This is a genomic window from Parabacteroides sp. APC149_11_2_Y6, from assembly GCF_054506995.1.
Window position 1 is genome coordinate 3,054,308 of record NZ_CP173709.1, and the last position, 461,373, is coordinate 3,515,680.

Annotated in this window: 373 protein-coding genes, 7 tRNA genes and 1 pseudogene (2 of these 381 only partly in view); 191 read left to right on the top strand and 190 right to left on the bottom strand. The window is 40.8% G+C overall.

Annotation, left to right across the window (positions count from 1 at the left end; all coding sequences use genetic code 11):
• Positions 1 to 682, top strand: the 3' portion of a protein-coding gene (locus tag ACGE0T_RS12665) for an eCIS core domain-containing protein (protein ID WP_459186998.1). The gene continues 1,379 nt to the left of window position 1, outside the view; the window shows 682 of its 2,061 coding nt (coding positions 1,380–2,061); the start codon falls outside the window, past its left edge; it ends in the stop codon at positions 680 to 682.
• Positions 683 to 748: 66 nt separating this feature from the next.
• On the opposite strand, the gene ACGE0T_RS12670 is transcribed toward ACGE0T_RS12665, so the two are convergent.
• Positions 749 to 1,177: an RNA-guided endonuclease InsQ/TnpB family protein gene (locus ACGE0T_RS12670; protein ID WP_459186999.1), complete on the bottom strand. Its 429-nt coding sequence runs from the start codon at positions 1,175 to 1,177 to the stop codon at positions 749 to 751.
• A 326-nt stretch (positions 1,178 to 1,503) separates the two neighbouring features.
• Between ACGE0T_RS12670 and ACGE0T_RS12675 the strand changes: the two genes are divergently transcribed.
• Both ACGE0T_RS12675 and ACGE0T_RS12680 read left to right on the top strand, forming a co-directional pair.
• Positions 1,504 to 1,818 (top strand): DUF2958 domain-containing protein, encoded by a 315-nt coding sequence (locus ACGE0T_RS12675; protein ID WP_459187000.1) that lies wholly within the window; start codon positions 1,504 to 1,506, stop codon positions 1,816 to 1,818.
• Positions 1,819 to 1,999: 181 nt separating this feature from the next.
• Positions 2,000 to 2,458, top strand: a complete 459-nt coding sequence (locus tag ACGE0T_RS12680; protein ID WP_459187001.1) for a hypothetical protein — start codon at positions 2,000 to 2,002, stop codon at positions 2,456 to 2,458.
• Between the two features lie 151 nt (positions 2,459 to 2,609).
• Here the strand turns inward: ACGE0T_RS12680 and tnpA are convergent, their stop codons facing one another.
• The gene (gene tnpA, locus ACGE0T_RS12685; RefSeq protein ID WP_459187002.1) at positions 2,610 to 3,014 is read right to left on the bottom strand and encodes an IS200/IS605 family transposase; all 405 of its coding nucleotides are present in this window, start codon (positions 3,012 to 3,014) and stop codon (positions 2,610 to 2,612) included.
• Positions 3,015 to 3,089: 75 nt separating this feature from the next.
• On the opposite strand from tnpA, the gene ACGE0T_RS12690 reads away from it, so the two are divergent.
• The 3 genes from ACGE0T_RS12690 to ACGE0T_RS12700 all read left to right on the top strand — a co-directional run bounded on the left by ACGE0T_RS12690 (position 3,090) and on the right by ACGE0T_RS12700 (position 6,411).
• Positions 3,090 to 4,337, top strand: coding sequence for an RNA-guided endonuclease TnpB family protein (locus ACGE0T_RS12690; RefSeq protein ID WP_459187003.1), 1,248 nt, complete (start codon positions 3,090 to 3,092; stop codon positions 4,335 to 4,337).
• A gap of 182 nt (positions 4,338 to 4,519) precedes the next feature.
• Positions 4,520 to 6,250 (top strand): fimbrillin family protein, encoded by a 1,731-nt coding sequence (locus ACGE0T_RS12695; protein ID WP_459187004.1) that lies wholly within the window; start codon positions 4,520 to 4,522, stop codon positions 6,248 to 6,250.
• 26 nt (positions 6,251 to 6,276) lie between these two features.
• Positions 6,277 to 6,411 (top strand): hypothetical protein, encoded by a 135-nt coding sequence (locus ACGE0T_RS12700; protein ID WP_459187005.1) that lies wholly within the window; start codon positions 6,277 to 6,279, stop codon positions 6,409 to 6,411.
• 457 nt (positions 6,412 to 6,868) lie between these two features.
• On the opposite strand, the gene ACGE0T_RS12705 is transcribed toward ACGE0T_RS12700, so the two are convergent.
• The 7 genes from ACGE0T_RS12705 to ACGE0T_RS12735 form a co-directional block, all read right to left on the bottom strand.
• Complete coding sequence (locus ACGE0T_RS12705; RefSeq protein ID WP_459187006.1) at positions 6,869 to 7,141, bottom strand: hypothetical protein; 273 nt, start codon at positions 7,139 to 7,141, stop codon at positions 6,869 to 6,871.
• Positions 7,141 to 7,323 carry a DUF6965 family protein gene (locus ACGE0T_RS12710; RefSeq protein WP_459187007.1) on the bottom strand — a complete coding sequence of 61 codons (183 nt, stop codon included), beginning with the start codon at positions 7,321 to 7,323 and terminating at the stop codon, positions 7,141 to 7,143. Before ACGE0T_RS12710 ends, ACGE0T_RS12705 begins: the two co-directional genes overlap by 1 nt.
• A 210-nt stretch (positions 7,324 to 7,533) precedes the next feature.
• A complete protein-coding gene (locus tag ACGE0T_RS12715) occupies positions 7,534 to 8,712 on the bottom strand; it encodes a M12 family metallo-peptidase (protein WP_459187008.1) in 1,179 nt (392 codons plus the stop codon).
• Between the two features lie 31 nt (positions 8,713 to 8,743).
• The gene (locus ACGE0T_RS12720) at positions 8,744 to 9,028 is read right to left on the bottom strand and encodes an HU family DNA-binding protein (protein WP_459187009.1); all 285 of its coding nucleotides are present in this window, start codon (positions 9,026 to 9,028) and stop codon (positions 8,744 to 8,746) included.
• Positions 9,029 to 9,081: 53 nt separating this feature from the next.
• Positions 9,082 to 11,430 (bottom strand): InlB B-repeat-containing protein, encoded by a 2,349-nt coding sequence (locus tag ACGE0T_RS12725; protein ID WP_459187010.1) that lies wholly within the window; start codon positions 11,428 to 11,430, stop codon positions 9,082 to 9,084.
• A gap of 335 nt (positions 11,431 to 11,765) precedes the next feature.
• Positions 11,766 to 12,056 carry an HU family DNA-binding protein gene (locus tag ACGE0T_RS12730; protein WP_459187011.1) on the bottom strand — a complete coding sequence of 97 codons (291 nt, stop codon included), beginning with the start codon at positions 12,054 to 12,056 and terminating at the stop codon, positions 11,766 to 11,768.
• Between the two features lie 108 nt (positions 12,057 to 12,164).
• Complete coding sequence (locus ACGE0T_RS12735) at positions 12,165 to 14,060, bottom strand: InlB B-repeat-containing protein (RefSeq protein WP_459187012.1); 1,896 nt, start codon at positions 14,058 to 14,060, stop codon at positions 12,165 to 12,167.
• A gap of 842 nt (positions 14,061 to 14,902) precedes the next feature.
• Here ACGE0T_RS12735 and ACGE0T_RS12740 point away from each other — a divergent pair.
• The gene (locus ACGE0T_RS12740) at positions 14,903 to 15,250 is read left to right on the top strand and encodes a DUF805 domain-containing protein (protein WP_459187013.1); all 348 of its coding nucleotides are present in this window, start codon (positions 14,903 to 14,905) and stop codon (positions 15,248 to 15,250) included.
• Positions 15,251 to 15,434: 184 nt separating this feature from the next.
• The gene (locus ACGE0T_RS12745) at positions 15,435 to 16,670 is read left to right on the top strand and encodes a clostripain-related cysteine peptidase (protein ID WP_459187014.1); all 1,236 of its coding nucleotides are present in this window, start codon (positions 15,435 to 15,437) and stop codon (positions 16,668 to 16,670) included.
• A gap of 75 nt (positions 16,671 to 16,745) precedes the next feature.
• Here the strand turns inward: ACGE0T_RS12745 and ACGE0T_RS12750 are convergent, their stop codons facing one another.
• A complete protein-coding gene (locus ACGE0T_RS12750; protein WP_459190463.1) occupies positions 16,746 to 20,681 on the bottom strand; it encodes a hybrid sensor histidine kinase/response regulator transcription factor in 3,936 nt (1,311 codons plus the stop codon).
• 180 nt (positions 20,682 to 20,861) lie between these two features.
• Between ACGE0T_RS12750 and ACGE0T_RS12755 the strand changes: the two genes are divergently transcribed.
• Positions 20,862 to 21,752: a glycoside hydrolase family 20 zincin-like fold domain-containing protein gene (locus tag ACGE0T_RS12755; RefSeq protein WP_459187015.1), complete on the top strand. Its 891-nt coding sequence runs from the start codon at positions 20,862 to 20,864 to the stop codon at positions 21,750 to 21,752.
• Positions 21,753 to 21,809: 57 nt separating this feature from the next.
• Here ACGE0T_RS12755 and mcrC read toward each other — a convergent pair whose 3' ends face one another.
• A complete protein-coding gene (gene mcrC / locus ACGE0T_RS12760) occupies positions 21,810 to 22,850 on the bottom strand; it encodes a 5-methylcytosine-specific restriction endonuclease system specificity protein McrC (RefSeq protein ID WP_459187016.1) in 1,041 nt (346 codons plus the stop codon).
• Positions 22,847 to 24,811 (bottom strand): AAA family ATPase, encoded by a 1,965-nt coding sequence (locus ACGE0T_RS12765; protein WP_459187017.1) that lies wholly within the window; start codon positions 24,809 to 24,811, stop codon positions 22,847 to 22,849. Before ACGE0T_RS12765 ends, mcrC begins: the two co-directional genes overlap by 4 nt.
• 799 nt (positions 24,812 to 25,610) lie before the next feature.
• On the opposite strand from ACGE0T_RS12765, the gene ACGE0T_RS12770 reads away from it, so the two are divergent.
• Positions 25,611 to 26,699, top strand: coding sequence for an acyltransferase (locus ACGE0T_RS12770; RefSeq protein WP_459187018.1), 1,089 nt, complete (start codon positions 25,611 to 25,613; stop codon positions 26,697 to 26,699).
• A 5-nt stretch (positions 26,700 to 26,704) separates the two neighbouring features.
• Here the strand turns inward: ACGE0T_RS12770 and ACGE0T_RS12775 are convergent, their stop codons facing one another.
• From ACGE0T_RS12775 to ACGE0T_RS12835, 13 genes are all read right to left on the bottom strand, one after another.
• Positions 26,705 to 27,193 carry a GNAT family N-acetyltransferase gene (locus ACGE0T_RS12775; protein WP_459187019.1) on the bottom strand — a complete coding sequence of 163 codons (489 nt, stop codon included), beginning with the start codon at positions 27,191 to 27,193 and terminating at the stop codon, positions 26,705 to 26,707.
• Positions 27,194 to 27,373: 180 nt separating this feature from the next.
• The gene (locus ACGE0T_RS12780) at positions 27,374 to 27,742 is read right to left on the bottom strand and encodes a hypothetical protein (protein WP_459187020.1); all 369 of its coding nucleotides are present in this window, start codon (positions 27,740 to 27,742) and stop codon (positions 27,374 to 27,376) included.
• A gap of 159 nt (positions 27,743 to 27,901) precedes the next feature.
• Positions 27,902 to 28,762 (bottom strand): sigma-70 family RNA polymerase sigma factor, encoded by an 861-nt coding sequence (locus tag ACGE0T_RS12785; protein ID WP_005641668.1) that lies wholly within the window; start codon positions 28,760 to 28,762, stop codon positions 27,902 to 27,904.
• A gap of 143 nt (positions 28,763 to 28,905) precedes the next feature.
• A complete protein-coding gene (locus tag ACGE0T_RS12790; RefSeq protein ID WP_459187021.1) occupies positions 28,906 to 30,495 on the bottom strand; it encodes a trypsin-like peptidase domain-containing protein in 1,590 nt (529 codons plus the stop codon).
• Between the two features lie 371 nt (positions 30,496 to 30,866).
• Positions 30,867 to 31,817, bottom strand: coding sequence for a transporter (locus tag ACGE0T_RS12795; protein ID WP_459190464.1), 951 nt, complete (start codon positions 31,815 to 31,817; stop codon positions 30,867 to 30,869).
• A 95-nt stretch (positions 31,818 to 31,912) separates the two neighbouring features.
• Positions 31,913 to 32,431 (bottom strand): GNAT family N-acetyltransferase, encoded by a 519-nt coding sequence (locus tag ACGE0T_RS12800; protein ID WP_459187022.1) that lies wholly within the window; start codon positions 32,429 to 32,431, stop codon positions 31,913 to 31,915.
• A gap of 76 nt (positions 32,432 to 32,507) precedes the next feature.
• Positions 32,508 to 33,593: a glycine cleavage system aminomethyltransferase GcvT gene (gene gcvT / locus ACGE0T_RS12805; RefSeq protein WP_459187023.1), complete on the bottom strand. Its 1,086-nt coding sequence runs from the start codon at positions 33,591 to 33,593 to the stop codon at positions 32,508 to 32,510.
• Between the two features lie 12 nt (positions 33,594 to 33,605).
• Positions 33,606 to 34,826: a peptidase T gene (gene pepT, locus ACGE0T_RS12810; protein ID WP_459187024.1), complete on the bottom strand. Its 1,221-nt coding sequence runs from the start codon at positions 34,824 to 34,826 to the stop codon at positions 33,606 to 33,608.
• Positions 34,827 to 34,870: 44 nt separating this feature from the next.
• A complete protein-coding gene (locus tag ACGE0T_RS12815; protein WP_459187025.1) occupies positions 34,871 to 36,274 on the bottom strand; it encodes an amidophosphoribosyltransferase in 1,404 nt (467 codons plus the stop codon).
• 105 nt (positions 36,275 to 36,379) lie between these two features.
• The gene (locus ACGE0T_RS12820; RefSeq protein WP_459187026.1) at positions 36,380 to 37,054 is read right to left on the bottom strand and encodes an RluA family pseudouridine synthase; all 675 of its coding nucleotides are present in this window, start codon (positions 37,052 to 37,054) and stop codon (positions 36,380 to 36,382) included.
• Positions 37,055 to 37,063: 9 nt separating this feature from the next.
• On the bottom strand, positions 37,064 to 37,810 hold the full coding sequence (gene fabG / locus ACGE0T_RS12825) for a 3-oxoacyl-[acyl-carrier-protein] reductase (RefSeq protein WP_459187027.1): 747 nt from the start codon (positions 37,808 to 37,810) through the stop codon (positions 37,064 to 37,066).
• Positions 37,811 to 37,828: 18 nt separating this feature from the next.
• Positions 37,829 to 38,773, bottom strand: a complete 945-nt coding sequence (locus ACGE0T_RS12830; RefSeq protein WP_459187028.1) for a 3-oxoacyl-ACP synthase III family protein — start codon at positions 38,771 to 38,773, stop codon at positions 37,829 to 37,831.
• 8 nt (positions 38,774 to 38,781) lie between these two features.
• Positions 38,782 to 39,375 carry a TetR/AcrR family transcriptional regulator gene (locus ACGE0T_RS12835; RefSeq protein WP_459190465.1) on the bottom strand — a complete coding sequence of 198 codons (594 nt, stop codon included), beginning with the start codon at positions 39,373 to 39,375 and terminating at the stop codon, positions 38,782 to 38,784.
• Between the two features lie 149 nt (positions 39,376 to 39,524).
• On the opposite strand from ACGE0T_RS12835, the gene ACGE0T_RS12840 reads away from it, so the two are divergent.
• The 4 genes from ACGE0T_RS12840 to ACGE0T_RS12855 all read left to right on the top strand — a co-directional run bounded on the left by ACGE0T_RS12840 (position 39,525) and on the right by ACGE0T_RS12855 (position 41,264).
• Positions 39,525 to 39,596: transfer RNA gene (locus ACGE0T_RS12840), tRNA-Met, on the top strand.
• 235 nt (positions 39,597 to 39,831) lie between these two features.
• Positions 39,832 to 40,731: a DnaJ C-terminal domain-containing protein gene (locus ACGE0T_RS12845; RefSeq protein WP_459187029.1), complete on the top strand. Its 900-nt coding sequence runs from the start codon at positions 39,832 to 39,834 to the stop codon at positions 40,729 to 40,731.
• A gap of 14 nt (positions 40,732 to 40,745) precedes the next feature.
• Positions 40,746 to 41,060 (top strand): chaperone modulator CbpM, encoded by a 315-nt coding sequence (locus ACGE0T_RS12850; protein ID WP_459187030.1) that lies wholly within the window; start codon positions 40,746 to 40,748, stop codon positions 41,058 to 41,060.
• 132 nt (positions 41,061 to 41,192) lie between these two features.
• Positions 41,193 to 41,264 (top strand) — tRNA-Met (locus ACGE0T_RS12855).
• 315 nt (positions 41,265 to 41,579) lie between these two features.
• On the opposite strand, the gene ACGE0T_RS12860 is transcribed toward ACGE0T_RS12855, so the two are convergent.
• Complete coding sequence (locus ACGE0T_RS12860; RefSeq protein WP_459187031.1) at positions 41,580 to 42,887, bottom strand: Gfo/Idh/MocA family protein; 1,308 nt, start codon at positions 42,885 to 42,887, stop codon at positions 41,580 to 41,582.
• A gap of 162 nt (positions 42,888 to 43,049) precedes the next feature.
• Here ACGE0T_RS12860 and ACGE0T_RS12865 point away from each other — a divergent pair, with 162 nt between their 5' ends.
• Entirely contained in the window at positions 43,050 to 43,577 is a 528-nt protein-coding gene (locus ACGE0T_RS12865; RefSeq protein ID WP_459187032.1) for a histidine phosphatase family protein, read from the top strand.
• 12 nt (positions 43,578 to 43,589) lie between these two features.
• On the opposite strand, the gene xpt is transcribed toward ACGE0T_RS12865, so the two are convergent.
• The 5 genes from xpt to ACGE0T_RS12890 all read right to left on the bottom strand — a co-directional run bounded on the left by xpt (position 43,590) and on the right by ACGE0T_RS12890 (position 49,213).
• A complete protein-coding gene (gene xpt / locus ACGE0T_RS12870) occupies positions 43,590 to 44,156 on the bottom strand; it encodes a xanthine phosphoribosyltransferase (protein ID WP_459187033.1) in 567 nt (188 codons plus the stop codon).
• Between the two features lie 5 nt (positions 44,157 to 44,161).
• A complete protein-coding gene (locus ACGE0T_RS12875) occupies positions 44,162 to 45,487 on the bottom strand; it encodes a nucleobase:cation symporter-2 family protein (protein WP_459190466.1) in 1,326 nt (441 codons plus the stop codon).
• 104 nt (positions 45,488 to 45,591) lie between these two features.
• Positions 45,592 to 47,451 carry an endonuclease/exonuclease/phosphatase family protein gene (locus tag ACGE0T_RS12880; protein WP_459187034.1) on the bottom strand — a complete coding sequence of 620 codons (1,860 nt, stop codon included), beginning with the start codon at positions 47,449 to 47,451 and terminating at the stop codon, positions 45,592 to 45,594.
• A 101-nt stretch (positions 47,452 to 47,552) separates the two neighbouring features.
• The gene (locus ACGE0T_RS12885) at positions 47,553 to 48,572 is read right to left on the bottom strand and encodes a threonine aldolase family protein (protein WP_459187035.1); all 1,020 of its coding nucleotides are present in this window, start codon (positions 48,570 to 48,572) and stop codon (positions 47,553 to 47,555) included.
• A 131-nt stretch (positions 48,573 to 48,703) separates the two neighbouring features.
• Positions 48,704 to 49,213 (bottom strand): RNA polymerase sigma factor, encoded by a 510-nt coding sequence (locus ACGE0T_RS12890; protein WP_459187036.1) that lies wholly within the window; start codon positions 49,211 to 49,213, stop codon positions 48,704 to 48,706.
• Positions 49,214 to 49,502: 289 nt separating this feature from the next.
• Between ACGE0T_RS12890 and ACGE0T_RS12895 the strand changes: the two genes are divergently transcribed.
• Complete coding sequence (locus ACGE0T_RS12895) at positions 49,503 to 50,855, top strand: NfeD family protein (protein WP_459190467.1); 1,353 nt, start codon at positions 49,503 to 49,505, stop codon at positions 50,853 to 50,855.
• 9 nt (positions 50,856 to 50,864) lie between these two features.
• Here ACGE0T_RS12895 and ACGE0T_RS12900 read toward each other — a convergent pair whose 3' ends face one another.
• The gene (locus ACGE0T_RS12900; protein WP_459187037.1) at positions 50,865 to 51,515 is read right to left on the bottom strand and encodes an AlbA family DNA-binding domain-containing protein; all 651 of its coding nucleotides are present in this window, start codon (positions 51,513 to 51,515) and stop codon (positions 50,865 to 50,867) included.
• Positions 51,516 to 51,585: 70 nt separating this feature from the next.
• On the opposite strand from ACGE0T_RS12900, the gene ACGE0T_RS12905 reads away from it, so the two are divergent.
• Positions 51,586 to 53,850 carry a cation:proton antiporter domain-containing protein gene (locus ACGE0T_RS12905; RefSeq protein WP_459187038.1) on the top strand — a complete coding sequence of 755 codons (2,265 nt, stop codon included), beginning with the start codon at positions 51,586 to 51,588 and terminating at the stop codon, positions 53,848 to 53,850.
• A gap of 13 nt (positions 53,851 to 53,863) precedes the next feature.
• A complete protein-coding gene (gene kdsB / locus ACGE0T_RS12910) occupies positions 53,864 to 54,619 on the top strand; it encodes a 3-deoxy-manno-octulosonate cytidylyltransferase (protein ID WP_459187039.1) in 756 nt (251 codons plus the stop codon).
• A gap of 82 nt (positions 54,620 to 54,701) precedes the next feature.
• Here kdsB and yidC read toward each other — a convergent pair whose 3' ends face one another.
• Both yidC and ACGE0T_RS12920 read right to left on the bottom strand, forming a co-directional pair.
• Positions 54,702 to 56,609, bottom strand: coding sequence for a membrane protein insertase YidC (yidC, locus tag ACGE0T_RS12915; protein WP_459187040.1), 1,908 nt, complete (start codon positions 56,607 to 56,609; stop codon positions 54,702 to 54,704).
• 9 nt (positions 56,610 to 56,618) lie between these two features.
• A complete protein-coding gene (locus tag ACGE0T_RS12920) occupies positions 56,619 to 58,226 on the bottom strand; it encodes a CTP synthase (RefSeq protein WP_459187041.1) in 1,608 nt (535 codons plus the stop codon).
• A gap of 445 nt (positions 58,227 to 58,671) precedes the next feature.
• On the opposite strand from ACGE0T_RS12920, the gene ACGE0T_RS12925 reads away from it, so the two are divergent.
• From ACGE0T_RS12925 to galE, 9 genes are all read left to right on the top strand, one after another.
• Positions 58,672 to 60,216 carry a DUF3078 domain-containing protein gene (locus tag ACGE0T_RS12925; RefSeq protein ID WP_459187042.1) on the top strand — a complete coding sequence of 515 codons (1,545 nt, stop codon included), beginning with the start codon at positions 58,672 to 58,674 and terminating at the stop codon, positions 60,214 to 60,216.
• 101 nt (positions 60,217 to 60,317) lie between these two features.
• Positions 60,318 to 60,737: a SoxR reducing system RseC family protein gene (locus ACGE0T_RS12930; RefSeq protein WP_459187043.1), complete on the top strand. Its 420-nt coding sequence runs from the start codon at positions 60,318 to 60,320 to the stop codon at positions 60,735 to 60,737.
• Positions 60,738 to 60,743: 6 nt separating this feature from the next.
• Positions 60,744 to 61,610: a Fe-S cluster domain-containing protein gene (locus ACGE0T_RS12935; RefSeq protein WP_459187044.1), complete on the top strand. Its 867-nt coding sequence runs from the start codon at positions 60,744 to 60,746 to the stop codon at positions 61,608 to 61,610.
• Between the two features lie 16 nt (positions 61,611 to 61,626).
• Positions 61,627 to 62,958, top strand: a complete 1,332-nt coding sequence (gene rsxC, locus ACGE0T_RS12940; protein ID WP_459187045.1) for an electron transport complex subunit RsxC — start codon at positions 61,627 to 61,629, stop codon at positions 62,956 to 62,958.
• Positions 62,959 to 62,970: 12 nt separating this feature from the next.
• Positions 62,971 to 63,939, top strand: a complete 969-nt coding sequence (locus ACGE0T_RS12945; RefSeq protein ID WP_459187046.1) for an RnfABCDGE type electron transport complex subunit D — start codon at positions 62,971 to 62,973, stop codon at positions 63,937 to 63,939.
• Positions 63,940 to 63,941: 2 nt separating this feature from the next.
• Positions 63,942 to 64,589, top strand: a complete 648-nt coding sequence (locus ACGE0T_RS12950; protein ID WP_459187047.1) for an RnfABCDGE type electron transport complex subunit G — start codon at positions 63,942 to 63,944, stop codon at positions 64,587 to 64,589.
• Positions 64,582 to 65,166, top strand: a complete 585-nt coding sequence (locus ACGE0T_RS12955) for an RnfABCDGE type electron transport complex subunit E (protein WP_459187048.1) — start codon at positions 64,582 to 64,584, stop codon at positions 65,164 to 65,166. Before ACGE0T_RS12950 ends, ACGE0T_RS12955 begins: the two co-directional genes overlap by 8 nt.
• A gap of 11 nt (positions 65,167 to 65,177) precedes the next feature.
• Positions 65,178 to 65,750: an electron transport complex subunit RsxA gene (gene rsxA / locus ACGE0T_RS12960; RefSeq protein WP_459187049.1), complete on the top strand. Its 573-nt coding sequence runs from the start codon at positions 65,178 to 65,180 to the stop codon at positions 65,748 to 65,750.
• A gap of 26 nt (positions 65,751 to 65,776) precedes the next feature.
• Positions 65,777 to 66,817, top strand: a complete 1,041-nt coding sequence (gene galE / locus ACGE0T_RS12965) for a UDP-glucose 4-epimerase GalE (protein WP_459187050.1) — start codon at positions 65,777 to 65,779, stop codon at positions 66,815 to 66,817.
• An 82-nt stretch (positions 66,818 to 66,899) separates the two neighbouring features.
• On the opposite strand, the gene ACGE0T_RS12970 is transcribed toward galE, so the two are convergent.
• On the bottom strand, positions 66,900 to 68,867 hold the full coding sequence (locus ACGE0T_RS12970; RefSeq protein WP_459187051.1) for a PAS domain-containing sensor histidine kinase: 1,968 nt from the start codon (positions 68,865 to 68,867) through the stop codon (positions 66,900 to 66,902).
• A gap of 557 nt (positions 68,868 to 69,424) precedes the next feature.
• Here ACGE0T_RS12970 and ACGE0T_RS12975 point away from each other — a divergent pair.
• A complete protein-coding gene (locus ACGE0T_RS12975) occupies positions 69,425 to 72,640 on the top strand; it encodes a fibrobacter succinogenes major paralogous domain-containing protein (RefSeq protein WP_459187052.1) in 3,216 nt (1,071 codons plus the stop codon).
• A gap of 451 nt (positions 72,641 to 73,091) precedes the next feature.
• Here ACGE0T_RS12975 and ACGE0T_RS12980 read toward each other — a convergent pair whose 3' ends face one another.
• The 7 genes from ACGE0T_RS12980 to ACGE0T_RS13010 all read right to left on the bottom strand — a co-directional run bounded on the left by ACGE0T_RS12980 (position 73,092) and on the right by ACGE0T_RS13010 (position 84,197).
• On the bottom strand, positions 73,092 to 74,339 hold the full coding sequence (locus ACGE0T_RS12980; protein ID WP_459187053.1) for a DUF1015 domain-containing protein: 1,248 nt from the start codon (positions 74,337 to 74,339) through the stop codon (positions 73,092 to 73,094).
• Positions 74,340 to 74,442: 103 nt separating this feature from the next.
• The gene (locus tag ACGE0T_RS12985; protein WP_459187054.1) at positions 74,443 to 75,366 is read right to left on the bottom strand and encodes an NAD(P)-dependent oxidoreductase; all 924 of its coding nucleotides are present in this window, start codon (positions 75,364 to 75,366) and stop codon (positions 74,443 to 74,445) included.
• A gap of 2 nt (positions 75,367 to 75,368) precedes the next feature.
• The gene (gene serC, locus ACGE0T_RS12990; RefSeq protein ID WP_459187055.1) at positions 75,369 to 76,436 is read right to left on the bottom strand and encodes a 3-phosphoserine/phosphohydroxythreonine transaminase; all 1,068 of its coding nucleotides are present in this window, start codon (positions 76,434 to 76,436) and stop codon (positions 75,369 to 75,371) included.
• 176 nt (positions 76,437 to 76,612) lie between these two features.
• On the bottom strand, positions 76,613 to 77,887 hold the full coding sequence (locus ACGE0T_RS12995) for a replication-associated recombination protein A (RefSeq protein WP_459187056.1): 1,275 nt from the start codon (positions 77,885 to 77,887) through the stop codon (positions 76,613 to 76,615).
• Positions 77,888 to 78,131: 244 nt separating this feature from the next.
• Complete coding sequence (locus ACGE0T_RS13000) at positions 78,132 to 79,301, bottom strand: site-specific integrase (protein WP_459187057.1); 1,170 nt, start codon at positions 79,299 to 79,301, stop codon at positions 78,132 to 78,134.
• 353 nt (positions 79,302 to 79,654) lie between these two features.
• Complete coding sequence (locus tag ACGE0T_RS13005; RefSeq protein ID WP_459187058.1) at positions 79,655 to 81,145, bottom strand: RagB/SusD family nutrient uptake outer membrane protein; 1,491 nt, start codon at positions 81,143 to 81,145, stop codon at positions 79,655 to 79,657.
• A 25-nt stretch (positions 81,146 to 81,170) separates the two neighbouring features.
• Entirely contained in the window at positions 81,171 to 84,197 is a 3,027-nt protein-coding gene (locus tag ACGE0T_RS13010; RefSeq protein WP_459187059.1) for a SusC/RagA family TonB-linked outer membrane protein, read from the bottom strand.
• Positions 84,198 to 84,733: 536 nt separating this feature from the next.
• On the opposite strand from ACGE0T_RS13010, the pseudogene ACGE0T_RS13015 reads away from it, so the two are divergent.
• Positions 84,734 to 87,631, top strand: a pseudogene (locus ACGE0T_RS13015) (SusC/RagA family TonB-linked outer membrane protein); the annotation flags it as partial.
• A gap of 152 nt (positions 87,632 to 87,783) precedes the next feature.
• A complete protein-coding gene (locus tag ACGE0T_RS13020; RefSeq protein WP_459187060.1) occupies positions 87,784 to 89,211 on the top strand; it encodes a RagB/SusD family nutrient uptake outer membrane protein in 1,428 nt (475 codons plus the stop codon).
• 338 nt (positions 89,212 to 89,549) lie between these two features.
• Here the strand turns inward: ACGE0T_RS13020 and ACGE0T_RS13025 are convergent, their stop codons facing one another.
• The 13 genes from ACGE0T_RS13025 to argB form a co-directional block, all read right to left on the bottom strand.
• Entirely contained in the window at positions 89,550 to 90,413 is an 864-nt protein-coding gene (locus ACGE0T_RS13025; protein ID WP_459187061.1) for a F0F1 ATP synthase subunit gamma, read from the bottom strand.
• Positions 90,414 to 90,419: 6 nt separating this feature from the next.
• Positions 90,420 to 92,003 (bottom strand): F0F1 ATP synthase subunit alpha, encoded by a 1,584-nt coding sequence (gene atpA / locus ACGE0T_RS13030; RefSeq protein WP_459187062.1) that lies wholly within the window; start codon positions 92,001 to 92,003, stop codon positions 90,420 to 90,422.
• 12 nt (positions 92,004 to 92,015) lie between these two features.
• Entirely contained in the window at positions 92,016 to 92,558 is a 543-nt protein-coding gene (locus ACGE0T_RS13035; RefSeq protein ID WP_459187063.1) for a F0F1 ATP synthase subunit delta, read from the bottom strand.
• A gap of 3 nt (positions 92,559 to 92,561) precedes the next feature.
• On the bottom strand, positions 92,562 to 93,062 hold the full coding sequence (atpF, locus tag ACGE0T_RS13040; RefSeq protein ID WP_459187064.1) for a F0F1 ATP synthase subunit B: 501 nt from the start codon (positions 93,060 to 93,062) through the stop codon (positions 92,562 to 92,564).
• Positions 93,063 to 93,074: 12 nt separating this feature from the next.
• A complete protein-coding gene (gene atpE / locus ACGE0T_RS13045; RefSeq protein WP_005633044.1) occupies positions 93,075 to 93,329 on the bottom strand; it encodes an ATP synthase F0 subunit C in 255 nt (84 codons plus the stop codon).
• Positions 93,330 to 93,376: 47 nt separating this feature from the next.
• Entirely contained in the window at positions 93,377 to 94,429 is a 1,053-nt protein-coding gene (gene atpB / locus ACGE0T_RS13050) for a F0F1 ATP synthase subunit A (protein ID WP_459187065.1), read from the bottom strand.
• Positions 94,410 to 94,838, bottom strand: coding sequence for a hypothetical protein (locus tag ACGE0T_RS13055; protein WP_459187066.1), 429 nt, complete (start codon positions 94,836 to 94,838; stop codon positions 94,410 to 94,412). Before ACGE0T_RS13055 ends, atpB begins: the two co-directional genes overlap by 20 nt.
• A gap of 14 nt (positions 94,839 to 94,852) precedes the next feature.
• A complete protein-coding gene (locus ACGE0T_RS13060; protein ID WP_459187067.1) occupies positions 94,853 to 95,086 on the bottom strand; it encodes a F0F1 ATP synthase subunit epsilon in 234 nt (77 codons plus the stop codon).
• A gap of 5 nt (positions 95,087 to 95,091) precedes the next feature.
• Positions 95,092 to 96,606 carry a F0F1 ATP synthase subunit beta gene (gene atpD, locus ACGE0T_RS13065; RefSeq protein WP_459187068.1) on the bottom strand — a complete coding sequence of 505 codons (1,515 nt, stop codon included), beginning with the start codon at positions 96,604 to 96,606 and terminating at the stop codon, positions 95,092 to 95,094.
• 299 nt (positions 96,607 to 96,905) lie between these two features.
• Positions 96,906 to 98,363, bottom strand: a complete 1,458-nt coding sequence (locus tag ACGE0T_RS13070) for a TolB family protein (protein ID WP_459187069.1) — start codon at positions 98,361 to 98,363, stop codon at positions 96,906 to 96,908.
• 12 nt (positions 98,364 to 98,375) lie between these two features.
• A complete protein-coding gene (locus ACGE0T_RS13075) occupies positions 98,376 to 100,127 on the bottom strand; it encodes a DUF6057 family protein (protein WP_459187070.1) in 1,752 nt (583 codons plus the stop codon).
• An 18-nt stretch (positions 100,128 to 100,145) separates the two neighbouring features.
• Positions 100,146 to 101,612: an ATP-binding cassette domain-containing protein gene (locus ACGE0T_RS13080; RefSeq protein ID WP_459187071.1), complete on the bottom strand. Its 1,467-nt coding sequence runs from the start codon at positions 101,610 to 101,612 to the stop codon at positions 100,146 to 100,148.
• Between the two features lie 5 nt (positions 101,613 to 101,617).
• Positions 101,618 to 102,385 carry an acetylglutamate kinase gene (gene argB / locus ACGE0T_RS13085; protein ID WP_459187072.1) on the bottom strand — a complete coding sequence of 256 codons (768 nt, stop codon included), beginning with the start codon at positions 102,383 to 102,385 and terminating at the stop codon, positions 101,618 to 101,620.
• Positions 102,386 to 102,462: 77 nt separating this feature from the next.
• Here argB and ACGE0T_RS13090 point away from each other — a divergent pair.
• Positions 102,463 to 102,535 (top strand) — tRNA-Gly (locus tag ACGE0T_RS13090).
• A gap of 422 nt (positions 102,536 to 102,957) precedes the next feature.
• Here the strand turns inward: ACGE0T_RS13090 and ACGE0T_RS13095 are convergent.
• From ACGE0T_RS13095 to ACGE0T_RS13125, 7 genes are all read right to left on the bottom strand, one after another.
• Complete coding sequence (locus ACGE0T_RS13095; protein WP_459187073.1) at positions 102,958 to 104,361, bottom strand: Gfo/Idh/MocA family protein; 1,404 nt, start codon at positions 104,359 to 104,361, stop codon at positions 102,958 to 102,960.
• A 172-nt stretch (positions 104,362 to 104,533) separates the two neighbouring features.
• Positions 104,534 to 106,225 (bottom strand): RagB/SusD family nutrient uptake outer membrane protein, encoded by a 1,692-nt coding sequence (locus ACGE0T_RS13100; RefSeq protein WP_459187074.1) that lies wholly within the window; start codon positions 106,223 to 106,225, stop codon positions 104,534 to 104,536.
• Positions 106,226 to 106,241: 16 nt separating this feature from the next.
• Entirely contained in the window at positions 106,242 to 109,211 is a 2,970-nt protein-coding gene (locus ACGE0T_RS13105) for a SusC/RagA family TonB-linked outer membrane protein (RefSeq protein ID WP_459190468.1), read from the bottom strand.
• A gap of 11 nt (positions 109,212 to 109,222) precedes the next feature.
• Entirely contained in the window at positions 109,223 to 109,576 is a 354-nt protein-coding gene (locus ACGE0T_RS13110) for an STN domain-containing protein (RefSeq protein ID WP_459187075.1), read from the bottom strand.
• A gap of 36 nt (positions 109,577 to 109,612) precedes the next feature.
• Positions 109,613 to 110,635, bottom strand: a complete 1,023-nt coding sequence (locus ACGE0T_RS13115; RefSeq protein ID WP_459187076.1) for a FecR domain-containing protein — start codon at positions 110,633 to 110,635, stop codon at positions 109,613 to 109,615.
• Positions 110,636 to 110,715: 80 nt separating this feature from the next.
• Positions 110,716 to 111,261 (bottom strand): RNA polymerase sigma-70 factor, encoded by a 546-nt coding sequence (locus tag ACGE0T_RS13120; RefSeq protein WP_459187077.1) that lies wholly within the window; start codon positions 111,259 to 111,261, stop codon positions 110,716 to 110,718.
• A gap of 193 nt (positions 111,262 to 111,454) precedes the next feature.
• Positions 111,455 to 112,738 (bottom strand): DEAD/DEAH box helicase, encoded by a 1,284-nt coding sequence (locus ACGE0T_RS13125; RefSeq protein ID WP_459187078.1) that lies wholly within the window; start codon positions 112,736 to 112,738, stop codon positions 111,455 to 111,457.
• 128 nt (positions 112,739 to 112,866) lie between these two features.
• Between ACGE0T_RS13125 and recQ the strand changes: the two genes are divergently transcribed.
• The 4 genes from recQ (at position 112,867) to ACGE0T_RS13145 (ending at position 120,104) form a co-directional block, all read left to right on the top strand.
• Positions 112,867 to 114,696, top strand: a complete 1,830-nt coding sequence (recQ, locus tag ACGE0T_RS13130) for a DNA helicase RecQ (RefSeq protein ID WP_459187079.1) — start codon at positions 112,867 to 112,869, stop codon at positions 114,694 to 114,696.
• 483 nt (positions 114,697 to 115,179) lie between these two features.
• Positions 115,180 to 118,056, top strand: a complete 2,877-nt coding sequence (locus ACGE0T_RS13135; RefSeq protein WP_459187080.1) for a fibrobacter succinogenes major paralogous domain-containing protein — start codon at positions 115,180 to 115,182, stop codon at positions 118,054 to 118,056.
• Positions 118,057 to 118,348: 292 nt separating this feature from the next.
• On the top strand, positions 118,349 to 119,359 hold the full coding sequence (locus ACGE0T_RS13140; RefSeq protein ID WP_459187081.1) for a L,D-transpeptidase: 1,011 nt from the start codon (positions 118,349 to 118,351) through the stop codon (positions 119,357 to 119,359).
• A gap of 40 nt (positions 119,360 to 119,399) precedes the next feature.
• Entirely contained in the window at positions 119,400 to 120,104 is a 705-nt protein-coding gene (locus tag ACGE0T_RS13145) for a murein L,D-transpeptidase catalytic domain family protein (RefSeq protein WP_459187082.1), read from the top strand.
• On the opposite strand, the gene ACGE0T_RS13150 is transcribed toward ACGE0T_RS13145, so the two are convergent.
• From ACGE0T_RS13150 to ACGE0T_RS13175, 6 genes are read right to left on the bottom strand one after another with little or no spacing between them, the layout of a single operon-like run.
• Positions 120,101 to 120,688, bottom strand: a complete 588-nt coding sequence (locus tag ACGE0T_RS13150) for an aminotransferase class IV family protein (protein WP_459187083.1) — start codon at positions 120,686 to 120,688, stop codon at positions 120,101 to 120,103. The genes ACGE0T_RS13145 and ACGE0T_RS13150 overlap by 4 nt on opposite strands.
• Positions 120,672 to 121,655: an aminodeoxychorismate synthase component I gene (locus ACGE0T_RS13155; RefSeq protein ID WP_459187084.1), complete on the bottom strand. Its 984-nt coding sequence runs from the start codon at positions 121,653 to 121,655 to the stop codon at positions 120,672 to 120,674. Before ACGE0T_RS13155 ends, ACGE0T_RS13150 begins: the two co-directional genes overlap by 17 nt.
• Complete coding sequence (locus tag ACGE0T_RS13160) at positions 121,652 to 122,527, bottom strand: carbon-nitrogen hydrolase (protein WP_459190469.1); 876 nt, start codon at positions 122,525 to 122,527, stop codon at positions 121,652 to 121,654. Before ACGE0T_RS13160 ends, ACGE0T_RS13155 begins: the two co-directional genes overlap by 4 nt.
• 56 nt (positions 122,528 to 122,583) lie before the next feature.
• Entirely contained in the window at positions 122,584 to 123,612 is a 1,029-nt protein-coding gene (locus ACGE0T_RS13165; protein WP_459187085.1) for an agmatine deiminase family protein, read from the bottom strand.
• A 4-nt stretch (positions 123,613 to 123,616) separates the two neighbouring features.
• Positions 123,617 to 123,919, bottom strand: coding sequence for a Dabb family protein (locus tag ACGE0T_RS13170; RefSeq protein WP_459187086.1), 303 nt, complete (start codon positions 123,917 to 123,919; stop codon positions 123,617 to 123,619).
• 32 nt (positions 123,920 to 123,951) lie between these two features.
• Positions 123,952 to 124,941, bottom strand: coding sequence for a sugar phosphate isomerase/epimerase family protein (locus ACGE0T_RS13175; RefSeq protein ID WP_459187087.1), 990 nt, complete (start codon positions 124,939 to 124,941; stop codon positions 123,952 to 123,954).
• Between the two features lie 141 nt (positions 124,942 to 125,082).
• Here ACGE0T_RS13175 and ACGE0T_RS13180 point away from each other — a divergent pair, with 141 nt between their 5' ends.
• The 5 genes from ACGE0T_RS13180 (at position 125,083) to nagA (ending at position 136,324) form a co-directional block, all read left to right on the top strand.
• Positions 125,083 to 128,175 carry a SusC/RagA family TonB-linked outer membrane protein gene (locus ACGE0T_RS13180; RefSeq protein WP_459187088.1) on the top strand — a complete coding sequence of 1,031 codons (3,093 nt, stop codon included), beginning with the start codon at positions 125,083 to 125,085 and terminating at the stop codon, positions 128,173 to 128,175.
• An 11-nt stretch (positions 128,176 to 128,186) separates the two neighbouring features.
• Positions 128,187 to 129,950 carry a RagB/SusD family nutrient uptake outer membrane protein gene (locus ACGE0T_RS13185; RefSeq protein WP_459187089.1) on the top strand — a complete coding sequence of 588 codons (1,764 nt, stop codon included), beginning with the start codon at positions 128,187 to 128,189 and terminating at the stop codon, positions 129,948 to 129,950.
• Positions 129,951 to 129,962: 12 nt separating this feature from the next.
• Entirely contained in the window at positions 129,963 to 133,106 is a 3,144-nt protein-coding gene (locus ACGE0T_RS13190) for an FAD-dependent oxidoreductase (protein WP_459187090.1), read from the top strand.
• A 35-nt stretch (positions 133,107 to 133,141) separates the two neighbouring features.
• Positions 133,142 to 135,028: an FAD-dependent oxidoreductase gene (locus ACGE0T_RS13195; RefSeq protein ID WP_459190470.1), complete on the top strand. Its 1,887-nt coding sequence runs from the start codon at positions 133,142 to 133,144 to the stop codon at positions 135,026 to 135,028.
• Between the two features lie 129 nt (positions 135,029 to 135,157).
• Positions 135,158 to 136,324, top strand: coding sequence for an N-acetylglucosamine-6-phosphate deacetylase (nagA, locus tag ACGE0T_RS13200; protein ID WP_459187091.1), 1,167 nt, complete (start codon positions 135,158 to 135,160; stop codon positions 136,322 to 136,324).
• Positions 136,325 to 136,412: 88 nt separating this feature from the next.
• On the opposite strand, the gene ACGE0T_RS13205 is transcribed toward nagA, so the two are convergent.
• A complete protein-coding gene (locus ACGE0T_RS13205; protein WP_459187092.1) occupies positions 136,413 to 136,904 on the bottom strand; it encodes a Dps family protein in 492 nt (163 codons plus the stop codon).
• Positions 136,905 to 137,145: 241 nt separating this feature from the next.
• Between ACGE0T_RS13205 and purT the strand changes: the two genes are divergently transcribed.
• From purT to ACGE0T_RS13245, 8 genes are all read left to right on the top strand, one after another.
• Positions 137,146 to 138,327 (top strand): formate-dependent phosphoribosylglycinamide formyltransferase, encoded by a 1,182-nt coding sequence (gene purT / locus ACGE0T_RS13210; protein WP_459187093.1) that lies wholly within the window; start codon positions 137,146 to 137,148, stop codon positions 138,325 to 138,327.
• 95 nt (positions 138,328 to 138,422) lie between these two features.
• Entirely contained in the window at positions 138,423 to 139,349 is a 927-nt protein-coding gene (locus ACGE0T_RS13215; protein ID WP_459187094.1) for a hydrogen peroxide-inducible genes activator, read from the top strand.
• A 168-nt stretch (positions 139,350 to 139,517) separates the two neighbouring features.
• Positions 139,518 to 140,063 carry an RNA polymerase sigma-70 factor gene (locus tag ACGE0T_RS13220; RefSeq protein WP_459187095.1) on the top strand — a complete coding sequence of 182 codons (546 nt, stop codon included), beginning with the start codon at positions 139,518 to 139,520 and terminating at the stop codon, positions 140,061 to 140,063.
• Positions 140,064 to 140,135: 72 nt separating this feature from the next.
• On the top strand, positions 140,136 to 141,065 hold the full coding sequence (locus ACGE0T_RS13225; protein ID WP_459187096.1) for a FecR family protein: 930 nt from the start codon (positions 140,136 to 140,138) through the stop codon (positions 141,063 to 141,065).
• A 186-nt stretch (positions 141,066 to 141,251) separates the two neighbouring features.
• Positions 141,252 to 144,566, top strand: coding sequence for a TonB-dependent receptor (locus ACGE0T_RS13230; RefSeq protein WP_459187097.1), 3,315 nt, complete (start codon positions 141,252 to 141,254; stop codon positions 144,564 to 144,566).
• A gap of 18 nt (positions 144,567 to 144,584) precedes the next feature.
• Positions 144,585 to 146,357: a RagB/SusD family nutrient uptake outer membrane protein gene (locus ACGE0T_RS13235; RefSeq protein ID WP_459187098.1), complete on the top strand. Its 1,773-nt coding sequence runs from the start codon at positions 144,585 to 144,587 to the stop codon at positions 146,355 to 146,357.
• A 157-nt stretch (positions 146,358 to 146,514) separates the two neighbouring features.
• Entirely contained in the window at positions 146,515 to 149,169 is a 2,655-nt protein-coding gene (locus tag ACGE0T_RS13240; RefSeq protein ID WP_459187099.1) for a family 78 glycoside hydrolase catalytic domain, read from the top strand.
• The gene (locus ACGE0T_RS13245; protein ID WP_459187100.1) at positions 149,166 to 152,654 is read left to right on the top strand and encodes a glycosyl hydrolase; all 3,489 of its coding nucleotides are present in this window, start codon (positions 149,166 to 149,168) and stop codon (positions 152,652 to 152,654) included. Before ACGE0T_RS13240 ends, ACGE0T_RS13245 begins: the two co-directional genes overlap by 4 nt.
• Positions 152,655 to 153,285: 631 nt before the next feature.
• Here the strand turns inward: ACGE0T_RS13245 and ACGE0T_RS13250 are convergent.
• Entirely contained in the window at positions 153,286 to 154,185 is a 900-nt protein-coding gene (locus ACGE0T_RS13250) for a helix-turn-helix domain-containing protein (protein WP_459187101.1), read from the bottom strand.
• Between the two features lie 158 nt (positions 154,186 to 154,343).
• Here ACGE0T_RS13250 and ACGE0T_RS13255 point away from each other — a divergent pair, with 158 nt between their 5' ends.
• The 8 genes from ACGE0T_RS13255 to ACGE0T_RS13290 all read left to right on the top strand — a co-directional run bounded on the left by ACGE0T_RS13255 (position 154,344) and on the right by ACGE0T_RS13290 (position 165,885).
• Positions 154,344 to 155,660, top strand: coding sequence for a TolC family protein (locus tag ACGE0T_RS13255; protein ID WP_459187102.1), 1,317 nt, complete (start codon positions 154,344 to 154,346; stop codon positions 155,658 to 155,660).
• A 25-nt stretch (positions 155,661 to 155,685) separates the two neighbouring features.
• On the top strand, positions 155,686 to 156,720 hold the full coding sequence (locus ACGE0T_RS13260) for an HlyD family secretion protein (protein WP_459187103.1): 1,035 nt from the start codon (positions 155,686 to 155,688) through the stop codon (positions 156,718 to 156,720).
• Between the two features lie 4 nt (positions 156,721 to 156,724).
• Positions 156,725 to 158,299: a hypothetical protein gene (locus ACGE0T_RS13265; RefSeq protein ID WP_459187104.1), complete on the top strand. Its 1,575-nt coding sequence runs from the start codon at positions 156,725 to 156,727 to the stop codon at positions 158,297 to 158,299.
• Between the two features lie 292 nt (positions 158,300 to 158,591).
• A complete protein-coding gene (locus ACGE0T_RS13270) occupies positions 158,592 to 159,437 on the top strand; it encodes a prephenate dehydratase (RefSeq protein ID WP_459187105.1) in 846 nt (281 codons plus the stop codon).
• The gene (locus tag ACGE0T_RS13275) at positions 159,412 to 160,590 is read left to right on the top strand and encodes a pyridoxal phosphate-dependent aminotransferase (RefSeq protein ID WP_459187106.1); all 1,179 of its coding nucleotides are present in this window, start codon (positions 159,412 to 159,414) and stop codon (positions 160,588 to 160,590) included. Before ACGE0T_RS13270 ends, ACGE0T_RS13275 begins: the two co-directional genes overlap by 26 nt.
• Before the next feature lie 36 nt (positions 160,591 to 160,626).
• On the top strand, positions 160,627 to 161,694 hold the full coding sequence (locus ACGE0T_RS13280) for a chorismate mutase (RefSeq protein WP_459187107.1): 1,068 nt from the start codon (positions 160,627 to 160,629) through the stop codon (positions 161,692 to 161,694).
• Positions 161,695 to 161,828: 134 nt separating this feature from the next.
• A complete protein-coding gene (locus ACGE0T_RS13285; RefSeq protein ID WP_459187108.1) occupies positions 161,829 to 162,602 on the top strand; it encodes a prephenate dehydrogenase in 774 nt (257 codons plus the stop codon).
• Between the two features lie 427 nt (positions 162,603 to 163,029).
• Positions 163,030 to 165,885 (top strand): fibrobacter succinogenes major paralogous domain-containing protein, encoded by a 2,856-nt coding sequence (locus ACGE0T_RS13290; RefSeq protein ID WP_459187109.1) that lies wholly within the window; start codon positions 163,030 to 163,032, stop codon positions 165,883 to 165,885.
• Between the two features lie 172 nt (positions 165,886 to 166,057).
• Here the strand turns inward: ACGE0T_RS13290 and trxA are convergent, their stop codons facing one another.
• On the bottom strand, positions 166,058 to 166,357 hold the full coding sequence (trxA, locus tag ACGE0T_RS13295) for a thioredoxin (RefSeq protein ID WP_459187110.1): 300 nt from the start codon (positions 166,355 to 166,357) through the stop codon (positions 166,058 to 166,060).
• A 151-nt stretch (positions 166,358 to 166,508) separates the two neighbouring features.
• Between trxA and ACGE0T_RS13300 the strand changes: the two genes are divergently transcribed.
• Together ACGE0T_RS13300 and ACGE0T_RS13305 are read left to right on the top strand one after the other, a co-directional pair.
• The gene (locus ACGE0T_RS13300) at positions 166,509 to 168,578 is read left to right on the top strand and encodes a DNA topoisomerase 3 (protein WP_459190471.1); all 2,070 of its coding nucleotides are present in this window, start codon (positions 166,509 to 166,511) and stop codon (positions 168,576 to 168,578) included.
• Positions 168,579 to 168,668: 90 nt separating this feature from the next.
• The gene (locus tag ACGE0T_RS13305) at positions 168,669 to 169,160 is read left to right on the top strand and encodes an NUDIX hydrolase (protein ID WP_459187111.1); all 492 of its coding nucleotides are present in this window, start codon (positions 168,669 to 168,671) and stop codon (positions 169,158 to 169,160) included.
• 104 nt (positions 169,161 to 169,264) lie between these two features.
• Here ACGE0T_RS13305 and ACGE0T_RS13310 read toward each other — a convergent pair whose 3' ends face one another.
• The 8 genes from ACGE0T_RS13310 to ACGE0T_RS13345 form a co-directional block, all read right to left on the bottom strand.
• Positions 169,265 to 169,927 (bottom strand): HD domain-containing protein, encoded by a 663-nt coding sequence (locus ACGE0T_RS13310; protein ID WP_459187112.1) that lies wholly within the window; start codon positions 169,925 to 169,927, stop codon positions 169,265 to 169,267.
• Positions 169,928 to 170,146: 219 nt separating this feature from the next.
• Positions 170,147 to 171,535 (bottom strand): phosphoglucosamine mutase, encoded by a 1,389-nt coding sequence (gene glmM / locus ACGE0T_RS13315; RefSeq protein ID WP_459187113.1) that lies wholly within the window; start codon positions 171,533 to 171,535, stop codon positions 170,147 to 170,149.
• Positions 171,536 to 171,543: 8 nt separating this feature from the next.
• A complete protein-coding gene (locus ACGE0T_RS13320) occupies positions 171,544 to 172,107 on the bottom strand; it encodes a DUF4827 domain-containing protein (protein WP_459187114.1) in 564 nt (187 codons plus the stop codon).
• A 54-nt stretch (positions 172,108 to 172,161) separates the two neighbouring features.
• Positions 172,162 to 173,211 (bottom strand): DHH family phosphoesterase, encoded by a 1,050-nt coding sequence (locus tag ACGE0T_RS13325; RefSeq protein WP_459187115.1) that lies wholly within the window; start codon positions 173,209 to 173,211, stop codon positions 172,162 to 172,164.
• Between the two features lie 38 nt (positions 173,212 to 173,249).
• Positions 173,250 to 174,536: a ComEC/Rec2 family competence protein gene (locus ACGE0T_RS13330; RefSeq protein WP_459187116.1), complete on the bottom strand. Its 1,287-nt coding sequence runs from the start codon at positions 174,534 to 174,536 to the stop codon at positions 173,250 to 173,252.
• Positions 174,537 to 174,647: 111 nt separating this feature from the next.
• Positions 174,648 to 175,298, bottom strand: a complete 651-nt coding sequence (rpe, locus tag ACGE0T_RS13335; protein ID WP_459187117.1) for a ribulose-phosphate 3-epimerase — start codon at positions 175,296 to 175,298, stop codon at positions 174,648 to 174,650.
• Between the two features lie 132 nt (positions 175,299 to 175,430).
• Positions 175,431 to 176,264: a sensor histidine kinase gene (locus tag ACGE0T_RS13340; protein WP_459187118.1), complete on the bottom strand. Its 834-nt coding sequence runs from the start codon at positions 176,262 to 176,264 to the stop codon at positions 175,431 to 175,433.
• A complete protein-coding gene (locus ACGE0T_RS13345) occupies positions 176,261 to 176,785 on the bottom strand; it encodes a helix-turn-helix domain-containing protein (protein ID WP_459190472.1) in 525 nt (174 codons plus the stop codon). The genes ACGE0T_RS13340 and ACGE0T_RS13345 overlap by 4 nt, the downstream gene beginning before the upstream one ends.
• A gap of 176 nt (positions 176,786 to 176,961) precedes the next feature.
• On the opposite strand from ACGE0T_RS13345, the gene ACGE0T_RS13350 reads away from it, so the two are divergent.
• A complete protein-coding gene (locus ACGE0T_RS13350) occupies positions 176,962 to 179,304 on the top strand; it encodes an FtsX-like permease family protein (protein WP_459187119.1) in 2,343 nt (780 codons plus the stop codon).
• Positions 179,305 to 179,353: 49 nt separating this feature from the next.
• The gene (locus ACGE0T_RS13355) at positions 179,354 to 180,067 is read left to right on the top strand and encodes an ABC transporter ATP-binding protein (protein ID WP_459187120.1); all 714 of its coding nucleotides are present in this window, start codon (positions 179,354 to 179,356) and stop codon (positions 180,065 to 180,067) included.
• Positions 180,068 to 180,110: 43 nt separating this feature from the next.
• Here the strand turns inward: ACGE0T_RS13355 and ACGE0T_RS13360 are convergent, their stop codons facing one another.
• The 5 genes from ACGE0T_RS13360 to ACGE0T_RS13380 all read right to left on the bottom strand — a co-directional run bounded on the left by ACGE0T_RS13360 (position 180,111) and on the right by ACGE0T_RS13380 (position 186,176).
• Complete coding sequence (locus tag ACGE0T_RS13360; protein ID WP_459187121.1) at positions 180,111 to 180,728, bottom strand: RNA polymerase sigma factor; 618 nt, start codon at positions 180,726 to 180,728, stop codon at positions 180,111 to 180,113.
• Between the two features lie 194 nt (positions 180,729 to 180,922).
• Positions 180,923 to 182,578, bottom strand: a complete 1,656-nt coding sequence (locus ACGE0T_RS13365) for an OmpP1/FadL family transporter (protein ID WP_459187122.1) — start codon at positions 182,576 to 182,578, stop codon at positions 180,923 to 180,925.
• Positions 182,579 to 182,661: 83 nt separating this feature from the next.
• Complete coding sequence (locus ACGE0T_RS13370) at positions 182,662 to 183,972, bottom strand: hypothetical protein (RefSeq protein ID WP_459187123.1); 1,311 nt, start codon at positions 183,970 to 183,972, stop codon at positions 182,662 to 182,664.
• A 205-nt stretch (positions 183,973 to 184,177) separates the two neighbouring features.
• Positions 184,178 to 185,533, bottom strand: coding sequence for an MATE family efflux transporter (locus tag ACGE0T_RS13375; RefSeq protein ID WP_459187124.1), 1,356 nt, complete (start codon positions 185,531 to 185,533; stop codon positions 184,178 to 184,180).
• A gap of 79 nt (positions 185,534 to 185,612) precedes the next feature.
• Positions 185,613 to 186,176: a Crp/Fnr family transcriptional regulator gene (locus tag ACGE0T_RS13380; protein WP_459187125.1), complete on the bottom strand. Its 564-nt coding sequence runs from the start codon at positions 186,174 to 186,176 to the stop codon at positions 185,613 to 185,615.
• Between the two features lie 94 nt (positions 186,177 to 186,270).
• Here ACGE0T_RS13380 and yaaA point away from each other — a divergent pair, with 94 nt between their 5' ends.
• Entirely contained in the window at positions 186,271 to 187,032 is a 762-nt protein-coding gene (gene yaaA / locus ACGE0T_RS13385) for a peroxide stress protein YaaA (RefSeq protein ID WP_459187126.1), read from the top strand.
• 79 nt (positions 187,033 to 187,111) lie between these two features.
• On the opposite strand, the gene ACGE0T_RS13390 is transcribed toward yaaA, so the two are convergent.
• Both ACGE0T_RS13390 and ACGE0T_RS13395 read right to left on the bottom strand, forming a co-directional pair.
• Positions 187,112 to 188,527 (bottom strand): DUF5723 family protein, encoded by a 1,416-nt coding sequence (locus tag ACGE0T_RS13390; protein ID WP_459187127.1) that lies wholly within the window; start codon positions 188,525 to 188,527, stop codon positions 187,112 to 187,114.
• A gap of 27 nt (positions 188,528 to 188,554) precedes the next feature.
• Positions 188,555 to 189,619 carry a DUF4621 domain-containing protein gene (locus ACGE0T_RS13395; protein ID WP_459187128.1) on the bottom strand — a complete coding sequence of 355 codons (1,065 nt, stop codon included), beginning with the start codon at positions 189,617 to 189,619 and terminating at the stop codon, positions 188,555 to 188,557.
• A gap of 156 nt (positions 189,620 to 189,775) precedes the next feature.
• Here ACGE0T_RS13395 and ACGE0T_RS13400 point away from each other — a divergent pair, with 156 nt between their 5' ends.
• The 6 genes from ACGE0T_RS13400 (at position 189,776) to ACGE0T_RS13425 (ending at position 199,661) form a co-directional block, all read left to right on the top strand.
• Positions 189,776 to 190,837, top strand: a complete 1,062-nt coding sequence (locus ACGE0T_RS13400) for a 6-bladed beta-propeller (RefSeq protein WP_459187129.1) — start codon at positions 189,776 to 189,778, stop codon at positions 190,835 to 190,837.
• Between the two features lie 452 nt (positions 190,838 to 191,289).
• The gene (locus ACGE0T_RS13405) at positions 191,290 to 192,054 is read left to right on the top strand and encodes an NUDIX hydrolase (protein WP_459187130.1); all 765 of its coding nucleotides are present in this window, start codon (positions 191,290 to 191,292) and stop codon (positions 192,052 to 192,054) included.
• 33 nt (positions 192,055 to 192,087) lie between these two features.
• Positions 192,088 to 193,404 (top strand): xylose isomerase, encoded by a 1,317-nt coding sequence (xylA, locus tag ACGE0T_RS13410; protein ID WP_459187131.1) that lies wholly within the window; start codon positions 192,088 to 192,090, stop codon positions 193,402 to 193,404.
• 21 nt (positions 193,405 to 193,425) lie between these two features.
• Positions 193,426 to 194,874, top strand: coding sequence for a D-xylose transporter XylE (xylE, locus tag ACGE0T_RS13415; protein ID WP_459187132.1), 1,449 nt, complete (start codon positions 193,426 to 193,428; stop codon positions 194,872 to 194,874).
• Positions 194,875 to 195,423: 549 nt separating this feature from the next.
• Complete coding sequence (locus ACGE0T_RS13420) at positions 195,424 to 198,513, top strand: FISUMP domain-containing protein (protein WP_459187133.1); 3,090 nt, start codon at positions 195,424 to 195,426, stop codon at positions 198,511 to 198,513.
• A gap of 350 nt (positions 198,514 to 198,863) precedes the next feature.
• Positions 198,864 to 199,661: a DUF6261 family protein gene (locus ACGE0T_RS13425; protein WP_459187134.1), complete on the top strand. Its 798-nt coding sequence runs from the start codon at positions 198,864 to 198,866 to the stop codon at positions 199,659 to 199,661.
• 68 nt (positions 199,662 to 199,729) lie between these two features.
• Here ACGE0T_RS13425 and ACGE0T_RS13430 read toward each other — a convergent pair whose 3' ends face one another.
• Positions 199,730 to 200,464, bottom strand: coding sequence for a YebC/PmpR family DNA-binding transcriptional regulator (locus ACGE0T_RS13430; RefSeq protein WP_459187135.1), 735 nt, complete (start codon positions 200,462 to 200,464; stop codon positions 199,730 to 199,732).
• Positions 200,465 to 200,494: 30 nt separating this feature from the next.
• On the bottom strand, positions 200,495 to 202,957 hold the full coding sequence (gene pheT, locus ACGE0T_RS13435) for a phenylalanine--tRNA ligase subunit beta (RefSeq protein ID WP_459187136.1): 2,463 nt from the start codon (positions 202,955 to 202,957) through the stop codon (positions 200,495 to 200,497).
• Positions 202,958 to 203,198: 241 nt separating this feature from the next.
• Here pheT and ACGE0T_RS13440 point away from each other — a divergent pair, with 241 nt between their 5' ends.
• Positions 203,199 to 205,511: a sensor histidine kinase gene (locus tag ACGE0T_RS13440; RefSeq protein ID WP_459187137.1), complete on the top strand. Its 2,313-nt coding sequence runs from the start codon at positions 203,199 to 203,201 to the stop codon at positions 205,509 to 205,511.
• A 6-nt stretch (positions 205,512 to 205,517) separates the two neighbouring features.
• On the opposite strand, the gene nrfA is transcribed toward ACGE0T_RS13440, so the two are convergent.
• Positions 205,518 to 206,993, bottom strand: a complete 1,476-nt coding sequence (nrfA, locus tag ACGE0T_RS13445; protein ID WP_459187138.1) for an ammonia-forming cytochrome c nitrite reductase — start codon at positions 206,991 to 206,993, stop codon at positions 205,518 to 205,520.
• A gap of 160 nt (positions 206,994 to 207,153) precedes the next feature.
• On the opposite strand from nrfA, the gene trmD reads away from it, so the two are divergent.
• Complete coding sequence (gene trmD / locus ACGE0T_RS13450; RefSeq protein WP_459187139.1) at positions 207,154 to 207,828, top strand: tRNA (guanosine(37)-N1)-methyltransferase TrmD; 675 nt, start codon at positions 207,154 to 207,156, stop codon at positions 207,826 to 207,828.
• On the opposite strand, the gene ACGE0T_RS13455 is transcribed toward trmD, so the two are convergent.
• The gene (locus ACGE0T_RS13455) at positions 207,817 to 208,725 is read right to left on the bottom strand and encodes a DUF5032 domain-containing protein (protein ID WP_459187140.1); all 909 of its coding nucleotides are present in this window, start codon (positions 208,723 to 208,725) and stop codon (positions 207,817 to 207,819) included. The two genes, trmD and ACGE0T_RS13455, sit on opposite strands and share 12 nt — an antisense overlap.
• A gap of 235 nt (positions 208,726 to 208,960) precedes the next feature.
• On the opposite strand from ACGE0T_RS13455, the gene xyl3A reads away from it, so the two are divergent.
• Positions 208,961 to 211,549: a xylan 1,4-beta-xylosidase gene (gene xyl3A / locus ACGE0T_RS13460; protein WP_459190473.1), complete on the top strand. Its 2,589-nt coding sequence runs from the start codon at positions 208,961 to 208,963 to the stop codon at positions 211,547 to 211,549.
• Positions 211,550 to 211,697: 148 nt separating this feature from the next.
• Here the strand turns inward: xyl3A and ACGE0T_RS13465 are convergent, their stop codons facing one another.
• Positions 211,698 to 212,672 carry a type I phosphomannose isomerase catalytic subunit gene (locus tag ACGE0T_RS13465; RefSeq protein ID WP_459187141.1) on the bottom strand — a complete coding sequence of 325 codons (975 nt, stop codon included), beginning with the start codon at positions 212,670 to 212,672 and terminating at the stop codon, positions 211,698 to 211,700.
• Between the two features lie 14 nt (positions 212,673 to 212,686).
• Positions 212,687 to 214,699: an alpha amylase C-terminal domain-containing protein gene (locus ACGE0T_RS13470; RefSeq protein ID WP_459187142.1), complete on the bottom strand. Its 2,013-nt coding sequence runs from the start codon at positions 214,697 to 214,699 to the stop codon at positions 212,687 to 212,689.
• A gap of 146 nt (positions 214,700 to 214,845) precedes the next feature.
• Here ACGE0T_RS13470 and ACGE0T_RS13475 point away from each other — a divergent pair, with 146 nt between their 5' ends.
• Positions 214,846 to 217,170 carry a cation:proton antiporter gene (locus tag ACGE0T_RS13475; RefSeq protein ID WP_459187143.1) on the top strand — a complete coding sequence of 775 codons (2,325 nt, stop codon included), beginning with the start codon at positions 214,846 to 214,848 and terminating at the stop codon, positions 217,168 to 217,170.
• Positions 217,171 to 217,226: 56 nt separating this feature from the next.
• Here ACGE0T_RS13475 and ACGE0T_RS13480 read toward each other — a convergent pair whose 3' ends face one another.
• The 3 genes from ACGE0T_RS13480 to ACGE0T_RS13490 are packed head-to-tail and all read right to left on the bottom strand — an operon-like array spanning position 217,227 to position 222,420.
• Complete coding sequence (locus ACGE0T_RS13480; protein WP_459187144.1) at positions 217,227 to 218,180, bottom strand: HEPN domain-containing protein; 954 nt, start codon at positions 218,178 to 218,180, stop codon at positions 217,227 to 217,229.
• 26 nt (positions 218,181 to 218,206) lie between these two features.
• A complete protein-coding gene (locus ACGE0T_RS13485) occupies positions 218,207 to 221,179 on the bottom strand; it encodes an AAA family ATPase (RefSeq protein WP_459187145.1) in 2,973 nt (990 codons plus the stop codon).
• Positions 221,176 to 222,420 carry an exonuclease SbcCD subunit D gene (locus tag ACGE0T_RS13490; RefSeq protein WP_459187146.1) on the bottom strand — a complete coding sequence of 415 codons (1,245 nt, stop codon included), beginning with the start codon at positions 222,418 to 222,420 and terminating at the stop codon, positions 221,176 to 221,178. The genes ACGE0T_RS13485 and ACGE0T_RS13490 overlap by 4 nt, the downstream gene beginning before the upstream one ends.
• 631 nt (positions 222,421 to 223,051) lie before the next feature.
• Here ACGE0T_RS13490 and ACGE0T_RS13495 point away from each other — a divergent pair.
• Positions 223,052 to 224,722 (top strand): putative transporter, encoded by a 1,671-nt coding sequence (locus tag ACGE0T_RS13495; protein WP_459187147.1) that lies wholly within the window; start codon positions 223,052 to 223,054, stop codon positions 224,720 to 224,722.
• A 768-nt stretch (positions 224,723 to 225,490) separates the two neighbouring features.
• Here the strand turns inward: ACGE0T_RS13495 and ACGE0T_RS13500 are convergent.
• The gene (locus ACGE0T_RS13500; protein WP_459187148.1) at positions 225,491 to 226,591 is read right to left on the bottom strand and encodes a GntR family transcriptional regulator; all 1,101 of its coding nucleotides are present in this window, start codon (positions 226,589 to 226,591) and stop codon (positions 225,491 to 225,493) included.
• A gap of 306 nt (positions 226,592 to 226,897) precedes the next feature.
• On the opposite strand from ACGE0T_RS13500, the gene ACGE0T_RS13505 reads away from it, so the two are divergent.
• From ACGE0T_RS13505 to ACGE0T_RS13545, 9 genes are all read left to right on the top strand, one after another.
• Positions 226,898 to 228,376 carry a family 43 glycosylhydrolase gene (locus tag ACGE0T_RS13505; protein WP_459187149.1) on the top strand — a complete coding sequence of 493 codons (1,479 nt, stop codon included), beginning with the start codon at positions 226,898 to 226,900 and terminating at the stop codon, positions 228,374 to 228,376.
• 12 nt (positions 228,377 to 228,388) lie between these two features.
• Positions 228,389 to 229,813 carry a sedoheptulokinase gene (locus ACGE0T_RS13510; protein WP_459187150.1) on the top strand — a complete coding sequence of 475 codons (1,425 nt, stop codon included), beginning with the start codon at positions 228,389 to 228,391 and terminating at the stop codon, positions 229,811 to 229,813.
• Positions 229,814 to 229,849: 36 nt separating this feature from the next.
• Positions 229,850 to 231,928 carry a glycoside hydrolase family protein gene (locus ACGE0T_RS13515; protein WP_459187151.1) on the top strand — a complete coding sequence of 693 codons (2,079 nt, stop codon included), beginning with the start codon at positions 229,850 to 229,852 and terminating at the stop codon, positions 231,926 to 231,928.
• 333 nt (positions 231,929 to 232,261) lie between these two features.
• The gene (locus ACGE0T_RS13520; protein ID WP_459187152.1) at positions 232,262 to 235,456 is read left to right on the top strand and encodes a SusC/RagA family TonB-linked outer membrane protein; all 3,195 of its coding nucleotides are present in this window, start codon (positions 232,262 to 232,264) and stop codon (positions 235,454 to 235,456) included.
• A 25-nt stretch (positions 235,457 to 235,481) separates the two neighbouring features.
• Entirely contained in the window at positions 235,482 to 237,215 is a 1,734-nt protein-coding gene (locus ACGE0T_RS13525; RefSeq protein ID WP_459187153.1) for a RagB/SusD family nutrient uptake outer membrane protein, read from the top strand.
• Positions 237,216 to 237,335: 120 nt separating this feature from the next.
• Complete coding sequence (locus ACGE0T_RS13530) at positions 237,336 to 239,513, top strand: LamG-like jellyroll fold domain-containing protein (RefSeq protein ID WP_459187154.1); 2,178 nt, start codon at positions 237,336 to 237,338, stop codon at positions 239,511 to 239,513.
• A gap of 12 nt (positions 239,514 to 239,525) precedes the next feature.
• The gene (locus ACGE0T_RS13535; protein WP_459187155.1) at positions 239,526 to 241,052 is read left to right on the top strand and encodes a GH32 C-terminal domain-containing protein; all 1,527 of its coding nucleotides are present in this window, start codon (positions 239,526 to 239,528) and stop codon (positions 241,050 to 241,052) included.
• A 37-nt stretch (positions 241,053 to 241,089) separates the two neighbouring features.
• Positions 241,090 to 242,250, top strand: a complete 1,161-nt coding sequence (locus ACGE0T_RS13540) for an MFS transporter (protein ID WP_459187156.1) — start codon at positions 241,090 to 241,092, stop codon at positions 242,248 to 242,250.
• Positions 242,251 to 242,361: 111 nt separating this feature from the next.
• A complete protein-coding gene (locus ACGE0T_RS13545; RefSeq protein WP_459187157.1) occupies positions 242,362 to 243,981 on the top strand; it encodes a glycoside hydrolase family 172 protein in 1,620 nt (539 codons plus the stop codon).
• 28 nt (positions 243,982 to 244,009) lie between these two features.
• Here ACGE0T_RS13545 and ACGE0T_RS13550 read toward each other — a convergent pair whose 3' ends face one another.
• From ACGE0T_RS13550 to truA, 3 genes are read right to left on the bottom strand one after another with little or no spacing between them, the layout of a single operon-like run.
• Entirely contained in the window at positions 244,010 to 244,642 is a 633-nt protein-coding gene (locus tag ACGE0T_RS13550; RefSeq protein ID WP_459187158.1) for a DUF3256 family protein, read from the bottom strand.
• Positions 244,643 to 244,654: 12 nt separating this feature from the next.
• Positions 244,655 to 245,551 carry an EamA family transporter gene (locus tag ACGE0T_RS13555; RefSeq protein WP_459187159.1) on the bottom strand — a complete coding sequence of 299 codons (897 nt, stop codon included), beginning with the start codon at positions 245,549 to 245,551 and terminating at the stop codon, positions 244,655 to 244,657.
• A 46-nt stretch (positions 245,552 to 245,597) separates the two neighbouring features.
• Positions 245,598 to 246,353, bottom strand: a complete 756-nt coding sequence (truA, locus tag ACGE0T_RS13560; RefSeq protein ID WP_459187160.1) for a tRNA pseudouridine(38-40) synthase TruA — start codon at positions 246,351 to 246,353, stop codon at positions 245,598 to 245,600.
• Between the two features lie 127 nt (positions 246,354 to 246,480).
• Here truA and ACGE0T_RS13565 point away from each other — a divergent pair, with 127 nt between their 5' ends.
• Together ACGE0T_RS13565 and ACGE0T_RS13570 are read left to right on the top strand one after the other, a co-directional pair.
• Positions 246,481 to 248,079 carry an aspartate:alanine exchanger family transporter gene (locus ACGE0T_RS13565; RefSeq protein WP_459187161.1) on the top strand — a complete coding sequence of 533 codons (1,599 nt, stop codon included), beginning with the start codon at positions 246,481 to 246,483 and terminating at the stop codon, positions 248,077 to 248,079.
• Between the two features lie 52 nt (positions 248,080 to 248,131).
• Positions 248,132 to 248,308 (top strand): DUF4250 domain-containing protein, encoded by a 177-nt coding sequence (locus ACGE0T_RS13570; protein ID WP_459187162.1) that lies wholly within the window; start codon positions 248,132 to 248,134, stop codon positions 248,306 to 248,308.
• 73 nt (positions 248,309 to 248,381) lie between these two features.
• Here ACGE0T_RS13570 and ACGE0T_RS13575 read toward each other — a convergent pair whose 3' ends face one another.
• The gene (locus ACGE0T_RS13575; RefSeq protein WP_459187163.1) at positions 248,382 to 248,828 is read right to left on the bottom strand and encodes a copper resistance protein NlpE; all 447 of its coding nucleotides are present in this window, start codon (positions 248,826 to 248,828) and stop codon (positions 248,382 to 248,384) included.
• Positions 248,829 to 249,128: 300 nt separating this feature from the next.
• On the opposite strand from ACGE0T_RS13575, the gene ACGE0T_RS13580 reads away from it, so the two are divergent.
• Together ACGE0T_RS13580 and ACGE0T_RS13585 are read left to right on the top strand one after the other, a co-directional pair.
• Complete coding sequence (locus ACGE0T_RS13580) at positions 249,129 to 250,655, top strand: lipopolysaccharide biosynthesis protein (RefSeq protein WP_459187164.1); 1,527 nt, start codon at positions 249,129 to 249,131, stop codon at positions 250,653 to 250,655.
• A gap of 270 nt (positions 250,656 to 250,925) precedes the next feature.
• Positions 250,926 to 251,822, top strand: a complete 897-nt coding sequence (locus ACGE0T_RS13585; RefSeq protein WP_459187165.1) for a hypothetical protein — start codon at positions 250,926 to 250,928, stop codon at positions 251,820 to 251,822.
• A 63-nt stretch (positions 251,823 to 251,885) separates the two neighbouring features.
• On the opposite strand, the gene ACGE0T_RS13590 is transcribed toward ACGE0T_RS13585, so the two are convergent.
• The 3 genes from ACGE0T_RS13590 to ACGE0T_RS13600 are packed head-to-tail and all read right to left on the bottom strand — an operon-like array spanning position 251,886 to position 255,937.
• The gene (locus ACGE0T_RS13590; RefSeq protein WP_459187166.1) at positions 251,886 to 253,475 is read right to left on the bottom strand and encodes an MFS transporter; all 1,590 of its coding nucleotides are present in this window, start codon (positions 253,473 to 253,475) and stop codon (positions 251,886 to 251,888) included.
• Between the two features lie 3 nt (positions 253,476 to 253,478).
• Positions 253,479 to 254,528 (bottom strand): HlyD family secretion protein, encoded by a 1,050-nt coding sequence (locus tag ACGE0T_RS13595; RefSeq protein WP_459187167.1) that lies wholly within the window; start codon positions 254,526 to 254,528, stop codon positions 253,479 to 253,481.
• A gap of 17 nt (positions 254,529 to 254,545) precedes the next feature.
• A complete protein-coding gene (locus tag ACGE0T_RS13600) occupies positions 254,546 to 255,937 on the bottom strand; it encodes a TolC family protein (RefSeq protein WP_459187168.1) in 1,392 nt (463 codons plus the stop codon).
• A 48-nt stretch (positions 255,938 to 255,985) separates the two neighbouring features.
• Here ACGE0T_RS13600 and ACGE0T_RS13605 point away from each other — a divergent pair, with 48 nt between their 5' ends.
• On the top strand, positions 255,986 to 256,798 hold the full coding sequence (locus tag ACGE0T_RS13605; RefSeq protein WP_459187169.1) for a helix-turn-helix domain-containing protein: 813 nt from the start codon (positions 255,986 to 255,988) through the stop codon (positions 256,796 to 256,798).
• 101 nt (positions 256,799 to 256,899) lie between these two features.
• On the opposite strand, the gene ACGE0T_RS13610 is transcribed toward ACGE0T_RS13605, so the two are convergent.
• Positions 256,900 to 258,531 carry an IS1182 family transposase gene (locus tag ACGE0T_RS13610; protein WP_459187170.1) on the bottom strand — a complete coding sequence of 544 codons (1,632 nt, stop codon included), beginning with the start codon at positions 258,529 to 258,531 and terminating at the stop codon, positions 256,900 to 256,902.
• A gap of 234 nt (positions 258,532 to 258,765) precedes the next feature.
• Here ACGE0T_RS13610 and ACGE0T_RS13615 point away from each other — a divergent pair, with 234 nt between their 5' ends.
• Positions 258,766 to 260,205, top strand: a complete 1,440-nt coding sequence (locus ACGE0T_RS13615; protein WP_459187171.1) for a PSP1 domain-containing protein — start codon at positions 258,766 to 258,768, stop codon at positions 260,203 to 260,205.
• Positions 260,205 to 260,696 (top strand): gliding motility lipoprotein GldH, encoded by a 492-nt coding sequence (gene gldH, locus ACGE0T_RS13620; RefSeq protein ID WP_459187172.1) that lies wholly within the window; start codon positions 260,205 to 260,207, stop codon positions 260,694 to 260,696. Before ACGE0T_RS13615 ends, gldH begins: the two co-directional genes overlap by 1 nt.
• Here gldH and rodA read toward each other — a convergent pair.
• The 7 genes from rodA to ACGE0T_RS13655 all read right to left on the bottom strand — a co-directional run bounded on the left by rodA (position 260,656) and on the right by ACGE0T_RS13655 (position 268,381).
• Entirely contained in the window at positions 260,656 to 262,050 is a 1,395-nt protein-coding gene (gene rodA, locus ACGE0T_RS13625) for a rod shape-determining protein RodA (RefSeq protein WP_459190474.1), read from the bottom strand. The two genes, gldH and rodA, sit on opposite strands and share 41 nt — an antisense overlap.
• Before the next feature lie 43 nt (positions 262,051 to 262,093).
• A complete protein-coding gene (gene mrdA / locus ACGE0T_RS13630; protein WP_459187173.1) occupies positions 262,094 to 263,968 on the bottom strand; it encodes a penicillin-binding protein 2 in 1,875 nt (624 codons plus the stop codon).
• Complete coding sequence (mreD, locus tag ACGE0T_RS13635) at positions 263,958 to 264,476, bottom strand: rod shape-determining protein MreD (protein WP_459187174.1); 519 nt, start codon at positions 264,474 to 264,476, stop codon at positions 263,958 to 263,960. Before mreD ends, mrdA begins: the two co-directional genes overlap by 11 nt.
• The gene (mreC, locus tag ACGE0T_RS13640; protein WP_459187175.1) at positions 264,469 to 265,323 is read right to left on the bottom strand and encodes a rod shape-determining protein MreC; all 855 of its coding nucleotides are present in this window, start codon (positions 265,321 to 265,323) and stop codon (positions 264,469 to 264,471) included. Before mreC ends, mreD begins: the two co-directional genes overlap by 8 nt.
• 83 nt (positions 265,324 to 265,406) lie before the next feature.
• Positions 265,407 to 266,426, bottom strand: a complete 1,020-nt coding sequence (locus ACGE0T_RS13645) for a rod shape-determining protein (RefSeq protein ID WP_459187176.1) — start codon at positions 266,424 to 266,426, stop codon at positions 265,407 to 265,409.
• An 85-nt stretch (positions 266,427 to 266,511) separates the two neighbouring features.
• The gene (gene purH / locus ACGE0T_RS13650; protein WP_459187177.1) at positions 266,512 to 268,035 is read right to left on the bottom strand and encodes a bifunctional phosphoribosylaminoimidazolecarboxamide formyltransferase/IMP cyclohydrolase; all 1,524 of its coding nucleotides are present in this window, start codon (positions 268,033 to 268,035) and stop codon (positions 266,512 to 266,514) included.
• A gap of 154 nt (positions 268,036 to 268,189) precedes the next feature.
• The gene (locus ACGE0T_RS13655) at positions 268,190 to 268,381 is read right to left on the bottom strand and encodes a hypothetical protein (protein WP_459187178.1); all 192 of its coding nucleotides are present in this window, start codon (positions 268,379 to 268,381) and stop codon (positions 268,190 to 268,192) included.
• 108 nt (positions 268,382 to 268,489) lie between these two features.
• Here ACGE0T_RS13655 and ACGE0T_RS13660 point away from each other — a divergent pair, with 108 nt between their 5' ends.
• The gene (locus ACGE0T_RS13660; RefSeq protein ID WP_459187179.1) at positions 268,490 to 268,948 is read left to right on the top strand and encodes a PepSY-like domain-containing protein; all 459 of its coding nucleotides are present in this window, start codon (positions 268,490 to 268,492) and stop codon (positions 268,946 to 268,948) included.
• A gap of 10 nt (positions 268,949 to 268,958) precedes the next feature.
• On the opposite strand, the gene ACGE0T_RS13665 is transcribed toward ACGE0T_RS13660, so the two are convergent.
• The 8 genes from ACGE0T_RS13665 to ACGE0T_RS13700 form a co-directional block, all read right to left on the bottom strand.
• A complete protein-coding gene (locus ACGE0T_RS13665; RefSeq protein WP_459187180.1) occupies positions 268,959 to 272,912 on the bottom strand; it encodes a hybrid sensor histidine kinase/response regulator transcription factor in 3,954 nt (1,317 codons plus the stop codon).
• Positions 272,913 to 273,269: 357 nt separating this feature from the next.
• Positions 273,270 to 274,823 carry a RagB/SusD family nutrient uptake outer membrane protein gene (locus ACGE0T_RS13670; RefSeq protein WP_459187181.1) on the bottom strand — a complete coding sequence of 518 codons (1,554 nt, stop codon included), beginning with the start codon at positions 274,821 to 274,823 and terminating at the stop codon, positions 273,270 to 273,272.
• Positions 274,824 to 274,849: 26 nt separating this feature from the next.
• Positions 274,850 to 277,921, bottom strand: a complete 3,072-nt coding sequence (locus ACGE0T_RS13675) for a SusC/RagA family TonB-linked outer membrane protein (protein ID WP_459187182.1) — start codon at positions 277,919 to 277,921, stop codon at positions 274,850 to 274,852.
• A 16-nt stretch (positions 277,922 to 277,937) separates the two neighbouring features.
• The gene (locus ACGE0T_RS13680; RefSeq protein ID WP_459187183.1) at positions 277,938 to 279,671 is read right to left on the bottom strand and encodes a hypothetical protein; all 1,734 of its coding nucleotides are present in this window, start codon (positions 279,669 to 279,671) and stop codon (positions 277,938 to 277,940) included.
• Entirely contained in the window at positions 279,655 to 280,917 is a 1,263-nt protein-coding gene (locus tag ACGE0T_RS13685; RefSeq protein WP_459187184.1) for an MFS transporter, read from the bottom strand. The genes ACGE0T_RS13680 and ACGE0T_RS13685 overlap by 17 nt, the downstream gene beginning before the upstream one ends.
• Positions 280,918 to 280,935: 18 nt before the next feature.
• Complete coding sequence (locus ACGE0T_RS13690; protein WP_459187185.1) at positions 280,936 to 281,979, bottom strand: glycoside hydrolase family 130 protein; 1,044 nt, start codon at positions 281,977 to 281,979, stop codon at positions 280,936 to 280,938.
• Between the two features lie 187 nt (positions 281,980 to 282,166).
• A complete protein-coding gene (locus ACGE0T_RS13695) occupies positions 282,167 to 282,670 on the bottom strand; it encodes a pyridoxamine 5'-phosphate oxidase family protein (RefSeq protein ID WP_459187186.1) in 504 nt (167 codons plus the stop codon).
• 8 nt (positions 282,671 to 282,678) lie between these two features.
• A complete protein-coding gene (locus tag ACGE0T_RS13700) occupies positions 282,679 to 284,214 on the bottom strand; it encodes a PepSY domain-containing protein (protein WP_459187187.1) in 1,536 nt (511 codons plus the stop codon).
• A gap of 175 nt (positions 284,215 to 284,389) precedes the next feature.
• On the opposite strand from ACGE0T_RS13700, the gene ACGE0T_RS13705 reads away from it, so the two are divergent.
• From ACGE0T_RS13705 to ACGE0T_RS13715, 3 genes are read left to right on the top strand one after another with little or no spacing between them, the layout of a single operon-like run.
• Positions 284,390 to 285,184, top strand: a complete 795-nt coding sequence (locus ACGE0T_RS13705) for a polysaccharide deacetylase family protein (protein ID WP_459187188.1) — start codon at positions 284,390 to 284,392, stop codon at positions 285,182 to 285,184.
• A complete protein-coding gene (locus tag ACGE0T_RS13710) occupies positions 285,181 to 286,161 on the top strand; it encodes a glycosyltransferase family 2 protein (protein WP_459187189.1) in 981 nt (326 codons plus the stop codon). The genes ACGE0T_RS13705 and ACGE0T_RS13710 overlap by 4 nt, the downstream gene beginning before the upstream one ends.
• The gene (locus tag ACGE0T_RS13715) at positions 286,139 to 287,329 is read left to right on the top strand and encodes a glycosyltransferase family 87 protein (protein ID WP_459187190.1); all 1,191 of its coding nucleotides are present in this window, start codon (positions 286,139 to 286,141) and stop codon (positions 287,327 to 287,329) included. The genes ACGE0T_RS13710 and ACGE0T_RS13715 overlap by 23 nt, the downstream gene beginning before the upstream one ends.
• 125 nt (positions 287,330 to 287,454) lie before the next feature.
• Here the strand turns inward: ACGE0T_RS13715 and ACGE0T_RS13720 are convergent.
• The 3 genes from ACGE0T_RS13720 to ACGE0T_RS13730 form a co-directional block, all read right to left on the bottom strand.
• Positions 287,455 to 287,528: transfer RNA gene (locus tag ACGE0T_RS13720), tRNA-Asp, on the bottom strand.
• Between the two features lie 11 nt (positions 287,529 to 287,539).
• Positions 287,540 to 287,616 (bottom strand) — tRNA-Asp (locus tag ACGE0T_RS13725).
• 344 nt (positions 287,617 to 287,960) lie between these two features.
• Positions 287,961 to 288,149: a ferredoxin gene (locus tag ACGE0T_RS13730; RefSeq protein WP_459187191.1), complete on the bottom strand. Its 189-nt coding sequence runs from the start codon at positions 288,147 to 288,149 to the stop codon at positions 287,961 to 287,963.
• A 182-nt stretch (positions 288,150 to 288,331) separates the two neighbouring features.
• On the opposite strand from ACGE0T_RS13730, the gene pruA reads away from it, so the two are divergent.
• Together pruA and ACGE0T_RS13740 are read left to right on the top strand one after the other, a co-directional pair.
• On the top strand, positions 288,332 to 289,963 hold the full coding sequence (pruA, locus tag ACGE0T_RS13735; RefSeq protein ID WP_459187192.1) for an L-glutamate gamma-semialdehyde dehydrogenase: 1,632 nt from the start codon (positions 288,332 to 288,334) through the stop codon (positions 289,961 to 289,963).
• Positions 289,964 to 290,043: 80 nt separating this feature from the next.
• On the top strand, positions 290,044 to 291,219 hold the full coding sequence (locus ACGE0T_RS13740; RefSeq protein ID WP_459187193.1) for a proline dehydrogenase family protein: 1,176 nt from the start codon (positions 290,044 to 290,046) through the stop codon (positions 291,217 to 291,219).
• A 62-nt stretch (positions 291,220 to 291,281) separates the two neighbouring features.
• On the opposite strand, the gene ACGE0T_RS13745 is transcribed toward ACGE0T_RS13740, so the two are convergent.
• Positions 291,282 to 292,121, bottom strand: a complete 840-nt coding sequence (locus ACGE0T_RS13745) for a phospholipase A (protein ID WP_459187194.1) — start codon at positions 292,119 to 292,121, stop codon at positions 291,282 to 291,284.
• Between the two features lie 165 nt (positions 292,122 to 292,286).
• On the opposite strand from ACGE0T_RS13745, the gene ACGE0T_RS13750 reads away from it, so the two are divergent.
• Positions 292,287 to 294,086 carry a MutS-related protein gene (locus ACGE0T_RS13750; protein ID WP_459187195.1) on the top strand — a complete coding sequence of 600 codons (1,800 nt, stop codon included), beginning with the start codon at positions 292,287 to 292,289 and terminating at the stop codon, positions 294,084 to 294,086.
• A gap of 125 nt (positions 294,087 to 294,211) precedes the next feature.
• Here ACGE0T_RS13750 and ACGE0T_RS13755 read toward each other — a convergent pair whose 3' ends face one another.
• The 10 genes from ACGE0T_RS13755 to ACGE0T_RS13800 all read right to left on the bottom strand — a co-directional run bounded on the left by ACGE0T_RS13755 (position 294,212) and on the right by ACGE0T_RS13800 (position 307,669).
• Entirely contained in the window at positions 294,212 to 295,111 is a 900-nt protein-coding gene (locus ACGE0T_RS13755; protein WP_459187196.1) for an Rpn family recombination-promoting nuclease/putative transposase, read from the bottom strand.
• An 862-nt stretch (positions 295,112 to 295,973) separates the two neighbouring features.
• Positions 295,974 to 296,309, bottom strand: coding sequence for an HU family DNA-binding protein (locus ACGE0T_RS13760; protein ID WP_459190475.1), 336 nt, complete (start codon positions 296,307 to 296,309; stop codon positions 295,974 to 295,976).
• Between the two features lie 78 nt (positions 296,310 to 296,387).
• Positions 296,388 to 298,622, bottom strand: a complete 2,235-nt coding sequence (locus ACGE0T_RS13765) for a hypothetical protein (RefSeq protein WP_459187197.1) — start codon at positions 298,620 to 298,622, stop codon at positions 296,388 to 296,390.
• Between the two features lie 15 nt (positions 298,623 to 298,637).
• On the bottom strand, positions 298,638 to 298,829 hold the full coding sequence (locus tag ACGE0T_RS13770; protein WP_459187198.1) for a hypothetical protein: 192 nt from the start codon (positions 298,827 to 298,829) through the stop codon (positions 298,638 to 298,640).
• A gap of 53 nt (positions 298,830 to 298,882) precedes the next feature.
• Positions 298,883 to 301,732, bottom strand: a complete 2,850-nt coding sequence (locus ACGE0T_RS13775; protein WP_459187199.1) for a hypothetical protein — start codon at positions 301,730 to 301,732, stop codon at positions 298,883 to 298,885.
• 84 nt (positions 301,733 to 301,816) lie between these two features.
• A complete protein-coding gene (locus tag ACGE0T_RS13780) occupies positions 301,817 to 302,767 on the bottom strand; it encodes a FimB/Mfa2 family fimbrial subunit (RefSeq protein WP_459187200.1) in 951 nt (316 codons plus the stop codon).
• Positions 302,768 to 302,841: 74 nt separating this feature from the next.
• Positions 302,842 to 304,386: a DUF3868 domain-containing protein gene (locus tag ACGE0T_RS13785; protein WP_459187201.1), complete on the bottom strand. Its 1,545-nt coding sequence runs from the start codon at positions 304,384 to 304,386 to the stop codon at positions 302,842 to 302,844.
• Positions 304,387 to 304,403: 17 nt separating this feature from the next.
• Entirely contained in the window at positions 304,404 to 304,943 is a 540-nt protein-coding gene (locus ACGE0T_RS13790; RefSeq protein WP_459187202.1) for a DUF3575 domain-containing protein, read from the bottom strand.
• 577 nt (positions 304,944 to 305,520) lie between these two features.
• Complete coding sequence (locus tag ACGE0T_RS13795) at positions 305,521 to 306,768, bottom strand: phage integrase SAM-like domain-containing protein (RefSeq protein WP_459187203.1); 1,248 nt, start codon at positions 306,766 to 306,768, stop codon at positions 305,521 to 305,523.
• 106 nt (positions 306,769 to 306,874) lie between these two features.
• Entirely contained in the window at positions 306,875 to 307,669 is a 795-nt protein-coding gene (locus ACGE0T_RS13800) for a M48 family metallopeptidase (RefSeq protein WP_459187204.1), read from the bottom strand.
• A 181-nt stretch (positions 307,670 to 307,850) separates the two neighbouring features.
• On the opposite strand from ACGE0T_RS13800, the gene argR reads away from it, so the two are divergent.
• The 5 genes from argR to ACGE0T_RS13825 are packed head-to-tail and all read left to right on the top strand — an operon-like array spanning position 307,851 to position 312,309.
• Positions 307,851 to 308,294, top strand: coding sequence for an arginine repressor (gene argR / locus ACGE0T_RS13805; protein WP_459187205.1), 444 nt, complete (start codon positions 307,851 to 307,853; stop codon positions 308,292 to 308,294).
• Between the two features lie 37 nt (positions 308,295 to 308,331).
• A complete protein-coding gene (locus ACGE0T_RS13810; RefSeq protein ID WP_459187206.1) occupies positions 308,332 to 308,910 on the top strand; it encodes a GNAT family N-acetyltransferase in 579 nt (192 codons plus the stop codon).
• Positions 308,911 to 308,956: 46 nt separating this feature from the next.
• Positions 308,957 to 310,156 (top strand): argininosuccinate synthase, encoded by a 1,200-nt coding sequence (locus ACGE0T_RS13815; protein WP_459187207.1) that lies wholly within the window; start codon positions 308,957 to 308,959, stop codon positions 310,154 to 310,156.
• The gene (gene argC, locus ACGE0T_RS13820) at positions 310,153 to 311,121 is read left to right on the top strand and encodes an N-acetyl-gamma-glutamyl-phosphate reductase (protein ID WP_459187208.1); all 969 of its coding nucleotides are present in this window, start codon (positions 310,153 to 310,155) and stop codon (positions 311,119 to 311,121) included. Before ACGE0T_RS13815 ends, argC begins: the two co-directional genes overlap by 4 nt.
• A gap of 60 nt (positions 311,122 to 311,181) precedes the next feature.
• The gene (locus ACGE0T_RS13825) at positions 311,182 to 312,309 is read left to right on the top strand and encodes an aspartate aminotransferase family protein (RefSeq protein ID WP_459187209.1); all 1,128 of its coding nucleotides are present in this window, start codon (positions 311,182 to 311,184) and stop codon (positions 312,307 to 312,309) included.
• 302 nt (positions 312,310 to 312,611) lie between these two features.
• Here ACGE0T_RS13825 and ACGE0T_RS13830 read toward each other — a convergent pair whose 3' ends face one another.
• The 4 genes from ACGE0T_RS13830 to ACGE0T_RS13845 all read right to left on the bottom strand — a co-directional run bounded on the left by ACGE0T_RS13830 (position 312,612) and on the right by ACGE0T_RS13845 (position 318,583).
• Positions 312,612 to 313,766 carry a glycosyltransferase family protein gene (locus tag ACGE0T_RS13830; protein WP_459187210.1) on the bottom strand — a complete coding sequence of 385 codons (1,155 nt, stop codon included), beginning with the start codon at positions 313,764 to 313,766 and terminating at the stop codon, positions 312,612 to 312,614.
• Positions 313,763 to 314,563, bottom strand: coding sequence for a UDP-2,3-diacylglucosamine diphosphatase (locus ACGE0T_RS13835; RefSeq protein ID WP_459187211.1), 801 nt, complete (start codon positions 314,561 to 314,563; stop codon positions 313,763 to 313,765). The genes ACGE0T_RS13830 and ACGE0T_RS13835 overlap by 4 nt, the downstream gene beginning before the upstream one ends.
• A gap of 189 nt (positions 314,564 to 314,752) precedes the next feature.
• Complete coding sequence (locus ACGE0T_RS13840) at positions 314,753 to 316,909, bottom strand: elongation factor G (RefSeq protein ID WP_459187212.1); 2,157 nt, start codon at positions 316,907 to 316,909, stop codon at positions 314,753 to 314,755.
• 171 nt (positions 316,910 to 317,080) lie between these two features.
• Positions 317,081 to 318,583, bottom strand: a complete 1,503-nt coding sequence (locus tag ACGE0T_RS13845; RefSeq protein ID WP_459187213.1) for a glutamine synthetase family protein — start codon at positions 318,581 to 318,583, stop codon at positions 317,081 to 317,083.
• A 350-nt stretch (positions 318,584 to 318,933) separates the two neighbouring features.
• Here ACGE0T_RS13845 and ACGE0T_RS13850 point away from each other — a divergent pair.
• A tRNA-Trp gene (locus ACGE0T_RS13850) sits at positions 318,934 to 319,006 on the top strand.
• 41 nt (positions 319,007 to 319,047) lie between these two features.
• Here the strand turns inward: ACGE0T_RS13850 and ACGE0T_RS13855 are convergent.
• Positions 319,048 to 319,383: a helix-turn-helix domain-containing protein gene (locus ACGE0T_RS13855; RefSeq protein ID WP_459187214.1), complete on the bottom strand. Its 336-nt coding sequence runs from the start codon at positions 319,381 to 319,383 to the stop codon at positions 319,048 to 319,050.
• A 512-nt stretch (positions 319,384 to 319,895) separates the two neighbouring features.
• On the opposite strand from ACGE0T_RS13855, the gene ACGE0T_RS13860 reads away from it, so the two are divergent.
• The 19 genes from ACGE0T_RS13860 (at position 319,896) to ACGE0T_RS13950 (ending at position 348,934) form a co-directional block, all read left to right on the top strand.
• Positions 319,896 to 323,048, top strand: a complete 3,153-nt coding sequence (locus ACGE0T_RS13860) for a SusC/RagA family TonB-linked outer membrane protein (protein WP_459187215.1) — start codon at positions 319,896 to 319,898, stop codon at positions 323,046 to 323,048.
• An 11-nt stretch (positions 323,049 to 323,059) separates the two neighbouring features.
• Entirely contained in the window at positions 323,060 to 324,976 is a 1,917-nt protein-coding gene (locus tag ACGE0T_RS13865; protein ID WP_459187216.1) for a RagB/SusD family nutrient uptake outer membrane protein, read from the top strand.
• Positions 324,977 to 325,376: 400 nt separating this feature from the next.
• The gene (locus ACGE0T_RS13870; protein ID WP_459187217.1) at positions 325,377 to 326,543 is read left to right on the top strand and encodes a Gfo/Idh/MocA family protein; all 1,167 of its coding nucleotides are present in this window, start codon (positions 325,377 to 325,379) and stop codon (positions 326,541 to 326,543) included.
• Positions 326,544 to 326,566: 23 nt separating this feature from the next.
• Positions 326,567 to 329,665 (top strand): beta-galactosidase, LacZ type, encoded by a 3,099-nt coding sequence (lacZ, locus tag ACGE0T_RS13875; protein WP_459187218.1) that lies wholly within the window; start codon positions 326,567 to 326,569, stop codon positions 329,663 to 329,665.
• A 301-nt stretch (positions 329,666 to 329,966) separates the two neighbouring features.
• Complete coding sequence (locus tag ACGE0T_RS13880) at positions 329,967 to 331,553, top strand: SUMF1/EgtB/PvdO family nonheme iron enzyme (protein ID WP_459187219.1); 1,587 nt, start codon at positions 329,967 to 329,969, stop codon at positions 331,551 to 331,553.
• A gap of 57 nt (positions 331,554 to 331,610) precedes the next feature.
• Complete coding sequence (locus tag ACGE0T_RS13885; RefSeq protein WP_459187220.1) at positions 331,611 to 332,996, top strand: Gfo/Idh/MocA family protein; 1,386 nt, start codon at positions 331,611 to 331,613, stop codon at positions 332,994 to 332,996.
• A 13-nt stretch (positions 332,997 to 333,009) separates the two neighbouring features.
• Positions 333,010 to 333,951, top strand: coding sequence for a sugar phosphate isomerase/epimerase family protein (locus ACGE0T_RS13890; protein ID WP_459187221.1), 942 nt, complete (start codon positions 333,010 to 333,012; stop codon positions 333,949 to 333,951).
• Positions 333,952 to 333,976: 25 nt separating this feature from the next.
• A complete protein-coding gene (locus ACGE0T_RS13895; RefSeq protein WP_459190476.1) occupies positions 333,977 to 334,666 on the top strand; it encodes a helix-turn-helix transcriptional regulator in 690 nt (229 codons plus the stop codon).
• Between the two features lie 11 nt (positions 334,667 to 334,677).
• Positions 334,678 to 335,259: a response regulator transcription factor gene (locus tag ACGE0T_RS13900; RefSeq protein WP_459187222.1), complete on the top strand. Its 582-nt coding sequence runs from the start codon at positions 334,678 to 334,680 to the stop codon at positions 335,257 to 335,259.
• Positions 335,260 to 335,363: 104 nt separating this feature from the next.
• Complete coding sequence (locus ACGE0T_RS13905) at positions 335,364 to 337,709, top strand: TonB-dependent receptor (RefSeq protein WP_459187223.1); 2,346 nt, start codon at positions 335,364 to 335,366, stop codon at positions 337,707 to 337,709.
• Between the two features lie 64 nt (positions 337,710 to 337,773).
• Positions 337,774 to 339,852 carry a TonB-dependent receptor gene (locus tag ACGE0T_RS13910; protein WP_459187224.1) on the top strand — a complete coding sequence of 693 codons (2,079 nt, stop codon included), beginning with the start codon at positions 337,774 to 337,776 and terminating at the stop codon, positions 339,850 to 339,852.
• Between the two features lie 6 nt (positions 339,853 to 339,858).
• On the top strand, positions 339,859 to 341,064 hold the full coding sequence (locus ACGE0T_RS13915) for an MFS transporter (protein WP_459187225.1): 1,206 nt from the start codon (positions 339,859 to 339,861) through the stop codon (positions 341,062 to 341,064).
• The gene (gene hemN, locus ACGE0T_RS13920) at positions 341,061 to 342,434 is read left to right on the top strand and encodes an oxygen-independent coproporphyrinogen III oxidase (protein WP_459187226.1); all 1,374 of its coding nucleotides are present in this window, start codon (positions 341,061 to 341,063) and stop codon (positions 342,432 to 342,434) included. The genes ACGE0T_RS13915 and hemN overlap by 4 nt, the downstream gene beginning before the upstream one ends.
• 4 nt (positions 342,435 to 342,438) lie before the next feature.
• Positions 342,439 to 343,797, top strand: a complete 1,359-nt coding sequence (gene hemG, locus ACGE0T_RS13925; RefSeq protein WP_459187227.1) for a protoporphyrinogen oxidase — start codon at positions 342,439 to 342,441, stop codon at positions 343,795 to 343,797.
• A gap of 696 nt (positions 343,798 to 344,493) precedes the next feature.
• Positions 344,494 to 344,880 carry a putative signal transducing protein gene (locus tag ACGE0T_RS13930; RefSeq protein WP_459187228.1) on the top strand — a complete coding sequence of 129 codons (387 nt, stop codon included), beginning with the start codon at positions 344,494 to 344,496 and terminating at the stop codon, positions 344,878 to 344,880.
• 13 nt (positions 344,881 to 344,893) lie between these two features.
• Complete coding sequence (locus ACGE0T_RS13935; RefSeq protein WP_459187229.1) at positions 344,894 to 345,076, top strand: hypothetical protein; 183 nt, start codon at positions 344,894 to 344,896, stop codon at positions 345,074 to 345,076.
• Positions 345,077 to 345,236: 160 nt separating this feature from the next.
• Entirely contained in the window at positions 345,237 to 346,571 is a 1,335-nt protein-coding gene (locus ACGE0T_RS13940; protein WP_459187230.1) for an NADP-specific glutamate dehydrogenase, read from the top strand.
• Between the two features lie 195 nt (positions 346,572 to 346,766).
• Positions 346,767 to 348,197 carry a RapZ C-terminal domain-containing protein gene (locus ACGE0T_RS13945; protein WP_459187231.1) on the top strand — a complete coding sequence of 477 codons (1,431 nt, stop codon included), beginning with the start codon at positions 346,767 to 346,769 and terminating at the stop codon, positions 348,195 to 348,197.
• Positions 348,194 to 348,934 (top strand): nucleotidyltransferase family protein, encoded by a 741-nt coding sequence (locus ACGE0T_RS13950; RefSeq protein WP_459187232.1) that lies wholly within the window; start codon positions 348,194 to 348,196, stop codon positions 348,932 to 348,934. The genes ACGE0T_RS13945 and ACGE0T_RS13950 overlap by 4 nt, the downstream gene beginning before the upstream one ends.
• An 87-nt stretch (positions 348,935 to 349,021) precedes the next feature.
• Here ACGE0T_RS13950 and ACGE0T_RS13955 read toward each other — a convergent pair whose 3' ends face one another.
• Together ACGE0T_RS13955 and ACGE0T_RS13960 are read right to left on the bottom strand one after the other, a co-directional pair.
• Positions 349,022 to 349,912, bottom strand: a complete 891-nt coding sequence (locus ACGE0T_RS13955) for a metallophosphoesterase family protein (protein ID WP_459187233.1) — start codon at positions 349,910 to 349,912, stop codon at positions 349,022 to 349,024.
• A complete protein-coding gene (locus tag ACGE0T_RS13960; protein ID WP_459187234.1) occupies positions 349,906 to 350,586 on the bottom strand; it encodes a hypothetical protein in 681 nt (226 codons plus the stop codon). The genes ACGE0T_RS13955 and ACGE0T_RS13960 overlap by 7 nt, the downstream gene beginning before the upstream one ends.
• Positions 350,587 to 350,801: 215 nt before the next feature.
• Between ACGE0T_RS13960 and ACGE0T_RS13965 the strand changes: the two genes are divergently transcribed.
• A complete protein-coding gene (locus ACGE0T_RS13965; RefSeq protein WP_459187235.1) occupies positions 350,802 to 351,791 on the top strand; it encodes a metallophosphoesterase family protein in 990 nt (329 codons plus the stop codon).
• Positions 351,792 to 351,886: 95 nt separating this feature from the next.
• On the opposite strand, the gene ACGE0T_RS13970 is transcribed toward ACGE0T_RS13965, so the two are convergent.
• Positions 351,887 to 354,847, bottom strand: a complete 2,961-nt coding sequence (locus ACGE0T_RS13970; protein ID WP_459187236.1) for a PEP/pyruvate-binding domain-containing protein — start codon at positions 354,845 to 354,847, stop codon at positions 351,887 to 351,889.
• A gap of 216 nt (positions 354,848 to 355,063) precedes the next feature.
• On the opposite strand from ACGE0T_RS13970, the gene gdhA reads away from it, so the two are divergent.
• Entirely contained in the window at positions 355,064 to 356,398 is a 1,335-nt protein-coding gene (gene gdhA / locus ACGE0T_RS13975; RefSeq protein WP_459187237.1) for an NADP-specific glutamate dehydrogenase, read from the top strand.
• Positions 356,399 to 356,461: 63 nt separating this feature from the next.
• Here the strand turns inward: gdhA and ruvC are convergent, their stop codons facing one another.
• Both ruvC and ACGE0T_RS13985 read right to left on the bottom strand, forming a co-directional pair.
• The gene (gene ruvC, locus ACGE0T_RS13980) at positions 356,462 to 357,019 is read right to left on the bottom strand and encodes a crossover junction endodeoxyribonuclease RuvC (RefSeq protein ID WP_459187238.1); all 558 of its coding nucleotides are present in this window, start codon (positions 357,017 to 357,019) and stop codon (positions 356,462 to 356,464) included.
• A gap of 19 nt (positions 357,020 to 357,038) precedes the next feature.
• Positions 357,039 to 357,347: a DUF4286 family protein gene (locus ACGE0T_RS13985; RefSeq protein ID WP_459187239.1), complete on the bottom strand. Its 309-nt coding sequence runs from the start codon at positions 357,345 to 357,347 to the stop codon at positions 357,039 to 357,041.
• A 78-nt stretch (positions 357,348 to 357,425) separates the two neighbouring features.
• Here ACGE0T_RS13985 and ACGE0T_RS13990 point away from each other — a divergent pair.
• Positions 357,426 to 357,499: transfer RNA gene (locus ACGE0T_RS13990), tRNA-Ala, on the top strand.
• A gap of 139 nt (positions 357,500 to 357,638) precedes the next feature.
• Complete coding sequence (locus ACGE0T_RS13995) at positions 357,639 to 358,862, top strand: tyrosine-type recombinase/integrase (RefSeq protein WP_459187240.1); 1,224 nt, start codon at positions 357,639 to 357,641, stop codon at positions 358,860 to 358,862.
• Between the two features lie 510 nt (positions 358,863 to 359,372).
• Here the strand turns inward: ACGE0T_RS13995 and ACGE0T_RS14000 are convergent.
• Positions 359,373 to 359,828, bottom strand: coding sequence for a hypothetical protein (locus tag ACGE0T_RS14000; RefSeq protein WP_459187241.1), 456 nt, complete (start codon positions 359,826 to 359,828; stop codon positions 359,373 to 359,375).
• 239 nt (positions 359,829 to 360,067) lie between these two features.
• On the opposite strand from ACGE0T_RS14000, the gene ACGE0T_RS14005 reads away from it, so the two are divergent.
• From ACGE0T_RS14005 to ACGE0T_RS14180, 36 genes are all read left to right on the top strand, one after another.
• Complete coding sequence (locus tag ACGE0T_RS14005) at positions 360,068 to 360,271, top strand: glycosyltransferase family 32 protein (RefSeq protein WP_459187242.1); 204 nt, start codon at positions 360,068 to 360,070, stop codon at positions 360,269 to 360,271.
• 10 nt (positions 360,272 to 360,281) lie between these two features.
• Entirely contained in the window at positions 360,282 to 360,488 is a 207-nt protein-coding gene (locus tag ACGE0T_RS14010) for a helix-turn-helix domain-containing protein (RefSeq protein ID WP_459187243.1), read from the top strand.
• A 517-nt stretch (positions 360,489 to 361,005) separates the two neighbouring features.
• Positions 361,006 to 361,182, top strand: a complete 177-nt coding sequence (locus ACGE0T_RS14015; RefSeq protein ID WP_459187244.1) for a hypothetical protein — start codon at positions 361,006 to 361,008, stop codon at positions 361,180 to 361,182.
• A gap of 78 nt (positions 361,183 to 361,260) precedes the next feature.
• Positions 361,261 to 361,458: a hypothetical protein gene (locus ACGE0T_RS14020; protein WP_459187245.1), complete on the top strand. Its 198-nt coding sequence runs from the start codon at positions 361,261 to 361,263 to the stop codon at positions 361,456 to 361,458.
• A 33-nt stretch (positions 361,459 to 361,491) separates the two neighbouring features.
• The gene (locus tag ACGE0T_RS14025) at positions 361,492 to 362,112 is read left to right on the top strand and encodes an ERF family protein (protein WP_459187246.1); all 621 of its coding nucleotides are present in this window, start codon (positions 361,492 to 361,494) and stop codon (positions 362,110 to 362,112) included.
• Positions 362,109 to 362,729 (top strand): hypothetical protein, encoded by a 621-nt coding sequence (locus ACGE0T_RS14030; RefSeq protein WP_459187247.1) that lies wholly within the window; start codon positions 362,109 to 362,111, stop codon positions 362,727 to 362,729. Before ACGE0T_RS14025 ends, ACGE0T_RS14030 begins: the two co-directional genes overlap by 4 nt.
• A 2-nt stretch (positions 362,730 to 362,731) precedes the next feature.
• On the top strand, positions 362,732 to 363,169 hold the full coding sequence (locus ACGE0T_RS14035; protein ID WP_459187248.1) for a DUF3127 domain-containing protein: 438 nt from the start codon (positions 362,732 to 362,734) through the stop codon (positions 363,167 to 363,169).
• Positions 363,170 to 363,177: 8 nt separating this feature from the next.
• Complete coding sequence (locus tag ACGE0T_RS14040; protein WP_459187249.1) at positions 363,178 to 363,600, top strand: NinB/YbcN family protein; 423 nt, start codon at positions 363,178 to 363,180, stop codon at positions 363,598 to 363,600.
• A complete protein-coding gene (locus ACGE0T_RS14045) occupies positions 363,597 to 363,752 on the top strand; it encodes a hypothetical protein (protein WP_459187250.1) in 156 nt (51 codons plus the stop codon). The genes ACGE0T_RS14040 and ACGE0T_RS14045 overlap by 4 nt, the downstream gene beginning before the upstream one ends.
• Positions 363,753 to 363,764: 12 nt before the next feature.
• Complete coding sequence (locus tag ACGE0T_RS14050; protein WP_459187251.1) at positions 363,765 to 364,712, top strand: hypothetical protein; 948 nt, start codon at positions 363,765 to 363,767, stop codon at positions 364,710 to 364,712.
• A gap of 48 nt (positions 364,713 to 364,760) precedes the next feature.
• Positions 364,761 to 365,294 (top strand): NUMOD4 domain-containing protein, encoded by a 534-nt coding sequence (locus tag ACGE0T_RS14055; RefSeq protein ID WP_459187252.1) that lies wholly within the window; start codon positions 364,761 to 364,763, stop codon positions 365,292 to 365,294.
• A gap of 10 nt (positions 365,295 to 365,304) precedes the next feature.
• The gene (locus tag ACGE0T_RS14060; protein WP_459190477.1) at positions 365,305 to 365,754 is read left to right on the top strand and encodes a DUF4494 domain-containing protein; all 450 of its coding nucleotides are present in this window, start codon (positions 365,305 to 365,307) and stop codon (positions 365,752 to 365,754) included.
• Positions 365,755 to 366,032: 278 nt separating this feature from the next.
• Positions 366,033 to 366,428, top strand: a complete 396-nt coding sequence (locus ACGE0T_RS14065; RefSeq protein ID WP_459187253.1) for a VRR-NUC domain-containing protein — start codon at positions 366,033 to 366,035, stop codon at positions 366,426 to 366,428.
• A 576-nt stretch (positions 366,429 to 367,004) separates the two neighbouring features.
• Entirely contained in the window at positions 367,005 to 367,370 is a 366-nt protein-coding gene (locus ACGE0T_RS14070; protein WP_459187254.1) for a DUF551 domain-containing protein, read from the top strand.
• Between the two features lie 215 nt (positions 367,371 to 367,585).
• A complete protein-coding gene (locus ACGE0T_RS14075) occupies positions 367,586 to 367,831 on the top strand; it encodes a hypothetical protein (protein ID WP_459187255.1) in 246 nt (81 codons plus the stop codon).
• A gap of 25 nt (positions 367,832 to 367,856) precedes the next feature.
• A complete protein-coding gene (locus ACGE0T_RS14080) occupies positions 367,857 to 368,006 on the top strand; it encodes a hypothetical protein (RefSeq protein WP_459187256.1) in 150 nt (49 codons plus the stop codon).
• Between the two features lie 33 nt (positions 368,007 to 368,039).
• Positions 368,040 to 368,723, top strand: a complete 684-nt coding sequence (locus ACGE0T_RS14085; protein ID WP_459187257.1) for a DUF6291 domain-containing protein — start codon at positions 368,040 to 368,042, stop codon at positions 368,721 to 368,723.
• Positions 368,683 to 371,097 (top strand): DnaB-like helicase C-terminal domain-containing protein, encoded by a 2,415-nt coding sequence (locus ACGE0T_RS14090; RefSeq protein ID WP_459187258.1) that lies wholly within the window; start codon positions 368,683 to 368,685, stop codon positions 371,095 to 371,097. The genes ACGE0T_RS14085 and ACGE0T_RS14090 overlap by 41 nt, the downstream gene beginning before the upstream one ends.
• 243 nt (positions 371,098 to 371,340) lie before the next feature.
• A complete protein-coding gene (locus tag ACGE0T_RS14095; protein ID WP_459187259.1) occupies positions 371,341 to 371,775 on the top strand; it encodes a hypothetical protein in 435 nt (144 codons plus the stop codon).
• A gap of 39 nt (positions 371,776 to 371,814) precedes the next feature.
• On the top strand, positions 371,815 to 372,651 hold the full coding sequence (locus tag ACGE0T_RS14100; protein ID WP_459187260.1) for a phosphoadenosine phosphosulfate reductase family protein: 837 nt from the start codon (positions 371,815 to 371,817) through the stop codon (positions 372,649 to 372,651).
• Positions 372,652 to 372,678: 27 nt separating this feature from the next.
• Complete coding sequence (locus ACGE0T_RS14105) at positions 372,679 to 373,101, top strand: hypothetical protein (RefSeq protein ID WP_459187261.1); 423 nt, start codon at positions 372,679 to 372,681, stop codon at positions 373,099 to 373,101.
• 17 nt (positions 373,102 to 373,118) lie between these two features.
• Positions 373,119 to 373,361: a hypothetical protein gene (locus ACGE0T_RS14110; RefSeq protein ID WP_459187262.1), complete on the top strand. Its 243-nt coding sequence runs from the start codon at positions 373,119 to 373,121 to the stop codon at positions 373,359 to 373,361.
• Between the two features lie 12 nt (positions 373,362 to 373,373).
• Positions 373,374 to 374,015 carry a hypothetical protein gene (locus ACGE0T_RS14115; RefSeq protein WP_459187263.1) on the top strand — a complete coding sequence of 214 codons (642 nt, stop codon included), beginning with the start codon at positions 373,374 to 373,376 and terminating at the stop codon, positions 374,013 to 374,015.
• A 205-nt stretch (positions 374,016 to 374,220) separates the two neighbouring features.
• The gene (locus ACGE0T_RS14120; protein ID WP_186928876.1) at positions 374,221 to 374,361 is read left to right on the top strand and encodes a hypothetical protein; all 141 of its coding nucleotides are present in this window, start codon (positions 374,221 to 374,223) and stop codon (positions 374,359 to 374,361) included.
• Positions 374,362 to 374,374: 13 nt separating this feature from the next.
• Entirely contained in the window at positions 374,375 to 374,620 is a 246-nt protein-coding gene (locus tag ACGE0T_RS14125; RefSeq protein WP_459187264.1) for a hypothetical protein, read from the top strand.
• 202 nt (positions 374,621 to 374,822) lie between these two features.
• Entirely contained in the window at positions 374,823 to 375,254 is a 432-nt protein-coding gene (locus ACGE0T_RS14130; RefSeq protein ID WP_459187265.1) for a hypothetical protein, read from the top strand.
• 6 nt (positions 375,255 to 375,260) lie between these two features.
• Complete coding sequence (locus tag ACGE0T_RS14135) at positions 375,261 to 375,698, top strand: YopX family protein (protein ID WP_459187266.1); 438 nt, start codon at positions 375,261 to 375,263, stop codon at positions 375,696 to 375,698.
• A 15-nt stretch (positions 375,699 to 375,713) separates the two neighbouring features.
• Entirely contained in the window at positions 375,714 to 375,884 is a 171-nt protein-coding gene (locus ACGE0T_RS14140) for a hypothetical protein (RefSeq protein WP_459187267.1), read from the top strand.
• 17 nt (positions 375,885 to 375,901) lie between these two features.
• Positions 375,902 to 376,147: a hypothetical protein gene (locus tag ACGE0T_RS14145; protein ID WP_459187268.1), complete on the top strand. Its 246-nt coding sequence runs from the start codon at positions 375,902 to 375,904 to the stop codon at positions 376,145 to 376,147.
• Between the two features lie 6 nt (positions 376,148 to 376,153).
• Complete coding sequence (locus tag ACGE0T_RS14150) at positions 376,154 to 376,363, top strand: hypothetical protein (RefSeq protein WP_005812713.1); 210 nt, start codon at positions 376,154 to 376,156, stop codon at positions 376,361 to 376,363.
• A gap of 11 nt (positions 376,364 to 376,374) precedes the next feature.
• On the top strand, positions 376,375 to 376,605 hold the full coding sequence (locus tag ACGE0T_RS14155; RefSeq protein WP_459187269.1) for a hypothetical protein: 231 nt from the start codon (positions 376,375 to 376,377) through the stop codon (positions 376,603 to 376,605).
• 36 nt (positions 376,606 to 376,641) lie between these two features.
• Positions 376,642 to 377,079 (top strand): hypothetical protein, encoded by a 438-nt coding sequence (locus ACGE0T_RS14160; RefSeq protein WP_459186698.1) that lies wholly within the window; start codon positions 376,642 to 376,644, stop codon positions 377,077 to 377,079.
• Between the two features lie 26 nt (positions 377,080 to 377,105).
• Entirely contained in the window at positions 377,106 to 377,354 is a 249-nt protein-coding gene (locus ACGE0T_RS14165) for a hypothetical protein (protein WP_459187270.1), read from the top strand.
• A 188-nt stretch (positions 377,355 to 377,542) separates the two neighbouring features.
• Positions 377,543 to 378,076, top strand: coding sequence for a hypothetical protein (locus tag ACGE0T_RS14170; RefSeq protein ID WP_459187271.1), 534 nt, complete (start codon positions 377,543 to 377,545; stop codon positions 378,074 to 378,076).
• A gap of 17 nt (positions 378,077 to 378,093) precedes the next feature.
• A complete protein-coding gene (locus ACGE0T_RS14175; protein ID WP_459187272.1) occupies positions 378,094 to 378,411 on the top strand; it encodes a hypothetical protein in 318 nt (105 codons plus the stop codon).
• 17 nt (positions 378,412 to 378,428) lie between these two features.
• Entirely contained in the window at positions 378,429 to 378,575 is a 147-nt protein-coding gene (locus tag ACGE0T_RS14180) for a hypothetical protein (RefSeq protein ID WP_459187273.1), read from the top strand.
• 108 nt (positions 378,576 to 378,683) lie between these two features.
• On the opposite strand, the gene ACGE0T_RS14185 is transcribed toward ACGE0T_RS14180, so the two are convergent.
• The 14 genes from ACGE0T_RS14185 to ACGE0T_RS14250 all read right to left on the bottom strand — a co-directional run bounded on the left by ACGE0T_RS14185 (position 378,684) and on the right by ACGE0T_RS14250 (position 394,573).
• Positions 378,684 to 379,166 carry a hypothetical protein gene (locus ACGE0T_RS14185; RefSeq protein ID WP_459187274.1) on the bottom strand — a complete coding sequence of 161 codons (483 nt, stop codon included), beginning with the start codon at positions 379,164 to 379,166 and terminating at the stop codon, positions 378,684 to 378,686.
• A gap of 178 nt (positions 379,167 to 379,344) precedes the next feature.
• Entirely contained in the window at positions 379,345 to 379,755 is a 411-nt protein-coding gene (locus ACGE0T_RS14190; RefSeq protein WP_459187275.1) for a DUF7841 family protein, read from the bottom strand.
• 44 nt (positions 379,756 to 379,799) lie between these two features.
• A complete protein-coding gene (locus tag ACGE0T_RS14195; RefSeq protein ID WP_459187276.1) occupies positions 379,800 to 380,075 on the bottom strand; it encodes a hypothetical protein in 276 nt (91 codons plus the stop codon).
• Between the two features lies 1 nt (position 380,076).
• Entirely contained in the window at positions 380,077 to 380,628 is a 552-nt protein-coding gene (locus tag ACGE0T_RS14200; RefSeq protein ID WP_459187277.1) for a hypothetical protein, read from the bottom strand.
• A 46-nt stretch (positions 380,629 to 380,674) separates the two neighbouring features.
• Positions 380,675 to 381,193: a hypothetical protein gene (locus ACGE0T_RS14205; protein WP_459187278.1), complete on the bottom strand. Its 519-nt coding sequence runs from the start codon at positions 381,191 to 381,193 to the stop codon at positions 380,675 to 380,677.
• 12 nt (positions 381,194 to 381,205) lie between these two features.
• Positions 381,206 to 382,099 carry a hypothetical protein gene (locus ACGE0T_RS14210; protein ID WP_459187279.1) on the bottom strand — a complete coding sequence of 298 codons (894 nt, stop codon included), beginning with the start codon at positions 382,097 to 382,099 and terminating at the stop codon, positions 381,206 to 381,208.
• 949 nt (positions 382,100 to 383,048) lie between these two features.
• The gene (locus tag ACGE0T_RS14215) at positions 383,049 to 384,491 is read right to left on the bottom strand and encodes a D-Ala-D-Ala carboxypeptidase family metallohydrolase (RefSeq protein WP_459187280.1); all 1,443 of its coding nucleotides are present in this window, start codon (positions 384,489 to 384,491) and stop codon (positions 383,049 to 383,051) included.
• A 17-nt stretch (positions 384,492 to 384,508) separates the two neighbouring features.
• Positions 384,509 to 384,856, bottom strand: coding sequence for a hypothetical protein (locus tag ACGE0T_RS14220; protein ID WP_459187281.1), 348 nt, complete (start codon positions 384,854 to 384,856; stop codon positions 384,509 to 384,511).
• A gap of 326 nt (positions 384,857 to 385,182) precedes the next feature.
• A complete protein-coding gene (locus ACGE0T_RS14225; RefSeq protein WP_459187282.1) occupies positions 385,183 to 385,488 on the bottom strand; it encodes a hypothetical protein in 306 nt (101 codons plus the stop codon).
• Positions 385,489 to 385,508: 20 nt separating this feature from the next.
• Positions 385,509 to 385,997: a hypothetical protein gene (locus ACGE0T_RS14230; RefSeq protein WP_459187283.1), complete on the bottom strand. Its 489-nt coding sequence runs from the start codon at positions 385,995 to 385,997 to the stop codon at positions 385,509 to 385,511.
• Position 385,998: 1 nt separating this feature from the next.
• On the bottom strand, positions 385,999 to 389,313 hold the full coding sequence (locus ACGE0T_RS14235; RefSeq protein WP_459187284.1) for a tail fiber domain-containing protein: 3,315 nt from the start codon (positions 389,311 to 389,313) through the stop codon (positions 385,999 to 386,001).
• 8 nt (positions 389,314 to 389,321) lie between these two features.
• Complete coding sequence (locus tag ACGE0T_RS14240; protein ID WP_459187285.1) at positions 389,322 to 389,591, bottom strand: hypothetical protein; 270 nt, start codon at positions 389,589 to 389,591, stop codon at positions 389,322 to 389,324.
• A 402-nt stretch (positions 389,592 to 389,993) separates the two neighbouring features.
• The gene (locus ACGE0T_RS14245) at positions 389,994 to 394,049 is read right to left on the bottom strand and encodes a hypothetical protein (protein ID WP_459187286.1); all 4,056 of its coding nucleotides are present in this window, start codon (positions 394,047 to 394,049) and stop codon (positions 389,994 to 389,996) included.
• 71 nt (positions 394,050 to 394,120) lie between these two features.
• The gene (locus tag ACGE0T_RS14250; RefSeq protein WP_459187287.1) at positions 394,121 to 394,573 is read right to left on the bottom strand and encodes a hypothetical protein; all 453 of its coding nucleotides are present in this window, start codon (positions 394,571 to 394,573) and stop codon (positions 394,121 to 394,123) included.
• A gap of 369 nt (positions 394,574 to 394,942) precedes the next feature.
• On the opposite strand from ACGE0T_RS14250, the gene ACGE0T_RS14255 reads away from it, so the two are divergent.
• Positions 394,943 to 395,395, top strand: coding sequence for a hypothetical protein (locus ACGE0T_RS14255; RefSeq protein WP_459187288.1), 453 nt, complete (start codon positions 394,943 to 394,945; stop codon positions 395,393 to 395,395).
• Positions 395,396 to 395,398: 3 nt separating this feature from the next.
• Positions 395,399 to 395,794, top strand: coding sequence for a HEPN domain-containing protein (locus ACGE0T_RS14260; RefSeq protein ID WP_459187289.1), 396 nt, complete (start codon positions 395,399 to 395,401; stop codon positions 395,792 to 395,794).
• A 40-nt stretch (positions 395,795 to 395,834) separates the two neighbouring features.
• Here the strand turns inward: ACGE0T_RS14260 and ACGE0T_RS14265 are convergent, their stop codons facing one another.
• From ACGE0T_RS14265 to ACGE0T_RS14280, 4 genes are all read right to left on the bottom strand, one after another.
• Positions 395,835 to 396,089, bottom strand: coding sequence for a hypothetical protein (locus ACGE0T_RS14265; protein WP_459187290.1), 255 nt, complete (start codon positions 396,087 to 396,089; stop codon positions 395,835 to 395,837).
• A 321-nt stretch (positions 396,090 to 396,410) separates the two neighbouring features.
• Entirely contained in the window at positions 396,411 to 397,250 is an 840-nt protein-coding gene (locus ACGE0T_RS14270) for a phage antirepressor KilAC domain-containing protein (protein WP_459187291.1), read from the bottom strand.
• A 328-nt stretch (positions 397,251 to 397,578) separates the two neighbouring features.
• The gene (locus tag ACGE0T_RS14275; RefSeq protein ID WP_459187292.1) at positions 397,579 to 397,890 is read right to left on the bottom strand and encodes a hypothetical protein; all 312 of its coding nucleotides are present in this window, start codon (positions 397,888 to 397,890) and stop codon (positions 397,579 to 397,581) included.
• A gap of 63 nt (positions 397,891 to 397,953) precedes the next feature.
• Complete coding sequence (locus tag ACGE0T_RS14280; protein ID WP_459187293.1) at positions 397,954 to 398,718, bottom strand: Rha family transcriptional regulator; 765 nt, start codon at positions 398,716 to 398,718, stop codon at positions 397,954 to 397,956.
• A 438-nt stretch (positions 398,719 to 399,156) separates the two neighbouring features.
• On the opposite strand from ACGE0T_RS14280, the gene ACGE0T_RS14285 reads away from it, so the two are divergent.
• Together ACGE0T_RS14285 and ACGE0T_RS14290 are read left to right on the top strand one after the other, a co-directional pair.
• Entirely contained in the window at positions 399,157 to 399,537 is a 381-nt protein-coding gene (locus ACGE0T_RS14285; RefSeq protein WP_459187294.1) for a hypothetical protein, read from the top strand.
• A gap of 86 nt (positions 399,538 to 399,623) precedes the next feature.
• The gene (locus ACGE0T_RS14290) at positions 399,624 to 399,755 is read left to right on the top strand and encodes a type II toxin-antitoxin system RelE/ParE family toxin (protein WP_459190478.1); all 132 of its coding nucleotides are present in this window, start codon (positions 399,624 to 399,626) and stop codon (positions 399,753 to 399,755) included.
• Positions 399,756 to 399,886: 131 nt separating this feature from the next.
• Here ACGE0T_RS14290 and ACGE0T_RS14295 read toward each other — a convergent pair whose 3' ends face one another.
• Positions 399,887 to 400,105, bottom strand: coding sequence for a DUF6965 family protein (locus tag ACGE0T_RS14295; protein ID WP_459187295.1), 219 nt, complete (start codon positions 400,103 to 400,105; stop codon positions 399,887 to 399,889).
• Positions 400,106 to 400,289: 184 nt separating this feature from the next.
• On the opposite strand from ACGE0T_RS14295, the gene ACGE0T_RS14300 reads away from it, so the two are divergent.
• From ACGE0T_RS14300 to ACGE0T_RS14310, 3 genes are read left to right on the top strand one after another with little or no spacing between them, the layout of a single operon-like run.
• On the top strand, positions 400,290 to 400,688 hold the full coding sequence (locus tag ACGE0T_RS14300; protein WP_459187296.1) for a HEPN domain-containing protein: 399 nt from the start codon (positions 400,290 to 400,292) through the stop codon (positions 400,686 to 400,688).
• Positions 400,685 to 401,068, top strand: a complete 384-nt coding sequence (locus ACGE0T_RS14305) for a hypothetical protein (RefSeq protein ID WP_459187297.1) — start codon at positions 400,685 to 400,687, stop codon at positions 401,066 to 401,068. Before ACGE0T_RS14300 ends, ACGE0T_RS14305 begins: the two co-directional genes overlap by 4 nt.
• 11 nt (positions 401,069 to 401,079) lie before the next feature.
• Positions 401,080 to 401,502: a protein-export chaperone SecB gene (locus ACGE0T_RS14310; protein WP_459187298.1), complete on the top strand. Its 423-nt coding sequence runs from the start codon at positions 401,080 to 401,082 to the stop codon at positions 401,500 to 401,502.
• Between the two features lie 27 nt (positions 401,503 to 401,529).
• Here the strand turns inward: ACGE0T_RS14310 and ACGE0T_RS14315 are convergent, their stop codons facing one another.
• From ACGE0T_RS14315 to ACGE0T_RS14375, 13 genes are all read right to left on the bottom strand, one after another.
• Positions 401,530 to 402,006, bottom strand: a complete 477-nt coding sequence (locus ACGE0T_RS14315; protein WP_459187299.1) for a hypothetical protein — start codon at positions 402,004 to 402,006, stop codon at positions 401,530 to 401,532.
• Positions 402,007 to 402,016: 10 nt separating this feature from the next.
• A complete protein-coding gene (locus ACGE0T_RS14320; protein ID WP_459187300.1) occupies positions 402,017 to 402,724 on the bottom strand; it encodes a KilA-N domain-containing protein in 708 nt (235 codons plus the stop codon).
• A gap of 227 nt (positions 402,725 to 402,951) precedes the next feature.
• Positions 402,952 to 407,322, bottom strand: coding sequence for a coiled-coil domain-containing protein (locus ACGE0T_RS14325; protein WP_459187301.1), 4,371 nt, complete (start codon positions 407,320 to 407,322; stop codon positions 402,952 to 402,954).
• Position 407,323: 1 nt separating this feature from the next.
• Positions 407,324 to 407,596: a hypothetical protein gene (locus ACGE0T_RS14330; RefSeq protein WP_459187302.1), complete on the bottom strand. Its 273-nt coding sequence runs from the start codon at positions 407,594 to 407,596 to the stop codon at positions 407,324 to 407,326.
• Between the two features lie 38 nt (positions 407,597 to 407,634).
• Complete coding sequence (locus ACGE0T_RS14335; RefSeq protein ID WP_459187303.1) at positions 407,635 to 408,075, bottom strand: hypothetical protein; 441 nt, start codon at positions 408,073 to 408,075, stop codon at positions 407,635 to 407,637.
• A 61-nt stretch (positions 408,076 to 408,136) separates the two neighbouring features.
• Complete coding sequence (locus ACGE0T_RS14340) at positions 408,137 to 408,736, bottom strand: hypothetical protein (RefSeq protein WP_459187304.1); 600 nt, start codon at positions 408,734 to 408,736, stop codon at positions 408,137 to 408,139.
• 7 nt (positions 408,737 to 408,743) lie between these two features.
• On the bottom strand, positions 408,744 to 409,139 hold the full coding sequence (locus ACGE0T_RS14345) for a hypothetical protein (RefSeq protein ID WP_459187305.1): 396 nt from the start codon (positions 409,137 to 409,139) through the stop codon (positions 408,744 to 408,746).
• Positions 409,136 to 409,576 carry a hypothetical protein gene (locus ACGE0T_RS14350; RefSeq protein ID WP_459187306.1) on the bottom strand — a complete coding sequence of 147 codons (441 nt, stop codon included), beginning with the start codon at positions 409,574 to 409,576 and terminating at the stop codon, positions 409,136 to 409,138. The genes ACGE0T_RS14345 and ACGE0T_RS14350 overlap by 4 nt, the downstream gene beginning before the upstream one ends.
• A gap of 3 nt (positions 409,577 to 409,579) precedes the next feature.
• Positions 409,580 to 409,912, bottom strand: a complete 333-nt coding sequence (locus tag ACGE0T_RS14355; protein WP_459187307.1) for a hypothetical protein — start codon at positions 409,910 to 409,912, stop codon at positions 409,580 to 409,582.
• Positions 409,906 to 410,268: a hypothetical protein gene (locus ACGE0T_RS14360; RefSeq protein ID WP_459187308.1), complete on the bottom strand. Its 363-nt coding sequence runs from the start codon at positions 410,266 to 410,268 to the stop codon at positions 409,906 to 409,908. Before ACGE0T_RS14360 ends, ACGE0T_RS14355 begins: the two co-directional genes overlap by 7 nt.
• Positions 410,269 to 410,281: 13 nt before the next feature.
• On the bottom strand, positions 410,282 to 411,490 hold the full coding sequence (locus ACGE0T_RS14365) for a hypothetical protein (RefSeq protein WP_459187309.1): 1,209 nt from the start codon (positions 411,488 to 411,490) through the stop codon (positions 410,282 to 410,284).
• 14 nt (positions 411,491 to 411,504) lie between these two features.
• On the bottom strand, positions 411,505 to 412,146 hold the full coding sequence (locus tag ACGE0T_RS14370; RefSeq protein ID WP_459187310.1) for a hypothetical protein: 642 nt from the start codon (positions 412,144 to 412,146) through the stop codon (positions 411,505 to 411,507).
• Between the two features lie 17 nt (positions 412,147 to 412,163).
• A complete protein-coding gene (locus tag ACGE0T_RS14375; protein ID WP_459187311.1) occupies positions 412,164 to 412,820 on the bottom strand; it encodes a hypothetical protein in 657 nt (218 codons plus the stop codon).
• Between the two features lie 376 nt (positions 412,821 to 413,196).
• Here ACGE0T_RS14375 and ACGE0T_RS14380 point away from each other — a divergent pair, with 376 nt between their 5' ends.
• The 6 genes from ACGE0T_RS14380 to ACGE0T_RS14405 are packed head-to-tail and all read left to right on the top strand — an operon-like array spanning position 413,197 to position 419,136.
• Positions 413,197 to 416,070: an LAGLIDADG family homing endonuclease gene (locus ACGE0T_RS14380; RefSeq protein ID WP_459187312.1), complete on the top strand. Its 2,874-nt coding sequence runs from the start codon at positions 413,197 to 413,199 to the stop codon at positions 416,068 to 416,070.
• Positions 416,067 to 417,536 (top strand): phage portal protein, encoded by a 1,470-nt coding sequence (locus ACGE0T_RS14385; protein ID WP_459187313.1) that lies wholly within the window; start codon positions 416,067 to 416,069, stop codon positions 417,534 to 417,536. Before ACGE0T_RS14380 ends, ACGE0T_RS14385 begins: the two co-directional genes overlap by 4 nt.
• A 2-nt stretch (positions 417,537 to 417,538) precedes the next feature.
• Positions 417,539 to 418,351 carry a hypothetical protein gene (locus tag ACGE0T_RS14390; protein WP_459187314.1) on the top strand — a complete coding sequence of 271 codons (813 nt, stop codon included), beginning with the start codon at positions 417,539 to 417,541 and terminating at the stop codon, positions 418,349 to 418,351.
• 12 nt (positions 418,352 to 418,363) lie between these two features.
• A complete protein-coding gene (locus ACGE0T_RS14395) occupies positions 418,364 to 418,744 on the top strand; it encodes a DUF1064 domain-containing protein (RefSeq protein ID WP_459187315.1) in 381 nt (126 codons plus the stop codon).
• A gap of 1 nt (position 418,745) precedes the next feature.
• The gene (locus tag ACGE0T_RS14400) at positions 418,746 to 418,955 is read left to right on the top strand and encodes a hypothetical protein (protein ID WP_459187316.1); all 210 of its coding nucleotides are present in this window, start codon (positions 418,746 to 418,748) and stop codon (positions 418,953 to 418,955) included.
• Positions 418,936 to 419,136: a hypothetical protein gene (locus ACGE0T_RS14405; RefSeq protein ID WP_459187317.1), complete on the top strand. Its 201-nt coding sequence runs from the start codon at positions 418,936 to 418,938 to the stop codon at positions 419,134 to 419,136. The genes ACGE0T_RS14400 and ACGE0T_RS14405 overlap by 20 nt, the downstream gene beginning before the upstream one ends.
• Here the strand turns inward: ACGE0T_RS14405 and ACGE0T_RS14410 are convergent, their stop codons facing one another.
• Positions 419,137 to 419,478 (bottom strand): hypothetical protein, encoded by a 342-nt coding sequence (locus ACGE0T_RS14410; protein ID WP_459187318.1) that lies wholly within the window; start codon positions 419,476 to 419,478, stop codon positions 419,137 to 419,139.
• An 11-nt stretch (positions 419,479 to 419,489) separates the two neighbouring features.
• Complete coding sequence (locus ACGE0T_RS14415) at positions 419,490 to 419,864, bottom strand: DUF3127 domain-containing protein (protein ID WP_459187319.1); 375 nt, start codon at positions 419,862 to 419,864, stop codon at positions 419,490 to 419,492.
• 150 nt (positions 419,865 to 420,014) lie between these two features.
• Between ACGE0T_RS14415 and ACGE0T_RS14420 the strand changes: the two genes are divergently transcribed.
• Entirely contained in the window at positions 420,015 to 420,959 is a 945-nt protein-coding gene (locus tag ACGE0T_RS14420) for an AAA family ATPase (protein ID WP_459187320.1), read from the top strand.
• 453 nt (positions 420,960 to 421,412) lie between these two features.
• Here the strand turns inward: ACGE0T_RS14420 and ACGE0T_RS14425 are convergent, their stop codons facing one another.
• Entirely contained in the window at positions 421,413 to 421,910 is a 498-nt protein-coding gene (locus tag ACGE0T_RS14425) for a hypothetical protein (protein WP_459187321.1), read from the bottom strand.
• Positions 421,911 to 422,312: 402 nt separating this feature from the next.
• On the opposite strand from ACGE0T_RS14425, the gene ACGE0T_RS14430 reads away from it, so the two are divergent.
• On the top strand, positions 422,313 to 423,137 hold the full coding sequence (locus tag ACGE0T_RS14430; protein ID WP_459187322.1) for a site-specific integrase: 825 nt from the start codon (positions 422,313 to 422,315) through the stop codon (positions 423,135 to 423,137).
• Positions 423,138 to 423,215: 78 nt separating this feature from the next.
• Complete coding sequence (locus ACGE0T_RS14435) at positions 423,216 to 423,446, top strand: hypothetical protein (RefSeq protein WP_459187323.1); 231 nt, start codon at positions 423,216 to 423,218, stop codon at positions 423,444 to 423,446.
• A gap of 865 nt (positions 423,447 to 424,311) precedes the next feature.
• On the opposite strand, the gene ACGE0T_RS14440 is transcribed toward ACGE0T_RS14435, so the two are convergent.
• From ACGE0T_RS14440 to ACGE0T_RS14455, 4 genes are all read right to left on the bottom strand, one after another.
• Positions 424,312 to 425,886, bottom strand: a complete 1,575-nt coding sequence (locus tag ACGE0T_RS14440; RefSeq protein WP_459187324.1) for a sulfatase family protein — start codon at positions 425,884 to 425,886, stop codon at positions 424,312 to 424,314.
• 190 nt (positions 425,887 to 426,076) lie between these two features.
• Positions 426,077 to 427,429, bottom strand: a complete 1,353-nt coding sequence (locus ACGE0T_RS14445; protein WP_459187325.1) for a Gfo/Idh/MocA family protein — start codon at positions 427,427 to 427,429, stop codon at positions 426,077 to 426,079.
• Positions 427,430 to 427,607: 178 nt separating this feature from the next.
• A complete protein-coding gene (locus ACGE0T_RS14450) occupies positions 427,608 to 428,390 on the bottom strand; it encodes a porin family protein (protein WP_459187326.1) in 783 nt (260 codons plus the stop codon).
• 18 nt (positions 428,391 to 428,408) lie between these two features.
• Complete coding sequence (locus ACGE0T_RS14455) at positions 428,409 to 429,521, bottom strand: PCMD domain-containing protein (RefSeq protein ID WP_459187327.1); 1,113 nt, start codon at positions 429,519 to 429,521, stop codon at positions 428,409 to 428,411.
• 240 nt (positions 429,522 to 429,761) lie between these two features.
• Between ACGE0T_RS14455 and ACGE0T_RS14460 the strand changes: the two genes are divergently transcribed.
• A complete protein-coding gene (locus ACGE0T_RS14460; protein ID WP_459187328.1) occupies positions 429,762 to 431,078 on the top strand; it encodes a Gfo/Idh/MocA family protein in 1,317 nt (438 codons plus the stop codon).
• Between the two features lie 194 nt (positions 431,079 to 431,272).
• On the opposite strand, the gene ACGE0T_RS14465 is transcribed toward ACGE0T_RS14460, so the two are convergent.
• Positions 431,273 to 432,793 carry a DUF4301 family protein gene (locus tag ACGE0T_RS14465; RefSeq protein ID WP_459187329.1) on the bottom strand — a complete coding sequence of 507 codons (1,521 nt, stop codon included), beginning with the start codon at positions 432,791 to 432,793 and terminating at the stop codon, positions 431,273 to 431,275.
• 174 nt (positions 432,794 to 432,967) lie between these two features.
• Between ACGE0T_RS14465 and ACGE0T_RS14470 the strand changes: the two genes are divergently transcribed.
• Complete coding sequence (locus ACGE0T_RS14470; protein WP_459187330.1) at positions 432,968 to 435,187, top strand: RelA/SpoT family protein; 2,220 nt, start codon at positions 432,968 to 432,970, stop codon at positions 435,185 to 435,187.
• A gap of 18 nt (positions 435,188 to 435,205) precedes the next feature.
• Here the strand turns inward: ACGE0T_RS14470 and ACGE0T_RS14475 are convergent, their stop codons facing one another.
• The 4 genes from ACGE0T_RS14475 to ACGE0T_RS14490 all read right to left on the bottom strand — a co-directional run bounded on the left by ACGE0T_RS14475 (position 435,206) and on the right by ACGE0T_RS14490 (position 438,577).
• On the bottom strand, positions 435,206 to 436,633 hold the full coding sequence (locus ACGE0T_RS14475) for a CCA tRNA nucleotidyltransferase (RefSeq protein WP_459187331.1): 1,428 nt from the start codon (positions 436,631 to 436,633) through the stop codon (positions 435,206 to 435,208).
• 300 nt (positions 436,634 to 436,933) lie between these two features.
• Positions 436,934 to 437,401 (bottom strand): hypothetical protein, encoded by a 468-nt coding sequence (locus ACGE0T_RS14480; RefSeq protein WP_459187332.1) that lies wholly within the window; start codon positions 437,399 to 437,401, stop codon positions 436,934 to 436,936.
• A 31-nt stretch (positions 437,402 to 437,432) separates the two neighbouring features.
• Positions 437,433 to 437,732, bottom strand: a complete 300-nt coding sequence (locus ACGE0T_RS14485) for a hypothetical protein (protein WP_459187333.1) — start codon at positions 437,730 to 437,732, stop codon at positions 437,433 to 437,435.
• A 149-nt stretch (positions 437,733 to 437,881) separates the two neighbouring features.
• Entirely contained in the window at positions 437,882 to 438,577 is a 696-nt protein-coding gene (locus ACGE0T_RS14490) for a tetratricopeptide repeat protein (protein ID WP_459187334.1), read from the bottom strand.
• A gap of 564 nt (positions 438,578 to 439,141) precedes the next feature.
• Here ACGE0T_RS14490 and ACGE0T_RS14495 point away from each other — a divergent pair.
• The 8 genes from ACGE0T_RS14495 (at position 439,142) to ACGE0T_RS14530 (ending at position 448,197) form a co-directional block, all read left to right on the top strand.
• A complete protein-coding gene (locus ACGE0T_RS14495) occupies positions 439,142 to 440,182 on the top strand; it encodes a hypothetical protein (RefSeq protein WP_459187335.1) in 1,041 nt (346 codons plus the stop codon).
• Between the two features lie 264 nt (positions 440,183 to 440,446).
• Entirely contained in the window at positions 440,447 to 441,325 is an 879-nt protein-coding gene (locus ACGE0T_RS14500) for a DUF3828 domain-containing protein (RefSeq protein ID WP_459187336.1), read from the top strand.
• A 113-nt stretch (positions 441,326 to 441,438) separates the two neighbouring features.
• Complete coding sequence (locus ACGE0T_RS14505; RefSeq protein ID WP_459187337.1) at positions 441,439 to 441,945, top strand: hypothetical protein; 507 nt, start codon at positions 441,439 to 441,441, stop codon at positions 441,943 to 441,945.
• 140 nt (positions 441,946 to 442,085) lie between these two features.
• Entirely contained in the window at positions 442,086 to 442,727 is a 642-nt protein-coding gene (locus tag ACGE0T_RS14510; RefSeq protein WP_459187338.1) for an ankyrin repeat domain-containing protein, read from the top strand.
• 732 nt (positions 442,728 to 443,459) lie between these two features.
• Positions 443,460 to 444,311: a hypothetical protein gene (locus tag ACGE0T_RS14515; protein WP_459187339.1), complete on the top strand. Its 852-nt coding sequence runs from the start codon at positions 443,460 to 443,462 to the stop codon at positions 444,309 to 444,311.
• An 871-nt stretch (positions 444,312 to 445,182) separates the two neighbouring features.
• Complete coding sequence (locus ACGE0T_RS14520; protein ID WP_459187340.1) at positions 445,183 to 446,229, top strand: TolB-like 6-bladed beta-propeller domain-containing protein; 1,047 nt, start codon at positions 445,183 to 445,185, stop codon at positions 446,227 to 446,229.
• Positions 446,230 to 446,278: 49 nt separating this feature from the next.
• Positions 446,279 to 447,328 carry a TolB-like 6-bladed beta-propeller domain-containing protein gene (locus ACGE0T_RS14525; protein WP_459187341.1) on the top strand — a complete coding sequence of 350 codons (1,050 nt, stop codon included), beginning with the start codon at positions 446,279 to 446,281 and terminating at the stop codon, positions 447,326 to 447,328.
• Between the two features lie 404 nt (positions 447,329 to 447,732).
• A complete protein-coding gene (locus tag ACGE0T_RS14530; protein ID WP_459187342.1) occupies positions 447,733 to 448,197 on the top strand; it encodes a hypothetical protein in 465 nt (154 codons plus the stop codon).
• A gap of 137 nt (positions 448,198 to 448,334) precedes the next feature.
• On the opposite strand, the gene ACGE0T_RS14535 is transcribed toward ACGE0T_RS14530, so the two are convergent.
• Positions 448,335 to 449,177, bottom strand: coding sequence for a mechanosensitive ion channel family protein (locus ACGE0T_RS14535; protein WP_459187343.1), 843 nt, complete (start codon positions 449,175 to 449,177; stop codon positions 448,335 to 448,337).
• Between the two features lie 167 nt (positions 449,178 to 449,344).
• Here ACGE0T_RS14535 and ACGE0T_RS14540 point away from each other — a divergent pair, with 167 nt between their 5' ends.
• Positions 449,345 to 450,166 carry a tetratricopeptide repeat protein gene (locus tag ACGE0T_RS14540; RefSeq protein WP_459187344.1) on the top strand — a complete coding sequence of 274 codons (822 nt, stop codon included), beginning with the start codon at positions 449,345 to 449,347 and terminating at the stop codon, positions 450,164 to 450,166.
• A gap of 51 nt (positions 450,167 to 450,217) precedes the next feature.
• Here ACGE0T_RS14540 and ACGE0T_RS14545 read toward each other — a convergent pair whose 3' ends face one another.
• Positions 450,218 to 454,240 carry a hybrid sensor histidine kinase/response regulator transcription factor gene (locus ACGE0T_RS14545; RefSeq protein WP_459187345.1) on the bottom strand — a complete coding sequence of 1,341 codons (4,023 nt, stop codon included), beginning with the start codon at positions 454,238 to 454,240 and terminating at the stop codon, positions 450,218 to 450,220.
• A 293-nt stretch (positions 454,241 to 454,533) separates the two neighbouring features.
• Between ACGE0T_RS14545 and ACGE0T_RS14550 the strand changes: the two genes are divergently transcribed.
• The 4 genes from ACGE0T_RS14550 to ACGE0T_RS14565 all read left to right on the top strand — a co-directional run.
• Entirely contained in the window at positions 454,534 to 457,782 is a 3,249-nt protein-coding gene (locus ACGE0T_RS14550) for a SusC/RagA family TonB-linked outer membrane protein (protein ID WP_459187346.1), read from the top strand.
• A gap of 13 nt (positions 457,783 to 457,795) precedes the next feature.
• The gene (locus ACGE0T_RS14555; protein ID WP_459187347.1) at positions 457,796 to 459,709 is read left to right on the top strand and encodes a RagB/SusD family nutrient uptake outer membrane protein; all 1,914 of its coding nucleotides are present in this window, start codon (positions 457,796 to 457,798) and stop codon (positions 459,707 to 459,709) included.
• A gap of 115 nt (positions 459,710 to 459,824) precedes the next feature.
• Positions 459,825 to 461,279 carry a sulfatase family protein gene (locus ACGE0T_RS14560; protein WP_459187348.1) on the top strand — a complete coding sequence of 485 codons (1,455 nt, stop codon included), beginning with the start codon at positions 459,825 to 459,827 and terminating at the stop codon, positions 461,277 to 461,279.
• A gap of 11 nt (positions 461,280 to 461,290) precedes the next feature.
• Positions 461,291 to 461,373, top strand: partial view of an alpha-L-fucosidase gene (locus ACGE0T_RS14565; RefSeq protein ID WP_459187349.1) — the beginning only. The gene runs 1,312 nt beyond the window's last position; the window shows 83 of its 1,395 coding nt (coding positions 1–83); its start codon is at positions 461,291 to 461,293; its stop codon lies beyond the right edge, outside the window.

Genomic DNA, 461,373 nt, shown 5'->3' on the forward strand with positions numbered 1-461,373 from the left:
AGTAAGTTCCTGCTCTTTTACCGTATTAGGTGATGCCGATAACATGAACATTGTTATTATGCACATAAACGAAAAGCCACACATACCCCTTGAGCAAGTGTTGGCTGGAGGTGTTTCGCCTACTATTTTTACCCGGATGTGTATTAGCAGGGTAACGATGGAACAAGATAAGGAAGATGAAATTGTAGGGCTGATGAGACTGGAAACAATAGTCCGCAATTTGCGGGATGTAAATATAAATACAAGTCATAATGAACTTCTGTACGATTGCCCCCAACAACAACACGAATATATAGGCGTTGATTTGCTGGGAGAACCGAGAATTTACGGACAAGTAGGAGCTACCCAAGCGCTTGTAGGTGGAGTAGCAGGTTTTTTGAGTGAAAAAAAAGAGTGGATAACAGAAAATACTTATAGGTATTTCCATATAAAGAAAAACGAACTAGAATATGTAAAACAAATAGAATATTTATTAGCTATGGCAGATGGAATATCAGTAGTATTGGGAAAAAATCTTAAGGAGCTTATTTTCCTGTTGATCAATAAGGATGTAGATAAACCATATTTTTATATATGGATTACCATAAGGGAATTTGCAACTGATGGAATACCCCAAGAGATGAAAAGCCAGCTAGCCGGAAAAATCAATGAATCCAATGGACATTTCGATCAACCTCTTTAGCAATTCGATTTGACATGCTCTCCCTGCTAAAGCCAAGGAGATCCGGTTGTCGACGGGACTAACCTGCTATAGCTGGTTTACAATCTCTCCCTTCAGAGTGGATGTCCCCACCTGTAAAATATTCTTAGCCGCGTTAACATCCCGGTCATGGTGCGCCCCGCATTCCGGGCACGTCCAACGCCTCATATCGAGCGGCATTTTGTCTTCCTTATGCCCGCAGCGTGAGCAAGTCTTGCTTGATGGCTTCCACCGGTTAACCTTCACCATCTTTTTCCCGTGATTACCAGCAAGGTATTCAACCTTGTTTAGGAACCCGGCGAATGCCAGGTCGCTTATCTTGTGTCCCTTAATTAATGTACAGGTAGGTTTGTATTCCCATGCCGGAAATGGCATGGAGATGGGTATACGAATTTGGCTACAAAATTCGTATGGTTTGTTTTTCTTTCCGCAATGCTCTTTCCCTCTTTTCTGCTTCCCGTTTGGTATTCGAATCAATGCAACAACAGAGATCCTTTGTTTTTAACCGGCAAAGATATGGTGGGTGATGGATATGAAAGAGTTCCGGCTCTCGCCTTTGTACGAAAAAAAATAACGAATGCCCGTCTTGCCGGCCACAACATTTTTTTTCTTCAAAACTTTTCTTAATCCATCCTTCCTTACTGATTATAGCCGTAAAAAAAAGGCTCATAAACTCAGTTGTAGCATGATTTGCTCAAAAAAAGTCAGCAGAAAGAAAGATCATCCCGGAAAGGGTTTTAAAAAAAAGGTCTATAAATCTAGCTGAAGCATAATTAAAGTTTAATCTAATAAAAATGCGACTTATGATTACGTTGACAGAAGAGTTAAAGAGAGTGTTTGAAACTAGTCCTTTATATTCCAAGGATGGACAAGGTTCTAATGCTGAGATTATTGTAAAGTTTTATTTACCTTTTTCTTCAGTGGTATGGCTGATAACAGAAGCGGAAGAACAGGAAGATGGAGATTGGCTTTTTTTTGGGTATTGCCATATCTATGAGTGGGAATGGGGCTATGTACTTCTTTCTGAAATACAAGAGGTGAATGTGCGTAACTTGACAGTTCAGGTAGACGAGCACCTGAAAGCCGGTACTTCTGTTAAGTCCTATCTTAATTCATGAGGGTGAAAAGGGAGCAATCCCTTTTCATTTCTAATATTAAATAATGGTACTGGATTATCTTAAATAAGACTTTATATAGGTGACAAGGAAAGATGGTTACTTTCGGAAAAATAAACAATCAATTTTTTTAATCACTCTATATTCTAAAATGATAGAACAAACATATTAAAATCAAAATAAAATGAAGACATCAGACAAACCGACAAAGCAAATATTAATCAAAGCAAATACGGGCAGTGAATGGGATTGCTGTGAGTTCGCACTTATTCATATTTCTGAACAATGGATGAAACAGCAAGCTGAAAGGTTAGAGGCTATCAAACCTTTAACAAGCGACAGTAGCTTCCAATCAACAAGGTATTATACTAATTCCGTGGAATTTTACCAATCAGGCGATAATGGGAATCTGGACATAGAACAGTTACTGTCTGGTAAAGACTGGGTATTTGTGGAACTGGAAGAAGATGAACAGGATAGGCATACTCCACCTGAAAACAGCTTGGATTTTTACAAGATTGTCATATACCGTGATGGAAATGCAAGATTTGAGGCATTCGGTAAGCATACCAATGAGGAATTTTGGACAAATGAGTTTCCGCTGCAACAGCTAACTGAGCAACTTCTACAATTCCTGAAATAGTTTCTTCATTCTAAAAATAATATATATGGTAGTAAAAAAGAAGTAACAATAGTGAATTATTAATAGCAGGGCGAAAGCCCTGCATAACATATTGTTTAAGATTCAAGCGAGAATTCCCCTGTCTTTAGGCAGGGGATGATAGCGTTTTCGTTCAAACCTTCTTTTGGTTTTTAATGTATTTCCTTACTGTCTCCTCGGAAATATGACCAACGGACTCTACAAAATAGGAGCGAGTCCAGAGGGATGGCAAGCGACTACGCAACCATGGAAACTCATTCCGCAGACAGACGGAGGAATATCCCTTCAGTTGATTGATCACAAAATGAATGGCATAGGTAGGTTTGCTTCGGATAAAAAGGTGGACATGGCTGGGCATGACTTCCATGTTTTCTATGGTTATTCCCAACTCGTTTGCCTTCTCCAGCAATAGAGATTTCAATCGTTCATCAACTCCGTTTATCAGCACTTTTCGTCTATATTTCGGGCAGAATACAATATGATAACCCAAATTGAAAACGCAATGGGTATTTGATGTATATCTTTTTGCTAATGTCATAGATAATATGATATTGAATTATTTACAAACATAAGAATAATATTATATATTTGCATTGTATCTAATTATAATTGTATGTTGAGAGCCTACAAATATAGAATCTATCCGACAGACGAACAGAAGGCTTTGTTCGCAAAGACCTTCGGCTGTTGCCGCTTTGTCTACAACTGGGCACTCAACCTGAAAATCGAAGCCTACGGGCAGGAAAAGAAGTCCGTAGCATACAAGGAAGTGCAGGACCGATTGGTGAACGAACTGAAGAAAGAGAACCAATGGCTGGCGGAGGTAAATTCACAAGCCCTTCTGAATTCTATCCGCAACCTTGACACCGCTTACAAGAACTTCTTCCGTGACAGGAAAGTCGGTTTTCCTGCATTCAAGTCTCGCAAGAACAGACAGAGTTTCCAGTGTCCGCAGCATTGCCGTGTGGACTTCGACAAAGGCACAATCACTATACCAAAAGCCAAGGATATATCTGCCGTACTGCACCGCAAGTTCAAGGGGACGGTGAAGACCGTTACCGTCTGCATGACACCATCGGGCAAATACTTTGCGTCCGTCCTGGTAGATACATCCATGCAGGAAATGAAGCCTTCCGAACCCGTGCACGACACGGCCATCGGCATCGACCTCGGTATCAAATCGCTCGCCATCTGCTCGGATGGACGGACGTTCAACAATCCGAAGAACCTGCAACGGAGTCTGGACCGTCTGGCTCTGCTGCAGAAGCGGCTGAGCCGGAAACAGAAAGGTTCCGCCAACCGCAACAAGGCTCGCATCCGCGTGGCCCGGTTGCAGGAACATATCGCCAACAGCCGTAAGGACCACCTTCACAAGATTACCCATGCACTCACGCACGACAGCCAAGTGCGTACCATCTGCATGGAGGATTTGAACGTGAAGGGTATGCAGCGCAACCACCATTTGGCACAAGCTGTAGTGGATGCATCTTTCGGGATGTTTCTTACGCAGATTGAATACAAGTGCAAGTGGTATGGCGTGAATCTCATAAAGATAGACCGCTTTGCTCCAAGTTCGAAGACCTGTGGTAAATGCGGCTATGTGTACAAAGAATTGAAGCTTAGCGAGCGCAGCTGGACTTGTCCCGAATGTGGCACACATCACGACCGGGACTTCAATGCCGCTTGCAACATCAAAGAATTTGGCTTGAAAGCCCTACCCACGGAGCGTGGGAAAGTCAAGCCTGTGGACTGCCCTCTTGTGGATGACCGACCCCGTGTCCTTAAAAGCAATGGCAGGAAGAAGCAGGAAAAGAGAGGAGATATATGTATCTCCGATGCTCATGCCTTTAGGCGTGGGTAGCTCACAAGGAAATCGACGTTTTCCATTACCGGAAATTGAAAAAGTATTGGAATATTTGGATTTAGAGATAACAGTAAAAAATAATCCAAAGTAAGCAGGTTTGTATATTTTTCCGAAAGTACATCCCTCCTATCCTATTTACAACAGATTTAAGTATATTCAATTAAAAAACAAACCAAATAATGAAAAAGCAAATATTATTAGTAGTACTAGTTACTTTGGCCCTTTTCTCCTGTACACCAGAAAACAATAATGGAACTGATGGTGGTGGAAATGGCGGTTCCGATACAAAAAATCTAATTTTATCGGCGACAATTGATGACGATACATTATCTTTTAAAGCTGGTGATGAGATAGGGCTTTTTGTTACAACAGCTTCAGGTGGCAAATATGGGGATATCGAGTCTAACATAAAGGCCCAGTATAATACAACTTGGAAAACATCAATGTCCAGTCCTTTATCGGAAGAACCTGCAAAGGTGTATGCATATTCCCCGTATGTATCCGGCGCTACAGATGTTAAAGCGGTACCAATCTTTACTGACGGAAAAAAGGCGGTGCTCTATGGGACACAAAATAACGAAGATGTAATAAATAATGGGAATAATAGTGCATCCCTTGTGATGAAGCATGCCCTATCGACGGTCGCTTTTAATTTCTCTAAAACGAACTATTATGGGGCGGGTCGATTGGAGAAAGTTGAAATTCTTAATGGTGAAGGAAGAAAAGTCTTTGCTTCCCATGGGACATTGGACTGTACCACGGGAAAAGTCTCTCTAATACCGGAAGATACAGCAAAGGTGGTAAAGGATTGTAAGTTGACTCAGTATGATGATTTTTCAAATATACGGAAAGGTTTGCGTGAATTTCCTCTTATTCGCTCTATTCCGGAAGGACAGCCGATAGAAGATAATATCCAATACCTTAGAGTGCTGCCGATGGAAACATTGCAGTCAGATGGTGATATAGTATTTCGATTTACCATTGATGGTGTAGCTTATACATATCCGGTTAAAGCCGGTACGACATGGAAACAAGGAGAAACGTCTTTTTATACGTTTACCCTTGAAGGAGAAGAAATAAACTTAGACAAGATGTTTAATATAACTTGGGCTGAACCGGGATATCCTGGCAGCTATGATTATGTTCCTTTTCCGGCGGAAGCTAAACCTGCAATATTACATGCAATGAAAATATGGGCACAATGTCTTGATATTAAAGTCCCTTTAAATGCAGTATTTTCTTTTGCTCCTCTACGAGGCGCGGCTGCAGTATCTGCTGTTGGTAGTTATTATATTGAAAATAATAGAGATTATCGATATCCAGAAACTTTGAAGAACCAAATGGTGGGGTATGATAGCGAACCGTATTCACCTGAAATAGAAATTACATTTAATTCAGATGGATGGTGGTATTATGGGACGGATGGAAAGTATCTTGAAAAACCAATAGATGATACAGCTTCTACTATTGCGATGGATTTGCTTTCTGTTACATTACATGAAATGTGTCATTCGTTTGGCTTTTCATCAACATTACACCCTAATGAAAATGAGCATATAGGGACTAAAGCACAGTCGGAACCTTTGGACATGGATATATTTGGTTCTTTCATGGTTGACAAAAATGGACGCTCATTAAAAGATTATCCAGATCATTCCAGAGAATTGTATGATGTCCTTGTTTCAGGAAAAATTTCTTTTGCCGGACCTAATGCGGTTATGGCTAATAAAGGGGAACCTGTACCTATGGCTGATAACACCCCAAATCCAACATGGAATACCAGTCATCTGGAAGGATTTAATATAATGGCAAATGGGGAGTATCATCATCCCGGTACTATAATATTAGCAATGCTTCAGGATATAGGTTGGGATATAAAACCCTTACCTGTATTGAAGGAACAGAATTGAAAAACAAACGTTAATTTGGACGAAAAATGAAAGCTGGTGGTACTATTATGGTACAAACAGTGGTCATACAATTACGTTACCTGCCGGCACATATCGATTCTCCGCAAGGGCAAGCGGAAAAAGAGATAGGGATGATTATTTTGAGGAGACATTTACAGTAACATATCCCAAAGGAGATATGGTAACTGTGACTAATGGAAACCTATCTTCAATAGAAGTAAGGATTAGTGAATAATATATAGTCACTTCTTTTATGAGGAAAAGGGGTATCCGGAAAACTGGATATCCCATTTCCTTATAAAAAAGGATGCACTAAAAAGTACATCCTTCTATGGATAGTGAAACAAATGGAATCTTGGGATTCGGTTGTCATCGGGAACCACCTGTATAGCCAGTCTTCCGTTCCCTCTTCCCTGAGTCGATGTCCCCTCTTAATATATTTTGAGCTTAACATCCTGGTCGTGGTGTGTTCCACATACAGGACACACCCATTGCCGGATATTCAGCGGCATTTATTCTCCGAAAGAAGTAACCGGTTCATTAATTAGCTACAGGAGGAAAAGTATTTTTGCTATCAGGCAATACCCGAAATCAGACTATATAAGGGCTTAATTGCTATCAGTTATCCCCGTCGATATGCTTTTTTATCCGACCAAGTGCTATCAAAAACAATTTGTTGACCTCTTTGAGTTCTTCATATTTCTTTTTTATCTCCCTCGATTCTGCGAATGTTTCTTTTATTATTTGTTGCCATCGTGGATATTCATGAATCATATATTTGATGGCCGCACTTCCATTTTTCTTGCCAACCATCTTTTTGAAGGCTTCCAGTTCCTGCGCTTCTTCTTCAGTGAGTCGAAGAGTGATAATTGATACCTTTTTTTGTGCCATTAGATTGTTCCTTCCTTTTCCAGTTCTTCTATCTTGTCCCTGATTTCCTGTAATTGTGTGATTTCTGAAGAGAAGGTAGGGTTCCCATCATGAAGGGGAATACACCTGACATACATTTCCAGGTCCTTTTTTAAATCAAAAATGAAAATCGATTTGTTTACTCTAAGTTCATTTATTGTCATCCGTTTTAGCCCATTCCACGAGTTCTTTTGTTTCTTTTGTCATAGTGATATTCTTTTCTCCTTAGTGCAAAGATGCGAAAAAAGAATGCCCGGGCTTCACAGCCGGGGCACTTCCATTTTATTTGATAATGTGATATCGCTAAAGTTTCGGTTAACTTTTATCTACAAACTATATATCTAAATTGAAATAATGGGATTTATATAGATAGATTATTTCAATGTCAATCGTTTTTTTATTTCTGTACGGTTGGTACTGTCTTTATGCTTACCGCTGCTTAACCAATCATAACTGCTAGCGGACATCAAATCTGCACTCCAGAATATCTGATACCATTCGGCTTCAACATGTTCCGCTCCAAATATATGACCTATCTCGTGTGCCATTGTGAATTTATTCCAAGCATTGGTGCAGGATACGCCATAAGCTTTTAAGTTATTATTTACATTATAATCACCAATATAAGCACGGCCTAAAACATTATCATTCCAACCACCCCAGCGGCAGAGAATAAATATTCCATTGGTATTTTTATATTGGCTTTTCATTACCCAATCACGAAACTCAGGTAGAGCATCCTTGGATTTATTCGAACCTTTGAAAACGCAATTCTCAATATGCACGTTGAACTTGACATTACTCTGTACGTCTTTCAAGGCAGCGATAGCATCGTTCACCTGCCAGTTCATTTCATGGGTTATCGGATTGCTACCTTTTTCACGAAGCAGGTATATGTCGATTGTCGGTGTTTTTGGTACAGATACAGGAGCTGGGCTGAATGCCTGTTTCACCTTATTAAATAAGTTCGAAAAAAGACCTTTTGTCATTTCCGACTGTTGGTATTTTAACTCTGTTTCCGGAAGGGAATAAACATTATTTTCCTTCATGACTTCACGGACACCGGTAAGATTCAGTTTAAAGGAGGTATTCCCAGCCGAACGGGTTACAGCTGCTTCACCGCTACGGGTCGTTGGTACCAGATTCTCATACAGGTCAGCAATCTCTTGCTGCTGCATTTCATTGGCATACGCAATATATCCGAACAACTCGCTGTTGTCTGTCACACGTACAGCAACGTATTCAGGCGAGACGGTCAAATCCAATGAGTCCGCAGGATTGGCGGAGGTGAACATCAGTTGTTCCATATTTCCGGAACTGATATTATCCGAAGCGACCAGTTCCACTGTACGCGTAAACTCACCATCAGTGAAAGTCACATCCTTTAATGAGGTTTGTTCGGACAAAAGCGTCATAACACTTTCATAACTCATTACACGAAGGTCGATGGTTACAGGCTCCAAGGAGTTCTCATTACTCTGGGGTAATATCTCGTCTTTGGAACAAGAAGTAAAAGCAAGCAACAAGCTTACCGCAAATAAGACTTTTTTCATAATACATCATTTTTTATTGTAAAACATATTATTAAACCATATCCTGGTTTAACTTATTCAGTAACTCTTTCCCCGGACGGAACTTTATGCTTACGTTGGAAGGGATTACACATTTTTCCCCTGTTTTTGGATTACGCCCAACACGCTCTGCCCGTTTATATAGACAATAGGAACCGAATCCCTGCATGATTAACCGGTCATCTTCCTGAAAGACATTCACCAGTTCTTCGTTAAAAGCATGAAGGAAACAGGATACCTCACAAGACGGAAGAGACAGACGCTTGGACATGCGTTTTATAAATTCTGTTTTGTTCATTTGAGTTTCTTATTTTTCTATTTTATAATTCTGTAAATAAAAGGCGACCTTTCTTATTCTTGGATACAGCGAATCGAGTGCCCGTTGGCACGGGAGTTCGTGGTCGGCTCCATCGCGGCACTAAGGAAGAACACGACGCTCGCGCCAGCATTGCCTAACGGAACTGACGACGACCAGTAGAAGCCGTCGCCACCTTGACCGCCGGAATCGCCGGAATCGCCGTCACGGACGCCCGCAGCAGGCAAAATGAGCTTCTGACCACTTTCGGCACCGGCGATGGACAGTAACTTTTTGGTACCATCCCATTCTTTAGTTACAGCAGTATTTCCGACACCAATTGCCTTCCATTCAGTCATGGTCGGAACACGCCAACCTGCTGGGCAAGGATCGTATTCGGTTTTAACAGGAGCATACTCAGTGCCTTTATTCCATAACTGCTGATACCAAACATTAAGATCAGTCATTTTTTCGTTAGCAGGATTGTCGCTGCCATCTCCATAAAAAAATAACCAGTTTCCCTGAGAATTTGGAGCAGAATAACTAAATGTAATGAACTTGCCATCCCATTCGCTCATTTCAGCAAGGGCACCCTGACCTTTTGGAAAACCTAACGGATCGGTTTTACCATCAAATTTCTCATTACTAGTCTTTGTTGCATCATTCGTTGCAGCAAAACCAAACTTACGACCCCACTGGAACAACTTACCGCAAGATTCGGTTATACTCTTAGGATTATTTCTATCAGCTGCGTCTGCAAGAGATTCAGGTATCTTTGTTGCCTCCGCATTAACAGGAGCCCAGAAGACATACTTATCATCTGTTGTCTTCATCAGGACAGGCTGGATGGTTGTATTTGCGTAATTCGGGCGACTCTTGATGGTGATAATTTCAGACTCGTTATCCTTATCGAAGTTCTTTATTGTTATTGTTACGTCTATAGGAACTTTTATGGATTGAGCTGGAACGTTTATCTTCATTGCGATTTCGCCATCTATCAGAGAACCGACACTCACTATGTTTCTTAAAGACATTCTACCACCAATTGATGCGGCACGGGTATCATATGCGTGGACCACATCATACTCTACAGCCCTGACGCCGGATATATTGAATCTTAATACTGAACCGGCTGTGGCATTCGAAATATCAATTGTACGTGATGCTTCATCCCACTTTATCTTATTGGATACAAAATCGGATCCGGGAACAAAGTCCGACAACTCTAATTTTGCAACAGCCCATTTGGCATAAAGCGTCATGTCTTGTGTTACAGGTTGATCAAAATCATACTTGGTCGTTTTATCAGGAGTTGTATACCAACCAGAAAATTCATAGCCTACCTTTTTAGGTTCAGCGGGCTTTATTAATTTCTCATTTTCAAGAACGGAAGAGGACTCTATTACGCTACCTCCATCAGTGTCATATGATACCGTATATATCATTTGTCCGGGATTGGACCAACGGGCATACAAGGTCATATCTGCTTTGACTTCATTTACTGAGAACAGCCACGGTTCTGTGTATTCAGGGTCGACATACCAACCCAAGAAGCTATAGCCATCCCTTGTCGGATCAGATGGTTTGGTTAACTTTTCCCCTTCAACAACCTTTGCTTCATCGATTTCACTTCCGCCTTTTGAATCAAAGGTTACGGTATACACCTTTTCGGCTGAACTTGCCCATCGTGCATACAATGTAACATTCTCTGTTACCACATAAGTGTAGAACTGCCATGCTTCAGTACATTCAGGGTCAACATACCAGCCCAAGAAATTGTAGCCGTCTTTTGTCGGGTCCGCAGGTTTGATTATTTTCTCTTTTTCTACTACAAAAGACTCTTCAACTTCACTGCCTCCATTGCTTTCAAAAGTAACTGTATATACTGTCTCACCCGATTTTGACCATCTGGCATACAGGGTCAAGTCCTCTTTTACCACGTCTTTGTAAAAGAACCACGCCTCTGTGCATTCCGGGTCGACATACCAGCCTAAAAAACTATAACCCTCTTTGGTCGGATTGGATGGTTTGATTACTTTCTCTTCTTCTACTACAGGTACCGGTTCAATTGTGGTTCCTCCATTACTTTCAAATGTTACTGTGTAAACTTTTTCTCCGGGTTTTGACCATCTGGCATACAAGGTCAAATTTTGATTGACTATATCCCTGTCGAAATCCCAGATTGTTGTATAAGCCTGTTCTTTATACCAACCGAGGAAAGTCTCACCTTCCTTGATAGGATCGCCGGGTTTGGTTACCTTTGACCCTTCAGGGACCTTTACCGGAGACAAGCCGCTTCCGCCTTGCGAATCAAAAGAGACGATGTACTCCATTATTACATCATCCTTCTTACAGCCTACAACGATTACCATCATAAGCAACATCAATGAAATTAATTTTCTCATGATTTTTAATAACTTAGTTTGTTAATTTAAGAATATAAAGTATACATAATACAATAGCATTTTTAATTATTCATTATATAGGTACATGAATAACACTTCTTCGATCAGGATATAACATAGCTTTTACATATAGCATAAGAATTGCATATGTAGTATAGAGTTTGCTATTTAATACCCCTGCAAAAGGTGCTATCCGACTTTTCGGACAGCGCCCTTCCATTTTATTTGATAATGTGATATCGCTAAAGTTTCGGTTAACTTTTATCTACAAACTATATATCTAAATTGAAATACCAGAATTTTATATAAATTCTTCCCAATACAATAGATATTCTTTATTTAGAACTTTTGTCCTGATTCAGTTTCCCGAGAAGATTTTTCCCCGGTCGGAACTTGATACTCATTTTTGAAGGTATCATACATTTCTCCCCCGTCTTGGGATTGTGTCCTTTTCGCTCTGTCCGTTTATATAGATAATAGGAACCGAAGCCTTGCATAATCAAGCGGTCGTCTTCCTGAAATACATTGCCAAGTTCCTCGCTAAAGGCATTAAGGAAACAGGATACCGCATGAGGAGGAAGAGACATGCGTTTGGACATACGTTTTATAAAGTCTGTTTTGTTCATATAGATTTTTTACTTGTTTAAATCTCCACCTTTCAATAATTTTAGAAAGGTGGAGAATATTATCCAATCGATTGATTAGCATTTATTATGTCAATCCGCCGACCTTTTTTATTCTTGGACGCAACGCACCGACAACCCGTAGGCACGGTTGTACACATTCGCGGTCAGCGCGGCACTATTGAAGAGCACGCAGCGCACGAAGACATTGCCTGACGAAACCGACGACGACCAGTAGTAGCCGTAGCTACCCTGATTGTTGGAAGTGCCATTAGTGTCGAAACGGCGGCCCGTAACAGGCAAAATGAGCTTCTGTTTACCTTCCGCATCTGCACCAGGGATAGACATTAATTTATTGGCATCATCCCATTCTTTAGTAATAGAAGAAACATTTGCACCGATGGCATGCCACTCAGAGAATGTCGGAACACGCCAACCTGCTGGGCAAGGATCGTATTCGGTTTTAACAGGAGCATCCTCAGTGCCTTTATTCCATAACTTCTGATACCATTCGCCATCAACCATATCAGCAGCGGCAGGATTGTCGCTGCCATCTGTATTAAAAAGTAACCAGTTTCCCTGAGTATTAGGGGCAGAAGAACTACTCATGATGAACTTGCCATCCCATTTGCTCATTTCAGCAAGGGCACCCTGACCTTTTGGAAAACCTAACGGATCTGTTTTACCATCAAATTTATCAGTATCAGTCTTTGTTGCATCATTCGTTGCAGCAAAACCAAACTTACGACCCCACTGGAACAACTTACCGCAAGACTCGGTTATATCCTTAGGATTACTGTCATCACCTGCGTCTGCAAGAGATGTAGGCATTTGGGTTGCATCTACATTAACAGGAGCCCAGAAGACTAATTTATCATCTGTTGTCTTCATCATGACAGGCTGGATACCTGTTCCGTTATAATCAGGACGGCTCGTGATGATGATTTCCTCAAACACATCCGGATTCCCGGCATCATAGACTCTTACATATACATCCAAGGGAACTTTTATTGTCTGTTCAGGTACATTCATCACCATGCCGATTTTATTGCCAACTGCTTCACCGACTGCCAAGATATCGTTTGTTCCACCAATGGATTTGGCTTGTGTATCAAACTTTGCCTGTACATCCTTTTCTAATGTTACTATACCAACTACATTAAAAGAAAGGGCTGCACTTCCTGTGGCTTCTGTGATATCCAATGTTTTTGTTGTTTCATCCCATACGATACCGGTGCCTGCAAGTTCTGCATCATTGAATTCTATCAAAGCTATTTCGGCCTTTACCCATTTGGCATAAAGGGTCATGTCTCCAGTTACAGGAGTTTCAAAGTCATACACTGTCTGCTTTCCCGGGTCTGAATACCAGCCTTCAAAATCAAATCCTAATTTTACAGGGTCGGCCGGCTTGATTGCTTTCTCATTCCCCTTGACAGAAGCAGCCTCTATTTCATTGCCTCCGTCCGTATCGAATGTTACGGTATATACAGCTTCACCTGGATTAGACCAACGGGCATACAAGGTTATATCTTCATTTACCACATCCGAACTAAATTCCCATACGCTTGTATAAGCAGCATCTTTATACCAGCCTAAGAAGCTACAATCTTCTTTAGTTGGGTCAGTCGGTTTTACCAGCTTTTCGCCCTTATTGACGGTCAAGGGAGCTACCTCGCTTCCTCCCTGTGCGTCAAAGGTTACGACACAAGCCTGAGCCGCTTCAACCCATTTCGCATACAGCGTTACATTACTCATTACGGTTTCTTTCTCAAAGTCCCAAACCGTTAGACATGCAGCTTCCTTGTACCAGCCGGAGAATATGTAATTCTCTTTTGTCGGGTCCTGAGGTTTCGTTACTTTCTGTCCTTCCACAACCTTCAAGGCATCAATATTACTTCCTCCCTGTGTGTTGAATGTTACAATGTACTCTGAGATGACCAGGTCATCCTTTTTACAGCCTACGACGATTACCATCATAAGCAACATCAATGAAATTAATTTTCTCATGATTTTAATAACTTAGTTTGTCAATTAAGAATATAAAGTATACATAATACAATCGCATTTTTAATTATTCATTGTATAGGCACATGAATAACACTTCTTCAATCAGGGTATAACACAGCTTTTACATGTAGCATAAGAACTACATATGCAGTATAGAGTTTGCTATTTAATACCCCTTACTCCCTTTAGTTTGTTACTATAATATTTATAAATCCCCTTTAGTTAATACAAGTTATTAAAACAGCTTAGTCCTATCAGAACTTTTATCAAACAAAACTATTATCATTGATTATCAATATAAATAGACATGCAAATAGAATTAAATATTTGATATTACAGTATAAATAAATATCTTATACATATCATAACACTGGTTAATACAAGACGCCAAATATAGAATTTATAGTAAATAATATCGTTAAATTGTTTGGATTTAGAAAATATCATATATCTTTGCAACATGAATTAATAAACAGGAGATTAGTTCTGATAGAACTATGGAAATAAGCCCTAAATTAAGTATCCAACAACTCTCATTAAAAACACTTGAATATCAAAAACAGCAGGTAAACAACTTCATTTTTTATTCAGAATCGATATTTACTTTCACTATCATTTTAAACCTATATTTATTCGCAGGAAGAATAAAACAATCATACATATGTCGAGGTAAGGTTACATCGTCCTTAGAAGCCACGTGTATTATTGTTGCTTACCAGTATATCCGCTAAAAGTACATGTAAAACAAAGTATGCACGACAAGATAAATATTCGTGAATTTTAACACTAAAAAAGAATAAAGTTGTATACTTTTGTATCAATAAATCAATAAGAATAAAAAAATGGAAGAATTTGTTCAAGTACTTAAGAGCTGGAAAGACTTTTCCGGCCGGGCAAGACGTAGGGAATATTGGATGTTCATATTATTCCTCGTCATTTTTAGTATCGTTGCATCTATCATTGATGCGATATTAGGAACAGTATGTCTGTTTAGTGGTATACTATGCCTTGTGGCTATCGTACCGAGTATTGCTGTTGCTGTGAGAAGAATGCATGATATAGGAAAAAGCGGATATTGGTATTTCATAAATTTTATTCCTGTTATCGGCGGCTTGTGGTTTTTATATTTGACTATTCAAGAAGGACAAGCAGAAGCGAACCAATATGGCATAAACCCTAAAAATGCCTGACCAAAATCAATTATAAACAGATAAAGGGCTGTTTAACTTTCCGGGTGCACTTCAATTTAAGGTTCACATCAAAGTTGGACAGCCTCTTTTATACTTTTTTCTAACAGTATGTGTATACAAAATATTTTTTGATGCTACATACAAAATCACAAAAACAATACTCCATTCACAAAAACCAAACATCATGAACAAAAAAGTATCAACAAACATGCTCTACCTGCTATTTGCAGTGTTTGTCATCCTCCTCCCTTCATGTAAAAATGATGACCCTGTCATGGAAGAAGAATTAGCAGAATACACCGTAATGTATTACCGTTCTTCCGGATTGGGTTTAGACTTTCATCATAAAGAAATTTTAGAAGAACTGCAATCTGTTGGCAGTACAGAGAAAGTGAATGTGGTAGCAGAATTTAAATATTCAAAAGACTTTCAAAATGATCCTGATTTTTGCGAAGGTACACAACGGGGTGTTATAGAAAAAGACAATATTCGTATAATACAAAGTAAAGATGCGGATTATCCTATGCATAAGCCGGAAAATATAGCTGAATTTATTACATGGGCTAAAACAAATTTTCCTGCAAAAAAATATATTTTTGTTTCTTCCGGGCATGGAAGCGGATGGACTGCCGAACATGATACTCCAACCAGCAAGGCCCTTAATCCGGACGATAATATCGAAGGAATACCCTATATCTCTATCGTAGACCTGGCAGAAGGTTTTCGACTTTCAGAAACAAACTTTGAAATGATATTCTTTCATAATTGTCTGATGCTAACAGCCGAAGTCATAGGAGAAATACAGCCTTATACACATTACATGCTTGGCAGTGCACATGAAATGTGGCTTCCCGGTACAAGTTTTGCCTATTTTTTACGCCAGTTAAATAAACCTATGGATCTTACTGAATCCATGAAACCATTTATCTCGCAAACTATTTATAATTGGTCACTCGCCCATCCTCAACAAAACCTGGACATGCAACTACTCGATTTAACAAAATCAGATCCTATGTTCAATACAATTAAAAATATCGTTTCACGATTAAAAGTGTTGGCTGAGGATGAAGATCATAGAGACATGTTAAGTATTGCAACTGAAAAAACTTATCGATTTGATAAAACATGGCCTCTATTCGATTTGGGGGATTATATCAATGCGCTTATATATTCAAAATACCCCTGCGATACAAAACTTCTCATACTTTATTCTGAATTTGACGAGGCACTTAGAGACATGTTAGTTTACAAGGATGAGAAAAACTCCGAAGATAAAAAAGTCAGTATCAGCATTAATATTGTAAACACTACTCGTTACACTCAAGAATATCTTGCCGGCAAACAGCCATACAATACTCTTCGTTTCCATAAAATAACCGGATGGGGAGAATGGTTATCCTTAATTAAGGATTTTTCCTAACGGGCTTTTATCAACAAAGAGAACAGATATGAGCAAAAGGGAATAACATCCATATATTTTATATCCTGTACTAATCTAATTATTCTTACGATACTCAGTCGGGGTAACACCATAAATCTGTTTAAAGGCCGTACTAAAATAACGGGCACTGGAAAAGCCGGTACGGTCTGCTATTTCCTGAATACTTATATCTTTTCGAGTAATAAGTAAACGCGCAGCCTCAACCATACGGTACTTAATAATATAATCGCCGATTGAAATATCCGACAAATGGCTGAATTTACTGTAAAGCGTCGTACGGCTCATCGCCATTGCAGAAGCAATAAAAGTCACACTCAGATTAGGATTACCCAGATTTTCGCAGATCAGTCCATTTAACTTCTGCATGAATTGTTCGTCAGCATTACTAACTGCATCCTCCTTAGGAGAAAACAGACGGCCGGACTCTTGATAACGGGAACGGAGCAAGTCACGATGTTTCAATATATTTCGAAAAATCACCAATAAGGAATCTACATCAAACGGTTTTGCCAAATACACATCTGCTCCGGATTTATACCCTTGCAAGGTACTGCTCCCGTCCGCCCTGGCTGTCAATAAAACCACTGGAATATGACTGACTGTCAAATCATTTTTAATCCGGTTGCAAAGCTCGAACCCATCCATACGGGGCATCATTACATCACTGACAACAATATCCGGCTGGTATTGTCCGAGTAAATGCCAGGCTTTCTCTCCATTTTCCGCCACATATACCTGCTTAAACTCTGCCTGCAAAACACTGGACAGATAGTTACGCAATTCCGGTTCATCCTCCGCCACCAATAAAGTATATTTATTTAGCGGAAAATCGAGTGATGCAGGAGGAAGTTCATCTTCAGTCCCAAAAGAAACATCCTGTTTTCCTCTACCTTTCGCTCTCATATCCGTGGAAACGGAGGCCTGAACCAACGGTAAATCAAAATAGAAGGTAGCGCCATGTTCTTCATTATTATAAGCGCTGATACTTCCCCCATGCAATTCCACAAGTTTCCAGACATATGCCAGCCCTATACCACTTCCCTTTCGGTCATGCTCACCCTGGTAGTAACAGGAGAAAAGACGGTTCATATCCACATTATCCAGGCCGATGCCCTGATCGGAAAGAGAAATGCGCACACTTGTTTCCATACGTTCCGTAGAAATAACCAATTGGGAATCCGAATCACTGAATTTTATCGTATTCATCAATAAATTGGATAAAATGACGCGACACTTGGATGCATCGAAAGGAACAGTTTCCACTGAAGGGTCTAATTGGAAATCCAAAGAAATGCCCCGAGCCTGAAATTCCAGGGTAAAATCATCAGTTACCGACCGTAACCAATCATTGAGATTGTAAAAACGGATATCCATAACATCGCCGTTCGTATCCGATTTCTGAGCATCAAGTACCAGATCGACAATTTCCCGCATCCTGCGGGCCTGCAAAAGTAAGCCATCTAACAACCGGAACAAGCCTTTGTCCACCACTTGCCCGGATTTCAACAAGCGTTTGAGCGGAGCATAAATCAAAGTCAACGGTGTACGTAATTCATGGCTGATATTAACCATAAAGCGTACTTTCTCTTCATAGAACTTACGTTCCTGCTCTTTTATAGCCAAATCCAACTTCCTCTCCTTCCTTTTCAACATCAACCAAACAATCCATCCGCCAATCAGAAGAACCATCAAGATTACTGCCACTATAAACCATGTACGCTGCCATAAAGGCGGAACCACATCGACCGTTAATAATTTTAACGGAATACTCCAGTCTCCATTTTTCTTGCTATATGAAACCCACAATTCATAAGTACCCGGAAGAAGGGCAGGAAATGCAAACGAATGGCTGGAAGTTTCCAATAAATCCTCCAGGTCTCCCCGGATGGAAAAACGAAACAGTTTCTTTCGCATCAAATCGTTTTCCTTCACAATCACATTCAATCCTAAAGAGGTATAATCCCAAGGGATAGCAATGACTGGTTCGCCGGAGAAACCATCCGGACGGATAGGGGAACCATTCAAGGTGAGATTAATCAGGCTGACAGAACAGTCCTTCTCTTTCTGAAAATCCTGATCCGGACGGATCCTGACCACGCCTTCAACTCCCGACATATAAATATCACCCGAAGAAGCCACTAATGCAGATTGTGGTAAAAACTCCTGTGTAAAAACTCCATCAGACTCTCCGAAAACAATAATACGATTTTCATGCGGAACATACACAAACAGTCCTTCATGGGTACTTAGCCAAAGACGATCACGGCTGTCGAAAGAAAGAGACGTAATTCCGGAGAAACGCTCCGTATCTACAGTATCCAATTTGTGCAGGGTATGGTCATAGATATATAATCCGGAAGAAGTACCCAGCCAGAAACGTTTATCCTTGCTTTGCCTCACTGATGTTATTGTACCGGTCTTCTCTCCGGATAAAAACACTGGACGCAATTGCCGTTCCGGCAAATCCAACACATACATTCCCTTGGAAGAACTAATATAACACGAATCCCCCTGTATAAACCGGGGTGCCGGAAAATCATCCGGTATCATTTCTTCCGGGAAAAATTCAAATTGCTGTTTTCGTTGATTATATACGAAGAAACGATCATCAGACAAAAGACAGAAACGTTCCTCGTCCGCACGATATAAACGTACCGAGTTCCCGAGCAGGAACAAGTCATTTTGCGCATCTCCCCAATTCAAATGAAACTCCCGGCATTCTCCGGTTATTCTATTTAAACGATATAGCCCGACACCAAATAAAGATAGTAGTAAATCCGAATTATTATAAGGTATAATAGAAACTATTTTCATTCCCGAAGTATGGGGATATTTCCGGAATGTTTCTTTTTGAGGGTCAAATAAATTCAATCCCTCACCATCTGTTCCCATCCATATTTTCCCATCAGTATCTTCATACATGGATGTAACCGACTGAAAACTTAACCCGTAAGAAGCTCCTGGAGGGGCATCCCGGTAGGTAGTCATAAAAACAGGCTTAATCCCTATCAGACCACCGCGAATACTACCGGCCCATATATTATCTTCATCATCACTGTAAAGGCAAGCAAAAGAGTTTACAGGAAGAGAATGATTGTCACCCGGAAGATGCATAATTGCCTTCACGGACTTTTCCTTATAATTATAAATATTAATACCGCCTCCGTCTGTAGCCAGCCACAGTTCGCCATCCTTTTCACGCATATCCTGCACAACATTGTGGGTTAATGTTTCCGGAGCTTTCAAATGCTCCACCAACCTGCCATCATGTTCATAACAGAAAACGCCCTTGTTGTAAACCGCCACCCAGATTCTCCCGGATGAATCCAAATACAAGGATGGTATACGCTTCTCATGGATAAACGGCACACGCGTCATCTCTCCCGTATCAGGATAATACCACCAAAGACCATTTCCGTAAAAAGAAACTAAAACCTTTCTCTCTTCTTCATCATACAAAAAAGCATAATTGGGAAAAGATACAGACATTTTTTCTTTTAACGGACACCTGACAATCTTCTTTTCCGCATAAGAATAGCAAAAGCTCCCTTGTTTACCCAAAAAACAAATTCCTTCCGGCATAAGGAAACAACAAGTCACTACAAGTGGCTCGTTATCGATTTCCTGACGGACAAATTGCCGGGTGTTACGATCGAAACGAGCTAATCCACCGCTTGTCCCTACCCATATATTCTCTTCTGCATCCTCCTCTAAAAATACAATTTCGTTATAAGGAAGGGAAAAAGGATTATTTTTTTCTTCTTTATAAACAGTTATTTTTTCCCTGTCAAAACGGTTTAGCCCGAACCGGGTTCCAATCCACATAACTCCCCTGTTATCTACCAATACACATTGTACGGAAGATTGCGACAATCCGTTCTGTAAAGATATTTGTTTAAAATAATACTGGGGTAAAGCATAAAGACGCCCCGTAAATAATACAAAAAATAGTAACAGATTCAATCGTAAATATATCCCTAACACCTGCATAACCCTAAACACCCATTGTTCGGCAAAAATACAAAATCGTCCGAAATACAAGCCATAGAAGAGATAAAAAACAATATCTGAATTTTTCCGAACGATATCGAACATGAAATAATATACCTGAAATATAGTTTTGTAACAGAAAAAAATAAACGAGATGTATATTATTAAAAATTATTTTTTATGTTACTCAGAATAAGTATATATTCTATTTTTTTGGTACTGGTACTTATGAGATGTATCTTACCCAACGAAAGACCGGAAATTATCCCTTTTCCCCAACAGAGTATTTCTGATAAAGGTGATTTTAAGTTTAAGAAATCAACACTTATTAGTGTTGAAAATAAAAGACAATGGATAATAGCAAAAGAGCTAACCGATTTATTTAATACTGCCGCCGGATTTACTCCGGAAATAGCCATAAAAGAAAAATATGCGGACATCCTATTCCAAACAAATACAAAACTGCCGGCAGAGCATTATAAACTGAACATAAGCCCGTCTTGTATCTTGATAGAAGCATCCGGAGAAAAAGGATTCTTCTATGCCATACAGACCTTACGTTTTCTACTTCCTCCGGCAATAAACAGTCAAACTCCGGTAAAAGGCATCCAATGGAATGTCCCCGGAATGACAATACAAGACGGTCCCCAACACAGTAAACGAACAATAGTACTACATACACCATTCCATCTTATTCCGGAAAACAACCTCAAAGAACTTATAAACTATATGGCTATGCTGAAAATCAATGAACTTCATTTTATACAGAAACCTCATGAAACAACATCTGAAGATTCACAAAAATTAAAAAAGATGAATCTGTATGCCAAATCCAAAAAAATCACAATTTCAAGCGAAATGATACAGTCTGAGAACATCGCATCAAATCTCCCTTTTCACATGGAACGCCTTATGACACAAACAGATTTTTTCGATACAAAGGAATGCAAGCAACTGTTATTCCGTCATCTTGCTTCCATTGCAGAAAAATGTTGGTCATATCCACAAAGCACGGATAACACAAATGATTTCAACAAAAGATTAAACATCCTGGCATTACATATGGATTGATAAATTATTAAACTGTGTATTTTATGATACTCTCTATGTTGGTTATCAATGCTGTATCTAACTCTCAACAAATCGGTCCAATTGCTTTTTGATATGTTCGAAATCCTGATTTAGATCGAGCGTCCTATAATATATTATGTTGCCATCTTTAAATAGAGTTTGACCATCAGGCGTTATATCCTCTTCGGTCTTAGCATACAATAACATTCCATCCACTTTTCCTGTATGATTTACATCATAGTTCATTACATAAGAGTAAATTTGATATAGGTTTTTGGAATGAATCGACTTCTTTTCATATTGACACTGCATCGACTTGCTGTAATATTTCGTATCGATAATCAATGTCCGTTCTTTTAGTGTCAGCATTATATCTGTTTGCATAACAGGCAGTATATTGCTTGTTGACTCTTCCTTACAGATATTCCAGTCTATTCGAGCGGCTTTTGCTTTCAAGCCGGGATGATGCTTTTTATAATACTCTAATACAAATTTTTCGTAGAGTCTGCACATGTGTTCATCGGAAAATTCTTGCAGTTTATATGTCCCTTTTTCCGTGGTCAGCAACATTTCCTCCAAAATGAAATAACAAATATACAAAAGCATTTGATAAGTTTTGCTATTCCTGTCAAAACGCATAGCTGTCCATTTTATAGTTGATATATCAAGGACATCCACATTACTAAAAAAAAGCATAAGGCGTTTCAATGACGCTTTTTTGCATTGTTTGACTTGCGGATGCTTTAGCAGGATGTGAACGGTTGTCTTTAGAATTTGATTAAATGGATTGTTTTCTGATAATTCGTCATATTCGCAATCCATAATCTGACGTTTCCTCATCAGATTATGGATCGTTCCATTTATATTGAGTTTACCCCTCAACGCCGGTAATGAGTTATGGCAAGAAACATATTCTTTGTGCAGACCTTGTTTGAGTTGATATGAAATGCCCCGGTCAAGAATTTCAGCAAACAAATCGTAAATGTCGTCAAATGCTTCACCTGCGATCTCTTCATAATTGTTTTGCTTAAGCTCTTGGAAAGCATAAGCCAGCATATAGTAGATATTTCGGATAAATATGTTTTTGTCTATCGTCATTTTATCAAGTCCAGCAATTTTTGAATTTCTCCTTTAAATTTCCAGCCATTATCAAACCAGTATTCCCGCAACATGGGGGCTATATCATATTTAATTACATTTTCAAGCCATATATTGTCAGCGGTTTTGGTGTTACAGAAATAACTATGTCCGATGCAAAAACCTTGGCCCAGTGAATCATCTTTAACAATTTCAGTGTTCAATGCCTTGACAGCGTTTATTACATTATTGAAAGTTTCCCAGTCAAGTCCTTCCTGATATTTTTTAAAGCCTGCCGTATCGAAGCCCGGCACCATATCGAAGAAGCTGAACCGACGACGGAGTGCATAGTCGATCATTGCCAAACTGCGGTCTGCCGTATTCATCATACCAATAATGTAAAGATTTTCCGGAACAAAAAAGTGCTCATCATTATAAGCAAGACGGATTTCGTGCTTTTCTCCCCGATAATTATTCTCGATAAGCATCAGTAACTCACCAAAAATTTTGCTCATATTTCCCCTGTTTATTTCGTCGATAATAAAGAAATATGCTTTATCCGGGTCACTTTGGGCTTTCTTGCAGAAATTGTAGAATACCCCTCGTTTAAGTTCAAATCCCCCATCCTCCTTAGGTTTATACCCCATGATAAAATCCTCGTAGGAATAATTTTGATGGAACTGAACAAATTCTATTTTTGAATTATCTTCTTCCCCCATAATAGAGTAAGCCAACCGTTTTGCCGAGTACGTTTTACCAACACCCGGTGCTCCCTGTAATATGATATTCTTTTTCGCCAGCAATAATTTCTTTAACCGGTTATATTCTTCTGATTGCATAAAGACATCATCAAGAAATTTTTTTTCCGGATATTCCGGATTGGGTTTATCAGTCATTTTGGGATTCTCATCACGAATCAAATCCAGCAAAAGGTTATACTCACTTTCGGATAATTTGAAAAATGAGCCATTCATATTTTTAAAAAACTCCATACCGCTCAATTCCGGCATTTCCTTTATCGTGGAATAATCTATCGGATTCAGTAATGCCTCCACCTTCCTGAAATAAATTTGCTGATTGTCGGCCGCTTTCGCAACTTCTGCTATAGCAACAATTTGTTTAACCGGAGTTGCTTCATAGCCAATGATTATATCACCTTCGTTGGCATCAATGAAATTCTGATAGATTCTTCGTTGATTTCCATTATCGTTATAAAGCGTATAACTTTGTACTTCTCCCACAGGCATTTTTGAGATGCTCCATATTTTAGGACTGGACACAAGCCACCAATACTGCTTTTGGGACTTATCTTTAATCTGTTTTTCCAAAGTTGCCACATGGTATGGATATTTCATCATGTTGGGTAGTTTTTTTTGAACGTCCTTGCTTACAAGCTTTTCGATAATATTAAGTAGTTCTTCATAAAACTCAAAAAGGTCCTTACTCCCCTTTTGCTTCATCAAAAACTTTTGCAGGTCTGGTATATTTGCATAATTTGCATCAGGCATGCCTAAATGGTCTGCCAACTTCACCAGCAGCTTTTTCTTGTATATCGGTATTAGCATCTCATTGGAATATAAAAATGCAATTTTCCATTTATAGACATCTCCAAATTCATCTATTTTGTCTATGTCATCCAATTCGCCTTTGCTGGCATGTTCTGCTATTTTAATAATTGCATTTTTAACAATGGCAAATACTTCCCCGGCTGTTGCTTTGCCATATTTCCTATACCATGCGTATTTATCATCGCTGGTAATATGGGAGTCATTTTCATTCGGCTTATTCTTATATTCATAAATACCAAACTTATAGGAAGAACCACCCCAGATAGAACCCAAAGAATATGTTTTAGACTCAACCCAATAGCAAAACGAATTTTTCCTTTCAAGATTAGTATATTGTGAAAGCGTCATTTCTGCAAGATGCTCTTTTGGAAAAGCCGCCTGAAATTCTTGATATTTCTGTCTTCTGTCAACCATATTTATTGATATTTTTATTTCTAATTATTTCAGTTCCATTATATTCTTTCTTTTATCTTAGTCGATACATATTGATAGTTGATACAGAATATTTCCATGGTAATTCCCAAAAATACAAATTACATATCATCCATTGACAATCATAACGTCTCAATTTTAAAATTCGGTAATATTTTATTCTTCAGATGTTCCTTTTAAAGGCTAAAAGTTCCGGTTTAATTTTTTTTCTGGCATTTTACTCCAACAACAACTGCCAGATTTTTTCAAATTTCAATAATACATGCCCAAACACTTGCCGGAAAATTTTTCCTATATGCTTTCTGCCTGTTACCTCTGTAGCTATAACTACTGTTACAAGTGAAAAAATATTGTTTTTATTTAAGCAACGGATTTTGGGGTTCATAGTTATGGTTTTTCAAAATCATAGTTATGAATTGGGAAAATCATAACTATGAAGTTATTCTGCTATATTTGTTCATTTTTGTAATTTGGAACAATAACTTATCAGATTCCTATGAGTTTTACTGTCTAAACTCATTTCCGGCGAACTAAAAAATAGCCATTCAAAGTGCAAAACAGATAGATGAAAACAGTTCAAAGTATAAAAATTACACTTTGAACTACACTTTAGAGAAAACTTCCTGTTTTTATAAACATGACAGCTTGATATTTCAAGTTTTCTTCGTTTCTTTACCGCCGCAAATCAAATAACATCCGGAAAATCAACGAAGCTCTTCCGTTTTGATGCATAAAAAGGACTAATTAAAAAAATATCTTACTAATACCAATTATTTCAAAAATGAAACGTATCGTTTTTTTAGACTATGTACGCGTATTTGCATGCTTCCTCGTTATGGTTGTCCATGCCAGTGAAAATTTTTACGGCGCTGCCGGTTCTACCGATATGGCAGGACCGCAATCCTATCTTGCCAGTGAAGCCGACCGGCTATGGGTGGCTTTGTACGATGGCTTCTCACGCATGGCAGTGCCCCTGTTTATGATTGTCTCCGCTTTCCTGCTTGTTCCAATGAAAAAAGAGCAGACTACCTGGCAGTTCTATCGCCAGCGCTTCACCCGAATCCTGCCACCGTTTTTTATATTTATGGTACTATACAGCACATTACCTATGCTGTGGGGACAGATAGATGGAGAAACATCACTAAAGGATTTATCGCGAATCTTCCTGAATTTCCCTACGCTCGCAGGGCACCTATGGTTCATGTATCCCCTGATAAGCCTTTATCTCTTCATTCCTATGATTTCTCCATGGCTGAGCAAAGCTACGGCAAAAGAAGAACTGTTCTTTATAGGGTTGTTCCTGTTATCGACATGTATGCCGTATCTTAACCGATGGTCCGGTGAAGTATGGGGACAATGTTTTTGGAACGAATATCACATGCTATGGTACTTCTCCGGCTATTTGGGGTACCTCGTACTGGCGCATTACATACGCGTACACCTGACATGGGACCGCTCCAAACGTCTCGCAATAGGGACAGCTTTAATGGTTATCGGGGCAGCATCGACTATCTATTCGTTCTATGTCCAGGCTATTCCCGGAGAAATTCTTACCACACCTGTAATAGAAATAGGATGGGCTTTCTGTACAATCAACTGTGTGATTCTCACCGCAGGTACATTCCTCATGTTTACATGCATAAACCGCCCGAAGGCACCAAGCATTATAACAGATATGTCGAAACTCAGCTATGGCATGTACCTTATGCACATATTCTGGCTCGGACTATGGACAACTGTATTCAAGCACACACTGGGATTACCAACCGTTGCCGCCATACCATGTATTGCAGTGAGCACATTCATTTGCTGCTTCATAACGACAAAGATTATCTCGTACATACCGGGCAGTAAGTGGATAATAGGATAAAAAGATTATGGCACCAGGAGTAATTCATAGTCTGCCACATCCAACCGGTGTCCGAACTTTATCCCTACTTTTTCGAAAAGGGATACTTGTTTAAAGCCGAGCTTTAAATGTAAGGTATTGCTTGCTTCGTTACCACTGGTAATGCAAGCTATCAAGGCGTGATAACCGTTTTTGCGACATTCGTCAATCAATGCGGTCATCAATTGTTTGCCTATTCCCCTTTTTTGATAGTGGGGAGAGAGGTAAATGGTTGTTTCCAACGTATATTTATAAGCAGCTTTTTGCTTCCATGCATGGGCATAACAATAGCCTGCAATAATACCGTCCAGCTCGTAAACTAAATAGGGATAATGGGAAGATATGTCGGCTATACGGGAGCGCATATCATCCTCGGACACGGGTTCTGTATCGAATGTTGCTACACTATTTACAACATACTCGTTATAAATGTCTGTAATAGACTTTGTATCTCCTAATTTTACAGGTCTGATCATGGCTGATTTTTTTGACATACAAAAATACAATATATAAATTATTCGATTTGAAGAATACACATTAAATAAATATATCCTGAAAATCCGTAATCGTTTATCGAATCTGAACAAAGAAACAGGGTCCGGATATATTATCCGAACCCTGCTATTCTTTATTTACACAAAATCGTAGGCTATAGCTTAATTGCTACGTTTGTGCCCTTTACGCTTTTGAGGAACATTTTGTTTTTCCTGATACTGTTTGTACTGTTCGTCCGTTAGTATCTTCTTCAATTGTTCGTCCCGGTCATTGCGAAGGGTTTTCATTTGCTCACGCATTTTCTGACGGTCAGCTTCTACGGCTTTACGCTCCTTCATCATCTTTTCTCTGAATTCTGTATTTATTTTACGGAATTCAGCAGCTTGTTTCTCATCAAGCTTCAACTCTGTTATCATTTTCTCGCAACGCTGTGTGGGATCTCCTCCCCTTTTACCACGTTGGTCTTTCTGTGCAAACACAGAAACCGTACTAATCAAAATAACCAAAAACAATCCTATTACCTTCTTCATAAAACTAATACATAAAATATAATTGTTCAACATTTCTATTTATGAAGCGCTTCATTATAATAGACAATATCGGGAAGAAAAGGTTTAAAGAAAGGCATAAAAAAACTCCATATTCCTTCGGGATATGGAGTTTCAACCTCAGCTTAAACACTTCTGAGACTAACCTAAATACGATTTGAGGAGCTTGCTACGCGTTCCTTGTCTTAATCTTCTGATTGCTTTTTCCTTGATCTGGCGGACACGCTCTCTTGTGAGGCCAAATTTGTCGCCAATCTCTTCCAATGTCATTTCCTGACAGCCTATACCGAAAAACATTTTGATAATCTCACATTCTCTTTCGGTCAATGTAGCAAGTGCTCGATCAATTTCTTTAGCCAATGACTCGTTCATTAACGACCGGTCTGCAATAGGAGCATCATCGTTAACAAGCACATCCAAAAGGCTGTTGTCTTCACCTTCCACAAACGGGGCATCCACAGAGATATGTCTTCCCGATACTTTCAGCGTATCCGAAATCTTATCTACCGGAATATCCAGTTCATCTGCAAGTTCTTCGGGAGAAGGCCTACGTTCGTTTTCCTGTTCGAATTTGGAAAAGGCTTTACTGATTTTATTCAGCGAACCTACCTGGTTCAACGGAAGACGGACAATTCTGGACTGCTCTGCCAAAGCCTGCAAAATGGATTGGCGAATCCACCATACTGCATAAGAAATAAACTTAAATCCTCTGGTTTCATCGAATTTCTCGGCTGCTTTAATCAATCCCAGGTTGCCTTCGTTAATAAGGTCCGGCAAACTTAATCCCTGGTTCTGATATTGCTTAGCCACAGATACAACGAAACGCAGATTGGCTCTGGTTAATTTCTCCAATGCTCTCCGGTCGCCTCTTTTGATAGCCTGTGCCAATTCTACTTCTTCTTCAACTGTGATAAGGTCTTCACGACCAATTTCCTGAAGATATTTATCAAGTGAAGCGCTTTCGCGATTGGTAATGGACTTTGTGATCTTTAACTGTCTCATCCAATAATTTTATATCGAAAAAAATATAGGGTGCAAAGATAACATTTTTTTATAGCTCAAATTGGCCGAGTGCACCCTACACCCGACCAATTATAAACCTTTAACAATCTTCCTGCCTAATCTGGCAAATATAACTTTATTTATTATTCAGCCAGGTCTATTGCGTATACTTTTGTTCGCCCGTTCGGGTAAAATCCTTTTACTACCAGGTATTGATCTTCAGAGCCTCCCTTTAATATTTTCTCAACCAGTTTTTCCAGTTGTTCAGGGGTGGAAATCTTCTGATCATTAGCTATCATGATGATAAATCCTTTCTGGATTCCTGCATCTCTCAGCTTACCTTTCAGTAATCCGGTTACCTCTATACCATAACTAACACCTAAGTCACGTTTTTGTTGTGCAGAAAGAGCTTTAAATGCAGCACCGAGTACATCAGCGCTATCAGCGGAACTTCCTTTTACAACGGAAGTATTACCTTGTGCATTGCGCAATTCTACTGTAAATTTCTTATCGCTACCATTACGGTTGACGGTTACTTCCACCTTGTCGCCAGGACGATATTTATTGATCTGTTCCTGCAATGCGTTGGCAGTTCTGACTTTCACACCGTTTACCGCCGTAATCACGTCACCTTTTTCAAGACCGGCTTCTTTTGCTGTACTACGGTCTGCAAAATCCGCTACACAAGCACCTTCGGATACTTTAATCTTAGATTTCAATGCTGTCAACTCATCCTTCAATGCACTTGACAAATTCGGATAGGCAAGTTGGTCGGCAATATCGGCTACAGACATAATCTGAACGCCTAACATAGCACGCTGTACGGTTCCGTACTGTTTCAAGTCGCTTGCCACTTTTCCGGCAATACTGATAGGTACGGCAAATGAATATCCGGCAAAGTTTCCTGTTTCAGAGTAGATAGCCGTATTGATACCTACCAGTTCACCTTTTGTATTGACCAATGCACCACCACTATTGCCCGGGTTTACCGCTGCATCTGTCTGGATAAAGGATTCGATTTTACTTCTGTCGGAACCCATAGATATGCCACGACCTTTTGCACTTACTATACCGGCAGTTACGGTCGATGTCAGGTTGAACGGATTACCAACAGCCAATACCCACTCGCCTACTTTCAGTTTTTCCGAATCGCCAAACGGAATTGTAGGCAGGTCTTTTGCATCGATCTTAATCAGGGCGATATCCGTTGCCGGGTCCGTTCCGATTAATTTAGCGGCAAATTTACGGTTATCGTTCAATGTTACTTCCAGTTCATCGGCTCCGTCAATCACATGGTTATTTGTAATGATAAACCCATCGGTCGAGATGATAACGCCAGAACCTGCACCAACACGAGGTTGGGGTTGAGGACGCTGGAAACCTCCTCCTCCACGACCACCGAATCCGAAGAAGTATTCGAACGGATCCACATATTGCCTACCTCCGCCATTGTTGCCGCCATTATCTGCATATTGTTTAGCGTTAGTCGTAGCTTTGATGTGAACTACTCCATGTACTGTACTCTCTGCTGCGGTCGTGAAATCTGTATTCTCAGCAGCCACGGCATTCATTCCAGTATAACGAAGCGGTTGGTTAAACACATTACCTGTACCGGCAGCAACAGAGACCGGCTGATTTTTATTGAACAGATAAGCACTTGTTCCAATTGCCGCTCCAGAACTGATAGCAGCTACGAGGACTATTCCAAGTACATTTTTCCACATTTTCTTCATACTCGTTTTATTTAATCAAACATTTAAATTTAACATTTTTCTTTCAACAAAGAAAGTTCAAAAAACGTGCGATTATTCTCTTTTGAGGTATTTTTTTATCTCTTTTAACTGCCTTAAATCAAGGCTTAACGGCGCTTAACAGTACTGTGTATTACAAAGTACCTTTTTAACAATCCTGACGCTGCCAAAAGGTCACACAGTCATTTATATAACAGCAAGAACGGCAGAAAGTTCCGATACCCTAAGAGACTCAATATCTACCCGACTGACATTTTTACAAAGGATATATCAGCGATATGGCAGACATACAAATCCTCGTAAGAAAATCGGAGATATTCTATAAAAAATAGACTGAGATAGAAGAAGATGGTTTAATCAGGCTGCTGTTTTCTTTTTTTCCACAGCTGCCAGCTATTAAAAAGATTTTGCCACAGGACGTATGACCCGGGAGCAACAGAAGAAAGCGGATCCAGATAAGTATATGCCATCCAGATGGCGAGTACGGTGTTTTTCTGCCCTAATGCCTGACCGGCACTGATACGGTCATAATATTTACCGCCAATACGTTTACCCAGATAAAACTGGATGACACAAGTTATAAAACCAGCCAAGGCAAGCGATACCTCTACGCCAATCGATGCATCGCTGGTCATCAATGATTTTACGGTCTGCGCCATTACAATAGCCAAAGCAACACCCCATAAATAAAAGGCGAGGTCAGGGAATCCCAATAAAAAGCGATGTATCCGGGGAAAATACTGGCGTAAAATGCAAGCCAAAATGAAAGGGAAAAGCAATAAAGGGAATACTTTTCCGAGGATTTTCAAGAAAGCAGTAACAAATGTTATATCGGCATGCGGCTCCACTAATGGAAAAATTAAGGGTACAGCTATTGCTGCCAAAATATTCGAAAGCAAAGTATAGGAGGTCAAGCTGGAGGCACTTCCCCCCAATTTACCGGTAATAACAGCCGCAGCAGTAGCTGTAGGACAAATCAGGCAAACCATAGCCCCTTCAAAAACTTCCCGGTAAGCAGCTCCCATTTGAAAAAATATCAGGACGGAAGCCAATACGGACGAAGCAAAGAGCTGGAACAGCAGTAGCCAGCCATGCCATTCGCGCGGCATCAAATCATGAGGCTCTACTTTACAAAAAGTAAGTAATAACTGTGCGAATATCAGGAAAGGAGTAAGATACGCGGCCAGCGTCTTCATAAATGGTTTTGTCGGCTCCAAAAATGTGAAGTTGGCAAAAATAAAATATCCTAATGCACCTGCCAGCATAGCAACCGGCAATGTCCAGTTCTTCAAAAACCTCAACAACATACCACTTGTTTTTATGCTACAAACTTACAAAACATCTTGTAGTTTCAGGCATATAATAACTCAAAATCAGGTGTATTTACCGGCTTTGGCTATTAACCCATAACAATATCCCGTAAATCTTTGGCAAAACGCTCATATGTTTCGCTGGTTATCTGTCCTTTAGTTGTCAAAACCACCAAGCTGTGTCCCTGATAATTATCCCGGTAAGGAGGATGAATATGCTCATAGGGATTGGAATAAAAGCCATTCTGTTCATAGAAATGCAGACGGTTAGCCGAAACAGCATCTGTAACAGGGTCTATTTCCAACAAAAGCCGTTTTTCCGTACTTGCCTTCAGGAGATTCAAGATAGTTCCACCATACCCTTTACCCCTCAACTCCGGAGCTATGGCAAAATGCTCTATGTACAAATATTCATCAAACTCCCAATACGCAATAAATCCGATAAAGGTTTCCTCTTCCACATAAACATCCAAATGATAATTCTGAAAAGAAAAGGCTTTTAGCTGATGTTCATCCGTTCTTTGCTCAAAAATAGGAAAACTATTTTGATATAAATTTTTGAACTCCATGTAAAAGGATGATGATTCGTTTATTCTAATCTGCTTCATAATAATACAAGTCATAAAAAAGGGCTTCAACCAGATTCTATCCGACTGAAGCCCTTTCCATATTTAAATATAAATTTTATTTACGGAACGGAGCTTTTACAACCTGAGCTTTCAGGTTTTTATTACGCACTTTGATAAATATTTCCGTGCCGGCTTTTGCTAATTCAGGTTTTACATACCCCATACCGATGCCTTTTTTCAAAACAGGAGACATAGTTCCGGATGTAACAACACCAATCTGGTTGCCTTCTGCATCCACAATTTCATAACCATGACGGGGGATACCTTTTTCTACCAACTCGAATGCACATAATTTACGTGTAACGCCTTCTTTTTTCTGGCGTTCCAATTCTGCACGGTTTGTAAAGTTTTTACCTTCGGCAAATTTAGTAATCCAACCTAATCCGGCTTCGATAGGAGAAGTCGTATCATCCAAATCGTTACCATACAAGCAGAATCCCATTTCCAGGCGCAAAGTGTCGCGTGCTCCTAAACCGATCGGTTTGATGCCTTCCGGTTTACCTGCTTCGAAAATTGCATTCCAGATTGTCATAGCATCATCCAGATAGAAATATAATTCAAAACCACCGGCACCTGTATAACCAGTATTGGATATAATTACATTCTTACAACCGGCAAATTCGCCTGTTACAAATGAATAATAAGGTATAGAAGATAAATCAACCGGAGTAAGGCGCTGCAATACTTCTGTTGCTTTCGGTCCCTGGATTGCAAGCTGAGCCGTACGGTCGGATGAATTTTCCAATTCTGCCCCTACAGTGTTATGGCTTACGCACCATTCCCAGTCTTTAGCAATATTTCCGGCATTTACAACCAGCAAATATTTTTCCGGTTCATAATGATAAACCAATAAGTCGTCTACAATCCCGCCTTTTTCATTCGGGAAACAGGTATATTGAGCCTTACCTATTGCTAATGTTGAAGCATCGTTTGAAGTAACGCTCTGGATAAAAGCCAGTGCATTCGGACCTTTTACCCAAAATTCACCCATGTGGGACACATCAAATACACCGACACCATTCACTACTGTCATGTGTTCATCTATAATACCGGTATACTCTATAGGCATATTATAACCGGCAAATTCATGCATCTTAGCACCCAGTGCAATGTGCACATCGGTAAACGGAGTTGTTTTCATGTTATTTATTATTTAAGATTTATGAGCCAGCAGCTCTGTTATTTTTATAATTGTTTCCATACTTTTTTCCAGCGAACGGACCGGGAGAAATTCATACCGTCCATGAAAATTCAAACCTCCTGCAAAAATATTCGGACAAGGAAGTCCCATGAACGACAAGCGTGCACCATCTGTTCCACCACGTATCGGTTTCACCAAAGGAGTAACACCTACGGCTTTCATTGCATCAAAAGCCAGATCCACAATATATTTTTTAGGTTCTACGATCTCACGCATATTATAATACTGATCGCGGATTTCCAGAGTGGTACTGCCCGGATGCATCTCATTCATCCGTTTTACAAAAGAACGGAGTAATTCCTTTTTCTCCTCAAACAAAGAACGTTCATGGTCGCGGACGATATATGACAGGGAGGCTTCCTCTACTGTTCCACTCATATTTGTCAGATGGAAGAAACCTTCATATCCGGCTGTGTGCTCCGGCCGTTGTGCCACCGGCAACCAGGAAGCAAATTCCACAGCCAGCAATGAAGCATTCTGCATTTTATTCTTAGCATAACCCGGATGTACATTCAATCCCTTAAATAAGATTTTGGCTCCGGCAGCATTGAAGTTTTCAAATTCGAGTTCACCTATCTGCCCACCGTCAATAGTGTAGGCAAATTCACAACCGAATTTTTCCACATCAAAATGGTCTGCACCCGCACCAATCTCCTCGTCAGGAGTAAAACCTATACGGATTTTCCCATGTTCTATTTCCGGATGGTCCTTCAGATATTTCATTGCAGCAATGATAGCGGCTACACCGGCTTTGTCGTCAGCACCCAGTAAGGTACGTCCGTCCGTAACAATAATATCTTGCTCCTTATAATCGTTCAGTTCAGGGAACATTAGCGGAGAAAGAACTATTTTCTCTTCAGCTGATAATACGATATCCCCCCCCTTATAACTAACAATACGCGGCTTCACATCCTTTCCGGACATATCCGGGCTTGTATCCAAGTGGGCAATAAAACCGATTACCGGAACCTGCTTTTGAGTATTGGCAGGCAATGTAGCCATCAGATAACTATTGTTATCGAGAGTGATATCTTCCAGACCGATTTCTTCCAGTTCTTTTACCAAAGCTTCAGCAAAAACACGCTGCCCCGGAGTGCTGGGGGTTATACCTGTAGTCTCGCTCGATTGAGTTTCGAACGTTACATACTTCAAAAACCTATCTATTACAGTCATAAGCGTTTATCTTTTATTACAAGCCATAAAGATAACATTATTTTTTAAAAACACCCTGAACCGTTATAGCAATGTGTGCAAACACATTCTTTCGGAAGACCGATAGATTCAATTAAATCTTCCACTGTATTAAATCTCAATGTCGTAATATTCAGTTTCTTACGAATATGCTCCACTAATTCCTTATATTGCTCGGAATTTGTTTCCGCATATTTATCCAAGTCTTTGGAGTCATCACCTTCCAATTCTTTTACCACACGACGTGCAATCAGTTCCAAGTCTGATTTAGAAGCTGAAAAGCCTAAGAACGGGCATGAAAATAAAATTGGAGGACATCCGATACGCATGTGGACTTCCTTCGCTCCGTAACCGTAAAGAATATTTACATTATCACGAAGCTGGGTTCCACGTACAATCGAATCATCACAGAAAATAACCCGTTTATTACGTAAAAGGGTACGGTTCGGAATCAGTTTCATTTTGGCAACCAAATCACGGACAGCCTGGTTGGATGGAGTAAAACTACGTGGCCATGTCGGTGTATATTTCACGATAGCACGACGGTAAGGAATCCCTTTGCCCTCAGCATATCCCAAAGCCATACCAATACCGGAATCAGGTATACCTGACACATAGTCAGCTTCCACCTTATCTTTCTTTGCCATAGCCATACCACTGGCATAACGGGCTGCATCCACATTTACCCCTTCATACTCTGATACCGGATAACCGTAATATACCCAAAGGAAAGAACAAATCTGCATTTTCTTATTGGGCTTGCGGAGTTGTGTCATTTTTTCGGCTTCAAGCAGCACTATCTCCCCTGGCCCAACGTTGTATTCCAGTTCAAAACCTAAATTCGGGAAACTGCTTGGTTCGCTGGATGCAGCATAAGCTCCCTCCTTCTTTCCGATCAATACCGGAGTACGACCATACTTATCACGGGCTGCAATAATACCGTTTTCAGTAAGCAACAGCATGGAGCAGGAACCTTTAATCTTTTCATACACATGCTCGATTCCTTCTACAAAAGTATTTTTCTGAGAGATAAGGAGCGCTATCAATTCTGTCTGGTTTATTTGTCCTGAACTAAGTTCTGAAAAATGGCAACCGCTATCAAGCAATTCTTTTTCCAACTCTTTCAGATTGTTCACTTTGGCAACGGAAACCAATGCATATTTGCCCAAATGGGAATTAATAAAAATCGGTTGCGGATCGGTATCGCTAATAATACCTATACCTGAACTACCTTTAAACTTATCCAGTTCGCTTTCAAAGCGGGTACGGAAATAAGAATTTTCAAGATTATGGATTGAACGGTTGAAGATGCCTTCGTGCAGAGTTGCCATACCGCCTCTGCGGGTTCCAAGATGAGAATTGTAGTCTGTGCCGTAAAAAAGATCAGTTGCACAAGCTGACTTAGAAATAGTTCCGAAAAAACCACCCATTGTTATAGTGTTTTTTAAATTTGAATTAGGCCACAAAGGTACAAGATTATTTAAATACTTCCTTTTTCTTTTTCAAGAAAAGTACATATCCGATCATCTGAATTATCAAAGGGAGGCGGTTAATGATTTCCAAAGTGTGTCGTCCGGAACAGAAGCAATAATTTCCACCGGATTTTTAGAAACCGGATGAATGAATGCCGCACTATGGGCATGCAGGCTTATTCCCCCGTCTTTATTGGAACGGTCGAAGCCATATTTTAAATCACCTTTAATAGGACATCCCATTTTAGCAAGCTGACAACGTATTTGATGATGCCTGCCTGTTTTCAAATCTATTTCCAATAAATAATAACGGTCCGAACGGCCTATTACCTTATAATGAAGAATTGCTTTTTTTGAGTTGGGGCATTCCGCATCATATGCATAACTCTTGTTTTGTTTTTCATTGCGAACAAGCCAATTAACCAACTCTCCTTCCGGGGCGGGAGGATTATTTTTAACTATCGCCCAATAAGTTTTCTTTACTTCGCCCAAACGAAACATATCATTCAGACGGGCAAGTGCCTTGCTGGTTTTAGCAAATACCACAACACCGCTTACCGGGCGATCCAAACGGTGCGCAACACCGACAAATACATTGCCGGGTTTTGAATACTTCTCTTTCAGCCATGCTTTAAGCATGTCCGAAAGAGGAGTATCACCGGTTTTATCTCCTTGTACAATCTCGCTGTTGGTTTTATTAACCGCTATGATATGATTGTCTTCGTAGATAACTTCCATATATTAAAATTACATATTCATACCACCGTCAACCTGAATCACCTGACCGGATACATACGCAGACATATCGGAAGCCAGGAATGTTGCAATATTAGCCACATCTTCAGGAGTACCTCCACGACGCAAAGGTATTTTCTTAGCCCACTCAGCTTTTACATCTTCCGGCAGAACGGCAGTCATTTCAGTAAGAATAAATCCCGGAGCAATCGCATTTGCACGAATACCACGCGAACCCAATTCCTGAGCTACAGACTTAGCCAAACCAATCATACCTGCTTTGGATGCAGAATAGTTGCTCTGTCCTGCATTACCGTGTACACCTACCACAGACGACATATTGATAATACTACCTGAACGTTGTTTCATCATTACAGGTGTACAAGCATGGATGAAATTGAATGCAGATTTCAGATTGACAGTAAGAACAGCATCCCACTGACCTTCGCTCATACGCATCATTAAACCGTCTTTTGTGATACCGGCATTGTTTACCAGAATATCTACACGACCGAAATCTTTTACGATTTCAGCAACAACAGTATGTGTTTCTTCGAAATTTGCTGCATTAGAAGCATATCCTTTAGCTTTAACCCCTAAAGCTTCAATTTCTTTCTGGGTAGCCAAACCATTTTCGTCGATAACCAGATCTGTAAATGCAATATTTGCACCTTCAGCCGCAAACTTTAATGCGATAGCCTTACCAATACCACGAGCAGCACCGGTTACAATGGCAACTTTACCTTCCAATAATTTCATGATAAATCTTTATTTATTTCAACATTTAATCAAACAGGCTCCGGCTGAGTAACCACCACCGAACACGGTAATAGCAACCAGATTGCCTTTTTTAAACATATGATCGTTTTGAGCATATACTAAAGCAGAACTAACAGATCCGGTATTTCCTAATTCTTCAATATTATGAAGAAACTTCTCATCCGGCAAATTTAACTGTTTCGCGATATTGGACATAATACGCATATTAGCCTGATGGCCGATAAAATAGGTCAGGTCATCCAGTGTATACTTATTTTTCTCCAATAAATAAACCACATTTTTAGGCATATAGGTACAAGCCTGAATAAAGACATCGCGTCCTTCCGGCATCATAATACCTCCATCACGGGGACGAAGCTGTACAGCCTCTGGTCCTTTGCCCAAATGACCAAGTCCTTGTGTAAAGATTTCCAGAACTTCCTTGTCGTTTTCAGTCACGCGTTCTTTGGAAATAAAAAATGCTGCTGCCGCATCTCCCCACAAGTGACCTGCTTTAGGATCCGTTTCGTTATAATAAGCTGAATTCTTATCCGCAGAAAGAATCAATGCCTTTGAAGCCTTTCCCATAGCAAAATAACCTTCCACGACCTCCAGAGCATTCAGGAAAGAAGAACAGGCGGAAGAAAGGTAAAGAGCCTTCGCATTCGTGATATTGAACTCATGCTGGGCCACATGAGCCGCCGTAGCTACCGTATCGAACGGCGAATAAGATGCAGAAATAATCAAATCGACTTCTGTAATATCGTAAGGCAATTTAGGAAGGGCATTACGAACGGCATCCAAACTCATCGTTGTTACTGATTCTTCCGGTTTTGCCTTCGACCGTGTACGAATCCCGGTACGTTGTTCTATCCACTCGCTTGTCAATCCGTTCAATTCCAAAAAGTGTTGGTTATGCACCCGCTCTTCGGGAACATAAAACCCTGTTGCATTAATAAACATCCTTGGTTTTACTTTATCTTTATACCGTTGAATATCAAATTCATTACATTTTCTCTTCTCTTTATCCGCTGGCTGATATTATCACCCATTATCCCCCGGATATAAGGCACTTCCAGCCCTTTAAGAGCATGATGAAGCACTACTGCAGTAATATCCGCATCGGGCATGGCAAAAACACCTTCTCTCACACCGGCCTCCAAAATACCTTTCAACAATTCCGTTTCCCGGATGTCAAAGTTTTTACGAACCTTCTCCACTCTCCATATGTCGCGGAAAAAATTCGCACGTAAAGTTCCGTTGCGAAATACCAGAGCCTTAATTGCATCCAATCGCGCGTAAATAAATAAGATTAATTTTTCGTCTGCTGGCAAATCCTTTGATGCCACATCTTGCAGCATTTTATATAACTTATCCAGTTCGGATTCCACAACAGCAAGATAAATCTCATTCTTGCTTTTGAAATACGTATATAATGTACGCCTCCCCTTTTTAGATGCCTGTGCAATATCATTCATTGTTGTATTATCCACCCCCATGCGGGCAAACAATTGTCTAGCCACATCAATCAACATCTCACGTGTTTTTGAAACTACCACCGGCATTGTATTGCACATTTTGATTAAAACTGTGCGCAAAGTACCTAAAAAAGATTGTATTTACCAAGTATATTAAAAAAAACTTGCAATAAATTTGTTTCGTAAGGTAATAGTTGTACCTTTGCACACGCAATCGGATAACGATTGAAATACATCGCGGAGTGGAGCAGTGGTAGCTCGTTGGGCTCATAACCCAAAGGTCGTAAGTTCGAGTCTTGCCTCCGCAACTACAAAAAGGTTGTTCAAAATTGAACAGCCTTTTTCTTTTTATCCCCTCAAATCCTCTTTTACTTCTGGCATCTCAACACTTCGATAGTATTTATCAATACCCGTTCCCTCATAGATTTATACTAAACATTGTTTAGCTATAATTAAACAATGAACAAACAAGCCCGGCATATTTGTTGTTATTACATATACGTATAAGAATCAACGGATAGTAGACTTAATAACATAGTTAATATGGCTTACATAGATTATTACAAAATTCTCGGATTGGATAAAAGCGCCTCTCAGGAAGAGGTCAAAAAGGCTTATAAAAAGCTGGCACGCAAATACCATCCGGACTTGAATCCCAATGACCCGGAAGCCCATCACAAATTTCAGGAAATAAATGAAGCAAACGAAGTGTTGAGCGACCCGGACAAACGAAAGAAGTATGACCAATATGGTGAACACTGGAAACATGCCGATGAATTTGAAGCCCAACAACAACACCGGCAATATCAGAACAACCAAGGCGGCGGTACTTTCTGGAGTTCATCCGGAGACGGCAGCGAATTCTCCGACTTCTTCGAACAAATGTTCGGAGGCAGCGCAAGAAGCAGCCAGGGCAGCAGAGGCAGTTATAGCTTCCGCGGACAAGATTACACGACAGAATTGCAGGTATCCTTGACCGATGCGGCAAAAACCCACAAACAAATCATTACCGTAAACGGGAAAAACCTGCGTATCACTATTCCTGCCGGTATAGCAGACGGGCAAACTATCAAACTGAAAGGACAAGGCGGCCCCGGCGTCAACGGGGGACCTGCCGGCGATTTATACATCACTTTCAATATTCCGGAAGACAGCCGCTTTAAACGGGCTGGTGATGATTTGTATGTCACCGTTCCCTTAAACCTTTATACTGCCATACTTGGCGGAGAGCAAATCATAGAAACAATGGACGGCAAGGTAAAACTCAATGTAAAACCGGGAACCCAAAACGGAAGCAAAATCCGGCTGAAAGGTAAAGGTTTCCCCGTTTATAAAAAGGAAGGAACTTTCGGCGATTTAATCGTCACCTACTCGATTGAGATACCGGTCAACCTAACGGAAAAACAGAAGGAATTGTTCCGCGAAATACAGAGTCTTAATTAAAAAAACAGGATGTTATGCAAACAGATTTAATTATAGTCAGTGAATACTGCCGGATATGCCATATCGAGCCATCATTCCTTTATACATTGGAAAAAGGAGGACTGATAAAAATTGACATCATAGAAGGTGAAAGCTATCTTCCTGTATCCCAACTGTACGACGTGGAAAGATACACGCGCCTGTATTATGATTTATCCATCAATGTAGAAGGTATCGATGCCATACACCATCTATTGGAACGTATCAAGTCCATGCAGAAAGAAATCGACCTGCTAAAAAATCAACTCAGATTATACGAGAATGATCAAATAGACATAGACGAGTTATAAAAACAAAGAACTGATTATCAACAACTCCACTCAAGCCACTCTAATTATATTCAAGTTATTCCTTGAATTATTTGGATTATTCAATTATTCTCCATACTTTTGCACTCGCAATTGGGAAACAATTGAATACATCGCGGAGTGGAGCAGTGGTAGCTCGTTGGGCTCATAACCCAAAGGTCGTAAGTTCGAGTCTTGCCTCCGCAACAAATTTAAGATTAAGCCTTCAGTTTACCTGAAGGCTTTTCTTTTTTAAGCTAAATCCTCCCTGCATCCATACCGTTCTCCACACGAACAAGTGTAGCCTTTCCCTATTATGGCACTGTCTTATTTTAAAATATATCTTGCCCAAAGAAACATAAGAGATATAGTAATAACTACCCGTGCAGATTGCAAATACTATCTGCGCAATTCTTTTTTACTACCCGGAACATAGTAAAGACTATGTTCCGGGTAGTAAAAAAGAATTGCGCAGGTGGATGAAGAAGGGCTGCGCCTAAGAAACTATAGATTTCAAATTCACTATTTCGGGAATTTCCAGGGAGTTCGATAACTCGGTTTAATCAGCTTGTTCGCTTCTTTATTATTGAATGATTTATTTATGTCATCATAAGTAAGGACATCCTTTACCCGTGCAGAGATATTTCCCAAATGGGCATACTTGGCACACAGACTACCATTATCAATCGTACATGCCGTATCGAAATTCCGCGACTTCACACAATTGATAAAGTTGGTTACATGGTCTTTGTGGTCACGGTAATCAGGTAAAGAGGCCACAGCCTCAGCCCTGTCTTTCTCGGGTATCACCTCCCAGCTTTCACGATTGGCTACCAGCGTGCCATTCGTTCCTTTGAATGCCAATCCATAATTACGACCGTAAGGCCCCGTTTCCGTACCGGCTATGTTCGACCATTGGATAATAAAATCATCAAACTCGTAAACAACCGTTAAGGTATCGAATGTTTCGGGACTGTTTTTCGGAAAAGCCCACTTACCACCGGAACCCAAAATACGTTTAGGCATCCCCTTTACATTCATACCCCACAAAGCCATATCCAGCAGATGAACACCCCAATCTGTCAACAAGCCTCCTCCATAATCCCAGAACATACGCCAGGAGCCATGAAAACGGGCCTCATTAAAAGAACGCTTCGGAGCCGGTCCCAGCCACATATCAAAATCGACTCCTGCCGGAACAGGACTATCCGGTACCGGCAGAGAAAGCGCACCGTAATTAAAATTAGCCCAGACTTCCACCCTTGAAATCTTGCCCAGCTTGCCCGTATCTATATATTGTTTCATTTCGTGCCAATGGTTTCCACTGCGTTGCTGTTGTCCTACCTGAATCACTTTATTGTATTTTTTAGCGGCGGCAACCATTGCGTCACACTCTGCAATCGAATTTGCCAATGGCTTCTCCACATAAACATCTTTTCCGGCAGCACAAGCATCTACCAGTTGCAGGCAATGCCAATGGTCGGGCGTTCCGATTATCACAGCATCGAGGTCTTTCATATCCAACATTTTCCTGTAATCACCAAATAATTCCGGCTTATTACCACGGAGCTTGGCAACTTCTCCGGCTTTATTCTCCAATATATTTTTATCTATATCGCATAAAGCCACACAATCCACATCTTTATGAATTAAAAAATCGGAGAGATTCGCCCACCCCATATTCCGGCAACCTATCAATCCTACTCTCAGCCGGTCGTTAGCTCCAAGTACCTGAGCATACATTTTACTTTCGCTTAATAAGGAAGGCATCACCAAACCTGCCGTAGCTATTGCAGCAGATTTTCTAAAAAAACCACGTCGTGTCGTCATATCACAATGTATTAGATTTAACTCGTTCAAAATTAACTTTTTCAAATAGAACCCAATGCTAAAAAATCTTATAATATGCTGGTGCAAACAGATTTTAACCGATTATTACCAGCAACCTCCGGTATTCATTTTTTGCTTACATTTGTCTCATAAATAAATCGTATGCAACAGATTGAACTTATATTAAGCCGCCACGGAGAAACAGAGGAAAACAGGCAGCACATCTTACAGGGACAAATGCCCGGTCACCTGTCCGAAACAGGAAAAAAGCAAGCCGGACAATTGGCTGATCTGTTAGAAAACGAACCGATAGATATAATTGTTTGCAGTGATCTGGCTAGAAGTTATGATACAGCTATGGCCATAGCACGACGGAAAGGAATAGAGCCGATAGCCACTCCCCTGCTTCGTGAAATGGATTGGGGTATCTATACGGGTAAAATAGCCCATGAACTGGATTTCAACAGTTTACCCGAAAGTGTAGAAAGCACTGAAGCACAATATAAAAGAGCCGGAGCTTTTATTGACTTCCTGAAAAAAGAATTTCCCGGAAAGCATATCCTGGCAATCGGCCACGGAGGTTTTAACCGTGCTATTATCACCCGTCTGGAAAATAGGCTTCCCGAGAATATTTTAAAATTGCCGATTATGAAAAATACGGCTTGTATACGTTATACTATCCCTTCTTAGGCAAGGCTTTAATCAGCGTATCTGTATCGTACAATTATCAAGGCTGTCGATAATAGCCAGGCTTTCCACACGTGCATTTGCTTCATTTAAAAGCGTACGTCCGTTCTGGAAAGCTTTTTCAATGATAAATCCCATACCTTCCAGCGTAGCTCCAGCTTGCTTTACCAAGTCGAGTACTCCCATTGCGGCATTTCCAAAAGCAAGGAAATCATCGATAAAAAGGATACGGTCGTCCGGAGTAAGGAAATTATTGCTGATACAAACCGTATAGTCACGGTCCTTAGTAAAAGAGTGAACTACGGTAGACAGCATATTTTCCATGGTCTTCGGTTGCTTCTTTTTGATAAAAACAACCGGCAGATGCATAATATATCCAACCATAATAGCAGGAGCAATCCCACTTGCCTCGATAGTCACAATCTTATTGATATTTGCGTCCCTGAACCGGTAGATAAATTCTTCCGCAACCTTATATAATAGCATCGGGTCCATTTGGTGATTGATAAAGCTGTCCACTTTCAAGATACCACCCGGATAGCATTTGCCGTCCTGTAAAATACGCTGTTTTAGTAATTCCATATGATTTATTCTGTTATGTCTTCTTTGACGTGTATTAATAAATTAGAAAGAATCGCAACCAGTCCGCCGGTTGTTATGCCCGAAGAAAAAATACCTTTGACAGCATCCGGTGCCGCGTTCAGTATATCCGGCATCAACTCTACGCCAAGTCCCAAAGAAAGGCTTGCTGCCAACACCAGAGTCGCTTTACGATTGATATGCTGTGAAGCGATAATACGAATACCTGCCGCAGCCACTGTTCCAAACATCAGCAATGTAGCCCCACCCAATACCGGGTCCGGCATCAGGGAAAATACAACCCCTACAATAGGAAACAACCCCAATAAAACCAGCATACCCGCTATATAGTAGCCCACATACCGGCTTGCCACTCCGGTCAATTGGATTATCCCGTTATTTTGTGCGAAGATAGAATTCGGGAAAGAATTGAATATACCGGCAATCATCGAATTCGTACCGTCAGCCAACACCCCTCCCGATACGCGCTTCAGATAACTGTTTCCTTCTATCGACTTACCTGAAATCATCGAATTCGCAGTTACATCTCCTGTTGCTTCAATAGCTGTAATCAGATAGACCAATCCCACAGCAATAAAAGAAGATATATTCCAGTCGAAACCATATTTGAACGGTACCGGGATATTGAAACCCATCAAACTCTGGGAAGATGCAGCCGACATATCGACCATTCCTAAGCTATAGGCAAGAATATATCCGATACAAAGCCCGAGAACAATAGAGCTCATTCGCAAATATTTATTCTTACAACGGTTAAAAAACAGTACGCTTAAAAGTACGGCACCAGCCACACTCAAATTTTCGAAACTGCCAAAAGAACCTTTGTCCATCGCCCCATAACCACCGCCACAGGATACGACCCCTACTTTTATCAGGCTCAATCCGATGAGCAATACCACTATACCGGAAACCAGAGGTGTGATAACGGAACGCAAGTATTTAAAAGTACGGCTAATTATCATCTCTACCGGAGCAGCCGTAATACATGCCCCGAATATCAAAGGCAATCCTCCGATTTGTCCGATTGCAATAATGGGGCCGATAAAAGAAAAACTGGTTCCCTGTATACAAAGTAATTTAGCTCCTATCGGTCCAACACTTCTACATTGGATAAATGTAGAAACACCGGAAACAAAAAGTGCCATCGATACAAGAAAGCCGGTTGTTTCCAAATCCAGTTTCAGCGCACCGGCTATAATCAGAGGCGGCGTGATGATTGCCACAAAAATAGCCAGAAGATGTTGTAAAGCCGCAAACAAAGCGTCTTTGAATGGAGGACGGTCGTCTATTCCATAAATCAAATCTGTTTTTATTGACACTTCTGCTACGTTTTCTTCTTCTGAACCTTGTATCATACCTGTTTTCTATTATTTGTTTATCAATTTAAGATATTGCCGTTTTTGTTTATTATTCAAAATTATAAATTCAGTTCCTGCACTGTTTCGCCTTTTGTATTGAGCACACGCAATTTCAATTCCTTGCCCTTTTTCTGTAATACCATTACTGTTGCGCCATCCATACGGTATCCACCTCCGACTATTACCGGATAATTATTTCCTGCCGAACCTTTCGGTAAATAGGCATAACTGTGAGTATGAGCGCTCAGACACACATTGAACGGGGCCTTTGATAACAAGCCACCCCATAAATCCAGGCAAGGATTATATTCATCCGTATTTCCATAAACCGGTACATGATGAATCAAAACACGTTTATTCGCTTTCTTAAATGCTTTGGAAGCCAATTCTTCCTTCAGGAAACCTACTTGCGCCTGACGTAAATCAGTAAAATCATTCAAACCATAATATACCCAATGGCTATCCGGTTTGTCCTCTCCGCAATCCAACATGACAATACGGGTATCTCCCCAATTAAATGCTCCATAGGTCTTACCTCCCACATAATCAAATAAATCACGCAGCCCGATAGAATAAGCATTGCGGATTTCATGGTTTCCACGCAAATAAAATACCGGGACATCCGCCGCATCCACTGTTTCATTCAATTCACTGAGGAAACGGGTTGCCTGTTCGTGGTCTGCCGGGTCGTCGATACAATCGCCATTAAAAACGACAAAGTCATATTTCAAATCTTTTACTTGCTTATATAGTGCCCGTAAAGTTTCGGAATGCTTGTGTAAATCATTAAAAATGATCGCTGTAAAATCCGTATCTGAAGCGTCGGGAAGTGTGAATGTATGAAATTCGGAAACTGCCGTTTCACCAAATATTTTCTTATAAGCCTGATAAAGCATAATTTCTTCGGAGCAGACACGGTAATAATAGGTTTTACCCGGTTCCAGGTTCTCTATGCGGACTTTATGCTGCAGATTATTACAAATAGCCTGTCCGTTTACCAGCGTCCGGGCTTTTGTCAGATGTTCTTTATCTGTTCCGTATTCCACCCAACTATAGGCCGGTACGGTAGTTTGCCACATAACTGTAATTCCATTTCCTACCGGATTTTGCAAATAAGGCTCTGTATGGAATATTTTAGAAGCAGGCTGCTTGAAAATAATATCGGTTACTATCGGACGATGGTCTGAAGCAGCCGGTTCGTCCAGTACTTTGGAAGAGATACGCGTAAAGGCTGTAGAGTCTTTTGCATAAGCTGCTATATAATCGATCGTTTCATTCGGTTTATCTGCCGGAAAAGTAAACTGTTTGGTATCTGTCAGAATTATAAACTTATCCTGCAAAGCACGAATAAACTCCGAATCCGGATGTGCATTCATATCTCCTGCTATAAACAACGGCTTATTCGCTGCTGCGGCCTCTTTGAAAAGGATGGGAAGAGACAACATACGGTCTTCTTCCGTCAGCGACAAATGGGTACAACAATAGATATACTTTTCAAATTCCACAATCAGTAAAGTGCGGGCTTCCTCCCTGCCGGGCAAAGCAACAGTATGAAAATTTACCGGTTTTTCTTTGCTCAGCATGCCGATGCCATACTTCCCGCCATCATAATGGATTGCCGGAGCATAAACCCGATGCATCAGGGTACGTTCGGCCAGTTCACGCAAAACATCGATTCCACCGCTGCGTCCCGTCACACTGTCTATTTCCTGCAAGGCAACCACATCCGGACAAGCTTTATTAATCGCATCCGCTGTCCGTTCAAAATCAGACAGATCATCCATTCCCCTACCATTACGAATATTGTAACTCATGATACGCAGGGTATTTTTCTCCCTGGCACTCTTGTTCTTGGAATAAATATTCCCTCCCGGCAATAATAATGTAAAAATCATTGCCAGTAAAAACACCTGTTTCATATAGCTATTCTCTATCTGATTAATAGAGGGCAAAAATAGTAAAAAAGAAGGAAATGATTAATTTTGCGCGAACTTTTCAGAACAAAAGCTTATGCATACAATCAGAATATCTCTTTAAGAGTTTGTTCTATCGCAGCGATATCTTCATCCGACGTATCCCAAGAAGTCACCAGACGCGCTTCATCCGCCCCTTCGTTCCACATATAGAAGAAATACTTTTCCTGCAATTTCTTTCTCGGCCCGGCAGGAATCGTAAAGAAGATCTGGTTGGATTCTATCTTTTGTGTGAATTTGATTTGCGGATATTGTTTCAACACATCCACCAACTTAAGAGCCATATGATTTGCTTTCCGGGCATTTTCCTGCCAAAGATTGTTTTCAAGATAAGGAATAAACTGGCAGGAAAGATAACGGAGCTTTGATGCCAACTGGGCTGACTGTTTCCTGTAATATTGAAGGTTTTCAGTAATTTCAGAATGGAAAGAAACAACAACTTCTCCCATCATCATCCCGTTCTTGGTACCGCCGAAGCTCAGGATATCCACTCCGGCATCCACAGTTACTTCTTTCATGGAACAATTCAGGTACACACAGGCATTGGCCAGGCGGGCGCCATCCATATGCAGATACATATTATAAGAATGAAGTAAATCAGCTATTGCTTTCACCTCTTCTATCGTATACACTGTACCTAATTCGGAAACCTGGGAAATATAAACAACTTTCGGCTGCGAATGATGGCAAAAACCGAAATTGTGAAGATGCGGGCGAATCAGCTCAGGCGTAAGTTTTCCATCCCGGGTAGCAATCGGAACCACCGCACACCCTGTCATTCTTGCCGGGGCTCCGCATTCATCCACGTTTATATGAGCTGTTTCAGCACATAATATACTATTGAACGGGCGGGTAACAGCCTGCAATGCCACTGAATTTGCACCGGTTCCGTTAAAAACAAAAAAAGGCGATGCTTCATCACCAAACACTTCTTTTATCTTAGCTGTAGCAGCCTCCGTCCAGGGGTCGTCCCCATAGCCTACCGCATGGTTATCATTGGCCTTTATCACAGCTTCTAAAACCAGAGGATGCACCCCTGAATTGTTGTCACTTGCAAAACTTCTCATTGTTTTTCCGAATTTTGCGCCAAAAGTAACGATTTATTCTTTAAGTATCTTGTATTTATGAAACTAAAAAAAGCGGAAATATCCTTCCGGACATTCCCGCTTTTTCGTATTATATAATTTTTAATAAAGGTTTATCCCTGATGAAAATCTTTCAAAACTTTTTGTAACTCTTGACGGGCAAAGAATATACGGCTCTTTACCGTACCCAGAGGCACACATAGTTTATCAGCTATTTCATTATACTTATAACCACTCAGAAACATTGAAAACGGAACCTTAAGTTCATCATTCAGACTGTTAATCGCTTTCGTTATTTCCTTGATTTGATAAGCTCCGTCAGGAGAATCAAAACCCGAATCATTTACTATATCCAAATTGTATAAATCAACACCTTGATCGACTACAGTTTGTGTGCGCACAATTTTATGATAATTGTTTATAAAGATATTGCGCATTACGGTCAAGACCCAGCCCTTAAAATTAATGTTATCAACAAACTTTTCTTGATTATCTAAAACTTTGAGAGTTGTATCTTGCATCAAATCCTGCGCATCATCCCGATTCGCTGTGAGCATTAAAGCAAAATTCATCATATTTTCTTGCATGCTCAATAATTTTTTCTGAAATTGCAAAGCATTCATACTAAGTTGTTTTTTATGAAGGTTAATACCGGTTAATATCTTTCATTTTTCGCTTGAAGGACATTACAAATGTAGCAAGATTATTTTAATTTCTACCTTGTTTGAGGATTATTAATATTAAAAATCGTAACTTAATATATTTATAACAAATCAAACTGAAAATGAGCGACATTTACAAGTTTTCGAACGGTCATAATTACAGAATTTACAACAACAAGTTATAATTTGAAATCAAGTACATTTATTATAAAGAAAAAGTAACATGACAAAACAACACGCATTCCTCCTTATGATCATGATGCTACTGCTAACCTCTTTTATGTCAGTAGCAAAAGACCAGCCTTTAGTTTACAAGATAAATATACAAAAAGAGATAGATAACACAACACGAATCTATCTGCGTAACGGATTATCGGAAGCCGATTCGCTGAAAGCCGATGCCATATTAATCCATCTGAACACATATGGCGGGCAGGTAGATGCTGCCGACTCCATGCGTACTGCAATTTTATATAATCCTATCCCTGTTTATATATTCATTGACAATAATGCCGCTTCGGCGGGAGCACTTATCTCTATCGCCGGCAAAAAGATATATATGAGAAAAGGAGCGAATATAGGGGCTGCAACAGTCGTAAACCAAACAGGCAGTGCCATGCCCGACAAATATCAGTCCTATATGCGGTCGATGATGCGTTCTACAGCCGAAGCTCATGGAAAAGACACGATTATACAAGGAAGGGATACAATCTACAAGTGGATACGCGATCCGAAAATTGCCGAAGCGATGGTCGACGAACGTATTGTAATACCGAATCTGGTCGATACGGGAAAAGTACTGACCCTCACAGCCGAAGAAGCCCTGAAATGGGGATATTGCGACGGCATAGCCGAAACGCCGGACGAAGTTATCACCCAATATATCGGATACAAAGATTACCAAATGAAAACCTACCAGCCTAGCTGGTACGATGACATGAAAGGCTTTTTAATGAGCCCTGTCCTCCAGTCCCTGCTTATTATCATTATTATAGGAGGCATTTATTTTGAGATGCAGACTCCGGGATTAGGCTTCCCATCGGCTGCCGCTTTAGTTGCCGCCATCCTTTATTTCGCTCCTTTATATCTCGACGGACTTGCGGCGAACTGGGAAATTTTAATTTTCATCATTGGCGTCCTGTTGATTGCGGCAGAAATATTCATCATACCCGGCTTCGGAGTAGCGGGCATAAGCGGCATAGTCCTGGTGGTAGGCGGATTGACCATGAGTTTGCTGGATAACAAGGATTTTGATTTCGAACAGGTCAGCGGGAAAGATTTAGGCGAAGCGGTCTTTATTGTATTAATCGGCCTGGTTCTCGGTTTTGTTCTGGTCATATGGCTTTCCAATAAGATAGGACACCGGGGTATCTTCCGGAAAGTCGCATTGAACAAGGACCTCGAAGATGCGATTTCAAGTCCCGACCTGTCTTCATTAATAGGAAAAGAAGGCATAGCGGCAACCGTATTGCGCCTTTCCGGCAAAGTGATTATAGACGGAGAATTTTACGATGCCGTATCCGAGTCCGGATTTATCGAGAAAGGGGAAAAAATCAAAGTCATCCGTTTTGAAAACGCACAAGTATATGTCGAGGGGGAATAAAGCCCCCTCTCAGGTTTGGGATGTTTCCGGAACCCGCTTATACATGATGCGCTTGTCTACAACCACATATTGCAAGGCACTGATTGCAAGCAGGTCGCTCAATATACTACGCGCCACATAATGATTGATTCTGCCGACACGGCAAAACTGGCTGATATTGATAAACGGATGATTTTCCAGATAAGCGAACAGGCTTTCCACCGGCTTGCTTATTTTCAGGAGCGTCCCGGTTTGTTTATGTTTCTTCTGCCAGGCAAGTACCAATACATCATTCGCTAATATATTTTCGTCCGCTACACGGATATACGCCTTATATTTATCGTCTTTATCAGGAGCGGAATGCGGTTTATCCGGACTGGGGGCTATATAAACCTCCAGGACCGTTTTGCCGTTTATATCCCAACGGGTTGCTTCGAACGGGACTTCCGGACGGGTATACATTTTCGAAGCTGCCTCTATCATATAATATTCTTCTTCACTGCGGATACCGGATATATTTCCATTATCTTTCACACCTATCAGCAAACGGCCGCCGTCCGTATTGGCAAATGCACTTAAAGTACGGGCTATCTTCTTACTGTCGCTCACTTCAAACTTAAAATCCAGTTGTTGGTGTTCTCCCTGCTCTATCAACGCTTCTATCGGATGTTTCTTCTTCATTTTGGCAGATTGTTTGTCGGACAAAATTAAAATAAATACATAACTTTGCCAACAGAAAAACAACGAAAGCATGTCTCAGATACCTACACTCATCTCGGATCTGGCAGTGATTCTGATTTCTGCCGGACTGGTCACTTTGCTTTTCAAGAAACTGAAGCAACCGGTTGTCCTCGGGTATATTGTAGCCGGTATCCTTGCCGGCCCCTCCATCGAACAAATACCGACAGTAACAGACGTCGAAAGTATCCGGATCTGGGCGGATATAGGTGTTATATTCCTCCTGTTTGCCTTAGGACTCGACTTCAGTTTCAAGAAACTAATGAAAGTGGGCGGTACAGCCGTTATCGGAGCCATCACGGTTGTAATCGGGATGATGACGTTCGGGTACAGTATCGGGCTTTTGCTGGGTTGGGGACATATGAACAGCATCTTTCTCGGAGGAATGCTCTCCATGTCTTCCACTACCATCATATTTAAGGCATTCGACGACTTGGGCTTACGAAACCAACGCTTTGCCGGGGTTGTATTCGGCATATTGGTTGTCGAAGACCTTTTCGCCGTTTTACTGATGGTATTGCTTTCCACTCTGGCTGTCAGTAAACATGTAGAAGGCATGGAGTTGCTGAACAGTGTGGTCAAACTCGGAGTATTCCTGCTTTTCTGTTTTGTGATAGGCATTTACCTCATCCCCTCTTTCCTTAAGAAAGCAAAGAAATTGCTGAATGACGAGACATTGCTGATTGTCAGCCTCGGCCTATGCCTGGGGATGGTTATGATTGCGACAAAAGCCGGTTTCTCATCGGCATTGGGAGCTTTCGTCATGGGGTCTATCCTTGCAGAAACAATTGAGGCGGAGCATATAGACCACCTGATTAAACCGGTGAAAGACTTGTTCGGAGCTATTTTCTTCGTCTCCGTCGGCATGCTAATAGACCCGGCATTACTCTGGCAATACAAGATTCCGATTTTAATCCTGACCGTTGTCGTAATGGCAGGGCAAATCATATTTGCAAGTTTCGGGGTGCTCCTATCCGGACAATCCCTTAAAGTCTCCATACAGTCCGGTTTCTCACTGGCTCAAATCGGAGAATTTGCCTTTATCATCGCATCATTAGGACTGACGCTTGGCGTAACCAGCAACTTCCTGTATCCGATTGTTGTCGCCGTATCTGTCATCACCACATTCTTTACTCCTTACATGATACGGGTAGCAGAACCCGCATTCCGGGTTGCCGACCGCATTATTCCGGTATCGTGGAGGAAGTTTATCGAACGGTACTCATCCGGTTCCAATACCATCCGGCAAAAAAGTGCCTGGAACAAGCTGCTGAAAGCCCTTCTCCGCATTGTCGGCACCTATACTGCCGTTACCCTGGTGCTGATATTTATCTGGCTTCAATTCATCTCGCCTGTTATCACAAAGGAAATACATGGCATCCAAGGGAATATTCTATCGCTTCTCATCATATTGCTACTTATTGCACCGATGCTGCGTGCCATTATGATGAAGAAGAACCATTCCGCAGAATTCCAGCAATTATGGCAGGATAACAAATACAACCGGGGTCCTTTGGTTTCTTTGATTATATTACGTATCATACTATGTATCGGGCTTGTGATGTTGCCCGTTGCCAAATTGCTGAATATTGCGGCCGGTATTATGCTGGCTATCGCAGGCTCGGTAATAGCCATTGTCATATTTTCCAAGCGGCTTAAGAAACAGTCCATCCTTATGGAGCGCCATTTCTTCACCAACCTGACGGCACGCGAACTGGAAAAAGAAAAGAATGCCCCCATTAACCAACGTTTTGCCAACCATATGCTGGAACGCGACCTTCACCTTGCCGACTTTGAAGTAAAACAAAATTCACCCAGTATGGGCAAAACATTAAAGGAACTCAATTTCCGGCAGAAATGCAATGTGAATGTAGTCACTATCATCCGGGGAAACCGGCGTATCAATATCCCCGGAGGTTCGGAACGGTTATATCCCTTCGATAAACTGGTTGTAGTAGGTGCTGACAGCGACCTGGAACATTTCCGCAAATATCTTGAAGAACGGTATAGAAGCCAGCAGCTTTCCATTCAGGAATCCAAAGAGGTAAACATCGAGCAGTTCTTTATAGCAGAAGGTTCACATCTGATTGGACGGACCATTCTGGAATCCGGAATCAGAGATAAGGCAGCCTGCCTCGTTATCGGTATAGAAAGAGGCGCTACCTCCATCAAAAATCCCGAGCCGACCACCGTATTCATGGAAGGCGATATCGTCTGGATTGTAGGCGAACATGAAAAAGTACTCCGGCTGAGCGAAGGCAAACCTGTAACTAATTAAATACATATAAAAGATGAAATTCATAGGAATAATACCGGCACGTTATGCGTCCACCCGTTTTCCGGGCAAACCTCTTGCCGATATGGCGGGCAAACCGATGATACAGCGCGTTTACGAGCAAGTAAGCGACGTACTGGATGCCGTATGCGTTGCGACCGATGACGGCCGCATAGAGGCTGCAGTGAAGGCTTTCGGGGGGAATGTCGTAATGACATCCGACCAACACCGCAGTGGGACAGACCGTTGCTACGAAGCATACACCAAAGTAGGAAACGGATATGATGTGGTAGTAAACATACAGGGAGACGAACCGTTTATACAACCTAAGCAAATCGAAACAATAAAAGCTTGCTTTACCGATGGCAGCGTAAAAATTGTCACATTGGTAAAACCATTCAGCCCGGACGGGGATTTTGAAACTACCTTGTTTAACCCAAACTCTCCGAAAGTCGTATTGAATAAAAACAATGAAGCCATGTACTTCAGCCGTTCTGTCATTCCATACATGAGAGGGAAAAATTATACCGAATGGCTGCCGAACCATACCTATTATAAACACATCGGCTTATATGCCTATCACGCCGATACGCTAAAAGAGATAACCCAACTGCCCCAGTCCCCACTGGAATTGGCCGAAAGCCTTGAACAGCTTCGCTGGCTTGAAAACGGATACAGAATCAAAGTGGGCATTACCGACCTCGAAACAATCGGCATCGATACTCCGGAAGATATGGAAAAGGCTCTTGCTTTCCTCCGGTTAAATAAGTAATATTTTTTATTCCATAAAAAAAGAGAAATTACCCGAACGAGTAATTTCTCTTTTTTTGTTTATGCTTATCAAACAGCTGTTGTTATCTGTTCTTTCTCTGTTGTTTCTGTTTTTCCAACTGAGCCTGTTGTGCTTTCTGGGCTTCTTCCAGACGCCTCATAAAACTGGACTTCTTCTGGGGCTTCTTCTTGTTCGCTTCCAGTTTAGCCAGCAACTTGTCTTCGTTGATTGTATAACGGAAGATCAAAGTCTGCACAATGGTAATCAAAGTCGAAATGAAGTAATAGTAAGTCAAACCGGATGCGTACTGGTTAAAGAATACCAACATCATCACCGGCATCAGATACATCATCGCCTTCATACCCGGCATCTGCTGCTGCCCCGTATTGGTCTGGTCCATATTGAACTTCGTATATACAATGTTCGTAATGGTCATCAACAAACAGAACAAACTGATGTGGTTACCAAAATACGGAGTGATAATAGGAATATAGGTGTTCCAGCTTACTATCGCGTCATAGGTAGACAAGTCGTGTGCCCATAAGAAACTTTGGTGGCGCAACTCGATTGCCGAAGGGAAGAACATGAACAACGCAATCAAAATAGGCATTTGCAGCAACATAGGGACACAACCTGACATCGGGCTGGCTCCTGCGCGGCTATACAATTCCATCGTTGCACGCTGACGCTCCACAGCCTTGTCCTGTCCTGGATATTTAGCATTGAGTTCTTCCACCTGAGGACGCAATACACGCATCTTGGCAGACGACATATAAGATTTGTAAGTCAACGGGAACAGAATCAATTTAACAATTACCGTCAGAAGGAAAATCAACAAACCGTAACTATGGATAAACTGTCCCAGGAAATTAAACAAAGGAATTACAAAGAACTGGTTTACCCAACGGAAAATACCCCATCCCAGCGGAACGATCTTTTCCAGATCGAGCTGGTTTTCTTTGGAAATGCCTTCATCAAAAGACTTCAACAAAGAGAACTGGTTAGGACCGAAATAAAAACGCAGGTTTGTAGCCTCGTTCCCTTTCAGGTCGAAAGGCACAGAGGTCGTTGTTTTGTAATCTTTCAGGAAAGGACTATCTTCCGGCATCATTTTCGAATCCAATGTAGTAGACTCAAAACCTTCGTTGCCGGCAATCAGGATTGAAGAAAAATACATATCCTTGTAAGCCACCCACTTCAAACGGTTTGAAACCTGCTTGCTGTCGTTTTTCGTCTCACTCAGATATTCCACATCGTCAGCCATGAACTTATAATAAATTGTGGCATAACGGTCTTCAAACTTACGTCCTTTTTCCTGCTGGGTGATTTTCTGCTGCCAAGACAAATCCAAAGAGGTTGTTCCCGGAGATAATACACCGTTCAATCCGGTACCTTTGATGGTATATTCTACCATGTAATTGTCCGGCTTTACTGTATAGATAAAATCCAGGTGACTGCCTTCTCCTGTATTCAGGCGCATCGTCACGCTATTCGGGTCGGAACCTTTTACCGGAGTAAAATACAACTCACTGGTATTGACTACACGATTATTCGCCGTCACCAACGTAAAATCAAACTTCGAATCGTTTTCATCAAACAGGACCAGCGGTTCTTCCTTATAATTATCATACTCTTTCAGACGGACATAACTAATCCGTCCACCTTTATTGCTTACACGGATTTCAAGCAAATTATTTTCCAGGACGGTTGAACCATCCTCGCCTGCCATTGCTTCGGCAAAAACGCCGAAATTAGTCTGCAAGCGGGCAACCCGCACCGAATCAGGCAGGTTCTCCAAGGAATCATCCATTTTTGTAGCCGCACTCTCTTCTTTCTTCAGTTCAAGCTGCCTTGCCAACTCCACCTGTGCAAGCGAATCCTGCATCCGGCGCTGTGCTTCCACCTGTTCCGGAGTAGGTTTATTCAACCAGGTAAACGCAATTAATACTACTCCAATAAGCAGAAAACCTATTATTGTATTTTTATCCATCTAAAATTATTATTTTTTATTTTCAACTGCAGCTTTTACGAAGCTCACAAAAAGCGGGTTAGGATTTACTACGGTACTGTTGTATTCCGGATGGAACTGAACACCGACAAACCATTTCAATTCAGGTATTTCCACAACCTCTACCAAACCGGTTTCCGGATTCTCACCCGTACATTTCATGCCGGCAGCTTCGAATTGGGATTTATATTCGCTATTAAATTCAAAACGATGGCGATGGCGTTCCTGTATGTGTTCCTTTCCATAGGCCTGATAAGCTTTGGAACCTTTCTGCAACATACAATCATAAGCACCCAAACGCATCGAACCGCCCATATTGGTAATATTCTTCTGTTCTTCCATCAAGTCTATCACTTTATAAGGAGTATTCGGTTCCATCTCCGTAGAGTTTGCATCCGCCATGCCCAATACGTTGCGGGCATATTCGATCACCATACATTGCATACCCAAACAAATACCCAGGCAAGGCACATCATTTTCGCGGGCATATTTCAAAGCGGCAAATTTACCGTCGATACCTCTTTGTCCGAATCCGGGAGCAATCAGGATACCATCCATATCTTTCAACAGTTCCGCGGCATTGCCGTCATTCAGCTTTTCGGAATGGAACAAATGCAAATCCAGTTTCTGGTCGTTATAGATAGCAGCCTGCAGCAACGATTCGTCTATCGATTTATAAGCATCCTGCAACTCTACATATTTACCCACCAAACCTATCTTCACGGTTTCCGTTGCATCCGATTTCTTTTTCAGGAACTCGCGCCACGGTTTCATTTCCGGAGTAGGACCAACTTCCAGTCCCATCTTCTTCAGGATAGTAACGTCCATATTCTGACGTTGCAGAACCAATGGAACTTCATAGATTGTCGGTACGTCGACAGACTGGACAACAGCGTCTTCCGCCACGTTACAGAACAAAGCCACCTTACGAAGCAAATCGTTGCTCAACAGGTGCTCCGTACGCAATACCAGGACATCCGGTTGTATACCCAGTTCCTGCAATTGCTTTACCGAATGCTGTGTCGGTTTTGTTTTGTATTCTTTTGCTGCCGCAATGTAAGGAACGTAAGTAAGATGCACACAAATACAGTTCTTTCCAAGTTCCCATTTCAGCTGGCGGACACTTTCGATAAAAGGCAAAGATTCGATGTCGCCAACGGTCCCGCCAATTTCGGTAATCACAAAATCAAATTTGTATTTGCTTCCCAGCAATTTTACATTCCGTTTGATTTCATCGGTAATATGAGGAACCACCTGTACTGTTTTACCCAGATAGTCGCCCTTACGTTCTTTATTGATTACACTTTGATAAATACGTCCGGTAGTAATATTATTTGCCCGGGTTGTCGGAACGTTCAGAAAACGTTCATAATGTCCTAAGTCCAAATCCGCTTCATGTCCGTCTACGGTTACATAACATTCCCCATGCTCATACGGGTTCAACGTACCCGGATCAATATTAATATAGGGGTCAAACTTCTGAATGGTAACTTTATAACCTCTTGCCTGAAGTAATTTACCTAATGATGCTGCGATAATCCCCTTACCTAAAGAAGAGACTACGCCGCCCGTAACGAAGATGTACTTTGTATCTGCCACGATAGTAATATTTTAATTATCTGTAATTACACTCTTACATTTCAAAACTGCAAAGTTAGTTATTTTCATCCACATGACAAGGGCTACCCGGTATTTTCCTTTCCATACGGATTTACCGGATCATAGTTATGGTTTTTGAAATTCATAGTTATGATTTGGAAAAACCATAACTATGAATATACAGATACGGCATAACCCCGTACCGACAAAAACAACGCCCGAAAGAGTGCATTTCAAAACATAGGTGTTTTGATTTTAAAACATACATGTTTCGAATGCAAAACACCTATGTTTTGAAAACAGGGGTTGCATCCCTGGTGGGTGTTCACCTTTTTTATCATCCAAGAGGGTTCCGAAGCGGTCAGATTCTCACTGAAAGATTGGTTATCTCATACTTTTTAGCTATTTTTGCGACGGATATATTTAATTCATGTAAAAAGATACTATGTTTGCTAAAAGATCATTTTTAGGATTATTTATTATACTGTTATTCTGTAACCGAACAGGTGCACAAGATATTCAAATTATCGATAACGAACAGCTTAATAAGCAAGCTGTAGTGGAACAGGCCGACACACTCATTCGTGTAGAATTAGACCCGGCAGAACTGGAAAAAATTCCGGATCTCCGGACTGAATTCGAAAAACAGAACAGAGCTTATACGACTCCTGCAACTCCAAGTAAAAATTTACTGCGTTTTTTAAAGAAAAATGAAGAAGCGTCCCTATCTCCCGAGGCATTATATTGGGTAAACTGGGTACGTGATCCTTCCAGCAAATTCGATGAAAATATAACGTTCCAGGATACAATGATTGTCAATCCGCTATTTATCCCTATCTATTTCAAAGGAGGGTTGTTTGCCAAGGACCTGCTGCTTTACGACCCGGACTTCCTTGAAAAACAAAATGATAAATATTCCGTATTCAAACCGGATACGACATTGTTCCAGAATTATAAAATAGACCGCCAACTGGAAGACATGGCATATAACTATGTGCGCTTGAATTATCCGCAGTATTTCCGTTATTCCGAACGGGATCTGCCAAGCGACATCGTACAGACACACTTCATCAAGAAAACGACTTACGAACCGGAATTAATCAAAGTAAATAACGATGCCGACTTCAGCGATGTAACCGGACCTGCCAAGTTCATTCCGGAAAGACGCTACTGGATTTCACATTTCGAGAGTGCAATCCAATTGGCACAAAACTATATATCCCCCAACTGGCATAAGGGAGGTGTAAGCACGTGGAACCTGACAAACCGTGAATATTTTGCCTATAATTACAATAAGGACAAAATCCAATTTGTCAACGAACTGGAAATAAAAACGAATGTTTTCACGGCTCCGAAAGATACATTACACGACTATAAGGTGGGTGATGACATGTTGCGTATCCACAGCAACTTCGGGTATAGAGCCTTCAACAAATGGTATTATACTTTCGATGCTACATTCCAGACCCAGTTATTCAAAAACTATAAGGAGAACTCCATGCAGAAACAAGCGGCATTCCTTTCTCCATTCAGTGTCAACTTAGGTCTCGGTATGAAATACGACTTGGATAAGAAATTTGCCAAACGTCATAAAAGCCTGACATTGTCCGTCAACCTTGCTCCTATCTCATATACATATATGTATAGTGTGGACAAAGAAATTGACTTGGGTCGCCACGGTTTCAAAAAAGATCCGGAGACCGGCGAATTTGCCCATAAGCTAAGCCAGTTCGGTTCGACAATCAATGCCACAACGACATTCCAGATTAACAGGAATATAAGCTGGTATTCGCGTTTCTACTATTTTACCAGCTACGACCGTGGATTAGGAGAATTTGAGAATAGAGTGACACTGGCGATCAGCAGGTTCTTCTCTACCAATATATCACTTAACATCCGTTTCGATGATGCAGTAGATAAAAAGCCTGATTTCGACAGCTATTTCCAGATCAACGAATTATTGAGCTTTGGCTTTAATTACAAATGGTAAGATTGACTTGAGGTTTTTTCATAATAAACTTTGTTAATCCTGTCATAATATCCAAATATTACTTACTTTTGCCTCTGTTTTGCAATGTCGAGATTACAAATATGAGCGAAAGTATCAGTCATAACGGAATTATAGAAAAGATCGACAGTGGAACGGTCTACGTCAGAATTATCCAGCAATCTGCTTGCTCCGGATGCCATGCCAAAAGCATGTGTGCGGCCTCCGAAAGCAAAGAAAAGATTATTGAAGTTCCTGACAATTCCGGAAAATTTCATGTGAATGAAGAAGTACAACTTTGCGGCCGGAGCTCGCTTGGCTTAAAGGCTGTATTTCTTGCTTTTGTTCTCCCGCTCATTATTGTGGTCGGGGCAATTGCAGCAGGTACAAGTATGCAATGGGAAGAAACCACAAGCGGATTAACCGGATTACTGCTCTTAATTCCTTATTATTGCATATTATACTTTTTACGCGATAAACTAAAAAAACAATTTATATTCACCTTAAAGAAACTTAATCATTAAAATATCATGATTTTAATAGCGGTTATTTCATTAGGAGCAATCGGAGCAATCGGAGCGGTTTTCTTATATGCTGCATCCAAAAAATTTGAAGTATACGAAGACCCGCGTATCGCACAGGTCCAGGAGGCATTGCCCGGAGCGAACTGCGGAGGTTGCGGTTATCCCGGATGCGGAGGTTTCGCTGCTGCCTGTGTAAAAGCAGATAGCCTCGAAGGCTTGCTTTGCCCGGTAGGAGGTGCCCCTGTCATGAGTACGGTTGCATCTATATTAGGAAAAGAAGCTACAAGTGCAGAACCGATGGTAGCTGTTGTACGTTGCAACGGTACCTGTGAAGTCCGTCCTCGTACCAACCAATATGACGGTGTACAGAGTTGCAGTATCGCATCCACTTTATATGGAGGCGAAACCGGATGTACATTCGGTTGTTTAGGTTACGGCGACTGTGTTACGGTATGTAACTTCGATGCCATTCACATCAACCCGGCTACAGGAATCGCAGAAGTTGAAGAAGATAAATGTACTTCATGCGGCGCTTGTGTAAAAGCTTGTCCGAAAAACATCATCGAGTTGCGCAAGAAAGGTCCTAAATCCCGTCGTATTTTCGTTAGCTGCGTAAATAAAGACAAAGGAGCCATCGCCAAAAAAGCATGTGCCAACGCATGTATCGGTTGTGGAAAATGCGTGAAAGAATGTCCGTTCGAAGCTATCACATTAGAAAACAACCTCGCTTATATAGACTACACAAAATGCCGCTTATGCCGTAAATGTGTAGCCGTATGCCCGACCGGAGCAATCCATGAATTGAATTTCCCTCCCCGGAAAGAAGCCGCTCCGGCAGCAGATACCAATAAAGTGAAAGAAAAAGAAATCTAAAATAAAATCTAATAGTATGTTAAGGACATTTCGTATCGGAGGTATACATCCGCCCGAAAATAAATTGTCTGCCGGTAAGAAAATTACCGTATTGGCTGCTCCCCGGCAGGTAATCGTACCGCTTAGCCAACATATCGGAGCCCCAGCCCAAGCAGTAGTTAAAAAGGGTGATCCGGTGAAGGTTGGAACGCTCCTCGCCAAAGCTGGAGGTTTCGTTTCCGCTAACATTCATTCATCGGTATCCGGTAAAGTAAATAAGATAGATAATGCTCTCGATGCAAGTGGTTACAGACGGCCGGCTATTTATATAGACGTAGAAGGCGACGAATGGGAAGAAACAATCGACCGCAGCGGAACATTAGTAAAAGAATGTACGCTGTCATCCAAAGAAATCGTCGATAAAGTTGCGGCAGCCGGTATTGTCGGCTTAGGCGGAGCTACATTCCCAACACAAATCAAGTTGACTCCTCCTCCGGGAAATAAGGCTGAAATCGTAATCATCAATGCGGTAGAGTGCGAACCCTATCTGACATCCGACCACTCCCTGATGATGGAAAAAGGGGAAGAAATCCTGGTTGGCGTCACCCTTTTGATGAAGGCCGTAAATGTAAACAAAGCCGTCATAGGCATTGAAAACAACAAGCCGGATGCAATTGCGCTTATGCAAAAACTGGCAGCCGGATATAAAGGCATAGAAGTGATGCCGTTGAAGGTACAATATCCACAAGGAGGCGAAAAGCAATTAATCGATGCGGTTATCCGCCGTCAGGTGAAGAGTGGCGCACTTCCTATCTCAGCCGGAGCGGTTGTGCAGAACGTTGGTACCGCATTTGCTGTATATGAAGCCGTTCAAAAGAACAAACCTTTGTTCGAACGTGTCGTTACGGTTACAGGCAAAGCGGTTTCCGCTCCTTCCAACTTCCTTGTACGTATGGGAACACCGATAAGTGCATTGATTGAAGCTGCCGGTGGCATCCCAGAAAATACAGGTAAAATCATTGGCGGAGGTCCGATGATGGGGAAAGCTTTGATTTCCGCAGAGGTACCCGTAACCAAAGGTAGTTCCGGCGTATTGCTCCTGACTAAAGAAGAATCCGTTCGTAAACCGGTGCGCGACTGTATCCGTTGTGCCAAATGTGTAAACGTCTGCCCGATGGGCCTGAACCCTACCCTGCTGATGAATGCCACGGAGTTTAAAGAATGGGATCTTGCCGAGAAGAATTATATTACCGACTGTATCGAATGCGGTTCCTGTAGTTATACATGTCCGGCAAACCGTCCGTTACTGGACTACATCCGGTCGGGTAAAGGTAAAGTAATGGGTATCATACGTGCCCGTAAGTCATAAAACAAGAGCAATATGGAAAATAATTTATATGTATCGCCCTCGCCCCACATCCATGGAGGCGACAGCATAAGCAAAAACATGTATGGTGTACTGATTGCCCTTGTACCGGCTTTTCTGGTATCACTCTACTTCTTCGGACTGGGAGCATTAATCGTTACGGTGGTTTCCGTATTTTTCTGCGTACTGTTCGAATACCTGATTCAAAAGTTCCTGATGAAAAAGGAACCGACAATATGCGACGGTTCGGCTATCCTGACCGGTGTACTGCTGGCGTTTAACCTGCCGTCCAACCTGCCCATCTGGATTATCATGATTGGAGCGTTGGCTGCTATCGGTATCGGCAAAATGTCGTTCGGCGGATTAGGCAACAACATTTTCAACCCGGCATTAACAGGACGTATCTTCCTGCTGATATCTTTCCCGGCACAAATGACAACCTGGCCATTAGTCGATGCGACCAGTGCTTTCCCGATGACTTATACGGATGCACAGACAGGAGCAACAGTCCTTTCCCTGATGAACGAAGGGGTAACCCAATTGCCGAGCTATACGGATATGTTGCTCGGACGCATGGGAGGTAGTTTAGGTGAAGTAAGTGCGATAGCCCTTATCCTGGGTCTGTTCTATATGTTGTGGAAAAAGATTATTACCTGGCATATTCCGGTATCCATCATTGCTACGGTATTCGTATTCACAGGCATCATGCATTTGGTAAATCCTGTTCAATATGCAAACCCGTTCGTACATCTGTTATCCGGAGGTTTAATGCTGGGTGCTATCTTTATGGCAACCGATTATGTAACTTCTCCGATGAGTAAAAACGGCATGCTGGTTTACGGTGTCGGTATCGGTATCCTAACAACAGTTATCCGCCTGTTCGGTTCTTATCCTGAAGGTATGTCATTCGCTATCTTCATCATGAATGGAGTAACTCCGCTAATCAACAGTTATATGAAACCTAAACATTTCGGAGGAAAATAAGCATGGAAAAATTGAAATCGTCATTACTCAATATGTTCCTTTCGCTTACCATCATCTGCTTGGTGGCAGGAGCGATATTAGCCGGAGTAAACATGTATACATCCGGCCCGATTGCAGCCACCAAAGCTGCCGCCCTGGAACAAGCTATAAAGGAGGTTACTCCCGCATTCGATAATAAACCGACCGAAGAAGCTTATATGGCTGTCACCGCAGACGGTGATTCCCTGAAGATTTATCCGGCAACCAAAGGCGGGGAATTTGTCGGTGCCGCTGTAGAAAGCAATACGAAAAAAGGCTTTAGCGGAGAAATCAGAGTTATCGTTGGTTTCGACGTTAACGGCAAACTGCTGAATTATTCGGTTTTGCAACATGCCGAAACACCCGGACTTGGCGCTAAAATGCAGGAATGGTTCCGCATGGATAAAAACCAGCAGAACGTCTTAGGCAAAAACCTGGCTGACGGTCCGCTGAAAGTAACCAAAGACGGAGGCGATGTAGATGCGATTACAGCCGCTACAATTACCAGCCGTGCATTCCTGGATGCCGTAAACCGCGCTTACAGCGCTTATGCCGCATCTGATGCACATACTGGAGCCACTCAATCATCATCCCCTAACACCGAAGAAAAAGGAGGTAACAACAATGAGTAATCTGAAAGTATTAATGAACGGTATTATTACCGAAAACCCTACATTCGTATTACTGCTGGGTATGTGTCCTACTTTAGGTACGACCTCTTCAGCACTGAACGGTATGAGTATGGGACTTGCCACTGCATTCGTATTAATCTGCTCCAACATGGTTATCGCAGCATTGAAGAATTTAATCCCCGACATGGTGCGTATCCCTGCCTACATTGTGATAATCGCTACTTTCGTAACTGTTGTCCAAATGTGTATGGAAGCATTCGTTCCTGCCTTATATGCCAGCCTCGGGTTATTTATTCCGCTGATTGTTGTAAACTGTATCGTATTAGGACGTGCAGAGGCTTTTGCTGCTAAGAACGGCATCATCCCTTCCGCATTCGACGGATTGGGTATGGGACTGGGATTCACCATGGCGCTTACCTTGCTGGGTGCCGTACGCGAACTTTTGGGAACTGGCAAACTATTCAGCTTCACATTGATGCCGGAACAATACGGTTCACTGATTTTCGTACTGGCTCCGGGAGCGTTTATCGCTTTAGGATATCTGATTGCAATTGTAAACAAACTGCGTAAAGCATAAAAAGAAACGATATGGAATATATACTTATATTTATCGCCGCCGTATTTGTAAACAATGTCGTACTGGCACAATTCCTGGGTATCTGCCCGTTCTTGGGCGTATCCAAGAAAGTTGAAACGGCAGCCGGCATGGGTGCAGCCGTTACTTTTGTTTTGACAATTGCAACAATCGTCACTTTCCTGGTTCAGAAATATGTACTGGATGTTTTCGATTTGGGATTTATGCAGACAATCAGTTTCATCCTGATTATTGCCGCATTGGTTCAGATGGTAGAAATCATATTGAAGAAGGTATCCCCTGCCCTGTATCAGGCGCTTGGTGTATTCCTTCCGTTGATTACCACCAACTGCTGTATCCTGGGTGTTGCGATTTTGGTTATCCAGAAAGAATATAATTTATTAGAATCTGTTGTATATGCAATCTCGACAGCTATTGGATTTGCGTTAGCTTTGATTATCTTTGCAGGTGTCAGGGAACAATTAGCACTGACTCATGTCCCCGAAGGCATGAAAGGTACTCCTATTGCTCTTATCACAGCCGGCTTGCTGGCTATGGCATTTATGGGATTTTCCGGAATTGTATAATCTTACTATTCTAAATAAACACGAAAATGAAACAGAAAATTTTAGTAGCCGGAGGTACAGGTTACATCGGCTCACACACCACAGTCGAATTGCAAAATGCAGGTTATGAAGTTGTTATTATCGATGATCTGTCAAATTCTAATATTGAGGTATTAGACGGTATAGAACGTATCACCGGTATCCGTCCCGAATTTATCCAACTGGATTTGAAAGATAAAGAAGGTACCCGTGAAGCATTGAAAGCGCATCCGGGCATCAAAGGGATTATCCTTTTCGCTGCAAGCAAAGCTGTAGGTGAATCTGTTCAGCAACCTCTGAAATATTACCGCAATAATATCGTTACACTGGTCAATTTGCTTGAACTTATGCCGGAATTTGGCATCGAAGGCATCGTATTCTCTTCCTCATGTACGGTATATGGCCAGCCGGCTCCGGAAGACCTGCCTGTAACGGAAAGCGCACCGATTAAACCGGCTACTTCTCCTTACGGAAATACAAAACAGATCAACGAAGAAATTATCCGCGATACAATCCATGCCGGAGTGCCTTTCAAGAGCATCATCCTGCGTTACTTCAACCCGATCGGAGCACATCCTACTGCCGAAATCGGAGAATTGCCAAACGGTGTACCTCAGAACCTGATTCCTTACCTGACACAAACTGCTATGGGTATCCGCAAGGAATTAAGCGTATTCGGAGACGATTATGATACTCCTGACGGTTCTTGTATACGCGATTATATTAATGTGGTAGACCTGGCGAAAGCCCATGTAATCGCGATGGACCGCATGTTGAACGGCAAATCAGCAGCTAATGTTGAAATATTCAATCTGGGTACCGGCAATGGCGTTTCCGTCCTGGAACTGATAAATACATTCGAAAAAGCAACCGGCGTAAAAGTTCCGCATAAGATTGTAGGACGCCGCGAAGGTGATATCGAAAAAGTATGGGCGAATCCGGAACATGCCAATAAAGTATTGGGCTGGAAAGCTACGGAAACATTGGAAGATACACTTGCTTCTGCATGGAAATGGCAGGAAAAACTGCGCGAACGCGGTATTATGTAACCGGCTGTTCCATTTCATCATAAAAAAAGAGATTGCTAAAATAAGCAATCTCTTTTTTTATGATATACCGATAACGTATTCTTTATTTATCGGCAGTAGGCAAGGGTAATGTAAACCAGAAAGTAGCTCCCTTTCCTTCTTCAGACATTACTCCTATCTCCCCTCCCAATTGCCTGATAATTGTTTTGCTGATAGTAAGTCCCAAACCTGTCCCCTGCTGGTAGCTATCTAACTTTACAAAACGGTCGAAGATGGCTTTCTGCCCTTCTTTCGAGATACCCATTCCCGTATCTTCAACAGATACATACACATCGGTACTCCGTACGACATAGGAAATTGTGATGCTTCCTTTCTTCGTAAACTTGATCGCATTTGTCAGAAAGTTGGAAAGCACCTGCTCGATACGTCGCCCGTCAGTATGCAAAATCAATGAGGGGTGTCCCGGAGCGAAAATCATTTTTACTTCCGGTGTCACTTCCAAGGCATGCATCGAATACACATCCATGCATATTTCTTTTAAATCGACATCCGTAAAAATATAATCGAACCTGCCTGCTTCTATTTTGGATATATCCAATATATCATCTATCAATTGAAGCAGAAGCGTATTGTTTTTATTTATAATAGAAATAAATTCCTGTTGCTCTTCCTTATTAGCGGCATCCGGCAGTAAGGAAGAAAAGCCGACTATGGCATTCAGGGGCGTCCTGATTTCATGGCTCATATTCGCTAAAAATGCCGATTTCATTTTATCAGCCTCACGTGCCTTTATCAATTCTATTTCATTCTCCCTGTCACGCGTAATATCCCATATCATGGAGATAAGCAGAGGAGAGTCGCTTTCGGCAAGGCTATCTATCTTTACACGGATAATATTTACAATCTTCAATTTTCCATCCAACGTCTTATAGTCTACGGCATACTGGACACTTTGCCCGTTTTTAATGGCATATAAATCCTGTTCGCGGATACGTTCGGCAGTTTCCTTGTCCGTGAACAATTCAAAATCGTTCTTACCTAATACAGCACCGGTTGTTAATCCCATAAAATGCTCGGCAGCCGAGTTAAAATAGAGAAAACGGAAATCTTTCTCTATCTCTTTCACAACCACAACCACCGGTATATTATCCAAAATGGCACGCATCAGATTATTCAGGAAATCCACACGCTGCCTGCTTTGTACAAAAGTACTCGCATCACGGGCAATAACGACTACCTCGTTCTCCGCATAAGGGATAATACGACAAAAGAAATATTTTATATTCCCGTTTTTTAAGTGAATGGAAAAAGAAATATTTTGTTCTTTTTGAACTTCAATAGTCTTTTTTATAGCTGAATGAAAAGAATTTACAACATCGGGTTTCAGCCAATCACTAATGAACGAACCCTTCAATACTTCCGGAGATTTCAATAGATTTTCCACGGAACCGGCGTACACATCTATAATTCTCCCGTCTTCCGTCATTGTCATAACAGCATCTTGCGTTGCATTGAGTATATTCCGGTATTTATCTTCCAGTTGGTATATTTTATCCTGGAGGTTCTTTTGCTCTGTAACGTCTGATAAATAATATACAATATGGCTGGGGGTTCCGTCTTCATTGTATTTATAAGGCTGGACGTTTGCTTCCACCCAAATAACCTCATCGCCAAACAAGCGCCTGTACTGAATGCTGTAGCTACTGATCTCTCCCTTAATAAGACGGATAAAATGGTCGTAAAATACATTCTGACGATCTTCCGGATAGATGGTTTTCAGAAAATCTTCTTTTTTCCGGAAAGGTTCTATTTTTAAGCGGGAATTTTTACCTCCGTATACATTCAATTCATAATCGAGATGAATAATATCATTTTTCACATCATATTCCCATATCAAAGAATCTCCGACATTAACGGCAGCTTTAAGTATAGCCAGTTTTTCCTGAGACTGATAATCCCGCTGCATCTTCTCCAAATCTTCATATACATGATGGCTCTGTTCTTTTTCAAGTTCCAGAGTTTCCAGACGTTTTATAAGTTCTTCGCGAGATAAATCAATATATTTTTCCATTAAACGCACTTTTTGGGTATCTCTTCTATACTACAAACAAAAGTAATAAAATACAAGAACATTCCGGCTAATAAATCAGATGAAATTCCATACGAATCAACGCTTTTCAAGTGTACACCCTTCATTTTGGAAATCTCTTTGGATAGTTCTCGTATTTTTGGGAAAACTTTCTGAGGTTGGTGGGAAAGAATAAATAATGCACTAAAGATAATATATGGAGTCCAATTAAGACTACGTTAAGATTTCACAAATATATAAAGATATTACTACATATTAATACCATAATCCTTTGATTATTAAAGCTTATTGCTTATTAAAACTTCCCAGAATCTTGAGAATTTATGAATCTCAACAACTTTCACGGCATGAAATTTATTAAGATATCCTAATTTTTAACATAGTCTTAATTGAACTGTCGATATTATTTTTTGTAAACTACCCAATTGGATAGTAATCAGACGCAAATTCATTTTTGACGCGGATTGCGCGAATAAACGCGGATTAAAGACAACAGGAATAGGGTAATAACAAACATAAACAATTAAATATCTATGAAGATGAAAACAGAACTACAAGATCTATGTCCCTCTATCAGACTTGTACAGGCACTCGCGGCAAGTATATATCTACTTGCTGCCGTGCTGCTTGCTTCCTGTACGGCAGAGGCAGACAAGACAGACCGCACATCCACAGGCGGAACAGACTGTGCTAACAAACGCGAAGTACTTCTTTCTTTTAAGAACAAACTCACAGTGAAAACAACCAAAACAGAGACAAAAGCAGATGTTCCTATTGCCACCGAAATGGAGAACGAAATCGCTACGCTCGATATCTATGTATTCGGAGCCAAGGCAGAAGGCGACGCTTATACCTTCCGTGAACGGTTCGCTTACCGGCAGGACGGTTCGGCACTTCCGGCAGGAGCGAAAGAACTTAACCTTACACCAAGTACGGATAATGCTACTACTACAGCATTATTGGAACTCCAAAAAGGCTTATTCGTTCGCCTTTATTGCATTGCCAACCAAACAGACTTGATTAATCCTGTTGATGGAAATATAGTAGCAGATACTTATTTTGCTCCGCTTACTTACGATGTGGAAACGGGACTCCTGACAGACGGTATCCCAACTGAACTACAATTTCAGAAATACCATTCCCCACTACTGGCTAATGCCTCCCCGGCATTAGGCTTACCCCTCCCGATGACAGGCGCACAAACGACTCCTATAGACTTGACAGACTTCGCCTCTTCCGCCCGTGTGCAGGTAGGCTTTAAACTGACCCGCACAATGGCTCGCTTTGATGTAAGCAATATAGAGGAGGGCTCTAAATTCCATTTGGAATCTATCTCGATGGGCAACGGACGGAGAGGAACGACCTTCTTTCCGGTTAAGGTATATGGTGCTGCCACAGCAGCAGACGGGGAGTTAATTACTTACCCGGCAAGTGCTTTTGAAGGAGAGAATGCAAATAAAGGCTTGCAGGTATCCGCTTTCTACAGTTATCCAAGTTTGTTGGAAGATGAAGGTTTCCTGATTCTGAACGGTACTTATCAGGTAAACCTGACGGAGAAGAAAGAGGTAACTTATCAGATTCCTTTCAAGCAACAAACCTCCGATGGAGGCTCTGTTGAGTTGGAAATCAACCCCAACCACCGGTATACCATTGGTATCACTAAAGTGGACAAATATCATCTGGACTTTACGCTGGATGTAGCAGATTGGGATGACGCCGGCAATGTTGACGACTACAACCCGTCCGGAAACGGCAATGCACTCGCGCTGTCGGTTATTATACCGGACGATATGAAAGACAGGGTCGACTATACGGAAGAAACCAGTACCGTTGCCATAGAAGCCCAAGGAGGGTTCTCTTTTGATGTACTGGTTAGTAATAACATGCCACTGGATGTTACAAAGAATTATACAGGAAGCGCCGCCGCACAGGACTGCGACTGGCTGGAAATAAGCGCTCCCACAGAGATAACCAAAGCATCAATAGACGGCTATCGCTATACCATCTCAGTGAAATCAGGGTATGACAAGGATACCTATCCAAAAGCGGTTTTCCGATTTACGGACAGAATAACCGGAGACGAAAGCATCCTTCGGGTAACACAGGCGCCACCCATATCCGTTATTATTCCCGAGGATATGAATGGCAAAGTCGTCTATACGGAAACAAGCCGTACGGTGGGTATCGAAGCTACGGACAATTACCGTTTCAATGTACTGATTAACAGCAAGGCTCCCCTTACCATGAGTAAAGAGTATGCCGGAGGCTCGGAAATGCAGCAGTACGACTGGCTGGATGTAAACGAACTGCCTGAATTGACAAGGGCAACCGTAGAAGGAAAGAGCTATGCTGTTTCAGTGAAACCGGGCTATGACAAAGACCTTTGCCCTGATGCAATTGTTCACTTTACCGATACGGAAGCCGGATTCGACAACGTGCTTTACGTAAAACCGCTCCCGGCAATGCCGGTTCTGAGTTCCGCAGCAACTGTAGCCCTCCATGCTGAAGCGAATTACTCGGTTCCTTCTTTTACCATTACCGGAAAGAGTGTGGGCGGTTCCAAAATCTCCGGTCCAGACTGGCTGACTTATGAAACGACAAACAGCAGTACCAATCTTTTTTCTTACACCGTAAAGTTAGACCCATCGAAAAGCAGTTTCCCGACAGCGGTTCCCGGCGAACAAACTATCCGCATAATAAACAGCGGGGATGAAACCAAGGTCGTAGAGGTAAAGGTCAGCTTTACCGAAGCGAATGCGTGGATAGCATCCGACCTTGCAAATTATGATCAATATACATCGGACGGTTATCGCGTGGGAACAGGAGGTAAAACGATGACGGTATCGTTCTATAGCATGTTTGCCACTCCTGCATTATCAACTTCTTACGATAGCAATTATTGTTCCTCAAAGAACGGGGGAAATACCTGGCTAAACAGTTCCAAACTGGCAAAAACGGAGATCGTTAATAACCGCCGTAAATACACTTACAACATAGTTGTGACCGGTTCAAGCGGAACGGATGCGGCTTACCAGCTTCACAGGGCTGTAATGAATATTAAGCAGAACAGCACAACTATTAAATCGTATACCCTTTGGCGTGGTGCGTCTTATATCCGGTATCCAGCCGGAGGCGGTAGTCCTTATTATACAGCTATCAGGAAAGGTTCTTATTATTGGGCTCCCGTTAATTGCGGTGCAACCCGCGTGGCTCAGGCTGGCGACGGAAAAAGTCCCGGAACAGTAGCCGGAACCGGCAATCTCTACCAGTGGGGACGTTATGATTATACAAATCATGGTGGTTCTACCGCTTCCGGTCCTATAAGTAATTCCAGACCCAATAATAATACCTTTTATAAAGCACCCAACAGCCCTTGCAACTGGTTGAACAGTCAAAATAACACTTTGTGGAATGGTAGTAGTAAAGGGCCAAACGACCCTTGCCCGGCAGGATACCGTGTACCTACTATAAATGAATTGAAATCTATTGGGAATGCAACCTCTTGGGATGGAAGCGGCGGTTTATTCAAAGTGAATGCAGAGAGCGGCTACCCTCAGCTCATTTTGCCTGCTGCGGGCATTCGCTACCATAGTGACGGTTCGTCCTACTATCAGGGTTCCTACGGCTACTACTGGTCGTCGTCGATTCCGTCGGGTAGTACGGGCGCCAGCTACGTGATCTTCGGCAGTGCTACGTTGGACCAGATGTTGGGCAACGGGGCGGACGGCTTCTCTGTTCGCTGTTTACGAGTATAAAAAAAGGTCGGCGAATTAGCTAAGGCAGTTCTGTGATAGCCAACCGCATTCGATTCATTTAATTTACATCTCCGGAGGTATACAATAGCAGGATGCAGTGCTGTAAAACAGCTTTGCTCACAAGCAATATCAGAAAACAGCACCGCATTTTCATTTCGCTGGCGAGCGAAAGCAGGATACATCACTGTTTGATACCCTCGCTCGCCAGCGAAGCCATAAAACAGTGCTGTAAAATCGATTCGCTCATCAGCGGAGGCTTCAAACAGCGATGTAAAGCCTCTTCGTTCACCAGCGAAGACATAAAACAGCACTGTAAAACCCTTTCGCACGTCTGCGGAGGTATAAAATAGTACTATGTCCCACTTTCGCACGCCTACGAAGCAATTTCTATTATAAAATAAAAAAGCTATCTTTCAAAATGAAGATAGCTTTTTTATTTTATCCGAATCGTTTAATCCAACTTATGTATTACAAGTCCGGAACGGAGTTTCGGTTCAAACCAAGTTGTTTTAGGAGGCATAATATTACCGGTATCAGCGATATCCATCAACTGTTTCATGGTAACAGGATAAAGAGCCAAAGCTACTTTCATTTCGCCGCTATCCACCCGCCGTTTCAGTTCACCCAAACCGCGAATACCGCCAACGAAATCGATACGCTTGTCGGAACGAAGGTCTTTAATGCCTAAGACTTCATCTAATATCAAATTAGAAGAAATCGTAACATCCAGTACACCTATTGGGTCATTATCATTGTAAGTACCCTCTTTAGCAGTCAGAGAATACCATTTTCCACCTAAATAAAGAGAGAAATTATGAAGCCCTGCCGGTTGATAAATACCGGTACCCTTTTCTTCCACAACAAAATTCTTCGCCAACTTAGCCAGAAATTCATCTTCGGACAGTCCGTTCAAATCCTTTACCACCCGATTGTAATCGATAATCGTCAACTGGTTTGCCGGGAAACAAACAGCCATGAAATAGTTATATTCTTCGTCACCACGATGGTTCGGATTCTGGCTGGCTTTTTCTGCACCTACTAAAGCAGCAGCAGCCGAACGGTGATGTCCATCGGCAATATAAAGGGCAGGCATTCCTTCAAATAATTCGGTAATACGTGCAATATCCGCATCTTCGTCAATAATCCAGAAAGTATGTCCGAAGCCGTCGTCTTTTGCCACGAAATCATATTCAGGCTTGCGTGCGGTATATTTAGCAACAATTTTATCCAATTCTGCATTGTCTGGATAAGCAAAAAACACCGGTTCTATATTGGCATTATTCACACGCACATGTTTCATACGGTCTTCTTCCTTATCACGGCGGGTCAATTCATGTTTCTTGATTGTGCCGTTTGTGTAATCAGGAACATATGCACCGACAACCAGACCAAACTGCGTCTTGCCGTTCATCGTTTGTGCATAAACATAGTAACATTCTTTTTTATCCTGTACCAGCCAGCTCTTTTCCTGGAACATTTGGAAGTTCTCAGCAGCTTTCAGATAAACAGCAGGATCATGTTCGTCGGTTCCAACCGGGAAATCAATTTCCGGTTTTATGATATGGTATAATGATTTTTCATTTCCTTTGGCTTCTTCGCGGGCTTCTTCTGAGTTCAAAACATCATAAGGACGAGAAACTACTTGTTCTACTAAATCTTTCGGAGGGCGGACACCCTTAAAAGGTTTTATTTTTGCCATAACTATTCTGTGTTTTTTATGTTACTAATTTAAAAGGAAGTCCGTAGAAACACAATGAATTACATGAGGTATTTCTACGGACTTTGATAAAAGGATATACTGTTTATTTATTTACGCGGAACTTTTCGATACCCTCTTTCAAGAAGCCTTCAATCTGTTTAGCGGCAGCAATACCTGCATTAATATTAGCTTCCGCAGTTTGTGCGCCCATCTTTTTCGGTGTAGAGAAATAACGGCCGGCAAATTTGGAAACAAACTCTTCGTTGGCGGCAGGCATAATATCTGTTACATATTTCAGGTCTGCACGTTCTTCCATCAACTTAATCAATTCGGCTTCGTTGATTACCTCTTTACGAGCGGTATTAACTAAAACACCACCTTTAGGCATCTTATTTACCAAAGCATAATTGATAGAATTCTTTGTTTCGGCAGTAGCCGGAATATGCAAAGAGATTACATTACAAGTTGAATATAACTCTTCTGCTGAAGCGACAGCTTTCACTCCATCTTTTTCGATTACTTCTTTCGGGCAGAAAGCATCGAACGCATAAATTTCCATTCCGAAACCTTTTGCAATACGAGCAACATTACGCCCTACGTTTCCGTAAGCATGGATACCCAATTTCTTACCCATCAATTCCGTACCGGAAGTTCCGTTATAGAAATTACGGACAGCCATTACCATCATACCGAAAGCTAATTCCGCAACGGCATTGGAATTTTGTCCCGGAGTATTCATCACGCATACATTATGTGCTGTAGCGGCTGCCAAATCTACATTATCGTAACCGGCACCTGCACGAACAACTATTTTTAATTGCTTTGCAGCATCCAATACTTCTGCATCTATAATATCGCTACGGATAATAATTGCATCCACATTTTTCACTGCATCCAGCAATTCTGTTTTTGATGTATATTTTTCAAGAAGAACAAGTTCATCACCTGCACCTTCCACTACTTCACGGATACCTTTCACAGCTATCGGAGCAAAAGGTTTATCTGTTGCAACTAATACTTTTGCCATAATCAATGATTCTTTTCAAATTCTTTCATACATGCAATCAAAGCTTCTACGCTGCTCTTCGGCATTGCGTTATACAGAGAAGCACGGAAACCACCGACAGAACGGTGACCTTTGATACCTACCATACCTGCAGCTGCTGCAAATTTGCTAAATTCGTCTTCCAGTTCCTTATATTCATCATTCATAATGAAACATACGTTCATAATAGAACGGTCTTCCGGGGCAACAGTACCTTTAAACAGTTTGTTACGGTCGATTTCATCATACAGGATAGCTGCATTTTCTTTGTCTTTCTTTTCCATTGCAGCAATACCACCCTGTTCCTTATACCATTTCAATGTCTGTAAAGCAGAATAGATAGGCAATACAGGAGGAGTATTGAACATAGAATCTTTCTTAATATGCGTATTATAATTCAGCATAGTAGGGATAGGACGGTCTACATGTCCAAGTGCATCCACACGTACGATAGCCAGTGTTACACCTGCAGGAGCCAGGTTTTTCTGTGCACCGGCATAGATAATATCATATTTGGAAATATCAATCGGACGAGAGAATATATCAGAAGACATATCAGCAACCAGACGTTGTTTTACATCCGGGTCATTACGCATTTCAGTTCCATAAATCGTATTGTTGGAAGTAAAATGGAAATAATCAGAATCTTCTGCGATTGAATATCCTTTAGGAATATAAGTATAGTTTGCATCTTTAGAGGAAGCAACAACTTCTACTTCTCCAAATAATTTAGCCTCTTTAATCGCATTGGATGCCCATGTACCTGTATCCAGATAAGATGCTTTTTTATTTAACAGGTTATAAGGAACCATACAGAACTGCATACTTGCACCACCACCCATAAATACGACTTCATAACCAGCCGGTACGTCCAGCAACTCTTTAATCAACGCACGCGCTTCATCATTGACGGCAACAAATTCTTTTCCTCTGTGAGAAACTTCAAGAATTGACAACCCTGTTCCTGCAAAATTTTCTACTGCTGCTGCAGTATTCTTAATTGTGAACTCACTCAGGATAGAGGGACCTGCAGAAAAATTGTGCTTCTTCATACCAATGTCTTTTTTAATGTTATATAATTTAAGTAACGCATTTTTCAAAAAAGTGCGGCTAATGTACGGATTTAATTAATAAAGCAAAGCCTTAAAATGGAAAATTCTTATCAAAAAGCTATCTTTTTGCTTCTTTTTATAACTTTTTATCCACAAGTAGGGCTTTTCTGTGTCAGTTAATACCGATCACCCCATAAACGTTTCATTTGCTCGATCAGCTTCTGTTCTGACGGATTTTCCTGTCCTTTCCATAACCGTTTATTCAAAATCTCTTTCGGAAGAAAATCTTGTTTGACAAAATGATTCTCATAATCGTGGGCATACTTATAGTCTTTTCCGTAGTTCAACTCCGCCATTAGTTTTGTAGGAGCATTACGCAAATGCAGAGGGACAGGCAGGTTTCCTGTACGCTCTACCAGATCCAAGGCCTCATTTATTGCCATATAAGCCGAATTACTTTTAGGACTACAAGCCAGATAAACTGTTGTTTCTGCTAAAATAATCCGCCCTTCCGGCCAACCGATTTTTTTCAAAGCTTCAAAACAAGCATTTGCAAGCAAAAGAGCATTCGGATTCGCTAATCCGATATCTTCAGATGCTGAAATAACCAGGCGACGGGCTATAAACTCGGGGTCTTCTCCTCCTGCCACCATCCGGGCAAGCCAATAAATGGCAGCATCCGGGTCACTACCCCGTATAGATTTGATAAATGCCGATATGATGTCATAATGCATCTCTCCACCCTTATCATACGCCGCAGGATTTTCCTGCAAACGCTCTACAACTTTTTCGTCCGTTATTTCAATCTTATCATATTCTTCTTCAGCAGCCACTACAAGTTCCAATATATTCAGCAACTTTCTCGCATCCCCTCCGGAATAGCGCAGCATGGCGTCTGTTTCTTTCAATATTATATTCTTTTCCTTAAGAAGGATGTCTTCTGTAACTGCCTTGTGCAATAAAGTCAATAAATCAGTTTTATCCAACGACTTCAACACATATACCTGGCAACGTGATAACAAAGGACGGATCACTTCAAATGAAGGATTTTCTGTTGTCGCTCCGATTAATGTAACCACTCCCGTCTCTACGGCATTCAACAATGAATCTTGTTGCGATTTACTAAAACGATGAATTTCATCGATAAACAGGATTGGAGATACCGTATTAAAAAAGCGGTTACTTTTTGCTTTTTCTATCACCTCACGGACATCCTTTACTCCCGAACTAATTGCACTCAATGTATAAAACGAAGCTTCCAGCTTATTTGAAATGATTTGTGCCAAAGTTGTCTTTCCAACTCCCGGAGGTCCCCATAATATAAAAGAAGGAACACGACCGGCATCTATCATCTTTCTAAGAACAGCTCCCTGTCCTACCAGATGCTTCTGCCCGATATAGTCATCCAACGTCTTCGGACGTAATCTCTCTGCTAACGGTTGATTCATCATGCAGACAAAAGTCGTATATTTTATTTACTTTTCAAAATATAATTCGTGTAAAATTTATGGGCATTTTTAATGTTTGACAGCAGTTTTTTATAGCAAAAAGACAGATACAACCTACAGACACACTAGTATGAGGCATATTTAAATTTCATTTTGTCAAAATCACAATCACTTATATCCTTTCAAATAACTATAATCAGCCTCGCCGAAAAGGTCTTCTCCGGCGCTTTCCGGCGAGCCAGAAATTTTACCACTTCACTCTGATATTCTCTAAATCACGTACAACCGTCATATCCATAATATTACTATAGATTTCTGTAGTACGCACACTTTTATGTCCTAACAATTTCTGTACGGTCGTGATATTGGCACCATTATATAATAGTAATGTTGCATTTGTATGACGGGCAACATGAAAAGATACCTTTTTATCTATGCCGGCTACAATGCAAATTCGTTTCAATTGTTTATTGATATTAGAATTTGAGGAAAGCGGGACATTAAACAATGTCTTCTTATTATTCCTTATATATTGCTCATAAATAACCCGCGCTTTACCATCAAAGAGCAAAAACAAAGGAAGCCTCACGCTGACATCTGTTTTAACGGATGAATAAATCAACCAAAGCTTATCATCTATCATATGGAAATTTTCGCGCGTTATACTTACAATATCAGAAAAACGAAGCCCCGTATAACAGCTAAACAAAAACATATCCAAAGCCCTTCTCAATGTCGAGCGAAGTCTTTGGCTTATAGACTCTAACTGGTCCAGTTCTTCCGGTGTAAGATGCCCTCTCTTGCTTTCCATATATTTAATTTTATACTTACGGAAAGGATACCTTTGCAATTCAAACAAATCTTTGTTAATAGCCAGATTTACATAGCGTTTCAAATGTTTCATATGTTTGGCTATCGTATTCCTATGATACTTGTGCATTAAAAGATAATATTCAAAATCGCAGAGGAAATTAAAGGTTAAATCGTCAAAAGTAACTGTCCGCTTATAGGAAGACAACACCTGCAAAGTGGACAAATGATTTTTCAGGGTTGACTCCTTCAAATTGGAATGAGCAATTTCCTTATGCATAAATTCGGTGAAAGAAATCATATCCTCATTTGACGAGTTATCTTTTAATCCTCTCAAAGAAAATAATTTTCCACTTTGAACCATTTCCAACTCCTTACGTTCCAAATTTGAAACGTAGTCTGAAAGATATTGATTCAATGAATCCATATTCGGATGATTCTTCACCATCCGCCTTTTGCTATCCCACTGACAAGGTTTTACATACACCTTTGTTGAGAAATACTTTTTTTGCCTGTTCAGGTAGGCCTCCACCTGAATCAAAGCTTTTCCATCTGCGTTCAATAGCTTCTTCCTATTGAACACTAAGTTGTAAATAACTTTTTCCATGATACATTTAATTTCTGAATGAGAACACGAAGGAACAATAATATGTTCTTTATTTTATACAAGACAAACAAAAAGTTTGTTACAGCCCAAGAGGACCATATTCATTCTTCTTATACACAAGCCTATTCAAATCTTAGATTTATACACATTTCCCGAAGACACAACAATGAATAATAAAAGACTGTGATTTTTCCGATTTTTTCATTGGTGATAACTTTTTAAAGAATCTTTCATCTTCTATATATAACTGAAAAAGAAGCTATAAGACACACACACATTCATTTACAAAAAAAGCCAACTAATCGATTTTGAATTAGTTGGCTTTCATATATGGAAATACTAAATATTGCTATTTAATAGCCTGGATTCTGCTGCTTTGCGATATTGGGATTCGCATCCGTTTCTGTTACAGGTATCGGTAAGATAGCCCGGAAATATGTTCGGTCAAATTTCTGCGACTCAGCATTCAATGAATAATGGAAACCTTTATCTGCATCACTTGTGTAACGGACTACGGTTTCGTTATTTCTCATTGCATCAAAGAAGCGGTGTCCTTCGCCAACCAATTCTTTACGCCGTTCGAGTATAATACGGTCGAGGTTCGCATCGGCATCGGCAATAGTTGCAGCATCGGGGTTTGCACGTTTTACAATCGCATTCAAATATTTAGCAGCCACATCATTCTTATTTTGCTTTGCCGCTGCTTCCGCTGCATTCAGATATACTTCAGACAAACGGATAACCGGTAAATTGTTTAAACGCATATCTCCTGACTTATCAGCCGGGAATTTGTTTACGAACACTTTGGTTTCACCGAATTTCTTAATTAAATCTTTATCCTTAACTGCTTTTAATATAATTTCATTACGAACATCCTTCGGATCTTTTCCAAGCATATCACTGAAAGACTTCGTTACGATAGCATCTGCATATCCGTTTTCATTATATAAGTAAGCAATACCTTCACGGTCTGCCCAGTCGTCAGAGCTTTCGTTGATAATTTCGAATATCATTTCGTTGGCATGAGCACCGTTGTCTTTGTTCCATGCATCCACATACTCTTCATTTTTCCACAGTTCATATCCGGAATGTTCAATTACATCTTCTGCCAGTTCCAACGCTTCTTTATTTTTACCCATATACAGGTAAACACGAGACAACAAAGATTTAGCGGTCCATACATTGAAATAACCTTTACTCTTCTTCGTTTCCATATAGTTGCTGTTGATAGCATCCGTCAAGTCTTTTACTACTTGAGTATAAACTTCAGCAACCGTATTACGGGTTGGCAACTCATCACTATCCAGCCTTTTAGTCATAACCGGAACGCCCAACGAAGCACCATTGTCTGCTGTATAGGGCATAGCATAAATACGGACAAGGTCAAAATGCACCAATGCACGCACAGCTTTTGCTTCTGCATAAATTTTGCCTACCTGTGCCTCGGTAGCATCCGTAACCTGCTTATTATCGATAGATTCAATCAGACCGTTTGCACGACGGATTACATTATAAGGAACATTCCACATATTAGGTGCATCGTCTGCCGTATATCTCATCTCATAACAGGAGGAAGAACGCATTCCCTGATCTCTTGCCTGCATATCATCTCCACGTACATCTCCATAATAGAACATACGTGCTGCATAATAAGAATTGAAGGTCGAGTTACCCTGCAAACCGTCATACATTCCATAATAAGCAGTCAAAGCATCATTATAATTTGTTATAGACTCCGAAGTCTCCACTCCATCCGATGGCTTCAGGTCCAGCCAGCTATTTCCACAAGCCGTAAGTGTAAACATAGCCAGTGCAACAGAGATAGATTTATATATCTTTTTCATATTACTCTAAATTGATTGTTTAAAATTAGAAACCAAGTTCAATACCAAATGTAACCGTTCTCAGTGACGGTGTTTCAAATGTAACAAGACCGTTTACCGGACCTTCCGGATCAACATACAGGTCTTTTGATTTCCATGTCAACAGGTTGTTTCCGGAAATATACGCTCTCAGTTTATCAATACCAGCTCTTCTGGTCCATTCCTGAGGCATTGTAAATCCGACTGTCATATTTTTCAGACGCAAGTGGTTCGTTGACATCATCCATCGTGAAGAAACGATATTTTTGTTTCCTTCAGCGAACTGCGGCAACTTAGCGTCATCTCCCGGTTTCTGCCAGGTATCTTCTATTTTATAGTAAGAAGGAACATTTCCCAAATAATGGTAAGTACCCCCGTTGCTTTGTAACCAGGAAGCCTTATCAAAAGCATGTCCGCCTAAAGAATAAGTCAGAGTAAAGTTGAAGTCGATAAACTTCCATCCGATATAGTTGGTTAAACCACCCTGAAGTTTAGGATCGGCATTTCCGACAATCACCTTATCAGCCTTTGCCGAGTTAGTGGTTGTTTCACGGCTTCCGTCCTTATTGATATAGTACAACTCCTTACCGGTCTGCGGGTCTACACCTGCATATTCATAAGCATAAAATGAGTTATAAGTTTCCCCTACTTTATGAATCAAAATACCGTCGATAACCTGGTCTTGTTCGCCATCCAATTTTGTCAACGTATTTTTATTGTGTCCCAGGTTCAAAGAAGTAGTCCACGTCAAGTTCTTATTTTGGATATTTGTCGATTTGATTTCCAATTCAAAACCACGGTTTCTCATAGAACCTACATTCAACAATTTATTAGCTTTCGCTTTACTGTCTAAAATACCCAGCACTGCAGAAATCGGTTTATACATAATCAAATCCTTGGTATCGCGGTTATACCATTCCGCTGCAATTGAAATACGGTTAAACAGTGTTACATCCAAACCAACATTCAGGGCATGGTTCTTCTCCCACTTCAAATTACCATTGAAGAAAGAAGATTCAGCAGAACCACCGAAGCCGTTGTAATTATAACCATACTGGTATAAGCCCATATAAGCATAATAATCTTCCGGCTGTGTTCCGTTCAAACCATAAGAAGCACGCAGCTTCGCATCACTGATTACATGCAACAAAGATTCCATGAAACCTTCTTGGGAAAAACGCCAAGAACCGGATACAGACCAGAAATTACCCCAACGGCTATCGCGAGCTAAACGTGAACTACCATCACGGCGGTAGCTGGCACTTGCATAATATTTATTTTCAAAGTCATAGTTGATACGTCCAAGATAAGACACCATACGGTATCCTTTAATCAAACTTGAAGCACGGGTCAAACCTGCATTTGCAATCTCTTCCATATAAGAAGGATATTGAGAACCATTTGAATATGTATAATCCATTTGGTAATCTTCCGTTTCATATCCTAATAAAATATCCAGGTTATGCTTTTCGGCGATAGTCTTATTATAAGTTAACTGTGTTTGCGTATTCAGTTTACTACGATTTGCCATATAACGCTGGAAAACACCTTTTGCAGTACGTCCGTCATTTGAACGGGGATCCCACCACACACGGTTATTACTCTGGTTAAAGTCGTAACTGATTATTTCCTTCACATTCAGGTTGTCCCAGATATTCCAGGTTGCAGAAACTGTTCCCAAAAAACGGTTTACTTTATTCTTGCTATAGTTGTAAGTTGCTGTTTGAAGAGGATTCGCACCATTCAACGCAGGGAAGTTTGTAGACCAGGTTCCATCTTCATTATACGGGAATGTAGAAGGAGATGCAGTCATAGCCAAACACATAATCGGGCTGGAGAAACTGGTACCTTCACTATTTACATCCTGAGTAGACAATGAATACAAGGTGTTAGCTTCCAAAGTAACACGACCGGCTTTATGAGTAAGGTTTGCACGTCCTGTTACACGTTCATAACCAGACTGTAAAGTAATACCGTTCTGTTTTGTATAAGAAAGAGAAGAATAAAATCTTGTTTTATCATTACCGCCCTGTGCGTTCACTTCATAATTCTGGTGAGAGCCATTACGGAACAAGACGTCTTTCCAATCTGTGTAACCACTCCAAGGAACAGCTGCATAATTATCAATTTTACTGTCGGCATAAGCAAGCGCATCCGCTTCATTTTTACCTTCATTTAATGCACTGTTTTTCAGACCTAAATACAAAATATCACGTCTATCATTTCCATTTAAAGTCGGACGGTAATTGATTGCCATATTAGAAAAACCCCAGTCAGCTTTAGCAGTGAACTTTGTCTTTCCAGCCGTACCTTTTTTAGTAGTAATAACAATTACACCATTAGCCGCACGCGAACCGTAAAGAGAAGCGGCAGCAGCATCTTTAATAACAGTCATCGACTCAATATCATTGCTGTTCAATGAAGAAAGCATACTGTTACCTGCATCATCATAAGAGAAACTATTATTGTTTCCAGTCATCATCGGAACACCGTCGATTACATACAACGGTTCATTACCTGCATTGATTGAACCCATACCACGAATACGGACAGATTCCACTGCACCCGGCTGTCCGGAAGTAGAAGTAATCTGTACACCAGACACGGCACCAGCCAACTTAGATTGTACACTTAAAGAGGGAACATCCTGCAACTTTTCAGTAGAAACACTTGATGCAGCACCCGTAAATGAAGACTTCTTGAAATTACCATAACCTGTTACGACAACCTCATCAAGCACCTCTACATCAGGCTTTAATGAAACATTCAATGTTGGTTTTACAGCTAATTCCTGGGATATCATTCCAACATAAGAAAAGACCAGGGTCTTCGCAGAACTTGGTACATCCAAAGAAAATGCACCATCAATATCCGTAACTGTACCCACTGTAGTTCCTTTCACCACAATGGATGCTCCAATAACCGGCTCATTATCCTCAGCAGAGATAACAGTCCCTGTTACCTTCATAGTCTGAGCTGTAGCCATGCCAATACTTATTAGTAGGCAAAACAAAAGATAAGTCAACCTTTTCATAGACACACTTTTATATTTAACTTATAAATAACAAATTCTTTTAATTTAAAACTTCCAACACAAGATTTATTACTAAAATAACAATAAGGGTCGACAAATGTAAAATAAATTTATTATAACACCAAAAAATCTAATCTCAATTTACGATTTTAACATAAAAACAACGAGAAAAATCTATTCATTCCTCTGATTTACAATGCTTATGTAAATAAGCATTTTGTATGAGTGAAAGTTTAAAATTATCTATTTTTTTACGATGGATATTTATCGTATATTAGATGCAGCTATGATATTCAACATTGGAGAGTACTTTCTGAGTAGAAAAGGAATAGCTCTTTTAATCAGTATTCAACCGTTAATTATGTAGTTATCACCACATTTATTCCATTTTTAGCAGGTAGCTTATTTATTAATATTCCCTATGTGTTTTTTCTTTATATCCATTGATTTTCAATAATTAAACGACCAGACATCTACAAATCTTTAATTTAATTAATCCGTTGATTTTCAATAGATGATATACAGTACCAAGTTCTGCGAAGACTATGGTAATCTCCTATGTCGGAATGGAAACTCAAGAACTGCCCATTAAACCAGTGTTAAATGTAAAGCTGTCTGCTTCTTCTCAAGCGTTGGAAGAAATTGTGGTTACCGGATATGGTGTAACTAAAAAAGCGGCTTTTACAGGAGCTGCCACAACAATCGCTGCATCTTCTATTACCAAATTGAACGATTCCAATCCTATCAAGGCATTGGAGGGCTCTGTTCCCGGATTGCAAATGAACATCGGTTCAGGACAACCCGGTGCACCTGCCAATATTTTCATTCGTGGCAAGAACTCTTTCAATTCAGGAACACAGCCACTATACATCATCGATGGTGTTGCTTTCAATGCAGACCCGGTCGGCGTACGTGCAACGGAAGGACAAACGATGAGTCCACTCTCTACCCTGAACGCATCGGATATCGAAAGTATGACCGTATTGAAAGATGCAACAGCCACATCCATCTACGGTGCACGTGCTGCAAATGGTGTTATCGTTATTAATACAAAGAAAGGAAAGGGCGGCAAAACGTCTGTCAACTTCCATGCAAAAGTAGGTATGGAAATGATGCCGGATATGGCTTCCAGCTATAAACCTGTAAATGCAGACAAATACAGAACGCTCTCTGTTGAAGCATTGATGAACGACCATAACCGGTACGGGGAAACCGGAAATGTTGCTGCATTACAGACTAAATACGGAGTGAACTTCCCTTACACCAATGAGGGCATGTCTAACCTGTTGGACTGGTATGTCGGTGCAGAAAAAGACTGCGATACAAACTGGCTGAAAGAAGTAACCCGCAACGGTTTAATCCAGGAATACGGCATCGATGTCCAAGGCGGAGCTTCGGCAGAAACTGCTCCCCGCTTCTTTATCTCATTAAACTTCTTCGACAACAAATCTATTGTAAAAGGAAAAGATTTGAGCCGCTATTCCATGCGTTTCAACTTCGAACAGGCACCTTCCAAAATTATCAAATATGGTATAAATACGAACTTGTCTTACACCATCAGCAACATGGGAGCCGGCGGAGGTTACTACTCCGACCCGATTACACAAGCGTATATGCAATCGCCCCTGAATCCGGTTAAGGATAAAAACGGCGACTGGAACTTTGATACCATCAACGAATACAATCCGGTTGCACAACGTAGTGAATTAGGCGATAAAAGCACGGCCAAACAATATCGTGCCATCATCTCTCCTTATCTGCAAATCAATTTCAACAAGAACTTCTTCTTCTTGTCGCGTGCCGGAGCCGATTTGTATTTCGTAGACGAGTTCGGTTACTGGTCATTCCTGCAACCTCAGGGCAAAGACATGAGGGGTATGGGTGAAAACAACTATTCAACACGTATGTTGCTTAGTATAACCAATACATTGAACTATATCAATACGTTCAATGAAAAGCATAACTTAAACGTTATGGTTGGTCAGGAAGGACAGCGAACCAACCTGAAGGAAGCCTACCTGGCAGCATCGAATTATGCTGTAAACTATCTGAATGAAGTGAGTACAGCTGCTGTCCCCGGCAGCGCAAGCACTTATAAGTATAACCTGCTATTGGCTTCATTCTTCCTGAATGCCGAATATGATTACGAAAATACATATTACCTGTCCGGTAGTTTCCGTTACGATGCATCTTCAAGATTCGGAAAGAATCACAGATGGGCCCCTTTCTGGTCTGTCGGCGCCAAATACAGAGTTTCAAATGCTCTATTTATGGAACCGACCAGAGAGTGGTTAAACAACTTAACCCTCCGTGCCAGCTACGGTACGTCCGGTAACCAGGAAGTAGGCGATGTAAAATATTATGCAGCTTCTTCATGGTATACTTCCCGCGATTTGTATGAATTCGGATACAACTATAACAAATTGCCGGGTAGCGGACGTATGCAAGCGGGTAACCCGAACCTGAAATGGGAACAGACTGCAAAGTTTAACGTGGGCGTCGATTTCTCTTTCTTCGACCGTTTCACTATCGAAGCCGATTACTATAACCATATGACTAAAGACATGGTATTTGCCGTGCCCATCTCTATGGTAACCGGTCTGGCAAGTTACTATCAGAACATTGGAAAACTACAGAACCAGGGATTCGAAGTATCGGCCAATGCAATACTGATTAACAATAAGGACTTCAACTGGAATGTCACGCTGACGGGTTCTAAGAACTATAATAAAGTAAAACAGCTCAGCAACAATAACCCGATTGAAACGGCAACAACCATCACCGAGCCGGGACGTCCTCTGTATACTTTCAAAATGAAAGAATGGGCCGGCGTAGACCCTGAAACAGGCGACGGTTTATGGTATAGGTACGAAACCGGCGACGAGACAACCAGCGATTATAATGCTGCTAAGAAAAGATACGTAGGGACAGCCAATCCAAAGTTCCAGGGCTCTTTCACCAACAATATGAAATGGAACGGTTTCGACTTCTCATTCCAGCTAAACTTCTCGGTAGGTGCTAAGATATATGGTAACAACCTGCGTTATGATGAACAGGTAGGCGGCGGTTTCGGTCAGAACTTCACCGAATATGTATATGAAAACCGTTGGCAGAAACCGGGCGATATCGCTAAGGTTCCCCAATTGTTTTTCGATGACGGCCGTGCGGTAAACCAGGCATCCAGCCGCTTCCTGATGGATGGCAGCTATCTGAAACTGCGTACTGTCTCCGTAGGATATACATTCCCTAAATCGATGATTCGCAAAATGTTTATGAACAACCTGCGTGTCTATGCAAGTGCAGACAATTTATTCACGATTAAGGCTAAGGATTACAGAGGATTCGACCCGTCAAGTATCGATGCCGACGGTGTGCAATGGTGGAACTACCCCGTACCCCGTAACTTCGTTATCGGATTAAATGTCGGCTTCTAATTTATAAAGCGATAAGGGCTGTTTTCAAAACATATATGATTCGATTGCAAAACATATATGTTTTAAAGACAAAGCATATATGTTTTGAATACAGCCCATACATACTGATTTTTTAATATATCAATCCAGCATTAAATAAAATGACTTTTAGTATGAAAAAGATATTCAATAGTATTTTGGCAATAGCTGTCACCCTGGGTCTGGCATCCTGCAATTTTGACCAGAAGACCTACCAGGCTATTCCGACAGAAGACGCATACGCCTCTGTGGCAGATGTGCAAAATGCATTAAACGGAACTTACAATGCATTCGGTAGTTACCGCTTTTATGGAAACTATGTAGTGGCAATCGGAGACATGGCTGCCGATATTTCTACAGCCAGCTCTTCTTCCGGACATTTCGTTTCAGTCAACAACTACCAGATTACCGATACGGAAAGCACACTGAAACTTGCCTGGGAATATGGTTTCAAGGTAGTAGACCGCTCCGTCCGTTTAATCAATGGTGCCAACAAGCTTATCGCCTCCAATAATAAATTGACGGAAAGTGAAGTTGCCAACCTGAATCTGTATATTGCACAGGCATATGCACTTCGTGCCGTTACTAATTTTTGCCTGGTCAATATATTCGGCCTGCCTTATCAGGTAGGAGGAGCGAATGCACAATTGGGTTTGCCCCTATTGGAAAAAGAACCGCTCGAACCATTTGTGAAAATCAATAGGGCGACTGTGGCACAGACTTACGAACAGATTACAGCCGATATCACTACGGCAAAATCCTATATGGAAAAAGCATCAACGGTAAAAGGCTCGATAAACCAATTCTATTTGAATGAAGCAGCCATCTATGCCCTGGATGCAAGGGTAAACCTCTTTATGGGAAAATATGATGCAGCCAAAACAGCCGCGCAGAAAGCAATCGAACTGAGAGCCTCGGGGGATGTTTCCAACGATATATATGTTTCCATGTGGGCGAATGTTGCCATCACGGATGAAGACATTTTCACTATTGCCAAATCGAATGACGACAACTTGTCATCAAACTCATTGAATACGTTATATGGTTCTTATGGCGGTAAGCTTACTCTTCACGTTTCTAATTTATTAGATTCGTTGGATATACGTAGAAATTTGATTACAAAAGATTTACGCCCACTAAAATTTAATGGTATCCCATCGGCACAGGCAGTCAGCAATATCCCGGTATTCAGAAAATCGGAAATGTACCTGATTATAGCAGAAGCGGAAGCGCAGGCTAATAATATTACGGCTTCCCAAAATGCACTGTTCTACACGGCAAAAAGAAATGAAGCGATAAAAAATCCGACAGACTTGCCTTCCAGCAAAGACGAGTTATTGACATTTATCTCGAAAGAGAATATCCGCGAGTTCTTTGAAGAAGGACACAGATGGTATAATGCCCGTCGCACCGGCGAGAAAATTACCCCTAACGTAGCTGGAGTTACCGGTTATAATGTTGCAGCATTTGTTTATCCGATACCAGCCGACGAAATTAATGCCGGTTTCTGTACCGAACAGAATCCAAATTGGTCCGACGCATTACCTAAAGCCAAAAAGTAACCGTAAAAGCAAACACTTCCACAGAATAACCAATCCATATAAAAACAGAAAAGCCCTCCACTTGCCCTTGCCGGGCTTTTGGAGGGCTTCCGCTATTCTATAAAAGGATATCCAGTAAGTTTCAACAATCCGCGCAGTTCTTTTTTACTACCCGGAACATACTATGAACTATGTTCCGGGTAGTGGCGACAATCTGCGCGGGTAGGGTCCTAATGTTAGGGAAGAGGCTTCCCTAATACTTGGGAATGCGTTTCCCTAAGGGTGGGGAAGATGTTTCCCTAACGGTGGGGAAGGTGTTTCCCCGGTAGTGGGGAATCCTCTTCCCGGCAAGCGGACAGTTATGAGCCGCTTCCTCCCATTATATCCAGCAGTTCATTAGTAATGGCTTGCTGGCGGGTTTTATTGTATTGTAAAGTAAGCTGCTGAATCAGATTGTTGGCATTATCATTGGCAGTCTGCATTGCCATCATACGGGCTGCATGTTCGGAGGTTGTCGTATCGAGCAATGTCGTATAAACATTCAGGTTAAGCAGTTTAGGAAACAACAATGCCTGCAACTGTTCCGGTGAGGGCTCAAGCAAATACTCTGTCGATACGGCATCCGCTATCCCCTGCCCTGCCAGGGAAAGAGGCAGGAATGTTTTATCTGTCAGCACCTGCGAAGCCATACTTTTGAAATGATGATATAAGAACTCCACACGGTCTGCTTGCCTGGTAGAGAACAATTCCATCAAATGCCTGGACAACAATACAGCATGTTCATAAGACAGTTGCTTTTCTGCCAGATGGATAAAATCGCTTTCAACCGGATACCCCGCCTTTTGTAATTCATCTGCAATCTTTTTGCCTACCGGATAAAGCCGGACTGCAATACCCGACGTTTTATAGGCAAGCAAACGGGCAGAAAGTTCTTTCCATACATTCGCATTGAATGTACCGCATAGTCCGCTACTTGAAGAAAAGGCGACAATAGCAACCTGCTTCACCTCACGCTGTTCCGTATAAGGGGTATCCAAATCGCACCCTGCCGTAAGAAGGCCATTCAATATAACGGACAATGCATTTGCATACATGAGAGTCTGTTCAGTTATAGTTTGCGTATGATGCAGTTTGGCAGAAGATACCATCTTCATGGCTGATGTTATCTTTTGCGTGTTCCTGATAGACGCAATCCGAACTTTTATTTCCTTCAGAGATGCCATACTTCCTTATTTATAGGTTTCAGCTAAGCGAAGAGCTGTTTCTTCCAGTATCTTACAGATTTCATCATTGATAACTCCCGATTTCAGGACATCCAGCACATCCTTCTGATGAGAGGTTTCCAGAGCTTGCAGATAATCCTTTTCAAACTCATGCACTTTATCCAAAGGAACATCTTTCAGCAGTCCCCGGGTTGCACAATACAAGATGGCTATCTGGCGTTCTACAGGCATCGGACTATATTGGGGCTGTATAAGCAAACGCGTATTCTTCTGTCCTTTGTCGATAGTGAAAGCCGTAACAGCATCCATTTCCCCGCCGAATTTGGTAAACGATTCGAGTTCACGGAATTGTGCCTGGTCTATCTTTAATGTACCGGCCACTTTCTTCATCGCTTTCAACTGGGCATTTCCTCCTACACGGGAAACAGAGATACCGACATTAATAGCCGGACGGACTCCCTGGTTAAATAAATCGGTTTCAAGGAAAATCTGCCCATCCGTAATCGAAATCACATTCGTTGGGATATAAGCAGAAACATCGCCTGCCTGTGTCTCGATAATCGGCAGAGCGGTTAATGAACCGCCACCTGTCACTTTATCTTTCATACTGTCCGGCAAGTCATTCATCTGACGGGCTACTTCCGGTTGATTGATAATCTTTGCAGCACGCTCCAACAAACGGGAATGCAGATAAAATATATCTCCCGGATATGCCTCACGTCCGGAAGGACGGCGCAAAATCAGAGATACTTCGCGGTAAGCAACCGCCTGTTTCGACAAGTCGTCGTATACAACCAAAGCATGACGCCCACTATCACGGAAATATTCTCCGATGGCAGCTCCGGCAAAAGGAGCAAAATACTGCATGGCAGCCGGGTCCGAAGCGGTTGCACTTACTACTGTGGTATAGTCCATCGCTCCTTTCTCCTGCAGCGTATTTACCAATGCAGCTACTGTCGAACCTTTCTGACCGATAGCGACATAAATGCAATAGACAGGATTGCCTGCTTCATAATTGCTGCGTTGGTTAATAATGGTATCGATGGCAATAGAGGTTTTGCCTGTTTGGCGGTCGCCGATAAGAAGCTCGCGTTGTCCACGTCCGATAGGAATCATCGCATCGACAGCTTTGATGCCTGTTTGCAATGGTTCATTAACCGGCTGGCGGAAGATAATACCCGGAGCTTTACGCTCAAGCGGCATCTCACAGGTCTCACCCGTAATTTCCCCTTTTCCATCGATTGGATTTCCTAAAGGGTCTATTACCCTGCCTATTATATTTTCATTGACATCGATAGAAGCGATACGGCCGGTTCGTTTCACGGTGTCGCCTTCTTTGACCAGGTCGGTCGGACCTAACAGCACTGCACCGACATTATCTTCTTCAAGATTCATCACGATTGCTTCTATCCCACTGTCAAACTGCAACAATTCATTTGCCTCGGCATTGTCGAGACCATAAATGCGTGCCACACCATCGCTCACCTGAAGCACCGTACCCACTTCTTCCAGCTTGATGCTGGTGTTGATACCTTCCAATTGCTCCCGCAGGATGGCAGAAACCTCACTTACTTTTATCTGTTCTGTCATTTTGTTTCTTTTTTATCTGTTTTCGAGTAGCCGGCTACGGATATGCTGTAGCTGTGCCTTATAACTGGCATCTATCCGGTAATTGCCGATACGCAACCGGAAACCACCTATCAACTCGGGCTTTACAAAACCTGAGAATTCGATGGTACTTCCTGTCTCCTCCTTTAATTTCTTTTCGAGATGCTCCTTTACCTTTTCGTCTACCGGAACCGCCGTGCTGAACTGCACACGGACAATCTTTTTATCCTTCCGGTATAGATGCATATAAGTGTAAGATATAAAAGGCAGATAACTTTCGCGCTTATGTCCCAGTACCAAATGGATGAAGCGTGTATACAAATCGCACACTTCAATACCACCGGCGGAAATAAGCAACCGAAGTTTTTCCTTTGCCGGAATAATGGGATTGCTTAATGCCACCCGCAATTCCGGTTCCAAAGAAAAACTCTCTGCCAACATTTTCATATCATCATATACCCGGTCTTCCTGCCCTTTCTCTTTAGCTATAGAGAAAAGAGCTTTAGCATACCGGGATGAGATTGTTCCTATATCCATACTTTACGATTTACTAAACGACACCTCATCAAGCAGCCGGTCTATCATAATTTGCTGTTCTTTATCACGGCTGATTTTCTCATTCAAGACCTTCTCTGCGATAGCAATGGAAAGGTCTGTTATCTCTGCACGTACTTCGCGAATGGCTCTGTCTTTCTCTTCGTGGATACGCCGTGTTGCTTCTTCCATTTGCAGACGGGCTTCGGCTATGGCTTTTTGCCTTGCTTCACCGATAATCTGTTCTTTCTCAACCAGAGCTTCCCGGAGAATGGCATTTTGTTTTTCTTTGGCTTCCGCCAGCATCTTCTCTCCTTCCGCCCGGATATTGGCAAGCTGTTCGTTTGCTTGGCGTGCCGTTTCCAGCGAACTGTCGATGTAAGCTTTCCGTTGCTCTATGGCCTTAATGATAACAGGAAAGCCATATTTGGAAAGGATGACAAAAACAATCCCGAACGAGAGAATCATCCAGAACAGAAGCCCTGAGTCTGGTGTTAATAACGACATAGACGATTATTTTTATTGGAACAATGCCAAGAAACACACTACAATCGCAAACAGAGCGACACCTTCAACCAATGCACCCATAATCAACATGGAAGTACGGATTTCTCCGGCGGCCGACGGCTGACGTCCGATGGCTTCAACTGCGCCTTTACCTATCAATCCGATTCCTATACCGGCACCGATTGCGGCAAAGCCTGCTCCGATTGTTGCTCCCATTTTTGCAATGCCCATTCCGGCTGCTGCTTGTAATAAAATAGTTGATAACATAGTGTTTAACTTTTAATTAATAACATTTTAAACTTAATATAATATCGTTACTCCCTCACTTTCGACAGCCCGATGTAATTGGCTGAAAGCAAAGTAAAAATATAAGCTTGCAAACAAGCTACCAGTATCTCCAGGCAATTCATAAACGTACAGAACACAACCGAAACAATTGTCATTCCGAAGTTTACAGCCAACCCCATGGAGGTAGTGATGAAAATCAAACACGTAAGCGCTAAAATGATGGTATGTCCCGCCATGATATTGGCAAACAGACGAATCATCAAGGCAAACGGTTTGGTGAACACACCGAAAAACTCTACAAACGGCATGATAGGAATCGGCAGTTTCAAGTAAATAGGTGCATTAGGCCAGAATACTTCCTTCCAATACGTCCGTGTAGCAAATACATTCACAGCAATAAAAGTACCGGCAGCAAGGACCAACGTTACTGCTATATTACCTGTGATATTCGCTCCTCCCGGAAAAATCGGAATCAAGCCCATCAGGTTGTTTATCAGAATAAAGAAAAAAGCTGTCAGCAGAAACGAAGAAAACGGCTTGTATTCCATACCGATTCCTTCTTTAATCACATTCTCTTGTATATAAGATACAGCCATTTCCATCAATCCGACTAATCCACCCGGCGCTTCATCCGGGTGTTTCTTATACCAACGGGCCGTATACAGCACAAGAAACAGTAAAAGAGAACAACTGATAAGTAATCCCCAGACATTTTTGGTAAGGGATAAATCCAAAGGTCTGACTTCTTCTCCTTTGCTGTTCTTCTCCACTACTTTGCCTGCATGTTCTCCCTCCGCAGCTATATAATAGTTATGATGCGTATTGCCATGATGCAGATGTGAAGAAAAGAACATGTCCCATCCCCGCTCCTCGCTCTTCACCAGAACAAGAAGCGGGATTGCAATCTCTTTTCCATTCCATTCCGTGATATGCCAGGTATAGGCATCCTGAATGTGAGAAAAGACGATGTCCTGCACATCTATATTCCTTTCTTCGGTAACCGCATAAGACGTAGCCCAAAAACAAAGCCACATCAACAGGGTAACCCAAAGCAACCGGTTATTCTTGCTCTTGTTCATCTTGTTCTTGTTTCTCTCTTTTCATCCTCTTCTTCTCAAACAAATAGATCGTGTATGTTTCCAGCCCGAGATAAATGAAATAGAATAACATTAACGTAAAACCGAATGTTTTCAAATGTTCTCCAACCAAGGATGCATACAACCACATAAATACGAGCGCAAGTGTAAACTTGCAAAAACGTACCAACATATACATAGTAACAGTCACATCCCCCTTTTTTCTTTTAGCTTTGTCGAGAACAAGGGTCATTGCCATCGCCATCACCCAATAAAAGAGAGGGATAGAAGGAAACCACTCAAAATAATACTCAGGCCAAATGGTGTATAGTAATCCCCCCAGAGAAATACCGATAACCGCATTAATAAATGTGATTAACCCCATCAGCCTTAGACTCAATCTGCTACTCATTCTTTTTATGTATTTTATTCGATACAAACAGTCAGGACATTGTCCTTTACTTCCACAAAACCACTTTGTATCGGGAGTTTCCGATGTTTTCCACTCACTTCGTAACGGACAGTCCCTTCCTGTAAGGCGGCAATCAGAGGAGCATGGTTAGGAAGGACATCAAATGAGCCGCCCATTCCCGGAAAAGATACACTTCCTACCTCTCCCTCAAACCGGATGCCTTCCGGCGATACAATTTTTAGTTTCATATCTCTTAGTTTGCTTGTTCTGCAAGCCGCTTGCCTTTTTCCATTACCTCCTCTATGGTTCCCACATTCAAGAATGCCTGTTCGGGGATATTATCTGTTTCGCCATCCATAATCATCCGGAAACCGCGAATCGTATCTTCGATAGAAACCATCACTCCCGGAATACCGGTGAACTGCTCTGCCACAGCAAATGGTTGGGAAAGAAAACGCTGTACACGGCGTGCACGGTTAACTGTCAAACGATCTTCATCTGATAGTTCTTCCATCCCGAGAATGGAAATAATATCTTGCAATTCTTTGTTCCGCTGCAAGATTTGCTTTACCCGCTGAGCTGTTTCATAATGATCGTTGCCCACAATTAACGGGTCAAGGATACGGGATGTAGACTCCAAGGGGTCTACTGCCGGATAAATACCCAACTCGGTAATCTTACGGCTTAGAACAGTTGTTGCATCCAAATGAGTAAAAGTCGTTGCAGGAGCCGGGTCCGTCAAGTCGTCGGCAGGAACATAAACAGCCTGGACAGAAGTAATGGAGCCTTTCTTTGTTGAAGTAATACGTTCCTGCATAGCACCCATCTCTGTAGCCAATGTCGGTTGATATCCAACAGCAGATGGCATACGCCCCAACAATGCGGAAACTTCCGAACCAGCCTGAGTAAAGCGGAAAATATTATCAATAAAAAATAGGATATCCCTGGTTTCTCCTTCGGCAGACAAGTCTCTGAACGATTCTGCAATTGTCAACCCCGATAAAGCTACTGAAGAACGTGCTCCGGGAGGTTCATTCATCTGACCGAATACCAATGTAGCCTGCGATTTAGTTAATTCGTCATAATCAATCTTCGACAGATCCCAATGACCGGCTTCCATGCTTTTCTTAAATTCTTCACCATAACGAATCACTCCGGATTGAATCATCTCACGCAATAAGTCATTTCCCTCACGCGTACGCTCTCCTACACCGGCAAAGACAGAAAAGCCGTTGTTCTTTTTGGCGATGTTATTGATTAATTCCATAATCAACACCGTCTTGCCAACGCCAGCCCCACCAAGAAGTCCGATTTTTCCTCCCTTAGAATAAGGTTCCAGCAAATCTATCACCTTAATCCCGGTGTACAAAACTTCACGGCTTGTTGTTAATTCATCAAATTTCGGAGGTTCACGATGAATTGGGAGAGCACCTTTTTTATCAAGTTCAGGCATTCCATCGATTGGATTTCCGGTCACATTCATTAAACGCCCCTTTACCTGGTCGCCAACCGGCATGGTTATGGATGAACCATACGAGATAGCTTCCATTCCTCTCTTCAATCCGTCAGTCGTATCCATAGCTACGGTACGGACTGTATTTTCCCCAATGTGTTGTTGAACTTCAACAATCAATATTTTCCCATTAGGGCGGGTTATCTCCATGGCGTCGTGAATACGGGGAAGTACTACATTTTCATCATCATCATTAAAGTGAATGTCCACGACCGGACCGATAACCTGTGAGATATAACCTTTTATTTCTCCCATGTTTGTTAACCTTACAATTATTCTTCGCCCGCAATATTACGAATTATGAATTTCGATTCTTCAAAAATATTACTTTTTGGAACTTTTTGCACTTAGTTAAATATTCAATCATTTTTATACTATTCTGAAACAAACCAATCGATTCAGAAAATTGACCAAAATTCAACAAAAGGCTTTTCCCATAAACCTTGGAAAAAGAGGGAAGTAAGCAAAAAACGCTATTGTTTTTTTAATAACAGGTTAAATATTTTATTTTGTTAAAGAAAAAGAATATTCTCCGTCTTTTTTCTTGTCTAAGCTTAGTTAAACTTAACATCAATACCTTTATTTTCTTTCGCTTTCAGGCTAAGGACGCGTTCTCTCACTTTTACTTTATCTTTAATAAATTCGGGTATATTATAAGACTTCATGGATAAGCTGTAATAATCAGGGTCTTTCTGAGGCAACAAAAATGGTTTTCCAACTTTTCCTTCTTCATTTATATAAGCAAAATAGGGACGGGTATATAAACCATCGATACGACGGCTACTGAACACAAACCAATGGCTATTGCTACTCCAGGAATGATAACTTTCTACATCGTCACTGTTTACTTCATCCAATAAACGGCTTTCCTTTCTCTGCAAATCAAACAGATACAAATCTGCATCTTTATGCCAAATAGAAAAATTCCCATACCCAGAGAGTGTACATAGCAGATAACGGCCATCTGGAGATACACGTGGGAAAGATACGCTCTTTCCTTCCGTACCTACATTATATAATGTATCTACCTCGGCTCCGAAACTACGGGTATCTGGATTAAATGACACTGAACATAAATTATATTTCAATTTATTATATGATTCCGGCATGGACTGTGCATCTGCCGAACAAAAATAAAGCGTTTTTCCATCTGGAGAGAATGTAGGGAATGTTTCAAATGAACGGGAAGAGAATAGCACAGGCGCCGTTACTATTTCGTGTTTTTCTACATCATAAACTACGACATCAGATGCTTCATCATATACTTCTATACGGTTTTTATCATTCATGTGAAATGCTTGCTTGGTATTATTCACAGAAAATGCAACATATCTACCCGACGGATGCCAGGACGGATAAACCAAAGAAGAGATTGTTTGCTCGGTCTTTGTATTCAACTTCTCTATTTTATGACCATCCACTAAAATAGTACCCGGCAACTTTTCACGCATATGAAATAGCATCTTATCCGGATTCTGCATACAGAAGGAATGGCAGTTCACACAGTTATTATGGGTAGATTTATTCTCTATGATAGCACTTTGACTATATCCTTCCAGATTACGCTGATAAATACCCATCTGATTCCATAAAACATACCCTGGGTCAATTAAACGGTATGCCAGATAAGGATCCATGGTTTCTTTGGCCACATATAAAAAGAAAGGAGCATAGCCGACCCATTCTTCTCCTCTTTTTACTGCCACTGTCACTGTCACTTTATTTCCGATAGCTGCCTCCAACATTTTTTTCCATTTGGATACAGGAATAATAAATTTTCCATCTTTTGCCTCTACTTCAAAACGGTTCTCTCCTACAACAAAAAAGGCATAAGCCTCTTTTTCGTCCGTTGCAAGAGCAAAATTCAACGGAGCTATATTTGATGGTATTGTAACTCCCGCATAATCAGGAAATATGGAAGGCTGTTCCTCTACTGTTTTATCAATATGAACTGTTTCTGAACAAGCTACCCAGACAAACAATAAACATATATATAAAATGCATTTCTTCATATCCCCCACTATTTATTTAAACATAAAATAATACCAATATGTATTACCAAATGACCGGTTTAATAATCCGGGCAATGAGGCCGGATTATTCTTGTTAGCCAATACTGCTTGCTTATATTCCGTGAAGCGACGGACAATCCCGTCGGAGACATTAAACCTTTTCCAGTAATCTGTTTCTTTTTCAGACAAAGTGATAACAGCCTCCTGAAATGACACAGGAAGTATAGGAAGGATATCCGTTCCATAGTAAGTTTCTACCAGGTTTTTAAAACCTTGCATATCTTTGGATAACAAATAATAGCCTCCTAAATATTCTATTGCAGCTTTATTCGAAGGATTCGTTTCTGCCAGCAGTCTTAAATCAGCCTCAAAACTACGAACATGTGCCAGTGTACAATTTTTCGGTAAACATTTCCGGTAAACGCCTAAAAGAGGATCCTCTTCTATCATTGCATCATTGTATAAAAATTTCCGCTGCTTCTGTGCCCAATCCTTATAATAAAACGTTCGCTCCAATACTGATATATATTTCTCTGCTACAGGATAAGCTCCATAAATCAGGTTGGTCTGGATAAGGCGCTTCAATAAACGGGGATTACCATAACCCATAGAACTGACATAGCCTTCAAAAGCCATCTCCTGAGCAGGAGCGACATAACCCATTGCAAAATAAACATCATTTAATAAAGAAGAAACCTGTTCCGATTTATTCCATGCAACCATTACTCCCTGAGGACCCTTCTGGTCAAAATCAAACATTTTATCGGCAAGTTCTCCTTTCTCTGCTAATGCCATATTCAAATAGCATAAATATAAAAAATTAGTAAGCTTGCCTTTACACGCTTCCACTATATTATCCCACTGTTCCATACGGGCATAATAATCGAGTTCCTTTAATTTAATTGATTTCCGGTCGGAAAACTCCGGAATACCCCAATATAGCAAACCTCCAAGTACGAGTAATTGCCCTATCCAAAGTACCGCTCTCTTTTTTAAAGGCCAATCAAACTTCTTATTTTTTAATCCAAAAGCGACCAGCAGAATAAGAGGTAAACAAACCCAAGAATAATAAATTACATTTTTAGGCTCCAGGTTCCGATGGTAATAGGCATCAGGTAAAAATGTAAAACGATATTCGCCTATCCAGGAAAAATAAACACCGCAGATACCTAGCAGAAGAACCTCGGTACAGATAAATAGACTTAAATACCCCCTCGGCGTTCGGGATAATAATTCGTAAATCACAACCAATACTGCAAAAAGTAAACTTACCGAACCGGCACCCCAAAACAATAAAAAAGAGAGCATCCCCCCTATGACAAGCCGATATATATACTTATTTACAGAGACATAAAACCATAAAGCAAGTAGCATACAATCATATGCTACTGTACCGAATATCCTATAATTAAAATCAAAATGGATAAACAGCAAACATACGACCGGTAACAACGGCAATAGAAATATTTCCACAGAAGGAATAATGCGGGATACAATTCTTCCTGTAACAAAACCGGCAAGAACAAGCAATCCGGACACTATAGCTGGTCCTGCATATGGTAAGATGAAGAACTGCATCATAAATTCCGAAAGTATGAATGCAAAACCTCCCGGCTGGACAATTTTTTCAGTCCAATAGAACCATGAATATTGAAATAACTGACTTTGTTCTATATAGAAAAAATGATATTGAAAACCCTTTTGTAAAAAGACAAACAATATACAAAATACAACAAGCCAAAATGATGCTATTTTATATTTCATGGTATCCTATCATTGATTTTATGCGTGTTTGACTAACTCGAAACGTTTATCCACAGAAGAAGGAAGCTCATGCGGATAATGCGTCACATAAATCAGCGTTTTACCCGGACGGGAACAGAATTGCTCGATGATACATGCGGCTTTCTTCTTATTGTTTACATCCAGACCATGCAAAGGTTCATCCAATATAATCAAATCCGGATCTTTCACAAAAGCACGTGCCAACAAAGCCAATCGTTGTTCTCCGGAAGAAAGCGTCAGGAAAGAACGTTCTTTCAAATCCCCAATACCAAAAACGTCCATCCAAGCTATAGCTATCCGTTCCTGTTCTTCGGTACATTTCCGGTATAAGCCAATAGAGTCAAAAAAGCCGGAACCTACAATATTCAGTGTCGGTACATTCTCCATATAATACAAATGCATCTCCGGAGATACATATCCGATACGTTTCTTTATATCCCAGATACTTTCGCCTGAACCCCGTTTCTTATCAAACAGATAGAGAATGTTGGCATATGACTGAGGATTATCTGCATATACCAAACTTAACAGTGTAGATTTTCCTGCTCCATTCGGACCAAACAAAGCCCATTTCTCACCATTCCTTACTTCCCAATCCAGGTCTTTCAGGATAGTACGACTTCCATATCTTATGGAAACATGCTCCATCCGAAAAGTGACTTCGTGTGTTGAAGGTTCTTTTCCATTTTCAACAGGAAGTAAGATTGTTTTAAAACTCTTATGTACGGATTTATCTTCTGAAGGAAACAATAGTGTAATCAATGCTGTATTTGAAAAGAACGCCTCTCGCGTACAGGAAGGAAAACATTCTCTATCTTTTACAGGCAATACATGCGTAACCATCTCAGGTATATCATCCGGATTAGATAGCAGCAATACAACTTGTACTCCTCTCAATTTTGCCATCTGTTGTAACATATCGACCAACAGATTCCGTGACGGAGCATCCAAACCGATAAACGGATTATCCAATATTAAGATACGCGGATGTTTTAAAAGCGTCCGAACTATCAGGAATTTACGAAGTTCCCCGCTGGAAAGGAATATCAGTTTTTTAGGTAGTAAATCTTCTATTCCAAAAAGCGATAAAAGACCTTTGCAACTATCTGTTTCCGTATCTCCATTCAGGATTTCTTCAACAGTAGGAACATCGTCCGTTTCTGTTGAGTTCCAACGTTGTTGATAATAGGAATTACGGCAATCCGCTAAGGAATAGATATCTTTAAAAGCAATGCTTTTCACAAGTTCACTGACTTTTCCTTCACAACCGAATAAAACTTGCCCTTCCTTAAAAGCAAATTTACGTTGCATAATATCGGCAATCAATGTTTTACCAGCACCATTCGGTCCGATAACCGCCCATTGCTGCCCTTCTTCTATTTTCCAATTAAGTGGAGTCTGGAAACGCAGTTCCGGCAAACGGGTTACTACGTCCTGTATTTGTACCGTTATCTTATCTTCCATGTTCTTTAAAAGACACGGGTTCCCATCCCTTTGTGTATTTCTGAGGCCTGTGTAATTATTACCTGTTTTACACCTGCATCTATTGCTTGAAATGAATTTTCTAATTTAGGAATCATTCCTCCCTGTATAATTCCATCTTCTACATATTGCTTAAATTCTTCACGATTTATTTCAGGAATTACGCTTTCATCATCATTTTCATCTCTAAGGACACCTTTCTTTTCAAAACAGAACATTAAGGTTACATCAAAATGTTTGGCCAAAGCTTTTGCGGCTTCTCCCGCTATTGTATCAGCGTTCGTATTAAGCATATGTCCCTGTTTATCATGTGTAAGAGGAGCCAGAACCGGGACAATTCCCTGATGGATTAGTGTTGCTAATAAATCGGCATTTACTTCTTTCACATCGCCAACAAAACCGTAATCCACTTCTACCACCGGACGTTTTTCTGACCGCATCAGATTCATATCCGCTCCGGTCAATCCTAATGCATTTACACCAAGAGCCTGCAAACCCGCTACTATATTTTTGTTGACAAGTCCGCCATAAACCATGGTAACAACCTTGAGAGTTTCCGCATCTGTAATCCGGCGTCCGTTTACCATTCGGCTTTCAATGCCTAACTGTGCTGCTAACTTTGTTGCAGAACGCCCACCGCCATGTACCAATACTTTAAAACCTTCAATCTGAGAAAAATCTTGTAACAAACTACGAAGAGTATTTTCCTCTTCTACAATCTTCCCTCCTACTTTGATTAAGGTCAGCTTTTCCATCTTTACTTTTTTCTTTTAATTTTCCGCACCAAAGGTACTAAAAAAGAAAAGATTTATATACTTTTGCAAAACCAAAAGCGGAAGTAGCTCAGTTGGTAGAGCATTAGCTTCCCAAGCTAAGGGTCGCGGGTTCGAGTCCCGTTTTCCGCTCAACTGAAAATACTCTAAGATTATCATTAAATAAACTGATAATCAGGAGCATTTTTTATTTTATCAAAAACGTTTATTTCTTGTTTTTCATTTACTCGCGATTCACTCTACAGGGAGTAAATTGTATATTTGCATAGAAATGTTCAACAAAGACTTATGCTCCAATTGTGAAAAAGTCATGGGGACTGATGGTAGATTTTACATTTTCGTGCCCAATGATTCTATCATCCCATAAGGGTTTAAAAGTGACCTTCAATATTAAAGATTTCAGATATGACAAAGAAAGAGGCTATTAAAATAGATGATACATTGTCTATTTACATAGTATGAAATCTCTTTACAAAAAAATACTACATACCCGGAAGCTATAAAAAGCTTTTATCCGAATATGTAGTATTTATATCTATTATTTCCGTTTATTCTTACAACGCAAATGCAGGTTTACGATGAATCCACTGTCCACGAGTAAAGTCAGGGAAGTCGACTAATGCACCACCGCGAGCAATAGACATTTCAGACAATCCTGAAATAGCACTCCATGCAGCAGCATCATAGCAGTCCATAGGAGCCGGTTTCTTGTTGTGGATAGCATCAATCAAATCATACATCATTACATAGTCCATACCACCATGACCTGCTTCTGCAGCTTCACCGGCATGTTTAGCCCATAAATTATGATCATATTTCTTGAACCATTCGTCAGAACTATCCCAACGGTGAGGTTTGGATTTGCCTTGTACATATACACCATCTCCATCATTCATCCACAAACCTTCAGTACCCTGAATACGGAAACCTAAAGAATAAGGACGGGGAGAATTTGTATCATGAGTTACGATGATAGTTTGTCCGTTTGAACATTTAATCATAGATGTAACGATATCACCCAAATTGAAGTTCACTTTTGCCAACGGATGATTTTCACCGCCATTATCTACAATAAATTTATGTAGACCACGGGATTGTGTTGCCATAGCAGACAAAGAAAGGAAACGGTTACCACGATTGATATCCAAACAGTTTGCAACCGGCCCGATACCATGAGTCGGATAAATATCGCCATTGCGATGTACAGAGTGGTTGGTACGCCATTGAGCTTCTGCAAAAGCAGTCGGTCCCATACGTAAATCACCGCTACCCGGAACATAGTTATAATGTGTGCCATCATTAAATTTAACCTCACGCAAATCGTGTTCATACCCACAAGTAGCATGTATAAGTTCACCAAACAAACCCTGACGAACCATGTTCAATGCAGCCATACAATCACGACGATAACAAACATTTTCCATGATATTCAGATGACTGCCTGTAGCTTCGGATACATTAACCAAATCCCAGCATTCTTCGAGTGTGTTTGCAGCAGAAACTTCCACGCCTACATAAGGCACGCCGGCTTTCATTGCAGCAACCGACATAGGTACGTGCCATTCCCAAGGACTTGCAATAATTACACAATCAAATTCTTCATTATTCAACATCTTCTCAAATTCACGTTCGCTACCGGTATAAACCTTCGGAGCAGGAACATTAAATTTAGCGATATGATCTAATGTACGTTTGATAGGTCCCTGTTGGATATCGCAAATAGCTACGATTTTATTTCCGGGAATTGAAAGTACGTTGTTGATATGTTCATGACAGCGAGAGCCTGTTCCGATAAAACCGAAACGTAATTTACCATCATCCTTACCAGCCGGCTTTTTCTTAGCCTGTGCAGCTTCCGTTGTTACTGTAGCGGCGGCGTTACCGCTTAATGCAAGACCAGCTGTGCCAATTCCGGCAGCGGTCATTTTTTTCAGAAATGAACGACGAGTGTTTTCCATGTTCTTTATTTAGTAATTATTTTAAGAGAGCAAATTTATAATAATAAATTAAAAGTTCAAAAAGATTGAACTAAAAGAAGATATACCATATGAATAATAACAATTTTACAAAACAGGCAGGAGACTATCTCCTGCCCATTTTATAAATACAATTCTATATCCAAACCAGAAATTAAGGATTCTGAGTTAATGTTCCCGGATATGCATTAATTTCAGATTGAGGAATATATTGAATTGCCAACGGGCTTGTTGCAGGATATTCTATCGTTCCATCGTGAATACCCGGGTACTTACGAACCATCGTATCACCTACACGATACACATCAAATCCACGGTCTGCTTCATATGCAAGCTCCAATTGCCTTTCTTTCATAATCAGCTTATGTGCATTAGTTGCATCCAGAGATTTATACCCCTCACCCGGCAAAGAACGTTCACGTACTTCATTCAAGTCAGACAAAGCACCCTCATAATCATTCAATTTAGCACTTGCTTCGGCACGAATCAGGTAGATTTCACCCAAACGGGAAATAATCGGAGAGTATAAATGAGGATAGCCATCCTGTTTAGAGCATTTATAGCTGAAAAATTTAGGGTTACCCTGGCTTTCCAACATTAAATAATCATAATCACCTTCATACTTTTTGCCATCATATATAATTGAATAACGCTTTCTATTACTATCGACAAGTGTCAACTCATATTCTTTGTTATCAATCGTCGCAATTAACTTACCATCTTTCTGTTTTGTTTCACCTTGACGATAAACATAACTGCTTACTTTTCCATCTGTAGATAATTCTGCCACAAAACGGAATGCAGGTATTTTTTCTCCTTTGTCATCTTCCTTATATTGAGGATGGATAAAAGCTTCACGAGCATCCTTATCTCTTCCTGTTTCATGCAATAAATCCATATATTCTGAACTTGCATATACTTCACCCCAGCCTTGTCCGTCAATTTCCGCATACATACTGCCGATAGGATCGCCCCAATCAGAAACATCAGAAGCAATATATTTTACGGCAAAAATAGTTTCTGTCTGTGAAGCGGCATCCGGTGCAAATTCATTATATCTTTTGAACATGTCATGACTAAGCAATTCAAACGGTCCTTTTGTTATCACTTCATTTGCATAATTATAAGATAACTGGGCATAATCTTTATTCGGATTCTCGAATGTACCGCTCATATACATATACACCTTAGCAAGCAAAGCCTGAGCTGCATATTTAGAGACATAGGAAGCAGAAGTGAAGCCTGACATCAAACCCTCAGCCTTTTTCAAGTCTGACAATACCTGTTCGTAAGTATCCTTAACAGAAGAGCGGTCCGGAAGATTCAAATTAGTCAAGTCTTCAGGCATACCATTTACAATAGGCACACCTAAATTCTTTTCCGGTTGCTGATAATACGGGCGTCCAAACACACGGCAAAGGTAGAAATACATCATACCACGCATATAATAAGCTTCACCTAATTTTTGGTCTAACTCCGGAGATTCTCCTTCTTTAATCATATCCATTAAAGAACTGGTCTGTGAAATAATGTTATAAGCACTATTCCATACAGTTGAAAGTCCGGAATTATTTACCGTATGCTGATATGTAAAATAAGTACCGAACGGGTTCGTCGTAGGTTTGTCTTTACAAACATTATCACTGGGGAACTCACCACAATAATGAAGATGTTCCGATGCTGTTTTCAATTTAGCATAGCATCCATTCAACAAAACATCTACGGCTGCTTCTTTGTCTGACATAATCTTGTCATCCGTATAATAACCATACGGAGCACGATCTATATCACAACTTGTTATCATTGTGGCAACTGCCGCTAATGCCACTATCATTGTTTTTTTCATTCCTTTTTTCCTTTAATTAAAATGTAACATTCAAACCGAACATAAATTTACGAGTCTGGGGATATGGAGCAATAGCCACACCATTCTGACCTGCCTTGCTTGTTTCATTAACAGAAAGCTCTGGATCTATACCAGAAAAACCTGAAACAACAAATAAATTCTCACCAGAGAAGAAGACACGTAAATTGTCAATAAACTGAACCTTTAAAGGAACTGTATAACCCAATGTCAGGTTACGTAAGCGCAAATAACTTGCATCTTCCAGATAGCGTGAAGAACCACGGCTTGACTGGCTCTTATTTCCATATTCAGCTTTCGGATGTGTAGCTATATCACCCGGTTTTTCCCAACGGCTCCAACCACTCTTTAAGTTCATCTGGTTATAATTTACATAAGCGCCATCAGAGTCATACATTGAACGGTCGTAGTTAAAAATCTTACCACCAACAGAATAACCGAATACAGCTGATAAATCTATATTTTTCCAAGATAAGTTTGTTGAGAAACCTCCGTAAAAATCAGGAGTTTGTTTTCCTAACACAACCTGATGCTTAGAAGCCTCTCCGTAACTATTCGTTGTTACACGTTCACCATTTTCATTTGTAGTGTACCACAACGGAGATCCTGTTTCCGGATCAACGCCAGCCCACTCTGTTCCATACCATGTATCTACATCTTCACCCGGCATAACAACTTTATCCATATAAATATAAGTGTTTGTACCAGCATTACCCGTGATAATCTGGGTCTTACCACCATACAATTCTGTTACCTTATTACGGTTCAAACCTATATTAGCGGCGATACTCCAGTTCCAGTCTCCACCTTTCAGGATATCTACATTCACTGATGCTTCAAAACCATTGTTCTTTACAGAACCGACATTACGATATACGCCAGTAACACCCGTAACGCCAGGTAACGGAACATAATACAATAAATCAGTTGTTTTCTTATTATAATAATCCAGATTAATAGTCAATCTATCAAATAAGATAGCATCGATACCCACACCTGCCGTATAGGTTTTTTCCCAAGTAAGATTATCATTCTTTACCTGATAAAGATAAGCCCCCGGATTTCCATTATAACCGGAACCTAAACTATATAAAGTGTACTGAGGATATAATTGTGTCGGACGATTACCAACAGAACCATAGCTGGCACGCAATTTCAATTGCTGAACCCAATCTTTAGCTTTGAAAAATTCTTCCTGATGGATATTCCAACCTCCGCTAACAGAGAAGAAATTACCATATTTGGCATCTTTACCAAAGTTCGAAGCACCATCGCGACGGAATGAGAAAGAGAACAAATAACGGTTGTCATAAGCATAATTCGCATTGAACAAATAAGACTGAACAGCCCATTCACTCTGGCTACCTTTTGTTTTTTTAGGTGTAACAGCCACATCTGCAACAGAGAAACCCGGAGCAAAACTTGCAGCTGTCTGATCCTGGATTTCCTGTGTATAGGCATTCCATTCATAAGCTAAAATAGCATTGACAGAGTGCTTATCGAATACTTTATTGAAACGGAGCAACTGGTTACTATAAATACGGTAATAGGAAGTATTCTTATCCTGCAATAAACCCTGGTCGGCTTTACCGGCTTGAGAACGCGGATCTGAATAATTTTTCAAAGCTGTGCTACCATACTTATAACTATTAACAGAAGCAAAAGTCAACCAATCTGTAAATTTAATATCGAAGTCAAAGTTACCCATGAACTCATAAGAAGTCTTTTTCTCATAGTTCCATTGTAAATCGTACATCGAATTGGTTGCATCGCTATTAATCCAGTTGGACGGTTTGTATTGCTGGATCAGTTCGCCATTTTCATCATAAGGAGAATCCCACGGGAAATTCACATACATAATTGAACCTACATCCTGTTGCTGGTCCATGATATCACTACGCGTACCCCAAACTTTCGGTTTGATTGTCAACCAATCCGTAGCTTGATAATCTACGTTGAAACGCAAATTATAACGCGTATAATCATATCCTTTTACAGCACCGTTTTCATCATATATACCGATAGAAGTATAGGTTTTGATTTTATCGGAACCACCGGAAACAGATACATTATAATCCTGTGCTAATCCCAGATGGGTACCTTCTTTCCACCAGTCAAAATTACGATTACGTAATTCCGGTACAAAATAGGAAGGAATAGCTTCTTTATTAGCGAATGAGTTATAATAATCATATAACTCTTCACCATTCATCATATTCAAGTTTCCACGATGTAACTGGTTAACACCTAACTTAACAGAAGCATTGATAGAAGCTTTTCCGGATTTGCCTTTTTTCGTAGTTACAATGATAACACCATTAGCTCCCTGAGAACCATAAATCGCAGTAGATGCAGCATCTTTCAAAATAGACATTGACTCAATATCGGCAGGGTTCAAACTGCCGGCACTGCTACCGACAATAACACCATCAACAATCCATAGAGGATCAGTACTACCATTAACAGTAGATTTACCACGAATCACAACTTTGCCAGAAGCGCCCGGCTGTCCGCCACCACTCATTACATATACACCGGGAGCTTTGCCTGACAGAAGGTTCTCAACAGAAGGTGTCGTAGCATCCAACAATTTATCGCTGGATACAACTTGCATCGCACCTGTCAAACTTTCTTTTTTCTGAACAGTATATCCGACAACAACTACTTCTTCAAGATTTTGAGTGTCTTCTTTAATTTTAATGGTCATATTGCTTGTAGCTTTCATTTCTACAGGCAGATAACCAATATATGATACCGAAATTGTAGCTCCGGCTGGAGCTTCAAGGTCAAACTTACCATCCAAATCCGTACTTGTTCCGTTCATAGAACCTTTCACAAGCACATTTGCTCCAATTACAGGCTCTCCGGTCGTTGCATCAACAACAACCCCTTTTATTTTTATAGTCTGCTGGGATACTTCGCTAACAGAGGGTTCACTTTGTTTAGAATTAATTTTGTAAACGATAATTCGGTTATCGTTTACAATAAAATCAGCATGCTGATTTTATTGTAAACGATAATTCGGTTATCGTTTACAATAAAATCAGCATGCTGATTTTTTAATGCGGTTTTCAAAATATCTTCGACAGAACGGTTTTCCATGTTCAAGGTAACCTGTTCGTCCAGATTAATGTCATTATTCCGAATAAGGAAAGTGTAATTAAACTTGGCCTCAATCTGATCAAAAAGGGCTCTCAATGTTGTGCTTTCCGTTTGGACAGACATCGTTAGTGTCTGGATATCGGACGCATAAGCGTTCACTGGGATTAACGGAGAACCAGCCAACAAGCATGCTGCCACCATCCATTTTCCAGACTTCTTTAAATAATTCATTTCCATGAAATGTTAGATTTGTTAATAATTAAGCATTTATTTATCTCCAATAATAATAGTATCACCTTTGCGCATCCAAACATATTTTTTATCCATATCGATCTCCCTCATTATATCCGAGAAAGAATAATCCAATGAAAAACTGCCTGTAAAAACTTCGTTTGGAAGAAAAGAGCTTTCTATAATAATATGTACATTAAATCTGCGTTCCAGATCTTTTGCTATTCTATCGAATGTTTGATTCTCAAACTGTATTTTTCCTTTTATCCAAGTATATGTATCACAACCTTTCACATCCTGTATTTTCAAAGTCTTTTCAGCCTTATTATAACTCAACTGTTCATTAGGATAAAGATTTATATCATTACTTACAGTTGCATCATCACTATTCACATGTACATGTACTTTACCGGATACCAAAGAAACCTGCGTATTTTCTTCATCTTCATAAGCTTTCACATTGAAGTGCGTTCCAAGAACACGGATATCCAAATGCGATGATTTTACAATAAAAGGTTTTAGAGAATCATGTGCGACTTCAAAATAAGCTTCTCCCTTCAATTCCACTGTACGGGCACTTTTATTAAAATCAGTACTGTATCTGAATGTCGAACCGGCATTTAACCAAACCACAGACTGGTCCGGAAGAACCATTTTGGTACTGCTTCCCATCGGGACAGTTGTTTCACAATAAGAAACAGTCTCTTTATCCTTCTGCATGTATTGCCCGGCACGGAAAAAGCCAAAGTTCACAACGAATAATAAAAGAACTGCTGCTGCAATTTGATACCATTTACTGCGATTTGATAAGAAGAATTTACTTGTTTGCTTTTTAAGTGTGGACGGAGTAGTAAAATAACGGGAAAAATCTTTTTTTGCCTGAGCTGAAAAGTAAGGCACATGAGCTATCGCCCAAAAATCAACAGCATCAGAAAACATTTTCTGATGTGCGTCATCCGCATTAATCCATGCAAGTAGTTCTTTCTGTTTCTCTTCTGATAACTCCCCGGCAAGGTAGTCATATATCAGGCCTTCTATGTCTTTTTCTGATTTCTCCATATATATTAAAAAAACAGATTTGTTAACACTGTTTCTAATATATACACATCAATCAGTCATTCCGTTTAAGAGAAATACGATTATTTTTCAAAAAAATTAAATATAAGAAGAAATAGATAATAATAATTGCCTAAAGTCTCTTTCATCCGGGCTAATCCTATCTTAATCTGTACACGCACGGTACTCTGACTGATATGGTTCATTTGAGCAATTTCTTCATATGACTTATCCATATAAAGATACTGGATAAATATATTACGGCATTTTTCAGGAAGAGAATCTACAGCTTTATATATTTTTTCTTCCAATTCCTTATTTTCCAGATAAGCTAACGGATGGGAAGCGGAAGAAACCTGTTGCTCCTGTATTGTTAATAATTGTTCCTGGACATCAGATAAAGGAACTTCTTCCAACCGCTTTTTGCGTAAATAATTCAGGCTACGGTTTTGTACGGAACGAACCAGATAAGCATTCACCGGATAAGTAAGTAGAGAAGAGTTATTCCATATATTTAAAAACACATCATTTACGATCTCTTTTGCGACCTCCGGATCATAAACATATTTTGTTGCCACAGCACATAAATAGACATAAAAAGTCATATAAAGCTGTTCGAAAGCTTTCATATCACCTTCATTTATGCGGTCTATTATATTTTCTTTTATTTCAAGCACTAAAATATTTATGATATAGCATTGGACACACTTCTGCAAAACTAAGAATTATATTTTAAAACTTTGCAACAAAATGAATATCAAATGCCATATCTTTATTTATCTTTCAGGGAATAGAAAACTAATCCTCACTCTATTTTCAGAGTTATTTCCGCTTCGGTTTAGCCGCAGTATTGCCTGCCGCCCGTTTTTTATTCCTCCAATAAGACCCGTCGCGTTTGCTTCCAAACATATTCCTGCGTTTAGATTCATCTTTAATTGCTTTTTTCTTTTCAGCCACAGCTACTTTTACTTCTGCTGTTTCAAAAGCATTTCCACCTGCTACCTCGATTTCTTTACCAATCAGTTTCTGTATATCTTTCAAGTAAGGAACTTCTTCCACGTCACAGAAAGAAAAAGCCACCCCGTCACGTCCTGCCCGACCGGTACGTCCGATACGGTGTACATATGTCTCGGGAACATTGGGCAATTCATAATTGATAACATGCGAAAGATGGTCTACGTCAATCCCCCGGGCTGCTATGTCCGTGGCGATTAATACACGGGTTGTATGGTCCTTGAAGTTACTCAAAGCTCTTTGACGGGTATTCTGCCCTTTGTCGCCATGAATTGCTTCGGCTCCGATGCCGGACTTATTCAATACGCGTGCTACTTTATCCGCACCATATTTGGTCCGGGTAAAAACTAATACGGACTCCAAGGCTTTGTCTTCCAAAAGTGTCTTCAATAAATTAACTTTCTCCGCTTTTTCCACATAATAGACATATTGTTCTATTTTATCTACGGTAGAAGAAGGAGGCGTAACTTCCACCTTTTCCGGTTCATGCAAGATAGAGCTTGCCAGACGTTCTATCTCCGGAGGCATAGTAGCCGAGAAGAAAAGAGACTGCCGCTTTTTAGGAAGAAGAGGCAATATTCGCTTAATATCATGGATAAAGCCCATATCCAACATTCGGTCTGCTTCATCCAAAACAAAATAGTCTAATGTTTCCAACCGGACAAACCCCTGGTTAATCAAATCCAGTAAGCGTCCGGGAGTTGCAACCAGCACATCCACACCTCTCTCCAGAGCATCCGTCTGAGGTTTCTGTCCTACACCGCCGAAAATAACAGTATGCCGTACATGCGTATGCCGGCCGTATGCCGTAAAACTTTCGCCAATCTGAATAGCCAGTTCGCGGGTAGGCGTTAAAATCAAGGCTTTTATACCCGGCTTGCGTCCTTTACGATACTGAGCTTCTATCCGTTGGATAATAGGTATGGAAAATGCCGCAGTTTTACCGGTTCCAGTTTGTGCACAACCTAATAAATCATAACCATCCAAGATAACAGGTATTGCTTCAGCTTGTATAGGGGTTGGGGTTTTATAACTTTCTTCTTCAAGAGCCTTCAGTATCGGCTCGATTAATCCTAATTGTTCAAATGTCATGTTAAAAAAATGAGCCGTCCCGGCTCCTTAAATAAATAATGCCACAAAGATAGGTAAAATCCCGTCACTACTCTAATTATTTTCTATATTTGCACGCTATGAACAAATAAGTACCCCTTCTATAATATATGAAAGAGTTACTGCAACTTCTTAAACGATTTTTTGGATATACATCATTCCGACCCTTACAAGCAGAAATCATACAATGTATTTTACACAAAAAGGATGTACTTGTATTAATGCCTACAGGGGGTGGTAAATCGATCTGTTTCCAATTGCCGGCTATTTATCTACCGGGGACAGCAGTTGTTGTTTCCCCGCTAATCGCTCTCATGAAAGACCAGGTAGAAGCCTTGATTGCTAACGGTATTCCGGCAGCTGCCCTCAACAGCATGATGCCTGAAGAAGAAAGACATCGCGTCCGTCAACTCTGCATACAAGGCAAAATCAAACTTCTTTATATCTCGCCCGAAGGCATCATGGGGGAATTGCATTGGTTATTACAGCGGATGGACATATCACTGATAGCCATCGACGAAGCACACTGTATCTCCCATTGGGGACATGACTTCCGTCCGGAATATACACAACTGTCCGTACTAAAGAAGAATTTCCCGAAAGTACCGCTGATAGCACTCACCGCCACAGCAGACAAAGTAACCCGCACGGACATTGTGGAACAATTAAAATTAAACGAACCGGAAATATTTATTTCCTCATTCGACCGCCCGAATCTCTCACTCACAATCCGCAGGGGACTAAATAAAAAAGAAAAGATAGCCGCTACCGTCCATTTTATAAACAAACACCATCGCCAAAGCGGTATTATCTATTGCATGAGCCGCAACAGCACGGAAGACCTTGCCGAAAAGTTAGCAGACTACGGCATACGTGCCGTAGCTTATCATGCCGGCCTCCCTCCCATGCAACGTGAAAAAGCACAAGAGGACTTCATCAACGACCGTGTAAATGTGGTCTGTGCCACTGTAGCTTTCGGCATGGGGATAGACAAAAGTAATGTCCGCTGGGTTGTTCATTTCAATATGCCTGCAAGTATAGAAAATTACTATCAGGAAATAGGGCGTGCCGGACGCGACGGGGTGAATAGCGATACCTTATTGTTTTATTCGGTAGGCGACTTGGTAATACTCCGTCGTTTTGCCGAAAATAGCGGGCAGAAGGATGTAAACCTGCAAAAGCTGAACCGGATGCGCCGTTACTGCGAAGCGGATATTTGCCGCCGTCGTATCCTGTTGAGTTATTTCGGGGAAGAAGCGGATAAAGATTGCGGAAACTGCGATGTATGTAAAAACCCTCCCCAACGCTTCGATGGCAGCGTGTTAGTGCAAAAGGCACTAAGCGGCATCTTCCGTACCGGTCAGTTTGTAGGGATGTCCGCTTTAATAGATATCCTCCGTGGCTCCGAAAAAACAGAATTGATAGAAAAGGGATACCATAAACTAAAAACATTTGGAGTAGGAAAAGACCTCAGTTACAAAGAATGGAAAGAATATCTTTACCAGATGCTGCAATTAGGCTATATAGAAATCGATTATATCTCGGCGGGCAGGTTAATTGTAACTCCTTTAGGACGGAAAATCCTTTTTGGAGAACAACCGGCACTTCTTACCGTATTCAAGGAAACCAAAGATTTTGCACTGCCTATGAAGAGAGGGGGATATAAATATCAGCCCATACGTCCTATCCAATCCGATAATATCGATACCACCTTACTGGATTCCCTGCAACAGCTTCGCAAACAAATTTCGGAAAAAGAACATATTCCTGCTTATGTACTTTTCTCTGACGACGCTTTGGAAGACATGGTAAACAAAAAGCCTGTTACACTGGATGCTTTCAGCGAAATACGGGGAGTCGGGCAGTTAAAACTGGATAAATACGGAAAAATATTTGTTGCTTTAATCCGCTTCGTGCTCAAACTGCCGAAAGAATCCTGACAAAAATACAAATACAAAAGTATTAAATACCAAGGGGACTATCCGAACAAAAAGTTGAAGATAGTCCCCTTTGACATATTTCTATTTGGATGCTCATTCGGGAGCATTTCGTACTAATATATCTTTAGAGGGTGACAATACTTATTGAATAACCTTTCTTGAATCTTTATTTAATAAGTTCTGTGTAGACTACGTTAAACTTGACAAATATATAAACTAATTATCAGATATTATTTCACAAATCCTTTGATTTTTAAGACATAACACTTATAGAATCACCCCTAAAACCCTGAAAATATATGATTCGTAACTGCTTTCACGGAATGATTTTTTTGTTTACCCTAATATTTAACGTAGTCTACACAGAACTCACAATTATCTCTTATTAAAAGCAAACATATGGTTAAATAGTTATCAGATATGAATCAGACACCACAAAAAAATAGGGTAATAACAAATACAAACAATTAAATATATATGGATATGAAAACAAAGTTACAAGGTCTATGTCCCCCTATCAGACCGGTGCAGGCACTCGCGGCAAGTGTATATCTGCTTGCCGTGGTGCTATTTGCCTCCTGTACGACGGAAGCGGACAAATATGACCGAACACACACAGACGGAACAAACAGTACAAACAAACGCGAAGTGCTTCTTTCTTTTAAGAACAAGCTCACAGTAAAGACAACCAAAGCGGAAACAAAAGCTACAACTAAAGCAGATGTTCCCATTGCTACCGAGGCTGAGAACGAAATCGCTACGCTCGATGTCTATGTATTCGGAGCGAAAGCAGAAGGCGATGCCTATACCTTCCGCGAACGGTTCTCCTACCGGCAGGATGGCTCGGCACTTCCCGCAGGAGCAAAGGAATTGAACCTTACACCAACTACGGATAATGCTACCACTACCGCACTGCTGGAACTGCAAAAAGGGCTGTTTGTCCGCCTTTACTGCATTGCCAACCAAACGGAACTCATTAATCCGGTCGGTGGTAATCCGGTAACAGATACCGATTTCGACCCGCTTACTTATAATATAGAAACGGGAGTCCTGACAGACGGCAAACCGACCGAACTACAGTTCCGGAAGTTCCATTCACCATTACTGACAGATGCATCTCAGGCATTAGGGTTACCTCTCCCGATGACTGGCGCACAAACAACACCTATAGACTTGACAGACTTCGGTTCCTCGGCGCGTGTGCAGGTGGGTTTTAAGCTGACGCGTACAATGGCCCGTTTTGATGTAAGCAATATAGAAACTGAATCCAAATTCCATCTGGAATCCATCTCGATGGGGAACGGACGGAGAGGAACCACCTTCTTCCCGGTTAAGGTATATGGCGCTGCCACAGCGACTGCCGGGGAGTTAATCACTTATCCGGCATGTGCATTTGAGGGAGATAATGCCAATACAGGTTTGCAGGTGTCTGCTTTCTATAGCTACCCAAGCCCCTTGGAAGATAAAGCCTACCTGATTCTGAACGGTACTTATCAGGTAAACCAAACAGAGACAAAAGAAGTATCTTATCAAATCCCGTTTATCCAGAAAACCGCTGACGGAGGCTCTGTTGAGTTGGAAATCAACCCAAACCACCGGTATACCATCGGTATCACAAAAGCGGACGAATACCATCTCGACTTCACGCTAAAAGTCGACGATTGGAATGACGCCGGCAGTCTGGACGACTACAACCCGAATGAAGGTGGAAATTCCTCAGGCATGACATTCTCTACTCCGGACGCTTATAAAGGCAGAACCATTTATGATGCACATACCCGTACTGTTACCATGGCTGTGGAAACCGGCAGTAACTTTAACCTGGACTTCAATAGCAACACGCCATTGAGCGTAAAGAAAACGTATGAAGGAGGACTTTCCGCCCAACAATATGACTGGCTGGTTGTGAGCGAACCGGTAGAAGCAACGACTAAAGCAACCGTTTCCGGTTACCAATATAACTTAAGTCTGAAACCGGGATACGGCACGAAACAGTACCCCAAAGCTATCCTGCGTTTTATGGATATAGTAAGCGGAGATGAAACCGTTGTCTTTGTCGAATCAAACTTCCAAAGTCCTGTACTGACCTCTCAGGCATCCATCACTCTCGATGCAGAGGCGAACAACGATATCCCCTCTATAACGATTACCGGTAATTGTATCGGAGGTTCCACCCTGGAAGGTCCCGAATGGCTGACCTATGACAAAACAGAGTGCCCAACCGATGATTTCTCTTATACTGTGAAACTCGACCCTTCCAAAAGCGGCTTCCCTACCACCGTACCTGCCGACCAGACGATTAAAGTCATCAATGGGCTGGCAAAAGATAAAGAAACACCTGTTACGGTAAGTTTCAGTGAAGCGACAGCCTGGTTAGCGGAAGACCTTGCAGGACAAGATGAGAAAAACGACTCGTATGGTTACCGGGTGGGAACAAATGGTAAAACGATGACTGTTTCTTTCTATGGTATGTTTGTCACCCCGGAATTATCGACTTCCTATGACGGTACTTATTGCAACTCAAAAAACGGAGGAAACACCTGGCTGAATAGTTCCAGATTGATAAAAACAGAAATTGGCAATAACCGCCGCAAATATACTTACGACATAGTTGTGACCAACTCAAGCGGAACTGATGCCGAGTACCAACTTCATAAAGCAACAATGAATATCAAACATAACGGAAATACAGTCAAATCATACACCATCTGGCGTGGCGCTTCTTACTATGGCTATCCGACAGGAGAAGGCAGCCCGTATTATACGGCTATCAAGAAAGGAGGTAGATGGTGGGCTCCCGTCAATTGCGGGGCTACCCGTGTGGCACAGGCTGGTGACGGATGGAATGCGATAGTTGCCGGTGCAGGCAATATGTATCAATGGGGACGTGCCGACTATACCAACCACGGTAGTTCTACGACTTCTGGCCCTACAAGTAATTCCAAACCCAATAATCATATTTTTTATTATTCCCCCAATCACCCCGGCGACTGGTTAACTTCTCAAAATAACTCGTTATGGAACGGCAGCAGGAAAGGGACAAACGACCCTTGCCCTCCGGGATACCGTGTGCCAACAATAGATGAATTGAAATCTATCGGAAATGCGAATAGTTGGGGAAGCGGTCTATTTAAAGTAAATGCAGATAGTGGTTATCCTCAACTTATCTTACCTGCAGCGGGTGGTCGCAGTAACTTTGATGGTCTGTCCAATAGCCAGGGTACCCAATGTAACTGCTGGTCGTCGTCGGTTCCGTCGGGTAGTACAGACGCCAGTTACATATTTGCCATCGATGCAACGTTGAAACAAGGAGCATGGCCCAGGGCGAGCGGATTGTCTATCCGGTGTATCCGGGAATAAAAATCCGGATGAAGCTCTCCTCCACCGTTGGAGGCAGTGTTTATCCAGTACCGGAGACGGAACTCATCCAACGTTAGGGAAGAGCATTCCCTAATACTGGGGAAGAGCGTTCCCTAATGGCTGGGAAGGGCTTTCCCTAACGGCAGGGAAGCTGTTTCCCCAATGGCTGGGAAATTTCTTCCCGGCCATTGGCTATTTATAGCAGCAAGAGTAAACAAATGTTTCTTTATCTTTGTTCGTTTTAATATAAATCATACTTTTATCCAACAGAAACAATATCAGAACATACAAAATGAAGATAAGCTCCGTATTTTTGCTTCTTGCTTTTTTTGCCTTCTCCTTTTGTTCCACAAAACCGGACGCAGCAAAAAACGAAAATCCCATAACAGACAGCCTGACGGTTGTTGCAGAACCCAAAGCGATAGATACCGTTCCCCCTCCCATTATCATCACAATAGAAAAAGAACTTCTCTATGATAAACATACCTTAGCCGACAGTTATCCGTATAAAGATACCACCCGCCAGTTCCAATGGGATAAAATACGCGAACGTCTGGCCCTGCTCGAATCCATTCAATACAAACCTGCACAATGGGCTATCCTGCAAAACTACAAAAACAGGAACGGGGAAGCCCCGCTTGTCCACAAGTTCCGCAGGGATGCTTACAAACGTGTGTCCGATACGTTGGGTGTCGAACGCTACCAGTCTGTCCCCCTCTACCTGCCAACCGATACGGTAACGGCAGAACGCTATGGACGAGACGGTTCGCTGGTAAAACTTCTTTCGGACGAAGGCAGGCTGCGCCTTATCGAAACAGTTAATCCGGACGAAAAATGGTTCGCTCCCGAAAAATATATCAAGACAATCCCGGATACGGTCGTATTTAAGAAGGCCATCTTCGTAGATGTAACCAACCAGAATATTGCCACACTCGAACATGCCGGTTCCAAATGGCTTGTCAGAAGCATGAATCCGGCAACAACGGGGCAGCATCGTCCCCCTCATGCACAGGAAACGCCTCCGGGCATGTACGTGGTACAAGAAAAGAAGTCGCGGATGATATACCTCGTAGACGGTTCCAAAGAAACCGGCGGGTTTGCTCCCTATGCCAGCCGTTTCACAAACGGAGGATACATACACGGGATTCCGGTCAATGCCCCCGGAAAATCGCTCATCGAATACAGTTCAACGCTTGGAACCATCCCGCGCTCCCATATGTGCGTACGGAATGCTACCTCGCATGCTAAATTTATTTATGATTGGGCACCTGTAAATGAGGCAATTGTTTTTGTTTTTGAATAAAAACACTAACTTTGCGCCAATCTTTTTTCCCTTTGTTTTTATGTTATTACGAATCTGTTTATATCTGTTTCTTTTATTTCTTCCGGTAAATTATTCAATAACCAGAGGCTCTTCCGCGTCGTTGCCTGCCGATCCGTCTGTTGCCATACAGACCGAATGTAGGAAGCTTTACACGGATATGGGGTTGGAAGACATTGTAAATTATACGGCTTTTGAACAGATTATCATAGGCAGCAAAACAATAGAGCGCCCCAACAAAGACATTATCACACTGATTGATTTTACCAAACCGTCCACCGAGGAACGACTTTATGTGATGGATGTACGCCACAAAAAGCTGCTGTTCTCTTCTGTTGTGGCACATGGCAAAAACAGCGGGGGAAATTATGCGACCTCCTTCTCCAATGTAAGCGGTTCTTACAAAAGTTCACTCGGTTTTTATGTAACGGAAAATACCTATCAGGGCAAGAACGGATATTCCCTCATCCTCAACGGACTGGAAAAAGGGATTAACGACAAAGCCAAAGAGCGTGCCATCGTTGTACACGGAGCAGCCTATGCCAATCCCTCCGTTGCCGCATCCAGCGGACGCCTGGGTAGAAGTTTCGGTTGCCCCGCCCTTCCGCAATCCCTGACAAAACCTATTATCAATATGATTAAAAACGGTACGCTACTGTTTATCTATGCGAACGATAAAGGTTATCTGGCAAGCAGCACCATCCTTTATCCCGGACTTACAGCTTAATCTATATTCCCAACAGGAAATTCTATCTCTCCAAACTCTATCATCGCATTAAACAAGCGGATACGGGAATAGAGCTTTAAATCATCGACCTTTATTTCAGACGGAAACAGTACTCCTTCATCCATAAGCGAAGCCCGTTTGGTTCCCTGCAATAGCGGACAGGACGGGGTAAGCCAACGCTCTCCATTCCAAAGCGCTATATTGCAAATGGATGTATCGGTAAGCAAACCGTCCTGCACAATTAACACATCATCGGCAACTCCACGGGAAGCAAACAACCGATTCAAGGCATCACGGTCCGTACTCTTATACCGATAGCAAAGAGCATTATCTTCCACAATATGCAGAGAGGATACCGGACGGATAGCATAAGGAGCATACTCCACTTCCACAATTTCCTGTTCGTACACGACACGGCATTTAGTCCTGTCCTGATAGGCTTCAGGATGGATATAGTCCGACAAATCAAGCTTATCCGATGCTTGGAAGATATTTCGCCGTGTTTCATTCATTCTCCGGTTATGGTACGGTAAATTATAAATCCGTCCGCCTTCTATCCGGATGGTTTCAATATATCGGGACATATATTTTCTGTTTCATTTCGTTATATTCGCTGCCGCAATCACTCCGGGACGTAATGCCTCCCCCACTTTTGAACAGGAACTGTTCGCCCTGCTTTTCCAGAAAACGTATCATCACGGCACTGTCCAGTTGTATTCCGTCGAAATAACCCGCCACACCGGTATAAAAACCCCGCTCATAGGTTTCCGCCTCCGCTATAATCTGCATCGTTTTCTTTTTAGGAGCCCCGGTAATGGAACCGGCAGGCAAAAGACGGAACAGATATTCCCCCAGGCACGACTGCCAGCCTTCCGGCAACCGTCCCCGGATTTCGGAGCTTACCTGCAATAAACGTCCCTTGTTTGTTTGCAGTTCATCGATATAACGGTAACGGGAAACGGTTACTTCCTCCGAAATCATACTCAAGTCGTTCCGGATCAGGTCTACGATAGTTGCATGTTCAGCCGTTTCTTTCGGATCATCCAGTATCCGCTGCCGGGCATCGGGCAAGGTAGCATCTATCGTCCCTTTCATCGGATAGGAATACACAAAGCCATCACGCATTTGCACAAAAATCTCTGGGGAAAATACGGTAAACGCATCTTTTACCCGGAGCTTATAACGGGCTTTAGAACGGTAAAAAACCTCATCCAATGTAAGGTTTGTCCGAACCGGAGTCGAGCAGGTTAAGTTTACCAGATAAGAGTTTCCGGCATGGATAGCATCAGCTACCTTACGAAAAGAGGCGGCATAGGTCTCCTCTGAAACAGGAAATGTATCCCAGTCGATTGTTTTATCCGGGGAAAAAACGGCATCCTCAGCATTCGTATAACCATTCAAATTATATAATACTTCGGAAGGGTTTACTTTATCCGTTTCCTCAACCCAGATACATTCCTGCTTGTAATCAATAATAAAAAGAAATTGCCGTCCAGCTTTTCCCAACCGGTTCATTTGCTCGACGGCTTCCGTACGATTCAAGAAATTCATAGAAGAAAACGCTCTGTCAGTCCTCCAAAGGCATCGATACGGCGGTCACGGAAAAACGGCCACCAGCGGCGGACATTTTCGCTACGTGTTTTATCGATGGTAACCACCTGTACTTCCTCCCGGTCATTTGAAAATTCGGTAATCAGTTCGCCCTGCGGGCCTGCCACAAAACTATTTCCCCAGAATCGGATTCCATTCGTTTGCCCTGAAGGGTCTGTTTCATGTCCCACACGGTTTACCGTTACTACATGCAAACCATTCGCTACGGCATGTCCGCGCTGAACAGTTACCCAGGCACCTAACTGGCGTTGTTTCTCTTCTTCGGTATCGCTGCTTTCCCAACCGATAGCAGTCGGATAAATCAACAGTTCGGCTCCCTTCATAGCCATCAGGCGGGCAGCCTCGGGATACCACTGGTCCCAGCAAACCAAAACACCCAACTTACCGACAGAAGTTTCTATCGGCTCGAAGCCCAAGTCTCCCGGAGTAAAATAAAATTTCTCATAATAGGCGGGGTCGTCCGGTATATGCATTTTACGGTATTTACCGGCAATGGTTCCATCTTTCTCAAGCACTACCGCTGTATTATGATACAAACCGGGAGCACGTTTTTCAAAAAGAGAAAGGACAAGCACGATTCCCAACTCTTTTGCCAATGCCCCGAAAGTCTCTGTGGAAGGGCCGGGGATGGATTCTGCCTGGTCGAAAACCTCCGTATTCTCTGTCTGGCAGAAATAAAGACCATTATGTAATTCCTGTAAAACGACCAGCTCGGCACCTTGTGCGGCACAGGTACGTATATTTTGTTGTAATTTGGCGATATTGGCAGCACGGTCGCTGCTGTTCGATTGCTGGACTAATCCTATTTTCATCACTTTACTATAAACAATTTGACAATTCATTCCGCCGGTTTCTTCCCAAACCGGGACTAATCGATAAAACCTTCCGGATATTGCATCGTTACGCAATGCAACGAACCATGTTGCTTTATCAGAGGCAGGCAATCAATACCTACTATTTCCCTGTCAGGGAAAGCTTCCTGCAAAGCGGCTTTTGCTACGGCATCTTTGGGTGACTGATAAAACGGCAATAAAACGGCTCCGTTCATAATCAGGAAATTGGCATAAGTGGCAGGCAACCGTTCACCTTCCCATTCAACCTTATCCGCCATCGGCAAAGCAATCAGCCGGTAAGGTTCTCCGTTTGCCCGGGTAAAAGCCTGTAGCTCCTGCTCCATCGCCTGCAACTCATCGAAGTGCTCATCATCCGGTTCCGTGCATTGTACATAGGCTATCGTATCTTCACTGCAAAAGCGAGCCAATGTATCTACATGGCTATCCGTATCATCTCCCGCCAGATAACCGTTTTCCAGCCAAAGGATACGCTCGAATCCGAATACCTCTTTCAGGTAATTCTCCAGTTCTTCCTTTTGCAGGTATTCGTTCCGGTTTACGGAAGCGAGGCATTCGACCGTAGTCAGCAAAGTCCCTTTTCCGTCACTTTCGATACTTCCGCCTTCCAACACAAACGGTTGCATATTTACTGGCAATACGGAATCGGAAAAGGTTCCTTGTGCAAACAGGTTGCGGGTAATCAAATTATCGTAATTGGCGGCGAACTTCATCCCCCAGCCATTAAAAACAAAGTCATAGACACAAGGTCCCCCCTCATCAAAAACAGAGATGCCTCCATGGTCGCGTGCCCAGGTATCATTCGTTTCCATTTCCCGGAACAGGATACGGCTATAATCCACCTCTCCCAACTGCTCGCGGACCGCTTGCTCATCGACACAGACAATCAGGAGTTTTTCGCGCTTAATTACTTCCCTGGCTATAGAGACAAAACAAGGGATTACTTCATCCAATATCGGGGCCCAGTCCGTATCCTCATGAGGCCAGGTAAGCTGAATGGCACTTTGCGGATACCATTCAGCCGGCAATATGATTTTATTTTCCATTTGCTTATTCATAAAAATCGACAACTACGCGGCTCTCACGTATCTTCTTGCAATACGAACTGACTTCCACATGGCGGGGATTTACTTTATAGGCGGCAAGTGCCTGTTCGTCGTCAAAGGTAGAAATCAACACGGCATCATAGGCCATATCGCTCTCTTTCACATTGATACCGACCTGCAAAGAACGTATTTCAGGTACGACGCCCACCAGGGCTTCCAGATGTTCTTTCATCCACAAGGCGTTTTCCGCCTTTGTTTTCCCTTCGGCTTCCGCCTTCAGTTTCCACATTACAATATGTTTCAGCATAGTTCCTGTTTTTTTTCGCAAATGTACGTATTTTATCTTTCGAAGCAAGCATCAAAGGCGTGTGCCGAAGGCTGGAAATCCATTCTCTTAACAAAAGCACAGGATTCGCGAGCCCCGTGTTCACGGTCCATACCGCTATCTTCCCATTCCACTGAAAGCGGTCCCTGATAAGCGATGTCATTTAAAGTACGTATAATTTCTTCGAAACAAATCCGCCCACGTCCGAGACTGCGGAAATTCCAGTAGCGCCGTGAGTCGCCAAAAGTCGAATGTCCGCCGAATACACCGATTTGCTTAGGGGTATCGCTCCAATAGACATCCTTCATATGGACATGGAATATACGGTCAGGGAACTGACGGATAAAATCCACATAATCGACAGCTTGATACCCTAAATGGCTGGGGTCGTAATTGAAACCGAAAGCCGGATGATGCCCCACCGCTTCGATCGCCCGTTTAGCAGAAAAAGTATCAAAGGCTATTTCCGAAGGATGTACTTCAAGAGCAAAACGGACGCCTAATTCCTGATACGCATCCAGAATAGGAATAAAACGGCGGGCGAAGTCGGCATACCCTTCTTCTATCATCTCTTCCGTGACAGGAGGAAAAGAATAGAGCCATTGCCAGATTGAACTGCCGGTAAACCCGACCACAGTATCAATGCCTAACATTTTTGCGGCATGTGCCGTACAGACCATATGTTCCGCAGCACGTTGCCGGACGCCTTCCGGCTCGCCGTCTCCCCAAATATATGCAGGCAATATGGCTTTATGCCGCAGGTCGATAGTATCGCATACCGCCTGGCTAATCAGGTGATTGGAAATACAAAACAATTTCAAACCATATGTATCCAGCAGATTTTTTATTCCGGCATAATACGCAGGGTCCGTACTACGGACATCCAGATGTGCGGGTAGCCCCAATTCCAAACCGTCATATCCGAAAGATTTTGCTTTCTCGCAAACGACTTCAAGTGGTAAATCTCCCCATTGAAGGGTACATAATGTTACAGGACGTGCCATGTTTTTCTATTATTAATAAGGTTAATACACAGTGTCTATTCCACAAAAGTAAAATTTTTTACTACAATTCTGTAAGTAGTTCGGGAAGTTATTGTGTCTTATAAAAATATAACCCATGTTTAATCTTAAATTTATTTTACTATGACTAACCCTCTTTACGCGCTTAGGCTGCTATTTTGCCTGAGTTTACTTCTTTTTTTATTTCAGGTGGCACAGGCCCAGACCGCTATACAACCCAAAAACAAAAATCACCCTCCCAAAAGAATCACAGGCTACGTTATCGACCATAATGAAGAGCCTTTGATTGGAGTAAATGTTGTTGTGACCGGAACAACCAATGGCTCCATCACTGACGAAAACGGCTATTACAGTATTGAGAACGTACCGGAACACGCAACACTTACCTTTTCCTATATAGGCTATAATCCACACACCGTCAAAATAGGACAGAAAAATGTATATAACACCACATTACTTGAAGATACCCAGGCATTGGAAGAAGTAGTCGTCGTGGGATACGGTACGCAGAAAAAAGTAAACCTGACAGGGTCCGTTCAAAATGTATCCAATTCCGAATTGGTTAAACGTAGTGTTCCGAACGTTTCAACGGCTTTACAGGGATTAGTGCCCGGAGTCTCTATCATCCAGTCATCCGGACGACCGGGAGCCGACTACGGCAGTATCCGGATGCGTGGGACCGGTTCCCTGAACTCATCCACTACCCCGTTAATACTTATCGATGGCGTGGAAGGAGATATGAATAATGTCGATATGAATGCCATCGAATCCATATCGGTACTGAAAGATGCCGCCTCTGCTTCCATCTATGGTTCGAGAGCTTCCAACGGTGTCATCCTGATAACCACCAAACGAGCCGGGCAAGAAGGAATCAAAGTATCTTACAGCGGATACGCCAATCTCAATACCCCTACCTTCATGCCCGAACCGGTAAATGCCATCGAATATATGGAAGCTGTAAATGTGGCACGCGCCAATGCCAACATGGACCCGCAATATTCAAAGGAAATCATCGACATCTACAAAACCCAGGGTGCCGACAATTTCAACTATTATGATACGAACTGGAAAGACCAAGTCATCAAAAAGCAGACATTCAGCCACAATCACTCCGTCAGCCTGAGCGGAGGTTCTAAGATATTCCATTTATATGCCAATGCCGGATACTTTTACCAGGACGGTTTAGTATCCAACAACGATTATTCCCGAATGACGCTTCGCCTGAATTCCGATGCACAAGTCACCAAATGGATGAAAATCGGTCTGGATGTAAACGTCCGCCAGTCCAAAGCCGTCAATCCCTGTCTGGACAGCCCGGAAAGCATCATCAATAAAGCATTGACTTTCACCCCTGTCCTTTCCGGAGTAAACAACGACGGAACCTGGGGCTTCGGCCAAAACGGAGACAACCCGATAGCTGCCGCCAAAGCAGGAGGTATCAAAACCGGGGTCACACCCGAATTAGGAATCAAGGGTACCATCCAGCTAAAACCTTTTGAAGGCTTCGATGCTATGGCAAGCTACAGTAGCCGAAAAGTTGAATACAAATCCGACTATTTTATCCAGCCTTACGATACCTATGAAAAAGGGGTATTCAAAACAAGTTACCCAGCTGCAGGCAATTATAAAAACGAAAGCTGGAGCCAAAGTATTTACAACCAGTTTAACCTGCAAGCCTCTTACGAAAAAACCTTTGCCAAAAACTATTTCAAAGTGTTGGGAGGTATGCAGACCGAAGAACGCAAAATACATAGTTTCAGTGCCAGCCGTAAAGGCTATGAGTTCGACGGGCACAACGAAATAAACCACGGGGACGTATCTACGGCAACCAACTCCGGCGGACGTTCGGAGTTAGCAATGGTTTCCTATTTTGCCCGCATCAACTATTCATTCGCAGAACGTTACCTGCTGGAGCTAAACGGACGCTGGGATGCTTCATCCCGTTTCCTGAAAGCACACCGCTGGGGTTTCTTCCCGTCTGTCTCGGCTGGTTGGAGAATCTCGGAAGAGGCCTTTTTCAAACCGGCCAAAAAGATTGTAGATAATTTAAAACTCAGAGCCTCATACGGTACATTGGGTAATCAGGATATTATACTGGGTGGTAATGCTATCTTCCATCCCTATGCCGCATCTATCGGTACCGGTTTCGGTTACTGGTTCGATAAGAAACTGGGAACAGGAGTCGGACAGACGCAAGTTGCCAATGAAAAAATATCCTGGGAGAAGTCTACCCAGTTTAATATCGGTTTGGATGCCGGACTGTTAAACTCCCGGCTAACCATGACTTTCGATTATTATATCCGCAACATCAACAATATGCTGCAACAATTCCCTATCCCTATGTATGTAGGGCTTTCTTCCCCCTGGGAAAATGCCGGTTCGATGAGGAACAAGGGATGGGACTTATCCATCAGTTGGCGCGACCGTATCGAAGAGGTCAATTACTCCATCACCGGAACCCTGTCGGATGTGACCTGCAAAGTAACCAACCTGTTTGGCAAGGAATATATAGGTACCCAGATTACCAAAGAGGGACTGCCCCTCTATTCCTGGTATGGCTATGTATCCGACGGATATTTCCAAACACAGGAAGAAATAGACAATTCGCCTGTGTATAGCGGCAACAAAGCCAATGTCAAACCGGGATATATCAAATATAAGGACATCAGCGGTCCTAATGGAGAACCGGATGGAAAAATAGACGATTACGACCGTACCGTTATCGGAGACCCGTACCCGCATTTTGAATTCGGGCTGAATATGTCTGCCGAATGGCAGGACTTCGACTTCTCACTGTTCTTTCAGGGGGTAGGGAAAAAAGACCTGTTGTATACGGGAGCCGGGGCACGCCCGTTCTGGGTAGGACGCACAATCTTTAAAAACCAATTGGATTACTGGACTCCGGAAAACAGGGATGCGGAATTTCCTGTTCTGCTTATCGACGGTTCCGGCAATAATCCGAACAATATTGTTTCCGATTTCTGGATCAGAAGTGGCGCTTACGTACGCCTGAAGAATATAGTTGTCGGTTACAAACTACCGAAACATATCATCAGCAAAGCGAAAATAGAACATCTGCGCTTCTTCGTAAGCGGTCAGAACCTCTTCACCATCACCAATGCATACAAGGGTTACGACCCGGAAAGCAGTGTGAGCAACGGTAGTTGTTATCCTCTTCTGAAAACTTTCACTTTAGGCGTTGACATTCGTTTTTAATATATACAGTTATGAAAAAGTTACTCTCCAATATATCTATTTACTTAGTAAGCGGGCTTATATTCACTTCCTGTTCGGATTTTCTGGACAGAAACCCATCCGACTATTCATCTAAAGACTTTTATAAAACCGAAGCGACGATAAAAGCCGGGGCATCGGGCGTATACAATGCCATCAGTATAGAACTGGCATATGCCACCCCTTTCAGTATCACACTCGACCATCAAACGGCAATCGCCCTGGAACGTAACGAAAATACGACCATCGGAGCCGGAGGTGCCTTAAATCCCGACAACGGAACCGTACAGGCATTTTGGAGCAGTATGTACGGAATAATTGCACGTTCCAATTCCGTTATCGAAGGTTCCAAAAGCTATATCGACGGATTAGGCGACAAAGCACATCAATACCTGGCAGAAATAAAAGTATTGCGTGCCTTCGCCTATTATAATCTGATTGCGACATACGGAGATATTCCTTTTTATACTCAACCGGTATCGATCGAACAATACTCCGATAAAAGAGTATCTAAAATAGAAGTCCTCGATTTCATTCTGAAAGACCTGGAAGAAGCTGCAACCAAACTGCCCTGGACTGCAACCGAACGGGGACGCGTGGACAGAGCTGTTGCCTACGGTCTGAAAGCACGTGCAGCCCTACTGGGAGGAAGTCTCGATTACGGAGGAAAAGGAATCGAATATTTCCGTACGGCAACTACGGCGGCATCACAAGTTATCGGACAGCGGGCACTTGCCACTCATTTTGACGACTTGTTTAATATCACCGGGCAGGAGAAAGCCGATGTTCGCAAAGAAATGTTGTTTGAAATCATGTATTCCAACTTAGGTTCAAAGAAAACTCATATGGTAGCCTTCGGGCAAATATCCAGAAATACGGGACAAACCGGAAGACACCCATCTATGATGCTGGCAGACACTTACGAATGCACTGACGGAAAACGTATCGACGAATCCCCGCTGTATGACCCGAAACACCCACAAAAGAACAGGGACCCGCGATTCCACTCCACCCTATGGATGCATGGAGACACGGTAACTGTCAACAATGGTACCGTTGTATGCCACATTTTGGAAGCCTATAATGCAGAAACAAAATTCTATAATTTTGCCACAAAAGAATGGTATTCAGCAAATAATGCCGATATTAACAGCGCAGCAGCCTGGGCAAGCTTCTGTAATGCAGGTGTAGGATACATATGGGCAAAGTTCAGCAATGAAACGGCAGAAAACGTTAGTGCACAATCCTGTAATATTCCTCTTATGCGTTATGCGGAAGTATTGCTGAGTTATGCCGAGGCAAAGATCGAACTTGGAGAACTCGACCCCTCAGTATACGATGCCATCAACTTGGTACGAAACCGTGCCGGAATGCCTAATGTATCGGAAGACCGGATAGGCAACCAGACAAAAATGCGTCAGTTGGTACGCCGTGAGCGAAAAGTGGAACTTGCCCTCGAAGGATTACATCATGTTGATATGCGGCGTTGGAGTATTGGTGATTTGGAAAACGGACAGCCCAGCTACGGACTTCCATTGCCAAGTATCCGCTACGAAGGTCTCTCTGCTACGGACATTCCGAACTTCAAAACATCGGAACGTTCCGACCTGAACGACATTCCGGACTATACGGCTTATAAAGAGAAACTGAAAATAAGAGATAAGAACAGATTCTGGGATAAGAAATTCGCACTGTGGCCGATTCCCCAACTGGAACGCGACCGCAATCCGAACCTGACCCAGAATGAAGGTTATTAAAAAAAAGAGACCATGTTAACGCGTAGAGATTTTTTAAAAGTAACAGCAGCCGGTGGTGCCCTGGCATCTTTCGGAAACGTGGCGGAAGCCGGAAATAAAATAAAGGAAGTGACTAAAACACCCACTTGGTGTACTGAGCAGGAACGGGATATTCCTGTCATCGGTGAAACAGACATCGTGGTAGTTGGCGGTAGTTCGGGAGCCGTATCCTCCGCCCTTTCCGCCGCTATTGCCGGAAGTAAAGTATTTCTGGTTGCCGGCATGCCTTATCTGGGTGATGATATATGCGGTTCTTTTATGTACCAAATAAATAAGAAAAAAGAACAGCCACAGACAGCCCTTGCCCGCAAGCTATTCTTGCCGGAAAGCGACCCCCGGGAAGTATACCGGGCTGGCTCCGAAGAGGAATTGCTTTACACACAACATAAAGCCCCTACCCCTTTGCAGGTAAAAACATTGTTGGAGAACGAACTGATAAACAATGGCATCCCATTCCTGTACAGCAGTTACGTCACAAACGTGCTGAAAGACCAAAGCGGCAACATTGCCGGTATCGTAATAGCGAACCGTTCCGGCAGGCAAGCCATACGCTGTAAAGGTATAATCGATGCAACTCCCTGCGCCATAGTGGCAGAAATGTGCAACGCACGTTTTACCACCTTCACTCCCGGCACACAAGTGTTTGAATATACGGTTGTAGGAAATACCGTAAAAGCAAATCCGGCGATTGTTTCGGCCAAAACTTTGCCTTTTACATTCAGGTCGGAAGGGAAAGAATATCCGGTAATAAAATACGTATTCAACTATGATCTGAAAGATAAGTCGTATGCCTCCCTGATGGATGCAGAACAATTCATCCGCGATATAACCTGGGATGCCGACCAGGTAGACAGTTCCGACCTGCTTTGGTACACCCCGTCCTGGCACATTATCCCGGAGAAGGAACATCCGGATATACCGACATCACCCGAATCTTTGGAAAGGGCACACTATGTCCACAATATTATCAAATATACTCCGGATGGAATCGAGACGGTCCCGTCTGTCCGTTCCTTACCCAAAGATGCATTTTGCTGCAAAGGCATTCCTAATTTGTGGGTGACAGGTCCCTGTGCCGCTCTGCCCCGTAAAGTGGCCGCTTGGGTAGCACGTCCCGTCCAGAGCATGATGCTGGGTGAAGTTATCGGAGAGCATGCTTCTAACTGTGTTGCAGACATCACATTGTCCCGGGAGACAACCGTATTCTATCCATCAAACACCGGTAGTTACTGTGGCGAAGTAAAAGAAATACTTCAACCTTTGCGCCCCCAACCCGATTATGGTTCTGTTCACTCCCCAGCCGGAACCCTTCCCGTATTAGGAAAATATGATGTAATCGTCATGGGAGGCGGAACCAGTGGTGCTCCTGCGGGTATATCCGCAGCACGCCAACAAGCACGGACGTTGGTATTGGAATACCTGCATGGTTTAGGAGGGCTGACTACCCTCGGATTCATCGGACGTTATTGGGACGGTTACCGGAAGGGTTTCACAGCCGAGATAGACAGGGAAGTACGAGTCATGGCTCCGGCAGACCATCCGCGGCAATTAAAATCGAATGCAGATTTCCGTGCCGACTGGAAAATAGAATGGTATCGCCGGCAACTGCGAAAGAATAAAGCCGACCTTTGGTATGGCATTTTAGGTTGCGGGGCACTGGTACACAACAACAAAGTGACCGGTATCATCGTCTCCACCCCACAAGGAAGAGGCGTTGTGCTCGCTGATCGCATTATTGACAGTACAGGAAGTGCAGACATTGCAATCGCCGCAGGAACCGGATATGAATATACAGGGGAAAAAACACTTGCCGTACAGGGTGCCGGGCTTTCCCGTTTTGAATTAAACGACTACTATAACAATACGGACTGGACACTGATAGATGACACGGATATTCTGGACGTAAGCCGCCTGTATGTACAGGGAAAAGCCAAGTACAAGGGTCATTATGACATCGGAAAACTCCCACAGACCCGCGAGCGACGACGCATCACCGGCGAATATACCATATCTGTCTACGATGTAATTAACCATCGCCGTTACCCGGATACCATCTCCTACCATCAAAGTTCGTTCGACACACATGGCATGACAATCGACAATTATTTCACCCTTAATCCTCCGGGCAAACGGCATGTTATTTATGATGCGGATGTACCTTTGCGCGCCTTATTGCCTAAAGGGCTTGAAGGCATTATCGTAACCGGTCTTGGAGCGAGCGCACACCGCGATGCCATGCCGGTTATCCGTATGCAGCCTTGTCTGCAGAACCAGGGGTATGCCGTCGGCTATCTTGCCGCCCTCTCCGTAAAGGAACAAACTCCCTTACGGAAAATGAATATGAAAAAAATCCAGAAACACCTGGTAGAAAAAGAAATATTGCCCCAACGTGTACTGGCAGACAAAGATACCGGTACATTCAATAACAAAGTATTCAGGCAAGCTGCCGAAACCGTCACCGACCAGTATAAAGGATTGGAAATCCTGCTGACGGAGCCACAAAAATGCGTCCGGCTTGTAAGAGAAAAGATAAGTTCTTCTTCCCTTCCGGAACACGACAGACTGATTTACGCCAGTATCCTCTGTATACTCGGCGACAAAGAATATGCTGATATTCTGGTTGATAAAATCCGTTCCTATCCCCTATGGGATGAAGGATGGCACTATACGGCATCCGCCCAGTTCGGCGAGTGCATGAGTCCGCTCGACAGTCTGATTATTGCTTTGGGTAATACGAAAGACGAGACTGTACTTCCCATCATTCTGGAAAAAGCGGAATTACTGAAACCGGAAGATTATTTCTCCCATTTCAGGGCTATTGCCATGGCATGCGAAACCATAGGCAGCCGGAAAGCGGTACCGATCTTATACCGTTTGCTTACATATGAAGGCATGCGCTACAATGACTTGCCATCATACACGGTCGCACGCGAGAGAATAATCCCCTATATTCACGATATTACTTATCGAAACCGGATTCTAAAAGAACTACATCTGGCTAAAAGCCTGTATCTGTGCGGAGACCAAAACCAGACGGCAGAGAAAGTGCTCCGGCGGTATGCGCAAGGTCTGGAAGGACATTATGCCCGATTTGCTAATGAAATATTAACTACATAAACTAATTAAGTTCAGAAAGAAAAATAGCGATGATGATAAAAAACTACCCCTTTACTTTCGTTTTAATATTAATGTTTTTGTTTACTGCCTGCAAGCAGAAACAAGAAGTAGACGTACTGGTTATCGGCGGAGGAGCGAGTGGAATCGCCGCCGGTATCCAGGCTGCACGAATGGAAGTCCCAACCCTTATTTTAGAAGAGTACGAATGGCTGGGCGGTGCCCTCACCTCCGCCGGAGTAAGCTGCATCGACGGATGTTACAAACTGCCTTCCGGACTATTCGGTGAATTCCGGAACAAATTAATCGACCACTATGGAAATGAAAATGCCATGCACACCTCCTGGGTATCGACAATAGCAGCGGAACCTTCCGCCATGAACAAAGTTTTACAGGAGATGGCAGACGCCGAACCTTTCCTCTATATCCGGTACAAATCGGTGGTCCAGGAAATAAAAAAGACATCCAAAGGATGGGCAGTTACTTATAAAGACAGTAACAATGACCAACAAACCATCCACACCCGGATTTTAATAGACGGGACGGAATTGGGAGATGTTGCCAAAATGTGTGGCGTGAAATATGATATAGGAATGGATGCACACGACACCACCGGCGAAACGATTGCACCGGAAAAAGCAAACGACATCATTCAGGACATTACCTATGTCGCCATATTGAAAGATTACGGAAAAGATGTAACCATCCCCGAACCGGCGGACTACAATCCCTCCCTTTTTTATTGTACCTGCAAAACGCATCTTTGTACAAATCCCCAAAAAGGAAGCCATTTATGGGACTGCGACCGGATGATGAGCTACGGCAAACTACCGAACAACAAATACATGTTGAACTGGCCTATCGAAGGAAACGACTATTATGCCAACCTGATAGAACTTTCCCCCAAAGAGCGGGAAGAAGTTTTAAAAAAAGCGAAAAACTTCACGCTTTGTTATCTCTACTATTTACAAACCGTATTGGGATACAATACCCTCGGGCTGGCAGACGACGAGTTTCCTACAGCCGACAGACTGCCGTTTATCCCTTACAACCGCGAATCACGCCGTATTCATGGCAAAGTCCGCTTCACATTGAATGATATTACTGCTCCATATACACAATCTCAAAAACTATACCGCACAGCGATTGCCGTAGGCGACTATCCGGTAGACCATCATCATGGTCGCTATCAGGGACAGACTGAACTACCAGATTTGCAATTTTATCCGGTACCTTCGTTCGGATTGCCTTTGGGTACCCTTATCCCCGAAAATACCGATGACCTGATTGTAACGGAAAAGTCCATTTCCGTATCCAACCTTGCCAATGGAACTACCCGCTTGCAACCAGTATTAATGGAAATAGGCCAGGCTGCAGGGGCTTTGGCTGCACTGGCAGTAAAAAAAGACCTGAAAGTGGCGGAAGTTCCTGTACGGAGAGTCCAACGTGCCTTGTTAAATGCGAATTGCTATCTATTACCTTACCTCGACCTTCCGGTTCAGGACAAATATTTCAAAGCGGTACAACGGATTGGCGCCACCGGTATTTTGAAAGGGCGCGGAACCCACAGCGGCTGGGCAAATCAAACCTGGTTCGATGCGGACTCCTGCCTGACAGCCAATGCCCTGTTGCCGGAACTGAAAGATTATTACCCGGATATCGACCTCTCTCCTTCCGACAAGCCGGCAAGTATCCAAGAGGCATTCGAACTGATTGAAGAAATCCGTCTGAATGTAGAGGATGCAAGCCATAAAGAAGTAGATATCTCTCCTGAACTTGCCAGCAATTTATGGAAAACGGTAGGACTGACCAATTATAACCCCGACCGTACAATCAGCCGGAAAGAATTTGCCGTCTTATTGGATACGATCATCGACCCCTTCAATAGCGAACCGGTTGATATTACCGGGGAAATAATAGAATAATAGGATTCATTCATAGTTATGGTTTTCCGAAATCATAACTATGAATTGGAAAAACCATAACTATGGATTTATTACATTTGCACATTCCGGTGAGAGAGAATTGAACATCAGATAATAAAATAAAAGACAATGAAGGGCAAAATATATCAGATAATAAACGGCAAAGTGCTTACTCCTTCGGGATGGCTGAAAAAAGGTTGTGTAGTACTAAAAGACGGGAAAATAGCAGAAGTTTCCACAACCACCCCACCCATTGAAGGAGCCATTGTAATTGATGCCGCCGGACTATTTGTCACTCCCGGCTGCATCGATATGCATGTGCATGGCGGTGGCGGACACGATTTTCTGGAAGCTACGCCGGAAGCATTCAATGCTGTTACAAAGGCACATGCCCTACACGGTACGACAGCCCTGTATGCAACTCTGGCTGTTTTTTCTCCCGATGTGCTCCAACAGGCCATACAGACCTGCGAATATGTACAGGCACACCCTACCAACGGAGCCAGTGTTCTCGGACTTCATCTGGAAGGCAATTATCTGAACGAGAAAATGAAAGGCGGACAACCACCGGAATATATCTCCCTTCCCTGCCCGGAAGAATACAAGGCAATACTCGATTCCACATCATGTATCAAACGATGGAGCGCAGCACCGGAACTGCCGGGGGCTCTGGACTTTGCCGGTTATGTTTCCCAACGGGGCGTAGTGGTATCGCTGGCACATACCACCGCCGACTACAAAGAAATAAAAGCCGGTTATGAGGCAGGTTTTACCCATGTCACCCATTTCTATAATGCCATGACAGGATTACATAAAGACAGGGAGTATAAACATGAAGGCACAATTGAAAGTATTTACCTGATGGACGGGATGACAGTAGAAGTGATTGCGGACGGTATCCATGTCCCCCCGGCATTATTAAAGCTGGTTCATAAATTCAAAGGGGTGGAACGTACGGCACTGGTTACGGATTCGATGGCAGCAGGCGCCTGCCGGGAAACATCCCGCATCTTCGACCCGCGTATCATTATAGAAGACGGAGTTTGCAAACTTGCCGACCACTCGGCCCTGGCAGGAAGCATTGCCACCGCCGACAGGTTGATTCGGACAATGGTAAAACAGGCAGAAATCCCACTGGAAGATGCCGTACGGATGGCATCGGAAACTCCCGCACGAATCATGGGGATACTTGACCGGAAAGGAACGATTGAACCGGGAAAAGATGCGGACATTATCATTTTCGACGAAGACATAAACATAAAGGATACCTTCGTGGAAGGGAAGAAAATTTTATAACGCAAGGTATACAAACGACAAAGTCACTTCCTCACGGAGGTGACTTTGATCAAACGCAATGAATAAAATATTAATAATCACTTACACATCATGATTTTTTGCAAGTACCGGTAGAGAATGCAACCAGCATCCAAACCAGTTTTTCCTGTTCTTTCAGGTAATCGCTCATCAAAGCTACAGTAGCTTCGTCGCCGGCTTCGGAAGCCAAAGAGAGCAATTTACGTTCTTCAGCGATAAACTGTCCGTAGGTTTCGAGGATGTTCTTCAAAGCCTCATCGCCACAAGATACACCGGAAACTTCTTTTACACGTGCCACTTTCAGATATTCGCTAAATTTGTTAGCAGGTTCGCCACCCAACATCAGGATACGTTCAGCCAATTCGTCCACCTTTTCTGCGGCATCATTGTACATTTCTTCAAATTTGCTGTGAAGGATAAAGAAACCGTGTCCTTTAATGTTCCAGTGGAAACCGCGAAGATTTGTATAAAATACCTGGTAGTCGGCTAATAATTGCTGTAAAGCAGCTACTACGTTATTTACTGATGATTCGTTCAAATGGAGATAATCTAATGTTTTCATATTACGATTCTTTTAATTGTTATACTTTCGTTTTTCTTATACTGCAAAGATACGGCAGATGTAAACACCTGTCAAACAGATATTTTTTATACAGGCATAGATAGCATCTATTCTATTAATAGTCGTCAACAATCATCTGCCATCCATATGAAGAACGAGATAAAAAACATACCTTTGTAAGCTTTAATAATAGGAAGGTCTGTAAATCCTATTTTGTATAACCCAATAATAAGAATACAGTATGATAACAATTGGTACACCCAAATCGGCAACGGCTACAAAAGTGCTGCTCTGCGGTTCCGGTGAATTAGGAAAAGAATTTGTAATTGAATTACAACGTTACGGTGTTGAAGTAATCGCTTTGGATAAATACCCGGATGCTCCGGCAATGCAGGTAGCCCACCGTTCATATATCGTATCCATGCTTGACGGGCAGGCTCTACGCGAAATCATTGAAAAAGAAAAGCCTGATTATATCGTTCCCGAAGTGGAGGCCATTGCTACCCAAACATTAATGGAACTGGAAAACGAAGGCTTCCATGTGATTCCTACAGCCAAAGCAACCTGGCTGACGATGAACAGGGAGGGTATCCGCCGGCTGGCAGCCGAAGAACTGGGCTTGCCTACTTCTCCTTACCGCTTTGCTTCTACAGAAGAAGAATTTATTGAAGCGGTAAAAGTAATCGGTATGCCGTGCGTGGTAAAACCGATTATGAGTTCGAGCGGACACGGACAAAGTGTAATCCGTAAAGAAGAAGATATAAATCATGCCTGGTTGTATGCACAGGAAGGCGGACGCGCCGGAGCGGGTAAAGTCATAGTGGAAGGTTTCGTAGATTTCGATTACGAAATCACCCAATTGACAGTTCGCCATATAGGAGGTACTTCATTCCTCGAACCGGTAGGACATATCCAGGTGGACGGAGACTATCGCGAATCCTGGCAACCGCAGGTCATGAGTCCTGTAGCAAAAGAAAAAGCCCGCGCGATAGCAGGCAAAATCACCGAAGCTTTAGGCGGACGGGGTATTTTCGGAGTCGAACTGTTTGTAAAAGGAGAAGACGTTATTTTCAGTGAAGTCTCTCCACGTCCTCACGACACAGGGATGGTCACAATGATTACCCAGGATTTATCCCAGTTTGCCCTGCATGCACGTGCAGTATTGGGATTGCCTGTTCCGAATATTACTTTCCACGGTCCCGGGGCATCACGTGCTGTTGTTGTAGAAGGAGAAAGTAATCAGTTATCATTCGGTAACCTGGACAAGGTGCTGGAACAACCGGATACCCAACTGCGATTGTTCGGCAAACCGGAAGTACACGGGCACCGGCGCATGGCTGTCTTGCTGGCACGGGGAACGGATGTTGCCGATGCACGTCGCAAAACAGGTATCATGATGGAATATCTGGAAACAAAACTGTAAAGAAACGCCTACATACTTGCAGATTTTTTTATCTTTGCAATTGGCAAGATTTACCCCCCTGTTCTCAGATACTAATTAATACATCTAAATAAAAAATGAATATACAACAACTTGAATACATCCTGGCAGTAGATACCTACCGTCATTTCGCCAAAGCTGCAGAACATTGCAGGGTTACGCAACCGACACTCAGCATGATGATTCAGAAGCTGGAAGACGAGTTGGGTATCAAACTGTTCGACCGTAACCTGCAACCGGTATGTCCTACCCCGGCAGGACGTAAGGTGATAGACCAGGCACGCGTTGTCCTTTACCAGACCTCTCTGATAAAAGATATCGTAAATGAGGAAGAACAATCTTTAAAAGGTACTTTCCGCCTGGCGGTGTTACCGACTATTGCGCCGTACCTCCTGCCCCGTTTCTTCCAGCAGGTTGCAGAAAAGCACCCTGATTTGGATATACGTATCCTGGAAATGAAAACAGCCCCGACCATGGCGGCTTTGCTGAATGGTGAAGTGGATGCGGCAATTATTGCCAACCAGCCTACGGAAATGCAATTACAGGGAGACGTACTTTTCTACGAACAATTCTACGGGTATGTGGCCAAGAACGAAGCGGTATTCAAAAAAGACCTTCTCCGCACGGCAGACATCAGCGACGAACGTCTGTGGCTGTTGGACGAAGGCCATTGTTTCCGCGACCAGTTGATGCGTTTCTGCCAAATGGAAAAGGTGAAACTTCATCAGGCATCTTATCGTCTGGGTAGCCTCGAGACATTTATGCGTATGGTGGAAAGTGGTAATGGCATTACCTTCATTCCCGAACTGGCTACTTACCAGTTAAGCAATGAGCAAAAAGAACTGGTTCGCCCGTTTGCCATCCCCAAGCCTGCCCGCGAAATCGTATTCGTAACCCGTAAAGATTTCATCCGCCACAGTGTTTCCGGTATCCTGATTGAAAGCATTAAGAAATCGGTGCCTAAAGAAATGCTGACACTACAGGCCGGATTAAAAGTAGTATAAGAGTAAGGTAATAGTGAACACGAATGACGCCGGCAGCGCAGACCCGTTTTTCAGGCTGTGCCATCGGCGTCATCTATTTTTACAAAATCCAAAGAATATATCTTTTTCTTCCCAAAATCATTTTTCTATCCAAAAATTTCTACATTTACCGCCGAATGGGCATTGGAGATGAAAGAGAAAGATTTCAACATTATTTACGAACAAAATTACCGGCGATCATTCCTGTTTACCAAATCATATGTGCATGATGATATGGTAGCGGAAGATATCGTATCCGAATCACTGGTAAAATACTGGAAGGCAATTTCTAAGAATGAAGGAGAGATAACAGAAGCCCTCCTGCTTACGATATTAAAAAACAAGTCACTGGACTATCTGCGCCATAAAGCTGTCCATGATGCCGCAATTGAAAACCTGATAGAACTAAATAACCAGGAATTGAATATTCGCATTTCCACACTTGAAATTTGCAACCCGGAAGAAATATTTTCTGATGAAATCCAAACAATTATCCAAAGAACGCTGCAAACCCTTCCCGAACAGACTCGACGTGTATTCGAAATGAGCCGTTTCGAAAATAAGACGGCAAAAGAAATAGCCGATGAAACAAATCTCACAGTAAAAGGTGTGGAATATCATATCACAAAATCACTAAAAGCCTTGCGTATAGGCTTAAAAGATTACCTTCCGCTGTTTTATTTTATTTTTTCCTGATTTTTTCTGTATTTCCACTAGGGTATGAGACCACTTTATCGTTATTAATAAGAAAACGATAAAAAACATACCATGGAAGAACTGCTACTACGATATATTCGAGGCGAAGTGTCTGACGAAGAAAGAGGACGCATTACACAATGGCTGAATGAAGATCCGGCAAACATGCGTGAGTTTCTTGCGATGCGCAAACTATACGATATTTCACTTTGGCAAACAAAGCCTAAAGAAAAAATTGCACACAAAAAACAAACGCTGCCTATACGCCGGATTGTTATCGAATCATTAAAAATAGCCGCTATCTTTTTAATCGGTTTCTTTGTAACCAAGCAATTCATACAACAGGAACCGGAAGAGATACAAATGCAAACGATACATGTCCCTACCGGTCAACGGGCCGAACTTACATTAACAGATGGGACACATGTCTGGCTAAATTCCCGCTCTACCCTAAAATTCCCGGAACGGTTCAGTACAAATTCCCGGAATGTTGAACTCGATGGTGAAGGGTACTTCTCTGTCTGCCATGACCAAAAACGTCCTTTTACCGTACAAACCGGGAAATATGCAATCCATGTACTGGGTACCGAGTTTAATGTAAAAGCATACCATAACAGCTCTTCATTTGAAACGGCCCTTTTAAAAGGAAGTGTGGAAATTTCATCCCCGGATATGCCTCAACGGCTACGCCTGAAACCCAATGAGATTGCTATTGCAGATCAAGGGACTTTACAAACCTCCCTGATACCGGATTATAACTATTTCAAATGGAAGGAAGGTCTATTCTGTTTCGAAGATGAATCGGTTCAAAGCCTGATAGAAAAGCTGGAACTCTATTATGATATTAAAATCGACGTGCAACGCCCATCCTTACTCCAATACCGTTATTCCGGAAAATTCAGGATAAAGGATGGCATCGACCATGTACTGAAAGTGCTCCAGCTAAAACATAAATTCACGTATACTAAAAACGATGATAAAAACCTGATTATCATAAAATAAACTTATTTGTTCACCATTAAATCGATATGCCTATGAAACAAGACTGTTAATAACTTTATCGGTCTGAAATAAAAACCGGGAAATGGTTGCAGCATCTCCCGGCGGAAGTCAGCACTGATTTCAACTTAAATCATTAGTACTAACATTAAGAATTACAAATGTATGAAAAATAAAACACTCCGAGTCATGAAGTTAACTTTAATAACACTATTTATTTTTACCACAGGGTTATTGGCTTCTGTTCGCTCACAAAACATGCGTGTCAATATTCATGTGAATAATGCCGAAACGCAGAAAGTCCTTGAAGAGATCGAGAGACAGACTGATTATCTTTTTATCTACAATACCCGGGAAGTCGATTTGAACCGTAAAGTCTCGGTGAATGCCAAAGACCAGACAGTAGCGGATGTTCTTCATTCTGTCTTCAACCAGACAGACATATCCTATGCGATAGAAGGCAGCAATATTATGCTGATGAAAAAGGAAAGCTATGCTAATTCACTCCAGCAAGCGCTCCGGAAATTTACGGGAACCGTAAAGGATGTCAATGGAGAACCTATCATAGGAGCAAACATCGTAGTAAAAGGTACAACGAACGGAACCATCACCGACACGGAAGGAGAATTTACATTTGCGGATATACCATCAACAGCCATACTGACGATTTCCTACATCGGTTATAAACCGCTGGACATTAGCATCCAAGGGCAAAACTCCCTGAATATCGTCCTGCAAGAAGATTCGGAAGCATTGGACGAAGTGGTTGTAATAGGTTACGGAACAACCACTAAAAAGGATTTCACAGGTTCTGTCAGTTCTTTGAAACTTGAAAATTCACCAATTGCCCTTTCTCCGAATATGAATGCTCTGGAATCTTTAAAAGGCAATGTTTCCGGTTTGGACATCGGTGCAACAAACTCGGCAGGAGGACAACCCTCTATCCAGATTCGCGGGCAAAATTCTATCTCCGGTTCCAATGATCCCTTGATTGTTGTCGATGGAATTATCTTTATGGGAAATATCAGTGATATCAATCCCAACGATATTGCCTCATTTGATATCTTGAAAGATGCGACATCCGCTGCCGCTTATGGTTCCCGCTCCGCAAATGGTGTCATCGTGATTTCCACCAAAAAAGGAAAAGTGGGTAAGCCCGTTATCAATATGAATGTAACAGGTAGCATGCAAAACTGGCATCGCCGTCCGGAACTGATGCACGGCGAACAATGGCTGAACATGGTCCGCGATAAAAACAAATACGATGATTACAGCTTTTTATTCAGCCAGCAAAAATTAAATTACGATGCAGGACGTGAAATCGACTGGTTGGACGAAGCAACCCGTACAGGCTGGATGCAGGATTATCAGGTGTCGGTATCCGGAGCCGGAGAAAAGATGAACTATTACATATCGACCTCATATGCCGATAACAAAGGTATTGTAAAGGGAGACAACTTCTCAAGAATGACCGTTCTCGGTAAAATAAATACGGACATCACCAGTTGGTTGCAAATCGGCGTCGATGCAGCGTATACATATTCCGATTATTCCGGTGTGGGAGCTAATTTAAGCAATGCGCAAATCCTTACACCTTATGACATGATGTACCGTGGCAACTCTACCTCCTTACTGGAAAAATATCCGAACGGCCAAAGTGAAGCGATGAACCCGTTGTGGGGTGTGGAATCGGATAATCTGGATGATGTAGATTTAAGAAACAATTTCAGGGCGAATGCCTACATGGTTGTAAAACTACCTTGGGTCAAAGGCTTAAGTTATCGTTTAAATTATTCAGGAAACTTAGACTACAGGAGAGTCGAGCAATTCTATCATGAATCCTATTATGCACCAATCGGTCCTTTTGATGACGAAAACCGTTATTCCATCACAACCCAACAAAATTATCTGGCAAACGCAAATGGTTTCAACCAGAACATCAAAACAACAAGCTGGGTACTGGACAATATCCTGAACTACAAAAATACTTTCGGCAAACATACGATCGATTTAACCGCTGTTGCCACCCGGGATAGCAAACGGATTAAAGATGAAAAGATGACAGGCTCCGATTTTTCTGCCAACGGTAATACGATTTTAGGTGCGAACGGTTTGCACTATGCAAAAATACAGAAACTGAATAACAACAATACGCTAAGGAGAAATATCGGTTATTTTGCCAGAGTTTCTTATTCATTTAACGATACCTATTATATAACAGGTTCTTACCGAAGGGACGGAGCTTCCGTATTCGGTTCCCAGAATAAATGGGGTAATTTCGGCGCAGTAGGAGCCGCCTGGCGTATCTCCAATGAGTCTTTCATGAAATCAGCCGAATTTTTGGATGACTTAAAACTCAAACTGTCATGGGGTAAAAACGGTAATCAGGGAATAGATGCTTACGGCACATTATCTACAGTTAATGCCGGCTCTTCCGGTGGAATCTTTTATCCTTTCGGCAACACAGGTATTCCTTCATACGGAATCAAACAGCAGATGATTGGTAATACACTGCTGGGCTGGGAAACAACTGAAGCCTGGAATGTCGGTTTTGAATCTTCCTGGTTAAACAACCGGTTGTTTGCAGATTTGGATATCTACTTCTCCAAAACGTACGACCAGATATTCAACCGTACCATACCATCTATGACCGGTTTCAACGAAATGAAATCATCGATGGGAGAAGTAAAGAACCGGGGTGTGGAAATAACGCTTCGTTCGGTCAACATTCAGACTAAAGACTGGAACTGGAATACCAGCTTGACCTTCTGGTTGAATCGTAACCGCCTGACCCGTTTATATGGAGAAGATTTGGATGGTGACGGAAAAGAAGATGACGACATCGGTAACAACCTGTTCATTGGGGAATCCATTCATTCTATTTACGGATATAAACAAGACGGCATTGTACAACAGAGCGATATCGAATACATCAAAGCCAATGGTGTAGAAGCAGGAACTCCTAAATACGTTGACATAGATGGTAAGGGTACAATAACTGTCGACGACCGTGTCATTGTTGGAAATAAAGACCCACGCTTCAAATTAAGCCTCGGGAACACGGTTTCTTGGAAAAACCTGGAACTGTACGTTTTATTTACCGGTACATTCGGAGGCAACGGTTATTTCCAGGAAAGCAATTTGCCGGCTTATATGGCAGGCAGAGCCGATTTCTTCAGTGCCAACAACATTTATGTTCCTTACTGGACGGAAGCAAATCCGAGCAACAAGTATCCTGCAGCCTGGTTTACCGGAGACAGTAAATTCTTAGGTTTGCAAAGCCGGGCATACGTCAGACTGCAAGACATAACCTTGTCTTATACATTCAATATGCCGGGAATTAAAAATATCGGAATCAACAGGCTGAAAGTCTTCTTCTCCGGTAAGAATTTAGCAACCATAACAGGTTGGAAAGGCGGCGACCCGGAATTGGGAAATGTGCTGACGAGCGGCACTTACCCCGTAGCAACCACCTTGTCATTAGGTGCAAACATTAGTTTTTAATCTTAATACTATACAGTTATGAAAACAAGTATTAATATAGGAATATTAGCATTATCCTCTCTCCTGTTCAGTTGTAACGATAATGCTTTTCTAACGGAAAATCCGGAAACTTTTTATACAATAGATAATATCTTTACTACGTCGAGCCAGGTTAACCAGGTTGTTACGAGTTGTTACGCCCATGTCCGCCTGATCTATTGCCCTCATGAAAACTGGGATTTGGACTGGTATGCCTACCGGTTGGGAAATGGTACGGATATGTATGATGTTGCCACAATCCGCTTAGGGAACCGCTTCAACGACTACAGTATTCTAAATTCGCAAACGAAAGGCTTTTTCTGCACGTATTCAGCGTTTTATCAATTAATCAATATTGCCAATACGGCACTTGCAGCCGCAAATCTGGAAAATATAGTTTGGGCATCAGAAGATGAAAAAGCCCGGATTATAGCGGAAGCACGTTTCTTCAGGGCATTCGCCTACCGTAATTTAGGCGAATTGTTCGGAGGTGTCCCCATTGTAACGGATTTAACTACGGAACCCCGTTACGACTACACCCGTTCCACACGTCTGGAGACCTATCAGTTTGCCATAGATGAATTAGAAGACTGCTTGAATGACCTGCCGGAAACGACCTCCGAAGCCGGAAGACTGGTTCGTGCCGCTGCCCAGCATAATTTATGTCAATTATATATAGACAAAGGGGTTGTGCTATCTGAAGAAGGAGGTGATGCCACTTCAGCTTATACCAAAGCAGTCGAATATGCAGATGCGGTTATCGACGGCGGAATATATAATCTGATGACCGAACGTTTTGGAACACGTGCAACAGAAAACCCTGAGTTTTATTATGCCAGCACAGATGCAGAACAAACAGAGGCCCACCTGTATGAAAAAGCCGGACACAAGATCGAAGGAAATGTATTCTGGGACCTGTACCAGGTTGGAAACCAAGACTTCCAGTCCGGTAACAAAGAAGCCATCTGGGTGGCTCAGTTCGATTACGACGTATACAAACAGGAAGGTGCCCAAGGTACGATATACACAGGATATTATTGTCCGGTATTCAGAGACCAGGGAGGTGAATACGCAACCGGTTCCATGGAAGATGTAGGAGGTTTGGGAACCTGTGCCGTGCAACCTACTTTCTATACCCGGGATGTGATTTATGAAGACAAATGGAATGAAGATATGAGAAATTCCGATGCTGTTTTTCGCCGCACGATATTAGGAAACGTACCGGGAACTCCCTACTACGGCAAACTGATCCCGTGGTCTGTACTGTATCGTGAAGATGCTTCCGGTAAAAAGAATGATGTGGCAACGACCCAGCTATATCCTATATCCTGCAAAGTCGGTCCCGACAAATATGTCGGCATTGAAGACGGAGAAAACCGTTCGCATGGCTTCAGGGACGATTACCTGATTCGTTTGCCGGAAACCATTCTGTTGAGAGCCGAGGCCAAACTAAGATTAGGCGACACAGGAGGAGCTGCTTCGGATATCAATATGTTGCGCGACAGGGCTAAATGTAAATATAGAGTTTCTTCCGCCGACGTGAATCTGGATTTGATTCTGGATGAACGGGCCAGAGAACTGGTTTATGAGGAATGCCGCTGGAATACCTTATTGCGAATGGGCGGAACCGTTGCTGTGGACCGTATTAAAAAGTATGCTTACTGGGATTATCCCCGTACCACTTTAAATAAAACATTTAATTTATGGCCGATTCCCCAGACTGTGATAGACACGAATAAAGATGTGAAACTGGAACAGAATCCGGGTTGGTAAGTTTTGAGGGCTGTACCTTTCATTCACAGGAAGTCAAGGTACAGCCTGTTTTTTTTTAACAAAATGTCTTATCTTTGTTTCAAAGGAAAAAACAAAGAGAAGATAGGCGGCTGTCCCGGCTTGCACTATCTTTGAAACATCTAAAAAAACCGCTAATATGAAGAACCTTTTAATTAGAAATGTGTGCCTGCTATTCGTGGCGCTCGTTGTCATCTCCTGTAATTCAAATTCGTCTGTGGAGATAGAGAAGCTACAGTGTGAAGAACTGGATAATCCGTTGGGAATCGATAATACATCGCCCCATTTTAGTTGGCAGCTTCACTCCGGCAAACAGGGGAGTAAACAAACCGCTTACCAAATCCTCGTCGCATCTTCAGAGAAACTTTTGTCCGAAGGAAAAACGGATTTATGGGATTCCGGAAAGAAAGATTCGGACGAATCCGTCTGGGTTGCCTATCAGGGAACTCCGTTAGCTTCCAAAAGTTTTGCCTATTGGAAAGTCCGCGTATGGGACGAAGACGGAAATGCCACCCCGTGGAGTAAACCGGCTTCTTTTGCCGTAGGGCTCCTGAATGAAAATGATTGGAAAGCCAAATACATCGGCATAAGTTACGAACAGGAGCCACCCTGCTCTCCCCAGTTCCGGAAAACATTCGAATGGAATAATGACGGACAAAAAGCCTTACTGCACGTAAATTCTTTAGGATACCACGAAGTTTATCTGAACGGGCAACCGGTAAGTGACGCCGTATTGGCTCCTGCCGTATCCCAGTTCAACAAACGGTCATTATCCGTAACCTACGATATAGCCAAATTCCTTAAAAAAGGAGAAAACAATCTGGTTATCTGGTTAGGACAAGGCTGGTATCATGGAGACCTGCCCGGTGTGATAGAAGGCGGCCCGTTTGTCCGTGCCCAGTTGGAAACCGAAAAAGAAGGTAACTGGACTACTTCTTTAATAACAGATGACTCTTGGACTGCCCGGGAAAGCGGATACGAATCGACCTGGCGAAAATATCAGTTAGGTGGAGAGATTGTAGACGCCTCCAAATTCCTTCCGGATTTAACAGCCAAATCTTTGAACAAAGCCACTTGGGGAGCAACCAAAGAGGTAATTATTCCTTCCCATCCTACCACCCCACAGATGGTTGAACCGAACCGGATACAAAAAGAGTTCCATCCGGTTTCATTCAAGCCGGCAGGCGATAAAACCTGGACTTTCGATATGGGAACCAATTTCACCGGCTGGACAAAGATTAAATTCCCCCGTTTGGAAAAGGGACAAAAGATACAAATAAGCTATTGCGATTTCCTGGATGAAAAAGGCCAGTTCAGAGACAATTCAAACTGTGATATGTATATCGCCTCCGGCCAGGAAAACGAATCCTTCACCAACAAATTCAATTATCATGCTTACCGTTATCTGAAAATATCCAACCTGAAAGAAGTACCGGCATTATCGGATATTACAGCTTGCCTGATTCACACGGATTATGACGGAAATTCCTCTTTCTCTTCTTCGGATAAAGATCTGAATGCAATCCATCAAATGATACACTACACATTAGGCTGCCTGACTCTGGGTGGTGATATGGTAGACTGCCCGCATGTTGAAAGATTAGGGTACGGTGGAGACGGCAATGCCTCGACTTTAACCATACAGACGATGTTTAATATGGCGCCTCTTTATACCAACTGGATGCAGGCATGGGCGGATTGCATTCGCGAAGACGGCAGTATGCCTCACACGGCACCGAATCCATTCTCAGCTGGCGGCGGCCCGTATTGGTGCGGATTCATTATTACCGGTTCATGGCAGACGTATGTAAATTATGGAGACCGCCGTTTATTGGAACGTTACTATCCGTATATGCAACAGTGGTTGGGATACGCCCAAAAATATTCGCCGGACGGGTTATTAAGACCCTGGCCGAGTACGGAATACCGCAACTGGTATCTGGGCGACTGGGCAACGCCTATAGGAATAGACCAGACCAATCCGATGTCAATCGATGTCGTGAACAACAGCTTTATGGTGGTTTGTTACCAGACAATGGCCAAAATAGCCGAAGTTTTAGGGAAAAGCCAGGATATACAACCCTACAAGGAAAAAGCTGAAAACCTGAAAGCACTCATTCATAAAACGTTTTACGACCCGGAAAAGCAAAGCTACTCGACAGGAACCCAGATTGATTTGATTTATCCGATGTTAGCCGGCGCCACACCACAGGAAGAGTTACCGAAGGTACTGAATACCTTGTTCAGCGTTACGGCAGAACGCTTTAAAGGACATTTGTCAACCGGATTAGTCGGCATTCCCGTGATTACGGAATGGGCGGTAAAGAACCGGCAAGCCGATTTCATGTATAAGATGTTGAAGAAAAGAGATTATCCGGGTTATCTCTATATGCTGGATAACGGGGCGACAACGACCTGGGAACACTGGAATGGAGAACGCAGCCATATCCACAATTGCTATAACGGTATCGGTTCCTGGTTCTATCAGGCATTAGGCGGTATTCTGCCGGACGAAAAGGCTCCGGGATACAAACATGTATTTATCCAACCCCAGTTGGTAAACGGGCTTACTTGGGTAGATGTTTCAAAAGATACGCCTTACGGACCTTTAAAAGTAAAATGGGAAAAAACAGATACTTCCTTCAATATGGATATTTACATACCGGTAGGATGCGAAGCTACATTGACTTTGCCGGTTGAAGCGAAAACAGTATCTATCAACAAGGAACAATCCGATGAACTGAATACGTTCCAAATACAATCCGGACATTATCAGATTACATGCAGTTTATGAATATGAATCGAATCAAATATATACTTTTAGTAAGTTTGAGTTTACTGGCAAGCACTGTTGATGTGCTTGCCAGTGATTCTTTACGGGCAGGCTTTACCAATCCACCGGCTTCGGCTAAGGTACGTACCTGGTGGCACTGGTTGAACGGGAATATTTCCAAAGAAGGGATTACCGCCGATTTGGAAGCAATGCAACGGGTCGGAATCCAAGAAGCCCAAATATTTAACGGAGATATGGGTTATCCGGAAGGACCTGTCACATACCTGAGTCCTGAATGGCTGGAGCTTTTTAAGTTCGCCGTGCAGGAGGCTCAACGTTTAGGACTTGAAATCGGATTCCATAACGGAGCCGGCTGGTCTTCAAGCGGCGGACCGTGGGTCACTCCCGAACATGCCATGCAAACGGTTGTTTACAGTGAAGTACAGCACAAAGGCGGAAACAGGTTCAAAGGGAAATTACCCTTACCCCCTACCAAATTGAATTATTACAAAGACATTGCCGTCCTGGCATTTCCCAAGCCGCAACAGGAAACAAAGATTGATGATCTGGCTTTAAAATCTTTATCCGGCCACTCTTTCCGGAATCATTTGGAACCGGATACAAAAGAAATCCCTCAACCGGCTTTGGTAGATAAAAACCGGATACTGAACCTGACTTCCAAATTGGCAAGTGACGGTACCTTAGAATGGGATGCCCCGAAAGGCGACTGGATTATCTTACGGTTGGGGCATACGCCTAATGGGGAAGAAAACCATCCTGCCGTCATCGGCGGACGCGGACTGGAATGTGATAAAATGAGCCGCGCAGCAGTAGATGTTTACTGGCAAGGCGGCATCAAACCGATTCTGGATAAACTGGGTTCACTGGCAGGCACGACTCTCGTCAATTGCATTATCGACAGTTACGAGGTCGGCTGTAATAACTGGACATCCGGTTTCAGGGATGCCTTTAAACGGCTTCGCGGATATGACTGCCTCTCCTACTTGCCGGCATTGGCTGGGTATTATGTAGATAGCGGAGAAATTACGGAACGTTTTCTCTGGGACTTCCGGCGGACCATCGGCGACCTGATGGCGGAGAACTATTACGGTTATTTCAGGGAACTTTGCCATCAGACCGGATTAAAACTTTCCATAGAACCGTATGGCGGACCCTTCGAATGTTTACAGGTCGGGGCTATGGGAGATATTGTGATGAGTGAATTCTGGTCCGGCGAGAATATCTTTTTCGATTCTCCTAAATTTGTTGCTTCTGCGGCACATATAAACGGCAAACCTTTTGTAGGAGCCGAATCATTTACCAACCTGGGCGGATGGTCGGACCATCCGGCAAGCCTCAAACCGATTGGAGACAGAGCCTGGACGGAAGGAATCAACCGTTTGATATTCCATACCTATGTGCATCAACCCTGGAATGCTGCTCCCGGTATGACATTAGGAACCTACGGTTTCGACTTCAACCGATTGAATACCTGGTGGGAACAAAGCACAGCTTTCCTGAATTATCTATCCCGCTCCCAATTCCTGCTTCAACAAGGACGGTATGCAGCCGATATTTTAGTCTTTGCCGGCGAATCATCTCCGAATGACGCCATTCTAAAACCGGAAATCAGGGAATCAGGTTACGACTACGATTTGATAGGAACACCCAATATGGCTTCTTTAACCGTAAAGGATGGCTGGATTTATACGCCGGTTGGAGGAAAGTACCGGATTATGGTTCTACCGGAAACGAAATGGATAACCCCGGAATTACTACAAAAGATAGGCGAACTTGCCAAGGCCGGTGCTACAATTATCGGACCGAAGCCGCAACATTCCCCCAGCTTATGCGGATATCCCCAATGCGATAAACAAGTTGCCCGCCTGGCGGATGAGCTATGGGAGAACCATTGGATTACCGACTGTTCCATCCGGGAAATACTGGATAAGAAAGGATTGGTTCCCGACTGTTCTGCGAAGGTAACCGGCAAGGCATTCAGTTTTGTCCACCGGATTACGGATGATGCGGACATCTACTTTATTGTAAACTCTCAGAAGGTAGGTTTCCTGGACACCTGCCGTTTCCGGATTTCCGGCAAACAACCGGAAATATGGAACCCGCTAACGGGAGAAATCAAAGATGCCGCCGTATGGCAAAGCCATGCAGACGGAACGACAACAGTTCCCATCCCGTTTGACCCGGAAGGTTCGCTCTTTGTTGTTTTCCGCAAACCGGCAACCGAGCACATTGTCCGAACAAAGATGGAGCTTCTCCCGCAGCAAATAACGCCTTTGCCCGAACTGAAGATTATCAAAGCCGAATACGGTACATTTTTCCCGAACGGACTGGCCGACGTCACCGAGGCATTGAACAAACAAATCCGGCAGGGCCAGATACAAGTTTCCGCCGGCAATCATCTTGCATCGTGCGACCCGGCCCCCGGCTCCATTAAAGAACTAAGGGTGGAATATAAAATAGGGAATCAACATAAACAGGCCAGCATCCTGGAAAACGAACCGTTTGCCGTAAAGGCGAATCCGGCAGAGGAACTAAAAGTGATAAAGGCTGCATATGGTAAGTTCGACCGCCGGCTCAAAAGTATCCCGGTATATACTCCGGCATCCGATGTGACGGCTTATTTGTCTTCTCTGATTGCCAACGGGCAATATATCATTCCGGTCGACGATGCCTTAACCGGAGACAACTCCCGCTCTGTCAAGGAACCGGGAAAGGAACTTCGGTTAACGTACGAAGCCAAAGGTGAAATACGGGAATTGACCGTTCCCCAGGGACAAGAGTTGAAACTGATAGAGAGTACGCCAGCCCCTAAACTGGTATGGGAAGAGGGTAAACCGGTATGGATAACTCCATCTCCCGGAAAACTCATCTATACCACCTCTACGGGCAAAGAGAAACGGATAGAAGTGAACTCGGTACCAGAACCGATTAAACTGGCAGGCAACTGGGATATCCTCTTTACTTCCAAACTGGATACTCCTTTTCATGCAACATTCGAAAGATTAATGTCGTGGACGAAAATCCCCGATGAAAGGATTCGTTATTTTTCGGGTACGGCTGCTTACCGGAAACAATTCTTCGTGCCTGCCACACTTATCCGGCAAGCCCGTTTGTTGGAACTGGATTTAGGAGATGTTGGAGTTATGGCAGAAGTGTTTGTCAACGGGAAAGGTTTAGGCGTGACATGGAAAGCTCCGTATCGCATGGATATCAGCCAAGCAATAAAAGAAGGTATGAATGAAATAGAAATACGGGTTACCAATTTATGGCCTAACCGGTTGATTGGTGACGAGCGATATCCGGACAATCGCAGCTATCCTCCCAAGCATTGGCCGGACTGGTTACTGAATGGTTCGAAAGCACCTTCCCGACATGCCACGTTTGCTACCTGGAAACATTGGGATAAGGATTCACCTTTACAGACTTCAGGGCTATTGGGTCCGGTGTTGATTCGCCCTTACGTATCCGGCAAAGTGTCAAAATGACAAAACATCCCCTGAATACGCGGATTCTATGGATACAGACACAGGAGGCATTATAAATAGGCTGCTCTCGCGGAGTTCAGCTTTATCAGTTTGTTGGTACAGATGGATTTTAGGTAGCTAAAAGATAGGACGCGGAATTTATTTATTAGACGCGGATGACGCAGATAAACGCGGATTAAAAAACATATAATATGTATTAATCCGCGTTTATCTGCGTCATCCGCGTCTAATCATATTATTGTCATTTTTCCGGAATAATAATCTATTTAATATCTGCACAAAGTTTGGTTTTCCGACCATTCCAGAACTGTGTCCATGCTTAATAACATCTAAAAACAAAGCATATATGGTTTGAAATCGAAACATATATGTTTTAAAGTCAAAATATAGGTGCTTTGTCCGCGCAAATAGTTGTATTTTGGTCCGCAGACAGTTGGAATTAGTAGCGGTACTAATTGAAATTACCCTCAGGGTAAATGAAAAAAGGTGCCGGATTGTATGAAATAACTCCTTTTTAGCGCAAAAAAGAGCCATCTTTTCCCTAAAACAGCGGTCATCCGCATATGCTGAGTCAGCGAAAGGGAGATTATCTCATCAAAGTGTCAACCAATAAAGCAAAACACAAACATTTTCATATTCCGTTCTTTCGGAAATCAGCCGGAGAAACACCCGATTTGCGTTTGAAAAACTTGCCGAAGGAAGATTGGTCGGAGAAGTTTAAAAGAACGGTTATCTCTTGTATGGATAATTTGGAATGAATCAATAAAGTACGGGCATCGCTGTATAGCATCTCAAAGATAAAATCGCAGACACTCTGTCCCGTGACACGCTTTACTATCAGTGTCAGGTAATGGGCGGAGACATTCAATTCGGATGCATAAAACTCCACTTTATGCTCTTTGCGATACTTGTTGATTAATAATTCGATAAAAGACTTTATCAGACTTTCATAACGGTTCAGGCATCCTTCTTCGTAAAAATTCAATTGCCGGTCTATAATATCACTCAAATCCAGATAAAAGGTAAACAGGCAGTTCAATACCATCTCTTTATAATACAGATGCTTCGTATTGCCGATAGCTTCGCCTACGGCATGTATCCTCTTTTCCAATAAACGGGTATGGTCCGGATTTAAACGGACAACCGGGGCGTTAAAGAGCCGGACCCCGTATTTAATCCGCTTGTAAATCATATCCGTTGAATCCATCTCTTCCATAAATTCCTTACTGACGAACAAACACAAGCATTTAAAATCGTCGCTGCAATCACTCAATTTAAATAAATGGGAGGCAGATAATAACAGGATAGAATCAGGCTGAATCGTATGCGACTTATAATTGGCAGACAACACGCCGGTTCCAGATAAAACCAATATGGCAATAGCCGCATTCAGGAACATAGCTTCCGACAACTGCGAATTTACCGTCCGGCAATCCAAGGATACACGGGCTATTTTATTCCCTACCCCTTCCTGAAAGTCGGATGGAGGTAGTATTTCCACTATATTTCTGATATGAATAGTATTCTTCATTCTGTTGGTTTTATCCTGAGGCAAAGGTAATTTAAAGCCCGGATATGTCCAAATTAAACCAATTCCGTGTATTTTGAAACTTTCAAACCCTTTCGATTTTTCCGTACTTTGTCCTCGAATTTGAGCAAGATTAATAAACAGTAAATCAAAAGAAACATATGAGAATGTTCAGAGGGGCTATATGGGTATTCATACTCTGTAGCTCAGGTACCTCGTTTGCGCAAAATCTTCAGCACCAGAAGTTAAGTATCGAGCAAATGTTCAATTTAGCCGAATTAAACAGTAAGAGCATCCGCACGGCCGGTTTCGCAGAGGAAGAAGCTCAGGAAGCCGTCAAGGTTGCCAAAAACCAGTTGCTCCCTTCCATCGACGTTTCACTGTCCGCCAGTTATTTAGGAGACGGTTGGATGGCAGACCGTAATTTTTCAAACGGAACCAATGCACCTATGCCTCATTTCAGCAACAACTTTGCGGTAGAGGCCACACAGGTTGTTTATGCAGGGGGAGCTATTACCGGAGGAATTGCTATTGCCAAGCTGCAACAACAAATAGCCCGGCTGGATAAAGAAAACAACAGGCAGGATATCCGTTTCCTGCTGGTCGGAAACTATCTGGAACTATACAAACTGCAAAACCAGGCGGAAGTCTACATGAAAAATATCGAGCAGACCCAACGGCTCTTATCGGATATCAAAGCCAAACAAAGTGAAGGGCTTGCATTGAAAAACGATATCACCCGGTATGAGCTGCAACTAAAATCGCTCGAACTGGCGTTAACCCAGGTACAAAACTCCCGGGTTATTATCAACAACCAACTCATTACCGTCCTGGGGCTTCCGCAGGAAACTGTGATTGATATCGAAACATCCATAGCAGACCAGTTGCCGTTACTGATGGCGGAAGCGCACTGGCAGGAAACCGCCACAGAGGTTTCCCCTTTGCTGAAACAAGCCCAGTTGGGTATCGACATCTCCAAGCAGAATGAGAAAATAACCAAAGCGGAACGTCTGCCGTCTGTTGCCCTGTTTGCCGGCGACCATCTGGACGGACCGATAACCATTGAGGTTCCTCCCATCGACAAGAATTTTAATTATTGGTATGTAGGGGTCGGTATCAAGTACAATATAGCCTCCCTCTACAAAACAAACAAGAAAACCCGCCAGGCCCGGTTATCCACCCGGAAAGCGATAGAAAGCCGGGAGTTGCTTCAAGAAAACATACAAACGCAAATCAAGGCGGCCCATGTCCGTTTTGCCGAATCGTTCACCATCTACGATACTCAGATGAAGAGCCTCGAACTGGCCGAACAAAACTACGAAGTGGTAAACAACCGTTACCTGAATGAACTGGCACTGATTACCGACATGCTGGATGCCAGCAACTCCAAACTAAGTGCGGAACTACAAGTGGCAAATGCACGCATCAACATCCTTTTCAATTATTATAAACTGAAAAAGGCTGCCGGAAACTTATAAGAAACCTATTAAACATCATAAAGCAATGAAGAAGAAAACGAAGAAACTAATTTATAATATTGTTGTCGGATTATTAATAATCGGTGGCATCGCCTGGGTAAGCGCCCGCTTTATCCATCTGGGCAATGTGGAATATACGGACAATGCACAAATCAAGCAATTGATTGTCCCGGTAAACTCACGTGTACAGGGTTTTATCTCCAAAATCTATTTTGACGAATACCAGACCATACAGAAAGGAGATACACTGGCGGTTATCGAAGATACGGAATTTCGTTACCGCCTTGCACAGGCAGAAGCGGACTACCAGAATGCACTGTCCGGCAAATCGGCGATGACCACGACTATCCACACTACACAAAACAATCTTTCTGTTTCGGATGCTGGAATCGAAGAAGCCAAAATACGTCTGGACAATGCGGAAAGAGAATATAACCGGTATAAAAAGCTCCATGAACAGGAAGCGGTCACCCAGCAACAATACGACGCTATCAAAACAAACTATGAAGCATCGAAAGCCAGATACGAACTGCTTCTGCGCCAGAAACAATCCACTTCGCTGGTTAAACAGGAACAAACCCAGCGCCTGGACCAGACAGAAGCCGGTATCAAACTGGCTGCTGCTGCTGTGGACTTAGCCAAACTGAATCTTTCCTATACGGTGATTGTTGCTCCTTGCGACGGTACTACCGGAAGAAAGAATATCCAGGAAGGACAGTTGATACAACCCGGACAAACCCTGGTAGATATTGTAGATGCCAACGACATATGGATTGTTGCCAATTATAAGGAAACCCAAACGGCAAATATAAACGAAGGCCTGCCGGTGGATATTGAAGTGGATGCTGTTCCCGGCATTACATTCAAAGGGGCTGTCAAATCCATATCACGCGCTACCGGCGCGAGCTTCTCTCTCATCCCCCAGGATAATTCCGCCGGAAACTTCATCAAAGTGGAACAGCGCATTCCCATCCGTATCGAGTTCTCCGGAGAAAACAGACTGGAAGATTTAAGCAGGCTTCGTGCAGGCATGAATGTAGAATGTGTGGTAAACTATTAATTCAATGCACGAAACAGGACCTTTTTCTATTCCGGCCATCCGCAATTTCATACCGGAGAAAGTTAAACCGTGGATTATAATCCTCTTTGTCATTGTTTTCCAGCTTTCAGGCGGTGTTTATCTGGCTGCGGTCAGCGAGATGGTGGGCTCGATGGCTTTGATGCAGGAAGATATTATGATGGCTGGGTATGCTTCTATGGTAGGGATGGGACTGACCTTTGCGATTATGTTCCGGTTGAAGTTCCGCTTTACTTCTAAAGTGGCATTCCTTACTTGCGGTACTGTCATCATCTTATGTAACCTGATTTGCATGTACACCCGTAGTGTTCCGGTCTTGGTGGCAGCTTGCTTTATAGCCGGGATCTTCAGGATGTGGGCTACTTTCGAATGTAACTCTACCATCCAGTTATGGCTTACCCCCAAACGGGATTTATCCATCTTCTTCTGCTATATTTACTTGCTGGTACAAAGCTGTATCCAGTTATCCGGGCTGATAACCATTTATACTTCTTTCTGGGCAAAGTGGGAATATATGCATTGGGCTGCCATCGGGCTGCTCGGACTGGTAATGCTTGCCACGCTGATTCTTTTCCGGGGCGAACGGTTCATGCGGAAACTTCCCCTTTTCGGTATCGATTGGATGGGTGCACTACTGTGGGGACTGACGGTAATGTGTATTATCTTTATCTGTGTGTATGGAGAACATTATGAATGGTTCGAGTCTGTCTACATACGGATGGCGGCAGTTATGGGTATAATTACTTTGTTGTTGAACCTTTGGAGGGCGTCATTTATACGGCATCCGTTTATCCAGCTTGCAACCTGGAAGTTCGATGTAGTCTATATGACTTTTCTGCTTTACATCGTAATAGACTTGTTGCTTGCCCCCTCCCATTTGCTGGAACATATTTATATGGAAGGCGTTTTAGGATATGATTCTTTAAATACGGTTTCCATGAACTGGATTGTTTTGCTGGGGATTGTAACCGGGGCATTCCTTACCTACCGTACCTTTGCCCTTCGCAAATGGAGTTATAAGACAATGACCGTTATCGCTTTTTCGGCAATCACCGGTTATCTGATGTTATTCTACTTTAATATAGATTACAACCAGTCCAAAGAATCATTGGTATTTCCTATATTTCTGCGGAGCTTCGGGTACGTCATCATTGCCATTTGTTTCCTTACGGTTTTGTCGCGGGTCCCTTTCGAGAATTTCTTCCAGGCCATCACAATACAATCATTTGTGAGTGCGGGCTTCGGGGGAGTCTTAGGTTCTGCCATTCTCGAACATGCCCTCAAAGCGGCGATGAAGAAAAACGCTTTATTACTGGGCGCCGGTCTGGATAATGTCAATCCGCTTGCCAATCAATTATTTCCCGGCGAACTATACGGTGCACTGCAAAAACAGGCACTGATGGTTTCGATGAAAGAGTTATACGGTTGGCTGGCTTTACTCGCCTTGTTTTGCCTGCTCGCCTTTATGGTGAAAGAAAGCAATATCCGCCCCAAATATGCCATTCATCCTACTTACCGGGCGATTCGCCGATTGATTAAACGGGAGCTGAAAGAACGATAAATGATTTTATTTTGCCTCTCTCAGAAAAAAATTATCACTTTTTGTTTGTAGTTTCCAAAAAAGCGTTACTTTTGCCCCGTATAAAAAACAAACGAGACAAATGAATCGATTTAGCTTTACATATTTCTTTTATTACTTTTACTTTAGCAGAGTGAAGGCAGGAATTTATATGTAAAGCGTTGATGATAGAAAGTATATATCAATAAAACAATATGAAGTCCTGCCGTTCCGGTGGGACTTTTTTTATGCCGTATATACATCCGTCAGATGAAAAAAGAAAAAACGAAAGAAAATGAAAAAGAAAGTAGCAATCCAGGGAATAGCCGGCGCCTATCATGATATAGCCAGCCGCAATTACTTTGAAGGGGATGAAGTCGAGATTATTCCTTGCCTTACATTCAGAGATGTTATCGCAACCATAAAAAAAGACCCGTCCGTATTGGGTATTATGGCTATTGAGAATACGATTGCCGGTAGCCTGCTGCAAAACCATGAGTTGATTCGGGAAAGCGAACTACGCGTGATTGGCGAATACAAGCTGCGTATCTCCCACTCGCTGGTTGCCCTGCCGGGAACTTCCATCCATGATGTTACGGAAGTGAACTCCCACCCGATAGCCCTGATGCAGTGCAGTGATTTCCTCGACACCCTGCCTCATGCCAAAGTAGTGGAGAAAGAGGATACGGCGTTAAGCGCCCGGTGGATTGCCGAAAACAAACTGGAAGGACACGCTGCTATCTGCGGTAAACTTGCCGCCCAAATATACGGGATGGAAGTGCTTGCCGAAGGAATTGAAACAAATAAGCGTAACTTCACCCGTTTCCTGATAATAGCAGACCGTTGGACGGCGGAAGATATGCTACACGGAACCGACATCAACAAATCCTCCCTCGTATTTGCACTTCCCCACACCGCCGGCAGCCTTTCCAAAGTTCTTTCCGTTCTCTCTTTTTACGATATGAATCTTTCCAAAATACAATCGTTGCCCATCATCGGACGGGAATGGGAGTATTTATTTTATATAGACCTCACTTTCACAGATTTCACCCGCTACAAACAAGCGCTGGATGCGATCAGACCATTAACAAAGGATTTAAAAATTTTAGGCGAATATGCAGAAGGAAGACAAAGTATGTAAGGTTACACCTGCAAACCGGGTAGGCAGCGTACAAGAGTACTATTTCTCTAAGAAATTGAAAGAAGTTGCTGAAATGAACGCAGCAGGTAAGAACGTGATTAATCTGGGCGTGGGCAGTCCGGATCTTCCACCTTCGGAAAAGACAATTGAAACACTGTGTGAACATGCCCGCCATTCCAACGAGCACGGTTATCAGCCTTATGTGGGTATCCCTGAACTGCGCAAAGGTTTCGCCGACTGGTATAAGAAGTGGTATAACGTAGATTTAGATCCGAAGACTGAAATCCAACCGCTGATTGGTTCCAAAGAAGGTATCCTGCACATTTCGCTGGCATTCCTGAATCCGGGCGACGGCGTGCTGGTTCCCAACCCGGGATATCCGACGTATAGCTCGGTTAGTAAATTGGTAGAAGCAAATCTGGTTTACTACGATTTGAAAGAAGAACTGGGCTGGCAACCGGATTTCGAAGTACTGGAAAAAATGGATTTGTCGAACGTAAAACTGATGTGGACTAATTATCCGAACATGCCTACCGGAGCCAATGCAAGTATGGAACTTTATGAAAAGCTGGTAGCTTTCGGACGCAAACATGGCATCATCATCTGCAACGACAACCCATACAGTTTCATCCTGAACGAACATCCTATCAGCATACTGAGTGTTCCGGGTGCAAAAGACATCTGTATCGAACTGAACTCTATGAGTAAAGCCCACAATATGCCGGGCTGGCGTATGGCAATGCTTGCCTCCAATGCACAATTCGTACAATGGATATTGAAAGTAAAGAGCAATATCGACTCGGGACAGTTCAAACCGATGCAGTATGCAGCAGTCGAAGCCCTGAGCGCACCGAAAGAATGGTACGACACTATGAACCGTACGTATCGGAGCCGCCGAGACCTTGCCGGCCAGATTATGCACGCTTTAGGTTGCGAATTTGATGAAAAGCAGGTGGGCATGTTCCTCTGGGGTAAAATCCCGGCTGATGCGGAAGGCAGCGAAGCGATTGCCAACAAGGTACTGTATGGTGCGAATGTTTTCCTGACCCCCGGATTTATATTCGGAAGCCGTGGCGAACGATACATCCGTATTTCTCTCTGCTGTAAAAACGAAACGCTGGCAGAGGCATTGAAAAGAATTGAAAGTTTATAATCAGAAGCATAGAAAACAAAATAATAAGTCATCAAGATGGAAATGAATTTAGAATCAATATTATTACCGGGTGTAGACCCCCAACGTCCGATTGTTATAGCCGGCCCTTGTAGTGCCGAAACAGAAGAACAGGTAATGGAAACCGCCAAAGGGCTTGCCGACAGAGGCGTGAAATTATTCCGTGCCGGTATTTGGAAACCCCGTACCAAACCGGGAGGTTTCGAAGGTATCGGTGCAGAAGGGCTGCAATGGCTGAAACGCGTAAAGAAAGAAACAGGCATGTATGTGGCAACCGAAGTTGCTACAAAAGACCATGTGTTCGAAGCATTGAAAGCAGGTATCGACGTATTGTGGATTGGTGCACGTACAACAGTGAACCCGTTTGCCGTACAGGAAATTGCAGATGCTTTGAAGGGCGTTGATATTCCCGTATTGATTAAGAACCCGGTAAACCCGGATTTGGAATTGTGGATTGGTGCTTTCCAACGTTTATACAATGCCGGCATCCGTCGTTTAGGTGCGATCCACCGTGGTTTCAGTTCTTACGATAAAAAGATTTACCGTAATTTGCCTTTGTGGCATATTCCTATCGAACTGCGTCGCCGTATGCCTCAGTTGCCAATATTCTGCGACCCCAGCCATATCGGTGGCAAACGCGAACTGGTTGCTCCCTTATGCCAACAGGCTATGGACCTGAGCTTCGACGGTTTGATTATAGAATCTCACTGTAACCCGGATTGTGCGCTGAGCGATGCCTCACAGCAGATTACCCCGGATGTACTGGATTATGTATTGAACCTGCTGGTTATCCGCAACGAAAACCAGACAACGGAAAACCTTAGCGAACTGCGTCGCCAGATTGACGGTATCGACGAACAATTGTTGGAACTTCTTGCCAAACGTATGCGCATCTCCCGTGAAATCGGTATCTACAAGAAAGAGCATAACATGCCTATCTTACAATCACCGCGTTACAGCGAAATCCTGGAAAAACGTTCCAGCATGGGTGAACAAATGGATCTGAACACCGAATTTGTAAAAGAGATACTGAAAGAGATTCATGAAGAATCTGTACGTCAGCAAATGATTATAATGAACGAGTAGAATCAGGTGACAGTTGACAGTTGACAAGTGACAGTTGGGCTTCGCACTCTGTGTACAAATCGGCTGAAAGCCGAAATAACTGTCAACTGTCAATTGTCAACTGTCAATTAAAAAAAGGCTATAACTAAAACAAAATGAAGATATTAATACTGGGTGCCGGAAAGATGGGTTCTTTCTTCACCGACTTGCTTAGCTTTCAACATGAAGTAGCCGTACTGGAAAGTGATCCGAAACGGATGCGGTTTATATATAATGCCCTGCGCTTGCAAAAGCCGGAAGAAGTGGCGGAGTTTGCTCCCGAACTTGTTATCAACTGTGTGACGCTGAGTTATACGATTGAGGCTTTCAAAAGTATTATGCCGTACTTGCAACCGTACTGCATTATTTCAGATATCGCATCCGTGAAGACTCATTTAAAAGAGTTCTATGAGACATGCGGATTCCCGTATGTTTCCACTCACCCGATGTTCGGTCCTACTTTCGCCAATCTTGGACAATTGGAAAAAGAGAATACAATTATCATTTCCGAAGGAGACCATCTGGGGAAAATCTTCTTTAAAGATATCTATGCCAGCCTGCGTCTGCACATCTGCGAATATACGTTTGATGAACATGACAAGGTGGTAGCCTATTCATTAGGTATCCCGTTTGCTTCCACAATGGTATTCGCTGCAACAATGAAACATCAGGACGCTCCGGGTACCACCTTCAAACGTCATATGAAGATTGCCCGCGGCTTGCTGTCGGAAGATGATTATTTATTGACCGAAATTCTTTTCAACCCGCGTACTCCGAAACAAATTGAACGTATCCAGGAAGAATTATCCATCCTTCAGGATATTATCAAAGATAAAGATTCGGATGCGATGAAAGCGTATTTGACCAAAATCAGGAAGAATATCGAATAATAAAACAGCATCTTAAAAAAAGGAGGGCAAATACCCTCGGATAAGGATACGAATTTTAATATTAAAAAGGAACTGTCTTCGACTTGTAAGGCGGTTCCTTTTGCATTTTTATTAATTAAGTTCTGCGTAGACTACGTTAAATATTAGGGGAAACAAAAAAAAGTGGTGCCGCGAAAGTCGTTGCAACTCATATAATCTCGGGTTTTAGGGGATGCTTCTATACACATTAGGCGTTTAAAATCAAAGCATTGCAGGGTTAATATGTAATAATTTGTTTATACATTTGTTCGATTCTACCGTAGTCTACGCAGAACTTATCAGAGAATAATTATTAGACGCGGATGACGCGAAATCCGCGTCAAAAATAAGTGCTGCATCAACTAATAAATAGGGTAAACAAATACAAACAAGGTAAATATATAGGAATATGAAAACAAAACTACAAGGTCTATGTCCCTCTTGCAGACCGGTACAGGCACTCGCAGCAAGCATTTATCTGCTTGCCGCCGTACTGCTTGCTTCCTGTACAGCAGAATCCGACAAGACAGACCGCTCCACAGAAGAAGCGGACAGTGCAAACAAACGTGAGGTGCTTCTTTCCTTTAAGAACAAGCTCACAGTAAAAACAACCAAAGCGGATACAAAGGCGGATGCTCCCATTGCCACCGAAGCAGAGAACGAAATCGCTACGCTCGATGTCTACGTATTCGGAGCAAAAGCAGAAGGCGACGCTTATTCATTCCGCGAACGCTTCTCTTACCGTCAGGATGGTTCGCCACTTCCGGCAGGAGCAAAAGAACTCAACCTAACACCCAGCACGGACAATACGACTACTACCGCATTATTGGAACTTCAAAAAGGCTTATTCGTACGCCTTTACTGCATTGCCAACCAAACGGAACTCATTAATCCTGCGGATGGTAACCCGATAGCCGATACCTATTTCGCCCCGTTGACGTATGATATGGAAACCGGAGCACTCACCGATGGAACCCCTTCAGAAAATGACTTCTGTAAATTCCACTCTCCGTTACTCACTGATGCCTCCCCAGCATTGGGCTTACCCCTTCCGATGACAGGTGCACAAATAACTCCAATCGACTTGACAGACTTTAGTTCCTCCGCCCGTGTGCAGGTAGGTTTTAAACTAACCCGTACTATGGCCCGATTTGATGTCAGCAATATAGAGAAGGATTCCAAATTCCATCTGGAGTCTATCTCTATGGGGAACGGACGGAAAGGGACTACCTTCTTCCCGGTTAAGGTATATGGCGCTGCTCCGGCAGCTGACGGGGAGTTAATTACTTACCCGGCATGTGCTTTTGAGGGTGAGAAAGCCAATGAAGGTTTGCAGGTATCTGCATTCTACAGTTATCCCAGCCCGTTGGAAGATAAAGGCTACCTGATTCTGAACGGTAGCTATCAGGTAAATAAAACAGAGGTAAAAGATGTTTCTTATCAGATACCGTTTATCCAGCAAACGGCTGATGGTGGGGAGGTTGCGCTGGAAATTAATGCTAACCACCGGTATACTATCGGTATCACCAAAGCAGACGAATACCACTTGGATTTCACGTTGGATGTAGCCGAATGGGACGAAGGCGGCAGCATTGATGACTACGACCCGAATGCTGGAACAGACGGTGACAAGACAACCATTACCATTGCTGATGCTTTGAAAGACAAGATAAGCTATAATGCAGATACCCGTACCGTAACAATGAATACATTGCAGGATGGTGACGGCTTTACGGTAGAGGTCGGTTCGAGCCATGAGCCGGAAGTACAGAAAACTTACCCCGGCAGCGTAGCCGCCCAACAATATGACTGGCTGGAAGTAAGTGCCGCCACTCCCGTTACCAAAGCTGCCGTATCCGGTTATCAATATACGGTATCCGTAAAAGCCGGTTATAATAAAGATGATTATCCGAAAGCCGTCCTTCGTTTTGTAAACAGTATGAGCGGAAAAGAAGAAACGGTGATAGTAGAACCTAACGGAATTCCAAACTTAAGTTCTCCTGCTACTGTCACCCTTCATGCCGGAGCGGATAATACGATTCCCACACTAACAATAACCGGAAAGAGCCTTGGCGGTTCCACCATAGAAGGTCCCGAATGGTTGACTTATAAAACAACAAGTTCCGATAAAACAGCTTTCTCTTATGTAATAGAATTAAATCCTTCTAAAGCAAATTTCCCGGAGACATTGCCTACCGACCAGACCATTACGATTAAGAATAAAGCAAATGACAGTAAAACCACCGAAGTAACGGTTAGCTTTACTGAGGCGAATGCTTGGCTTGTTGAAGACCTTGCCAACTATGACGAATCTACATCGAGCGGTTACCGTGTAAAGTCAGATGCCACAAAAACAATGACTGTCTCTTTCTACAGCATGTTCGCAGCCCCGGAATTAATTACTCCCACTTATGACGGAACTTATTGCACAAACTCTTCCATGAAAACATGGTTGGGCAGTTCCAAACTGGCAAAAACAGAGGTGGAAAACAACCGCCGCAAATATACCTTCAATATCGTGGTGAATGCGGCAACCGGAACGGATGCGGCTTATCAATTACATAAAGGGGGTATCGGTGTGAAACATAATACTACTACAGTTAAATCTTATACTATCTGGCGGGGTGCTTCTTATTATGGTTATCCCACCAATGGAGGAGTAACTCCTTACTATGCAGCTATCAAGAAAGGTAGCTATTGGTGGGCTCCTATTGACTGCGGAGCAACCCGTGTAGCACAGGCTGGTGATGGAAAGAAATCAGTGGTAGCTGGAATCGGAAACATCTATCAATGGGGACGTGCTGATTATACAAATCATGGCGGTTCTACAGCATCCGGTCCTATAAGTAATTCAAAACCAAACAATCATGTTTTTTATACGTCTTCTAGTACTCCTGAAGATTGGTTAACTCCTCAAAATAATAATTTGTGGAAAGAGAACAGCAAAGGAGTAAATGATCCTTGCCCTCAAGGATATCGCGTACCAACAGCAGATGAATTATGGTCTATAGGAAATGCTACAACTTGGAATGAAGGTTTATTTAAAGTAAATGCAGAAAAAGGCTTTCCACAACTTGTTTTGTCAGCCGCAGGCTATCGCCTCTGCAGTAATGGTCTATCCTACCATAATGGTGTGCAAGGTAACTACTGGACATCATCAGTTGAGGGTACTAAAGCCTGTGTCGTGTACTTTACTAGTACTCAATTAAATAGGAGCACTGACAGAAAAGCAATCGCATGGTCTGTTCGGTGCATCAAAGAATAGACAATACAATCAAACCGGTAGCAGGGAAATCACCCTGCTACCTTAAATCAAATTTATATGGCAAATACTTTAAAAGGCTGGTTAACAATCAAAACAAAAAAATTCCAGTTATTCTTGCAATGAAGAATAGCTGGAACCGCATAAAATATATCTACAAAGAGTAAGTTCTTATTTAATCTATAAATTTTTTCAATTGCTGTGTCAAAGCATTTTTATCCATCACTCCGGAAGTACGCCAAAGTATCTCTCCCTTTTTAAAGACGATTAATGTAGGAACAGCCTGAATCCTGTACTGGGCGGACAAGGCTTCATTCTTATCCACATCTATCTTTAATACACGTATCTGTCCGATTAATTCTTTTCCCACAGCTTCCACTGTCGGGCTCAATACTTTACAAGGGCCGCACCAGGTAGCGAAGAAGTCAACCAATACCGGTTTATCGCCATGTATAATGTCATTAAAAGTTTCCATGTTTTTTCTCCTATTTTGTTTTGTACGTATTATATAGATTATGAATCTACTTACCTATACAACATTAATCCGTATGACAATGTTTACAGCGGGCAAAGTTCGTAATTTTTTCCTACTTTTGTATGCTTATTACGAAAGGATTAGTTTACAGATGAAAGTATGTATTGCTGAAAAGCCCAGTGTAGCACGCGAAATAGCCGAAGTACTCGGGGCGACGAAAAAGATGAACGGATATATCGAAGGAAACGGATACCAGGTAACCTGGACATTCGGTCATCTCTGTACACTAAAAGAACCTCAGGAATATACCGAAAGCTGGAAACGATGGAGCCTCAGCGCCCTTCCGATGATTCCCCCCCGCTTTGGCATCAAATTGATTGATAATCCGACCTACGAGCAACAGTTCAAAGTGATTGAAAACCTGATGCAAAATGCAGAAATGGTTATCAATTGCGGTGATGCCGGACAGGAAGGAGAACTTATACAACGTTGGGTGATGCAAAAAGCCGGATGTAAATGCCCGGTTTACCGCCTATGGATTTCTTCTCTTACCGAAGAGGCTATCCGCGAAGGTTTCCAGAAGCTAAAGGACCAGACAGAATTTGCCAAACTATATGAAGCCGGGCTTTCAAGAGCAATAGGCGACTGGTTGTTGGGAATGAATGCCACCCGTTTATATACCATTAAATACGGTCAGAACCGGCAAGTGCTTTCTATCGGAAGAGTCCAGACTCCTACCCTTGCCCTGATAGTGAACCGGCAAGCTGAAATCGATAATTTCAAACCGGAACCTTACTGGGAATTGAAAACGGTCTACCGCAATACGACCTTTTCCGCTACCAAAGGTAAATTTACGAAGAAAGAAGAAGGCGAAGCTTTCCTGGAAATCGTACAACAGGAAGATTTTACCGTCACCAGCATATCCGAAAAGAAAGGGAAAGAATATGCCCCCCGCCTTTTCGACCTTACCTCATTGCAGGTGGAATGCAATAAAAAGTTCGCTTTCACTGCCGATGATACATTAAAGTTAATCCAGTCGCTTTACGAAAAAAAGGTAACGACTTATCCTCGTGTAGATACGACTTTCCTGAGTGAGGATATCTATCCGAAAGTACCGGCTACCTTAAAAGGGCTGGTCGACTATACGGAGCTGACAACACCACTCCTACAAGCTAAAATAAGGAAAGACAAAAGAGTATTTGATAACTCGAAGGTGACAGACCACCACGCTATCATACCTACCGGAGTTCCGGCACGTAACCTGACAGAGAATGAGAAGAAGGTATACGACCTGGTAACACGCCGCTTCATCGCTGCATTTTATCCAGATTGCGAAATATCGACCACTACCGTATTAGGTAAAGTCGGAAAGGTAGAATTTAAGGTAACCGGAAAGCAAATCCTTAAACCGGGATGGCGTGTTGTATTCGGTGCCGAGCAGAAAGATCCGGATGCCGAGCAGAACGAGGAAGAAGGTGTACTTCCTGAGTTCGTGAAAGGCGAAAGCGGTCCGCATAAACCTACTTTGGGAGAGAAATGGACACAGCCTCCCAAACCTTATACGGAAGCAACTCTACTCCGTGCAATGGAAACAGCCGGTAAACTGGTTGATAACGATGAACTGCGGGATGCCTTGAAAGAAAACGGTATCGGCCGTCCTTCCACCCGTGCAGCTATTATAGAAACATTATTCAAACGTAACTACATCCGTAAGGAACGAAAAAATTTGTATCCTACCGCTACCGGTGTGGAACTGATTGGTACGATTCACGAAGAGTTACTGAAAAGTGCGGAACTGACCGGTCTTTGGGAGAAAAAACTTCGCCAGATTGAACGGGGAACCTATGAAGCCCGTACATTCCTTGAAGAGCTGAAAGTTATGGTACAACAAGTGGTCTTCAATGTCTTATCCGACCAGACAGGACGAACCATCACAATTGAAACACCTGCAAAGGAAGCTCCTAAGGAAGAAAAAGAAAAGAAAGAGAAAAAGCCCCGTAAACCTCGTGCAAAAAAAGAAGTACAGCCAGAGAATACAGAGCAACCTCCGGCAAAACCCATATGTCCTGTTTGCAAAAAAGGAAGTATCCTACGTGGCAAAACGGCTTATGGCTGTTCCGAGTATAAGAATGGTTGTGCTTTCCGGATGGATTATGCTACTTACGGCGAAGGACTCAGTGATGAGGATCTGATAAAAATCATCAAGGAACTTGGAAAATAGATTTACGGTCACAAAGATTGCATTCTTAATCCATACTAAGCCAAAATATGTACTTTTGCATGTGCAATAAAAATAATAGTTTATCAATCTATGAAAGAAGAATGGTTTCCTCTCGTTAACGAAGCGGGCGAAACAATAGGGAAAGCAACGCGCAAAGAATGCCATAGCGGTTCCAAGTTATTACATCCGGTCGTTCATCTGCATATCTTCAATGATGCGGGTGACTTATATTTGCAGAAACGGTCTATGACCAAAGATATTCAACCCGGGAAATGGGATACGGCAGTAGGCGGCCATGTCGATTTAGGCGAAACAGTGGAAGAAGCACTACGTCGGGAAGTACGGGAAGAGTTGGGTATCACCGATTTCATTCCTCAACTTATTACCCACTATATCTTTGAATCCGAAATTGAAAAAGAACTGGTCCACTCATTCCGCACTATTTATAATGGAACAATTACCCCTGACCCTTCCGAATTGGATGGAGGACGTTTTTGGACAGCAACAGAGATAAAAGACAATTTAGGAAAAAACATTTTCACTCCTAACTTTGAAAAAGAATACCAACGCCTTTTCTTATAAACCGGGGATACATGCCCCATTTTTAAAACATAGGTGTTTTGAATGCAAAGCATATATGTTTTGAAATCAAAACACCTATGTTTTAAAAACGACTGTAAAGAGTATTAAAGCAACACTTTATTGGAAATGACGTAACACTCGTCATTCAACAATCGAAGCGCTTCTTTTTTCATTTCTTCGGGAACCGGAGTAACCGCCCCTTCGCTGATAGAAATAATAAAATCTTCATGTTCCCTGCGGTACACATCCAGCATACGGTTGGCAAAAAAGAATAATGTAGTATAATGGATATTTGCCAGGCGATCGCACATCTTTACAAACGAAGCGAATTTCGTATTCCGGATTCCTTCATAATAGGCGGCATTGGCTCTTTCTTTCCGGTTACGTCCCTTTTCATTTGTTAAAGCATAAACGATTTCAGGAACATCCCAGCGGATTTGCTGGAGAATATTTTCGGGTAAAATGAACCCTTCTACCTTAAATTCGGAAATAAACCTTACCAGGTCATTAAATGTCAAACGGGCATCTTCGATAGAATCGTGCAGGTAAGCGGCAGCATAGAGGATTAATATATCTTCTTCAGTCTTTGCAACCAGATAACCGTACCGGGAGACATAGGATGCAGTCATCTTCAAGTGAAAACCATACGGCAATATATCTCCATATTTCTGATTCACCCGGTCATGGATTTCGAATGCGGCTGCTTCAAAACCTTTTATCCAGGCATAATTGCGGGCTACTATTTCAACAAAGTCATTCTTTATCATACTCTATGCTACTTTTTCTTTACTATCAAACGGTTATAATAGTATTGTAAATAATTAGAAAACAGCCACGAAAGTATAAAATAAGCATTTAGCTACCAAACGAAAAATGAAATATAAAAATAAAACTTCCACCAGATGCTCCTGAGACTATGCCATATAAAAAAAGGCCATTCCCTGTTTTAGAGAATGACCTTTCGTTTATATGTATATCCGATATGATTACTTACACATTTCGTTGATAATATGAATCAACTCCCCTCCTATCTCTTCAGCTTCTTTCATTGTGTGAGCTTCCGAGTAGATACGGATAATCGGTTCGGTATTACTTTTACGCAGGTGTACCCATTTATCCGGGAAATCAATCTTTACACCGTCTATATCAGTAATGTCATATTGAGAGAAATTCTCCTTTACTTTAGCAAGGATTGCATCCACGTTAATCTCCGGAGTAAGTTGTACCTTCTGTTTTGAGATAAAATACGGAGGATAGCTGGCACGCAATTCGCTCGTTTTCATTTTCTTCTTTGCCAGATGACTCAGGAATAATGCGATACCTACCAAAGCATCACGTCCGTAATGACTTGCCGGATAGATAACACCGCCATTGCCTTCGCCACCGATAATAGCATTTGTTGCTTTCATTTTAGCAACAACATTCACTTCACCTACGGCAGCCGCATTATATTCGCCGCCATGGGCACGGGTTACATCACGCAAAGCACGGCTCGAACTTAAATTACTTACCGTATTACCCGGAGTATGAGCCAATACATAATCGGCAACAGCCACCAAAGTATATTCTTCGCCAAACATTTCACCGTTTTCACAGACAATAGCCAAACGGTCTACATCCGGGTCAACAACAAAACCGACATCAGCCTTTGCCTGTGTCATCAAAGCAGATATTTCTGTCAGGTTTTCCGGCAGTGGTTCCGGATTATGGGAGAAGTTTCCATGAGGCGCACAATGCAGTTTAAAGATTTCCTTTACACCCAATGCATGCAATAAGTCCGGTAATACGATACCGCCTACAGAGTTTACACAATCGATTGCCACACGGAAGTTGGCGGCTTTGATAGCTTCCACATCCACCAAGTCCAGATTGAGTACACTCTCGATATGTTTTTGTTTATATGAATTGTCTATGATAACTTTTCCAAGATGGTCGACATCAGCAAATTCAAAGCTCTCGGCTTCGGCAATAGCCAACACTTCCGCACCTTCGGCTGCATTCAGAAATTCACCGTGTTCGTTCAATAATTTCAGAGCATTCCATTGTTTCGGATTATGGCTTGCAGTAAGAATGATACCTCCGCATGCGCCTTCCATAACAACGGCTAATTCAGTAGTAGGAGTTGTAGCTAAATCAATGTCAACCACATCAAATCCCATACCAGTCAATGTACCTAAGACAACCTGTTTTACCATCGGACCGGAGATACGGGCATCACGACCTACTACGATCTTATTTGTTGTCACCTTTGTGTTTTTCTTTATGAATGTAGCATAAGCTGCCACAAACTTAACTATAGCCAATGGATTCAGCCCGTCTTCCGGATTTCCTCCAATTGTGCCACGGATACCAGAAATAGATTTAATCAGTGTCATACGTTAGATTATTTTAAAAATACGAACTTTATTTCTTTATAAAAAACTGGTAAGCCACTACTCTGGAAATCAGAACTCATTTGTTTAAAAGGCACAATCAGTTTTACACGCGAACTATCGCCTACATATTTCAAAGCAGATGCCATTCCCGGAGAGATAAAGGAATTCAGGTAGTAATTCTCCAAACCTGTATTATAACCATACTTGAATTTTACCGGATAGGTATTGTTAGAATGCGGTCCCAGATTATCCACTTCTGTCGTATCCCCATTTAAAAACAGGCGGGCTGTAAAACGAGCCATTACTTCTGTTGTATACAAAGCTGCCGTATCTTTAGTACCCCGGTCTATAATATTCAGATAGACACCATTCTCCAATTCGACAAATTGTTTCGCTTTAAAGATTGTGTCTTTCGGAAATTCATCCAGAATCTCAAAGCCGTTTTCATCAATCAATTGGTCAATAGCTTTCCGTTCTGCATTCAACATATCAGTATATGACTTTGTCTTGTCACACGATACCACCACCATGGCAGTAAACATAATCAACAGGATATAAAAACCTTTCTTCATCTGCTATATATTAATTGTAAATGAGCGACAAATGTATACATTCTCTGCCATATCTCATGCATCTTTCTTTATTTCTTCTGCTTTATTAGGATTAAATTCTTTTAATCCTTTCTCAAAAACGGTGACCGCATCAGCCAATGAACCGTAAAATTCTCCTCCCGAAGCATTCTTATGTCCACCTCCGTTAAAATAACGGTTAGCAAAAATATTACAAGGAAAATCACCAACGGAACGAAGGGATATCTTTATATAATCTTTATCTTCACGAATAAAAACAGAGAAAGATACATCCTCTATGCTTAACGGTATATTTACAAAACCTTCCGTATCTCCGGTTACATAATTGAAGCGTGCCTGTTCTTCCTCCGAAAGGGCTATCAATGCGGCATTATGCTCCGGATAAATTTTCATTTTTTCATAAAGTACATACCCCATCAAGCGAAGACGGCTTTCAGAATATACCTGGTTTACTTTACGGTAAATCTCATCCTTATCTATTCCCTTCTTAATAAGTTCGCTGATGATTATATATACCTCCGGTTTATTGGAGTTATAGGTAAACGAACCGGTGTCTGTCATCATACCGGTATAAATACATTCGGCACATTGCTTATTAATCAGGTCGAACATGCCCATCCGGCATATAAAACGAAAAACCATCTCACTGGTAGAGGACATTTCCGGATATGACATGGTAACTCTACAAAAATCAGCCGGATTCAGATGATGGTCAATCAAAACCCTGCGTCCTTCCGCAGCAACAACCGCCGGAGCCAACTTCTCTATACGTTTAGGCTCATTAAAATCCAGACAAAATATAACATCTGCATCCTTAATCAGCTGTTCTGCAAAATCAGGATATTTTTCATGAATAATTATTTCCTTGCGTCCCGGCATCCATTTATAAAAACGGGGGAACTCATTGGGAACTATGACAGAAACATTGTCTTTTCCATAATTAAGAAGAAAATGATAAAGTCCTAAAGCAGAACCCAATGCATCACCATCCGGACTTACATGGGTCACTATAACAAAACTTTCTCCTTTTTCGACATACTTTTTTGCCTTCTGAATCTTCTCTTCGTGAATGATTTTCGTAATCATGTTTTATCTAATTTTCAGAGACAAAGGTACGACTTTTTTTATATTCGGCATTGCTTTATTTTCTCTATAAGCAATCCTATAGAGAGAATTAACACCAAACTTAAAGCACCCAACAGATAAACCGGGCGTTTAGTCCGGATATATAATAACGAAAGGAATAAGACTCCATAACTTGCCAGCAATAAGGGAAAACTAAAACTGAAAGCCAAAGAAGAGAAAGAGATACGACTGAATAAATCGACAAGCCTGAGCATACTACCGGTTAGATATTCTACAGCCAATTGCAAGTAACCGTATCCGGGAAATCCAACAGGCAGTAGCATCCATATAATCCCTGCCGGTATCAACAATAATGCTAAAAAAGTAAGGGGTAAATTAGTCAACAGGAAAACAAGAGAAAACTGTCCGAAATAGTAAAGGCAAAGGAAGGTTGTTCCCACCTGTGCTGCCAGTGTCACTGTGATACAATCCCAAGGATAAGCCAATAAAGGATTCCTCACTTCTATCGTCCGCTTCAAACGAGGTTGTAAATACAAAATAGAAAACACTGCGGTATAACTTAACTGAAATCCAATATCAAACAAGTAAAGAGGCTCATAAACCAACATGCAAAAAGCAGATGCGGCCAGGATATTGTATTTATCGGTATTACGTCTCAACAAATATCCGGTCAAATAAATTGTAAGCATTAAAGCTGCGCGAACAGCAGAAGCAGACAACCCGGTAACAACTACAAATAGCCATAACAGTAAAATTGTAAAGAGATATTTTATCCACTTAGACAACAAACTCCGTGGTAAAAAAGAAAGGATAAAAGAGACAAAGCCACAGACAACACCTACATGAAAACCACTTACCGCCAGGATATGTGCCACGCCGGCTACAGAAAATCGCTTACGAACTTCCCGGTCCATCGATTTACGGTAACCAATCGCAATTGTTGCCAATACAGATTTTTCCTGATTCGACAACTGCAAACTGTCCAAAGAAGAGAGTAATTGCGACTGCCTGTCTTCCGCCCATTGCCTAATAACAGAAGCCTTTGGTTCATCCTTCCATTCTAATTGAGAACATGCCGTTTTCTGTACAGACAAGAAAAACAATAACGAACAATACACAATTCCCCACATCCAACGGGTATCATAACTGAACGTATAAGTAATCTTATGGGCTATAATCCATTGAAAAAATAAAAAGATAAAAAGGAGAAGGAGTGAAAAGAGGAGAATATAAACAAAGGAGGGATATATGACTTGTAATAAGATTCCGGTAACCCACACAATCAAAGGCCTGGAAAAAGGCCTCATTTGTAAATATTTTATCATAAAGCAGAGGTTTGGTTATTTTGCCCGATTCATCTTCAGGCGAGAAAATTAGTAGCACACAAGTAACATTGGCTAAATGAATAGCGTATTACCTATATGCTACAATATATCTTATAAATCTTTCAATTCGCGAATGGTTTTCTGAGGATCTGGAGAATGGAAAACAAAACTTCCGGCAACCAGCACATCTGCACCAGCATCAACCAAGCGTTTTCCGGTTTCCATATTTACCCCTCCATCCACTTCGATAAGGGTATTCAGCCCCTTACCTAAAATCATATCTTTCAGACGGGCTGTTTTCTCAACTGAATGTTCTATAAATTTCTGTCCGCCGTAACCTGGATTGACAGACATTAATAAAACCATATCCAAATCCTGAAGTATGTCTTCCAGCAAACAGATGGGGGTATGCGGGTTTAATGTAACACCGGCTTTCATACCGGCTTCTTTAATAGCGGCAACCGTACGATGCAAATGTGTACAAGCTTCATAATGAACATTCATCATGTAAGCACCGGTTGCAGCTACTTCGGATATGAATTTCTGCGGTTCTACAATCATTAAATGAACATCCATTGGTTTCTTGCAAACTTTCTTTACAGCATCCAATACTGGAAAACCAAACGAAATATTCGGGACAAATACTCCGTCCATAATATCCATATGAAGCCAATCGGCATCACTTGCATTTATCATTTCTACATCTTTCTGCAAATTCAGGAAATCAGCAGACAAAAGAGATGGGGCTATTTTATGTTCCATATTTTCATGTTTTTTGCAAATATAATAATTATTCGATTTCCATGGAAGAGCTTTATTTATTTGCAGGGTAACCGCACCAAAATAGTAGTTAAAGTGTGATTTATGGCACTATAGTTGAAATAGAAATTCACACTAAGACACAATAAACGTCACTTGCCAACCCGGTACAGGCCGTTCCGCCAAACGAAGGTCCCGGCCTTGCCGGACCATCATCTGCCGGGAAAGTGACAAGCCGATACCCGAACCATTCTTTTTGGTTGTAAAAAATGGAATAAAAATCTCCCGTTCGACATCTGCCGGAATAGGCGCACCGTTATTGCTGACCCACAACTCCTTTTTCCAACACACATCCATAGCCGTCGCCCCAGCTTCGCAGGCATTCTTGACCAGATTGATCAACACCTGGCGCAACATATTCTCATCCGTAAACATCATGGCAGACAAAGGGATGGAAATATGCCACTCCAAATCCGGATAAAGCGTCCGAATTCTTTCCACGAAAGCGGCCAATGGGATCTCCACAAGAACCGGCTCCTGCAACTCAGCCAGTTTCCGGTAACTGTCCACAAACAAGGCAAGCCCCCGGCTGGTGTCATGAATGGCACGGACTCCCTCCTCGTAAACCGTCCCTACAATCGCTGGATTATTCAAATAAGCCTGGCTAATGCTGGCAATCGGTGTCGTAGCATTCATGATTTCATGCGTGAGCACACGAGTCAACCGCTGCCATGATTCCACTTCGTTACGGGCAAGCAACACGCCTATATCCTTACCTGTTTCGTTAAGGGCTTCCTGCAACGCCCGTTCCCCAAAGAACAGACCTTTCACAGGAAGACGGAACGTGAACTCTTCGTTGCGAATCGCCTCACGCATCAGATGCGCCCGGTCTCTCAGCAACACCTGATGACGATAGAACCACCCGAAGAAGGCAACAACGACCACCCCAAAAGACAATACCAGAATCATATTTTTTTCATTTTAGCATACAGCGTCTGCCGGGTAATCCCCAACAATTCGGCAGCCCGGCTGATGTTGCCGTGGCAACGCTCCACGACCTTATGTACATATTCCGCCTCGACTTGTTCCAACGAAACCACTTTACGGCCAGCATCAACCGCATCTTTCAATACACGGATTAACTCCTGGTTGTCCCACGGCTTGGCAACAAAGTCTGCCGCCCCCATCTTCAACCCGCGCACCGCCAACTTGATATCAGCATATGCCGTCACCAGCACCACCGGAATAGCCGGATGCTTCTTATGGATTGCCCGAAGCCAAAGCAAGCCGTCTTGTCCGGAGTTTCCCCCTTGCGCGAAGTTCATATCGAGCAAAATCACATCCACCACCTCTTGTGCCAATACCGCAAGAAGCATATCAGGAAAAACAAGCGTCAATACTTTGTCAAACTCACCGGCCAAACAGATCTTGACTGCCGTAAGAATCGCCGGATTATCATCCACCACCAATATCGTCCCGTAATTCGCCATATCCGATTCGTTTAGATTACCTTCATTTATCGGGGGCAAAGGTACGGAAAAAGGCTGTATGAATATCATACAAACAGGTGTATGATTTTCATACAAACTGCTCCAACCGCGCTCTCCATCCATTGCCGAATGCCGGCAACCCTATACATTTGCAACAAACAAAACAATGTACAGAGATGAAATCGTACTTCACTTTTCTCAGCCGCAACAAGCTCTACACAGCTATCCAGTTCTTCGGACTGGCCATCGCATTAGGAGTCGTCCTCCTCTTAACACTATATGCTAAAACCGAATTCAATATCGGCAACAGACAGCCATACTCCCACCAATTGTATACCATCGGCTACGGCGATGGCATTGGTATGACGGTTGGTACCGCCCCGGAATTTTTCCCTTCCATTCCAGAAATAAAAGAATGGACACGCTTCATCAACAAGGAGTTGACGGACTTGACCATAGACAACAACTACTATCAGGTGAATAGCCTTGCTGTTGATTCCAACTTCTTCCGGCTGATGGGCTATCCGCTCATCGGATGTGACCACGACAAGGGGCTGAACGGAACAGACGAGGCCGTCATCTCCGAACTGTTCGCCCGTAAAGTATTCGGCAATGAGAATCCTATCGGACGCACAATCATGTACCTGAACCAGACACCGCTACGAATCATCGGGATTCTCCCGGCTTTCGATCCGACAGAACTGTTGAAACCGATCGACCTCCTGGTTCCTATCAAATTGGAGGAAAAGACTTATGCCTGGATGGATAACTTCGGTCAAACCCAAACGTTCGTCACCTTGGCGGAAGGGGCAACACCCGGCACCGTCACCCGAAAACTGCTCGACAGCTATAAAAATTATTGGGATTATTGGAAAGAAGACAACAGCACGAACTCCTTTGCATGGGGTTCATCACTCACACGCATGGACGAAATATACTTTTCACCCTTAAACCATAACACTCCTTTCCGCAACGGGACACGGAAACAGGTTCAAATTTTATTGGCTATCGCGATGATCTTGCTCCTTTCGGCCGTCTTCAACTACATCAACCTGACCGTGTCGCAAACCGGCAAGCGGGCACATGAAATGGCGACTCGCCGATTGATGGGTGATTCTGCCGGGCAAATCGTATTGCGCTACCTCGCCGAGTCGGCAATCTTCACAACCGCCTGCTTCATCGGCGGATGCCTCATTGCCATCATTGCCAAACCCTATTTCGAATACTTGCTCTCTACCCAAATCGCCATATCGCTTTCCCCCGCAACAGTCGCCTACGCCCTGCTGCTGTTAGCCGGAATCACCGGCATATCAGGGTTACTACCGGCACTCATCATTCGTAAATACAGCCCGATAGATATTGTAAAGGGGAACTTTCGCTTGCAGAACAAGCAACTGTTCAGCCGCCTGTTCATCATTGTGCAGAACGTGATCAGCACGTTCCTCATTGCGTTGGGGCTGACAATGGCTGTCCAAATACACCACCTTGCTACCCTGCCGACCGGTTATAATACCGATTTGGTCTTTGTTCGTGCTTGGGATTTAGGCCCGACCTACGACAAACAAGCCATCCTCCAAAAACGTTTGCAAGCATTGCCCCAAGTGGCAGAAGTGGCATTGGCACGGAAACTGCCTTTCATCAGCGGTCACGATGGCGTACGCCAGCCGGACGAAGAAGGAATGTCATGGCTCCACCTCTCGGATGTGGACAGTTCAGCATTCCGGATGTTGGGCTTCGAAGTGGCAGAACGCTGGTCAGACCCGCTGCCCGGCATGATTTGGGTAACGGAAGAGACCTGCCGCCGTTACAACCTTTCGGCCGACAACCCACATTTCGGGAAGAACGGTGACGAGGGCGGCTACCGGTATAACGTCTGCGGTGTCATCCGTGATTACCGTTCACTCATGGCGTTAAGTACTCCGACACCCGATTCGCACGGAGCGGTCGGGGTGATGAACCCGCAAGGCTATGTGATCAGCCAAGTCATCCGGACCCAAGGTGACCGGTCGGAAGCCTTGGCAGCCATCCGCCATACCTGCCGGGAAGTGTCCAACGAAGTGATCGGGATGCCGAAAGACCTGGAGGCCGATTATATCGATGATTATCTGGACAAAGATTTGACACACGAGAAGAACATCGTAATGCTTGTCCTTTGCTTCATGGCCATCTCCATCCTCATCTCTGCCATGGGACTGTTGGCCATGTCGATAAGCTACACCGAACAGCAAAGTAAGCGGATTGCCTTGTGCAAAGTAATGGGAGCCGAAACAAGCGGTGCTGTATGGGAACTTTGCAAACGGTTTATGATGCTCTCATTGCTTGCCGCCTGCTTTGCCCTGCCCATCAGTTTGAAAGCGGTTCAAATCAGTTTGGAGTCATTCTATAACCGCATCGCCTTCCCGTGGCATCTCATAGCCGCAGCAGTTTTGGCAACCGTAGTTATCGCTTTCGTGTCAATCATCAGCCAAACCTTGAAAGTAGCCCGCCGCAACCCCTTCGAAAGCATCCGGACGGAATAAAAGCAACATTATATAACAGATAACATCATTACAAAAAACGAAACAAGTCATGATTAAAATAAAGAATCTCAGTAAAAGCTTCCGGACGGAAGAAGTAGAAACCATAGCACTCAACGGCGTAAGCATGGAAGTGAAAAAGGGCGAGTTCGTCGCCATCATGGGTCCCAGCGGATGCGGCAAATCGACTTTGCTGCATATTCTCGGTCTGCTGGACAACCCGGACGAAGGCAGCTACCTGTTGGATGGAGAAGAAATGGGACACTTGAAAGAGAAAGACCGAACCCGTTACCGTAAAGGGCGTATCGGGTTCGTGTTCCAAAGTTTTAACCTCATCGACGAACTGACGGTGGAAGAAAACATAGACCTCCAACTGAAATACCTTGGCGTACCCAAAGCCGAACGCAAACAGCAGGTACTTGACATCCTGCGCAAAGTGCGCCTCAGCCAACGCGCCAAACATTACCCGCAACAACTATCCGGAGGCCAACAGCAACGAGTAGCCATCGCCCGTGCCGTGGTAGGCAAACCCAAATTGATTTTGGCCGACGAACCGACCGGCAACCTCGACTCCAAGAACAGCCTCGAAATAATGAAACTGCTCAGTCAGTTGAATGCCGAAGGAACGACTATCGTCATGGTGACACACTCGCAGCACGATGCTATCTACGCTGACCGAATCCTCAATCTTTTCGACGGACAAATCGTCAATGAGCAGGAATACGGGAAAAGCATAAACACGCAAGATTCGTTATTATATAAGTGACGAGTACGAGTACTCGTCACAAAAATCTACTTTAACTACTATTTTAGTATGGTTGCCCTGATTTATCAGGAAACCACTCCAAGTCTATTTTGTTTTCCTCAACCATACGCCGCATATGAAGTATTGCGTACCTCATTCGTCCTAATGCAGTGTTCACACTGACATTCGTTGTTTCCGCTATTTCTTTAAAGCTAAGCCTCGAATAATAATATAATTCAACAACTTGCCTCTGAAGATAGGGTAAATGTGTGATTAGGCTTTGTATATCCGATACTATTTCCTGACGAATTATCTGGTCTTCAATCGTCAGCTCACTTAATTCCAACTGGCTGAATAGATTATAATTCAGATTTTCCATTAACCGGATATTCTCATTTTTATTTTGACGGATATAATCGACAACGAGATTATGTGCGATACAGGTAACCCACGATTTAAATTTCCCATGTTCTACATATGTCCCCTGCCTAATACTGGTTACTATCTTTATCAACGTCTCCTGGTAAAGATCTTCCGTCAATTCTTTATCCGATATAATAACACGAATATAGGAATACACGGCTTTTCCATAACGGCATAACAGTTCATTGAAAGCAACATTATCACCCTCTGCAAAACAAACAACCAACTCATAGTCGGTCATCATTCTCAATTCTTTCATTTTTACACTATTTAAAATAATTGAGTAACGATTTTGCTATAGGCGATAATATTTAAAGTTTATACAATATTTTCAATTCGGAGGCAAAAGAACAAAATGTATTTGAGGGAGGCAAACTTTCTAACATTTTTCTCATAAAAAAAGCCATCCAATCATCGGACAGCTTTTTAGTATATCTTATGTCAAGTTTAATATCAAAACTTATATCCTAGAGTCAGAGCAACACGAGTTGTATTCGTTTTCAATGTCGAAGGAATAGATAAAGCTAATGCCTCACTATTATTTATGACATTAGAAAAAGGATACACATTCTCTTTTTGCATACGGTATACACATGCCAAATCTGCATAGAAATGAGGAGTAAAACGATATCCCAACCCTACTGTATAATAATTTGTATGATAATCTACAGAATAAGCTGTCCGTGTACCAGGGGTAAAAACCTCTGCGATCTCATCTGTTTCACCATATCTCAAATAATTTTTTGCCGGGCTACTTTGCCAAGCACCTCCTATACGAACTGCAAATTGAGGAGTAACTTTAAACTCTGCACCGGCTTTTAACATACCACTCACTCCAAAATCACTCTTAATAGATTCATTATCTATCGTTTCACGACCATCATTATCATACAGCCTCATTGACTTATAATTTGTCAATTCATAATCGACACTGACCAAAGCTCTGGTACCAATAATAGCAGCAGCGCTAAATATCCAACGGTCATTTGTACGAACTCTATAATTTGTATAAAAATCTGTTGGTGTGGAAGCCTTCCTGTCTAAATTATTATTTTTAGGATCTAAAGGATTTTGCCCGTCTTGATAATAATCATAAACATAAACTCCAGCTTCTGCACTATAATAATTGGTTATTTTGTACCATGTAGGAGAATTATAAGCAACACCTAAACGCAAGAAGTCCGTAGGACGGGCAATAACTCCCAGATTAAAAGAATAGCCAGTCCCTTTAACAGATGAATAATTATCCCAATATAAATGGTCCGAATATGGAGCTTTATCATCAAAAAATCCAAAATCTTCATCATAATAGCAGCTCATTTTATAATCTAAATCCGTAATTGACAAAGTTGCTCCTATAAAAAAGACATTTGACACATTGGTTGCAAAAGAAAGATCATATTTATCTATTGCCCCCTTTTCGTTAACAACCATATCTGCACTTTGTATTTCCAATGGCTGCCATTTGTTATTTTGATCAAAATAACCTAAAGTCGAAAAGAAATCATTTTTAGATTGTCTGTTATTTGAATCAATCAGTCCCCCATTATACCCCAATACAGAAAGCCAATTTTGACTTAAATAAGGATTATATGAATTTGTGCTCCACAACTTATCTCCTGTTGCATCTCCTAAATTTGTAACAGCCGCAATATAATCAGAAATGGAATATCCACCCGGTCCGTGCTGCATTTTATAATTTCGGTTGAAACTTTTCACCCGATTATAAGCAAATCCTACATTCCAGCTAACTAATCCCTCGTCATTTCCTGTCGGAAAATATCCTACATAAGCAATATTATCAAAATTAAATTTTGTATTTTTATCACTCATGTTTGTTCCCATCCAATCAGTTTTCGAATTAATTGACGACAAACTCAAAGTCGTAACAACTTCCGAACTACGATATATACCTAATCCCGCCGGATTTGTCCCCATCGCTGAAATATCACCACCTAACGCACCAAAAGCACCTCCCATACCCAAATAACGGGCAGTACCATTCAAATCATACTGCGAGATTTTATATGCATCCATTGAACCTTGTGCTAAGGTAATGCCCTCACTCAAAAAGAAAGCGGCTACACATATACAAACAATCTTCTTCATCTTTTCTATGTACGTGTTATAACTATATTAATAATATGATAAGGACACAATAAGTGTGTCCTTATATGAATGGCTCTATTTCATTACCTATGACGTCCACCGCCACCACCGCCACTAGAGCGGGTACCTGTACTGCTACCTCCACTAAAAGAGCCACTGGAACGGGTTCCACCTCCGGATGAAGAGCGATTAAAGCTTGAACCGCTACTTCTGGATGGTGATGTAAATGAATTACTACTACTTCTGCTCTCTGTTCCAAAACGAGATGAATTACTTGATCTGGAAGGAGTATATTGACGTTCGTAAGACCGTGAAGGAGCTGATGAACCAATACTATTTTCTCTCGAAATACGAGTACGTGAACCGGAAGAAACAGATGCACGAGTATTAGATGATGATATACGTCCTCCGTTAACACCTTCTATACGTGTCCTACCTGTACCTGTACCAGATGAGCGGTATGAAGAAGAGGTACGGTTTCCACTACTACGAGTTCCTAAAGATGTGGCACTTCCTGCCCTCGTTCCTGATGAGATTCTTGAACCTTCTGCATAAGAACGATATCCTCCGTTTCCACCACGCCAACCACTAGTTCTTGATCCGGCATAATTAGGTCTATAGGGATTATAATAATGGTTATGTCCCCAATAATGACCGCCGCCCCAGTAGCCGCCGCCCCAATAAGGACCTGGCCCCCACCAAGGATCATACCAGCCTGCATAGAAACCACCCCAGCCGAAGCCCCAACTCGGGCCATAATACCAGCGGGAATAAGTCCACCAAGGGCTGTAACGATACCACGGATCATACCAGTTATAATACCAAGGGTCATACCAACCGCCCCAACCCCAGTTGTTGCCGACATTGATATTAAAGCTTACATTGGTCCTACCATCCGAATAATCCGTATCATAACCATATCCATAGTAACCGTCACTCAGATATAAATCTACCTGGTCAGCACCGGCTATCGTTATTTTACTGGGCGAATGGTAACGGATAATACGCTCTGTATATTCCGTATCCGAACGACGCTTATCTGATGATTTTGCCGCAACCTTATTGTCATTCTTTGCCGCTATATCATCATTATATTCGGCAAGCACTTCACTGCTATCTTCTCTATAAGGTTCTTCCACCTCTACAGAAGAATAACGGCGATTATATTCATCCACATCCCGGCCATCAGTTGCCGAACGGGCTGAAGACGCAGATGCATATGTTACAGTCCGTGTTGCTTCCTGCTTAGGATGTATAACTTTCTCTTCTTTTTTTTCTTTCTTTTTGCTTTTACTGGAAGAGAAATATACATCATCGAAGAATTCCTCCTGGGCTGTTGCACCAAATGCAACCAGAAGCATGACTGTCAATGATATTAATTTCATGGGTTTCATATTCGTTTCTCCTCTAATTATATTCTATTGCTTAGACAAATTTATACGGCTAAGGTTTAAATACTCTTTCCGCCTGACTATATTATTTACAAATATAAGCGTTTACTATTAATCAACAATGATTTACATAGACTTTAACCATCTATAGTATTTAACGGCCCATAGCCTTTATTAATAAGATGCAACGGGAAATAGAAACGCTGCATTATTTTTTCAAAGACTTGCTTACCAGCCAAAGAGAAACGAATAGTGTACAAGTTTCCGCTATAGGTATATCAAACCAGATTGCTTCAATACCAAAGCATGCCGGTAAAACAAGAATACCTATTGAAACAAAAACCAAAGCCCTCAAAGCTGAAATAATAATTGAAATCTTTGCATTGCCGATAGCTGTAAAATAACTGGACGCCAATATATTTAATCCCATCAATAAAAAAGCAAAACAATAGATAGAAACCCCATACGATGCTATTTGTAAAGCCTGGGCATCATCATCTTTGAAAAATATCCCTATCACCTGCTCGCCAAAAAAATAAAGTAAAAGGAATAGCGACAGCCCAATAACCATATTAGTAAAAACAGCTATTTTCAATACGGCTCTAATCCTGTCTTTTTTATTAGCCCCGAAGTTATACCCGATAATTGGAATAATTCCATCCGATACACCCAGAAAAAAGGTTGTTCCTATAAATAGTGTGTAATTGATAGCCGTAAATGCAGCTACCCCATTCTCCCCTATATATTTCATCATTGTAAGATTGAACAGATAGACTGTAACAGCAACCGACAACTCCGACACACCTTCGGACGAACCATTATAAAAAGCCTGCCAAACTAACTTCCTGTCAAATTTTCCACGCTGAACTGCCACAACCCCCAAAGGATTAAATAAACGCGGAACATTTAATATGGCGCCTACTGTAAAGGCAATACCTGTAGACAAACCCGCACCTTTAACGCCCCAGCCCAATACACCGACCATACATATTGCCAAAACAATATTTATCACCACACTGGTTGCCATTACTGAAGTCGCATAAAGAGGATGGCCCATAGCTTTAATAACATAATCCCCCAGGAACATCACACAAAGAATCGGGTAAAAAGGAACCAAACTCTGTATATAAGCAACAGAATCGTTTATTAGCACATCATTTGCACCCAGTATCCATGCAATATCTTTGGCAAAAATAAAAATAAGCCCACTCACCAGTACTGATGATATTATCAGAAAGATAAAAAGAGAAGTCAATGCATTATTCGCCTTTTTCCGGTCGCGCTGCCCCAGGCTTATACTTATAATGGTCTGGCATCCGACACCAATTATAATGGCAAATGCTGTAAATAAGCTATAGCAGGGAAGAATCAGGTTTACACTTGCCAATGCATTTGCACCGACAAAATGTCCCAATACGACCCCATCGACAACAGACTGTAATCCGATAAAAAGCAAACCGGCCACACCGGGAAGGGCATACTTTACAAATAAATGAGGAATGGGTCCGTTCAACAATAATTTTTCCCTGTTAAGGTGGTAAGCCACACTTTTATTCTCCGTCATATTTTCTACCTTTTATTTTGAGGCACAAAAATAGGACATCCCGAACAGAATAAAGTTACCATAAGATAACTTCGAAAAGTTACTTAAAAGAAGAACGGATGCGGCTCAGCGATTGAGGAGTAATCTGTAAATAAGAAGCAATATGTTTCAGGGAAACCCGCTGAAACAAATCCGGATGGTCCTTCATTAAGGTTTCATATTGGGCACGTGCATCATTCCAACTATCATTTATAAAATAGTTCTCATATTCACGAAGATAATTATCCTGCAGTTTCCTCAGATAATTGCACAGACCAAGCGATTGCTCACAAAGGGCTTCCATTCGATCCGTATGAATACGAAGCAATACCGTATCCTCTATCATCTCGATATTATAGGCGGCAGTTTTCCGGTAAGAGCTATTTAATAATTCTCCGGCCGATGCAAACCATAAGGTAACATCCCGTGTCTCTCTTTCCACAAAAGCCCTGACTAATCCATTCAGTACAAACCATACATACGAATCATGATCTCCCTCCCTGACCAACCAATCCCCTTTCCGGAAAGAAACTTCTTCCAGTTCGCTTAAAAAGAGTTGTGCCGCTTCATCCGGAAAAGGATAAATCTGACGTTGCTGCTCTATAAAATCATCTAACATTTCCATAATTCATCTGCTAAACAGGTTCTAAAGATATTCTTTTTCCCCTGAATAATAAAATGATTATTTTTACAAACAAAATCTTATAATTACACGGACTATGCATATTATTATCTCTCCAGCCAAAACAATGGCAGGCACATCCAAAATAAAAGCACCCGCCGGGACAGTTCCTTTCTTCCGGAAAGAAGCCTCGGAAATCGCACTGAATATGGCACAATTCCCGATTGAAGAATTAGCCAGGACATTAAAACTCAGCCCTAAACTCGCGATTGAAATGTATCAGCGTTTTCAAGATTTTCATGCGGAAGAAAAGCCATTGCAAGCGCTTCTTGCCTATACTGGTGTTGTTTTTAAAAATATGAATCCCAAAGATTTTACAGCAGAGGATTTCCTCTTTGCACAGGAACACTTACGCATGGCATCTCCTTGCTACGGTTTTCTTCGTCCCCTCGACCTCATCAAGCCCTATAGAATGGAATATGATGTAAAACTGCCGGAACTGGAAGAAGGGAATATGTATAATTTCTGGCGTCCAAGACTCACACAGCCTTTTATCGATGAAATTAATGTTGACGACCAAACATTAATCAACCTGGCAAGTATGGATGTACAGCCCTCTTTCGACTGGAAAAGTATTGAACAGGCAATCCGTATCATTACTCCCGATTTCAGGGTATGGAAAAACGGAAAAGCAAATACGATTGTTATTTATGCAAAAATGGCTCGTGGACAAATGGTTCGCCATATCATCAAAAACAGAATAAGTGATCCTGAAGAATTAAAAGCTTTTACCTGGGAAGGATTTCATTATAAAGAAGATATGTCAGAAAAAGACAGGTGGGTATTTTTACAGGACTAAACAAAAAAGCGAATAAGGTTACAGTTCTATTACCGAACGCATTCTGTCGTCTGCGTTCGGTAATGTTTTCTATGGATTATCAATCACACATCATATTCCTCAACGGGACGCTTATTCCCATATAAAGGTTCACTGCACTTCCGCTTACCGGCAGGAACTGTGGCGTAACCTTTGTAAACATATAGTCGGAACCGATAAAGAAGTTAATCCATTTCGGAGTAAAGTTCAAAGCCAAGCCATAGGTCTTAAAATTACTATGAATAAAAGAATAACTGGCAGCAGCCTCAAACCAATATACAGGACGATAGCTAACAGAAGCGGTCAATTCCGAATAAGCCTTCGGCGTATAAAAACGTGTACTCGACAATAAACCGAATCCCAATTGATTATCTAATATCCGGTACTCAGCTCCTATATTGATTGTAGAACGTAAAGAAGTCGTATTCTTAACCGGATCTTTTTGAGTAAAATGGAATAATTGTTCCAGATTGCCTTTCATCGTATCAAACTGGTCGCTCATGCTGGGTTTACTGCCGTCCACTTTATCACCCAGAGCCAGGTCGAAGCCATCAAAATCGAATTGACCGTTTACTTCACCATAAATATTAGAACTCTTATTCCAGCTTATAAATCCCAGATCAAGCACTGATGCGGATAGCGTAAGATTATCAAGTAATTGATAAGTAGCACCCAAGTCGATACCCATACCGAAACCGCCCAATCCCGGCGAATCATATTGGAAACCGCTAATATACTGGCGTCCCTGATCATCATAACTGTTTTCAGCAGTTAAGCCTTTCACATTGGCACTCATTGTACCTTGCGAAGTAATTTTCCAGTTATTTTCATTCATCACGGCATGCAAATGGTCTATCTGCGCTTCCATTGTACCGGCACCAAACAACATTTTCAGTTTACCACCGACTGTCAATTTATCCGTAATAGGACGTGAATAACCGACTCCTGCTTCGACGTATGCTTCCGAATACGCTTTTATATTAGTAATATCGTAGGTAGTACCTGCTACCGTATTTCCCCGCTTTACAAATTCAAGCATGTTTTTAGGAACCCCGATACTTGCCAAACCTTTCACAGAGATATCCACAGAATAAAAACCTTTTCCTGCATACCAGCCACCGGATAATATCTGAGTACCGAAATCCGTATTCACCTGGTTACGGTCTTTCAAGCCACTCAAAAAAGATTCCGTATTCACAGATTTATCCATGAAAGTAACCAATCTGCCGTCTTTAGAAAACAAGATATTGTCCAATGCCACTCCATTGGTTGTATAAGCAGCATTTACCCCGCCCAATACAGGAATAGACACATATCCGCGTTCAGGTCTGAATGCCGGGTTCTGCGCCGTACGCAGCGGAGAGTTTTGCATAAAATAGGAAGTTCGCAATTGCTGGGCAGAAACAGATGTTCCGAGAAGTAAGCACAAACCGAAAGTCAGCAACCCTTTAGCTTGTCTGTTAAATATAGTGTTCATTTTGCTTCAGTATAATTAGTTTATAGATTAAATAGAGATACCACCTGTTTTCTTCAATTTAAGTTCAAGGGAAATTTTCTGGTTTGTTTTCAGCGCTTCAGGTTGCTCGCGGCCACTCAATTCCATAACAAACTGAATATCTTTTGCATTGACCATCTTGTACATATCTTCAGATTTAATCTCAAAAGAAAATTCATCGGTATTCCCTTTTATCTCTTGTTCAGGAAATACAATATCCAAAGGACGACCATAACGATCTACAATTTTCATGATAAGAGAAAGGTCGAAAGGCATTGTATTCGTTACAGTTCCGAATATGGTAGCAGTCCCACCGGAAAACAGATAATCGACAAATGATTCATCAAAAGCATCCTTCACATGTTCGGTAGTTACCGCTTGAAAACTTGCAGAAGGGACTAAAGGGATTTCCAATTCATAACCGATTGAAGAAATAGAAACAGTTTCTGTTGTACTCTTTTTCCCTAATAAATTTAATTCTATTGTCGACGGGATATTTTCTATTACTGTAGGAAGTTCTTTGCATCCTGCAAAAGTATAACCTTCTTTTACTGACGATTCATTCGGTCCGATCCATGCATTTGGTTTATCCTTCTCCAATACAAAATTTGCAGTTGCATTCCTTTCTCCTCCTACTATTATAAACCGGCAATCTATATCACCTTCAGTCAATTCACTATTTAACAGAATATGAGGATCAACCAGGCCTAAAACAAAACCTTCATCAAAAAGATCCTGTAAATCTTTCAAATCAACCGTTCCAAATGCAATCTGCTTATAATCATCGGTAAGAGGTATTCCTACATCCACACCGGGAACCGATTGCATGATATCCAACTCCTTTTCATACCGGGCTGTATAAGACCCATCCTCCTCTATTTTGATAGATGGAACTTTATACACCTTAATCACGTCGTCTACCTCAACAGAACCGGAACCCAAAGGAACTACCCATTCGTCCCCGATCGTTATATCGTCTGTATCCACTTTCGACAAATCATACTTGCTATCAACACACGCAGTGCAAAAAAACACAATTGCAAGTAGAGCTTGAAATAAAATTTTACCTCTCATAACCATAATACTTAATATTCAAAATATATTAAACGATGCAAAAGTAAATAAAAAAGATGATACTTTATTTTATATTTTCCGCTAAATTTGAAAATTCGTATATTATATCTAAGTAAATTCTTTACTTTACGTAAGAAAATCTTATTCTTTCAGGCTATGAAACGAAGTTGTATTTTTATCCTATTGTCCATATTAGTATTCTATTTAAAAGAAGGATATGAACTGGTAACGGCAGATGCTCCTGTTAAATGTGCCGTTACAGGCAACCTGTCTGATGTAGCCGAAGAGGTAACCGCCATTCCTTTGGAAACAAACCTTCACTGCCAACTCGGGCATGTCCACCGGATTAAACGGGATGGCAATCATTTATTTTTACTGAGCAAACGCCAGCTTTACCATTTCAGTTGTTCCGGAAAATTCATCAACCAAATTACTTATACCGGGCAATCCCACAAGAATAGTTTTACTGTATCCGACTATGTAGTAGACCCTATCCACAAACAGCTGATTGTAATGGATGACAAACTAAATGCGCACTATTTCAATTATGAAGGTGATTATTTAGGTAGAATCGATTTATCCAAACACCGCACTTGGAATTCTTTATTCAAATTATCCTATTACGATAATCACTTATATGCCACAGCAGAACGGCAAATACAACGGGAAGAAGCCGGCAACCGCTATTGCGTAGAACAATGGTTATATAAATTCGATACCACATTCAATGAAGTAGAGACACGCCGACTAACCAATGCCGAATTAGGGCGGTTCACCTTAGGACAAGCATTTGCCCCGGAAGTTGCCGTAGCCAATCAACAGGTTTATGTACAATCGCCGGCGGTACAACCGGATTTGCTGTTACGGGATACCTTATACCTGATAAACCAGAACAAACTGGATATCACTGACGACTATCCGTATATCCTTCCCATACGTATCAACAAACGTTTCCTAATCTCCACTCATTACAACGCACAAGCAGAAGAAAAAAGTTACACATTCTGTTTCGACCGTCTTAAAAACCGGGCATACAATGTAGCCGGCGGATTAACAGACAATTTCTACCGGACAGGCAATGTTCCCGAACTACAGCCGATGGATATAAACAGTACCTATTATTGCTACTGCAAAACTGGGAAAGAAGTGGAAGAATTATTTCCGGAGAGAACTACAGACAGCAACCCCGTCTTATTTATTATAAAACTGAAGGCGTAAACAGCGTTTCCAGTTAGTTTCAATCCAGTTTCAAATTTTGAAACTAAAAGTTTCAGCTGATGAAACTAAAAGTTCCACACTTTGAAACTTTTTGTTTCAGCCGTTGAAACTTTTATTACTATCTTAAAGATATTTGCCGAATAAGATAAATTAACAGACAGGGCTACCAAACAATACCCACCAGTCACTTTATCGTTCAAAATACAATAAGTCCCCTACTCCTGCCTTCTATGGAATAAGCCTCAATTAACGGCTAATAAAATATTTGAGGCATATCCGGCAGGTTCCTTTCGTTCCTTTCCCGAAAACATATTGTATACAATAAGATAAGACCTTTTTTCTTATTGTAAAACACAAGATATGTATACTTGTGAAAAACAATGCTTTAAAGCATACTCATTTCATTTATCCAAACAAAAAAACATCTGCATATTTGCAATAAAACCATCAATATGCAAGACAAACAGCAACAATTGCCACTGGCAAACAACCATATATCCGTAGACTGCGTAGTGGTTGGCTTCGATGGTGAACAGCTAAAAGTTCTACTGATAAACCGCGTCGGAGAAGAGAATGGCGAAATATTCCACGACAAGAAACTACCCGGAAGCCTTATTTATATGGATGAAGACCTGGACGAAGCCGCCCGTCGCGTATTATGCGAACTGACCGGCATCAAGAACCTGAACCTCATACAATTTAAAGCATTCGGTTCCAAAAACAGGACCAGCAATCCGAAAGATGTACACTGGCTGGAACGGGCCATGCAATCCAGAGTGGAACGGATAGTTACCATCGCCTACCTCTCGATGGTAAAAATAGATAGTACCCTCAATAAAAGCCTGGACGAACATCAGGCGTGTTGGGTAACACTGGGAGATATAAAAACTCTGGCATTCGACCATAATCTGATTATTAAAGAAGCCCTCATCCACATCCGGCAAATCGTGGAGTTCAACCCCTCCATGCTTTTCGAATTATTACCCCGGAAGTTCACGGCAGCACAGCTACGTATTCTTTTCGAGCTGATATACGATAAACCGGTGGATGTCCGCAACTTTCATAAAAAGATAGCCTCTATGGAATACGTGGTTCCACTGGAGGAAAAGCAAAAAGGCGTTGCCCACCGTGCAGCCCGCTACTATAAATTCGACAAGAAGCTATATAATAAGGTAAGGAACATGCCTATGCCCCTGAAAGAGGAAAACAAAATTTAAATCATATATTAACGACTAAAAAATAAAACGACTATGGCAACAAAAGAGTATTTTCCAGGAATAGGAAAGATTAAGTTTGAAGGAAAAGAGAGCAAGAACCCGATGGCATTCCGCTATTATGATGCAGAAAAAGTAATAGACGGGAAAAAGATGAAAGACTGGCTGAAATTCTCTATGGCATGGTGGCATACGCTTTGTGCCGAAGGTAGCGACCAGTTTGGCGGCGGTACTAAACAATTCCCCTGGAATGGAGACAACAACCCTATCCAAGCAGCCAAAAACAAAATGGATGCAGGTTTCGAATTCATGCAGAAAATAGGCATCGAATATTATTGCTTCCATGATGTAGACCTGATAGCCGAAGCTGCCACTATCGAAGAATATGAAGCAAACCTGAAAGAAATGGTTGCTTATGCCAAACAGAAACAGGCGGAAACAGGCATAAAACTATTATGGGGTACAGCTAACGTATTCAGCCATGCCCGTTATATGAACGGTGCGGCAACAAACCCAGACTTCGATGTTGTGGCACGTGCCGCCGTACAGATAAAAAATGCAATTGATGCAACCATCGAACTGGGCGGTCAGAACTATGTATTCTGGGGCGGACGCGAAGGTTATATGTCGCTACTGAATACCGACCAAAAACGCGAAAAAGACCATCTTGCACAAATGCTCGCAATGGCCAGAGACTATGCCCGTGCAAAAGGTTTCAAAGGAACTTTCCTGATTGAACCCAAACCCATGGAACCGACTAAACACCAGTACGACGTAGATACGGAAACCGTAATAGGCTTCCTGAAAGCACACGGACTGGACAAAGATTTCAAAGTGAATATCGAAGTGAACCATGCCACATTGGCTGGCCACACTTTCGAACACGAACTGGCTGTGGCTGTAGACAACAACATGCTGGGTTCCATCGATGCCAACCGCGGAGACTATCAGAACGGATGGGACACCGACCAGTTCCCTATCGATAACTTCGACCTTATCCAAGCCATGATGCAAGTAATCCGTAACGGAGGATTCGGCAACGGAGGCACGAACTTCGATGCTAAGACCCGCCGTAACTCTACCGACCTGGACGATATTTTCATTGCCCATATCGCCGGGATGGATGCCATAGCACGTGCGCTTGAAAACGCCTTTGCCCTTCTGAACGAATCGCCTTACAAGAAAATGCTCGCTGACCGCTATGCCTCTTTCGATTCCGGCAAAGGAAAAGAATTTGAAGAGGGCAAACTAACGCTGGAAGACATCGTTGCCTATGCCAAGGCAAACGGAGAGCCGAAGCAAATCAGCGGCAAACAGGAATTATACGAAGCGATAGTCAATATGTATTGTTAAATAAAGCCGGCTTCTACTACCATGAACAACACGAACGAAGGCAGCAAGCTCTATCTATACTCCATCACTTCCGTCGCTATTTTGGGCGGCTTGCTGTTTGGCTACGATACCGCAGTAATCTCCGGAGCAGAGAAAGGGCTTGAAGCCTTTTTCCTTACGGCAACAGATTTCCAGTACGACAAAGTGATGCACGGAATCACTTCTTCGAGCGCACTGATAGGGTGTGTCCTGGGAAGTCTTTTATCCGGTGTTTCGGCTTCCCGGTTGGGGCGCCGTAATTCACTGCGGTTGGCTGCCGTTCTCTTTTTTATCTCGGCAATCGGTTCGTATTACCCTGAGATGCTGTTTTTCGAATACGGCAAACCGGATATGGGACTGCTTATTGCTTTCAACCTGTACCGTATCATTGGCGGCATAGGGGTTGGACTTGCCTCTGCCGTTTGCCCGATGTATATTGCAGAAATAGCTCCTTCGAATATCCGAGGGACGCTGGTTTCCTGCAACCAGTTTGCTATTATATTCGGTATGCTGGTGGTCTACTTTGTTAATTTCCGGATTATGGGAAGCCATCAGAATCCGATTATCCTGAAAGATGCGGCGGGGCTACTGTCTGTCAGCCCGGATTCGGATATGTGGTCTGTGATGGAAGGATGGCGTTATATGTTTGTTTCGGAAGCTTATCCGGCTATATTGTTCGCCATATTGTTATTTTTCGTACCTAAAACTCCACGCTTCCTGGTAATGGTAAATCAGGACCAAAAAGCGTATGCTATTTTAGAGAAAGTAAACGGGGCATCCAAGGCAAAAGAGATATTAAGCGAAATCAAAGCCACAGCAACAGAAAAGACGGAGAAGTTGTTTACGTATGGTGTTACGGTTATCGTCATCGGCATTTTACTGTCGGTATTCCAGCAAGCCATCGGCATCAATGCCGTACTCTATTATGCACCGCGTATTTTTGAAAGTGCCGGAGCCGAAGGCGGCGGTATGATGCAAACGGTTATCATGGGGGTTGTAAATATCCTGTTTACACTGGTTGCAGTCTTTACCGTAGATAAATTCGGACGCAAGCCTTTATTGATTATCGGTTCCATCGGTATGGCATTAGGGGCTTTTGCTGTTGCCATATGCGACCAACTGGCTATCAAAGGGCTCGTCCCCGTATTGTCCGTTATCGTATATGCGGCTTTCTTTATGATGTCGTGGGGCCCGATATGCTGGGTGTTGATTGCCGAAATTTTCCCCAACACAATCCGTGGCAAGGCAATTGCCATCGCTGTTGCTTTCCAGTGGATATTCAATTATATCATTTCCTCCACCTTCCCTGCCCTGTACGATTTCAGCCCGATGTTCGCATATAGCCTCTATGGGGTAATTTGTGTACTGGCTGCTATCTTTGTCTGGCGCTGGGTGCCGGAGACGAAAGGCAAAACGCTGGAAGAGATGAGTAAACTATGGAGAAAAAAATAATAAAGAGAAACTCTCTTCTAATAAAAACAGGGAACTTCCTTTAAACCGGTTCCCTGTTTTTGTTTATCCTATTTCACAAAATGACCGAATATTTTTTCACTACAATAAGAACCACATCCTTCTCTCCTCACAAAATAATGCGGCAATAAAATATTCTACATGCCATTTTTTAAATGAATATCTAAAAAATAAATGCCAGTTCAATAAAGACTACGTTAAGATTTCACAAAGATATAAAGATATTACTACATATTAATACCATAATCCTTTGATTATTAAGACTTATTAGTTATAAAAAATCCCCAATTCCTGAGATTTTTTATAACTAATAAGTCTTAATAATCAAAGGATTATGGTATTAATATGTAGTAATATCTTTATATCTTTGTGAAATCTTAACGTAGTCTTTATTGAACTGCTAATTTTATTTTTTATAAACCATTCGATTGGATAGTTGTCAGACACGAATTGATTTTTGACGCGAATTCGCGGATTAAAGACTACAGGAATAGGGTAATAACAAACATAAACAATTAAATATCTATGAAAATGAAAACAAAACTACAAGGTCTATGTCCCTCATGCAGACTTCTACAGGCACTTGCGGCAAGTGCATATCTGCTTGCCGCCGTGCTGCTTGCTTCTTCCTGTACGGCTGAGTCCGACAAGACAGACCGTACCCCGGTAGACGGAACCGGCAGTGCAAACAAACGCGAAGTGCTTCTTTCCTTTAAGAACAAACTTACCGTAGCCACAACCAAATCGGAAACAAAAGCAGATGCCCCCATCGCCACCAAAGAAGAAAACGCAATCTCCACACTGGATATTTATGTGTTCGCTTCTACGGACGAGGCAGGCACTTACACCTACCGCGAACGCTTCGCCTACCGCCCGGAAGGAGTAGCTCTGCCGGCAGGAGCCAATAAACTGAACCTCGCTGTCGGTACGGACGACGCTACCACCACTGCCCTGCTTGAACTCCAAAAAGGCATGTTCGTACGCCTTTACTGCCTTGCCAACCAGACCGAACTGGTGAATACGGCAGGCGATAAGGTGGAGGACGCTTACTTCCAGCCACTCGAATACACGATGGAAACCGGGAACCTTGTCGAAGGGACGCCCTCTGAAACAGACTTTCAGAAGCTCCATTCCCCGTTGCTTTCAGCGACAGGCACGGCATTAAACTTACCTCTTCCGATGGTCGGTTCGCAAACCGTACCCATCGACCTGACCGACTTCGGTTCTTCCGCACGCGTACAGACCGGGTTTAAACTGACACGCACAATGGCACGTTTTGATGTGAGCAATATCGAGACTGATTCCAAATTCCATCTGGAATCCATCTCGATGGGTAACGGACGGAAGGGAGTTTCCTTCTTCCCTGTCAAAGTGTATGGTATGTCTCCTGCGGCGGATGATGATTTGATAACTTATCCTGAACGTGCTTTTGAAGGCGACAAAGCCAATGAAGGCCTGCAAATATCTGCTTTCTACAGCTATCCAAGCCCTTCGGCAGATAAAGGTTACCTGATACTGAAAGGAACGTATCAGGTAAACCTGACAGAGACGAAAGACGTAACCTACCGGATACCTTTTGAACAGCCGACAGCCGATGGTGGCTCGGTTGCACTTGAAATAAACAACAACCATAGATATACTATTGGCATTACCAAAGCGGATGAATACCACTTGGACTTCACGCTGGATGTAGCCGAATGGGATGAAGGCGGCGAAATAGACGGCCTCGACCCGACTGCCGGTTCCGGTGACTTTGCTTTCGACCCGGACGGGATAGCAAACGCCGCAACGACTTTTGATGAAACAAATAAAACGGTAACGATGCTTCTTGCTGATAACAGCAAGTTTTCCCTTTCCACAACCGCCAACTCTACCATGTCTTGCGCCATCCGTTATGCCGGAAGCAATAAGAACTGCGACTGGCTGGAAGTAAAAGAAGACCCGGCAACAAAGGCTGTAACCGCTTCCACCATCTCCGGCACGGAACATAAGTATATTATCTCCATGAAGGCGGATTATACCGGAGGCATTTATCCACGGGGAATCATCCGTTTTATCGATGACGCTACCGGAAAAAGCAATACGCTGCTTGTCGAAGCATTGTCTTTTGTTCCCGAACTTACTCAATCCGCATCTGATGGTACAAGCAGCTTTGCAGACAACAAGCTAACTTTGAAAGCAACATCATCTGTTGCAACACCTTCCGTAACGCTTACCGTCAATTGTCAGGGTGGTAGCAAACTGGCTGATTTCCCCGAATGGATGACCGTGGATAAAACGGAAAGCAGTAATGATGAAGATACGTATAAGTTTGAAGTGAAAGTGGATAAGGACGGCTTCCCGACTGCCAATCCGGGCGAGGTTACCTTTAAATTCCAACATAAACTGGATGCTTTGAAAGAACTACCCGTAACCCTGTCGATAGAAGATGAACCCTCATTTACTCCTTCTTGTACAATCTCTGATTTTGAATCCAAAACAATCGGCAGCCGCAGCGCCTTGCGAATAGGAACAGCCGGTGGAACAGTGACGGTAAAAGTCGCTTCTTTGTTTTCTCCTTCTGTCCAAACATCGGGTGATGTTGCTTTTGGGGGTGATTTATCCTGGTTTACAACAGAAGTGGCAACCCCTACAGTCAGCAATAACCGGCGCGTTTATGATGTGAAAGCAGAAGTTAGCGCTTGTAACGGTGATGATAAGCTTTATCAGGCGAACAAAGTTGTGCTCAATATTCAAAGCGGAAGTACCACAGTAAAAGAATATGACTTTTACCGCAGTGCCAATACGGTCACTTATCCAGTCAGCGATACGAAACGTTATACCGCCATCCAAATGACGGGAAAAGACGGTAAAACGTATTATTGGTCTCCTGTTAATTTGGGTGCTACCGAAATACCTACCACCGTACCAGCCGCTTCTTCAACAGCCGATGGTACAAATGATATTACAGCAACTTGCGGTCTGTTGTACCAGTGGGGTCGTCAATATGGATTCACAAATACCAACAATAGCGATATCACCAATGAGGAAAAGTTTGACGGTAAAACCGACCCGTTAGGTTTCCCTACTGGTGAGGACGCCCTTGCCGATATGAGCCCGTGGGATAAGAAGTTTATCGTACGTAGTACTTCAAGTCCTAATACCACGGATAATTGGTTACTTTTCACCGAGGGTGCAGATAACCTGCCAGGCAGTAGCATGCAGGCCAGTGCCTGGTATCAGAAATTATGGAATCTGGATGAGGTAGCCAGTACAACTGTCGATGCTACAAAGACAGCCCGTAAGACACCTCATGATCCTTGCCCTGCCGGTTGGCGTGTTCCTACTATGGCTGAATGGGTAGCTATAGGTGCAGATAATTCCAGTACCGGTAAAAGTTATAGTAATAATATCCTGAAAATAAGTGCAGCGAACAACCTTGAGTTGCTTTTGCCTGCTGCGGGCTATCGGAACGGCAGTTTTGGTTCGTCCGGTAATCAGGGTTCCGGCGGCTACTACTGGTCGTCCTCAGTGCCGTCCAGTAGTACGTACGCCCGTAACGTGAGCTTCACCAGTGCTACGTTCAGCCAGGGCTCAGGCTACAAGGCGCACGGGTTCTCGGTTAGGTGTCTCCAAGAATAAAAAGGTCGGCGAATTAGCTAAGGCTGATCTGCGATTGCCGACCGCATCCGATTGATAGCAGAAAACAGCACCACATCCCCATTCCGCTGACGAGCGAAAGCAGGATACAGCACTGTTTGATACCTCCGTAGGCGTACGGAAACACAAAACAGTGATGTAAAATCGTTTCGTATCAGTACGGAAGCATTAAACAGCAATGAAAAACACATCCGTACCAGTACGGAAGCCCCAAACAGTGCTGCAAAACCGTTCCGTACCGATACGGAGGCATCAAACAGTGCTGTATCCTACTTTCGTACCGATACGGAAACATTTTCAATGATATAATAAACATTTAAAACTTTATTCAAATGGCTAAAATTCAAAATTTCCCCAAATCAAGATTACGCAACAACGAATTGCTGGCGGCAGGACGTGCCATCGAACTGCAAATCCAGTCTGCCGGAGCATCCGGATTAGGCGTAACTGTCCCTTTTGAAAACTTTCAAAAAGCATTGCAGGCTTACGACGACAGTCTCGTAAAACTCACCAAAAGCGCACTGACTGCCGAAATGGAAACCACCGACAAAAAACGCGACTCCCTGCAAACCGCCATCCTCGACCAGATACGCACCTTCGTCAACCATTTCGATGCAGATAAACAAGCGGCTGCCAAACGGCTGATTCCTTTCGCCGACAAATATAAAAATACCACCCGCCTCAGCTTCAACGACCAGACCGGTATGACGGAAAACTTTATACAAGCTGCCGAATCGGATGCCATGAAAGCGGATTTCGCCACCCTCGGCCTGACCACCTGGATTGGCGAACTCAAAAAAGCAAATGCCGAATGTGCCGCGCTCTCCGATGCCCGCCGTTCCGAATCCGGTCAGCGCAACACCCCTCAGAAATCCATAGACACCCGCCCGGCATTCGATGCTGCCTACGAAGCATTAGTGGAAGCCCTAAACGCCCTTGCTCTGGTCAATGGCGAAACCAAATACCTGGAACTTTTCACTTGGTGGAATGCTATGATAGACGAATTCCGTGTATCCGTCTCCCTCCGCCTCGGAAAAGGCAAAGGCGGCAAAACAGACAGTGGCAGCAGCAACCGACCCAATCCGGATGCCGGAGGTGGCAGTGATGGGGATAAACCCACAGAACTGTAAAATAAAAAGCGGTATAAACCCGGCTCCACACCTAATTTATACCGCTTTATTTATGTAAAAACTTTTTATTATTCTTCGTCAGCGCTTTCGTCTTCCTTTATATTATGGAATACGTTCTGAACGTCGTCATCTTCTTCCAGCTTTTCAATCAGCTTATCAAGAGTTTCACGCTGTTCGGGAGTTACTTCCTTCAAGTCGTTCGGAATACGGACAAATTCGCTGCTGGTAATCTCGAAACCGTTTTCTTCCAGATATTTCTGGATAGCTGAATTCTGGGAAAATTCACCATAAATTACTACTTCACCTTCGTCTTCATCCAATTCGTCCACTCCGTAATCAATTAATTCCAATTCGAGGTCTTCAAGCGACATATCCTCTTTCTTAACGATATGAAACACACATTTGTGGTCGAACAGGAATTCAAGGCTACCGCTTGTACCCAGTGAACCGCCGTGTTTGTTGAAATAACTGCGGACATTGGCAACCGTACGGGTTGTATTATCTGTTGCTGTTTCCACAAAGATAGCGATACCAAAAGGTCCGTATCCTTCGTAGTTCATTTCCTTATAACCGGAGAAGTCCTTTTCGACAGCACGCTTGATAGCACGTTCCACGTTTTCCTTCGGCATATTCTCCTTCTTTGCATTCTGCATCAATGCACGCAAATGAGGGTTGTTCTCAGGATCCGGACCGCCTGCCTTAGCTGCTATTGTAATTTCTTTTCCTAACTTAGTAAACACGCGGGCCATGTTACCCCAACGTTTAAACTTTCTTGCTTTACGGAATTCAAACGCTCTTCCCATATTGTTATTCTATTATATTTAATTTGATTATTATCTTAATTGTGCACCCAGCTTCTGTTCCAGATTAGTCTGGATTTTCTTCATAATCGCATCAATCTGCTTGTCGTTCAATGTTTTTTCCTTATCCTGCAGGAAGAAGCTGACAGCGTACGACTTTTTACCGGCAGGCAGGTTCTTGCCCTCGTAAACATCGAACAGGGAAACACCCTGCAACAACTTACGTTCGCTCTCGGCAGCAATCTTTTCGATTTCGGCAAACTGAACGCTCTTGTCCAACAATAAAGCCAAGTCTCTTTTTACAGCCGGGAATTTGGAGATTTCAGCAAAAGTAACTTTGCTCTTCTTGGTTTCCTTCATCAATAACGTCCAGGACAGTTCGGCATAATAGACTTCCGTATCGATATCCATTGCCTTGCAAATCTTGGGACTAACAATTCCTAATGTTCCCAACTGACGGCCGGATGTAGTTGTAATGCTCAAACCTACAGAATAAATATCGTTTGTGAGGTTACCGAAAATTACTTTCTTCATATCTACGCCCAAACGAACCAAAATATTCTCCACATACGCTTTCAATTCATATACGGATGACTTTTCATTCGGGTGTGCCCAGTTGTTTTCCACACGGTTTCCTGTCACCCACAATCCTAAATGATAATTTTCAGTGAATGCGGCCAATGTCTCACCGTCTTTCTTATTGTCGGCATTATAATCATAGCAATTACCAAATTCGAAGAAACGGATATTGCCATTCTTACGTTTGATATTGTGTTCTACACTTTCCAGACCGCCAAACAGCAATGTCTGACGCATACCGTTCAAATCCGCACTCAACGGATTCATCAACATAACGCAATGGGATACCGGATAGGTAGATAGTTCGTCGTAATAAGCAGAACGGGTCAACGAATTATTCAGAATCTCATTGAAGCCACAACCACACAATTGTTCAGAAATAAGATTTTGCAGCTTATAGCTACGGTCGGCAGGAGCCTGGTAACTCAGGTTCGATTTCACGTTTTCGCTGAATTCCACATTATTATAACCGTAAATACGCAAAATATCTTCAATCACATCCACATCACGCTGTACGTCTATGCGATAAACAGGCACATGGACAGTCAGGCCTTCTTCATTTTCGGAAACGATTTCCATTTCCAGACTGGCAAGAATACTTTTCACTGTTTCTACAGGAATAACCTTGCCTATCAGTGTATTTATTTTCTTATATGTCAGTTCTACAGGGGAAGGAGCTACAGGGGAAGGATAAACATCCTGAATAGAACCTGTAATCTTACCACCTGCCACTTCCTGTATCAACAGGGCTGCACGTTTCAGCACGTAAACAGTCTGGTTTGCATCCAGACCACGTTCAAAGCGGAAAGAAGCATCTGTATTCAATCCGAAACGACGGGCTGTTTTACGTATCCATGTAGGATGGAAACAAGCCGATTCGAGGAATACATCCGTAGTCTGTTCGGTAACACCGGAATCCAAACCGCCGAATACGCCACCGATACACATAGCGTTTTCCGTATTGCAAATCATCAGGTCGCGGTCGGTCAAAGTACGTTCCACACCGTCCAACGTTACGAACTTCGTTCCTTCAGGTTGTGTCTTTACAATTACTTTATTTCCTGTCACCTTGCCTGCATCGAATGAGTGCAAAGGTTGCCCGAGTTCATGCAATACATAATTGGTAACATCCACTACATTATTAATCGGACGCAAACCGATTGCATTCAAACGGTTTTTCAACCATTCCGGACTTTCTTTAATTGTTACCCCTTTGATTGTCACACCGGAATAACGCGGGCAAGCTTCCGTATTTTCTACGATTACTTCAATGGCCGGTGTGTCATCATCAATTTTGAAAGCATCCACAGAAGGACGTTTCAGTTCTGCCGGCTTACCGTTTTGTTTCAAGTAAGCAGCCAGGTCGCGAGCCACACCGAAATGGGAAGTAGCATCCACACGGTTCGGGGTGATATCCACTTCCAATACATAATCGCTTTTTACATTATAATATTCTTTGGCAGGAGTGCCTACAACCGCATCAGCCGGAAGAACAATAATACCGGCATGGTCTGTTCCGATACCGATTTCATCTTCCGCACAAATCATACCGTTAGATTCTACACCGCGTATCTTTGAACGTTTGATTGTAAAAATCTCATCGCCATCATACAGTTTCGTGCCGTTCACGGCAACAACCACTTTCTGGCCGGCGGCCACATTCGGGGCGCCGCATACAATTTGCAAAGGCTCATCGCCTCCTACATTGACAGTTGTAATATGAAGATGGTCGGAATTAGGATGTTCCACACAAGTAAGAACTTCACCGATAACCAAACCTTCCAGTCCGCCTTTGATAGTTTGAACTTCTTCCACTCCTCCGGTTTCCAATCCGATGGAAGTCAATGCCGCTGATACTTCTTCAGGCTGTAAATCAAAATCAAGATAATCTTTCAGCCAGTTGTAAGATATATTCATTGTTATAAAATTTATTCTTTCAAATAATATCAAGGTTGTGCAGAACAACCTCATCCTAACGTAATTTGACGGGCAAAAGTACAAATAATAATTCAAAAGATATATGTTTTACTCCCAAAACTCATTTTTCATCTTTTATTTGTTTAACTAAAAAAAATCATATAATTTAGTCGATTATTATGCCCTGGCAGGTTGATTAAGGGATAACCTCCGGACTTAAGTATTTTTTAATAATAACTCTATGTTCAACAAGACTCTGCCGGCACAACATCTGATACTATTTATCGTATTTTGCCTTTTCTCCGTTTCCTGCTCGCAAAATACTCCTAAAAAGCATATACTGGTCATTCAGTCTTATGAAGCAAGCTTTCCTGCATACAAGGAAATTAAACAAACATTAGCCCAACAACTGGAAAAAAGAAAAATACAGGCTGAAGTTTATTCTATCTATCTGAATTCCGGGCAAACCTCAGAGAAAAAAGCCAGACTGGAACTGTTCAGGAAAATGACTGAACTTTCCGATTGGGAACCGGATGTCATACTGGTTAACAATGACCAGGCTTTGAATATATTCCTTACATGCAAACATACGTGGATAAAAACGATCCCAACTGTTTTTATGGGTGTAAACTATCCGAATTTGTCTTTCATCCGCAACTACCCGAATCTAACAGGCTTTTACGACAAACCGGATTATAAAACAAATATTAAACTGATAGAACAGCTTTTAGGTAAATGTATCGTTATAAGAGTATCGGATGATACGTTTGAAGACAAAGAGATTCTTGCCGATATGGATGAACAGATAAAAAATATCTGTAAAATAAACGATATATCTTCCCTCGACGGAATACGCATATCCGGGAAAAGAGCACTTTCTTTATCTAAAGACAAAAAGATTAAACCGGATGATATGTATATAAGTACATTAAACGGTAAATTGACCCGGTCGTTAATGAGAGGGTTCGTAGAAAACTACTACAACAAAGCCTACCTGGCAACAAAAAGAAACTATTTGTCCATTTCTTTAGGACATTTCGGTTCATTTCCCGGTTTCTCCGTCATAAATGAAATGATAGGCTACAACAATGGAATAGTCGGAGGATATGTCTCCCTGATTCAGGAAGAAACAACAAGAGCTGCCAATCGTGTGGCTGATATATTGAACGGGATACCGGTATCCAATTTTCCACAGGTAATGGAAACAGACAAAAGGTATATTTTCGATTATAAAGCACTTGAGCAATGGAATATTAACACAAGCTTGTTGCCTGCAGGTTCTTTATTTGTAAATATGCCTTTCTATGTCCGTTACCAAACTCTTCTCCTATTTACCTGCCTTCTCTTTATTATTTCTATATCAATTATTCTTTTCTATCAAAGAATGCAATATAAAAGGGAAACTGCACGTAAAAAAGAAGCACAGGAGACCTTAAAACGGGAAAAAGAATTTCTCTCTTTTGCGTTGGAGAGCGGCAATATCTTTACTTTCCGCTACAAAAACGGTATTTTCGAATTTGATAAAGAGTTTTACCATTATCTGGATATGCCGGAAAAACCAATCAGTGCCGCCCATTTCCAAAATGCCATCCACCCGGATGAACAGGAAAATTTCATTTTAAACAAATACAAGCTGGACCATGGCTTCTCTTCCAGGCAAATCACTACCAGACGGTATGATTTCAATGGAAAAGGGTATCAATGGTGGGAATTCCGTTATGCGCAGAATACACACAAACAGGCATCTACAAAAAACATGGAATCGGTTGAGGTAAACGGCCTCTGTCTGAATATTCAACAAATTAAAGAGACGGAGATAAAATTAATGGAAGCCCGGAAGAAGGCCGAAGAATCCGATAAAATGAAATCTGTTTTCCTGGCAAACATGAGCCATGAAATCCGTACGCCACTAAATGCGATTGTTGGTTTCTCCCAGCTACTGGGTTCCAATACTGATTTGGAAAATGAAGAAAAAACCGAATTCAGCGAATTGATTAATAAAAACAGTGTCTTGCTGCTCAAATTGATTAACGACATTCTTGATTTATCACGTATCGAGTCCGGAAGAATTTCCTTTACATATGAAGATTGTAATTTAAATCAATTGATTAATGATATATTCAATACACATAAAGTATTAATGCCCCAAAATGTAGAACTGCGTAAGCAAGTTCCCGACAATCCTGCCATCATACATACAGACCGCCTACGTCTCACACAAGTGATAACGAATTTTATCAATAACGCAACAAAATTCACCTCCGAAGGTTATATAGAACTAAAATACCAATATAGCGACGACAACCGGTCCATTCATATTTCGGTAACAGATACAGGGAAAGGAATCCCTGCCGACAAAATACAACAGGTATTCGAACGTTTCCAGAAACTGGATGAATTTGCCCAGGGTACAGGCTTGGGGTTAGCAATCAGCCAAAGCATTGTCAAGACATTCAAAGGTAGCATTCATCTGGAATCGGAAGTCGGAAAAGGCAGTAAGTTCACCATTGTTTTACCTTATGATGCAAACCTGGTACAAATTTGCAGTAATTAATGATGATTATTGTTTAAGCAGGCGATTATTTGCTTTTGCTTCCTCAATCCATTCGGGAAGAACGGTTTTCAGAAACTTCTCTTTCGACATATTTTCTTCAGCCATATTCAAACCGATATATTTCTGTGCTTTTTCTTTTGTCGAAATATCGGGCATGGGGACATCTCCCGTATAACCTAACCCCACAAGCACTTTCAAGATAGAGATACGGGCCTGCATCGCTTTATCCAACCCGCATCCCAATATGCGTTGAACTTCCTGCGGAGCATGAAATGCCGCTCCATGCGAAGCCACTCCAAAATCCCAACGCCATTGCGCCTCACGGAGTAATTTCAAAACGCCCTTCATCTGTTTCTCCGTAGCACCTCTGTCCCAGGCAAATTTAGCTTCGATATGTGCCCGGGTTAACTCATCTTCCAAACGATTACGCACTTCCATAACCTTGTTCTGCCGGTCATATACATTCCGGTACAAGGTTTCCTCATTCTCACGATGGCATGACCGGCATGTCTGGTCAATCATTGCTAAAGGACTTTGTATATGATGGTTATTATACTGCTTCACATCTTCTCCCATATAAGGCATATGGCATTCCCCGCATGAAACACCACGTTGCGCGTGAATACCCATTTGGGCAAGTTCAAAATCCGGGTGTTGTGCTTTCAGCATAGGAGCACGGCTCAACTTATGTGTATAGTCTGAAAATCCAATGCTATCGTAATAAGCTTCCATATTTTCCATAGAATATCCGTTGTCCCAGGGAAAAACGACTGCTTTATTCTTTTCATCCATATAATATTCCGAATGGCACTGGGCACACACCAAGGAACGCATATCCTGCTCCGAAGCATCCTCCAATTGGCGACCAGACCGTTGATAGGCCTCTGCAAAGAAAGGACGCGTAATGTATAAATCCATACTTTCCGGATCGTGGCAATCCGAACAGGCAACAGGATTTACAATTTCACTTCCCCAATAAGACCATTTCTGTTGATAGAAAGCTGGAAATCCGACTTTCTCTGCCACTAAAACCACATCTTGGCTTTTGCATGCCCAACAAGCGGCAGGTTGCGTACCTTCCCCCTTTTCCATAGGAGCACCACTCCGAAGACTTTGACGAAAATCATCTACCGTATACATATGCCCTCTTGGGGTATAATAGCTCTTGGAAAAAGAATAGCCTGCCCATAAAATAACCATATCAGGGCGGGAAGCCAGTACATCGACAGCCCGGTTGCCATTATATAAACTACTGAAGCTTGTATCGGTGGTATGTTTCCAGCTTTTATATTCTTCAGAATGACGTAGTTTCATATCTTTTAAAACCAACTCTGCACTATCTTCCCCGTCCGTTGCTGTATCATCAATAAATACAATAGCCCCGTCTCCCGCACATATTTTATATATGGCAATAATAGATACGAGTATTATTATTCCACCCAAAAACATTGGATAGTATTTGTTTTTCCGGTATGTATTCATAAAAGATTTGTTATTTATCCCTGATGCGACCCGAATTTACCCGATGAGTCGTCCAAAAAGATTAACAATCATTGCTATTAGCGACAAAAGTATAAATAGTAATTTACTTAATTGATTATTTCATGTACTTTTGTAACAAATATAATACAAAGACAACCTTATGCGCATAGATATTCTTACCGTACTCCCGGAAATGATCGAAGGAATGGTGAACTGTTCTATTGTAAAAAGAGCACAGGATAAAGGACTTGCAGAAATTCACCTGCACAACTTACGTGATTACACGACTAATAAATGGCGTCGCGTGGATGATTACCCATTTGGAGGGGAAGCCGGAATGGTGATGCAAATCGAACCGATAGACCGTGCTATCTCTGTTTTAAAAAGTGAGCGGGAATATGATGAAGTCATATATACCTCACCGGATGGCGAAACATTCAACCAGCCAATGGCAAACAGTATGTCTTTATTGAATAATATGATTATTCTTTGCGGACATTATAAAGGAATCGACTATCGTATCCGCGAGCATTTGATTACGAAAGAAATATCGGTAGGAGATTATGTCCTGACCGGAGGGGAACTGGCTGCTGCCATCATTACCGATGCAGTCGTACGCCTGATACCGGGAGCCATTGGAGACGAACAAAGTGCCCTCTCCGACTCTTTCCAAGACAATTTGCTGGCACCTCCTGTCTATACCCGTCCTGCCGATTATAACGGATGGAAAGTGCCCGAAGTTTTACTTTCCGGGCACCAACGTAAAATAGATGAATGGCGCTTGCAGCAGGCTCAGGAAAGAACAGCCCGCCTGCGCCCGGATTTATTGAAGTAAGAAGTTATAAGTAAAGTTATACTCATACGTATTATCTTGTGCGGCAATTCCGTTGCCGGCATTGATTTTTTCACGAATAGTCATGCCGGTAACATATTCACCTACTACCGTATAACTAAACGTATATTCCCCACATACTGTCCCCGGCTCACTGAGTTTATACCAGTAAGCGCGTTGTACCAGATTCTTATTCATATTGGAATATAAGAAATTAACAGGAGAAATGATTCTATAGGCTTCCTCCGGTTGCAAGGGTAAAACAGATTCAGTAGAAATTGTTTCAAGTATCCGGAACGGGAACGTTTCGGGACGTATTTGGGTACTATACTCATATGCCATCTCTTTCAGATTGAAATCAAAACGTGACACATTATCATTAGCCCAACTGTAAGTACAGATTTCTCCCAAATCTCGAGTTTGATAACTGGAAGTTTTACTATCATACCATTGTATTTTACTTGAAATGGATTGCAACTGAAAATGAAGATAATGGTTGGTTAGCCATGCGGAAGTATAAACTTCATATCCTTTATCCGGGTTTTCCATCCTTTTCTCTTCCTGTGATATCACATCTCCATCTATTGTATAAACAGTATGTATAAACGAATTTCCTGAAGAGTTATTACTCTTCGTACCTACTACTGAAATCGTATTTCCTGCGTATATATAATTATCATTATACTTTACCGTTTCATTTTCTCTTTGTAAATCTAATACGATACGACTGATATTTCCGGTTGCATTTTCATAAGAAATATCTGCAGTGAAATAGTTCTGACCGTTTTTCGTACAACTAACATTCGTCAATTTGTTAAGTTTTGGTAGCTCTTTGTTATCACGGCTACAAGAAATCAATCCAAAAGTTACTGCTAATAATGCAAATAAATAGTTCTTCATCACTTTTAATCTTTAAAATAAACTTGAGTTCTTCATCCTATTCAATACAAATGTAGGATATTTCATAAAATAATTGCCAAAGTAACCTATTTTAAGTAATTGCACTTCGGTCTTTTTACTGAATTTATTAGTTTTGTTTCTTAAAAGGTGTAAGAACCTATTAAGAATAAGCTTTTTACCGTATCTAAAAAAATAACTAATACTAAACTCCATTCGCATGAAAAAAAAATACTTCATGGCTGGTATCCTGGCGATGTTTTTTATCGCTTCCTGTAACGAAAATCCTCAAAAGTATCCATTTCGAAATCCGGATTTGCCTGTAGACGAACGTATAGACGATTTATTAAGCCGTCTTACTCCGGAAGAAAAGATTGGGCAGATGATGAATAATACCCCTGCCATCGAACGGTTAGGCATCCCTGAATATGACTGGTGGAATGAAGCCCTGCATGGAGTGGCACGTGCCGGGCAAGCAACGGTTTTCCCTCAAGCCATTGCCATGGCTGCGACCTTTGATGATGAAGCATTACTCAAAACATTTACAATGGTAAGTGATGAAGCCCGGGCTAAATATCATCAATATCAAAGAGATAAAGAATATGACCGCTACAAAGGACTCACCTTTTGGACTCCCAATATCAATATATTCCGTGATCCACGCTGGGGACGAGGCATGGAAACATACGGTGAAGATCCTTATCTGACAGAACGGATGGGACTGGCTGTTGTAAAAGGATTACAAGGCGATGATCCTAAATATTTCAAAACACACGCCTGCGCCAAACACTACGCAGTTCATAGCGGTCCGGAATGGAACCGCCATGAATTCGATGTGGATGTTACTCCACGCGATTTATGGGAAACCTATCTGCCGGCATTCGAAGCTTTAGTAAAAGAAGGAAACGTACAGGAAGTAATGTGTGCTTACAACCGTTTTGAAGGAAAACCTTGCTGTAGCAGCGATAAACTCCTGATTGACATTTTACGGAATAGTTGGGGATACGAAAATATTATTTTATCCGACTGCGGAGCTATCAACGACTTCTGGGAAAGAGACCCGAACACTCCCCGGCATGAAACACACCCGGATGCAGAAGCAGCATCTGCGGATGCAGTGTTAAGCGGCACGGATTTGGAATGTGGCAATAGCTACCGCTCTTTAAAGAAAGCCCTTCAAGATGGAAAAATCACGGAAAAAGATTTGGATATTTCTCTTCGCCGTGTATTAAAAGGGCGTTTTGAATTAGGCATGTTCGATCCGGATGAACGGGTTCCTTATGCTCAAATACCATACAGCGTTGTGGAATGTCCCGAACATGTATCTCAATCTTTAGAGATGGCACGCAAGAGTATGGTTCTTTTAAAAAACAAGAATAACACGTTACCTCTCAGTAAAAACCTCAAAAAGATTGCCGTTGTAGGACCAAATGCTATGGATTCTACCATGCTATGGGCCAACTACAACGGTTTCCCGACACATACGGTCACCATTTTGGAAGGAATACGTAACAAAATGCCGAATGCCGAAATCATTTACGAATTAGGATGTAATCATACAAACGACTTTATAATGAAAGATTTGGGAGAATATATAACCTCTCCGTCAGGACAAGGCTTTGCTTCCGAATTTTTCAATAACACAAATTTTGAAGGAGAAGCCGTATATAAAGGGAATACTCGTGAACTGCATTATACAACAGGAGGAAATACCCAGTTTGCTCCCAATGTAAACCTGACAAATTTTACTGCACGGTTCACAGGCGAATTTGAAGCTCCGGAAACTACTTCTGTTGAATTTAAACTATCGGGTAATGACGCATTCCGCCTTTTCATAGGGGAAGAAAAAGTTGCCGAAGTTTGGGAAAATGAATATGGAGCAGAACGGACCTATACGCTTCATGCAGAAAAAGGCAAGAAATATCCGGTTAAGATTGAATACATGCAACGTGCCGGCAGTGCAGACTTAAATCTGTCGGTAGGTACACGCCAGCCTGTGGATTATATAGCAACCGCTACCAAAGTAAAAGACGCAGATGTAATTCTTTACGTAGGAGGTATCTCACCCCGTCTTGAAGGCGAAGAAATGCCTGTAGATGCAGAAGGTTTCAAAAAAGGAGACCGCCTCAATATCGAAATACCGAAGGTACAGCAAAAGATGATTAAAGCACTGGAAAGTACAGGCAAACCGGTAGTATATGTGCTTTGTACAGGAAGCGCCCTGGCCCTCAACTGGGAAGATGAAAATGTAGATGCCATATTGAATGCCTGGTATGGCGGACAAGAGGCTGGAACCGCTGTTGCTGATATTTTATTTGGCGATTATAATCCGGCAGGACGCTTACCTATCACTTTCTATAAATCCATAGACCAATTACCGGACTTCCAGAATTATAATATGAAAGGACGTACCTACCGATATATGACACAAAAACCTCTTTATCCGTTCGGATATGGTCTGAGCTACACGTCCTTTGATTATCAGGATGCAAAACTGTCCTTCAACAAAATCAAAAAAGATGAATCTGTAACGCTGACTTTAAATATCGCTAATACAGGAAAAATGGATGGAGATGAGGTTGTACAGATTTATATCAAAAACCCGAACGATCCGGCTGGTCCTATCAAAACACTGAAAGCCTTTAAACGTGTCAACATACAGGCTGGAGATACACAAAAAACCAGTTTTGAACTGGAACCGGAAACATTCTGGTCTTTCAATGACAAAACCCAGACCATGGAAGTCCGTCCCGGTAAATATCAGATCCTGTACGGAGGTTCATCCGACGACAAAGCACTGAAAAGTATACAACTGATAATTGAGTAAAAAGAAATTCATAAGTATGATTTTCGAAAATCATACTTATGAATTAGAAAAACCATAACTATAAATAATATATACCAAATACAAAAAACGGAGAATCGTCCAATAAATACTGGACAATCCTCCGTTTTTTTATATTACAGAAACTATTTTATCCGATAAATGTTTCCATAAACTTGGCCCCTGGAACCGGAGAAATCGTTACACTTTCCGTATCTGCAGGAATAAGAACCGTTTGCCCCTGATGAACATAAACTTCATTGCCTTTATTATCACGAAGAGAAGCTTTACCTTCCATACAGATATAAACCACAAACGAATCTAATTCTGAAAAATCACGTACCATAATAGAATCTATATCCAACAAGTTTGTTGTAAAATATTTGCAGTTAGCCAATTCGACTGTTGCATTGGTATGTGCTTTATAATGTGTACGATAATCAGGATAAACCGTATAATCGATTGCATCCTTAGCTAATTCGGTATGCAGTTCACGACCTTTACCGTTTGCATCCTTACGATCGTAATCATAAATACGATAAGTAATATTGCTGGTCTGCTGTATTTCTGCAATAAAACATCCGGAACCAATAGCATGCACACGACCGGCTGGAAGGAAAAATACATCTCCGGGAGCTACTTCATAACGTTGCAGGACATCCATAATTGTATTATTTTCCACACGCTTAACATACTCTTCCGCATCTATTTGTTCGGAAAAACCGGAATATAAACCTGCGCCTTTTGCAGCATTAATAACATACCACATTTCTGTCTTGCCGAATGAGTTATGTCTTTTTTTAGCCAACTCATCATCCGGATGTACCTGGATGGACAAATTATCACGTGCATCAATAAATTTAATCAATAGTGGGAAAGTAGAGCCAAACTGTTCCATTACGTTCTCTCCTATCAGCTGTTTACCATAGGTACGGATTAATTCATCCAAAGTCTTGCCTTCCAGCTCACCATTATCTACTATTGAATAATTACCTTCTACATGAGAAAGTTCCCAACTTTCACCGATACCTTCCTGTACCGGAGTGATACCCTTGAACGGGCAGATTTCTGACCCTCCCCAAATAACACTTTTGAGGATAGGTTTAAATGTCATTGGATATAACATAATTTTCCTATTAATTATTTTCCTACTTTTCTCAATACCACTGCACTTCGTGCCGGTATATATATTTTAAGCCATTCTTTTTTATCCTTCTTATATAATGGATCTAGCTGGGTAAAATGATGAATAGTATCGTCAGACAGTCCGAAACCACCAAAACGTAATGCATCTGTATTCAAAACTACTTCATATTCACCTTTCGGTACAAGGAATCCATAATCAGTAAATGACTTAGTGGGATTAAAGTTGAATACAAAGACCAAATCTTTGCGCATATAAGCTAAAATCTGGTCACCATCATTATCCCAAACTTTCTGAATCGGTGTAGACTGGAAGTTTTTCACACTCTTAATGAGTTCCAGCATTTCGCGGTCGAAATCACCCAGATAATGATATTTCAGATTCATATTATCAACCAAGTCCCATTGACGACGGGCATATTTATGCGACCATCCATTACCCTCACGCGGAAAATCAATCCATTCCGGATGACCAAATTCATTTCCCATAAAATTCAGATAACCGCCATTAATAGTAGATGCTGTTACCAAACGAATCATTTTATGCAAAGCAATTCCACGTTCCACCATGAAGTTATGATCGTCTGCCTGCATATGCCAGTACATATCTGCGTCAATCAAACGGAAAATGATTGTTTTATCGCCAACCAGCGCCTGATCGTGGCTTTCAGCATAACTGATCGTCTTTTCTTCTGCCCTGCGGTTGGTTGTTTCCCACCAGATAGAAGACGGATGCCAATCTTCATCTTTCTTTTCCTTGATCGTTTTAATCCAGTAATCAGGTATATTCATTGCCATGCGATAATCGAAACCATAGCCGCCATCTTCAAATTTAGCAGCAAGTCCCGGCATACCACTCACTTCTTCAGCAATAGTAATCGCATTTTTATTAACTTCATGAATCAGCTTATTGGCAAGCGTAAGATAAGCAATCGCATCTCCATCCTGATGACCATTAAAATAATCGCCATAATTACAGAAAGCTTCACCCAATCCATGACTATAATATAACATAGAAGTTACCCCGTCAAAACGGAAACCGTCAAACTTATATTCATCTAACCAGAATTTGCAGTTTGACAAAAGGAAATGAAGCACTTCGTTTTTTCCATAATCGAAGCAAAGCGAATCCCATGCCGGATGTTCACGACGGGTGCCACCTAAGAAATATTGAGTATAAGAACCATCAAAACGTCCTAAACCTTCCACTTCATTCTTCACAGCATGACTGTGTACAATATCCATAATCACGGCAATACCCATACCATGGGCATCATCGATCAGTTGTTTTAATTCTTCCGGAGTACCGAAACGGGAAGAGGCGGCAAAGAAACTACTTACATGATACCCGAACGAACCATAATAAGGGTGTTCCTGAATCGCCATAATCTGGATAGCATTGTAACCGTCTTTTGCTATGCGAGGTAATATATTGCGACGAAATTCATCGTATGAACCTACTTTTTCCTCATTAGAACCCATACCTATATGGCATTCATAGATAAGTAATGGGGATACATTGGGCTTAAACCGTTTATTTTTGAACACATAAGACTCGGCGGGGTTCCATACCTGAGCACTGAAAATCTTGGTATTTTCATCCTGGACTACACGGCGTATCCACGCAGGTATACGTTCTCCGCTGCCGCCTTCCCATTCAACAAAGAGCTTGAAAAGATCTTCATGATGCAGCAAATCTTCTGCAAGCACAATCTCCCAGACCCCACCACCTAACCGCTTCAATTTATACTGCTCATCCTTCTTCCAGTCATTGAAAGTACCGATCAGATAAATAGCCGTAGCATTTGGTGCCCATTCACGGAAAATCCATCCGTCCTTTGTTTTATGCAATCCGAAGTACAGATACCCTGAAGCCATTTCCGATAATGTCAGTTTGCCATTATTGGTCAGATTCTTCTCCTTGTTCAATACATATTGGTATCTTCCTTCTATTGCCTCCTCGTAGGGGGCCAGCCAAGGGTCATTCTTTATTAGATTTAGCGACTCCATGATTTTTTGAATTTGGTTTCCTGCAAAGATAAAAGAAAAACAAATATCGCCCTAAGAAGTATTAAAAATAAAATGCACTTTTACCCGCCTACATGCTCAAATATTTAAGAAGTTTGGTTATTTTTGCATCAAACCATAAATAAAGGATGAGTAAAGGCAGTAAAAATATAACCTTTTACCTGTTGATGATACTGGTTTTCGGTTCATTAATGTATCTCGTTGCGGAGAAGGGTGAAAATTACGAAATCAACCTGACTTCCCATTCTGAGTATAATACTCCGAAAAATATGCAGGAAGGGTTCCTTGTATTTTGGGACTCTATGCTCCATCATATTCAATCCCCGATTGGTATCCTGCTACTCCAAATTATAGCGATCTTATTAATTTGCCGTTTATTCGGGTGGATGTTCCAGAAAATCGGGCAACCCACCGTTATTGGAGAAATCGTTGCCGGTATCGTACTGGGACCTTCCGTACTGGGGCATTTGGCTCCGGATGTCTCTTTTTTCCTTTTCCCTCCGGAATCACTCGGCAACATTACTATATTAAGCCAGTTCGGACTTATACTTTTCATGTTTGCCATTGGCATGGAACTGGATATTGGTGAAGTTCGTAAAAAGCTAAAAGAAACTATATTAATCAGCCATACAAGTACAATCGTTCCTTTCTTCTTTGGAATGCTGACGGCTTATTATGTTTATGAATCTTACGCTCATAAAGGAACGCCATTTCTTTCTTTTGCTCTGTTCATTGGAATTGCAATGAGTATTACGGCATTTCCTGTGCTAGCACGCATTATTCAGGAAAAAGGGCTTACTAAAACTCATCTGGGAACAATTTCCTTGGCGAGTGCCGCTAATGGGGACATTACCGCATGGTGTCTGCTGGCTGTTGTAATAGCTATAGCACAAGCGGGTAGCATGCTAAGTGCCATCTATAATATATTATTTTCGGTACTTTACATTGCATTTATGTTTTTTGCCGTCCGTCCATTCCTCAAGATGGTCGGTCATGTTTACCACAATAAAGAAGTAATAGACAAAGCACTGGTTGCTTTAATGTTTCTATTACTCATCTTATCCTCTTATCTAACAGAGATTTTAGGATTACATGCTTTGTTTGGTGCTTTCATTGCCGGAGTCGTAATGCCAGGTAATATGAAATTCCGTAAAATTATGACGGAAAAGGTCGAAGATGTATCTTTAGCACTTTTCCTCCCTCTATTTTTTGTATCTACCGGATTACGTACGGAAATAGGCTTATTGAATACGCCTGAATTATGGTGTATGTGCGGTATATTTATTGTAGTCGCAATTCTTGGAAAATTTGGCGGAGCATTCGTTTCCGCCCGTTTTGTAGGAGAAAGCTGGAAAGACAGTTTATATATCGGAGCTTTGATGAATACTCGGGGATTGATGGAATTGGTTGTATTAACCATTGGTTATGAAATGAAGATATTACCTCCTTCTATCTTCGTCATGTTGGTGTTAATGACTTTGGTTACAACATTCATGACCACCCCGCTGATTTCTTTTATCAAATTCTGCTTTCACGCCCGTGCTAAAATTATCCTGCACAAGCATACCGAAACGCTATCCAATGGGACATTTAAGGTCTTGTTGTCTTTCGGACGTGCCGGAAATGGACAGATTATGCTTGACGTCGCACACCAAATGTTTGCACACAATAAAAACAAATTAGACCTGACGGCATTGCACCTTACTGTTGGCTCCGACGTCAATCCTTTACATACGGATAATTTTGAAGAAGTCAGCTTTGGTCCTATCCTTTATGGTGCCAAGAAATTAGGTATACACATCCATACCCGCTATGAAGTATCAAACAATGCAGGTGAAGATATATGTGATATTGTAAACAATGAAGGATTTGACTTTTTATTGGTAGGTGCAGGTATTTCCATGAGTGACCTGCCGGAAGATATTGAAGCAAACCGTTATCGTACCTCTTTCTACAACCGTTACTTCAAACGCTTCAAAGCTCCGGAATCCTGGTTCTATCCGGGAGCATTATTGAAGGATAAAACCAAGATGTTTATCGCACGCAGTAATTGCGATGTAGGAGTATTCATTAATCGCAACTTTGTAAAAGCCTCAAATGCAATTGTTATCATATCCTCCGAAGATGATTTATTCTTGTTGGATTATGCTGCTACATTGCTGAAAACGACTTATGGTTCAGTATCCATTTTGAATAAAGCCAGTACAACTACTCCGGGATATGAACATATTGTAAGTGCCATTAGCGATTTCATGCAGGCAACCGAACAGGCTACATTGTTGCGAGATAAAGACCTTACTCCGGAATTATTCACGAATTTCAACTTTATGTTGATTAGTTATAATACATGGAATGATGTTTCGGAACACCGAAAAGAAGCATTACAGAAAATGCCGTCAACAATTATTCTCAGCAAAAATCAGTTCAAAGAAAAAATGGCAGAAAAATCATAATTATCACACCTGGCTATTGAAAATTTCTTCTTCAAACAAATATCAACCAGCCTAATTCAATTTTCAGCAGCCATAGGTCCGCTTTCATCCATATCCGGTCCTAAACCATTGCCTTTGTTTCCAATCTGACTTTCATAAAAACTAAGTTTTTCCTGACAAAGGCGGTGAGTTACCTCACGGAGAAAGTCAAGACGTGTAATAAGATATTGAATCTGTTCACGGCTCACCTGGTAATTCATATTATAACGTGCTTCTATATAAGCACGGCAAAGTAACTCATAACTAATCTGCGCCTGCTGCGTATCCATTGGAAAAACAAAAGACAAATCACGGGAGAGACTTTTCACCATAGCCTGTAACTCTGCCAGTTTATGATTCTTCGGACGATAATTCATACAGACCAGTAAAATAGCATAATAGAATTTTTCTGCCACCTGATGCAATAAAAAAGCAGCATTCATATAGTCTTTGTCTTTCAAGAAGAAAGACTTTACTCCTTTCAACATACTAACAGCCGAAGGATAATAGATATTAAACTCACGTTCGGCAATATCCTTTATCTCTTTATAATTGAGGCTGCAAGGTTTTGCTAATTTGAATGCTTTATCATTATAAAGCATAATACCGTCTTTCACTAAATCGGTGAAGAAATAATGCCTGTGTTCCAGATTTTCATTCAGTACATTTATATTCTCTACAATAAAACGGGGAATGGCATGACGTCTACCGGCAAACACCTTATTATAAACAGGCAAAACTTTATGGCGGAGGTTATTTTCCGTTATACGAATATTCAAGTCCGATACGACAATCAGAATATCATAATCACTTTGATAAGATGTATGAATGCCGAACTCCACACGTTCGTCCCATAATACATAATCTCCACGGGCATAACTGCCATAAAGAATAACCATATGACATCTGCTTATCTGCTTCTTAATCATATGTAGAAGGAACTCAAGTTCTTCCCGCGTATTTTTCCTGAAGTGTTTTATCGATCTTTTCATTTTCCGCGCTGTTATATCTTGCAAATTTAGATAATCTCGATATAACTACGTCCATTTCCGGCACGATTTACACGAATTTGGGCAGGAATACGCTCTGTCATCTCCTGCACATGGGAAATTACACCTATTTTCCGTCCTTGCGTACGAAGACTTTCCAAAGCATCCATAGCCACACGCAACGTTTCCGCATCCAGAGAACCGAAACCTTCATCAATAAAAAGACTCTCAACCTTCATCCGATTGGATGATAATGATGACAAACCCAGAGCCAATGCTAAAGAAACAAGGAAAGATTCACCTCCTGAAAGACTATGTACAGAACGGACTTCATCACACATATCACGATCTATTACCTGTAAAGCTAATGTTTCAGGTACACGTTCCAGCCGGTAACGCCGTGTCAGATTCCTTAATTGCACATTTGCATAGTTCAACAACAAATCCAATGTATATCCCTGGGCTACACGCCGGAACTTAGCTCCATCAGCAGAACCGGCCAGTTCATTCAATTTTGCCCAGCGTTCACTATCCAAACGTTTAGCCGTAAGTTCATTTTGCAACCCTGCCACCTTTTCTTTATTCTCCTTCTGGATACGAATACGAAAACTCAATTCCGTTTTTTCTTGAGTAACGCGAGCTAAAGAGTCTGACAAAGTTTCTCCACCGGATGCTCCTGTATAATCAACCATCCACTTGTCAAGCATTTCCTGACACTTGGTTAAATTGGCAGATGCTTCCGCCAAGTCTTTTTCTATCTGTTCGGAAATGCCACGCATCTGCTCAGCTATTCCTGCCTGTTCAGTCTGTGTGGCAAGTAAGCATTTCAAACGTTCTTTTAGCTCTTCAGAGCGACGAGTATACTCCTGCTCTACCAAATCTGCCGGACGACCATTCAAAAGAATGGAACGTTCCTTTTGCAAAACAACCAGAGCTTCTTTATTCTTTTCCAACTCCTGAACAGTTTCTTCCAAGCGTTTGTGTAATGATGGAAGAAAAGAAGCCAATGAGTCACTTTCTGCTTTTCGCGCACTCTGTTCACGCTCCAGTCCACGGAGTTTTTCATTATTTTCATGCCATTGACGGGCAAAATCGGTCAATGTTTTCCGAAAAGCAACCGGGTCCTGTTGCCATCCTTTCTGCCAGTCACTGCTTCCAAACAATAAATCTGCCGACTCTAAAGAACGGGAAAGCCGAACTGTTTGCTCTTTTATCATCTCATTTTCATGTGCAAGTTGAGTTGCCGACAATTTCCTCCCGGCAATAATGTCTTTACAACCGGCATCAGCTTCTGTCAATTCTTTATGAAAAGCAAGTTGTTTCTGTTGAAGAGAAGTTATCTGTCCGGAAAGTTTCGTATACGCCGTTTTCTTTTCTGACAATTGTTGAAGACGCAATGTCATTTGAGCGACTTGCTGGTCCGGAGACACAGCAGGAAGAGTGGAAAGAGCCGGATGATGCACACTGCCACATACAGGGCAAGGTTCCCCTTCCTGTAGCCGTGCACGCAACTCCTGTATATTTCCTGATGCAGCAAGGCGTGCCTGTTCTATCAGTAATTGTTCGCGTTCTTTTCTGACTTGTTCTATTTCCTGATCTAACCGGGATATATCAACCTTTTTTAATTCCGCTTCCATAGAACGGAAAGAGGTTTCTATCTTACTTAATTCCACACGTTTGGATTCTACAGCTTGCTGTAGAGTCTTCAATTTTAAAGCCTGTTTATCGTCTGCACTACGTATGGATAAAATTGTGCGGTTTGCCTTATCAATAGACTCACGTGCTACAGAAGCCGCATCAATATGGAGCAAAAGAGCTGATAACTGCTCCGCTATACTTTCTTTACTACGATACCGTTCGCGCCAAGCAGCAAGGTGAGTAATCTCTTCATTTCTTTGCTGCCACAATTTAAAAGCAGCCTGGTATTTATCATCCGCTTCTTTCAAACTGCCTGCAGCCCTTTTCATTTGTAATTCTGAATCCGATACGGTTTTCATCGCATTATCCAGTTGGATATCTACCCGCCTGGCTTGTTGTATCTCCTGCTTCAGAAGATTAAATGCAGTCTCTGACTTTTGCTGCTCCTCCATGCCAAGTTCATAGTCCCGACGAGCTGCAAGCAATAGTTCTGTTGCTTTTTGCAAACGAACAGCAGCATCTTTCCGACGGGATTCGCGATCTGTTATTTGCTGACGTGCAGAGCGTACAGCTTCTTCCAGAGCCTGCTGTTCCATTCTGGATTTATCAAGACGCAACAATGTGGCTTCTGCTGCAGATAAACGGGTCCGGATTTCCTCCTCTACTTCTTCCGTTAACAACTCTATTCCCTGTATCCGCTGATTTATTCCATCAAAAGCCTCTTTTGCCGCTGCATTTTTCTCAAATATCAACCGGGAAATAGCAGAATAAAGTTCAGTACCGGTTAACTTCTCCAATAAAGAAGCCTTTTCTCCCTGTTCGGCTTTCAGAAAGGTAGAAAAATCATTTTGTGCCAGAAGGACGGAACGGGTAAACTGTTCGAATGTAAGTCCGATTAATTCTATAATACGGGCTTGCAAATCAGAACGTCCTCCCTGCTCTTCTTCCTCTTTATCCAGATTATACAGGGTTGTACGAGGTTGCTGCAAACGACCGCTCTCTTTATCGCGTGCACGGGAAACCGACCAACGCGCACGATAACGATGACCATTCAATGCTACAAAATCTGTTTCAGCATATCCTGAGGCCGTGCCCCGGCGAAGCATAAAACGAGGGTCACTTTGTGGTAAGACCTCATCGTTCACATCACGCAATTTTACATTATTTTCTTTTGCTTGATTGGTACGGGGAGTACGGGCAAAAAGAGCCAGACACATCGTATCCAGCAAAGTAGATTTACCGGCTCCTGTGGGTCCCGAAATGGCAAATATTCCTGCCGAAAACAAGGGTTCCACTGTAAAATCAATATCGAACTCTCCCTCCAAAGAGGCAAGATTCCGACCTCGTATCGCTAATATTTTCATTGGGAAACCTCCCGTATTACATCATTAAACAAATGTTCCAGTTCCTCAGGCAGTTCTCTTCCATAACGGTTGGTAAAAGTATGCCGCAGCATATCCAGCGGATCTATCTTCTGCAAATCAGTACACGACAACAGAGTAGTTTCTGTTTTATCTTTCCGTTCAGGATAGGAAGGGACTATCGTTGTCAGGCGTACAGCTTTATCCTCCAACACCTCCTCTACCTTATGACGGAAAGAAGGGTCGGGTTCGGTCAGTAATACCTGTACCTCTAAATAAGGCATACATTTCTTATCACACGCTTCGTCAGCGAGAGGCAAACCGGCAAGTTGCAACAGAACCTCTTCCGGAGCCGCCGGACGTTCCGGTATTCGTCTCAAAGGTGCTAAAAGCGGGATTTCAAGCGGAATAATATCAGCCACTTTTCCTTTTTCTATATGGATTGCTACCACCTGATGCCGATAGTTTTTCTCCGAAAAGGACATCGGCAGAGGACTACCCGAATAGCGGATATTTTCTTTTCCTCCAATCCGTTGGGCTTTATGTATATGTCCCAATGCCGTATAAGCAAGTTCTTCCCCAAATGCAGCGGTTGAAACAGACTCCAAACCTCCCATTATCACCCGTTCGCTCCTGTCGTCATCCGAAAGTTCCGATCCGGTAGCATGCAGATGCCCCATTGCAATCAAAGCTTCACAGGCGGAACATTTTTCTTTTGCATAAGAGGCAAGTTGTTGATACATGCGGGTAACACCCCCAACATAAGTAGTATCCTCTTCTTCAGAGGGAGGATAATCCCCTTGGCGGAGATAGGGAACAGCAAGGCAAAGAGCCTCTTCTTCGCTTTGCTTATTGTATAAAGGTATTAGAAGGGAGTCGAAATCGATGGTTCCATCTTCTTTCCGACGGATAATACCGGTTATTGTGGTATTTAATTCTTCCAGTAAAGGAACAGGGGCCTCGAGACGTGCTGCCGAATCGTGATTTCCAGCTATGATAACTATTTGCAATTTAGGGCAACGCCTGTTTGCTTCCCTGAGAAAACGGAAAAATCGGTGTTGCGCCGAAGCAGAAGGGTTGGCCACATCAAAAACATCCCCGGCAATCAACAGCACATCTGTTTGTTGCTCTTCTAATGTAGCTACCAGCCAATTCAGGAAAGCATCATGTTCCTCCTCCCGATCGTAACCGAAAAAAGTCTGCCCGAGATGCCAATCAGCAGTATGTATTATTTTCAAAGACATAATTTCCTACAAATCCTTTAGCCATTTTTTGCCAGATGGGGTTTTCAAATAGATAATAAAACCACCTCCTACAATTATACAAGCTGTAAAAATCATACCTAACATACTCATCATTTTATGATTTTAAAATTTCATTACCAATATACACTAAAATAAACATAGTAATTATCTAACTTACTCAATTTAGCTAAATCAAAAAAGAACTTACCTAAATTCTCACGACGAAATCTTTTAAGAAGCTTCCCCTCTTTCTTTACTTCCTGTTGTTCCTGTCATTTTCCCATTGCAAATGTAGCATTTTAGTTTATAGCTTATAAACGTCTACATTGTAATATTATTGTCTATCAAGCCGGAATATACCAAACAGCTTTCCCGCTTGACTCAACATATGTCTCTCCGTTGTTCCGGAAAATATGTTACAGAATCCGTTTGTAAAAATAAAAGTATTGTACCAAAGATAATAGATATATAGACAAAAACCTTTATATGCCTACTTTTTTCTTCGTCTATGCAATCATGTCCGGTACTATCCCCATTGATTGCATAAACAGGAAGAATTGCTTTTGCTCCTTCTTCATTTGTTTATTTCGGGATATTAGCTCTATCTTTGTAGCCACAAAAAGACACTCGTATGGATTGGTTACAAGAAGCCTTTTTCACGCCATCAATGGTTCAGGCGGTTATTATCATCTCATTGGTATCCGCACTGGGTTTATATTTAGGAAGAATCAAAATATTCGGTATCTCACTGGGTATCACTTTTGTTTTCTTTGCCGGTATCTTTGCCGGACATCTTGGTATCGTTGTCAATAAAGATATGCTCTATTTTGCCCAAAGCTTTGGGCTGATACTTTTTGTATATTCTTTAGGTATGCAGGTCGGCCCCGGCTTTTTCGCTTCCCTGAAGAAAGGTGGTATCGCTTTGAATATGATGGGACTCAGTGTAGTCATGCTTGGGCTTCTCCTCGCTGTAGGATTTCACTTTATTACAGGTATTTCACTTTCCAATATGATAGGCTTGCTTTGCGGGGCAGTAACCAATACACCCGCACTGGGTGCTGCGCAACAAGCTCTGCTGCAATTAGACCCATCCAATACGAGAGGGGTTACAGATATGGCATTGGCATGTGCAGTTGCCTACCCATTAGGAGTTGTGGGGGTGATATTGGCTATTGTTGTGTTAAGAAAATTCTTCTCGGGAGAGCAGGAAACCGGTACTAAAGATAAACGGGATACCACCACTTATGTCGCCGAATTTCATGTCAGCAATCCGGGTATCTATAATAAAAGTATCAAAGATATAATGAAATTAACCGACAGGCATTTTGTTATTTCCCGGGTATGGCGCAATGGAAAAGTCAGTATCCCGACATCTGATACATTACTGAAAGAACACGACCACCTTCTGATTATATCGGTCAAAGCAGACGTTGAATCTATCAAGGCATTATTCGGAGAACAGGAAAATGTAGACTGGAATAAAGAAGACATCGATTGGAATGCTATCGACAGCCAACTGGTTTCACGTCGTATCGCCGTCACCCGCAACCGGGTAAACGGAGTAAAACTGGGCTCCCTCCGCCTCCGTAACCTATATGGCATCAATATCACTCGTGTAAACCGTGCAGGCATCGACTTGTTGGCATCCCGAGACCTGCGCTTGCAGATTGGCGACCGGTTAACAATCGTGGGAGAGGCTAATTCGGTAAATACAGTAGGTAAAATATTAGGAGATGAAATCAAACGATTGGATACCCCTAATTTATTATCCGTATTCGTCGGTATATCACTGGGAATGTTATTGGGAGCTCTGCCTATCACATTTCCGGGAATGTCTACTCCGGTAAAATTAGGTATTGCCGGAGGTCCGATCATTGTAGGTATCCTGATGGGGGCATTCGGTCCGCGTTTTCATCTTACCACGTATACAACAATGAGTGCCAATTTGATGCTGCGCCAATTAGGAATTGTTATCTATCTGGCTGGGCTGGGCATTGAATCCGGGGCACATTTCTTCGAAACGATATTCCGTGCCGAGGGATTGATATGGATCGGATTAGGCTTCCTGCTAACCATTGTCCCGGTACTGATTGTTGGTTTTATCGCAGCCCGTTTCTTCAATCTGGATTACGGTCATAATATCGGTATGCTTTGTGGTAGCATGGCAAATCCGATGGCACTGAGTTATGCCAACACGACCGTAGAAGGTGACGAACCTTCCGTTTCTTATGCCACCGTATATCCGCTTTCGATGTTTATACGTGTGATAACTACGCAGTTAGTATTAATGTTGCTTTTATAAAGACAATAGTTCGTCAAACATTCAATTTACATTTATGCCGCAATAACGGCAAATTTAATATCCTCTTCCCGTACAACTAAATACAAATTGTCATTTTGACAAAATGACAATCTATCCCCTCCATGCTTTACTTGTATGGGGCAATATCCGGCACAGATTGCAAATATGCAGCTCTTGTGAAGTTCAGCTTTATCAGTTTGTTGACGCAGATGGATTTCAGGCAGCTAAAAGATAGGACGCGAAATTTATTTATTAGACGCGGATGCCGCAGATAAACGCGGATTAATACATGTTATATATTTCTTAATCCGCGTTTATCTGCGGCATCCGCGTCTAATCATATTGTTATTGTTTTTGCAGAATAATAATCTATTTAATATCTATGTTAAGTCCGGTTTTCCAACTATTCCAGAACCGTGTCCATGCTTAATAACATCTTAAAACGAAACATATATGCTTTGATTTCAAAACATATATGTTTTAAAATCAAAGCATAGGTGTTTTGCCGCGCAGATTATTGTTTTTTTATGCGCAGACAGTTGGAATTAGTACCGCAACTAATTGAAATTACCCTTGGAATAGATGGGAATAAGTGCCGGATAATAGAAAAAATCCCCCTGATTCAATGCCCGGAAGTGCCTGGATTCCTCTGAAAAGCGGTATTTGTTCATTGTTCAAGTCAATAAAAAAGGGCTTACGCTGTAATAATGCCATTATTTATAGCAAAACCCTGACACTATGATTGACTGAGAAGCAATTACGAATTCTTTATTTCTTCCGTATAAAAACACTCGAATCCCGGGGTATAATTTCTCCGGTAAGATTGACAGCGACAGGAACGGCATTCCGGTTTTTTATTCGCCGTACCATCAACTCTACACTGACGTTGGCTATTTCTTCACAGGGTTGTTTGAAAGAAGTCAACGCATGTTTAAGATGCTGGGAATATTTCATATTATCATAACCGCAAATCAGCAAATCCGATGAGATTTTAAGTCCGATTGCATCAATGGTAGACATTAAGACAGCGGCTGTAGAATCGTTAGCACAGATTATACCTGTTTTTCCAGGAATAACCGGTATCTGTTCCACAAACTTTACATCTTCAGGATTTCCGCAATAAACATTACTTTCATTAAACGGGAGGTTATATTTTTGAACAACATCTTTAATTCCCGATAAACGCAACATCACAGAACTGGCAGAATCCGGGCGGTAGAAATAATGGATTAACTCACAACCAGCGTCTACCAGATGCTGCGCCATCAAACAACCGGCATTGAAGTTATCCAAAGAAACAAGGTCGAATGTGCTTCGTTCAGGAAAATTCAGCACATCGCGGTCTATCAGTATCAAAGGTATACCGGCATTCTTAATGTCTCTGCAAATACGAATATTTATTTCATTGGCATCCGGAACCCTTTCCAACGGAGAAAAGAAAATACCATCCACCTTTCTTTTTATATAATTATCACAACATGTTTCTATCAATGTCCTCCTTATACCGGCACTACTTGCCGTAGCCCCTTCCCAAAGACAATTAAAACGACCGCTTTCGGATAATTTCAGAAGCTGGTCGTTAATGATGGAAAATATTTCAGATTCTCCAGCCCCTGGCAATAATAACCCAAATGTGATTTCGGTAGATGTATTTTCATGGACAACAATAGTGCCTAACCCTTTCGTCTTTTTCAAATAACCTTCCGCCTGAAGCTGGTTGTACACCTTAGCTATTGTAGGGCGGGATACGGAATATTTCTGTGCAAGCGTCTGCTCTGTCGGTAATAATGAACCGGCAGGAAAATCGCCATTGGTTATTTCATCTTTCAGAGTGGTATAAATAGTCTTATAGTTAATCTTTACTTCCATCACTTGAGTTCTTTTATTATAAATGCAAATTTAATAATTATTTATCAACTGTTTACATATCTGTTTAAAATACGTGTCAAAAATATTTTTCCTTATTATTAATATACAACGACGTATGACAAACATTATTTTCCACAAATATACATACATTTTACCATATATGTAACATTAATGACAATAATATATTATCATATATATTCATTTTGTGTTTGCATATATAAAATTTAGTATTACATTTGCAGACGATATGAAGCATATCGGTTCAAGAAAAGAAAATTCCATCGTATAACTCTAATTCTACATATCATGAAGAAAATTGTATTATCAGTCTGTCTGTTTTCCGTAATCGGTGCAACAGCACAAGTTGTTAAGGATTATAATCCGGCTATCCAAAAAACTACGCATATCCAATATTTCAAACCGACGGAAGAACGTTTGTTTACCGGAGATTGCATGCCCTATTACCATAACGGTACATTCTACCTGTATTGGCTACTTGATGAAGGGCATCATTCGGGATTAGGCGGACTGGGCGGACACCAATGGGCATTAAGTACCTCCGAGGATTTAAAAACCTGGAAACATTATCCGGTTGCCGTCGGTATTGACGAAGAATGGGAAAAATCCATTTGTACCGGTTCTGTACTTGAAAATAACGGCAAATTTTATGCATTCTATTCCACTCGGGTAAAAGAAAACGGACAGGTACACGAACAACTCAGTTATGCTATAAGTACCGACGGAGGGAAAAAATATATCAAACAACAACCCAATCCTTTCTATTTCGCACCGGAAGAATGTGTAAGCCGGGATTTCCGCGACCCCAAAGCATTCAAAGATGAAAACGGACTATTCCACCTCTTTATCTCAGGATATAAAAAGAACCCTGAACTGGAAGGCTTCGGAGGCTACCTTGTACATCTGGTATCCAACGACCTGAAAAATTGGAAAGAAATAGAGTCCCCTCTTACCGGGCAGGTAGCCACCCCCGAATGTTCGGACTATTTTAAATGGAATGATTGGTATTATCTTCTTTACAGTGTAGGCGGAGATAGCTATTACGTAAAATCCAAACAACCTTACGGTCCTTGGGAATACCCTACGACACAAGCCTTTGTTGAAAGATGGGCAAGTGTATATAAAACTTCAGGTTTTAAAAACGGAAGAAGAATTGCAGTTGCTTATATGCCTTGCAGACGCGATGGAAAAGATAACGGAAGCGACATCTGGGGAGGAAACGCTTTACTTAGAGAGGTCAGCCAATTACCTGACGGAACACTTTATACCAAATTCCTTCCGGAAGTGCTCCCTGCAATGAAACCGGTACAAACCCCCGCAATCCAGATTCCGTCATCCAGCCGTACAGCATTGCTGAAAGGAGATAAGCTCATCATGAATGCACCTAATGGTATAAGTACAGCTTCTCTTCTAAATTTACCAGGTAACTATCGTATTACCATGGAAATACAACCGGATGGGAATTATGACGAACTGGGACTGTTTGTCAGGGCAACAGGCAAAGAAAAAAGAGGATATAAACTGGAACTTAACCCGAATAAAGAAAGTATCTTTATCCACAATACCGGGATAAATGGAGTAAAAGGCCTACGTGAACCTCTTATTTTAGACGTAATTGTAAAAAATGAATTCATCGATGTTTGCCTGAACAGCCAAAGATGCATCATTAATCGCCTCGCAGAACAAAAGGGGAAAAATATTTTCTTCTTTATCAAAAACGGCAGTGCTACTTTCAAAAATATAAAAGTACAAGAAATAACCGATTAAATTATAATTAATATGATACAGAACCCTTGCATAGTTGGTTTTGACTTTGGTACAACTTCACTGTCGGCTGTTGTAATCAGCCTGAAAAAGAAAAAAATAGAAAAAGAACTATGCTATACAACGAATGCTTATCTCCCTTTTGAAGAGGCATGGAGAAAGGAACAATCCCTGGATAAACTGTCGGCTTTATTCTTCAAGATATTGGATGAAATAAATGCCATTAAAGACATAAACATCGTATCATACGGATTTACCGGACAAATGCATGGCATTATCGGATTAAACCTGCAGGGAAAAGCTGTTACCAATCTGGTGACTTGGCAAGATAAAAGTGGAAACATGCTTTTGCCCGAAGGTATCAGCCTGTTGGAAAAAGTCCAAACATCCACATCCGATGCCCTTGCTAACGGATATGGCATTATTACTCTTTATAAATGGTTACACTGCGATAAAAGGACAGACATAACCGGTTTTTGTACGGTTGCCGATTACTTTGCATCAATGCTGGCAGAAACAAAACCGGATTATATGAATGAATCCAATGCACACAGCATCGGGCTTTTCAATATACAAACCTCGGAATGGGATCGGGAGGCTATCCGGAAACTTCAGATGGAAACTATTCATTTCCCTCGAATTTCATCCGATTCACAAATCATCGGTTATGCCAATAACATACCTGTAATTTGTGCCATAGGTGATAATCAAGCAAGTTTCTTAGGAAGTGTAACCAACCCGGAAGAAGCTATACTCCTAAATGCCGGAACAGGAACCCAACTATCCTGCCTCATCAACAAAGAAGATATAAAGATATATGAAAAATATATCGACGGATTTGAAACGCAGCTACGTCCTTATAATGAAACTTCATTTCTTTTAGCGACCAGCTTTATCAACGGAGGTTCGGTATATAAATCTTTATTCAATTTCTTCAAAGAAGTAGGTACAGTCCTTTTAGGCTCCACGCAGATAGACGAAAACATGTTATGGAAAAAAATGGAAGCATGCGGACAAGAAGTTTTGAATGAAACCAACCAACTGCAAATCTCTCCGCTTTTAGACGGACAGCGAAAAGATTTATCCCGAAGAGGTTCTATCGATAATCTGTCTGCTTATAACTTCCATCCGGGATACTTCATTTCCGGCTTTCTGACCGGATTGTCAGAATATTATATGACCGGCTTCTACCCAGAACTAAGGGAACGGACACACTATATCTGCGCAAGCGGGAACGGACTGAAACGAAACACGCTTTTCCGGAATATCATTGAAAAAACTTTCGGATGTCCTTTATATACGGTTGCCTACAATGAGGAAGCTTCAGTTGGAGCAGCCTTGAACGGAGCCATGGGTATCCATGCCATACAAAAAGAAGATTGTGGAATATTCTTATCCGCATTATCTGAAACCTCGGATAAGCAATCGGTTCATCCATAACAGAAATAATATACAAATTCATAAAAACAAACAGGAATGAAAAAGACGACTATTGCAAGAATCGCACTTGCCGTTGCCATGATTGGAACAATGATTTCCTCTGTGAAAGCCGAAAGTCCGGGACCTCGTGGAATTCAACTATTATCTTCCTCGTGGAACTTCAAGACAACAGGAGTACCCCAAAGTAGCCTGGATATCCGGAAATCTCAGAACGTATTTCAAGCTCCGGCAAACACTGAAAACGGATTTACCCTCAAATTTACAGCAGACTTGAAAAAACCGGAACGGGAAACCTGCCTCCTTGAAATACCTTGGGTATTAAGTGTCAACCTCCGGCAAAGTAATCCGTTGGAACGAAGCCGCCAGAACTATCCGGCGTTTAAAATGCAGGACGGAACTGTACCTGTGCTGGAAGCCAGTCTTGCGCTCCAATCTTCAACAGATAAAACCATCAGACAAGATATGACCATCGGTTTCCCGCTTGCCATGCTCGATAATCCGGAAGGAAAGCATGAAATCACACTCAACTTTTCAGGAGTAAACTGGAGTATTTATGTAGATGGGAAACTGGTAGACAATGATTTTCCTTTAGGATACCCTAACTGGAAAGAAAACAACAGTTGGCATATCAATCCTCAATATGTACAGGAAGCATCCCTATATCTTCCTGCATTACAAGCGGAAAGAGTGCAGGCAAATGGTCCCGAAATAAGTCAGGATATCCAATACTGGACTCCCCGTTGGCATAATGCTTGGGTGGGCGATGTCGTTACGTTTTTCCATAACGGACGGTACCATTTATTCTATCTGTTTGACCGCCGAGGACATGGAAGCAAATTCGGACGGGGCGGACATTATTTCGAACACCTATCCACTGCCGACTTCCTGACATGGACTGAACATGAACCGGCAACCCCTATCGAACATCAATGGGAAACATTCGGTACCGGTACACCTTTCCTGTTTGATGGCAAATTCTGTATCAGTTACGGACTTCATACCACACGTATATATCCGAAAGAACAGACCGCCTTACCCATCCAATGGGATTATCTGGAAAAACATGGCAAATCAGGTTCTTTCGATTATGACACTATGACTTGTATTCCGGCAGGTTCCACTTATTCTATCAGTGAAGACGGTATCTCCAAGTTCAAGAAAACCCATATCCTGTTCCACCCTTGTGAAAACCCAAGTATTTATACAGATCCGGAAGGAAAACTGAAAATGCTTGCTAATTACGGAGCCAAAGGAACATGGGATTCCGAAACAATAAACCACGGCTGGCATAGCACCAACCCGAATTTTCCACTGGGAGGTGACTGTACATTCTTCTTCCGTTGGGGTAATTTCGATTACATACTCGGAGGCTTTACCCGGCAATGGGCAAAACCGGCAAATGCCCCGGAAAGCGCCTACACGGATATTGTTAGTTTAGGACAAGATTTCTATAACGGATTAAGCGTCCCGGCTGTTACTGAGATCAAAGACGGACGTTTCCTGATGGCAGGCTGGTTACAGTCAAGAGCATGGGGTGGTCCACTGGTTATCCACGAATTAATTCAGTATCCGGACGGAAGAATCGGAACAAAGTGGATGGATGAAATAACTCCTGTAACCGAAAAACCTAAGACTCTGGTCCGTAAACTGACTAAAACAGAAATTTTACCGGCAGAAAATACTTCATTCCTATTATCATTTGATGTTCTTCCCTCAAAAACTCAAAAGGGCAAAGTCGGCATTGTATTCTTATCGGAAGACGGAGAACAAAATGCTTGTGAATTGCAGATAAACCCGAATGAAGGAATAGCCCAATATGCCGATGGTTCAACAAAGCAGTTCGCAGGAAAAGAAAAGTCACTCCGGGAAGGCGGGAATCCCCAACAGGCACGTAATTACGCAATTGAAAACCTGATTGATACAAACAAGCCTTTCACTGTACGTCTGATAGTTAAAGGAACAGATAAATTCGGAGGTTCTGTTATCGACACGGAAATAGCAGGACAACGTACAATGGTAACTTACCGTCCCGAACTGATTGTAAAACAGTTACTATTCCGCAGTGAAGATGTAAATATTAAAAATATTAGGTTAGCACCGCTTCAACATCCATAAAAATAATTGTTGTAAAATAATATTTGCTTATTCACCTCAAAGCACGGATTTTCAAAAGATCCGTGCTTTTTACATTTATAAAGCACTGATATACATAGATATTATCCAAAACCAAGCAATACATAAGTAAAGACAAAGCAGTGAATTCGATAATAATATGTAAAACATACCCTTTTAAAAACAAATAAATATTTTATCATATATACAACATTTTTGTTTGCATATATAAATTTTATAATTACATTTGCATCGGTTAGTGATTACATACAAACTCTATCATCAGACCACATACGATTGTATATTCCTTAAGTTTAATAATAAATACTCTATTTCATGAATCAAGTAAAAACTAAAATGAAGCAATCCGCATGCCGACTGGCATTTCTTGCTTCCTTATGTGTTATTCCTGTACATGTTTTCGGAACGACAACGACTGATTCAATGCTTTCAGTAGTTCAACAAAAGAAAACTGTGACAGGAAAAGTGGTAGATGAACAAGGAGAACCTCTACCCGGTGTAACCATTGTTGAAAAAGGGAGAACAAGCAATGGTACGATTTCCGATATGGATGGAAACTTTTCACTAGCAACAACAAGCGATGACGGTACGCTTGAATTCAGTTTTATCGGTTACAAAACAACCTCCATTCCTATTAAAAAAGCAAATAATGCCACAATCACCATGACTGAAGACGCACTCAATCTTGATGAAGTCGTCGTTACCGGTTATACCAGTCAGAAGAAAGCAGACCTCACAGGTTCCGTATCTGTTATCAAGGTAGACCAAATCAGGTCCAGCTCAACAGGTAGCGTTATGCGTGCTGCTCAGGGTAAAGTTGCAGGTATGTCCGTTTCGGCAAACGGTTCACCTAATCCATCCGCCACAATCCGTATACGTGGAGAAGGCACTCTGAACAACAATGATCCGTTGTATATCATTGACGGTACGCCAACCACCCGCTCCATGGAAGAACTGGCAACAATGGATATCGAATCCATGCAAGTATTGAAAGATGCATCTTCCGCCTCTATCTATGGTTCACGTGCAGCCAATGGTGTTATTATCATCACCACCCGCAAAGGGAAAAAAGGAACAACCGTCGATTTTAAAGCATCCTACACGGTAGTAAGCAAAAAGAAACCCTATGAATTGATGAATACCGAACAACGTGGTATTGCACAATATTGGGCTATCAAAAATGACAATCCGGATGCTAATCCCAGTGAAGTAGGTATCGGTGGATTATACAAATATGAAGACCACCAAGATGCCAACGGTAACTTTGTTCTCGACAAAGTTAGCTGGAATGAATGGCTCGATCCGGAAACAAAAACTATGCGCTCTGCCGATACGGACTGGCAAAAAGAGATATTACGTACCGGACACGTACAACAATACAATGTCACCCTTTCCACTGGAAACGATAGCGGTAATGCTCTGTTCGCTCTGGATTATTATGATAATAAGGGTACCATTAAGGGTAGCTTCTTCAATCGTTTCAACGGACGTGTCAACACAAACTATTCCTGGTTGGACGGACGCGTAAAAGTCGGTGAAAACATGACTGTATCCAAGTGGCGTCAAAGCTCGAATATCGGAGACGGTAACCTGGGCGGTTGTAAATCGCTTATGTCCATCGTTCCGGTTCATACTGTCGATGGCGAAGGCTGGGGAGGCCCGGTCGGAGGTATGAGCGACCGTCAGAATCCCGTTCGTCTTATCGAAGATAATATGCAGAACCATCAGGACAACCTTCGTCTGTTCGGTAACGGATATATCAACATTGAATTTTTAAAAGGACTGGTTTTCCGCTCTTCTTTCGGTATCGACCTTACAGGTTTCTGGAAAAAGACAATGGATCTGAGATACAAATCCGGCTTCATGAGCGAAGATAAGAACAAAGTATATGAAGAAGCCAGCTATGACTTAAACTGGAACAACAGTAATGTCTTGCAATATGTATTCGACCTGGGAAAAAACAATTTCGATGTAATGCTCGGGCAGGAAACAATCCGTCATAATTACAACAAACTTTGGGGAAGCCGCAGGGTATACGCATTGGAGAATCCGGATTACATGCAATTGGATTCCGGTGAAGACGAAAAAGACAACGGAGGTAATGCAATCGGCAACACAATGATTTCCTGGTTCGGAAAAATCAACTATAATTATGACAACCGTTACCTGGCATCCGTTACATTACGCCGTGATGCTTCATCCGTATTCGGTTCCAACAACCGTTGGGCCACATTCCCTGCATTCTCTTTGGGATGGTCATTGAAAAACGAAAAATTCCTGAGTGAACTTTTATCCAAAGTATCCCAATTAAAACTCCGCTATGGCTGGGGACAAAATGGTAACTCACAAATTGACGCCTATGCTGCATATCAAATGTATATGCCGCTTTATGATGTAGGAAATATTGATGACTGGAACTGGGGTACGGCTTATGATATCACAGGAAGCGGCGGCAACCTGCCTTCCGGTTATCACAGGACTCAAAGAGGTAACCCGAACCTGAAATGGGAAACGACTTCACAACATAACTTCGGTCTTGATTTCGGTTTCTTCGATTCCAAATTCAGCGGTTCTTTCGATTACTACCTGAAATATACCCGCGATATCCTAATGAAACCGGGTACTGTTGCCACACTCGGAGAAGGTGCTCATATGTGGTTGAACGGAGCGGATATAGATAACAAAGGTTTTGAATTGACTTTGAACTATTCGGATAAATTCGGTGAAGTAGGTTTCGACATAAGCGGCGTATTCTCACACAACAAGCAAAAAATCATGAATGTGCCGGACGATGTAATCAACAACTTCGCCGGTAATGGTAAAGAAGATAATATTTTGGGACGTCCGAAGAATTCTTTATATGGTTATGTGGCCGACGGCTTGTTCCAGAATGATGAAGAAGTTAAAAATGCCCCGACCCAGGTTGGTGCAGCCCCGGGACGTATCCGTTATAAAGACCTTAATAACGATGGTAAAATAGACAGTGATGACCGTACATGGATAGGTGACGAGAACCCAGCTCTTGAATACGGTGTTACAATCGGTCTTACTTACAAGAATTTCGACTTCAGTATTTTCTTCAACGGTGTAGCCGGCAAAGATTTGAACGTTAGCGGATGGAAGAGCTGGACTGATATCTATGCCCTGAGTACCTCCGGGGAAAACTATGGAACCAGAATGCTGGATGCGTGGACTCCGACCAATACATCCTCCACTATCCCGGCTTTATCTATCAACAACTATAATGATGAAGGTCGTTTCTCCACTTATTTTGTCGAAAGCGGTTCCTATCTGAAAATCAGAAATGCCGAATTAGGCTATACCATACCGGAACGGGTGACCAAAGCAATCAAAATAAAACGTGCGCGTTTCTCACTTCGTGCCGACAATATCGCCACGTTGAAAAAAGGATGGGGCAAGAATGCCTATACCGGTCTTGACCCGGAAACTCCGGGAAGCAGCTATCCGCTTCCATTCTCTATGACAATGGGTGTAAATGTAACATTCTGAAATGAACTGAAAAACTGATAATAAAATGAAAACAATCCAATTAATAAGTTCCGTACTTTCTTTGTCGTTTTTACTTTCCTGTACTTCCCTTTTGGATGAAAAACCTCAGGGAGTAATCGACGACAGTGATTTGAACAGTGCAGAAAAAGTTGAACAAATGGTTATTGCCGCTTATTCTTTCTGCGGGCAGAATCATTTTAACAAACAATTCGGTATGCCTTACGAAGAAGGTTCCGTACGAGGAGGCGAAGCATATAAAGGCGGTTCCGGTACAAACGACAATGCAGAAAGAAACCTCTGGGAAACATTCACATACATGCAAGCTACCACTTCCGGCGATTTGGACAACCTTTGGTGGGTACATTATGTAGGAGTGGGACGTGTACACGATGCTCTTCGCAGGGCGCAAGCACTCAGTGAAGATGAGTTTCCCTTGAAAAACCAACGGATTGCGGAACTCCGCTTCCTGCGTGGACATATCTACATGTACATGAAATTATGTTTCCGGTTCTTCCCGTACATAGACGAAAACACTCCGACAGACGAGTATGACAAAGTCAGCAATGACACATTGACCGACCAGGAATTATGGGGTAAACTGATTGACGACTTCCGCTTTGCTGTCGCAAACCTACCGGAAAAACAGACGGAAGTTGGTAGACCGACCCGTTTCGCTGCAGAAGCTTATTTGGCTAAAACACTGTTGTTTGCAGCCTACGAACAGAATGAAACTAATCAGGTAATAAATATCAATAAAGAAAAACTGACTGAAGTAGCTGAACTCTGCAAAGATGTAATAGACCATTCAGGAAAAAGCCTGTTCCCGAATTTTGCCCATAACTTCTTATGGGAATATGAAAACGGGCAGGAAAGTTTGTGGGCCATTCAATACTCTGCCAACAACGATAATTCTCCGGTTGGAAGAAATAATGCCTGGTTAATCTATCCGGTCAATTCCGAATACGGATGCTGCGGATTCCTGCAACCTTCCGTAAATATGATGAACCGCTTCAAGACAGTAAAAGGTGTACCTGATTTTGAAAATTTCAACACAGGAGAAATGCTGGATAATAAAGAAGCATTTTCCAAAATCCCGATGGACCCACGCTTAATGCATACCGCATGTGTTCCGGAAATGCCCTGGAAGTATGATCCTGAATTCATCATGGAAAAAAGTTGGGTTCGTACCCCTGAAGTATATGGCTACTCTATGAGCCAGAAGCTGATAGTTCTTCCCTCCTGCCCTTGTTTCAGAAAGACAAACCCGTTCATGGGTAGCGGGCTGAATTACGATGTACTCCGTCTGGACGAAGTTATGTTGTGGAGAGCTGAAGCATTGATTCAATTAGGTGGACAGGCAAACTTATCCGAAGCATTAAGTTTAATCAACGAGATACGCCAACGCGCTGCAACCAGCACGGATAATTTGAAGTTTGCAGATGGAACACCTACTGGCAAATTTGAAGTAAACGCCTATATTCCGGGAGTCAATTGTCCGGCATGGGATCAGGAATTTGCATTCAAAGCTTTAAGATGGGAACGTAACCTCGAATTCTGTACAGAAGGCAAATGGTTCTTCGACCTGGTCCGCTGGGGTATTGCAGCTGAAGAAATGAATGCCTATTTCAAAGTGGAAAAAACAAGACGTTCCTATTTGAAAGACGCTCAATTTACCAAAGGACGTGATGAATACTTCCCTATTCCACAAACACAAATCAGTTATGTGAAAGGATTGTATAAGCAAAATCCGGGTTACTAATCCCAGGATATAAACAGATTGTTGCAATGATTTATGAATCTTGCAACAATCTGTTTTCTTCAAGCCGTTACCACATAATATATAATCTTGTATAAATCTTTCCTGAAAAACAAACAGTTTATGAAAAAGACAAACCTCACCAGAATAATATGTTCAGCTATATTATTCGTATCCTGCCAGTCTCCAGAATACTTTAAGGATGCTGTTGCCGCATGGTCATTTTCAGATCTGAATGACCAGACTGAAATAAACAGTCCGTTGGCTTCTCATGGAGAGATTCATTATATAACCCTCGACAGCCAAGAAGCTAAAGCATCGGTGACAAGAGGAGGCGACGGTAAAGCAATCCGGTTAAAAAACGGTTCATTAAATGCCGGACAAGGTATTGGGGAAAAACTGAACTTAACCGGAAAAAACATATCGATTCTCGCCAGAATCAAAGCAGAAGAAATAACAAACGGTTCTCTTCCCATACTGAACAAAGACGGAAACGACCAAAGTATTTCCTATAGTTTATCCCTGAATGCAATTGATAACGAAACTTATATTGAAGTAAAAATAGGAAGCGATGAAATCGGAGGCGCCCACCTATTGAAATATAAACTCACAAAAGAAGAGTACACGGAATGGCACGATATTTTATTCCGGTTCAATGGCAAAACCTCGGAACTATATATTGACGGAATACTCCGGGATGATGAAGTGACAGTCGGAGAAATCAGAGACTGGAACCGTCAACCTCTTTTAATCGGGACAAACCCTTCAGGAGAACAATTCAACGGGTTAATCGACCACATTGTTTTATGGAACCGCTATCTTACCAATGAAGAAATACAAAAATACTCCGGAGTAACCTCTTTAAAAGATGGACGCCCGGATTATTATCAGGAAACATACAGACCGCAATTCCACTTCTCTGCAAAGAAAAACTGGTTAAACGACCCAAACGGTTTGGTTTATTATAATGGAATTTATCATTTATTTTTTCAATATATGCCGCCCCACCGTCCGGGGGCTTATAAAGATTGGGGACACGCCACCAGTACTGACTTAGTACACTGGACACAGATACCCAATCATATCACACCTCATAAAGTATGGTCGGGTTGCTGGTCCGGCTCTGCCATTGTTGATGAAAACAATGTTGCCGGTTTTCAAGATGGAGACGAAAAGACAATCGTTGCCTTTATTACAAACGGCGGAGACCCTGGAAGAGGATTAGGTCCTTTGTGCACTCAATGTATTGCTTACAGTACTGACGGAGGATACACATTTAATTATTACGACCAAAATCCTGTAATCAACAACATACACAATGCAAACCGGGATCCTAAAGTAGTCTGGGATGAAGATTCTCAAAAATGGATTATGTCACTTTATATGGATGAACCCAATAAATTCGGATTATTCTCTTCTCCCAACCTGAAAGAATGGAAATACCTGTCTACCGTTTTATTAGAAGGAGTTTCCGAATGCCCGGGGTTTTGCCCGCTCCCTGTCGACGGAGATAAAAAGAATAAGAAATGGCTCTTTTTCGGTGCTAATGGGAATTATAGAATCGGCTCCTTTGACGGGACGAATTTCATACCTGAAACAAACGTTTTGCAAGGAGATTATGGTATGAACTTCTATGCAGCCCAAACCTGGAGCAACTCTCCCGACGGTAAGTGCTACCATATTGCCTGGATGCCAACCAAACGTTTACCGGGAATGCCTTTCGAACAACAAATGAATTTCCCGACAGAAGTGACTTTACGAACAACAGCCAATGGCATGCAAATGTATCGGATGCCGGTTTCCGGTATTTCCTCACTTTACGAAAAGCGGGAAAGCTGGAATAACCGGACAATAAAAAAAGGAGATAACCCATTTCAGGAAATGAATGGAGAGTTGTATGATATAAACCTGGAAATAGCCATGCAACAAGCATCGTCATTAGATATAGGGATACGGGGAGCCGTTATCCATTATGATGCGGCAAAAAAGAGTATCAAATGTGGCTCTCCATCCATTGACGAGCAAACGCTTTCACAAAATTGGTGGAGCCCGAAAAGAATAAATATCACATCTTCAAACAACATGGGAGAAGCTCCTTTATCTCCGGAAAATGGAAAAATTAAACTGCGTATTCTTGTAGACCGTACCACTATAGAGATATTCGGGAATGATGGACAGATCGTAATCACATCCTGTTTCTTGCCGGAAAAGGATAATAAATCTTATTCGTTAACTTCCAATGGTGAAATTCTTTTAGTCAATGCAGAGGTCCATTCATTAAAGTCTGCATGGGCAAACTAATATCGTATGAGTATGAAAAAGATATATACAAACAGAATAGCTGGAATAATCGTCCTATTGTTATGTTTTTATTCCTGCCATAACAAAACTACAGGTGAAGACAAATACCAGCCTCAGATGCATTTCTCTTCCGGTAAAAACTGGACGGGCGAACCATCCGGGCTCGTTTATTCCGATGGAGAATACCATCTTTTTTATCTGCATAATCCTTCTGATGCCGTACTCGGAAATATCGGCTGGGGACATGCGGTCAGTCGCGACCTTGTCAAATGGGAAGAACTGCCGGTAGCTATCCCGGCCGACGCTCTCGGACAAATTTATTCCGGCAGTGTTATTGTGGATTCACAAAACACCTCCGGCTTGGGTTCGGACACCACATCCCCCTTCATCGCATTCTTTACCTACCAAAATGATAAAGGGACTCCGGACAGACCAGTCTACATGGCTTACAGCCTCGACAAAGGTCTTTCATGGACTAAGCCGGAAGCTCCAATAGTAAAAGACAACCAATATCAGCAATTATACAACCCGAATGTATCCTGGAACGAAAACTTAAATAAATGGTTGATGACTGTTTCCACCGGTTCCACAATCCGTTTCTACTCTTCTTCCGATTGCCGGCATTGGACTTACCTGAGTACATTCGGCGAAGGACTGTTTTCCGAAGGCAACTGGGAAAGTTCGTCATTCTTCCCTCTTCAGGTTACCGACAGCGGACAGACAAAATGGGTATTAACCGTCACAATGAACGGAGGCCCGGCAGACGGAGCACCCGGCATACGGTATTTTGTCGGAGATTTTAACGGTACAAGATTCAAAATCACCCAAACACAGGAATTGTGGGTAGACTATGGCAAAGATAATTGCGCAGGCATCACACTTTCCGGAAAAAATCCGGTCATGCTAAGCTGGATGAATAGCTGGGATTACGCAAACCTGCTACCGACCCAACAAGGACGCGGAAGTCTAACCTTCCCCCGTACACTAAGTCTGAAAGCGGAAGGTAATTATTATATCCTTGCCTCCCGCCCTGTACAAGCAATAGATAACTATATCCGAAACACCTATTCCTCGGAAGAAAAGATAAAATATACCGGAGAAAGAAAAATATTCAGTGATATACCTTTTCCTAAAGAGCCGTTTATCCTGAAACTTTCATTCGATAATACCAACCGGCGAGCCATATGGGGAGCAAGAGATTATGGAATCCGTTTCATAACAGAATCAGGTAAACGAATCGCCATCGGATACCAAGCCGAATTAAATTCCTTTTATATAGACCGTAGCCAACTCAGAGAACAGTCTTTTTCCGAGAGTTTCGACCGATTAGTAGGAGCAACCTATTCACACTATGGACCAACTACAGACTGGTATATATTGGCAGACCATAATTCGGTCGAACTGTTTGCCTGTGAAAACAGAGTTGCTTTAACCTCTCTTTCTTTTCCGGAAGAGCCTTTCGTGGCCTTCGAATTATATTCGGACAAAGGAAACACTACATTACTGGAAGCATCCCTCAGCTTGTTAAAAGACAAATAAAACGGACGAGATAAACAATTACTAAAAAACAAATTATATGAAGAAAGAAAGTATTATTCCACGTATCATCCCTGTTATGCTGGCGTTTTTTACGATGGGATTTGTCGATTTGGTCGGTATTGCCACCAATTATGTAAAAAATGATTTCAGTCTGTCCGATACGGCTGCCAATTCATTTTCAGTGATGGTTTTCCTTTGGTTCCTGATATTTTCGGTACCAACCAGTATGTTAATGAATAAAATCGGAAGGAAAAAGACTGTTCTTTTAAGCATGGTCCTGACACTTGTCGGGCTGATCATTCCCTGTCTGATTTATGACAGTATCAGCATGTTCATCGCCTTTTCTTTTATAGGAATCGGGAACACGATCATACAGGTATCCCTCAATCCTCTATTAGCCAATATGGTAAATCCTGACAAACAATCCAGTTTTCTCACATTAGGGCAATTCGTTAAAGCCATTGCTTCCGCCATTGCACCGATTCTTGCTGCAAAAGCTGCCCTCTACTATGGAAACTGGAAATTGCTCTTTGTCGTATTTGCCGTAGTAGATGTAATTGCCATCTTCTATCTGATGAGTACCCCGATTAAAGAACCGACAGAAAAAAATCAATCTTCTTCGTTTCGCGAATGTATCAGTCTGCTTAGTAACGTCATCATCGTTCTTTTTTTCCTTGGAATTCTGGTTCACGTAGGCATAGATGTCGGAGTTAATATTACAGCTCCGAAACTTCTACAAGAAAGAGTTGGCATTTCACTCTCGGAAGCCGGATATGTAATTAGTCTGTATTTCTTCTTACGTACCATCGGATGCTTTTCCGGAACATTTATTTTGGCATGGTTCTCACCAGTCAAATTCTTCATGATCAGTGTATTCATGATTATGGCCGGTATTATAGGACTATACTTCAGCCAAAGTTTACTTGCTATTTATATATGCATAGGACTCATTGGCTTTGGTAACTCTAATATATTTCCTATTATTTTCTCAAGTGCGTTGGGCTATATGCCGACCCGGCATAATGAAATATCCGGATTAATGATCATGGGGATCATAGGAGGCGCTATCTTCCCTGTTTTGATGGGCGTTGCTTCCGACACAATGGGAGGACAAACCGGCGCGGTGATCGTATTAACGATTTGCGCATGCTACTTGTTATTCCTAATGACCAAAATGAAAAAAATCAATCACACTTAAAAGGAAAGAAGGAATCTCTCAAGAAGAATAAAACCATCTTAGCAGGTTCTGGCAGACAGAATTAAAAAGAATTCACTTCTGCATGATTTATTAACTTCATAATTATACACGATGAAAACTACTACTTTATATTATTTGTATAGCTTTGCAATTCTTTTTTCCATCTATTCCTGCAAAGGACCTGATTATTCTTCTTGCAAAGATAAGATTAATTTAGAATCATTGATGGACGAAATGATCGATGTAGAAGCAGAACCCTGTTTTCCCGCTCCAACTTTTACAACCAAACATATATCCAGTTATGATCGCAGGTCAGTAACACCAGGCACTCCATCATGGCATGCCAATCATGATAATACAGGATTCATTCGTTATGAAGCCAACAACGGGCGGGTAGAGAAAGTATTATTCGACGAAGAAGGTCCTGGTGTACTCACCCGAATACTGACTACGGGCGGTGCCGATGGCGCTAATCTTCGTATCTACTTTGACGGCGAAAAAGAAGCCAGCATTCTTATTCCCGCTTATGACATTTCTCTATTTCCGCTAAACATCCCCAAAGGATTATTGTACAAACACGAGCACTATTCTACTACACAAGGAAGTAGTTTCTACTATCCTCTTCCTTATGCACGAAGCTGTAAAATAACAGTAGACAACGTAGACCGAGATTACTTCTTCCATACGTCCTGCCGCACGTATCCTAAAGGGACTAAAGTCCAAACTTTTACCCTCCAAGACGGAGAGGCTCTACAAGATAAGGCACAAAAACTCAGTGAACAGCTCATGCACCCCAAAGCATATACTGAAAACCTGGAAATTAAAGAGAGCAGATTAACTGCCCATTCATCTCTAAGCATGCCACTTCCCGAAGGAGAAAAAGCAATCCGAAACCTCTCGATACATGTATCAGAGGTCGATTCCGCCAACTATTCTTCAATAATGCGTAATCTGATAGTCAAAATCTCTTTCGATGGCGTTCAAACAGTATGTGTACCATTAAGTGATTTGACAGGAGCTGGTATGGGAGCCCCCGCCGTCCGCAGCTATTATCTGGAAGCAGACGGAAAAGGATATTCAAGGCTACGTTTTGTCATGCCTTATCGGCAGAAAGCCAACATCGAAATCGAAAATATTTCCGAAAACACCGCCAATATCAAGATAGAGGCTTGTGTTTCTGCATGGAAATGGTATGCTAACACACTATATTTCCATGCGGGATGGAAGCAAGAAAACGGATTGGAGACCAACCGTGGTTTGGATTATAATATGGGGACCTTACAGGGAAGAGGCGTTTTTAAAGGTGACATGCTCTCTTTGTATAATCATTGCCCACGCTGGTATGGCGAAGGTGATGAACATATCTGGATAGATAATGAAGAATTCCCTTCTCACTTCGGTTGTGGCACGGAGGATTACTATAATACAACTTTCGCACCTATCCATCCTTACTTCAATCCCTTCGGCGGTGCTCCCCGGGAAGACGATGAGGCTTCGAGAGGATACAATACCTTTGTTCGTACACGAAATCTGGATATCATTCCTTTCAACGAACATTTACAATTCGATTTCGAATTGATCAGCTGGGACGGCGGGCAAGTAGATTATGCATCTACCTTGTTCTGGTATGGTGATTTAGAAACTAAAATGACAAATATTTCTGAGAGCAAAGAAGCTTTATACACCCTGCCTCCCGCTATCTATACAGACAAACGAACGATACATCGTTAGGATTCACATTCCCCATCTGTTTAGTCAATTATTTAAAGTGGAATTTTTCCCATGTATATACCTTTGGTGTATCTTTCAGGTAAGGTTCCACTTTCTTTCTGTCTTCTTTCGATAGATATTGGGGAGTCGTATATTCTACCGTCAAGGTCAGGTCGTCCGGATTAAGGGAATACTTACGTAAATCCATATCCAAACGGGAAGTACTTTCAATAAAAGCAATACTATTCTTATCTACATCCTCTTTGAGAAACCAGTCAGCAGAAACCGGAGTAAACATATCCGATGCTTCCAGAGGTTCCCAAGTAGTTGTAAAGAACTGGATACGGCTATCGGGAACCGGTCCGTAAACAGTTGTAATCATACATACGACATTCGTATTATTTACCAGCGGAAGCAACTTCATCTCTACAGTGCTGCGTTCTGTAACCTGCAACAGCAGGTAGTCATCCGTCAGCTTCTTTATGGAAGAAGTGCCGTTCATCGTATTCTTCAATTTGGCTTCCTGACCGGATTTATAAAGTTCGACCAAATCCTTCCGCCATTCATTTTCCAACTGAGGAATATAATTATTCGGCATGGTAACGAAAATAGCATCTATATCCTGAGCCTTTATCGTAAAAGCACACACACAAACTAATATCAACAAAAGTATTCGCTTCATTTTCTCACTTTTCTATTTAGAGCCCAAATATAGGAATATCATCCCAAATAATACCAAAACAAGGTCTATCGCTTTGCTCTTTAAGTTTTTTTCATGGAAGAACAGTGCTCCGGCAGCAAAGGTTATCAGTACATTGCTACGACGTACCATAGAGACTATCGATATCATGGAATCGGGGAATGTCAAGGCATAGAAGTAAATCCAGTCCGCCATACACAGAAATATGGAGATAAATATAATATTCCATCGCCAGGTAAACGGAGTGGTAGTCTTCCTGCGGGGATACCAAAACAGCATAAGTATAGGTATCATCATAATACACTGGTAGATATTGAACCATACTTGCACAGTCATCACATCCATATTTCTCATCAGATGCTTATCATACAAGCCGCTTAATGCTCCGGTTATCACAGATAAAACGGTAAAAAATATCCATTTATTATGAGTAAAACGTATTCCCTCTTTTCTTCCGGAAGAAGAGAGCAGATAAAATGAAGCAATGGCAAAAATAACACCTATCCACTGCAATAGATTCAGCCGTTCACCGAATATAAGCATGGCACCGACCAGATTCAAAACAGGCTGTGTGGCTTTGATGGGGCCAGTTATGGTCAGCGGTAAATATTTCAACCCGAAATAACCGAAAATCCAGGAAGAAAGGACAATTACAGCCTTTATAAATACGGCGACATGGGTTTCAAACGAAACATGGGGAACATACAACATGGTTCCATCCAAATAGTCCGTACAAAAAGAAAGGATAATAAAAGGGACAAAAATCAGGCTGCTTATCAGCGTATTAAAAAATAAAACGGGAAGAACAGCGTTTCCATTCAGGGACATCTTCTTGTTTACATCATAACAGCCCAAAAGGAAAGCGGATAAGAATGCCAATGCAATCCACATAAGTATTATCTATTTATTAAAAAGAAAACCGGGCAAACCGTTTTTTCTATTGTTTTACAAATAATTTATCAGGATAAGTCACATCCACCAAATACAGAGCATGTCCGGGAGCCGATGTTCCGGCTTCTCCTCTATCCTTTGCTTCTATCACTTTCCTAAAGCCCTCAATAGTTAGTTTTCCCCTACCCACTTCAAGCAATGTTCCTACAATTGCACGAACCATATTACGTAAAAAACGGTCGGCACGGATAGTAAATACCCAGACATCTCCCTCCTGTTCCCAATGGGCATAACTGATGCGGCAGTTGTTAGTCTTCACATCTGTATGCAATTTACTGAAGCTGGTAAAATCTATATACTCGAACAAAACAGGGCATGCCGCATTCATCGCCTCAAAATCCAGTTTACCCGGAATCTTATAAACCAATTCATAATTGAACGGGTCTTTCCGGGTCGTAACATAATATTTATAAGTGCGGGAAGTTGCATCAAACCGGGCATGTGCTTCCGGGCAAACCGGAACAATATGGTATATGGCAATATCTTTTGGCAACAAACGATTTAGTTTTTCTGCAAGAAAAGCCAAATCCTGAATAGGTTCATGCCAGTCGAAATGGGCAACCATTAAACGGGCATGCACACCGGCATCCGTACGCCCGGCTCCAATAATGGGTACCGGCTGACGTAACAAAGTCGCCAAAGCATCCTCTATACACTGCTGTACCGTAAGTCCGTTGGGCTGTACCTGCCAGCCACAAAAATTCTTTCCGTTATAACCTAAATATATAAAATACCTGCTCACGTCGGGAGATTGTTGTTTCTATTGTAATTTGAGCACAAAGGTAGCAGAAATATAGTCCGCAGATTGCCTATACAGGCAAAAAAGTGTATTTTTGCACACAAAATACTTCATCACAAAACTATTTGACATGTTTGAAACACTGCTTCAATCATCTTATTTTGCTCTGTTCCTGATTATAGCTTTGGGATTTATGCTGGGCAGAATACAGATTAAAGGTCTCTCCCTGGATGTATCAGCCGTTATTTTCATTGCGTTATTATTCGGACATTTTGGAGTAATTATCCCTAAAGAACTGGGTAATTTCGGATTGGTCTTATTTATTTTCACAATCGGAATACAAGCCGGTCCGGGATTTTTCGACTCATTCCGCTCCAAAGGGAAAACGCTTATTTTAATAACCTTGTTAATTGTAGGTTCAGCCAGTCTCACCGGATTAGCTCTTAAATATCTGGTCGGTATAGATACGCCCAGCCTTGTCGGATTGATAGCCGGTGCATTGACCAGTACTCCCGGTCTTGCCGTAGCAATCGACAGCACGCATTCTTCCTCCGCATCTATTGCTTATGGTATTGCCTATCCGTTCGGGGTAATCGGAGTAATCCTCTTTATCAAGTTATTACCTAAAATGATGCGTGTCGACCTTATTGCCGAAGCGAAAGCGCTTGAGGCAAGCAGAAAAAGTAAATATCCTCCGCTTCACCCGGCTACATTTGTCGTTTCCAATGCCAGTGTTTTTGGAAAAACATTGGCTCAATTGCAAATCAGAGCTATGACCGGAGCGGTTATCTCACGTATCAAACATGATGGTACAACTGTTATTCCTTCGGCACAAACGGTTCTTCATGAAGGAGATATGCTAAAAGCCGTAGGGAATGATAAATCTCTTGAACAAGTAGCGATCCTTCTCGGTGAACAAGTGAGCAATGACCTTCCATTCGGAAAAACACAGGAACTTCGTTCGCTGTTGGTTACAAACAAGAATATAATCAATAAAACACTGGGATACCTGAATCTACAAAGCACTTTTGCCTGTACGGTCACCCGTGTCCGTCGAAGTGGAATCGACCTTCCTCCCGAACCGGATTTACTACTGAAGTTCGGTGATAAAATCATGGTTGCCGGAGAAAAAGAAGACCTGGACGAAGTAAGCCAGATATTCGGAAACAATGAAAAAATGCTTTCGGATACGGATTTCTTCCCGATTGCAGCCGGTATCGTATTAGGAGTTTTATTCGGAAAATTAAATATCTCATTTTCGGATTCTTTCTCTTTCTCGCCGGGACTGACCGGTGGTATCCTGATTGTCGCACTTGTATTAAGTGCTATCGGTAAAACTGGTCCCATCATCTGGTCAATGTCCGGTTCTGCAAACCAATTGCTTCGTCAGATCGGTTTATTGCTATTCCTTGCCGAAGTCGGTACTTCTGCCGGTGTAAATCTGGTTTCCACTTTCCAGGAAAGCGGTTGGACATTGTTCGGAACAGGTATAGCCATCACCATGGTTCCAATGATTATTGCAGTTGTCTTCGGACATTTTGTATTTAAAATAAATATATTGGATTTAATCGGTACAATTGCCGGAGGTATGACCAGTACACCCGGACTTGCAGCAGCAGACTCCATGAGCGACAGTTCCGCGCCGAGTATCGCTTATGCAACGGTTTACCCGATTGCGATGGTTTTCCTTATCCTGTTTATCCAGTTTATCGCATTATTGGTTGTATAATAGCTTGCAAACACCGTCTTTCAAGAAGACGGGTTCTTAATTTAAAATAAAAATGGAATTACCTAATGACCCGATGATGCTATTTAGCTTCATCAATATGAAATTGCGGGATAATTACTCTTCTTTAGACAGTTTATGTGATGACATGAATGTAAACAAGAACATTCTAATTAATAAACTGAAAGAGGTCGGTTTCGAGTACAGTTCGGAATATAACAAGTTTTGGTAAATAAAAAAGGCCGGTTTGTTTCTCCAGATTTCCTGGGACATACAAACCGGTCTTCAGCTATATCGCTTAAAGTTTAGAACTTTTCAGTCTGTTTCAATATAAAATGTTCTGCTAAATCACCTGTGATAGGTTGCTTATCCCCATCCAGCCAACGGACTTGGCCTTCTTCCACTCTTAAATAACCAACCGTACCGGTTTCGCCATCTTTTAAGCCAAGCATGGAGCCATCAAGCGTATAGGTACCTTTTTCATCAAATTCAACATTCCTGTCGATATACGATGAATGCATCAAATAGGTTGAATCTTTATTGATGGTCAGTGTCGTTTCTATGCCCGGGCAATCGGCCGCAGGCAACGTTCCTTTATACACACCCCAATAATCCAGTGAATTTTCAGCATTATGCATATCTACAACTTGTTCTTTTTCTGTTGCGTCTGCCGAATTCGTATCAGCTTTTTTATTGTTTCCACAAGCGGTTAAAGCTGCAACTACCATTAGTGATAAAATAATCTTCTTCATAACATCTACATTTTGTGTGTCTACTCTACTAAAAAACGGTTATTCCAAATTCTCTTATGTCACAAATATAGATTTTCTTTTCATCCGTTCTACGGGCTTAAAGAAGATTAACCTATGGTTTTTATCTCTTGATTATTAAAATATAGAATACTGTTTCGCCTCTTTTAATCAAAAAATCATTTATATCGACCATCATTACAGACTCATTCTTGTATTATCTTTGTAACGGATAATCCTTTTACAATCATACCATGTTTTAATATTTTCGAAACAACAGATTTTATTGTCGCCTTATAAATCATGAATTCCAATAATAAACGAATTGCCCAAAATACATTATTACTTTATTTCCGCCTATTAGTTACGATGGGAGTATCTTTGTTCACTTCCCGAATTATACTAAAAGTATTAGGTATTGAAGACTTCGGAATATTCAGCCTTGTCAGTGGAGTGATTGCCATGTTCGGTTTTCTGGATATGACTCTCGGTTCCGCTACATTCCGCTTCCTATCCATTGAAATAGGAAGAAAAGACTACATACAACTGAAAAAACTTTTCAGTATATCCATTACCTCCCATATTATATTCGCAATCATTATTCTTATTCTGGCAGAAAGTATCGGACTATGGTTCTTAAATACACATCTGGTAATTTCTCCGGACAGGCTTCAGGCTGCAAATTGGGTTTATCAATTTGCTCTACTATCTTTTTTAACCAATATGATTACTGCACCATACAACGCAATAATCATTTCACATGAAAAAATGAATATCTATGCTTATATGAGTATTATCGAGGTTATCTTGAAATTACTCATAGTCTTTACTCTTCAATGGTTTGATTTCGACAAACTTAAATTATATGCCATTCTGACTTTCTCCGTATCTTTTTGCATAAGGATGGCTTACCGTTCTTATTGTAAATTCAAATTTCAAGAATGTAAATATCATTATGTATGGGATACAAAACTTTTAAAAAGTTTTTTCACATTCTCAGGATGGAGTATATTTGGAAATCTGGCGGGTATTAGTGCTCATCAAGGATTAACTCTTATTATAAATATGTTTTTTGGAACGGTTGTAAATGCGGCTATGGGTATTGCCAACCAAGTAAATACGGCAATTGTCAATTTTGTTTCAAACTTCCAAACAGCCTACAATCCTCAGATATTAAAAACATATACATCTGGAAACAGGCAAGACTTCATCAATCTTGTTATCATCACTTCCAAAGGCTCTTTTATGCTGCTATTCATCCTTTCGATGCCTGTTTTCATTAATTGTGCTCCAATCTTAAGACTTTGGCTAACCGAGGTTCCGGCACATACGGCAACCTTCTGCCAATTAATGATCTTACTATCATTAATCGATACGTTAAGTGCCCCTCTGTGGATGACGGTACAAGCAAACGGACAAATTAAAACTTATCAACTATGCATCAGTTTTATTACATTTTGTAACCTTCCATTAGCATACTATATCCTAAAAATCGGCTATCCCGTGGAATCTGCATTAGTTGTACGTATTACGATGAGTCTTATCAGTCTGATATTTCGTCTTTGCTATTTAAGGCACCTTATTCATTTTCCGGTTATACTATTTATTCAAAAAGTTTTATATAGAGTATTCATTATTGTAGTAGCAACATTACCCATCCCCCTTATATCTCTAAAGATATGGGATAATGAAACATTGATTGGTCTTATCACTATTTTTTGTATTTCATTCGTATGTGCCTGCCTAGCCACTTTTTTCCTGGGTTTAACAAAACAAGAAAAAAGACCGATACTTAATATGCTTCATTCTAAAATCCAATTATTTAGATAGCATATGTTAATTTTTCTTTTCATGCATATCACTTTTTTCATTAATCGAACTTAATACTTTTTCATCCTCAATAAATGAAAATAATACGATAAAAGGACCTATGCCCCCTTCTTTTTCTCCTTATCTCAGAGAAGCACAAAATATAATAAAATAAAATCTACATTTTATTCCTCATTTATAGAACTACTTTTGTTATTGGATATCTATATTTTTCTTATTCATATAGAACGAATCCCTTAAAATCATAATACTAACTTAATTTCAAGATATATGTATAAACTTCTAGTATGTATATTTTTTCTCCTAAAACTTTTAAAAAAAGAAGGATTGAAGAATCCATATAAAAAGCTCAAAAAAGCTACAACATCATCATCTACAATGGTTATTTTCGCAAATGGTCCTTCTTTAATGGAAGACATTGATAAGCTAAATAAAGTTTGTAGTGATAAATTCCCTGATAATTGTTCCATATTTGCCATGAATAATTTTGCTTGCCATGAAGCATACCAGATATACAAACCTAAATATTATGTCTTAAGTGACCATGTCTTTCTAAAAAACACACCTCATGCAGAAAGAGGAAAAAAGGTTTTAAACGATATTGCCCACAACACAACTTGGCCAATCGATCTATTTCTACCTTACTGGGCTAAGAATTCTGATTTCTATAGCATACTGAAAAATAATAAGTTAATTACCATTCATTACTTTCATAGTACTTACCATATCGAAATAGGTTCATACCGTAGATTCATCTTTAAAAACGGATTAGGTAATGGTGAATATGGAAGTGTCGTATTAAATGCTGAATACATATCGATGATGTTAGATTACAAAAACATTTATTTATGTGGTGTAGACCATACATTTTTTAATGGACTATATGTAAATGAAAAAAACCAATTATGTATGTTAGAAGAATATTTCTATGAGAAAAAAGAAATAATCTTATACAATCATTATACAGATGAGAAAAATCTACAACCCTATTCTGTTTATGAATATTTGAAATCAAAAACTTCCATATTTTATGGACATGAGGTTATGGAAGATTTTGCAAACTTTTGCAACACTAAAATTATTAATGTCACTTCAAAATCCATGATCGATTCTTACGAAAGGCTGGAATCGCATATACAGTCTTCTCAAGTCAAATTCACCCAGTAAACACCCCACCGAAAAATTATCATTTGCAGCGATTTAATTTTGCATAAAGATCTAATTACTTCTTTAATACGGTATAAACCGTTCACGTATTCTTATTGCTACTTTTTTTATTGTCGGAGAAATGAATAATAAAACAATGCAAACAAGAATACTTATAAAAACAATCCCAAAATAATCCATTGTAGATTTAATCAATATTTGTCCTGATATCAAATTCTTTAAATACTTGTCTGACATTATATTTGAAATCATATAATCCTGATTATTACTCAGATAGTCATTACAAATACTATTTAATGTATTTCCAAGCATATAGTTTGTTTCATTTACATTTTCTCTGAACCTTTCGAATATTTCACTTTTAGTATATGATTGGAAATAATTATTAATCGAAAGACCTGCGCAGAATCCTACAAATCTTGAGAATATTCCGATAAAAGAGACATTATATGCCAAATGCTCAGGAACAGTTGATACAGTAAATACAACAACAGGAACAAAAAGGGTACTTGTTCCTAAACCATAAATGAATATGGGAATATAAAAAAAAGTAATTTCTACAGATGAAGAAAACGTAAAATACATAATCAGGTGAAACAAGGCAAGTAAAGAAAAGCCTACAATGATAATATTGATTAGAGGTGCCCGATATATAATATATCTCGCTGTTACAAATGAACCTACTATAATCCCCATTATATTCATAATCCAGACAGGTGTCATATGTATTGGATCAACATCAAGAATCTGCTCAATATATACATAAACAAAAATCACAGTACCTTTGAATATATATAGTGCAACTAATAATAGTAACCCTATAATAAAACTTTTATACTTGAATAAGCTCAAATTTATCAATGGCCTCTTTATCAATAATTGACGAATGACAAACAAAACAAGTAATATAAATGCCACAAAAGTTAATCTAGTAAATTCCTTACTCTCAAACCAATTTAGTTTCTGAGCATATACCAGTAAATATCCCAATAACGCACAAAAGGCTGTATATAAGATGGCTCCGATCCAATCAATCTGATAGAGAGGTATTTTTTTGTAAAATCGGGCTTTTCTCTTCATCGTAATGAAAACAAGAACTAATGTGAACAATATTGAAATATTCAATCCATAAAACAAATAATTAAATTCTTTAAAATGAAGTAACCAGCTACAGTATATGGCACAAACAGGGATGGATATTTGCAATCCTCCGTAAAATATACTATAACCAAAAACCTTTGATTTCGGCTTATGAAAAAGAGGAAATACAAGGTTTAAAACAACACTACATAATAGAGCACAGGCAATACCTTGCAAGAACCTACAAATCATAAAAAGAATAATATCTCTGGTATAAAAGCACACTATATAACTGATAATATCCAGCACTAATCCTAAAACAATATAATCCCTTGCTATAAAATATTTAATAAGTCTGTTATCTAAAGCGAGAAATGCAATCACTGTCGCATACATCAAAACCACAGAATACTGAATGTCTACTTGTTCAAATCCATAATAACCGATTGCGCTTTCCATATTACTGTAATATAAAGCGAATCCAAGTAAAGACATGGCTAATATGGAAACAATAGTTCCCCGGATAAGCCATTTTGGAACCCAATCTTTAAAAACACCCTTATCTGTTCCCATTTGCTATTGTTTTAAAACTGAAACGTTTGCATTCATTCCGGCAGATAATTTCTCTATCTTTACCTTCGAGTCGGTTAAATCTATTTTTACGGGAATTCTTTGAATTACTTTTACAAAATTTCCAGTTGCATTATCCGGAGGTAATAAAGAATATCTTGAACCTGTTGTAGGCGACACTGATTCAATTTTACCATGAAAGACCTCATTGGGAAAAGCATCCACATATATATCCACGCTTTGTCCAATGCTAAATGATTCAATTTGAGTTTCTTTGAAATTAGCAACCACCCACTTTTTTTCTTCATCATTAACCATGAAAGCCAACGTCTGTCCGGCTTGTACCAATTGGCCCTCTTGTATATTTTTTTTCCCGATTCTCCCTCTAAATGGAGCCGTTATTACAGTATATTGCATCTTAAGTTTCTGATTGTCTAATATCGCCTTCTTTCTTTCTATTTCCGCAATAATGGTATTCATATCTTTCTTTATCTCAATTGTTTTAGATTTTGAGACCTGCATTTTTTTCTGAGCAGACTCATATTCCAAAACCGCAATTCTAAATGCAGCTTCAACTTTTTCGAACTGTTGTGGTGTTGTAGAACCCTCACATAATAGATTTTTATATCGTAGGTATTCTTTCTCCTGATACTTCATTTTTATTTCAGCGGTTGAAATTTGCGTTTTTAGAACCTCGATATTCCGGTTTTGTGTTATTTCATTAGCTACTAAATACTCTAATTTTGCATTACTCTCAAGAATACTTGCTGTCGATTCTTTTTTATCTAATTCAAACTCTCGACTATCTATGACCACTAATGTATCACCAGTATTTACCCTTTGATTTTCTTCAAAGTATATCTTATTGATATAGCCTACAACCCTTGTATTTATTGGAGACAGATATGCTTCTATTTGAGCATTATTTGTCTCTTCATATTTTAAAGATCTAAGAAAATATATTCCACTCCAAACAATCATAAATATTAACAATAAGACACCAATAATTCTAGTAAAAATAATGGTAATACGGTCGATTTTATTTCTTCTTTTCATACTATTCTCATATTATTTTATAATACTCCCATTGCTTCACGAAGTTTTAAATATTCTATTTGAAGATTAATTTTTGAAGTCATAAGTTTAAATTTGGCATCCAAGAGGTCAGTCTCAGCATCTAATAGATCTGTTAATGTCAGTTGTTGGTTATAGTATGCATTCTTAAGCACTCGTACAGTTTCCGTCACTCGCACTATATTCTTATTTGCTGTTTCAATACTTTCTTTTGAATATTGTAATTGCAAATAGATCTCCCTAATTTTTATCGATAATTTATCTTCAACTATATTCCTGTTTATTCTTTCTTGTTTATAAGCCAACTTATTTGCCGTTACTTTATAAGAATTTTTATAGAAAGCATCTATAGGAAACGATATTTTTATACCGAATTGACCAAACCCATATTGATTAGAGGAATAGGGATACAAAAATACTTGAGGATATTTTATATTATAATAAGAGAAGAACGCTATTTTAGGTAAAACATTTGCTTTTGATTGTCGAATATTTAATTTGCTTATATTCAGTCTGTCCAAAGCCATTTTACAGATAAAGTTTTCTTTCAACGCTATACTTGTAAGTTCCTCATATCCTGAACAGTTTAAATCCGCAAAAGAGAACAGTTCATGATAGTTTATTTCTATACTATTATTCTCATCACGTCCCATTAAAATATTTAACTGTTGAATATCCAATTGGATATTATTATTTATCTCAGATAATGAAAGTTCTATATCGGACAACTTTACAGAAGCTCTTAACAGATCACTTTTTAAAACAACCCCATTATTATAAAAATTTTCTATAGTCTTCAATTGTAATTTATCTGCAAGAATTTCTTGTTGCACTAAATCTCGAAATTGAAGATTTCTGAAAAGATCATAATATGTTACTGCAGCAATAAGTTTTATATTATTTTTAGTAGCCTCACATTGATGTACTACAAGATTTTTTTCCTCTTTTCTAAGTTTTGTATTACGATATTTTTTACCTCCATCATATAAATCCAAACTTAACTCATAACCAACCCCATAACCATATTTTCCTATAGGAAAATAATCAGGGGTAGAAAATAGTTCATTTTCATAAACAGGCATTTTTGTATTTCTATCATAATTCGCATTTAGAGAAATGTCAGGGAAATAATCAGCTATAGCAGAATGGATTATCTGTTCTCTCCTTTTTATCTCGAGAAGTTCGACCTTTATGTTTTTATTATTTTTCTCTATGTTTTTCCAAATATCTTCAAGTGTTAGAAAATTATCAAACCTACCCGTATTTTGCTGAGCATAGCTCTCTTTAGTTATAAATGAGAATAACAGAATAAACACTAAAATATATTTCATTTTTCCAATAATTAATTGATGTGGCAAAGTTATTCGGAAATATATTTTGGTTTTTTCCATAATCAGCCTATTTTTTGCTAATTTTGGCCAAGTAATTTTTTTAAGAATATGAACTTTTTACACTACTTGTCAGAAAGTGTTGATAAATATCCTAATTCAATATTTGTTATTAAGCAACACATAGATCAAGAATTAGCTCTTCATAGCCATGAAAAAGGACAATTACTATTAGTGTTTGGAGGAATTGCTTATTTACAAACCGAAGAAATAGATTATTATATTCCTTCCCATCATTATATATGGATTCCCAAATTGCAACCACATCGTATTTTGTTTAATTCAAAGGATTTATACATTCAAAACATATATTTTAGTGATGAACACGACTTAGAAAATTCTTTCTATGATAAATTAGGTATTTATCCAGTAAGTCCTCTGCTGCATGAAATACTCAATTTTTCCGTAAACTGGCAGGGAGATATATTCCCCGCCTCATGGGAATACGAACTTTTACTAACAATGAAGCACTTATTACCCAAAGAGAAGCTCAAACGATTTTCTATTCAACTACCAACTACTACAAATAAAAAGCTAATAGAGATAACACAATATTTACGAAATAACTTGCATGAACCCCTAACTTTGCCTTTTGTTGCGCAACATTTTGGTTTTAGCGTTCGCAGTATGACTCGCTTATTTCAATCCAGCCTTTATATCTCCTTTTTACAATATCTTAAGATGTTAAGAATTATACGATCATTGGAACTAATGAAGGATTCTGATATGACTATTACTGAAATAACTTATAGTGTAGGATATTCCAGTGTTTCAGCATTTAGCAATGTATTTTTTCAATTGACAAATACACGTCCTAAAGACTTCAAAATGATGTTAACATCAAAAATGAAACCTCTAATGTAATTTTCAAAGATGCCCTAAGTCTTTCAAGAAGTATTAATGGAATCTAATAGTAAGGTGTAGATAAAAAAGAAGGTGTCTGAAAAGGATGCCTTCTTTTTTTGTTATGCTGCCCGTTTATTATCCATTTTTATTTTTAAAACATCTTTGGTCTTCTCAATTATCTCTCTTCGAGAAGTCATCCTACAGAAATAAGTAAAAAACAAAAGAAAACTGACTTTTTTAGCTAGTTTTCTTAGATTATGTGCAATAGCAACCAGGGTAAACTCTGTTTTTACCTTCTCCAACCCTCTTAATCTAAACCGGTTCCACGCCGAGTTATGCTTTATCTGTGCAAAGGCAGATTCCGGTTCTATACATCGTCTGCCCCGATGATAAATACCTTCCTCACTCATGAGTCTTTCCCGTGCTTTTTGTTTATACCTGTTAAGGTTATAGTTAACTTCTATGATCCGGTTAGTCTTTGATTTATGACATTGAGACTTCAGCGGGCAACCCTCGCAGTTCTGTGCCTGATAACGCTTCAGTATGGATACATATCCCAAATCGGACTTACTTTTCCTTTGACCTTTATATTCCATATGTTGTCCCATCGGGCATACGTAATAATCCCTTTCCCGGTTGTAGTAAAGGTTCTGTATGGCAAAAGCATCCTTCTTCCAGGCACGCTTCTGCTCTTTGTGGAAATAATTGTACTTGACAAAAGCCTCTATACCCGCATTCTCCATAAACTCGTAGTTTTGTTCACTTCCATAACCGGCATCGGCCACTACTATAGAGGATTGCCTATGATAAGTCTCTCGAAAATCTTTCAAAAAAGAAATTAAAGTTCCCGTATCTCCGGCTCGCCTGTAAATTCCCAGATTGGTAATAAATTGATTCTCTGTAGCAATCTGTATGTTATAGGCAGGTTTCAATTGCCCGTTTTTCATATGATCCTCTTTCATGCGCATGAAGGTCGCATCCTCATCTGTCTTACTGAAAGAATTACGATCCCCTAATTTCTCTAATTGCGATTCGTATTTGGCAAGGCGAGGCAGATATTCTTCCTGTAGCTTTTTGATTTGTTTCTGCTCAGCTTTGTTCATTCCGGAGAGCCGTTTGTTTAAAGCGCCCACTTTTTCCCGCAAACCACAGGAATCCATATCCGGTAAGCTATCCGGTGTCCTTTCCTGTTTATCCTGCTCGATATGTTTGTCAACCTCACTAAGGATTGACTGTATTTTCGACTCCAGTTTTACCTTGTTCTTTTCCACGCTACCACGCCAGACAAAAGTGTAGCGATTGGATGCTGATTCCACTTTGGTACCATCGATATACTGTACATCCAAACTGACATAGCCGGATTCCTGTAACAGCAGAACAATGGCTGAAAACAACGATTTTATGTGTTCTTTTAAACGTTTGCCGCGGAAATCATTGATCGTGCGGAAATCGGGAGTACTATTACCAGACAACCACATGAAGTGAATATTCTCCTGCAAGGCCTTTTCTATTTTGCGACAAGAATAGATATTGTTCAGGTATGCATAAAACAGAACTTTGAGCATCATACAGGGATGGTAGCTGCTGGTACCTCCTCCTTTATATGCCCAGAGCAGACAACTAATATCCAAGGCGTTTACAACACTGTTTACAACACGAACGGGATGATTGGGAGCTATCTTTTCCGATAAGCTGGTCGGAAAAAGTACATTTTGGTTGGATGTTAACTCTTTAAATACTATCTTAGCCATTGCTATAATGTTTGTTTTTTTGCAACGGTAAGATAATACTTTTTACCGAAATAAACAATAGCAAAGGGGCTATCCGACTTTTTGGACAGCCCCTTTTTTATTTCACGATTCTTACCTTCCACTGCCAGATGCCATCAGGGTTACAGCATTTATTATAATCGTCCATCTTATGCTGTAAACCAAATATTTTGACTATTTTTGCGTAATTGTACACACATATATTATTATCTGACAATGGATTTCAAATTAAATACAGGTAGTTGCTGCATGGGGAAAAAAGGATGCAGCAAAATACAAAATACAAAACTGAACACTTACGACTGGCTTTGCGACGTTCCGGATGCAGCCAATGCTACTGATTATGTAGAAGTTCAATTCAAAAATACCCGTAAAGGATATTTTTTAAACAGTTCTAAAATTCCTCTCGAAAAAGGCGATATGGTAGCTGTCGAAGCAAGTCCGGGACATGATATAGGGACTGTAACCCTCACCGGGAAACTCGTTCTTTTACAAATGAAAAAAAACAATGTCCGTACCGGAGAAGGCTATGAGCCCAAAAAGATTTACCGCAAAGCAAAACCGACCGATATTGAAAAATACGAGGAAGCTAAGTCTAAGGAACACGCTACCATGATCCGTTCCCGCCAAATCGCCGCCGATTTAGGATTGAATATGAAAATTGGAGATGTGGAATACCAAGGAGACGGTAATAAAGCTATCTTCTATTATATTGCAGACGAACGTGTCGACTTCCGTCAGCTTATTAAAGTACTGGCAGAAGCTTTCCGTGTACGCATTGAAATGAAACAAATCGGAGCCCGTCAGGAAGCCGGACGCATTGGAGGTATTGGTCCTTGTGGACGCGAATTATGTTGTTCAAGCTGGATGACTAATTTTGTTTCTGTGGCAACCGGAGCTGCACGCTATCAGGACATTTCAATGAATCCTCAAAAACTTGCAGGCCAATGTGCTAAACTGAAATGCTGCATCAATTATGAAGTGGACGCTTATGTTGAAGCACAGAAACGTTTGCCGTCACGCGAAGTTCCTTTGGAAACAAAGGATAATACATATTACCATTTCAAAACTGATATTTTCAAACGTGAAATCACTTATTCTACGGATAAATCGTTTGCAGCTAACCTGATAACAATTCCGGCAGACCGCGCATTCGATGTTATCAACATGAATAAAAAAGGTATGAAACCGGTATCATTGGAAGCCGACACAAAACCTCAGGCTCCCAAACGTGATTCTCAGGATATTTTGGGTCAGGAAAGTGTTACACGCTTTGATAATGTAAAGAAAAAGAAGAAGAAAAAAGGTGGTAACGGGAATGGAAATAACAACGAAAATAACGGTAATAGCAATATAGCCGGCGTTGCTAAAGAGAAAAACCCAAACAATAATAACAACGGAGGTAAGCCACAAAATCCGAACAATCGTCCGGGAGAAAAGCCCTACAACGAGAACAATCCTGCTAAAGAGGGGAATAAAAACGGTGGAAACCGGAACAATAACCGAAACAGCAGTGGAAACGCAAATGGGAATAGAAATGGAAACGAAGGGAATCGTAATCGCAACAAGCAGCCACGTCCCAACAAAGCAAACAGCGATAAACCATCAAATAATGACAAACCTCAACAACAAGCTAAACCGGATAATAACGCCTAATGCTTAAGAGATTTCTTGTCATATTTATTGGTATCTTATTATCCTCCTGCGAAAACAAAGCCTTGTATGATCAATATCAGATCATAGACAATACTTCGTGGGAGGACGATAAGGTTTATTATTTTACCTTCCGGGTTGAGGATACCTCTACTCCTTACAATTTGATGTTGCAAATACGCAATAACAATCTATATCCTTATAAAAACCTATGGTTATTCTGTAATGAGGAATTACCTATTGGACCTTTAAAACGCGATACGATAGAATGCGTTCTTGCCAATGAAGCAGGTAAATGGCGCGGACATGGTATTTCTTTATTCCAATCAGGTTTCCCTGTACGTACCAACTACCTGTTCCCTTATCCGGGTCAATACACCTTCAGCTTTCGGCAGGCTATGCGCGAAAAGACTATAAAAGGAATACAGGAAATCGGATTCAGAGTGGAAAAAGCTAACGCTCACGACGCGAAGCATCCAACCGGAGAAAAATAAACAACAGGATTGTAAATCCCCAAAGCGAGGAACCGCCATAACTGAAAAACGGCAACGGAATACCTATTACCGGAGTAAGCCCTATCACCATCCCGATATTAATAGCCAAATGGAAAAAGAAAATAGAAGCAACACTGTATCCATAGACTCGGTTGAACGTCGAAGTCTGTCGCTCCGATAAATAAATCAAACGAAGTATCAGGACTGCAAATAAAACAAGAACAGCAGAAGAGCCAACAAATCCTTGTTCTTCACCCACCGTACAAAAAATAAAGTCAGTATCCTGCTCCGGTACATATTTTAATTTAGTCTGGGTTCCATTCATAAAACCCTTTCCGGTAAAACCTCCTGAACCTATCGCTATCTTTGATTGATTTACATTATAACCGGCACCACTCGGATCATCTTCCAGTCCTAATGACACTTTTATACGGATCTGTTGATGCGGTTCCAGAATATTATTGAATACATAATCCACAGAAAACATAAAAGCCAAAGAACCCAAAGCAAACACAGCAATAATGACATAATGCCATACCCAATTATGGATAGACAGATAAATCAAGTATAATGAAGCCAAAAGAACAAGCCCGATTGCAATCCAGGAAAAATCAACAGGCATAAAAAAAGAAGCTATTGTCCCACCTAAAAAAGCAAGAGTCGTCCCTATCAAAATATGTAATATCGCACGAAAATCCTTCTTCTCTATTTGTATCAATGCCATAATAATAAATAGAATCAAAGAAGAAACTATTAGTTCCCCCATTGCAGTAGCTCCAACTACGACCTCTGAAAACTTCATGCTCGTCACAAAGAAGACAACTGCACAAACCCCTGATAAAAGAATATAACCGGACATTCCCTCCCTATACAACATCAGGAAAAAAGCCAGATAGACCAATGCGGACCCCGTCTCCTTTTGTAATAAAATACAAACCATGGGCAAAAATATCAGCAATAGGGTAAGCATGAAATTTTTAGGCACAGTAAGTTTAAAGCCATACGAATTCATCAACTTCGCCACAACCAATGCCGTGGCAAACTTTGCAAATTCTGCCGGCTGAAGACGGACAGGCCCCAAAACCAACCAAGAACGCGAACCCTTTATATCCGGAGCCAGAAAGATTGTAGCAATCAATAACAAAATCACCGCAATATAAATAAGGTTGGCAAAGACATCAAAAAAGTCGCTCTCAAGCATTAAAATCACAAAAATCAAAAAGACGGACAATCCCATCCACATTAACTGGGAACCGGGACGTCCTGAAATATCAAAAAAACTTACACTGTCGTATTCGTAACTGGCACCGCAAATACTGAACCATCCGGCTATTACCAATATGACATACAGCATAATGGTTAACCAATCCACAGTTTTCCATATTTCAGTTTTTCTTTTATAACTCACGACTATGTAAATTTAATATGCTTTGTTCTATCACTGTATTCGAAAGTTCCTCTTCCAATGCTTTATCCGCCTCCGTAAATTCCACATTCAGGTATTTTTGCATCATCAAACGACCGATAGGTACCCCAAACGTTGCACCGAATCCTCCATTTTGGACATATACACAAATGGCAACCTTTGGCTTATCGTAAGGAGCAAAACCAATAAACGCCGAATGATCTTTTCCATGCGGATTTTCAGCCGTACCGGTTTTACCACAAACTTCTATACCCGGAATCGCAGCTTTCCGGCAAGTTCCTCCAAGCACCGCACTCCTCATCCCATGCGCTACAATATCATAATATTTTGAATCTACTGTAGGATAACGTTTTTCCTTATAAAGTGAATCCAAAGGGGTATCCTGCACTTCTTTCACTACATGTGGAGTGATAAAATATCCTCGGTTAGCTATTGTTGCAGCCAAATTACAGATTTGCAACGGAGTTGCAGATACTTCCCCCTGCCCAATAGCCACTGATATAATTGTACTGGAATTCCACCGTCCGCGATATGCCTTGTCATAATACTGGCTGTTAGGAATAAATCCCCGTTTCTCGCCAGGTAAATCTATACCCAGCTTATATCCGTACCCCATAGAAACCAAATGATTCTTCCATATATCAAAAGCCTGCTGCACGGTAGGATAACGGCGCCGGCTATCTAACATATCATGTAATCCCCAGCAAAAATAAGAGTTACAGGAAGTGGCTATGGCAAAGTCCAATTCCAAAGGAGAATAATGCCCGTGACATGCAGGCTTTCCGCCTCGGAAAGTATAACCATGGGCACATGTATAGGCTGTTTGTGGGGTTATTACACCTTCCTGCAAAAATATCAATGCCTGTGTAGGCTTGAAAGTGGAACCGGGAGGATAAAATCCTGTCAAAGCACGGTCAATCAACGGAGTACGCGGATCTTTCTCTAATATTTTATGATTCTTTCCTCGTTGGCGTCCTACTAATAAACTCGGGTCATATGTCGGAGAAGAAACCAGACAAAGTACTTCACCCGTTTCCGGCTCAATCATTACAATACTGCCTAATTTATTCTGCATCAACTTCTCTCCTAAGGCCTGCAACTCCACATCAATCGATAAGGTCAGGTTTTTCCCGGAAACAGGAGCTATGTCATGCTTTCCTTCTTCATAGCGCCCTTTGATTCGTCCATGTGCATCACGAAGCAGTATCTCTACACCTTTCGTTCCACGCAAGACTTTTTCATAAGACAACTCAACACCGGCACGTCCAGAATTATCACCCTGCACATAGTAATCATCTCTTTCAATATCTCTGCGGTTCACCTCGCCAATATTACCCAGCAAATGGGCTGCATTGTGATAGCCGTACTCACGGTTTGTACGGTTCTGAATATAAAAGCCCGGGAATTTATAAAGTTTTTCCTGCAACACCCCATATTCCTGCGCTGAAAGGTGATTCATAAAAACTTGAGGAACATAAGAAGAATAACCGGGATTCAACCGGCGGTTCTTTATATCAGCTATACGTTTAACGAACTGGTCGCGTGTTATGCCTACAATATTGCAGAAATCCAGCGTATCAAACGGCTGTATCTCGCGCATAATAAGCATGATATCATAAGTTGGCTGATTATACACCAGCAGTTTGCCGTTGCGGTCATATATCATACCGCGGGAAGGATATAATGTCTTTTTCAGGAACGCATTACTATCAGCCCATGCTTTATAGTCGTTGTCTACAATCTGCAGGAAAAACAAACGGACAATAAAGATAAGAATGAGTAAAATAACAGCACCACCAATCACATAGCGCCTGTTCTCAAGGGTATACTTCGAATTAATCTCCACTCTTTACAGTGTTCACATTGAATGATTCAACTATACATATCAGCAAAGTCGTTGTCAATACACTGGCAATAATACGAATCGCCAGAAACAACGGGTCAAATAAAGTAAGCGATTCTACCAGGAATAATGCCGCGTGATGAATAACCACGAATGAAAGCACATACCTGAAAAAACCACCATAACCAAAAGTCTTGTAGGAAGGGAAAATACCTTCCGGCAAGTCTTTTCCCATATAAAAATGAATAAGAGGCTCCCGGATAAAACCAGCCAATGTACAAGCAGCAGCATGCATACCCGGAGTATTGGAAAATATATCTATTACCAGTCCTATCAAAAACGAAAAAAATACCACATTACTTTGTGAAGTACCAACAGGAAGCTTCAATATAAAATAGAGATACAGAAACGGAGTTGCTATACGAAGAAAATAAATATTATTCAGGAACAGCACTTGTACTGCCACTAACACCACAAAATAGAAAGCTCCTCTTAATATATTGTTAATCATTTCTTCTTGCCTCCTGCTCTGTTTTTAACTGCTCCGTCTGATGATAATTCTTTATAATACGGACATTATTCAATGCATGAAAATCCGCTGCCAGTTCAACTTTCAACGTATAAAAATTATCATCATGCTGTTTTTGGAAATCAGCAACATTACCCACTACAATACCTGCCGGAAAAACAGCAGAATAGCCACTTGTCACTATCGTATCCCCTTTTTTAAATTCCACATGCCTCGGTAATTCTTCCAGATTGGCATACCGGGGATTCCGCCCGTCCCAGTTTAAAGAGCCGAAATAACTACTACCTAAGACCTTACAACTCAAACGGAATTTAGGGTTCAACAAAGAAAGTACCACTGCATAATGATCGGAAACCGTAGAAACGATACCTATCACACCACGCTCCGACACGACTCCCATATCAGGCTCGACACCGTCTTTGCGCCCTTTATTTACAGTAATATAATTAGCTAAATGCGTAACACTGTTATTTACCACATCAGCCAGAATAAAACTATACGGAAAAACTTCGGTAGAATCAGGTGCAAACCCGGTAAAGTTCACTGTATCCGCCCTCATCATCTCCAATTGGTCTTGCAACTCGAGAAGTTCCATTTCCAACTGGCCGTTGCGTTCAAGCAGTTCTTTATTTATATCCCGAAGATGAAGATAAGATTTCACATAACCGGCCGCAGATGATATATACCCTGTTACAACATTCGCCGAACTAAACATGACATTTCGCTGGTAAGCATTATTCCTGTAGACTAATACCAACGAAATCACCTCCAGCAAAAAAAACAGGAACCAATGTCTCTTTCTGACCAGGAAATCTAAGAGCTTCCGCATAATTCAATTAAAAAATTGAGAATTGAGAATTGAAAAACGAAGGACATACTCCTCCTGTTTCAACTATCAATCCCCAATTACAATTATCGTATAAGGAAATTAAACTTATCTATATTCTTCAATGCAATACCCGTACCTCTTGCTACTGCGTGCAACGGGTCTTCGGCAACATGAAATTCTATCCCCATTTTATCTTTCAGACGCTTGTCGATACCACGCAACAAAGCTCCGCCACCTGCCAGATAAACGCCGTTCTTTACAATATCGGCATACAATTCAGGAGGTGTCTGTTCCAATGCACTTAATACAGCAGCTTCAATTTTAGAAATCGACTTATCCAGACAATGAGCAATTTCCTGATAAGATACAGGAACCTTCATCGGAAGAGCAGTCATCTGGTTTGGTCCGCAAACTTCAAAATCGTCCGGGGCATCGTCCAGAATACTCAATGCGGAACCCACATTAATTTTAATACGCTCGGCCATACGCTCACTGATACGGATATTATGCTGACGACGCATATATTCTACGATATCGTTCGTCAAATCATCCCCTGCCATTTTGATGGACTTATTGGAAACAATTCCTCCCAAAGAGATAACGGCGATTTCCGTAGTACCCCCGCCTATATCCACAATCATATTACCTTCCGGAGCCAGTACGTCCATACCTACACCGATAGCAGCAGCCATTGGCTCAAAAACCATATATATCTCGCGTCCACCGGCATGTTCAGCCGAATCACGTACAGCACGAATTTCAACTTCCGTACTACCTGACGGGATACCGATAACCATACGGAGAGACGGAGCAAACCAGCGTTTATGCGTACTCGCCATCTTTATCAGTCCGCGCATCATCTGTTCTGCCGCATAGAAATCGGCAATAACACCTTCACGAAGCGGGCGTATCGTACGTATATTCGGATTGGTCTTTTCGTACATTTCACGAGCCTGCCGTCCAACAGCCAGCACCTTCTCGGAGCGAGCATCCAATGCGATAACGGAAGGTTCATCCACTACCATCTTATCATTACATGTGATAATGGTATTGGCTGTACCCAGGTCCATTGCCAATTCTTGTGTAAAAGAAAATAATCCCATTTTAATAAAGTGTCTATTCATCAATACGCCAATATCCCAATAAATACTTCGAAAGTATCCAGGCATATCGACGTATCGAATACAATTAATGTTTAAAGTGACGGATACCCGTTTTAACCATAGACAAACCATGCTCGTTGCAATACTCAACAGACAGCTTGTCATTAATAGAACCTCCCGGCTGAATTACAGCGGTAATACCTGCATTATCTGCAATTTCCACACAGTCGCCAAACGGGAAGAATGCATCCGAAGCCATAACGGCACCGTTCAAATCAAATTTAAATGATTTTGCCTTTTCAATCGCTTGTTTTAATGCATCCACACGTGAAGTCTGTCCGATGCCACTTGCACAAAGCTGTTTGTTTTTTACCAGTGTAATCGCATTGGACTTGCTGTGTTTTACAATCTTGTTTGCAAACAACAGGTCTTCCACTTCCTGGGGAGCCGGTTGCTTTTCTGTCATCGGTTCCAGATCTGCTGCAGTTTGAATGCTAAGGTCTTTTTCCTGCATCAGCACACCATTCAGCAATGAACGGAACTGGATCGGACAAGTCTTGCAGTCTTTACGAACCAGGATAATACGGTTCTTTTTCTGTTTCAATACTTCCAATGCATCAGCATCATAAGCCGGAGCTATGATTACTTCAAAGAAAATCTTGTTAATTTCTTCGGCAACTTCCTTATTGATTGTTGTATTAGTAATCAGGATACCTCCGAATGCAGAAACAGGATCACCTGCCAAAGCATCTTTCCAGGCATCTACCACGTTGGCACGGGAAGCGATACCACAAGCATTGTTATGTTTCAGGATTGCAAAAGTCAATTCATCGAATTCACTAATCAGATTCACAGCGGCATCGATATCGAGCAAGTTGTTATAAGAAATTTCCTTACCATGCAACTGGTCGAACATCTCAGTAAACTTACCGTAAAACTTAGCTGCCTGATGAGGATTTTCACCATAACGCAAATGCATCGGAGTATCTACACCTGCACGGAAATAAGAACCTTCGCGATTGTCAAAATAATTGAAGATTGCACTGTCATAACCGGAAGATACGGCAAATGCTTCTTTCGCAAACCATCTGCGATCATCTATCGAGGTTTCAGCACCTTTTTCTTCCAATAACTGCATCAACGGTTGATACTGAGCTTTGGAAGCCACAATTACCACATCTTTAAAGTTCTTTGCAGCGGCACGGATAAGAGAGATACCGCCTATATCTATTTTCTCGATAATTGCCTGTGCTTCCGCACCTGAAGCTACTGTTTCTTCAAACGGATACAAATCGACAATCACCAAATCAATTTCAGGAATTTCATATTCGGCAAGCTGGGCAAGGTCGCCTTCATTTTCACGGCGTGCCAGAATGCCACCAAAAACTTTCGGATGAAGCGTTTTCACGCGTCCTCCCAGGATTGAGGGATAACCTGTCAAATCTTCTACTGCATCACAAGGAATACCCAATTCCTCTATAAACTTCTGAGTACCACCCGTTGACACAAAACTAACACCTTCACCGTGGAGCTTTCTCAAAATTTCATCTAATCCATCTTTATGGTATACAGATACCAATGCACGTTTAATACGTTTCGTTACAGCCATCTTTGTTGGGTTTATTTTAATGTTTTAGAGCACAAAAGTAGGGATTTATTTTCAATATGTAGATAAGGTATGAAAATAATTTCCGGGCCCTCTTCTTAAAGAATGCATCTAATAACAAAAATAAACCCAACAAAAAAGTAATCAGGAGAATATCTTACTTCCCTTCTTTCGAAATCTTCAAAGAATCATCAATTATATCCTCACTTTCTTCTTCTTCAGATATAATATCTTTTTCTTTCTCGATGTCATTAGATGTGTAATCATCCGACAATACGGAGCGTGTGGACAGTGTTTCGTCTTCCAGATCGGAACTTTCGTCCCATAATGATTTCATTATTCCAGCCATAATTATTTGTGTTTTATTAATTTGTTCACTATTTCAACAAACCGGAGGATGCGATTGTTCTTAAGTATCATTGAATAATTTATACAATAACATTTATAATAACGTCTTATGAAAACTAAACTATCCGTCTTGTTTTTCTGCTTATGCAGCCTTATTTCATTCTCGGCATGCAACAGCGGCAACAAGCAAAAACAATCGACACAGCTCGAAACACTTCCTACACCTGTCCGGGATTTCCTTTCCAAAAAATATCCGACAGCAACCGTACAGAAAATAGAGAAAGAGCAAAACGGTACGGAAGTGGATATTCAGGAAAAAAACACCCACAAAGAAATCCGGTTCGATACCGGAAACCAATGGGTATCCACGCACTGGAATATCAAAAGCGATGACGTACCTGTAGCCATTATGGAAGCATTGGCAAGCTCTGCATACAATCAATATACAATAGAAGACATTACCCTGATAGAAAGACCCTCCGGCACTTTCTACCGGTTTGAACTGAAGCAGGAAAACAATGAAGTAGACCTGGTCTTCGATTCAAAAGCACAAGTAGCCGTCCAATAAAGATTTTACCCTATTGGCTTCTGTAATCTTTCGGGGAAACGCCATACAACTTCAGGAACTCCCGGTTGAAATAGGACTTATTGGAAAAGCCTGATTTATACATAATCTCAGACACAGTCCACTTTGTAGTCCTCAATAATTTCGCGGCATGCTCCAACCGGACACTACGGACAAATTCGCTGGGTGTCCGGTCCATTATTTCGCTGAATCTGCGGTAGAGCGTAGATTTACTCATCCCTGCAAATTCCGCGATAGAAGCCGGGCTTAAATCTGCGTTATCCATATTATCCTGAATAAAGTCCGTCACCAACCGTATCAGTTCCTCATCTTCCGGATGAAGTACACGCCCGTCTTTTATCTTTACGGACGAAAGACTGGAGTTAAAATAATCTTTCAGGGATATTTGCCGCGAAAGCAAATTCTCAACCGTAGAGGTCACCTGTTTAGGATGAAACGGTTTGGCTATGTAAGCATCCGCCCCATGATTATAGACATCAATCTGGTCCTCCACTGAAGTTTTTGCAGAAATACAGACAATCGGTATGTAACTGGTTTTCACATCCGATTTCAGCTTATCTATCAGTTCCAGTCCATCCATATTCGGCATCATAATATCGCAAATGATAATATCCGGATGACTATGTTCTATTTCCCTAAGAGCCTCTATCCCATCTGTAGCCATCTGAATCGTATAACAGGACAGAACATCTTCCAGCAGATGACGAATACTTTCATCATCTTCCACAATAAGTACAACCGTATCTTTATGCGGTTTCAACTCATCTGTTTCCCTATCCTCTTTTTCAGGCATTCGCTCACCGGTAAGCGTCTCTTCTTTCCGGACAGACAAACAGGGTATTATCACCGAAAATTCTACATACTTACCTAATTCGCCATCCACCGAAATCTCACCGCCCAGCAGCTCCGCTAATTTCTTTGTCAGAGACAAGCCGATGCCATTGCTTACCGTATAGGCCTGTTTTGCCGTTTCAAATATTTTATATTCATCAAATATTTCCGCCATTTGCTGAACGGTCAACCCTTTTCCCGAATTCCTGACAGCCAGGCACAACGCGCCGTCCGGCAAATCTTCCTGTTGTACATCCACCTGTATATAGCCATTACGGGGCGTATATTTAAAAGCATTGGACAACAGATTAAAGAGTATCTTTTCCAACGCATCACGGTCTGAATAAAGCATACCGGCGTTGCGGATATTCAGATTGAAATCAATCTTATTCTCTTTTAAAATATCCACATAGTTATTGGCTGCCGCTTCTATAAAAGGCTTCACTTCTATTTCTTCCGGATGCAACTTCATAGCGCCTGAGCCTGCTTTACGGAACTCCATCAATTCGGTAATAAGCTTCTGCATACGTTCCGCATTGTTCTTTATTATTTCCAGATATTTGCGGGAACCGGCATCGAGTCCTTGCTTCTCTATCAAATATTGAACCGGCGTATAAATCAGGGTCAACGGGGTAAAAAACTCATGAGCCACATCCGTAAAGAAATTCAATTTGGATTCATACAGCCCACGTTCATGCTGCTTTTCCATCCGGTCTATCAATATCTGCCGGCTAAGCCGTATCCGGTTCTTTACCACAGACCGGATAAGCAGAATTAGCAGGATAAGCAGGATTCCATAAACAATCAGCGCCGGCATGCCCAGCCACCAGGGATAAGCCACCTTCACTACCAGACTATAAACCGTATCATTCCAGACCCGGTCGCCATTTGTGCATTTTACCTCCAAGAGATACGTACCGGGAGGAAGCTGTGCAAATACAATTTCCGGATTATTTCCCAGATAAATCCATTCTTCCGAACGATTCCCCAACCGGTAGGCATATTCGCAGTTCTCATTATTTATAAAGTCTTTCGCCACAAAAGAGAAAGTAACGAACCGCTCCTGGTATCCTAATTTCAATATTCCGTTCCGGATACGTTCGTTTACATTCTGCTTTTTATCATATACTTTCAAATCCCCCAGCACAAGAAGTGGTTCGAACTGCCTCAGACGGATATGCTGCGGGGCAAAATAACTGACACCGCCTACCCCTCCAAAATATAATACCCCTTGCCCATCCTTGAAAAAAGCGCCATCCGAAAATTCGTCATTCTGTAACCCGTCATTCAGGGAATAATTCTTTATCTGGTTGCTCTCCACATCCAAACAGGATAATCCCTGATTGGTACTGAACCAAACCCGTTCTTCATTCTCTTTCAGTATGCCATGAACCGTTTTATTCTTCAACTTATCATCGGCATACGGGAACAGCCGGAAGGTATTATCCTGTCTCTTCAACCAATTCAGCCCATAGCTCGTTCCTATCCAGAAATCTTCATTATCCTGCAGCAGGCACAACACATCATTATTTGTCAGCTGGATATTGCTGTCCATATCCTCCAGCGATTTTATCCGGTTATCCCTGAGGTCTATTTTGTTCAATCCTCCCCCACGCGTCCCAAACCAGACAGAATGCCCATCCGCTCCCGGTACCACGACATAAACAATATCATTGTTCAACGGATTGCTCGTATCCAAAGAGGTATATTGCCGGAATCCTTTCACCTCATAGCGGTTGCCCTCCTTTTTTATATCCATCCGGATAAGCCCGTAGCCGGATGTGCCTATCCACAGTAGAGAATCATTGTTTGTGAAACACATACCATACACCGCTTTGAAAGACGGATATTTATCCGGGATAACCAACCTTTCCGTTTTACCGGTAGAAGCCATCAATATGTAAATATCTTTCTCTTCGGTACCGATAAACAAATCCCCGGCTTTATTCGCACGCAATGCATACACCGAATTTGAATTCAAGCCGTTCCCTTTACTCAAAAAGTCGGTCAACCGGTTATTTTCAGTATCCAGCCGTTTAATTCCCCCTCCTTTTGTTCCAACCAGGATATTGCCGGATATATCTTCGGCAAAACATCTGACCGGATAATTAGAGAAAGCAGTCCGGAAGAAGGTTTCATACCGGTAATATCGGGCTACTCCATGACCGTCCGTTCCTATCCAGAGAATATCCTGGCTTCCGGGATAGAGCGTGAAAACAGATAAATGTGCCGGAAATTCATTCAGAGAAGTATAGGTATCGTTTTCCGTATTATAGCGAATACAACCGCCTTCTATGAATCCGGCATATACATCCTTGCCTGCCCATACCACCTGCGAAACGGTCTTATGGGAATCCAGCCGTATATGCTGTTCAATGGTGAAATCGGGATTCAACAAAAACAAATTCCCGCCCTGTACCAGTACAAACCTGTTATCAGAGAAGAACATCCGGTCCACCGGTGTATCCGGCAATACGGTCCTCAAATCAGATAAATACACGCCATCTTCCGGACTCCTACCCGTTAAATACCTCACTTGCCCGTTTTCCAGCAGGAAAAACATATGATTGGAATGGTCTATGCAAAAATCCTTCACCTGTTCCAGAAAATCCATTGTCACCGGCTGAAAGTCCTCTGTTTTGGAATTATAGAAGAAAAGCCCCACTCCTTTCACCAGGCAATACAGTTTTTCGTCTGCCGTTTTCCCTAAGATAAAAGACTTCTCCTGATTGGGTATCTTGTTTTCTTTCCGCAAATAATACCGGGTTATTTTGTCATTGTTCTTATCCAGCCGGTTTACGCCATCGTCTGTCGCAATCCATAAATCGTCTCCCAGCTCTATTATCTGCCGGATGATATTATTGCTGATTGTATTCGGGTCGCTTTTGCTATACCGGAATGTGCGTATATCCCGTCCGTCATAAGCATTCAAGCCATCCCAGGTTCCAATCCAGACGGTATGCCCTGTATCTTCAAAAATGCAGTTTACCGAATTGTTTGTCAATCCATCTATGTTAGAGATAAATTTCACCACATGGGATGCCGCCGACCTTTCAGGAATCACACATAAAAACAGGCACACAAGAATGGAGTATAGTAAGGGGTTCCTTTTCATAAAAATATTCCTTCTGTCATTTTGAATAGCATCAAATATAAGATTTTTATATCTATAAAATTCTGACTTTACAGCTTACAAAGATTAATTAAGATATTCTTTATCTTCCCCGATAGAATACGGCGAGCTTTAGCAGGGATACGGTGCCAGTGCTGGCAGAGGTGCACTACTAATGGTGGAGATACCTCGACTCCAGTACTGGAGTGGGTATGGCTCCAGCATTGGAGTGGAGATGCCTCCAGTACTGTTGCAGGTATCGCATTACTACTGTTGCGGTACCCGCAACAACGCTATTGCAGGTGTCGCAACAGGGCTGTTGCAGATACCGCAACAAAACTTATGGAAAAACCGGAGTTATCAGTATCCCGGATTTTGTGTCAAGATATCATTGCTCTTGTCTCTTTCTCCTTGAGGTACAGGCAGCAGATAGTCTCTGTTGTCATTAAAATTAGCCCCTTTGGTCGTGTTGTATTTCTGGGCATAGTTGCGCATCACCGTGCCAAAACGTTTCTGCCGTATCAGGTCGTCACGTCTCCATCCTTCCATTGCCAGTTCGCAACGGCGTTCGTGTCGAATGATATCTCTTAGCTTGTCCGTATTGGTTTCCTGAATATCAGGCAGCGTATTATTCGTTACGACAGGCACGTATTTTTGCTTATCCCTTCTCGGGTCGAGCGGATTTGTCTGCCGCGCCCGTTTCCGTATTTCATTCAGATAAGGAAGAGCCTGGGCGGCTTTGCCGTTTTCGTTCAACACTTCCGCATACATGAGCAGGACATCCGAGTAGCGTATCATACGGATGTTGTAGCTAATCATCCAAACATCCATTCCCTGTTTTTCCACAGCCGGAACCGTCATCTTATAATCATGGTATCCGGATAGGGATTCCGAGTTATCCTGGTCGGCGGTATCTCCCTTGTAGCGGTCGCCCGTCTGGGTAAACACGTAGGTAATACGAGGGTCGTCGGAGTCAAAAGCGTCATACAAATCTTTTGTCGGCACATGGAAACCATATCCCTGATAGCCGGTCACGCGGCGGCTGGTAAAGTAATGAGGCACGTTCGTTCCGGTTGCGATGGTCTTGTCGTAGACTTTATTCGGTAATTCGAATACGGACTCGGAACTGTTTTCAAATTCCTGACGCCAGTTCTTGCCGTAATCATCCAGCAGAGCATAATCTTTGTCCACATCTACCATATCATGCAAAACGGTTTCCGCAGCGGCAAAGTCTTGTTTAAACATGTAGGTCTTGGCAAGCATTGTCTTGGCAAAGCCTCTTGTCACACGATAAGCATCTTCCGCACCATAACCTCCTTTTGAAGGAAGGGATGAGGCATCTTTCAAATCTGCGATGATACATTCATATACCTTTTCTACCGGTGAGCGTGGTATCTGTAATATTTCAACGGGCTGTTTCGGCTCGGTCAACAGTGGAACTTCTCCAAAAGAAGACACCAAGCAATAATATCCGAACGCTCTCAGCGCTTTGGCTTCTTTTACGAAACGTGCCAGTTTGTCTTTATCTCCATTGGCTTTGGGACCGTAATAAATCACATCGTTGCAACGGTTCACCAGGCAATACAGTATTTCCCACCGCCGTGCAACTTCTCCGTTGGTGGTATAGACCGTAAAGTCCGACAAATCCCGCACTTCCGATCTGTCGCCATCGCCGCCTCCGCCTTTCAGGGCATCGTCGGTCGAACAGTCGCCAATGAAATAATGGTTCAGGGCATATTCATTCCAGGTAATGCGCAACTGCAAATACGCACCGGTCAATGCCTGCTCTATATCGCTTTCTTTCTGATAATAATTATCGCTTGTGGTTTTGCCGTAACTCGGTTCATCGAGGGAACAACCGGATAATCCGGCTCCTGCCAACGCAAAACAAATGGCTACTATTATTCTTTTCATAAATTATTCTTTAATAATGTCCGGGATTAAAACTGTAAATTCACTCCGAAAGTAAAGGTCCGCGAAGTTGGATAACGCGTAGTCCCCATACCCATATCCAGCGGATTGCTAATGCCCAGTTCAGGGTCCAGACCTGTATATTTAGTCAGTGTAAACAGGTTTTGCGCACTCACATAGAGGCGGCAACTGGAGATAAATCCGGTCTTATGGCAAAGCATGGACGGGATGGTATAACCTACCTGCATATTCTGCAAACGCAGATAAGAACCGTCTTCCACATAGAAGGAAGATGCACGCATATTATTGTTGGTATCCGAGTTGGTGATGCGCGGATAGATAGCATGGGTATCTCCATCCTTTGTCCATGCTTTCGCATAGGCATCGACCAGCGCGTTCTGGCGTCCGGCAGAGGCAAGGGTTCCTTTCGCCACATTCCATATGTCATTGCCTACCGTTCCCTGGAATGCCATACGGACATCGAAGTTCCGGTAATTGAAACCGAGGTTGAAGCCGTAAATCAAATCCGGGTTCGGGTCGCCGATAAAGGTACGGTCGTCGTCGTCATTCAAAGCACCCGACTTGCCTAATTTGGCAAATTTGAAATCACCGGGTTTGGCATTGGGCTGGATTTTATTTCCACTGCCATCCACATACGCATCTATTTCCTGCTGGTTCTGGAAGATGCCGATTTGCTGGTATCCCCAGAAACGTCCGATAGGGCCGCCTACATAGGTACGGCTCTGGCTTCCGCTCAGGTATTCGGAATTTAGCTTGGTGACCTTTGTCTTATACGTAGACATATTCAAACCTATATTGTAATGGAAATCCTTGCCTATCTGATTGCGGTAGTTCATCACCAACTCAAAACCAGTATTCCTTAAATCGCCGGCATTGAAGAACGGGCTGTTAGGAAGCGCACCAAAAGACGGGATAGGCATATTCAGCAACATATTGTTGGTTTCCTTTACATAGAAATCCATGCTTACATCGAAACTGTTTCTGAAGAACGACATATCCAGACCGACATTGGTTTGCTGGCTGGTTTCCCATTTCAGATTGGAGTTCCCTACATAGATAGGCACATATCCCTGCAAATAGCGATTTCCGAAATACCATTGTTTTTCATTGTTGGTACCTATCAAAGTATACGGAGCATCCCGATCGATACGCTGGTTTCCGTTCTGCCCCCAGCCTAAACGTAATTTCAGGTTGGAAAGCGTATTCTCGATGTTCAGGTTTCTGAAGAACTCTTCGCTACTGATTCTCCAACCCAAAGATACGGAAGGGAAAAATCCCCAGCGGTTCCCTTTGGCAAAACGGGAAGAACCGTCGGCACGGAAGTTCACAGTTGCCAGATACCGGTCGTCATACGAATAATTGATACGTCCCAGATAAGACAGCATGGAAGAGGTTTCTTTGCCTCCCGATGTTTTATCACCTAAAGTCTGGGCATCCAGTATCTGATAGATTTCTTCATTTCCTAATGCTTTACGTTTGAAGGCGTTGATGCCTTCCTTCTTATTTTTCTCGTAAGTCATTGCCACCATAGCATCCAGACGGTGTTTCCCGAACGTTGTGTTATAGTTCAAACGTTGTTCCACCAGATAGTTGAAAGTAACCAGGCTATTGTTGTTCAACTGCGTTTCAACACTGTATTTGCCTTCTTTATTTGCCAGGTTATCATCCGAGAACGCAGAAGTATAGAACGGACGGAAGTCCTTGAATGTGTTCTGGTATCTTTCAAAGCTGTATTGCACACGGTAGGTCAGGTTTTTAAGTAGCTTAACCTGTGCAAAGGCATTCCCGAATACATTGAAGTCTTCATTGGAACGGTTTGCCAGACGGAGCATTGCCACCGGGTTCGGGTCGTACGACCATTCGGTCGGTGCATACTTATTATACTCGTAATTAGGCGACGACGGGTCTACCAACGGACTGATTACCGGTGTAAACGGGTCGGCTTTCTGGATAAAATCGAATGATGGGATGGCTCCGGCATCACGTTGTTTGATTTTGGCAAGATTGACATTTGCACCGACGGTTACATAGTCGTTGATATCATATTCCTGATTCAGCTTCAGGGATAGTCTCGAGAACTCGGTTGTGATAATCGGTCCCTGGTCGTCTACATACCCCAGGCTTAATGAAGAGCGGGATTTATCGGTTCCTTTGCGGATGCTCACATTATAATTCTGGGTAAAAGCCGTGCGGGTTACTTCATCCCACCAATTCGTATCATAGCCTTTTTTATACTGGTTCGTGAACTTCTCTTTCATCGAGTTCTGGAAACCGGCATCCTCTTTATATGCCTCCAGTATAAAATTATGATATTGTTCGCTGTTCATCATATTCATCGCCTTATAACTGTTTTTAATGCCGACATAGGCATCCAGCGTAACGATGGTTTCTCCTTTCACTCCGCCTTTGGTTGTAATCAGGATTACCCCGTTGGAACCGCGTGAACCGTAGATGGCACAAGCCGAGGCGTCTTTCAATACTTCAATACGGTCGATATCCCCGGGATTCAGGCTACTGATATTATCCATAAACTGACCGTCTACTACATAAAGCGGGTTATTGTCGTTTACCGTACCCAAACCTCTGACACGGATAACGGCATCCGAACCCGGCTGACCGGAACTTGACGCCACAAATACACCGGCGGCTTTACCTGTCAGCAACTCGGAAGCATTCGATACCGCATAGTTTTTAATATCCTTGTTGCTGATGGATGCCAGCGAACCGGTTAAGTCGCTTTTCCGTTGCGTACCGTAACCTACTACCACGATTTCGTCCAATTTAAGGTCTGAAGTGGCCAGTTTCACATCATACACCCCGCTTTTAGGAATACTCAGCGTCTGTGTATCATAACCGATATAGGAAAACTCAACCTGGTTGGAAGAGATTTTCAGAGAATATTTTCCGTCAATATCCGTCACCGTTCCATTGACAGTACCTTTTTCCAGTATGGATACGCCGATTAATGCCTCACCGGTACTGCCGTCGTATACCGTACCTGAAATATCCTTTACCTGCTGGGCCTGCACATGGATACCCGCCAAAAGGATAAAAACAAGAGATAATACATGTTTTACCATAGTTTTATTCTTAGATTTAATTATATGAAATGATATATTGTTTATTTGCTATAATCTTCCCGTCTTTCAGGGTAAGCTCTGTTTTCACAGGCAGTTCCACTATTACACGAGCCTCGCCGCCCCGCATCACGACAACTCCTTCTTTTTTCAGGTTCCGGGCGATGTACTCTTTAGATACAATATCGAACAGGTCACATGGCTGGGAGGCTTCATAAAGTACAGATTGGGTTGTCTTATGAGGGTTATAATACAGATATACAGGGTAAGGCTTTTCTGCATAGAAGTCTGTTGCGTTACAGTCCAGTTGCAGGATACCTTCTATATTGGTTTTATTCACGATAGCTCCTAAAATACCTACCGGGGAAGAACTGTAAACGCTGAACATACTTTCGGTAGGATTCCCTTCTATCCATTTCGGTCCGTCTCCTATAGCTACCGGGCTAACGCCTTTCAGGGAGGCTTTTCCATAATCGTCCGCCTTACGCAAGCCTTCATAAGATACGTTATTGCAGGTAATATCTTTTAATTCCGGTGCCCACTGGTGTTTTTCATCCATATCGCCAGGATAGAACAGACGGCAGGCACTGGCATTATTCAGCATCCACTTACCGATCGCCTTAGCAAACTGGGGCTGGTATTTAACCAACGGAATAAACGGCCAGGCGGGCTTAATACTGTTCATCAGAAAAGCGTATCCGCCACCATCCGTAATGCTGCCTTGCAAACCGCTTACATCATAATCGCCCCATTTACCGACAATGATACCCCAACCGGTCCTTCCCGTAGGGCTGGTACAACCATCGAATACCCAGTCAAGCAGTTTATGGACATCATACTCCGTACCTTCCGTTGCATTCAAATAGGCGGCGGTATAAGCGCCAAGAGGCAAAAGAGCTTCGTAAAAGCGGCTTTCCTTTTGGGAGAGCAAAGCTTCTATGGCACTTTTACAATGTTGCAGATAGCGCGGGTCTCCGAATTTATGATAAGCGCACAACAGTACATAGGCATGACCGCCGGCTGCATCCTGCTGTAAAGGGATATGGTTCACATATCCTTTCATATGGGCATAATCGAAATAGGAATAATCGTAATTCCCATTCAACACGGAATCGGCTTTTACAAACTGCTCGGCTATTGTTCTCTGTATGTTCTCGGCTCCTTCTACTCTGGGAAACACATCGCATACGGCATAGTACAAAGCATTGGGAAGTACGTCATACCACCAATCGCGTCCGTAGCCACCTCCCTGCATGGCAACAGACGGATTCGTGTTATTCATCATGATATTCCAACCGTTATCGGCATTGAAATAATTCTGAACCATCTTGACATAATTGTATCCGTCCTGATTCGTTTTATCAATACCGACCAATCCGGCTCCCAAAATGGCAGCCAGGGAGTTCAGGCTCTCATGAAATTCTCCCCCGTTCGCTTCTTTGCCCTGGCGAATATCTTTTATAGCAGTGTATAGACCAAAGGTCGTCTGGTCCACGTTCCTCCGGTGGTCGTCCAACCAGATAAGCGGACCTGCCGGACTCTGATTGTTCCAGTCGAATATAAACTTATCATACGTTATCGCCTTTTCCTTCCAATCCAGCATCCGGTAAGATTTAGGCATATCAGGCATCAAATCCACCCGGCTGATGGCTACTTGCCCCACACTATCTCCCAACTCATGTTTTTTCTTCGAGCAGGAAACCAGTAAGCAGGCAACAATTAATACGAATACACTTTTAGTTTTTATTTCCATATTCAATTCGATTCGTTTGATTTGTGATATTCTTTGCTAACGGATAAGCCAGTAATTGCAATCCTCCTACAATTATCAGGGCATATTTCAGAGCAAAATCCTGAGAGATGCAATAAGCGAGGAAAATGAACAGTAATAACCCGAAAGCTCTTCCGAGGAAAAGCCCGAACTCATGGCTCAGGATATAAGCATATTCATTCCGGTTCTCTATTTTTGCTACGGTGTCGATAGTTCTCATCATAATAGGGAAATAGGCTAAATCGAATAAAGGTTGAAAGATTACTTTACACAGTACAAACAGGATGACTCCGACAGCAGAAAATAAAAAACCATTGCACAAGGTTCCCGCAAAAAATATCAACAGGCCTCCTGTAAATATCTTTAAACGGTCTTGCGGACGGGCTATACGTCCAAGTACATAGACAAGAACTGCGGTTAATGCCCCGCTTACTCCCTGTATCAAACCAAGAGCACCTTCATCTCCTACCAGTTTTAAAACGAGTATGGCAGGTGCTGTCACCAAAAATCCCTGTACCATGCCTTTCAGGGCAGCCAGCCACAACATCTTTTTCCATAAGATATTGAAACGGAAATACAGGAATGAAGTCTCTTTGGGATTGGCAAACTTCCCTTTCCATAACACCATGCAAGCGATAATAGTTATCAAAACCACCACCATCGTAACCACACGGTACGACAAATTCACATCAAACAACACGCCAAGAACTTCTTTCCCGTCTATCTGACTGATAAACGCACCGATAATCAAAGGCACTCCGATTGAGGTTATCGAAAAGAAAAACGATTCCAGTCCAAAGAAATAATTACGGTTATTGTCGTTCGTGTTGTATAGTGCCAGCAGATAACGGTTTGTCCAGAAAAATCCGGATGCGGCTCCCATACAGAACCCGGCAACGCCAAGCTCCACAAATCCGAGCGATTTGATAGCCATCATAGCAAACATGGATATGCCACTCACCAATATACCCACGGAATAAAGCAGCTTCACGCTATACTTTTTCAGCAGGAAACCATTTACCAGTGAAGTTGTCACAATACCTATATACATTGCCAACTGGTAGAAAGCAACCATCACCGGGTCGCTTGTATTTCTCATGATATAGGCTCCTACGAAAATCTCGACAACGGGCAATACCAGAGCATAGAGCATGTTCGTAAGCAACAGGGTTTGCATGTTGGGGTCCTGTTGCTTGAAGAACAAATATTCTTTTTTCAGTTTATTCATCAGAATAAGGGTTACTGTTTATTTCAGTGTATTTAATATTTCGGAAATCGAAAGGTCTGCCTTGCAAATTACTTCATCGCTGGCTCCATAATACAAGGTAACGGTATCTCCTTCTACAAGATGTCCATTGGTAAAGATAACATTGCCGAAAAATCCGGTCTGTTCATACGGTGCAATAGGCTCCATGATAGGTTCCTGGCTTCGTGCTATTACTTTCGACGGATCGTTCAAATCGAGTAGCAAAGCCCCCAGGCAATAGCGATGATTGAAATCGGCTCCATGATAAATTTCCAACCAGCCTTGTTCGGTTTTTATAGGGGCCGCCCCGGCTCCTACACGGGCGCAATCCCACATTCCATCACGGGTTGTAGCAACACATTTATGATTTCCCCAGTGTAATCTGTCGGGCGATTCTGCCAGCCAGATATAATTGCCTCCCAGTTCGGGACTGCTTGGACGGTGAAAAGCGAAATACTTACCGCCTATTTTCTCTTCAAACAAAGCGCAATCCTTATTATGAGGAGGAAATATCATTCCATAACGGGTGTAGCCCTTCCAATCGTTCGTATGAATCAAACCGACTCCTACTGCGACAGGCGATACTTCCGTAAATGTCAGGAAGAAACCGTCTCCGGTAGTTGCAACACGGCAATCTTCTATGCCGAAAGATTCCAGTTCTCCCTTACCGAAAATCGGAGGAAATTCAGGTTCGTCTTTAAAATGAATGCCATCTTCGCTGGATACCAGTCGCAGATATGACATGGTGGTCAGGTAGTTCTTTCCTTTATAACAAATAACGCGGGGGTCCGAAGCATCCAAATCCGGGTCATTCTTTGAAAAAGAAACGACCTCTATCTTTCCTTCCTTATTATATATAGGAAAACTGATTACGTTTTCCTTCTGGATGGGGCGTTCCGCTACGCGCAACAACAACCATATTTTGCCCTGAAACCGGAATACTCCGGGATTCAGTAAACAGGTTATTTCCATTCCGTCTATTCCCGCTTTCAAATCCCCGGGTGTAAGCAAGGGATTCTGTCCAAATCTTTTTGCGATGTCCATTGGTATTATGATTTTATTAAATTAGAAAAATTCGATGGACAAATGTATAAGCGGACAGAAGGAAAGGGGGTTACTATATTCTCAATTAGGTGTACACATGTTAAAAAACATATAGACATCAAATCCGGTCAAAATCGGGCAGGTATATTATATTCTCAAAAAGTTATACTATATTCTTTTTACAGGGTTAAACAGAGCAGGATGCATTTGTGATCTGCTTGCTTTTTCCACTGATTTCTTCAATATCCAAGCGGATAATCTCTGTTCGGTGGAACGATTTTTCTGCATATTTCTTACCGGTAATCATATCGTCGGGGGAATATTTTTGTAACAAAAGTTCCAGTGCGTGCATACGTTCATCGGCATCCAAACCGATATGGGCACAACAATTCAGAACTATACTTTCATATTCCGTCGAAAACTGGTTCGATATAATTTGAGTTTTGCCTACAACACAAAATGATACATCCGGACAGTGGCTGATACATGTTAGTTTTCTGCCTTCCGGGGCACAATGTATATATATGGAAGATTGGGTATCCCATACGAAATTGACCGGTATACCGTAAGCACTTCCCTCTTTTGTGCACATCGACAGCACGCCATACTCTCCTGCTTGTAATAATTGGTATGCATTTTCCTTATCCAACAAACGATCCTGTCGTCTGATAGTTTCATTTTTATATTCCATACTTACTCCTATTTTTTATTTCTTGATTTGAATATCGACCGCCGGCTGATTTTCCAGCCACTATATAATACAAGTAGTCCCAGTAGCCCCATAAAGAAAGGGAAAAGGATACTGGTATCTTTCAGGAATGTGAACATTCGTCCGGTATGCATCTCCAATGCGATACTCCACCAGGACATGGAACGGTATTTTTCATGCTCAGGCATTGTGATAAACGATTGCCCCGGCTCTATAACCTCAACTCCTGTATTATAATCGAACACCAGTGTTTTCTGCGGATTGAAAAATAAAAAGCCGCTTATTTGCTTCTTTCCGACAGGTATCGGAGAAGGAACAGGCGGAAGGCCGGTTAAAGCATCTATCGAAAGTCCGGTTTCCCTGTCCCAGACATAAAGCCCCTGAAAAGAACCTACCAGCCATTTGTGCTTATCGAGCTGTTGCCATACATTCAGCCCCATTACACTAACCGGCGGTTCATTTCTTAACGGATTCGGTATAAAATCCGCACTGTTCCCCCTTCCTAATTCTTTAAGGGAGAAAAAGCCTTCAGAGGTATATAATAACCACTCTTGCTTTTCACTGTCATAGCGTAAGGAACGTAATAATTCATGCCAACTGTTATCGCCACCCATAACGGTAAGAGGCGGTGGAGACACCTTCTCTCGGGCTATCAGTATCAATAAGGGAGGACGGAGAAAGGCTCCCGTCATAATCAGCATAAATAAAGGTATCAGCAACCAGTAACCTACCTTGTCATGCCATATGAAATTCCACTTAAAACGAGAGATAGAAAGATTCGTATTTTTCCGGAGCCTCTTCTTTCGGCGTATTTGTTTAGGGAACCACCAAACCAACAACCCGGTAATGCTGATAAAAGAAAGTAAGACTGCCAATATATCTACCACTACCCTGCCTGTTATTCCCCAAAGGGCACCGCAATGTAAATCCCAAATGACCCGGAACAACGAACGTTGCCTCTCCTGCCCCAACGCATCAGGCAACTGGTATACCTGAAATTCAGGAGATTTTCCTACATCGTCCTTCCGAACAGGCGCCATCATATAAACCGAGCGAGTCAGTACAACAAGCGTATCCCCCTTAACCTCCATATCCGTAATAAATCCTTCATGGTCCGGTAGAGAAACCGGATGCCATAACAAATGCGTCTTCTGCCCTGAAAGTACATAAACTGTATAAGAGGAGGCTGCATAAACCTGACCGGATGCAGCCTGTACCAATCGGTGTATTTTCTGCCGGTCCGCACCTTTAGCCAATCCATCATTATACTCCCTGAGTTTCTCTTTACCATCGGAAAGCCAAATGCCTTCATTCCCATAAAGCAAAAGAGAATCCGGTGATAATGACAGCCCCCCTTTGAAAAAACCACGGTTCCAGTTTTGATACCGATAGGCTTCCGGCAACCATTTCCTGGAAATATCCATCGTACTGAATGCTTTCCGGTGATTCAGGATTATGCCACTAATCCCCATCCAAATAAAGAGCGGTATCAGGAACAAACCTATATATTTATGTAACTTCTTCATTCTTTTCGTATACATCTACGATTTCCGGATACAAAGGAAACAAAAAAATAGTATACCTATTGTCACAAATATGACATCAATTGCTATCAATATGATAACCTTGATTTTAATTCACATTCCTATTTTATTTATAATAGATTGTTTATCTTTGTGGCAAAGATGATAAAAAGAAGTTATGATATTATTAAGTTTCGACACAGAAGAGTTCGATGTTCCTTTAGAGCATAACGTTGACTTCCCTTTTGAAGAACAAATGAAGGTTTCCATCTATGGAACCGAAAAAATACTGGACTGCCTGAAAAAGAACCAGGTCCGTGCCACTTTCTTCTGTACGGCGAATTTTGCCATACATGCACCGGAAATTATGAAACGAATCATGGACGAAGGACATGAAGTAGCCTCCCACGGATATAATCACTGGACCTTTAAGGAAAGTGATCTGAAAGCTTCACGCGATAAGCTGGAAGAACTGACCGGAAGGAAAATCCGCGGATACAGGATGGCAAGAATGATGCCTGTTTCGGAAAAAGAAATTTACAAAGCCGGATATGAATATAACACTTCCCTGAACCCTACATTCATTCCGGGACGTTATATGAATCTTTCAACACCGCGCACCTATTTTTTACGTGAAAATGTTTTACAGATTCCGGCATCGGTAACCCCTTGCCTGCGTTTTCCACTTTTCTGGCTGGCTTATCATAACCTGCCTGCTTCTGTCTATCGCTGGCTGGCAAACCGGACAGTGAAACACGACGGGTATTTTGTCACTTATTTCCACCCTTGGGAATTTTACCCGTTAGGTGAACATCCTGAATTAAAAATGCCTTTCATCATACGCAATCAGGCCGGCGAAGGTATGGTAAAGCGACTGAATGATTTGATATGTTATTTTAAAGATAAAGACCGTAAGTTTATTACGTATTCCGAATTTACGGACATTGTTCGTCCTAATGCAATTGAAAAATGAAATTAGCCATTGTTTTGCCTTGTTATAATGAGCAAGAAGTATTACCCCGTTCTATTGAAAAGTTGACCGGTTTATTTAATGATCTGATAAAACGGGAAAAAATCTCGGCAGACAGTTTCATGATGTTTGTTAATGATGGTAGCAAAGACCGCACATGGGAAATTATCTCCGAACAATTTGAAGCAAATACATACGTAAAAGGAATAAACCTTGCAGGTAATGTAGGACATCAAAATGCCATCATGGCAGGTATGATGACTGCAAAAGACATGAGTGATGCAGTTATCACAATGGATGCAGACTTGCAAGATGACCTGAATGCCATAGAGAAAATGGTAGACCACTTCGCAAACGGATACGATATTGTGTATGGTGTAAAAGTTTCAAGAAAGGCAGACCCGTTACTCAAGCGTCTTTCTGCTACGATTTTCTATAAATTGCAACATGCGATGGGGCTTAAAACGATTTACAATCACGCAGACTTCCGCTTGATGAGTCGTCGTGCCTTACAGCAATTATCTCTTTACAAGGAACGAAACCTATACCTGAGAGGTATTGTACCGATGGTAGGCTATCGTTGGACCACTGTAGATGACATGATAAGCGAACGCGAAGCCGGTCAGTCCAAATATACACTGAAAAAGATGCTGAACCTGGCTGTCGATGGTATTACCTCTTTCTCTATTGAACCTATTCATTGGATTTTAGGTGCCGGAATATTCTTTTTGTGCACCAGCGTCATAATGACTATTTATATCCTTTATTCTTTTTTCGACCATATTGTTGTTCCCGGATGGACCTCAATCATGATCTCCCTATGGTTCATCGGCAGTATCTTACTGCTGGCTATCGGAGTAATCGGACAATATATTGGTAAAATTTATACTGAAGTAAAAGAACGTCCTCTTTACAATATAGAGGAGATTCTGGATGAAAAAGATGCTACTAAAAAGGATGAAAATAACAGCAAAGATTAATACATTCCTGCATAAACCTTTTTTCAGTGATTACCGTACCCTGTTCGGATTATGGCTTTTATTGCCTCTGATTGCAGGTTTATTAAAGATATCAAAACATAATAATTTTCTGATCTTCAAGTATGTATACTGGCATACCATTGAACAGCTCTCATTATATGAGAGCTATCCTGATTATTATCAGGATGTTAACCACTATGGTCCTCTGTTCAGTTTAATTATTGCGCCTTTTGCTGTAATCCCGACTCCTTTGGGAGTAACGTTATGGGGAGTTGCGATGTCTCTTATCCTTTATTATGCTATCCGGGTTTTACCGCTCGAAAGGCAAAAGCATATTTTTATTTATTGGTTTTGCGCCCATGAGTTACTGACAGCTCTTTTCATGAGTCAATTTAATATTGTAATAGCAGCTATCATCATAGCTACATTTTATTGTATTAAAAAAGAAAAAGACATATGGGCTACTCTGTTTATCTTAATAGGAACATTCGTAAAACTTTACGGCATAGTCGGACTGGCATTTTTCTTCTTTTCCAAACATAAGATAAAATTTATATTATCCTTCATTGGATGGTCTGTCGTTCTTTTTATCGCACCGATGGCTATCAGTAGTCCGGAATACATCATCGGACAATACCAGGAATGGTTCACTTGTCTGTTCGAAAAGAACGAAGAAAATATGTTCTCTTTATATCAAAATGTCTCATTATTAGGAATAATCAGAAAAATTAGCCATTCTACTTCTTATTCTGATTGGGGCATCATATTAGGTGGATTAGTTTTGTTTGCGTTGCCTTATTTACGGACAAAACAGTATAAATTCGAAGCTTTCCAATATGCTTTATTGGCATCCGTTATGCTGTTTGTTGTTTTATTCAGCACGGGAAGCGAATCGAGCTCTTATATTATTGCATTAGTAGGCGTATGTATTTGGTATGTTACCGCCCCTTGGAAACGTTCTCGCTGGGATGTAGCACTCATGATTTTTGCTTTTATAATAACCAGTATGTCACCTTCCGACTTATTCCCCAAATCCGTCCGGCAGACTTTAATACAACCTTATGCACTCAAAGCTTTACCATGTGCTGTTATTTGGTTAAAATTATGCTGGGAGATATGTACACGGGATTACAGCCCTCAAAAACAACTCAGAAAGTCCAACGAATAAGGGAATCACCCCGAATAAGCCCTTGAGGACTGCTTCAAATCCTTATTTCCCGAAGCCGGGAACAAATAAAAAAGCTCTGTAACTATAAAATTACAGAGCTTTTCCTAATTTTCCTTCTTGAGAAGCGGTGCGTACGGGACTCGAACCCGTGACCCCATGCGTGACAGGCATGTATTCTAACCAACTGAACTAACGCACCAAAATATTTTTTGGCGGTCCGGACGGGACTCGAACCCGCGACCCCATGCGTGACAGGCATGTATTCTAACCAACTGAACTACCGAACCATTATTTCTTTTTTAACCGCTATTCCTCTGAATTGCGATGCAAAAGTAGCAGCTTTATTTGAATTATGCAATAGGGCAAACAATATATTTTCTAAAATAGATACGACTTAAAAGCCTAACAGGACATTTCATTCTTAGTATTAACCACTTATAAAATTCTTAAAAAATACTACACCCCAAAGAAATTGCCAGTTTATCCCTAAAGAAGCTACTCCCACCTCTCCTGTTATTCATAAATCAAGCACGGATTCCACCGATTAATGCGACTCCTTATCGGTTCAAACCGCATAAATCCATGAAATCCGTACCAAAATTCAGGACAGGTTTCAAATATTCCCGTTTTCTCAGTCGTATTTAATTACACTGACAGGACAACTTTCTGCCGCCTCTTTAATTTCTGCCTCATAATCGTTGAAATCCACACCATCGTTCACATTCGAACGATCTGTTACAGTAAAGACCTGAGGGCATATTCCTTCACATGTACCACAAGCGATACAGTCTTCTTCAATCCAAACACTTTTTATTGCCATATATTTTATATTTGATGATAACTAATATATACAGTAACAGCTCTACCCCTTGAATTGTTGGACTTTAAGAGACGATTCCTTTAAAAATAAATTAACGGTTGCGTTTCTTTTATTCAAAATTTAATTACTATGTTTACGGCATACAAAAAAACGTTGACTTAACACACAAATCAAAAGACACCATGGACAATGCAATCTTTAGATTTCCTAAACCTATTAATGAACCGGTAAAAGCATACGCTCCGGGTTCAAGTGAGAAATCTGCTTTGAAACAAACTCTGGCTCAACTTTCTTCCGAAGAATGGGATATTCCATTGATTATCGGAGGTAAAGAAGTTCGCACGGGCAACACAGGCAAAGTGGTCATGCCCCACGACCACCATCACGTACTGGCTACTTATCATAAGGCCGGAGAAAAAGAAGTACAAATGGCTATAGATGCTGCAATGAAAGCACACAAAGATTGGTCGGAACTTCCCTGGGTGGAACGTGCTTCGGTTATGCTTCGTGTGGCAGAACTTTTCGCAACAAAATATCGCTATTTATTAAATGCATCCGTAATGCTGGGGCAAAGCAAGAACCCGTATCAGGCGGAAATCGATGCCCCTTGCGAATTGATAGATTTCCTGCGCTTCAGTACATTCTATGCAAGCCAGGTATACGCCGACCAGCCTTATTCCGATACAGGTATTTTGAACCGCATGGAATACCGTGCTCTCGAGGGTTTCGTGTTCTCGCTAACACCTTTTAATTTCACTTCTATCGCCTCTAACCTGAATATGGCTCCGGCTATGATGGGAAATGTTGCAGTATGGAAACCATCCACTACGGCAATTCACTCCAATTACCTGCTGATGAAAGTATTCCAGGAAGCAGGTCTGCCCGATGGCGTTGTGAACTTTATCCCCGGACAAGGAAGCGTAATCGGTAAAGTCATTACCTCAAGCCCAGACCTTGCCGGTTTCCACTTTACAGGCTCCACTTCCACATTCAATACTTTATGGCGTCAAATGGGTGAAAACTTAGGCAATTACAAATCGTATCCGAAGATTGTAGGCGAAACAGGAGGCAAGAACTTTATCTTCGCCCACCCGTCTGCCCCTGCTGCCGATATAGCAACAGCTATCGTTCGCGGCGCATTCGAATATCAGGGACAAAAATGTTCTGCCGGTTCGCGTGCCTATATCCCGGCTTCCCTCTGGAAAGACGTGAAAGAAATGGTTGGCGACATGCTGAAAGACATCAAGATGGGCGACGTTCAGGATTTCACCAATTTCATTAATGCCGTAATCGATGAAGCTTCTTTCGACAACATCATGGGCTACATTAATTATGCAAAACAATCACCGGATGCTGAAGTGATATTCGGAGGCAACGGAGATAAATCCGTAGGATATTTCGTTGAACCGACTGTTATCCAAACCACAGACCCGATGTTCAAGAGTATGGTAGAAGAAATCTTCGGGCCGGTTATCACTATCTATGTTTACGATGATAACAAATATGAAGAGACATTGGAACTTTGCGACCGTACCTCCCCGTACGGACTGACAGGTTCTATCTTTGCACGCGACCGCTACGCAATCGATATGGCATTCAATAAATTGCGCTATGCTGCCGGAAACTTCTATATCAACGACAAACCGACAGGAGCTGTGATAGCTCAACAACCGTTCGGAGGTTCACGTGCATCGGGCACAAACGACAAAGCAGGCGGGCCGTTGAATTTGATTCGCTGGACAAATCCGCGTTGCATCAAGGAGGCTTTGGTTCCTCCTACCAGCTACGGCTATCCGTTCTTAGGAGAAAAATAACAGACCTATTGAAGATTGGGAAATGGGGAAATTATTTAATTCCCCACTCTCAATTTCCAATTCTCAATTAAATCAATACTATGTTAGATTTTAATAACACTGAAATCGCTTTCTCTGCCAAATCGCAGTCTGAGCTGAAAAATGCTTATTTGCTGTTCAACACAATTAAGTATCCGTTGCTGGTAAAATGTGCCGGCGTAGCAAGTAACATCGCCCTGAAGATCCATTTTCCATTGGGATGGGCTGTGAAACCTACTTTATACAAACAATTTGTCGGAGGGGAAACCTTGCAGGACTGCCACAAAATCATCAATCATCTGATGAAGTTCAATGTCCGCTCCACTCTTGACTTTTCAGCGGAAGGCGAACAAACACCGGAAGGAATACAAGCAACTTTTGAAGAGACAATGCGTTCCATCGACTTTGCAAAAGGGAATGATAACCTGGCTTATGCCGTATTTAAGCCCTCTACTATTACGACAGACGAACTACTTGCCAAAGCATCCGAAAAACGGGAAGAACTAACCATCGAAGAAGTAAAAGCATTCCGTGAATTTAAAGAACGGTTCATGGCTTTCTGCCAGCGCGCTTACGACAACGATGTCCGCCTGATTGTAGATGCCGAAGATTATTGTTTTCAGGATGCACTTGATGAGCTGACCGACGAAGCGATGCGCAAATTCAATAAAAAGCGTGCCATTGTTTTCGCCACGTTGCAAATGTACCGTCACGACCGTATGCCTTACCTTCGCCGCATTCTGGATGATGCCAAGGAAAAAGGATACATCGCAGGTGTTAAATTCGTTCGTGGAGCTTATATGGAAGCCGAACGTGCCCGTGCTGCGGCATTAGGCTACCCGGACCCTATCTGTAAAGATAAAAAAGCGACAGACGAGAACTATGACGAGGCCGTACGTTTCACTATGGACCATCTCGAACAGTTCGAAATGTTTATGGGAACCCACAACGAAGAAAGTAATTATAAACTGGCTCAATTGATAGACGAAAAAGGAATCAAAAGGAATGACAGCCGTATATTCTTTGCACAATTATTAGGTATGAGTGACAACATCTCATTTAACCTTGCCAACGAAGGATACAACGTCACAAAATATGTTCCTTATGCAGCCGTACGCGATGTACTGCCTTACCTGCTTCGCCGTGCCGAAGAAAATACCTCCGTTGCCGGTCAGACAGGACGCGAGCTCCGTATGATCAAAGCTGAAATGGACCGGAGAAAGAAAGCCGGAAAATAAAATCAGGATAGTTATGGTTTTTCTGATTCATAATCGCGTGTCCAGAAAGCCATAACTATGATTTAATAAAAACTGAACCCGGACGGTTTTATAACAAATCCGACCCTCAGCATACTCTTATGCTCATTATAATTCAGCAAATTCTCGCCATACCCATTGTAATATTGGAGGAATAAATACTGATTCTCGTTATTATTAAACTTATAGCTCAATTCAATCTGTGTATTAAAGCTAAACCAGGTAAGGCGTTTGGTCAGGATGACACCGCAGTTAAAACGCTTGTTATTCGTCCTGTAATTAGCTGCAACCTGAAATATACCGTTATATTTCAATAAATCCCTGTTATATTTTCCATCTACAATCGGAATCCATGCTTTAAACTGCGTCTCCCAGTTATCAGTCAGAAGTAATGCCACGGCAAGCGTAACTTTATTCCAGCTACGCGACTCCGTGCTATCACGTCCGTTCGACTCGTGTTCAAGCATCAGGTAACCTTTTCCGATATATTTGTTATGATGGATTATCAGGTGTCCAAGACCGATTCCCGGATTAAAGTTCAGATCCCTCATCGGCAATGACTCCTGGAATACATTCCAAAAAGCTTTTTGCGTATATTGGATAAAAAGATACGTATCAAACGGCAGCCTACTTTTAGTCAAGCGCTGGGCTATACTGAGCTGGAACTTCACATCCGAATTTGCAGCCGTCGGTTTATGCCCGATAGTTGTCCCCCCGATAAAATAATTATCTTTAAATAAGGTAAAATAAGGCATCTTATCCAAGACCTCTCTTACACTATCCGCATTATAAGTATTTGCTATTATTTTTTTTTCAAATCGATTCTGTGCTGTCATGTTTCCGACAACCAACAGCAATAACAGAAATATACAGAGCCTTTTCATAAAGAATTTATTAAACGTATTCCTGAAATTAAATGCGACAAAGATAAATGTTCATATAAAATGATAATTCGCCCATACCGAACCAATATTGGGTCTTTTTTGGTATCATCCTTTTTTAATAACCATAAAAAAACTGTTAAGTTCATTTTTTCTATCTTTGCACGCATGGAAAAAGTATATAATCACTATCAGGAAAAGATAGAAGCTTACTCGCGGCATGCCGAAGGGTTGAAAAAAAAGATACACTGGATGGGGAGCATACGCCTGGCTCTATTCGCCGGAGCAATTGCCGCTCTCTATATTTTCAGGGCTGAGGGATGGGGTATGCTGAGCGGTATAATTGCCCTATTCGCATTACCATTCATCGCTTTAATGTTCTACCATACGAAACTGGCTTCCCGCAAGAACTATGCGGAAACGCTTATCAAGCTTTGCCAAAATGAACTGAAAGCTCTGGATTATGATTTCAGTGCATTCGACGGTGCTCCCGAGAAAACATCTGCAGACCATCCATTTAGCCTGGACCTGGATTTATTCGGGGAACGTTCGCTATTCCAATCGGTAAACAGGACTGTAACTTTTATCGGAAAAGAAAAACTCATCGATTGGTTCCAGAACCCTCTTACCGACAAGCAACAAATATTGAAACGCCAGGAAGCGGTCCGCGAACTGGAAAGTTTCACACAATTAAGACAGCATTTTTATGTTACCGGAACACTGCAACCGGGAAATCAGAACGATATTCGCATCCTTTCATTTTTGAATAGTGCATCATCCGGTTTCTTTAACAAACGTATCTGGAAAATATTAATCTTGACCATTCCGGCTATTTGGATACTCTTAGCTATTGCAGCCGGATTAAACCTTATTGCACCGGCTCTGTTGGGGATATTCTTTGCCTTATCCTTTTTAATTGCCTATAGCACAGGTAAAAAAACGGCTGAATTGCATAACAATGTCAATAAGATGGAAAAAATTCTCTCCACTTACGCCAACCTGATGAAATGCGTGGAGGGAGATTTGTTTAAATCGGAAGAACTTTCGGACATCAGCCGTACAATGACCGGTTACAAAAAGACGGCGTCCGAAGCCATCAAACAGCTTTCCGGCTATATAGGCGCCTTAGACCAACGTTTCAGTTTTATGGGTATCATACTGAATATTTTCACCTTGAGAGACACCCGCACGGCCATTAAATTAGAAAACTGGAAACTAAAACATAAAAGTGACCTGTTCCAATGGTTCGAAGCCTTAGCTTGTTTCGACGCCTATTGTTCGTTAGGTGGTTTTGCATTCAACCATCCGGATTATATTTATCCTGAAATAGCCGACTCTTATTTCAAGATGGAAGGCACGGCACTCAGTCATCCGTTACTGCGTAGGGATGTTTGCGTAAAAAATGACATTGCCATTCATAAAAGTCCCTGGTTCCTGATTATTACAGGTGCGAATATGGCAGGGAAAAGCACTTACCTGCGTACTGTGGGTGTTAATTATCTATTGGCTTGCATAGGTACTCCGGTTTGTGCGGAACGCCTTACCATATATCCGGCTCATATGGTAACCAGCCTGCGAACAGCAGACTCATTGATGAGCAATGAATCTTATTTCTTTGCGGAACTGAAACGGCTGAAAATGATTATAAACCGTTTGCAGCAAGGAGAAGAATTATTTATTATCCTTGACGAAATTCTAAAAGGAACCAACTCCATCGATAAACAAAAAGGCTCGTTGGCACTAATGAAACAGTTGGTTGCTTACCGTACCTGCGGTATCATAGCTACTCACGACCTTGCTCTGGGAGAACTGGAACAGGAATTCCCCGAACAAATCAAAAATTACCGGTTCGAAGCAGATATAACGGGCGACAAACTTACGTTCTCTTACAAACTTCGTGAAGGAGTGGCACAAAACATGAATGCCTGCTTCCTGATGAACCAAATGGGAATTACAATACCTCAATAAAATCAACAAAAGGATTTAAATCTTTAGCATATAAAAAAGGAAGTGCTTCAAATCTGAAAACACTTCCTTTTTATATATTCTTTCTTCCTATGGGTAAAATATTATCCGATAAAGAATCAGGATGATTATAACTGTTCAATCTCCTCTATGGTAAGTCCGGTAAATTCTACAATCTCAGAGATAGGCTTACCTGCCTGTTTCATTTTACGGGCAATTTGGTTTGTCATTTTTTCCATACCTTCGGCTAAGCCTTCTTCCTTCCCTTTCATTTCCCCGTCTTCAAATTTGGCATCCAGTGCAGCAAGCATATCACGTTCGGCAGCGAGGCTCAGTTCATATTCCAGCCGTTCGTTGGCAGACATGCGTTCGATGTCCACGATACTTTTCAGTTTCTTGAAAATCTGGTTGTTCAATTCTTCGGGTAAACGTTCCATAATGTCGATATTATTTAATACGTATAACCATTTGAGATAGATGGTGTCGCACATCGACAAAGGTAATACAAATTTCGGCATTTCAAGATATACCTCGTTCAGGGTTTCACTAAACGGTATCTTTAATTCCCGGTCCATACGTACAACATCCCAGCGGTATTTGTCGGGATGGGAAGGGTCCATGATGTAGTTCAGGATACATACGATATAGACTTTGTTAAAACTATAATTCCATCGTGCCCTCATTTCCCTGGACAGGCAGTCTGTCGTCCTTTCTTTTGCTACCGCCGTTTGTTGCTGGATGGCGAAAGAGGCATAATACAGGATACGGTCCGAAAAATACTTTTGCCGCGTCTTCTGCATTTCCACGATAAAGAACTCGCCCTTTTCATTTTCACAAAAGATATCGAAAACGGCTTTGGGCTGTTCATGCTTCAGTCCAAGCATTTCTACATTGCGGAAAGAGATGTCGATGATTACTTCGTCGTGAAGGACTCCGTTCAGGAAACTGATGATCAGGTCTTTGCTTACTTCGCTTCCGAAAATAGCCTTAAATCCCCAATCCGAGAAAGGATTTACAAATTTGCTCATAGTTATTTGTTTTAGTTGGTTGCCTGTCAATAGGCAGAAAACAAAGATACATTTTATTTTCAATGGGTACAGGTTTTATTTGATAGAAATTAAAGGAACTTTTTCATTATTTCAAAAAAGGGAAGTTAAGAATAAAACAGGCTGTATCTTTTTATCAAATTGTCAAAATGACAAAACACCCTATTCCTGAGTATCCTGTATGGGTAACGTCCGGGAGGCATTCCGAATACGCTGCTCTCGCGAGGTTCAGCTTTATCGTTTTGTTGACACAGATGGGTTTTAGGTAGCTAAAAGATAGGACGCGGAATTTATTTATTGGACGCGGATTAATACATATTATGTGTTTCTTAATCCGCGTTCATTCGCGTCATCCGCGTCCAATCATATTGTTATTATTTTGCGAAATAGCAATCTTTTTAATATCTGCGTCGAGTTCGGTTTTCTTACCATTCCAGCTTTGCATTTCTGCCCAATAACGTCTAAAAACAAAGCATATATGGTTTGAAATCAAAACATATATGTTTTAAAGTTAAAATACAGGTGTTTTTATCTGCGAAAACAGTTGTATTTTGGTGCGCGGATAGTTGAAATTAGTACCGGTACTAATTGAAATTACCCTCCGGGTAAATGAAAAAAGGTGCCGGATAGTATAAAAAAGCTCCTTTTTAGCGCTAAAAAGGGGCCGATTCTTCCTGAAATGCCTTTTATTTATATATGCAGAGTTAGCTAAAAAGACATTATTTAATAAATATATCATTCAACAAGGCTAAAAGATAACATTTTGCTAAGATACCAATATCCTGTAAAACAGAAAAAGGACTGCCTGAAGCAATCCTTTTTCCGTTCTTTTCATAAAGTAAGTTTATTCTTCCCCTGCTTTTGTATTAATCCGCTTCAGCAATTGTTTGCCGGGTTTAAATTTGACGCTATTGCGTGGAGGGATTGGGCAGGGAGTCCCCGTCCGGGGATTTCGTCCGGTCCGTGGCGTCTGTTCCCACAATTGAAAATTCCCAAACCCCTGTAGCAGGAGTCCTTCACCTTCAACAAGCTCTTCACTTAATACAGAAATGAAAGCATCGAGATGTATCTGGCACTGTCTTTGTGAAACAGACAATTTTTTAGAAAGTTTTTCCAATAAGTCACTCTTATTCATATCTATGTCCCCCTTATAAAAAATAAAAGCCGTGCCGGAATTTATTTCATTCCCTCATATGCTACAGGAAAATTCCGGCACGGCGTAATATAAAATCTATTAGAATAATGATAGCAAAATAGTTTATGGAACCGGAGCCGCCGGTACAGATGTTTCGACTGCTATCTCCAATTTATCTGTATTATTCAATTTATTGGTAAAAGCAACCTTACCATCCGTCTTTGCAGCGGAATCCATACCTGTTGCATCTTTTATTTTACAGGTTACTGTCGTTTGGATTTTTCCGCTGGATAATTCTATAACGTTAGGAGTTCCATCTATTTCCAGCCAGGTAGTCCCTCCGGTAATTGCAGCATCTACACCTTTCGGTGAAACCACTTTCAGCGTAAATGTGTTATCTGCAACACCTTCCATTGTTACTTTTTTATTTTCCAAATCAAATGTATTGTTTGCATTTCCACTATTTCCAAAGCTACTCGCAACAAGGGCATCAATCGTTCCTGCCTTTACCAATTTTACAGTAACAGTTGTTTTAGCACTTGAAAGGGCGGATGTAAAATCTACCGTCGTTGTTGTTCCATCCGATTGGGCAGCCTGCAAAGTCAAAGTATAATCAGCCTCTGCGGTTGCTGCTGATGCTTGGTCTAATTTCATCCAAGAGGCAGAAGCCTCCACAGCTGCGGAACTTCCGGATTCCGTATCTTTAAACGTTGGAGCAACCACATGCAATTTTACCGTCTGGTTTGCCACATTATACATTGTTACCGTATTTGTTTTAGCATCGAACGTACTGAAACCGGCATAATCTCCTGCCAAAGAAATAGTCGGTGCACCGGCTGGAACAACAACGATGTCTTTTGTCCTGCCTGTAATCTTGCTCTTAAAGCTGATTGTTGCGGGAAGAACTTTCGACATTTCTGACAATTTAGTATCATCCACTTTATAAGTATAGATAGAATCTACAGAAACAGCTTTGGTTGCACGGGTATCTTTTACCAACCATGCTTCCGAACCTTCTTTGAAAGTAACCGTTTCTTCCAATTCGCTGCTTGAAGACATTTCGAATGAGAATTTACTGCCGGCTTGAGCCAATATCAAGATATTACCGTCAGCTTGTACTTCTGCACCTGTTGTTCCGGCTGTAATCAACTCTACCGGATCTGCATTCAGTTCATTATCTTTATTCGGATCATATTTATCCATATCGCCTTCATCGCTCCACTCGTCTACTTTCAATTCAAAATCCAAATGGTAGATATCCGCTTTGGTAATGGCAATCGTATAACGATGGTTATGCGATACTTCGATATAGCTACCCACGCCATTTACTTCCTGCTTGAAAGGAACTTTGTAAGTAACATCCAGATTTTCCGTTTTATTGGCAGCATATTTACCTTTCAATACCAGATAACCATCATCCGCCAACGGGCTTGGCCATACATAGAAAGCGCCTTTGGTGGTTGCGTTGTCTTTTACTTGTGTGGCAGCATCAACCGTACATTCCGGGTAGGTTATCAGGTCGGTAGGAGCTGTACCCCATGCTTTAATAGGGAATAAGCCTGAACCTTTCCGTCCGTTTACCATAGAAACACTTTCGAGTGTAAATTTGGACTCGTCGGCATTGTTCACCACATCAAAACGGGCTACCATACGGTTCAGCTTAAAGCTCAACTGGGTACGTGCGGAAGAAGAGAAATCGGTCAAGTCCACCGGAGTTGTATAATAACCGACCATAGGAAGCGGCGTATTCAAGATATCGTCTTCGGTATTTCCTGCCGGGTCTATCAGGCTACTATGCAGTTTCAGGAAATCGGCTTCGGTTGGAACGCCTGCTGTTACTACATTTTCCAAAGCTCCGGGAGCTGTTTGGGTAATTGGTTGCCAGGTGGTGTATTCTGTTACGGCACCACCACCATCTGTTGTATACAGCTTGGTACGGTTCACCACGCAATAAAGTTTTACGTACAGGCCTTTCGATAGTTTCAACAAAGCGGTAGAGATGCTATTATCCGCATCAGACGTGGTCAGATTGAAACTATGTGCCCAATCGCCTGCCACTGTAGAGGCGTCGTCACGGTAATAATAAAGCTCTTGGAAGGTATAACCGGTCGCTTCACTCTCCGAACCGAAAACGTAAATATCCAATGAACGGATATAGTTTTCTTCTTCGGTGGCGATAGGGGCATCGGCCTTCGTCTTTACTGTACTCAGCTTATTCTTGAAGCTGAGCAGCACCTCACGACGGCTACCGTCATTCCCCGTACCGCCGGTCGATGGCGCCTCCACGAGGTTCTCGCTGGTACAAGCTGTTAATAAAAGACTTGCGGCGAGACATGATAGGGTTTGTTTTATATTCATATTTTTTTGTTTTTGTTATTGCCGGTTTGCCACCGGACGGGCCTTCATTTCTTTTGCCTTGATGCAAAAGAAACGAAGCAAAGAAAAAATCAAGGCTGCACCGGATGGGCTACTCCGGGTAAAGACTACGCTATCGCATCCGAACTCGCTGCGCTCAGACAGCGGATGCTCTTGCCGCTTCGTCTTCACCCTTCGCTTGACGCCCATCCGCTGAGGCCGTCCGCTATCCTAAACTGTCTGTTTTTAATCTATAGCCAAAATTATTTCTTCTTCAATACAATAGTCTTCACTACAGTACTAGATATAGCACTTGTTACCTTAATTGTTATATCAGCAGTGGCAGTAGAATCATCACAACCATCCTGAGTAAACCTAATAACTTCAGAACCTCCATCACCTATAGTTGCAGGGTTTGCAGTAGCTTTCAACCATGTATTATCTGCACCTTCATAAGCAATAGTACCACCTTTATATCCTGTAACTGTAATTACGATAGGAGTATACATAAGGCCTGCTCCACTAATTGATGCATAATCCACATTAATTTGATCTATATTAATATCATCAATTGTCGCAGCTGAATTACTTGTAGCTAAAGTAAATGCAGGCATTGGATCCAACCAAGTAATTGTCAATTTTGCCTGACGATTTTCATCTGAGCTATTTTTTGCAATTAATTCCGTTGTTGCACCAGCAGGAATTGAAGTTGCATCAGTTACCTTAACTTCATATTCATCACCGGATTTAGTAACAGTCAAACCTGCTACAGCATCAAACGCAGCAGCTTCTGCACAAGTCATTTTCACAAATACCTTGCTATCGTTTGCTTTGTACATATTTACAGTTGCAGTCTGAGCATCAGTTATTGTAACAGCGCTATTAAATGCACTACCTGTACCTGTAACTGCAGCTTCCAAGACAGGAAGACTTGCTGCCTTAGTCATTGTTACTTTAACCTTATCTGTTGCATCCAGTTTATTCGTAAATTCCAAATCGAAATTAGTATAATCAGTTACAGCAGAGTTCAAGGCTACAGTATATGATACTACACCAGCTGCTGTTTCTTTGTTGGTAATTGTCAACCATTTGTCAGTAGGAAGTGTAACCTCTGCACCTTCCGGAGCTGTCAGTTTCAGTGTATAATTATTAGAAGCCAATGCATCAATATCAGTCTTGACTGTATATGCAGCATCAGAACCTGTTATCGTAGCATAAGTAGAAACATCATCACCTAACGCAACGCCCAATTTAGCAGCTACAGCAGTAACAGTAATTACATTCTTTGCATTTGGTTCTTCATTGTTTTGGAATTTAATATCATAAGTATTACCATCTGTTAAAGCTGATTTTACTTTAATTTTAAAGGTTGTATAATAACCGTCTGTTACTCTGTCTGCTTCAAGTTCTTCAAATTCATCAGGAACAACAACTTTAGTACCCTCGATACACATCGCTTTTACGTAGATATAACCACCTACTACATTATACATATTGGCTGTTTTAGCAGTAAAATTAACAGTATTACCAGTGCTATTATCTATTGCTGCAGCCTCTAATGCCGGTGCAGCCTTCGGGCCGAAGAAGGTCAAAGTGGTCCATAAGTCAGGATCATAAGAAGCGGCTTCGTTGATGAATGTTACATCTACAGGTAGTTCTCCTGTTGCACCTTGTGCTTCCAGTTCAAATGTAGAGTACCATACGCCATCTTTTTCTTCATAAGTAGGAGCAGCAACTGTCAACCAATCCGGTGCAGCGGTCTTTGTTGTTGAAGAGATATTTTTTTCAGCACGTACTTTACCAGTTGCAGCAACTGTCATTTTAAATTTGCTGGCATCTTCCACTGTAAATTGAGTTTTAGAACCTACGATAGCAGTCGGAGCATTACCGTTAACAGCTTCAAATACAGTTGCAGCATCTTTGTCTGCATCGAATACCGGTGAATCATTGTCCGGTTTGATACTGATACCACCACCGGATGTCCAGTCTACCACTTCGAATGTTCCATAAATAGAAGCCTGGGAAACATCGCTGATATGCAGTTTATAACGGCTGTTTGCTTTAATTTCTATAGGTGTGGTAGCTCCACCATCAGCTGTTTTTGCAATAGGGACATTATAGGTCACCGGAACCTGCTGGTTTGTAGACGGGCTCTTATAAGTACCTGTTATTATCAATTCGCTGGCATCATCAGAAATACCCGGATAAACATAAATGGCACTTTCTGTAGTTCCTTTGTTTGCATTTGTTTTGTCATCATATTTAACAACAGGATAAGTCATCAAATCGGCATCAGGATCTCCAACTGCGGTAAGAGTTTCTCCCCAGATTGAAGCATTCTTGCGGGCTTTGGCAATCGTAATCGTTTTAATTGTCAAATTTGAAGTAGAGGTATTATTATCGATATCAAAACGAGCCATGGCACGACGCAAAGTGATATTCACTTTTGATACGCTTCCGCTAATCTTCGTTTTACCTTCCCCTTGCATTAAAAGCGGGGTTGCGATAATATCTGTAGCCGTAGCTGCATTCAAGGCTTTAGTATAAGCGGCTTTAAATGCTGTTTCTGTTGTTGCAGCAGCTGCATTCGTCATAGCGCCTGTTGTCTCATCTGTTGTTATAGCAACTAAAGGATCAATTTTATCTGTTCCGTTTGCTTTATAAAACTCTCCGTCTGTAGTGGCACTCGAACCATTATTGGCCACACACAACAATTTAATATAAGGAAGCCCTTTCAATTCATTCGGATAAATAGAGGCTTTCCAACCTGTACCGGATTCTTGTTTTGCAAAATTTGTCGGATTCGGGTCACCCTCAGTTAAAGGAGGTGCAAAAGCCGTCCCTTCTTCCCAAGTTTCCAAATAGTAGTAAGTGCCATTTGCTGCATCAGAAGCAAAAAGATATACTTTCAATTTGTCTATACTGCTTTCCGCTTCCGAGGCAATAGCAGCTTTCGTATATTCCTGGCTTTCGCCCGTGTTGTCAAATTGAAGCTGGATTTCACTAAGGCCGGCTGTCCCGTTCCCGGAGCCCTCCCGCGTGTAATCATCATTTGAACAACTTGCCCCCAAACCGGTTATGGCCAGAAGCATCATTAAATTTTTTACGTTCATTGTTGTAAATTTTAAGTGATACATGTTATTTGTTAAAAAATATCTTCTGTTACAAAGGGCTTTTATCCCTTCCTGTTATTTTTCTTACCCTATGATGCCACCTTCATCCCAATCGGCAGCTTTTGCTTGTGTCACTACGAAGCGGTCTTCATACACGGTAACCAGTATATCAAATTCCTGCTCCATATTGACATCCATGTCCATCGGCAATTTGGAGAAGTAGGTATTCAAATCCAAATCCCTGATGATCTGTACATCATCCCTCCAGAGGCTCCATAACTGGTGTGTCCCGCCGGTGTAACGGAAAGTAACGAACTCACCGTTTACCTCCCCGTCAAAATTCATCGCCGCCCTTGTCTCATGGTAGGTAATCGTCCCTCCGATACGGGGTATCGTATAGACTCCGTCACCTGCCGGAGTGGAGTTTTCCCATTGCCCGGTAAAACCATAGATTGCAGGAATCCCTTTCAGGCGCATCTTGTAAGTGCCTCCCTCGGGTGGAGCATCTGCCATCCACATCACCGTTACGGACAGTACCGCATGGGCATGCGAAAGGTAGACCCGCTGATGGAGCGTAACCCCATCCTCCACTTCAAAAGAAACAATCCCATAATAGAGCCGTCCCGTGTTTCCACGAAAACCCGGCGGAACGCCTTCCGTCACGGCTGTAAGCGACATCTCGCTCAAGGCAGACTCGCTGCCGGTATCTATCTCAACTGTACTTTTCGTTTCATCCCCGAGGTTTCCCCAAAGAACCATCGTGTAGCGTCCCGGCGGCAGATTGCCGCTCCATCCTTCCACACTATCTTTACGAAGCGTTTCGGTTGCCATCAATTTTCCTTTACTATCGAAAAGGAACTGCCTCAAGTTATCCACATAAACAGGCAATACATTTTCCATACTGCTCCCGGCATACCAGTACTCCAACCGTGTATTGTACGGGCAAACTCCCGGTTCATCTCCGAAAGAACAGGAGGAAAGAAAAACAGCAAGCAAGAAAACAAGCCAACGCACGCCCGTCTTCCCATCCAACATCGTATATGTTATTCTCCTCCCCACTTTATCACCCTTCGCTTACAATACAGCTTCCCCTTTTAAATTATCTACTGTTACTTCTCTCCCGTCAACTGCAAATTCTTCCTTGCTTTCTGAGGTTCCACCCCGACTGCCTTCCGGAACCATGCCGCCGCAGCTTTGGTGTCTCCTTCCATCAGACAGAGTACTCCCAGGTTATTCCAGGCACGCGGGTCCGAATCCACCTTTTTCAGGTAATCCGATGCCGATTGCAAATCGCCTGTCAACATCACTGCGGAGGCGGCATTTACATTTGCCACCACATCATCCGGGAAATGGAATGCCGCAATTTCGTATATCTCCCGGTACTGGTCGGTTCCGGGGCGGTAATAGCGCGCCACTCCATACATTTCTTCCAAGCTGAGCAATTCAGGATGGGTATAAATCAAATTAACTGCCTCATTGTTGGCTATCTTGCGGACATTATAACGGACAATCACCTCTATACGTCTCAATTTCGGAAAGAAACGGTTCATCATATCCCGGTAAGGAACGCCACCTTGCAGTTCCATCAATTGTCTTTCCCGGCCTTCAAATATTCCATAACGGCGTATGATATCCAACGCGGCTTCCCGATAAGAAGGATTCCCTTCCCGCAACAGGTTGATGAAGCCTTCCCAATCTTCGGCAACCGACGACTGGTCTATCAGTCCTGCCGGAATATGGTAAGTGTTCCGTATGTAACTTGAAAAATGGTAAGAACGGGATTTCGCTAACCGCTCATTGTCCCCGTAAGGGCCGTCGGGTGAGGAATAACCCCGGATTTGTATCCGCTCCATCGTGGAAAAATTATTCTCCAACAGCGGGGTCAGGATATTGTCTATCTTCTCGAGTTCCTGCCCGTTATTCTTGTAATCCGGATAAATCTCATCCCTGTTTATCGGATAGTCGATGTAAAGAACCGCATTCTCGCTACGATGCTTTCCGCCTTGTTCCGCATCCGGTACAAGGAATGAGACCATCGATATATACAGGTTCAAATCCGAACTGCTCCATACAACTTTAGGAAGGGTGATGACAGGATGCATCCGCTTCACTTCTTCCTGTGTATAGATTATTGTGTTGGGGGTAGATTCGGGTACATTCGTTATGGCAAGGCTACGCTGCAAGGTATCCACAGCAAGTACTTCCGCATCACAACATTCCTTGCTTTCCTGCTTTAACAACAGCACTGCCTGACGCATCCATGCCTGATAAGGGACTGCCACCAGATAACGGATATTCTTGGATGGCCTCGAGCGGTTATCCCGAATCAGGAGATACGGAATGATCGATTTCTCCGGTGACAGGAAATATTCCCTTCTGTCCTGGCGGGCACGCCGGTTTCCACTGATAACTATCGGAGGTAACGGAAGCGACTGCCTTTTCAGCCCTTCCAGAATAGGAGTAAAAATAACAGCCGTTCCCCCACCTACACGTACTTCATTCAGGTCCATTTCTATATCCAGATGCAGGCTGTCGTTTCTCACAAATAACTGTTTGGGAACGATACGGATACCTTCCGCCAAACCATCCTCCGGCAACAGGCAGCATACAACTGCAAGAAATACGTATATAATGTGTATAATTTGTTCTTTCATACTGAATGAGTGTAATTTTATCGTAGAAAATACATAACGGAAACGCCGACACGTGTCGGGCCTATGTAGCTGCGGGTATAGCTGCCTACCGATTCGGCACATTCCACACACCGGTATTTCGTATAATCCATATAAGCATAGCCTGCACCGATAGTTGCTTCTATCCCCCAGCGTTTGCCGATAGACCAATGGTATCCATAACTGATGCCTCCGCCATACAAGTCCCCCCGGAGCACATGGTTCTCCAAAGAAGGAATAAACGGTATCTGTCCGATATTGAAATGACCGTAATGCCCATGAATGCCTACAAAATGCCCTTCGAACTTCCGGCAAAACCAATAGCGGACTTCCGGTTGCACGAGATAAAGGTTCAATTTCATGTCATTTGAAAATTTCCAGGCGTTGTAAGCGCCCCAGATATCGATTGTAATCTGCCGGGTAATCCCCACTTCAACCCCTGCATTCGGAGAGGTGGTTCCCCAAAACAGGACATTCGTTTTAAGCGTTGTCTGTTGGCTATATGCACTGAAAATGGTAAGATTTATCAGTAATAGCATTAGTATGTGAAATCTCCTATACATTATCCTTTTGTTATCCTTTTGCCCCGTTCCGTCTCTTGGTAAGAGACGGAACGGGTATCCGGATTCCTCATTTATGTGCCTTCTAATAAGTCACATATAAAAAATAAATAACCCGAAGAAAGAAAACCGGATAAACAAACCGGAAAACAATGGCTCCTATCCGAAAGGAAGAATAAAAAGTTTTTCCATTTCGTAACTATCAAAAAAACAACTAATCACGTTGTCCTTATTCTCATATTTCGAATCATGTTCACAGAGTAAAAATGGAGTATTTTTCAAAAAACAGTCAGGAAACATTTAATATTCAGTAGATTATTCTAAACAAAAGAGGTGATAAAAAAGAAATAAAAAGGACATAAGGAAAAAATCGAAGTAAGTGGTTTTTCCTTAAAAGGTGTATCAATATTCATTATTCCTTGAATATTAAGGGACTTGCATATCCAAAAAGATGGTTTTTCTATTGCTGTTTTAAAAAATGTTGTTACATTTGCAATGTTTTAACAACCTGGAATCCCATCTGTTCCGTCTCTTACCAAGAGACAGAATCATTACTTTACGGAACACTTCTACCTCTTCCATACTTTTTTGAATAATTACTTTTTCCCAATATAACGATCTCATTTGCATCGTCTAAACGTGTTGTATCAAGTAATTTAATATAGATCCGCGTTGTTTTTAAAGAAGTATGTCCCATGCTCTCTGATATCAGTTCATCGGATATTCCCTTTTGTTTGGCAACACTTGCCCAGGTATGGCGCGCCACATAGGTTGAAATAGTTACTCCGAGCAATTTACCCAGTTTTCTCAACCGTTTATTCTGCAAACGAATCGCACTTTCATATTCATGGAAATTCGGGGTTTTCCCTTTCAATATGGGAAAAAGAAAATCACTTTCCGGATTACGATACCGGTTAATTAGTTTTTTCATAACCGGAAGCAAACGGACAGAAAGCTCCTGTCCTGTTTTATGACGCTTATATACGATTTTATCATTCCGGATATTCCCATATCTCAGAAATGCTAAATCTACAAAGGTCATTCCGCGGGCGTAGTAACAGAACAAGAACAAATCGCGAGCCAGGATAAGCCCTTCTTCTTTTCCCAGGGAAAGAGTTTCCAACTTACGGATTATGTTTTCCTGCACAGCCCGTTTCTTCGTTTTCTCCACCCGGAGATACACATTTTTAAATAAGGATGGATTCGATTTCACCAATCCGTCTTTTATGGCACGGTTCCAGATCGCCCGAAGATTTCGTAAATAGAAGGATACGGTATTTCCTGAAAGTTCCCGGTTAAACAGATATATTTCAAAGGATTTTAAAACAGCCTCATTCAAATTCTTTAAAGGCAACTCTTTTTTCTCCCTGAATCGCATAAAAGCATTCAAGGTACTTTGATAATGACGTGCCGTTTCAACTTTTCCCCTTTTCCGTGTCTCTTCCACCATTTTTTCTACATAGGCCGACAAAGACCAGGCACGAAAATATCCGGCACAAGAAGCAGCTATGCTTTCTATATCTAATATTCCTTTTTCATCCAGCCTCTCTTTCTCTCTATGCAAGAACAGACACATACTATCCAGTTGCTCCTGCAATATGGATAATTCTTCCTTACGTTGTAAAGTGACATTTTCAGGCACACTAACCCTACTCTTCTCTTCGTCCCATTCCTTTGCAGACAGTTTCTGCAACAGAGAAACCTTTCGTACTTTTCTCTTATAAATAATCTGTACATAAAGCGGCATACGCCGGTCTTCATATACAGATTTCCTTCTCTTGACTTTCACTGATACATAACTCATTTTTCACTCTATTTTATCTCCATATAACAAAAATAGAGCGATAAAGATTATACCTCCCACACCTCTTGCCGGAAGTACAGCCAAATATCCATAATATTACTGAAAACTATTTATTTTCATACTTTTTCACCTCTGGCAAATACTTTTCTATATCACTTATGCGGGTTGCATCACTGGGATGAGTACTCATAAATTCGGGAGTGGAACCGTTCTTGCCGGCAGACATTTTTTTCCAGAAATTAACTGCCACATCCGGATTATACCCTGCCATCGTCATGAAAACAAGCCCCATATAGTCCGCCTCGGATTCATGCTTACGGGAGAAAGGCAACATTACGCCGTATTGAGCTCCTAACCCGTACACAGTAGAACCAACCTGTTGTACAACTGCCGATTTATTGCTCAGCGCCTGTCCCAAAATGGCAGCACCGTATTGCGCCATCAATTGCTGGCTCATACGTTCGTTGCTATGCTTAGCCACCGCATGCGCCACTTCATGCCCGATCACCACGGCAAGTTCATCATCCGATGCGACCAGAGGCAATAATCCTTCATATACTACAATTTTTCCGCCCGGCATGCAAAAAGCATTCACCTGCGGGTCTTTTATCAGATTAAATTCCCAGGCAAACTCTTTGATCTCATCTTCCATACCGTTTGCTTTCAGATAAGCTTCGGTTGCAGCCGCTATCTTTTTACCGACTCTCGTCACCATCTCAGTCTTCGCCTTATCAGTCGATTTGGTTGCCGACTTGATATAATCATTATACTGCGTCAGGCTCGAAGAGAGAACCTCCTGGTCGGATACCAACAACACCTGTTTTCTGCCCGTCAAGGGAACACTTGCACAACTACTTAATACTAAAAGTATTACAAAATATAAACCTATAATCTTTTTCATTCGTTTAATGCTATTATTTTGATTCTGTAAAAATATTATACTTTCATTAATATAACAACCCTTGCCCCCTTTTTGCTCAATCTGTATAAAAGATGCAGAATTATACAAAAAAGAAGGCTTATATGTATATTTATTCAATAACATCCGCTATATTTGCAGTCGTTTTGCATAAATATACAGGATGAGTACAAAAAAAGAACGATTAAATGCGATCTGCCGCATCATACAGACAGAAACGATAAGTAACCAGGAAGAGCTCCTTAAACAATTGGAGCTAAAGGGTTTCCAGGTTACCCAAGCGACATTGTCACGCGACATAAAGCAGTTGAAAGTTGTCAAAGTACACGATGGAAACGGGAATTACAAATACCATCTTCCCGACTACACATCACTTATGCAACCGGGGAAAGAGCAGACGGCACACCATCCCAACATTGAATTTTCGGGAAATCTCGCCGTTGTAAAAACGCGTCCCGGATATGCAATGGGGATTGCTTCGGATATCGATGCACACGCCCCGAACGAAATAATAGGTACGATTGCCGGCGACGACACCATCCTGATTATTCCGAGGGAGGGAATCAGCCGCGACAAAGTTGTCAGGGCATTAGCGAATTTCATCTAAATAACATAACAGGCAGATAAAAAGAACAAATATAAAAATGGCACAAGAAATTGAAATTGACGTAATGGTTGCCGACGCTTCACACGAAGCCTATGTCGACACAATCCTCGAAACTATCGAAGCCGCAGCCAAAGTCCGCGGAACAGGTATTGCTAAACGTACCCACGAATATGTAGCACAGAAAATGAAAGAAGGCAAAGCGATTATCGCTCTCGCCGGAGAAGAGTTTGCCGGTTTCAGCTACATCGAATCCTGGGGGAACAAACAATATGTAGCCACATCCGGTTTAATAGTAGTAGAGAAATTCCGTGGTTTAGGCCTTGCCAAACGTATCAAAGAAGCGTCTTTCGCACTGGCTCGTTTACGATGGCCGAAAGCTAAAATATTCAGTCTGACATCGGGTGCCGCCGTAATGAAAATGAATACGGAACTGGGATATGTACCCGTTACATTCAATGAACTGACCGACGATGATGCTTTCTGGCATGGCTGCGAAGGTTGTATCAACCATAGCATCCTGTTAGCCAAAGAACGTAAATTCTGTATTTGCACAGCTATGTTGTATGACCCGGCAGACCCGCGCAACATCAAACGCGAATCGGAAAAGCATTCATAAATAAGAAGAAAATAAAAAGTCTATAATATATAAAACGAGAACAAAGATGAAAAAGAAAGTAGTAGTTGCATTCAGCGGAGGTTTGGATACCTCATTCACCGTTATGTATCTGGCTAAGGAAAAAGGATACGAAGTGTATGCAGCTTGTGCCAACACAGGCGGTTTCAGCGAAGAACAGTTGAAAAAGAATGAAGAAAATGCATACAAACTGGGTGCTGCCAAATATGTGACTATCGACGTAACGAAAGAATATTATGACAAGAGCCTGAAATATATGGTATTCGGTAACGTATTGCGTAACGGGACCTATCCTATCTCTGTTAGCTCGGAACGTATCTTCCAGGCATTGGCTATCGCCCGCTATGCCAACGAAATCGGAGCGGATGCCATTGCTCACGGTTCGACCGGCGCCGGCAACGACCAGATTCGTTTTGATATGACATTCCTCGTCTTGGCTCCGAATGTGGAAATTATCACATTGACCCGCGATATGGCTTTAAGCCGTGAATATGAAATCAATTACCTGAAAGAACATGGTTTCGAAGCTGATTTCACCAAACTGAAATATTCTTACAATGTGGGCTTATGGGGAACTTCTATCTGCGGAGGCGAAATCCTCGACTCTGCACAAGGATTGCCGGAAAGCGCTTACCTGAAACAAGTGGAAAAAGAAGGCAGTGAAGAATTGCGCCTTGAATTTAAGAATGGTGAAATCCATGCTGTAAACGGAGAAGTATTCGAAGACAAAATCAAAGCCATCCAGAAAATAGAAGAGATAGGTGCGGCTTACGGTATCGGACGCGATATGCACGTAGGAGATACAATTATCGGTATCAAAGGACGCGTTGGTTTCGAAGCAGCCGCCCCCATGCTGATTATCGGCGCACACCGTTTCCTTGAGAAATATACATTGAGCAAATGGCAGCAATATTGGAAAGACCAGGTAGCCAACTGGTACGGAATGTTCCTACACGAAAGCCAGTATCTGGAACCGGTAATGCGCGACATCGAAGCCATGTTGCAGGAATCTCAGCGTAACGTAAACGGTACGGTTATCCTTGAACTCCGTCCGTTGTCATTTTCTACTGTCGGCGTAGATTCGAAAGACGATTTGGTTAAGACTAAATTCGGCGAATACGGCGAAATGCAGAAAGGATGGACAGCCGACGACGCAAAAGGATTTATCAAAGTGCTTTCTACGCCGTTGCGTGTTTATTATACTAACCATAAGGACGAAGAAATATGATTAAAATAGGGATTATTGGTGGTGCTGGTTATACGGCAGGCGAACTTATCCGCCTGCTGCTTAATCACCCGGACGCAGAAATAGTATTTATCAACAGTACCAGCAATGCAGGTAATCTGATAACCGATGTACACGGAGGACTGTATGGGGAAACCGATTTACGTTTCACCAACCAACTTCCGTTGGACAGCATCGATTTACTTTTCTTCTGTACAGCCCATGGCGATACCAAAAAGTTTATGGAAAGCCACGAAGTACCGGAAAATGTAAAGATTATCGACCTCAGCATGGACTACCGTATCGAAAGCCCGGAACACGACTTCGTTTACGGTCTGCCCGAACTGAACCGCCGCCGTATCTGCAATTCTATGCATATTGCCAACCCGGGATGTTTTGCCACCTGTATCCAGTTAGGTATTCTGCCGCTTGCCAAACATCTGATGCTGAATTCGGAACTGCATGTAAATGCGATCACCGGTTCAACCGGAGCAGGAGTAAAACCCTCCTCTACTTCGCATTTTAGCTGGCGCAACGACAATATATCCATTTACAAGCCTTTTACCCACCAGCATCTGGCAGAGATAGGTCAGAGCCTGCGTCAATTGCAGAACAGCTTTAGCAGTTCCATCAATTTCATTCCGGTACGCGGAAACTTCTCACGGGGTATTTTCGCGACCACTTATCTGGATTGCAAAATTGAATTGCCGGAAATCAAACGTATCTACGAAGAATACTATGACGACCATTCATTTACCTTTATCACAGATAAGAATCCGGACCTGAAGCAGGTGGTAAATACGAACAAATGTCTTATCTATCTGCAAAAGCATGAAGACAAACTGCTGATTATTTCCATGATAGATAACCTGCTGAAAGGTGCAAGCGGACAGGCTGTTCACAATATGAACCTGCTGTTCGGACTGGAAGAGACAGTCGGGCTGCATTTGAAACCGTCAGCGTTTTAACAGTTGACAGTTGACAAGTGACAGTTGACAATTAAAAAGAAATACAATACTAATAAAAAGATGAAACTATTCGACGTTTATCCTTTATTTAATATAGAGATTGTAAAAGGCAAAGGGTGTCATGTATGGGATACGGAAGGGAACGAGTATCTCGATTTATATGGCGGGCATGCCGTTATCTCGGTAGGACATAGTCATCCGACATATGTAAAAGCAATTACGGAACAGGTGAACAAGTTGGGATTTTATTCCAATTCCGTTATTAACAGCCTGCAACAGAAGCTTGCCGATAAATTAGGTAAGGCTTCCGACTACGATGACTATTCATTGTTTCTGATCAACTCCGGTGCGGAAGCAAACGAAAATGCGTTGAAACTGGCTTCTTTCCACAACGGCAAAAAGCGGGTTCTGGCTTTCAAACATGCTTTCCACGGACGTACATCCGCAGCGGTACGCGTAACGGATAATCCTAAAATCATAGCTCCGGTAAACGAAGACCTGGCAGTTACTTATCTTCCCCTGAATGATGCGGCAGCAGTAGAAGCCGAACTGAAAAAAGGGGATGTATCTTCCGTTATTATCGAAGGTATACAGGGTGTAGGAGGCATACAACTGCCTGCGGATACATTCATGCAGGAACTGCGTGCTCTATGTACCCGGTACAATGCCTGCCTGATTCTGGATGAAATACAATCCGGCTATGGACGTAGCGGTAAATTCTTCGCCCACCAGTATGCAGGTATCAAACCGGATTTGATTACAGTAGCAAAAGGTATCGGCAACGGTTTTCCGATGAGCGGATTGCTTATCAGTCCAGAGTTCAAGCCTATCTACGGTATGTTGGGTACTACTTTTGGTGGAAACCATCTGGCTTGCGCTGCCGCAATAGCCATACTGGAGATTATGGAAAATGAAAAGCTGATTGATAATGCTGCGAATGTAGGGGCTTTTCTTTTGGAAGAACTTCATAAACTTCCGGGTATCAAGGAAATCCGCGGACGCGGTTTGATGATTGGTATCGAGTTTGAAGAATCCATCAAAGAAGTACGCCAGAAACTGCTGTTCGAAGAAAAAGTATTTACAGGCGTTGCCGGAACAAATACCATCCGTCTGCTTCCTCCCCTCTGCCTCAGCATGGACGAAGCCAAAGAATTTCTTGTACGGTTCCGCAAGGTGCTGAATGCATAAGGACATTTCCACCGGTTCCTGAAAGGTAACAATACATACCACTCGAACAAACGAATTGACAAAAAGGATTCGTCTGTTCGAGTGGTATTTTCTTTTTAAATAAATATAGACATACCGTTTTTCCTTATCTTTACCCACATTAAAAATGGTTGTAGAATATTGCTTTTACAACAAAAATAACCTTTTAATTAACTTATAACTAAACCAATGGAAACATTTCTTTCATCAGACTATAAGCTGAAGCCTCATCGGTGCAGGCACTGACAAGGCTCCCGCGAAAAAGGACCTATAATCCGGACGGTTTAAATAGGTAATGACTTCCCTATCCGATAGGCCCATCTCATAAAGAAACGGTGCAAAGGTGTTGACGGAACTTCATCCATCAATAAATCCGGACGGAATTCCCGAAGTATCAGCCAGTCCGCCTGTTTTACCCAGTGGACAAAAGAGGGGTCCGGTTGGTGGGATTCCGATATGCGAAGTAATTCGTCCAAATTAAAGCATTCGCTAATCGCCCCGGCTCCGGAACGAACCGCATCACAAGCATTGCAAGCCTGTTCGATATGGGTGGGTACCATCAATACAGGTTTCCCCAGATACATCGCTTCGCAAACCGATTCAAAACCGGCAGTTGTGGCATATGCTTTTGCCCCAGCCATATAGCGAATAAAAAGCGTATCGTTCAACTGGTGGAAAGAAAGACGATTATCAACCTTTACCTCTTGCTCCACCCCTTTTTTATCCCAAAAGATATGCAACCCGACAGCCGGATGTTTCTCATGCCAGTTTTTTATCTCTTCGCTAAAACCGCTGTTCAGTAAGTAGCCGTGCAAATAATTCCCCGCCGAGGCAGTCGCTTCCAGAACTTCACGCCTTAATAACGGAGGTACGACAACCAGATTATCCGAAGGTACTTCCCTCATTTTACGGAAAGACAAAGCCAGTTTCTTTGCGGCTCCTATCGCTGTGATACGGGTAAAGAACTTCAAAGATGCCAACGACACCGGATTCAATTTCGGAAACACAAAATCCGGATGAAGAAACAGGTACTGATGTGCTATACAAACCATCAATGCTTTCGGACGGCAAAACAGATAAGTCAGCCCCGTCAGCAATTCATAAAAGTTTACTACCACATCAGCACCTGTTTCCTTTATCATACGGTTGATATAATGAATACTTGCCGCATATTTATGCAACCGGAAAAGATTATATCCGACACTGCCAAGCAGATTGACCTGCTTATTCTTGGCAGAAGGCAGGAAGTTCGGACTTTCGAACGGATAAACAGGCACGCCTATTTTCTCCGTAAAGAAGGACGGCAGTTTACGTGCCGGGCTCTTGCCTACCAGTACACCTACCACCTGATGCCCTTCATCCGTTAATTTTCCCCGCAAAGACAAAGCTTGGGTAAGATGTCCGCGCCCTTCTCCCTGAATGATAAAAAGTATTTTCATATTACTTCCGCATAAAGTTCATTGGAATACACAGCCTCCACGTTTCCATAGACAGCTTTATCATAATGAATGATGCTCCACTCTCCTTGTTCATTTTCGACCAGTGCAGTCATACTCTCCACCCAGTCGCCGGAATTCAGATAATGAACAGAACCGTACCATACGTTTGCCGCCTGATGAATATGTCCGCAAATAATACCGTCCAGTTTCTTTGCTTCCGCCAGCGTCACCAGTTCCTTTTCAAAATCGGAGATATAGGAAACGGCACTTTTTACTTTATGCTTTACATGTTGCGCCAGGGAGAAATAAGGTTTTCCCTGTTTTTCCCGTTTCTGGTTATATATTTTATTCAGCCAAAGCAGGAAAGTGTACCCCATATCCCCCAGCATGGCAAGCCAGCGCATATGGGAAGTCACCGTATCGAATATATCGCCATGAGTAACCAGATAGCGTTTGCCGTGGCTGTTCAACAGATAATCTTTTACAATGGTAAGATTTGAAAAAGAGAAAGGGACCAGTTTATCGAGAAAATCATCATGGTTCCCACGGATATAGATAATCTCGGTGCCCTGCTTCTCCATCATTTTCATAAGTACTTTGAAGAAATCCGTTTGTTGTTGTTTCCAGCGGCGTCCGGATTTTTGCAGTTGCCAGCCATCGATAATATCTCCATTCAATATCAGACGGCCGCAGTTTACATGTTTAAGGAAATTCGTTACTTCCTCGGTTTTCGAATGTTCCGAACCAAGGTGGATGTCCGAAAGGACAATAGTCGGATAGTACTTTCTAAATTTCATGTTCTTCGTATTAACACACTACAAAAGAACATACTTCATATTACGGAGATACGACAAGCGGATGAAAAACCTCTTTCATATCTCCGGAATTAAAAACACTTTATCCGTCCGTTCACACAATATGGGATACAAATAAAAAGGCCACTCCTTCACAGGAGCAGCCAATTTTCAATTTATAGAAAATCCAAATCAATCTTCTGCCTGAGAAGCTTCGTATGCTTTCAACAGCTTTTCCTGAACATCGGAAGGAACCAGCTCGTAAGCTGCAAACTTCATTGTAAATGAAGCGCGTCCACCGGTGATGGAACTTAAAGAGGTTGAATACGAAGACATCTCTTTCAAAGGTACTTTAGCCAGCAGCTTTTCGTAACCTTTCTCACTGTTCATACCCATGATTATGGCACGACGTCCCTGCAAATCGCTCATTACGTCGCCCAGATAATCTGCCGGAACAGAAACCTCTACATCATATACAGGTTCCAATATTTTAGGACCGGCTTCTTTAAAGGCTGTACTGAAGGCATTACGTCCAGCCAGCATAAATGAAATTTCATTACTGTCTACCGGGTGCATCTTTCCATCGTAAACAATGATGCGCACGTCGCGGGCATACGAACCGGTCAACGGACCCTGTTCCATACGCGCCATGATACCTTTCAGGATAGCAGGCAAGAAACGGGCATCAATAGCACCGCCCACAATACTGTTTATAAATACCAGTTTGCCGCCCCATTCCAACTCTACAGTCTGGGTATCACGTACGCTGATTTTGTATTCCTGTCCACCGAAACGGTACATATCCGGAGCCGGCATGCCTTCGTAATACGGCTCGACAATCAGATGAACTTCACCAAACTGTCCGGCACCACCGGATTGTTTCTTATGCCGATAATCTGCACGTGCCGCTTTCGTGATCGTTTCACGATATGGGATTTTCGGTTCCAGAAATTCGATTGGCAATTTATCGTTATTTTCAATTCTCCATTTCAACGTACGGAGATGGAATTCACCCTGACCCGAAATAATTGTCTGTTTCAATTCTTTAGACTGTTCAACCATCCATGTCGGGTCCTCTTCGCGCATGCGGAACAGAATTTCCATCATTTTTTCCGAATCTGCCTCATTTACCGGCTTCACAGCACGGCGATATTTCGGATCCGGATACTTAATAAAGTCAAAACGATAGTTGCAACCTTTGCCATTCAAGGTATTACCACGACGTACGTCTTTCAGTTTCACTGTAGCACCGATATCTCCGGCTACCATTTCGGATACTTCCGTACGGGTCTGTCCTGCCACGGAGAACAACTGTGCAATACGTTCTTTTGAACCACGGTCTGCATTCAATAAATCATCCCCTGCTTTTACTTTTCCGGAGATCACTTTGAAATAAGATACCTGTCCGATATGAGGTTCTACCGTTGTCTTAAAGAAGAACAGGCTGGTAGGACCATTGGAGTCTGGAGTAACTTCAACACCTTCGGTTGTAACCAAACGCGGCATTTTATCCGTACAAGGAACTACATTGCCGAGAAATTCGAGCGTACGGCGAACGCACATATCACGACCGGCACATACACAGAATACGGGGAACATACCACGGATAACCAAACCGGCACGAATACCGGCACGCATATCGTCTTCACTCAATGTACCTTCTTCGAAGAATTTTTCCATCAGCATGTCATCGTTTTCTGCCGCAGCTTCCACCAATGCTTTATGGAGTTCCATTGCTTTATCCATTTCTTCAGCAGGGATTTCCAGTACATCGGGAACACCACCTTCCGGTTTCCAGCGGTACATTTTCATTTTCAATACATCGACAACGGCATTGAAAGAAGCACCGGTTGAAACCGGATACTGGATAGGCACCACCTTGCTGCCATACATATCTTTCAGCTGAGCAATTGTTCCATCGTAGTCAGCCTTATCGTTATCCAACTGATTGACAACAAAAATAACCGGTTTATGGAATTGTTCCGTATACCTGAACTGGTTGATTGTTCCTACTTCCACCCCATATTGAGCATTCAGTACCATCAATGCGGTATCCGTAACATTCAAAGCGGAAACAGCACCTCCGATAAAATCGTCAGAACCCGGACAATCTATGAAATTAAGCTTTCTATCCTGCCATTCTACACTGAAAACGGTCGAGAATACCGAGTAACCATACTCCTTCTCAACCGGGAAATAATCGCTCACTGTATTTCCCGCATCTACAGTACCGCGACGTTTTATAACTCCACCCTCGTAAAGCATCGCTTCAGCGAGAGTGGTTTTCCCAGAGCCCGAACTTCCCAAGATTGAGATGTTCTTAATTTCATTTGTTTGGTATACTTTCATGATATCAAGGTATTTTATGTTTAACAATAATATCTATTCACAAACTTTCCGTTCATGAGCCCGCAAATTAGAGATTGTGCAGGAGAAAAACAATTATGGGCCGGCTGTTTGAGAACTATGTTCTTTAACAGTCAACCCATAAAATACCTTAAATTTAGGAAGATAGACAGGTTATCCGCAATGGAAATAACGTGTTACCAATTCCAGCATGCCTTCCGGGTCATTTTTTAAATCCTCACGCAAGGTCAAGTCATTATAATCTTTCAACTTTTTAATAATGCCATCGATCATGCTCGGACTAAATACTTTGTATTGTTCGAAAACAGCACGCTGTTTCTGCAAACGTTCTGCGGAAGCCATACAACTATCCGGCAGTTGATCCAAAGATTTCAGACGGTCTTTATTTTCATCCTGGTGGATATTTACATTTACATACGTCTTTTCGGCAACTTCCAATGCATCCGGAATTTCAAAACCATGACGGCAGGCTACAGCCAATCCGGCAAGTAGCTGGTACAAGTCGGCAGAACCATCCGGCGAACGCATTTCTACGGTTTGTTTTTGAGTCGTATCGTAATGGCTATCTTTTTCCAACGGATTTGCCAATGCACACATATCTTTCTTTGCAGCCCATCCGAGCGGCACACGTACCAATACGGAACGGTTCCGGTCACCCCAACAAATATTGGTAGGAGCTTCCTGGTGAGGTACCAGACGGAAATAAGAAGTCGGATTGGTATTACCGAATGCAGTAATAGACGGAGCCAACTTCATCATTCCAGCTATCGCCTTACGTGCCGTTTCCGACAATACACCGTTTGCCAGCATCTGGTTCTTGCCGTCTTTCATAATACGCATATGAACATGCAAGCCCGAACCGGCTTTACCTGCCGTAATTTTAGGAGCAAACGTGATATCCAATCCATATTCATAGGCCAGGTTACGGATTACCCATTTGGCAATCATCAACTGGTCTGCAGCATCTTCTACCTTCGTCGGTAAAAACTCAATTTCATTCTGCTCATATACTTTTCCATTCAAAGTAAAATTACCAACTTCGGAATGACCGTATTTTATCTGCCCGCCGGCCTGTGCGATATACTGCATACATTGCGTACGGAACTGGTTAAACTTGGCATATGGTCCGGATTCGTGGTAGCCACGCTGATCTGTTGCCGGGAACAGTTCTTCTTCGTCGGATATTACATAATATTCAAGTTCTCCCATCGCTTCAAATTCCATTCCTGTTACTTCGGTGAAAGCCTTGCTTGCCTTATACAAAGTATACTCAGGAGAACTTTCCAGCGGTTCGCCGTCTTTATTAAAGAAGGAACACAGCATGCTCAAAGTCGGAATTTCCGCAAACGGGTCAATAAAAGCCGTACGGAAACGAGGTATTACATACAGGTCGCTACTTCCCGCTTCGATAAAAGAAAACAGGCTTGAACCATCCACACGTTCTCCACAAGTCAGGATTGCATCCAAGTAAGCTGCATTATTTATCACAAAATTCAATGTCTTCAGGCGTCCGTCACCGGCCGGATACATAAAATTGACCATGCGGATACTATTTTCTTCTATATAAGAAATAATATCGGCTTTAGTAAATTCACAAGAGGGTTTCTGGAGAGCTGCAACCAAAAGGTTCGCATTCATTTTAAGTTCATCTTTCATACCATTTACTTTTTGATAATAGATCGGATTAACATTTTTACTTGATTGCGCCAAAGATAAACAGTTTCCCCATACAACATTCAGATTATTCATAAAAATAGAAAGTTCAGCGATATTTAACAATCAGACAGGTTATGGGCAAAGATTGCCCACCGGACTGGAATAATTTATCATTCATAGTTATGATTTTTCAAAACCATAACTATGATTTTCTAAAACCATAGTTATGATTCCCGAAAACATAACTACAAATAAAAACTACCGGCCCGGCCCGGAGTAAACAAATCGTCTAAGAACTTTTTTAAATCTCTTGCATATTAAAAATATTATCCTACCTTTGCACCCGCAATACGGAAGTAGCTCAGTTGGTAGAGCACTGGTCTCCAAAACCAGGTGTCGGGAGTTCGAGCCTCTCCTTCCGTGCTTACGTTAAAAGAAACAGTAAGAATTCTCTCCTCTTCCAATTATTTGGATTTTAATAATTCCGAAGCTTGTTCCCCAAAAACAATTTTAAGTACCTGGTCTTTTTTTTCCGGGTCTAATTTTATTTGTAATACAGCCTCCGTTATAACTTCTCCCCCTTTGGTAAGCGTGTATTTGTCCGGAAATGTAATAATATCGACTACAGACACCTGTAATACCTTTGCAATCTGCAATAAAGTATTATACTTAAGTTCTCTTTCGCCGGACATGATAAGGCTTAATCCAGCTTGTTTCATTCCAATCTGGGCAGCCAGGTATTCCTGCGAATAACCTTTATTTCTTCGTATTGTATCTATATTCTCTAAGATGTTATTCATACGGGCAATTTAACAATTGTAGCTAAAAAAAATTAATATATAATGCAATAATTTATTTCATTTATTTTTGCACATATAACATTTTGTAATATATTTGCAGCATTGAATAGTGAAAAACTATTAACAAAGCTTGTGATTTACCGCCATGAATAGAATTAGAGACAGATTCAAGTGTTTACCTCAAATTATTTTGAGTATGAGACGAAGTACGATTAATTATTTAATCAAGAGGGCAAGTATATTAATGCTTGCTTGTCTTGCGTATTCAATCCGGACAAAACCTCTCATAGAGACCTCCTGAAACAAGTTGCCTCTCAAAACAAAACTGTTTATCCAATGTTCATTTATTCAATCAATTTTCACAAACAAAATTCACAAAAACAATCTCTCTCATTATAAACACCTAATTAACACAAACAGCAATGGTAACATAATTTTAAAATTCAAAATTCACTTGGACGGATACGTCCTCTATGTTTTTTAACCTTATATTCATTAATAACACAAAGAGTATGGAAGAATCTTTTAAGAAAAGCACACTCACTAACAATCGCGGGACATGCCACCTATTCAGGATGTTAACCTTACTGTTCCTCGCGCTATGTACAACCACAGTGTTTGCCCAGCAAAAAACAATCAAAGGGACTGTTGTCGACGCCAACGGCGAACCCTTAATCGGTGTAAACGTATCTGTAAAAGGTACTACAATCGGTATTATTACCGATATGGATGGTAAATACAGCCTGGAAATACCGGCTAATGCAACGCTCGTATTTTCCTATATCGGATACCAGCCTCAGGAAATTACAGCAGGGAACCAATCATCTATTAATGTAACGCTAAAAGAAGACACTCAAAAACTGGATGAAGTAGTAGTTGTCGGTTACGGCACGCAGAAAAAGGTTACGGTTACCGGTTCTGTCGCCAGCGTAACAGGTGATGAACTACTTGCCTCTCCTACTACCAACCTGACAAACGGTATGGTAGGACGTATGCCGGGTGTCATCGGTTTCCAGACAGCCGACGAACCGGGCGGTGGCGGTACAACAATCCGTATCCGCGGTACAAACTCTCTGGGTAGTAAGGACCCGCTGGTTGTAATCGACGGTATCCCAGACCGTGATGGCGGTATGAACCGTATCAATCCGAATGAAATTGAAACAATCTCCGTTTTGAAAGACGCCTCTGCTGCTATCTACGGAGCCCGTGCAGCAAACGGTGTAATTTTGATTACTACAAAACGAGGCAAAGAGGGTAAACCGACCGTGTCTTTCAATGCCAGCGGCGGTTTCTCACAACCCAGCCGTTTACCGAAAATGTGTAACGCCTTCGAATATGCAACCATGATGAATGAAATCAACCCGGGCACATACAGCCAGGATGATTTGACAAAGTTTCAGGACGGTAGCGACCCTTGGGGACATCCCAATACGGACTGGTTTGATACGGTATTGAAAAACGCATCTCCTTTATACCGTGCCGACGTAGGTGTAAGCGGTGGTACTGAAAAAGTAAAATATTATGTCAACCTGGCTGCTAATGGTGAAGACGGTCTATATAAAAACTCGGCAAACCGCTACGACCAATTCAGCTTGCGTACCAACCTGGATATAAAAACGAGCAAATATGTAAGTTTCCAAATAGGAACAACGGCCCGTATGGAAAACACCCAGTATCCGGCAAAAAGCGCAGGTGATATTTTCGCCGGTATCCGACGCAGCAAACCGACACAGCCGGCATTCTGGCCTACCGGAGAACCGGGACCGGATATCGAACGTGGCGATAACCCGGCCGTAACCTGTACGGATTATGCCGGATTCGACAAACAAAAGAACTACTATATCCAGAACAACGCCTCTGTAAATATTCAGATACCTTGGGTTGAAGGTTTGAGTTTGCGTGGTAATGCTTCTTATGACGTACATTTCTACAACAGAAGATTATTTAAAAAACCGATCGTCCTTTACTCATGGGATAATATACATGAAGACAGTTCCGGTCTAAGCGGTGCCAAGCGCTGGATCGAAGAACCTGAATTAACAAGAGAACATTCAGACCAAACAGACTGGATGGTGAATGGCCTGATCGATTATAACCGTACTTTCGGCAAACACAACATTGGCATTACAGTTGGTGTGGAAGCCCAGAAAAAACACAAGCAATATACGGATGCCTATCGCAAAGGTTTTATCTCCGACTTAAATCCCGAACTGAGCCTGGGTTCGGACGAAGGACAAAGAAACTCCGGTTATTCATGGAAAGAAGCCCGTTTAAACTATTTCGGACGTGTATCTTACAACTTTATGGAACGTTATTTATTTGAATTCGTATGGCGTGCCGACGGTTCTTACCGCTTCCCGAAAGATAAACGGTACGGATTCTTCCCCGGCGTGTCTGTTGCATGGCGTGCTTCCGAAGAAAACTGGTGGAAAGAAAACATCCGTTTTATCGACTACTTCAAACTGCGTGCTTCTGTTTCACAGACAGGTAACGATGCTCTACTGGACTCCAATAACAATTATGACCGTTCCATTCAATACCTGAACACATACGGATTTACAACCTACGGTTCCATTTTCAACGGAACAGAACAAAAACGTTTGTATCCGACACGTACTCCGAACCCGAATATTACCTGGGAAGTAGGAACGACTTACAATGTCGGTATGGACTTCAAATTCCTGCAAAACCGTTTAAGTGTCGAAGCCGATGCTTTTTACCATAAACGTACCCATATGCTGATTTCAAGAAATGCTTCTTTACCGGAAATAACAGGTATCACTCTTCCGAAAGAAAATATCGGAGAGATGTGCAACCGGGGTATGGAAATGCTGGTAAGCTGGAACGACAGAGCCGGAAATGTAGATTACTATGCTTCATTTAACATGACTTATGCGAAAAATAAGATTTTATTCTGGGACGAAACGCCGGGGATTCCTTCTTATCAGGAATCGACAGGCATGCCGGTAGGTGCTAACCTGTATTATGTAGCCGATGGAATCTTCCACAACCAGGCTGAAATCAACAGCTATCCAACTTGGGGCGAAGAACAGGATAAAGACGGTAAACCGATTCTGGATGCCAACGGCAACAAGAAAACATCGGCCGTTCCCGGAGACATCCGTTTCCGCGATGTGAATGGCGACGGTAAAATCGATGCAGACGACCGTATACGTTCAGACAAGACCGACGAGCCTCGCTTCGTAGCCGGCATCACATTAGGAGCAAGCTGGAAAGGATGGGACATCATGGCTTTATTCCAGGCTGGTTTAGGCGGGCAAATGTATATCCAGACATGGTCAGGCACAATCGGTAACTTCTTGAAACGTTATTACGACGAACGCTGGACACCGGAAAATCCGGATGCAAACGGTCCGCGTACCTACGAACGTGAAAATCAATATTGGGTAAGTCCGTCCAATAACAGTACTTACTTCCTGAAAAATGCAGATTACCTGCGTTTGAAAAATGTTGAACTGGGCTACACTTTCAATCTGGACGCCTTGAAAAATGTGGGCTTCTCCAAATTACGCCTGTATACAAACGCTTCCAACATCTTTACTATCGACGGTATTAAAGATGCAGACCCGGAACAGAGAAACAAAGACTTATCCTCCTATCCGCTGAGACGAGTTATTAATTTTGGTGTTCAAGCAACCTTCTAACAGAGTAAATTATGAAAAAGACATTTAAATATATATGCCTTGCGGCAACATTAGGATTAACGGTATCCATGAACTCCTGTTCCGATTTCATGGATTTAAAACCGGAAGACCAGTATGCAGAAGATGCTGTATGGTCGGATGCCGGTCTTGTACAAGCTGTGGTAAACGACATTTATGCTTACATCGTTCATGGCTCGGAAGAATCCAACACTTCAGCTTTAACTGATGATGCTTACTTTACCCACGATTATGGAATGAAGGCGATCAACGAGGCCACTGTTTCGGGTAGCGACCTCCGTTGGTATGATGACGACAAATGCCCGTTCAAATGGTATAATGCTTACAAAGGGATTTATCGTACCAACCTGTTTTTGGAAAATATAGATAAAGTTCCGGAAAAAGTTGGTTACAATTTAAAAATCATGAAGGGTGAGGTTCTTTTTCTGCGCGCTTACCTGTATACAGAACTGGTAAGAGGTTTTGGCGGAGTTCCTTTAGTTGATAAAACTTATTCCATAGAAGAAGCATCCCAATTAAGCCTTCCCCGCAGCAATATGGCAGATTGCCTGGACTTTATCTTAAAGGATATAGAAAAAGCGATTCCATTGCTTCCCGAAACAGCAGATCCGGGACGTGCTACCCAAGGGGCAGCAAAAGCATTAAAGGCCCGTATCCTGTTGCATGTTGCCAGTCCGTTATTTGCAGACCGCTCTGTCAACACATTGGAATGCAACCAATACAATGGAGATCGTAAAAAGCTATACGAACAGGCAAGAGATGCAGCAAAAGAAGTTATCGGCCTGAAAAATTATACTCTTGTTGATTGTAATGCAAATACAATCATGGAAATTGCAGATAAATACCACGATATTTCTTTGACAAACAATTCGGAATCTATCTTCTACAAACAATTCATCAATAAAGATGTGGACGACAGTAACGTTCGTAACCGCGCAGCTCAATGCCACGGGCCTAACGGTTACCACAACTGGGGAGGCGTTACACCGACAAACGATCTGGTTATGTCTTTCGAAATGGAAGATGGCACAATCAACAATTCTATGTTGAAAATAGAAGAAACGACCACAAAAAATCCGTACCTGAACCGTGAACCTCGCTTCTATGCGACTATCGGTTATGATGGATTGGAATGGGGACGTCCACGTCCATCCGATGCGGCTGCATTCGACCCGACTCCACTGGGTACTTTACAAATGGGATTCTATGAATCTCCGGATGGCAGTGATATTAAAGCACCTGTCGCTTATGACAAACAAGGCAATCCGACAAAAGAAATCACATTTAAAGGGGTTAATGGCGTAGACACCCGTAAATCTTCTATTGAAAACTGGAATGGCTCCGTTACCGGCTATGTTGAAAAGAAACTGATAGACACCAAATTCAATGCCACCGAACATAACTGGCAAACAGCAACCTATCCGTACATCCGCTTAGCTGAAATGTATTTAATTGCAGCAGAAGCATGCATTGAATTAAACGAATTGGATGATGCTGCCGATTTTCTGGATGATTTGCGCGGACGCATCGGACGCCCGGATACAAAAACCACACTGACTAAGCGCGGACAAGCATTCGACCAGGAAAATATGCGTAAATTCCTCCAGCGTGAACGCCGCTCCGAACTGGCATATGAAAACTCCCGCTATTATGATATCCGTCGCTGGATGATCGCCCCGAACGTGATTCGCGAAGTAACAGGTATCGCAATCGTTGCACGCCTGAAACAAGGACAAAGTTCCAAATTACCTTATATCCATGATGAAAAGAAATGGGATTACACCTATTATGTAACCGATTTATCTTTCCGTGAAACACGCAAATGGGACAACAAACTATACTTTGCACCTATCAAACGTGACGAAATCAAACGTAATACGGCAATAAAGCAAAATCCGGGAATGGAATAATGCAATAAGACCCTGAAACAGAAGAACCAGGTTTACGGACAACGCGGATTGGACGGATTAAGACGGATAAGAATAATTTTAAAATCCGTTCTAATCCGCCCAATCTGGGGTCATCCGCGTACCTGGTTCTTCTATTCATCCAAACCATCATTCAAAATCAAATATCTTCTTTTTTCTTTTTCCACCACATTATCCTCCTGTCTCAAATTTGAGATAATGTTTCACTTTTTCCCGAAAATGATGCAATCTGCTCTCTTTCCGCTTTAAAAGAGAAAATAATCAATACAAAAGGTATGCTCATATTTCCTTATTTTGTAATTTTGAACCAGCACAGAAGAAGCTTATACAACTACAACAGTTATATTTTTAAGCTCTCAATTCACTAAAAATTTAATATATCATGAAGAACAGAAAGTTAAGAATGGGAATGGTAGGCGGAGGTAGCGACGCTTTTATCGGAGCAATCCATCGCAGAGCCGCTTTTATGGACAACCAGATCGAATTAGTTTGCGGATGTTTCAGTATCGATCCTGAAATTTCTAAAAGCTCAGGGCTTTCCTATTTCTTACCGGAAGATAGAATCTACAGTTCCTATCAGGAAATGTTTGAACATGAAATGACTCTGCCGGAAGATGAACGAATGGACTTTGTTACCATAGTAACTCCCAACCGGTGGCATTTCGAACCTGCTATGATGGCTCTTGAAAGAGGTTTCCATGTCGTAGTAGATAAACCGATGACTTTTTCACTTGAAGAAGCCAAACTCCTCCAACAAAAAGTAGAAGAAACCGGGCTGGTACTGGCTCTTACCCATGTATATTCGGCATACCCTGCCGTAAAAGAAGCAAAAGCACGCATTGCCAACGGCGAACTGGGCAAACTACGCCGGGTATATGTTGAATATACCCAAGGATGGCTGTCCGACCGCATAGAATTGCAAGGTGGAAATAATGCAGGCTGGCGTACAGACCCGAAACGTTCGGGTAAAGCAGGCTGCATAGGCGATATCGGTACACATGCCTGGCACCTAAGCGAATATATTACCGGACTGAAGGTACAGGAATTATGTGCCGAACTGAAAGCGTTCGTTCCCGGACGTCCTATTGATGATGACGGAGCTGCTTTCCTGCATTATGAAAACGATGTAACCGGCGTATTGACGGCAACACAAATCGGAGCAGGAGAAGCAAACAACATCCGTATCCGCGTATACGGAGAAAAGGGTGGACTGGAATGGCGGCAGATGGAACCGAACACATTGACACTGAAATGGTCCGACCGTCCAACCGAAGTTCTTAATATAGGCAATAACGGCTATCTGAGCGAACAAGCGCTATGGAACACCCGGACACCAGCCGGACATCCGGAAGGATTTATCGAAGCATTCGCTAATATTTACAGAAACTTTGCCCTCACTGTCATGGCAATTAAAAAAGGAGAAAAACCTTGTGGCAATTGTCTGGATTTCCCGACTGTATACGACGGGGTAAGAGGTATGCAATTTGTTGAAACCATGGTTGAAGCAGGATACAACAATGACGTAAAATGGCAAAAATGGGTTGAATAACAATTCTCTATAAACAAACACATATGAAACTAAACTTACTTGTATGCGGTTTATCCTTGCTGGGGACGACTGCATTTGCTCAAAGCAACGAATGGCGAGACCCGAATGTGAATGAAATCAACAGGGCTCCCATGCACGCCAACTATTTTGCTTACAAAAATGAAAACAGTGCACTAAAGGGCTGTAAAGAATCATCCGAGAATTTTATGACTTTAAACGGTACATGGAAATTCAATTGGGTGAAAAATGCAGACATGCGTCCTACTGACTTTTATAAAGCAAATTTTAATGACAAAGGATGGGATACTATGAAAGTGCCCGGACTTTGGGAATTGAACGGATATGGCGACCCCATTTATGTAAATGTAGGTTATCCATGGAGAAGTCAGTTTAAGAACAACCCTCCGGAAGTGCCTGTAGAAAACAACCATGTGGGTTCCTACAGAAAAGAAATCATTATTCCCGCAGATTGGAAAGGCAAAGAAATCTTTGCCCATTTCGGTTCGGTTACCTCCAATATGTATTTATGGGTAAACGGGCAATTCGTCGGTTATAGCGAAGACAGCAAACTGGAAGCGGAATTCAATCTGACCAAATACCTGAAACCGGGTAAAAACCTGATTGCTTTCCAGACTTTCCGCTGGTGCGACGGTACTTACCTCGAAGACCAGGACTTCCTCCGTTTATCCGGTGTCGGACGTGACTGTTATCTATACGCCCGCAATCCGAAATATATACAGGATATCCGGGTTACTCCCGATTTGGATGCACAGTATAAAGATGCAACTCTGAATGTTGCTTTAAATATTAAAGGCAATGGAACAGTAGACTTAAAACTTCTCGATAAAGCAGGAAACTCTGTCGCTACATCTTCTGTAAAAGGTTCAGGAAAAGTGACAACAGAAATGGCAGTTTCCAATCCATTGAAATGGACAGCCGAAACTCCTGATTTATATACATTGGTTGCTACATTTAAAGATGGCAACAACATTTCGGAAGTTATTCCCGTAAAAGTAGGTTTCCGCAAAATAGAACTGAAAAATGCACAAATCCTCGTCAACGGACAACCGGTTCTGTTCAAAGGGGCAGACCGCCATGAAATGGACCCTGACGGCGGTTATGTTGTTTCACCGGAACGCATGATACAGGATATCAAGGTGATGAAAGAATTTAATATCAATGCGGTCCGTACCTGCCATTATCCGGATAACAACTTATGGTATGACCTGTGTGATGAATATGGTATCTATCTGGTAGCTGAAGCAAATGTCGAATCTCACGGAATGGGATACGGAGACCAGACACTGGCTAAAAATCCGTCCTATGCCAAAGCTCATCTGGAACGCAACCAGCGTAACGTACAGCGCGGCTACAACCATCCGTCTATCATCTTCTGGTCATTAGGTAACGAAGCAGGTTTCGGTCCAAACTTTGAAGCTTGCTATAAATGGATTAAGAACGAAGATAAAAGCCGTGCCGTACAATACGAACAAGCCGGAACAAACGAGTTCACCGATATTTTCTGCCCGATGTACCGTAACTACAAAGACAGTGAAGAATATTGTAAAGGGAACATAGATAAACCGCTTATCCAATGTGAATATGCACATGCTATGGGTAATTCGGAAGGAGGCTTCAAGGAATACTGGGATTTAGTCCGTAAATATCCGAAATACCAGGGCGGATTTATCTGGGACTTTGTCGACCAGTCTTTACGCTGGAAAAATAAAGACGGCGTTCCTTTCTATGCATACGGAGGCGACTGGAACCGTTATGACGCATCTGACAACAACTTTATGGACAACGGACTGATCAGTCCCGACCGTAAACCGAATCCTCATATGTATGAAGTAGGTCATATCTACCAATCCATCTGGGTAACTCCTTCCGACTTGGCTAACGGTGTTGTAAATGTATATAATGAAAACTTCTTCCGTAACCTGAATAATTACTATTGCGAATGGGAATTACTGGCAAACGGAGAAGTGCTGCAAACCGGAATGGTTAAAGACCTGGAAGTTGCCCCGCAACAAACCCGTTCTGTCAAATTGAATTATTCTACGGACGGCATTTGCAAATGCAAAGAATTGCTGCTGAACGTTGCATTTAAACTGAAAAAAGCAGAGCCACTGCTTCCTGCCGGATTTACCGTAGCTAAAAATCAGCTGGTTGTTCGCCCATATAAAGCTAAAGAGCTGGACATCCGGAACAAACAGGAAACAAATATTGCCACAGTTGCTCCAACAATAAAGGATAATGATGTTAATTACCTGATTGTTGAGGGAGAAGATTTCCGTATCGATTTTGGCAAACATGACGGTTTCCTGAGCAGATATGATGTAAATGGCATGGCGATGCTGAAAGAAGACGGCAAACTGACTCCGAACTTCTGGCGTGCTCCAACCGATAACGACATGGGTGCAAACCTGCAAAACGTATATGCGGCATGGAAACAACCGGGATTAAAGCTGCAATCACTTACAGGCAAGAACGTAAATGATATGGTGACTGTAAATGCAGAATATACAATGGATGCCGTAAAAGCAAAATTGTATCTGACTTACGTTATTAACAACGAAGGAACGGTAAAAGTAACCCAGAAAATGGTAGCAGACAAGTCTGCCAAAGTATCCGATATGTTCCGTTTCGGTATGCAAATGCAAATGCCAAAAGATCTGGAACAAATTAAATATTACGGCAGAGGACCGGTTGAAAACTATTCCGACCGTAATAACGTAACGGATCTGGGACTTTATACACAGACTGTATCGGAACAATTCTATTCATATATCCGCCCGCAAGAAAACGGAAACAAAACAGATATTCGCTGGTGGAAACAAATGAATAAGGGAGGAAATGGATTAATGTTTATTGCAGAAGCTCCATTCTCCGCATCCGCCCTACATTATTCCATAGATTCATTAGATGACGGAATGCAGAAAGATCAAAGACATTCCGAACTGGTACCTCAGGTCGATTACACAAATATGTGTATAGACAAAGCTCAAATGGGATTAGGATGTATTACCAGCTGGGGAACTCTGCCACTGGAACAATACCGCCTGCATTACGGAGACTATGAATTTTCATTCATTATGAAACCGATTCAGGCCAACTTCTAATGTTTAAATAGAATAAATAAAAATCCAAATTACCGGATGCAGACAATACACAAAATTGATAAGCTGACATAAGTTTTTAATTTATAAAAATTTAATCTGCATTGTCAGTATCCGGTAATATAAAAAACAAGGAAGTCTGCTTTTGTAATAACTGGTAAAAAAGTATAATCGAACAACATATTTCGTTAAATAGACTATGCTATCTTTTATTTTATAAACAAAAACAGTACTTTTATTGCCGATTTTTAAATCTGTAAATCTAATTCAAGACTAATCGTAAATCAGTTTACCATAGAATAAGATGACTAATAACAATGCCTCTAATCGTTATTCTTTTGATAAAAAAAAGAACTTTTTTAAGGGAAAAACCTTTATTCTTCTGCTCGGACTCATTTTAGGAGCAGGCGCAATGATTGCCATATACCAGACTACCGTATATTTTTCTTCTGATGAATCTTGTATGATATGCCATGTGCATCCGCATGTGGAAGACAGCTGGAAATTATCGAAGCACGTAAATAACGGAAGTGGTGTAAAAACACATTGCGTAGCATGTCATCTTCCGCCCCAACAGGATACATGGGATTACTATACGGCTAAAGCCAAATTAGGATTTAAGGATGTGTGGTCTTATCTGACCAAAGACAGTGCGGATTTCGACTGGAACGTGAAATCCGAATTGGAACATGCTGTTAAGTACATACCGAATAAATCTTGTGTGGAATGCCATCAGAACTTATTTCCTGAAGGAATAAGCCAAGACGGTATCACAGCCCACCTTTATTACGATGAAAACGAAAAGAAATTAGACTTGCAATGTATCAGTTGCCATCTGGATGCCGGACATTACAATCCGAATTACAACCACTCTAAAATGGTTGGTGTACCGGGAACTACAGCACAGACAAGTATCGATACCAGTAAATTTTTCAAAGAACCTGCCGTTATAGCCTCTTTCTCTGACTATACGGAACAGATACCAGGAACAGCCGTTTCTTTCAAAATGGTAGCAATCCCCGGCGGAACCTTCAAAATGGGTAGCTCTGAAAAAGAGCCGTTCCATAAAGCTGATGAAAGCCCGGTTCGCGATGTAACACTCAGCCCGTTCTTCATGGCCGAAGTGGAAGTAACCTGGGATCAATACTGGGCATTTTACGGCAACACAATGAGTGAAGGACGTACTCCTCCCGAAAAAATCTATGCTAACAATAGTAACCCGAATGTAGATGCCATATCCGGTCCTACTCCACCGTTCGGATTCCCAGACCAGGGATGGGGTGGCGGCGACCGCCCGGCCATTACGATGACTCATTATGCTGCAGAAACATTCTGTCAGTGGCTATCCAAGAAAACAGGGAAAAAATACCGTCTTCCGACAGAAGCTGAATGGGAATATGCAGCACGCGGAGGTAAAGAAACCCCTTATTTCTTTGCCGGTAATCCGAAAGATTTTTCAGACCAGGGCTTCTGGCGCAAGTTCTTTGATGCTAAAACCGACAGTATCAGTTCTTATGTCATCTACAGCAAGAACAGCAAAAACAAAACTCAGGAACCAGGAAGCGTAAAGGCTAATCCGTTCGGTTTGAAAAACATGCTGGGTAACGTAATGGAATATTGCGCAGATAAATACAATCCGGAAGCTTATAGCAAAGGTGGAGACAAAGTAACGAATCCTTTGGTTACAGAAGGAACCGAATGGGTGGTACGTGGAGGCAACTACACCTCTGATGCAGCCGATGTCCGTTCTGCAGCCCGCGATTATACCAAACATGATGCATGGCTGAAAACAGACCCCCAACAACCGAAAAGTATCTGGTGGTATTCTGATATCCGCGGTATCGGTTTCCGTGTGGTTTGCGAACCCGATGCTTCATTAGGAGCTAAATAATAACCATAAACAGAGAAATCTAATAATAAAATATAGATACCTAATAATTAATATATCATGAAAAAAGAGAACAGTATCAGTAGAAGATCTTTTTTAAAGAGTTCAGCAATGGCCGGTGCACTGGGTGCTATCGGTGGTGGTAGTGCAAGTGTTTTAACATCTTGTTCTGGCGGCGGTACAGAGAACAGTGCTAACAAACCGTTGAAAGAACCGGGAACTTATTATATTCCTGAATTGCCGGACAAAGCTGCAGACGGTAAAGAACTGAAAGCAGGTGTTATCGGTTGCGGTGGTCGTGGTTCCGGTGCAGCATTCAACTTCCTTGAAGCAGCCAACGGCGTTACAATCGTTGCTTTAGGTGATACATTCAAAGAAAGAGTGGACGGTCTGGCTAATGATTTGAAAGAAAAAGGTATCGACATTCCTGCTGATAAACGTTTTGTAGGACTGGATGCTTACAAACAGGTAATCGATAGCGGCGTCGATGTTTTGATTATTGCTACTCCTCCGGTATTCCGTCCTGTACATTTCCAATATGCGGTAGAAAAAGGCAAACATTGTTTCCTTGAAAAACCAATTTGTGTAGACCCTGTCGGTTATCGTACAATCATGGCTACAGCCAAACAGGCACAGGCTAAAAACCTTTGCGTCGTAACAGGTACACAGCGTCATCACCAACGTAACTACGTTGAATCTTATAAGAAAATCATGGAAGGTGCTATCGGTGAAATTACCGGTGGTGTTGTTTACTGGAATCAAAATATGCTTTGGTTCAACGAACGCAAGCCGGGTTGGAGCGATTGCGAATATATGATTAAGGACTGGGTGAACTGGAAATGGTTATCCGGAGACCATATCGTAGAACAGCACGTTCACAATATCGACGTATTTACATGGTTCAGCGGATTAAAACCGGCAAAGGCTGTTGGCTTCGGTTCACGCCAGCGCCGTATCACCGGTGACCAGTATGACAACTTCAGCATCGACTTCACGATGGAGAACGGTGTACATATGCATAGTATGTCCCGCCAGATTGACGGTTGCGTAAATAACGTAAGCGAATTTATCCAGGGAACAAAAGGTTCATGGTCTACAGCCAACGATGAAACCGTTATCAAAGATAATGCAGGCAATATCATTTGGAAATACGACAAGGAAGCTGAAAAGAACGAACACCAGCAGAACAATCCGTACGTATTGGAACATGTAAACTGGGTAAACTGTATCCGTTCCAACAAACCGATCGAACAGGCTTCTGAAACGGCTATCTCCAATATGGCTGCAATTATGGGACGTGAATCTGCTTACTCCGGTGCAGAAACTACTTGGGAAGCAATGACAGCATCTCCTCTGGATTATACTCCGAAAGACCTGAACTTAGGTAAAATGGATATGAGCACATTTACTGTTCCGGTTCCGGGTAAACCTCGCGATGACAAATAAAGAATAAAAAGTTATGACATTAAATAGAAGAAACTTTTTAAGAACGACATTATCCGGTGCTGCTGTTGCTGTCGGAAGTACCGCACTCAGTGCTTGCGGGGCAAAACCTGCCTCAGAAGAGAAGTGCCCGGGCAAAGGCAAAAGCTGCTGCAACGGAAATGCCGAATTAAAGATTTCCTTCCAGGAAGGTATCGCTCCGGGCGAAACACTCAACGAAAAGCTGGACGTAATGGAAAAGCTGGGAGTTGTAGGATTTGAACCGGGTGGCGGCGGACTTGGCGGACGTGTAAAGGAAATCAAAGAGGCCCTGAACGGACGTAACATTAAAGTAAGTGCTATCTGCGCCGGTTTTAAAGGCTTCATCCTTTCAACCGATCCAGCCATTCGCAAACAGTGCATGGATACCATGAAGGAAATCATTGCTCCTGCCGGGGAATTGGGGTCAACAGGTGTAATTATCGTTCCTGCATTCAACGGACAAACCCCTGCACTGCCACATACACAGGAAACCCGCGACTTCTTATGCGAACAATTCAACGAAATGGGTAACTTCGCAAAGGAACACGGAACAACCGTCATTTTTGAACCGCTAAACAGAAAAGAAGCGTTTTATCTCCGCCAGGTAGCGGATGCAGCTTCTATCTGCCGCGATATCAATAATCCGGGCGTACGCTGTATGGGTGACTTCTGGCACATGACTTGGGAAGAAACTTCCGATATGGGGGCATTCCTTTCTGCCGGAGAATATTTGCAGCATGTTCATATCGCAAGCCGTAAACGCCGCAGCATGCCGGGCGAAGACGGTGAAGCCGATAACTATGTAAATGGTTTCAAAGGATTGAAAATGCTTGGTTATAACAATTATATAAGTTTCGAATGCGGATGCCAGGGAGATCGTAATGTTCTTGTTCCTGCTGCTGTAGAACTTATACGTAAACAATGGGAAGAAGCATAAAAACATGCCTTTAGTATATCCTAATATGCAAATGAGTGAGGTGGTGGAGGAACACCCCTCACTCATTCCTGTCATTAACCGTTTTGGTATCCGCCTCGGACTGGGCGACAAATCGGTCAAAACAATCTGCGACGAATACGAACTGGATACAGATTTCCTGTTGACGGTAATCAATACTTTCCTGAACGAAGAATATTTCCCGGAAAAGAAGTTGCAGACTTTCCATACTTCGCAGATTATAGACTATTTGAGAAAAACGAACCTGTACTACCAACGTTACCAGATACCCAATATAGAACGTCATCTCGGTTCATTCATATCCATGAGTACTCCGGGAAACAATACACTCAATCTGATTGGCAAATTCTTTTCTTCTTTCAAGGATGAGTTAACGGGACGCATTGAAAAAGACGAACAGGTTTGGTTCCCTTATTGTCTTTCCCTTAGCGAAAAATTAAACAGCCATTCCGGAAACGGACAAAGAGAAACTCTTTGCCTCGGAACGGAACAGCGGACGGAAGATCCGATCGAAGCATTGCTGGCCGACCTGAAAAGCATAATGGTCAAGCACCTTTCCGGTAATTATGATGAGAATTTATGTTATGCGGTCATCTTCTCAATCAGTAGCCTGGAAAAAGATATCAAACAGCATAACCGCATCCGGTATCGCATTCTGACCCCAATGGTTTCAGCCATGGAAAAACTTTGCATTTAATCCTGATCCAGATGCACAGGAACAAACAAATAGCGATTATACTGCCCGACACATTGCAAAGTATCGGATTACAAAATATCCTGACAGATTATTTCCCACCTGCAGAAGTCCATTGTTTCCCCACATTCGACGCATTTGTTCCGGCAAGCAACGATACATTCGATTTCTATTTTACCAATCCGGACATCATGGTGCTGAATACCGACTTTTTCCTTCCCCGGAAAAGTAAGACAATGGTACTGATAAACGGTCCGGAAGGCTCGGGAGGATTATCCGCCACCAACCATATTACCTTATACGCACCACAAGAGATTATTTTCGAGCAAATACATCAGATGCTCGAAAATGATAACGGAAATAGCCAAACCGGAGAAAACAATAAAGAACTGTCTTCCCGCGAAACAGATGTACTACAATTGATTGTAAAAGGAATTACCAACAAAGAAATTGCAGATAAGCTGAATATCAGCCTAAATACCGTCTTAACCCACCGGAAAAATATAACTGCCAAACTGGGTATCAAAACAGTATCCGGTTTAACTTTCTATGCAATTATGAACGGTATCATATCAGGAGACGATATCGAGTTATAAACATCTCCACTTTATTTTCTAAAATCACTATATGTAGTGATTGACTACCTTTATTATTTCACTTTCCTTTGCAATTATAAAATTCTAAATTAATACTTGATACGATGAGATTACACTACCTATGTCCTCTTACCATAGGTCTTTTGACTGGTTTACAAACAATTAAAGCTGATAATGTAATTGTAAACGATACAATTAAGACTTATAATATTAACGAAATTGTAGTTACTTCTTCCACAAAAGAAACCAACGATCTGCGTTTGTTGCCAGGCTCAGTATCCATCTTATCACCACAAACTATATCCAATCGGCAGATTGATGCGCTTAAAGATATCAGTGCATTCGTTCCCAACCTGTATATGCCGGATTATGGTTCCAAGATGACTTCGGCTATTTATATCCGTGGTATCGGAGCGCGAAGCAGTGGACAATCCATCGGACTTTATGTAGATAATGTCCCTTACCTGAATAAAAGTGCTTTCGATTTTGAGTTGAACGATATTCAACGCATTGAAGTATTGCGCGGGCCACAGGGTACGCTGTACGGACGTAATGCAATGGGAGGCATTGTAAATATCTATACACTCTCCCCCCTTACATACCAGGGGACCAAGCTGCAGGTTTCTGCCGGGAACTATGGCGCATTTAAAGCAAAGGCTTCCCATTACAATAAATTAAGCGACCGTGTAGGGATAGCAGTAGGCGGTTATTATGACCGGAACGATGGCTTTTTCATTAACGAATACAACCATACCCGGGCGGATATGGAACAAGCGGCAGGCGGACATTTCAAACTGGATTGGATGATTACCGATGCCCTGAAAGCGCAATATTCCTTTAATTTCGATTATGTAGACCAGGGAGCTTTCCCGTATGGCCAGTATGATAAGGAAACCGGAGAGGTTGCTCCTATCTGCTTCAACGACCCGGCTTCTTACTGGCGGAGAATGTTGAACAACAGCCTTTATCTGGAATGGAAAAACAAGAACTTTATTTTCACCTCAACAACAGCTTATCAATATCTGAAAGATGATATGAAGATGGACCAGGACTATACCCGGAAATCTATTTTCACCCTGCATCAAGTTCAGAAACAATATGCATGGAGCCAGGAATTCGCTATCAAATCCAACCATAAAAAGAATTATCAATGGAGCTTCGGCGCTTATGGTTTTTATAATAGCCTGAATACGGACGGTCCGGTAACTTTTAAGGAAGATGGCATCAAAGACATTCTACAAAAAGCATTTGATGAAATCAAGATGCCTAAGCTCACGGTAAAAGGTGATAATAATCAAATCTATTTTCCCGGGAATTTCGATACTCCCACGTATGGATTTGCAGCATTCCACCAATCTACCTACAACAATCTATTCATTCCCGGATTATCTATTACAGCCGGAATACGTCTGGACTATGAAAATGCAAAAATGAAATATAATTCCTCTGTCGAAGGAATGACAATGAATGTATATATGCCGAGCATGGGTCCCGGTATGCCTGAAATCAATCAGGATTTCCTGATGAATGCGACTTTATTAGGAAAAGAGGCACAGGACTTTCTACAAGTATTACCTAAAGCATCCTTACGTTATCAGTGTTCTCCCGGAACATTCACTTATGTATCTGTTGCCAAAGGTTATAAAACCGGAGGATACAACATTCAAATGTTTGGCGACCTGGTACAGGCACAAGCTAAATATAACCTGATAGAGGATGTTAAAAAGTTAATGCCTCCTGCAATGAGAGATAAATTTAAAAATCCCGAACCCTCTGCTGTTGCAGATGTAGCCTCCTATAAACCCGAACATAGCTGGAATTACGAATTAGGAGTTCGCAGCGAATTAATAAAGAACAGGCTGAATGCGGAGCTTACCTTATTTTATATGGACATCCGCGATATCCAATTAACACGATTTGCCCAAAACGGAAGCGGTAGAATGATTACCAACGGAGGTAAAGCCAACAGTTACGGAGTAGAAATCGGTTTACACGGACAAATAACGAATGGTTTGACCGCCGATGTAAATTACGGTTTTACCCGTGCCACTTTCCGAGACTATAAATATGAAGACAAAGTAAACGGAAAGATCGTCGAAATAGATTGTAAAGACAACTTTATCCCATACACTCCGCGCCATACGGTTAGTGCCGGGCTCCAATATACCAAGCTATTGCGGAACAAGTTTATCGACCAGTTTATGGTAGCCCTGCAATATACCGGAGCCGGTAAGATTTTCTGGACGGAAAAGAATGACATCAACCAGCCATTCTATGGCACGCTGAACGGAAAAGCAGGTATCCGCAAAGGTATTGTAAACCTGAATGTATGGAGCCGCAACATAACCAATACGGACTATCAGGCATTCTATTTCGAGTCGTTCAACAACTCATTCATCCAGAAGGGAAAACCGTTCCAGATAGGAGCCGAAGTAATTGTCTCATTTTAATAATATAGAATGACCTTGACAAGCAAGATTCGTCAATCAAATTAAATCGATATAAAAACATCTTATGTATAAAATACTATCTGTATTCCTGTTATCCGCATCCACCCTATATACCGGGTGGGGTAAAGAAATCGAGGCAGACACACTGAAAACCCGCCAGGTTAATCTGGACGAGGTGGTAGTTGAATCATTCAAACAGGAAAAAAGCCTGCGACTGGCTCCTCTCTCCGCTTCTTCGGTAACGGGAACAGCGATACAGAACCGGAATATAACAGGGATAAAGGAATTCAGTTCCTTTATCCCTAACTTATTTATGCCGGACTATGGTTCCAAACTGACTTCTCCGGTTTACATCCGCGGTATCGGTTCCAAGATAAACGCTCCGTCTGTAGGATTATATGTCGACGGGATTCCTTATTTCGAGAAATCGGCACTCGATTTTAATTTCACGGAGATAGACCGGATAGAAGTATTGCGTGGTCCGCAAGGTACTTTATACGGACGTAATACGATGGGAGGTATTATTAATGTATATACCAAATCGCCCCTGAAATACCAGGGCACGAATGCGTATATTTCAAATGGGACTTATGGGCTTCAGGATTATGCCCTCTCCCATTACCGTTCCATCGGAGAGAAGTTCGGTATTGCGGTTTCTGGCAATTACAATAAGAGCGATGGGTACTTCACCAACCTATATACGGATAAAAAAGCCGACAACCAGAAATCCGGTTCCGGACGTATCCGCTTGGAATGGCTTCCCCGTCCGGACTTTTCCGTACAATTGATGAGCAGTTATGACTACTCTGACCAAGGAGGTTATCCGTACGCCGTTTGCGACTCCGTAACCCATCGCCCGGGCGATGTGAATTATAATGATTACAGCTATTACAAACGGACGCTTTCAACCACAGGCGTTAGTTTGGAATATCGCGGTAAAAATTTCAGCCTCGGAAGCCAGACCGCATTCCAATATTTATCAGACCATCAGGGCATCGACCAGGATTTTTCACCTAAAAGTATCTATTTCGCCCGTCAGGACCAGAAACAGAAAATGGTATCCGAAGAATTCAATATCAAATCCACAAGTAAAGGCCGTTATAAATGGCTGTTCGGGGCATTCGGATTCTGGCAAGGCATAGATAATACGGTTATCCTGGATTATCTGGCGCAGAATTACAGTACCCGTAAATTATATACTATCCCGACTTACGGGTTTGCCCTGTATCACCAATCAACTATCGACGATTTATTGGTAAAAGGTCTCTCCCTTACGTTCGGTATCCGTTATGACTACGAAAGAGCATCCACCGACTTTTTATATTACAAAGACTCTGTAGCAAGCAGCAAAGAAGTTGATAAATTCTACAGCAAACTGAAATTCAGCCAGGTAACCCCTAAGTTTTCCCTGCAATATATGTTTCCGTCTACCGGATTGGTATATGCAACCGTTACCAAAGGATATAAGACCGGTGGCTTCAATACCTCCTTCGAGCGGGACGAAGACCGTACTTTCGAACCAGAAAGCAGTTGGAATTATGAAGTCGGAGCCAAACACCCGTTCCTGGACAACCGCTTGCGTGCCGAAATTGCATTCTTCTATATCGATTGGAAGAACCAGCAAATCAGCCAGCCTCTACCATCCGGCAGAGGTTCCATGCTCAAGAATGCAGGACGCTCCGTCAGCAAAGGGGTAGAACTCAGCTTGCAGGGGAATTTATTTAACGGATTCATGCTACAGGCCAATTACGGTTTTACACACGCCACATTTAAGAAATACCAGAACGGAAAAACAGATTACGCCGGAAATTTCTTGCCGATGGTTCCCACACATACATTCGCCATTGGAGCCGATTATACCCGTGCCAATCCCTGTCCGCATATCGACCGTTTTACAATCAGCCTGAATTATACAGGTACAGGTAGAATTTATTGGAAAGAAGACAATAAAGTATCGCAACCTTATTACGGACTACTGAACGGAAAGTTTTCCGTAACCAAAGGTTTTGCTACCTTTGCAATCTGGGCTAAGAACATAACAGCAACCGATTACACGGCATTCTATTTTGAAAGCGGCGGCAAAGGGTTAGGACAAAAAGGAAAACCTTTCACTATCGGGGGCAATATCCAGCTCAACTTTTAGGAAAGCATGATACAAAAAGACAAAACATACAATCTGGCAACTTTTTTCTGCCTGTATATCGCACAAACAATACCGATGAGTTTCTTCTCGACAGTCATTCCGGTTATGATGCGGCAGGAAAATTTCTCTCTCTCGGCAATAGGTCTATTACAACTTATCAAATTGCCCTGGATACTTAAATTTCTTTGGTCGCCGCTGATAGACCGCCATTCCACCACCACCGGAGATTACAAACGGTGGATTTTTTCATCGGAACTGATTTATGCCGCATTGATATTTGCCGTTGCATTCCTGGACTTCCATACGGACTTCTATACGATTGTAGCATTAATTATCATTTCCTTTGTTGCATCCGCCACGCAGGATATTGCGACGGATGCCTTGGCCGTACTCTCATTCAGCCGTCAGGATAAAAGCCTTGCAAACAGCATGCAGTCGATGGGAAGTTTCGGCGGTTCCATGATTGGAGGCGGATTATTGCTTTTACTATTCAAGCAGGTAGGCTGGAACAGTTTATTACCATGCCTTGCCCTGTTCGTTATCATTGCCCTACTCCCCCTCTTTTTCAACAAAGGGATTAAAATCCAACCGAAAGATACCCATGAACGGGCAAAGAAAGCAGATGTGTTCTACTTCTTCACCCAAAAGAAAATATGGAAACAGATTGGTTTCCTTTTCCTCTACTACTCCGGATTAATCGGCACGCTGGCTATGCTGAAACCTTATCTGGTAGACTTAGGCTACAGCATGAAAGAAATCGGAATAATGAGCGGATTGGCCGGGACAGCCGTTGGAGCAATGTCTTCTTTTGCCGGAGGACTTATAGTAAAACGCATCGGACGTTATCGTGCCCGCGCCTTATTTTCTGTATTCGTGCTGATCGCTTGTTTGTATTTCCTCGGTTTATCTTATATACATCCTACCACCCCGTTGTTATATGGAGGCATTTTCCTGCTATGGGGCAGCTATGGGATGGCAACGATCGTGGTCTATACAACAGCGATGGACTGTGTACGTCCCGGACGTGAAGGAACAGACTTCACCGTTCAGACTGTCATTACCCATCTTGCAGGTATGATAATGGCTATCCTCAGCGGAAAAATTGCAGATGCGACCGGTTATCATGGTTTGTTCTTTTTTGAAACAGCCATTGCCGTTTTGTCACTCCTCTACATACTTATTGTATTCAAAAAAGAAAAAGAGACGATATGAAACAAGAATTGTTAGACAAATATAATGTACCGGTCCCCCGGTATACCAGTTATCCACCGGCAAACTATTTCACAGAAAGTTTTACCGGCGAAGACTATCTGAAAGCGATTGAACAGTCCAACCAATTAAGTCCGAAACATCTTTCATTCTATTTTCATATACCATTCTGCCGGAAAATGTGTTATTATTGCGGATGCAACTCCATACCGCTTTCCGAACACAATGTTGTAACCCGTTTCCGTTATGTGGAAGCACTCCATCAGGAAATAGAACTCATCGCCCCCTATCTTGCCACTAAACGAAAAATTGCGCAAATCCATTATGGAGGAGGAACACCTTCCATATTGCCACTCATGACCCTGAAAAGCCTGAATGACCATTTACGCAAAGATTTCACTTTTATCAATAAACCGGAAATTGCCATTGAGTGCCATCCCGGTTATTTACAGGAAAAAGATTGGATCGCATTCGAAGAAGCGAGTTTCAACCGAATCAGTATCGGCGTGCAAGACTTTAACGAAGAAGTCCTGAAAAAATCAAACCGCAAACTTTCATTATTGCCGATAGAAGAGATTGTAAACGCACTCCACGCCTCCGATATAAAAGTCAATTTGGATTTCCTGTACGGACTGCCCGGACAGACAGAGGAAAGTTTTGCCGCAACCATTGAACGAGCGATAAAAATACAGCCAGACCGACTGGTGACCTTCTCATATGCTCATGTACCCTGGGTAAACAAACGGCAGTTGCTCCTTGAAAAAGCAGGATTACCCAGCAGTGAGGAGAAAAGCCGCATGTATGAAACTGCACGCCGGATGCTCTGTGAAGCCGGTTACAAACCGATAGGCATGGACCATTTCGTACGTGAAAATGATGAATTGTATACTGCATTGCAGAACGGGCAACTTCACAGGAATTTCCAGGGATACTGTACCCGCAGAACCACCGGACAGGTTTATGCATTCGGTGTTACCGGTATCAGCCAGCTTACGGCAGCCTATGCCCAGAATTGCAAGGATGTTCCCGAATATATAGAACTGATGAAACAAGGAAAACCTGCCACGATAAAAGGATATACCTTGAACGAAGAAGAACAAATTGCCCGCGAAGTTATCGAAACATTAATGTGTAACTATTCCATCAACTGGCAGGAAATCGCAGAACGGTTCTCACTTCCCGTTTCCGAAATAAAGCAGGCTGTAAATTATGATAAAGCGAGTCTTGACGAATTTGCCGCAGACGGGCTTATCGAATTTAACGATGAACAACTAAAAATGACGGCGGAAGGCAGACTGTTTGTCCGCAATGTTGCCGCCTCATTCGACAAACTAATGCTTCATACCAACAAATCATTTTCTAAACCGGTATAATATTATGGAAAATATTGTAGTGATAGGAGCCGGACTGACCGGTCTGACCACAGCTTTCCACCTGACACGTAAAGGGAAGAAAGTACATGTACTGGAACAAAGCAACCGTACCGGGGGCCAGATTCATACATTTCGCGAAGAAGGATTTGTGTTTGAAAGCGGTCCTAATACCGGAGTGGTTTCCTATCCTGAAGTTGCGGAACTGTTTGCCGCCCTGGCTCCGGCATGTGAACTGGAAACAGCTCACGAAGAAGCCAAACGGCGGCTGATTTGGAAAGGTGACAAATTTCGTGCCCTTCCTTCCGGCTTGTTCAGCGCAATCACTACTCCATTATTTTCTTTAAGCGATAAGTTCCGTATCCTGGGTGAACCGTTCCGAGCAAAAGGAACCAACCCGGACGAAGCTGTAGGTGAACTGGCGGCAAGACGTCTCGGCAAGTCTTTCCTGCATTATGCGGTAGACCCGTTCCTTTCCGGTGTTTATGCCGGCGACCCGATGAAACTGGTAACCCGTTACGCACTGCCTAAATTATATAACCTGGAACAACAATACGGTAGTTTTATCCGCGGTACCATTGCCAAAGCAAAACTTCCTAAAACCGAACGCGACCGTCTGGCTTCCAAAAAGGTATTCTCTGCCGCAGGAGGACTCGAAAACCTGACAATAGCTATGACCGAGGCTATAGGAAAAGAGCATATCACCCTCTCGGCAACCGGTATTACCATCCGCCCTTCCAATAAACAATGGTTGATTTCCTATCAGACACCGTTAGGCGGGGAACAAACAATTTTGGCCGACAAAGTAATTACCACTGTCGGGGCCTATTCCCTCCCGGAACTGTTGCCTTTCGTATCCAAAGAGGATATGGATAAAATCAGCAACCTGAAATATGCACCGGTAGTTCAAGCAAGTGTGGGCATCTGCAACACAAACAAACTGCAATTCAATGCATTCGGAGGCTTAGTCCCTTCCTGCGAGAAAAAGGAAGTACTCGGAATCCTCTTTCCCTCTGCCTGTTTCGACGGTAGAGCACCAAAAGAAGGCGCGCTTTTCTCCTTTTTCATCGGAGGAGTCAAACATGCGGAGCTTACTACGTGGCAGGATGATGAATTGAAGGCCTTAATTATCCGCCAATTCCATTCCATGCTAAAGTTCCCGGTCGACGTAGAACCGGATATGATCCGTATCTTCCGCCATCCGCATGCTATTCCCCAATATGAACTAAGCAGCGGCGAACGCTTCCAAACCATCGAGAAACTCGAAAAAGAATATCCTGGATTAATCTTAGCCGGAAATATGAAAGGAGGCATCGGCATGGCAGACAGAATCAGGCAAGCAACGCAATTGACGGCCGATATCTGACAGGTTTCCATTGACAGTTAGGCTTCGCCATCCATCTTACAAATATTACAATGTGGCAGGATATTAGGTTTAAAAGTGACATTATCTCACAATAAGCCCGACTATACTAACACACACTATAAACAAAAAGGAGCATTTAGCTGACAATCCACTTATTTTTACTACCTAAAAGGGACTTTTATACCTACTTTTGTAAAAAATCCAACTACTTGCGGACCTAATTTTAATTAGTAGCGGTACTAAATTCAATTATATCCGGAGTAAAAAGTAGTATATTTTGACTTCAAAACATATATGTTTTGCATTTAAAGCACCCATGTTTTGATTTTCAGATGTTATGGAGCAGAAATACAACGCTGGAAGAACAAAAAAACGGTTGCCACGCAGATGTCAAATAGACTGCTATATAAAAAAATACACGACAATATATTCAATTAAGATCCGCATCATGCCAATTAGCAACTACCATACCATTTTAAGCAACAAACCGACAAACCTCAACTCCGCGAGAGTCGCATATTTCCAAGAGCCCCCGCCCTTCCCTTCATCCATGAGCAGGAAAACATAGAGACATTATCAAAATGTCAAAAATATCTTTCTGTCAATCCGCCCCTATCTTAAAAAGTAAAATATCAAATCAAAACATAGACGAAATCCAAACAAAAACTTTTACTTTGTAAAAAAATGGGAGAAGTTATGGATAAAATGGTAGAAATAGCCCGGTTTACCCGTCCGCAAGAAGCACAGGTACTCGAATCCCTCCTGAAATCAGAAGGAATCGAATGTTATTTGAGAAACGAATATACAACTCAGGTTATGTATCCTGCCAATATGGGGGGTGTCCGTGTGGAATTGCTGGAAAGCGAAGTAGCCCACGCAATGGAAATAATGGAAGCCAATGGCTATGAATTTCCGGAAGAAGATGAAGAGCCGGAACAAATCCAGGCCATATCAGGCTGGGCACGCCATATCCCGTTTCTCCGTAGTTATTCATTAGAAAAACAAATCATTATCATATTCGTGATAATAGCGGTACTGCTTACCCTTTTCATTTATTGCGGTTCCCTTTTATCCTCCAAATAGACAAATGTAACCGATGGCACGTAGAAAAATAACAAATAGTCAGGCAGTATGTATTACCCTTTTATGGGGTGTATTATGTTATATGTTGCTTGTTTACAGCGAAAAGATAACCTTCGATGTCATTTTCGCTCTGGTAGCATCAGCTATCATTGTGTTTGTACCGATATACAAGAGCAGAAGACGGAAGGAAGAATAACATTTAGTCAGTTTTCCAAGCCTAATATAACTAAATGATATTTTTATCGCATTTTTTCTTTCAAATATTTGTTTGTATAAAATTTTAGCTTACCTTTGCACAGTCGTTTAGGAGACGGCGCTACAATAGCAAAATGGTATAATAAAATCAATTCAGTCTTATGAAGGCAAGTGAAGTTTTAGACAACTTAAAGAGAAGATTCCCGAATGAACCTGAGTATCATCAGGCAGTATCAGAAGTTTTAGGTACAATTGAAGAAGCGTACAATGAGCACCCTGAATTTGAAAAGAGCAATTTAATCGAGCGTCTTTGTATACCCGACCGCATATTCTCATTCCGTGTGACTTGGATGGACGATAAAGGCCAAATTCAGACCAATATGGGATACCGTATCCAGCACAACAATGCAATCGGCCCGTACAAAGGTGGTATCCGCTTCCATGCTTCTGTAAACCAATCTATCCTTAAGTTCTTAGCTTTCGAACAGACTTTCAAAAACTCACTGACTACACTGCCGATGGGTGGTGGCAAAGGAGGTTCTGACTTCAGCCCGCGTGGTAAATCAAACGCTGAAATCATGCGTTTCTGCCAGGCTTTCGTACTGGAATTATGGCGTCACATCGGTCCGGACACAGACGTTCCTGCAGGTGACATAGGTGTAGGCGGACGCGAAGTTGCTTACATGTACGGTATGTACAAAAAACTGGCACACGAAAATACAGGTACATTCACAGGTAAAGGACGTGAATTCGGTGGTTCGCTGATTCGTCCGGAAGCTACAGGTTACGGCAACGTATACTTCCTGTTGGAAATGCTGAAAACACGCAATATCGATATTAAAGGTAAAGTCGTTACAGTGTCCGGTTCCGGTAACGTAGCACAATATACAGTTGAAAAACTGATTGAATTGGGAGCTAAGCCGGTTACTATGTCCGACTCTGACGGTTACATCTATGACCCGGACGGTATCGACCGCGAAAAGCTGGACTTCATCATGGAACTGAAAAACATGTACCGTGGACGTATCCGCGAATATGCAGAAAAATACGGATGCAAATATGTAGCAGGTGCACGCCCATGGGGTGAAAAATGTGACATTGCTATGCCGAGCGCAACTCAAAACGAGTTGAATGGCGATGATGCAAAGACTCTTCTTGCAAACGGTTGTTTCGCTGTATCGGAAGGTGCAAACATGCCATCCACTCCGGAAGCTATCGATACGTTCCTTGAAGCAAAAATCCTTTACGCTCCGGGTAAAGCAGCCAACGCCGGCGGTGTATCCGTTTCCGGTCTGGAAATGACACAAAACGCTATGAAGTTAAGCTGGAGCAGCGAAGAAGTCGATGAAAAGCTGAAAAGCATCATGAAAGACATCCACGAACAGTGCCTGAAATATGGTAAAAACGCAGATGGCACAGTAAATTATGTAAAAGGCGCTAACGTTGCAGGCTTTATGAAAGTAGCCAAAGCAATGATGGCACAAGGCATTCTATAAAAAGTTGGCAGTCGACAAAAAACAGTTGACAGTTAACTGAAGAATAAATAGGGATTAATGATTATAGAAGGATGATGTATCCGCCTTTGGATACATCATCCTTTTTTGCCTTTATTTATTAGAGTGAATTAAACCATCTACTCTCACTTGTCAACTGTCAACTATTTCTTACCTTAGTACCGAAATTAGAAAACTATGGTAACAACTGAATTAAGTAAACTCTATCATGAATACACGGGTTCCCCGGCAGAAGATATAACCGAGCTACCTTCATCCGGCTCCAACCGACGCTATTTCAGGTTATCCGGGCCACAAACCTTGATCGGCGTAAGTGGAACATCTATCGAAGAGAACAGAGCATTCATTTATATGGCACAACATTTCCGGGAAAAGGGATTGCCTGTACCTAACGTATTCTGTTACTCGGAAGATAATTCTTACTACCTGCAAGAAGATTTGGGAGATACCCTTTTATTTAACGCAATTGAAAAAGGAAGAAAAAGTTGTGTATTCGATGAATGCGAACGGACCTTATTACATAAGACAATTGCCCTACTGCCTGCTATCCAGTTTGCAGGAGCTGAAGGAATGGACTTTTCGAATTGCTATCCGCAACCGGAATTCAATAAACGTTCCATTCTATGGGATTTAAACTACTTCAAATATTGCTTCCTGAAAGCTACGGGAATGGAATTTCAGGAAAATCTGCTGGAAGATGATTTCCTGAGAATGAGTGAAGTGTTACTGAAAGACACCTCCCCTACATTTATGTACCGTGATTTCCAGTCCCGCAACGTTATGATAAAAGAGGGGGAACCTTGGTTTATCGACTTTCAAGGAGGACGTAAAGGTCCGGTATATTATGACGTAGCCTCTTTCCTTTGGCAAGCCAAAGCAAAATATCCGGAGGATTTACGCCAGGAATTGATACAGACTTATTTGGATGCAGCCCGTAAATATACGACAATCGATGAACAGGAATTTTGTAAGCAATTACGCCATTTCGTTCTTTTCAGGACATTGCAGGTATTAGGAGCATATGGCTTCCGCGGATATTTTGAAAAGAAACCTCATTTCATCCAAAGTGTTCCTTTTGCCATTGAGAATCTGCGTCAGTTATTGAAAGATGAATACTCCGAATATCCTTATCTGTGTTCCGTTCTGAAAGAACTTACCGACCTTTCACAGTTCCGCGACGATTTACAGAAACGCACTCTCGTAGTGAAAATCGTAAGTTTTGCTTATAAAAAAGGTATACCGAATGATCCGAGCGGAAACGGAGGCGGATTTGTTTTCGATTGCCGTGCTGTCAATAATCCGGGAAAATATGAACGGTATAACCATTTTACCGGATTGGATGAACCGGTGATCCGTTTCCTTGAAGAAGACGGAGAAATCACCCAGTTCCTGAATCATGCATATGAAATTGCAGACGCATCCGTAAAACGTTACCTGGACCGGGGATTCAGCAACCTGATGATCTGTTTCGGTTGTACCGGCGGACAACACCGTTCCGTCTATTCTGCCCAGCATATGGCTGAACATCTGCATAACAAATTCGGTGTGAAAGTAGAACTGGTCCATCGCGAACAAAACATAGAACAACTCTTTAACGCTACATTATGAAAGCTATGATTTTTGCAGCCGGTATGGGGACTCGCCTCAAACCGCTGACTGATACTATGCCCAAAGCGTTGGTTCCCATAAACGGAAAACCAATGCTGGAACATATTATCTTAAAACTCAAAAATTCCGGATTTACTCAAATCGTTATAAACATTCATCACCTCGGACAGCAAATCATTGATTTCCTTGCGGAAAATAACAACTTCGGGATAGATATTATCATTTCCGACGAACGTGATTACCTGATGGATACGGGAGGGGGCATAAAGAAAGCAAAAAGTTTTTTTACAGGTAAAGAGCCTTTCCTGATTCACAATGTGGACATTATATCGGATGTGGATTTGAAAAAACTATATGATAAGCATCTGGAAACAAATCCGCTTGCGACATTATTAGTCAGCAAACGTGAAACTTCACGCTATCTACTTTTTAATAAAGAAAATAAGCTGTGTGGCTGGAGAAACCTGGAGACCGGCGAAGTAAAATCATTCTATCCGTATTTCGACCCTGCCCAATACAATGAATATGCATTTAGCGGCATTCATGTACTTTCTCCTGAAATATTCGACTGGATGGAAGAATGGACAGGCAAATTCTCCATTATTAATTTTTATCTGTCGATATGTGCCAAAACAGATATTCATGCTTACCCGGCAGAAAATCTGCACCTGATGGATATTGGAAAAATTGAAACGTTAACAAAGGCTGAAGAATGGATTAAACATTTTACTACATAAAAAACAACTATGGTTTTTCCCTATCATAAATTATGAATAAGGAAAAACCATAGTTATCTTAAAAGAATCCCCTTCTATAGTTACTCTTTACGGGACATATATCAATTCATATTGGATATCTCCATTTGCTTTACAGGTTATTTTTGCGATTTCTCCCCTTATCGGATTATTCCGTTCACTGAATGCATCCAAAGTAATATATTGCACTCCACGGAATGTATTTTCCCCATGAGCATGGATATGTCCGCTGAATACATAATCGATCTTATTCTCAGCAAAGAAATCAAACAAGTAATACAATTCCTCGCGCGGGAAATTGGAAGAGTAAGCATTCGAACGGGGACGGAAAAACGGATTATGCGTGAAAACAAAACAATGACGGTACTCCTGCCTTATCTCCTCAACGATAGGAAGAATGTCCTGCATCTGCCGTTTACCTAACGTACCGTTCGCAGTATCCAAAAAAACAAAAAGATCCGCAAGGTCTTCACGTCCTTCAACATAAACCTCTACAAAATAAGTTGAAGTTCCGAATATATCATTAAATAACGCCCAACCATTACGGGTTATATCGTGATTTCCCACTACCGGATAGAAAATCAAACCTTTCTCCTTATACTCTGTTACCAGATCCTCAACATCTGCATAATACTCAGGTTGTGTTTCAGCCAAATCGCCCAAATGGGCACAAAACAGATGTCCTCCTTTCAAGGTTTCATCAAAAGCCTCGGTTAAACGTTTCATATCAGTCGTTGTATGACTATCGGCTATGACCAGAAACGAGTACTCTTTTCCACTTGTATCAATCTCGAAAGTTGATTTTTTATTTTCTTCCTGCGAATAAAAATAATAAGATTGCTTTACGCGGTCGTCAACATTCGTGTTACCTATCAGGATACCTGTAGGTTCAATTTTGCTGCAACCGGATAAAAAACACAGGGCACAGCATACCGATATTATATATTTTTTCGTTACCATTTATATCTCGCTCCTAATTTAAAAAAGGTTTCATACTTCATAGCTAATTGATTCATACTACCTGCCGGACGTGCTGTAAACTCAGCCAATATCCGCCAGTGCTTCGCCACATCGATTCTTCCGTCCACCCCATACATAATGTTATAATTCTCATAGATGAAATCATCGAAGTTACGGATAAAAAGTCCGACATTCCACCAGTTCTCACGAGGTCTAAGATGTAATCCCATAGCAACAGAAAGAGTGACAGGTTCAAAATTCCCGCTTCCTTTGGAAAAGTATCCAAGAAAACTATTACCCAGAGTTAGATTAAAATAACGGCTTTCCCATGTTCCTGCAATACGGTAAAGCAGTTCATTCATTTTCGACAAACCGTAATAATTATATACAAGCCTGTTCGAAATATACACATTAAACTTGTAAACAGAAAAACGATAAGTTCCATCTGCATAAAGTCCACCAAAAGCCTGAGGATTCTTTGTGGATAAATTAAGGCCTCCTGTCAGGCTCAACCGATCTGAAAAGTTCCGGGTATAAAATCCCGAAAATCCCCCATAAATACCATGAAGAGCATTATCTCCCACTTGAAAATAGGCCTTTACTTCATTTGTTTGTCCCCATACTGTAGAGTTTAAGGATAATAATAGCGTTAACAATAATAAAATTTTTTTCATTGATTGACGATTAAATAATGGACAAATCTACCATAATATTCGAATTAAAATAATCTTCAGCTTGTAATAATTACTTAAAAATTACAAACTGCACATCTTGCTATAGATATATTAACAATAGGTCCGTTGACTTGTTTGGCACGTAAACCGTATTCATAGCAGGTTATTCGTATATTTGCCAACAAATCTTTTACTCTAATAAATAAACAGTTCATATGAAACATCTAATTCTCACCCTTTCTTTCATCCTGGGGAGCCTACTGACAAGTTATGCACAACACCCCACTCTGAAGTTTAATAAAAACGGAAAATTTAAAATCGTACAGTTTACGGACGTTCATTATATCCATGGAAATCCGAAATCCGATATAGCTGTTGAACGGATTAATGAAGTCTTGGATGCAGAAAAGCCTGATTTGGTTATTTTTACCGGGGATGTCATTTTCGGTGCTCCTGCCGAAGAAGGTATGCGTACAATATTAAACCTTACTTCCAGCCGAAAAATTCCTTTCGCCGTAACATTCGGAAACCATGATGATGAACAGGGATTAACCCGTTCGCAGTTATTCGATATTATGAAATCAATCCCTTACAATCTGACAGATTCCGTACCGGGAGTTTCCGGAGGTTCCAATTTCATTCTGCCATTGAAATCATCCGATGGCAAGAAGGATGCGGTTATTCTTTACTGCCTTGACTCACATTCTTATTCCAAAATTAATGGTGTAAAAGGTTATGATTACATCAAATTTGACCAGGTACAATGGTACCGTGAGAATAGTGCACGTTTTACCAAACAAAACGGAGGAACTCCGATCCCTTCCTTAGCATTCTTCCACATAGCACTTCCCGAATATGCAGAAGCTTCTACTGACGAAAGAGCTATGTTGGTCGGAACACGCAAAGAAAAAAGCTGCCCTCCCGAACTTAACTCCGGATTATTCACAGCCATGAAAGAGATGGGCGATGTTTCGGCTGTTTTTGTCGGACACGACCATGATAATGATTATGCAGTTTACTGGAAAGGTATCTTATTGGCATTCGGTCGTTATACCGGAGGAGATACGGTTTACAATAACCTGCCTAACGGAGCGCGTATAATCGAAATGACAGAAGGTAAAGAGGGATTCGATACATGGATCCGCCTGAAGGATAACAAAATTATCGATAAGATAAACTTCCCTACTTATTTTGAAAAGAAATAGATCTAAGATTTACTTATCGGCACCTAACAAAAAATGGAGATTGGATACCTTATAATCCAATCTCCATTTTTTATGTATTCCAAGGAATATTTTTTCTATTCGCCGGGTTTTAACACAACCCCCAGGCTTCTCTTCCCATCCATCTTTATCACCACAGGTTCATCAAAATGTACATGCCGCAAATATTCGGTTTCTTCCACAACCGGGCAGGCATTCAGATATGCTTCATCAAACCATCCATCTCCTTTAAACGGATTTATTGTAAAATAACCGACGCCAAAAGATGTCAGATTCTGGAAGAAGTGAGTACCCTGACTCGGATCTACGCGATAGTTTTCCAATCCACATTCCACAATAACACGTGCATTACTGATATGAGGCCACTTCACCGGAATACCTAACCAGGGATCACTGCTACCCCAACGACCGGGACCGACCAAAACGTATCCTTTCTCGTTTCCGGTGAATTGCCGGTTTATCTTTTCAATTTCATATGCAATCAGTTGCGTATTAGATGAATTGAAGGCTTCTGTCTTAACATAAATCACATCCTGTACATCCGAAATAATTCCATGTCCCAGCACGCTGGTAGAAGACAGGATTGTGTCTTCCTTCTGTACTAATGTCAAATCTTCTTCCATTATCTCTTTATTATCAACAATTGGACGGATCTGGAGTAAATAAAATGTTGCTTGGGAAGAATCTTCCTGATTAATATTCACGGCAAACTCTATTTCTACCGGACGTCCCATTTCATCCTGTCCGATGTGTAAAATGGAATCTAATGTTTCAGCCAGAGGAAATACATCGTGCTGCAAAATATTTACAAACGACAAAATTTTACGTCCGCCCGGATAATAGCCGTCCCGGATAATCTGGTCGTACGGATCGTAGGTAGATACTATATATTTCAGGGCACCATCCGCATCTGCATCTTTCAACCCTAGACGTAATAAATTAAATGAATCGTCTACCGAAAACTGTTCCGCCAGATTTTTCAAATCCAATGCATAAAAACGGGTTTGCGTTTCACGCAAAGCAAAATCCATTGTACTCATCTGCAAAATATTCCGTGGGTGACGGGGAGAAAAACGAAGAGTTTGACCACCATCGACAATGTATTTGCCAAGTCCCAAGGCAATATTGGCTATACCGTCTTCCGCCTTTTCATTCCCTATCGGATAAAAATTCAAAGAGCGTGCTACTCCTGATATTGTCGGATAGAAACGGTCGCTATAACTATTACCAATCACTTCCTGCAAAACAATTGCCATTTTCTCCTGGTCGATAAGATTGGAAGTAGCCGTCATATAAGCTTTACTATCGCGATAGAAAACCGATGCATATACGGCTTTAATAGCATCACTAACCGTACGAAGCATTTCATATTTATCATCAATCTTAGGCACCATATAGGTTGAATAGATACCAGCAAAAGGCTGATAGTGGGAATCTTCCAGTAAGCTGGAAGAACGTACGGCAATCGGGCTCTTCACGACATCGAAAAAGGCCATTAAGTCCTCGATAAGTCGCGCAGGCAAACTGGCACGCAGGAAATATTTAAGAATCGTATCATCATCTATCTCACTCAATGCTACCGGATACAATTCATTCGTATCCATAAACTCATCGAAAATATCCGTACAGATAACAACAGTCTTCGGAATTGTTACAGCAAAATTTTCATGTTCCAAAACCGGGTAACGTTTAACCATTGCACCGATAAAAGCCAAACCTCTACCCTTTCCTCCTAAAGAGCCATCACCGATACGTGCAAAATTACTATACTCATCAAAACGGTCTTTCTGATAGATAGCAACCACACCGGTATTCTTCATCCGCCGGTATTGGACAATCAGGTCGAATATCAGTTTCCTGGCTTCATCCATATCTTTATAGTCGCTTACATCTACACGCTTAAGAACTTCTGCCGGGGGAAACATGGCACGGGAATAGAAGAAACGGGAAAAGTGGTTGCGACTCAAATGGTAAACCAGCGAATCATCGGGAATCTGGAAAACTTTCTTTTGCAAATCCTTCAGGTCCTTGATACGCATAATTTCCTCTTTGGTCTGTGGATTCAATATAACAAAGTCGCCAAAACCAAAGCGCTGCATTATCTTTTTACGAAGATCCTGCGGATAACTTTTAGAATTCTTGTCTATAAATGAAGAACCTAACTCCTCTGCATAAATCCGGTTATTCGATTCTGATGATTCCAGAACAAAAGGTATTATTAACCCGGTCTTCCGCACATACTGCCCGAATTTATATCCGGCATAAGGGTCTTTGACCCCATCGTGCATAAAACTCATATCCGAGATTATTCCCAGCATATTATCCCTGTACTGGTTAAATATGCGTACAGCTTCTTCGTAAGTACGGGCCAGTTTAATTTTCGGACGTCCGCGCATACGCAACGTACGTTGATGCCCGTTTAATGCCTCTTTTGCAAACATCTGGCTTTGTTCCAATACAAATTTATACAGATGCGGCAAAGCAGACGAATAGAAACGAATCGAATCTTCTACTAACAAAATAATCTGAACCCCTACACTGGCGGTATCGTCCGGGGCATTCATTTTATCCTCAATTAACTTAATGATAGCAAGCAGCAAATCTGAGTTTCCCAACCAACTGAACACATAATCGATAGCACTCAAATCTTCGTTAGCGATTCGTTTGGATACTTCTTTTGAAAAAGGAGTGAGTACTACGATCGGTATATTCGGATAATGCAACTTTATTTCCTTTGCTGCCGAGAAAATATCCCGGTTATCCATATTCGGCATACAGATTATCAACTCGAAATTTCTATCTTTCAATTCAGCCAACGCCTCAGCTTCGGATGTCACCTGTGTAAAACGTGGAGGATAGCGTAGACTTAAAGAGGTATATTCATTGAATATCTGTTCGTCCACCCTACCGTCATCTTCCAACATAAAAGCATCATATTTTGTAGCAATAAGCAATACATTATATATACGCTTATTCATCAAATTCGCAAATGAAGTGTCTTTAAAGACTAGATTCTTAAAATCTGGTATTCCGCTCATAATATTATTGGGTTATATCTGTGTCCAAATGTAAGGAAAAAAAATTTTCGTTCAACCATTTATCTATGAATTGCCTGGTAACAATTGTAATTCATCCTTAAAAACATTGTTCAATAACATAATTTTTACTATCAAAAAGTAAGCAAAAACCATTGCCAGTCCATTAAATTCCCTACATTTGCCAACAGAATGTCATCTTAAAAGAAATTATATACTATGAAGACTGAAGTTATCTTATCCGCACTTGAAGCAAAACATCCGGGAGAAAAGGAATATTTGCAAGCAGTGAAAGAAGTTCTTTTATCTATTGAAGAAGTGTACAATCAGCATCCGGAATTCGAAAAAGCCAAAATTATCGAACGTCTGGTTGAACCGGACCGTATTTTTACTTTCCGTGTGCCTTGGGTAGATGATAAAGGTGAAATTCAGGTTAACCTGGGATATCGTGTACAATTTAACAACGCAATCGGCCCGTATAAAGGAGGTATCCGTTTTCACCCGTCTGTAAATCTGTCTATTCTTAAATTCTTAGGTTTTGAACAGACATTCAAAAATGCACTGACAACATTGCCTATGGGTGGTGGTAAAGGAGGTTCAGACTTCGCACCTCGCGGAAAGAGTGATGCTGAAATCATGCGTTTCTGCCAATCTTTCATTCTTGAATTATGGCGTAACTTGGGTCCGGACCGTGATGTTCCTGCTGGCGACATTGGTGTAGGCGGACGTGAAGTAGGCTATATGTATGGCATGTATAAAAAGCTGGCACGCGAAAACACTGGTACTTTTACTGGTAAAGGCATGGAATTCGGAGGTTCTATCCTTCGTCCGGAAGCGACAGGTTTCGGTGCTCTGTACTTTGTACATCAAATGTTGGAAACTCATGGTATTGATATAAAAGATAAGACGGTTGCAATTTCCGGTTTCGGAAATGTAGCATGGGGTGCAGCAACAAAAGCCACAGAATTAGGTGCAAAAGTTGTTACTATTTCCGGTCCGGACGGATATATATACGACCCGGATGGTATTTCCGGCGAAAAGATTGACTATATGCTGGAACTTCGCAACTCCGGTAACGATATCGTTGCTCCTTATGCTGAAGAATATCCGAATGCTAAATTCTTCCCGGGCAAGAAACCGTGGGAACAAAAAGTTGATATAGCTCTTCCTTGTGCAACTCAAAACGAACTGGATGCTAATGATGCACGTATCTTGATCGGAAATAAAACATTGTGTGTAGCTGAAGTTTCTAACATGGGATGTACAGCAGAAGCTGTTGATCTGTTTATTGAACATAACCAATTATTTGCTCCGGGTAAAGCTGTGAATGCGGGTGGTGTAGCAACTTCCGGCCTGGAAATGACACAGAATGCTATGCATATCTCCTGGTCTGCTGCTGAGGTTGATGCCAGACTCCATCAGATTATGAGTGACATTCACGAACAGTGTGTAGCTCATGGCAGAGATGGCAAATATATTAATTATGTAAAAGGAGCAAATATTGCCGGCTTCATGAAGGTAGCGAAAGCGATGATGGCTCAAGGCGTGGTATAATAACATTAAACCAAATAATAAAAAAACGAGTGGTAAATTTACCACTCGTTTTTTTATTATTTGTTACCGGACTTTTCCAGGATTCTTCGCTATATAATCCTTCCAACCGGTATATTTCTTTTCTACAACCGGATTGTTTGTCTGGAAGAAATGACATACTGCCGCCGCCAGACCATCCGTTGCATCCAGTTGGGGCAACATGGCTTCTTCGGGTATATGAAGAAAGCGTTGTAGCATTCCCGCAACCTGTTCTTTTGAGGCGTTTCCATTTCCTGTAATAGACATCTTTATTTTCAAAGGAGCATATTCAAATATAGGAATATCACGTTCCAAGGCTGCCGCCATTGCGACTCCTTGAGCTCGCCCCAATTTCAACATACTCTGTACATTCTTACCGAAGAAAGGAGCCTCAATTGCTAATTCATCCGGGTGATATTCATCTATTAAGGACAATACCCTCTCAAATATTTTACGTAATCGCAGATAATGGTCTTCATACTTATTAAGTTGCAAAATACCCATTGCCTGCAATTTGGGTTTATTTCCTTCTATCTGCAAAACCCCATACCCCATGACTATTGTTCCGGGGTCAATACCTAATATGACACGATCTTTCGTCATCTATCTATGTATGCAGATTCTAAATATCCAATTCTTCCATAATAGTGGAAAAACCAATCATCCGTTGTTGGAAACGTTCTACCAACTCAGACTGTATGGCAATCCCTTCCTCTTCCAGCCATTGCTGTAAGGCATCCACATTTTCAACATGAAATTGAATTGCCAGACTTTCACCTTCTTCCTGATTATCTTGCAAGATTCTGCGCATAGAAGGATTTGTCAACCGACCTCCAGCCAATACTTTCGGTATATAATCCGACTTCAAAAACGCTAAACTCTCACTCAAAATATCTCTATCTATATGGAAGGTCGTATTAAAAACTATCATGTGCTTATCTATAAAATTTTAATACAAAGATAGCGCATATATCAGGAAAAACTCTATATTTGCATACGAAAATGAAATGGGGCATTAGCTCATCTGGCTAGAGCGTCAGACTGGCAGTCTGAAGGTGATCGGTTCGAGTCCGATATGCTCCACTCGCTGAAAATCAAGAAGTTATACAAAATATAGCTTCTTTTTTTATGCCTAAAAATTCATTTTAAATCCCATTTTAGCACATTAAAGCACAAATTATATACCTTTGTTACCGCAAATTTACCGCAAATGAAATAAGCTATGGCAAAGGAAAAGATCATACTAGACAAAAGAGGAAAGAAACAAGATGGCACTTTCCCTGTAAAATTATACATACGTAACCGCCGGGATTTTCTTATATCAACAAACTATTACGCCACAGAGGAGAATTTCAAAGATGGCATGTTTACTAAAAAAGAATTAAACTACCGTGCAAAAAATGCAATACTTCAGAAAATGCTTTCTTCTGTCATCAATGAAATGGTTATACTCGAAGCGAACGAAACCCTTAGGGGGATGGATGACAAAAAACTAAAAGACCATCTTACAGCAATATTGTTCGGGAAAAAGGAAACAGAGATAAAAACATTCATAGATTATCTTGACGATTTCATTAGTGGTAAAAAAAATAAAGGGACAATCAGGACATATATAACTACGAAAAATAAGATTATCTCCTTTGACAAAAAATGCACTTTTGAATCTATGGATAAAAAATGGCTTATGTCTTTTGAAAATTGGATGATAGAAAATGGAATGAAGACAAATGCATATGCCGTTCATTTCAGAAATATCAGGGCGGTATTCAATTATGCTATAGAAAATGACATAACCGGATTGTACCCTTTCAGGAAATTTAAAATAAAACAAGAAGAAACATTTAAAAGGAGTATGTCCGTTGAACAGCTCAGGGCTTTTATTAACTGCGATTGCGAAGACTACCAAATTAAATACAAAGACCTGTTTATGTTGATGTTTTACCTTATAGGCATAAACGCCGGAGATCTTTTGACTCTTAAACCAGAAGACCTTTATAACGGAAGGATTGAATACCACCGTATGAAAACACATAAATATTACTCTATAAAAGTTGAGCAGGAGGCAATGCATATAATAGATAAATATAAAGGTGAAAAGTATTTGCTCAATTTCATGGATAACAACAAAGATTATAAAGACATTCTCAAACAAATGAATACCCAGTTAAAACTAATGGGAAAAGTAGAAAGAAAAGGTCTTGGAGGAAAGAAAAGCCGAGAACCTTTATTTCCGCAGATATCAACATATTGGTCGAGGCATACTTGGGCTACTATAGCTGCAGATCTGGATATCCCTATAGAAACCATATCTATGGCATTAGGACATAAGGCTGGCTACAAAATAACCAATGTATACATAAAATTCAACCAAAAGAAAATAGATGAAGCGAATAGAAAGGTCATAGACTATCTATTCAAGAAGGATAAAAAAACAACCGGCATATAATCTTGCCGGTTGTTAATACATTCAATCCTTATCTTCAGGAACCAGCCTTGCTAGCCATCTCAAGATTGGGTTAATCGCCTTGGCATAAATATAAATACCTACAGCCATACTTTTCCGCCTTTCCCCTTTTATTACGCGCTCATTATTTGAACGAATAAATAGCAAGTGACGGTTTAACAACTTATACAACATTTCTTTGTACAAGTTTAAAAATGCCTCATTGTTCATCCGGTCTGACAATTAGATGAATAGAAAAGCGACCTCGTACATCCTAGCTGTCAGACCAACATATATAAAGAATATATGCAACGGATTATACGAAGCCGCTTATGCGTCTCGTTCTTTATATTCGCACTCTTGCGATATCATATGTTAGTCTGACATCACAAAGATACGAACATAACCCATGATTTACAATTGCAACAATAAATAAAAAACACTTATATTCTATGAAAAAAAAGTTTTAGGTATTAGTTTTTCTAATATCTTTACCTTTGGGCAAGAATTGAATCAACTTACACTTTGACTTTCCGAAATGCCTAATTTCTTTTTTAAAGATTCATTTTCTTCTTCCAGCTCAAAGATTCTTTCAATTAAAATTCTTAGGTTTTTTTGATTAACATCTTTCATACTACGTTTATTTAAGTTGCTCCCTGGAAATATTCCAGTAGAGGGTGTTTCTTCTTCAGAACTTCCCTCTCGATCTTCTATCTCTTTTATATTAATTATACGTGCTTCTTGCTTTCCTTTATACATTTCACCATTTCCGGTTAAAAGCCAGTTTGCATCAATTTGCGAATAATGAATACAGAAAGATTCAATGATATCCAAACTGACGTCTACTCTTCCTGTATTTATATGTGATATTTTTTGACTTGTAATACCTTCTATCTCCTTCCCCATTTTATAACCAGTGAGGCCTAAAGATTTGTATGCTTTTATAAATCTTTCTGTAACCTTATTCATAATACAACTTTTTATATTAAACAATGCTTTATCTATAACACATATAAAAGAAATAAGCAATTAAAAATCAAACAATTACAAAAAATATGTTATAAAACATATTAAATAGACTAATTTTTTATACTACAAAACGGTAATAATATAAATTGTTATACTATCTTTGCATCGTATTGAAAGAGTTTACTCATTCAAAATGAAAGCAAAAATGACAATACACAAATATAATATAAACATTTAACATGGGACTATACAGATACAGAATTTTCTACGAAAAAGATGTAATAGCTAAGCTTGCTAAAAGATTCAGCGTTACAGAACAAACAGTTAGAGCGGCTTTAAGATTTGCCACATATAGCGAACAGGCAGATTTAATCCGAGAAACGGCACTTAAAGAATATGGCTGTCTCCTTTATAAGAAACCGATGAATTTAACAACCAAATAAAATCACAGCCATGGCACAACGTACAGTAGGGAAAATAGAACCTATTCCTAAAATATGGTTAAGTAAGACTGAGGCTATGGCTTATTTAGGATGTAGTGAAAGGTTCTTAGAAACTCTAAGGAATAAATCGGAAATACGTTTTTCCAGATATGGAAGAACATTTTGGTACGAACTTGAGAGCATAAATCAATTTTTCAGAAAACACAAAGTTGTGTAATTAACAAAGGAATAGTTCAATGGGAAGAACGCCGCTTCAATAATATGCGGAAAATACGGTTCGAATCCGTATTCCTTACTTACTACCGGGTATTCCGGGAAAAAGATATTTGACGTACTGAGATCCAGATTTACTTTACGCCTTTAACGTATCGGTAGATCTTCTTTATGTGAATAAAACATGATAGCGGGAAACCGCGAAGACCATGTAAGGGCATAAGGATATAATAATAGTATTGAGCCCTGATAAGGTATCTTGAGGTTGGTTGGTAAATAAAAGCCTGCTTAATACATAAATATAGCTTGGTAAAATGCGTGATGCTGTCAATCGAATTGACTACCAAGCACATAAAAAACACTTTGGCTAAATTGTAATACAGGTACAAATAATAATTTCGGTTCGAGTCCGATTTTAGCCGCTCTTTCATTTTTCATATAAATTATAAGTTAAATCATAAACTGTACTGTTCGCGAGAATCGTACAGTTTTTCCATTTAAAACAATTAAAAACAAATCATATGAGAGACTTTATTTATGTTTTATGGCGAGTATTAAAAATGATACTCACGGCATTTGCATTAATTATCTCAATCACCGCAGCTATTGCCCTGTGGGATAATCCCGGTATAGGTACATTATTGACCTTATTATTAAGTCTTGCGGGTTTTATTGGACTTACGGAATTAGAATCATGAGTAAAGAAATATTAAGAAAACTTCCCGATGGCAATTTTGATTATGACGGAGAAGAAGATCTATATGAATACGAAGAAGATGAATATCAAAGAAGCTGGGAGGATGATACTTATAAATGGTAAAATGCAAAAAGGAGATAAAGTAATCGCATATTGGGTATCTGATGAAATTGGAGTTATCATTTATATAAATCCAAAAACTGGAATGGCAGACATAAAATACCAAAAAGGAAAAAGTATTGTAACAGAACATATTTCAAGATTAAAGTTAATATAAATTCATATAAGCAACATAAATAAAATAAACATAATGAGTGAGCTAAACTTATATCAAAGGATACAGGCTGTATCTAATGAAATAAAGAACATCGAAAAGAATATGACTGTCGGAAAAGGGAATTATGCTTATAAGGCAGTGCAAGATATTGATGTTGTTCTTGAAGTAAAGAAAGCTGAAGCTAAATATGGCCTTGTTAGTATTCCTATCAAGCAAGAACTTGTAAAATCTGAAATTATTGAGGTTGTAAAAGATGGTGGAGGAAAATCCATTCAGTATATGGATATTGTCAAAATGACGCTTCGTATTATCAATCTTGATAAAACAGATGAATTTGTAGACGTGGAAAGTTTTGGTAGAGGGCTTGACTCTGGAGATAAAGGATTCGGAAAGGCTTCAACTTATGCAAGAAAATACGCTCTTTTGAACGCTTACAAGATTGCAACAGGAGAAGACCCTGATGAAAACAAATCAAAGGAACAAGTACCTGTGACATTTGATGAAATAAAAAATGTCGTTGTAAACTATATGATGCTTGATAACACATTTACGCAAAATATACTTTCTTATTTCAATGTAGGAAGCGTAGATGATATGAGTACTGAACAATTTCAAATGGCTTACAACAACTTAAAGAAGAAAGGCAAAATATGATAGAGACCATGTACATAGGGAGTGGCGATATTCATGCCTTAATGAGTGGAAAAGAAACCAAATCCCATATAGCATTGATGCAGCGTTTTGTCAGTGGCGTAAAGCCTAATTATAATGCTTATGCAAGTCCGATAGATGCTTTACGCACAGGAGCTATTCTTGAGAATCGATACTTACTTACATTACCTGATAATTATTTCACACAATATGTTGTAAAGTCAGAAGAAATGGATGTATTCAAGTGTAGTCTTGATTTTGCAAAAATAGAAAAAGGGAAACTAGTTGATTTTGATGAATTGAAAACTCTTTTTCTTTCTGACTATCTTGAGTTTATAGAACCTATTAAAAATGACAATAAGGCTTTAGTTGAGTATGTGAAAAAAAAACATAAGCCTTACTATAATCAAGTACAGGAGCAGCTTTACTGCACAAAGTTGGAAAGTTGTAACCTTGTCTTCCTCTCTGTTATTTCTTATGATGATAATGATAACTGGAACAGGGAAATCAAGTCAAATGAATACTGCAAAGTCAGAATATCCCGTGATGAGAAGTTGATTTCTAAAATAAAGGAGAGAGGATTAATATTTCAACAAATCAAAAACTTTTATACTAAATAGTTATGGCAAATCAACTTACTGGAAAGATTCTTTATATCTATCCTACTCAACAGATACCTTCTAAGGATGGTAATAAGACTATCGTCAAAAGAGGAATAGTTATAGATTGTACACGCTTTGACCCCTACACGGGCGATCGTGGTTTTGAGAACACTCCCATGCTTGAGTTTATCGGAGACAGATGTACCGAACTTGACAAATACCAAGTCGGGCAGATAGTAACCATATCATTTGATGTACAAGGAACAAGATATAGAAACAGGGATGGCGTGGAGCAGATATTTACCCGTGTGCAGCCTTATCGGATTGAACCGCGTCAGACAGGACAGCCATCCGCGCCAGTTCAGCAACCATCCCCACAGCCAATTTATCAGCAATCGCAAAACTTCACACTTTCGGTTGATGAAAATGGAAATGAAAAGGATGATTTACCCTTCTAAAAATAGTTATGAAACTACAATTCAAAAAAGAGCAAGGTCAAATAACTTGGAGCCAACCTTTAGAATTAGCTTTAAATCTCATTGCAAATGGGGAATACGAGCTAACAATAAAGAAGAAAACAAAGAAGCGCACAACAGACCAAAACGCTCTCATGTGGATGTGGTTTACTTGTATGGAAGATGAAACAGGAACCGGTAAACAGGATTTTCATGATTACTATTGCAAAAAGTTTCTTCGTAGGACAATTCAAATAAATGGAAAGGATGAAGTCGTTGTCCGGTCTACATCGAAGCTAAACACTGCTGAAATGACAGACTTTTTAAACAAAGTTCAAGCTGACGCAGCGAGCGAATTTGGGATAACATTACCTTCTCCTGATGATGTGTATTTTAATAGTTTTACCCTTAGATATGAACATATAAGAAAATGAAGAAACCTCCTGATTATCTCATGAAATCATTTTACAGGCATGTTAAAATCATCATCAATCATGTTGATGACAAAGGTGTACCTCGCGTTGCTGATGCTAAAAGGCTTGCGAGAAAGGAATTGAACAAGTTAGAAAAATATATTAACGAATAAAAGATAAACATTATGTTATCATTTGAAGAATTAAAAGAAGACTTATTAGAAAAAGCCAAAAAGGCTAATGCTTGTCAAGATGGCTACAAAATGGGGCTAATGTCAAAATCAAAATCAGATTTGCTAAAAGCAATTACAGAAAATTGGTTTTGGGTATTAAGAATAGCTAAAATAGTTGATGCAACTTATTTGGAAGAAAACTTCACGAAAGAAGAACTTTCTGAAGCAGGAATATACACAAGAGATCGTCATGAAGTAAGTTCTGCTTCTTTTGCATGCGGCAGCGCAACGGTGGAAGCATACGACAGCGCAACGGTGGAAGCATACGACAGCGCAACGGTGGAAGCATACAACAGCGCAACGGTGAAAGCATACGACAGCGCAACGGTGGAAGCATACGACAGCGCAACGGTGGAAGCATACGACAGCGCAACGGTGAAAGCATACGACAGCGCAACGGTGAAAGCATGCGGCAGCGCAACGGTGGAAGCATACAACAGCGCAACGGTGAAAGCATGCGGCAGCGCAACGGTGGAAGCATACAACAGCGCAACGGTGAAAGCATGCGACAGCGCAACGGTGAAAGCATACAACAGCGCAACGGTGGAAGCATACAACAGCGCAACGGTGAAAGCATACGACAGCGCAACGGTGAAAGCATACGACAGCGCAACGGTGAAAGCATACGACAGCGCAACGGTGAAAGCATGCGGCAGCGCAACGGTGGAAGCATACAACAGCGCAACGGTGAAAGCATGCGGCAGCGCAACGGTGAAAGCATACAACAGCGCAACGGTGGAAGCATACGACAGCGCAACGGTGGAAGCATACGATAATTCCTATGTTGAAGATTGCATCGGTAACATAAGACCACAATCCGATTATGCAATAGTTAAGGGCTATTATAGTCATAAGATATATATCAAAAGAGGAAAATTCGAGATAATAGAAGTAGAATAATAAATATATACATTATGCAGAATTGGTTTGAATGTAAAGGAGGTGAATATGAATGAGGTTTGGAGAGATATAATCGGATATGAAGGATTGTATCAGGTTAGTAATTTAGGTAAGGTTCGTTCATTATTCAGATATAAAAAGGTATTAAAACCTCTTCTCGTAGGAGCTGGATATTATCAAGTGCAACTTTCCCAAAAAGGGAATGTTAAAGTAAAGTTATTACACAGATTGGTTGCAATTGCATTTCTTGATAATCCAAACAATTTACCTTGTGTGAATCATAAAGATGGAGATAAATCTAATAATACAGTAACTAATTTAGAGTGGTGCACTTATTCTGATAATGAAAAGCATTCTTATTCTGTATTGAAGAAGAAATCTAAAGGAAGATTAGGTTTGTTCGGTTCAAGATGCTATAACCATAAAAATATACTCCAGATATCAGATACAGGATTAGTTATAAATGAATTTGAATCTCGTGGAGAAGCAAGTAGATTAACAGGTATTTCATCTGGAAATATATGGTTGGCAATGAATGGAAGAAGAATTCACGCCGGTGGTTTTAGATGGATATATAAATAATATTACGATTATGAATACATTGTTTGAAGTATCAATTAAATACGAAAAAGTTTTAGAAAGTGGAAAAAGGAATAGAGTATGCGAGAAATATATTGTTGATGCTTTATCATATACAGAATGTGAGGCACGCATCATCGAAGAAATTAAACCTTTCATTACTGGTGAATTTACAGTCTCAGCAGTAGGTAGAAAGAAAATATCAGAAATCTTCTTCAATGAGAACGGTGACCGCTTCTATCTTATCAAAGTCTATTTCATTACTCTTGATGAAAAGAGCGGTTCAGAAAAGAAAACAACAGTTAGAATGATAGCTCAGGCTTCTAATTTGAAAGAAGCTATTTCGGTATTAGAAGATGGCATGAAAGGGACAATGGCAGACTATACGATTGCTTCTGTCTCCGAAACACAGATTATGGATATATATCCTTTTGAACCGGAAAGTGAGGCAAAAAATGGATAATTACGATTATATCCCTGATTGGGCGATAATAGATGAATGAGTAGTTGTTTTTCATGGTATTAGTTTTAACATAACAGCCGCAAAGAGCCTGTGAAGGTGTAAGCGGCAAACGGATAAGTGGTGGAATTGGAAGACACTGAATGCTCTGTTTATAGTAGGTTTCTCCATGTAAAGGGGGAGAGTAAAACTAATCCGTCCCTTGATTGCCAAATGAGCAATAAGACATCCTACATTTCCAGGTTCGAGTCCTGGCTTATCCACCAATCAAACACAATCATATGAATAACGAAGAAAGCAGAATACAAAGGGCTTGTGTTGAATATTTCAGATACAAGTACCCTAAATATCTTATTTTTTCTGTCCCGAATGGTGGTCTAAGAAATAAGATAACAGCACGGATACTGAAAGCGGAAGGGGCTTTGGCTGGCGTGTCAGACCTTATAGTTGTTCTTCCTGGCAAAGTCGTATTTATAGAGATTAAGACTCAAAAAGGCAAACAAAGTCAAAAACAGAAGGATTTTGAATACAAGATAGGCACGTTATGTGGATACTACTTTGTATGCCATTCATTAGATGAATTTATTGAACTTTTAAATACGTTGGTATATGAAACGCACAAAAATGGGACTCAAACGACAGAAAGAGTCAAAGGAAAGCCGGGAAGAACGGTATAAATGTCATAAGGCATTAAAAGGTAATCCACTCATTAAATTGGATGTGAAGGGAAAGAGCGTAACACTCCTTACCAAAGAACTGGGGGGAACAAAAATATATGTGGAATCCTGATAGGCAAAGGATATTCTGTTGGATATGACTTATTCTACAATCTATAAATATGACAAAGAAAGAAATTATACAAGCAAAATGTAGTAAGTGTGCTTTTTCACAGCCATTTTCTGAACGGGTTATCACCTGTAAACTTAAAAATATGAGGTTTGTTGCTAACGCGACACGAATTTGTAATCAGTTTAAAAAATAAAAAGATCTGAACATGTATAATAAAAGGACGTGGTTAAATAAGCCTGGCTCCCCATCGACGGGGAACGTTGTTGCCTTCGATGGTCTAACGACATGGAAGGGCGAAAGCGTAAGAAACACATTCTTGTCTGTATCCGACTGTAATAACTCAGCAAGATTACATAGGACCGATGATGATTCGACTGAAGATTTCATCGATAAAATGAAGTTGCTGAAAGATGAGATAGGTTTATTCATTGATTATCTGGAGTCAACATTAACAACTAAAAAACATGAAACAGACAGTAGAAGATAAAGCGGAAGCATATCGAAAAGATATGTGCATACTTGATAGAGATAAAGCTAGCTTTGATAGCATTGATATAGGTTCTGCCAGATATGTCGCTTTTAAAGCTGGTGCAGATTGGCAATCCAAACGAATGGCATGGGTAAGCGTGAACGATAAAATGCCCGAAGAAGGACATGCTATTGATTCTAACACTATTTATTCTCACACGAAAAACGTGATTGTACTCTATAAAAATGGGTGTATTGGGAAAGGGAAACGTATTTATGTGAATGAGATAAATAAGAAAGGCTGGCAATGGTCTTGTTTGAAAGGTGAAGATATTACTCATTGGATGTATTGTCCAGATTAACTAATAAAATAAAAATATGAGACAAAGTAATAATTGGAGCTGTATGACTTGCTCTAAAAGACACAACTGTTCTGTACATAATAATAATTTCGACGCTCTGGGTTATTGTCCCTGCTATTCTGATGAAGACGATTATGATAATTCAGACGATCTGAATGACTATTATTCTCCAGAAGATTTAGAAGATTGGTAATTAAAATAAGAAATAACGAATCATGGCAAAAACAGCAGATAAATTCATATTAGCCATTTCTCCGCTAACAGGGGACGCTTTCATCACAACAATAGATAAAAAGGGGTTAATGACAGACAATCGCTGTAAACTTGATAGGGATGAAGTCCTTTCATTCATCTATCAATGGTCCCAAGAAGAGGCAGAAAAATTAGGTTCTGACACTATTTATATTACCGCTGAAGGAAAGAGGGTTTTAGAGATTAAGGTTTTAGAAAAAGAATTATAACTAAAAAATTATGAACATTAAAAACATGACAAATCAAGATCTCAAATATGGCATAGACCGATGCAACGCAAGGCTTGCAGGTATCATGCCGATGGGATATATGAATAAAGACAGATGTATTAAAGCATTAGAGCAATATAGGAAAGAATTATTGAATAGAGGCTATATTATTTAGTTACCATGCTGGACTACACATAAAGGAACGGATATGGGAAAAGAAATAAAGAATAAAACTTTCATCTTTAATTGTGAATGGCAGGAGGTGCTTATGGAATACCCTGCGGAGGTCAGACTTGAAGTGTACGATGCGATTATCGAGTATGCCGCATCGGGGACACTTTCGGAGCTGAAACCGTTGGCTAAAATGGCATTCTCTTTCATAAAGAAGGAAATCGACTACAACACTCAACGTTATGAGGAAACTGTAGAAAAAAGAAAGGAAGCTGGGCGTAAAGGTTCTGACAGCAGGTGGAATTGTAAACAACAAAAAGATGTACCAAAAATGGCAAATGATAGCAAAGATAGCAAATGCTATAATAATATAGCAAACGATAGCAAAGATAGCTATAATGATAATGATATTAAAGAAAAAAATATAAAAAAAGAATTTGAGATTTTTCGAAAACAATATCCCGGAACGAAAAGAGGACTAGAGACAGAGTTTTCCAATTTCAAGAAAAAGCATAAGGACTACAAAGACGCAGTAAAGCTGCTGTTACCCGCTATTCAAAAGCTTGAAATTTGGAGAGAAAAGAAAAGATCCGCCGGACAATTTGTGCCTGAGTATGCAAATTTGTCAACTTGGATAAATCAAAGGCGGTGGGAAGTAGAACTTGAAGAAATTGTAACGAATGACAAAGAATCAACAAAAAAACCGGTTGTCATCGATTGATGCCCCTATAGGCAGAATAATGCCTAATGCACTGGAGCTCGAAGATGCCGTCATAGGTGCTTTGCTTGCAGAGCCATCATCTTTTAGTAAAATAGACAATGTGATATCCCCTGATGATTTTTATAATCAGTCAAATGCTATTATTTTCAAAGCTATGCGCAATCTGGCAAGTAAGCGTGCACCAATTGATATGCTTACAGTCACAGAGGAACTAAATAGCATGGGAGAGTTGAAAAATATCGGAGGAGCTTATAGGATATCAGAATTATCATCAAAGGTTGCAGGAGCTTCGCATATCGGCTACCATGCCCGAATTATCAAAGACAAATCGATGGCAAGGAAGCTGATTGAAATAACATCAAAAGCGCAATCTAGTGCTTATGACTCATCGGAGGATATATCAGACACAATGGAACAGCTCGAAAAGGACTACACAGAGCTTGTTTCTGACACTTCAAATGAAGAATCGATAAATTTATCCGAGGCTATTTCCGAATCCCTTAAACAGGCAGAAAACACGCAAAGTTTAAGAAACAAGGGAGTGCATGTAGCTATACCTACAAACCTATCATCATTGAATGATATTTTCGCAGGTGGGTGGAGAGCCCCTGATTTGATAGTCGTTGGCGGAAGACCTTCTATGGGAAAAGCGCTTAGAATGGATGCTAAGATATTAACGCCATATGGTTGGAAATTAAACAAAGATATCCGTATTGGAGATGAAGTATCTTCTATTGATGGCAAGCCTTCCTTTGTTACAGGTGTTTTTCCACAAGGTCATGTGAAGACTTATAAGATTCTTTTTTCAGATGGAAGGGAAATAGAATGCTGCGGGAGTCATCTTTGGAGCGTTCAATCATGTAAATTTAGCAAAAACGCAAATAAGGTCTTATCTACACTTGAGATAATGAATCTTTTGTCTATGACTAAATATCAAAAAAGAATAAGTATTCCTTTATTTTCTGGTATTACAGGTACTGATAAACAATTTGTTATACCCCCATACCTTATGGGAGTACTACTTGGAGATGGGATTTTAGGGAGTGGAGTTGTCTGGTGTAAGCCTGATCAATTTATTGTCGATAAGATTAAATCAATGGTCGATTATGAAGTAAAAAAAACTAGAGATTATTTTGTTATTATTAATGCAAATAAAAAATCAGACAATAAATACAGAAGAGCATTGCATGATTTAGGGTTATTCGGAAAGTGTTCTCATGAAAAGTTTATCCCAAAATGTTATTTGGAAAGTTGTAGAGAGCAGCGTATCATGTTATTAAATGGTCTTTTAGACACTGATGGAGATATTGATAAAAATGGAGCTATTTGTTACAATACGGTTAGTCCTATGTTAGCCAAAGATGTACAGACTTTATGCTGGTCTCTTGGATATAAATGTTCTTTATCAAAAAGAAGATCATATCTATACGGTGAACGTAAACGCGACTCGTATAGATTATATATAACAGCGCCGAATCCTCATGAATGTTTTACGCTTCCAAGAAAATCTGAAAGAGCAAGAATAAGGAAATGTAAACCTTTGACAATTGTGTCTGTAACTCCAACCAATAGATATGTAGAATGCCAATGTATTTCGGTCTCGCATGAAAAAGCATTATTTATCACAGATGATTATATTGTTACTCATAATACGCAGCACGCTTTAGCCTTTGCAAAAGCAGCAGCAATAGCAGGAAAACATGTACTTTTTGCATCTATTGAAATGACAGCGACTCAATTAGTTAATAGATTTTTGCTTGAAGATGAAAGAATCAGCGGATATAACTTAAGAACCGGTCAAATGTCACCTGAAGAATGGGGCGCAATAGATGAAATGTCAGGAAAATTATGGAATCTTCCTATCCATATTGCGGGAGGAAGTAGCATAAGAAATCTTAGCAATATCAAATCAGAAGCGAGAAGGCTTAAAAGAAAAGGTCAACTTGACTTGTTAATAATTGATTATCTTACGCTTATAAAGACAAATATTGCATTTCAAAGCAGATATCTCGAAGTTGGATATATTACAGGAGAGCTTAAAAATTTGGCTAAGGAATTGAATATTCCTGTTATTCTTTTATCTCAGTTAAGCAGACCACAAAAAGGGGTAGAGATAAGAGAACCCCGTTTGGAGGATTTAAGGGAATCAGGAGATATAGAGCAGGATGCAGATATTGTTTTATTTATTCACCGACCTGATTATTATGAGCCTGATGCTATAGATTCTAACGGAGTTCCTTGGAAGAATAGAGGCAAAATAATCATTTCAAAATATAGAGAAGGCGCACGGAATAATTCAGTCATTTTCTACAATGACAGTCAATACAAGAAGATAGGAGATAACCCTTTTCCTGTTTCTTATTCACCTTTTTAATCACAATAACATGTACTATCATAAACTAACAACGGAGCAAGCCTTAGAAGCTGTTACGCTCCCTCAATCTATGTTTTCAAAAATGTTCGACAAGCCTGATAGGTGCGGATTCTTTGCTGCGCTGGACAAGCAGTTCGGATGTCCTTTCCTGTTCAGGGAAAAAGACAGGGGTGATATTGAACGCAGGTGCAGGGTGTGTGCTTGCAGAAAGAGATAGTTAATAATATTCAATTTTAACAAATCATGAGCAGAACTCCTAAATCAAATAGAGTGTGGAATAAGCAAGAGAAACGGATAGTTAGGCTTCTCTACCGGAAAGGGCTTTTGTCAGATATGCCTAATTTGTATTGGGCATCATATAAAAAGACTAGGAAGAAATATAAAAACAAAGGTTCATCTTATAGTTGGTATGGCTATCTTGATGAAGTTTATTATTGTATTTGGGACTATTGGGGAGAATGCGATGAATACCCTTTAGTTGATGGGATTATAGATAATCTGATAGAAAAAGGTATTCCTGATGGTATCCTTGAAGATTGCAGATATGATTATTACAAAGCCATTAAACATTCTTTGTTTCAGTACAAAGGGCGTAAGTGGTTCATTAAATATCTTGAAGGATTACCTACCGTCAGATGTGATTCAAAGATAAATAAAGTATTGAAAATTAATTCGTAACAAATTTTAAAAAAAATGAAAGCGGAATTATAAAAAATTATGAGCAAAAGTATTAGTTGGGAATTATACTTAAAGATTCGGCAAGCAATAAACTTTCTACGCAGTATGGAACGTGGCAAGCCTCTAAATCTCGGCTTCTCTGGTGGAAAAGATAGCGTTGTAATTCTCCATCTTGCAGAACATTCCGGTATAAAATTCAATGCCATATACGCTAATACCACAGTAGACCCGCCGGGTACAATCAGTTTTATAAAGAAGAACTATCCACAAGTGCATATTATGCACCCGGAGAAGTCTTTCTTTAAATTGATTGAAGAAAAGGGATTTCCGTCACGACTTCGGCGGTTCTGCTGTGAGGTGTTAAAGGAACGTTATGGAATTGGCAGACGTAGTATTGAAGGTATGCGAGCCGAGGAAAGCCGGAATCGGAAAAATTACGAGCCGGAGCAGTGCGATACTCGTAAGTGGATGCAAGGAGCGATACATATTCTGCCTATTCTCGGATGGACGGAAGATGATGTTTGGAATTATATTCGTTATTATGATTTGCCATATTCAAAGTATTACGATGCTCCATACAATTTGAAACGTCACGGGTGTGTAGGTTGCCCTCTCTGCAATTTTAAGCAGATGCAATTAGAGTTCAAGATGTTTCCCGGTTATGCCAAAAGAATGATAGTAGCCATTGAAAAATACATGAATACTCATCCGAGTGGTTTCCTTGCTCGCAATTTTGCGGACGGATACGAGGCTTTCTACTATTACATCAATGAAATACCTATTGCAGAATTTCACGAGCAGAAGAAAGGTTTATTTGGCTTCAATGCAAAGGAGATTATTCAAAAAGATTTTTTTAATCAATTAGTTAACAACTAACTATCATCTAAATAGAAAGGAACATTTATGAAAAAAGAATATACGTGGTATCCTGATAATCAGGAACGGTTTAGCGAAGTTTTTGATTCTATCGAACAAGCGATTGAAAACGCACAAAAAAAGTTTGACTTAAAGGTTGATGAATACGACGGAGATGAAGAAAACTCATCTGTAATAATTATAGGGTTAGTTGAAAAATTTATTATCAAGTCGGCAGTAGAAAGTATAGTAGATGATATTCAAGACAACCTGGAATGTTCAATCAGCGACTTTGCGTTTGGCATGGATTGGGAATCAGAAGCTCAAATATTGGATAAACATAAAGCGGAATTTAAAGAGAAGGCTGTCGATGCTTTATCCCCTTTGATTGAAAAGTACTTTCATTTCAGTCCAGAGATGAAAAGCATTCCTGTTTTGAAGTACAATTTAGGGAGAAAGAAATATTTATAACTATAAAGAAAGGAATCATGGATAAACAAGAGCTAATAAAAGAAATAATACGTCTTGAATCGGAAATCAATAAAAAAGAAGAAGAACTTGCTGCAATTTGTGAAAAAGAAATTCAGCCTTTGATTTCTGCAAAAAAGTACCAAGACGCTAAGAGATATGTGTTGGATTTCTACCGAGATTGTGTAGATGAAAGAGGCAATAGCATATCAATCGAGAAAGATGTGATTGTCGCTAAATTGAATAGTTTAATCAGTAAATAAAAAATATGAAGTATGAAAAAGATAATGTTCAATGATCGTTTCGGTCTAACAAAGGCCGTGCTGGAAGGTCGAAAGACAATGACAAGAAGAGTTTTTTATATACCTGAGAAATTGGCTTCAAAATATTACATAGAATCAGATAAATTAGTTGTTTGTGAAAGTCAATGTAACGGAGAACTCATACAGTGGCGAGATAGTAATGATAATGTACGTATGATATTTTATCCTATATATCGGATTGGAGAAATAATAGCAATAGCTCAATCATACAAAACATTAGGATACGCACCTGACTCGTTAGATAGAGACCCTAAAGATTTAGGTATAAGAGGTTTCATGAGGGATTCGGCAGGTTGGAATAATAAAATGTTTGTATTAGCTAAGGCTTGCAAGAATAAAATAAAAATCACTAACATAAAGGTACAGCGTTTGAAAGACATATCTGTAGAAGATTGCCTGTCAGAAGGGATTATTAAAGGTAAATGTGGAAGCGCAGAAACTCACTTCATGGATGCTTATTATATACCTAATGATAAGCAACCATACTGTACCCCCAAAGAAGCCTTTGAGATACTCATTGATAAGATAGTCGGAAAAGGTACTTGGGAAAGAAACCCATTGGTTTGGGCTTATGAATTTGAATTAGTGAAATAGTAAATCTTAAGAAAATATAGAACGAATATATGGAAGATGCTACGATTAGAATAGAATCACCAAAAGTATTTGGGTACCTTGTCCATAAGGCAACAAGAACTACAATAGCTGTATATGAACCTATCGGTATATTTAAACAGCTTATGATAAAGTGGTGCTTTGGTTTGAAGTATGAGAAGATTAACAAATAAAAAAATAACGAGTTATGACAGTTGAAGAACTTATAAGCATCTTGGAAGAATACAATCCTAACGCCACAGTGATTTTGGATTGTGGCGATATGAACCAAGTGGAAGTCGATGACGCTTCACAGACGAAAGATAAACGATATGTTGTAATCAGCTAATAACTAAAAGATTATGAAACAAGAAGAAGCAAAAAAATACTGTCAGGATAATGTGCTCAATTACGGCTGGGATGGCGTGCAACAAGAACATATCATAGATGCTTTTGTAGCCGGAGCCGAATGGTGTAAACAAAAAGCGATTGAAGCTCACTGGAAATGCTGTCCTAATTTATCGAAAGACAATGACCAGATGTGCAAGCATCTGACAGATTGCAACCGGCAGTGTTTGTATATGACTGAATTTATAAATCAACTCTAAATAGTCATGAAACAGGGAGATATAATAACAACCCAAGATGGAGTAAAACTGATCGCTGTTCCTTGTCTCGGCAAGAACGAGCCATGTTTCGGATGTTTTTTCTATAAGGAAGGAGAATGTGACGCAGTCAATATTAAATGCTGGGACAAATCGGGAGATGAATTTATATTAACAACTTATCAAACATAATAATAAATGAAACATGGAAAAGATAATACAATTAAGCAACTATGAGTATGACAGGCTAGCAGAATTAGCATCTCTCAATAAACAACAGATAGAGGATAAGGCAATAGCCATGTACAAAGAAAAGGGTGTGGCCAGTGTCAACATAAAGATTGAAGCGGGTCGTAATAATGAATATTCTTATACTCATAACTTCAATTGTTTTACATCCGTTTGGTATAAAGATGATAAATTTTTTATCTCTGAAAAGCTGAGAGATGGACTAAGTAAATATATTAAAGAACGAGTGTTGGACGAAGTTATGGAAAAGTACGGAGAACCTATTTACTTGATAAATAAATATTCAAAACAGAAACGTGAGCTTCAAATAGTAAGATTTATCCTTTGGACTATTGCCGTTTCTGGATGGGCTGCATTTGCAGGATGCTTGTATAAAATTCTAATGTAATAAATTATGAGAACAATTAAATTTAGAGGCAAACGCATCAAGGACAGTAAATGGATATATGGAAATCTTGCCAATTATTCTTTTAACTTATGCTCTTTAAACATTAACAAACCTGTAATCTTTGAGAATATAGCAAGTTTTACAACAGATAATTTCGTATTTGTTGTAAATGATTGTGAAGTTGCCCATGACACCATCGGACAGTTCACAGGGCTACTCGATAGGAGCGGCAAGGAGATTTATGAGGGTGATATTGTACAACTTGACTATATTACAACGATTGGAAAACATCGCATAGGACTTTCATTTGAGGTTAAATGGTGTACCCAAGAAGGATGCTGGATTGGATGGGATGGCTTTGTAGAAAATACTCTTCAACAGACACGCAAAATGTTTGTAGTTAAAGGTAATATCTATGACAACCCCGAATTAATTAACGAATAACAATAATAAAAAGGCATGAAGCGATATAGAATAATTCATGGCAGCGCTTATAATGGCTGTATCCCTATAACAGTTTACTGGGTACAAGTATATGAGAGTGGTTTTCTCTCCGGAAAATGGCGGAATGTGAAAGGATTTGACACTTATTCCAGAGCAAAAGAACTATATGATTTATTAAACAATTAATTCAAGAATAAAAAGTCATGAAACAAATAGTTTATACGGGTAGCAATCGAAATGTGGTGGAGGTATATAACTTTCTAACAGGCGATAGTGTGGAGAGCAGCATGGATGTAAAAACATGTGGAGAATATTTTAGAGTGGATTTTTGCAATGGACCTTGTTCTCTAGGGAACTTAATAATAAAGACTCCTGATGGTGAAAAAATTGTACCTGTTGGAGGAACTATAATTAAAACAAAAAATGGTTTTAACGTAATTCAATCTTAAAAAGAAATGAAGCAATTTGATAAAGGATGGTGGAACTGCTTTTTATCCTATACGGATGAATTAGCGCAAATACAACGTGATTTTGACGTGACAGCAAATGCACAGCTCAAAGCTGCTGGCGTTGAAAAGAAAGAAATTGAGGGTATTCTTAAAACAGAAATAATGTCTGATAAAACGAGAGAATTACTCACAGAATACAAGGATAATTTAAAGTAAATCTAAAGAATATGAATATAAAATACAAGGATATAGATGCTATATCATATGCTTTGTGCTATGCTGGTGCAATGTTAGAGACTAAGATAGAAAATGTTGAAAAATTGGGGCTCAACGAAGTCACAAACAATTACAAATCAAAATTAGAAGAAGTGAAAAAGGCGAAAGATTCACTTCAAAAGATAAGGAAAGAACTGCATCTAAAAGATGATTATGCCTATAATGAAAAGTTCGGAAAGTAGCGTTTAACATATAACTAATATAAGAATAAATGAATCATGGAAAGAATAAATCATCCGAAGGCGATAATAGAAATAACTTCCTTTAGAGGAATAAGTAGCGATGCAAGGCATTTTTACGGGAAGCTAAGAGAGATGGTCGGATTTGAATCCTTTGAGCTGAAAAGACCTATCACCAAGGAAGAATTAGAAAAGCTTCATGACAGGTTTTACTGTTATGAAGAAGGGGATGCAGTTGCTGCTTTTAATTCTTGGCAGGATGTTATCGCTGCTGGTGCCAAGATGGCTAAAGAGAAAGGGATAGCTCTGCACGACGTGGCTGTAGATGGAATACCTAACACAATACGTCTTCCATACTTCGATGCTATTAAACCTTTAGACACAAGACTTAAATGTAAGAAATGCGGAAAGGTTATTAAACCGGGTGAAGGAGTGTATAATACCCCCAGAGGAGTATTTTGTGAAAAATGTTATTAATTCCAAACTAAAAAATACTGAATATTATGGACGAAAAACTAGAAATTGCTGCGGCTACAAAATACCCAGCACATACATTACCGGTTGCCGAATGTTCTCATAAGAGAGAAGGCTTTATAGCCGGTGTCGAATGGCAAAGACAGCATTCATATACCGAAGAACAGATAAAACAAGCCATTCTGGATTATTGCGATGAGAACGGTATGGATGATGAAGAAGCTAAAGAATTTGTAGATGATTTTATTAACAACTTCCTTAATACTAAAAATGCATGAGCAAAAGTAAACATCAAATCGAAGTTGAAAAACTTAGCAAAATAGAATCTGACCTACTCAGATTAATATCTAACTCAGAAAATGAGGAATTACAAAATAAATTCCTTGAGTGGCAGAGACAGAGAGCTATTTGTAATGTATCATTGATTACAGAGTTGGAATATTCAATTAACAAAAAGGTGTAAAACATGGAATATTCAGAGTATAAAGAACTTAATGCCGTTATGAATCTCATTGAGACTCAGTTGTTATGCAAGGGAAAAGACAAACAAGAAAGCCTTCAGATTATTAAGACAAATGTAGAAAAATTCCCTGATAAACCAGATTATAATCTAGCAAATCATGGCGGTATGCTTTGTTCTCCCCTCGAAGTAAAAGAAATGAATATAAAATGCGGATACAGTCCTATTTTTCAAAACCTTATTCCTTATGAACTATTGTGGAATGAATACTTATTGAGAGTAGGAAAAGTTGCAAAGGCACTTTTAAAAAGGGAAGAGACTATTGATATGGATGATGACTTTAAATTTTCTGATTCCAAATTGCAGGCTAACCTTTTAAAAAGAATGGGATATAAAGAAGAGTCACCTAAATGTAAAAATTGCAAACATTATAGTTATAACATTTGTGATGATCCTGAATGCTTATTGATTCCCTTGATTAATATAAAAATACATGATGATGCTTATTGCAACTATTATAAAACCAATAATAATAACTAACAAAAAAAATAATTAGTATGAATAATTACGAACTAATTTGTCTTGCGCTTGAAGAAATACGCAGGCAGGCATATAACTCACAGCAATTAGTTGATAATTTAGGATGGGTTGTAAAGCGCAAAAAAGGTCAAGAACTGGATGAATCACTCCGCTTACTTCTTGAAGAATCAGAGCAAGTACTGAAAGAAGCTTTAGCGACTCTTCGAGACAAGGTCTTAGAACAAATTGCAGAATACAATAATGGAATAGACAATGTCGGTGGCGTTGATGTTGCCCTGTCTAAGGTTGCATTTGACCTGATTTATGAGAGGGCGAAAGCGAATGATTATGAATAAGATAAATAATAAATCAAATGAAACTAAGAACACTAAAAAAAACAATACCCAAAGATTTTCGTAAGAAAATGTATGAAAGCTATAAATTCAGCATGAAGCTGTACGGAAAGCCTATCCAGCCTTATAAGGAGTGGATAAGGGAGGTGATGAATATTAAATTGTAATAGACGTTACCTTTATCCATTATTAAGCTAAGTGCATTAAATAATGCAACCTGCATAAAATTTCATTAAAATTTATGGGCTCAAAATCCAGGGAGTCTATTAGAAATTCTATCTCTTTTTGAATAGTCTCCCTGCATCTTTTTTGTTTTTTTTCTTTCTTCCGCATAGACTTTTTATTTTATGTTTATGACTATCGCAATTGCAAATAAACATCTGAACATCTTTAGATAACTTTTTTCCTAAATATCCAGATAAATAGGCAATTTCCTCCCCTCCCACTGGCATATCGAACACTGTTGATATATGATCCTCCAAATGCCTTAGCTCATGCATCAGAGAGTCTGAAAACTCTTTAGGAGAAGATGTCTTTCCAATTACCATCACTGATTCTTTTAAACGATAATTAGAATAGGTCAATCCTGTATTGAGCCTACATGCTGTTAAATTACGATATGATTCCTCTAATTTTTCTTCAGGACAATCAATATTTTCAAGACATTTCATTATTTCATCTGTCCAATAACATGTAACATGATAAAATACATGAACAAGCCAGTCATATTTTGATATGTAGAGCTCCCGGTATATCATCGTTTTAAAGAGTTGAATTTACGTTCTATCTTGCGCCTTTGCTGCCTCGGAAGATTAGTGTTCTTTAAATTGTTTACTACTGAGGATACTTTTTCGTAATCCTTTTCAGGCATACTCGCCAACACGTCCAAAGGGGACTCTCCCTTTAGGATTCGAAATATGTAACTCCAGCCACTCATTAAAGCATTTCCTCCCAAATTATAGGCGTTCCTGAACCAATCATATCTGCATAAAAGCGGGTGAAAACAATACCTTCGTAAGCATCCGGATCATCACAAACATTCTTAATATAAAGTGCCACATACTGCTCGTTTGGCACAGAAGAATTTAAGTAATCAGCTTTACACATATTCGCAGCGTACACATAATCGAAGCCGCCTTTTTTCTTGACTTCGACACTGTATTTCTTCAATAGTTCATCTACCTGCTCTTTTGTCCAAGGTGTGATTTTCACTTTCTTTCCGTTCCCGTCCTCTTTCTCCATCATGGACACAGCCCATTCACACATTGCCTTAGAAAAATGCCAGCCATATTGTGAAAGATAAGCCTTCATGCCAGATGGGAAGTCGTCATACATATCTAATCTCATATTATTTCCAAATTTAATGAAGGGGAACACCGTCCCCCTTCTGATTAATAACGTCTACGTCTGCGGTACTCTCCCGCGTAACGACCGGTTCCTTTTACACCGCGCCTTTCTCCATAACCGTCACCGCCTCTCGACCAATCCCGGCGAAAATCGTCATTGTCATCATCGTCATCTTCTCTGAATCCCATGCCGCCTTCCATAGCCTTTTTCTTGCCTTCTTTACAGCCGAGTTTATAGGCCTCTTCCATAGCTTCCATCAAATCGTCGTCCTCATAGGCATCGAACTCTCTGTAAAGCTCTTCTAATTTTCTTGATCCCATATTACGTTGTTGCTTTTTTATTGTTAGTACTCTGTTTATCAAGAAGAAGAGACTTAAGTTCCTCAAATCCGCCGCCAAACATCTTTTTCATCTCCGCAATCTCATTTTCAAGACTTTGAATCTTATTCTCCTGCTCTTTCTCTTTTTTAAATTGGGGATTGAGCTGGTTAAGCATAAGTTCGCAATTGTCAATGATAGACTTATGAGTATCTATACTAGCCAAAATCTGTTGACTATTCTGAAGCATAGCGCTGATTTCTTGATTTATCATTGCTATATCACATGATAATACCAATTTTTCACCGCTTTCCGGTTTGTAATCCGCAATAGCCTTATCTGCCGGAACAGATGACAGCTTAACCGTATCATCGCCAACTTTAACCGATATGTCAATAATCATTTCGGGTTGCATAGCCGGATAACCATTTACCATATTTTGAGGTTTAGGACGTAAATTATTTACACCTATCACACTTCCTGTTTCACAAAATGGCTTATCTGTCTTATGCAGAATAAAATATTGATTGCCTTCTCTAAGTTCCTTAAATGTCATTTTCTTCTTGATTTAAAAGAGAGCCGGGATTACCCCCGGACTCTCATCATTTACTTTTTGCTACGCTTGCTTCTGCTGGAGTATTACCCTGAGCAGTCGGAGTAGGATTGTTTGAGGATTTTACACCTAACAGGCGGAATATCCCCTGAGGCTTATTAAACCAAACAATGTGTTCTGTGTAACCACCTAAAACAGGAGATCCGCTACCGGAATCTATCGGGACATTTACGTCACTTCCTATTACCTGCACATTATGATGGTCAACCACCGGAATCCGGTTTGTTCCGACTTGAGTATTTTGCGATGGAACTGTAGTTGCATAACCGTTAGGCACAACAACGTTAACCGCATAAGAAGCCTCTGTAGTCGTAACCGGATGTCTTACTCGCCAGATTAGCACTCCAACTTCAGGAAGCGCACACCACTCAAATGGGTTGAGTCCGAAATCTATTTGTGATTCTTCGCCCGTAGGAGTAGTTACAACCTTGCCTGTCGTAGATAAGACATAAATTCCGTTCACGTCAACTCTGGGGACGCAAGCTCTTACATTTAATCTTGCTGTCATACTATCCCCCCCTTACACTAAGCCGTTATAAGCGCATCCGCAACCTTCACGAGTAACTTGCACTTGCATCTGATTGCAACAGTTCGGATTCGGAACGAAATAAGCAGGAATAGGACACGGAGACTTAAGCTGAGACACAATGTTTGCAGTCTGAGCAGCCTGAGAAATACCCAGTTCCAAAGCTGATTTTTCCTGACGCAAAGTGTCAATCTTGTTCTGCATTTCACGCATTTCAAGTTGACAGAATTTGTCATTGATAATCTGAGTCTGAGCATCAATCTTAGCTCCTAAGATGTTGAATTGAGTGTTTGCCGTACCAGTCAATGTATTTGTCTGATTTACAATTGCTAACTGGTTTTCGTAACCCTGGGTAGTGATAGCGTTACGAACATCGCAGCAACATGAAGCGATCTGACTCAACAACTGATTGTTACCGGATTGAACAGCATTGATAATCTGTTGAGAAGATAAGCCTACCTGGTTACCCACGTTCTGTATCTGTCCCTGAATCTGACAAATAGCGTTCTGTAACTGTTGAGTAGAACAATTAAGTGAGCTTGACAACTGGCTTATTGCCTGTCCATTACCTTGAATTGCGTTCATAAGAAGTTCACGTCCGGCATCATTATTCAATTGAGCAGGCAAACCATTTGCGCCATTGTTGCCGAAGCCATTGCCGCCCCAGCCTCCCCAGACAAAGAATAACAGGATGATCCATATCCACCAGCAACCACCTCCGCCAAATGCGTCTTGATTACCTTTGTTGTTCATCAACGCAGCTACCAAATTGGGGTCAAGAGATTTTCCACCACCTCCCATAAGACTTGGAAGAAATGCCATAATGTCAAATTTACTTCCACCGGAATTTCCTCCTTCGGGAGTTCCAATAAAATAATTTCTATCCATGATTTTAATTTTGTATTATTCCAGCACCATTACTGGACAACACAAAAATACTTATCACGCACCTCTTTAAATATCAATTAGTTAACATGTAGTTATTTATTCGTTCAAGATAAGTAGATAACATTTTACAATTTAGTTCACGTACCGGATAGCATTTAAGTATTTTCTTGATAGTGTGGTATTTCTTATTCATCATTTCTGCTATCTGTGTAGGATAAAAGCCTTTATCAGACAACAGTTTAACAAGTATAGAACGAGCGTCTACGACATCTGACTTCTTACACTCTGAAAGTATAAGTTCCTTTGAAATTTCAGTCTCTTTTGCGACTGCGTCCAATAATTCGGCAAAGATTTCTGACTTACACATATTATTTGAATTTTATATTTACCTTTGCTTCGCCGCATAAAAACATATAAATGCGACAAAAGCATAAACATCCATGTTGAAGACATTAAAGCCTCCAACGTGCGGGTGTTTACGCTTGCATTTGTATCAGTTTTTATGTGGCAATTTGAACGGATACGTTGGGGGCTTTTATTTATTCTCCCAGCCCCAAAGGAGATTGAAACCTAAACTCTTTTCTTAATTACCCAAAAGACTATTATTATTAACGATAATACACCTATCCATATAAGAGTTTCCTGATACCATTTAAGCCGATTCACTTCGACTATCTTATCTACCGGATATGGCACACGAATAGTATCTTGTATGAATATTGAGTCTCGTAAAAAACGGTCTTTATATAAAGTCCTATAATGTTCGATAAAAACAGTATCTCCCTTTATCGCAAAGAAAATTGAATCTCGCTGATAGATAGAATCTCGAACAATCCTGTCCTGATATTCTGTTTTAACGCTTTCTACGGGAACGTATATTGTTTTACTTTTACATCCAATCAATAGAAGTAAAAACAAAAGACCGACTAATAGCTTTATGAATTTCATATCAATACTTCCCTTTTAAATATTGCTTCCGGTTTTGCCCGGACAGTTTCAAAGACAAATGAACAAAAGTTGAATATTGAATGCACTGGTCAAAGTCTAAACCGGACTTCCTCAAACATTCAACAAGGTAGGAAGGGTGTTCACAGGCAACATCTGCCGCTTCGCCTTTACAATTACCCTGAATGCTTATCTTCCCATTTCTACGAACAATAAGGGTTGTGTTCCGATTGTTTACACACCATACAAGTCCATCATAATCAGCAATGGAAAAACTATCTTCTTTTACTTTCGTTTCGAACTTGTTCGGGTTAATAGTAACATGATAGCTTTCTTTCTTAGGACCTGTACTACCCTTAATATTATATACCCCTGCGTCTTTCTTTAAATACTGGCTTCTCATTCCACTAAGGGCACACATAGCCTGTATTGTATCTACATTTTCTTTTATAGAAGAAAATATACTAAAACTTTCACAATTCTCACGTTTATCCCAACTCCCATCATAGAATGAATAATATTGAACTAACTCGCGCAAATTGTCACTACCTATGTTTAATATCCACTTAGGTATTATCTTATTTGGTCCGATAATATCATAAACTTGCCCAGCATAAGAACTACGCAAATAATAATTATATATACCGTTCTTGTCGATTTTTTTTGTGTAATACCAGTCCAATTCATGTAGCAAATTTTCCAATTGTTGACATTTTCGTATCTTTTTAAAACGAAATCCTAATGCTACAGTTCTGTTTTTGTGACAAAAATAACCGTCAGAGATAGCAGCCATACACATTTTTAACAAAGGTATATCAACCTCTGCGCTCCCTTCCATCATCCCAGCACACAAAAACCTTCTTCGCCTTCCATAAATATCTCCTATAAGCTCGATATGATATTTGTCGTTCTCTGTTTTTAATGAGTCGAAGTATTTCTGTGCTTTCGGTGTCATGCTGAAACCACCTTTGCGAATGTACTTGTTTGTGTCATACCTTATAAGCATCCTGTGTTGGTCTGTAACCATTATATCTGTATGTTTCGACTGGATACATATCATTACTCCTTTATGATGACGCTTGATCACATTATCAATAGGTACAAGTTCGATAAATCCGTTTTCGATATTATAACTGTATACATGATCACATTCATCAATAGTATTCGGAGTAGCCCAGCCTCGGTCGGTCAATATTTCTGTGTCCATATCGAAACAATGCTGGCTGGTAGGAACTCCACCGACTGCCGCATTTAATTCGGGACATCGGTAACCTGAATTTATTACCATCCGCTTTCCATAAACCAATCGAAGTGGTTGCAGGAGTTTTATTACAAGGTTTTCAATCGCTTTGACCTCTTGCACGCCCGGGTTATTAGATATGCCTTTTAGCTTTGCGGTACTGCTTTCTGTAAACTCTTTCAGCTCAAAATTTTCACTGATTTTCATTTCTGTTCCTCCTTTTTTTAATATCCATTTGGTGGCTCACGACTACCACACTTTTTCTTTTCACACTTTTTCAAAGCAAGTTCAAGTTTTACATTTGAATAACTCTCTTTCAAAGTAAAAAGCTCATCCTGAATCTGCCGAAGCCTACCAGTTTGCTCTACAAACCGTTCTTCCTTATCGGAGAGTTGTTTTTGCAGAAATTCATTATACTCTCGTAATGCTTTGAACTCTTCCACATCGGCCTGGGCATCTTCTTTTCTTGCATCTGTTTTACGATTAACCCATGCCCTTACGCCCCATTTTATACCTTCTATACCTCCCATTGCCCCTACAATAGTCAATATATCTGCCAATTCTATAGTCATAATTTTTAATTTTGATGATTTTACAATTGAACTATGGCAACCGTTTATTTGCTTTCTGTTTTATTCTTAACTTCCATGATTTTAAATGTTTATGATTGACGACATCCTTCATTAACAACTCTCTCTGACTCTTGTCTCAGCCTCTTGTCCTCTGAAGGAATAATCGCAGATGTTGGGACAACCTGTATATTCAAACCTCCCGTCCCTGTCGTGCTTATAGTCATACCTTTGACAGGGACACAATGAAAGCACATTGGAGTTGCAGGGGAATACACCCTACCGCATTTCGGGCATTCCCATCCCTGATTTATAATCCTTTCCATTTTTTATAAATTTACAATGTTTGTGTCTGCTTCAATAGCGTTGATAAAGGAGATGATGTCTTCTGAGACAGATGAAAGGACATCAACCTGAACAGATACATTTATATAGTTACCTCCTGCTGCTGAATTTGCTGAATAAGAAAAGCTACCGACAACTTTTGAAACATCATTCAATAGATATATTTGCCCTTGTGCCTGTTTGACCTTTTCAGCACATACTACAACTTTTATATCTTTAAATACGACATTTGCTCCAGTCGCATTTACAAGTACTTGAACGTCTGTTTTGTTTACTTTTTCGATTTGCATAATGTTTTGTTTTATATGATTTATACTTGTTGTAAGAATAATGTGGCAGTTTGTGTTGTACCATCAGCCTGTAATGTTACTACACTCGAAGGAGCGTCAATCATTCGAGGGCTACAGTATAAATAGTCTCCAACTTTTCGAACATTCCAGCTACCCTGATTGGTATAGCTTTTAATGCTCCAATTCCTTTTCTCTGTATTTGTTATAACACCGTTGGTTATAGTCAGATAATTACAGGTTACCAATGTGGACTTTTCATTTATGTCTCCATTGATATTCCATGATAGTGTTCCTACTGAAGTGTAAAAGTCATATCTGTTTGTGACGACATTTTTCTTGACTATATCATCTAATACAGGACACTCCGTATCACCATAATTACCAATGACATTGAACGCATTACTACCTAATATTTCTGCTTTAGTCAAACATAGAGAACGAGGTAATTCAACCCAATAGCTTCCCCATCTATCTTGTATTGCTCCTACGGTATTAATTTCGTTACTCATATTACTTAATATTTAATTGTTTCTTCAAATTATCTACTTTTTGATTAAGAAGTTTCAGGCCTTCAAGGGCTAAAACTCCAAGCATCTCATATTCAACTTGTTTAACTTTAACATATTTAACTTGTTCCCCATGTTCCTCTTTAACTTCAACTTCCCAATCATCTCTCTCTGGAACTTCTGATTTCTTTTTAAAATTTTCAGAGACTATTTCAGGACAAATTTTCTCAATATCTTGTGCTATTGAACCAATCTGCTCTTTACCATCCATAATGAAAATTGAAGTAGGAATTGAAAGGATTTGGTCTAGAGTATGTTTTAGAGGCTTAATGTTGGATTTTAGTCTTCTATCTGACTCTTTAAAGAATCCACCAGATGCACGAATAGATGTTGCTGTGTACCATCCACTAGGATTCGCAGCGAAAAGATAATTATGATATTTATTATATAATCCGCAATTTGGTTCATAAGCTATATAATTACCATATATACCAACATGTCCTACTGTATCAAAAAAGTAATTTCTCCATATTGTGCCATTATCATCTAATCCAACAGATAAAACTGCATTGCTAAATGAACTACTTATATGCTCTAAACCTATAGCAACACGAGAAACATACCCTTGGTTTACTTTCGTTCCAGCTACAAGTATCTTTCTTTGAATAGTATTTACGTCAACATAAATAGAGTCTGCATCACCTATATCTTGCATTTTATAACTTGGCTTGCTTTCTGCTTTTGCCCAAGCGTAAACATCTGAAGCTGGTCTTGCGTTAGTTAGTCTTGAATCACCTTCAAATATAAACTTTCTCCAAGCTGTCCATGCTGTAGTATCAAATCTACTTCTAAAACTAAGACTATTATCCGTTGAAAAACCTATCTGAAATGGATATATCCCTCCATTACCGGGAGCGGTATTCGGATGATTACTAACTTGAAGAATTGTGCCATATGTATTAGCGACAGGGATTGTTCCTGCCGATGTTGGAGAATAGGTATTAGACCAGCTACTTCCTGTAGTGTCTAAATTTGTGACTTCTTTGTTAGTAACAAATAATGAATCCAAGTTCTTACCTCCAACTGTAGCTGAATTACCTCCATTGGCAGCAGCAGTAATCGTAATGTTGGCTGTGCCATCGAATGCGACACCATTTATAGTTCTTGCTGTTGCAAGTTTAGTGGCTGCAACAGCAGTACCACCGGAAGGCAAAGCCCCAACTTCCGAAGCTGTATATGTTGGCTTATTCGCACCAATCCAACTTGGTTTACTTGCTACATTATTCCATGCAACGGTGTTTGCACTATCAGCTATAATAGCTTTAGCAACTTTACCGTTAGCATCTAACAAAGCAAAGGCGGAGCTATGTTTACCATCGAGTAAATCAGCATCTAACCCTGAACCTGAACCGTCGTTGCCGGCATACCAAACCTTTTGGTTTCTATACAAAATCTCTCCATCATTCCTAAGTTGTAATTGACTTCCGCTTATATGATTATTCAAAACCAATTTAGAATCATCAATGCCTATTGCACCAATATAATCGCTACCTTTATAAAAATCAATAAATCTATTATCAGGAGTAGTTGAATTAAAATGAATCCTATCTGTTATAGTTCCACCCGTCAACTTCAAATACTTCTCATCCGCATCAACCAGCGTCCCTGTAGCACTATTGTTTGCAGATGGTTTGAACAGGTATGTCTTGCCTGATACAAGCCCGGATTCCACAACGCTAACATTTCCCTTACCTTGCGGACCCTGGGGAATGGTCATATTCAGTTTGAATATAGGTGCACCTTCGGGAGTGAAGCCGTTTGCTGTTATCGAGGCAGAAGCTTGACCGCCCGGAGTGCCGGTTGTTATTGTTCCAATTTGCAAGACAGGGGCTTTCCCTTTTTCGCCTTTAGGCAAAACAAGGTTCAATTTGTAACGGGGATTACCATTACTATCCACACCGTTTTCCGATAGGGTAACAGCAGGAGTTACACCGGATGATACTGTTCCTATGCTAAATTGCGGAGTCTTACCAGTGAAACCGATTGCTCCTGACATATCGACAAGGAAATCGTAGGCATAAGAGCCGTTTGTATTCTGTACTTTCACATACAGCTTTGCATTGTCAGGGTCTTCGACATTGTTTGTATTGACAAGAACAAAATCACCTACTTCTATCTCTGCATTGTTTACATCAGCCTGTAAAGCGGCAACAGAGGCATATACTTTTTTAATGCTGAAAGCATCACCTTTTACGTAAATATCTGTTTTATCGTAAGCCTTAGTCGCTTTATTCCACTTATACACATAGTTGTCTTCTCCAATGTAAGTCGGATGATTGGCTGTGTCGTTTGCATTTGCCGTCGCAGTCTCGGCATTCTGCTTCAATGTGGCAAACTCTGTGACACGGTTGTTCTCAGCCGTTACACGAGCTTTTTCCGCATCTACACGCCCCGTCTCGGCGGTTTTACGGGCATTTTCCTGACTGACACGGGTATTCTCTGCATTTACTCTACCTGTCTCTGCCGTCTTTCTTGCGTTTTCATTTGAGACGCGTGCAGACTCTGCATTGACACGCCCGGTTTCAGCCGTTTCCCTTTCATCCTCGGAATTTTCGCGGTTTACTTCCGCTACACGTCTTGCAGATTCTGCATCGACGCGCCCCTTTTCTGCATTGACACGTCCTGATTCAGCAGTACTGACAGAAGATTCTAATTCCCTAACGTCATCCATTAGAGCATTAGCTTCTTCGGTAATGCCATCCATCTTTTTACGTACTTCAGTCGCCGCATCAGTTGCTGGTTTCTGGAATTGAGCTAAAACATCAGCAGGAAGATGACGCCAGAGGTCTTCAACCTGTTCCGGGGTAAGGTCTGAATATTTCAGTTTTAGCACTTCATAGGTAACAAGTATCCGCCAAGCGGTGTCAGCTTCGTCCCTGTATTTCCATTCAATGCCTTGAGAACCGGTACGTAATACAACCGGTTCCCCTCGCAAATCTTCTATCTTATACAGATTCTGCCATACGCCATCTGTCCAGCGCCATTGGATGTAAGTTCTATCAGCATTGACTTGCAGGTAGATTTCCCGTCCGTCCACGCCCTTGAGAAGCTCAACTGCGACACGGACTAACTTGTAAACATTACCCGCCTGCTGAAAAACCGGAAGAGATGAAACCCCTTGCAAGCTCTTCACTTCCTCGTATTGTCCCGGGTCTTTCTGGGTAGAGCTTATCAATGCGACCAATGCCGGCATTAATTTCTCCATGTCGTTCGGGGTGACGATGGTTCCGTCTTCAAATATGATATCTCCTGCTTCCATAAGCTATTTTATCCTATTAATTCTGCAATCTGACCGTATCCACCTGCTGTCAGCGAACGTTCACAAATACGCTTGATTAATGCAGCATCTTCGGGGGATAACTCAACTTCTCCTGTAGAAGGTATAATCAACAGGTTTAATTTATAAGCCCGGAACTTTTCTTCTGCCGAATAACCATCTGCGCAAGAATATAAACACTGACAAACAGTATCTTTTATTACCTGATTTGTCTCTTCTCCTTTGTAGTCTTTAAATGACTGATTAAAATTCACTTTCATAACTTTACGTTTTTAATTGTTTTTATTTTTACTAAAATTGATATCAACTAAACTCTGCTATTAAAGCCCAGAGGCGGCTCTTTTTTAAGTTAGATTAGCTTAAGCCATGCGTATCGCTTTCGCCTAGTCGGATAATCTTCATCAAAACGATATTTATTAGCTTCTCTTTCAAAACTAATGTTCTCGTATGCGCATTCATACATAAACAACTTGATTATCCATTCTATTATATACCACAGATAAAAGCCAATATAAAACATCTCTCTCATTTGCTCCACATGAATAGCCTCATGATTCTCGAATCCCGGTTTTGTTATATCTCCTTTGCGAACAAAAACAAAACCAAACAGATTCAGGGCAAAACCGCGCATTGGTACTATTCTATTGTATATTATTATCATATTACCATTCTTGTCTTATTCTAACAACATCATCCCCATCAACATAAAGGTCACCATAAGATGCTTGAGCATATGTTGGGAATGTTGCATTTATAGTCATTCCTAATCCCTTCGAACTTCGTCCTATTGTCATAGTAGACATTCCCCCTGTGTTAAGCCGACTTCTAAATGAAGCTCCATCTGGAGCAATACGGGTACTTCCCATCTCCTGTCCTGAAGAATTGTAATATGTCATTTCAATCAAAGGAGCATTAACTCCTTCATAATAACTGAATCCAATATTCATCACGGTTCTCCCATTACTGTCAATACCCGTTATCTTTGCACCATTCGAAGAAGGATTTATTATTATTTTGTTTCCATTATAAGATGCAGTAAACTTTCCTTGCATATCTACAAAGCCTTCTTTATCCACTATGAACTTATCATTGATATTAAGTCCAGAAGCCTTAATGGTATTTGCCAATAGGGTTGTTGTAAATATTTCATCCGCCTTAATAAAATTTGACTGTATATAGCCACCAGCAATGAAAGTTTGACCATTTATGATAACTCCTGCCAACTTATTTTCACTAGTCTCAGAACTACCAGTCAATTTACTTGTTATTTCTGTTCGCAAATCATCAGCCAAGTCTGATTTGCTTATATCAGCACCATTATTAAAAGCATATCCTCTTAACGCATCTGTATTGACCTTATTCGCAATATCAGTCGCTAATGAAGCCGCTAAATCAGATGAATCAACCCTGTTTTTCCAAGCAAGCTCTCCCATATCCTCGCTTTCCAATTTATTGTTTACCGTGTTTTGAAGCGAGGTGTCAAACATTTGGAAAGAAACTGCCCCTATTAAATTTATCCTTGAAGAGCTAATTGTTGTAGTTGTTGCAGACTGATTTATGTATGATATGATTTTATCTCCATCTTCAAGAGACTTTGCAGCAAATAAAGTATTTCCATCAGCAGCAGTAATCCATCCTGCTGTGTCAATACGGTTATTGATATTGTCTACTTTTTTAACGGTAGAACTTATCAGGTCATTTGTCACTTTTAATTCACCATCATACTTTACGTAAATCTTGCCAGTCTCACCGTCCACATACTCTTTTGTAGCCATCAATTTGATAGCTTCTGCATTCTGTGTAATTTGTGTCTGCAAATAAACCTGGGCATCTGCAAGCGCATCGTTAAAGAGAGAAACGCCATATATCAATATTTCACCGCCTGTGAATTTCAACATGAAATCCCCCTTCTCATTCCAATGGGCAACCTTACTTAGCTTCTCGTAATCTTCTGAGACTTCCAGTTCCTGTTCGATGTACAAATCCGTACCTGTAAAACCTACTGACAATGTACCAGGACGAAGAACTTTATAATAAAGGGCAAAAGAATAGATATAACCATCCTTTGATACCTCCTTCCGTTCCGGTATATTTATCACTCCATTAAGCTGAGAAATTGAAGTATCTTTGATTCTTAATACATTCTTTCCGCCATCCTGATAAATATCAGCCACTTTGTTTTTATCGACATAGAAATAACCATCCATCCAGAGATAACCGGTAGGCGTATTAATGAAATGGACATCATTAGACAGCGTCCAATACTTTAAATCTCGATTAAATGAAGAATTAACAAGGATATTGCCACTTTCAACAGACATATCATTCTTGATTGCCTCGATTTGGCTCTCAAACTTGCCGTTCATTGCGAAGAAATTTTGCTCGATAGTATCTCCGTTATCAAGGAATATTTGAGAGTTTTCAATCCAAATGCCATTCAGGTAAGCACCATAACCAGATAATTGTCTGCCGTTCTTTAGCCTGATATTTGATATATTACCAAACTGGACTTTCAACTTATCCTGAGTCGTAATGTCGGTAATACCATCATAAACGGAAGTGAAAGGCGCACCCGGGTCACTTGTTGTAGAATAAATCAAACCTTGTCTTGATGTGTCTACATTGTTACCCCAACGTGTTACAAAATCACCCGGGGCTGGCTCTCCTATTCCATCAAGCATAGGATATGCGATATCAAAGTAGGTAGAACCTATTTCAATAACCCTGCCAAACAAAGATTTTATCAAAGATACGCCAATGTCAGAACGGATTCTTGCACCATCCCCTACTCTTAGATGTACTTTCATCAAGCCATCCATTCTGTCTATATAGCATCTCCATCTGTCTGATAACCTTTCTACTGATTCAATCTTGTTGACATCTGAAACAACTTGACTGCCCCCTACTGCATATACCTGCGAATAGGTTATCGTATTTGCAAAGAAGTTTTTCCGAAGATAAAGATTGTCAGCAGTTATAGTAGCCGAAGGCATATCTATATCAGTACCCCATCCTGCCAGACCGGGATTAAAAGACTGAGAGCCTATTTTATTGCCAACAAAAAGGTTTGAACGAACATTTGTGCTTTCAAATATCGCTGCGCCATTGGCTTTTATCTCCCATCCTTTCCCGTCAAAACCGTCAATAAATATAGAAGAGCCTACTTTTTCATCAAACACTATTGCACCATGTGCAGTACCAGGAACATCCTTCCTTAAATACTTTTGGTTTAATTGTTCAATTAAAGAACCGCTGATAGAAGTAGAACTTGTAGCAGTTCCTTGGTTCTGCACATTCTCAATCGCATCCCAAATCTTATCAATTATGCTTGCAATAGGCTTGTCACTAAGCGTAATCTTATACAGAGGGACATTTCCTCCCTCTGTTATAACAATGCTTTGTATGATGATAGAATGGTCTATATTCAGATGAGAGTTATACACTTTCATCTTATCCCCTTCACGAATCGCATCATGATACTGGACATTGCGAGCCATGAATATTTCATCAACACCGATATTGTAAGTGTAAGTAGTATGGTCATTCTGTGCTAGATATTCCGTAGCTGTTTTTAGTAGCTTTTCTTCCGCATAAGTGACATACTTTTCAGGCATTGTTATATTAAGCAAAACAAAGCGGTCTCCGGATTTAAGGTTTTGGCTTGGATTTGGAACCTTCCAATTATCCCTGTCAGATTTGTTCAGGGTAAGTTCATAGCCATTACCCGACTTAGCAACCTTGACGATTTCAAATTCATAACCAATAAGCGAACCGCTCTTGATTGATATTGTCGCCGTCTCTGTTGTCAAGTAATCGTTAATGTCAAATCCAATATCTTTTATAGATACAGTAAATGTATTATTTTCACTTGTTGAATCTGTTATTTGTTCTGCGGAAACAATTTCATCTATCCTGCCTATCCCGCTTACTTCTACACCCTCTATTGATGGATAAATTTCTTCAAAAATGATAGAGTATTCCCGGATTCCATATAGGGATATATTTTCTGAGTCTATGTAGTTTATCCCTGTTGAAAGATAGCCGGGAAGCATTAAGTTCTTTTTAGGGACAATATCTGTTGGTTGCTTATTGTAATCTTTAGGGATATTCCGGTCACCGCCATAAGCCCTAAGCCTTGTGATTATGGCATTGTCTGTATTAACATTGCGGTCTATCTGGTACAAGCCATTACCTTTGCCATAAGAAAAAGTACGATTCAGTACGTCAGCTTCAAAGCCAATCTCAATGCTATGATTTATAACCTTAAAATTAACTCCAAACTCTTTATTTATACGGACAAGAGCATTCCAACATGAGATATTTTCAATCTCTATATTTTTATCCTCTGATAAAAGTGTGTTTGACACATTTATATTCCATTTATCAGGATACAACCTGTCCAAATTGGCTTTAATCCTGTCTGCAAAATCTTGCACAGTACCAATAAACGTAAATTTAGGGCTTGGCGAATAATGGAGTCCATTATCATACAAGACATAATCAAGGAACTCGCAATTTTGGAGTTCTATAGAGGATTCGGGTTTGAATTGTAAGTCATAAGACAATGCATCCCCGTATGATAATGGCTGTGCAACATTAGATGCGGAAGGCGTGTAATCTAGTATAAACTTCTCTTTCCGGTATTCTATATAATCGTCAATTTCGAAAGATATGGCAACAGGAGACTTGTAGGTTGCAGAAACAGTCCTGTCAGCCATAAACACGCCGTTATACTCAAACTCACGAAGCTCACAGCGTACAATTTTACCGTCTTTTGATTTTACCTGAATCATTTAGAAAGCCTAATCTCTGTTATTGGATCATTCACTTTTAAAGTGACTTTAAATTCTACTAGGTCGTCCTGCCCTTCCCTTCTTCTAAAAGCATCATCACTAAAGCTGGAATATCTTACATGTGTACGGCCTATTGCTGTATAGGTGTCATATATGGAAAACTCGCCATCTTGCGACAGATAACTCAAAAAAGAACGAATCTTTACGTTAGCAGTACCTCGCTCGCCTATAAAAGCAAAAGCCACATCCATTGTATAAGCCTCAAATCGGGGTGTATCTGGTACATATTCATCATCCCCACTTTCATCAACCCAGCTTCGCTTTGCCGGTTCCTTAAGTTTAGGATATATAAGAAAGGGTATGCTTTTTACCCATATATCCCATTCTCTTGAATCCCTTACCGGAGAATTTGTCTTTAGTTTCTGTATAAGAAATGGTTTGTAATCCATACGCTTATATATAAAAAGCCCGGTCATGCCTTTTACAGCACGCCGGGCTTCATAGAACCTCTATTGTTTTGATACAAAAATAAGTATCTTATTTTATTTAAACAAATACTTTAAGTGAAATATTTTATTTTGATGTTAATCAATATATTATAATATACAATCAATTACATACTCATAATAGTAAGCCATAAGATATGAGATTATCTTAATATCCCATTATACATCATTTTGGCACTTTTTGCACCAAAAACGGTTATTTATTGAATTTATAAAGTATATTTGCACTATAAACATTATCAAATCTGAAAAACAAAAAGTAACTACAGGATGTTACTATATTGCTAATCAGGATGGAAAAAGATTAGAAATATGGGAAATACAAAGATGATAGATATTGATAACAAGGCATGCACCTGTAATAAAAGTTCACGTTTGCTAGATGGAAACTTTACAGCAGATGAATTAATTGATGCATACACTAGAGGACAACAAAGTATCTCTCAATTGCCTTCCATATTAATGTCCTCTTTAAATTTATTCAAAGAGGCTTCTTCTGTAATTAAAAACTTTTACGAAGATAACTTAAGGGGAAAAGGATGCTTTTCTATTTTTGTCAGAATGGTTTTAGATAAAATTTCTATCATTGCCGTTATTGACGAAGATTTATTTTTTGATGATGCAAAAAGTAGGATGTTGTACAAAAGCGCATCAGATGTAACAAGAAAAAACAAACAAATATCAATATCTTTTATGGCATGCCAAAAAGAAGAGGATATCAACAAAGACGCCCTTCTTGCTGACAATTATTTTGAAATTGTATAAATAATGAGCTCATTAGATCACGCAAACCATAACGTTAGAGTTTGCAATTACTTAGGTAAAAAAGAAGATTATGGCGATTGGGTTATAACTTCTGCATTTTACTCCGCAGTCCATTTTGTTAGACATTTAATACTTCCTTGTAAAATAGGGGATACTAAATATACAGATTTTGATGCATTATGCAAGGATCACAAAAACATGGGGGAAGGCAGAGACGGATTCCAAAGGTCTTATGTACAAATACATTATCCAGAAATTGATTTTGAATATTCAAAATTGCATGATATGGCTGTTATTTCTAGATATAGAAGATACAACTATACAAGAGAACAGGCTAATACAGCTAAAGGATATATGCAAACAATAAAAAAATATGTAGAAGAAGAAAAGCCGGTTTGAAAATATCCGGCTTTTCTTCTTTCATAAAGTATTTAATATTTTACAGCTTCCTCATATTAACCTTAAGACACCCCTTCTTCTCATTTTTATACTTCTCACCATTATAATAAGCTGTCTTGTACTTTTTCAACTCCATTTCCAGCTTAACGGCAAAAGCATACATGGTAGAATATCGGATATCACCTAATGCGTCCATATCAACCAATGATGTTGCCGTTACTTTATCCGGGTCAAGAATATATTTGGGGATTATATTTTTCTTTTCTAAAGAGCGGAGCCATTCGTTAGGTGTCATTTTTTACCTCCTTTCTCTTTTGATGTAAAAGACGCCAGCATTTCAAATAGTTTGTTTGCGCACGCAATCCAGCGATACGTTAGCAACATGGTTATGCGTCCGACTCTCTCGTCTTTAACATGTTCATTAAAGTTGCGGACTGAGGACAAATGACGTTTCAATGCTTTATAAAGCAGTCTTTCATACAAGTTTAAACCTTGATGATTATCTAATAAGGATTTCATTTTTCTAAAAATTATAAGTTTTACTATATCGAAAAAAAAGACATAAATATGGCTGTACGCCTTTATCACGCACCTCGAAATGTGTTATGTAAATAAATTATGCTTTAAATAAGGAATGTAGGAACTCTCTACCTTGTTCTGTCCATACAGTAAGCATTGTTGTACTTTGAGAACCATCCGAGCGGGTGTAGGTGTGTGTTCTTGTTTTGGTATATCCCTTGTTCTGATATTTGGATGTCAGAACCCACACACCACTTTGACGGTATTGAATGCCTTTCTCTTTTAATTTTTTATTAAGAGTTTCCGCACTCATACCCATCTCTTTCGCTATAAGGTTTGTTGCATAAGTATTTACAGACTGAAGAACATTGTCTACATATTGTACTTTTGGTGCTTGCTGCTTTATCTCATTAGTAAGATAATAATTTTGCTGCTCAAGCATGGCTTTCTCAGCTTTTGCTTGCTCTAAACGCTTGTTTAATACTTGCATGGCGTAGGCAATCGCTTCATCGTCGTTAGAAGCGGTGGTTACTCCTGTGGTGAGAAGTTCTTCGATTTTAGTATCAACCCAGATGGCGAAGTCGGTTGACAACTTTTGAGCAACACGTAAAGCCACTTTTTGATGCGCCCACGTGCCACCGCCTAACTCCGGCGCCCCCTTTCTAACTATCAGTAAATCAACAAAACTATAATTTTGTAGTTTTGAAAGAGAATTACAATACTCTTTGATTTCCTGCGAGTTAATAATTTGTGTAAGATTTTTACTCGGGAAGGGTTTAGCAAACTCTGTTAAGTTCACATAAACAGTACCATTTTGTACGCGCATGGTAACGATATTACCATTGTAAGAAAAGATTTGTCCCATTTCGGAGGGATTAACCGTACTTAATACAGCAATGTTATTGCCGTTTGAGTAATTTTCATTCAACTGTCGCATAATCAATGAAAATTAGTTGTTAATAAATAAAGAAAGCAGAGAGTTCCTCCAACTTGCGACAGTTCCATATTGGCTTGTGGGCGAATATGTACGGAGAAACCTCTGCTTATATCTTATGCAGTAGCTTATTTGCGGACATAAAAAATCCACAAACCATATATGTATATAAAACTGTCGCACTGCAAAATTGCATACAATTTCCGAGATATGCAATATTCCTAATATCTTTTTCATATTTTCTAAAAATTATAAGTTTACTATGATAAAAAGGGTATAACGATGGCTGTACGTCTTTCACGCCGTACCTCAAATTAATTATGTAGCAAGATTATCTGATGCAGCTAACAAATAAAGCAATGATGGATACCGCCAATGCTATTACACCTATTACAATTTCCCAATTTATAGGATTGCGCAAATTGGGATTTTGACAAATGTATAACCGACCTTCGTCTGTAAGGTCAGCATGCCACAATTTTCCATCATTTACAAATATAGCATTTACAAGCCCTTTCCGTTGTAATGAACGAACTGAAGCTTTAAATATATGGATTGGATAAGTTGAAGGACAATCACTTCCTGACACTGCTACAATGCGCAATGTTTCTTTTTCTACTTTAGTTAGTTTTATCCGTTCCATTATAGGGTTGTTTTCTGCAAATTTATCAAATAAACTTGAAATACATTATAGAATGTAAGCTAATTACCTCATTGGCATGAGTTTCCCATCAGAAGGGTTTCCACCAAACAGGTGATTAATGTAAGCCAATCCTTTTTGGGTTACAAGTGTCTTTGTCACAACAAATCCCGGGTGATTATCCCGCTCAATAAACTTCTCCTTCATCTCGAAGTATCCGGCATTGACAAATCTCTGTTTGGGTTCGTTCCGGTTGGAGAAGAAAACACCTGCCTGTCTCAACTTTTGGAACAGGGTATTGCGCCCAAATCCTAGTTTTAAGATTTTAGCCGCCATACCGATATCTACCTTATCTTCGGTAGCAAACGCAGCCTCTGCAAAGTCGGCTTTCGGCTGAAGCTTCTCTATTTGCTTGTTTGCCTGTTCTAGCTGTTCAGCTTGCTTAGCCGCAAGCATTAAAGCCTCTGAATAGGATTGGGGGATTTGATAACCGCCGTTTCTTTGCTGGTTTTCCAGTTCTTCCCAACGGTCAATGATTTTTTCTCGGAGTCTTGCATCATATCCAGATGCGAGGATAAGGCAGCCTTTCTTAGTGAGTAGATAACAAGGTCTATCTTGTTGATTTGCATCTTTGTAATACCCGGGCTCAAAATTGAGCTCGGCGATTCCCTGTAATAAAAGGCTGCGAATGTCTCGAATAACATTCTTATGTTCTTTCCCTGTAAGTTCTGCTATTTCAAGCGAACTCATTTTATCCGTGTCGTGGATTAACGTCGCAATCAAACTACTATTGTTTGCTTGATTTTGAATGTTGGAAATATTGTTAAGCATAAACAATAAAAAAAGAGATATTACTGCCTTTCCCGCTGCTTAACGCATTCCAACAAATGCTGGCATTCCATTACGGTTTGCCACGGGGGTACAGTAATACCTCAGTATTTTAATACAAGCATAAAAAATGCTTGCACAATAAATAATGCAAGCTACACCTGCATCTGTTGGATATAATAATACGTTAAGCATTGCAAACATAGAAAGTTTTCACGACTTAAGCAAATATTTTATTGGAAATGTAGAGAAAAATATGACATAAACTTTCAAAAACATATTCTACAACATATTTACAATACTTTTTTGGTATTTTTCTTGGTTCTATTAATTAAGCACAGTAAGTTTGCACAATTATTAACATCAAAACACAAAAAAATAAATAATGATGGAACTATAAAATCCCCCATTAAACAATATTAATAACAAACAAAAATTATCATGAAAAAGGTTTTATATGCTTTAGTTTTATGTATTTCTATGTCTAGTTGTTGTACATTATTTACTAAATCAACGCAGTCTGTTACTTTCGTTGGTCCAAAAGACACTAAGATATATGATAATGGTCAAAAAATTGCGACAATTGGAGAAAAGGGAGAAACATCTGTGAGAATAAGAAAAAAACTGTCTTCCAAGGAATTGATTGCTAAAAAAGAAGGGTACAAACCATACCCAATGAGATTAGATGCAGCATTCAATCCTATTGCTTGTATTAATTTATTAAATGTTATTGCTTGGGGAATTGACCTTGGAACTCAAAAAGCATGCAAGTGGGACAACACTTACATTGAAATAGAATTAGAAAAATCAGAGTCTAAATAAAAAAACACTGAAAGTTTTTTTTAATAACAAAATAAGCCTGGAAATAACCAGGCTTATTTTGTTTGCTGATATAATTATCTATTACCATATATGACGGCGATACAATTGTTGTTCTTTTCAATTCATTCAAGAAGAAAACTCAGAAAACGCCTGATAACGAAATAAAGAAAGCTATAAAATTAAAGGAGGAATATTATGCAATTAAAGGAAATCAGTAAGGATATTTATGATGTTAGCGCAATGCTTGACGAAATTTTAACCACCAAAATCACCAATCTTGCCAACTATTTATTTTTCAGTATTTAATTATTAAAAAAACAAACTGTCACAATTTTGATATATACCTCACTCATTTCCCATTTTCTTCCAGCACCTTCTTCAATCTTTTCAACTTCGTTATGTCTGTAGCGAAAGTCGGGTTGTCCCAATTTCTCTTGACAGATTGAACTTGTACGCTTATAAACTTGCGCAAGTCAAAAATATACTCGCATTTACTTAGTCTTATCTCGTTGAATGTTATCTCGTATGTTTCAAACCAAGCTATTAGTCTTTTTAGTTCTTCGCTCATGATTGTCTCCTTTGATAGGGCAAAAATAGTTTATTTAGGCTTATTTTGACATTCAAAGTAACTTTTTATTCGAAAGAACTTGCAAGTTTGATTTGAAAATCTGATTTTTGTAGCACAAATTTAAACTTTTAGTAGCCTCTTTTGAAATTTATTTTCGGCAGAGGTTCTGTTATATGTAGTAGCAATGCCTAATATAAGAAAAAAAGCTATTGAATATTTGGATGCAGCTCAAGATTTAATTAATAAGGGGCATTATAATTCTAGCGTCCACTGTTCTTATTACAGCAGGCTTTTGCACATGAAGTATATATTAGCTCACCATGCGGAGAGACCCATAAGCTATGATGTACAAAATGAAAAAAGAGAAACAGGTAGTCATGATTTTATTTTAGAAGAAATAAATAACAGGATTGACAGTCATAAAAAAGCAAAAGATATTGTTGAATTTTTCAGATATTTAAAAAGTGAGAGAGTCGATGCCGATTATAGGGATAAACTATTTGATGCTGAAGCCTGTTTAGATATAAAGCAGAAAGCAGAAGGTTTAAAAACAAAATTAAACGATCAATTTGGAACATTATGAATATAGCAAAAGAACATATTGAACAATGGTTCTCCAACATGATTTATAAATATCCATGGATAAAATTTATCTATGAGGTATCAGAAGATAAAACAAGACATAGAATATGTGTATATCCCAAGTATTTGATAGACAAGAATGATGATTATTGTGATGATGAAATTAATTTTTCAATGTCACTAGATAAAAAATTTCCGGATTATAGTATATTATTTAGTACAGAAGATGAATTATTTGCATGTTCTGGCAAAGCAAAAATATATGATTCGAATAATAACGGTGTTATTAAATTTAAAACACCTAAAATTCTAAATTATGTATCTACAGATGTATGTTACGAAAATTGTGACTTCTTTTCTTGCTATGCATTATCTGCTTAATTACAACGATTATGGGAGAAGTTAAAATATCAAATTTTTCTTTTGAAAATTATATCATTGAAGATGCAAGTATCCATATTTCTAGTAAAGAAATGGATAAACAAATTAATTTCAGATTTGAGCCTAAGGGATTGATAGATAAAAAGAAAAAATTATTTATCCTTACATTGGGCTTAAATGTCAATGATAAAGCAGAATCTTTCAATATAAAGATTTCGGCTGTTGCAACTTTTAGATATACAGAAGATCCTAATGGAAAAATACATAAGGAATATTTACTACATAATGCTCCCGCTATATTATTTCCATATATCAGAGCATATATTGCAAACTTGTCTGCATTATCTGGAATGCAGACGATATTGTTACCTACTTTAAATATGTCTGGATTATTAAAAGATTTAGAAAGAAACATTCAATATAAAGACGAATAAACAAAGCCGGAATGATGTCGGCTTTGTTTATTCCCTCACTGCAACATCCCCTTTACATTTAACAGAACCACCATGCCGATACACATAAACTTTGCCAAACCCGGAACAATTAATCTCTATTTTTGCGTCATCATACAATGATATAAAGACTTTAGCGTTATCACTTACGTTAATTTGTAGATTTGAACCGTGACGGACATACATACGTCCAACACTGAAACGGTCAAAATAAACAGTCCCCCTGCATTCTCCGTTAGCTATTACCATATTAGGATTATGCAAGGACAAATCCTCTGAGGCATATATCCCATGCTTCTGCATTATTCCGTTAAAGTTAGCCTTCATATAACTAACAGAGGGGAAATCATGTTTAATTGCAAAATCAATGCCTCTAACATATTTATTGCAAAGTTCGTCTTTATCAGGACTCCCCCACTCTTCTGTCCATTCTTTACAAAGACCGACAGATATAGCCTTTTTCTTTAATTCTTCTGATACGTTCATATTATTATAATTATGATGCAAGCTCTTTAGGCATCTGCATTTTGAATCTATACTCGTTTCGTAAAAGTTCCATACATTGCTCTATATCTCGAACAAACCCTCTTCTAATAGACTTTGCTATATCTTTTTCCAGTTCCAGTAATTCTTTTGCCTTAGATTCATCACCTATTTTGTTTCTTATGCCTGATTCATGATTCCCATAAACGACAAAGTTTAAGCCTCTAGCTATTTTCTTCATGGCTTCTTGCATTAAAGATTTTTCAACAATAGATGATACAGCCATTGCCATATCTCGATAAGCATCCCCTGCATCATTACGATATTGAATTAGCTGGTCATAAACAAAACGTATTACTTTCACCTCAAATCTGGGATTAATCCACATTGAATACTTTATGAAAAAAATAGGGTGCATCCAGACTTGCAACTGGGGTCTACCTGGTTTACCCTCAATTTTTACTTTTGACTTCTTAAATACCTGATTATCAATTTTAGGGCAATTTTGCCCTAAACCATTTTCACACTCTTCTGCTATTAATGCTGCTATAAATTCTTTTGTTTTACAGGAATCCAAGAAGGTTTCCATTTTTCTCTGCTCATTACCTAAAACATTATTCCACTGCCTCAATAAGGAATATCCTTCAAAATATCCATCACTGGTTCTTTGGTAAACCTTGAACTCGCCCATCTTTCTTTCTAATACCTGATTCGTCTTCATATATGATGTTATTAAAAAGTCGCCCCACGGGAGCCGTAACTCTCCACATGGGGCATATTGACTTTGTATCTTGCTACCGGGTTACGGTTCCGGCTGAGCTATAAAATAAAAAGAGCCATATCCAATAATGTGGTATTTATTGGATATGGCTCTCACGGGAGCTCTATTGTCTCGATTATGTCTTACAAATATAGAGAAACAATTTTAATTAATCAAGCACTTCCCCATCATTGTATATTAAATTTTCTCCCCGAACCCGGCTGAGTCACAGCAGTCAATATATTCTCAATCCTGCCAACAATATCAGCGTTCCTTCCTGTATTGACCGCTATTGTTTCAAGGTGTTTCAAATTGGCTACATGCAAAGCAAAATCATTATAGAAAGGTACTGCATTATCTACTAGCTTTTGGAGATTTACCCGGTTTGCAGAAACATCAGCCCTATTTGCGGAAACATCTGCTCGAATAGCATTTAAATAGCTACCTAAAACATTTGCGGTATCTTCCGTTACTCCTTGTATGGATTGAGACAGTCCTTCTTTCTTTTTCTTGTCTTCTTCTACCAATGACACTCCGGCTTCTTCTGCCGCGTCATTTAGAATATCCCAAAGTTTTTGGCTTTCATTGATTTTATCCTTGAAACCCATCAACTCTTTTACAAGTCCATTCATATCAGTTGAAGATAAATCGCCATCACCCAGAACGCCACCAGCCCCATTAGTGCCAAACAGATACTCACGCAATTTTTTCATTGCCGGTTCAATATATTGAAGCTGTATCACGTTTTTAAAAACACTCTTCATTATACTGGCAACCGTATCGTCAAATGCCTCTGCTGCATCTTCTCCTTTAGCAAAAGCCTCTGTCAAGGCATCTGCTATTTGCCCTGCCCAATCTTTTATATTTATACCAAATTGTTCACCAGCTAAATCTTCATAGAAATATTGTATTTGGTCGTCAAGTTCTTTGATTTGTTTTTTATAGTCTTCAACAGCTCCCTCGTCTGATTTTTTCTTGTCGCTTTCAGCCTGCATCTGTTTATATAACTCTTCACGCTGTAAACGGAGATTTTCTATTTGCTGCTTTGCTTGGTCTTCTGTCACAGCCCCCAATTGTCTATCAATCAAACGTTCCAAGTCTTCATATGAACCTTGCAACTTTTGAACCTCTAGTTGAGACCGCTTAATAGCCTTATCAAGTCTTTTATCATGCAACTGAGCTATACTTCCTATTATATTGGGTACAAAACTAAGAACTCCAACGGCTTGTTGAACAGGATTACCACTTGCCAAATCTTGAGCTAACTTGCCAACCTGCCCGGCTATTTCACCTATAGCGCCAAGAGTATCAGCCATATCTTCATTTCCTAATGCAGAAAACATGTTAGCCCAATCATTTGTCAAACCCTGCACTATCTGCCCAACCGAATTAGCCGCATTTCCGATACCTTTCAATGATTTTTCTCTATTCGAAATTGCATCAGACAATTCATCTTCGGCCTGCTTTTGACTTTTAAGGTTAAGAGTTATTTTGTTAGTCTCTTTATCATAATTGCTTCCAACAATTGTACCTGCACCATTTTTTGCCAACTCAACTTCTTGCTGAGCTTTTTCTACGTCTTTTAGTGATTTAATAAAATCAGTAGCATAGTTTGCTAATGCACCAAAAGGATCTTCTTTATTTACATCTTGCTTTAACTCAACTATTTTTTTTCTAAACCGGTCTAGTTGATTTACTGCTAATTCAAATGCTTTACCATCATAAGAAACTGTATATCCTATCAACTCACCTTTATCATTAAACTTCCCTTTTGCAGTACTAATTATTTTTTCAGACTGAGAGACTAAATCTTTTAAAGTTGATAATGTCAATTCAGATATATCTCCAAATACTTTACGATAAATATCTGTTAATGAAAATAGCTCCTGCTCTAATTCTTCCAAGGCATTTTTTCTATCATTTTGCGCTTTTTCCAATGCCTTATTAGCCAGTTCATATCCAATACTAACTCGATCTTGTTCTATTTGCTTTACTTTATTATTAAAATCTATTTCTATCGCTTGTCTTTTATCGGCATACTGAGACCATTTATACGTCAAAGATTCGACTAGGTCTTCCGTCTCTTTTTTTAAATACCTACTTGACTGCGCTAATTGCCCTACTACTTTTTGCTGAGATTCTCCAATATTTATATTTAGAGGATTGTCTTGAATTTTCTGTAAAAGGTCATAATATTTTTCCTGAGCAAGATGAAGTCCTTCTCCAAAATTTTCTGCAATTTTATCACTTAGATTAGTATCTACATTTAATACAACTCCAAGTCCACCATTTTTTTTATTATCTGCTTGCAAAATGTCTTCCGCATCGTTCAAAGTTGTATCAATGTATTGCTCTAATTCTTTGGGGCTTAAAATCTTTCCATCTGGTAGAATAGGAGTTACATGAACCATTACCTCCTCTCCCTTCTGAGTTAATTGATATGAAGAACTAAATACGGTTGCAATACCTTCTCCTGCATCCTCCCAGCCTTTTTTTGCTAATTCTGCTGCATCTACAAGAGGACGTGTTAATAAATCTACGTTCCCTTTACCAAAAGTACTATTCATTTGATTCCCCAACACTTTAAGCTGTTGAATCAATTCAGTGATACTAGTAAATTGCTTTTTGTTTTTTTGATAATTTGGGTTATCTTTTTCCCATTGTTCTCGCTCTATCTTTTTTATTTTTTCAATACTATCACGAGCCTCTTTTTCTATAGCTACATTTCTTTTCTTATAATCCAGCTTGATTTGCGCCAAGGTCTTAATACTCCCCTGTTCCATTAAATTTATACGCGCCTGTTCTATATCTATCTCAGACTTTGTTATAGCATCTTTTAAGGCTTGATTAGCCTTTTCTATATCTTGACGTTCCTTATATTCATCAATGTATTTTGTTTTATCTTTATTTTGTAGTTGTATTTTATTGAACTCAATATATTCTTTCCTGAATTCTTCCAGTCTTGTTCCTCCTACTTCAGCGGCATCAGCGGCATCTATCAAAATACCTTTAGCATCATTTAGCCTTTTATTATACTCTTCTTGATTGATAACAGACATTGATAAAAGCCTATCCAATTTAGAGATTGTTTTTTGATAAGCCTCATACTCTGACATCTTTTCAAATGGAACTTTTAAATTAGTAGTGACATCTGATTTATATGATTCCAGCAGTTTTTTTCGTGATTCCTGAATACCTTCTATTTTTGAATTTGCCCTTTCCACCTTTTCCAAGTAATGTCCATATGCCAATTCAGCATCTTCTATACCTTGGTAGTTTATAATCCATGGAAGTTTACGCTGTCTCTCTAACTCTTTGCCCGCTTCTGCCAATTGCTCCTCAGCTTCACGTCTTTCCTGTATAGCTTTTATTTCAGCCTCATTAAGTGCTGCGTTTTCCATGTTGATTCGTCTGGCCTTCTCTGAGTTCTTAATACTTATAGCCAAAGCATCGTATGCCGCTTGCGCATTTCCTACTAAAATTGCCTCGGAACTCAATTTTCCAAAATAATCAGGGAATAACTTTTGCAATTGCTCCGTAGCGGCAGTTCGTTCCTTAACGGTTCTGGTTGCGTCTTGTGTTACTCCGTATAACAGTTGCAGTTGAGAAAGTTCTTTAGATGCTCCTTTAGCAGCCTCTTCGTGTAATTCGTTAAGAAATTTCTGAGTATCTGCCAAAATACTGGCTGCACTATTTCCCTTTATCAATTCTTGCACCCAAGCCTGTATCTCCCTTGAATAAGCAGTAAGAACGGTAATTCCGACAATCAAAGCTGTCTGCCAGTTAAATATAGCTCCAATCATTTGTTTCCATACAGGAGTAGCAGCTTGACTGGTTTTCTTTAATTCATTAAATTCTTTATTTGCTTTGGCTATTTCATCAGCAAGATATGGCAAGTTATTAGACAAAGAGATGATAAATGTGCTAAGCGATATACCCAAGTTTGGTAACTCACGGGCAACCATACTTATTTGAGTGCGCAATCCATTGTACTGAGTCCCCATAGTCTTAGCCAATGCTGCATTATTAGCCATTTCAGCATTTATCTTGGCAAGGTTTTGGTCTGCATTGTTTATCTGTGTAAGCATTGTTTTTCCCAAGATAGAATTACGGTCTGTCTCAGACAAAGAACGGTAAGTATCTTTCAGCTTTCTAAGTTCTGCTTCCAGCATTTTGATTGAACCTATAGCCCCCTGATTATTACCAAGCTCTTTTTCTAATTCTTTATAATAAGCGGTCATCTGCCTTTGCGCATCACTCACTCTGGTTAAGTCTTGAATATATTCCTTAAACTCTCCGGCAGCCTGTTTTTTACGCAATCGTTCTTGTGCCGCATTGAATTTATCAGCACCTTTTGCGGCTTCTTCAAAAGCATTAGCCTCCTTTAATATTTCTCTGGCTCTATCTTGGGTAACCCGTGTCCTGCCTATCTGTATTCCACCGGCAATCTTAGCAACCTCTTCCGCCAGTTTTTTATCCTTCCGAAGAATTTCTTCCAACCGGTCTTCGCCAGTTATACTAAAATATAGTTCTCCTAAACTGCCACCTTTTCCTGCCATACTATTCCTGATTTAGAAATTCTGATAAATTAATTTTCTCTGATTGTTCCGCATTTTTACGGGCAATGCGTTCCCTCATTTTTCTTACAGACTCTTCATTTAGACGGTCTGCCAAATCATTGCTAGGCTTCTTTCCCTTGTCCTCTTTGCCTGAGTTATAATCGGTATATGGAATATCCATACTCATTATTTCAATCTTAGCTTGGTTTAAGACAAACCGATAAGGGTACTCATGTATATTTATCAATCCACCTAAAAGGATTAACGGTTTCAAAGCCCATGGATGCTTTTCACCGAAATAAGCCTTTATTCCTATAAGAGTCCTACTTGGATAGACTCTGCCTCTTCCTGCGTCATCCCCATCAGAGTCGTTTTCATCCCTGAAGCCAAGATTATAGCTTTGATATATGCTTCTACAGGAACTTTTTTTTTAGCAGTTTCAATTATTGGAATTAACTGGTCATACCTATACCCTTTTATATAATACAGGTATCTCCAATAAAGGGGATGCAAAAAGAATATTTTTACACCATTAAGGATGTACAATGAAGCCAATTTAGAGAGCAGTTTAGGCTCGTATTTTTCAAGTTCTCGCTCTTTTTTCAAGATAAGTTTTGATGAACGCTCTAATGTATACGGTCTCATCCAACCCACTTTAACTTTATCTTTTGTTCCGGGAATAAGAACCTCGGTAACTTCATTATTATCTATTGATATAAGTTCTTGTTGGTCTTTTATATTTGGCTGTTCCATTCTTGTTATTTATTACAAAGGGGAAAAGGTTATCCCTTCTCCCCTTATTTCATTGAACCTTTTACAATAATGAAGATGAAGAAGCGGACTCTGCCTTTAGAATAATAAAGTCAGATTTACCATCTGTCGAATTGCGAAGGACTGTTCCGCTGAAATTAAGCCCAAGCGGAGTTGTTTTTACTTCTCCCCAGTTGATTGACACAACCATATCGACATTCATAAATACAACTGCAGTCTTTTTACTCTGGCTTTCAATAAGCATAGTTACTCTCTTACGCTTATTATCCAAACTATAACCGGAGGCACTTTTATATTTGGTTGTGCCATCGATAGATGTAATACCGGTTGTTAATGTTGGCTGAGTTTTCGACTTGTTAAAGAAGTAGTCAAACAACTCAATTGCAGAAGAAGGCACTGTCCCCGTTATGGGAAATTCACCTGCTGTATACGCCGTTTCGATTGCCAAATCCGACTGGTCAATCTTAATTTCTGTTTTTGTGGGATCTCCCTGCGCAATATTTAAAGAACCCTCTGTTGTGAAAATCTGGTCTGCATCATCGAAAGTCGTATCAGTCAAACTATCTGTTTGATCAACCATCCGAATAGATGACACCCCCATCATAAGGTCGTTTAAAATTGCTTCTGTTAATGTTGCTGCCATATTAATTTTAATTTACTCGTTCAATAACTGTTGAGATAATAACGGCTGACATACTAAACCCATAACCATCTATGCCCATAGGGATTATACTGTCCACAAAGAAATGGTAAGGACTTTCATATGCCTTGAAGCCTTCCAGCTTATCCGTCATTTTTCCCATTTTATTTTCATTCTCCAATCCGTTCTGCAAACTCTTGACATACAATTCAATCCTGCAAGATGTATCACCATAGGCGTTTTGGTCACGGACTCCGGTAGAAACTTTGCAAACGACAAAATCATTCATTTGCTCATAAGTCTTAGGTCTGTTTTGAGAGAAAATATTCTTAGACAGGCCAAGGCGTTTCACCTCATCCATTAAAGCCTTGCGTATCCTTACCGGATTGTAATTCTTATATATCATGACATCTTTGAGAAAAATTGCACAAATGAGTCTTTCGAATGAAACATTGCTTGTATAAGTACATCCAGGTTCTTTTCATTTTCAAGGAATGAAGCATAAAATTCACCGGCAACAATCGAGATAGACCAACCCTTTTTCTTTGGTTTGAATGTTTCCAGAAAGCGCTTTCCCCTTTCAGTTCCATGCCCTCCCTTTGTATCAGGATCGTCCGCTATGCTATGTATCATCACCGGATTTCCAAGCAACTTGCCATTTTTGTATATGCCATAACCATATGAATCCTGCAGGTTATAAGTAATATTTCCTGCAGCTTTGGTTCTTGCTGCATATTCAATAATATAATTACCAAAACTACGCAGCCCTGCCTCCACAGCATTATCCTTGTGTTGCATTGCCTTGGCTATACCAGCGTCAAATTGTTCGCTTATGCTCTTCATTCCTTAATTGTCTGTTATGTTAAACCAGATGTTTGCACCAATATTATTTACGTAAGAGTCTACGACTACACCGGACAAAACCCTTATTGGAGTTGTCACTTTTACAAAATATCCCGGCTTGATATAAAAATCATGCAATGGGAGTGATATTGTATAATCCGAAGTAACAACTTCTCCCAGATACCTGCTTTTCCCTGTTGGGTAAATACGGCAGACGCTTTCAAAGACTACTTCCGTGAGAGGATTTCCTTCTTCATCAAACATAATGTTGCCTTCTGAGTCTATCTGTTCTCTTAACACTTGCAGGTTATGCGGATGTCTAGGATTGTTTACCATAGGTTTACTATTTTTATATTTGCCCTGCCTAATCCGTATTTTTTACGTAAATTATTTGCTCTTTGAAGAAGTAGCTTTCTTTCATAATTTGCCATTTGGCTACCTCCTTCCCTGTGTTTCCAACCTCCATCTGAATCTTCTATGCTGCCTGTTACAGAAGACGTTGAAGCTACCAATTCGGCAATATCTGCTTCGGACAAATCTTTTACTTTTTCAGGTACATCTTTAACCGGAGTATTCGCATCTATATCATACTTAGATAAAATAGCCTTGAATGTTTTATCAGTCAGGGTGTATCCGGGAAACAATCCTTCCAAATAATCCGAAATAGTATAAACGTCTTCTGTTTCAGCCATAAAAGATCAGGATTTATGATGCAGCATTGGCAACATCCAAATAAACAAAATAGTCAATATTTCGAGGTACTGTTATACCGGTAGCCTCTGCAGTAAATTGCATAGCCTTTCTTCCAGAAAATATCTCCTGTTGAACGCCAATCTTGCCACCATCAGCCAAATACATTGGATTAATATTGGTTGCGAACATTGTTGTCGGAGCTTGCCATTGCAAATCACCAACATACCCTTCCGGCCGAAGCAATACGACATTGTCTTCAAACGCTTGAAGCGGAGTTTTCTTGATTTCCTGAGTCTTGACATCAAGGCATTGATATGTACCGTGCCAATCTTCTACGCTAATTGCCGGAAGCTTCAAGCGGGTGGTCATATATTCGTTGATATCTTCTGTTGTTACTGTAACCTTAGTTAGGTTGTCGGCTGAAACCATACCATTCGTCTTCCAAATTGTTACCTCTTCCAAGGTTGTAGGATGCTCCAATAAAAGGTCTGCAGTAGCCTCACTCATTCGGAAAACTCCCCTAAACGGAACTTTTAAGTTCTTTGTATAGAATTTATACATTGCAACCAAATCACCCAGAGGATAAGCCTTTTCATCTGTCCATGCGAATTTTTTACTTTTTCCACCAAATCCGCCAGCTTTACGTCTGTTTGCTTCTGGAGCATGTTCCAGAAAGTTAAACTTAAGGCCAATAACTCCACCAGCATTATTTTTTTCTGTAGAGACATAAGCGCCTGTAGATTCAACCTGTAAGGCTGTATAACTTCGCAAAACCTGACATCCGGCAATCAAATCACTGGCGTCTTTATTAAACGAACGGAATATCCGATTGAACTCTGGTGTTCCTCCCAGTTTGGATATTTTCTGTCCATCCCGGAAGCTCTTTTCATTAATGTTCATTGCCAACTTCATACGTGGCATAGTCTTTGAACTCAACTTAAACCCATCATTAGATATTAGCTGCCCTTCTGCATCATAAGCAGTGTAAGAAGCCATTACCGGATAAGTGTTAACACCTATCATTTGAACATATTCGCCATCTTCATTTTCTTCAGCTACTTCAAACAGTTCACGCCATTTTGCATTAGGAAATGCATTTTCGTTAAATTCATCCCGGAAAAAAACATCCAGGCTTTCGTAGCGCCCATTACTGGAAAGTAATGCGCCCTGCAACAGTCTATAAAAATCAGACTGATAAGATAATTGCGGCATTTCTGGCATATTCTATCCTCCTATTATTCTGTTACTTCTTCCGGGAACCATTCCCACTCAACTAACTCAATATTATCCTTTACGATTTTTGGCATTGCCGGAATCATATTTTCATAAATATACTTGACTCCCCTTGGAATCCCGACGGTGTTCTGTTCTCCACCTACAGTATCTTCTTTGGTCAAGTTATTAGGCTGTGCAAACATATGTTTACCAGTCCCTGCACCTTCGGCTTCAACAATAAATTTACCTTTACTTACAGCGTCTATATCGGCTGTAACTACAGTAATTTTATATTTTCCACTCTCGCTTTCGTCCACATTACCCAATGTAACAGCCTTTCCCGTTCCGGAAATAGAAGACGGGGCAACCATCACATTCATGCCTGCATATAACTTAGGTGTTTTAGCCGTTTTCTTTAATGTGATGATTGTGTTTAAATCTGAAGTCTGCGTTGCTTCGACTTCAAAACACTTAAGGATTTTAGCTGCATGGGTCTTGTAGTTATACTCAACAGGCGATCCGCTTGCAAGTACCTCCATATCCTGAAGCGCGTTCATAATTAACCCGCCGGATACTCTATCTTTCGGTATCTCCACCCATACAGGAATACCACCTTTGAACTCCTGTGATTTGGAAGTATACCTATTCCATAATTGAGCCATACTTTTTAATTTTTTAATTAAACAATCTGATTTCTATACTTCTTCTGGTTTTCTTCTATGGCTTTAGCCCGTTCTTCTTGACTAATAGGTTTCTCTGTCGTAGAAGAACTTGAAGAAGCCGGAGCAGCACCTTCACCATACAAATCTTTATAAGTAGAATCATATACGGATTTACCTTTTTCAGCAATCTGCTCAGGCGTCATTTGCTCGTCAAAATCCGTTAGTTTCAAAGCAATGTTCAATACTTTTTCATTTGTAGCCCCATTACCTTTCAAAATAGATTTTGCCTTGTCAAGATTAGCCTGCCTCAACTCTGCTTTCTCCTTTGCAGTTAGCTTGCTTTCAATGGAAGAATATTTTTCCCGTAGGTCTTTAGCCCATTGAGGTTCTTCTACAGCATTAAAATGGCTTGTAGCAGCCTGCTGCTTTTCCTGTTCCGGCTTGAATGTTTTCTTAAACTCCTCAACTTTTGAATTAGTGTCAGCATAAATCTGACCATTCATTGTCTTTAGAAATTCAAGATGCTTACTGTAAAAATCATCTGTCAGTTCCGTTTCTTCCGTAACCGTACCAGATATTAAATCCGCATAACCTGTTATCGTTCTTTCCGACAGGTTCAATAGGTTGTTTTTTCCAACCAGTTCTTTCAACTTTGATGAAATTTTTTCTTTCATTGTGATTTGTATTAAATGAAAAAGCCCGAAACGCCTGCCATTTTTTGACTTGCGAATCGGGCTTACTGTGCCTCTATTAAATACCAGTCCTATGTTTACTGGTACATTATATCTTCAATGTTACTTCTTTGCTGCACCTTCGGCATTTGAAACTTACAATGCTCCCACTTTTTCTCATGACTTTAGCTAATACCTTGCCGCAATAAGGACAATATACGGCGTTTTCAGCTTTCGTCCCCGTTAATATCGAATAGTCTACAGCGTCCATAAACATTTATTTTCTAATCGCAAATATAAAAACAATAAATGTTCAAAACAAATATTTAAAGTAAAACTTCATATATATAGTATATTTTATTTGTATATAGTTATTTATATGTATATATTTGCATGTAAAATTATTGAACTTAGAGGCACAATAAGCCCGGTCGTACCTATACGGTATGCCGGGCTTTCTTTGTTTATGGAAGACGAAAAATATCTAGACCCAGTATTTTTAAAGTATGGTCGGAAAGTTTATGCTTATGATCATATAGAAGAGCTTCGAAAGAAAAAATCGAAGAAGGATATTATACCCCAGAAGGGAGGACAGGAGATGCTTTTAACTTCAGAGGCAAACATTATCTTTTACGGAGGAGTTCGAGGCGGGGGAAAATGTCTTAATATCAATGAGTTAATATGCACCCCATTCGGATTTAGACGAATTGGAGATTTGAAGCCTAATGATATAATTACAGGATTAGACGGTGGCATGCAAAGAGTTGTATACAATTATAACAATGGAATAAAAAAAATATATCGTCTTAAATTTATAGATGGCTCGACTGTAGAATGCTCCCTTGATCATCTTTGGAATATAAAGAAAACTAATCGATCCAGAAAAAAAAGGAAATTGTATAATTTAGATAGAAAGTCCGACTGGACTGTATGGAGTACAAAAAAAATTATTGATGCTTTAGATATAAAAGATTCAGGAAGTCTAAAAAGTACTTATCATCTTATGATTCCTTTGTGTGAACCGGTAAGATTTACCAAAGCTATAGGGCGATCATACAAACCTAAGTTTGATCCATATATAATAGGTGCATTAATTGGAGACGGATCGATTTCGGAATTAAACATAACCAATAAATGTGTATGCTTAGAATCAATGGATGATGAAGTTGTTCAACAATTTACCAACGCAGGCATTGATATGACACATTTTACATCTTATGATTATAAAAAATCAAGATGTTACCGAATTACTAATACAGATCTTATAGAAGAACTACAACAATTAGGCATAGCTGGTCATAAATCTTATACCAAATTTATACCTAAATACTATCTATATGGATCTTTAGATGATAGGTTTTCTTTAATTCAAGGTTTGATGGATACTGATGGAACTATAGATTCCAGAGGGCATTGTAGCTTTTCGACTGTAAGCGAACAGCTAGCAAAAGATGTCAAATTTATGATTAACAGTTTAGGAGGCATAGCAACAATAACAAAAAGTAAGGCTGGTTATAAAAAAGATGGAATTTACATAGAATGTTCCGACTGTTATGATGTATACATTCGATTAAAAGATTCTTATAGATTGTTCCGCCTTGCACGAAAAAAAGAAAGAAGCAAAGTGTATAATGGAGGCATCAGCGAATATGGAAGGCGAATCGTTGGATATGAGTATGTTGGAGAAAAAGAAGTTTGCTGCATTGCTGTATCTAATACAGACAGCTTATATCTAACAAATGATTTTATTGTAACTCATAATAGTGCTGGGCTTTTAATGAATGGATACAAGTACATTGAAAATCCTCATTTTTTAGGTTCCATATTTCGTAAAGAGATTAACGATGCAAAGCGAAGTGGGTCAATTGTAGACCAATCCAATTTCTTCTATAAAGATTTCGGGGTATACAATAAATCATCTCAAGATATGACGTGGAACTTCAGTAATGGCGGAAAACTCAATTTTGGATATTATTCCGACAGCTTTGATGGATTCACTACTAGATATAGAGGAATGCAAATAGCATATATAGGTATTGACGAGGTTACTCAAATCCCTTATACTTATTTCAAATTTTTATTAACCTGCAATAGAAACGCCCAAGGATTAGAAAATAAAATAATTGGAACATGCAATCCAGACCCAGACAGTTGGGTTGCTCGCTTCATTGGAGGAACATATTCTAACAAAATTGGAGAAGATGGTGTAGAGAAATGTCGTTATAAATGGATTGGAGAAGACGGATACCCTATAGAAGAAATGAATGGAAAAATCCTCTATTGCTATATGTGGGGAGACAGAGAAGATCAAGTCTACTGGGGTGAAACTAAAGAAGAAGTATACGAACAAGCCAAAGATAAGATTGACGCAATGTGGACACCAGAACTTGAGCAATTTGGAAACAAATTGGATATGTTTATATTTTCTGTCACTTTTATTATTGGACGTTTAGAAGAAAATAAAATTTTACTAGAAAGCGATCCCTCGTATTTCAAGAATCTAGCCCAACAAAGCGAAGAACAAAGAATGAGGGATTTAAAAGGGAACTGGAAGTTTAAATCATCTGGAGACGGATTAATCACTCGCGATCATCTTGAAGCCATATTCAAAAATTCACAACAAAGAAGTGAATATAGATGTGTTACTGCAGATATAGCCTTTGATGGAGGAGACTTAGCGGTATTATTTTATTGGGAAGGATTTCACGCTATGGCTGTGGAAGTATTTAAAGTTAACGCCCAGATTTTGCTATCTAACATTAATAACTTTCTTGACAAATATGCTGTACCTGAAGAATGCTTTTGCTATGATGCCACCGGTCTTGGTAAATACCTTGAGGGATTTATGCCTAAAGCACACCCATTCTTTACGAATGCTTCTCCTACTGATAAAAAAGAAGTCCAATTTGGAAATGTAAAACAAATGATTTCAAACTATGAAAATTTAAAAGCCCAGTGTATAGACTTGTGCTGTGATAGGATAAAACTACAAGGATACAGCTTTGACGGATTATTGCTAGGTAGAAGAATATTGGGTAAAATGCTAATAGACCACCTCAGAGAAGAGTATGTATCTTTTCGAAGGGATAACAAAAATATTGATGGAAAATTCAAGATTATGCCAAAAGCGGAGGCTATTGCTATCATTGGGCACTCGCCTAATTTTATTGACGCCCTTTATATTAGGGAGTATCTGGAAATAATAAGAACAAGTAAAAAAGTTATTAAACGAATAGGAGCATACTACTTATGACAATAGATGACATTTACAACACCCGTCCTAAATTTTATAAAATTATGCCTTCCATAGGCATTAACCGCGTAAACAAAATAGAAATTTACCAAAGTGAATTTCTTGCAGAGTTACACCCTTCCGGGCATAAGATTAACGACCCGTCTTATTATGAGAATATTTTCAAGAAAATTAAAAAAAGAGATTCTAATGGGAACGAATACGATCAAGTTGTAGAGATTGCTATTGAGCGTGTTTCTATAGCCATGCAACAAATCATTTTAACCAAACATCTCACCCACCTGTGCGGAAAGAATATAAAATTTGTCTACTCCGGGAATGACTACACCGATACAAGAAAAAAGCTGGTACAGGAGCTTAAACAAGGTTGGATAAAAAAGAATATGGAAACAGCCAAGTACGACTTCTGCAAGTCTGTAAAAGCGACTGGGGATGGAGCGTTCTGTGCTGTCATTAATAATAATAAATTTTCATACCGGGTATTCTCAGCATTAAATGGAGACAGGCTTCATCCTATATTCGGATTCGATGGTAAGCTGGAGAGGTTTGGGCGTAGCTTTATGGCTTTTGACTATGAAGTGGGAGAAGAAGTTTTATTCCTTGAACTATGGGACAATAAATATTTTTCAAGATATAGATATTCCCTTGCCAACCGTAATGCTGACCAAGAAGGCTGGGAAGTCCAAATGCCTCCTACCCCTCACGGATTTGAAGAAATTCCTATTGTATACAAAAAAGTAGAGAAGGGGGCTTGCTGGTCGGACGTCCAAGATTTAATTGACAAACTTGAAATGGCACTTTCCCAGCTGTTTGAAAATAACAAATCATATGCTTTCCGCATTATGGTTATCAAAGGAGGATTTGAAATACAAGGAGACTTAAGAGGGGAAGCCAGGGCAATCATGATGGATGACACCGAAGGTAGTGCAGGATTCATGGAAAAGGCAGACGCCAGTTCATCATTTGACCTCCAACTGGAACAGACCTTGAAATTCATACTTATGGGAAGCTTTACTGTACTTCCTCCAGAGGTTAAAGGCGGAGATTTGCCCGGGGTTACGATTAAAATCCTCTATTCCCCTTCTGTTGAACAGGGCATTAATGACAAGAACGAATATAATTCCTCAATTGATGAAATGGTTTCTTTGTTTAAGCATGGATATGGGCTTGAAACAGGAAAGATGACTGAATATAACGAACTGGATGTAAGAGGTGATATTGAAGTTTATGTCCATCAGAATGATGCAGAGATAATATCCAACCTAAACACATCCGTAATTGACGGAACTTTATCTGTGGAGACTGCTGCAGAAAGACATCCATATAGCTCAAGTGACGAATTTAGCCGCTTGCTTAATCAACAAAGGCAAGAACTAACAGGAACCGGGGGAGTTGAAGAATATAAAGGAGAAGGGACAAACTCCGGTGATAATTTATATAACCAACAACAAGCACAGACTAAATAACCATGAGTAAAGACGACGATATAAAAAAGGCTAAAAAATATGCAGAGAAAGTCTTGGATGAACATGTAAAAGCTGAATCGGAAATAAAACGCATCATCCGGGAGCATTTGTCTGAGATAATAAGCATTTCAATGTCATACAAGGGGCATCCTGAGCGTTTCCGGTTCTCTGACAATGAAATTATCAACGAAAAGGTAAACGAGGCTATACGGGCATTGAATGAAGCCATATATAAAGCAATTGAAAAAGGCTCCATTACAGTAAAAGGTATTGCAGAGGAAAGAGAAGACGACAAAATAAAAGACGCGCTGATTATTTCATTTTTGGCAAGCGCTATAGGAGACAGGACTTTAAAACAAAGGATAAGCCTATATACAACCCAGCTTAAAAGTGAGATTGAAGCTTTCATTGCAGCAGGAATGGCAAAATCCTTTTCCAAAAATGAAATACTAAGGCAATGGCAAACTTACATGAAATCCCCTTATGCTTCCGATATTGTCAAAGAAGCCATCAAAAAGGGGGGTTTTGCGGCAACGCGTATAAAAACAAGAGGCATACATTATGGTAAAGGGCGATACATTAGCGCTTTTGAAAACCTGAAAAGGCTTTATGTAACAACGCTGCAGCAAATATACAACAAGTCGCTTAGGGCGATATTCAAAAAGAAGGGATTTATAGGATGGTTTACCATTAGAGGAAGCAACTACCCGTGCCCGATATGTGAAAGCGAGGCTTTTGTCCCTCACGCGGCAGAAGAAGAGTTTTTTGGCTATCATCCTTTTTGCCTATGCTTATACATACCAATTTACCAATAATACAACATAATCATGAACAGATCTAAATTTGGAAACAAAAAAGTCAACAACCAATACGGTTCCTTTGACAGTCAAAAAGAGTATGAACGCTTTTTAGTGCTCCTTGACATGGAGAAAAACGGAGAAATTTCAAACTTGGAAAGGCAAGTCCCATTTGAAATTATCCCAGCGCAGTATGAAACAGTAACAGTCAAACTGAAAACAAAGTCGAAAAAAATCAAAAAGATAAAAGAGAGGGCTGCTTATTATAATGCGGATTTCACTTATGTAAAAGACGGCTACATGGTAGTTGAAGACGTTAAGGCTTCCAAAAAGTTCCTGGATGACCTTTACCGGCTAAAGAGAAAACTTATGCTTCATGTACACGGAATAGCAATTAACGAAGTTTATTAATATGGACGCGGAAGGAATAAGAGAAATTGCACGTATGCAATCTGAAATAGATGCTTACTCAATGGGAGTTAGTTGTATATTAATACAACTCCATTCCCGGAATAAAGAATATATTTTTCCGGAATTAAACATACCAGAAATTGATATGGTCTTGAATATGATTAAGAAGTTACAAAAAGAAAGCCAAATCAATGAACGAGGAAAAGATTGATTATCTAATAAAACTACAAGAGGCAAACCTTCAAATATCGGCTAATAACAATGTCTTGCTACAGCGTATATTAGCCGGTATGAACGAAGGAAACGCGTTTAACCGTGGTGTTGTTGAAAATGTCACGGCTTATTACGCCATTCAAGCGATAGAAAAGGCAAAAGGCAATTCGGCACTCTAATCATCTTTCCAATAATTTCCTCAAAGTAGATGGGGATTTTACTTTATGTCCTGTATTCTCTCCTTCTTGGTTATAAATGCATCCGTCTTTGTCTACAATAAGACAACTATACATAAAAGTATTATTCCAGAACTTCACAAATTTTTCTTCGTTTGAAATAAAACCAATAACCTTGTTTTCTTCATTAAAGATAAAGACGTAACAACCATTCCTGATTAATTGAAGGATATTTTCTTGTATCCTGTTGCTTTCTCTTATTACATCTATGGCTTCCGGTGATGAGAATCCTTCTTTCCAAAAACAACTTAGGTCATCCAGTATTTCTTTTCCTGCTTTATTCATATCCGTATCTTTTAAAATGGCAAATCATCCTCAACGCCCACCGGAACATTTTCAGGCGATTTAAGGCCTCCATTATTATTTTGATACACCTGGCCACTTTGAGGATTTGAAGCCATTACAGTACTCCTTTCCACCTTCCATGCCGATATTTCGTTAAACCACCGTCCTTGCCATTCACGCGCATCCACATTAAAAAACACTTTTAAACTTTCTCCTTGGCAAATGGACAATTCATTTATCTTATCATTCCACGCTCCAAAGCACATGCGCTTAGGATATTTTTCTTCCGACTCAATAACATATTCCTGCTTGCTCCAAGCACTGCCCGATTTCCCCGTCCCTGTCTGAAGAGGTAAAACCGAAATAATCTTTCCCGTAAATTCCATAACCATTGATTTATTTAATACAAAAATACCTATAAACATCCAATAAAACAACAAAATAGCTATCTTTGTCAGAGACTTAGAGGCACAATAAGCCCGGTATTCCTGCATACGTAGGATTATCGGGCTATTTTATTTAATTACACTATACTTATGACAGAAATTCATTTAGACACATTATTCCTGGACATCACTTCTGATCAAGATGAAGAAAGGCCAATCCTGAAACAAGATGATGTTACCGTCTTTTCCCGTGATGCCATGAGCCTGATCACCGGAAAAGCAAAATCACGCAAAACATTTTTCCTTTCTGCAATAGTCGCCGCATTAGCAAAAAAGAATGAAATACTCACCCTTAAAAGATGTTCGCCTGTCAAAACATTATGGATAGACACAGAGCAATCAATATTCCATTTTCACCAATCTGTGGCAAGAGCATACGAAATGGCCAATATAAGCATTATGCAAAACTGCGAAGATATAATCCCACTGTCCTTCTCAATCCTCTCCACTGAACAACGGGTAGAAAAGCTCAAGGATGCCGTGGAGGAATATCGACCGGATGTTATTATCATAGATGGCATCAGGGATTTCGTCTATGATATTAATGACGTCAAAGAATCAAGTAGACTCAAAGACCTGCTCATGTGGATACATCACCAATACGATTGCCATATATGCTCAGTCCTACACCAAAACAAAGGAGACTCCAATGCGAGAGGGCATCTTGGCTCTGAACTAACCAACAAATCAGAAACAGTATTCTCTCTTGAACCTATAGCAAACACAACAAAGGTTATCCCTGCCTGCTGCAGAAATATGCCTTTCAATCAATTCTCCTTCGAAATAAGCGATGAAACAGGATTGCCTATCATATGTAAAGGCTCAACAAAAATGACAAGGGATAAAAAGCTTATCCCAGCACTAGAAGAATTATTCGATGAAGGCAAAACCTATAAATACTCCGAATTAATACCTATTCTGCAAGTAAAACTTGGTATAAAGATGTCTACGGCAGAAGCTAACTTAAGGTATGCTTTGAAAGTAAGGTTGGTATACAAGGATGAAGAAGGTATATACCATCTAAATAACGCTTAAAATCAACAACTTAACTCCATTTTATCCCCTATAACCTTTACCTTACCTTACCTATCCCTATATATATAGGGAATAGGGTAAGTAAGGTTATATTAGGGAGTTTAGAGTAAATAAGGTACTATAAGGTAAAATATAAGGTCGTTATAAGGTAAAACCTAATACAGCCACATGATGAAAATAAATATAAATAAACAAGTTTACAGTGTAAACTATACAATTATTACAGTTTAAAGGGGTAGGTAAGATAGCAAGATGAAAGATGAGGAAAGAAAAAAAATAGGAGAAAAAAAATTTTTTAGATGAGTCGAATAGCCAAAAACTATGCCATAGCCTAACCGGGGGTGTACCCCACCCGGTTAAAACATATTAAAAATTATCTGCATCAGAAACCGGCTTGTTAGTTTATATTATACGAATAATATTTACATATCTAATTATCAGCATGTTACAACATTAAGTATTGTTATCTGACATTTTGGCGTTTAAATATAGCTCGCATTTAGAGCATTGAAGAGGTAAATAGTATTTTATCTGTTCTTCTTGTTCTGTTTGCTCTTTTTTCATCTGTTGAAGGTCTGCAATCTTCATTCCTAAATCAGCTTTTATCTTAGTATCTTTCTCCGTCCTAAACAATAAAACCAACTGTTGTAATAATTCAGCTTTATCGATTTGAGTATAATCAACCCCTTCCTCTTCAAACCTTTCTTTATCTCTTTTAGCTTCAATCTGATTTCTTCTAGCTTCGATATAAGCCTTAACTTTAGGTTGTGCAAAGAATTTCCTAATCAATGCAGAAACGGAATCGCTATTTGCTGTTATCATCCGGTCTCTGGAATACACATAGGCAGATTTTCTATCTCCATTTACCAGATATGCATCTAGGCAAAATTTTTCTTTATCTGTCAGTTTGGATATTAATATAATCTTATTTTGTTCTTCTTCGCTTATCATATCTTCAATATTAAACAGTTACGCATCAAAGATAGCAAATAGTCATAATAAAACAAAGTGCTGTTATACGGTCTTATTTCGCACCAATATTATTAATAAATAAACATCGTAAAATAATGAAAATAAACACATTAATACATTGTTATATAAAATATTATATGTATATTTGTAGTGTAAGAAAGAGATAAACTTACAGGCGTGTTACTTGAAATGATGGATAAAAAAGGATCTGCCGGTAGTGGAATACCAACAGATCCAAAAAGGAAAAGCAAAAGCTAAAAAACTTAAGCTTAACCCCGTGACTATGGGGCAAAGATATAAAGCTTTTGTAATTCTTCCAAATTTACCCACCTGATTAACATGCTATATACATCGATTATTAACAATAAAATATATAGCAATATGAAAACAATATCTTTCAAGCAAGCATTTTTAAGAAAGTATCCTAAATACAACAGGATTCTTAAATATATGAATGAGAGTTTGGGGCATGAATTTGGCTGGAAAGACTTCACAAAGCTAAATATCATAGACTTTTGCGAGTTCATATCAGATAAAGTTGCTCAATCGTCTCAAAAGACTTATTGCGCAATGATAAAGTCTGTCTTAAATGTCTATTCTGAAGAAATAGATATTCCTTGCAAAAACTACAATGAGGTCTTGACTATACGCAATGTAAAGTCGACTAACACTTGGTTAACAGAAGAAGAGTTAACAAGGATCATAGAATATATCCCTGCTTCAGAACTTGAAAATCAGGTAAGGAGCCAATTCATAATAGGCGCTTATACCGGTTGCCGGCATTCTGATTTTATGAAACTGGATAAAACCAATATTGTAAACGGACATTTGCGCTATGTTAGCCAGAAAACAAAAATACAAGCGGATGTTCCTTTAAAACCTGTTGTCATTGATTATTTATCTTATAGCTTTAAAGAATATTCCGACGTCACGTTCAATAGAACAATTCGAGATATCTGCAAAAAATGCGAGATAAATGAGATCATAAAACTCTTTCAAGCTGGCAAAGAAGCGGTAGGAGAAAAATGGATGTTTATTTCTTCTCATGATGCCCGTAGGAGTTTTGCCACAAATCTATATCTTAGAGGATGCGATCTTTTCGCTATAAGTAAGATGATGGGACATTCCAGCACTACACAGACCGAGACTTATATTTGTTGCGGACTGAAAGAACTACCTGAAAAGGTAATGGAGTATTTTAAATAATACAATATTTACTGTTATTTTATTTGATGCTATAAAAACAAATTGCATCTTTACAAGGCAATAAAAAAACAATTGACCATGGCTACGATAAGACAAAATGCAGAACAACTTCTCCGGGAACAATATGAAACATATATTGATTCTTCTACTACATCATTCAAAGAATACGTAGAAATGTGCGCAGAGGAAGACCCTTCATTTTTTAGATGGCTATTTGGAGAAAATAATATACAAAATGATTACGACATTGATTTAACAGATGAACATAGAGAATTATTTGAAGATTTTATAGATTCTTTGTCTGAATAACATATCTTTGCATGAGGTTCTCGAAGAACATGACAAACGTACCGGGGTGGCGGCTATTATTTTATAGTCGCCATCTTTGTCAATGTATCCCTTAACAGCAAGACAAAACCACCGCAATCATACCGCAAATAAACCATAAAAAAAACATAACTATTTAAATATCAGAAAACTAACAGTCAACAAAACCAGACTGGCAGTCTGAAGGTGATCGGTTCGAGTCCGATATGCTCCACTTTAACTCCGTAAACAGATATAAAAAATGGGACTAAAATAGGGATTATACCCTTTTTAGTTCCATTTTTTGGTTTCAGAACTAAAAAAATCCCTCTGGTAGTTGCCAGAGGGATAGTATAGGGTAAATTTGAAAGGACGTTAAGGCTTTGGTTATAAATCTTAGAACCTATCAAGATTTATATCTTTTATTCATTTATGTTCAAACAATATCCCACAATACAAAATCTTTCATTTATTTACAGAAGAGCATTTATTTTCATTCCTAAAATCAAATAAAATACATCAAAAGCAACTTAGTTCTAATCGAACTAAACACTTTATCAATACCATTTGATTACTATAAATCAACTATTTAAAAGCATAAAACAATATACAATTGTCAGATCTCATACAAATATTGTTGTTTTAGCTTAACAAATAACAAACAGATAACCATTGACACTATTTATTCTTTAACAACTAATAAAATACAACTCTATGATGTTCATTATCTGCAAGAAAAGTAAACAAACAAAGTCTTCATGTATAATATTTAATAAAGCTAAAATGACATTTTAGCTTGCAATATTATATACTATCTTTGTTCAAAATTTTAATCGAGCGATATAGTTCGATTAGAACTAAGTTAATTCTACTTTTTCTTTTCCGTTAGCTCCTGTTCTATCGGGTCATCATACTGCTTCTGCAATTTATGTAATTCTGTTTTGAGGCTGTCTATTAAAGCTTCATTACCCGGTTCATTATAGATATTATGCATTTCATCCGGGTCATTCTGCAAATCATACAATTCCCAGACATCGATATCATTATAAAAATGCATTAATTTATAGCGGTCGGTACGTACACCGTAATGCCGCTTCACTGCATGTTCGGCCGGATATTCGTAATAATGATAGTACAAGGAAGTACGCCAGTCTTTCGGATGTTTGCCTTTTAACAAAGGAAGATATGAGTCACCCTGAATATCTGCCGGAACAGGAACACCAGCCAGTTCAAGGAATGTTGCAGCATGATCAATATTCTGAACCATTTCGGGAATATCCCCTTTTACACCTCCTGGAAAACGAACCAACATAGGAGTACGGAAAGACCCTTCATACATAAAACGTTTGTCAAACCAACCATGTTCACCCATATAGAAACCTTGATCGGAAGTATACACGATAATCGTATTATCCAACAAACCTTTCTTTTGCATATAGTCGAGTACACGTCCTACATTACGGTCCACAGAATGAATTACACGCATATAGTCGTGCATATACTGTTGGTATTTCCATTCAGCCAAAGCTTTCCCTGTTAGTTTCTTTGCCTTAAATTCTTTGATAATCGGGTCATAATGTTTATCCCAGGCAGCTTTCTGTGCCGGTGTCATCCGGTTATACAAATCGCGACCGGAGGCTTCCAGCCCTGTTGTTGTATGGATTTCATTCTCTTTATCCGCCATCTTCAGGTCATATACCAAATCCATATCCTTAATGATACTCATCTCCTGTTGAGAAGCAGCAATCCTACCTTCATATTTATCATAAAAAGTTTCAGGAACAGGATATACCACATCTTCATACAAGTCCAAATCACAGGTATCCGGCATCCAGGTACGGTGAGGAGCCTTATGATGCAATAACAAACAGAATGGTTTATTTTTATCCCGCTTATTTTCAAGCCAATCCAAAGCCAAATCGGTCGTGATATTGGTAGCATAACCTTCTATCTGTTTCTTCACCCCATTATCTATAAAATAAGGATTGTAATAATCTCCCTGACCGGTCAGGATATTCCAATAATCAAATCCGGTAGGATCGGATGTCAAATGCCACTTTCCTACAATTGCAGTCTGATAACCAGCCTTCCGTAATAATTTAGGGAAGGTCTGCTGACTGCCGTCAAACCTCTTCGTATTATCCGTAAAACCATTCTTATGACTGTGCTTGCCTGTCAAAAGGCAGGCACGGCTCGGACCACTCAAAGAGTTGGCAACAAAACTATTTGTAAACCTTACCCCTTCATTGGCAATCCTGTCAATATTAGGTGTTTCAATAAAACGGTGATTATACGCACTGATTGTTTGATAGGAATGGTCGTCGCACATGATATACAAAATATTCATCTGCTTTTCCGGCTCCTTCTGTTGTCCTTTTCCGGCACAAGAAGGCAGTAGAGTTGCTGCCACTCCGGTAAAAAGAAATAGCTGATTCTTTTTCATGTTTTTAATTAGATTAAAACGTTTATGTTAATTAGATTTAGACTTGACTATCCTATATATTTGCAAATATATGGATAAAAACCGTTAGATATACCCACTTTACAGTTTATATCAGGTATATAAAACCAGAAAAGGTTACTCTGTCAATAAAGCCAAAGCAACCTTTTCTTATGATTATCTATTAAATATGTTATTTACGGCAATAAGGCAGTTTGTACGGATTCCTGTATTCATACCAGTACAAACGATGTGCTGCCGCTTCCTTATCTCCTTCAAAACTAAGCGTAGCCGGATTCCATTTTACCGGACGTCCCAATTCTCTTGCTATATTGGCAAGACAACAGAGTGTATTCGTACTACAACCAACCTCTACCGGAGCGATCGGATTTTCACGGGAACGGACACAGTCAATAAAGTTCTGCATATGCGGAGAACTTACTTCATATTGACCTTTATCAATCTTCTTTTCCGATTTCTTTAACAGAGAAGGATTAGAACATTCGATATATCCACGTGCCACTTTCAACCAGCCTTTATCACCAATAAACTGAATACCCTGGGCATTCGCATCATCTTCACGATAAGGCTGCTCGGTCATTACAATACCGTTTGCATACTTCATTGTTGCATATTTAGTTCCATTGTATCCTTTGGGTATAAACTCCACAGGACCGGAGCCATCCATACCGATAGCTGCCTGGGCTATATCAAACATATGTGCACCCCAGTCTGCCGTATAACCGTTACCAGTTTCCTGATACCAACGCCAAGCACCCCACAATTGTTCATTTTTTTCCGGGTCAAGAGAGATTGGAGGACATAAATCCGGATGATAATGAATCTTCGGGTCATTCAATGGCCCCATCCACTGGTTGAAGTTCAGATTATCGGGAACCGGCATTTCCGGTAAATCCAAAGGTTTGGGAGGTTCACCTACACGTGCATATATCTTTTCTATATGGCCTATAGCACCACCACGCACCAATTCGATTGCTTTCTGAAACTCTTCACTTGAACGCTGCTGGCTTCCAATCTGAAACACCCGGTTATTATCGCGCACAGCCCTTGCCACAGCCAAGCCTTCCGTAATGGTGTAAGCTAATGGTTTCTGGCAGTACACATCTTTACCAGTCTGGCAGGAATGGATAGCAACCAAAGCATGCCAATGATCCGGAGTAGCGATTTCTATGGCATCTATATCTTTACGTTCCAGCAAATCTTCGTAAAACTCATACATATCGCAACGAACCGGCATACCTTGAGACTTCTGCCATGCCTCGATACGTCTTTTGAAACGTTCCCGCTTCATTGAATCCACATCACAACATGCCGCAACCTGTACACCCGGACAAGTCGAAAAACTTTGGAAGTCGGAACATCCTTGCTGCCCCAGTCCAACGAAGCCTAAAACGACACGATCACTCGGTGCAATACGTACACCATTGATTGCCCAACTGGGCAGGATAGTCAAACCAGCTAATCCCAATGCGGAATAGCCAAGAAATTTTCTTCGGGATATTCCTTTTTTAGTGTTTTCTTTCATGGTAATCAATAATATTATTGGTCGAAAAGATTAATCCGAACAAAGATATATATAAAATCGGAAGATGATTTACCTCTTTTTCACAAAAAGGTTACAAAAATGACATTGGGAAAAGAAAAAAGAGCTATTTACCTTCTTCCAGATAAATAGCCCTTTCATAAATCATAAAAATATCTGCTTAGAACGCGTATCCAAAGCCTACATTCAGATAAATCGGATACATGGCAAAAGATACCGTATCAAAGTCTTTCTTGAAAATATCATTGAAGCCCCATGTCAGGTCCGCATTCACATTTAAATGCTTGAAAGCACGCCACTCTACACCTAACTGTGCCCCCCATTGGAAACGACGAAGGTCTTTAGAGAAATCGTACGGTGCACTCTTGTCATCCGAAAAGATAACTTTATTTCCTGTAGGATCCCCTTCTCTCAAATAGCCTTCATAAACATCTCCTGAAAAATCACCATCTGTCATATAAGAGAAATAAGGACCTAAATCCATGCTAACACGAGGGCTAATCTTATATTTGGCCAAAACAGGGAAAGTAAGATAAGAGTTACGAACTTTTGTCTTCACTTTACCAGTCCAATACCCTTTAATAAGTTCTCCTCCGTCACCTATAATTTCCATCTTATAGTTCTTCACATCAGCATCCGTTCGCATACCTTTAGTTTCGAGACGAACACCAATTTCTACCCCCCACTTCTTCTGTGTATCCAACCATTTCGTAACATTTCCCTCTATAGCAACTGCTACAGTAGGACTATAGCTATTGATTGAACGAATTTCTACAGGTAATGGCAATGGAGAAGTTCCACCTATATTAAAGCCGGCTTTCACTTCATATTCCAATCCTATAAGAGCAGACTTGATAATACCCGGATTCCTATCCTGTTGGGCAAATGCTGGCAATGCAATCAAAGACAAAGCCATTATATAAAACAATATATTTCTTTTCATATTATAAATATTATCCTTTTAATATTCCGGTGAGGTTTCAAGTTCCACCTCATCTATATACAGGGTACTTCCTACCGCACCTTTAAAACTATCGCCATCAATACTGGAAGAAAAGACAATGGCCATATTATATTTGTTGGCTTTCAGTTTATCTTTATCTATCACTTTACCTGGCAATGTTACAAATGGAATGTTAAACTCTGTCCATTCATTGGTTTCCACACGATCTTTATCTGCTATGCGTGCAATTGAGATTAAGTTCGGATGATCAAAACGATTTGTTCCGTCCAAAGTCTTTGTGTTAGCATCTGTCTCATAAAAAATAGCATAAATATCGAAATTATCTTTCTTTCCGTCTACAGTCTGTCCCATCTCAGAATAAACTGGGCCTGCTTTATATTTATAATAACCTCTTAAATTGGTAGGGACTTTATCAAATGGCAAACCAAATTGTGTAGCCTTTAACGCGTTTGTTAATGCATTCCCTACATCAAAAGTTCCAATAAACAAGTTACCTGCTGCAATATACATTTTCAGTGCTGCACCCCAAGAGCCTGTTGTACGCGTTTCCAGCTTAACGCCTTTGCCTACTTTTCCGTTTTCAACAGAACATGTAGGAAAAGAAGATGCATTGGAGCCCATACCAGTTAAAGCAAAACCTTTATTTCCACTTGCCCATTCCATTATATCACTTCCATCTTCATCTTTTTCAAAAAAGATGTCATAAGTATAGTTTAATATTACACTATTTTCTTGCCTTACATTCTCAAAATGATATTCCGTACTAATCCCAGCAACCACATAAGCTACCTGATATTTCTTTGTCCAATTTCCGTCTTCCGATGTTACGGTATAATACTGAGGTTGCGTAAAATCAAGCACCGTACCGCTTACCGGAGAAATCGAGGCCCCCGGAGTTAACTCAAATTCCGGAGCTTGCTGGGTCAAATCAGCATCAGCCCTCACCATCAAGGTTATTTTATTATTCTCTATAATCGGCTCTCTCTTTAAAATATCACCGGGAACCGTACAAGCAACAATATCCGCCTCTGCATTAGGAGCCTCTGCGCGTATGCAAGAGAACAGAGCCACACTCAATAAGAGAGCCGCTATTAAATACTTAAACTTCATTTCAATCCTTTTTAATGAATAACCAATTTTATCAATTTCATCTACCTTTTGTAAACAAACTGGTTGCAAAAGTAATGCCCTTTTTTCAAATAGCCTGTATATTTATACTTTTATCACAGTTTTTATTGTAACACTCGCTTATTCTCCTTATTTTTGATTCATAACTATGATTTTTCAAAACCATAGTTATGATTTCCGAAAAACATAACTATTAAATTCTAATTCATAAATCAAAAGACCATGACAACACGCAGAGACTTTCTCCGGCAAGCCGCCTTGTTGAGTGCAGGCTTAACAGCACATCCTTTTTTAATTAAAGCGGGAGGTTCCGCAAGTGTAGGCGCGAATGATAAGATTCATGTCGGCCTTATCGGATGCAACGGTATGGGATTTGAAGACCTGAAAGCCTTCCTGCGCAACCCGGAAGTGGATTGTGTAGCTATAGCCGACATCGATGAAAATGTATTAAACAGCCGGGCTGCCGAAACAGAGAAAATAACAGGCAAAAAGGTTAAAAAGCTATATAAAGACTGGCGCAAACTAATCGACAATAAAGATATAGACGTTGTCATAGTAGGAACTCCCGACCATTGGCATTGCCTTCAATTAGTAGCAGCCTGCCAGGCAGGAAAAGATGTCTATTGCGAAAAACCATTAGGGAATAGCATAGAAGAATGTAATATTATGGTTCGCGCAGCCGAAAAATACAATCGTGTCGTACAGGTTGGCCAATGGCAGCGCAGCGACCCTCATTGGCAAGATGCCATGGCTTTTGTACACAGCGGGCAATTAGGAAAAATCCGCACAGTACGTGTATTCTCCTATCAGGGTTGGTGCCCATCCATTCCAGTCAAACCGGACGAAGCGGTTCCGGCAGGTGTCGACTACGATATGTGGTTAGGCCCAGCTCCTCAACGTCCATTTAACCGGAACCGTTTCCATTTCACATTCCGCTGGTTCTGGGATTATGCAGGAGGATTAATGACCGACTGGGGTGTACACCTACTCGATTATGCACTATATGGAATGAATGTTACCGCTCCAAACTCTATCATGGCATCGGGTGGCAAATTCGGTTACCCAAATGATGCCTGCGAAACACCGGACTTACTGCAAACTATTTATACATTCAATGACTTTACGGTTATGTGGGACCACGCCATCGGTATCGATGACGGTGCTTATGGACGTAACCACGGTTTAGGATTTGTCGGTGAAAACGGCACATTAGTTATCGACCGGAACGGCTGGGAAGTAATCCCTGAAAGAGTAAACGGAAAAGCCCGCATGGATGCAGTCGCCCTAAAGAAAGCATATGGCGAAGGCGGTCTGAACCTTCACGTGAAAAATCATCTTGAATGTATCAAATCCCGTAACCGTAACTGCAATGCCAGCATAGAAATCGGAGCCCACATCGCTAAATTCTCCCAACTGGGAAATATCGCATACCGCACCGGAAAGAAACTAAGCTGGGATGGCTCCAGTTTCCATGATGCAGAAGCCGACAAATACCTGTGTAAGGAATACAGAGCACCATGGGAACTACCTAAAATTTAGGTGACAGGTGACAGGTGACAGGTGACAGGTGACAGGTGACAGGTGACAGGTGACAGGTGACAGGTGACAGGTGACAGGTGATAACAAAATAAATAAAAGGAGCAAGTTTTTTTGAAGAAACCTGCTCCTTTTTTATGTTTAAATTATCTCGCTTGTCGCCAACTGTCAATTGTCACATGTCAACTGTCAATTGCTTATTGGTGTTCCTGCCTCAGCAAATCATTCACCGTCTTTACCGGATTGAATGTTTCGATAGGAACTTCTACAAAGACCGTATTCCAGTCACTCATAGCGCCATTCCATAAACCGGGAAGTTCGAGCGCTTTCAATTCACGGCCGTCTTTACTCTTATATGAAATGAAACCGGTATTCTTATCTACATAATCAGGCAAGTTGAACTTTTCGCCTTTATAATTCTTCAGAGCACAAACCAAATCTACCGGATTGAAATGAGTCCCTTTTTCAAACATCGCTTTCTTAGCCGGGTCATTCAAATCAATCTGAGAGCTTTCCAATATTTGCAGGGAAATAGTTCCATCCGGATTAACAGCAAGGAATGGACCTCCTCCCGGTTCGCCCACATTCTTCACCATACCGCAAACGCGTAGCGGACGTAGCAATTTATTCTTTATATATAATACCAACTCTGCATCTTCCAGCAAACTTGTTTCCGGGTTCTTGATACAAAGTTCATTCTGAAGAAAGTAAATCATTTCTTCTATCTGGTCGTGGTTATACTTGCCACCATCTATCAGTTCCAGATATTTAAAAATACGTTCCTGAAGAGACACCAATACTCCCGCTATCACTTTCTTAAAGATGACCGTCGAACACTTGAAGCTGTCCGGAACGACATTATCGATATTCTTAACAAATACCACATCAGCATCCACATCATTCAGGTTTTCAATCAATGCACCATGACCGCCCGGACGGAAAAGCAGCTGTCCGTTCTTATCACGGAACGGCTGGTTCTCCATATCGGCAGCAACCGTATCCGTACTTGGTTTCTGAACACTGAAAGAAATATCATATTTAACAGAGAACTTTTCCTCATATTCCCCCGCCTTCTTTGCCACCAACTGCTCAAACAATGGCTTATGTTCAGGAGAAACGGTAAAATGGATATTCACTTCACCTGCATTATTCTTGGCATACATTGCACCTTCGGCAAGATGTTCTTCCATTGCCGTACGTACTTTTTCAGGATAAGAGTGGAATAATAAAAGACCTTTCGGCAACTGTCCATAATTCAAACCTTTGCCCTCCAATAAGTTTGCAACCACTGCTTTATAATTGCCGGAAGCGACCAATGCCGGAATATCTTTTTCTTCATTGGCAATGCAAACCTTATTTAAGGCATCATAAAATGCAAAATGTTCGATTTCTGCAAAGAATTTCTTTTCAAAAGAAGTTTGAGGCTCATTATATGAAGCAGACAAAAACTCATACAAATTCTTAAACATACGGCTTGCCGCGCCGGATGCTGGTACGAACTTTACGATTTTCTTATTCTTTGCCAGATAAGTATCCCAGGCATCCATATAGGTGGCTTGCTCTTCCTGTGAAATTACTTTTATCCCTTTTTCTACCGAAGCGGAAGCCGTAATTTCCAAAAACGGGAAACCTTTCACAAAGCAGGCAAGCTGCTCTTCAATCTGTTGTTCGCTGATACCTTTGGCTTTCAGCATTTCCAAATCCTTTGCGTTTAACATAGTATCTCTATTTTAATTTACAATCTGCAATACGACAGAACCTTCCGGGACGCCGCATATCGCAAATGTATAAAAATACCTTCAGAATGATATGAATATCCCGATAAAAAAGTTATTTTTACGGTGTGTTTTACAGATTGTCTTTCAAAAGACAAAGAAAAAAACTGACAAACTATGGATATACAACCGTTCTTTACCGAAGACGAGAAAAAACAATTTTTCTCCAAATACAAACAGTTACTACGATACCTCGACTCTTTTTTGCAGGAGGAAGATTTAAGCAAGATGAAGACCCTTATGAAACGTGTCGTTGCGTTGGATTGTTACGGGCGGGATAAAAACGGTATCAACGGGCTTTTACGTAATATCGACACCGCGCTTATCGCGGCTTTGGAAATCGGATTAAAACGTACTTCTGTTATCGCATTATTACTTTACCGTCCGGTATTGAAACAAGCCATCTCCTTGCAAGATGTGGAAAAACTGTTCGACAAGGATATCGCTTTGATGATAAGCCGCCTGCTTAAGACGTCCGATTTATATGCCCGTAATACGGCTATCAACTCGGAAAATTTCCATCGTCTTTTATTCTCGTTTGCCGAAGATGTGCGGGTTATCCTGATAATGATTGCAGACCGCCTCTGCCTGATGCGTTTAGGCAAGCAACTGAGAGACGATAAAGAGCGCATGCGCCTTGCCACGGAGGTTTCTTACCTGTATGCCCCGCTTGCCCATCGCCTGGGATTATATACCATCAAAAGTGAACTGGAAGATTTATCTCTGAAATATACAGATCCTAAGCAATATGATTTCATCAAAAAGAAACTGAATGAAACCAAACGTTCACGCGATGCCTATATCGCAGAATTCATTGCTCCTATCGAACAGAAGTTGAATAATGCCGGATTGAATTTCGATATCAAGGGACGAACCAAGTCCATCCACTCCATCAACAACAAATTGAAAAAGCAAAATATTGATTTTGAGGGCATATACGACCTGTTTGCTATCCGTATCATTCTGGATACCCCTTTGGAAAAGGAACGTTCAGAATGCTGGCAGGTATATTCTATCATCACGGATATGTACCAGCCCAACCCCAAACGTATGAAGGACTGGATTTCCATTCCTAAGACAAACGGATACGAAAGTCTTCATATCACGGTAATGGGTCCTCAAAACAAATGGGTGGAAGTACAAATCCGTACCCGCCGTATGGATGAAATTGCCGAGCGTGGACTTGCAGCACACTGGAAATACAAAGGGGTTAAAGAGGAAAACGGACTGGACGAGTTCCTGAATACCGTACGTGCCGCCCTTGAAACGAAAGAATCCAACCCGCTCGACCTGATGCAGGATTTCAAAATGGATTTATATAAAGATGAAATCTATGTCTTTACTCCGACCGGGGAATTAATCAAACTTGCCAAGGGTGCCACTGTGCTGGACTTTGCATTTGCGATTCATACCAAACTGGGAAGCAAATGTGTCTCTGCCAAAGTAAATGACAAGAATGTTCCCATTAAATATGTATTAAATAACGGGGATACGGTATCGGTCGTCACCGCTCCCACCCAGACTCCCAAACGGGACTGGCTAAACATCGTTGTTACTTCTAAAGCCCGTGTCAAAATAAAACAGGCACTGCGCGAAGAAACGGCAAAAGCGGTAGACTTTGCCAAAGAAATGCTCCAGCGCCGTTTCAAGAACAGAAAAATCGACATGGACGAACCCGTATTGATGCGCTACATCAAAAAGAAAGGGTTTAAAACGGTGACGGATTTTTATGTAGAGATTGCAGAAGAACGCCTTGACCCGAACCAGGTTATCGATGAATATCTCGAACAGTTACGCCGTGAAACGGAAATATACGAACATACGGAAGTTCGGAGTGCCGGAGAATACATCACGACCACCGAAGTGGAAGAAATATCCACCCACCAGGACGTCTTGGTAATCGACAAGAACCTGACGGGAATCGAATACAAACTGGCAAAATGCTGTAACCCGATTTATGGAGACGAAGTATTCGGTTTTGTATCGACTCAGGGAATCAAGATACACCGTGTGGACTGTCCGAACGCACAGGAAATGTTCAGCCGTTTCGGTTACCGCATCATTCAGGCAAAATGGAGTGGAAAAGGAGATAACGGCTATGTCGTAACTTTGCGGGTAATCGGACGCGACGACATCGCTATTGTCACAAATATTACATCCGTTATCAGCAAGGAAAGCGGGGTAACTTTGCGTTCCCTGAATATAGATTCGGCAGCCGATGGAATCTTCCAGGGAAACTTCACGGTTATGGTTCGTGATACCACCTCCCTGAATATGCTAACTAAAAAGATTAACGCCGTAAAAGGTGTAAAAACAGTAACGAGGTTAAATTCATAACCTCGTTAACTCTCTATATCATACCGGTTCCAATCCCATTTTCTTCGCCCTCTCCAGCATAAACCGGCGGGCAGGTTCATATTCGTTCGGGATAATCCCATCCAGAATGGCATTCTTTATCGCTTCTTTCAGAACTCCGACCGGCCTGGACGGAGCAAGTCCGAAGATTTCCATTATTTCTTCACCGGTTACGGGCGGTTGGAAATTACGGACACGGTCTTTTTCTTCTATCTCGGCAAGTTTGCTGCGGACTTTCTGAAAGTTATTCAGGAAACGGCGCACTTTCTCCGGATTCTTGCTGGTTATATCCGCTTCACAGAGTTTCATCAGGTCATCTATATCATCCCCGGCATCGAACAATAAACGGCGGATAGCGGAATCCGTCACTTCTTCATCCGCTAAAACTATCGGACGCATATGGAGACCCACCATCTTCTGCACATATTTCATCTTCTCATTCATCGGGAGTTTCATCTTGCGGAAAATACAGGGAATCATCTTTACCCCTACAAAGTTGTGATTATGAAATGTCCAGCCCAGACGGTTGTCAAAACGTTTGGTTGCCGGCTTGGCTATATCATGGAAGATTGCACTCCAACGCAACCACAAATTATCGGTTGTCTTGCTCAGCCTGTCCAATACCATCAATGTATGGGCAAAATTATCCTTATGCCCGATACCTTCTTTCGTCTCTACGCCTTTCAAAGCACAAAGTTCCGGAAAGATAAGAGGCAACAAGCCACAACGGTCCAGCAAATCGAAACCGATAGAAGGTTTCGGCGACATCACAATCTTATTCAATTCGTCTACAATCCGCTCTTTGGAAATAATAGAGATGCGCTCCTTATTCCGCTCGATGGCATCAAACGTATCCGGGTCGATAAAGAAACCCAACTGAGTGGCAAAACGGACAGCACGCATCATGCGAAGCGGGTCGTCGCTGAAAGTAATATCCGGGTCAAGCGGCGTACGGATAAGCAGGTTATCCATATCATCAAGACCGCCGAAAGGGTCTACCAATTCACCATACCGGGCCTTATTCAGGCAAAGGGCCAGTGCGTTGATTGTAAAATCGCGACGGTTCTGGTCGTCTTCCAAGGTTCCATCTTCTACAATAGGCTTACGGCTGTCGTGGGTATACGACTCCCTGCGTGCACCTACAAACTCGAGTTCGAGGTCGCCAGCCTTTACCTGTGCGGTGCCGAAGTTTTTAAACACGGACAGATGTGCACCACGCCCCAGTTTCCTGGCAACAGCTTTCGCCAGCTCGATTCCACTGCCTACTGCCACAACATCTATATCTTTAGACGGGCGGTGCAGGAATATATCCCGTACATATCCACCTATCACATAAGCTTCAACGCCCAGTTCATCCGCAGCTTCAGACATCAGGTGGAACGGCTTTGCCGAAATATGATTTAATATATCTTGTTCTTCTATATACATTTATTCTTTCTTATTGTCTCCCATACTATTCTTACTATGGAACTGCAAAGATAATTAAATTCCCCCAGTGATACCAATTCTCCCTTTTTCCAATATCTTTGTCCGAAAGCGAAGACAGGTTGCACTATCTTTGCCGCTGATAAGAAACTTTTATATATCTATCTGATTAACAGCATTCAATAAAGAGGTAAAAAAATATCAGTAACGATTTAGCGACAATCAAGTTGCGTTGATGTTCTGTGATTTGCATACCGTCAAACAACTCGCATTTTCATAATACGTATTTATAGTAAACTGTTATCAATTGTTGTTTACCTCATCATCAAACCATTTGTAGTCTATAACCGGATACGTATTATAAACACTATCTATATAGAGACAATTCGATAAAATTCTTTCATCTCCATAATATATTGTCCACTTGGCAATATGTTTTTCCTTATCCGACCATTCAAATTTATAATGATTTCCGACTGGAAAGAAATATTCTTCATCAGCCAGTTCTTGAACACTATTAAATGTATCAATAATCGGCATTTCACTATAAGTAATCCAGATTATAGAATCTCCTTTGAGGACTATTTTTTGAGGAGTTTTAAAATTATCATCTTCTAAATCAGGATAATTATAAACGACATATCCGCTATCCGTCTTTGTCAATTCCATCCACGTTGTTTCATAAACCCTTTTGGACATTTCCCGCTTAGATTGCATAGAACAAGATATTATACACACTGCAATTAATAATAGCTTTACCATATTTTTCATTTCTTTTTCTATTAAAATACTTTTATTAGTTCTACTCTACATCATCTAACCAATGATTAATTGTATCCACAGCAAATCCTGATTTATATAAATCCAAGCTATCCACCACAAGATATTTATACAGTTCCCCATTAATAAGCATCTGCCAACTGCATGAATGTCCATTTCTTTTCAATATCAATCTTTTTATGGCATTTGGCGCTACATTTGTATATTGCATAATATTGCCCATTTCATATTGAAGCATACCAATTTCCTTATCAAAACTCATATCAATTATCGAATCTCCTTGCCGATTTATACTTGATATGTAATAACCATATGGTTCCATATCTAAGTAATTCAATGCAATTTGATTATCTACGATATAGAATTTCTGGTAAGTATAGATAGTACTATCAACTACTCCATAAAATATGGTTCTTTCTTTTCTTGGTGCCGTCTTGCAGCTACGTATCAGCCTATTCTCCCTTTTATCATCTATTTTAAGAGAATGCTATGTTTATCCAACAACTTCAGATTTTGTTGTGCCTGAATTACATAACCGTCATCGGCTCGTCCTTGCAGAATCACAGTCATGAAGTCATTATATGCCTCTTTCTCTTTGCCGGCTTTCCAATAGACATAAGCACGCCAAAAGTAACTGCATACTACTTCATATTTCTGATCAATACAATAATTCAAATCACTATATGCTTTATTAATGCTATCCACATACCAATAAGCAATACCTCTTTGCAGACAAATTTCTTCCAACGCAACATCTTTAGGATCTATTTTATCATAAAATATCACTTGGGCGCATCCATACACTTCCTGCTTTATTCTTTCTGCTGCATTAAAGTCGTCAATTGCACTTTGGTAATTGTTCAATTCTAATTTTGCATTTCCTCTGTTAAGCCAAGCCGTTATATATGTAGAGTCTTGTCTGATAACATGACAATAGTCTTTTATAGCTTCAGAATATTGTTTTAACTCAAACTTATCGGCTCCTCTGTTTATATAAGCAGGTAGATAAGTCGGGTTATTTTGAATTAATTTATTCCAGACTATAATAGCTTCATGATACTTCTTCTGATTATCAAGACCTACTGCTTTATCAAATAATTTGTTTGTTCTGGAGCAAGACAGAAATATCAATACTATTACAATAATTATGTACTTATATCTTTTCATAATCCGATGTCTTTGTTCTGTCTATTTTCTTTGCCTTGGGAATGTGTCCATATAACCCGGTGAATAACATTTAACCGTAAATTCTGTTGTAAAGATATGTATTATTTCTTTATCTCTCCGGTTGGTCTTTTTATTGTTTACATCGGGAAAGACAAATACTATAAGAAATCTCCTAAAGTCTTCTCTTTAGTTCGCGTTCGCCATGTTTACAACTGAACTGGGAAATTTTGCCGTTCACCAGACATATTGAAGATAAAAATGTTTAAGGCACCGATATCCGCCAAGATGAAAAAGTATAAGAATATTTGATGGTGGTATCAAATACTTGGGGAGAACTTATCAATAATAAAGAATATTTCTGTAATTTTGGAATCAAGTAGCATAGCGTAATAGATTATAAATGTTATAACTTGTCACTATAAATTTAGTAATACTATTGCTATATGCTTAATTTACAAAGAAATATATTTGCCAAACAATATCGAGCTCAGGGTCATTTTGAAAGGATTCGTCGTAATTGGTATCAATACCTTGTTGTTAAATATATATGAAATAATGTTGATTATGAAAAAAAAGCATATAATTGGCTTAGCGACTCTTGGTGTTCTTGCAATCACAACATATATAATATTGCTTTACGAGAATAGAGCCTATGATCCATATGAGGTGGCACAGATAAACTCCTTTCTATCACAACAGTCAAATATCGAGTCGAAAACTAATGGAGAGATGTTAGGCTATAGTCCTAAGTGGCCTCTGTTTTGGGGGAAGTTTGGCTCAATAAAGAGAGACGGCGTGTATAAATTTAATAATATAGTCTTATTTAATCCAAAGGGGTATCCACGAGAAACAAGTGGATGTTTTAGTGTTAACAACTTCAAATTTCTATGGCATATGAATATCTCATATGGCTTCATAGACTCTTTGGTTATAAAAAACTGTCCGAATTTGAAGCGTGTTTTAGCTTACCGTAACCAGTTAACATTTGTAGATATTGAGAATTGCCCATCTCTCGAAGACCTTTATTTGAAGGAAAATTCGCTTGAGACACTAGATTTAACTGGCTGTCCAAATCTTAAAGAGTTTGGGATAAGGTACTCTGTCGATGACATTCTCCTGCGAGAATTAATTGTATTGGAGTCTCAACCATGGCAAGAGTGGGAGCTGGATAGTTTGACTACTGTTATTGTTAAGAAAACAGCCACTAAATCATTTTTAGACTCCGAAACAACTAGTTTACCCAGTACAGAGAATAGTGATGAACCTAAATTATTTGTGGACATAACAGATTGGAAAGGCGTAAAATGCAAAAAATATTCAGAAGACGACGGATACACCACTATTCAGGAGTGTGTGTTCCCTAATGCCAACATGGCACAAGTGTATGATATCATTAAGCAATTCAATGAAAATCTAAAAGACACACTACCACCAAAAGACATGGAGTACATTTCTGAAATAGATACATATATCAAAGTTCGTTACAAGTACAAAACAGCAAATGAACTGCTTATTGAAATCGATTACCCAGGAGGGGTCACTCGTTTTGAAATTACACAGAAAAGCAAAAATACTTTGATGAAAGTAACTTACGAAACCGATTAGACTGGTTAACTGTGAATCATAATTTTAGATCGTACGAATGGGCTAGTCTTCCACCAGGAAGATATGGACAACCAGCAAAAACTATGCAACAGAAGAATATACACCACAAAAAGGAGATATTGTTGTTATTCAAAATATAGATAACCATCCTCATGGACATATTGCGATGTACGATGGTGAACACTGGATATCAGACTTTGAACAAAGAGATTTTTGGGGAGGACAAAGCTATAGAACTATTAAATCCAAACATACGTTTTTCAGATGGAAACAATAAAAAACAAATTAATTATGAGGCATTTACTATTTATAACAGTGTCATTTCTATTATTGAGTTGTATTGCGGGTAATGCTAAAACTGTTAATGATGGGAATTTAGACCCAGCAGTCGATATGTTAAAAGAGTTTTACGCTGAATATATCTCATTAAATCTGTGCGATGAGGTTGATGATGCGTTATTATTAAATCTCAAAGAAAAATACTTAACGTCGAGTTTGTTGATGAAGTTAAGGAGTAGTGTCGTTGATTTCGATCCATTCGTTGACGCTCAAGATTTCAGCCAAAGGTGGTTGACGGAAATTGACATAGCTAAAATAGATTCTTTAGATAATTTATATACGGTTATGTTGCCTGATAACAAAGATTGTATAATAGTGAAAGTTATATGCAAAGAGGGTGGCAAGTACCTTATTGATAACATCTCTTACAATAGAGATAATTCTTTAGTAAGTTGCGTACAAGATAGTTCAATTAACACCTACCTTGGGACTTGGGTGATAAGCGAGGAACAGCCGTTCCCATATATTGCAATACGCAAAGACTCTTCAGCGTATGTCGTTGTGGAGAGTGATCAAATTATGATTAATGCAAAATTGGTTCCGGATACATCTGCACCCAATAACTCATATCAAATTTTACTTGTCGCTCCGGCAGAAGAGTTGGGGATCGGAGGACAAAGATTGGATTGGCCGCATCTTTCAACGACACATCCAGTGGGACATATTCAATTCTTGAGTAATAATACAGCCAGATATACATGGTTAGGTTTTTATAATACAATAACAAAGCAGAGAGTTTGGCAAGATTCTCAATTCACAAGAGAAACGGGTGACAAAACTATTAATCTAATAAAAGTACCTTAAGTGTTTCACATGTTACTCAAGGTAATAGTTTAAGTAACAATAACTAAATATGATGCCATTTTTACGGAGTTTAATGATGACCTAAAAAATAACGTTTATAAAAATCATATATAATGAAACTGATAATTACAATAGTAGGTGTTCTATTTATGCTTTTTTCGTGCGATGCTCAAACAAAAAGAGTAATTCCAGACTATGTTACAGAGTGGGATTTGGTGCGATTGCATGAATATCAATATGATCTACCTAACGATTCCCTGAGAAATGTACTACTTAATACGATCGTGCAATTTAGCCATGATACTATAATCATAACTGTAAAGCATAGATACCGAGCACGGTTTGTGTACGAAAAAGATGAAACTGAACACTATTTTGGCACTGATAGGTATTATATTGGTGAGGATCATATTAATTTATTGAAACAGTATGGATGTGATATTTCAGATTCGGTCTCATATATACGGTTTGTGGACTATTTCGATTCTGATTATGAAACCGACGATAAATTTTCATTTGATTCTTACTCTCTCTGGCAAACGCTAATAGTTGCAGATGATTTTTTATGCCTCACTTATGATAAATTCAACATATTGCTGTATCAAAAAAAGAAGAAGTAAATGCAAAATATAAAATTGACGAAACAAGATACTTTATAAAAGTTGAATAAACGAGAACAAAAATGTCAATGGTAGGAAATATGAATAATTTAAAGAACCTGCTATTCACGTTGAAATTATAAATTAATATATTATATATAATGAAAAATATTTTGACTTTAATTTTGTGCTTATCATTCTGTGGTTATTCTCTCTGTCAACCAAAATCAGGTAGCACATATCCAGCAATCATCACTCAAGATACGACGGAAATTAATGGATATATCGTCGATATAGATAACTACAAGGCAACACGACTGGGTGAAGCTTGTAGCAAAGGCGATTTAGCAGGGGTTAAAAAGTTGCTTAATGATGGAGCGGACAAAGAGCAATGCCTCTCGGACGACATCTATGAGTACGACATTGTTTATGCGGCGGTTTACTTCAATAAGGTCGATATATTAAAGTTTTTGATTACACAAAAAGTGGATGTAAATAAAGTATATAACGAAAATGGATTGACAGCCCTGTCGCTGGCTTGTATAAACTCAAACTTGGAGACAGCCTTGTTGTTGTTAGACGTAGGAGCGAATCCGAATGGTGCTGGAAATTGCGGTGAAGATTATACTTTCTATCCCATAATTGAAGCGACACAAAGGAACGATATCCAGACCGTAAAAGCATTGTTGAAACACAACGTAAACCTCAATGTAACCGACCAAGATGGCTCAACCCCTTTACAAATAGCAAAGAGTAATAATTATGACTCATTAGTCACTCTTCTGAGTAAAGTTAACCCCTAAAAACGGTGTGACTTAAAGATACTTGAACAAAGTTTCTAATCATATAATGACGGACTCAAAAATATATGCCAAATAGAGCACCCGTCCCGGCGGATTTGTAATCCGCCGTTCTCCGCGTATTATGATTTTCAAATCCGCCTTTATTCAACCGCTGAAAAGACTTATCCTTTAGCGGATTGAAAATCCTGACACTAGGAGCGTTTGAATACTTTCATTACACATAAATTCAATATTGAGTAAAAGTATCAGCCTATTCTCCCTTTTATCATCTATTTTAAAAGAATACTATGTTTATCCAACAACTTCAGATTTTGTTGTGCCTGAATTACATAGCCGTCATCGGCTCGTCCTTGCAGAATCACAGTCATGAAGTCATTATATGCCTCTTTCTCTTTGCCGGCTTTCCAATAGACATAAGCACGCCAAAAGTAATTTAACCGTAAATTCTGTTGTAAAGATATGTATTATTTCTTTATCTCTCCGGTTGGTCTTTTTATTGTTTACATCGGGAAAGACAAATACTATAAGAAATCTCCTGAAGTATTATCTCCAATAGTAACGAAACTCCGGTTTAAGTTGGCTTTATATTGGTTTCCTTTGACTTCGCCCGCTCTTTCAATCACGTCTAAAGCCCTTATTTTCAGCCTTCTTTCTCTATCCTGCTCTCTGTCTCATTTTTATTTCTTATCTTTGGAACAAATAGTACAAATCGCTAATTAAACAGTAATCAGCATGAAAAAGTCTGTTATCTATATTGCAACACTTGCATTGACAACCCTGGCAGCCTGCAACAATACCGAAAAAGAGGCACAAGCCCGCCTCGATAATGCGAAAGCTATGTTTGAACGGAATGAGTACTTTGCTGCTAAAAGCGAAATAGACAGCATACGTGCCCTCTATCCGAAAGAATATAAAGTATTGAAGGCCGGCCTTTCCCTGATGAGACAGGTCGAACAGAAAGAAGCGGAACGTAACCTGGCTTTTTGCGATAGTATGATGCCGGTCAAAGAACAGGAACTTGCCGAACTCCAGAAGAACTTCTCTTTTGAAAAAGATACGGCTTATAATGAATTGGGTACTTATGTCCCGAAACAACAAACCATCGAACGTAATATCCAGCGCAGTTACATCCGTTCCGGGGTAAACGAAAAAGGTGAAATGTATATCGCCAGTGTTTACTTTGGTAAAAATCCATTGAACCATACAGGCATCAAGTTAACTACCACCGACGGTATGTATGCCGAAACGCCGGCTATCCCTTATGACGGCGGTCTGAATTACCGTTTCAAAGACTTAGGAAATACAACGGAAGTAGTAACTTATAAAGGAGAGAACTGCGAAGATATTGCCAAATTCATTTACGCGAATGAAGGTACACGCATCAAAATGGAATATACAGGAGGCAAACCGTATATTATTTACATCAACGACCCTGATAAGAAAGCGATTGCCTCCACATTGGATCTGGCAGTTATCCTGAGTGACATCGAAAAGATGAAAAAAGAAAAGGAAAAAGCAATAAAAAAACTGGACTACCTCAAAAAGAAACTGGACGAATCAATTCAGGTGACAGGTGACAGGTGACAGGTGATAACAAAACAAACGAAAGGAGCAAGTTTTATCCAAAAAATTTGCTCTTTTTTTATGTCTTAATCCTCCCGCTTGCCGCAAACTGTCAACTGTCACTTGTCAACTGTCAACTATCAACTATCACCAGCCTTCCCCTGTCATTATTTCAAAATTACCACCTTTCTGCTAACACTCCTGATAAGCTAAAAGGACAATTCAGGAGAAATTCAGCTCTTTTTTCCCACAAAAAGGGGGCTTTTATACAGAATCCGGAACCTATTTCCACATATTCTGAGGGTATTTCCAGTTATCCCTACGAATAAATACAACTATTTGCGCACTAAAATACAACTGTCCGCGCAGATAAAACATATATGTTTCGACTTCAAAGCATATATGTTTTGAAATCGAATCATATATACTTTGATTTTCGGTGTTATCGGGCGGAGAGGCAATACTATAATAGTAAAAAAACCAACTCTTACACAGATATCAAATAGATTCTTATTTTCCGCCGAACGCAACAATATGTTTAGGCACGGATTTTACGGAAAACACGGATTAATAAAAATACAATATGTATTAATCCGTATTTTCCGTGAAATCTGAACCTGATAAATCAATACCATCACCATATCAATAAGTAAGATATACATCATTATCTACAGCAAACCGATAAAGCTAAACCTCACGAGAGTAACATATTCCGGAACTTTTCCGTGTCTCTATTCATACACCGCAAAGAGAACAAGGCTATTTTATCAATATGTCAAAATATCATTTTGTAAAATCATTCGATTTTATTTATTCTGAATGACAATATTAACAGTCACTCTTCTATTAACCTAATTATTTTAACTACATTTGAAAATTAATCTTAATCGCCATGAAAACAGTTAACCGATATTGGCTATTACTCTTTTTCTGCATTTCCTGTTGGAGTTGCAGCAGCCCGGAAACCGAAAAATATCAATACAACCGTGACAATGTTATTCAAGTAAAAGATAAAATCAAAGAAATTGAGATTGACAGTGTCATACTAAGCTCATCTTGTGATCTACACATAATTGATGATTATCTACTTATTGTTGATTATAAATCATATGATTATTTTATAAATATATTTGATAAAAACCAATTTAAGTATATCACCAGTACAGCCTATAGAGGAGAGGGAGCTGGAGAAATTATAAATATAGGATACATAGGCAAAGATTATGCACATCATAAGTTCGACGTATCCGATTATGGCAAACAAGCCGTGTTTAGTTATGATTTGGATAGCGTCCTTACCACCCCCTCCTATATACCCTCTAAAAAATTAAACATCTATGGAGATAAATTCTTAGAGCAATATAAGTATATCAATGATACAATCTGTATCGGATTAATTTTTGAACCCATCAGCGTTTCCGATTTTACATTATCTGTCGGAACACAAAACATGAATACAGGAGAATTTAAACAAATGCCCTATATGCATCCTGAATTTAAAAAGAAATCTGTCTTTTTCGATGTATCAACAGAGCATGGGCTGTATGTGGAATCTTATATAAAGCAAGACTTAATAACTATTTGTACGATTAATGGAGAATTAAAATACAACATATATGGCAGTAGAAATTGGAAAGATAACCAAAAAGGACGATTTGAGTATTATCACCAAGTTGCATTTGTCGGAGATAAAATCTTTATTCTTTATTTGAATGATAGCGGTTACGTTCAAGACCCTGCAAAAGGTATTGTAGGAAACCTGGCTACCAAATTTTTAGTGTTAGACCTTAATGGAAATTATATTGCAACATTGGAAACAGGTTATCATATCGGATATTTTTGCTATGATAAAGCAAACAACAGAATTCTATTGAATATGAATGATGATATACTATTCGGATATTTAGATTTGGATGGATTGGTAGATGTTACCAGATAAAAGCAGAGAAACAATTATTTTTATCAGGAACAATTAAATCAAATACAATATGAACAAATTAATATACCTGTTATTAATCGTCGTTTGTTGGGCTTGCTCCAATAAACCGGAAACCGAGAAATATCAATACAACCGTGACAATGTCATAAAGGTCATGGATAAAATCAAAGAGATAAAATTTGACAGTCTAACATTTAGTAAATACTGTAAACTATATATTATAGACCAATACCTACTGATTGCTGATCACAATACGTATGACCATCTTATAAATATCTTTGATAAAAATACGTTTCAATACATTACAAGTACTGCATATCCGGGATTTGCTCCGGATGAAATTGGAAATATGGGACCTATTGGTATCGACCAAGTCCGCCGCAGATTTGATGTTACAGATTATGAAAAAGAAATCATATTCAGCTATAACCTGGATAGTGTCCTTACGAACCCTTCTTATATCCCGGAAAAGAAAATAAAAATAGACCGTAACAAAGTTTTAGAACAATATCAGTATATCGGAGATAGTACTTGTATAGGCGCAATCACAGAACATATCATATACAACAACTTCAAGATGTATCCGGGAAAGCTGAATACGAAGAATGGGGAACTTACCCCTATGCCCTATGTGCATCCCTTAATCAAAAATAAACAAATAGCTTTTGATGTTTCCCCGGAACTGGGTTTATATGTGGAATGCTACCAAGGACAAAACCTGATGACTATTTGCTCGCTTGACGGAACATTAAAATATAATATATACGGAGGAAAATATTGGATGGAGAATCAGGAAGGAGAACTAAAGTATTATCAGCAAGTCGCCTTCGGAAACGACAAGATATTTGCACTTCTATTGAAAAATAACGCATCTGTTATTGACCCTATTCTCGGTTCAATCGAAAACTTAGCAACTAAAATTTTAGTTTTCGATCTCAATGGAGATTATATCGCGACCTTGGAAACCAGACATCATATTCGATATTTCTGCTATGATAAAGAGAACAACAGAATCCTATTGAATATAAATGATAATATGCAATTCGGCTATATCGATTTGGATGGATTGGTAGTAGTACCTAATAAAAAAGATTCATAAAAAGAACTAAAACAGGGTTTGCTAATCTACCACAAGACACATTGGAATTACATATTATACCATAAACTAATTGAAAAGGAAGAAAAAAGTATAATAGAATAGACCTCTTTACCGGACTTCATTGCAACTACTTAGTTTATACAAGTCAGAGGAGGCTACACCATGTCTATTATTTTTGAATATCAATAATAATAAACTGTTTCCTCATAATAAAACAAGCCGCAATACAAATAGCAATACGAATCAAACACAATAAAAGGTATTGTATTTTAAAAAAATATCACATACATTTGCACCCACAATATACAACCATAACATTGTTTTATAACCAATTGAACAATTCTAATCCATATTAATAAAAGGCAATTATTAACATATATACATCTAAAAATTATTTTTTACAAATGACAAATTCTAATTTAACACGCGTATTAACCAATAAAAAATGGCAGGTGAGTGTATATCTATTATTCTTATTCACTCTATTATCTTGTGAAAAAGAGGATAAAGTAATGGAAGAAGAACTAACCGGTTCATGGAGAGTAGAAGCTGCTTATTATAACCCTTCTATGGACCTACTCAAATTTTTGGATACAAATAATGTACTCACTTTAAATGCAGATAAAACCTTTGATATTTCCAAAGATTTGATAATTCAAGAAGGGAAATGGCGCATTGATAAAAATATCGATGATGAATCCAGACTTAAATTGGATTTTACAACATCATCCCTTAAAGTTGATGCTGTCGTAAAACATGATGGAACAAAACTGACATTGATGAATTATAAACTTGTCCCCGATCTGAACTCAGCATTTAAGGACATAGAAGTAACACTCTTCAATATAACGTTAGTAAAAATCAAGTAAGCAAAGAATACAAAATGAAGGTGAAAGAGGTGAATGTATGTCCATATATACCTCCAATCCTTTCGAAAACAAAAAAATCCCGAAAAACGATTGTTTTTCGGGATTTTTCAATATAAGTTATTTTACCATATTACCACTTAATTACTTGCCTTATGTACGGTAAGTTGCGGGAATGGAAAATCGATACCTTGAGCATTAAAGGTTTCATATATAGCCTTATTCATATCGAAATATACATTCCAATAATCCCCGCTGTTTACCCATGCACGCACTACGACATTCACACTACTGTCTGCCAAAGCATGCAAAGCGATAAGAAAAGCCGGATCTTTTAATATACGTTCATCTCCATTTAAAAGATTTTCAATAACACTCTTTGCTTTTTCAAAATCTTCCCCATAATCTATACCAATGATCCATTCCACACGGCGTGTTGCCTGATGGCTAAAATTCGTTACCACTCCACTGCTTAATGAACCGTTCGGAATGTAAATCACCTTATTATCGGCTGTGGTCAGGATTGTATGGAATATCTGCACTTCTTTTACTGTTCCGCCTACACCTTGCGATTCGATATAGTCACCAACCTTATAAGGTTTGAACAACAATATAACCAACCCACCTGCAAAGTTTGCCAGGTTCCCGCTCAACGCCATACCAATGGCAACACCGGCAGAGGCAAGCAAAGCGGCAAAAGAGGTTGTCTGAACTCCTAATGCACCGACAACAGAGATAATCAACAAAACAGTCAAGATGACATTAACCAGACTGCCAACGAACGTTTTTACCGAAGCGTCGATATCACGCTTACTCAGCACACGTTTCACCAATTTATTTATCAGATTAATGACAAAGCGTCCAATAATAAAGACTAAAAGGGCTTTTATTATAGTCCACCCCAAATCTGCTCCTTGCGAAATAAGAGAATTAATCACTTTTTCCAGCTTTGTGCTGGCTTCTACTGCTGCTAATAGTATCATAATTAAAAATTTAATATTAAAAAATATCCATATAGTTAAATAACAATCCTACCCACAAAAAAGTATTACAAAGTGTAGCAAAGGTATAAAGTTTTTTTAATCTGTTAAAGAACTGATTTTATTATGTAGTTTTGTAGCCAGTCAAATAACATCTTAATGAGCATCTTATGAGGGTATTCCTTATTTTTATAGGCATGTTGCTGTTCGTTGGAAACAGCTTTGCACAATCCTACGAAGAACTGGTAAAAAAAAGTTATGATTTTCTGGATAAAAAAGATTTGGTTTCCGCAGAAGAAAGCCTGAAAGCTGCTATGCGCAAAGAACCTGCCAACCCGCTTAATTATGCTTTGCTGACTAATCTGGGAACGATACAACGCAGGCAGGGTAAGTTGGAAGAAGCACTTCTCTCCTATTCTTCGGCTTTAAGCGGCCACACTTCCAATATTACCATTTTAGAAAACCGTGCCTCCCTCTATACGGAACTGGGTGAAACAGAAAAAGCTCTGAGTGATTACAACACGCTATTAATTGCAGAACCGACCCATCAGGAAGCTTTGTATTGCCGTGGATTGATTTATATCCAACTGAAAAATTATATGTGGGCTGAACAGGACTTCGATAAGATATTGGAGATAAATGAAAAGTCTGTCCGCGCCCGTCTGGGACACGCCATCCTCGAGAAAGCACGTGGCAACTATACCGAAAGCGAGAAAATATATAATTACCTGATTAAGGAAATGCCTCGCGACTGGATTTTATATGAAGGACGCGCCGACCTTTATTTCATGATGGGAAAGAACTCCCGCGCGATGGCTGATATTGAAAAAGTATTTACCGAAAGCGAACCCAGTGCCGCCTTATATGTATTACGTGGTAAAATAAAATTATCCCAATACGAAAAAGAACGTGCCATCCTCGATTTTGAAAAGGCAGCATCCATGGGATATGACAAGGCAACCATCGATGAGCTGATGAAATTAACGAAATAAAGACATCCCGTAAAGATATCTACCATAACAGCCATATCCATCATATATCCGTCAAATGTAACGGGAGGGAGATACTCCGAATTGGTTTGTAAAATGTTTACGGAACGTATTTATATCATTATAGCCAACCATTTCGGCTATTTCTTGAACCGAATATTTTTTCTGTATAATCAATGAAGCAGCTTTACTCATGCGTATGCCACGGATTGCTTCAATAATGGACAAATTACTTTGCTGCTTCATTTTCCTGTATAATGTAGGCTGGCTGAGATTCAGGAGTTCAGCCAGCATCTTCGCACTGAAATCAGGATTAGTAAGGTTTGCTTCAACAATACCAATAACCTGCTGCATAAAAGGGTCAGCCTGTTCTTCGCCCTCCGAATTATCAGCCGTATGTTTTAGCATCAACGTTTTGGTATAGATTCGTTTCAATTGCTTACGCATATAAATCAGATTTTCGACTTTAGCCTTGAGTATTTCGGGGTTAAACGGCTTCATCAGATAATCATCCACCCCTATTCGAAGGCCTTTCAACAAATCTTCTTCTTCCGCTTTAGCTGTAAGCATTATAATAGGGATATGTGAAGTTTGCAAATTACTCCGGATTTCCATACAACAAACAAAACCATCTTTAACAGGCATCATGATGTCTGATATTATCAAATCCGGAATTTCATCTATTGCAATTTTTACACCCTCATCGCCATTGCAGGCTTCCAATACCTGATAGTCCTTATTAAATAGTGTATGGATATATTTTCTTATTTCATCATTGTCCTCCACTATCAATAACTTCTTGTATGAATTAGTTTCCAAGGTTTTATTTAGCAACTGCGGTACATAAAAAGTTTCATTTTCTTTTGGCTTCACCGCATTCTCAACCCATTCACATTCGTCATCTTTAAAATGTTCTTTTCCTATCGGAAGATAAAGAGTGAATTTTGCTCCTTTCCCCGGTGAACTGTCCAATACGACTTGCCCATGATGAATATCCATCGTATTCTTAACGATACGTAATCCTATGCCTACCTTGGTAGAAAATGAGGGTTCATTTTTGCCTGTTATAAAGGAATCAAAAATGCGTTCCTGCCAATCTTCTGCTATTCCCGGACCATTATCGGACACAGAAAGCAAACAAAACATTTTCCCGTCCACTTCTCTTTCTTCCAGTGAAACCTCGATTATTCCACAGGGAGGAGTATACTTAAACGCATTTGAAAGCAAATTTTTCAAGGCCGATTCTATTTTAGCCGCATCAATCCAAAGTTCAAGAAACTCTATACCAGAGTTCAGGACATACTTAGCCTTTTTTATTTCTGCCATATGCTTAAAAGAATTCATCACCTGTTTAACCAAAGCAACAATCTCCACTTTAGACAGACTTAAATGAACCATGCCAGCCTCTATTTTTTGAATATACAAAAGTTGGTTCACGAGAAAAAATAACGAAGACGCATTGTTATAAACCAAAGAAAGTTTATCCTGCAATATCTGTGGAAAACGTTCCGTCTGTAAGAGTTCTTGCAGAGGCGAAAGGATTAATGTTAGCGGTGTACGAAGCTCATGAGATACATTTGTAAAGAAACTTTCCCTTTCCAGGCTGATCTGTTTCTCCTTTTCTCTTTCCAAATTAACAATAAGCAACTCGTGTTTCAACTGTTCTTCCTGAGCCAGACGCATCTGTTTTCTTTTCAGGTGTTTTATCAGGTAACAGACTATAATAACAGCAAAAATAAATACCAACAGGCCGAACCAAAAAGTCTCATACCAATAAGGCAAAATTTTTACTGCTAAAGAAGTTATATCTCCGTTAGATCCATCTGGAAAAATACTCCTGACTTCAAAAACATATTCACCTCGGGGTAAATTTGTATACGAGACTTTGTCACCATCACCAGCCACTAACCAGTCTGTCTGGGCAGGAGTAAGTCGATAACCATATTTCTGTAAATCCTCCGAATAGGTCAAATTGCTGAACATCAGCGAAAAGTTATTATTGGTTGCGGTCAGTGTAAGTTTTTTAGTATAGGGAATACCTTTCTTAAGGATAATCTGACCGTTCACTTTTTGCCCGATTCCGACATGCTTATTATCAACCTCCAACTGGGTGATAACAACCTTGTTGGAAAGGTAATCATTCATAGCCTTATCCGGTAGAAAATAAGTTATATTCTTATTATTTCCCCAAAACAGATAGTCCTTATAAAGCATTACCGAACGGTTATTTCCAGATACATAATAGTTATAAAAAAGTTTCTGATGTTTTGAGTAACGTGAAACACTGGAGTTGGATCCCAGCCAAAGATGCCCTTTCGAATCTTCACTAATACAACCTATAAAATTACTGCTCAAACCGTTACGAGTCGTAAAATAACTCTCAATCGTATCTGAAGACAAATCCATTATACCAAATCCTTCCGCAAAACCAATATACAATTTTCCATCGGAAGAAGCAAAAAGGGAACGGACTTCCCATGCCGGGATATTCGCTTGTTTTTCAAAGCCGGATTGTATAATATTCTCTGGAAAACAGAATTTTTTAAGTCCGTATGAAGTTCCCAACCATAAGCATTTACCTGGAACTTCTGCCATTGCCCGTATTACACCTGAATGTACCGGATAATGTTTAAATAATTTTGTTGCAGGGTCAAAAAGTAATAACCCATTGGAGGTTCCCAACCATAAACGATCCTGACTGTCGAATACTAAAGACCAGACAGAGCCTGTCCAATGCGAACCGTCAGCCAAACGAATGGGAAGAACCGTTATTCTCTCATTGCCCGAATGATACCATATCAATTCGGACTGACTGTTTCCAAACCATAAATCTCCTTTTCTATCAGAGACAACACATAAAACAGTATTTCCTGTTCCGGAGGGTATTGATTCAAATGACAAATGAGACTGAGGATCGAACGGTTCCGAACTTCTCAAGATACCTTTATGAAATGAAGCCAACCAGATACGTTGCTTCTTATCGGTTGCCATTCCACAAATTTCATTATGGGTTTCCTGATGAAACCGTTTATAAAACTGCTTACGCAGGTCTGAGGCATAAACACCCCCTCCTTGTGTCCCGACCCAGATAATTCCTTCTGGATCATAATAGGCAGAAATCATCCGGGTTTCCAAATTCCGGTGTAATTGTGATGCCGTATTATTATAAACTTTTGTTGTAAGACGAGCCGGATTGTCTTTATCCGGCACAAGTACCGTATATCCGTTCCATGTTGCTACAAAATAATGTTCATTACCAAGGGGAACTACTTGATATACATCTCCATGTGATAATGTCCGGACTTTATCCTCCGGATTATAACTATATTGGTTATAAGTACCTGATTTCAGATTATGGCAAATCACTCCATCCACCCAAGTGGCTATCCATATACACCCATCAGAATATAAAAGACTTACAATATGAATCTTACCAGTTTTAAACCGGTCAATCTTACCTATTACATGAAATGTAGCCGGATCGAATGTAATAATATCTCCCCTATCTGTTCCGATATAAATTAGACCTTCCGGTGACTGGCAAAAAGCCATGTAACCTGTATCGTTTCCCCCCAAATGGGGGAACTCTTTTTCTACTTTCAGGTTAACCTCTGTTATATTCCCTCCCTTATCCGTCTTGTAATCTATCAGAACAGAAGAAAGAACATCTGGTGATATAGACCAGAAAGACGTATCATCTTGCATAAGTATGTCCTGAACTCTGGTACATTTTTCACTACCCCGGACTGGTATGAAATGCTCCATCCGCCGGTCGAAACAAAACAATCGCCTATTGGCTATTACCCAAAGCAAACCGTTTTCCGTTTCCTTTATATGAAGCACCTTCATATAAAGGCTGTCTAAACTGAAGTTCTTAATATTCTTCCCGTCATACCGGCTCAACCCGTTATTCGTACCGAACCACATGAAACCGTCCCGGTCTTTATGAATACAAGAGACTGTATTATCAGCCAGTCCATTCTGCATCGTAAGTATCCGGATATCTTTTTCAAAAAAAGCATAACCAGGCAAGCTGTAAAATATGACAAACAATATGACTATAATAGATTTCCCCATTGGCGAATTAACTGATCTATCCCTGAGAAGTAATAGGATCATATGCAAAGAAACAAAAAAGGAAGAAAGTATTTGTCACTAAATAAAAGAAAAAACGGCCCGACCACACAATTGAATGAAACGCCCACTATTCATGAATAAAACACCCGGTATACTGACTTGCAACAAGTAAAATAAATAAAACACCCGCTGTTAATGAATAATACACGAACCGTCCGATTCAACCATACCCCATACTTTTGTTTTCAAAATTATTTAAAATTAGTATTCACAACCTTAAAACTAAAAAAGGAATGAAGAAAAGAGTCACATTATTAATTGCACTGCTGATGACCAGTATATCCTATATATACGCACAGCAGCTGACCATTACTGGTACTGTTATTGATAAAGGTCTGGGTGAGCCGGTTATCGGAGCAACCGTCCTGGTACAAGGAACCACCAATGGAACCGTTACCGATATGGACGGTAAGTTTTCCATCGCAGCTTCAAAAGGAGATATATTGCATATTTCCTACATCGGTTACAAACCTCAAACTGTCAAAATCGACGGTACACAGAAAGTTCTTGCTATCCAATTGGGTGAAGATACGCAGGCGCTGGATGAAGTGGTTGTTGTCGGTTTCGGTACGCAAAAGAAAGTAAACCTGACAGGGGCTGTTTCCACCGTCGATACCAAAGCACTGGAATCACGCCCGGTTGCCCAGGTAGGACAAGCCTTACAAGGTGTCGTTCCGGGTTTGAACCTCTCGCTCAACAATCAGGGTGGAGCATTGGGAAACGCTTTGAAAGTGAATATCCGTGGTACAGGTACGATTGGCGAAGGTTCGAATGATGCTCCTCTGATCCTTATCGACGGGATAGAAGGTGATATGAATGCATTGAACCCGGATGATATCGAAAACATTTCCGTATTGAAAGATGCGGCTGCATCCAGTATTTACGGTTCGCGTGCACCGTTCGGTGTGATCCTTATCACAACGAAAAGCGGAAAGAGCGGAAAAACACAGATTACCTATAATAACAGTTTCCGCTGGTCTACCGCAACCAATCTCCCGGATATGATGGATTCCTATACATTTGCAAAATATTTCAATGCAGCAGCATTGAACAGCGGGCAAGACCCTGTTTTCAATGAAGAAACAATGGGCCGTATCATTGCTTATCAAAAAGGGGAAATCTCGACTACAACCGTTCCTAATCCGGGTAATGGCATGTTTGAATTCAACCAAAAAGCCAACGACAACCAAAACTGGGCACGTAACCATTTTAAGACCGGTTTCACCCAGGAACATAACGTTAATGTAAGTGGCGGTACCGAAAAGTTGACTTACTTTATGTCGGGTGCTTTCATGGACCAGGGCGGCAATATGCGTTACGGCGATGACGACTTCAAACGTATGAATGCTTCGGCTAAAATCAACTCAAAAGTAAACAACTGGCTGCAAATCGGTTTGAGTACCCGTTTCATCCGCGAAGAACTGAATCGCCCGACATATGCAAATGATGATCCGGACAATACGACAAATGGCATCGATGTAGGTCTATACTACCACGATATCTCACGTACCTGGCCAACAATGCCGTTCAAAGACCCGAACGGACATTATATGCGTAACTCTAAAATCATTCAAATAGAAGACGGAGGACGCTACAAACGCAGAAAAGACATTATTTATACACAGGCCAACATAACTATCACTCCGCTAAAAGACTGGAATATCCGTGGAGACATAAGCCTGAAAGCCGAACATATAAACAAAGACGAAAACCTGGCTAAAATCTATGAATGGAACTCAAAGAACGAACCGGTCCCTTTGGCATTTGCAGGTAGTTACGGCCCGGGTGCAACCTATGCATGGTCTTCCGCACAAGACAACAATCTGCTGACAACCAGTTTGTATACCGATTACTTCAAGTCTTTCAACAAAAACAACTTCAAGGTAATGGTCGGTTTCAATACCGAACTCTACAAACAAAACTACGTATATGCCAAACGTGACGATGTGATTAGCGATGAAGTGCCCAGTATCGACACCAGCATGGGAAAAGATTATACTTCCGCAAATAAGAAAGAATGGGCAACTACCGGTTTCTTCGGACGTTTGAACTATGATTACGATGGCCGGTTCCTGGCTGAAGTCAATGTACGTTATGACGGTTCTTCACGCTTTTTGCGTGATAAACGCTGGAACGTATTTCCATCTTTCTCTTTGGGATACAACATCGCACGTGAAGGTTTCTGGGAAGATATTTCGGAATATGTCGGAACATTGAAGCCCCGCTTCTCATGGGGTAAGCTGGGTAACCAAAACACCAAAGAATTTTATCCGTTCTACCCGGCTCAACCGCTTGGATTGAAAAATGGTAAATGGCTGATAGGAGGACAACAACCGACTACAGCTACTGCCCCACTGATGGTCAGTGCCCTGATGACATGGGAAAAGATTACGACAACTAATATCGGTTTTGACTTCGGAGCCTTGAACAACCGCTTGACGGGTTCGTTTGAATGGTATATGAGAAGTACAGATGATATGGTCGGCCCTCCCGAAGAAAAATCATCGATCATCGGTATAGATAACGACAAATTACCGCGTATTAACAATGCTGCCATGCAAAGTAAAGGTTGGGAACTGGCTTTAACCTGGAGTGACCAGGTCGGCAAGGTAGGTTATACGGTAGGATTTACTTTGGCTGATGCCAGAACCAAGATCACCAAATATCCGAACGATGCCCAAATTATAGACCGTAAGAACTCTGACGGAAACATGGAATATGTACCTTATAACGGAAGATATATGGGTGACATCTGGGGATTTGAAACGATAGGCATTGCTAAAACAGATAAAGAAATGCAAGATCATTTGGCTACAACCGACCAGTCACAGATCGGTAGCAAATGGGGTGCAGGCGATATTATGTATAAAGACCTTAACGGTGACGGTAAAATCACGACAGGCTCCAATATGGTTGGAGACCCCGGAGACCGTAAAATCATCGGCAATGAAACCCCGCGTTACCAGGTAGGTATCACATTGGGAGCCAACTGGAACGGTTTCGACTTCCGTGCTTTCTTCCAAGGCGTCTGTAAACGTGACATCTGGCTGGACGGCAACTTCTTCTGGGGAGCTGTTGACAACAATGGTGGTAGCGGTCTTTGGCAATCTATCGGATATAAAGAACATTTGGATTATTTCCGTCCGGATGGCGATGATATGGGAGCTAACTTGAATGCATATTTCCCGAAACCCTATTTCGATAACAATGCGACAAAGAACCATAAAACACAATCCGGTTATCTGCAAAGTGCCGCTTATCTGCGCCTGAAAAACTTGTCGGTAGGTTATACCGTACCTGGTTACCTGACAGCCAAGGCAGGTTTGAGTAAAGTACGCGTATTTTTCTCCGGTGACAACCTGTTCACCATCTCGTCTATCTTCGGCGTATTCGACCCCGAAGCAGTCGGAGGAGCAATGGGTAATGGTAAAATCTATCCGCTTTCAAGGACACTGTCATGCGGAATAAATGTTTCATTTTAATTATTAAAGCATCATGAAAAAGCAATCAATCATTATATTATCGCTGGCAGTCGGTTCACTTGGTTTCACTGCGTGTAACGACTACCTCGACCGCGAACCGCTATCATCCGTCACTTCGGAAAATTATCTGAATACGGAAGCTCAACTTGCCAGTTTCGGAGCTGCCCAATACGACGCACTCCCGTCACATAAACCAGGTGAATACAGTATCGGTGTTTTCAAAACCGATAATAACAGTGACAATCAGTGTTCTACGATAGAAGAATCCAATTTCATCCCCGGCGAACGCCGTGTTCCGACCAGCGGAGAATGGGACTTCAAGAAAATACGTGACTGTAACTATTTCCTCGAAACCGTATTACCCAAATACGAAGAAGAAAAAATCACGGGTTCGGACCCGAATATCCGCCACTACATTGGCGAAATGTATTTCTTCCGTGCCTTCCAATACTTCACTTTCATGAAAAAGTACGGTGACTTCCCAATCGTTGACAAAACATTATCAGATGACTATACCGAACTCGCAGAAGCCAATAAACGCCGCCCACAAAACGAAGTGGCCCGTTTTATTCTTGCCGATCTCGATAAAGCTGCAGAAATGATGAAAGAAACGCCGCCGGAAGCCAACCGCCTGACTAAATATGTAGCTTTATTATTCAAATCGCGGGTTGCCCTTTACGAAGGAACATGGTTAAAATATCATGCCGGAACCGACCGTGTTCCCGGCGGACCGGAATGGCCGGGTGCTAAAGCTCCTTACCTGAAAGATTTCAATATCGACCTGAATAGCGAAATACAATTTTTCTTATCCGAAGCTAAAACATCAGCAGAACAAATAGCCGATAATTTTCCTTTGGGAGACTATTCCAGCATGTTCAACAGTGTTGACCTTTCCGATAAAAAAGAAGTGCTGCTGTGGAGAAAGTATGATATCGGCCTAAAGATATTCCATTACGTCGTATCTTATTTACAAGCAATTTATCCGGGTGGTAACGGCTGCGGAAATACAGGATTAACCCGTTCATTGGTTGAAAGCTGCCTTATGAATAACGGCTTACCCATCTACGCCGCCGGAAGTTATTATTTAGGGGACAAAACACTGACCGATGTAGCGACAAATCGCGATAAACGGCTGCGTGAATCTATAAGTATTCCCGGCGATCCGATTAATGAAAATAATAAATTCACCCGTCCGGGTATCACAATTCTCCCGGAAAATAAAAATACGACAGGTTATTGCCAGCGTAAAGGTTTGAATCAGGATTTAAGTATGGGAGGTACAAATCCGGGCTATACAGCTTGCGTTATCTTCCGCGCGGCAGAAGCTTATCTGAATTATATCGAAGCCAGCTATCTTTTAAATAATAACTCACTGGATACAAAAAGTATCTCTTATTGGAAAGCGCTACGCCAAAGAGCGGGCGTTGATGAAGACATTCAAAAAACAATCGATGCCACCGATCTGTCGAAAGAAAATGACTTAGCCGTATATTCCGGAGAACAGCCGGTTGATGCCACCTTATATAACATTCGCCGTGAACGCCGTACGGAATTCATTGCTGAGGGTTTACGCCTTGACGACCTGTATCGTTGGAGAGCACTCGACCGAATGAAAAATTATCAAGTGGAAGGTTTCAACCTTTGGGACGAACAATACAAACTGTATGACGACTTGAAAGTAGAAGGCGAAGCAGACGAACCGAATGTTTCCAGCAGCAAATCAAGCAAATATATCCGTCCGTACCAGATACACCGCAACAACAAGGCATTCAACGGATATACATTTATGAAAGCCCATTACCTGGCTCCTATCGCTTATGATGTGATCCGTCTGAGTACACCGGAAAAGGGTGGCGACATCAGTACCGCTTACATTTATCAGAACCCGGGTTGGGATATTCAACCGGGAACAAGTGCTAATAAGTAAAGGATATATTTAGTCCTAATAAGATTGATAACTCATACAAAAAATCCCTATCTTTTAGTCTTTCGGCAAACACCGGAAGATTAAAAGGCAGGGAATTAACTATTAATAATTCACCATGAAACAGTTTCCCAAACAGTTATTATTACTTACCTCCTGCCTGGCTGTAAACCAGATACAAGCTCAGGAAAAACCGAAAACCCCAAACCTGGTATTCATCATGGCCGACCAATGGCGCGGACAAGCAATGGGCTGCCTGGGACTGGAGCCGGTACAGACACCCAATCTCGACCGTCTCATCTCCGAAGGGGTATATTTTACAGATGCAATCAGTAGCTATCCGGTCTCCTCTCCTGCCCGAGGAATGCTGATGACGGGTATGTATCCGATTGACAGTAAGGTAACAGGCAACTGCAATTCGGCAACTGCTCCCTACCATGTAGAGCTGCCAACCAAAGCCCGTTGTTGGTCGGACGTGCTGAAAGACCAGGGATATGAACTGGGATACATCGGGAAATGGCATCTGGATGCTCCTCACAAACCTTACATCGACACCTACAATAATAAAGGGGAAATAGCATGGAACGAATGGTGCCCGAAAGAACGCCGTCATGGTTTTAATCACTGGATTGCCTACGGGACATACGATTATCATCTGAAACCCATGTATTGGAATACGAATGCCTCACGTGACGAGTACTATTTCGTAAATCAATGGGGACCGGAATATGAAGCAGACCAGGCCATCGACTACATCGCCAATAAAGACAATAAGTTACGCAACAGCAACAAGCCTTTCGCTCTGGTTGTATCCATGAACCCTCCTCATACAGGATACGAGCTGGTTCCCGACAAATATAAAAAGATATACCCGAATATAGATGTCGAAACGTTATGCAACTCTCCCGTTATTCCTCCCAAAGGAACGGAAGAGGGTGATTATTTCCGGAAAAGCGTACTCGACTATTATGCATGCATGACTGGGGTCGACGAACAAGTAGGCCGTATTGTCCATGAGCTAAAAGAACAGGGATTGTTCGATAACACAATTGTCGTATTTACTTCCGATCATGGCGATTGTATGGGAATGCACCACCATATCGGCAAAGATATTTATTACGAAGAAGCCATGCGCATTCCTCTTATCGTCAGTTGGCCGGAAAAGCTTGTGCCGCGCCGCGATTCTACTTTAATGATTTCTTTTGCCGACCTTTATCCTTCCCTGCTTTCACTGATGGGGTTCAAAGGCCAGATACCTGCCGAAGTACAAACGTTAGACCTGTCCGCTTCCATCCTTTCTCCGGATAAAACACAAGAGGTCGTACAGCCCTATTATTATATCCTGCCTGAAAATTTAACAACCGGATACCGGGGATTACGGACAAAAAAATATACATTTGTGGTGCACGCTACAAACGGCCAAACAGACGAATGGATACTGTTCGATCGCGAACAAGACCCATTCCAACTAAACAATATAGCTTCCGGTCAGCTGGAACTGGTTAAACAATTTTCTTCCCGGTTAAAAGGCTGGTTAAAGAAAACAAATGATCCTTTTGCAAACTGTCTATAACAAATACACACATGAAAATAAATTTTTATCTGATAATCTTTCTGATAGCAAATATCATTCCTGCAATAGGGCAAGAAACCTTTATTCCAGTCCC

Excerpts from the sequence above, each read along its gene's own strand:
- ACGE0T_RS12675 (WP_459187000.1), top strand. The coding sequence starts at position 1,504 with ATGATTACGTTGACAGAAGAGTTAAAGAGAGTGTTTGAAACTAGTCCT.
- ACGE0T_RS12680 (WP_459187001.1), top strand. The coding sequence starts at position 2,000 with ATGAAGACATCAGACAAACCGACAAAGCAAATATTAATCAAAGCAAAT.
- tnpA (WP_459187002.1), bottom strand. The coding sequence starts at position 3,014 with ATGACATTAGCAAAAAGATATACATCAAATACCCATTGCGTTTTCAAT.
- ACGE0T_RS12690 (WP_459187003.1), top strand. The coding sequence starts at position 3,090 with ATGTTGAGAGCCTACAAATATAGAATCTATCCGACAGACGAACAGAAG.
- ACGE0T_RS12695 (WP_459187004.1), top strand. The coding sequence starts at position 4,520 with ATGAAAAAGCAAATATTATTAGTAGTACTAGTTACTTTGGCCCTTTTC.
- ACGE0T_RS12700 (WP_459187005.1), top strand. The coding sequence starts at position 6,277 with ATGAAAGCTGGTGGTACTATTATGGTACAAACAGTGGTCATACAATTA.
- ACGE0T_RS12705 (WP_459187006.1), bottom strand. The coding sequence starts at position 7,141 with ATGGCACAAAAAAAGGTATCAATTATCACTCTTCGACTCACTGAAGAA.
- ACGE0T_RS12710 (WP_459187007.1), bottom strand. The coding sequence starts at position 7,323 with ATGACAATAAATGAACTTAGAGTAAACAAATCGATTTTCATTTTTGAT.
- ACGE0T_RS12715 (WP_459187008.1), bottom strand. The coding sequence starts at position 8,712 with ATGAAAAAAGTCTTATTTGCGGTAAGCTTGTTGCTTGCTTTTACTTCT.
- ACGE0T_RS12720 (WP_459187009.1), bottom strand. The coding sequence starts at position 9,028 with ATGAACAAAACAGAATTTATAAAACGCATGTCCAAGCGTCTGTCTCTT.
- ACGE0T_RS12725 (WP_459187010.1), bottom strand. The coding sequence starts at position 11,430 with ATGAGAAAATTAATTTCATTGATGTTGCTTATGATGGTAATCGTTGTA.
- ACGE0T_RS12730 (WP_459187011.1), bottom strand. The coding sequence starts at position 12,056 with ATGAACAAAACAGACTTTATAAAACGTATGTCCAAACGCATGTCTCTT.
- ACGE0T_RS12735 (WP_459187012.1), bottom strand. The coding sequence starts at position 14,060 with ATGAGAAAATTAATTTCATTGATGTTGCTTATGATGGTAATCGTCGTA.
- ACGE0T_RS12740 (WP_459187013.1), top strand. The coding sequence starts at position 14,903 with ATGGAAGAATTTGTTCAAGTACTTAAGAGCTGGAAAGACTTTTCCGGC.
- ACGE0T_RS12745 (WP_459187014.1), top strand. The coding sequence starts at position 15,435 with ATGAACAAAAAAGTATCAACAAACATGCTCTACCTGCTATTTGCAGTG.
- ACGE0T_RS12750 (WP_459190463.1), bottom strand. The coding sequence starts at position 20,681 with ATGCAGGTGTTAGGGATATATTTACGATTGAATCTGTTACTATTTTTT.
- ACGE0T_RS12755 (WP_459187015.1), top strand. The coding sequence starts at position 20,862 with ATGTTACTCAGAATAAGTATATATTCTATTTTTTTGGTACTGGTACTT.
- mcrC (WP_459187016.1), bottom strand. The coding sequence starts at position 22,850 with ATGACGATAGACAAAAACATATTTATCCGAAATATCTACTATATGCTG.
- ACGE0T_RS12765 (WP_459187017.1), bottom strand. The coding sequence starts at position 24,811 with ATGGTTGACAGAAGACAGAAATATCAAGAATTTCAGGCGGCTTTTCCA.
- ACGE0T_RS12770 (WP_459187018.1), top strand. The coding sequence starts at position 25,611 with ATGAAACGTATCGTTTTTTTAGACTATGTACGCGTATTTGCATGCTTC.
- ACGE0T_RS12775 (WP_459187019.1), bottom strand. The coding sequence starts at position 27,193 with ATGATCAGACCTGTAAAATTAGGAGATACAAAGTCTATTACAGACATT.
- ACGE0T_RS12780 (WP_459187020.1), bottom strand. The coding sequence starts at position 27,742 with ATGAAGAAGGTAATAGGATTGTTTTTGGTTATTTTGATTAGTACGGTT.
- ACGE0T_RS12785 (WP_005641668.1), bottom strand. The coding sequence starts at position 28,762 with ATGAGACAGTTAAAGATCACAAAGTCCATTACCAATCGCGAAAGCGCT.
- ACGE0T_RS12790 (WP_459187021.1), bottom strand. The coding sequence starts at position 30,495 with ATGAAGAAAATGTGGAAAAATGTACTTGGAATAGTCCTCGTAGCTGCT.
- ACGE0T_RS12800 (WP_459187022.1), bottom strand. The coding sequence starts at position 32,431 with ATGAAGCAGATTAGAATAAACGAATCATCATCCTTTTACATGGAGTTC.
- gcvT (WP_459187023.1), bottom strand. The coding sequence starts at position 33,593 with ATGAAAACAACTCCGTTTACCGATGTGCACATTGCACTGGGTGCTAAG.
- pepT (WP_459187024.1), bottom strand. The coding sequence starts at position 34,826 with ATGACTGTAATAGATAGGTTTTTGAAGTATGTAACGTTCGAAACTCAA.
- ACGE0T_RS12815 (WP_459187025.1), bottom strand. The coding sequence starts at position 36,274 with ATGGGTGGTTTTTTCGGAACTATTTCTAAGTCAGCTTGTGCAACTGAT.
- ACGE0T_RS12820 (WP_459187026.1), bottom strand. The coding sequence starts at position 37,054 with ATGGAAGTTATCTACGAAGACAATCATATCATAGCGGTTAATAAAACC.
- fabG (WP_459187027.1), bottom strand. The coding sequence starts at position 37,810 with ATGAAATTATTGGAAGGTAAAGTTGCCATTGTAACCGGTGCTGCTCGT.
- ACGE0T_RS12830 (WP_459187028.1), bottom strand. The coding sequence starts at position 38,773 with ATGTTTATTAATGCAACAGGGTTTTATGTTCCCGAAGAGCGGGTGCAT.
- ACGE0T_RS12835 (WP_459190465.1), bottom strand. The coding sequence starts at position 39,375 with ATGCCGGTGGTAGTTTCAAAAACACGTGAGATGTTGATTGATGTGGCT.
- ACGE0T_RS12845 (WP_459187029.1), top strand. The coding sequence starts at position 39,832 with ATGGCTTACATAGATTATTACAAAATTCTCGGATTGGATAAAAGCGCC.
- ACGE0T_RS12850 (WP_459187030.1), top strand. The coding sequence starts at position 40,746 with ATGCAAACAGATTTAATTATAGTCAGTGAATACTGCCGGATATGCCAT.
- ACGE0T_RS12860 (WP_459187031.1), bottom strand. The coding sequence starts at position 42,887 with ATGACGACACGACGTGGTTTTTTTAGAAAATCTGCTGCAATAGCTACG.
- ACGE0T_RS12865 (WP_459187032.1), top strand. The coding sequence starts at position 43,050 with ATGCAACAGATTGAACTTATATTAAGCCGCCACGGAGAAACAGAGGAA.
- xpt (WP_459187033.1), bottom strand. The coding sequence starts at position 44,156 with ATGGAATTACTAAAACAGCGTATTTTACAGGACGGCAAATGCTATCCG.
- ACGE0T_RS12880 (WP_459187034.1), bottom strand. The coding sequence starts at position 47,451 with ATGAAACAGGTGTTTTTACTGGCAATGATTTTTACATTATTATTGCCG.
- ACGE0T_RS12885 (WP_459187035.1), bottom strand. The coding sequence starts at position 48,572 with ATGAGAAGTTTTGCAAGTGACAACAATTCAGGGGTGCATCCTCTGGTT.
- ACGE0T_RS12890 (WP_459187036.1), bottom strand. The coding sequence starts at position 49,213 with ATGAATGCTTTGCAATTTCAGAAAAAATTATTGAGCATGCAAGAAAAT.
- ACGE0T_RS12895 (WP_459190467.1), top strand. The coding sequence starts at position 49,503 with ATGATCATGATGCTACTGCTAACCTCTTTTATGTCAGTAGCAAAAGAC.
- ACGE0T_RS12900 (WP_459187037.1), bottom strand. The coding sequence starts at position 51,515 with ATGAAGAAGAAACATCCGATAGAAGCGTTGATAGAGCAGGGAGAACAC.
- ACGE0T_RS12905 (WP_459187038.1), top strand. The coding sequence starts at position 51,586 with ATGTCTCAGATACCTACACTCATCTCGGATCTGGCAGTGATTCTGATT.
- kdsB (WP_459187039.1), top strand. The coding sequence starts at position 53,864 with ATGAAATTCATAGGAATAATACCGGCACGTTATGCGTCCACCCGTTTT.
- yidC (WP_459187040.1), bottom strand. The coding sequence starts at position 56,609 with ATGGATAAAAATACAATAATAGGTTTTCTGCTTATTGGAGTAGTATTA.
- ACGE0T_RS12925 (WP_459187042.1), top strand. The coding sequence starts at position 58,672 with ATGTTTGCTAAAAGATCATTTTTAGGATTATTTATTATACTGTTATTC.
- ACGE0T_RS12930 (WP_459187043.1), top strand. The coding sequence starts at position 60,318 with ATGAGCGAAAGTATCAGTCATAACGGAATTATAGAAAAGATCGACAGT.
- ACGE0T_RS12935 (WP_459187044.1), top strand. The coding sequence starts at position 60,744 with ATGATTTTAATAGCGGTTATTTCATTAGGAGCAATCGGAGCAATCGGA.
- rsxC (WP_459187045.1), top strand. The coding sequence starts at position 61,627 with ATGTTAAGGACATTTCGTATCGGAGGTATACATCCGCCCGAAAATAAA.
- ACGE0T_RS12945 (WP_459187046.1), top strand. The coding sequence starts at position 62,971 with ATGGAAAATAATTTATATGTATCGCCCTCGCCCCACATCCATGGAGGC.
- ACGE0T_RS12950 (WP_459187047.1), top strand. The coding sequence starts at position 63,942 with ATGGAAAAATTGAAATCGTCATTACTCAATATGTTCCTTTCGCTTACC.
- ACGE0T_RS12955 (WP_459187048.1), top strand. The coding sequence starts at position 64,582 with ATGAGTAATCTGAAAGTATTAATGAACGGTATTATTACCGAAAACCCT.
- rsxA (WP_459187049.1), top strand. The coding sequence starts at position 65,178 with ATGGAATATATACTTATATTTATCGCCGCCGTATTTGTAAACAATGTC.
- galE (WP_459187050.1), top strand. The coding sequence starts at position 65,777 with ATGAAACAGAAAATTTTAGTAGCCGGAGGTACAGGTTACATCGGCTCA.
- ACGE0T_RS12970 (WP_459187051.1), bottom strand. The coding sequence starts at position 68,867 with ATGGAAAAATATATTGATTTATCTCGCGAAGAACTTATAAAACGTCTG.
- ACGE0T_RS12975 (WP_459187052.1), top strand. The coding sequence starts at position 69,425 with ATGAAAACAGAACTACAAGATCTATGTCCCTCTATCAGACTTGTACAG.
- ACGE0T_RS12980 (WP_459187053.1), bottom strand. The coding sequence starts at position 74,339 with ATGGCAAAAATAAAACCTTTTAAGGGTGTCCGCCCTCCGAAAGATTTA.
- ACGE0T_RS12985 (WP_459187054.1), bottom strand. The coding sequence starts at position 75,366 with ATGGCAAAAGTATTAGTTGCAACAGATAAACCTTTTGCTCCGATAGCT.
- serC (WP_459187055.1), bottom strand. The coding sequence starts at position 76,436 with ATGAAGAAGCACAATTTTTCTGCAGGTCCCTCTATCCTGAGTGAGTTC.
- ACGE0T_RS12995 (WP_459187056.1), bottom strand. The coding sequence starts at position 77,887 with ATGATGAATCAACCGTTAGCAGAGAGATTACGTCCGAAGACGTTGGAT.
- ACGE0T_RS13000 (WP_459187057.1), bottom strand. The coding sequence starts at position 79,301 with ATGGAAAAAGTTATTTACAACTTAGTGTTCAATAGGAAGAAGCTATTG.
- ACGE0T_RS13005 (WP_459187058.1), bottom strand. The coding sequence starts at position 81,145 with ATGAAAAAGATATATAAATCTATCTCTGTTGCACTGGCTATGTTTACA.
- ACGE0T_RS13010 (WP_459187059.1), bottom strand. The coding sequence starts at position 84,197 with ATGAAAAGGTTGACTTATCTTTTGTTTTGCCTACTAATAAGTATTGGC.
- ACGE0T_RS13020 (WP_459187060.1), top strand. The coding sequence starts at position 87,784 with ATGAAAAAGATATTCAATAGTATTTTGGCAATAGCTGTCACCCTGGGT.
- ACGE0T_RS13025 (WP_459187061.1), bottom strand. The coding sequence starts at position 90,413 with ATGGCATCTCTGAAGGAAATAAAAGTTCGGATTGCGTCTATCAGGAAC.
- atpA (WP_459187062.1), bottom strand. The coding sequence starts at position 92,003 with ATGACAGAACAGATAAAAGTAAGTGAGGTTTCTGCCATCCTGCGGGAG.
- ACGE0T_RS13035 (WP_459187063.1), bottom strand. The coding sequence starts at position 92,558 with ATGGATATAGGAACAATCTCATCCCGGTATGCTAAAGCTCTTTTCTCT.
- atpF (WP_459187064.1), bottom strand. The coding sequence starts at position 93,062 with ATGTCGTTATTAACACCAGACTCAGGGCTTCTGTTCTGGATGATTCTC.
- atpE (WP_005633044.1), bottom strand. The coding sequence starts at position 93,329 with ATGTTATCAACTATTTTATTACAAGCAGCAGCCGGAATGGGCATTGCA.
- atpB (WP_459187065.1), bottom strand. The coding sequence starts at position 94,429 with ATGAACAAGAGCAAGAATAACCGGTTGCTTTGGGTTACCCTGTTGATG.
- ACGE0T_RS13055 (WP_459187066.1), bottom strand. The coding sequence starts at position 94,838 with ATGAGTAGCAGATTGAGTCTAAGGCTGATGGGGTTAATCACATTTATT.
- ACGE0T_RS13060 (WP_459187067.1), bottom strand. The coding sequence starts at position 95,086 with ATGAAACTAAAAATTGTATCGCCGGAAGGCATCCGGTTTGAGGGAGAG.
- atpD (WP_459187068.1), bottom strand. The coding sequence starts at position 96,606 with ATGGGAGAAATAAAAGGTTATATCTCACAGGTTATCGGTCCGGTCGTG.
- ACGE0T_RS13070 (WP_459187069.1), bottom strand. The coding sequence starts at position 98,363 with ATGAAGAAATGCATTTTATATATATGTTTATTGTTTGTCTGGGTAGCT.
- ACGE0T_RS13075 (WP_459187070.1), bottom strand. The coding sequence starts at position 100,127 with ATGAAATATAAAATAGCATCATTTTGGCTTGTTGTATTTTGTATATTG.
- ACGE0T_RS13080 (WP_459187071.1), bottom strand. The coding sequence starts at position 101,612 with ATGGAAGATAAGATAACGGTACAAATACAGGACGTAGTAACCCGTTTG.
- argB (WP_459187072.1), bottom strand. The coding sequence starts at position 102,385 with ATGGAAAAGCTGACCTTAATCAAAGTAGGAGGGAAGATTGTAGAAGAG.
- ACGE0T_RS13095 (WP_459187073.1), bottom strand. The coding sequence starts at position 104,361 with ATGGAAAACACTCGTCGTTCATTTCTGAAAAAAATGACCGCTGCCGGA.
- ACGE0T_RS13100 (WP_459187074.1), bottom strand. The coding sequence starts at position 106,225 with ATGAAAAAAACAATGATAGTGGCATTAGCGGCAGTTGCCACAATGATA.
- ACGE0T_RS13110 (WP_459187075.1), bottom strand. The coding sequence starts at position 109,576 with ATGAATTATTTAAAGAAGTCTGGAAAATGGATGGTGGCAGCATGCTTG.
- ACGE0T_RS13115 (WP_459187076.1), bottom strand. The coding sequence starts at position 110,635 with ATGGAGAAATCAGAAAAAGACATAGAAGGCCTGATATATGACTACCTT.
- ACGE0T_RS13120 (WP_459187077.1), bottom strand. The coding sequence starts at position 111,261 with ATGAAAGCTTTCGAACAGCTTTATATGACTTTTTATGTCTATTTATGT.
- ACGE0T_RS13125 (WP_459187078.1), bottom strand. The coding sequence starts at position 112,738 with ATGACATTTGAACAATTAGGATTAATCGAGCCGATACTGAAGGCTCTT.
- recQ (WP_459187079.1), top strand. The coding sequence starts at position 112,867 with ATGAAAGAGTTACTGCAACTTCTTAAACGATTTTTTGGATATACATCA.
- ACGE0T_RS13135 (WP_459187080.1), top strand. The coding sequence starts at position 115,180 with ATGAAAACAAAGTTACAAGGTCTATGTCCCCCTATCAGACCGGTGCAG.
- ACGE0T_RS13140 (WP_459187081.1), top strand. The coding sequence starts at position 118,349 with ATGAAGATAAGCTCCGTATTTTTGCTTCTTGCTTTTTTTGCCTTCTCC.
- ACGE0T_RS13145 (WP_459187082.1), top strand. The coding sequence starts at position 119,400 with ATGTTATTACGAATCTGTTTATATCTGTTTCTTTTATTTCTTCCGGTA.
- ACGE0T_RS13150 (WP_459187083.1), bottom strand. The coding sequence starts at position 120,688 with ATGTCCCGATATATTGAAACCATCCGGATAGAAGGCGGACGGATTTAT.
- ACGE0T_RS13155 (WP_459187084.1), bottom strand. The coding sequence starts at position 121,655 with ATGAATTTCTTGAATCGTACGGAAGCCGTCGAGCAAATGAACCGGTTG.
- ACGE0T_RS13160 (WP_459190469.1), bottom strand. The coding sequence starts at position 122,527 with ATGAAAATAGGATTAGTCCAGCAATCGAACAGCAGCGACCGTGCTGCC.
- ACGE0T_RS13165 (WP_459187085.1), bottom strand. The coding sequence starts at position 123,612 with ATGGAAAATAAAATCATATTGCCGGCTGAATGGTATCCGCAAAGTGCC.
- ACGE0T_RS13170 (WP_459187086.1), bottom strand. The coding sequence starts at position 123,919 with ATGCTGAAACATATTGTAATGTGGAAACTGAAGGCGGAAGCCGAAGGG.
- ACGE0T_RS13175 (WP_459187087.1), bottom strand. The coding sequence starts at position 124,941 with ATGGCACGTCCTGTAACATTATGTACCCTTCAATGGGGAGATTTACCA.
- ACGE0T_RS13180 (WP_459187088.1), top strand. The coding sequence starts at position 125,083 with ATGACTAACCCTCTTTACGCGCTTAGGCTGCTATTTTGCCTGAGTTTA.
- ACGE0T_RS13185 (WP_459187089.1), top strand. The coding sequence starts at position 128,187 with ATGAAAAAGTTACTCTCCAATATATCTATTTACTTAGTAAGCGGGCTT.
- ACGE0T_RS13190 (WP_459187090.1), top strand. The coding sequence starts at position 129,963 with ATGTTAACGCGTAGAGATTTTTTAAAAGTAACAGCAGCCGGTGGTGCC.
- nagA (WP_459187091.1), top strand. The coding sequence starts at position 135,158 with ATGAAGGGCAAAATATATCAGATAATAAACGGCAAAGTGCTTACTCCT.
- ACGE0T_RS13205 (WP_459187092.1), bottom strand. The coding sequence starts at position 136,904 with ATGAAAACATTAGATTATCTCCATTTGAACGAATCATCAGTAAATAAC.
- purT (WP_459187093.1), top strand. The coding sequence starts at position 137,146 with ATGATAACAATTGGTACACCCAAATCGGCAACGGCTACAAAAGTGCTG.
- ACGE0T_RS13215 (WP_459187094.1), top strand. The coding sequence starts at position 138,423 with ATGAATATACAACAACTTGAATACATCCTGGCAGTAGATACCTACCGT.
- ACGE0T_RS13220 (WP_459187095.1), top strand. The coding sequence starts at position 139,518 with ATGAAAGAGAAAGATTTCAACATTATTTACGAACAAAATTACCGGCGA.
- ACGE0T_RS13225 (WP_459187096.1), top strand. The coding sequence starts at position 140,136 with ATGGAAGAACTGCTACTACGATATATTCGAGGCGAAGTGTCTGACGAA.
- ACGE0T_RS13230 (WP_459187097.1), top strand. The coding sequence starts at position 141,252 with ATGAAGTTAACTTTAATAACACTATTTATTTTTACCACAGGGTTATTG.
- ACGE0T_RS13235 (WP_459187098.1), top strand. The coding sequence starts at position 144,585 with ATGAAAACAAGTATTAATATAGGAATATTAGCATTATCCTCTCTCCTG.
- ACGE0T_RS13240 (WP_459187099.1), top strand. The coding sequence starts at position 146,515 with ATGAAGAACCTTTTAATTAGAAATGTGTGCCTGCTATTCGTGGCGCTC.
- ACGE0T_RS13245 (WP_459187100.1), top strand. The coding sequence starts at position 149,166 with ATGAATATGAATCGAATCAAATATATACTTTTAGTAAGTTTGAGTTTA.
- ACGE0T_RS13250 (WP_459187101.1), bottom strand. The coding sequence starts at position 154,185 with ATGAAGAATACTATTCATATCAGAAATATAGTGGAAATACTACCTCCA.
- ACGE0T_RS13255 (WP_459187102.1), top strand. The coding sequence starts at position 154,344 with ATGAGAATGTTCAGAGGGGCTATATGGGTATTCATACTCTGTAGCTCA.
- ACGE0T_RS13260 (WP_459187103.1), top strand. The coding sequence starts at position 155,686 with ATGAAGAAGAAAACGAAGAAACTAATTTATAATATTGTTGTCGGATTA.
- ACGE0T_RS13265 (WP_459187104.1), top strand. The coding sequence starts at position 156,725 with ATGCACGAAACAGGACCTTTTTCTATTCCGGCCATCCGCAATTTCATA.
- ACGE0T_RS13270 (WP_459187105.1), top strand. The coding sequence starts at position 158,592 with ATGAAAAAGAAAGTAGCAATCCAGGGAATAGCCGGCGCCTATCATGAT.
- ACGE0T_RS13275 (WP_459187106.1), top strand. The coding sequence starts at position 159,412 with ATGCAGAAGGAAGACAAAGTATGTAAGGTTACACCTGCAAACCGGGTA.
- ACGE0T_RS13280 (WP_459187107.1), top strand. The coding sequence starts at position 160,627 with ATGGAAATGAATTTAGAATCAATATTATTACCGGGTGTAGACCCCCAA.
- ACGE0T_RS13285 (WP_459187108.1), top strand. The coding sequence starts at position 161,829 with ATGAAGATATTAATACTGGGTGCCGGAAAGATGGGTTCTTTCTTCACC.
- ACGE0T_RS13290 (WP_459187109.1), top strand. The coding sequence starts at position 163,030 with ATGAAAACAAAACTACAAGGTCTATGTCCCTCTTGCAGACCGGTACAG.
- trxA (WP_459187110.1), bottom strand. The coding sequence starts at position 166,357 with ATGGAAACTTTTAATGACATTATACATGGCGATAAACCGGTATTGGTT.
- ACGE0T_RS13300 (WP_459190471.1), top strand. The coding sequence starts at position 166,509 with ATGAAAGTATGTATTGCTGAAAAGCCCAGTGTAGCACGCGAAATAGCC.
- ACGE0T_RS13305 (WP_459187111.1), top strand. The coding sequence starts at position 168,669 with ATGAAAGAAGAATGGTTTCCTCTCGTTAACGAAGCGGGCGAAACAATA.
- ACGE0T_RS13310 (WP_459187112.1), bottom strand. The coding sequence starts at position 169,927 with ATGATAAAGAATGACTTTGTTGAAATAGTAGCCCGCAATTATGCCTGG.
- glmM (WP_459187113.1), bottom strand. The coding sequence starts at position 171,535 with ATGACACTGATTAAATCTATTTCTGGTATCCGTGGCACAATTGGAGGA.
- ACGE0T_RS13320 (WP_459187114.1), bottom strand. The coding sequence starts at position 172,107 with ATGAAGAAAGGTTTTTATATCCTGTTGATTATGTTTACTGCCATGGTG.
- ACGE0T_RS13325 (WP_459187115.1), bottom strand. The coding sequence starts at position 173,211 with ATGATTACGAAAATCATTCACGAAGAGAAGATTCAGAAGGCAAAAAAG.
- ACGE0T_RS13330 (WP_459187116.1), bottom strand. The coding sequence starts at position 174,536 with ATGATAAAATATTTACAAATGAGGCCTTTTTCCAGGCCTTTGATTGTG.
- rpe (WP_459187117.1), bottom strand. The coding sequence starts at position 175,298 with ATGGAACATAAAATAGCCCCATCTCTTTTGTCTGCTGATTTCCTGAAT.
- ACGE0T_RS13340 (WP_459187118.1), bottom strand. The coding sequence starts at position 176,264 with ATGATTCTGGTATTGTCTTTTGGGGTGGTCGTTGTTGCCTTCTTCGGG.
- ACGE0T_RS13345 (WP_459190472.1), bottom strand. The coding sequence starts at position 176,785 with ATGGCGAATTACGGGACGATATTGGTGGTGGATGATAATCCGGCGATT.
- ACGE0T_RS13350 (WP_459187119.1), top strand. The coding sequence starts at position 176,962 with ATGAAATCGTACTTCACTTTTCTCAGCCGCAACAAGCTCTACACAGCT.
- ACGE0T_RS13355 (WP_459187120.1), top strand. The coding sequence starts at position 179,354 with ATGATTAAAATAAAGAATCTCAGTAAAAGCTTCCGGACGGAAGAAGTA.
- ACGE0T_RS13360 (WP_459187121.1), bottom strand. The coding sequence starts at position 180,728 with ATGAAAGAATTGAGAATGATGACCGACTATGAGTTGGTTGTTTGTTTT.
- ACGE0T_RS13365 (WP_459187122.1), bottom strand. The coding sequence starts at position 182,578 with ATGAAGAAGATTGTTTGTATATGTGTAGCCGCTTTCTTTTTGAGTGAG.
- ACGE0T_RS13370 (WP_459187123.1), bottom strand. The coding sequence starts at position 183,972 with ATGAAACCCATGAAATTAATATCATTGACAGTCATGCTTCTGGTTGCA.
- ACGE0T_RS13375 (WP_459187124.1), bottom strand. The coding sequence starts at position 185,533 with ATGACGGAGAATAAAAGTGTGGCTTACCACCTTAACAGGGAAAAATTA.
- ACGE0T_RS13380 (WP_459187125.1), bottom strand. The coding sequence starts at position 186,176 with ATGGAAATGTTAGATGATTTTATAGAGCAGCAACGTCAGATTTATCCT.
- yaaA (WP_459187126.1), top strand. The coding sequence starts at position 186,271 with ATGCATATTATTATCTCTCCAGCCAAAACAATGGCAGGCACATCCAAA.
- ACGE0T_RS13390 (WP_459187127.1), bottom strand. The coding sequence starts at position 188,527 with ATGAACACTATATTTAACAGACAAGCTAAAGGGTTGCTGACTTTCGGT.
- ACGE0T_RS13395 (WP_459187128.1), bottom strand. The coding sequence starts at position 189,619 with ATGAGAGGTAAAATTTTATTTCAAGCTCTACTTGCAATTGTGTTTTTT.
- ACGE0T_RS13400 (WP_459187129.1), top strand. The coding sequence starts at position 189,776 with ATGAAACGAAGTTGTATTTTTATCCTATTGTCCATATTAGTATTCTAT.
- ACGE0T_RS13405 (WP_459187130.1), top strand. The coding sequence starts at position 191,290 with ATGCAAGACAAACAGCAACAATTGCCACTGGCAAACAACCATATATCC.
- xylA (WP_459187131.1), top strand. The coding sequence starts at position 192,088 with ATGGCAACAAAAGAGTATTTTCCAGGAATAGGAAAGATTAAGTTTGAA.
- xylE (WP_459187132.1), top strand. The coding sequence starts at position 193,426 with ATGAACAACACGAACGAAGGCAGCAAGCTCTATCTATACTCCATCACT.
- ACGE0T_RS13420 (WP_459187133.1), top strand. The coding sequence starts at position 195,424 with ATGAAAACAAAACTACAAGGTCTATGTCCCTCATGCAGACTTCTACAG.
- ACGE0T_RS13425 (WP_459187134.1), top strand. The coding sequence starts at position 198,864 with ATGGCTAAAATTCAAAATTTCCCCAAATCAAGATTACGCAACAACGAA.
- ACGE0T_RS13430 (WP_459187135.1), bottom strand. The coding sequence starts at position 200,464 with ATGGGAAGAGCGTTTGAATTCCGTAAAGCAAGAAAGTTTAAACGTTGG.
- pheT (WP_459187136.1), bottom strand. The coding sequence starts at position 202,957 with ATGAATATATCTTACAACTGGCTGAAAGATTATCTTGATTTTGATTTA.
- ACGE0T_RS13440 (WP_459187137.1), top strand. The coding sequence starts at position 203,199 with ATGTTCAACAAGACTCTGCCGGCACAACATCTGATACTATTTATCGTA.
- nrfA (WP_459187138.1), bottom strand. The coding sequence starts at position 206,993 with ATGAATACATACCGGAAAAACAAATACTATCCAATGTTTTTGGGTGGA.
- trmD (WP_459187139.1), top strand. The coding sequence starts at position 207,154 with ATGCGCATAGATATTCTTACCGTACTCCCGGAAATGATCGAAGGAATG.
- ACGE0T_RS13455 (WP_459187140.1), bottom strand. The coding sequence starts at position 208,725 with ATGAAGAACTATTTATTTGCATTATTAGCAGTAACTTTTGGATTGATT.
- xyl3A (WP_459190473.1), top strand. The coding sequence starts at position 208,961 with ATGGCTGGTATCCTGGCGATGTTTTTTATCGCTTCCTGTAACGAAAAT.
- ACGE0T_RS13465 (WP_459187141.1), bottom strand. The coding sequence starts at position 212,672 with ATGTTATATCCAATGACATTTAAACCTATCCTCAAAAGTGTTATTTGG.
- ACGE0T_RS13470 (WP_459187142.1), bottom strand. The coding sequence starts at position 214,699 with ATGGAGTCGCTAAATCTAATAAAGAATGACCCTTGGCTGGCCCCCTAC.
- ACGE0T_RS13475 (WP_459187143.1), top strand. The coding sequence starts at position 214,846 with ATGAGTAAAGGCAGTAAAAATATAACCTTTTACCTGTTGATGATACTG.
- ACGE0T_RS13480 (WP_459187144.1), bottom strand. The coding sequence starts at position 218,180 with ATGAAAAGATCGATAAAACACTTCAGGAAAAATACGCGGGAAGAACTT.
- ACGE0T_RS13485 (WP_459187145.1), bottom strand. The coding sequence starts at position 221,179 with ATGAAAATATTAGCGATACGAGGTCGGAATCTTGCCTCTTTGGAGGGA.
- ACGE0T_RS13490 (WP_459187146.1), bottom strand. The coding sequence starts at position 222,420 with ATGTCTTTGAAAATAATACATACTGCTGATTGGCATCTCGGGCAGACT.
- ACGE0T_RS13495 (WP_459187147.1), top strand. The coding sequence starts at position 223,052 with ATGGATTGGTTACAAGAAGCCTTTTTCACGCCATCAATGGTTCAGGCG.
- ACGE0T_RS13500 (WP_459187148.1), bottom strand. The coding sequence starts at position 226,591 with ATGGAAGTAAAGATTAACTATAAGACTATTTATACCACTCTGAAAGAT.
- ACGE0T_RS13505 (WP_459187149.1), top strand. The coding sequence starts at position 226,898 with ATGAAGAAAATTGTATTATCAGTCTGTCTGTTTTCCGTAATCGGTGCA.
- ACGE0T_RS13510 (WP_459187150.1), top strand. The coding sequence starts at position 228,389 with ATGATACAGAACCCTTGCATAGTTGGTTTTGACTTTGGTACAACTTCA.
- ACGE0T_RS13515 (WP_459187151.1), top strand. The coding sequence starts at position 229,850 with ATGAAAAAGACGACTATTGCAAGAATCGCACTTGCCGTTGCCATGATT.
- ACGE0T_RS13520 (WP_459187152.1), top strand. The coding sequence starts at position 232,262 with ATGAATCAAGTAAAAACTAAAATGAAGCAATCCGCATGCCGACTGGCA.
- ACGE0T_RS13525 (WP_459187153.1), top strand. The coding sequence starts at position 235,482 with ATGAAAACAATCCAATTAATAAGTTCCGTACTTTCTTTGTCGTTTTTA.
- ACGE0T_RS13530 (WP_459187154.1), top strand. The coding sequence starts at position 237,336 with ATGAAAAAGACAAACCTCACCAGAATAATATGTTCAGCTATATTATTC.
- ACGE0T_RS13535 (WP_459187155.1), top strand. The coding sequence starts at position 239,526 with ATGAAAAAGATATATACAAACAGAATAGCTGGAATAATCGTCCTATTG.
- ACGE0T_RS13540 (WP_459187156.1), top strand. The coding sequence starts at position 241,090 with ATGAAGAAAGAAAGTATTATTCCACGTATCATCCCTGTTATGCTGGCG.
- ACGE0T_RS13545 (WP_459187157.1), top strand. The coding sequence starts at position 242,362 with ATGAAAACTACTACTTTATATTATTTGTATAGCTTTGCAATTCTTTTT.
- ACGE0T_RS13550 (WP_459187158.1), bottom strand. The coding sequence starts at position 244,642 with ATGAAGCGAATACTTTTGTTGATATTAGTTTGTGTGTGTGCTTTTACG.
- ACGE0T_RS13555 (WP_459187159.1), bottom strand. The coding sequence starts at position 245,551 with ATGTGGATTGCATTGGCATTCTTATCCGCTTTCCTTTTGGGCTGTTAT.
- ACGE0T_RS13565 (WP_459187161.1), top strand. The coding sequence starts at position 246,481 with ATGTTTGAAACACTGCTTCAATCATCTTATTTTGCTCTGTTCCTGATT.
- ACGE0T_RS13570 (WP_459187162.1), top strand. The coding sequence starts at position 248,132 with ATGGAATTACCTAATGACCCGATGATGCTATTTAGCTTCATCAATATG.
- ACGE0T_RS13575 (WP_459187163.1), bottom strand. The coding sequence starts at position 248,828 with ATGAAGAAGATTATTTTATCACTAATGGTAGTTGCAGCTTTAACCGCT.
- ACGE0T_RS13580 (WP_459187164.1), top strand. The coding sequence starts at position 249,129 with ATGAATTCCAATAATAAACGAATTGCCCAAAATACATTATTACTTTAT.
- ACGE0T_RS13585 (WP_459187165.1), top strand. The coding sequence starts at position 250,926 with ATGTATAAACTTCTAGTATGTATATTTTTTCTCCTAAAACTTTTAAAA.
- ACGE0T_RS13590 (WP_459187166.1), bottom strand. The coding sequence starts at position 253,475 with ATGGGAACAGATAAGGGTGTTTTTAAAGATTGGGTTCCAAAATGGCTT.
- ACGE0T_RS13595 (WP_459187167.1), bottom strand. The coding sequence starts at position 254,528 with ATGAAAAGAAGAAATAAAATCGACCGTATTACCATTATTTTTACTAGA.
- ACGE0T_RS13600 (WP_459187168.1), bottom strand. The coding sequence starts at position 255,937 with ATGGAAAAAACCAAAATATATTTCCGAATAACTTTGCCACATCAATTA.
- ACGE0T_RS13605 (WP_459187169.1), top strand. The coding sequence starts at position 255,986 with ATGAACTTTTTACACTACTTGTCAGAAAGTGTTGATAAATATCCTAAT.
- ACGE0T_RS13610 (WP_459187170.1), bottom strand. The coding sequence starts at position 258,531 with ATGGCTAAGATAGTATTTAAAGAGTTAACATCCAACCAAAATGTACTT.
- ACGE0T_RS13615 (WP_459187171.1), top strand. The coding sequence starts at position 258,766 with ATGGATTTCAAATTAAATACAGGTAGTTGCTGCATGGGGAAAAAAGGA.
- gldH (WP_459187172.1), top strand. The coding sequence starts at position 260,205 with ATGCTTAAGAGATTTCTTGTCATATTTATTGGTATCTTATTATCCTCC.
- rodA (WP_459190474.1), bottom strand. The coding sequence starts at position 262,050 with ATGCTGTATGTCATATTGGTAATAGCCGGATGGTTCAGTATTTGCGGT.
- mreD (WP_459187174.1), bottom strand. The coding sequence starts at position 264,476 with ATGATTAACAATATATTAAGAGGAGCTTTCTATTTTGTGGTGTTAGTG.
- mreC (WP_459187175.1), bottom strand. The coding sequence starts at position 265,323 with ATGCGGAAGCTCTTAGATTTCCTGGTCAGAAAGAGACATTGGTTCCTG.
- ACGE0T_RS13645 (WP_459187176.1), bottom strand. The coding sequence starts at position 266,426 with ATGGGATTATTTTCTTTTACACAAGAATTGGCAATGGACCTGGGTACA.
- purH (WP_459187177.1), bottom strand. The coding sequence starts at position 268,035 with ATGGCTGTAACGAAACGTATTAAACGTGCATTGGTATCTGTATACCAT.
- ACGE0T_RS13655 (WP_459187178.1), bottom strand. The coding sequence starts at position 268,381 with ATGGCTGGAATAATGAAATCATTATGGGACGAAAGTTCCGATCTGGAA.
- ACGE0T_RS13660 (WP_459187179.1), top strand. The coding sequence starts at position 268,490 with ATGAAAACTAAACTATCCGTCTTGTTTTTCTGCTTATGCAGCCTTATT.
- ACGE0T_RS13665 (WP_459187180.1), bottom strand. The coding sequence starts at position 272,912 with ATGAAAAGGAACCCCTTACTATACTCCATTCTTGTGTGCCTGTTTTTA.
- ACGE0T_RS13670 (WP_459187181.1), bottom strand. The coding sequence starts at position 274,823 with ATGAAAAGAATAATAGTAGCCATTTGTTTTGCGTTGGCAGGAGCCGGA.
- ACGE0T_RS13675 (WP_459187182.1), bottom strand. The coding sequence starts at position 277,921 with ATGGTAAAACATGTATTATCTCTTGTTTTTATCCTTTTGGCGGGTATC.
- ACGE0T_RS13680 (WP_459187183.1), bottom strand. The coding sequence starts at position 279,671 with ATGGAAATAAAAACTAAAAGTGTATTCGTATTAATTGTTGCCTGCTTA.
- ACGE0T_RS13685 (WP_459187184.1), bottom strand. The coding sequence starts at position 280,917 with ATGAATAAACTGAAAAAAGAATATTTGTTCTTCAAGCAACAGGACCCC.
- ACGE0T_RS13690 (WP_459187185.1), bottom strand. The coding sequence starts at position 281,979 with ATGGACATCGCAAAAAGATTTGGACAGAATCCCTTGCTTACACCCGGG.
- ACGE0T_RS13695 (WP_459187186.1), bottom strand. The coding sequence starts at position 282,670 with ATGGAATATAAAAATGAAACTATCAGACGACAGGATCGTTTGTTGGAT.
- ACGE0T_RS13700 (WP_459187187.1), bottom strand. The coding sequence starts at position 284,214 with ATGAAGAAGTTACATAAATATATAGGTTTGTTCCTGATACCGCTCTTT.
- ACGE0T_RS13705 (WP_459187188.1), top strand. The coding sequence starts at position 284,390 with ATGATATTATTAAGTTTCGACACAGAAGAGTTCGATGTTCCTTTAGAG.
- ACGE0T_RS13710 (WP_459187189.1), top strand. The coding sequence starts at position 285,181 with ATGAAATTAGCCATTGTTTTGCCTTGTTATAATGAGCAAGAAGTATTA.
- ACGE0T_RS13715 (WP_459187190.1), top strand. The coding sequence starts at position 286,139 with ATGAAAATAACAGCAAAGATTAATACATTCCTGCATAAACCTTTTTTC.
- ACGE0T_RS13730 (WP_459187191.1), bottom strand. The coding sequence starts at position 288,149 with ATGGCAATAAAAAGTGTTTGGATTGAAGAAGACTGTATCGCTTGTGGT.
- pruA (WP_459187192.1), top strand. The coding sequence starts at position 288,332 with ATGGACAATGCAATCTTTAGATTTCCTAAACCTATTAATGAACCGGTA.
- ACGE0T_RS13740 (WP_459187193.1), top strand. The coding sequence starts at position 290,044 with ATGTTAGATTTTAATAACACTGAAATCGCTTTCTCTGCCAAATCGCAG.
- ACGE0T_RS13745 (WP_459187194.1), bottom strand. The coding sequence starts at position 292,121 with ATGAAAAGGCTCTGTATATTTCTGTTATTGCTGTTGGTTGTCGGAAAC.
- ACGE0T_RS13750 (WP_459187195.1), top strand. The coding sequence starts at position 292,287 with ATGGAAAAAGTATATAATCACTATCAGGAAAAGATAGAAGCTTACTCG.
- ACGE0T_RS13755 (WP_459187196.1), bottom strand. The coding sequence starts at position 295,111 with ATGAGCAAATTTGTAAATCCTTTCTCGGATTGGGGATTTAAGGCTATT.
- ACGE0T_RS13765 (WP_459187197.1), bottom strand. The coding sequence starts at position 298,622 with ATGAATATAAAACAAACCCTATCATGTCTCGCCGCAAGTCTTTTATTA.
- ACGE0T_RS13770 (WP_459187198.1), bottom strand. The coding sequence starts at position 298,829 with ATGGGCGTCAAGCGAAGGGTGAAGACGAAGCGGCAAGAGCATCCGCTG.
- ACGE0T_RS13775 (WP_459187199.1), bottom strand. The coding sequence starts at position 301,732 with ATGAACGTAAAAAATTTAATGATGCTTCTGGCCATAACCGGTTTGGGG.
- ACGE0T_RS13780 (WP_459187200.1), bottom strand. The coding sequence starts at position 302,767 with ATGTTGGATGGGAAGACGGGCGTGCGTTGGCTTGTTTTCTTGCTTGCT.
- ACGE0T_RS13785 (WP_459187201.1), bottom strand. The coding sequence starts at position 304,386 with ATGAAAGAACAAATTATACACATTATATACGTATTTCTTGCAGTTGTA.
- ACGE0T_RS13790 (WP_459187202.1), bottom strand. The coding sequence starts at position 304,943 with ATGCTATTACTGATAAATCTTACCATTTTCAGTGCATATAGCCAACAG.
- ACGE0T_RS13795 (WP_459187203.1), bottom strand. The coding sequence starts at position 306,768 with ATGAGTTATGTATCAGTGAAAGTCAAGAGAAGGAAATCTGTATATGAA.
- ACGE0T_RS13800 (WP_459187204.1), bottom strand. The coding sequence starts at position 307,669 with ATGAAAAAGATTATAGGTTTATATTTTGTAATACTTTTAGTATTAAGT.
- argR (WP_459187205.1), top strand. The coding sequence starts at position 307,851 with ATGAGTACAAAAAAAGAACGATTAAATGCGATCTGCCGCATCATACAG.
- ACGE0T_RS13810 (WP_459187206.1), top strand. The coding sequence starts at position 308,332 with ATGGCACAAGAAATTGAAATTGACGTAATGGTTGCCGACGCTTCACAC.
- ACGE0T_RS13815 (WP_459187207.1), top strand. The coding sequence starts at position 308,957 with ATGAAAAAGAAAGTAGTAGTTGCATTCAGCGGAGGTTTGGATACCTCA.
- argC (WP_459187208.1), top strand. The coding sequence starts at position 310,153 with ATGATTAAAATAGGGATTATTGGTGGTGCTGGTTATACGGCAGGCGAA.
- ACGE0T_RS13825 (WP_459187209.1), top strand. The coding sequence starts at position 311,182 with ATGAAACTATTCGACGTTTATCCTTTATTTAATATAGAGATTGTAAAA.
- ACGE0T_RS13830 (WP_459187210.1), bottom strand. The coding sequence starts at position 313,766 with ATGAAAATACTTTTTATCATTCAGGGAGAAGGGCGCGGACATCTTACC.
- ACGE0T_RS13835 (WP_459187211.1), bottom strand. The coding sequence starts at position 314,563 with ATGAAATTTAGAAAGTACTATCCGACTATTGTCCTTTCGGACATCCAC.
- ACGE0T_RS13840 (WP_459187212.1), bottom strand. The coding sequence starts at position 316,909 with ATGAAAGTATACCAAACAAATGAAATTAAGAACATCTCAATCTTGGGA.
- ACGE0T_RS13845 (WP_459187213.1), bottom strand. The coding sequence starts at position 318,583 with ATGAAAGATGAACTTAAAATGAATGCGAACCTTTTGGTTGCAGCTCTC.
- ACGE0T_RS13855 (WP_459187214.1), bottom strand. The coding sequence starts at position 319,383 with ATGAATAACATCTTAGAGAATATAGATACAATACGAAGAAATAAAGGT.
- ACGE0T_RS13860 (WP_459187215.1), top strand. The coding sequence starts at position 319,896 with ATGGAAGAATCTTTTAAGAAAAGCACACTCACTAACAATCGCGGGACA.
- ACGE0T_RS13865 (WP_459187216.1), top strand. The coding sequence starts at position 323,060 with ATGAAAAAGACATTTAAATATATATGCCTTGCGGCAACATTAGGATTA.
- ACGE0T_RS13870 (WP_459187217.1), top strand. The coding sequence starts at position 325,377 with ATGAAGAACAGAAAGTTAAGAATGGGAATGGTAGGCGGAGGTAGCGAC.
- lacZ (WP_459187218.1), top strand. The coding sequence starts at position 326,567 with ATGAAACTAAACTTACTTGTATGCGGTTTATCCTTGCTGGGGACGACT.
- ACGE0T_RS13880 (WP_459187219.1), top strand. The coding sequence starts at position 329,967 with ATGACTAATAACAATGCCTCTAATCGTTATTCTTTTGATAAAAAAAAG.
- ACGE0T_RS13885 (WP_459187220.1), top strand. The coding sequence starts at position 331,611 with ATGAAAAAAGAGAACAGTATCAGTAGAAGATCTTTTTTAAAGAGTTCA.
- ACGE0T_RS13890 (WP_459187221.1), top strand. The coding sequence starts at position 333,010 with ATGACATTAAATAGAAGAAACTTTTTAAGAACGACATTATCCGGTGCT.
- ACGE0T_RS13895 (WP_459190476.1), top strand. The coding sequence starts at position 333,977 with ATGCAAATGAGTGAGGTGGTGGAGGAACACCCCTCACTCATTCCTGTC.
- ACGE0T_RS13900 (WP_459187222.1), top strand. The coding sequence starts at position 334,678 with ATGCACAGGAACAAACAAATAGCGATTATACTGCCCGACACATTGCAA.
- ACGE0T_RS13905 (WP_459187223.1), top strand. The coding sequence starts at position 335,364 with ATGAGATTACACTACCTATGTCCTCTTACCATAGGTCTTTTGACTGGT.
- ACGE0T_RS13910 (WP_459187224.1), top strand. The coding sequence starts at position 337,774 with ATGTATAAAATACTATCTGTATTCCTGTTATCCGCATCCACCCTATAT.
- ACGE0T_RS13915 (WP_459187225.1), top strand. The coding sequence starts at position 339,859 with ATGATACAAAAAGACAAAACATACAATCTGGCAACTTTTTTCTGCCTG.
- hemN (WP_459187226.1), top strand. The coding sequence starts at position 341,061 with ATGAAACAAGAATTGTTAGACAAATATAATGTACCGGTCCCCCGGTAT.
- hemG (WP_459187227.1), top strand. The coding sequence starts at position 342,439 with ATGGAAAATATTGTAGTGATAGGAGCCGGACTGACCGGTCTGACCACA.
- ACGE0T_RS13930 (WP_459187228.1), top strand. The coding sequence starts at position 344,494 with ATGGATAAAATGGTAGAAATAGCCCGGTTTACCCGTCCGCAAGAAGCA.
- ACGE0T_RS13935 (WP_459187229.1), top strand. The coding sequence starts at position 344,894 with ATGGCACGTAGAAAAATAACAAATAGTCAGGCAGTATGTATTACCCTT.
- ACGE0T_RS13940 (WP_459187230.1), top strand. The coding sequence starts at position 345,237 with ATGAAGGCAAGTGAAGTTTTAGACAACTTAAAGAGAAGATTCCCGAAT.
- ACGE0T_RS13945 (WP_459187231.1), top strand. The coding sequence starts at position 346,767 with ATGGTAACAACTGAATTAAGTAAACTCTATCATGAATACACGGGTTCC.
- ACGE0T_RS13950 (WP_459187232.1), top strand. The coding sequence starts at position 348,194 with ATGAAAGCTATGATTTTTGCAGCCGGTATGGGGACTCGCCTCAAACCG.
- ACGE0T_RS13955 (WP_459187233.1), bottom strand. The coding sequence starts at position 349,912 with ATGGTAACGAAAAAATATATAATATCGGTATGCTGTGCCCTGTGTTTT.
- ACGE0T_RS13960 (WP_459187234.1), bottom strand. The coding sequence starts at position 350,586 with ATGAAAAAAATTTTATTATTGTTAACGCTATTATTATCCTTAAACTCT.
- ACGE0T_RS13965 (WP_459187235.1), top strand. The coding sequence starts at position 350,802 with ATGAAACATCTAATTCTCACCCTTTCTTTCATCCTGGGGAGCCTACTG.
- ACGE0T_RS13970 (WP_459187236.1), bottom strand. The coding sequence starts at position 354,847 with ATGAGCGGAATACCAGATTTTAAGAATCTAGTCTTTAAAGACACTTCA.
- gdhA (WP_459187237.1), top strand. The coding sequence starts at position 355,064 with ATGAAGACTGAAGTTATCTTATCCGCACTTGAAGCAAAACATCCGGGA.
- ruvC (WP_459187238.1), bottom strand. The coding sequence starts at position 357,019 with ATGACGAAAGATCGTGTCATATTAGGTATTGACCCCGGAACAATAGTC.
- ACGE0T_RS13985 (WP_459187239.1), bottom strand. The coding sequence starts at position 357,347 with ATGATAGTTTTTAATACGACCTTCCATATAGATAGAGATATTTTGAGT.
- ACGE0T_RS13995 (WP_459187240.1), top strand. The coding sequence starts at position 357,639 with ATGGCAAAGGAAAAGATCATACTAGACAAAAGAGGAAAGAAACAAGAT.
- ACGE0T_RS14000 (WP_459187241.1), bottom strand. The coding sequence starts at position 359,828 with ATGAATAAGGTTACAGAAAGATTTATAAAAGCATACAAATCTTTAGGC.
- ACGE0T_RS14005 (WP_459187242.1), top strand. The coding sequence starts at position 360,068 with ATGGGACTATACAGATACAGAATTTTCTACGAAAAAGATGTAATAGCT.
- ACGE0T_RS14010 (WP_459187243.1), top strand. The coding sequence starts at position 360,282 with ATGGCACAACGTACAGTAGGGAAAATAGAACCTATTCCTAAAATATGG.
- ACGE0T_RS14015 (WP_459187244.1), top strand. The coding sequence starts at position 361,006 with ATGAGAGACTTTATTTATGTTTTATGGCGAGTATTAAAAATGATACTC.
- ACGE0T_RS14020 (WP_459187245.1), top strand. The coding sequence starts at position 361,261 with ATGAATATCAAAGAAGCTGGGAGGATGATACTTATAAATGGTAAAATG.
- ACGE0T_RS14025 (WP_459187246.1), top strand. The coding sequence starts at position 361,492 with ATGAGTGAGCTAAACTTATATCAAAGGATACAGGCTGTATCTAATGAA.
- ACGE0T_RS14030 (WP_459187247.1), top strand. The coding sequence starts at position 362,109 with ATGATAGAGACCATGTACATAGGGAGTGGCGATATTCATGCCTTAATG.
- ACGE0T_RS14035 (WP_459187248.1), top strand. The coding sequence starts at position 362,732 with ATGGCAAATCAACTTACTGGAAAGATTCTTTATATCTATCCTACTCAA.
- ACGE0T_RS14040 (WP_459187249.1), top strand. The coding sequence starts at position 363,178 with ATGAAACTACAATTCAAAAAAGAGCAAGGTCAAATAACTTGGAGCCAA.
- ACGE0T_RS14045 (WP_459187250.1), top strand. The coding sequence starts at position 363,597 with ATGAAGAAACCTCCTGATTATCTCATGAAATCATTTTACAGGCATGTT.
- ACGE0T_RS14050 (WP_459187251.1), top strand. The coding sequence starts at position 363,765 with ATGTTATCATTTGAAGAATTAAAAGAAGACTTATTAGAAAAAGCCAAA.
- ACGE0T_RS14055 (WP_459187252.1), top strand. The coding sequence starts at position 364,761 with ATGAATGAGGTTTGGAGAGATATAATCGGATATGAAGGATTGTATCAG.
- ACGE0T_RS14060 (WP_459190477.1), top strand. The coding sequence starts at position 365,305 with ATGAATACATTGTTTGAAGTATCAATTAAATACGAAAAAGTTTTAGAA.
- ACGE0T_RS14065 (WP_459187253.1), top strand. The coding sequence starts at position 366,033 with ATGAATAACGAAGAAAGCAGAATACAAAGGGCTTGTGTTGAATATTTC.
- ACGE0T_RS14070 (WP_459187254.1), top strand. The coding sequence starts at position 367,005 with ATGAAACAGACAGTAGAAGATAAAGCGGAAGCATATCGAAAAGATATG.
- ACGE0T_RS14075 (WP_459187255.1), top strand. The coding sequence starts at position 367,586 with ATGGCAAAAACAGCAGATAAATTCATATTAGCCATTTCTCCGCTAACA.
- ACGE0T_RS14080 (WP_459187256.1), top strand. The coding sequence starts at position 367,857 with ATGACAAATCAAGATCTCAAATATGGCATAGACCGATGCAACGCAAGG.
- ACGE0T_RS14085 (WP_459187257.1), top strand. The coding sequence starts at position 368,040 with ATGGGAAAAGAAATAAAGAATAAAACTTTCATCTTTAATTGTGAATGG.
- ACGE0T_RS14090 (WP_459187258.1), top strand. The coding sequence starts at position 368,683 with ATGACAAAGAATCAACAAAAAAACCGGTTGTCATCGATTGATGCCCCT.
- ACGE0T_RS14095 (WP_459187259.1), top strand. The coding sequence starts at position 371,341 with ATGAGCAGAACTCCTAAATCAAATAGAGTGTGGAATAAGCAAGAGAAA.
- ACGE0T_RS14100 (WP_459187260.1), top strand. The coding sequence starts at position 371,815 with ATGAGCAAAAGTATTAGTTGGGAATTATACTTAAAGATTCGGCAAGCA.
- ACGE0T_RS14105 (WP_459187261.1), top strand. The coding sequence starts at position 372,679 with ATGAAAAAAGAATATACGTGGTATCCTGATAATCAGGAACGGTTTAGC.
- ACGE0T_RS14110 (WP_459187262.1), top strand. The coding sequence starts at position 373,119 with ATGGATAAACAAGAGCTAATAAAAGAAATAATACGTCTTGAATCGGAA.
- ACGE0T_RS14115 (WP_459187263.1), top strand. The coding sequence starts at position 373,374 with ATGAAAAAGATAATGTTCAATGATCGTTTCGGTCTAACAAAGGCCGTG.
- ACGE0T_RS14120 (WP_186928876.1), top strand. The coding sequence starts at position 374,221 with ATGACAGTTGAAGAACTTATAAGCATCTTGGAAGAATACAATCCTAAC.
- ACGE0T_RS14125 (WP_459187264.1), top strand. The coding sequence starts at position 374,375 with ATGAAACAAGAAGAAGCAAAAAAATACTGTCAGGATAATGTGCTCAAT.
- ACGE0T_RS14130 (WP_459187265.1), top strand. The coding sequence starts at position 374,823 with ATGGAAAAGATAATACAATTAAGCAACTATGAGTATGACAGGCTAGCA.
- ACGE0T_RS14135 (WP_459187266.1), top strand. The coding sequence starts at position 375,261 with ATGAGAACAATTAAATTTAGAGGCAAACGCATCAAGGACAGTAAATGG.
- ACGE0T_RS14140 (WP_459187267.1), top strand. The coding sequence starts at position 375,714 with ATGAAGCGATATAGAATAATTCATGGCAGCGCTTATAATGGCTGTATC.
- ACGE0T_RS14145 (WP_459187268.1), top strand. The coding sequence starts at position 375,902 with ATGAAACAAATAGTTTATACGGGTAGCAATCGAAATGTGGTGGAGGTA.
- ACGE0T_RS14150 (WP_005812713.1), top strand. The coding sequence starts at position 376,154 with ATGAAGCAATTTGATAAAGGATGGTGGAACTGCTTTTTATCCTATACG.
- ACGE0T_RS14155 (WP_459187269.1), top strand. The coding sequence starts at position 376,375 with ATGAATATAAAATACAAGGATATAGATGCTATATCATATGCTTTGTGC.
- ACGE0T_RS14160 (WP_459186698.1), top strand. The coding sequence starts at position 376,642 with ATGGAAAGAATAAATCATCCGAAGGCGATAATAGAAATAACTTCCTTT.
- ACGE0T_RS14165 (WP_459187270.1), top strand. The coding sequence starts at position 377,106 with ATGGACGAAAAACTAGAAATTGCTGCGGCTACAAAATACCCAGCACAT.
- ACGE0T_RS14170 (WP_459187271.1), top strand. The coding sequence starts at position 377,543 with ATGGAATATTCAGAGTATAAAGAACTTAATGCCGTTATGAATCTCATT.
- ACGE0T_RS14175 (WP_459187272.1), top strand. The coding sequence starts at position 378,094 with ATGAATAATTACGAACTAATTTGTCTTGCGCTTGAAGAAATACGCAGG.
- ACGE0T_RS14180 (WP_459187273.1), top strand. The coding sequence starts at position 378,429 with ATGAAACTAAGAACACTAAAAAAAACAATACCCAAAGATTTTCGTAAG.
- ACGE0T_RS14185 (WP_459187274.1), bottom strand. The coding sequence starts at position 379,166 with ATGATATACCGGGAGCTCTACATATCAAAATATGACTGGCTTGTTCAT.
- ACGE0T_RS14190 (WP_459187275.1), bottom strand. The coding sequence starts at position 379,755 with ATGAGATTAGATATGTATGACGACTTCCCATCTGGCATGAAGGCTTAT.
- ACGE0T_RS14195 (WP_459187276.1), bottom strand. The coding sequence starts at position 380,075 with ATGGGATCAAGAAAATTAGAAGAGCTTTACAGAGAGTTCGATGCCTAT.
- ACGE0T_RS14200 (WP_459187277.1), bottom strand. The coding sequence starts at position 380,628 with ATGACATTTAAGGAACTTAGAGAAGGCAATCAATATTTTATTCTGCAT.
- ACGE0T_RS14205 (WP_459187278.1), bottom strand. The coding sequence starts at position 381,193 with ATGACAGCAAGATTAAATGTAAGAGCTTGCGTCCCCAGAGTTGACGTG.
- ACGE0T_RS14210 (WP_459187279.1), bottom strand. The coding sequence starts at position 382,099 with ATGGATAGAAATTATTTTATTGGAACTCCCGAAGGAGGAAATTCCGGT.
- ACGE0T_RS14215 (WP_459187280.1), bottom strand. The coding sequence starts at position 384,491 with ATGAAAATCAGTGAAAATTTTGAGCTGAAAGAGTTTACAGAAAGCAGT.
- ACGE0T_RS14220 (WP_459187281.1), bottom strand. The coding sequence starts at position 384,856 with ATGACTATAGAATTGGCAGATATATTGACTATTGTAGGGGCAATGGGA.
- ACGE0T_RS14225 (WP_459187282.1), bottom strand. The coding sequence starts at position 385,488 with ATGCAAATCGAAAAAGTAAACAAAACAGACGTTCAAGTACTTGTAAAT.
- ACGE0T_RS14230 (WP_459187283.1), bottom strand. The coding sequence starts at position 385,997 with ATGAGTAACGAAATTAATACCGTAGGAGCAATACAAGATAGATGGGGA.
- ACGE0T_RS14235 (WP_459187284.1), bottom strand. The coding sequence starts at position 389,313 with ATGGAAGCAGGAGATATCATATTTGAAGACGGAACCATCGTCACCCCG.
- ACGE0T_RS14240 (WP_459187285.1), bottom strand. The coding sequence starts at position 389,591 with ATGAAAGTGAATTTTAATCAGTCATTTAAAGACTACAAAGGAGAAGAG.
- ACGE0T_RS14245 (WP_459187286.1), bottom strand. The coding sequence starts at position 394,049 with ATGGCTGACAGGACTGTTTCTGCAACCTACAAGTCTCCTGTTGCCATA.
- ACGE0T_RS14250 (WP_459187287.1), bottom strand. The coding sequence starts at position 394,573 with ATGGATTACAAACCATTTCTTATACAGAAACTAAAGACAAATTCTCCG.
- ACGE0T_RS14255 (WP_459187288.1), top strand. The coding sequence starts at position 394,943 with ATGGGAAATACAAAGATGATAGATATTGATAACAAGGCATGCACCTGT.
- ACGE0T_RS14260 (WP_459187289.1), top strand. The coding sequence starts at position 395,399 with ATGAGCTCATTAGATCACGCAAACCATAACGTTAGAGTTTGCAATTAC.
- ACGE0T_RS14265 (WP_459187290.1), bottom strand. The coding sequence starts at position 396,089 with ATGACACCTAACGAATGGCTCCGCTCTTTAGAAAAGAAAAATATAATC.
- ACGE0T_RS14270 (WP_459187291.1), bottom strand. The coding sequence starts at position 397,250 with ATGCGACAGTTGAATGAAAATTACTCAAACGGCAATAACATTGCTGTA.
- ACGE0T_RS14275 (WP_459187292.1), bottom strand. The coding sequence starts at position 397,890 with ATGGAACGGATAAAACTAACTAAAGTAGAAAAAGAAACATTGCGCATT.
- ACGE0T_RS14280 (WP_459187293.1), bottom strand. The coding sequence starts at position 398,718 with ATGCTTAACAATATTTCCAACATTCAAAATCAAGCAAACAATAGTAGT.
- ACGE0T_RS14285 (WP_459187294.1), top strand. The coding sequence starts at position 399,157 with ATGAAAAAGGTTTTATATGCTTTAGTTTTATGTATTTCTATGTCTAGT.
- ACGE0T_RS14295 (WP_459187295.1), bottom strand. The coding sequence starts at position 400,105 with ATGAGCGAAGAACTAAAAAGACTAATAGCTTGGTTTGAAACATACGAG.
- ACGE0T_RS14300 (WP_459187296.1), top strand. The coding sequence starts at position 400,290 with ATGCCTAATATAAGAAAAAAAGCTATTGAATATTTGGATGCAGCTCAA.
- ACGE0T_RS14305 (WP_459187297.1), top strand. The coding sequence starts at position 400,685 with ATGAATATAGCAAAAGAACATATTGAACAATGGTTCTCCAACATGATT.
- ACGE0T_RS14310 (WP_459187298.1), top strand. The coding sequence starts at position 401,080 with ATGGGAGAAGTTAAAATATCAAATTTTTCTTTTGAAAATTATATCATT.
- ACGE0T_RS14315 (WP_459187299.1), bottom strand. The coding sequence starts at position 402,006 with ATGAACGTATCAGAAGAATTAAAGAAAAAGGCTATATCTGTCGGTCTT.
- ACGE0T_RS14320 (WP_459187300.1), bottom strand. The coding sequence starts at position 402,724 with ATGAAGACGAATCAGGTATTAGAAAGAAAGATGGGCGAGTTCAAGGTT.
- ACGE0T_RS14325 (WP_459187301.1), bottom strand. The coding sequence starts at position 407,322 with ATGGCAGGAAAAGGTGGCAGTTTAGGAGAACTATATTTTAGTATAACT.
- ACGE0T_RS14335 (WP_459187303.1), bottom strand. The coding sequence starts at position 408,075 with ATGGAACAGCCAAATATAAAAGACCAACAAGAACTTATATCAATAGAT.
- ACGE0T_RS14340 (WP_459187304.1), bottom strand. The coding sequence starts at position 408,736 with ATGGCAGCAACATTAACAGAAGCAATTTTAAACGACCTTATGATGGGG.
- ACGE0T_RS14345 (WP_459187305.1), bottom strand. The coding sequence starts at position 409,139 with ATGATATATAAGAATTACAATCCGGTAAGGATACGCAAGGCTTTAATG.
- ACGE0T_RS14350 (WP_459187306.1), bottom strand. The coding sequence starts at position 409,576 with ATGAAGAGCATAAGCGAACAATTTGACGCTGGTATAGCCAAGGCAATG.
- ACGE0T_RS14355 (WP_459187307.1), bottom strand. The coding sequence starts at position 409,912 with ATGGTAAACAATCCTAGACATCCGCATAACCTGCAAGTGTTAAGAGAA.
- ACGE0T_RS14360 (WP_459187308.1), bottom strand. The coding sequence starts at position 410,268 with ATGGCTGAAACAGAAGACGTTTATACTATTTCGGATTATTTGGAAGGA.
- ACGE0T_RS14365 (WP_459187309.1), bottom strand. The coding sequence starts at position 411,490 with ATGCCAGAAATGCCGCAATTATCTTATCAGTCTGATTTTTATAGACTG.
- ACGE0T_RS14370 (WP_459187310.1), bottom strand. The coding sequence starts at position 412,146 with ATGGCTCAATTATGGAATAGGTATACTTCCAAATCACAGGAGTTCAAA.
- ACGE0T_RS14375 (WP_459187311.1), bottom strand. The coding sequence starts at position 412,820 with ATGAAAGAAAAAATTTCATCAAAGTTGAAAGAACTGGTTGGAAAAAAC.
- ACGE0T_RS14380 (WP_459187312.1), top strand. The coding sequence starts at position 413,197 with ATGTATATATTTGCATGTAAAATTATTGAACTTAGAGGCACAATAAGC.
- ACGE0T_RS14385 (WP_459187313.1), top strand. The coding sequence starts at position 416,067 with ATGACAATAGATGACATTTACAACACCCGTCCTAAATTTTATAAAATT.
- ACGE0T_RS14390 (WP_459187314.1), top strand. The coding sequence starts at position 417,539 with ATGAGTAAAGACGACGATATAAAAAAGGCTAAAAAATATGCAGAGAAA.
- ACGE0T_RS14395 (WP_459187315.1), top strand. The coding sequence starts at position 418,364 with ATGAACAGATCTAAATTTGGAAACAAAAAAGTCAACAACCAATACGGT.
- ACGE0T_RS14400 (WP_459187316.1), top strand. The coding sequence starts at position 418,746 with ATGGACGCGGAAGGAATAAGAGAAATTGCACGTATGCAATCTGAAATA.
- ACGE0T_RS14405 (WP_459187317.1), top strand. The coding sequence starts at position 418,936 with ATGAACGAGGAAAAGATTGATTATCTAATAAAACTACAAGAGGCAAAC.
- ACGE0T_RS14410 (WP_459187318.1), bottom strand. The coding sequence starts at position 419,478 with ATGAATAAAGCAGGAAAAGAAATACTGGATGACCTAAGTTGTTTTTGG.
- ACGE0T_RS14415 (WP_459187319.1), bottom strand. The coding sequence starts at position 419,864 with ATGGAATTTACGGGAAAGATTATTTCGGTTTTACCTCTTCAGACAGGG.
- ACGE0T_RS14420 (WP_459187320.1), top strand. The coding sequence starts at position 420,015 with ATGACAGAAATTCATTTAGACACATTATTCCTGGACATCACTTCTGAT.
- ACGE0T_RS14425 (WP_459187321.1), bottom strand. The coding sequence starts at position 421,910 with ATGATAAGCGAAGAAGAACAAAATAAGATTATATTAATATCCAAACTG.
- ACGE0T_RS14430 (WP_459187322.1), top strand. The coding sequence starts at position 422,313 with ATGAAAACAATATCTTTCAAGCAAGCATTTTTAAGAAAGTATCCTAAA.
- ACGE0T_RS14435 (WP_459187323.1), top strand. The coding sequence starts at position 423,216 with ATGGCTACGATAAGACAAAATGCAGAACAACTTCTCCGGGAACAATAT.
- ACGE0T_RS14440 (WP_459187324.1), bottom strand. The coding sequence starts at position 425,886 with ATGAAAAAGAATCAGCTATTTCTTTTTACCGGAGTGGCAGCAACTCTA.
- ACGE0T_RS14445 (WP_459187325.1), bottom strand. The coding sequence starts at position 427,429 with ATGAAAGAAAACACTAAAAAAGGAATATCCCGAAGAAAATTTCTTGGC.
- ACGE0T_RS14450 (WP_459187326.1), bottom strand. The coding sequence starts at position 428,390 with ATGAAAAGAAATATATTGTTTTATATAATGGCTTTGTCTTTGATTGCA.
- ACGE0T_RS14455 (WP_459187327.1), bottom strand. The coding sequence starts at position 429,521 with ATGAAGTTTAAGTATTTAATAGCGGCTCTCTTATTGAGTGTGGCTCTG.
- ACGE0T_RS14460 (WP_459187328.1), top strand. The coding sequence starts at position 429,762 with ATGACAACACGCAGAGACTTTCTCCGGCAAGCCGCCTTGTTGAGTGCA.
- ACGE0T_RS14465 (WP_459187329.1), bottom strand. The coding sequence starts at position 432,793 with ATGTTAAACGCAAAGGATTTGGAAATGCTGAAAGCCAAAGGTATCAGC.
- ACGE0T_RS14470 (WP_459187330.1), top strand. The coding sequence starts at position 432,968 with ATGGATATACAACCGTTCTTTACCGAAGACGAGAAAAAACAATTTTTC.
- ACGE0T_RS14475 (WP_459187331.1), bottom strand. The coding sequence starts at position 436,633 with ATGTATATAGAAGAACAAGATATATTAAATCATATTTCGGCAAAGCCG.
- ACGE0T_RS14480 (WP_459187332.1), bottom strand. The coding sequence starts at position 437,401 with ATGAAAAATATGGTAAAGCTATTATTAATTGCAGTGTGTATAATATCT.
- ACGE0T_RS14485 (WP_459187333.1), bottom strand. The coding sequence starts at position 437,732 with ATGGAACCATATGGTTATTACATATCAAGTATAAATCGGCAAGGAGAT.
- ACGE0T_RS14490 (WP_459187334.1), bottom strand. The coding sequence starts at position 438,577 with ATGAAAAGATATAAGTACATAATTATTGTAATAGTATTGATATTTCTG.
- ACGE0T_RS14495 (WP_459187335.1), top strand. The coding sequence starts at position 439,142 with ATGAAAAAAAAGCATATAATTGGCTTAGCGACTCTTGGTGTTCTTGCA.
- ACGE0T_RS14500 (WP_459187336.1), top strand. The coding sequence starts at position 440,447 with ATGGAAACAATAAAAAACAAATTAATTATGAGGCATTTACTATTTATA.
- ACGE0T_RS14505 (WP_459187337.1), top strand. The coding sequence starts at position 441,439 with ATGAAACTGATAATTACAATAGTAGGTGTTCTATTTATGCTTTTTTCG.
- ACGE0T_RS14510 (WP_459187338.1), top strand. The coding sequence starts at position 442,086 with ATGAAAAATATTTTGACTTTAATTTTGTGCTTATCATTCTGTGGTTAT.
- ACGE0T_RS14515 (WP_459187339.1), top strand. The coding sequence starts at position 443,460 with ATGAAAAAGTCTGTTATCTATATTGCAACACTTGCATTGACAACCCTG.
- ACGE0T_RS14520 (WP_459187340.1), top strand. The coding sequence starts at position 445,183 with ATGAAAACAGTTAACCGATATTGGCTATTACTCTTTTTCTGCATTTCC.
- ACGE0T_RS14525 (WP_459187341.1), top strand. The coding sequence starts at position 446,279 with ATGAACAAATTAATATACCTGTTATTAATCGTCGTTTGTTGGGCTTGC.
- ACGE0T_RS14530 (WP_459187342.1), top strand. The coding sequence starts at position 447,733 with ATGACAAATTCTAATTTAACACGCGTATTAACCAATAAAAAATGGCAG.
- ACGE0T_RS14535 (WP_459187343.1), bottom strand. The coding sequence starts at position 449,177 with ATGATACTATTAGCAGCAGTAGAAGCCAGCACAAAGCTGGAAAAAGTG.
- ACGE0T_RS14540 (WP_459187344.1), top strand. The coding sequence starts at position 449,345 with ATGAGGGTATTCCTTATTTTTATAGGCATGTTGCTGTTCGTTGGAAAC.
- ACGE0T_RS14545 (WP_459187345.1), bottom strand. The coding sequence starts at position 454,240 with ATGGGGAAATCTATTATAGTCATATTGTTTGTCATATTTTACAGCTTG.
- ACGE0T_RS14550 (WP_459187346.1), top strand. The coding sequence starts at position 454,534 with ATGAAGAAAAGAGTCACATTATTAATTGCACTGCTGATGACCAGTATA.
- ACGE0T_RS14555 (WP_459187347.1), top strand. The coding sequence starts at position 457,796 with ATGAAAAAGCAATCAATCATTATATTATCGCTGGCAGTCGGTTCACTT.
- ACGE0T_RS14560 (WP_459187348.1), top strand. The coding sequence starts at position 459,825 with ATGAAACAGTTTCCCAAACAGTTATTATTACTTACCTCCTGCCTGGCT.